The organism is Bacillus sp. AMCV2, assembly GCF_056033925.1.
The window spans coordinates 3645774-4072906 of sequence record NZ_JBVYIB010000002.1 but is presented as its reverse complement, the minus strand read 5'-3'; the positions used below and the strand labels follow the sequence as shown (position 1 = coordinate 4072906).

Annotated in this window: 415 protein-coding genes, 4 tRNA genes, 14 pseudogenes, 4 riboswitches and 4 other annotated features (1 of these 441 only partly in view); of the genes and pseudogenes, 297 read left to right on the top strand and 136 right to left on the bottom strand. The window is 44.6% G+C overall.

Annotated elements, in window-relative coordinates:
* Window positions 1-625: 625 nt before the first annotated feature.
* The 8 genes from rpmH (at window position 626) to noc (ending at window position 8118) form a co-directional block, all read left to right on the top strand.
* Entirely contained in the window at window positions 626-760 is a 135-nt protein-coding gene (rpmH, locus tag AC0OMA_RS20975) for a 50S ribosomal protein L34 (RefSeq protein ID WP_003178075.1), read from the top strand.
* A gap of 151 nt (window positions 761-911) precedes the next feature.
* Entirely contained in the window at window positions 912-1262 is a 351-nt protein-coding gene (gene rnpA / locus AC0OMA_RS20970; RefSeq protein ID WP_003242628.1) for a ribonuclease P protein component, read from the top strand.
* 144 nt (window positions 1263-1406) lie between these two features.
* On the top strand, window positions 1407-2192 hold the full coding sequence (gene spoIIIJ, locus AC0OMA_RS20965) for a YidC family membrane integrase SpoIIIJ (RefSeq protein WP_010886648.1): 786 nt from the start codon (window positions 1407-1409) through the stop codon (window positions 2190-2192).
* Window positions 2189-2815, top strand: a complete 627-nt coding sequence (gene jag / locus AC0OMA_RS20960; protein WP_015483983.1) for an RNA-binding cell elongation regulator Jag/EloR — start codon at window positions 2189-2191, stop codon at window positions 2813-2815. The genes spoIIIJ and jag overlap by 4 nt, the downstream gene beginning before the upstream one ends.
* 310 nt (window positions 2816-3125) lie before the next feature.
* Window positions 3126-4505, top strand: coding sequence for a tRNA uridine-5-carboxymethylaminomethyl(34) synthesis GTPase MnmE (mnmE, locus tag AC0OMA_RS20955; RefSeq protein WP_474222412.1), 1380 nt, complete (start codon window positions 3126-3128; stop codon window positions 4503-4505).
* A gap of 20 nt (window positions 4506-4525) precedes the next feature.
* On the top strand, window positions 4526-6412 hold the full coding sequence (gene mnmG / locus AC0OMA_RS20950) for a tRNA uridine-5-carboxymethylaminomethyl(34) synthesis enzyme MnmG (protein ID WP_003226825.1): 1887 nt from the start codon (window positions 4526-4528) through the stop codon (window positions 6410-6412).
* Window positions 6413-6425: 13 nt separating this feature from the next.
* Window positions 6426-7145 carry a 16S rRNA (guanine(527)-N(7))-methyltransferase RsmG gene (gene rsmG / locus AC0OMA_RS20945; RefSeq protein WP_015385222.1) on the top strand — a complete coding sequence of 240 codons (720 nt, stop codon included), beginning with the start codon at window positions 6426-6428 and terminating at the stop codon, window positions 7143-7145.
* Between the two features lie 121 nt (window positions 7146-7266).
* On the top strand, window positions 7267-8118 hold the full coding sequence (gene noc, locus AC0OMA_RS20940) for a nucleoid occlusion protein (RefSeq protein ID WP_003226829.1): 852 nt from the start codon (window positions 7267-7269) through the stop codon (window positions 8116-8118).
* A gap of 50 nt (window positions 8119-8168) precedes the next feature.
* On the opposite strand, the gene AC0OMA_RS20935 is transcribed toward noc, so the two are convergent.
* The gene (locus tag AC0OMA_RS20935) at window positions 8169-8609 is read right to left on the bottom strand and encodes a PH domain-containing protein (RefSeq protein WP_003244005.1); all 441 of its coding nucleotides are present in this window, start codon (window positions 8607-8609) and stop codon (window positions 8169-8171) included.
* Between the two features lie 247 nt (window positions 8610-8856).
* On the opposite strand from AC0OMA_RS20935, the gene soj reads away from it, so the two are divergent.
* Together soj and spo0J are read left to right on the top strand one after the other, a co-directional pair.
* Complete coding sequence (gene soj, locus AC0OMA_RS20930) at window positions 8857-9618, top strand: sporulation initiation inhibitor protein Soj (protein WP_003219244.1); 762 nt, start codon at window positions 8857-8859, stop codon at window positions 9616-9618.
* Window positions 9611-10459, top strand: coding sequence for a stage 0 sporulation protein Spo0J (spo0J, locus tag AC0OMA_RS20925; protein WP_015385221.1), 849 nt, complete (start codon window positions 9611-9613; stop codon window positions 10457-10459). Before soj ends, spo0J begins: the two co-directional genes overlap by 8 nt.
* A 38-nt stretch (window positions 10460-10497) precedes the next feature.
* Here spo0J and yyaC read toward each other — a convergent pair whose 3' ends face one another.
* On the bottom strand, window positions 10498-11115 hold the full coding sequence (yyaC, locus tag AC0OMA_RS20920) for a spore protease YyaC (RefSeq protein WP_003226834.1): 618 nt from the start codon (window positions 11113-11115) through the stop codon (window positions 10498-10500).
* Between the two features lie 464 nt (window positions 11116-11579).
* On the opposite strand from yyaC, the gene AC0OMA_RS20915 reads away from it, so the two are divergent.
* From AC0OMA_RS20915 to AC0OMA_RS20865, 11 genes and pseudogenes are all read left to right on the top strand, one after another.
* Window positions 11580-12596 carry a YkvI family membrane protein gene (locus AC0OMA_RS20915; protein ID WP_080109064.1) on the top strand — a complete coding sequence of 339 codons (1017 nt, stop codon included), beginning with the start codon at window positions 11580-11582 and terminating at the stop codon, window positions 12594-12596.
* Window positions 12597-12689: 93 nt separating this feature from the next.
* A complete protein-coding gene (locus AC0OMA_RS20910; protein ID WP_003226838.1) occupies window positions 12690-12896 on the top strand; it encodes a DUF951 domain-containing protein in 207 nt (68 codons plus the stop codon).
* Between the two features lie 50 nt (window positions 12897-12946).
* Window positions 12947-14950 (top strand): molybdopterin-dependent oxidoreductase, encoded by a 2004-nt coding sequence (locus tag AC0OMA_RS20905; RefSeq protein WP_181220380.1) that lies wholly within the window; start codon window positions 12947-12949, stop codon window positions 14948-14950.
* A 126-nt stretch (window positions 14951-15076) separates the two neighbouring features.
* Window positions 15077-16177 carry a redox-regulated ATPase YchF gene (gene ychF, locus AC0OMA_RS20900; protein WP_015483981.1) on the top strand — a complete coding sequence of 367 codons (1101 nt, stop codon included), beginning with the start codon at window positions 15077-15079 and terminating at the stop codon, window positions 16175-16177.
* 110 nt (window positions 16178-16287) lie between these two features.
* Window positions 16288-16575, top strand: coding sequence for a 30S ribosomal protein S6 (gene rpsF, locus AC0OMA_RS20895; protein ID WP_003236622.1), 288 nt, complete (start codon window positions 16288-16290; stop codon window positions 16573-16575).
* Window positions 16576-16615: 40 nt separating this feature from the next.
* The gene (gene ssbA / locus AC0OMA_RS20890) at window positions 16616-17134 is read left to right on the top strand and encodes a single-stranded DNA-binding protein SsbA (protein ID WP_003219228.1); all 519 of its coding nucleotides are present in this window, start codon (window positions 16616-16618) and stop codon (window positions 17132-17134) included.
* 43 nt (window positions 17135-17177) lie between these two features.
* Window positions 17178-17417 (top strand): 30S ribosomal protein S18, encoded by a 240-nt coding sequence (gene rpsR, locus AC0OMA_RS20885; protein WP_003219224.1) that lies wholly within the window; start codon window positions 17178-17180, stop codon window positions 17415-17417.
* 64 nt (window positions 17418-17481) lie between these two features.
* Window positions 17482-18239, top strand: a pseudogene (gene xth / locus AC0OMA_RS20880) (exodeoxyribonuclease III).
* A 58-nt stretch (window positions 18240-18297) separates the two neighbouring features.
* On the top strand, window positions 18298-19233 hold the full coding sequence (ccpB, locus tag AC0OMA_RS20875; RefSeq protein WP_181220379.1) for a transcriptional regulator CcpB: 936 nt from the start codon (window positions 18298-18300) through the stop codon (window positions 19231-19233).
* A gap of 55 nt (window positions 19234-19288) precedes the next feature.
* Window positions 19289-19669, top strand: coding sequence for a VOC family protein (locus AC0OMA_RS20870; protein ID WP_181220378.1), 381 nt, complete (start codon window positions 19289-19291; stop codon window positions 19667-19669).
* A gap of 15 nt (window positions 19670-19684) precedes the next feature.
* The gene (locus tag AC0OMA_RS20865) at window positions 19685-20239 is read left to right on the top strand and encodes a sugar O-acetyltransferase (protein ID WP_181220377.1); all 555 of its coding nucleotides are present in this window, start codon (window positions 19685-19687) and stop codon (window positions 20237-20239) included.
* Between the two features lie 33 nt (window positions 20240-20272).
* Here AC0OMA_RS20865 and AC0OMA_RS20860 read toward each other — a convergent pair whose 3' ends face one another.
* Window positions 20273-21628, bottom strand: a complete 1356-nt coding sequence (locus tag AC0OMA_RS20860; RefSeq protein WP_181220376.1) for an MFS transporter — start codon at window positions 21626-21628, stop codon at window positions 20273-20275.
* 226 nt (window positions 21629-21854) lie between these two features.
* Between AC0OMA_RS20860 and AC0OMA_RS20855 the strand changes: the two genes are divergently transcribed.
* Window positions 21855-22754: a lysostaphin resistance A-like protein gene (locus AC0OMA_RS20855; protein WP_474222411.1), complete on the top strand. Its 900-nt coding sequence runs from the start codon at window positions 21855-21857 to the stop codon at window positions 22752-22754.
* Here AC0OMA_RS20855 and AC0OMA_RS20850 read toward each other — a convergent pair.
* On the bottom strand, window positions 22751-24820 hold the full coding sequence (locus AC0OMA_RS20850) for a thioredoxin domain-containing protein (protein WP_474222410.1): 2070 nt from the start codon (window positions 24818-24820) through the stop codon (window positions 22751-22753). The two genes, AC0OMA_RS20855 and AC0OMA_RS20850, sit on opposite strands and share 4 nt — an antisense overlap.
* Before the next feature lie 58 nt (window positions 24821-24878).
* Complete coding sequence (locus AC0OMA_RS20845; protein WP_250541148.1) at window positions 24879-25418, bottom strand: GNAT family N-acetyltransferase; 540 nt, start codon at window positions 25416-25418, stop codon at window positions 24879-24881.
* 202 nt (window positions 25419-25620) lie between these two features.
* On the opposite strand from AC0OMA_RS20845, the pseudogene AC0OMA_RS20840 reads away from it, so the two are divergent.
* From AC0OMA_RS20840 to AC0OMA_RS20820, 5 genes and pseudogenes are all read left to right on the top strand, one after another.
* Window positions 25621-26472: pseudogene (locus AC0OMA_RS20840) on the top strand (bifunctional lytic transglycosylase/C40 family peptidase); the annotation flags it as partial.
* Between the two features lie 274 nt (window positions 26473-26746).
* Entirely contained in the window at window positions 26747-27532 is a 786-nt protein-coding gene (locus tag AC0OMA_RS20835; RefSeq protein WP_063335922.1) for a helix-turn-helix domain-containing protein, read from the top strand.
* 245 nt (window positions 27533-27777) lie between these two features.
* Window positions 27778-28311, top strand: a complete 534-nt coding sequence (locus AC0OMA_RS20830) for a TetR/AcrR family transcriptional regulator (protein ID WP_250541147.1) — start codon at window positions 27778-27780, stop codon at window positions 28309-28311.
* A 70-nt stretch (window positions 28312-28381) separates the two neighbouring features.
* Window positions 28382-29491 (top strand): NADH:flavin oxidoreductase, encoded by a 1110-nt coding sequence (locus AC0OMA_RS20825; protein ID WP_063335920.1) that lies wholly within the window; start codon window positions 28382-28384, stop codon window positions 29489-29491.
* Between the two features lie 47 nt (window positions 29492-29538).
* Window positions 29539-30330, top strand: coding sequence for an SDR family NAD(P)-dependent oxidoreductase (locus AC0OMA_RS20820; protein ID WP_063335919.1), 792 nt, complete (start codon window positions 29539-29541; stop codon window positions 30328-30330).
* A 234-nt stretch (window positions 30331-30564) separates the two neighbouring features.
* On the opposite strand, the gene fabF is transcribed toward AC0OMA_RS20820, so the two are convergent.
* The gene (fabF, locus tag AC0OMA_RS20815; protein ID WP_015483977.1) at window positions 30565-31797 is read right to left on the bottom strand and encodes a beta-ketoacyl-ACP synthase II; all 1233 of its coding nucleotides are present in this window, start codon (window positions 31795-31797) and stop codon (window positions 30565-30567) included.
* Window positions 31798-31900: 103 nt separating this feature from the next.
* Between fabF and AC0OMA_RS20810 the strand changes: the two genes are divergently transcribed.
* The 5 genes from AC0OMA_RS20810 (at window position 31901) to arsC (ending at window position 35391) form a co-directional block, all read left to right on the top strand.
* Window positions 31901-32737, top strand: a complete 837-nt coding sequence (locus AC0OMA_RS20810; protein WP_015385208.1) for a helix-turn-helix transcriptional regulator — start codon at window positions 31901-31903, stop codon at window positions 32735-32737.
* A gap of 346 nt (window positions 32738-33083) precedes the next feature.
* Window positions 33084-33401 (top strand): arsenical resistance operon transcriptional regulator ArsR, encoded by a 318-nt coding sequence (arsR, locus tag AC0OMA_RS20805; RefSeq protein ID WP_474222409.1) that lies wholly within the window; start codon window positions 33084-33086, stop codon window positions 33399-33401.
* Between the two features lie 57 nt (window positions 33402-33458).
* Window positions 33459-33899, top strand: a complete 441-nt coding sequence (locus AC0OMA_RS20800; RefSeq protein ID WP_015385206.1) for an ArsI/CadI family heavy metal resistance metalloenzyme — start codon at window positions 33459-33461, stop codon at window positions 33897-33899.
* A 20-nt stretch (window positions 33900-33919) separates the two neighbouring features.
* Window positions 33920-34960: an arsenite efflux transporter Acr3 gene (acr3, locus tag AC0OMA_RS20795; protein ID WP_327830170.1), complete on the top strand. Its 1041-nt coding sequence runs from the start codon at window positions 33920-33922 to the stop codon at window positions 34958-34960.
* 11 nt (window positions 34961-34971) lie between these two features.
* A complete protein-coding gene (arsC, locus tag AC0OMA_RS20790; protein WP_015483976.1) occupies window positions 34972-35391 on the top strand; it encodes an arsenate reductase (thioredoxin) in 420 nt (139 codons plus the stop codon).
* A 62-nt stretch (window positions 35392-35453) separates the two neighbouring features.
* Here arsC and AC0OMA_RS20785 read toward each other — a convergent pair.
* The 3 genes and pseudogenes from AC0OMA_RS20785 to AC0OMA_RS20775 all read right to left on the bottom strand — a co-directional run.
* Window positions 35454-35633 (bottom strand): annotated as a pseudogene (locus AC0OMA_RS20785) (DUF255 domain-containing protein); the annotation flags it as partial.
* A 320-nt stretch (window positions 35634-35953) separates the two neighbouring features.
* Complete coding sequence (locus AC0OMA_RS20780) at window positions 35954-36520, bottom strand: dihydrofolate reductase family protein (RefSeq protein ID WP_474222408.1); 567 nt, start codon at window positions 36518-36520, stop codon at window positions 35954-35956.
* Window positions 36521-36679: 159 nt separating this feature from the next.
* Window positions 36680-37036, bottom strand: coding sequence for an MmcQ/YjbR family DNA-binding protein (locus AC0OMA_RS20775; protein WP_474222407.1), 357 nt, complete (start codon window positions 37034-37036; stop codon window positions 36680-36682).
* A 414-nt stretch (window positions 37037-37450) separates the two neighbouring features.
* On the opposite strand from AC0OMA_RS20775, the gene satA reads away from it, so the two are divergent.
* Window positions 37451-37972, top strand: a complete 522-nt coding sequence (gene satA / locus AC0OMA_RS20770) for a streptothricin N-acetyltransferase SatA (RefSeq protein ID WP_474222406.1) — start codon at window positions 37451-37453, stop codon at window positions 37970-37972.
* A gap of 66 nt (window positions 37973-38038) precedes the next feature.
* On the opposite strand, the gene AC0OMA_RS20765 is transcribed toward satA, so the two are convergent.
* Complete coding sequence (locus tag AC0OMA_RS20765) at window positions 38039-38641, bottom strand: YczE/YyaS/YitT family protein (RefSeq protein ID WP_047183508.1); 603 nt, start codon at window positions 38639-38641, stop codon at window positions 38039-38041.
* Between the two features lies 1 nt (window position 38642).
* Window positions 38643-39083, bottom strand: a complete 441-nt coding sequence (locus AC0OMA_RS20760; protein ID WP_474222405.1) for a GNAT family N-acetyltransferase — start codon at window positions 39081-39083, stop codon at window positions 38643-38645.
* Window positions 39084-39202: 119 nt separating this feature from the next.
* Here AC0OMA_RS20760 and AC0OMA_RS20755 point away from each other — a divergent pair, with 119 nt between their 5' ends.
* Together AC0OMA_RS20755 and AC0OMA_RS20750 are read left to right on the top strand one after the other, a co-directional pair.
* A complete protein-coding gene (locus tag AC0OMA_RS20755; protein WP_003226875.1) occupies window positions 39203-39655 on the top strand; it encodes a MarR family transcriptional regulator in 453 nt (150 codons plus the stop codon).
* Between the two features lie 165 nt (window positions 39656-39820).
* On the top strand, window positions 39821-40483 hold the full coding sequence (locus AC0OMA_RS20750) for an MBL fold metallo-hydrolase (RefSeq protein ID WP_251217855.1): 663 nt from the start codon (window positions 39821-39823) through the stop codon (window positions 40481-40483).
* Window positions 40484-40532: 49 nt separating this feature from the next.
* Here AC0OMA_RS20750 and AC0OMA_RS20745 read toward each other — a convergent pair.
* Both AC0OMA_RS20745 and AC0OMA_RS20740 read right to left on the bottom strand, forming a co-directional pair.
* A pseudogene (locus tag AC0OMA_RS20745) lies at window positions 40533-40910 on the bottom strand (VOC family protein).
* 88 nt (window positions 40911-40998) lie between these two features.
* A complete protein-coding gene (locus tag AC0OMA_RS20740; RefSeq protein ID WP_015483972.1) occupies window positions 40999-41577 on the bottom strand; it encodes a LysE family translocator in 579 nt (192 codons plus the stop codon).
* 128 nt (window positions 41578-41705) lie between these two features.
* On the opposite strand from AC0OMA_RS20740, the gene AC0OMA_RS20735 reads away from it, so the two are divergent.
* Complete coding sequence (locus AC0OMA_RS20735) at window positions 41706-42593, top strand: LysR family transcriptional regulator (protein ID WP_047183504.1); 888 nt, start codon at window positions 41706-41708, stop codon at window positions 42591-42593.
* A gap of 24 nt (window positions 42594-42617) precedes the next feature.
* Here the strand turns inward: AC0OMA_RS20735 and AC0OMA_RS20730 are convergent, their stop codons facing one another.
* The 3 genes from AC0OMA_RS20730 to AC0OMA_RS20720 all read right to left on the bottom strand — a co-directional run bounded on the left by AC0OMA_RS20730 (window position 42618) and on the right by AC0OMA_RS20720 (window position 44515).
* Complete coding sequence (locus tag AC0OMA_RS20730; RefSeq protein WP_047183503.1) at window positions 42618-43097, bottom strand: DUF2798 domain-containing protein; 480 nt, start codon at window positions 43095-43097, stop codon at window positions 42618-42620.
* A gap of 82 nt (window positions 43098-43179) precedes the next feature.
* Window positions 43180-43623 carry a GNAT family N-acetyltransferase gene (locus AC0OMA_RS20725; RefSeq protein ID WP_251217852.1) on the bottom strand — a complete coding sequence of 148 codons (444 nt, stop codon included), beginning with the start codon at window positions 43621-43623 and terminating at the stop codon, window positions 43180-43182.
* Window positions 43624-43636: 13 nt separating this feature from the next.
* Window positions 43637-44515 carry a LysR family transcriptional regulator gene (locus AC0OMA_RS20720; protein ID WP_047183501.1) on the bottom strand — a complete coding sequence of 293 codons (879 nt, stop codon included), beginning with the start codon at window positions 44513-44515 and terminating at the stop codon, window positions 43637-43639.
* A 186-nt stretch (window positions 44516-44701) separates the two neighbouring features.
* Between AC0OMA_RS20720 and AC0OMA_RS20715 the strand changes: the two genes are divergently transcribed.
* Window positions 44702-45916, top strand: coding sequence for an MFS transporter (locus AC0OMA_RS20715; protein WP_251217851.1), 1215 nt, complete (start codon window positions 44702-44704; stop codon window positions 45914-45916).
* A gap of 32 nt (window positions 45917-45948) precedes the next feature.
* On the opposite strand, the gene AC0OMA_RS20710 is transcribed toward AC0OMA_RS20715, so the two are convergent.
* A complete protein-coding gene (locus AC0OMA_RS20710; RefSeq protein ID WP_047183499.1) occupies window positions 45949-46788 on the bottom strand; it encodes a pentapeptide repeat-containing protein in 840 nt (279 codons plus the stop codon).
* A 145-nt stretch (window positions 46789-46933) separates the two neighbouring features.
* Here AC0OMA_RS20710 and AC0OMA_RS20705 point away from each other — a divergent pair, with 145 nt between their 5' ends.
* A complete protein-coding gene (locus tag AC0OMA_RS20705; RefSeq protein ID WP_063335909.1) occupies window positions 46934-47323 on the top strand; it encodes a YybH family protein in 390 nt (129 codons plus the stop codon).
* A 67-nt stretch (window positions 47324-47390) separates the two neighbouring features.
* Window positions 47391-48179, top strand: a complete 789-nt coding sequence (locus AC0OMA_RS20700) for a hypothetical protein (protein ID WP_063335908.1) — start codon at window positions 47391-47393, stop codon at window positions 48177-48179.
* Between the two features lie 37 nt (window positions 48180-48216).
* Here AC0OMA_RS20700 and AC0OMA_RS20695 read toward each other — a convergent pair whose 3' ends face one another.
* Window positions 48217-48954, bottom strand: a complete 738-nt coding sequence (locus tag AC0OMA_RS20695; RefSeq protein ID WP_015483967.1) for a MerR family transcriptional regulator — start codon at window positions 48952-48954, stop codon at window positions 48217-48219.
* Window positions 48955-49113: 159 nt separating this feature from the next.
* Window positions 49114-50424: an MFS transporter gene (locus AC0OMA_RS20690; protein ID WP_014478548.1), complete on the bottom strand. Its 1311-nt coding sequence runs from the start codon at window positions 50422-50424 to the stop codon at window positions 49114-49116.
* A 100-nt stretch (window positions 50425-50524) separates the two neighbouring features.
* Between AC0OMA_RS20690 and AC0OMA_RS20685 the strand changes: the two genes are divergently transcribed.
* The gene (locus AC0OMA_RS20685; protein ID WP_003226899.1) at window positions 50525-50845 is read left to right on the top strand and encodes a hypothetical protein; all 321 of its coding nucleotides are present in this window, start codon (window positions 50525-50527) and stop codon (window positions 50843-50845) included.
* Window positions 50846-50856: 11 nt separating this feature from the next.
* The gene (locus tag AC0OMA_RS20680) at window positions 50857-51303 is read left to right on the top strand and encodes a DUF6376 family protein (protein ID WP_181220362.1); all 447 of its coding nucleotides are present in this window, start codon (window positions 50857-50859) and stop codon (window positions 51301-51303) included.
* Window positions 51304-51335: 32 nt separating this feature from the next.
* On the opposite strand, the gene AC0OMA_RS20675 is transcribed toward AC0OMA_RS20680, so the two are convergent.
* A complete protein-coding gene (locus AC0OMA_RS20675) occupies window positions 51336-52265 on the bottom strand; it encodes a manganese-dependent inorganic pyrophosphatase (RefSeq protein WP_015385181.1) in 930 nt (309 codons plus the stop codon).
* Between the two features lie 204 nt (window positions 52266-52469).
* Here AC0OMA_RS20675 and hypR point away from each other — a divergent pair, with 204 nt between their 5' ends.
* A complete protein-coding gene (hypR, locus tag AC0OMA_RS20670) occupies window positions 52470-52847 on the top strand; it encodes a transcriptional regulator HypR (protein WP_014478546.1) in 378 nt (125 codons plus the stop codon).
* A 31-nt stretch (window positions 52848-52878) separates the two neighbouring features.
* On the opposite strand, the gene cotF is transcribed toward hypR, so the two are convergent.
* The gene (gene cotF, locus AC0OMA_RS20665) at window positions 52879-53361 is read right to left on the bottom strand and encodes a spore coat protein CotF (protein WP_003243364.1); all 483 of its coding nucleotides are present in this window, start codon (window positions 53359-53361) and stop codon (window positions 52879-52881) included.
* A 145-nt stretch (window positions 53362-53506) separates the two neighbouring features.
* Here cotF and AC0OMA_RS20660 point away from each other — a divergent pair, with 145 nt between their 5' ends.
* From AC0OMA_RS20660 to rplI, 4 genes are all read left to right on the top strand, one after another.
* The gene (locus AC0OMA_RS20660; RefSeq protein ID WP_003226909.1) at window positions 53507-53656 is read left to right on the top strand and encodes a hypothetical protein; all 150 of its coding nucleotides are present in this window, start codon (window positions 53507-53509) and stop codon (window positions 53654-53656) included.
* A gap of 225 nt (window positions 53657-53881) precedes the next feature.
* Window positions 53882-54811 (top strand): YybS family protein, encoded by a 930-nt coding sequence (locus AC0OMA_RS20655; RefSeq protein ID WP_322839926.1) that lies wholly within the window; start codon window positions 53882-53884, stop codon window positions 54809-54811.
* Window positions 54812-54847: 36 nt separating this feature from the next.
* On the top strand, window positions 54848-56827 hold the full coding sequence (gdpP, locus tag AC0OMA_RS20650; protein ID WP_003242517.1) for a cyclic-di-AMP phosphodiesterase GdpP: 1980 nt from the start codon (window positions 54848-54850) through the stop codon (window positions 56825-56827).
* A complete protein-coding gene (gene rplI / locus AC0OMA_RS20645) occupies window positions 56824-57273 on the top strand; it encodes a 50S ribosomal protein L9 (protein ID WP_003226915.1) in 450 nt (149 codons plus the stop codon). The genes gdpP and rplI overlap by 4 nt, the downstream gene beginning before the upstream one ends.
* Before the next feature lie 39 nt (window positions 57274-57312).
* On the opposite strand, the gene AC0OMA_RS20640 is transcribed toward rplI, so the two are convergent.
* The 3 genes from AC0OMA_RS20640 to AC0OMA_RS20630 all read right to left on the bottom strand — a co-directional run bounded on the left by AC0OMA_RS20640 (window position 57313) and on the right by AC0OMA_RS20630 (window position 60894).
* On the bottom strand, window positions 57313-59367 hold the full coding sequence (locus tag AC0OMA_RS20640) for a glycosyltransferase family 39 protein (RefSeq protein ID WP_474222404.1): 2055 nt from the start codon (window positions 59365-59367) through the stop codon (window positions 57313-57315).
* Window positions 59368-59472: 105 nt separating this feature from the next.
* A complete protein-coding gene (locus AC0OMA_RS20635) occupies window positions 59473-60681 on the bottom strand; it encodes a CynX/NimT family MFS transporter (RefSeq protein ID WP_474222403.1) in 1209 nt (402 codons plus the stop codon).
* Between the two features lie 72 nt (window positions 60682-60753).
* On the bottom strand, window positions 60754-60894 hold the full coding sequence (locus AC0OMA_RS20630; RefSeq protein ID WP_003242786.1) for a YycC family protein: 141 nt from the start codon (window positions 60892-60894) through the stop codon (window positions 60754-60756).
* Between the two features lie 120 nt (window positions 60895-61014).
* Here AC0OMA_RS20630 and AC0OMA_RS20625 point away from each other — a divergent pair, with 120 nt between their 5' ends.
* Window positions 61015-61218, top strand: coding sequence for a hypothetical protein (locus tag AC0OMA_RS20625; protein WP_003244312.1), 204 nt, complete (start codon window positions 61015-61017; stop codon window positions 61216-61218).
* A gap of 47 nt (window positions 61219-61265) precedes the next feature.
* Here AC0OMA_RS20625 and AC0OMA_RS20620 read toward each other — a convergent pair whose 3' ends face one another.
* Window positions 61266-61466 carry a DUF2188 domain-containing protein gene (locus AC0OMA_RS20620; protein WP_003226922.1) on the bottom strand — a complete coding sequence of 67 codons (201 nt, stop codon included), beginning with the start codon at window positions 61464-61466 and terminating at the stop codon, window positions 61266-61268.
* A gap of 169 nt (window positions 61467-61635) precedes the next feature.
* Between AC0OMA_RS20620 and dnaB the strand changes: the two genes are divergently transcribed.
* From dnaB to AC0OMA_RS20545, 15 genes and pseudogenes are all read left to right on the top strand, one after another.
* The gene (dnaB, locus tag AC0OMA_RS20615) at window positions 61636-63000 is read left to right on the top strand and encodes a replicative DNA helicase (protein ID WP_003226923.1); all 1365 of its coding nucleotides are present in this window, start codon (window positions 61636-61638) and stop codon (window positions 62998-63000) included.
* A 119-nt stretch (window positions 63001-63119) separates the two neighbouring features.
* Window positions 63120-63539, top strand: coding sequence for a VOC family protein (locus tag AC0OMA_RS20610; RefSeq protein WP_327845133.1), 420 nt, complete (start codon window positions 63120-63122; stop codon window positions 63537-63539).
* A gap of 205 nt (window positions 63540-63744) precedes the next feature.
* A complete protein-coding gene (purA, locus tag AC0OMA_RS20605) occupies window positions 63745-65037 on the top strand; it encodes an adenylosuccinate synthase (RefSeq protein WP_003226929.1) in 1293 nt (430 codons plus the stop codon).
* A 224-nt stretch (window positions 65038-65261) separates the two neighbouring features.
* A tRNA-Lys gene (locus tag AC0OMA_RS20600) sits at window positions 65262-65337 on the top strand.
* A gap of 9 nt (window positions 65338-65346) precedes the next feature.
* Window positions 65347-65418 (top strand) — tRNA-Glu (locus AC0OMA_RS20595).
* Window positions 65419-65499: 81 nt separating this feature from the next.
* A tRNA-Asp gene (locus AC0OMA_RS20590) sits at window positions 65500-65576 on the top strand.
* A gap of 35 nt (window positions 65577-65611) precedes the next feature.
* A tRNA-Phe gene (locus AC0OMA_RS20585) sits at window positions 65612-65684 on the top strand.
* A gap of 384 nt (window positions 65685-66068) precedes the next feature.
* Complete coding sequence (gene walR, locus AC0OMA_RS20580) at window positions 66069-66776, top strand: cell wall metabolism DNA-binding response regulator WalR (RefSeq protein ID WP_003244363.1); 708 nt, start codon at window positions 66069-66071, stop codon at window positions 66774-66776.
* A gap of 7 nt (window positions 66777-66783) precedes the next feature.
* Complete coding sequence (gene walK / locus AC0OMA_RS20575; protein ID WP_009968432.1) at window positions 66784-68619, top strand: cell wall metabolism sensor histidine kinase WalK; 1836 nt, start codon at window positions 66784-66786, stop codon at window positions 68617-68619.
* Window positions 68609-69976, top strand: a complete 1368-nt coding sequence (gene walH, locus AC0OMA_RS20570) for a WalRK two-component regulatory system regulator WalH (protein WP_041518280.1) — start codon at window positions 68609-68611, stop codon at window positions 69974-69976. Before walK ends, walH begins: the two co-directional genes overlap by 11 nt.
* Window positions 69963-70805 (top strand): WalRK two-component regulatory system regulator WalI, encoded by an 843-nt coding sequence (walI, locus tag AC0OMA_RS20565; RefSeq protein ID WP_003244037.1) that lies wholly within the window; start codon window positions 69963-69965, stop codon window positions 70803-70805. The genes walH and walI overlap by 14 nt, the downstream gene beginning before the upstream one ends.
* A 21-nt stretch (window positions 70806-70826) precedes the next feature.
* Window positions 70827-71621 (top strand): MBL fold metallo-hydrolase, encoded by a 795-nt coding sequence (locus tag AC0OMA_RS20560; protein ID WP_003226939.1) that lies wholly within the window; start codon window positions 70827-70829, stop codon window positions 71619-71621.
* 81 nt (window positions 71622-71702) lie between these two features.
* Window positions 71703-72905 carry a serine protease HtrC gene (gene htrC / locus AC0OMA_RS20555; RefSeq protein WP_474222402.1) on the top strand — a complete coding sequence of 401 codons (1203 nt, stop codon included), beginning with the start codon at window positions 71703-71705 and terminating at the stop codon, window positions 72903-72905.
* Window positions 72906-72924: 19 nt separating this feature from the next.
* Window positions 72925-73050, top strand: a pseudogene (locus AC0OMA_RS20550) (hypothetical protein).
* Between the two features lie 119 nt (window positions 73051-73169).
* Window positions 73170-73535, top strand: a pseudogene (locus AC0OMA_RS20545) (sensor histidine kinase); the annotation flags it as partial.
* On the opposite strand, the gene rocR reads toward AC0OMA_RS20545, so the two are convergent.
* Window positions 73517-74902, bottom strand: a complete 1386-nt coding sequence (gene rocR / locus AC0OMA_RS20540; RefSeq protein ID WP_063335901.1) for an arginine utilization regulatory protein RocR — start codon at window positions 74900-74902, stop codon at window positions 73517-73519. The pseudogene AC0OMA_RS20545 and the gene rocR sit on opposite strands and share 19 nt — an antisense overlap.
* 240 nt (window positions 74903-75142) lie before the next feature.
* On the opposite strand from rocR, the gene rocD reads away from it, so the two are divergent.
* From rocD to rocF, 3 genes are all read left to right on the top strand, one after another.
* The gene (gene rocD / locus AC0OMA_RS20535) at window positions 75143-76348 is read left to right on the top strand and encodes an ornithine aminotransferase (RefSeq protein ID WP_047183487.1); all 1206 of its coding nucleotides are present in this window, start codon (window positions 75143-75145) and stop codon (window positions 76346-76348) included.
* A gap of 222 nt (window positions 76349-76570) precedes the next feature.
* Window positions 76571-77974, top strand: a complete 1404-nt coding sequence (locus tag AC0OMA_RS20530; RefSeq protein WP_077670829.1) for an amino acid permease — start codon at window positions 76571-76573, stop codon at window positions 77972-77974.
* 72 nt (window positions 77975-78046) lie between these two features.
* Complete coding sequence (gene rocF, locus AC0OMA_RS20525; protein WP_003226959.1) at window positions 78047-78937, top strand: arginase; 891 nt, start codon at window positions 78047-78049, stop codon at window positions 78935-78937.
* A 34-nt stretch (window positions 78938-78971) separates the two neighbouring features.
* On the opposite strand, the gene AC0OMA_RS20520 is transcribed toward rocF, so the two are convergent.
* Together AC0OMA_RS20520 and rapG are read right to left on the bottom strand one after the other, a co-directional pair.
* Window positions 78972-79088 carry a Phr family secreted Rap phosphatase inhibitor gene (locus AC0OMA_RS20520; protein ID WP_003226961.1) on the bottom strand — a complete coding sequence of 39 codons (117 nt, stop codon included), beginning with the start codon at window positions 79086-79088 and terminating at the stop codon, window positions 78972-78974.
* Window positions 79089-80186 carry a response regulator aspartate phosphatase RapG gene (rapG, locus tag AC0OMA_RS20515; RefSeq protein WP_063335900.1) on the bottom strand — a complete coding sequence of 366 codons (1098 nt, stop codon included), beginning with the start codon at window positions 80184-80186 and terminating at the stop codon, window positions 79089-79091.
* 110 nt (window positions 80187-80296) lie between these two features.
* Here rapG and AC0OMA_RS20510 point away from each other — a divergent pair, with 110 nt between their 5' ends.
* From AC0OMA_RS20510 to fdhA, 6 genes are all read left to right on the top strand, one after another.
* Window positions 80297-80767, top strand: coding sequence for a GNAT family N-acetyltransferase (locus AC0OMA_RS20510; protein ID WP_474222401.1), 471 nt, complete (start codon window positions 80297-80299; stop codon window positions 80765-80767).
* Between the two features lie 141 nt (window positions 80768-80908).
* On the top strand, window positions 80909-81646 hold the full coding sequence (locus AC0OMA_RS20505; RefSeq protein ID WP_474222400.1) for a YiiX/YebB-like N1pC/P60 family cysteine hydrolase: 738 nt from the start codon (window positions 80909-80911) through the stop codon (window positions 81644-81646).
* Window positions 81647-81656: 10 nt separating this feature from the next.
* On the top strand, window positions 81657-82820 hold the full coding sequence (locus AC0OMA_RS20500; RefSeq protein WP_327830185.1) for a hypothetical protein: 1164 nt from the start codon (window positions 81657-81659) through the stop codon (window positions 82818-82820).
* A 16-nt stretch (window positions 82821-82836) separates the two neighbouring features.
* Window positions 82837-83085, top strand: coding sequence for a DUF2651 family protein (locus AC0OMA_RS20495; RefSeq protein WP_181220354.1), 249 nt, complete (start codon window positions 82837-82839; stop codon window positions 83083-83085).
* Between the two features lie 103 nt (window positions 83086-83188).
* Window positions 83189-83359 carry a hypothetical protein gene (locus AC0OMA_RS20490; RefSeq protein WP_043940249.1) on the top strand — a complete coding sequence of 57 codons (171 nt, stop codon included), beginning with the start codon at window positions 83189-83191 and terminating at the stop codon, window positions 83357-83359.
* A gap of 62 nt (window positions 83360-83421) precedes the next feature.
* The gene (fdhA, locus tag AC0OMA_RS20485) at window positions 83422-84648 is read left to right on the top strand and encodes a formaldehyde dehydrogenase, glutathione-independent (RefSeq protein WP_003226972.1); all 1227 of its coding nucleotides are present in this window, start codon (window positions 83422-83424) and stop codon (window positions 84646-84648) included.
* A gap of 34 nt (window positions 84649-84682) precedes the next feature.
* Here fdhA and AC0OMA_RS20480 read toward each other — a convergent pair whose 3' ends face one another.
* Complete coding sequence (locus tag AC0OMA_RS20480) at window positions 84683-85096, bottom strand: hypothetical protein (RefSeq protein ID WP_181220352.1); 414 nt, start codon at window positions 85094-85096, stop codon at window positions 84683-84685.
* A gap of 184 nt (window positions 85097-85280) precedes the next feature.
* Between AC0OMA_RS20480 and AC0OMA_RS20475 the strand changes: the two genes are divergently transcribed.
* From AC0OMA_RS20475 to AC0OMA_RS20460, 4 genes are all read left to right on the top strand, one after another.
* On the top strand, window positions 85281-85451 hold the full coding sequence (locus AC0OMA_RS20475; protein ID WP_080344249.1) for a CxxH/CxxC protein: 171 nt from the start codon (window positions 85281-85283) through the stop codon (window positions 85449-85451).
* An 80-nt stretch (window positions 85452-85531) separates the two neighbouring features.
* On the top strand, window positions 85532-86011 hold the full coding sequence (gene rlmH / locus AC0OMA_RS20470) for a 23S rRNA (pseudouridine(1915)-N(3))-methyltransferase RlmH (protein ID WP_003243164.1): 480 nt from the start codon (window positions 85532-85534) through the stop codon (window positions 86009-86011).
* Between the two features lie 167 nt (window positions 86012-86178).
* Window positions 86179-87327 (top strand): HNH endonuclease signature motif containing protein, encoded by a 1149-nt coding sequence (locus AC0OMA_RS20465; protein WP_214289427.1) that lies wholly within the window; start codon window positions 86179-86181, stop codon window positions 87325-87327.
* A 431-nt stretch (window positions 87328-87758) separates the two neighbouring features.
* Window positions 87759-89642, top strand: coding sequence for a UvrD-helicase domain-containing protein (locus AC0OMA_RS20460; RefSeq protein WP_474222399.1), 1884 nt, complete (start codon window positions 87759-87761; stop codon window positions 89640-89642).
* A 1182-nt stretch (window positions 89643-90824) separates the two neighbouring features.
* On the opposite strand, the gene fbp is transcribed toward AC0OMA_RS20460, so the two are convergent.
* Window positions 90825-92750 carry a fructose-1,6-bisphosphatase gene (gene fbp, locus AC0OMA_RS20455; protein ID WP_474222398.1) on the bottom strand — a complete coding sequence of 642 codons (1926 nt, stop codon included), beginning with the start codon at window positions 92748-92750 and terminating at the stop codon, window positions 90825-90827.
* Between the two features lie 481 nt (window positions 92751-93231).
* Between fbp and AC0OMA_RS20450 the strand changes: the two genes are divergently transcribed.
* A complete protein-coding gene (locus AC0OMA_RS20450; RefSeq protein ID WP_069486659.1) occupies window positions 93232-93861 on the top strand; it encodes an ATP-binding cassette domain-containing protein in 630 nt (209 codons plus the stop codon).
* Window positions 93862-93881: 20 nt separating this feature from the next.
* Window positions 93882-94604, top strand: coding sequence for a peptide ABC transporter permease (locus AC0OMA_RS20445; RefSeq protein ID WP_014478516.1), 723 nt, complete (start codon window positions 93882-93884; stop codon window positions 94602-94604).
* Between the two features lie 130 nt (window positions 94605-94734).
* Here the strand turns inward: AC0OMA_RS20445 and AC0OMA_RS20440 are convergent, their stop codons facing one another.
* Entirely contained in the window at window positions 94735-94893 is a 159-nt protein-coding gene (locus AC0OMA_RS20440) for a hypothetical protein (protein WP_047183476.1), read from the bottom strand.
* Window positions 94894-94921: 28 nt separating this feature from the next.
* Window positions 94922-95632, bottom strand: coding sequence for a GntR family transcriptional regulator (locus AC0OMA_RS20435; protein WP_474222397.1), 711 nt, complete (start codon window positions 95630-95632; stop codon window positions 94922-94924).
* Between the two features lie 157 nt (window positions 95633-95789).
* On the opposite strand from AC0OMA_RS20435, the pseudogene AC0OMA_RS20430 reads away from it, so the two are divergent.
* From AC0OMA_RS20430 to AC0OMA_RS20415, 4 genes and pseudogenes are all read left to right on the top strand, one after another.
* A pseudogene (locus AC0OMA_RS20430) lies at window positions 95790-95951 on the top strand (PTS transporter subunit EIIB); the annotation flags it as partial.
* A 19-nt stretch (window positions 95952-95970) separates the two neighbouring features.
* A pseudogene (locus AC0OMA_RS20425) lies at window positions 95971-96266 on the top strand (PTS glucose transporter subunit IIA).
* Between the two features lie 13 nt (window positions 96267-96279).
* Window positions 96280-97719 (top strand): 6-phospho-beta-glucosidase BglA, encoded by a 1440-nt coding sequence (gene bglA / locus AC0OMA_RS20420; RefSeq protein ID WP_474222396.1) that lies wholly within the window; start codon window positions 96280-96282, stop codon window positions 97717-97719.
* 289 nt (window positions 97720-98008) lie between these two features.
* A complete protein-coding gene (locus AC0OMA_RS20415; RefSeq protein ID WP_251217839.1) occupies window positions 98009-99361 on the top strand; it encodes a polysaccharide pyruvyl transferase family protein in 1353 nt (450 codons plus the stop codon).
* Between the two features lie 109 nt (window positions 99362-99470).
* On the opposite strand, the gene ahpF is transcribed toward AC0OMA_RS20415, so the two are convergent.
* From ahpF to gntR, 6 genes are all read right to left on the bottom strand, one after another.
* Complete coding sequence (ahpF, locus tag AC0OMA_RS20410) at window positions 99471-101000, bottom strand: alkyl hydroperoxide reductase subunit F (RefSeq protein WP_003243077.1); 1530 nt, start codon at window positions 100998-101000, stop codon at window positions 99471-99473.
* Between the two features lie 13 nt (window positions 101001-101013).
* Entirely contained in the window at window positions 101014-101577 is a 564-nt protein-coding gene (gene ahpC, locus AC0OMA_RS20405) for an alkyl hydroperoxide reductase subunit C (protein ID WP_015483942.1), read from the bottom strand.
* Window positions 101578-102053: 476 nt separating this feature from the next.
* Complete coding sequence (gene gnd / locus AC0OMA_RS20400) at window positions 102054-103460, bottom strand: decarboxylating NADP(+)-dependent phosphogluconate dehydrogenase (RefSeq protein ID WP_014478511.1); 1407 nt, start codon at window positions 103458-103460, stop codon at window positions 102054-102056.
* A 22-nt stretch (window positions 103461-103482) separates the two neighbouring features.
* Entirely contained in the window at window positions 103483-104829 is a 1347-nt protein-coding gene (gene gntP / locus AC0OMA_RS20395; protein WP_003243139.1) for a gluconate permease GntP, read from the bottom strand.
* Window positions 104830-104857: 28 nt separating this feature from the next.
* Window positions 104858-106399 (bottom strand): gluconokinase, encoded by a 1542-nt coding sequence (gene gntK / locus AC0OMA_RS20390; protein ID WP_474222395.1) that lies wholly within the window; start codon window positions 106397-106399, stop codon window positions 104858-104860.
* Entirely contained in the window at window positions 106392-107123 is a 732-nt protein-coding gene (gene gntR / locus AC0OMA_RS20385) for a gluconate operon transcriptional repressor GntR (protein ID WP_003243132.1), read from the bottom strand. The genes gntK and gntR overlap by 8 nt, the downstream gene beginning before the upstream one ends.
* Before the next feature lie 195 nt (window positions 107124-107318).
* Here gntR and AC0OMA_RS20380 point away from each other — a divergent pair, with 195 nt between their 5' ends.
* Window positions 107319-108467: a glycerate kinase gene (locus AC0OMA_RS20380; RefSeq protein ID WP_474222394.1), complete on the top strand. Its 1149-nt coding sequence runs from the start codon at window positions 107319-107321 to the stop codon at window positions 108465-108467.
* 92 nt (window positions 108468-108559) lie between these two features.
* Window positions 108560-109591, top strand: coding sequence for a polysaccharide pyruvyl transferase family protein (locus AC0OMA_RS20375; protein WP_474222393.1), 1032 nt, complete (start codon window positions 108560-108562; stop codon window positions 109589-109591).
* 39 nt (window positions 109592-109630) lie between these two features.
* On the opposite strand, the gene AC0OMA_RS20370 is transcribed toward AC0OMA_RS20375, so the two are convergent.
* On the bottom strand, window positions 109631-110323 hold the full coding sequence (locus AC0OMA_RS20370) for an LrgB family protein (RefSeq protein WP_014478506.1): 693 nt from the start codon (window positions 110321-110323) through the stop codon (window positions 109631-109633).
* On the bottom strand, window positions 110293-110697 hold the full coding sequence (locus AC0OMA_RS20365) for a CidA/LrgA family holin-like protein (RefSeq protein WP_009968420.1): 405 nt from the start codon (window positions 110695-110697) through the stop codon (window positions 110293-110295). Before AC0OMA_RS20365 ends, AC0OMA_RS20370 begins: the two co-directional genes overlap by 31 nt.
* A 226-nt stretch (window positions 110698-110923) precedes the next feature.
* Between AC0OMA_RS20365 and AC0OMA_RS20360 the strand changes: the two genes are divergently transcribed.
* A complete protein-coding gene (locus AC0OMA_RS20360; RefSeq protein ID WP_003243994.1) occupies window positions 110924-111355 on the top strand; it encodes a MarR family winged helix-turn-helix transcriptional regulator in 432 nt (143 codons plus the stop codon).
* Window positions 111356-111411: 56 nt separating this feature from the next.
* On the opposite strand, the gene AC0OMA_RS20355 is transcribed toward AC0OMA_RS20360, so the two are convergent.
* A complete protein-coding gene (locus AC0OMA_RS20355) occupies window positions 111412-112482 on the bottom strand; it encodes an SDR family oxidoreductase (RefSeq protein ID WP_474222392.1) in 1071 nt (356 codons plus the stop codon).
* A gap of 131 nt (window positions 112483-112613) precedes the next feature.
* Between AC0OMA_RS20355 and yxaF the strand changes: the two genes are divergently transcribed.
* The 3 genes from yxaF to AC0OMA_RS20340 all read left to right on the top strand — a co-directional run bounded on the left by yxaF (window position 112614) and on the right by AC0OMA_RS20340 (window position 115612).
* Window positions 112614-113189 carry a transcriptional regulator YxaF gene (gene yxaF, locus AC0OMA_RS20350; RefSeq protein ID WP_015385135.1) on the top strand — a complete coding sequence of 192 codons (576 nt, stop codon included), beginning with the start codon at window positions 112614-112616 and terminating at the stop codon, window positions 113187-113189.
* Between the two features lie 93 nt (window positions 113190-113282).
* Window positions 113283-114296 (top strand): quercetin 2,3-dioxygenase, encoded by a 1014-nt coding sequence (qdoI, locus tag AC0OMA_RS20345; protein WP_474222391.1) that lies wholly within the window; start codon window positions 113283-113285, stop codon window positions 114294-114296.
* A 107-nt stretch (window positions 114297-114403) separates the two neighbouring features.
* Window positions 114404-115612, top strand: coding sequence for a DUF418 domain-containing protein (locus tag AC0OMA_RS20340; protein WP_474222390.1), 1209 nt, complete (start codon window positions 114404-114406; stop codon window positions 115610-115612).
* A gap of 29 nt (window positions 115613-115641) precedes the next feature.
* On the opposite strand, the gene AC0OMA_RS20335 is transcribed toward AC0OMA_RS20340, so the two are convergent.
* Window positions 115642-116097, bottom strand: coding sequence for an RDD family protein (locus tag AC0OMA_RS20335; protein WP_181220342.1), 456 nt, complete (start codon window positions 116095-116097; stop codon window positions 115642-115644).
* Window positions 116098-116335: 238 nt separating this feature from the next.
* Between AC0OMA_RS20335 and AC0OMA_RS20330 the strand changes: the two genes are divergently transcribed.
* Together AC0OMA_RS20330 and AC0OMA_RS20325 are read left to right on the top strand one after the other, a co-directional pair.
* Window positions 116336-116779, top strand: a complete 444-nt coding sequence (locus AC0OMA_RS20330) for a DUF5391 family protein (RefSeq protein ID WP_474222454.1) — start codon at window positions 116336-116338, stop codon at window positions 116777-116779.
* Between the two features lie 100 nt (window positions 116780-116879).
* Window positions 116880-118112 carry an outer membrane protein assembly factor BamB family protein gene (locus AC0OMA_RS20325; protein ID WP_144453139.1) on the top strand — a complete coding sequence of 411 codons (1233 nt, stop codon included), beginning with the start codon at window positions 116880-116882 and terminating at the stop codon, window positions 118110-118112.
* Window positions 118113-118155: 43 nt separating this feature from the next.
* Here the strand turns inward: AC0OMA_RS20325 and AC0OMA_RS20320 are convergent, their stop codons facing one another.
* Entirely contained in the window at window positions 118156-118623 is a 468-nt protein-coding gene (locus AC0OMA_RS20320; RefSeq protein WP_474222389.1) for an RDD family protein, read from the bottom strand.
* A gap of 188 nt (window positions 118624-118811) precedes the next feature.
* The gene (locus AC0OMA_RS20315) at window positions 118812-120149 is read right to left on the bottom strand and encodes an aldehyde dehydrogenase family protein (protein WP_474222388.1); all 1338 of its coding nucleotides are present in this window, start codon (window positions 120147-120149) and stop codon (window positions 118812-118814) included.
* A gap of 142 nt (window positions 120150-120291) precedes the next feature.
* Here AC0OMA_RS20315 and AC0OMA_RS20310 point away from each other — a divergent pair, with 142 nt between their 5' ends.
* On the top strand, window positions 120292-121434 hold the full coding sequence (locus AC0OMA_RS20310) for a TetR/AcrR family transcriptional regulator (protein WP_181220338.1): 1143 nt from the start codon (window positions 120292-120294) through the stop codon (window positions 121432-121434).
* A 50-nt stretch (window positions 121435-121484) separates the two neighbouring features.
* On the opposite strand, the gene AC0OMA_RS20305 is transcribed toward AC0OMA_RS20310, so the two are convergent.
* Window positions 121485-122285 (bottom strand): SDR family oxidoreductase, encoded by an 801-nt coding sequence (locus AC0OMA_RS20305; RefSeq protein ID WP_322839940.1) that lies wholly within the window; start codon window positions 122283-122285, stop codon window positions 121485-121487.
* A 116-nt stretch (window positions 122286-122401) separates the two neighbouring features.
* Between AC0OMA_RS20305 and AC0OMA_RS20300 the strand changes: the two genes are divergently transcribed.
* Complete coding sequence (locus AC0OMA_RS20300) at window positions 122402-122653, top strand: hypothetical protein (RefSeq protein ID WP_014481429.1); 252 nt, start codon at window positions 122402-122404, stop codon at window positions 122651-122653.
* A 167-nt stretch (window positions 122654-122820) separates the two neighbouring features.
* Window positions 122821-124701 carry a molecular chaperone HtpG gene (gene htpG, locus AC0OMA_RS20295; protein WP_322839941.1) on the top strand — a complete coding sequence of 627 codons (1881 nt, stop codon included), beginning with the start codon at window positions 122821-122823 and terminating at the stop codon, window positions 124699-124701.
* 42 nt (window positions 124702-124743) lie between these two features.
* Here htpG and AC0OMA_RS20290 read toward each other — a convergent pair whose 3' ends face one another.
* From AC0OMA_RS20290 to iolR, 5 genes are all read right to left on the bottom strand, one after another.
* The gene (locus AC0OMA_RS20290) at window positions 124744-126129 is read right to left on the bottom strand and encodes a sugar porter family MFS transporter (protein ID WP_015385124.1); all 1386 of its coding nucleotides are present in this window, start codon (window positions 126127-126129) and stop codon (window positions 124744-124746) included.
* 237 nt (window positions 126130-126366) lie between these two features.
* Window positions 126367-126675 carry a YxcD family protein gene (locus AC0OMA_RS20285; RefSeq protein ID WP_003227046.1) on the bottom strand — a complete coding sequence of 103 codons (309 nt, stop codon included), beginning with the start codon at window positions 126673-126675 and terminating at the stop codon, window positions 126367-126369.
* Between the two features lie 3 nt (window positions 126676-126678).
* Window positions 126679-127329, bottom strand: a complete 651-nt coding sequence (locus AC0OMA_RS20280; protein ID WP_474222387.1) for a hypothetical protein — start codon at window positions 127327-127329, stop codon at window positions 126679-126681.
* A 261-nt stretch (window positions 127330-127590) separates the two neighbouring features.
* Entirely contained in the window at window positions 127591-128523 is a 933-nt protein-coding gene (locus tag AC0OMA_RS20275) for an aldo/keto reductase (RefSeq protein ID WP_474222386.1), read from the bottom strand.
* A gap of 53 nt (window positions 128524-128576) precedes the next feature.
* Window positions 128577-129332, bottom strand: coding sequence for a myo-inositol utilization transcriptional regulator IolR (gene iolR, locus AC0OMA_RS20270; RefSeq protein ID WP_327830213.1), 756 nt, complete (start codon window positions 129330-129332; stop codon window positions 128577-128579).
* A 416-nt stretch (window positions 129333-129748) separates the two neighbouring features.
* On the opposite strand from iolR, the gene iolA reads away from it, so the two are divergent.
* The 15 genes from iolA (at window position 129749) to AC0OMA_RS20195 (ending at window position 145943) form a co-directional block, all read left to right on the top strand.
* Entirely contained in the window at window positions 129749-131212 is a 1464-nt protein-coding gene (iolA, locus tag AC0OMA_RS20265) for a methylmalonate-semialdehyde dehydrogenase (protein WP_151869948.1), read from the top strand.
* A 74-nt stretch (window positions 131213-131286) separates the two neighbouring features.
* On the top strand, window positions 131287-132102 hold the full coding sequence (iolB, locus tag AC0OMA_RS20260; RefSeq protein WP_014478486.1) for a 5-deoxy-glucuronate isomerase: 816 nt from the start codon (window positions 131287-131289) through the stop codon (window positions 132100-132102).
* Between the two features lie 23 nt (window positions 132103-132125).
* The gene (iolC, locus tag AC0OMA_RS20255) at window positions 132126-133103 is read left to right on the top strand and encodes a 5-dehydro-2-deoxygluconokinase (RefSeq protein WP_029726145.1); all 978 of its coding nucleotides are present in this window, start codon (window positions 132126-132128) and stop codon (window positions 133101-133103) included.
* A 32-nt stretch (window positions 133104-133135) separates the two neighbouring features.
* Entirely contained in the window at window positions 133136-135049 is a 1914-nt protein-coding gene (gene iolD, locus AC0OMA_RS20250) for a 3D-(3,5/4)-trihydroxycyclohexane-1,2-dione acylhydrolase (decyclizing) (RefSeq protein ID WP_474222385.1), read from the top strand.
* Between the two features lie 16 nt (window positions 135050-135065).
* A complete protein-coding gene (gene iolE / locus AC0OMA_RS20245) occupies window positions 135066-135959 on the top strand; it encodes a myo-inosose-2 dehydratase (RefSeq protein WP_041338079.1) in 894 nt (297 codons plus the stop codon).
* Between the two features lie 14 nt (window positions 135960-135973).
* Entirely contained in the window at window positions 135974-137290 is a 1317-nt protein-coding gene (iolF, locus tag AC0OMA_RS20240; protein ID WP_015385114.1) for a myo-inositol transporter IolF, read from the top strand.
* A gap of 22 nt (window positions 137291-137312) precedes the next feature.
* Complete coding sequence (gene iolG / locus AC0OMA_RS20235; RefSeq protein WP_063335869.1) at window positions 137313-138347, top strand: bifunctional inositol 2-dehydrogenase/D-chiro-inositol 1-dehydrogenase; 1035 nt, start codon at window positions 137313-137315, stop codon at window positions 138345-138347.
* Between the two features lie 19 nt (window positions 138348-138366).
* The gene (locus tag AC0OMA_RS20230) at window positions 138367-139236 is read left to right on the top strand and encodes a sugar phosphate isomerase/epimerase family protein (protein WP_474222384.1); all 870 of its coding nucleotides are present in this window, start codon (window positions 138367-138369) and stop codon (window positions 139234-139236) included.
* A gap of 85 nt (window positions 139237-139321) precedes the next feature.
* A complete protein-coding gene (gene iolI, locus AC0OMA_RS20225) occupies window positions 139322-140158 on the top strand; it encodes a 2-keto-myo-inositol isomerase (protein ID WP_322839945.1) in 837 nt (278 codons plus the stop codon).
* Between the two features lie 20 nt (window positions 140159-140178).
* Window positions 140179-141051: a 6-phospho-5-dehydro-2-deoxy-D-gluconate aldolase gene (gene iolJ, locus AC0OMA_RS20220; protein WP_015483925.1), complete on the top strand. Its 873-nt coding sequence runs from the start codon at window positions 140179-140181 to the stop codon at window positions 141049-141051.
* Between the two features lie 107 nt (window positions 141052-141158).
* Window positions 141159-141848, top strand: coding sequence for a two-component system response regulator YxdJ (yxdJ, locus tag AC0OMA_RS20215; RefSeq protein WP_015483924.1), 690 nt, complete (start codon window positions 141159-141161; stop codon window positions 141846-141848).
* On the top strand, window positions 141845-142822 hold the full coding sequence (gene yxdK / locus AC0OMA_RS20210) for a two-component system sensor histidine kinase YxdK (RefSeq protein WP_021481026.1): 978 nt from the start codon (window positions 141845-141847) through the stop codon (window positions 142820-142822). The genes yxdJ and yxdK overlap by 4 nt, the downstream gene beginning before the upstream one ends.
* Before the next feature lie 143 nt (window positions 142823-142965).
* Window positions 142966-143739, top strand: a complete 774-nt coding sequence (yxdL, locus tag AC0OMA_RS20205) for an ABC transporter ATP-binding protein YxdL (RefSeq protein ID WP_014115765.1) — start codon at window positions 142966-142968, stop codon at window positions 143737-143739.
* Window positions 143714-145582: an ABC transporter permease YxdM gene (gene yxdM, locus AC0OMA_RS20200; protein ID WP_474222383.1), complete on the top strand. Its 1869-nt coding sequence runs from the start codon at window positions 143714-143716 to the stop codon at window positions 145580-145582. Before yxdL ends, yxdM begins: the two co-directional genes overlap by 26 nt.
* 13 nt (window positions 145583-145595) lie before the next feature.
* Entirely contained in the window at window positions 145596-145943 is a 348-nt protein-coding gene (locus AC0OMA_RS20195) for a YxeA family protein (RefSeq protein ID WP_015715011.1), read from the top strand.
* A gap of 40 nt (window positions 145944-145983) precedes the next feature.
* Here AC0OMA_RS20195 and AC0OMA_RS20190 read toward each other — a convergent pair whose 3' ends face one another.
* Window positions 145984-146949 (bottom strand): iron-hydroxamate ABC transporter substrate-binding protein, encoded by a 966-nt coding sequence (locus tag AC0OMA_RS20190; protein ID WP_015385106.1) that lies wholly within the window; start codon window positions 146947-146949, stop codon window positions 145984-145986.
* A 177-nt stretch (window positions 146950-147126) separates the two neighbouring features.
* Here AC0OMA_RS20190 and AC0OMA_RS20185 point away from each other — a divergent pair, with 177 nt between their 5' ends.
* Window positions 147127-147525 (top strand): hypothetical protein, encoded by a 399-nt coding sequence (locus tag AC0OMA_RS20185; protein WP_003243293.1) that lies wholly within the window; start codon window positions 147127-147129, stop codon window positions 147523-147525.
* A gap of 44 nt (window positions 147526-147569) precedes the next feature.
* On the opposite strand, the gene AC0OMA_RS20180 is transcribed toward AC0OMA_RS20185, so the two are convergent.
* Window positions 147570-147923 carry a hypothetical protein gene (locus AC0OMA_RS20180; RefSeq protein WP_003236356.1) on the bottom strand — a complete coding sequence of 118 codons (354 nt, stop codon included), beginning with the start codon at window positions 147921-147923 and terminating at the stop codon, window positions 147570-147572.
* A 248-nt stretch (window positions 147924-148171) separates the two neighbouring features.
* Window positions 148172-148537 (bottom strand): inner spore coat protein CotNE, encoded by a 366-nt coding sequence (gene cotNE / locus AC0OMA_RS20175; RefSeq protein WP_015385105.1) that lies wholly within the window; start codon window positions 148535-148537, stop codon window positions 148172-148174.
* 146 nt (window positions 148538-148683) lie between these two features.
* On the opposite strand from cotNE, the gene AC0OMA_RS20170 reads away from it, so the two are divergent.
* From AC0OMA_RS20170 to AC0OMA_RS20090, 17 genes are all read left to right on the top strand, one after another.
* The gene (locus AC0OMA_RS20170; protein WP_474222453.1) at window positions 148684-149061 is read left to right on the top strand and encodes a DUF3255 family protein; all 378 of its coding nucleotides are present in this window, start codon (window positions 148684-148686) and stop codon (window positions 149059-149061) included.
* Window positions 149042-149599: a hypothetical protein gene (locus AC0OMA_RS20165; protein ID WP_015385103.1), complete on the top strand. Its 558-nt coding sequence runs from the start codon at window positions 149042-149044 to the stop codon at window positions 149597-149599. The genes AC0OMA_RS20170 and AC0OMA_RS20165 overlap by 20 nt, the downstream gene beginning before the upstream one ends.
* Before the next feature lie 39 nt (window positions 149600-149638).
* Complete coding sequence (gene yidA, locus AC0OMA_RS20160; protein ID WP_015385102.1) at window positions 149639-150451, top strand: sugar-phosphatase; 813 nt, start codon at window positions 149639-149641, stop codon at window positions 150449-150451.
* Window positions 150452-150604: 153 nt separating this feature from the next.
* Window positions 150605-151591: a penicillin V amidase gene (yxeI, locus tag AC0OMA_RS20155; RefSeq protein WP_474222382.1), complete on the top strand. Its 987-nt coding sequence runs from the start codon at window positions 150605-150607 to the stop codon at window positions 151589-151591.
* A 431-nt stretch (window positions 151592-152022) separates the two neighbouring features.
* Window positions 152023-153348, top strand: a complete 1326-nt coding sequence (locus AC0OMA_RS20150; RefSeq protein WP_474222381.1) for an LLM class flavin-dependent oxidoreductase — start codon at window positions 152023-152025, stop codon at window positions 153346-153348.
* A 13-nt stretch (window positions 153349-153361) separates the two neighbouring features.
* Window positions 153362-153859 carry a sulfur-containing aminoacid acetyltransferase SnaB gene (gene snaB, locus AC0OMA_RS20145; protein ID WP_014478464.1) on the top strand — a complete coding sequence of 166 codons (498 nt, stop codon included), beginning with the start codon at window positions 153362-153364 and terminating at the stop codon, window positions 153857-153859.
* A gap of 26 nt (window positions 153860-153885) precedes the next feature.
* Entirely contained in the window at window positions 153886-154680 is a 795-nt protein-coding gene (locus AC0OMA_RS20140; RefSeq protein ID WP_003227109.1) for an amino acid ABC transporter substrate-binding protein, read from the top strand.
* Window positions 154681-154702: 22 nt separating this feature from the next.
* Entirely contained in the window at window positions 154703-155377 is a 675-nt protein-coding gene (locus tag AC0OMA_RS20135; protein WP_015715006.1) for an amino acid ABC transporter permease, read from the top strand.
* A gap of 12 nt (window positions 155378-155389) precedes the next feature.
* Complete coding sequence (locus AC0OMA_RS20130) at window positions 155390-156139, top strand: amino acid ABC transporter ATP-binding protein (RefSeq protein WP_015385097.1); 750 nt, start codon at window positions 155390-155392, stop codon at window positions 156137-156139.
* A gap of 16 nt (window positions 156140-156155) precedes the next feature.
* Window positions 156156-157298 (top strand): N-acetyl-sulfur-metabolite deacetylase SndB, encoded by a 1143-nt coding sequence (gene sndB / locus AC0OMA_RS20125; protein ID WP_474222380.1) that lies wholly within the window; start codon window positions 156156-156158, stop codon window positions 157296-157298.
* Window positions 157295-158632: an MmgE/PrpD family protein gene (locus AC0OMA_RS20120; RefSeq protein WP_474222379.1), complete on the top strand. Its 1338-nt coding sequence runs from the start codon at window positions 157295-157297 to the stop codon at window positions 158630-158632. The genes sndB and AC0OMA_RS20120 overlap by 4 nt, the downstream gene beginning before the upstream one ends.
* Before the next feature lie 69 nt (window positions 158633-158701).
* Window positions 158702-159814, top strand: a complete 1113-nt coding sequence (gene eutH / locus AC0OMA_RS20115) for an ethanolamine utilization protein EutH (protein WP_063335855.1) — start codon at window positions 158702-158704, stop codon at window positions 159812-159814.
* Window positions 159815-159886: 72 nt separating this feature from the next.
* Complete coding sequence (locus AC0OMA_RS20110) at window positions 159887-160714, top strand: DUF1206 domain-containing protein (protein ID WP_015385093.1); 828 nt, start codon at window positions 159887-159889, stop codon at window positions 160712-160714.
* Window positions 160715-160847: 133 nt separating this feature from the next.
* Entirely contained in the window at window positions 160848-161789 is a 942-nt protein-coding gene (gene deoR, locus AC0OMA_RS20105; RefSeq protein ID WP_015385092.1) for a DNA-binding transcriptional repressor DeoR, read from the top strand.
* Window positions 161790-161894: 105 nt separating this feature from the next.
* Window positions 161895-162566 carry a deoxyribose-phosphate aldolase gene (gene deoC / locus AC0OMA_RS20100; RefSeq protein ID WP_015385091.1) on the top strand — a complete coding sequence of 224 codons (672 nt, stop codon included), beginning with the start codon at window positions 161895-161897 and terminating at the stop codon, window positions 162564-162566.
* Between the two features lie 80 nt (window positions 162567-162646).
* Window positions 162647-163828 (top strand): nucleoside permease NupC, encoded by a 1182-nt coding sequence (gene nupC / locus AC0OMA_RS20095; protein ID WP_003244143.1) that lies wholly within the window; start codon window positions 162647-162649, stop codon window positions 163826-163828.
* 29 nt (window positions 163829-163857) lie between these two features.
* The gene (locus AC0OMA_RS20090) at window positions 163858-165159 is read left to right on the top strand and encodes a pyrimidine-nucleoside phosphorylase (RefSeq protein ID WP_003227132.1); all 1302 of its coding nucleotides are present in this window, start codon (window positions 163858-163860) and stop codon (window positions 165157-165159) included.
* 42 nt (window positions 165160-165201) lie between these two features.
* Here AC0OMA_RS20090 and AC0OMA_RS20085 read toward each other — a convergent pair whose 3' ends face one another.
* The 6 genes from AC0OMA_RS20085 to hutP all read right to left on the bottom strand — a co-directional run bounded on the left by AC0OMA_RS20085 (window position 165202) and on the right by hutP (window position 172675).
* Window positions 165202-166629 (bottom strand): amino acid permease, encoded by a 1428-nt coding sequence (locus tag AC0OMA_RS20085; RefSeq protein ID WP_474222378.1) that lies wholly within the window; start codon window positions 166627-166629, stop codon window positions 165202-165204.
* Between the two features lie 75 nt (window positions 166630-166704).
* Window positions 166705-167664: a formimidoylglutamase gene (gene hutG / locus AC0OMA_RS20080; protein ID WP_474222377.1), complete on the bottom strand. Its 960-nt coding sequence runs from the start codon at window positions 167662-167664 to the stop codon at window positions 166705-166707.
* On the bottom strand, window positions 167657-168922 hold the full coding sequence (hutI, locus tag AC0OMA_RS20075) for an imidazolonepropionase (RefSeq protein WP_474222376.1): 1266 nt from the start codon (window positions 168920-168922) through the stop codon (window positions 167657-167659). Before hutI ends, hutG begins: the two co-directional genes overlap by 8 nt.
* A 12-nt stretch (window positions 168923-168934) precedes the next feature.
* Window positions 168935-170593, bottom strand: coding sequence for a urocanate hydratase (gene hutU / locus AC0OMA_RS20070; protein WP_327830221.1), 1659 nt, complete (start codon window positions 170591-170593; stop codon window positions 168935-168937).
* Complete coding sequence (gene hutH / locus AC0OMA_RS20065) at window positions 170590-172116, bottom strand: histidine ammonia-lyase (protein WP_015385086.1); 1527 nt, start codon at window positions 172114-172116, stop codon at window positions 170590-170592. Before hutH ends, hutU begins: the two co-directional genes overlap by 4 nt.
* 112 nt (window positions 172117-172228) lie before the next feature.
* Window positions 172229-172675, bottom strand: a complete 447-nt coding sequence (hutP, locus tag AC0OMA_RS20060) for a hut operon transcriptional regulator HutP (protein ID WP_003243875.1) — start codon at window positions 172673-172675, stop codon at window positions 172229-172231.
* Between the two features lie 315 nt (window positions 172676-172990).
* Between hutP and AC0OMA_RS20055 the strand changes: the two are divergent.
* The 15 genes and pseudogenes from AC0OMA_RS20055 to dbpA all read left to right on the top strand — a co-directional run bounded on the left by AC0OMA_RS20055 (window position 172991) and on the right by dbpA (window position 194332).
* Window positions 172991-173158 (top strand): annotated as a pseudogene (locus tag AC0OMA_RS20055) (hypothetical protein).
* Window positions 173159-173285: 127 nt separating this feature from the next.
* Complete coding sequence (abnB, locus tag AC0OMA_RS20050) at window positions 173286-174704, top strand: arabinan endo-1,5-alpha-L-arabinosidase AbnB (RefSeq protein WP_474222375.1); 1419 nt, start codon at window positions 173286-173288, stop codon at window positions 174702-174704.
* A 306-nt stretch (window positions 174705-175010) separates the two neighbouring features.
* Window positions 175011-175376, top strand: a complete 366-nt coding sequence (locus AC0OMA_RS20045; protein WP_474222374.1) for a YwqH-like family protein — start codon at window positions 175011-175013, stop codon at window positions 175374-175376.
* 11 nt (window positions 175377-175387) lie between these two features.
* Window positions 175388-175657: a YwqI/YxiC family protein gene (locus AC0OMA_RS20040; RefSeq protein WP_003218942.1), complete on the top strand. Its 270-nt coding sequence runs from the start codon at window positions 175388-175390 to the stop codon at window positions 175655-175657.
* A gap of 19 nt (window positions 175658-175676) precedes the next feature.
* Window positions 175677-177293 (top strand): T7SS effector LXG polymorphic toxin, encoded by a 1617-nt coding sequence (locus AC0OMA_RS20035; protein WP_474222373.1) that lies wholly within the window; start codon window positions 175677-175679, stop codon window positions 177291-177293.
* Between the two features lie 16 nt (window positions 177294-177309).
* Window positions 177310-177648: a hypothetical protein gene (locus AC0OMA_RS20030; RefSeq protein ID WP_015250873.1), complete on the top strand. Its 339-nt coding sequence runs from the start codon at window positions 177310-177312 to the stop codon at window positions 177646-177648.
* 424 nt (window positions 177649-178072) lie between these two features.
* Complete coding sequence (gene bglP / locus AC0OMA_RS20025; protein WP_474222372.1) at window positions 178073-179890, top strand: PTS beta-glucoside transporter subunit IIABC; 1818 nt, start codon at window positions 178073-178075, stop codon at window positions 179888-179890.
* A gap of 22 nt (window positions 179891-179912) precedes the next feature.
* Window positions 179913-181322 (top strand): aryl-phospho-beta-d-glucosidase, encoded by a 1410-nt coding sequence (gene bglH, locus AC0OMA_RS20020; RefSeq protein ID WP_327830225.1) that lies wholly within the window; start codon window positions 179913-179915, stop codon window positions 181320-181322.
* Between the two features lie 102 nt (window positions 181323-181424).
* Window positions 181425-181871, top strand: a complete 447-nt coding sequence (locus AC0OMA_RS20015) for a universal stress protein (protein ID WP_003227162.1) — start codon at window positions 181425-181427, stop codon at window positions 181869-181871.
* A gap of 152 nt (window positions 181872-182023) precedes the next feature.
* Window positions 182024-182959, top strand: a complete 936-nt coding sequence (locus tag AC0OMA_RS20010) for a DMT family transporter (protein WP_046161098.1) — start codon at window positions 182024-182026, stop codon at window positions 182957-182959.
* A 164-nt stretch (window positions 182960-183123) separates the two neighbouring features.
* A complete protein-coding gene (wapA, locus tag AC0OMA_RS20005) occupies window positions 183124-190131 on the top strand; it encodes a tRNA nuclease WapA (RefSeq protein ID WP_474222371.1) in 7008 nt (2335 codons plus the stop codon).
* A gap of 22 nt (window positions 190132-190153) precedes the next feature.
* Window positions 190154-191073, top strand: a pseudogene (wapI, locus tag AC0OMA_RS20000) (immunity protein WapI).
* 89 nt (window positions 191074-191162) lie between these two features.
* Window positions 191163-191291: pseudogene (locus tag AC0OMA_RS19995) on the top strand (hypothetical protein); the annotation flags it as partial.
* 371 nt (window positions 191292-191662) lie between these two features.
* Window positions 191663-192811 (top strand): rhamnogalacturonan acetylesterase, encoded by a 1149-nt coding sequence (locus tag AC0OMA_RS19990; protein WP_474222370.1) that lies wholly within the window; start codon window positions 191663-191665, stop codon window positions 192809-192811.
* A gap of 81 nt (window positions 192812-192892) precedes the next feature.
* Window positions 192893-194332 (top strand): ATP-dependent RNA helicase DbpA, encoded by a 1440-nt coding sequence (dbpA, locus tag AC0OMA_RS19985; protein WP_474222369.1) that lies wholly within the window; start codon window positions 192893-192895, stop codon window positions 194330-194332.
* Between the two features lie 18 nt (window positions 194333-194350).
* Here dbpA and AC0OMA_RS19980 read toward each other — a convergent pair whose 3' ends face one another.
* Window positions 194351-195637: an MFS transporter gene (locus tag AC0OMA_RS19980; protein ID WP_474222368.1), complete on the bottom strand. Its 1287-nt coding sequence runs from the start codon at window positions 195635-195637 to the stop codon at window positions 194351-194353.
* A gap of 206 nt (window positions 195638-195843) precedes the next feature.
* Here AC0OMA_RS19980 and AC0OMA_RS19975 point away from each other — a divergent pair, with 206 nt between their 5' ends.
* From AC0OMA_RS19975 to bglS, 3 genes are all read left to right on the top strand, one after another.
* The gene (locus AC0OMA_RS19975) at window positions 195844-196524 is read left to right on the top strand and encodes a hypothetical protein (protein WP_327844956.1); all 681 of its coding nucleotides are present in this window, start codon (window positions 195844-195846) and stop codon (window positions 196522-196524) included.
* Window positions 196525-196619: 95 nt separating this feature from the next.
* A complete protein-coding gene (licT, locus tag AC0OMA_RS19970) occupies window positions 196620-197453 on the top strand; it encodes a transcriptional antiterminator LicT (protein ID WP_377886084.1) in 834 nt (277 codons plus the stop codon).
* A 296-nt stretch (window positions 197454-197749) separates the two neighbouring features.
* On the top strand, window positions 197750-198478 hold the full coding sequence (bglS, locus tag AC0OMA_RS19965) for a beta-glucanase (protein ID WP_024571825.1): 729 nt from the start codon (window positions 197750-197752) through the stop codon (window positions 198476-198478).
* Between the two features lie 157 nt (window positions 198479-198635).
* Here the strand turns inward: bglS and citH are convergent, their stop codons facing one another.
* Window positions 198636-199916, bottom strand: coding sequence for a citrate transporter CitH (gene citH / locus AC0OMA_RS19960; RefSeq protein WP_003227205.1), 1281 nt, complete (start codon window positions 199914-199916; stop codon window positions 198636-198638).
* 200 nt (window positions 199917-200116) lie between these two features.
* On the opposite strand from citH, the pseudogene AC0OMA_RS19955 reads away from it, so the two are divergent.
* The 3 genes and pseudogenes from AC0OMA_RS19955 (at window position 200117) to AC0OMA_RS19945 (ending at window position 203329) form a co-directional block, all read left to right on the top strand.
* Window positions 200117-202176, top strand: a pseudogene (locus tag AC0OMA_RS19955) (catalase).
* A gap of 49 nt (window positions 202177-202225) precedes the next feature.
* The gene (locus AC0OMA_RS19950; protein WP_015385058.1) at window positions 202226-202516 is read left to right on the top strand and encodes a hypothetical protein; all 291 of its coding nucleotides are present in this window, start codon (window positions 202226-202228) and stop codon (window positions 202514-202516) included.
* Between the two features lie 144 nt (window positions 202517-202660).
* Complete coding sequence (locus AC0OMA_RS19945; protein WP_474222367.1) at window positions 202661-203329, top strand: DUF3298 and DUF4163 domain-containing protein; 669 nt, start codon at window positions 202661-202663, stop codon at window positions 203327-203329.
* 41 nt (window positions 203330-203370) lie between these two features.
* On the opposite strand, the gene AC0OMA_RS19940 is transcribed toward AC0OMA_RS19945, so the two are convergent.
* The gene (locus AC0OMA_RS19940) at window positions 203371-204564 is read right to left on the bottom strand and encodes a NupC/NupG family nucleoside CNT transporter (RefSeq protein WP_003227216.1); all 1194 of its coding nucleotides are present in this window, start codon (window positions 204562-204564) and stop codon (window positions 203371-203373) included.
* A gap of 127 nt (window positions 204565-204691) precedes the next feature.
* Window positions 204692-204793, bottom strand: a riboswitch (purine riboswitch).
* 385 nt (window positions 204794-205178) lie between these two features.
* Between AC0OMA_RS19940 and AC0OMA_RS19935 the strand changes: the two genes are divergently transcribed.
* The 5 genes from AC0OMA_RS19935 (at window position 205179) to AC0OMA_RS19915 (ending at window position 209773) form a co-directional block, all read left to right on the top strand.
* Entirely contained in the window at window positions 205179-206027 is an 849-nt protein-coding gene (locus AC0OMA_RS19935; RefSeq protein ID WP_327845005.1) for a methyltransferase domain-containing protein, read from the top strand.
* Window positions 206028-206180: 153 nt separating this feature from the next.
* A complete protein-coding gene (locus AC0OMA_RS19930) occupies window positions 206181-207596 on the top strand; it encodes a GntP family permease (RefSeq protein ID WP_015385055.1) in 1416 nt (471 codons plus the stop codon).
* Between the two features lie 23 nt (window positions 207597-207619).
* Window positions 207620-208336 carry a CoA transferase subunit A gene (locus AC0OMA_RS19925; protein ID WP_181220313.1) on the top strand — a complete coding sequence of 239 codons (717 nt, stop codon included), beginning with the start codon at window positions 207620-207622 and terminating at the stop codon, window positions 208334-208336.
* Window positions 208333-208983, top strand: a complete 651-nt coding sequence (locus AC0OMA_RS19920; RefSeq protein WP_003243049.1) for a CoA transferase subunit B — start codon at window positions 208333-208335, stop codon at window positions 208981-208983. Before AC0OMA_RS19925 ends, AC0OMA_RS19920 begins: the two co-directional genes overlap by 4 nt.
* Window positions 208984-208999: 16 nt before the next feature.
* Entirely contained in the window at window positions 209000-209773 is a 774-nt protein-coding gene (locus AC0OMA_RS19915) for a 3-hydroxybutyrate dehydrogenase (RefSeq protein WP_181220312.1), read from the top strand.
* A gap of 52 nt (window positions 209774-209825) precedes the next feature.
* Here AC0OMA_RS19915 and AC0OMA_RS19910 read toward each other — a convergent pair whose 3' ends face one another.
* The 10 genes from AC0OMA_RS19910 to AC0OMA_RS19865 all read right to left on the bottom strand — a co-directional run bounded on the left by AC0OMA_RS19910 (window position 209826) and on the right by AC0OMA_RS19865 (window position 218500).
* Complete coding sequence (locus AC0OMA_RS19910; protein WP_014478413.1) at window positions 209826-210962, bottom strand: 5-methyltetrahydropteroyltriglutamate--homocysteine S-methyltransferase; 1137 nt, start codon at window positions 210960-210962, stop codon at window positions 209826-209828.
* A 77-nt stretch (window positions 210963-211039) separates the two neighbouring features.
* A riboswitch (SAM riboswitch) is annotated at window positions 211040-211146 on the bottom strand.
* 68 nt (window positions 211147-211214) lie between these two features.
* Window positions 211215-212342 (bottom strand): 5-methyltetrahydropteroyltriglutamate--homocysteine S-methyltransferase, encoded by a 1128-nt coding sequence (locus tag AC0OMA_RS19905; protein ID WP_423778325.1) that lies wholly within the window; start codon window positions 212340-212342, stop codon window positions 211215-211217.
* A riboswitch (SAM riboswitch) is annotated at window positions 212336-212442 on the bottom strand. Its footprint overlaps the gene before it by 7 nt.
* 65 nt (window positions 212443-212507) lie before the next feature.
* Window positions 212508-212996, bottom strand: coding sequence for an LURP-one-related/scramblase family protein (locus tag AC0OMA_RS19900; protein WP_181220311.1), 489 nt, complete (start codon window positions 212994-212996; stop codon window positions 212508-212510).
* A gap of 127 nt (window positions 212997-213123) precedes the next feature.
* Window positions 213124-213378: a hypothetical protein gene (locus AC0OMA_RS19895; protein WP_080344241.1), complete on the bottom strand. Its 255-nt coding sequence runs from the start codon at window positions 213376-213378 to the stop codon at window positions 213124-213126.
* A gap of 298 nt (window positions 213379-213676) precedes the next feature.
* Window positions 213677-213805: a hypothetical protein gene (locus tag AC0OMA_RS19890; protein ID WP_003227241.1), complete on the bottom strand. Its 129-nt coding sequence runs from the start codon at window positions 213803-213805 to the stop codon at window positions 213677-213679.
* A 104-nt stretch (window positions 213806-213909) separates the two neighbouring features.
* On the bottom strand, window positions 213910-215142 hold the full coding sequence (gene pepT / locus AC0OMA_RS19885) for a peptidase T (RefSeq protein ID WP_003244314.1): 1233 nt from the start codon (window positions 215140-215142) through the stop codon (window positions 213910-213912).
* Between the two features lie 49 nt (window positions 215143-215191).
* On the bottom strand, window positions 215192-215848 hold the full coding sequence (gene yxjL, locus AC0OMA_RS19880) for a two-component system response regulator YxJL (protein WP_474222365.1): 657 nt from the start codon (window positions 215846-215848) through the stop codon (window positions 215192-215194).
* A complete protein-coding gene (locus AC0OMA_RS19875) occupies window positions 215835-217055 on the bottom strand; it encodes a sensor histidine kinase (RefSeq protein WP_474222364.1) in 1221 nt (406 codons plus the stop codon). Before AC0OMA_RS19875 ends, yxjL begins: the two co-directional genes overlap by 14 nt.
* Before the next feature lie 17 nt (window positions 217056-217072).
* Window positions 217073-217546 (bottom strand): CcdC protein domain-containing protein, encoded by a 474-nt coding sequence (locus AC0OMA_RS19870; protein ID WP_003243313.1) that lies wholly within the window; start codon window positions 217544-217546, stop codon window positions 217073-217075.
* Between the two features lie 78 nt (window positions 217547-217624).
* The gene (locus AC0OMA_RS19865) at window positions 217625-218500 is read right to left on the bottom strand and encodes a LysR family transcriptional regulator (protein WP_474222362.1); all 876 of its coding nucleotides are present in this window, start codon (window positions 218498-218500) and stop codon (window positions 217625-217627) included.
* Window positions 218501-218631: 131 nt separating this feature from the next.
* Between AC0OMA_RS19865 and AC0OMA_RS19860 the strand changes: the two genes are divergently transcribed.
* Together AC0OMA_RS19860 and galE are read left to right on the top strand one after the other, a co-directional pair.
* Window positions 218632-219138, top strand: a complete 507-nt coding sequence (locus AC0OMA_RS19860) for a YbhB/YbcL family Raf kinase inhibitor-like protein (protein ID WP_015385045.1) — start codon at window positions 218632-218634, stop codon at window positions 219136-219138.
* Window positions 219139-219252: 114 nt separating this feature from the next.
* Entirely contained in the window at window positions 219253-220272 is a 1020-nt protein-coding gene (galE, locus tag AC0OMA_RS19855; protein ID WP_064671770.1) for a UDP-glucose 4-epimerase GalE, read from the top strand.
* A gap of 74 nt (window positions 220273-220346) precedes the next feature.
* On the opposite strand, the gene AC0OMA_RS19850 is transcribed toward galE, so the two are convergent.
* Entirely contained in the window at window positions 220347-220889 is a 543-nt protein-coding gene (locus tag AC0OMA_RS19850) for a DUF4352 domain-containing protein (protein ID WP_120028571.1), read from the bottom strand.
* A gap of 389 nt (window positions 220890-221278) precedes the next feature.
* Window positions 221279-221381: riboswitch (guanidine-I (ykkC/yxkD leader) on the top strand.
* A gap of 76 nt (window positions 221382-221457) precedes the next feature.
* On the opposite strand from AC0OMA_RS19850, the gene AC0OMA_RS19845 reads away from it, so the two are divergent.
* Window positions 221458-222294 carry a YitT family protein gene (locus tag AC0OMA_RS19845; RefSeq protein WP_181220309.1) on the top strand — a complete coding sequence of 279 codons (837 nt, stop codon included), beginning with the start codon at window positions 221458-221460 and terminating at the stop codon, window positions 222292-222294.
* Window positions 222295-222335: 41 nt separating this feature from the next.
* On the opposite strand, the gene AC0OMA_RS19840 is transcribed toward AC0OMA_RS19845, so the two are convergent.
* Window positions 222336-223793: an aldehyde dehydrogenase family protein gene (locus tag AC0OMA_RS19840; protein ID WP_474222361.1), complete on the bottom strand. Its 1458-nt coding sequence runs from the start codon at window positions 223791-223793 to the stop codon at window positions 222336-222338.
* Window positions 223794-223976: 183 nt separating this feature from the next.
* Here AC0OMA_RS19840 and AC0OMA_RS19835 point away from each other — a divergent pair, with 183 nt between their 5' ends.
* The 3 genes from AC0OMA_RS19835 (at window position 223977) to AC0OMA_RS19825 (ending at window position 227032) form a co-directional block, all read left to right on the top strand.
* Window positions 223977-224870 carry a PucR family transcriptional regulator gene (locus AC0OMA_RS19835; protein ID WP_474222360.1) on the top strand — a complete coding sequence of 298 codons (894 nt, stop codon included), beginning with the start codon at window positions 223977-223979 and terminating at the stop codon, window positions 224868-224870.
* Window positions 224871-224990: 120 nt separating this feature from the next.
* Entirely contained in the window at window positions 224991-226088 is a 1098-nt protein-coding gene (gene msmX, locus AC0OMA_RS19830) for a maltodextrin ABC transporter ATP-binding protein MsmX (RefSeq protein WP_003242648.1), read from the top strand.
* Window positions 226089-226192: 104 nt separating this feature from the next.
* Window positions 226193-227032, top strand: a complete 840-nt coding sequence (locus AC0OMA_RS19825) for a polysaccharide deacetylase family protein (protein ID WP_038829093.1) — start codon at window positions 226193-226195, stop codon at window positions 227030-227032.
* 13 nt (window positions 227033-227045) lie between these two features.
* Here the strand turns inward: AC0OMA_RS19825 and AC0OMA_RS19820 are convergent, their stop codons facing one another.
* The 3 genes from AC0OMA_RS19820 to cimH form a co-directional block, all read right to left on the bottom strand.
* On the bottom strand, window positions 227046-227243 hold the full coding sequence (locus tag AC0OMA_RS19820) for a hypothetical protein (protein WP_041520077.1): 198 nt from the start codon (window positions 227241-227243) through the stop codon (window positions 227046-227048).
* Window positions 227244-227300: 57 nt separating this feature from the next.
* Window positions 227301-228989, bottom strand: a complete 1689-nt coding sequence (locus tag AC0OMA_RS19815) for a M56 family metallopeptidase (RefSeq protein ID WP_181220305.1) — start codon at window positions 228987-228989, stop codon at window positions 227301-227303.
* 121 nt (window positions 228990-229110) lie between these two features.
* Window positions 229111-230463: a citrate/malate transporter CimH gene (gene cimH / locus AC0OMA_RS19810; RefSeq protein WP_181220304.1), complete on the bottom strand. Its 1353-nt coding sequence runs from the start codon at window positions 230461-230463 to the stop codon at window positions 229111-229113.
* Between the two features lie 554 nt (window positions 230464-231017).
* Between cimH and cydA the strand changes: the two genes are divergently transcribed.
* The 5 genes from cydA to AC0OMA_RS19785 all read left to right on the top strand — a co-directional run bounded on the left by cydA (window position 231018) and on the right by AC0OMA_RS19785 (window position 238023).
* Window positions 231018-232424, top strand: coding sequence for a cytochrome ubiquinol oxidase subunit I (gene cydA, locus AC0OMA_RS19805; protein ID WP_003243795.1), 1407 nt, complete (start codon window positions 231018-231020; stop codon window positions 232422-232424).
* On the top strand, window positions 232408-233424 hold the full coding sequence (cydB, locus tag AC0OMA_RS19800) for a cytochrome d ubiquinol oxidase subunit II (protein WP_015385033.1): 1017 nt from the start codon (window positions 232408-232410) through the stop codon (window positions 233422-233424). The genes cydA and cydB overlap by 17 nt, the downstream gene beginning before the upstream one ends.
* Window positions 233424-235127 carry a thiol reductant ABC exporter subunit CydD gene (gene cydD / locus AC0OMA_RS19795; RefSeq protein ID WP_181220303.1) on the top strand — a complete coding sequence of 568 codons (1704 nt, stop codon included), beginning with the start codon at window positions 233424-233426 and terminating at the stop codon, window positions 235125-235127. Before cydB ends, cydD begins: the two co-directional genes overlap by 1 nt.
* Complete coding sequence (gene cydC / locus AC0OMA_RS19790; RefSeq protein WP_181220302.1) at window positions 235124-236851, top strand: thiol reductant ABC exporter subunit CydC; 1728 nt, start codon at window positions 235124-235126, stop codon at window positions 236849-236851. The genes cydD and cydC overlap by 4 nt, the downstream gene beginning before the upstream one ends.
* Window positions 236852-237192: 341 nt before the next feature.
* On the top strand, window positions 237193-238023 hold the full coding sequence (locus AC0OMA_RS19785; protein WP_181220301.1) for an NAD(P)H-hydrate dehydratase: 831 nt from the start codon (window positions 237193-237195) through the stop codon (window positions 238021-238023).
* Between the two features lie 14 nt (window positions 238024-238037).
* Here the strand turns inward: AC0OMA_RS19785 and AC0OMA_RS19780 are convergent, their stop codons facing one another.
* Window positions 238038-239411, bottom strand: coding sequence for a cytosine permease (locus AC0OMA_RS19780; RefSeq protein WP_003244111.1), 1374 nt, complete (start codon window positions 239409-239411; stop codon window positions 238038-238040).
* Between the two features lie 211 nt (window positions 239412-239622).
* Here AC0OMA_RS19780 and sigY point away from each other — a divergent pair, with 211 nt between their 5' ends.
* From sigY to AC0OMA_RS19750, 6 genes are read left to right on the top strand one after another with little or no spacing between them, the layout of a single operon-like run.
* On the top strand, window positions 239623-240159 hold the full coding sequence (gene sigY, locus AC0OMA_RS19775) for an RNA polymerase sigma factor SigY (RefSeq protein WP_181220300.1): 537 nt from the start codon (window positions 239623-239625) through the stop codon (window positions 240157-240159).
* Window positions 240152-240472, top strand: a complete 321-nt coding sequence (locus AC0OMA_RS19770) for a YxlC family protein (RefSeq protein ID WP_181220299.1) — start codon at window positions 240152-240154, stop codon at window positions 240470-240472. Before sigY ends, AC0OMA_RS19770 begins: the two co-directional genes overlap by 8 nt.
* Window positions 240469-240675: a sigma Y negative regulator YxlD gene (gene yxlD, locus AC0OMA_RS19765; RefSeq protein WP_015385026.1), complete on the top strand. Its 207-nt coding sequence runs from the start codon at window positions 240469-240471 to the stop codon at window positions 240673-240675. Before AC0OMA_RS19770 ends, yxlD begins: the two co-directional genes overlap by 4 nt.
* Window positions 240672-240860, top strand: coding sequence for a sigma Y negative regulator YxlE (gene yxlE / locus AC0OMA_RS19760; protein WP_003227293.1), 189 nt, complete (start codon window positions 240672-240674; stop codon window positions 240858-240860). Before yxlD ends, yxlE begins: the two co-directional genes overlap by 4 nt.
* Window positions 240861-240866: 6 nt before the next feature.
* The gene (locus tag AC0OMA_RS19755; protein WP_181220298.1) at window positions 240867-241754 is read left to right on the top strand and encodes an ABC transporter ATP-binding protein; all 888 of its coding nucleotides are present in this window, start codon (window positions 240867-240869) and stop codon (window positions 241752-241754) included.
* Window positions 241751-242527, top strand: a complete 777-nt coding sequence (locus AC0OMA_RS19750; RefSeq protein WP_181220297.1) for an ABC transporter permease — start codon at window positions 241751-241753, stop codon at window positions 242525-242527. Before AC0OMA_RS19755 ends, AC0OMA_RS19750 begins: the two co-directional genes overlap by 4 nt.
* On the opposite strand, the gene AC0OMA_RS19745 is transcribed toward AC0OMA_RS19750, so the two are convergent.
* A complete protein-coding gene (locus AC0OMA_RS19745) occupies window positions 242524-243726 on the bottom strand; it encodes an MFS transporter (RefSeq protein ID WP_181220296.1) in 1203 nt (400 codons plus the stop codon). The two genes, AC0OMA_RS19750 and AC0OMA_RS19745, sit on opposite strands and share 4 nt — an antisense overlap.
* Window positions 243727-243829: 103 nt before the next feature.
* Window positions 243830-245473: a catalase KatX gene (katX, locus tag AC0OMA_RS19740; RefSeq protein ID WP_015385023.1), complete on the bottom strand. Its 1644-nt coding sequence runs from the start codon at window positions 245471-245473 to the stop codon at window positions 243830-243832.
* A 127-nt stretch (window positions 245474-245600) separates the two neighbouring features.
* On the opposite strand from katX, the gene AC0OMA_RS19735 reads away from it, so the two are divergent.
* The 7 genes from AC0OMA_RS19735 to licH all read left to right on the top strand — a co-directional run bounded on the left by AC0OMA_RS19735 (window position 245601) and on the right by licH (window position 251948).
* Complete coding sequence (locus tag AC0OMA_RS19735) at window positions 245601-246191, top strand: DNA-3-methyladenine glycosylase (RefSeq protein WP_003227303.1); 591 nt, start codon at window positions 245601-245603, stop codon at window positions 246189-246191.
* Between the two features lie 28 nt (window positions 246192-246219).
* Window positions 246220-246378 (top strand): hypothetical protein, encoded by a 159-nt coding sequence (locus AC0OMA_RS19730; protein ID WP_009968374.1) that lies wholly within the window; start codon window positions 246220-246222, stop codon window positions 246376-246378.
* A 163-nt stretch (window positions 246379-246541) separates the two neighbouring features.
* A complete protein-coding gene (gene licR, locus AC0OMA_RS19725; RefSeq protein WP_063334872.1) occupies window positions 246542-248461 on the top strand; it encodes a transcriptional regulator LicR in 1920 nt (639 codons plus the stop codon).
* Window positions 248462-248589: 128 nt separating this feature from the next.
* Window positions 248590-248898, top strand: a complete 309-nt coding sequence (gene licB / locus AC0OMA_RS19720; protein ID WP_003218755.1) for a PTS lichenan transporter subunit IIB — start codon at window positions 248590-248592, stop codon at window positions 248896-248898.
* A gap of 15 nt (window positions 248899-248913) precedes the next feature.
* Window positions 248914-250272: a PTS lichenan transporter subunit IIC gene (licC, locus tag AC0OMA_RS19715; RefSeq protein ID WP_003227311.1), complete on the top strand. Its 1359-nt coding sequence runs from the start codon at window positions 248914-248916 to the stop codon at window positions 250270-250272.
* 18 nt (window positions 250273-250290) lie between these two features.
* The gene (gene licA, locus AC0OMA_RS19710) at window positions 250291-250623 is read left to right on the top strand and encodes a PTS lichenan transporter subunit IIA (RefSeq protein WP_014478379.1); all 333 of its coding nucleotides are present in this window, start codon (window positions 250291-250293) and stop codon (window positions 250621-250623) included.
* Entirely contained in the window at window positions 250620-251948 is a 1329-nt protein-coding gene (gene licH / locus AC0OMA_RS19705) for a 6-phospho-beta-glucosidase LicH (protein ID WP_003244285.1), read from the top strand. Before licA ends, licH begins: the two co-directional genes overlap by 4 nt.
* 32 nt (window positions 251949-251980) lie before the next feature.
* On the opposite strand, the gene AC0OMA_RS19700 is transcribed toward licH, so the two are convergent.
* The 7 genes from AC0OMA_RS19700 to AC0OMA_RS19670 form a co-directional block, all read right to left on the bottom strand.
* Window positions 251981-253072 (bottom strand): branched-chain amino acid aminotransferase, encoded by a 1092-nt coding sequence (locus AC0OMA_RS19700; protein WP_322839973.1) that lies wholly within the window; start codon window positions 253070-253072, stop codon window positions 251981-251983.
* 140 nt (window positions 253073-253212) lie between these two features.
* Window positions 253213-253971, bottom strand: a complete 759-nt coding sequence (locus AC0OMA_RS19695) for an SDR family oxidoreductase (RefSeq protein WP_474222358.1) — start codon at window positions 253969-253971, stop codon at window positions 253213-253215.
* A 90-nt stretch (window positions 253972-254061) separates the two neighbouring features.
* Window positions 254062-255240 (bottom strand): D-alanyl-lipoteichoic acid biosynthesis protein DltD, encoded by a 1179-nt coding sequence (dltD, locus tag AC0OMA_RS19690; protein ID WP_003227323.1) that lies wholly within the window; start codon window positions 255238-255240, stop codon window positions 254062-254064.
* Window positions 255240-255476 (bottom strand): D-alanine--poly(phosphoribitol) ligase subunit DltC, encoded by a 237-nt coding sequence (gene dltC, locus AC0OMA_RS19685; RefSeq protein ID WP_003227325.1) that lies wholly within the window; start codon window positions 255474-255476, stop codon window positions 255240-255242. The genes dltD and dltC overlap by 1 nt, the downstream gene beginning before the upstream one ends.
* A 16-nt stretch (window positions 255477-255492) precedes the next feature.
* Complete coding sequence (gene dltB / locus AC0OMA_RS19680) at window positions 255493-256680, bottom strand: D-alanyl-lipoteichoic acid biosynthesis protein DltB (protein WP_003227327.1); 1188 nt, start codon at window positions 256678-256680, stop codon at window positions 255493-255495.
* Window positions 256677-258188, bottom strand: coding sequence for a D-alanine--poly(phosphoribitol) ligase subunit DltA (gene dltA / locus AC0OMA_RS19675; RefSeq protein WP_100505970.1), 1512 nt, complete (start codon window positions 258186-258188; stop codon window positions 256677-256679). The genes dltB and dltA overlap by 4 nt, the downstream gene beginning before the upstream one ends.
* Window positions 258189-258205: 17 nt before the next feature.
* Complete coding sequence (locus AC0OMA_RS19670) at window positions 258206-258355, bottom strand: teichoic acid D-Ala incorporation-associated protein DltX (protein ID WP_003227330.1); 150 nt, start codon at window positions 258353-258355, stop codon at window positions 258206-258208.
* A gap of 149 nt (window positions 258356-258504) precedes the next feature.
* Between AC0OMA_RS19670 and AC0OMA_RS19665 the strand changes: the two genes are divergently transcribed.
* The 3 genes from AC0OMA_RS19665 (at window position 258505) to ywaC (ending at window position 260512) form a co-directional block, all read left to right on the top strand.
* The gene (locus AC0OMA_RS19665) at window positions 258505-258639 is read left to right on the top strand and encodes a hypothetical protein (RefSeq protein ID WP_181220293.1); all 135 of its coding nucleotides are present in this window, start codon (window positions 258505-258507) and stop codon (window positions 258637-258639) included.
* Between the two features lie 163 nt (window positions 258640-258802).
* A complete protein-coding gene (locus AC0OMA_RS19660; RefSeq protein WP_015250916.1) occupies window positions 258803-259738 on the top strand; it encodes a 1,4-dihydroxy-2-naphthoate polyprenyltransferase in 936 nt (311 codons plus the stop codon).
* 141 nt (window positions 259739-259879) lie between these two features.
* On the top strand, window positions 259880-260512 hold the full coding sequence (ywaC, locus tag AC0OMA_RS19655) for a GTP pyrophosphokinase YwaC (RefSeq protein ID WP_003244564.1): 633 nt from the start codon (window positions 259880-259882) through the stop codon (window positions 260510-260512).
* Window positions 260513-260542: 30 nt separating this feature from the next.
* On the opposite strand, the gene ywaD is transcribed toward ywaC, so the two are convergent.
* The 3 genes from ywaD to ywaE form a co-directional block, all read right to left on the bottom strand.
* Entirely contained in the window at window positions 260543-261910 is a 1368-nt protein-coding gene (gene ywaD, locus AC0OMA_RS19650; protein ID WP_474222356.1) for an aminopeptidase YwaD, read from the bottom strand.
* Window positions 261911-262065: 155 nt separating this feature from the next.
* Complete coding sequence (gene tyrS, locus AC0OMA_RS19645) at window positions 262066-263307, bottom strand: tyrosine--tRNA ligase (RefSeq protein WP_251217803.1); 1242 nt, start codon at window positions 263305-263307, stop codon at window positions 262066-262068.
* A 41-nt stretch (window positions 263308-263348) separates the two neighbouring features.
* Window positions 263349-263563, bottom strand: a binding site (T-box leader).
* Window positions 263558-264073, bottom strand: coding sequence for a tyrZ transcriptional regulator YwaE (gene ywaE / locus AC0OMA_RS19640; protein WP_019712840.1), 516 nt, complete (start codon window positions 264071-264073; stop codon window positions 263558-263560). Its footprint overlaps the feature before it by 6 nt.
* A gap of 149 nt (window positions 264074-264222) precedes the next feature.
* Between ywaE and AC0OMA_RS19635 the strand changes: the two genes are divergently transcribed.
* The gene (locus AC0OMA_RS19635) at window positions 264223-264936 is read left to right on the top strand and encodes a YwaF family protein (RefSeq protein WP_015483879.1); all 714 of its coding nucleotides are present in this window, start codon (window positions 264223-264225) and stop codon (window positions 264934-264936) included.
* Between the two features lie 109 nt (window positions 264937-265045).
* Window positions 265046-265906 carry a glycosyltransferase family 8 protein gene (locus AC0OMA_RS19630; RefSeq protein WP_015483878.1) on the top strand — a complete coding sequence of 287 codons (861 nt, stop codon included), beginning with the start codon at window positions 265046-265048 and terminating at the stop codon, window positions 265904-265906.
* A 52-nt stretch (window positions 265907-265958) separates the two neighbouring features.
* On the opposite strand, the gene sacY is transcribed toward AC0OMA_RS19630, so the two are convergent.
* From sacY to epr, 3 genes are all read right to left on the bottom strand, one after another.
* A complete protein-coding gene (gene sacY, locus AC0OMA_RS19625; protein WP_003244589.1) occupies window positions 265959-266801 on the bottom strand; it encodes a transcription antiterminator SacY in 843 nt (280 codons plus the stop codon).
* 53 nt (window positions 266802-266854) lie between these two features.
* Entirely contained in the window at window positions 266855-268234 is a 1380-nt protein-coding gene (sacX, locus tag AC0OMA_RS19620; RefSeq protein WP_003243800.1) for a SacY negative regulator SacX, read from the bottom strand.
* Window positions 268235-268660: 426 nt separating this feature from the next.
* Window positions 268661-270598, bottom strand: coding sequence for a minor protease Epr (gene epr / locus AC0OMA_RS19615; protein ID WP_327844935.1), 1938 nt, complete (start codon window positions 270596-270598; stop codon window positions 268661-268663).
* Window positions 270599-270825: 227 nt separating this feature from the next.
* Here epr and celB point away from each other — a divergent pair, with 227 nt between their 5' ends.
* Both celB and AC0OMA_RS19605 read left to right on the top strand, forming a co-directional pair.
* Complete coding sequence (gene celB / locus AC0OMA_RS19610; RefSeq protein WP_474222355.1) at window positions 270826-272160, top strand: PTS cellobiose transporter subunit IIC; 1335 nt, start codon at window positions 270826-270828, stop codon at window positions 272158-272160.
* Window positions 272161-272238: 78 nt separating this feature from the next.
* Window positions 272239-272916, top strand: a complete 678-nt coding sequence (locus AC0OMA_RS19605; RefSeq protein WP_181220287.1) for a DUF2711 domain-containing protein — start codon at window positions 272239-272241, stop codon at window positions 272914-272916.
* Between the two features lie 238 nt (window positions 272917-273154).
* Here the strand turns inward: AC0OMA_RS19605 and glxA are convergent, their stop codons facing one another.
* Complete coding sequence (gene glxA, locus AC0OMA_RS19600; protein ID WP_015385006.1) at window positions 273155-273535, bottom strand: glyoxalase GlxA; 381 nt, start codon at window positions 273533-273535, stop codon at window positions 273155-273157.
* Window positions 273536-273655: 120 nt separating this feature from the next.
* Here glxA and AC0OMA_RS19595 point away from each other — a divergent pair, with 120 nt between their 5' ends.
* On the top strand, window positions 273656-274843 hold the full coding sequence (locus tag AC0OMA_RS19595) for a class I SAM-dependent rRNA methyltransferase (RefSeq protein ID WP_015385005.1): 1188 nt from the start codon (window positions 273656-273658) through the stop codon (window positions 274841-274843).
* Between the two features lie 33 nt (window positions 274844-274876).
* Here the strand turns inward: AC0OMA_RS19595 and AC0OMA_RS19590 are convergent, their stop codons facing one another.
* The 4 genes from AC0OMA_RS19590 to AC0OMA_RS19575 form a co-directional block, all read right to left on the bottom strand.
* Window positions 274877-275074, bottom strand: a complete 198-nt coding sequence (locus AC0OMA_RS19590) for a YwbE family protein (RefSeq protein WP_015385004.1) — start codon at window positions 275072-275074, stop codon at window positions 274877-274879.
* Between the two features lie 33 nt (window positions 275075-275107).
* Complete coding sequence (locus AC0OMA_RS19585) at window positions 275108-276310, bottom strand: MFS transporter (RefSeq protein WP_063334861.1); 1203 nt, start codon at window positions 276308-276310, stop codon at window positions 275108-275110.
* 102 nt (window positions 276311-276412) lie between these two features.
* Window positions 276413-277090, bottom strand: a complete 678-nt coding sequence (locus tag AC0OMA_RS19580; protein ID WP_003227371.1) for a CidB/LrgB family autolysis modulator — start codon at window positions 277088-277090, stop codon at window positions 276413-276415.
* The gene (locus AC0OMA_RS19575) at window positions 277072-277458 is read right to left on the bottom strand and encodes a CidA/LrgA family holin-like protein (RefSeq protein ID WP_003227375.1); all 387 of its coding nucleotides are present in this window, start codon (window positions 277456-277458) and stop codon (window positions 277072-277074) included. Before AC0OMA_RS19575 ends, AC0OMA_RS19580 begins: the two co-directional genes overlap by 19 nt.
* A gap of 105 nt (window positions 277459-277563) precedes the next feature.
* Here AC0OMA_RS19575 and cidR point away from each other — a divergent pair, with 105 nt between their 5' ends.
* The 7 genes from cidR to AC0OMA_RS19540 all read left to right on the top strand — a co-directional run bounded on the left by cidR (window position 277564) and on the right by AC0OMA_RS19540 (window position 284695).
* Window positions 277564-278469 (top strand): cidABC operon transcriptional activator CidR, encoded by a 906-nt coding sequence (gene cidR / locus AC0OMA_RS19570; RefSeq protein ID WP_015483874.1) that lies wholly within the window; start codon window positions 277564-277566, stop codon window positions 278467-278469.
* A 7-nt stretch (window positions 278470-278476) separates the two neighbouring features.
* Window positions 278477-279295 (top strand): hydroxyethylthiazole kinase, encoded by an 819-nt coding sequence (thiM, locus tag AC0OMA_RS19565; RefSeq protein WP_003244274.1) that lies wholly within the window; start codon window positions 278477-278479, stop codon window positions 279293-279295.
* Entirely contained in the window at window positions 279292-279960 is a 669-nt protein-coding gene (gene thiE, locus AC0OMA_RS19560; protein WP_015483872.1) for a thiamine phosphate synthase, read from the top strand. The genes thiM and thiE overlap by 4 nt, the downstream gene beginning before the upstream one ends.
* Window positions 279961-280116: 156 nt before the next feature.
* Complete coding sequence (gene efeU, locus AC0OMA_RS19555) at window positions 280117-281562, top strand: ferrous ion permease EfeU (RefSeq protein ID WP_015483871.1); 1446 nt, start codon at window positions 280117-280119, stop codon at window positions 281560-281562.
* Window positions 281559-282716 (top strand): iron uptake system lipoprotein EfeM, encoded by a 1158-nt coding sequence (gene efeM, locus AC0OMA_RS19550; protein ID WP_015384997.1) that lies wholly within the window; start codon window positions 281559-281561, stop codon window positions 282714-282716. The genes efeU and efeM overlap by 4 nt, the downstream gene beginning before the upstream one ends.
* 18 nt (window positions 282717-282734) lie before the next feature.
* The gene (gene efeB / locus AC0OMA_RS19545; protein ID WP_015384996.1) at window positions 282735-283985 is read left to right on the top strand and encodes an iron uptake transporter deferrochelatase/peroxidase subunit; all 1251 of its coding nucleotides are present in this window, start codon (window positions 282735-282737) and stop codon (window positions 283983-283985) included.
* A gap of 89 nt (window positions 283986-284074) precedes the next feature.
* The gene (locus AC0OMA_RS19540; protein ID WP_014478353.1) at window positions 284075-284695 is read left to right on the top strand and encodes a DsbA family oxidoreductase; all 621 of its coding nucleotides are present in this window, start codon (window positions 284075-284077) and stop codon (window positions 284693-284695) included.
* Between the two features lie 12 nt (window positions 284696-284707).
* Here the strand turns inward: AC0OMA_RS19540 and AC0OMA_RS19535 are convergent, their stop codons facing one another.
* The 3 genes from AC0OMA_RS19535 to slrA all read right to left on the bottom strand — a co-directional run bounded on the left by AC0OMA_RS19535 (window position 284708) and on the right by slrA (window position 287155).
* A complete protein-coding gene (locus AC0OMA_RS19535) occupies window positions 284708-286249 on the bottom strand; it encodes a solute symporter family protein (RefSeq protein ID WP_003227390.1) in 1542 nt (513 codons plus the stop codon).
* The gene (locus tag AC0OMA_RS19530) at window positions 286246-286554 is read right to left on the bottom strand and encodes a DUF485 domain-containing protein (RefSeq protein WP_003222190.1); all 309 of its coding nucleotides are present in this window, start codon (window positions 286552-286554) and stop codon (window positions 286246-286248) included. The genes AC0OMA_RS19535 and AC0OMA_RS19530 overlap by 4 nt, the downstream gene beginning before the upstream one ends.
* 442 nt (window positions 286555-286996) lie before the next feature.
* A complete protein-coding gene (gene slrA, locus AC0OMA_RS19525; protein ID WP_003243648.1) occupies window positions 286997-287155 on the bottom strand; it encodes a transcriptional regulator SlrA in 159 nt (52 codons plus the stop codon).
* Window positions 287156-287509: 354 nt separating this feature from the next.
* Here slrA and slrC point away from each other — a divergent pair, with 354 nt between their 5' ends.
* The 4 genes from slrC (at window position 287510) to galT (ending at window position 291380) form a co-directional block, all read left to right on the top strand.
* Window positions 287510-288181, top strand: coding sequence for a transcriptional regulator SlrC (slrC, locus tag AC0OMA_RS19520; protein ID WP_003227396.1), 672 nt, complete (start codon window positions 287510-287512; stop codon window positions 288179-288181).
* 17 nt (window positions 288182-288198) lie between these two features.
* Window positions 288199-288582 (top strand): GtrA family protein, encoded by a 384-nt coding sequence (locus tag AC0OMA_RS19515; protein WP_003227398.1) that lies wholly within the window; start codon window positions 288199-288201, stop codon window positions 288580-288582.
* Window positions 288583-288662: 80 nt separating this feature from the next.
* Window positions 288663-289835, top strand: a complete 1173-nt coding sequence (locus AC0OMA_RS19510; RefSeq protein WP_015384993.1) for a galactokinase — start codon at window positions 288663-288665, stop codon at window positions 289833-289835.
* Between the two features lie 3 nt (window positions 289836-289838).
* Window positions 289839-291380: a UDP-glucose--hexose-1-phosphate uridylyltransferase gene (galT, locus tag AC0OMA_RS19505; protein WP_181220282.1), complete on the top strand. Its 1542-nt coding sequence runs from the start codon at window positions 289839-289841 to the stop codon at window positions 291378-291380.
* A gap of 67 nt (window positions 291381-291447) precedes the next feature.
* Here the strand turns inward: galT and AC0OMA_RS19500 are convergent, their stop codons facing one another.
* Entirely contained in the window at window positions 291448-291693 is a 246-nt protein-coding gene (locus AC0OMA_RS19500) for a GlsB/YeaQ/YmgE family stress response membrane protein (RefSeq protein ID WP_009968363.1), read from the bottom strand.
* Window positions 291694-292207: 514 nt separating this feature from the next.
* On the opposite strand from AC0OMA_RS19500, the gene qoxA reads away from it, so the two are divergent.
* From qoxA to qoxD, 4 genes are read left to right on the top strand one after another with little or no spacing between them, the layout of a single operon-like run.
* Complete coding sequence (gene qoxA, locus AC0OMA_RS19495; protein WP_010886637.1) at window positions 292208-293173, top strand: cytochrome aa3 quinol oxidase subunit II; 966 nt, start codon at window positions 292208-292210, stop codon at window positions 293171-293173.
* 27 nt (window positions 293174-293200) lie between these two features.
* Entirely contained in the window at window positions 293201-295150 is a 1950-nt protein-coding gene (gene qoxB, locus AC0OMA_RS19490) for a cytochrome aa3 quinol oxidase subunit I (protein WP_003227407.1), read from the top strand.
* Window positions 295151-295163: 13 nt separating this feature from the next.
* Window positions 295164-295778: a cytochrome aa3 quinol oxidase subunit III gene (qoxC, locus tag AC0OMA_RS19485; RefSeq protein WP_015384990.1), complete on the top strand. Its 615-nt coding sequence runs from the start codon at window positions 295164-295166 to the stop codon at window positions 295776-295778.
* A 1-nt stretch (window position 295779) separates the two neighbouring features.
* On the top strand, window positions 295780-296154 hold the full coding sequence (qoxD, locus tag AC0OMA_RS19480; RefSeq protein ID WP_015384989.1) for a cytochrome aa3 quinol oxidase subunit IV: 375 nt from the start codon (window positions 295780-295782) through the stop codon (window positions 296152-296154).
* Window positions 296155-296195: 41 nt separating this feature from the next.
* On the opposite strand, the gene ywcE is transcribed toward qoxD, so the two are convergent.
* On the bottom strand, window positions 296196-296459 hold the full coding sequence (gene ywcE / locus AC0OMA_RS19475) for a spore morphogenesis/germination protein YwcE (protein ID WP_003227411.1): 264 nt from the start codon (window positions 296457-296459) through the stop codon (window positions 296196-296198).
* A gap of 495 nt (window positions 296460-296954) precedes the next feature.
* Between ywcE and rodA the strand changes: the two genes are divergently transcribed.
* The 3 genes from rodA (at window position 296955) to AC0OMA_RS19460 (ending at window position 300166) form a co-directional block, all read left to right on the top strand.
* Window positions 296955-298136, top strand: coding sequence for a cell shape-determining peptidoglycan glycosyltransferase RodA (gene rodA, locus AC0OMA_RS19470; protein ID WP_015384988.1), 1182 nt, complete (start codon window positions 296955-296957; stop codon window positions 298134-298136).
* A gap of 105 nt (window positions 298137-298241) precedes the next feature.
* On the top strand, window positions 298242-298991 hold the full coding sequence (nfsA, locus tag AC0OMA_RS19465) for an oxygen-insensitive NADPH nitroreductase (protein WP_043858905.1): 750 nt from the start codon (window positions 298242-298244) through the stop codon (window positions 298989-298991).
* Window positions 298992-299164: 173 nt separating this feature from the next.
* Window positions 299165-300166, top strand: coding sequence for an LLM class flavin-dependent oxidoreductase (locus AC0OMA_RS19460; protein WP_015384986.1), 1002 nt, complete (start codon window positions 299165-299167; stop codon window positions 300164-300166).
* Window positions 300167-300203: 37 nt separating this feature from the next.
* On the opposite strand, the gene vpr is transcribed toward AC0OMA_RS19460, so the two are convergent.
* Window positions 300204-302624, bottom strand: coding sequence for a serine protease Vpr (vpr, locus tag AC0OMA_RS19455; protein WP_015384985.1), 2421 nt, complete (start codon window positions 302622-302624; stop codon window positions 300204-300206).
* A gap of 529 nt (window positions 302625-303153) precedes the next feature.
* Here vpr and AC0OMA_RS19450 point away from each other — a divergent pair.
* Complete coding sequence (locus tag AC0OMA_RS19450; protein ID WP_080030757.1) at window positions 303154-303456, top strand: hypothetical protein; 303 nt, start codon at window positions 303154-303156, stop codon at window positions 303454-303456.
* A 39-nt stretch (window positions 303457-303495) separates the two neighbouring features.
* On the top strand, window positions 303496-304326 hold the full coding sequence (gene sacT / locus AC0OMA_RS19445; RefSeq protein ID WP_003227423.1) for a sac operon transcriptional antiterminator SacT: 831 nt from the start codon (window positions 303496-303498) through the stop codon (window positions 304324-304326).
* Between the two features lie 38 nt (window positions 304327-304364).
* Here sacT and AC0OMA_RS19440 read toward each other — a convergent pair whose 3' ends face one another.
* Window positions 304365-305135, bottom strand: a complete 771-nt coding sequence (locus AC0OMA_RS19440) for a formate/nitrite transporter family protein (protein WP_063334849.1) — start codon at window positions 305133-305135, stop codon at window positions 304365-304367.
* Window positions 305136-305436: 301 nt separating this feature from the next.
* On the opposite strand from AC0OMA_RS19440, the gene scrA reads away from it, so the two are divergent.
* From scrA to AC0OMA_RS19425, 3 genes are all read left to right on the top strand, one after another.
* Window positions 305437-306822 carry a PTS system sucrose transporter subunit IIBC gene (scrA, locus tag AC0OMA_RS19435; protein WP_015384981.1) on the top strand — a complete coding sequence of 462 codons (1386 nt, stop codon included), beginning with the start codon at window positions 305437-305439 and terminating at the stop codon, window positions 306820-306822.
* Window positions 306819-308258 carry a sucrose-6-phosphate hydrolase gene (sacA, locus tag AC0OMA_RS19430; RefSeq protein ID WP_015384980.1) on the top strand — a complete coding sequence of 480 codons (1440 nt, stop codon included), beginning with the start codon at window positions 306819-306821 and terminating at the stop codon, window positions 308256-308258. The genes scrA and sacA overlap by 4 nt, the downstream gene beginning before the upstream one ends.
* 93 nt (window positions 308259-308351) lie before the next feature.
* Window positions 308352-308600, top strand: coding sequence for a hypothetical protein (locus tag AC0OMA_RS19425; RefSeq protein WP_003243437.1), 249 nt, complete (start codon window positions 308352-308354; stop codon window positions 308598-308600).
* A gap of 90 nt (window positions 308601-308690) precedes the next feature.
* On the opposite strand, the gene AC0OMA_RS19420 is transcribed toward AC0OMA_RS19425, so the two are convergent.
* Entirely contained in the window at window positions 308691-309506 is an 816-nt protein-coding gene (locus AC0OMA_RS19420) for a bifunctional hydroxymethylpyrimidine kinase/phosphomethylpyrimidine kinase (protein WP_474222354.1), read from the bottom strand.
* A 191-nt stretch (window positions 309507-309697) separates the two neighbouring features.
* Between AC0OMA_RS19420 and AC0OMA_RS19415 the strand changes: the two genes are divergently transcribed.
* Together AC0OMA_RS19415 and AC0OMA_RS19410 are read left to right on the top strand one after the other, a co-directional pair.
* Window positions 309698-310504 carry a glycosyltransferase family 2 protein gene (locus tag AC0OMA_RS19415; protein ID WP_474222353.1) on the top strand — a complete coding sequence of 269 codons (807 nt, stop codon included), beginning with the start codon at window positions 309698-309700 and terminating at the stop codon, window positions 310502-310504.
* 13 nt (window positions 310505-310517) lie between these two features.
* Window positions 310518-311195, top strand: a complete 678-nt coding sequence (locus AC0OMA_RS19410; protein WP_322839984.1) for a uracil-DNA glycosylase — start codon at window positions 310518-310520, stop codon at window positions 311193-311195.
* Between the two features lie 24 nt (window positions 311196-311219).
* On the opposite strand, the gene AC0OMA_RS19405 is transcribed toward AC0OMA_RS19410, so the two are convergent.
* Window positions 311220-312590, bottom strand: a complete 1371-nt coding sequence (locus AC0OMA_RS19405; RefSeq protein WP_015483861.1) for an aldehyde dehydrogenase — start codon at window positions 312588-312590, stop codon at window positions 311220-311222.
* A 165-nt stretch (window positions 312591-312755) separates the two neighbouring features.
* Here AC0OMA_RS19405 and AC0OMA_RS19400 point away from each other — a divergent pair, with 165 nt between their 5' ends.
* The 3 genes from AC0OMA_RS19400 to AC0OMA_RS19390 all read left to right on the top strand — a co-directional run bounded on the left by AC0OMA_RS19400 (window position 312756) and on the right by AC0OMA_RS19390 (window position 314848).
* Window positions 312756-313073, top strand: a complete 318-nt coding sequence (locus AC0OMA_RS19400) for a YwdI family protein (protein ID WP_015483860.1) — start codon at window positions 312756-312758, stop codon at window positions 313071-313073.
* Window positions 313074-313092: 19 nt separating this feature from the next.
* Window positions 313093-314415, top strand: coding sequence for a purine/pyrimidine permease (locus tag AC0OMA_RS19395; RefSeq protein ID WP_015384975.1), 1323 nt, complete (start codon window positions 313093-313095; stop codon window positions 314413-314415).
* 61 nt (window positions 314416-314476) lie between these two features.
* Window positions 314477-314848: a DUF423 domain-containing protein gene (locus AC0OMA_RS19390; protein ID WP_003227446.1), complete on the top strand. Its 372-nt coding sequence runs from the start codon at window positions 314477-314479 to the stop codon at window positions 314846-314848.
* Between the two features lie 43 nt (window positions 314849-314891).
* Here the strand turns inward: AC0OMA_RS19390 and gerQ are convergent, their stop codons facing one another.
* Complete coding sequence (gene gerQ / locus AC0OMA_RS19385; RefSeq protein WP_014481253.1) at window positions 314892-315437, bottom strand: spore coat protein GerQ; 546 nt, start codon at window positions 315435-315437, stop codon at window positions 314892-314894.
* Between the two features lie 319 nt (window positions 315438-315756).
* Between gerQ and spsA the strand changes: the two genes are divergently transcribed.
* From spsA to bacF, 23 genes are all read left to right on the top strand, one after another.
* Entirely contained in the window at window positions 315757-316527 is a 771-nt protein-coding gene (gene spsA, locus AC0OMA_RS19380; RefSeq protein ID WP_015384974.1) for a spore coat dTDP-glycosyltransferase SpsA, read from the top strand.
* A gap of 4 nt (window positions 316528-316531) precedes the next feature.
* Window positions 316532-317956 carry a CDP-glycerol glycerophosphotransferase family protein gene (locus tag AC0OMA_RS19375; RefSeq protein ID WP_046340279.1) on the top strand — a complete coding sequence of 475 codons (1425 nt, stop codon included), beginning with the start codon at window positions 316532-316534 and terminating at the stop codon, window positions 317954-317956.
* Between the two features lie 20 nt (window positions 317957-317976).
* Window positions 317977-319146: a DegT/DnrJ/EryC1/StrS family aminotransferase gene (locus tag AC0OMA_RS19370; protein ID WP_015384972.1), complete on the top strand. Its 1170-nt coding sequence runs from the start codon at window positions 317977-317979 to the stop codon at window positions 319144-319146.
* Window positions 319147-320016 (top strand): GNAT family N-acetyltransferase, encoded by an 870-nt coding sequence (locus AC0OMA_RS19365; protein WP_015384971.1) that lies wholly within the window; start codon window positions 319147-319149, stop codon window positions 320014-320016.
* Window positions 320016-321137: an N-acetylneuraminate synthase family protein gene (locus AC0OMA_RS19360; RefSeq protein ID WP_015384970.1), complete on the top strand. Its 1122-nt coding sequence runs from the start codon at window positions 320016-320018 to the stop codon at window positions 321135-321137. Before AC0OMA_RS19365 ends, AC0OMA_RS19360 begins: the two co-directional genes overlap by 1 nt.
* Window positions 321130-321852, top strand: coding sequence for a glycosyltransferase family protein (locus tag AC0OMA_RS19355; protein WP_474222351.1), 723 nt, complete (start codon window positions 321130-321132; stop codon window positions 321850-321852). The genes AC0OMA_RS19360 and AC0OMA_RS19355 overlap by 8 nt, the downstream gene beginning before the upstream one ends.
* Window positions 321853-321854: 2 nt before the next feature.
* Window positions 321855-322874, top strand: coding sequence for a PseG/SpsG family protein (locus AC0OMA_RS19350; RefSeq protein WP_474222350.1), 1020 nt, complete (start codon window positions 321855-321857; stop codon window positions 322872-322874).
* 24 nt (window positions 322875-322898) lie between these two features.
* Window positions 322899-323639, top strand: a complete 741-nt coding sequence (locus AC0OMA_RS19345; protein ID WP_014478328.1) for a sugar phosphate nucleotidyltransferase — start codon at window positions 322899-322901, stop codon at window positions 323637-323639.
* Window positions 323639-324586, top strand: coding sequence for a dTDP-glucose 4,6-dehydratase (rfbB, locus tag AC0OMA_RS19340; protein WP_029726219.1), 948 nt, complete (start codon window positions 323639-323641; stop codon window positions 324584-324586). Before AC0OMA_RS19345 ends, rfbB begins: the two co-directional genes overlap by 1 nt.
* A 13-nt stretch (window positions 324587-324599) precedes the next feature.
* Window positions 324600-325451, top strand: a complete 852-nt coding sequence (gene rfbD, locus AC0OMA_RS19335) for a dTDP-4-dehydrorhamnose reductase (protein ID WP_015250965.1) — start codon at window positions 324600-324602, stop codon at window positions 325449-325451.
* On the top strand, window positions 325444-325899 hold the full coding sequence (locus tag AC0OMA_RS19330; protein WP_003222100.1) for a dTDP-4-dehydrorhamnose 3,5-epimerase family protein: 456 nt from the start codon (window positions 325444-325446) through the stop codon (window positions 325897-325899). Before rfbD ends, AC0OMA_RS19330 begins: the two co-directional genes overlap by 8 nt.
* Window positions 325900-326222: 323 nt before the next feature.
* The gene (gene bslB / locus AC0OMA_RS19325) at window positions 326223-326687 is read left to right on the top strand and encodes a biofilm surface layer hydrophobin BslB (protein WP_003227472.1); all 465 of its coding nucleotides are present in this window, start codon (window positions 326223-326225) and stop codon (window positions 326685-326687) included.
* Between the two features lie 176 nt (window positions 326688-326863).
* Window positions 326864-328138, top strand: coding sequence for a glutamate dehydrogenase (rocG, locus tag AC0OMA_RS19320; protein ID WP_003227482.1), 1275 nt, complete (start codon window positions 326864-326866; stop codon window positions 328136-328138).
* 226 nt (window positions 328139-328364) lie between these two features.
* Window positions 328365-329912, top strand: a complete 1548-nt coding sequence (pruA, locus tag AC0OMA_RS19315; protein WP_015384963.1) for an L-glutamate gamma-semialdehyde dehydrogenase — start codon at window positions 328365-328367, stop codon at window positions 329910-329912.
* Between the two features lie 73 nt (window positions 329913-329985).
* Window positions 329986-331686, top strand: a complete 1701-nt coding sequence (locus AC0OMA_RS19310) for a M20 family metallopeptidase (protein ID WP_181220270.1) — start codon at window positions 329986-329988, stop codon at window positions 331684-331686.
* Complete coding sequence (locus AC0OMA_RS19305; RefSeq protein WP_015250969.1) at window positions 331686-333098, top strand: amino acid permease; 1413 nt, start codon at window positions 331686-331688, stop codon at window positions 333096-333098. Before AC0OMA_RS19310 ends, AC0OMA_RS19305 begins: the two co-directional genes overlap by 1 nt.
* A gap of 209 nt (window positions 333099-333307) precedes the next feature.
* The gene (locus AC0OMA_RS19300) at window positions 333308-334546 is read left to right on the top strand and encodes an MFS transporter (protein WP_322839985.1); all 1239 of its coding nucleotides are present in this window, start codon (window positions 333308-333310) and stop codon (window positions 334544-334546) included.
* A gap of 151 nt (window positions 334547-334697) precedes the next feature.
* Window positions 334698-335312: a prephenate decarboxylase gene (bacA, locus tag AC0OMA_RS19295; RefSeq protein WP_009968341.1), complete on the top strand. Its 615-nt coding sequence runs from the start codon at window positions 334698-334700 to the stop codon at window positions 335310-335312.
* Entirely contained in the window at window positions 335302-336009 is a 708-nt protein-coding gene (gene bacB, locus AC0OMA_RS19290) for a 3-((4R)-4-hydroxycyclohexa-1,5-dien-1-yl)-2-oxopropanoate isomerase (RefSeq protein WP_113712951.1), read from the top strand. The genes bacA and bacB overlap by 11 nt, the downstream gene beginning before the upstream one ends.
* A 2-nt stretch (window positions 336010-336011) precedes the next feature.
* The gene (gene bacC, locus AC0OMA_RS19285; protein ID WP_322839986.1) at window positions 336012-336773 is read left to right on the top strand and encodes a dihydroanticapsin 7-dehydrogenase; all 762 of its coding nucleotides are present in this window, start codon (window positions 336012-336014) and stop codon (window positions 336771-336773) included.
* Between the two features lie 18 nt (window positions 336774-336791).
* Window positions 336792-338210 (top strand): alanine--anticapsin ligase, encoded by a 1419-nt coding sequence (gene bacD / locus AC0OMA_RS19280; RefSeq protein ID WP_063334837.1) that lies wholly within the window; start codon window positions 336792-336794, stop codon window positions 338208-338210.
* On the top strand, window positions 338207-339391 hold the full coding sequence (bacE, locus tag AC0OMA_RS19275; RefSeq protein WP_014481236.1) for a bacilysin exporter BacE: 1185 nt from the start codon (window positions 338207-338209) through the stop codon (window positions 339389-339391). Before bacD ends, bacE begins: the two co-directional genes overlap by 4 nt.
* Entirely contained in the window at window positions 339392-340591 is a 1200-nt protein-coding gene (bacF, locus tag AC0OMA_RS19270) for a transaminase BacF (RefSeq protein WP_173614351.1), read from the top strand.
* Window positions 340592-340605: 14 nt separating this feature from the next.
* Here the strand turns inward: bacF and bacG are convergent, their stop codons facing one another.
* A complete protein-coding gene (gene bacG, locus AC0OMA_RS19265) occupies window positions 340606-341385 on the bottom strand; it encodes an NADPH-dependent reductase BacG (protein ID WP_029726228.1) in 780 nt (259 codons plus the stop codon).
* Between the two features lie 132 nt (window positions 341386-341517).
* Window positions 341518-342282, bottom strand: coding sequence for a hydrogen peroxide-dependent heme synthase (gene hemQ, locus AC0OMA_RS19260; protein WP_003227507.1), 765 nt, complete (start codon window positions 342280-342282; stop codon window positions 341518-341520).
* A gap of 269 nt (window positions 342283-342551) precedes the next feature.
* On the opposite strand from hemQ, the gene pta reads away from it, so the two are divergent.
* The 4 genes from pta to AC0OMA_RS19240 all read left to right on the top strand — a co-directional run bounded on the left by pta (window position 342552) and on the right by AC0OMA_RS19240 (window position 346519).
* Complete coding sequence (pta, locus tag AC0OMA_RS19255) at window positions 342552-343523, top strand: phosphate acetyltransferase (protein WP_003235941.1); 972 nt, start codon at window positions 342552-342554, stop codon at window positions 343521-343523.
* A 145-nt stretch (window positions 343524-343668) separates the two neighbouring features.
* Window positions 343669-344568, top strand: coding sequence for a cysJI operon transcriptional regulator CysL (gene cysL, locus AC0OMA_RS19250; RefSeq protein WP_014481233.1), 900 nt, complete (start codon window positions 343669-343671; stop codon window positions 344566-344568).
* Between the two features lie 48 nt (window positions 344569-344616).
* Entirely contained in the window at window positions 344617-345462 is an 846-nt protein-coding gene (gene ywfL, locus AC0OMA_RS19245) for an octanoyl-[GcvH]:protein N-octanoyltransferase (RefSeq protein WP_015483847.1), read from the top strand.
* Window positions 345463-345628: 166 nt separating this feature from the next.
* Complete coding sequence (locus tag AC0OMA_RS19240; RefSeq protein ID WP_015384949.1) at window positions 345629-346519, top strand: carboxylate/amino acid/amine transporter; 891 nt, start codon at window positions 345629-345631, stop codon at window positions 346517-346519.
* 143 nt (window positions 346520-346662) lie between these two features.
* Here AC0OMA_RS19240 and rsfA read toward each other — a convergent pair.
* Window positions 346663-347440, bottom strand: a pseudogene (rsfA, locus tag AC0OMA_RS19235) (prespore-specific transcription regulator RsfA).
* A 213-nt stretch (window positions 347441-347653) separates the two neighbouring features.
* On the opposite strand from rsfA, the gene AC0OMA_RS19230 reads away from it, so the two are divergent.
* The 7 genes from AC0OMA_RS19230 to AC0OMA_RS19200 all read left to right on the top strand — a co-directional run bounded on the left by AC0OMA_RS19230 (window position 347654) and on the right by AC0OMA_RS19200 (window position 355158).
* Window positions 347654-347878, top strand: a complete 225-nt coding sequence (locus AC0OMA_RS19230; RefSeq protein WP_003222050.1) for a YuzB family protein — start codon at window positions 347654-347656, stop codon at window positions 347876-347878.
* A gap of 159 nt (window positions 347879-348037) precedes the next feature.
* Window positions 348038-349339 (top strand): HD domain-containing protein, encoded by a 1302-nt coding sequence (locus tag AC0OMA_RS19225; protein WP_015483845.1) that lies wholly within the window; start codon window positions 348038-348040, stop codon window positions 349337-349339.
* 35 nt (window positions 349340-349374) lie between these two features.
* A complete protein-coding gene (locus AC0OMA_RS19220; protein ID WP_003227524.1) occupies window positions 349375-349875 on the top strand; it encodes a YwgA family protein in 501 nt (166 codons plus the stop codon).
* A 111-nt stretch (window positions 349876-349986) separates the two neighbouring features.
* Entirely contained in the window at window positions 349987-350457 is a 471-nt protein-coding gene (locus AC0OMA_RS19215; RefSeq protein WP_014478304.1) for an Rrf2 family transcriptional regulator, read from the top strand.
* A complete protein-coding gene (locus AC0OMA_RS19210) occupies window positions 350457-351866 on the top strand; it encodes an MFS transporter (RefSeq protein ID WP_015384945.1) in 1410 nt (469 codons plus the stop codon). The genes AC0OMA_RS19215 and AC0OMA_RS19210 overlap by 1 nt, the downstream gene beginning before the upstream one ends.
* 46 nt (window positions 351867-351912) lie before the next feature.
* Window positions 351913-352141 (top strand) — a binding site (T-box leader).
* 33 nt (window positions 352142-352174) lie between these two features.
* Window positions 352175-352396, top strand: a binding site (T-box leader).
* A gap of 31 nt (window positions 352397-352427) precedes the next feature.
* Window positions 352428-352649 (top strand) — a binding site (T-box leader).
* Between the two features lie 53 nt (window positions 352650-352702).
* Entirely contained in the window at window positions 352703-354619 is a 1917-nt protein-coding gene (gene thrS / locus AC0OMA_RS19205; RefSeq protein ID WP_474222348.1) for a threonine--tRNA ligase, read from the top strand.
* A gap of 119 nt (window positions 354620-354738) precedes the next feature.
* On the top strand, window positions 354739-355158 hold the full coding sequence (locus AC0OMA_RS19200; RefSeq protein WP_003227535.1) for a MarR family transcriptional regulator: 420 nt from the start codon (window positions 354739-354741) through the stop codon (window positions 355156-355158).
* 42 nt (window positions 355159-355200) lie between these two features.
* Here AC0OMA_RS19200 and AC0OMA_RS19195 read toward each other — a convergent pair whose 3' ends face one another.
* On the bottom strand, window positions 355201-355389 hold the full coding sequence (locus AC0OMA_RS19195; RefSeq protein ID WP_003222038.1) for a 2-hydroxymuconate tautomerase: 189 nt from the start codon (window positions 355387-355389) through the stop codon (window positions 355201-355203).
* Window positions 355390-355497: 108 nt separating this feature from the next.
* Here AC0OMA_RS19195 and AC0OMA_RS19190 point away from each other — a divergent pair, with 108 nt between their 5' ends.
* Together AC0OMA_RS19190 and AC0OMA_RS19185 are read left to right on the top strand one after the other, a co-directional pair.
* Entirely contained in the window at window positions 355498-356157 is a 660-nt protein-coding gene (locus AC0OMA_RS19190) for a site-2 protease family protein (RefSeq protein WP_474222347.1), read from the top strand.
* A 13-nt stretch (window positions 356158-356170) separates the two neighbouring features.
* Window positions 356171-356689: a YwhD family protein gene (locus AC0OMA_RS19185; RefSeq protein ID WP_003244446.1), complete on the top strand. Its 519-nt coding sequence runs from the start codon at window positions 356171-356173 to the stop codon at window positions 356687-356689.
* 293 nt (window positions 356690-356982) lie between these two features.
* Here the strand turns inward: AC0OMA_RS19185 and AC0OMA_RS19180 are convergent, their stop codons facing one another.
* Complete coding sequence (locus AC0OMA_RS19180) at window positions 356983-359058, bottom strand: transglycosylase domain-containing protein (RefSeq protein ID WP_015384942.1); 2076 nt, start codon at window positions 359056-359058, stop codon at window positions 356983-356985.
* Window positions 359059-359260: 202 nt separating this feature from the next.
* Here AC0OMA_RS19180 and speE point away from each other — a divergent pair, with 202 nt between their 5' ends.
* Window positions 359261-360091: a spermidine synthase gene (gene speE / locus AC0OMA_RS19175; RefSeq protein ID WP_003227543.1), complete on the top strand. Its 831-nt coding sequence runs from the start codon at window positions 359261-359263 to the stop codon at window positions 360089-360091.
* A gap of 60 nt (window positions 360092-360151) precedes the next feature.
* The gene (speB, locus tag AC0OMA_RS19170) at window positions 360152-361024 is read left to right on the top strand and encodes an agmatinase (RefSeq protein WP_003227545.1); all 873 of its coding nucleotides are present in this window, start codon (window positions 360152-360154) and stop codon (window positions 361022-361024) included.
* A 291-nt stretch (window positions 361025-361315) separates the two neighbouring features.
* Here the strand turns inward: speB and AC0OMA_RS19165 are convergent, their stop codons facing one another.
* From AC0OMA_RS19165 to rapF, 6 genes are all read right to left on the bottom strand, one after another.
* On the bottom strand, window positions 361316-361879 hold the full coding sequence (locus tag AC0OMA_RS19165) for a hypothetical protein (RefSeq protein ID WP_015483840.1): 564 nt from the start codon (window positions 361877-361879) through the stop codon (window positions 361316-361318).
* The gene (locus AC0OMA_RS19160) at window positions 361872-362519 is read right to left on the bottom strand and encodes an ABC transporter ATP-binding protein (protein ID WP_015384940.1); all 648 of its coding nucleotides are present in this window, start codon (window positions 362517-362519) and stop codon (window positions 361872-361874) included. The genes AC0OMA_RS19165 and AC0OMA_RS19160 overlap by 8 nt, the downstream gene beginning before the upstream one ends.
* Before the next feature lie 1475 nt (window positions 362520-363994).
* Window positions 363995-364681 (bottom strand): hypothetical protein, encoded by a 687-nt coding sequence (locus AC0OMA_RS19155; protein ID WP_236822444.1) that lies wholly within the window; start codon window positions 364679-364681, stop codon window positions 363995-363997.
* A gap of 259 nt (window positions 364682-364940) precedes the next feature.
* Complete coding sequence (locus AC0OMA_RS19150; RefSeq protein ID WP_015384936.1) at window positions 364941-365417, bottom strand: hypothetical protein; 477 nt, start codon at window positions 365415-365417, stop codon at window positions 364941-364943.
* Between the two features lie 227 nt (window positions 365418-365644).
* Window positions 365645-365764, bottom strand: coding sequence for a phosphatase RapF inhibitor PhrF (gene phrF, locus AC0OMA_RS19145; protein ID WP_009968329.1), 120 nt, complete (start codon window positions 365762-365764; stop codon window positions 365645-365647).
* Window positions 365748-366893: a response regulator aspartate phosphatase RapF gene (gene rapF / locus AC0OMA_RS19140; protein WP_015384935.1), complete on the bottom strand. Its 1146-nt coding sequence runs from the start codon at window positions 366891-366893 to the stop codon at window positions 365748-365750. Before rapF ends, phrF begins: the two co-directional genes overlap by 17 nt.
* A gap of 2 nt (window positions 366894-366895) precedes the next feature.
* On the opposite strand from rapF, the gene AC0OMA_RS19135 reads away from it, so the two are divergent.
* The 3 genes from AC0OMA_RS19135 to AC0OMA_RS19125 are packed head-to-tail and all read left to right on the top strand — an operon-like array spanning window position 366896 to window position 369891.
* On the top strand, window positions 366896-367126 hold the full coding sequence (locus AC0OMA_RS19135) for a hypothetical protein (protein WP_015483838.1): 231 nt from the start codon (window positions 366896-366898) through the stop codon (window positions 367124-367126).
* The gene (locus AC0OMA_RS19130) at window positions 367123-368478 is read left to right on the top strand and encodes a YncE family protein (RefSeq protein WP_015384933.1); all 1356 of its coding nucleotides are present in this window, start codon (window positions 367123-367125) and stop codon (window positions 368476-368478) included. The genes AC0OMA_RS19135 and AC0OMA_RS19130 overlap by 4 nt, the downstream gene beginning before the upstream one ends.
* Window positions 368479-368517: 39 nt before the next feature.
* Window positions 368518-369891, top strand: a complete 1374-nt coding sequence (locus tag AC0OMA_RS19125; RefSeq protein WP_015483837.1) for a YncE family protein — start codon at window positions 368518-368520, stop codon at window positions 369889-369891.
* 5 nt (window positions 369892-369896) lie between these two features.
* Here AC0OMA_RS19125 and albG read toward each other — a convergent pair whose 3' ends face one another.
* The 9 genes from albG to sboA are packed head-to-tail and all read right to left on the bottom strand — an operon-like array spanning window position 369897 to window position 376834.
* Complete coding sequence (gene albG, locus AC0OMA_RS19120; RefSeq protein ID WP_015384931.1) at window positions 369897-370598, bottom strand: antilisterial bacteriocin subtilosin biosynthesis protein AlbG; 702 nt, start codon at window positions 370596-370598, stop codon at window positions 369897-369899.
* Window positions 370595-371875: a M16 family metallopeptidase gene (locus AC0OMA_RS19115; protein WP_015483836.1), complete on the bottom strand. Its 1281-nt coding sequence runs from the start codon at window positions 371873-371875 to the stop codon at window positions 370595-370597. Before AC0OMA_RS19115 ends, albG begins: the two co-directional genes overlap by 4 nt.
* 4 nt (window positions 371876-371879) lie before the next feature.
* The gene (gene albE, locus AC0OMA_RS19110) at window positions 371880-373040 is read right to left on the bottom strand and encodes an antilisterial bacteriocin subtilosin biosynthesis protein AlbE (RefSeq protein WP_080030755.1); all 1161 of its coding nucleotides are present in this window, start codon (window positions 373038-373040) and stop codon (window positions 371880-371882) included.
* On the bottom strand, window positions 373030-374340 hold the full coding sequence (albD, locus tag AC0OMA_RS19105) for an antilisterial bacteriocin subtilosin biosynthesis protein AlbD (protein ID WP_041518103.1): 1311 nt from the start codon (window positions 374338-374340) through the stop codon (window positions 373030-373032). The genes albE and albD overlap by 11 nt, the downstream gene beginning before the upstream one ends.
* Window positions 374333-375052 (bottom strand): ABC transporter ATP-binding protein, encoded by a 720-nt coding sequence (locus AC0OMA_RS19100; protein WP_015384927.1) that lies wholly within the window; start codon window positions 375050-375052, stop codon window positions 374333-374335. Before AC0OMA_RS19100 ends, albD begins: the two co-directional genes overlap by 8 nt.
* Window positions 375049-375210, bottom strand: a complete 162-nt coding sequence (albB, locus tag AC0OMA_RS19095; protein ID WP_003222006.1) for an antilisterial bacteriocin subtilosin biosynthesis protein AlbB — start codon at window positions 375208-375210, stop codon at window positions 375049-375051. The genes AC0OMA_RS19100 and albB overlap by 4 nt, the downstream gene beginning before the upstream one ends.
* A 12-nt stretch (window positions 375211-375222) precedes the next feature.
* Complete coding sequence (gene albA / locus AC0OMA_RS19090; RefSeq protein ID WP_015483832.1) at window positions 375223-376569, bottom strand: subtilosin maturase AlbA; 1347 nt, start codon at window positions 376567-376569, stop codon at window positions 375223-375225.
* A 24-nt stretch (window positions 376570-376593) separates the two neighbouring features.
* Window positions 376594-376746: a bacteriocin-like protein SboX gene (sboX, locus tag AC0OMA_RS19085; RefSeq protein WP_010886632.1), complete on the bottom strand. Its 153-nt coding sequence runs from the start codon at window positions 376744-376746 to the stop codon at window positions 376594-376596.
* Window positions 376703-376834, bottom strand: coding sequence for a subtilosin A (sboA, locus tag AC0OMA_RS19080; protein WP_003222002.1), 132 nt, complete (start codon window positions 376832-376834; stop codon window positions 376703-376705). Before sboA ends, sboX begins: the two co-directional genes overlap by 44 nt.
* A 312-nt stretch (window positions 376835-377146) precedes the next feature.
* On the opposite strand from sboA, the gene AC0OMA_RS19075 reads away from it, so the two are divergent.
* From AC0OMA_RS19075 to fnr, 4 genes are all read left to right on the top strand, one after another.
* Complete coding sequence (locus tag AC0OMA_RS19075) at window positions 377147-377575, top strand: YwiB family protein (protein WP_003243604.1); 429 nt, start codon at window positions 377147-377149, stop codon at window positions 377573-377575.
* Entirely contained in the window at window positions 377572-379242 is a 1671-nt protein-coding gene (gene argS, locus AC0OMA_RS19070; protein WP_474222345.1) for an arginine--tRNA ligase, read from the top strand. The genes AC0OMA_RS19075 and argS overlap by 4 nt, the downstream gene beginning before the upstream one ends.
* A 134-nt stretch (window positions 379243-379376) precedes the next feature.
* Window positions 379377-380564, top strand: coding sequence for a nitrate transporter NarK (gene narK, locus AC0OMA_RS19065; RefSeq protein WP_041518101.1), 1188 nt, complete (start codon window positions 379377-379379; stop codon window positions 380562-380564).
* Between the two features lie 98 nt (window positions 380565-380662).
* Window positions 380663-381379 (top strand): fumarate/nitrate reduction transcriptional regulator Fnr, encoded by a 717-nt coding sequence (fnr, locus tag AC0OMA_RS19060; RefSeq protein WP_003227573.1) that lies wholly within the window; start codon window positions 380663-380665, stop codon window positions 381377-381379.
* 32 nt (window positions 381380-381411) lie between these two features.
* Here fnr and AC0OMA_RS19055 read toward each other — a convergent pair whose 3' ends face one another.
* Window positions 381412-382131, bottom strand: coding sequence for a YwiC-like family protein (locus tag AC0OMA_RS19055; RefSeq protein WP_015483830.1), 720 nt, complete (start codon window positions 382129-382131; stop codon window positions 381412-381414).
* 143 nt (window positions 382132-382274) lie between these two features.
* Here AC0OMA_RS19055 and arfM point away from each other — a divergent pair, with 143 nt between their 5' ends.
* The 9 genes and pseudogenes from arfM (at window position 382275) to AC0OMA_RS19010 (ending at window position 393734) form a co-directional block, all read left to right on the top strand.
* Window positions 382275-382751: a Crp/Fnr family transcriptional regulator ArfM gene (gene arfM, locus AC0OMA_RS19050; protein WP_003243032.1), complete on the top strand. Its 477-nt coding sequence runs from the start codon at window positions 382275-382277 to the stop codon at window positions 382749-382751.
* Window positions 382752-382967: 216 nt separating this feature from the next.
* Complete coding sequence (locus AC0OMA_RS19045; protein WP_015384920.1) at window positions 382968-386654, top strand: nitrate reductase subunit alpha; 3687 nt, start codon at window positions 382968-382970, stop codon at window positions 386652-386654.
* Window positions 386644-388107: a nitrate reductase subunit beta gene (narH, locus tag AC0OMA_RS19040; protein ID WP_014481212.1), complete on the top strand. Its 1464-nt coding sequence runs from the start codon at window positions 386644-386646 to the stop codon at window positions 388105-388107. The genes AC0OMA_RS19045 and narH overlap by 11 nt, the downstream gene beginning before the upstream one ends.
* A 25-nt stretch (window positions 388108-388132) precedes the next feature.
* Window positions 388133-388687: a nitrate reductase molybdenum cofactor assembly chaperone gene (gene narJ, locus AC0OMA_RS19035; protein WP_015384918.1), complete on the top strand. Its 555-nt coding sequence runs from the start codon at window positions 388133-388135 to the stop codon at window positions 388685-388687.
* Window positions 388684-389355, top strand: a complete 672-nt coding sequence (gene narI, locus AC0OMA_RS19030; RefSeq protein WP_015384917.1) for a respiratory nitrate reductase subunit gamma — start codon at window positions 388684-388686, stop codon at window positions 389353-389355. Before narJ ends, narI begins: the two co-directional genes overlap by 4 nt.
* 191 nt (window positions 389356-389546) lie before the next feature.
* A pseudogene (locus tag AC0OMA_RS19025) lies at window positions 389547-389752 on the top strand (YitT family protein); the annotation flags it as partial.
* Window positions 389753-389881: 129 nt separating this feature from the next.
* Entirely contained in the window at window positions 389882-391384 is a 1503-nt protein-coding gene (cls, locus tag AC0OMA_RS19020) for a cardiolipin synthase (RefSeq protein ID WP_015384915.1), read from the top strand.
* Window positions 391385-391472: 88 nt separating this feature from the next.
* A complete protein-coding gene (locus AC0OMA_RS19015; protein WP_015384914.1) occupies window positions 391473-393200 on the top strand; it encodes an ABC transporter ATP-binding protein in 1728 nt (575 codons plus the stop codon).
* 9 nt (window positions 393201-393209) lie between these two features.
* Window positions 393210-393734, top strand: coding sequence for a dihydrofolate reductase family protein (locus AC0OMA_RS19010; RefSeq protein WP_015384913.1), 525 nt, complete (start codon window positions 393210-393212; stop codon window positions 393732-393734).
* Between the two features lie 40 nt (window positions 393735-393774).
* Here the strand turns inward: AC0OMA_RS19010 and AC0OMA_RS19005 are convergent, their stop codons facing one another.
* The 3 genes from AC0OMA_RS19005 to cls (AC0OMA_RS18995) form a co-directional block, all read right to left on the bottom strand.
* A complete protein-coding gene (locus AC0OMA_RS19005) occupies window positions 393775-394047 on the bottom strand; it encodes a hypothetical protein (RefSeq protein ID WP_003227597.1) in 273 nt (90 codons plus the stop codon).
* Between the two features lie 80 nt (window positions 394048-394127).
* Entirely contained in the window at window positions 394128-395090 is a 963-nt protein-coding gene (uvsE, locus tag AC0OMA_RS19000) for a UV DNA damage repair endonuclease UvsE (RefSeq protein WP_015384912.1), read from the bottom strand.
* A 12-nt stretch (window positions 395091-395102) separates the two neighbouring features.
* Window positions 395103-396299 (bottom strand): cardiolipin synthase, encoded by a 1197-nt coding sequence (gene cls / locus AC0OMA_RS18995; RefSeq protein ID WP_046340277.1) that lies wholly within the window; start codon window positions 396297-396299, stop codon window positions 395103-395105.
* Between the two features lie 154 nt (window positions 396300-396453).
* On the opposite strand from cls (AC0OMA_RS18995), the gene AC0OMA_RS18990 reads away from it, so the two are divergent.
* The 4 genes from AC0OMA_RS18990 to pyrG all read left to right on the top strand — a co-directional run bounded on the left by AC0OMA_RS18990 (window position 396454) and on the right by pyrG (window position 402260).
* A complete protein-coding gene (locus AC0OMA_RS18990) occupies window positions 396454-398571 on the top strand; it encodes a heterodisulfide reductase-related iron-sulfur binding cluster (protein ID WP_015384910.1) in 2118 nt (705 codons plus the stop codon).
* A complete protein-coding gene (acdA, locus tag AC0OMA_RS18985; protein ID WP_015384909.1) occupies window positions 398568-399707 on the top strand; it encodes an acyl-CoA dehydrogenase AcdA in 1140 nt (379 codons plus the stop codon). Before AC0OMA_RS18990 ends, acdA begins: the two co-directional genes overlap by 4 nt.
* Window positions 399708-399889: 182 nt before the next feature.
* Window positions 399890-400411, top strand: a complete 522-nt coding sequence (rpoE, locus tag AC0OMA_RS18980) for a DNA-directed RNA polymerase subunit delta (RefSeq protein ID WP_003243661.1) — start codon at window positions 399890-399892, stop codon at window positions 400409-400411.
* A gap of 241 nt (window positions 400412-400652) precedes the next feature.
* Complete coding sequence (pyrG, locus tag AC0OMA_RS18975) at window positions 400653-402260, top strand: glutamine hydrolyzing CTP synthase (RefSeq protein WP_003227612.1); 1608 nt, start codon at window positions 400653-400655, stop codon at window positions 402258-402260.
* An 81-nt stretch (window positions 402261-402341) separates the two neighbouring features.
* Here the strand turns inward: pyrG and AC0OMA_RS18970 are convergent, their stop codons facing one another.
* Window positions 402342-402863, bottom strand: coding sequence for a DUF2529 domain-containing protein (locus AC0OMA_RS18970; RefSeq protein ID WP_015384907.1), 522 nt, complete (start codon window positions 402861-402863; stop codon window positions 402342-402344).
* A gap of 165 nt (window positions 402864-403028) precedes the next feature.
* On the opposite strand from AC0OMA_RS18970, the gene spo0F reads away from it, so the two are divergent.
* The 11 genes from spo0F to AC0OMA_RS18915 all read left to right on the top strand — a co-directional run bounded on the left by spo0F (window position 403029) and on the right by AC0OMA_RS18915 (window position 413573).
* A complete protein-coding gene (gene spo0F / locus AC0OMA_RS18965; protein WP_003227621.1) occupies window positions 403029-403403 on the top strand; it encodes a sporulation initiation phosphotransferase Spo0F in 375 nt (124 codons plus the stop codon).
* 180 nt (window positions 403404-403583) lie between these two features.
* A complete protein-coding gene (locus tag AC0OMA_RS18960) occupies window positions 403584-404441 on the top strand; it encodes a class II fructose-bisphosphate aldolase (RefSeq protein ID WP_003243339.1) in 858 nt (285 codons plus the stop codon).
* A 119-nt stretch (window positions 404442-404560) separates the two neighbouring features.
* On the top strand, window positions 404561-405199 hold the full coding sequence (gene fsa / locus AC0OMA_RS18955) for a fructose-6-phosphate aldolase (protein WP_003227626.1): 639 nt from the start codon (window positions 404561-404563) through the stop codon (window positions 405197-405199).
* A 377-nt stretch (window positions 405200-405576) separates the two neighbouring features.
* A complete protein-coding gene (locus AC0OMA_RS18950) occupies window positions 405577-406866 on the top strand; it encodes a UDP-N-acetylglucosamine 1-carboxyvinyltransferase (protein WP_047183336.1) in 1290 nt (429 codons plus the stop codon).
* 30 nt (window positions 406867-406896) lie between these two features.
* Window positions 406897-407862 carry a class II fructose-bisphosphatase gene (gene glpX / locus AC0OMA_RS18945; RefSeq protein ID WP_014481197.1) on the top strand — a complete coding sequence of 322 codons (966 nt, stop codon included), beginning with the start codon at window positions 406897-406899 and terminating at the stop codon, window positions 407860-407862.
* Window positions 407863-408076: 214 nt separating this feature from the next.
* A complete protein-coding gene (locus AC0OMA_RS18940) occupies window positions 408077-408238 on the top strand; it encodes a hypothetical protein (protein WP_003227632.1) in 162 nt (53 codons plus the stop codon).
* 30 nt (window positions 408239-408268) lie between these two features.
* On the top strand, window positions 408269-409552 hold the full coding sequence (gene rho, locus AC0OMA_RS18935) for a transcription termination factor Rho (RefSeq protein WP_003221939.1): 1284 nt from the start codon (window positions 408269-408271) through the stop codon (window positions 409550-409552).
* 118 nt (window positions 409553-409670) lie between these two features.
* Window positions 409671-409871, top strand: a complete 201-nt coding sequence (rpmE, locus tag AC0OMA_RS18930; RefSeq protein WP_003151132.1) for a 50S ribosomal protein L31 — start codon at window positions 409671-409673, stop codon at window positions 409869-409871.
* An 88-nt stretch (window positions 409872-409959) separates the two neighbouring features.
* Entirely contained in the window at window positions 409960-410547 is a 588-nt protein-coding gene (locus tag AC0OMA_RS18925) for a thymidine kinase (RefSeq protein WP_014478269.1), read from the top strand.
* Window positions 410548-410835: 288 nt separating this feature from the next.
* Entirely contained in the window at window positions 410836-412533 is a 1698-nt protein-coding gene (malS, locus tag AC0OMA_RS18920; protein ID WP_015384905.1) for an oxaloacetate-decarboxylating malate dehydrogenase, read from the top strand.
* Window positions 412534-412613: 80 nt separating this feature from the next.
* On the top strand, window positions 412614-413573 hold the full coding sequence (locus AC0OMA_RS18915) for an AEC family transporter (RefSeq protein ID WP_003242497.1): 960 nt from the start codon (window positions 412614-412616) through the stop codon (window positions 413571-413573).
* Window positions 413574-413606: 33 nt separating this feature from the next.
* Here AC0OMA_RS18915 and racA read toward each other — a convergent pair whose 3' ends face one another.
* Both racA and gloA2 read right to left on the bottom strand, forming a co-directional pair.
* Window positions 413607-414161 carry a chromosome-anchoring protein RacA gene (gene racA / locus AC0OMA_RS18910; protein ID WP_047183334.1) on the bottom strand — a complete coding sequence of 185 codons (555 nt, stop codon included), beginning with the start codon at window positions 414159-414161 and terminating at the stop codon, window positions 413607-413609.
* 121 nt (window positions 414162-414282) lie between these two features.
* Window positions 414283-414669 carry an SMU1112c/YaeR family gloxylase I-like metalloprotein gene (gloA2, locus tag AC0OMA_RS18905; RefSeq protein ID WP_041520071.1) on the bottom strand — a complete coding sequence of 129 codons (387 nt, stop codon included), beginning with the start codon at window positions 414667-414669 and terminating at the stop codon, window positions 414283-414285.
* Between the two features lie 125 nt (window positions 414670-414794).
* Here gloA2 and prfA point away from each other — a divergent pair, with 125 nt between their 5' ends.
* Genes prfA through AC0OMA_RS18890 form a run of 3 tightly spaced genes read left to right on the top strand, consistent with a single transcriptional unit; the run spans window position 414795 to window position 417080 of the window.
* On the top strand, window positions 414795-415865 hold the full coding sequence (gene prfA, locus AC0OMA_RS18900) for a peptide chain release factor 1 (protein ID WP_003227645.1): 1071 nt from the start codon (window positions 414795-414797) through the stop codon (window positions 415863-415865).
* 1 nt (window position 415866) lies between these two features.
* Window positions 415867-416733 carry a peptide chain release factor N(5)-glutamine methyltransferase gene (gene prmC / locus AC0OMA_RS18895; protein WP_003227647.1) on the top strand — a complete coding sequence of 289 codons (867 nt, stop codon included), beginning with the start codon at window positions 415867-415869 and terminating at the stop codon, window positions 416731-416733.
* Between the two features lie 59 nt (window positions 416734-416792).
* Window positions 416793-417080: a DUF5316 family protein gene (locus AC0OMA_RS18890; RefSeq protein WP_015483822.1), complete on the top strand. Its 288-nt coding sequence runs from the start codon at window positions 416793-416795 to the stop codon at window positions 417078-417080.
* 16 nt (window positions 417081-417096) lie between these two features.
* Here AC0OMA_RS18890 and AC0OMA_RS18885 read toward each other — a convergent pair whose 3' ends face one another.
* Window positions 417097-417459, bottom strand: coding sequence for a UPF0715 family protein (locus AC0OMA_RS18885; protein WP_014478265.1), 363 nt, complete (start codon window positions 417457-417459; stop codon window positions 417097-417099).
* A 140-nt stretch (window positions 417460-417599) separates the two neighbouring features.
* Between AC0OMA_RS18885 and spoIIR the strand changes: the two genes are divergently transcribed.
* From spoIIR to AC0OMA_RS18815, 14 genes are all read left to right on the top strand, one after another.
* Entirely contained in the window at window positions 417600-418274 is a 675-nt protein-coding gene (spoIIR, locus tag AC0OMA_RS18880) for a stage II sporulation protein R (protein WP_003227654.1), read from the top strand.
* A 66-nt stretch (window positions 418275-418340) separates the two neighbouring features.
* Window positions 418341-418784 carry a GNAT family N-acetyltransferase gene (locus AC0OMA_RS18875; RefSeq protein ID WP_003244265.1) on the top strand — a complete coding sequence of 148 codons (444 nt, stop codon included), beginning with the start codon at window positions 418341-418343 and terminating at the stop codon, window positions 418782-418784.
* Window positions 418785-418940: 156 nt separating this feature from the next.
* Window positions 418941-419981 carry an L-threonylcarbamoyladenylate synthase gene (locus AC0OMA_RS18870; RefSeq protein WP_327830283.1) on the top strand — a complete coding sequence of 347 codons (1041 nt, stop codon included), beginning with the start codon at window positions 418941-418943 and terminating at the stop codon, window positions 419979-419981.
* A gap of 77 nt (window positions 419982-420058) precedes the next feature.
* Window positions 420059-420616, top strand: coding sequence for a manganese efflux pump MntP (locus AC0OMA_RS18865; protein WP_003227661.1), 558 nt, complete (start codon window positions 420059-420061; stop codon window positions 420614-420616).
* Between the two features lie 75 nt (window positions 420617-420691).
* Complete coding sequence (gene prpB, locus AC0OMA_RS18860; protein WP_015384897.1) at window positions 420692-421144, top strand: protein arginine phosphatase PrpB; 453 nt, start codon at window positions 420692-420694, stop codon at window positions 421142-421144.
* A gap of 156 nt (window positions 421145-421300) precedes the next feature.
* Complete coding sequence (gene rpiB / locus AC0OMA_RS18855) at window positions 421301-421750, top strand: ribose 5-phosphate isomerase B (RefSeq protein ID WP_003221910.1); 450 nt, start codon at window positions 421301-421303, stop codon at window positions 421748-421750.
* Window positions 421751-421762: 12 nt separating this feature from the next.
* Window positions 421763-422305, top strand: a complete 543-nt coding sequence (locus tag AC0OMA_RS18850) for a TIGR01440 family protein (protein WP_181220256.1) — start codon at window positions 421763-421765, stop codon at window positions 422303-422305.
* A gap of 206 nt (window positions 422306-422511) precedes the next feature.
* On the top strand, window positions 422512-423759 hold the full coding sequence (gene glyA, locus AC0OMA_RS18845; RefSeq protein ID WP_003227669.1) for a serine hydroxymethyltransferase: 1248 nt from the start codon (window positions 422512-422514) through the stop codon (window positions 423757-423759).
* A gap of 134 nt (window positions 423760-423893) precedes the next feature.
* Window positions 423894-424523 (top strand): uracil phosphoribosyltransferase, encoded by a 630-nt coding sequence (upp, locus tag AC0OMA_RS18840; protein WP_003227670.1) that lies wholly within the window; start codon window positions 423894-423896, stop codon window positions 424521-424523.
* A 422-nt stretch (window positions 424524-424945) separates the two neighbouring features.
* The gene (atpI, locus tag AC0OMA_RS18835; protein WP_003243159.1) at window positions 424946-425329 is read left to right on the top strand and encodes an ATP synthase subunit I; all 384 of its coding nucleotides are present in this window, start codon (window positions 424946-424948) and stop codon (window positions 425327-425329) included.
* A 7-nt stretch (window positions 425330-425336) separates the two neighbouring features.
* Complete coding sequence (atpB, locus tag AC0OMA_RS18830; protein ID WP_003242621.1) at window positions 425337-426071, top strand: F0F1 ATP synthase subunit A; 735 nt, start codon at window positions 425337-425339, stop codon at window positions 426069-426071.
* 45 nt (window positions 426072-426116) lie between these two features.
* Window positions 426117-426329 (top strand): F0F1 ATP synthase subunit C, encoded by a 213-nt coding sequence (gene atpE, locus AC0OMA_RS18825; RefSeq protein WP_003151167.1) that lies wholly within the window; start codon window positions 426117-426119, stop codon window positions 426327-426329.
* Between the two features lie 162 nt (window positions 426330-426491).
* On the top strand, window positions 426492-427004 hold the full coding sequence (gene atpF / locus AC0OMA_RS18820; RefSeq protein WP_003244051.1) for a F0F1 ATP synthase subunit B: 513 nt from the start codon (window positions 426492-426494) through the stop codon (window positions 427002-427004).
* On the top strand, window positions 427001-427133 hold the 5' end (the start) of the coding sequence (locus AC0OMA_RS18815; protein ID WP_015384896.1) for a F0F1 ATP synthase subunit delta. 413 nt of this gene lie beyond the right edge of the window; the window shows 133 of its 546 coding nt (coding positions 1-133); the start codon lies at window positions 427001-427003; its stop codon lies beyond the right edge, outside the window. Before atpF ends, AC0OMA_RS18815 begins: the two co-directional genes overlap by 4 nt.

The window sequence follows — 427133 nt, the reverse complement described above, 5'->3', positions numbered from 1 at the left end:
CTTCCGGCACGTCCCTCCTTTTCTTAGAAAATGGCGTCTTTCTCTGTTATAGAACACAAAAAAAGAGCAAATGGCGCTTACCATTCGTACACATTAAATGTTGAAAACATATAATATAGTAGATAAATAGCTTTTCGACAAATTTCACAACTTGTGGACAACCTTCTACACAAGCTGTGCGAAATCAATCCACAACTTATCCACACTTTGTGGATAAAGAGGAAAGGTAGGATTAGTAATCAAGAGTTAAAACACAAATATAATACCAAAATAAACGAGAGCTTGCAATGGTTGTCACAATCTTATCCACAAAGCGGACAACCTGTTGAAAAAACCTTGTCCACAGGGGTTGGTAATGTGAAAATGTTGTCGATAACCTCTGTGGATACTAAAAAAGACGAAAAAGATATCCACATGCGTGATTTCAGGGGCAAATTGTTTGGATTTGTCTTTTTTCCGTAAAATTAAGGAATCTAAAAAATAAGGTTTCGAAAGTTGAAAAGGTATGGTATCCTATTATGGTTGCAAGAAATAAAAGCACTAGTGAAGTTGACAATGAATAGGTAACGCAAATATAATAAGTAAGACTGTCTTTAACAGCTATTCCTCGAGGGAGGTGTCATAAATGAAAAGAACATTCCAACCGAATAACCGTAAACGCAGCAAAGTTCATGGCTTCAGAAGCCGTATGAGTTCAAAAAACGGTCGTCTAGTTTTAGCACGCCGTCGCCGCAAAGGCAGAAAAGTATTATCAGCTTAGGCCACTGAATAATGTCAGTGGTCTTTTTTCACGTTATGGGAAAAGATAGATGTGATGTGTAATGAACCGGGGCATGCTTCCTGGTTCAGATGCATCTCATGTTCATAATAAATTTTAAAAGTTTCTGCCAGCCAGTATCGGAGTGAGTCATTTGAAGAAGCGAAATCGTTTAAAGAAAAATGAAGATTTTCAAAAAGTGTTTAAACATGGGACATCAGTTGCAAACCGCCAGTTTGTCTTATATACGCTTGATCAGCCTGAAAATGATGAACTGCGTGTCGGGCTTTCCGTCAGCAAAAAAATTGGCAATGCTGTGATGCGAAATCGGATCAAACGTTTGATTCGGCAGGCCTTTCTTGAAGAGAAAGAGAGACTGAAGGAAAAGGATTACATCATTATTGCCAGAAAACCGGCGAGCCAGCTGACATATGAGGAAACGAAAAAAAGTCTGCAGCATCTATTCAGAAAGTCTTCATTATATAAGAAATCTTCGTCAAAGTAGGCATCACCACTGCTTTCTTACAACTTTTAAAAGCGCTTCCTTTCTGGTTGATCAGAAAAAGACACCATTTAAAACTGAAAGATGCTAAAATACATACAAGTATGCTTTGCAATAAAAGAGTGTAAAGATTAATTATAGGAGGAAATGTTGTTGAAAAGGAGAATAGGGTTGCTATTAAGTATGGTTGGCGTATTCATGCTTTTGGCTGGATGCTCGAGTGTGAAAGAGCCGATCACTGCAGATAGTCCGCATTTCTGGGACAAGTACGTAGTATATCCATTGTCTGAGCTCATTACGTATGTAGCGAAATTGACGGGAGATAACTACGGGCTTTCAATTATTCTAGTTACCATTTTAATTCGTTTATTAATTTTACCGCTGATGATTAAGCAGCTGAGAAGTTCGAAAGCGATGCAGGCTTTACAGCCGGAAATGCAAAAGCTTAAAGAAAAATACAGCTCAAAGGATCAAAAAACGCAGCAAAAGCTTCAGCAGGAAACAATGGCTTTATTCCAAAAGCATGGTGTCAATCCATTGGCGGGATGTTTCCCGATTTTGATCCAGATGCCGATTTTAATTGGATTCTATCATGCGATCATGAGAACCCAGGCGATTTCAGAGCATAGCTTCTTATGGTTTGACTTAGGAGAAAAAGATCCTTACTATATTCTTCCTATCGTTGCCGGTGTCGCTACATTTGTTCAGCAAAAACTGATGATGGCGGGCAATGCGCAGCAAAATCCGCAAATGGCGATGATGCTTTGGATTATGCCAATTATGATTATCGTATTTGCGATCAACTTCCCGGCGGCTCTTTCTCTTTATTGGGTAGTCGGTAACTTATTTATGATTGCGCAAACTTTCCTCATTAAAGGACCTGATATTAAAAAAAATCCTGAGCCGCAAAAAGCCGGAGGAAAGAAAAAGTGAGGAATGTGACTGCTGCAGGGCGAAATGTCGATGAAGCAGTACAGTCCGGATTGCAAGAGCTGGGATTAACGAAGGATAAGGTAGAAATTACTGTTATTGAAGAGGGAAACAAAGGATTTCTCGGTATTTTCGGTAAAAAGCCTGCGATCGTAAAGCTGGTTGAAAAGATTGATCCGATTCAGCAAGCGAAGTTATATCTTCAAACGATCGCCGAAGCCATTGCCGGGAAGTCTGATGTGACTGTTCAAGAAAGCAAAAAGACAGTGAGATATCATATAACAGGTGAAAAGGCAGCTTTGTTAATTGGGAAAAGAGGACAAACCTTAAACGCCCTTGAAACTTTGACACAGCTTGCCCTTAACCGTTATCCAGGCCAATATAAAAATGTGACGGTGGATGCAGAAAACTATCGTTTGAAAAGAAAAGAAACCCTGAGCCAGCTGGCCATCAAGCTTGCAGACCAGGTTTTGAAAACGAAAAAAGCAGTTCAGCTCGAACCTATGCCATCCAGTGAAAGAAAAATCATTCACGATACTCTTTCTGGATATGCAAACCACCAGATCAAAACATATTCAATGGGTGAAGGCGAAAATCGTCATCTCGTTATTTCCCATAAAAGATAGCATAAAACCGAAGTCCGATAAAAATTGGATTTCGGTTTTTTTGTATCCGAAAAATCTACTTTTCCTAGTAATATCAAGGTTTTGCCGTTTAAGTTTTTTCTTTTTAGGTGTATCCTGTTGATAAAAAGGAAGTTCAGGAAATAAAATTAATTGTTATTCACATGTGGATAAGTTAAAGTAATAAGGGACGAATTTCTATTTCTGTGGATAACAAATCTTCCACTTCGAACCAAACTATGTTATCTTTTAGTTTTGGCATAATAAAAATTTTTTTATATAGATGAAGTATAAGTAAAGAGAGGTGAACAACATGGATACAATTGCGGCAATTTCCACACCGATGGGAGAAGGCGCGATTGCGATTGTACGGTTGAGCGGACCAGAAGCCATTCAAATCGCAGATAAAATTTATAAGGGACCGAAGGGGAAAACACTCAGCTCGGTCGAATCACATACGATTCATTATGGTCATATCGTAGACAGACCTTCGGATCGTGTCGTTGAGGAAGTAATGGTATCAGTGTTAAAAGCGCCGAGAACTTTTACACGAGAAGATGTCATTGAGATTAACTGTCACGGGGGAATTGTGACTGTGAACCAAGTGCTTCAGCTTGCATTGAGAGAGGGAGCGAGACTGGCAGAGCCTGGTGAATTTACGAAACGTGCGTTTTTAAACGGTCGAATCGATCTTTCACAGGCGGAAGCAGTTATGGACTTAATCAGAGCAAAAACGGACCGGGCAATGAACGTTGCTATGAATCAAATGGAAGGGCGTCTTTCTGCTTTGGTGCGCCGTTTGCGCAGTGAGATTTTAGAAACACTGGCCCATGTTGAGGTGAATATCGATTATCCGGAGTATGATGATGTAGAGGAAATGACGCATCAGATTTTAGTTGAAAAGGCAACCGCCGTGAAAAAGGAAATTGAGGCGCTGCTGAGGACTTCTGAGCAAGGAAAAATCTTACGTGAAGGTCTTTCTACCGTCATTATTGGCCGGCCAAACGTAGGAAAATCATCTCTTCTGAACAGCCTCGTTCATGAGGCAAAAGCCATTGTAACCGATATTCCCGGAACGACACGGGATGTAATTGAGGAATACGTAAATGTAAGGGGTGTCCCGCTTCGTCTGGTTGATACAGCAGGTATTCGTGAAACCGAGGATATTGTTGAGCGAATCGGTGTTGAACGTTCTCGCCAGGTTCTAAAGGAAGCGGACCTGATTTTACTTGTGCTTAATTATAGTGAAGAGCTTTCTGATGAAGACGTGAAGCTTTTTGAAGCCGTTGAGGGCATGGATGTTATCGTGATTTTGAATAAGACTGACCTTGAGGCGAAGATTGACACTGAACGTGTCCGTGAGCTTGCCAATGGACGTCCAGTTGTTACGACATCTCTTTTAAAAGAGGAAGGCATCAATGATCTGGAAGAAGCGATTCAATCGCTGTTCTACACGGGTGTCATTGAAAGTGGGGATCTGACTTATGTCAGCAACACGCGTCACATCTCTATTTTACAGCAAGCAAAACGCGCCATTGAAGATGCGCTTAGCGGCATCGAACAGGATGTCCCGATCGACATGGTGCAAATTGACCTTACAAGATGCTGGGAGCTTTTAGGGGAAATCATTGGAGATTCTGTCCACGAAAGCTTAATTGATCAGCTCTTTTCACAATTCTGTTTAGGAAAATAATAAAAGGAGGAACTAGAATCATGGGGTATGAAGCAGGCCAATACGATGTGATTGTGATTGGCGCCGGGCATGCCGGTGTTGAGGCTGCCCTCGCATCTGCACGCCAAGGCGCCAAAACGCTTGTCTTGACCATCAACCTAGATATGGTTGCATTTATGCCATGTAATCCGTCTGTCGGCGGCCCCGCAAAAGGGATTGTCGTCCGTGAAATTGACGCGCTCGGCGGAGAAATGGGAAGAAACATCGATAAAACGCATATTCAAATGAGAATGCTGAATACAGGAAAAGGTCCTGCGGTTCGTGCATTGCGTGCGCAAGCAGACAAATTCCAATATCAGCACGAAATGAAAAATACGCTTGAAAAAGAACCAAACTTAACATTGCTGCAAGGAATTGTGGAGCGGCTGATCGTTGAAGACGGCGAATGCCGAGGCGTTATTACACAAACCGGCGCACATTATCGTGCGAAAGCAGTTGTCATGACGACAGGGACATATTTAAGAGGACGTATCATTCTTGGCGATCTGTCTTACTCAAGCGGCCCGAATAACCAGCAGCCTTCTATTAAGCTTTCTGAGCATTTGGAGGAACTTGGTTTTGACCTTGTTCGTTTTAAAACAGGTACGCCGCCTCGCGTTAAAAGCGACACGATTGATTACAGCAAAACGGAAATTCAGCCTGGTGACGATGTCCCTCGCGCTTTCTCATATGAAACAGTGGAATATATCACAGATCAGCTCCCTTGCTGGCTGACATATACAAGCCCTGAGACACATGAGATTATTGACAGCAACCTGCACCGTTCACCGATGTATTCCGGTATGATCAAAGGTACGGGCCCAAGATACTGCCCATCCATTGAAGATAAAGTTGTCCGTTTTAATGATAAACCGCGTCACCAAATCTTCCTTGAGCCGGAAGGCAGAAATACACAGGAAGTCTATGTCCAAGGTTTATCTACAAGTCTTCCAGAAGACGTACAGCAAAGAATGCTTGCAACGATTCCTGGACTTGAAAACGTACAAATGATGAGAGCCGGCTATGCGATCGAGTATGATGCAATCGTACCGACACAGCTCTGGCCGACACTTGAAACAAAAAAAATCACAAACCTTTACACTGCAGGCCAAATTAACGGAACATCCGGTTATGAAGAAGCTGCGGGACAAGGCATTATGGCAGGAATCAATGCAGGACGAAAAGCGCTTGGAAAAGAAGAAGTGATTTTAAGCCGTTCTGACGCTTACATTGGTGTTCTGATTGATGACCTTGTGACAAAAGGAACCAATGAGCCATATCGTCTTTTGACATCACGTGCTGAATACAGATTGCTGCTTCGCCACGACAATGCTGATTTGCGTCTGACAGAAATCGGACACCGCATTGGATTGATTTCTGATGAGCGCTATGCGGCTTTTGAGAAGAAAAAAGCGGCGATCGAAGCGGAGAAAAAACGTCTTCATTCTGTAATTATCAAGCCGTCTCCGGAAAATCAAGAATATATCCGTTCTCTTGGCGGAAGCGAATTGAAAGACGGAGTTCGCGGCACAGACTTGATGAAGCGTCCTGAAATGAACTATGAAACAGTCACAAAACTGGCGCCGCCAGAAGTGCCGGTTCCTCAAGACGTGGCAGAACAAGTAGAAATCCAAGTGAAATATGAAGGATATATTGAAAAATCTCTTCAACAAGTGGAAAAACTGAAGAAGATGGAAAATAAAAAAATTCCAGATCGAATTGATTATGACGCAATTAAGGGGATTGCGACCGAGGCGCGTCAAAAACTGAAAAATGTACGGCCTTTGTCTGTTGCCCAAGCTTCCCGCATTTCCGGTGTAAACCCGGCGGACATTTCAATTCTATTGGTGTATTTAGAGCAGGGACGCATTGCGAAGATAGCCGAATAGAAAGGATGACGGCATGAATATTGAAGAATTCACTTCTGGTTTGGCGGAAAAAGGGATCTCCCTTTCTCCCCGTCAGCTGGAGCAATTTGAGCTGTATTACGACATGCTGGTTGAATGGAACGAAAAAATCAATCTGACTTCAATAACAGAGAAAAAAGAAGTGTATTTAAAGCATTTTTATGATTCCATTACAGCTGCTTTTTATGTCGACTTCAATCAGGTGAACACGATTTGTGATGTTGGAGCGGGAGCGGGTTTTCCAAGTCTGCCGATAAAAATATGCTTTCCGCACCTCAATGTCACAATCGTGGATTCACTGAATAAACGGATCACGTTTTTAGAAAAGTTATCTGAGGGTTTGCAATTGGAGAATACAACATTCTGCCATGACAGAGCTGAAACGTTCGGGCAACGGAAAGACGTGCGTGAAAGCTATGATATTGTGACGGCGCGAGCAGTTGCGAGATTATCTGTTTTGAGTGAGCTTTGCTTGCCTCTGGTGAAGAAAAACGGTTTATTTGTTGCTTTAAAAGCCGCATCAGCTGAAGAAGAACTGAATGCAGGCAAAAAAGCAATCACGACGCTTGGAGGAGAACTTGAGAATATCCATTCTTTTAAGCTGCCTATTGAAGAAAGCGATCGTAATATTATGGTGATACGCAAAATGAAAAATACACCTAAGAAGTATCCAAGAAAACCGGGAACTCCTAATAAATCGCCAATTGAAGGATAATTTAGACAGCCTGATATGACAATACCATCATATTTTCATCAAAATTGATGGATGTACAGCAGGAAAAACCATGAGAAAATAGAATTATAAAAATGGCAGTTTTTAAAGGTGGTGTAGGTACATGAAGCATTCATTCTCTCGTTTCTTCGGGCTTGGTGAGAAGGAACAGGAGCCGGAGATTGCTGAACATGATACAAACAAAGAAGAGATTCTGGAAATACCGGTAAATGCTATCGTTCCCAACCGTTTTCAGCCACGCACCATTTTCTCAGATGAAAAAATCAAAGAGTTAGCAATGACCATTCATACACACGGCATTATTCAGCCGATTGTTGTTAGGCATACAGAAGAAGAAGGCCAATACGAACTCATTGCAGGTGAAAGACGCTGGAGAGCGGTGCAATCGCTTGAGTGGGAAAAGATTCCGGCAATTATTAAGGATTTTTCCGACACGGAAACCGCTTCTGTGGCGTTAATCGAAAACTTGCAGCGGGAAGAACTGTCTTCTATTGAGGAAGCGCATGCTTATGCTAGGCTGCTTGAGCTGCATGATTTAACACAGGAGGCACTCGCACAGCGCTTAGGAAAAGGGCAGTCTACAATCGCGAATAAGCTTCGGTTATTAAAGCTGCCTCAGCCGGTCCAAGAGGCGATTATGGAGAAGAAAATCACCGAGCGCCATGCCAGAGCACTGATTCCGCTGAAACAGCCTGAGCTCCAAGTCACACTGCTCACAGAGATTATTGAGAAAAGTTTAAATGTAAAGCAGACGGAAGACCGCGTGGTGAAAATGCTGGAGCAAGGCCAGAGAAAGCCAAAGCCGAGACGCAAAGCATTCAGCAGAGATACAAGAATTGCGATGAACACGATTCGCCAGTCACTATCAATGGTGGAAGACAGCGGTGTAAAATTGAATACGGAAGAAGAAGAATTTGAAGAATATATTCAATTAACGATTCGCATACCAAAATAGAAGCTCTCCTGAAAAGCAGGAGAGCTTTTTATATTTTCAATAAAAGGTAATCACTTACTTTTAGTGAAAATTATTATATTAGAATTCTTTTCTTTGAGCTTGTGGATAAACTCTTCAGATTTTTGCGGTGAAATTACTGCATGTCCCCATCCCCCCTGATAATATATTGTGATGGCATGGCGAGAGCCGATCAGACGAAAACCGGACCACAGTTTCTTTTTTTGAACGACTTTATCGATGTTTTCATAAGGAATTTGATGTTTGATCAATCCGGCTTTAATGATCAGATGGTGCTCCTTCAATACATATTTTAGGTCAATAAAGCTCCAAATGATGAGTCCATTTAAAAGAGTCAGTAGAATAAAAATGATCCAGCCGGAAACTCTCATATTTCCCAGCACAAAAGGAACAATGGCATCTGCTTGTATCAGTAATATGAGAAACACAATCATCAGCGTAACGGGTACGTCTCTCTTCGTTTGATAAACCATTTTCTCACCATCCTGTTTCCACGTTCTGTACTGTGACTTCTTCTTTTTTTCTTTAAGAAATTCCTTTTTTAAGTCAAAAAAACATAGAAATTGCAGAATTTATAAGAGAAAGCATAAAGCGTGCTTGAATTTTCAATTATTTCCCTTCTGATTCGGAACAAAATGATGAAAAAAATGAAACGCTTTAATCTTTTTTTGATAGAATAGAAGCAAGATAGTACATGTTCATGTGAAAGTAGGTGACATCGTGGGAAAAATCATAGCAATTACGAACCAAAAAGGCGGGGTCGGCAAAACAACGACGTCTGTCAACCTTGGGGCATGTTTGGCTTACATAGGGAAAAGGGTTCTGCTGGTAGATATTGATCCGCAGGGAAATGCGACAAGCGGATTAGGGATTGAAAAAGCCGATGTAGAGCAGTGTGTGTACGATATTTTAGTAGATGATGCAGATGTAATAGATATTATTAAAGCAACGACAGTAGAGAACTTGGATGTGATTCCTGCGACGATTCAGCTTGCTGGGGCTGAGATCGAGCTGGTTCCTACAATATCAAGAGAAGTGAGATTGAAGAGAGCGCTTGAAGCAGTAAAGCAAAATTATGATTATATTATCATTGATTGTCCGCCGTCATTGGGCTTGCTGACGATTAATGCCCTTACTGCCTCGGATTCCGTTGTGATTCCTGTACAGTGCGAATATTATGCCTTGGAGGGTCTCAGCCAATTATTAAATACAGTACGTCTTGTGCAAAAGCATTTGAATACTGATTTAATGATTGAAGGTGTATTGCTGACAATGCTTGATGCACGGACAAACCTTGGCATTCAAGTGATTGAAGAGGTTAAAAAGTATTTTAGGGATAAAGTATATAAGACAGTTATTCCGCGTAATGTCCGTCTGAGTGAGGCACCGAGTCACGGAAAACCCATCATTTTATACGATCCGCGGTCAAGAGGTGCGGAAGTATATTTAGATTTAGCAAAGGAAGTGGCTGCGAATGGCTAAAGGCCTTGGAAAAGGGATTAATGCGTTATTTAATCAGGTGGATTTGTCTGAAGAGACAGTTGAAGAAATTAAAATTACCGATTTACGCCCTAATCCTTATCAGCCAAGAAAACACTTTGATGACGAGGCATTAGCTGAACTAAAAGAATCTGTGCTGCAGCATGGCATTCTTCAGCCGCTTATCGTCAGAAAATCTTTAAAAGGCTATGATATTGTTGCGGGTGAACGGCGTTTTCGAGCGGCAAAGCTGGCAGGTTTAGATACAGTTCCGGCCATTGTCCGTGAATTATCAGAGGCGTTAATGAGGGAAATTGCTTTATTAGAAAACCTTCAGCGTGAAGATTTATCTCCGCTTGAAGAGGCTCAGGCATATGACTCCTTGCTGAAACACTTAGATCTCACGCAAGAACAGCTTGCCAAACGTCTTGGGAAAAGCAGACCGCATATTGCGAATCATTTAAGACTGCTGACACTGCCAGAAAATATTCAGCAGCTTATTGCCGAAGGTACGCTTTCTATGGGACATGGACGCACGCTTCTTGGCTTAAAAAACAAAAATAAGCTTGAACCGCTTGTACAAAAAGTCATTGCGGAGCAGCTTAATGTTCGCCAGCTTGAGCAGCTGATTCAGCAGTTAAATCAAAATGTTCCACGTGAAACAAAGAAAAAAGAACCTGTGAAAGACGCGGTTCTAAAAGAACGGGAATCCTATCTCCAAAATTATTTTGGAACAACAGTTAATATTAAAAGACAGAAGAAAAAAGGCAAAATCGAAATTGAATTTTTCTCTAATGAAGACCTTGATCGGATTTTAGAGCTTTTGTCTGAACGAGAATCATAAATGAAAAAACCATCTTTCAAACGAAGATGGTTTTTGTTTTATATGCGCCCAGTGAGCCTTTGCAGCGGGTTAATGCGTTCTTGCCTCCACTCTGTCCGATCTGTTAAACTCAAACCTTCCGCTAGAACATTTGCCATATTCATGACCAAGTTGAGTCTAGTGTTTTGCAATACAAAATATTCCATGAAACCGCTCACATTCACGATTCCGTTAATATGAAGATCTCCCACTTCAGGAAGGTCTTTTTGTACACCGGCTCCGGGCTTTAATGGCCCGTCCCCGATTTGAAATGAACCCACACTCTTAACGCGGCCTAAGCATGCATCGACTGCTATAACAAATGGGTTTTTATGTAATTTATGAATGTCATTGATTTTATCCTTCATGTTCACAGCATGGACGGGGTCAGATAAGGTTCCGTAGACATGGAATCTGGTGAGCTGCATCTGTTTGAGTTTCATTCCTACGAGCGGGCCTAATGAGTCACCGGTTGAACGGTCTGTTCCGATACAAACCACGACAATTGGTTTGCCGGCAGCTTTACGTAAGGATGAAGAAAGGATGGTTTGGATTTGTTTTGCCGCTGCAGCATCTGTATGTGAAACATATTGCTTTACTCGTTCCTGAGAGGAAAAAAGCCCGCCTTTTCGATTCATGGGTTTCACTTCCTTGTTATAGTAGGTAACAGAATTGCTATGGTGTGTGTGTAGTTATGTAAGGTTGTTTACAGTATATCCAGCAGTATGATTTTTTATGCTTTGTGTATGGCACCGGAGATTTTAAAAAAAGTAGAGGGCATGATATGAATGGTTAGTGGGTGAATTACAAGTATTGTCCCCCATTGCCTCGATCATGATCAAGCTATGGTCTGCTTATAAAACACTTGAATAGATAGGAAGGATTAGAAAAAAGTGAAGAGTGAAGTTCACTTCTTCATTCCGCGGACAAACAAATAAATATCTCTTTTTAGACTGCCGCATTAGCAGTCTTTTTTTATGTGTATTTCGTATGATAATTTCATCTTGTGTTTAAATGTCTATGAAAATATGGCATGTTTGCTTTCTTTTATTTATATAGTAACAATAACGGGAACAAGCTGAACTTTGTCTATGAGGTGATAGTGTTGTGGAGAGCCGGAATGAAGTGGATGCTGCTCATATTAGGGAGCCTGATCGGGGCCGGATATGCGAGCGGTCAGGAGATATGGCAGTTTTTTGGGGCGGAAAGCGGACTTGCTATTGTGCTGTTTACAATTATGTTCATTTTCTCGTCTTATATTGTGATGAAAATCAGTTTTAAAGTTCAATCCACTCATTTTCTGCCGGTTCTGGAGCATTTAATGGGGCCATGGCTGGCGAAAATTTATGATGTCCTCATCATTTTTTATTTGTTTTCGACGACTATGGTGATGATTGCCGGAGGCGGTGTGACCCTGCAAATGTACAAGCTTCCTTTCTGGTGGGGAATCGCGCTGATTTGCATCGTGACAGTGTGTTTGTTTTTGTGGGATGTGAAAGGAATATTATCTATAAATAGTATTTTGATTCCTGTGTTAGTAGCGGGGCTTTTATATGCGTTGATCTCCTTTCAGAGCACACATCACCATACGTGGACGATTGATTTGTCCCAGCAGTATAACTGGCCTGCGAGCATTACGTTTACCTCTTTAAACATCCTTTCAGTTGTTGCGATTTTATCCTCTGTTGGGAAAGAAATGAAAGGGCTCGGAGAAGCAAAAATCGCAAGTGTGGCAAGCGGTCTTATTTTTGGCGTGATCTCATTTGTTTATAATGAAACGTTGGTGGAACTGGCGGGCTCCCTTTCTCAGTTTGAAATACCGCTGTTTGCCGTTCTGGAGGGTGCGCCTTATTTCCTTTTTTTATGTATGACGGCGGTGCTGTGCCTGGCGATTTACACGACGACGGTAGCTGGTTTGCTGGGGCTGTCCAGCCGGCTGATGGCGTTTATTCATATGCCTAGATGGATGATTGTGTTGATTTTGTTAGTGTTAATGGTACCTTTTACTTCTTTCGGATTTTCTGATTTGATCGCGTTCTTGTATCCGATATATGGGATGCTCAATTTGTATTTGTTAGTTTGTCTGCTCTTATATCCTATTTTGAGTAAATGGAAATAAGAGGATGGATTTCTTTTCGGGTATCTTGATTGCTCTTATGATCAGTTTTTTTGTACAATAGATACAGCAGTTTAGGAAAAGAGGTGAAGGGTCTTGGCGGATAAAGACTTTGGCCTGAATGATATCGTAGAAATGAAAAAACCGCATCCATGCGGAGCGAACAGCTGGAAAATTATACGCATGGGAATGGATATTCGAATTAAGTGTGAGGGATGCTCTCACAGTGTTATGATTCCGAGAAGAGAATTTGAAAGAAAACTAAAAAAAGTACTAGTCAAGCATGAGGAGCCTACTTCATAAATAGGCCGACACTCATGCTTTTTCATATAGAAGGTAAGGAGAAGACGGCGATGAGCAAAGTGCATCAGTCGGCATGTCCGCTGAATTGTTGGGACAGCTGCGGCTTTTTGGTGACTGTTGAAGACGGAAAGGTAACAAAAGTGGACGGAGATCCAAACCATCCGATTACGGAAGGCAAAATCTGCGGCCGCGGCAGAATGCTTGAGACAAAAACAAACTCGCCTGATCGGCTTCGCTATCCAATGAAAAAACAAAATGGCGAGTTTGTGCGGATTTCCTGGGAGCAGGCACTTGATGAAATTGCCGACAAACTTCGGGAAATCAAGGAAACGTCGGAGACGACTGCTGTTTTGCACAGCCATGATTATGCGAATAACGGTCTGTTAAAAGCGCTTGATCAGCGTTTTTTTAATGGATATGGCGGCGTGACTGAAATCGTCGGAAGCATATGCTGGGGCTCCGGAATCGAGGCGCAAAGCTGGGATTTTGGCCGTTCGTACGGGCACGGCCCGCTTGATATTTACAACAGCAAGCATGTTGTTGTGTGGGGAAGAAATGTATCAAGAACAAATATGCACTTATACCATCACTTGCAGCAGGTGAAAAAGAAGGGCGCCACGATTACGGTGATTGATCCGATATTCAATCCGACTGCCAAGCTTGCCGACCGCTATATCTCTGTAAAGCCTGGAATGGACGGCTGGCTTGCAGCAGCCGTTTTGAAGGTTCTGATTGAGACGGGAAGAACGGATGAAACGTTTATTTCTGAGCATTCTGTCGGTTTTGACGATGTGAAAGAGCTTTTGAAGACCGTTTCTCTGGAAGAGTTTATTGTGAAAACAGAAACTTCTATGGAGGAGCTGGAGTATTTGGCTGGTTTGTATGCTGATGGCCCGGTGTCTAGTTTTATGGGGCTTGGCATGCAGCGATATAAAAACGGTGGGGGAACGATTCGTTGGATTGATGCACTTGTTGCGGCAAGCGGAAATGTCGGAATTAAGGGCGGCGGCGCGAATTTCGGAAATGTCCAGATTGGTGAGAGCTTTGCAAAAACAAAGCTGACGCTGCCGGAATTAAAAACAACATCCCGTTCTTTTTCAATGATGACGCAGGCTGAAGAAGTGTTGACCGCTGCTGATCCTGCGATTGAGATGATTATTGTGACGTGCGGAAATCCGCTGACTCAGGTGCCGAATACAAATAAGGTGAGACAAGCTTTTGAAAAGGTTCCAATGACGGTCGCGATTGATTCCATTATGACGGATACCGCAAAGCTGTGTGATTATGTTTTGCCGACTGCCACTGTTTTTGAAGAAGAAGATATCTACTATTCCAGTATGTATCATCATTATGTTCAGTACGGGAAGAAGCTTGTGGAGCCACAGGGTGAAGCGAAATCGGACAGCTGGATCTGGTCAGAGCTTGCAAAACGTCTTGGGTTTGGCGAGCTGTTTGAATACAGCACTCAAGAATTTTTAGAGATGGGGCTTTCCTCATTGGAAGCAGAGGATGTGACACTTGAGCGTTTAAAAGAAAAAGGCCACCTCCCTCTTCCAGTAAAACAGGTGCCGTGGGATGATTATCAGTTTTTGACGCCGAGTGGAAAATTTGAATTTACTTCGTCGCTAGCTGAGCAAAAAGGATTTAGCGGCTCGCTTCAATTAAATGTGCCCGAAGAATCTGTTTTCCATAATGAGGAGTTAGCTGAAAAGTACCCTTATACGCTGTTATCCATTCATCCGCAGCGTTCCAACCATTCACAGCATGTGCCGTTTATTGAAAAGCTTCAGCACGTTCAGGTCGATATTTCTCCAGATATAGCGGCTGAGCAGAATCTTCAGGATGGAGACGAAGTTGTCATCTTTAATGACCGCGGACGCTTGAAGGGCAAGGTGAAAGTGATGAAGCAGGCTCATGCGAAGACGATTAATATAGATGAAGGCATGTGGGCGGCTTTTGGAGGGTCAGTCAATGCAATGACAAATGATACAAATTCTGATAATGGAATGGGAAGTACGCTTTTTGACTGTTTAGTAGGCTTGAAAAAAGCATAATCAAAGGGGTTGGCAGGCTGAAAATGCTTTTTTGTCAGCTTGTCTTTTCCAGGGAACCTCCTTATAATTGCTCTAGGTTCAAAATACGTTCATACAATGACGGTTTTATATAGAGGAGATGAAAGAATGGCTTTAACAGCTGGAATTGTTGGTTTGCCGAACGTCGGAAAATCAACACTATTTAACGCAATTACACAGGCCGGTGCCGAATCAGCCAACTACCCGTTCTGTACAATTGATCCGAACGTGGGAATTGTAGAGGTGCCGGATGATCGTCTGCAAAAGCTGACTGAGCTGGTCAACCCGAAGAAGACTGTGCCGACTGCTTTTGAATTCACTGATATTGCAGGGATTGTAAAAGGCGCATCTAAAGGAGAAGGACTCGGCAACAAGTTCCTATCTCATATTCGCCAAGTTGACGCGATTTGCCACGTTGTCCGTGCTTTTTCCGATGACAACATTACACACGTTTCCGGAAAGGTTGATCCGATTGATGACATTGAAACGATCAACCTTGAGCTGATCCTCGCTGATATGGAAACGGTTGAAAAGCGGATTACACGCGTCAGCAAGCTTGCGAAGCAAAAAGATAAAGACGCTGTATTTGAGTTTGAGATTTTATCTAAACTGAAAGAAGCGTTTGAGAGTGAAAAGCCTGCTCGATCTGTAGAATTCACTGAAGAGCAGCAAAAGCTTGTGAAGCAGCTCCATTTACTGACTTCGAAGCCTATTTTGTACGTGGCCAACGTAAGTGAAGATGAAGTTGCTGATCCATCTGGCAATGAAAATGTAGCGAAGATTCGCGAGTACGCTGCCGGCGAAAACGCAGAAGTTATCGTTGTGTGTGCAAAAATCGAATCTGAAATCGCTGAGCTTGAAGGCGAAGAAAAGCAAATGTTCTTGGAAGAGCTGGGCATTCAAGAATCAGGTCTTGATCAGCTGATCAAAGCGTCTTACTCTCTTCTCGGCCTCGCAACATATTTCACAGCCGGAGAACAGGAAGTCAGAGCTTGGACATTCAAAAAAGGCATGAAAGCCCCTGAGTGTGCAGGAATTATTCATAGTGACTTTGAGCGGGGCTTCATTCGTGCTGAGACAGTTGCTTATGAGGATCTTCTTGCGGGCGGCGGCATGGCAGGAGCTAAAGAGGCAGGAAAAGTCCGTCTTGAAGGAAAAGAGTATGTGGTTAAAGACGGAGATGTTATTCATTTCCGATTTAATGTATAGGATGCAGTTGTAAAGGGACAAGAGCTTTGGTATAATATAAAATTGTGAGTAATAGAATTATTGCTCCTTGCCCATTATGGGCCGCTTAGTCCAAAAGGAGGTGCAAACAGATGAGAAAGTACGAAGTTATGTACATTATCCGCCCAAACATTGACGATGAGTCTAAAAAAGCAGTTATCGAGCGTTTCAACAACGTTCTGACTTCTAACGGTGCGGAGATCACTGGAACAAAGGATTGGGGTAAACGTCGTCTTGCTTACGAAATCAACGATTTCCGCGACGGTTTCTACCAAATCGTAAACGTTCAATCTGACGCTGCGGCAGTTCAAGAATTTGACCGTCTAGCTAAGATCAGTGACGATATCATTCGCCACATTGTTGTTAAAGAAGAAGAATAAGCAATTTTGAAATATATAATGGTAAAAGGTGGTCTTTCTTATGCTTAACCGAGTTGTATTAGTCGGAAGACTGACAAAAGACCCAGAGCTTCGTTATACGCCAAACGGTGCGGCTGTTGCTACGTTTACTCTTGCTGTGAATCGTACATTTACGAACCAGTCCGGAGAACGTGAGGCCGATTTCATTAATTGTGTCACTTGGAGAAGACAAGCCGAAAACGTTGCAAACTTCTTGAAAAAAGGAAGCCTTGCAGGCGTAGATGGCCGTTTACAAACAAGAAACTATGAAAACCAGCAAGGACAGCGTGTCTTCGTGACAGAGGTCCAAGCTGAAAGTGTTCAATTTCTTGAGCCGAAAAACGGCGGCGGTTCTGGTTCAGGTGGATACAACGAAGGAAACAGCGGCGGAGGCCAGTACTTTGGCGGAGGCCAAAATGATAATCCATTTGGGGGAAATCAAAACAACCAGAGACGCAATCAGGGGAACAGCTTTAACGATGACCCATTTGCCAACGACGGCAAACCGATTGACATCTCGGATGATGATCTTCCATTCTAATGTGATTATCGCCTAAAATGAAAAAGAAAGGAGGGAAATGACAATGGCAGGAGGACGCAGAGGCGGTCGTGCGAAACGCCGTAAAGTGTGTTATTTCACTTCTAACGGTATCACGCACATCGACTACAAAGATGTAGATCTTCTTAAAAAGTTTGTTTCTGAGCGCGGTAAAATTTTACCACGTCGTGTAACTGGAACAAACGCTAAATACCAACGTAAATTGACTGCAGCGATCAAACGCGCACGTCAAATGGCTTTACTTCCATACGTAAGCGGTGAGTAAGCTGATGCGTAAAGAGCAAGGACCTTCGGGTTCTTGCTCTTTTTTATAGGGGGGAGGATGAAACATGAAGTTGATTTCATGGAATGTAAACGGCCTGCGGGCTGTGATGAGAAAAATGGATTTCCTCTCTTATTTGAAAGAAGAGGATGCAGATATTATATGTCTTCAGGAAACGAAGATACAGGACGGCCAGGTTGATCTCCAGCCTGAAGGCTATCATGTGTACTGGAATTATGCAGTGAAAAAAGGATATTCCGGCACAGCTGTTTTTTCTAAGCAAGAACCGCTGCAGGTCATCTACGGTATCGGAGTAGAAGAGCATGACCAAGAAGGCAGAGTGATTACGCTGGAATTTGAAAACGTGTTTGTGATGACTGTTTACACGCCCAATTCCAGAAGGGGATTAGAGCGGATTGATTACCGCATGCAATGGGAAGAGGCTTTATTGTCTTATATTCTTGAATTGGATCAGAAAAAACCAGTGATTTTATGCGGTGATTTGAATGTAGCTCATCAGGAGATTGATTTGAAAAATCCAAAGGCGAACCGGAATAACGCTGGATTTTCAGATCAAGAAAGAGGGGCATTCACTCGTTTCTTAGAAGCTGGCTTTGTTGACTCTTTCCGTCATGTTTATCCTGATCTTGAAGGCGCTTATTCCTGGTGGTCGTATCGTGCCGGCGCCGGGACAGAAATATCGGATGGCGGATTGATTATTTTGTTGTTTCTGAAAGCCTTAAGGAACAGATTGAAGATGCCAGTATATCAGCGGACGTCATGGGTTCCGACCATTGTCCTGTTGAACTTATCATCAATATATGATGAGATAGCAGTAAGGATTTTACACTTACTGCTTTTTTTATATGAAAAGGAGAAAGAGATGGCAAATATAAAAGAGATCGCAAGACTGGCAAATGTATCTGTTTCGACTGTCTCGCGTGTATTGAATCATCATCCGTATGTATCTGAAGAAAAGAGAAAGCTTGTTCATCAAGTCATGAAGGAATTGGATTATACACCAAATCGAACCGCAATCGATCTCATTCGCGGGAAAACCCATACAGTCGGTGTGATTCTGCCTTATAGCGATCATCCCTGCTTTGATAAAATCGTTAACGGAATCACCAAGGCGGCTTTTCAGCATGAGTATGCAACGACCCTTCTCCCCACCAATTATAACCCCGATATTGAAATCAAATATTTAGAGCTGTTAAGAACCAAGAAAATAGACGGTCTCATCATTACTTCCCGCGCCAATCATTGGGATAGCATTTTAGCTTATCAGGAATATGGGCCGATCATCGCTTGTGAGGATACCGGAGACATTGATGTCCCTTGTGCTTTTAATGACAGAAAAGCTGCTTATGCAGAGAGCTTTCGCTATTTAAAGAGCCGCGGGAATGAGAATATTGCTTTTACGTGTGTCAGAGAAGCTGATAGGAGCCCGAGCACGGCTGATAAAGCTGCGGCCTATAAAGCTGTCTGCGGAAGGTTGGAAGACCTCCATATGCTGTCCGGATGCAACGATATGAATGATGGTGAGCTGGCAGCTGAACATTTTTATATGAGCGGGCGGGTTCCGACTGCTATTTATGCAAATAGTGATGAAGTGGCAGCTGGAATTCATCTATTTGCCAAAAAGAATAATTGGGATGTTGAAATCATAGGCGAGGGGAATACTTCTATCAGCCGTGTTCTTGGTTTTCCGTCGCTTGATTTGAACCTTGAGCAGCTCGGCATCGCAGCATTTTCTCTATTTTTGCAGGATGAACCCGCTGATATCAAAATTCAGCATAAATTTAAGAAAAAAGCTTGAACTGAAATGCATTTCATACCTTATAACTTCATTGAAGGCGAAGGAGGAGGAAGAAATGCAGATTGAACATACAGCGGTCTGGGTCAATGATTTAGAGCGAATGAAATCTTTTTATGAAACGTATTTTAATGGCGAAGCGAATGATTTGTATCATAATGAGAAAAAAGATTTTAAGTCTTATTTTATTACGTTTGATTCCGGAGCAAGGCTGGAAATTATGAAAAAAGGGAATGTGACCGACGCGCCCTCACAAACAATGACAGGCTGGGCACATATTGCCTTTTCCGTTGGGAGCCGGGAGAAAGTTGACGAACTGACTGATCGATTGAAGGCGGATGGTTTCGCAGTAGTAAACGGCCCGAGGACAACAGGAGACGGGTACTATGAAAGTGTGATTGAAGATGATGAAGGAAATTTGATCGAGATTACAATCTGACATGGAGTGACTTAAATGCTGAGGACAGAAAAAGAAAAAATGGCAGCCGGAGAATTATACAATTCGGAAGATCAGCAACTATTACTAGAACGCAAGCAAGCGAGACAGCTGATTAGACAATATAACGAAACACCGGAAGATGATGCAGTGCGGACGGAGATTTTGAAGGAGCTGCTCGGTTCGGTTGGGGATCAAGTCACGATTTTGCCGACATTTCGCTGTGATTATGGCTATCACATTCATATCGGAGATCATACATTTGTTAATTTTGACTGTGTCATTTTAGATGTGTGTGAGGTGCGTATCGGCCGTCATTGTTTGATTGCGCCAGGTGTACATATCTACACGGCCGGTCATCCTCTTGATCCGATCGAAAGGAAATCCGGGAAGGAGTTCGGTAAGCCTGTGACAATTGGAGATCAAGTTTGGATTGGAGGCCGGGCGGTGATTAACCCGGGAGTGACAATCGGTGATAACGCAGTGATTGCGTCTGGATCTGTTGTCACTAAGGATGTACCCGCTAATAGTGTTGTAGGCGGAAACCCCGCGAGGATTTTGAAGCAATTGTAATGAGATCAGTGCGGCAGATCCGCACTGACTTTTTTAAATCTGTTTCGCATTCGTATTAGGACCGAAGAAGATTAACAGCAAGGAGCATGCGAGCCAGCAGCCCCCAATAAATAAGAAGACGCTGATATAGCCGAGCTGAACGGCAATAAATCCGACAAGCAATGAGCCAAAAATGTTTGAAAAACGGCCAAGACCATAGGCTAAACCGCTGCCAGACGAGCGGTATTCAGTCGGATAAGGTTCAGATGTATAGGCATATAAGTTCGAGGTAAAGACCCGTTCTGTGATATTCACGATAAAACCAAATACAATGATCATGATGGGAATAAAAGTCATACCATATAAGAGCCCGGCGATGGCCGTCAGAAACGCACTCGCAGCTAAAATCCATTTTCTTTGAAATCTTTCAGAAATCATGGAGCCGAGCAGTGCGCCAAGCGGAGCGCCGACGGAATGCAATACGTTATACCACAATGTATTTTCCATGGTGACGCCATTGCTTTTTAGCAGGCTTGGAACCCATGAGGCAAATCCGTAAAATCCAAACGTTTCAAAAATCCATACAGCAGATAATATGATGGTGATTTTGAGGTTTCTGCCTTTCAATAAGCCTGCGTAACCTGCATGCTGCTTAACAGTTTCACTTACTTTAGGCTGGGATGCTGCCGGAAGCGGGCCTTTGTCCTTTTCAACCTGTGCCTCAATTCGGTTGAGGATCGCATCGGCTTTCGCATATTCCCCGCGATTTTCGTGCCAGCGAGGCGACTCTTCCAGCCGTCGAATAAAGAAAAAATAAATAAGGCCGACGGCACCCCATACAAATACTAGCCTCCATCCCCATGAACCAAGAGGAATGACAAAGGCAGACACAATGTTGGTGATCGGAACCCCGATCAATCCAATCATGGCACAAAAAGAAATATATTTTCCACGAACACTTGAAGGGAAAAATTCCGCCAAATAGCTATTCGTAATGACCATGGCGGCTGCAACGCCAAATCCGGTGAGAAAACGGAATGTCATTAAAGATGGAATGTCCCATGCCGCAGCATTGCATAGCGATGCGATTGAGAAAACAAAGACAAATAGATTTAAGGCTTTTTTGCGGCCGATTCGATCGGACAGCCGTCCGCCCAGTGAAGCGCCTAAAAACATGCCTAAAAACGAAGCAGCCGTTACGTTAGCAATAGTTGAAAGCGGGATGCCCCAATGCTCGATCAGTGCCGGCGCTACATTGCTGAGGGTAAATAAATCTGCGAGATCAAAGAAATAAACAATGCCGAGAGCGGTTAACACTTGGAAATGAACGCGTGAAATCGGAAGGCGGTCTAAACGATTCGCTGCGTTTGAGAAAGGATGTGTATTCTTTTGTTTGAAGATCGTATTCATAAAAAACCCCCTTTTGAGTAGTAAGAAAAGACTGAAAATTTCCCTCTTGGGACTATTATAAGTATCTTGGTTCATTGGCAACAGAGTTCAAATCACTAGATGGAAGAACTAAATTCACACTTTATATTTTCATTTTGCTTAAAAGATTTCCAAAACAGTAGATTCATAGACCAATTTATGCAAATATATAGTAATATTCTCATTGAAAGGAAGAGACATAGAAGGAATGAATTCATTTATCCGTCCTATAGAAGGAAACAATACGTTGTGGAGATATTTTTTCGCTTTTTTGGTGATGGTAGGGTTATATGTATTCGGGAATATAGCTTACCTTTTCGCTATACTGTTCACGGTTATTGTGAATCCCAATATCACGTTTGATTTGGATGAAGCTGTGCTGAGTGATCCCCTCGTAGATCTTTATTTGTCCCATGTGATTTATTTATTCGCCATTCCGGGAGTTTGGCTGGCTGTGCGCTTTATTTTGAAGCGGCCTTTCCGAACTGTGATTACACCAAATTCAAAGATGAATTGGCGGAGAATTTCCTTTGGTTTTATTGCTTATTTCTTGCTGATGATCGCCGTACAATTGATTGATTTTGTGATTCATCCAGACAATTATTCAATGCAATCCTTTGATGCATCACGATTTATCTGGCTGCTAGCGGCTGCCCTCATTTTGGTTCCGATTCAGACATCAGCTGAGGAACTGTTTTTCAGGGGATTTTTGCTTCAAGTTTTCGGGAGATTGACGAAAAATCCTCTAATATTGACACTGATTGTCGGAGGATTGTTTGGCGTATTGCATTTTGCGAATCCAGAAATGAACAACGGTGCTGTCTGGGCAGGAATTGAGTATTTAACATTTGGTTTTGTGTGGACCTATTACACGATTAAAACAGGAAGCATCGAAATATCACTTGGCGCCCATGCCGCGAATAATATGTTTTTGTGTATGTTTATTACAGAAAAAAACAGTGTGTATGGAGGAATTCCTTCTCTCTTTACGGTTACGCGGGGGAACCCGATGTGGGAGGCTTTCTTTACGATAGCGGTCAATCTTGTGTTTGCGGGGATCGCTTTATGGGACCATAAGAAATCAAAAAGTAAGCAGCAAGGGTCTTAATCCCTGCTGCTTATTAACGTGTGGATCGCTTCTTCAATATTTGTTGTCGGCTGCTGGCAGGCAAAGTTTTCACAAATATACACGGTTGTTTTGCCATCTATGATCCGGTAGTCTGCCGCGAATGGCGCAATGTCTTTGCATTGATCAGGATGCTCTGCTACCAGAATGGAGTCGTTAGGCTTAAAGGCTTTTTGGAGCTCTGTTATGATTTGTTTTCTGGCTGGATCGTCTGCGCTGCCAAAAATAACGATTTCTTTCTTAGGCATCAGATGTCTTAACACACTTTGCATAAAGAAAGCGTGGCCGCTCGGATACGCGTCGATGTCTGGCTTGAACACGGAAAACATCGTTTCTGCTTTTTCAATTAGTGATAAGTCGCCTGTGACTTGCCCGAGACGCAGCAGCTGAACAGCTGCCACACTGTTTCCGGAAGGCACGGCGCCGTCGTACACTTCTTTTTCCCGTACGATTAAGGCTTCTGCATCGTGTCCGGTGAAGTAGAAGCCGCCATGCTCATCATCCCAAAATAAGCCGATCATATCGTCTGCCAGTTTCTTCGCTTTTTGTAAATAAGATAGATCAAACGAAGCTTCATAGAGATCCAGATAAGCCCATAGGAGAAAAGCGTAATCGTCGATAAAGCCTTTGTTTTTCACTTCGCCATCACGATATCGGACCATCACACGGCCGTCGATGATTAATTTGTTTTCAATAAATGTGATGGCGTCTTTCGCTAGGCTGAGATATTTCGGCTCCTGGTATACCTTTGCCGCTTTCGCAAGACCCGCGATCATCAGCGCGTTCCATGAGGTCAGCACTTTATCATCGATATGCGGATAGGTTCTTTCCTCGCGTATCTTCAAGAGCTGCTGTCTTGCGTCTTCGAGTTTGAGACTGAGCTCTTTTTCGGTTAACCCGGCATCCTCTTTGATTTGTTCCCACTTTGTGTGAATGAGGTTAGGAATATTTTTGCCTTCAAAGTTTCCTTCTTCAGTGATGTCATACACTTGGCAATACAGCGTTCCGAGATCGTCCCCGAGCGTTTTCAGAATCTCTTCCTTTGACCACACGTAGTACTTTCCTTCTTCTCCTTCTGTATCCGCGTCTAAAGCAGAGAAAAAGCTTCCGTCTTCAAGAGTCATTTCCCTCTGAATGAACGTAATGATCTGCTCACAAATCTCTTTATAGCGGCTGTTTTGCGTGACCTGATAGGCTTCTGTATAAGCAGTCAGCAGCAGCGCATTGTCGTACAGCATTTTTTCAAAGTGGGGAACGAGCCACTCGTCATCGGTCGAATAGCGGGCGAACCCATAGCCGATATGATCGTAAATGCCGCCATTCGCCATGCTGTCCAGCGTTTTCGTCACGTTGTATAAAGCGTTCTCCTGCCCCGTATTGTGATGATAACGAAGCAAATACATCAGCATATGGGGCATCGGAAATTTCGGTGCCTGCCCGAAACCGCCGTAGATCGTATCAAACCCGCTGGCAAGCTGCTGGAATGTCCGGTGAATCGCAGACTCGCTAAGGCCTTCGCCTGATTTTGCAGCTGTTTTGGTCTGCAAATGTTTAGCGGCGTTCTCCGCAATATCCTCGACATGCTCGCGGTCGTTCGCAAACGTCTCAGACAGATGCTCAAGCACATCAACAAAACCGGGACGATTGAATTTGCTCGTCTTTGGAAAATATGTACCCGCGTAAAACGGCTTTTGATCAGGCGTGATAAACACATTCAGCGGCCAGCCGCCCTGCCCGGTCATCAGCTGGCAGATTCTCATATAAACAGAATCCACATCAGGCCGCTCTTCCCGGTCGACTTTAATCGCTACAAACCGTTCATTGAGAAGACGCGCGATTTCTTCGTCTTCAAAGCTTTCGTGGGCCATAACATGGCACCAATGACATGTTGAATAGCCGATGCTGACGAGAACCGGCTTGTTTTCGCGTTTCGCTTTTTCGAAGGCTTCTTCTCCCCAGGGGAACCAATCTACTGGGTTGTGGGCGTGTTGAAGTAAATATGGAGACTTCTCAGCGATTAATCTATTGGGTTTACTTTTATTTGGCATGGGATCACCTTCTTTCGTTTTCTTATTTATACCATTAGTATTTTCTTTTTCTCCATTATTAAAACCTCAAATAAAAATATACTGCTTTTTCATTTGAATATCGTGGTGAATGTTTATAAATCATGTTATCCACTGCACCAATTACAAAACCATTTTTTAAATAAAATCGACAAGCGAGTAAATTAACGTCTTGAGTTTCTAACATAAATCCTTTGGTGCCTTTGTTGATTGCCCACTCTTTTGCTCTATTAAGTAAAGCAGTTCCTATACCTTCGCCTCTATGACTATTCGACACAAAAAGTTTATCAATGGAAGCGTATTTTATTTCTTCTATTGTATGTAATTTTATGTGCCCTAGGCATGTTTCACCGACATAGTATAAAAAAACGACACTATCTTCGCTATCAATATATTCGTCAAAATCTTCATTTTCCTCATACTTTGATTCATAAGGTTTTTCGTAAATCTCTTCCTGACAAGTCCAGGAGTTATTTTCATATTTCGGAATAAGTCTGCCTATAACCATAAAGGTTTGATTGAGATCATAATCTTTTTTATTTTTTAATGTCATTTCAATTATTTTGAAGTTATTCTTCAAATATTTACAATCCTTTCTTTTTCATAAAATAGTTTAGTAATTAATGGAGACTTCTTAGCGATTAATCTATTAAGTTTACCTTTATTTTTCATGTGATCATCTTCTTTCCAATTTAGTTATATCAAGGTTACCACAGTGACGATAAACAATACAAAACTGCTGTTTAGTCACAAAAAAATGCAAAAATTTTTGTTATGGATACGAATATGAAACGGTTGGCATTGCACCGGAAGTCGAACGATTTAGGGTTGTATTTGAAAAGTACGCCCGTCAGGAAGGCGTTTTTGACCAAGTGAATATTATTATGGCGCTCACCATCCAAGAAAGCGGTGGGCGTTCTTTAGATATCATGCAAAGTTCCGAAAGTAACGGCTTACCTCCTAACTCCATAACTGACCCAGAACGTTCGATTGAAGTCGGCATTAAACATTTTAAGAAGGTTTTTAAACAGGCTGGCGGTGATGTTCGTTTAACCTTACAGGCATACAACTTTGGTTCTGGGTTTATAGACTATGTCAAAAAGAATGGCGGGAAATACACAAAGAAATTGGCACTTGATTTCAGCCGATTGCAAGCTTTTAAAATGGGCTGGAAGAGCTACGGTGACCCAAGTTATGTTGACCACGTCATGAGGTATGTGAAAGGCTCTGATAAAAATGTAAAGCCTGTGAACGGTTCTATGGATTTCTATGAAACGGTCATGAAAGAAGCTTTGAAATATGAAGGGCAACCGTATGCCTGGGGCGGTTCAAACCCGAAAACTGGATTTGATTGTTCGGGCCTTGTTCAGTGGTCTATTGCGAAAGCTGGAATTACTCTTCCTAGAACAGCACAAGAACAACATGGGGCAACAAAGAAAATAAGTGAAAAAGAAGCGACTGCGGGTGACTTGGTGTTCTTTTGCGGCACATATGAAGGAAAAGCCATTACTCATGTTGGCATCTATGTAGGCAATGGCAGAATGTTTAATTCAAATGACAGTGGAATCGAATATGCTGATCTGAAATCAGGTTATTGGAGAGATCACCTTGTATCTTTTGGACGAATTAAATAACTAGGAGTTGAAATAAAAAAATGCACATCACAAGTTTTAGAGGGTGAATATAAAGTGGAAAAGAATTTATTGTTTATCTATACTTAAGAAGGAAAAGGAATTGGGTGTTTAATTTTGAAAACTTTTACTTATCAAAGACATGATCATAATAGGTATAAAACACACCGTATAACATGGTTGCAACCGTAAGTTGACAAAGTGCATTTGCTGGAAGATAGAACCGAGAGCGCTGTTTTCATACAATGTAGTCATCAAAGTAAAGGAGTTCTTAACTATGACATTTGGTGAAAAACTTTTTAAGCTGCGAAAAGAAAAAGGTCTGTCACAGGAAGCTTTAGCAGAGAAAGTAAACACGACAAGGCAGGCAATTAGTAAGTGGGAAAATGGGCAAGGGTTTCCTGAAACAGAAAAGCTTCTAATGATTGGAAACATTTTCGAAGTATCAATTGATTATTTGTTAAAAGACTCTGCTGAACCTCGTCCCGATAACAAAGAAGGATATTATGTAAGCAGAGAAATGGCAGACGGCTTTTTATTGCATCAACGCAAAGTTTTCAAGTATGTATCTTTCGGACTGAGCATGCTTATTTTTTCCACTGTCCCTTATTTGGTTTTTAAACAAGAACCAGCTATTTATACACTCCTTATCATTATTATAGCAGTACTCGGCATTGGAGCTATTGTGACAGGAATGATTACGGAAGAAGATAAATATAAGGTACTCAAGAAAGAGGCTCTGATTTTTGATCAAAATCATCATAAAGAGCTGACAGCGAGATATAAAGATATTAAAAGAAGGTATGCTGCTATCATGGTCGTTGGAGTTTGTTCTATTGTAGCAGGCGTAATTCCTTTTCTTCTTGAAAGAAAACATATAGCCTCAGGTTTAATTGCCTACTATCCAGTTTGTGTAGTTTTGATAGCTGTAGGTGTCTATATCTTGATTCGTACCTTGCCAATCATAGAGGCATATCAAATAATGGTGAAAAACGAAGAGTATATAAATAGATTCGGCTTTAAGCTTAGTAAGAGAGTGAGAAAAAGAATGGATAATATCTAATAAAAGAGCCTAAAAAGGTTCTTTTTTTCATTTAACTAACACCATCAAAAGTTTAATCAGTTGATATAAGATTTTAACCAGTAATATCCACTTTCTGACATTCTGAGATCTCACAATAATAGACCAATCACAAAGTTCTTTTTTCACTCTAGGCGACATACTTGACTAGGGGGTCAAAAACAATATATAATCCCCGTATGACAAGACCAAGAGAATTTGATGTTGATAAGGTATTATTTCAGACAATGGAAGTGTTTTGGTCCAAAGGATTTAAATCCACTTCTTTCGAAGACCTCACGAATAAGACGAAAGTTAAAAAGCAAAGTCTATATGGGGTATTCGAGAATAAACGTACTCTATTTCTAAAAGCTTTGGCTCTATATCGTGACTATAATCTTCAGAACCTTAAAGAAATTATGGCCGAGGCTGATTCGCCTGCAGGTAAGATTGACGCTATTCTGCGTGCTTCATTATGTACGAATAGCGAAGATGCCCGAAGAGGCTGTCTTATGGTGAATACTGCTTTGGAATTTGGGGTAAGCGATCTTGAAGTAACAAAACAGGTCGAAGGAATGCATAACGATGTTCAGCATGCATTGGAGGAGGTGATTGAGGAAGGACAAGCTGCTGGACAATTTACCACCAAGTTCACTTCGACGGAACTCGCTCTTCACCTGTCTAACGCTCTGCAAGGTGTTAGGGTGTTGCAAAAGTCAGGCGTTGATCATCAACAAACAGAAGCCGTCTTAAGAACGGCATTTGGATTAATTATGCATTAATTTATGCATAATTTTTTTGCTTCGTTTTTGACTCTGTAGTCAAATAAGATGAAAAAGGAGAATTTATTACATGACATCGAAAAACCAGACTTTACTATCCAGTTATCAACTTGGGCATTTGACTTTGAAAAACCGGGTCGTTCTAGCTCCGATGACGCGAGCTTCCGCCGATCCGGATGGCCGCCCTACCGATAGAATGGCACGTTATTACGCGAGCTTCGCGGCAGGAGACTTCGCTATGCTCATTACGGAATCGACCTATATGGATAACAAGTTGAGTAAAGGGTCCTTAGATATGCCCGGCATCACGAATGAATCTCACATTGAAGGCTGGAAACAGGTGATTGACGCGGTTCATGCCAATGGCGCCAAAATGATTATTCAGTTGGCACATGCGGGCGCGTTATCGCAGTGGTATAAAGATGAAGACGTAACGGTTGCTCCTTCGTCTTATAAACCGGAGGGAGAAAGGGTTCCGGCTTACGGTCCGGGAGGAGAATTTCCAGTTTCAACGGCCCTTAAGGTGGAGGAAATTAAGGAGCTTGTACAAAATTTTGCGAGAGCCGCCGCCAACGCTAAAAAGGCAGGCGCCGACGGCATTGAATTGCATGTTGGGAAGGGTTTCCTTCATGATCAGTTCTTAACGGAATATACCAATAATCGCGAAGACGAATACGGCGGGTCATTGGAGAATCGTCTGCGGTTTATCGTTGAAACGGTACAAGCCATCCGTGCGAGCACCGGTGATAACTTTATCGTTGGTGTTGAGATATCGCAATATAAAATGAACAACTTCGATTACAAATGGCCGAATGGAGAGGCCGATGCGAAGATAATCTTTGAGAGCATAGCACATGCGGGCGCCGATTATATTCATGTGACGGACTATGTGGCCAATGCGCCTGCTTTTGGTGAAAGCGGCCCAACGCTCGCCGCTTTGGCTAAAAAATACGGGAAGATTCCTGTTATCGTTAATGGAAGCATTATGGAACCGGAAGATGCAGAGCGGGTTCTCAACGAAGGCGGAGATTTGATTTCGATCGCAAGAATGGCACTGGCTAATCATGATTGGCCAATCAAAGTTCGGGAAGGTCTCCCGCTGAATCCATTTACGGGTGATGTGTTGGCAGATGGTCCAACCATTAAAGACTCCGAAATGCTAAGTGTAGATGAAATTTGACTCTGAGTAAAAAATCCGTAAATGCCATTTAATAAAGGGGGATTATCGTGAATTTAGGTTTGAAAGGAAAAAAGGCGCTGATCACAGGTTCGACGCAGGGGCTTGGTAAAGCTGTCGCACAGGTGTTGGTTCGAGAAGGTGCGACGGTGTATATTAATGGTCGAGATGAGGGAAGAGTACGTTCAGCTATTGAAGAAATTCAGCAACAGCATCCATCTGCTGCTGTCAAGTCGACCGTCGCGGATTTGGGGAATGAATCGGGATGCGAGGAGCTTCTGGCCAACCTTCCTGAAGTGGATATACTAATTAATAACATGGGGATTTTTGAAGCGAGACCCTTCCTGGATATTTCGGATGAGGAATGGTTTAGATTTATTGAAGTGAATGTCATGAGCGGGATCCGTTTATCCCGTCATTACATTCAATCAATGCTGGAACGCAATGATGGACGCATTATTTTTGTAGGCAGCGGGGCTGCGCTGCTGCCATCGCTTGAAATGCCTCAGTACAGCGTGACCAAAACGATGCAGCTGAGTGTCTCTCGAAATCTTGCCGAGTTGACACGGGGAACGAATGTAACGGTTAATACAGTGCTTCCCGGTTTAATGTTGACTGAGTTCGTTGAAAGTATGATGATTTCAGCTTATGGAAACGAGATTGGCCTAGACGAGGCGGGGACAAGGTTCATGAAAGATAATGGACATACTTCACTGCTCCAGCGTCCCATACAAACAGCAGAAATCGCTGAGTTTATTGCCTTTCTTAGCAGCAAGCTATCATCAGCTATTAATGGTTCAGCGATGCGAGTCGATGGCGGCGGTATTAAAAATATATTTTAATACTAAAAAAATATAAAAGAGAGTGGTGAGCAAATTGATTAGCCTTTCCCAAATTGCCACCACTTTTTTGTTTAGTGGCTGCGATCATTTTTTGTGTTTCCAGTGATTCTCGTAAAGCTTTTGTGAGATTAAGGCTCGTCATCATTTGTCTGTGAGGTATTCCATAATGAAAACCAAGGGCTATAAACCCTTGATAGATCCATTATTTCACCTTTGAACTATAAAGATGGGTCTTCAATCGTAATTCTTTAACAAGATTGCTGAATTATGTCCGCCGAAACCAAAAGAATTTGATAGCCCATATTTCAATGGAAGGTGTCTCGCTTCTGATACAACATCTAAGTTGCAATCTGGATCTTGCTTCTCTACATTAATAGTTGGCGGAATCATTCCTCGTCTCAAACTTTCCACTAAAGCAATTGCTTCTACTCCGCCAGCAGCACCAAGCATGTGCCCAGTCATTGACTTGTTTGCAGTTGTTGGAATTTCACGTGAATGTTCACCAAATAATTTCTTAATAGCTAGAACTTCTGAACGATCACCTACTTGTGTACTTGTTGCATGAGCACTAATAACATCAATTTCACCTGTTGATATATTTGCACTTCTCAATGCTTTTTTCATGGCTAAGTAGGCACCCTTACCTTCTGGGTGTGATGCTACCATATGATGAGCATCTGAACTAGCTCCGTACCCCACTACTTCACATAATATCGGCGCATCTCTAAGAATAGCGTTTTCTAATGATTCTAATACTAAGATACCTGCGCCTTCACTCATAACAAAGCCATCTCTATCTGTATCGAATGGTCGGCTGGCTCGACTTGGCTCTTGGTTTCTTGTAGATAATGCATGGGCGTTTCCAAAACTAGCCAAAGATAACTGTGTGATTGCAGCTTCTGCTCCACCGGCAAATATAATATCTGCTTCATCATTTCGGATAGCATTAAAAGCTTCACCAATAGAGGTGTTCCCGATTGAACAGGCTGTGACTGGTGATAATGATGGTCCTTGTGCTCCTAATTTTATGCTTATTTGAGCTGCAGCTGCATTTGAAATCATCATTGGTACAAGGCTAGGGCTTACTCTCGCGGGACCTCGTTTATTTAATACATTCACATTATCAACAAGCGATTGTATGCCTCCGATTCCTGAACCAACATATACCCCTAAACGTTCAAGATCAACATTATCTAACTGTAATTGTGAATGTTCTAATGCTTGTTCGGCTGCTGCTAAGGCAAACTGACTAAAACGATCTAATCGTTTTGCTTCTTTTCTCCCCAATATTTCATCTGCATCGAAATCACGAACGATTCCAGCTATCTTTGTTTTATAATCAGCAGTATCAAAAGAATCAATTAGAGATATTCCCGAGTGTCCTTTAACTAGTTGATTCCAAAAGCTATTCACATCATTTCCTAGAGGAGAAATAACTCCCATTCCAGTAATGACAACTCTTTTCATGATAATTCCCTCCTTGTTTTTATTAACTTTAGCTATTGTGTTATCCTATTACAAGTTGTTGTTTATCCTAGTATAATTAATACTATTTTAAAGGGAGATCTTAATGAAACCTGAAACAAGACTTCAAGCTTTATCGGAATTTTTAAAGAACCAACGTTCGAAAATTACTCCCCAAATGGTTGGTTTACCTGTAGGAACCCGCAGAAGAACACCAGGACTAAGAAGAGAAGAAGTGGCTCAACTAGCCGGTGTAAGTCTTACTTGGTATACATGGTTAGAACAAGGAAGAGATATAAAAGTATCTACTTCGGTATTAGATGCTATTTCTCGAGCATTACAATTAAATAACGATGAAAGGAGATATTTGTATGCTCTAGCGTTAGAGGAAGGAGTGAAACAACCCTTTATAAATGAGAAAGAGAAGGAAATCAGTCCGGCTTTAGTAAAAATTTTGCAGGAACTTCGTTATTGCCCAACGATTATATCAGATAGAAGAAGTCAGATTGTTGGGTGGAATCAAGCAGCAGCTAATGTATTTTTGGACTTTGAACAAATCAATCCGGCAGAAAGGAATATAATACGCTTACTATTCGCAAGAAAGGAATTTAAAAGTTTAGCAGTGAATTGGGAGCATTTTGTTAGAGGATATATCGCAATATTTAGAACGTATTATGGACAGTATGTGGCTGATGACTGGTATGAGCAATTTATACAAGAAATGGAACAGGCATATCCTGAGTTTCGTAAAATTTGGAATGAAAGTGAGATAAGCTCTGCTCCTGAAGTATTAATTGAGTTTCGTCATGCTAAGGTAGGTAAAATGTTGTTTAATCTGACTTCATTACAAGTGCATGGGGATACTGATTTAAGATGCAGCGTCTATACCCCAGTTGAGGATACTGAAACTGAGCTTAAGTTAAAACGGTTAATTGAAGGCTAGCTATCGTTTGGAGAGTAGAAGTTATTCAAGTAATACTTCCTTTACTTTGTTTAGACTGTAAATAAAAAAACAACTAGTATATAGTTCCCATTCGTTTATTGTATTTGGATGAAGTTGTTGTGTGCATCTAATATTTGAAAGATCCTATGCCACCAAAAACAAGTTATAACCCTGTTGTAGTAGTGATGGAGAAAATATTAAAAATAGAAAACCTCTATCTGGTTACACAAGCTTTTAGTGGGTTTTATAATTAATCAAAAAAAATCGATTTATTTGCTTGCATTTATTTTAAAATCATGAGTATTATAAATACATCAAAAAAAATTGATTAAAGAAGGCGATATGAATGGTTGAGACGAAATCAGAACTACTTCAGAAATATGAACAAAAATTTAAGGCTCTTGCTGATCAGAAACGATTAGAGATCATGTATGAACTTTGTCAAAGGGGAAAAACCTGTGTTTGTGATCTGACTGAGATTTTTGATGTGACACAATCTAAACTTTCTTATCATCTTAAAATTTTATTAGATGCCAACTTAATAACGAAAGAGACAAAGGGAACATGGAGCTATTATGATTTAAATGATGAGGAAGTAAATAGTTTATTATCAGAAGAGCTTTGTTGTGTATTTAGAAAAAAAGGTGAAGGAGATTGCTGCTAAAAATTTTTAGTCATTAAATCAAATTTTTTTGATTAATATATAAGAGGGGGAATTAAAATGAAATATGTTCATGTAGGGATAAATGTTGTCAGTTTGGAGAAATCGATCAATTTTTATGAAAAAGTTTTTGGAGTAAAGGCTGTAAAAGTAAAAACAGACTATGCAAAGTTTTTATTAGAGACTCCTGGACTGAACTTCACTTTAAATGTCGTAGATGAGGTGAAGGGAAATCAAGTGAATCATTTTGGATTCCAAGTAGATAGTTTGGAAGAAGTTTTGAAACACAAGGAAAGGCTTGAAAAAGAAGGTTTTTTTGCACGTGAAGAAATGGATACGACTTGTTGTTATGCAGTCCAAGATAAATTTTGGATTACTGATCCAGATGGAAACGAGTGGGAGTTTTTCTATACCAAATCGAACAGCGAGATTCAAAAACAAGATTCCTCCTCTTGTTGTGTAACACCTCCAAGCGATAGTAAAACGAACTCTTGCTGTTAATAAAAAGGTGAGGATAAGTAATGAAACGTTTATCATTTTTAGACCGTTATTTAACCATCTGGATTTTTCTTGCGATGGCATTGGGGATAGGATTAGGTTTTATATTTCCGGGCTTTGTTGACGGATTAAACAAATTACAAGTTGGAACTACATCTATCCCTTTAGCAATTGGATTAATATTAATGATGTATCCTCCACTAGCAAAGGTTCGCTATGAAGAAATCGGCCGGGTATTTAAAGATATTAAAGTATTAATTTTGTCTTTAGTGCAAAACTGGATCATTGGTCCGACTCTCATGTTTATTTTGGCTATCATCTTTTTGCCAGATAAACCGGAGTATATGATTGGACTTATTATGATTGGATTGGCTCGCTGTATTGCGATGGTTATTGTGTGGAATGACTTATCAAAAGGTGATACAGAATACGCGGCAGGATTAGTTGCTTTCAACTCAATTTTCCAAATGCTTTTTTTCTCAGTTTATGCTTACATTTTTGTAACAGTTATTCCGCAATGGTTAGGGATGGAAGGAGCAGTAGTGAATATTACGATGGCAGAAGTCGCAAAATCAGTATTCATTTACCTTGGAGTTCCTTTTATTGCAGGAATGGTGACACGTTATATTTTTGTAAAAGTGAAGGGGAAAGAATGGTATGAAAAAGTGTTCATTCCTAAAATTAGTCCAATTACGTTAATTGCTTTGCTATTTACAATTATCGTCATGTTTTCCTTAAAAGGTGATGTAATTGTTAGCTTGCCGTTAGATGTTGTTCGAGTTGCGATTCCATTATTGATTTACTTTGTTTTAATGTTCTTTGTTTCCTTCTTTTTAGGAAAGAAAATCGGGGCAAACTACGCTGTAACCACTACTTTAGCTTTTACAGCAGGAAGCAATAACTTTGAATTAGCGATTGCTGTAGCTGTTGGTGTGTTTGGAATTCATTCGGGTGCAGCATTTGCCGCCGTAATTGGTCCGCTTGTAGAAGTGCCGGTCATGATAGCACTTGTTAAGGTTGCTTTATGGTTTCAACGAAAATACTTTCGAAGTCACTCGATGTAGAGGTGGAATATATGGAGAATAAAATTATTTACTTTTTATGTACAGGGAACTCTTGCCGAAGCCAAATGGCTGAAGGATGGGCTAAACAATATTTAGGTGATGAGTGGAAAGTATATAGCGCGGGGATAGAGGCACATGGATTAAATCCGAATGCTGTTAAAGCGATGAAAGAAGTTGGTATAGATATCTCTAATCAAACGTCAGATATCATCGACTCTGATATTCTGAACAATGCTGATTTAGTTGTTACGCTTTGTGGTGATGCTGCTGATAAATGCCCGATCACGCCTCCACATGTAAAACGTGAGCATTGGGGGTTTGATGATCCAGCAAAAGCACAAGGGACAGAAGAAGAAAAATGGGCGTTTTTCCAAAGGGTTCGTGATGAAATAGGGGATAGGTTGAAGGAATTTGCAGAAACAGGGAAATAAACTCTTTTGTTAAAGGATGCATATTTATATGTGTCCTTTTTTTATTAATGTGTAGCTATACGAACTTGACACCAATGGCAAGTCGAATAACCGATGCTGACCAGAACCGGCTTGTTTTCGCGTTTTGCTTTTTCGAAGGCTTCTTCTCCCCACGGGAACCAGTCCACAGGGTTGTGAGCATGTTGAAGGAGATATGGTGACTTCTCAGCGATTAATCTATTGGGTTTACTGTTAGTGGGCATGGATCACCTTCTTTCATTTGTTTTAATTACATTTAGGTACCACAATAATTATAAATAAATACAAAGCTTAGCCGATTTACTTAAAAGAGGGAGAAGGAAAATAATATAATGTTTAATTATGTTAATGAAGGAAGGCACCGTCCTTTTCAGTTTTCTTTTATTACAGGAGAATGGATATTTTTTTTTAGCTCTGTTAAATTTGATGTTGATAATTCCATAGTATTAAGGGGAACCCATTATTTATGGACGCCCCTTTAGTTCATAAGAAAAATTACTGTCGAGTGTTACCTAACAATATATACTTTGGACTGAAAGATTTTTTAGCCATTCCAATGATAAACGATTTGCACAACGCCAGAGGAAAATGTTCTTGTATTCAGCATTTTTAAATTTAACCTCTGTTTTAAATCAATAAACAACGGTTTTCCTTCTCCCAAAACAACAGGGTGAATAGATAATCTAAATTCATCAACAAGCCCCAAATTTATAAAAGTTGTTATGAGACTCGCTCCACCATATAGCCAGATGTCTTTACCAGGCTTTTTCTTTAATTTATTTACTTCTTCAAGAATATTATCATTTATAAATATTGCTTGATTATCAATCTCATGTTGTGTTCTGGAAAAAACATATTTCTTTTTACTATGAATTAATTTCCAAATTTCCTTTTCCGTATCAGGGTCTTCTTTTATGGGGATATACTGTCCCCATAAATCGTAGCTTTTTCTACCATATAAAATAGTATCAATTTGATTTAAGAAATCAGTAAACCCCATATCAGGGTCCATAATACACCAATCAACTTCTCCATTTTTCCCTTCAATAAAACCATCTAGAGTAACTGCTAAATCTAAAATGATTCTTCTCTGTTTTAAGTTATTTGTCATAACTATTCATCCTTTTACATAAGAAGTTGGTAGAAATTCTTCTTCCACTCATACACGAGATGGATTAAGTTGCGTTTGTGGACAGAGTGAAGAACAATATCCTAAAATGAAAGTGCCCACTACTCTTTGCAGCTCGATTAGCAGGAACACTCTTTATCTTCACTTGGTTAAATGAAAGCTCTGTTCGATTAAGTTATAGATTTCGCTTTCTGGATCTGTCCGTTCTAAAACAATTGAAATCCAATGTTCCTTATCCATATGATATCCGGGTAAGATATTTTCCCCATTTCTTAAGCCATCACTTATGTCAGGGGGGCATTTTAAATTCAGAATATCTATTTCGCCATGTCCTTCCAGGCCTAATTTTTCTGGGAGAACATTCATGATAAGACCGTACCATTTTTTGTTTGATGTATGTCTCAAAGAAGCATAGTTTGGGTATTTCCCCCACGGATAATCAGGCGGTGTACCGTATTTTTTTTTGACGTGTTTAAAGATATCTTCTCTTGTCAACATACTCAACCACTCCTTTATTCACTCTAATTTCTTCTAGGAAAAACCAAAGAGCGATCCTTGGTTGTCCTTTGGATACTTCAATAGAGATGTCACCAATGGCAGAAGCTGTGTCAAAGCTCCCTCTCTCCATGGGTACTATTCAACAGGGTTGTGGGCGAGTTGAATGAAGGATGATATTTCTCATTGAGTTTACTGTTAGTGGGCATGGGATCATCTTCTTTGCTCTTGTTTCTATTCTTTTTTACTGTACCACAATCCTTTGATGAAATACTTCATTACGATAGTGAAATTTATATATAAGGTAATGGATGTCTTATCTATTGCTGTTCTCTTAAAGAGTGCACTTTTGGAAGCTGTTATTGAATAGTATCGAAACGAGTTTACTAAATATTATCTCGATTGGCGGAGATTGATTTGATCATTAAAATGACTCAATTGAATATGAAAGATTTCAATAAACCAAACGAACCTTTCGTTGTTTTAGGGAGAATGATACCTGCTTTTGAAGACGGTGTTTGGACATATACTGTGGAACGATTTTCTAAACCTTATTTTAAACAATATGAAGATGATGAAATGGATGTTAGTTATATGGAAGATGAAGGGAAAGTTGTTTTTTTATATTATGGTGAAAGCAACTGCATCGGCCGGATTAAGATTCGTTCTAACTGGAATGGGTATGCACTAATAGAGGACATTGCTGTTGCAAAAGACTATAGAAAGAAAGGTGTTGGAACAGCATTATTACATAAAGCGATTGAGTGGGCAAAGGAGAATCGCTTTTGTGGTCTTATGCTTGAAACACAAGATATTAATGTCTCAGCTTGTCGTTTTTATGCCAAACATCACTTTATAATAGGTGCGGTTGATACGATGCTTTATTCCAACCTTCCAACAGCAAATGAAATTGCGATTTTTTGGTACTATAAATTTTAATTTATCATAAAATTATCGAACGAAACGAAGCTTGTTTTGCGTTTTGTTTTTCAAAGAAGAGGTTTTTTAACCCCTTCTTTTCTTTGATAAGAAGTGTCTTTCCACAATAGGCATAAAAACGTGGAGGATCATTCCTCCCAAACAGACGGTTAATAGGGTTCCGATGCCGATAGGGCCTTTAAAGATGATGGCTAATACTAAGAAAAGAGCGTATACCAATGTTCTTGAAAACAAGATTGTTCTTTTGGAGAGATCTCGGATAATAAGTGTTAAATGATCGATGGGTGTTGATGCGAATTTCGTCTGAAGATAGATGGCTGTTCCAAGACCGATGAGCACCAAACCAATTCCGAAACAAATCAGTTTGCTTAACAACGCGTTTAGATAGATGGTGTTTTTTACAACAAACAACCATAGGTCAATGCCTATTCCAGTAATGAATGCTGTAATCAAGCCTAGCAAAAGAGGTTTTTTTCTCGTTAATATAGCGTTGCAGATTAAGAGGATCACAGAAATAAGGACCTCCCAGCTTCCTACGGTAAGTCCGACTTCTTTTGACAGACCAACCAAAAGGGCATCGAAGGGTGATGTGCCCAGTTCTGATTGTATGGTTAAGGAAATGCCCAAACTTAATATGAGTATGCCTAATCCGTAAAAAATATATTTCATGTTAAATCCGCGATATTTCTTTTGTCATCAGGACGTGAGGGATGCCGTCTTCCATAAATTCCTGTGAAGAAATCTGGTAGCCCAGTTTTTTATAAAAGCCTGTTGCTTGTGTTTGACCATGCAGCTTACATGCAGTCAGTCCTTTTTCTTTTATGATTTCTTCTAACCCGTTTACGATGACTTTCCCCAATCCGTACTTACGGTAAGGTTTTAGGATGCAGATTCTTTCCAGCTTTGCTGTACGGTCAACGATGCGCACACGGCCCGTGCCGACAGGCTGATTCTCATAATATACCAAGACATGCTGGCATTGTTCCTGGAGCGTATCAAATTCATCGAACTCTTCGGATTCAGATACATGTTGCTCCTCAATGAAAACCGTCTTTCTAATATTCAAAGCTTCATGTAAATCAGCTTCAGTTGTTATTCTTTTTATATTCATTATGAATCAATCCTTTTCTGATATTAGTCTGGACTGTACAGCATGCATGTGGTCTTATAATAGTAAGGGTAAAACATTTTTGTTGTAATTGCAACAAAAATATGCGAGGGGTTTTAGGAATGAATGATATTTTGCGTGAGATCGGCATGATAGCAAGAGCGTTGGATTCCATAAGCAACATCGAATTTAAAGATTTGGACTTAACAAGAGGGCAGTATCTCTATCTCGTACGTATATACGAAAATCCGGGAATTATTCAAGAAAAATTGGCGGAAATGATAAAAGTGGACCGGACAACGGCCGCGCGGGCCATTAAGAAGCTGGAAATGCAGGGATTTATTCAAAAACTGCCGGATGAGCAAAATAAAAAAATAAAAAAACTGTTCCCGACTGAGAAAGGAAAAAAGGTATATCCATTGTTAAGAAGAGAAGGAGAACATTCCACGGAAGTGGCCTTGTCCGGTTTTACTTCAGAGGAAAAGGAAACCATTTCTGCACTCCTTCATAGAGTGAGGAAGAATATAGAACGTGATTGGGAATATGTCAAGAAGGGGAACAAAAGGGATTATTAATGGACAATGTTAACAAGTCGAGCTGATGCTGGCGAAAATCGGCGTCTCCTCCTCAAGAATACCAGATTGCTGGAGTGTGGGGCCATTTTCAAGATAATCTGCCTGGTCCGTTCACTTCTGTTTTCTTTAAAAACTATCAAAAAATCTCCAAAGGGAGTGGTTTTGATGAACTTGAGACAGCTATCAGAACATGTCTTTCAATGTGAATTTGAGCTTGATGTGCCTCTCCGTATTCCGGTTCATACTTGGTTTATCAAAGATGGTGATGGTGTTTATATTGTTGATACGGGAATAGAACGTTTTGCTGATGCTCAAATTAGGGCAGCACTCGCGATCGGCGATCCAAAAGCCATCTTGCTTACTCATGGCCACAGTGATCATATCGGAGGTGCATCAAAATGGTTAGAGAGATTTGATATTCCGATTTTTGCGCACCAGAAAGAACTAAAGTACATCAATGGGGAAGAGCCATATCCGAACAAAAATGAAGTGGAGAACACAGGGGTAGCCCATGTTGTCCAGCCGCTGACGGAGCAAACGCTTGCTCACCTGCCTCTGAAATACTATTTAACACCTGGCCATTCTCCGGGTCATGTCGTGTATTATCATAAAATCGATCGTACTCTTTTAACGGGTGACCTTTTTATCACAAGTAAGGAGGATTTACACCCACCTATAAGAAGATTCAGTGTTGATATAAATGAGAACATTGATAGCGGCTCAATCATAGATCAAATCAAACCAACGCTCATTTGCTCTTCACATGGCGAAGAAATTCTTTATAACGAAGAATTGTATAAAAACTATGTGGTAAGGTATAGGGATTAATGGAAGTAAGAAAAAACATACCAAATGAATTGGTATGTTTAGAGGGGATTTAAATATACTCCGAAATCTCAATGAGGTTCTGATCGGGGTCTCTTATATAAACAGATAGAATCGGGCCGAGTGCACCGGTTCTTTTTATTGGGCCTTCCTCGACATTGACGTTTGTTTTCTTGAGATGCTCCATCACTTTATTGATGAGTTCATCCGTGATCATACATAAATCGACAGATCCCGGGAGCGGGTGCTTGGCTTTAGGTTAGAATGCATGACCGGCCTCATGCAAGTTGATTTTTTGATTGCCAAAATACAAGACTTTTCTGCCTGCGCCAAATGTTTCTTCTTCCATTCCCAAAACAGATGTATAAAAGTCGATCGTTTCTTGAAGGTTTTGTACAGTCAACACCAGATGATCAATTCGTTTGATCAAGATGAATTCCCTCCTTTTAGGGTAATCGAAATAACGAAAATCATCACAATCACTAGATGACCTGCTTTATAAGATAGATTTACAGGTGCTACAGATAAATACTGACGGCAGAGTAAACAAGCAGCAAACACATAATAGTGCGAAATGCTTTATCGTATTTGTCAAAGAGTTTTTTGAACACAGAGCCGAATCCTGACCATAGCAGCAGCGCCAGCCAGCCGAGAATGATGGCTAATGTGAGATAAAGAATGACCGATGTCATTGAATGCTGAAACGGAAGGATAAAAGCACTCATCAATGTTAAGAAGAACAGAATGCTTTTGACATTGATTATTTGAAAAATAAAACCTGATAGAAAAGAAGAATGCACATCTTCAGAATCCTTCTTTGCTTTTTTGGACATGCCGACCTGCCATGCCAAATAAAGCAGATAGACTGCACCTGCTATTTTGAAGTATGGTTCTGCAACCGGAATCCAATTGTATAGTCCTATCGTAAATACACCGCTGAGAATCCCAAGGACTGCAAAACCTGCCAAAATGCCGCTATTGAAACGCCATGACCCTATAAAGCCAAACTGCCGCGCTTCATTCATCATTAAGATGTTGCTCGGGCCAGGCGTAATGGATGTCAAAATCACATACGAAAGAAAAGCTATTATACTCATAAAATCACCTTCATTTACTAATGTCGTACGGGGCAGTTTTTATTGTATGATAATGATATCTATAAATAAAATTGAAATATAAAAAGTCATTATCATTTTTTTCAATAGATCATAAAAGGAGAAATCGTATGGAGATCAGACATCTTATCACGTTTCAGACCATCGTAGAAAAGGGGAGCTATACAGACGCCGCGGCGAAGCTAGGCTATACGCAATCCACGATCACCACTCACGTCCAAGCGCTGGAGCAGGAGATCGGAGGGGCATTATTCACGTACGAGAAAAGGCGTTTAAGACTGACTGTTTTAGGAAGGGAATTGATCCCTTTAGCTGAGGATTTACTATCAACCCATGAACAAATCAAGAATATGCAAAACGTTCACGAAGTTAAGGGTGTGTTGAAAGTAGCGGCACCTGAGTCGTTAACCATTTCCAGACTTGGACCGATCATAAGGGAATTTTCACTGAAATATCCTCATGTCAAAATCATCTTAAGCAACGGCACATGCGGACAAAATCAGGTGGATTTGTTAAGCGGACGGGTCGATGTCGCGTTAATGGTCTATCCGGAGATCAATATTGAAAAGTGTGTTCATTACACATTAACCGAGGAGGAGATAGTCCTTGTGGGCAGTATGGATGGACCGGATCATTTTGATGATTACAAACAGGAAAACAACAGCCATTTCTTTATCACAAATGAAGAGGGCTGCAGTTACCGGTCGATGTTTGAACGATACCTTGTGAAGCATGACATCAGCGGTTTTCAAACGATGGAGCTGTGGAGTATCGAAGCAATCAAACAAACGGTTATGAGCGGGCTTGGATTTTCCGTTTTGCCTTATATCACAGTGAAAGAAGAAGTGGAGGCGGGCAAGCTGAAAATCCTTCATCATGCTGAAACCCTTGATCCGCTTTACTCTCATATGTTACTCAAAAAGAAAAAATGGCAGCTGCCTGCCGCAGAGGCTTTTGCGGAGCTTGTTTTACATTCAATTCATGAGCAAAAGGAGTGAGTGTCAGGCTCACTCCTATTCTATTTAAATTACGGCTGTGAGCTTTGGTTTTACAAATTTCATGAAAATCCCTCTGACTAATGGGCCCATAATCAGTAATTGCAATGGATAGGCCAGGATGAAATTTTTCAACACAATCATAAGATAAGCACTGAAGAGGCTGTCCCCGTTCAGCCCATTTGCTAGAACCGCTGTCACTAAACCGAACACAGACATACAAAGTACCATGCCAATCACCATACAAGTTGACATGGCAAGGATGACATGAATTTTTTTAGTCTTGTCGAACGGCATACGGAATGCAATCTTCTTGGCGAGGGGGCCCACTAACAGTAAATCGAACAGGAGGGCGACCATAAAACCGATGACCATTTCAAAAACGGTCATCAGTGAAAAATCCTGAATGGCTCCGTTGATGATGGCATTGTAAATCGACATGACGCAGACCATTCCAAAACACATCATCACGCCAAATATAAGACTCTCTTTTTTATTTGCTGGCATACAATCATTCCTTCTCTTCATAATCGGTGATTAGTATACCAATGAACTGTTCATGCTCATAAGTGACAAATTTGTGAACAATCTATAGCGCAGAATCGTCTTGTTTTGTCATCAGCACATGCGGAATGCCATCCAACATAAATTCTTCTGATGCAGTCTGATAGCCTAGCTTTTCATAAAAGCCTGCCGCCTGTGTCTGGCCGTGCAATTTGAAGGCAGAAATGCCTTGTTCTTTCACAATACGTTCTAATGCATCGACGATTATTTTTCCCAGACCGAATTTGCGGTAAGGCTTCAGAATGCAGATTCGTTCCAGTTTCCCCGCGTGGCCAACGATACGGACACGTGCAGTGCCAACAGGTACATTCTGATGATAAGCCAGGATGTGCTGGCAATCACCGTGGAGTGTATCGAACTCATCGAATTCATCCGAAATGGGACAGCCTTGTTCCTCTACAAATACTGCCTTTCTGATTTCAAACGCTGTATGTAAATCCTGTTCTGACGTGATTTTTTTGACATTCATGTTTGAATCCTCCCTACTCAGAAAAATGGCTGATGACGTATTGTTTAAAGGTCTCAGCAACCGGTGATAAAAACCTGCCTTTTATCCAGGCAATTCCTATGACACGCTGACATTCCGGCCAGCTGACGCGGATTTTGGTGATTTTGCTTTGGTCTAAGCCTTTCAGGTCTGGGAGAATAGATATGCCCAGTCCGGCTGCCACAAAACCTGCGGCAGTAGCTGCTTCTTCTCCTTCAAACATAATGTTCGGCTGTATATTGGCCTTCTCAAACAGCTCATCGACCGTCATCCGAAGCGCGTAGCCTTTTTTCAATAAAATAAAACGCTCCCCGGCAATCTCATTCAGGGTAATGCTTTCGCGACTGGCTAATGGGTGATCATTTGGCACAAATACAAAGAGTTCTTCACTCCACAGCTTGATCCATTGGATCGGATTTTCAGGCTTAATCGAAGCGAGGAGACAGAGGTCCAGATCCCCAGATTTTAATCGTTCAAGCAGCCAATAAGAGTGGTTTTGCTTCAGCTGGAAGGCAATGTTGGGGTATTCCTGCTGAAAGGAGCCGATGAGATCGGGCACGAGCGTGGTGCCTAATGTATGCAAAAAACCGAGAGAGACTACGCCTTGGTCTGGCTTTAATAAAGCTTGGATTTCTTCTTTTCCTTCGGTGTACTCTTTCATCATCGCCTGAACCCGCCGCAAAAAAATGTGTCCGTATTGATTTAAGCTAATGGATCGTCCTTGCCTGTCAAATAGCGGGACACCCAAATGATTTTCCAGCCTGGCGATAGAGCGTGAAAGCGCAGGCTGTGTGATGGAGAGGCTTTTTGCAGCTTTCGTCACATGCTGCATCCGGGCGAGTGTTTGAAAATATTCAAGTTGTTCCCATTCCAATTATCATCCCTCCTTATTACATATAAGCATGAAAAGGATATTTTATATGCATTATACAACATATATCAACGGTGCTAAGATAATAATATAAACAGACTCGAGGATGTTTGAAATCGGAAGAAATAAAGGATGGTTGTTTATGAATTACAGTGCTCCACAACATGATGAGGGACCGATAAAGTCCCGATGACATACATTCAAAAAGGCACACCGGTTTTTCGAAAAATTACGTTTGCTTTCTTCGCTGCGGGTTTCAATACATTTGCGATTCTATATTGCGTACAGCCGCTCATGGAGGAATTCACGAGGGAATTTCATGTGACGCCTACTGCGGCGAGTCTTTCTTTATCTGTTACCACAGTGCTGTTAGCTGTGAGCATGCTTGTCTTTGGTTCATTATCCGAGGTGTGGGGGCGCAAGCCGATTATGGGTATTTCCATGCTGGCCGCATCGGTTCTCTGTCTGGCATCGGCTTTCAGTCCGAACTTTCATACACTGCTCGTATTGAGAACCGTTCAAGGCGTTGCGCTCGCAGGCCTTCCGTCGATTGCGATGGCTTATCTTGGAGAAGAAATTGAACCCGGAAGTCTTGGATCAGCGATGGGGCTGTATATCAGCGGAAACGCAATCGGCGCCGTTTTCGGAAGGATCGTTTCCGGGCTCCTGAGCGAGTACTTGAATTGGCATATGGCGATGGGGTCAATTGGTGTCATTAGTTTGATTGCTAGTATTATATTTTTTATGAATTTGCCGCCATCCAGGCATTTTACGCCAAGAAAATTGAAGCTCGGGAAATTGGGAATGTCTCTGATCGGCCACTTGAGGGACCGTAAACTATTCAGCTTGTTTCTCATTGGTTTTTTACTGCTCGGAAGCAATGTTGCATTGTTTAATTACATTGTGTACGTGCTGTTGGGCCCGCCGTATTCGCTTAATAAAGCATTTTCCAGCTGGATCTTTATTGTGATGATTGTAGGCATTTTCAGCTCGTCTTTCATTGGAAGAATGGTTGATCGGTATGGCTATCCGAAAATATTGGTGATGAATATTTTCATCGTCATTGCAGGTGCTTTATTCACGATAAACAGTATGCTGGCAGTGAAAATTCTGGGAATTGCCCTCTTTACATTCGGTTTTTTCGGAGGGCATTCAGTTGCCAGCAGCTGGGTGGGCAGGAGAGCCCTTCACAACAAAGCACAGGCTTCATCGCTGTATTTGTTCTTTTATTACGCCGGTTCAAGTGTTTTCGGAACAATCGGAGGGCTATTCTGGTCTGCTTTTCACTGGCTGGGCGTTGTCGGTATGATCACCTTCATGCTGCTGGTTGCGTTATGGCTGTCGGGATACTTGGCAAGAAGTGTGAAAATGCCGGATAAAAGGAGCGAAAAAGGATTGAATTGATCAGTAAAAAAGGACCGTTAGCGGGTCCTTTTTTATTTCCAATGGGCAGGGATTCGTAAAGACAGCGGCAGCTTTGTGTTCGAATCGCCGTTGGCGGCGTTCACCTGTGCCTGTGTCAGAAAGATGCTCCCGGTCAGGTCGGCGCCTCTGAGATCAGCGTCTCTCATATCTGCACCGATAAAGTCTGTCATTCTCAAATCGGCATTTCTCAGATCTGCGGCTATGAGCAGTGCCCCTCTTAGGTTTGCTCCTCGCAAATCAAGCCCTTTCAGTTTCGCGCCGATCAGGACACTTCCCTGGCTGACTTTTTTCGGGAGTTTTGGATGGCGGGCTTGGGCACGCACCAGTTCACTCGTTTTTAACAGCCATTCATTGACCTCAGCTCGATGCTCGTCCACCTGCAGTGTCAGCAAGCGCTCTTTGCTGAGTCTGGTGAGCCTTTCTATTTTTTCGAAACTGGTTCTCAGTTCAGAATGAATCGGCTTGGCTATATCTATAGATAGAGCTTCATGTAAATACCAGAGCATTTCGTGCAGCTGCTGCATGATAGGAAAAACGTCAAACATCTGGTTGGCCGTTTCGGGGCTGTTTCGCCAATCCTTTCCCTCATAAGTGATTTGGGATACTTTTTGGCCGGCGCCAAAGCATTCATATGCAGAGCAGCCTCGAAATCCTTTTTCTCTGAGATTTTTATGTATAGAACATTGATAGTTTGATTGTAAGTTGCGGCAAGGCGTGCCCCCGTCTTTATCAAAAGCAAAATCTGCCGACTTCGCATAAGGCAAGGCGACACAGCACAGGCCAAAACAGTGCTGGCAATCCGCACTTAAATCATGATGTATATTGTCATGTAACGTTACTTCCGCAGACAATAATGTCCACCCCTTCACTTGGGTACTTTGTTAAATATATCTATTTGATTATATAGGAAAAAAGGATACTTTTCATTTTGTTTTCACGGTTTCAGTGATCTAACGATGTATAATATATCCAATCATGATGATTGGGGGAAGTCATTTGGAACAGCAATTGAAAGACATCATCTCTGCATGTGATTTGGCAATCCAAAATGAAGATTTTGATACACTGATGAATTATTATTCGGAAGATGCCGTTTTAGTTGTGAAGCCGGGCATGATCGCGCGAGGTAAAGAAGAAATCAAAAAAGCGTTTATGGCAATCGCGGACTATTTCAATCATCATATTGTCCCGACACAAGGGGAAATGATCATTTTGGAAGCAGGAGACACTGCACTGGTCCTTTCTCAGACACTGCTTGATTCGGATAAAAAGGATTCCGAGTATGCAATGGAAAGAAGGGCGACCTATGTATTTAGGAAGAATGCGCAAGGCGAGTGGCTTTGTGCAATCGATAATTCATATGGTACGGATTTAATTGGTGTGTAAGATATGTCTTTGATGTGCCATTCCTGCATATAATGATTCATTCAGCTGATTAGGGAAGGTGACACAATTGAATTTATATGACATCAGAATGGCTCCTTATTGGTTTTATGAAGGCAGAGGACTTGTTCAACATCTATACGTATTTCGGCAGCCTGTCTCCTCACGTGCAATCATTGCATCTACCCGCGGCGATGTCACGGGAGACGGCGTTATTGACGAGGTCTTTCTAACTGGAAATCAAATGCCCGGCAGCCCGTTATGGAGAAATATCACATTGGTGATCCGTGATGGCAGAACTCATCAGGAGCAGCGGATTCAGCTTCAAAACAATATGGGATACAATCCGTCACTTTTTCTGGGGGATATGACAGGCGACAAGATTGAGGATGTGGCAGTGGTAATGGACACAGGGGGAAGCGGCGGTGCTATTTATGCATATGTGTTTGCCTATCTAAACAGGCAGTTCCGGCGAATTTTCAATTCAGATGTATTGAATGATGAATTAAAGTACAGTGTGAGGTATCAAAATCAATATAAAGCGAGCGTCATCAGTCATCAGCAAAACAAAACGTATATCCTCGACCTTACTTACAAGGGCAGGGAATATTTGAATGAGATTTATAACAGCCAAGGTGTGTTAAAAATGCCGATAGAAGGATGGGTGAATCCTTTATCGGGCTTGTATCCGGTTGATTTTGACAGAGACGGCGTATACGAATTATTGGCGTACCAGCGGATAGCGGGAAGGTATAACGCCGACTCATTGGGATATGTTCAAACCGTATTGAAATGGAACGGACGGCGTTTTGCCGTTGACCGGCAGAATGTTTCGATTGTTGGCGGTGCTGTCTCGTAATCCTGATGGCTGTCACCCTATAAAGGGTGACAAAACACTACAGGTGTTCTGCAACGACAACCAAATAATAAGATAAACCGGTTTGCTGCTCTTCTAACATTCCTCTATGGAAATCATCTTGCATAAAAAAACGTGTTTGTTTTACATAATCTTCTTTACTTGTCGGATGCCCGTTCTGATTTAGGAACTTAAGATGATTCATGACATGCTCTTGCACGGAAGGATCATGATACGTTACACCGTTTCTTAAAAAATCAGCCATCCTATCAAGAAAATGTTTAGCCTCTATTGCCATTTTGTTCATTTCATCGACATTGATTGTATGTGTATCCAATTCAAAATCGTAACGCTCTTTTAAATACCCATTTTGTTCTGCTAAAGATTGTTTCCATTCTTCAGCGCTTTCAAATCCTTTAAACATTACCTTGTGATCCATGTTTTCGCCTTTTCTCGTGTATTCTAAAGATGTGTTGACTGTTTGAATGAGACGCTGATACTTTTCAATTTTCTTTTCAAACAGCTTTTTTTGTTTTTCTAATGTACTTGTTCTTTCAGCATCCTCATTTAGTAATGTTTTGATTTCTGACAAAGGGATATCTAATTCTTTGTAAAAAAGGATTTCCTGCAGTCTTTTTAGTTCTTCAGCACCATAGTACCGATATCCGGCTTCGCTTATTTCCTTTGGGGCTAGCAAGCCGATTTTGTGGTAATGATAAAGCGTTTTAATTGTGACATTCGCAATATTGGATAGTTCTTTTACTGTTAATTTCACCATCCGACTCCTCCTTTCTTCTTTCACTATGAGGCCTTACCTTTGGTTGGAGTCAAGGATAAAATGGTGGTGTTTTCGTCCGAAGACAGCCTAGTGAATGTGGGAGAAAGAAAATAACACCTGGCGGATTCAAAGAAAAGAGTGCTTTTCAGCAAGCACTCTTCATTCCAGTTTAATTCGTTTTACATCCCCTAGTACAAACACATAAAAAACCAATCCCAGCAACAGCACAAAACCAGCTACCAGAAAGCTGAGCGTAAAGGAGCCTGTCACATCAAACAAATACCCTGTCAGTGACGCAGCAATAATGCCTCCGAACAGGTTGTTTGCGAGATTCACCATGGAGCTCAGCATGGATACGGAACCGATCGGCGCGAGTTCTGCGGAGATGGACCAGCCGACCGGAGCGGTTGCGGAAATTCCGGCGAGTCCGATGGAAATGCAAATAATGGCTACGGTAATATTGTTCGTCAGAATGGAGCCTAAAAAGAAAAAGCCAAAGCTCATTCCGACTATGATTACGGTTCGGTACACCTTGGTGTTAGGATAGCCTTTCTTAATAAAATAATCGACGAGCCAGCCGCCGACGGCAATTCCGGAAATGGTTGAGATCAGCCACGGCACTGCCGTAAATAAACCGGACGACATGAGATCCATACCGTATGTATGTTTAAAGAAAGTCGGAAGCCAGGTGAGCAGCAGGTTGAATGTATACCCGTACCCTGTAAATCCGATCATTAAGCCCCATACTTTCCGATTGGTGAAAAGCTTTTTTAAAAGCGGGCCCGTTTTGTAAGGGATTTGCTCTGTTGTAATGGCATTGTGTTTTTGAATATAGTTTAGTTCACTTTTAGAAATACGTTTGTGCCGTTCAGGCTGTTCATAATACTGCCAGAAAAAGATCGTAAACAGCACATTGATGCATCCAATCGTCAAAAAAGCGACACGCCAGTCAAATGTTGTGACAAGAAAGGCGACCAATGGCGCGCCGATTACATTTGAAAACTTGGCGGCCGAATCGAACAGTGAGTTTGCCAATCCCCGCTCACTTGGAGGAAACCAGAGAGCGGTTGCCTTAGAGGCAGCAGGGAACGCAGAGGCGCTCGTCAGCCCAATGAGAAACCGGAACAGATACAACAGCAATTTTCCTTGCAAAAAAGCAAGAAGGATCGTTAAAAAGCTCCATATTGTCATTCCAACCCTCGTGACCCATGCGACCCCAAAACGGTCCAGCAAACTTCCGACAGGCAGCTGCATCAGTGTATAGGAATAGGTGTAAATGGAAAACACGATGCCAAGTTCAGTTGCAGTAAGGTGAAACGAATCTTGTATCGCAGGGGCCGCTACCGAGATGGCCACTCGGTCAAAATAATTAAGAATAATAATGCCGCTAAGTAACGAAGATATGTACCATCTGGTATGCCCAGGCCGTTTCACGCGCTCTTGACTCATGATGAAAACCTCCTCTGTCATAGCATGATCTCCTGATGGAAAAACCATTCAAATTTTAAATACCACAGCGCGCTTTTATATAAACGGCAGGAATTTGACTGGAACAGATCGGTGCTTTAGAATGAAAGTAATAAAAATGAACACTCCAAAGGGGAGTAGCTTTCACAGTAAAGTCGTCATTACGGGACAAGGTGTCCTCGGCTTTGCTGGCAATCTCATTGTTAGCGAGACCTTTGCCAAATCTGATTTGGTGAAGGTCTTTTTGTTTCAGGAACTTCACCAAATTGGTGGAGTTTTTTCATTTTTATCAAAAAGGGAGAGGAGCATCAGAATGTCTAAGCTGAAAAAGTGGCTGAAGCGTGAATTGGTGAGGAAAGGGCTGCCGTTAGCGAAAGAGAAATTGATTCCGATCTTAAAAGAAAAAATGAAAAAGAAACGATGAGGGGGCTGAAGATGAAGATCATTTTGACAGTACTTGCCGGAGTGGGACTTTTGAGTGCAGGCGGATGCGGCATGCTTGATCAGGTGAACGACGGATTGAACTATACGAGTGAAGCAGCGGGTTATGTGGAGAAGGTGAAGACATTTGCAGAGGAAGCGCCTAAATTAGCTGAGAAAGCTGTAAATGACACCGAGGCGAAAGAAAAACTTGAAGCGCAGCTTGAGTCGATTCAGAAGGCTGCCGCTGATTTTAATGAATTAACGCCGCCTGATGCCGCAGCGGAGATTCATCAAACCATTCAGGAGCATAACGAAACCTTGCAGAAAAGCGCTGAAGATGTGTTGAAACAAGCAGAGGAAGGCAAGGTATCGCTTAAAGAATTGGAGCAGTCAGACCTGGTCCAAAACGCAAAGCAAATTACTGATGTGATGGGACAAATTGAGAAGCTGAGTGAATAAGAAAAAGCATCCCGACGCGGGATGCTTTTTGCTTATTCAGCCATTGCGTCTGTTAAGACAGGAACGACTTGTTTTTTACGGGAAACAACGCCTTTCAAGAGGGCTGTGTTGTTTTCTAATGTAACGTTGAACGCTTTTTCCACTTTCGCTGCTTCGTTACCGATTGCAAGAGCAAGTGAATCATTTTCTAAGATATCTGTGATAACGAGAAGGAACAGATCAAGATTCTTCTCAGCCACAACTTTTGAGATCACAGCTTCTAATTCAGCTTGGCGTTTTTTCACATCTTCAATGTCCACTGTGTTTACTTGTGCGATTTCGACTTTCTTGCTGCCGAGCGTAAATTCTTTCGCATCAAGAGAAATGAGCTCTTCCACTGTTTTTTTGCTTAAATCAGCGCCTGCTTTCAGCATGTTCAAGCCGTATTCTTCAGCATCTACGCCAGCGATTTCCGCAAGCTCTTTTGCTGCCGCTACGTCTTGGTCCGTGCAAGTTGGAGATTTAAATAACAGGGAATCAGAAATGATCGCAGACAGCATAAGGCCGGCAATTTCTTTCTCGATTTTCACGTTATTCTCTTTGTACATTTTGTTTAAGATGGTAGCCGTACAGCCTACAGGCTCAGCACGATAGTAAAGCGGCTCAGCTGTTTCAAAGTTAGCGATGCGGTGATGGTCGATAACCTCTAAAACCTGAACCTCTTCAATATCTTTGATGCTTTGCTGGCGTTCGTTATGGTCAACCAGGATAACGGCGTTTACTTCGTTTGCAGCTGTTTCAACAAGGCGCGGGCTTTCTTGTTTGAAATAGTCAAGCGCGTATTGTGTTTCGCCGTTGACTTGTCCGAGGCGGACAGGCTCAGCATTGAAGCCGAGTTTGTTTTTCAAATCAGCATAAGCAATCGCAGAACAAATCGTATCTGTGTCTGGGTTTTGGTGTCCGAAAATAAGTATCTTTTCCATGATAGCTCCTATCCTTTTTTAAGTAGTGTAATCTTTATATAGTTTAACACGTCTTGCTGCAGGTGTAATCATGCAAACCCTTAAAAATTGATGTGAATAAGAAGCATTTTCTTTGAGCTAAGGAGAAAAGGTGTGTAAAATACTGGGTAGCTTAGTTGCAAAATGTAATGTAGTATCAAAAAAGGTACTATTGGAGGGTCAAGAATGAGTGGAAAAAAGAATATATACCCGAACAAAGAAGGCTGTCCAGTTGAATTTACTCTAGATGTCATTGGCGGAAAGTGGAAAGGAATTCTTTTTTATCACATGATAGATGGCAAGAAACGATTTAATGAGTTTCGGCGAATCTGCCCGAGTATTACTCAAAGAATGCTTACTCTTCAGCTGAGGGAGCTGGAAGCGGACGGCATCGTGCATCGTGAGGTTTATCAACAGGTGCCGCCCAAGGTTGAGTACTCTCTGACGGAATTTGGGCGAACGCTTGAACCGATTGTTTTGCAAATGAAAGAATGGGGAGAATCCAACAGAGACGTGCTGGAATCTTATCGTTCGAACGGCTTACTGAAGGATCAGCAGAAATAGCAGCAAAGGGAAAACTCCTTTGCTGCTTGTTTTATTTCATTGAAATGGCTCTGTTGGCGTTTCTGACATCGTTTTTCAACAGTTCAGAAAGGTTGTAAGACGGATAATATCCATGCTGATACATGTATCGATAAACTTGGGCGTGCAGCTGGATGGCAGCATTCAGCTGTTTGACCAGTACGTTTCTTAATTGAGGTGTTGCTGTTTCTGTAATTGCGATGGCATAGCTGCGGACAGATGTTTTGGCAAAACCGAGCAGGTCACCGCTGTAAAATGGGTTATCTGCGCGTTCTTCTTCCTCATCCTCTCTGTGCGGAGCCTGTGGAAAGAACGGAAGAAGCTCTCTCAAATTTTGCTCAACACCCTGAATAGACACGTTATAAAGCTGTCTGAGCTGAGGGTCTTTTACTTCTCTTATCATTTTCTTCAGTTTAATGAGTCCGTTTGATTGAAAAGCAACCAGCTCGTGCATTTCTAATGTTTCATGCCAAGCCAATGTTCTGCGTTCATCCATGTGAAAATTCTCCTTTATCGATCAGATTCCATATCAGCATATGCCCAACGCTCAATGTTGTTCATGATGTTTTGAAGTTTTTAAAAAGGGAAATTCACCTTATATAGGATACGGGTTGAGAACATGCACAAAGAGGTGAAACACAATGTGGGACATGATAAAGAACTTTTTCTTGTTTAGCAGCGGCGTTCTGCAAGCAACAACCCTTTTACTGGTGATCTTAATTTTTATGTATGTCAGAAAAACGAAAAAGAAAAACAAGGAATCTTCTGGCTTTATGGATGATAAACATTAATTGTGATGGGCATTCTTTTCAAAGAATGTCTTTTCATTTTTTATGTTTCACATGAAACATTAGCGTCATTTTACTTGCGATTTGGACTTATGTTAAAATATAAAAGTAAAATTTAGAGATGATATAAAAACATTCGGTGCAAAGTATGTTGCAGCGATGAAAAAAGAGCAGTCGTTTATGCTGCTCTTTTCTATTCGTATGTTCAGGATGATACGAGGTGACTAAGTGAAACAAACGAGAGCTTTAATGGAAGGTGCTATTTTAATCAGTCTGTTTGCGATCATCACGCTTCTGGTCGTTTATGTTCCTGTGATTGGAACAATTCTGTTATTTGCACTGCCGCTGCCAATGATCTTGTATACGATCAGACATGGATTGAAGCTAGGGATATGGATGGGCGCTGTCAGTCTTCCGGTTGTTTTTATTGTCGGGTCCTTTAACGGGCTTATTGTAGCTTTTATGTCAGCTTGCGCCGGCATTGCCATGGGACATTTTTTCAAAAGGAAAGAGCCTGGGCACGCCATTATTTCGGGCGCTCTTATTTATATGCTTAGTATTGTCTTCTATTTTGTGATAAGCATTCAGTTTTTGGGTATCAATATCATTGATGAGGCGATGACACAATACCGGCAATCTCTTGATATTGTAGAAACTGTAGTGAAGCAGTCGGGCAATGCTGAACAGTTTGAAAAGCAATTAAAACTGATGGAAGAACAATTGGGTATCGTTCAATATCTTTTTCCAACAGCTATTGTGATGGTAGGAGTTATTTTTTCTTTCCTCAGTTACCTTATCGCTAAGCCGCTCTTAAGGCGATTCTCCCCCGATATTCCTAATCTAAAGCCTTTTAGAGAGTTGAAGTTTCCGCAAAGTGTTGTAGTACTGTATTTGATTATTGTCATGCTCTCATTTTTGCCTTTAGAAAAAGGCCAAATGCTGTACTCTATCGCTTTAAATGGGGAGTTTATACTCGGGTTTCTGATTTTCATCCAAGGTTTATCATTTATCTTTTTCTATTGCCATAAGAAACAATATCCAAAGGCTGTGGCTGTGATTGCTGTCATACTTGGGTTTGTGCATCCGGTCTTCATGGCAGCCATTCGCATTTTAGGCGTTTTAGATATGGGCTTTCATATAAGGAATAAGGTGAAGTGAACATGAGTTTTACTCACATGGTGGGGAGTGATAGAAATGCCAAGCTTTTATGAAAAACCGCTGTTTCGGTATCCCATCTATGCATTGATTGCTCTGTCAATTATTACAATCCTCATCAGCTTTTATTTTAACTGGATATTAGGAACCGTCGAAGTGCTGCTGCTGGCAGTTATTTTGTTTTTTATTAAGCGTGCTGATTCTCTTATTCGACAAGAGATTGATGCTTATATTTCTACGTTGTCCTACAGGTTGAAAAAAGTCGGTGAAGAGGCATTGATGGAAATGCCGATTGGAATCATGCTTTTTAATGACCAATATTATATAGAATGGGCAAATCCGTTTCTTTCCTCTTGCTTTAATGAAAGCACTTTAGTGGGGAGATCACTTTACGATACTTGTGAATCGGTAGTGCCGCTTATCAAACAAGAGGTGGAATCGGAAACGGTTACATTGAATGACCGCAAGTTTAGGGTTGTCATCAAACGGGATGAGCGTCTCTTATATTTCTTTGATGTAACAGAACAAATTCAGATTGAAAAGCTATATGAAAACGAAAGAACCGTCCTGGCATATATTTTCCTTGATAACTATGATGATGTGACACAAGGATTGGATGACCAGACGAGAAGCACGATGAACAGCCAGGTGACATCTTTGCTGAACGCTTGGGCGCAGGAGTACGGGATCTTCTTGAAAAGGACGTCTTCAGAACGCTTTATCGCTGTACTTAATGAACACATCTTAACTGAACTCGAAAATTCGAAGTTTTCGATTCTTGATGAAGTGCGGGAAAAAACCTCATTTGACGGTGTAGCGCTGACGTTAAGCGTCGGTGTCGGGGCTTCAGTCTCTTCCCTGAAAGAACTTGGCGATTTGGCGCAATCCAGCTTGGACTTAGCACTGGGACGCGGCGGAGACCAGGTAGCCATTAAGCTGCCAAACGGCAAGGTGAAGTTTTACGGCGGTAAAACAAACCCAATGGAGAAACGAACAAGGGTGCGGGCCCGCGTGATTTCTCACGCCTTAAAGGAAATCGTCACCGAAAGCAGCAATGTGATTATCATGGGGCATAAATTCCCCGACATGGATTCTATCGGCGCAGCGATCGGGATTTTAAAGGTGGCTCAGGCAAATAACAAAGATGGTTTTATCGTGATTGACCCAAATCAAATCGGATCAAGTGTGCAGCGTTTGATTGGGGAAATCAAAAAATATGAAGAACTGTGGTCAAGATTTATTACGCCTGAAGAAGCAATGGAAATTTCCAATGATGACACACTGCTTGTGATCGTTGATACACATAAGCCGTCACTCGTCATGGAGGAACGGCTGGTCAATAAAATTGAACATATCGTGGTCATCGACCATCACCGCAGAGGTGAGGAGTTTATCAGAGATCCGCTGCTCGTTTATATGGAACCATACGCTTCTTCCACAGCGGAATTGGTGACAGAGCTGCTTGAATATCAGCCGAAGCGCTTAAAAATCAATATGATTGAAGCAACAGCCCTATTAGCTGGTATAATAGTGGATACAAAGAGCTTTTCTCTCCGCACGGGCTCGCGGACTTTTGATGCGGCTTCTTATTTAAGGGCAAAAGGCGCCGACACGGTGCTGGTGCAGAAGTTCCTGAAAGAAACCGTTGATTCCTATATTAAACGGGCGAAGCTGATCCAGCATACGGTCCTCTATAAAGATAACATTGCGATTGCTTCTCTTCCTGAAAATGAAGAGGAATATTTCGATCAAGTACTGATTGCGCAGGCTGCCGATTCGCTGCTGTCGATGAGTGAGGTTGAGGCTTCCTTTGCGGTGGCGAGACGGGATGAACAAACGGTTTGTATCAGTGCGCGGTCGCTTGGCGAGGTAAATGTTCAGATCATCATGGAGGCCCTGGAAGGCGGAGGGCATTTAACAAATGCGGCGACTCAGTTGTCCGGCATTTCAGTTTCTGAAGCGCTGGAACGGCTGAAGCACGCCATAGATGAGTATTTTGAGGGAGGCGTACAGAGATGAAGGTTATTTTCTTACAAGATGTAAAAGGAAAAGGAAAAAAAGGCGAAGTCAAAAACGTAGCAGACGGTTATGCGCATAACTTTCTAATTAAAAAAGGCCTCGCGGTTGAAGCGAACGCGTCAAACATCAGCGCGCTAAACGGACAAAAGCAGAAAGAGAAAAAAGAAGCCATTGCCGAGCTTGAGCAGGCTAAGAGCTTGAAAGAGACATTAGAAAAACTGACTGTTGAGCTTAGCGCAAAATCAGGTGAGGGCGGCCGTTTATTTGGTTCAGTGACAAGCAAGCAAATCACTGAACAGCTCCAAAAAGACCATAACATTAAAGTAGATAAGCGGAAGCTTGAACTGCCGGACGGCATTCGTGCATTAGGATATACAAACGTGCCTGTGAAGCTGCATCCTGAAGTGCAGGCTGTGTTAAAGGTACATGTAAAAGAAGAAGCTTAATAGAAAAGAGGCTTGGATGAATCCAAGCCTCTTTTTTTATTACACGATATAAAGAGTTTGCTGGCTTTCTCTGCCAGGTCCTCTTCGCATTCCCTGCACGCTGTTTGTGCTGCTAGAGGAACCGCTGTACTCGTCAGATGTTATTTCTTTTCCGTTTTTCTTAATCCAGGAAACAAGTTCACTGTTGCCTGAGTTGTTTTCGGACAGAAGGAAGTATTTCACTTTGCCTTCTTTGATCAGTTTTTTCAGTTCCGACACAGTCAGAATGGGATCCGTGCCGTTAAATCCGCCCATTGCCATAACAGATTCATTTTCGTAAATGATGTATGGCGCAGCTGTTACAGTTGTCAAAGTAGCAAATAAATATTCTTCGCCGGTATTGTGTGTTCTCAGATAGGACAGGAGCCCGCTGTCGACCTCTGAAGAGAACATGTTCCCGCCGTTTGCTGAGCCTTTGAGCTGCGGGCCGGATTCAGGAAGGACGCTGTTGCCACCGTATAGAAGCGGCGTTGCTGACCAGTAAACAGGTGTGAGAAGCAGAACGCACAAGCTGATGATGGTCAGCAGCTTACTGAACGGATGGCTGCGTTTAAGCATCAGAAGTGCAAGGGAGATGCCCAGTCCTACGAGTCCTAGGACATACATCCATACACTGCCAATTTGGCTTGTATAAGCACTCAGAATATACACCTGGAACGCGGCTGTGATCAGAACGGCTGCCGGCAGAAGATAGCTGGACCAGTCTTTATTATTTTTGTATAAGCGGTGCATCGTATACCATCCGATACCAGAAAGGGCGGCAATCGGCGGTGCCAGCATAATCAAATAATACTGGTGGAAGAATCCTGCGATGCTGAAGAAGCCAGCCACGGGAACAAGCCAAGCCGCCCAGAATAGCGTTTCTTTCATTTCAGCAGCATGTCCGCGGCTATCACGGTACCAGCTGACGATTGCGCCCAGTAATCCGATCAATGAGAATGGAAGCATCCAGCTGATTTGGCCGGAGAGTGCTGATTGGAAAAGACGAAGCGGTCCAGGATCACCGATGCCGAACATATTCACGCTTTTCTCGCCTCCACCGCCAGGCCCTCCATTTCCAGGTCCGTTTCCACCTGTGGGAGGTGTGCCTCCGCCTCCATTGAGAGCGCCGGTTTGTCCGTTAGGCGGCTGAGGCGCCTGTAAATGGTTTCCGAATGAATGATTTCCGTTCTGAGAAAAAGATGAACCGTTGCCATTTGGCGCTTGCATGTTGTCTTGATTCTGCATGTTCCCTCCGCCAGCAGCATTCATATCACCCTTTGCCAATCCCGTAGTTTGCCCAAGCAGACGCTCTGTGCCGTTGTAGCCAAAGGCCAGTTCTAGCACTGAGTTGGTCTGGCTGCTTCCTACATAAGGCCGGCTTGAGGAAGAGGCTGAATCCACTGCAATCGCCCATGAGAGTGAAAGGCCTGTCAGAAGGACAAGAGACAGAAGCAGGGACCCGATTTTTTTCTTCAGAGAAACCCGGGATGCAGCCATGTAGAATAACACAAATGCAGGCAATACCATAAACGCTTGCATCATCTTCATATTAAAGGCGAGCCCAATTAGGGCAAATGCCGTCAGCAGCCAAACCAGCTTGCCTTGTTTTACTGCCCTAAGCAGACAAGTTGAACCGAGCAATAAGGTAAAAACAAGCATGCTGTCAATATTGTTTGTCCGGCTGACAGCTACTGCGATAGGGGTCAGTGCCATGACAAGTGCGGCAATGCGGGCCGCTCCAATTCCAAAAGTCGGCTTAATCATTCTGTAGACAAGGAAGACAGATCCAACTCCGGCAAGAGCCTGGGGAATGATGACACTCCACGTGTGAACACCGAAAATCAGTGCGAAAATCGTTTGAATCCATAACACGACAGGAGGCTTATCTACTGTCACAAATCCAGAAGGGTCAAATGACGCATAAAAGAAATTATGGAAGCTTTGCGTCATGCTTTTTACAGCCGCCAAATAGTACTGGTTCGCTGTATCATCCTGCCAAATGTGATACGTATTCAAAAAAGCTGCTGCCAGCAAAATAAGAATAAGGGCTGCATCGAATCGTTTGGTTTTCATCGTTTTTCACCTCTTTATGGTGTCTAATTGTAAAAAACAAATATGAAAAACTTATGAATAAACCATAAATATTCAAAGAAAAAAGCGGAGATATTTTCCCCGCTTTTATGCTGAATTTCTTTGTTTTTCTGACTGAAAAATGTATCGATCTCGTCCGGCTTCCTGTCCAGCTGCTCCCATTACGATCAGGGCAGCAATGAGAAGCACAATCGGCATCGTCCAAGAATGCGTCTGGTCAAAGAGATAGCCGACAAAGATTGGCCCGACTGCTGCCAGCAGGTAGCCGAATGACTGAGACATGCCTGACAGCGCAGCGGCCTGTTGGGCATTTTCACTGCGGAGACCAATCAAAGTAAGGGCCAGACTAATGCTGGAGCCTTGCCCGATACCGATAATGATCATCCAGATGGCAAGCAATGTATGGCTTCCGCCCGCTAATAATCCGCAGAGGCCGATCAGATAAACTGAGGCCAGCGCCGCAGCGATACCGCGCTGCTGTTTCACACGGTCAGCTAAAACTGGCGTCAGAAAAGTGGAAGGCAGACTCGCAAATTGCATGAGTGATACCATCCATCCGGCTGTTGCCGTATCAATCCCATGTGAACGGAGAATTTCAGGAAACCAAGCGATGCTGCTGTAAAATAAAAACGATTGCAGGCCCATAAAGATGGTGACATACCATGCCATTTTGGAAGCCCAAATGGAACTGGATTGCAGCTTCATTGTCTGGTTTGCCGTATCCCGGTGGCGCAGCTGAGGTATCCAGATCAGCAATGCAAGCAAAGCTAGCCCGCCCCATAAGAGAAAGGCCTGTTTCCATCCGCCATCTATCTGGGTCGCTAAAGGAACGCTGACACCCGATGCTAAAGCAGCGAATATATTCATTGATGTCGTATACAGGCTGATCATGATCCCTGGCTTGTCAGGGTATTTATGTTTGATTAAGCTTGGCAAAAGTACGTTACCAATCGCAATCCCGACGCCGATAAGTGCCGTTCCGAAAAACAAAGCGGCAGTATAGCCGGTAGAACGAGTCAGAACACCGATAAGCAGTATCACGAGACCTAGCCATAAAGTTCGCTCATTTCCGAGGCGCTGTCCAAGCTTAGGTGCAAGTGGAGAAAGAACTGCAAACGAAAGCAGCGGCAGTGCGGTCAAAAAACCGGCTGCCCCATTGGACATGTGCAGCTCTGCCCGGATAGAGCTGATGACCGGACCGACTGAAGTGATCGCAGGCCGTAAGTTAAAGGCGATAAAGATAATGCCGGTGATCAGCCAAAATGATTGGATTTTTTTATTATGTGGATGTGGCAAAGCAGTTACTCCTCTTTTCTAACATATACATGATATTATCCCGAAACAGGTAAGCAAGTATGTGAATGAAGGCTATGATTTGTCCTCTTTTTGCAGTTCAGCCATTTTGGCAAGCAGAATATGCTGAGGCATATGCATGATCTGTTCAAGCGGCAGATTCAAGGACTCTGCAAGCTTTTGTGCAGTTTCAGCAGAAATTTGCAAAGGTCTCACAAAAGATCCCTCCTCTCTTCTGTCCATTGTACAAGAATCAGATGTGAAATGTAAGAAGATGTCACAAAGGAATAGAGCAATCGGAAAATGACCGTTATAAAAGAGGTAAGGAGGGTTCTTATGCACGCACCGTTATCCTTATTAAAACAAATGCTGAAGGAACACCAAATAGACACTGAAAAAGCTGTCACTTTCGAAGAATATATAGCAATGAGGTTAAAGCTTCAGGAGCTGATGGGGAAATTTGCTTCGATCGGGGAGTGGGATCTGTATCAAAAAGCGGCAGATTTGATGATGCACATAGGCATCCAATGGATGAAATAAACCGATAACCGCTAAAAAACCCTCGCTGCAGCGAAGGCTTTCATTCATTAAAATGAGTGTTCTTCTTCCACATTTTTAAACTGGTCATAAATTACAAGCTTAGACGGACTGTTTTCCTTAGCCACCTGTTTGGCCTTTTCAATAGCGGCGTCTTTAGACGTATACAAAGCTGTCGGCGCTACATTCTCCACCTCAATAAACCAGCCGTCCGCATCAACATTAGGCGTAATCGCATATTTCTTTATCATCTTTCATTCCTCCCTCATGTTTTATTGCATTTTTCCCGCCTTGTTACTGTCCGAAACGATCCAATCTGCTAACTGAAAAAAACAGGAAACAGACAATTTTTCTATTTTTTTTCTGTAGAAATGGTAGAATGGAGGTTGGAGATTTTTTAATGAGAGGACGGTGCTTAGCATGACAGACCTTCTGAATGACCGGCTTCCTCCGCAAAATATAGAAGCCGAACAAGCCGTGTTAGGCGCTATTTTTTTACAGCCGTCTGCTTTAACACTGGCTTCAGAAGTATTGATTCCAGATGATTTCTATAGAATGTCCCACCAAAAAATCTATAATGCGATGCTGGTGCTCGGTGACCGAGGTGAACCGGTTGATCTGGTGACGGTAACATCAGAGCTTGCGAACACAGACCTGCTGGAAGAAGTAGGCGGCATTTCATATTTGACAGATATCGCAAACTCGGTGCCGACAGCGGCTAACATAGAATATTACGCGAAAATCGTTGAGGAAAAATCGATTCTTCGCCGATTAATCAGAACTGCGACAACGATTGCTCAAGACGGGTATACCCGTGAGGATGAGGTCGAGGATTTACTCAGTGAAGCGGAAAAAACGATTATGGAAGTGGCACAGCGCAAAAACACGAGTGCCTTCCAAAATATTAAGGACGTCCTTGTCCAGACCTATGATAATATCGAACAGCTTCACAATCGAAAAGGTGATATCACGGGAATTCCAACAGGGTTTACGGAGCTTGACCGGATGACTGCGGGTTTCCAGCGCAACGACTTGATCATTGTGGCTGCCCGTCCGTCAGTAGGGAAAACAGCCTTTGCCCTGAACATCGCACAAAACGTGGCGACAAAGACCGATGAGAGCGTTGCAATTTTCAGTCTAGAGATGGGTGCCGAGCAGCTCGTTATGCGTATGCTTTGTGCCGAGGGAAATATCAATGCCCAGAATCTCCGTACAGGTAACCTGACCGAAGAGGATTGGGGCAAGCTGACGATGGCAATGGGAAGCCTGTCGAACAGCGGGATTTACATCGACGATACACCGGGTATTCGAGTGAGTGAAATCCGTGCCAAGTGCCGCCGCTTGAAGCAGGAAAGCGGACTGGGCATGATTTTGATCGATTACCTGCAATTGATTCAGGGAAGCGGTCGTTCAAAGGACAACCGTCAGCAGGAAGTTTCTGAAATTTCCCGTGAACTGAAGTCGATTGCCAGGGAGCTGCAAGTCCCTGTTATCGCGCTTTCTCAGCTTTCCAGGGGTGTTGAGCAGCGTCAGGATAAACGTCCGATGATGTCTGATATCCGGGAATCAGGAAGTATCGAGCAGGACGCGGATATTGTCGCGTTCCTTTATCGTGATGACTACTATGACAAAGAAACTGAGAATAAAAATATTATCGAAATTATTATCGCCAAACAGCGTAACGGCCCGGTAGGAACCGTGTCTCTTGCGTTCGTAAAAGAATACAACAAATTCGTCAACCTGGAACGGCGTTTTGATGACGCAGGCGTTCCGCCCGGCGCATAAGCCCCAAGAGCAGCTCTTGGGGTTTTTTCATTCGAAAGATGGAAGAAATACCGTTCGCTCAGCGGATGAAAATTTGAAAGCGTTTTAATAAAATGGTGCGAAAAGGAGATGGTAACAATATGGGAGAACGTTTTTCGTCTTTTCACGCAGCACAAATCCGAATTACGCGTCCTACGGGCCAGCTTGATGAGATTATTCGTTTTTACGAAGAGGGACTGTGTTTGAAACGAATAGGAGAATTTTCACAGCACAACGGGTATGACGGTGTCATGTTCGGCCTTCCTCATGCCGATTATCATTTGGAATTCACCCAGTATGAAGGGGGAAGCACTGCCCCCGTTCCCCATCCCGACAGCCTTCTTGTTTTTTATGTGCCGAATGCAGATGAACTGGCAGCGATCACTTCAAAGCTAAAACACATGGGCTATCAAGAGGTCGATTCAGAGAACCCGTACTGGAGCAATGGGGGCGTGACGATAGAGGACCCGGACGGCTGGCGGGTCGTTTTTATGAATTCAAAAGGGATATCAGGCAAGTGATTCTTTCTTATGCTAAAGGATGAAAGTTTCACAAGCTTTTTATGACAAAACAGTGAGAAAACGCTTATAAAACGAATGGAAGCGAACGAATATAGATTTACAATAATTTAATGTTCGGATTTACAATTGACTTTCTGTTTCTTCACTGATAAACTTGATTTGTTTGAATAGAATCGTTTTGAAAGGTTAACGGAGGTGCACGGACATGTCTTCAGTAGTTGTAGTAGGTACGCAATGGGGCGATGAAGGAAAAGGTAAAATTACAGATTTCCTATCAGAAAATGCAGAAGTGATCGCCCGTTATCAAGGCGGAAATAACGCAGGGCATACAATCAAGTTTGACGGAATCACATATAAGCTTCACTTAATCCCGTCTGGAATTTTCTATAAGGATAAAACGTGTGTAATCGGAAACGGAATGGTTGTAGATCCGAAAGCATTAGTCACAGAGCTTGCGTATCTTCATGAGCGTAATGTGAGTACAGATAACCTGAGAATCAGCAACAGAGCTCACGTCATTCTGCCGTATCATTTGAAATTGGATGAAGTGGAAGAAGAGCGTAAAGGGGCTAACAAGATCGGCACAACGAAAAAAGGAATCGGCCCTGCTTACATGGATAAAGCAGCCCGCATCGGAATTCGCATCGCGGATCTGTTAGACCGTGACGCGTTTGCGGAAAAGCTTGAGCGCAATCTTGAAGAAAAAAACCGTCTTCTTGAGAAAATGTACGAGACAGAAGGGTTTAAACTTGAGGATATCTTAGACGAATATTATGAGTACGGCCAGCAGATTAAAAAATATGTTTGCGATACATCTGTTGTCTTAAACGATGCTCTTGATGAAGGGCGCCGTGTATTATTTGAAGGCGCACAAGGGGTTATGCTCGATATCGACCAAGGAACATACCCGTTTGTTACGTCATCTAACCCGGTTGCCGGCGGTGTCACGATCGGTTCTGGTGTCGGCCCGACCAAAATCAAGCACGTTGTCGGTGTATCAAAAGCATATACGACTCGTGTCGGCGACGGTCCTTTCCCGACTGAGCTGAAGGATGAAATCGGCGATCAAATCCGTGAAGTCGGACGCGAATATGGAACAACAACAGGCCGCCCGCGCCGTGTCGGCTGGTTTGACAGCGTTGTTGTCCGCCACGCCCGCCGTGTGAGCGGAATTACAGATCTTTCTCTGAACTCTATTGACGTCCTAACAGGAATTGAAACGTTGAAAATCTGTGTGGCGTACCGCTACAAAGGCGAAATTATTGAAGAATTCCCAGCAAGTCTTAAAGCACTTGCTGAATGTGAGCCGGTTTATGAAGAAATGCCAGGCTGGACTGAGGATATTACAGGTGCGAAGAGCTTGAGCGAGCTTCCGGAAAATGCGCGCCATTATCTTGAGCGTGTGTCTCAGCTGACAGGCATTCCGCTTTCTATTTTCTCTGTCGGTCCAGACCGCTCACAAACAAATGTCCTTCGCAGTGTGTACCGCGCGAACTAAATAGAATATGTCTGCAAGCCCCTATATCAGGGGCTTGTTTTTTGTTTGAAAGCCGCATATAAGTTGGTCTGAGAAAAAAATATGAAAAAAAACCAAAAAAGTTATTGCCACTTCTATTTGTTCGTGATATTATAAATCTCGTTGTTACGGAAACTGCTTCAATAGAGTACAAGATGAGAACTAGATCTAAGTCGTTTGCTCTATAGAAATTCCGACATCTTTAAGAGCCATTAGCTCAGTTGGTAGAGCATCTGACTTTTAATCAGAGGGTCGAAGGTTCGAGTCCTTCATGGCTCACCATTTCGTGAAGGCCCGTTGGTCAAGCGGTTAAGACACCGCCCTTTCACGGCGGTAACACGGGTTCGAATCCCGTACGGGTCATTGATTTACTTTAGCGTTATTGCTAAATTCCTTATTTGTCTGTGAGAGCTGACACGACAGCTCTCCGGGCAATTACTGTAAGGTCCGGTAGTTCAGTTGGTTAGAATGCCTGCCTGTCACGCAGGAGGTCGCGGGTTCGAGTCCCGTCCGGACCGCCATTTTACTTTACTTAGTAGAGAAAAATAAAACATTTGGCTCGGTAGCTCAGTTGGTAGAGCAACGGACTGAAAATCCGTGTGTCGGCGGTTCGATTCCGTCCCGAGCCACTTACCAAACGCATCTGCAATCGTAGGTGCGTTTTTTCTTTTAGGAAAAAGGCAAACATGAGGAGTGTTATAATAGAAGAAAAAGGGAGAACCGGCCCTGCGGCCGGTTCAAAGAAGAAGACGTCATTGATAAAGACGCACTCCGATGAGGGGAGGTTTCAATAAAGTTATCTTTTTTTAAAAAAAGTTGACCAGCATGACAATAGATAAACAACTGGCGATAAAGGTGAAACTTGTGTTTTTTTTCTAAACCTTTATTTTTTTTATCTTTTGACCTTAAACCGTTATAATAGACAAGGACCCATTCTTTACATGGGCCATAAGTGATGAAACGAATGTTATATAGATGAAATGAAGTCATTCGGCAGGAGGAAAATCAAAATGATGGATAAAAAGATCCTTGTAGTAGATGATGAAAAACCGATTGCAGATATATTGGAATTTAACTTAAGAAAAGAAGGCTATGAAGTGCACTGTGCCCACGACGGAAACGAAGCCGTTGAAATGGTAGAAGAGCTTCAGCCTGATTTAATTCTTTTAGATATTATGCTCCCGAATAAAGACGGCGTTGAAGTATGCCGCGAAGTCAGAAAGAAATACGATATGCCAATCATTATGCTGACGGCTAAGGATTCAGAAATTGACAAGGTTATCGGGCTTGAAATCGGTGCTGATGACTATGTCACAAAACCATTCAGCACACGCGAGCTCTTGGCGCGTGTAAAAGCGAACCTGCGCCGCCAGCTGACAACAGCGCCTGCGGAGGAAGAGCCTTCCTCTAACGAGATTCATATCGGCTCTCTCGTCATCTTCCCTGACGCGTACGTTGTATCAAAACGAGACGAAACAATCGAATTGACTCATCGTGAGTTCGAATTGCTTCATTATTTAGCAAAACATATCGGACAAGTGATGACCCGTGAACATTTGCTTCAAACCGTTTGGGGCTATGATTACTTCGGCGATGTCAGAACGGTTGACGTAACAGTCCGTCGGCTTCGTGAAAAAATCGAGGACAACCCGAGCCATCCAAATTGGATCGTCACACGCCGCGGTGTAGGTTATTACTTGAGAAACCCAGAACAGGACTAATGCCCATATGAATAAGGTTGGTTTTTTTCGGTCGATCCAATTTAAGATTACCTTGATTTATGTGCTTTTGATTATCATTGCCATGCAAATCATTGGTGTGTATTTTGTCAATCAGGTAGAGAAGTCGCTGATCAGCTCTTATGAACAATCGCTGAATCAGCGAATCGACAACCTTTCTTATTATATCGAACAAGAATATAAGAGCGATAACGACAGCACAGTTATAAAGGATGACGTCAGCCGTATTTTGAATGACTTCACGAAAAGTGATGAGGTTCGGGAAATTAGCTTTGTAGATAAAAGCTATGAAGTGGTCGGTTCTTCAAAGCCGTATGGTGAGGAAGTGGCTGGGAAACAAACGACCGATCTGATTTTCAAAAGAATTTTTTCTACCAAACAGTCGTATTTAAGAAAATATTATGACCCGAAAAGCAAAATCAGAGTTCTTATTTCCGCGAAGCCCGTTATGACTGAAAACCAAGAGGTTGTCGGCGCGATCTATGTTGTCGCGAGTATGGAAGATGTCTTTAATCAAATGAAGACGATCAACACGATACTGGCGTCCGGCACAGGTTTGGCACTTGTTTTGACGGCTCTTCTCGGTATTTTTCTGGCAAGAACCATTACCCATCCGCTTTCAGATATGCGAAAGCAGGCGATGGAGCTTGCGAAAGGGAATTTCTCGAGGAAGGTTAAAAAGTACGGGCATGATGAAATTGGGCAGCTGGCCACAACGTTTAACCACTTAACGAGAGAGCTTGAAGATGCCCAGGCGATGACTGAAGGAGAACGCAGAAAGCTAGCCTCTGTCATTGCCTATATGACAGACGGCGTAATCGCTACAAACCGAAACGGAGCGATTATTCTCTTAAACAGCCCAGCGCTGGAGCTGTTGAACGTTTCACGTGAAACAGCCTTGGAAATGCCGATTACGAGTTTGCTGGGGCTTCAAGAGAATTATACGTTTGAAGATTTAGTGGAGCAGCAGGATTCTATGCTGCTTGAAATTGAGCGCGATGATGAATTAACGGTGCTTCGCGTGAATTTCTCTGTGATTCAAAGGGAACACGGCAAAATTGATGGTTTAATCGCTGTCATTTACGATGTAACCGAACAAGAGAAAATGGATCAGGAACGCAGAGAATTCGTTGCGAATGTATCACATGAGCTGCGGACGCCGCTTACGACAATGCGCAGCTATTTAGAAGCGTTAGCTGAAGGCGCGTGGGAAAATAAAGACATTGCTCCGCGCTTCTTAATGGTGACGCAAAATGAAACAGAGCGTATGATTCGGCTTGTCAATGATCTGCTTCAGCTGTCGAAATTTGACAGTAAGGATTATCAATTTAACCGGGAATGGATTCAGATTGTCCGGTTTATGTCACTTATTATTGACCGTTTCGAAATGACAAAAGAGCAGCATGTGGAGTTTATCCGCAATCTGCCGGACAGAGATCTGTACGTCGAGATTGACCAGGATAAAATAACGCAGGTGCTCGATAATATTATTTCTAACGCTTTAAAATATTCACCGGAAGGCGGACATGTCACGTTCTCGATTGATGTCAATGAAGAGGAAGAACTTCTCTATATCAGCGTGAAGGATGAAGGGATCGGCATTCCGAAAAAAGATGTCGAAAAAGTCTTTGACCGCTTCTACAGGGTGGATAAAGCGAGAACGAGAAAACTTGGCGGCACCGGTCTGGGATTGGCGATTGCCAAGGAAATGGTACAGGCGCACGGCGGAGATATTTGGGCGGACAGCATAGAAGGAAAAGGCACGACGATTACATTTACTCTTCCATATAAAGAGGAACAAGAGGATGATTGGGATGAAGCGTGAAAATATAAAAACGATATTACTTACGGTACTCGTCGTCATCAGTCTTGTTTTTACATGGGGGATATGGACGTTCCAGCCAAACTTTTCTGAAGGCTCATCCTCAACAGAGTCTACTGTTCGTGTGAAACATAAAATCGAAAAAACCACCCAAAAGCTGTCTGAAACGGTAAGGCCGAGGGACATGTTTATCCATGATGACGGCGCTCATTACAAGGTGGATGACAATGCCCTCTATGAAGAAATTTGGTCTGACTTGCCGCATTGGGATGTGAAAGGAATTAAAGATATTTCGGATCAGTATGACAAGGCTGGATTCAAAAGCTGGTTTTATGGAATAGGCGGTTCTGAAGCCAAGCTTGACTTGCAATTCAGCGATACGATTCCGATTGATATTTTCCAAACGCTGTTTAAATGGTCTAATCAGTCGTTTGAATACAGTTCGTTTGATCATATTCTGATCCCGTTCAATGAAACAAAAGCGAACAAGAAAATCTATTTGGTGTCTTACAGCAAACAGCTCATTCTTGAAGTGACGGTTGAATCGGCAAACTACCGGAACATTATGAATGACTTGAAAAACAGGCAATCAAATATGCCGGCGTTCAGTTTGTTCTCCATTGGCTCAAAGAAAGAGTTCTTGCTGCCGAACAAACCGCTTACGATGGACAAAAAAGAATTTGTCACAGAATCGATTAAAACAAATACCTTTAAGCAGGCTTTGTTTAGTGATCCGAGCATTGTAAGAGAAGATTCGAATTACAACAACAGAAATGTGCTGACAGATGGGATCAGCCGTTTAGATGTAAATCTAAGCCAGCGACAGGTGCAATTTCAGCAGCGCAATTTGGTGCAGAGCACATCCTATCAAACAGGTGAATTAATCAAAAAGAGCCAAAAATACCTTGAGGATACCGGAAGCTGGACGGATCACTATCAATTTTTCAATATCAATGACAGCCAGCAGCTGAGCTTCTATATCTTTATGGATCAGATCCCGGTCATTAACAGCACCGCCAAACCTTTCGGAGCGACATCGGCGATTACGATGCAATGGGCGAATGATGATATTCTCAGCTATAAGCGGCCGAATTACAGTCTCGGAACGAATCCGATTAAAACAAGTGAAACAGAGCTCATGAGCGGCAGCGAAGTGAGGATGCTGCTTTCGAAACAAACCGCTTATGATACGGACAAAATTGATCAGATCTTCCTTGCTTATCAATTGGTATCAACATCAACCAACGATGATCCTCTCGTTGAACTGGAACCGGTTTGGGCGATGAAAGTAAATGGAAAAATTGTGCCGATTACAAAGGATTTATTGAGGAAGGAGGGGGCTAGCAGTGGAGTGGAATAAGACAAAATCAATCTTCATCGTTGCCTTCCTCATTTTAGATATTTTCTTAGGCTATCAGTTTTTTCAAAAATGGCAGGCTACCGGAAAAGAATATGAAGTCATTAAAAATGATGTCGAGCATGACATGAAGGCCGATCATATCACGTATGAAGGCTTGAATAAGGAAGCGACAGAAGGCTATCGGATCACGGCAAATCAAAAATCTTTCTCCAAGGAGGAAATTGAGGCGCTGAAGGATCAAAAGCCTTTGATGGACATGCCTAGTGATGATCATAAAGTAACGAGCCTGAAAATGAAGTTTGCAAATCCAATCGCCCTATCAAAGAAGGATATCGAGGACGATGCTCAGGCACTTGTTTCTTCGAAAATTCAAGATGGCGAAAAATATAAGCTTTGGAAGGTTGATAAATCGAAGAAAGAAATTATTTTCTTCCAAACGTACGAAGGTCATTATATTTACCAAAAGACCGACAATCCCTCTAATATGATCGGGCAAGTGGTGCTGCACTTAAACGGTAAAAACGAGGTTGTGTCATACGACCAGACTACGCTTGAGACCTTCAAGCAAATCCAGAAAGAAAGCTTAATTACTGAAATGGATGCGGTTGAGCTATTGTACTATCAAAATCAATTGAAAGAATACAGCACTGTGAAGAGCTGTAAATTCGGCTATGTAGCACAATATCCGCTGACAAGTACGCAGGTGCTGGCGCCGGTATGGAGAATTACGGTCGAGTACGAGAAAAAAGTGAACGGTGAGAAAAAGACAGTACAAGAGTATTTTACTGTGAATGCTTTGGAGAGTACGATTTTAGATACAGATCAATGAAAATAATGGAGTGAGACAAACATGAGCTTGCAATTTAGCGTACTTGCGAGCGGGAGTACGGGAAATGCGTTTTACCTCGAAACAGAGGATCACGCATTTTTAGTGGACGCCGGTTTGAGCGGAAAAGCCATGGATGGGCTGATGGCGCAGATCGGGCGTAAGCTGGATGATGTAGACGGCATTTTTGTGACGCATGAGCATAGTGACCATATTAAGGGCCTTGGTGTCGTCGCCAGAAAGTACAAGCTTCCGATCTATGCGAATGAGAAGACTTGGAAAGCGATGGAGAATCAAATCGGCAAAATTGACACCGATCAAAAGTTTGTATTTCCGATGGAGACGGTGAAGTCGTTCGGCGGACTTGATGTTGAATCGTTTGGCGTTTCCCACGATGCGGCGGAACCGATGTTTTATGTATTCCATTATAACGGCCGAAAGCTCGCGTTAATGACAGATACGGGATATGTCAGCGACCGGATGAAAGGCATTATCCGTTCAGCGAATGTGTTTGTGTTTGAAAGCAATCACGATGTCGGTATGCTGCAAATGGGAAGATACCCATGGAGCATTAAGCGGCGGATTTTAAGTGACGTCGGGCACGTTTCAAATGAAGATGCTGCCTTGGCGATGACGGATGTCATTGGCGATGAGACGTCTCGTATTTACCTGGCGCATTTGAGCCAGGACAATAACATGAAGGAGCTGGCAAGAATGTCCGTGCAGCAGACATTGGCTTCTAAAGGATTTGTGACGGGCGAGACATTTGACTTGTATGACACCGATCCGAAGAAGGCCACTCCGCTTTGCGCTGTATAATTTTTCTATGTAAATCATGACTATTCTAGGAGTTTCTAACCCACAATATAACCATATTAACGTTCTTGGAAAGGATGGAATATGGTGGATTACGAACGTGAGGAAGAACATACTACTCCTGAACAGCCAAAGAGAAGAAAAAAAGGATATTTTCTTTCGAGCCTGATTGGCGTGATTGTCGGTGCCGTATTAATGGCGTTTATCATGCCGTACCTTTCAAATGAAGGGCTAGATACAGGCGCCTTAGATCAGCAGCAGAACAACAACGGCCGGGAATCAATCAGGACGGTGAATGTCAGTGTCAACAATGCCGTCACCAAGATTGTCAGCAATGTGTCGCCCGCCGTTGTCGGTGTTGTGAACATCCAAAAATCAGATATTTGGGGAGAGAGCGGCGAGGCTGGGAGCGGCTCTGGCGTCATCTATAAGAAAAATGACCATTCCGCTTATGTCGTGACCAACCATCATGTCATCGAAGGCGCTTCCCAAATTGAAATCAGCTTGAAAGACGGCTCACGTGTATCAGCTGATCTTGTCGGCAGCGACCAGCTGATGGACCTTGCCGTTTTACGGGTGAAAAGCGATAAGATTAAAGCAGTCGCCGATTTCGGAAATTCAGATAAAGTGAAGTCTGGGGAGCCGGTTATTGCGATCGGGAACCCGTTAGGCCTTGAGTTTGCTGGCTCTGTCACACAAGGCGTCATCTCAGGTACGGAGAGGGCGATCCCAGTGGATTCAAACGGTGATGGACAGCCTGACTGGAACGCAGAAGTCCTGCAAACAGATGCGGCCATTAATCCTGGGAACAGCGGCGGTGCTTTGTTAAATATGGATGGGAAGGTCATTGGCATCAATTCAATGAAAATTGCCGAGTCGGCGGTTGAAGGGATTGGCCTGTCGATTCCATCTAAGCTCGTGATCCCTGTGATAGAGGATTTAGAGAGATACGGAAAGGTCAAACGCCCGTTCCTTGGGATTGAGATGAAATCGCTAAGCGACATCGCAAGCTATCATTGGGATGAAACATTAAAGCTTCCTAAGAATGTCACCAATGGAGCGGTTGTGATGGGTGTAGACGCCTTTTCACCTGCCGGAAAAGCGGGACTGAAGGAACTGGATGTCATCACGGAATTTGACGGATACAAAGTAAATGATATTGTTGACCTGCGAAAACGGCTTTATCAGAAAAAAGTCGGTGACCGGGTGAAGGTGAAGTTTTACCGCGGCGGAAAAGAAAAATCTGTAGACATCAAGCTGTCCTCCGCAGACCAATTAGGCAGTTAATAAAAGCAGTCTGGCATCGTTGCCAGGCTGTTTTGATATGCAAAAAACTGAACGAGGGTCACGCCCGTTCAGTTGAAAAGGATATATCGAATATGAAGAAAAATACAAGATGGATGTTACACGTGAAACAGCAAACAGCAGTTAGCTGCAAATACTTCCGTTCTCTGTATGGACTTTAATGGTTTGTACCGTGTGGTTGCTGGCTGTGATGGTGATGATGTACACATAGGTGCCATTTTCTTTTTTCAATGCAAAAGAAGAGATGTAGTGTTTGACCAGGATAAGATGAAACAGGTCATTCTGAATTTGGTTTATACCGCAGTGCAGTATACAAATGAGAAAACCAGTGCCATCACCATCTGTCTGCAAAGAGGCAGTGACGGCGTGATGCTGATGATAGCGGACAACGGCACAGGGATCGCACCGGAGCATTTGCCGCATTTATTTGACCGATTTTACAGGGCAGACCCATCCCGCTCCCGGAAATATGGAGGTTCGGGATTAGGCCTTGCCATAACGAAATCGATTATCGACAGCCACAATGGGACGATTGAAGTGAAAAGTGAAATCGGCAGAGATACTGTTTTCCTGATCAGGCTTCCTGCCCCGGATTATTCGTTAGACGAGTGAGAAAATTTCTTCAGCCGATATTGGAGGCTTTGTCTGCTGATGCCAAGCTCCTGAGCAGCTTTCGAGATGTTATGGCCGTGTTTTCTTAACACGTTCTCTATCACATATTTTTCGAAGCTCTCCATTTTTTCTTTTAAGTCCGCGGCCGGCTGGTGTCTTGGTGTTTCCGGCTCTGGGATGTCAGCCGGCTTGATTTTCATGCGGTATTGATAGGGCAGATGGGAGGCCGTAATCGTTTGCTCGTCCGTCATGAAATTCATTGCGCCTTCAATCATATGCTCAAGCTCGCGAATATTTCCCGGCCAGTCATAAGAAAGGAAAAATTGCTTCACGTCTTCGCTGATGTGTTCAACATTCATTTGGAACAGATGGTTGTTTTTCTGGATGAACTCCGACGCGAGAAGCAAAATGTCTTCTTTTCGTTCCCGAAGCGGCGGGATGATCAGTGTGACGACACTCAGCCTGTAATACAAGTCCTTCCGCATTCGTTCGCCGGCAATCGCGTCAATTGGGTCTTCATTCATCGTGGCAATAATACGTACGTCAATCGGTGTATCCTTTGTCGAACCAATGCGCCTGATTTTCCGTTCTTGAAGGGCGCGCAGCAGCTTCGCCTGAAGGCTGAGATTCAGCGAGTTGATTTCATCTAACAGCAGCGTCCCGCCGTGAGCTTGTTCAAACAGGCCGGGCTGGTCGACAGCGCCGGTAAACGCGCCTTTTTTCGTCCCAAACAAAATGCTTTCCACAAGGCTGTCTGGCAGTGCCGCACAGTTTTGCGAAATAAACGGGCCGCCTGAACGATCGCTGCCATTATGAATACTTTGCGCGAACAGCTCTTTTCCCGTGCCGGTTTCGCCTGCGAGAAGGACAGATGATGACGTGCGGGTTGCCCGCTTGGCGTTTTCGATGACGTCTTGAATGGCCGGGCTGGTGCCGAGGATGCTGTCAAACGTATAGGTGGTGCTGCCTTTTTTGTTCATATTTTCCCTGATCAGCCGTTCAAGCTTTGTCACATCCTTGGCAATTTCAACGGCGCCCTTGATTTTGCCGTCCTGGACGATGGGATATGTATGATTGATCGTCGTAATTTCCTGGCCTTTATTATTGAAATAGCTCTGTTTGACGTTTTTAATCGTCTTGCCTTCCTGAAGAGCCTGTACCAGTGTGCTGTCCTGCTGCTTTGAAAACATAAACACATCCATCAGGTTTTTATTCAAGACGTCATGCTTCTCCATATCTTCAATCTGCATCATTTTATTGTTATAAACGATTGTGTTTCCATGCTCGTCTACCACGTGCAGGCCAACATCGATTTCATCTAAAATACTCTGAAAAACCAATGTGAGGAATTCGCTGTCTTTGACCACTGTATGAACCTCCCTCAATTATTTTCTTAATATTGCTTCTATTTTATAAAAAAATGGAGAGGATATGCAAAAGAATTTTGCACTTGCTGGAATTTTTGCTCGAAATATCAGAATGTTTTTGCACCTTGTCCTCGAAAATTGTAGAAAACACACGAATTCTTGATTTGGCACAGAACTTGCATTTATATAAAGGGAAAGCAGGATAACATGTTGAAACAGAAAACAAGGGGGAATTCAAATATGTCAGCTTTATCTAAATCCAAAGAAATTATTGATCAGACGTCTCATTACGGAGCCAACAATTATCATCCGCTCCCGATTGTTATTTCTGAAGCGCTGGGTGCTTGGGTAAAGGACCCGGAAGGCAATGAATATATGGATATGCTGAGTGCTTACTCTGCGGTAAACCAGGGGCACAGACACCCGAAAATCATTCAGGCATTAAAGGATCAGGCTGATAAAATCACCCTCACGTCACGCGCGTTTCATAACGATCAGCTTGGGCCGTTTTACGAAAAAACAGCTAAACTGACAGGCAAAGAGATGATTCTGCCGATGAATACAGGAGCCGAAGCGGTTGAATCTGCGGTGAAAGCGGCGAGACGCTGGGCGTATGAAGTGAAGGGCGTAGCTGACAATCAAGCGGAAATTATCGCTTGTGTCGGGAACTTCCACGGCCGCACAATGCTGGCGGTATCTCTTTCTTCTGAAGAGGAATATAAACGAGGATTCGGCCCGATGCTTCCGGGAATCAAACTCATTCCTTACGGCGATGTGGAAGCGCTTCGACAGGCCATTACGCCGAATACAGCGGCATTCTTGTTTGAGCCGATTCAAGGCGAAGCGGGCATTGTGATTCCGCCGGAAGGATTTTTACAGGAAGCGGCGGCGATTTGTAAGGAAGAGAATGTCTTGTTTATTGCGGATGAAATTCAAACGGGTCTCGGACGTACAGGCAAGACATTTGCCTGTGACTGGGACGGCATTGTTCCGGATATGTATATCTTGGGCAAAGCGCTTGGCGGCGGTGTGTTCCCAATCTCATGTATTGCGGCGGACCGCGAGATCCTAGGCGTATTTAACCCTGGCTCACACGGTTCAACATTTGGCGGAAACCCGCTTGCATGTGCAGTGTCTATCGCTTCATTAGAAGTGCTGGAGGATGAAAAGCTGGCGGATCGTTCTCTTGAGCTTGGCGAATACTTTAAAAGCGAGCTTGAGAGCATTGACAACCCGGTTATTAAAGAAGTCCGCGGCAGAGGCCTGTTTATCGGTGTGGAATTGACGGAAGCGGCACGTCCGTATTGTGAGCGTTTGAAGGAAGAAGGGCTTTTATGCAAGGAAACGCATGATACAGTCATTCGTTTTGCACCGCCATTAATCATTTCCAAAGAGGATTTGGATTGGGCAATAGAGAAAATTAAGCACGTGCTGCAAAACGCATAAATCCGCACCATGGCGGGATATTCACTTCGTTTGTATAAATTTACAACAGAAAAATCAGCACTCCCTATTTGCTCAGCTACAGTATTTTAGTATAATGTATCTTTATGAGAAGAAGTGAATTTTATATTAAATAGATAGAGACTCTTTGGACAGCAAACTGGGATAGCACCATGCAGATGTTCCAGCTTAGATCCAATACAAGTTGCTGAAGGGGTGCAGAATGTGAATACAAACCAAGATAACGGAAATCAGCTCCAGCGGACAATGAAATCACGCCATTTGTTCATGATTTCATTGGGCGGAGTGATCGGAACCGGTTTCTTCCTTGGAACCGGGTTTACCATTAACCAAGCGGGACCGCTCGGCGCGGTTCTGTCCTATTTAGTGGGCGGCTTTATCATGTTTTTGACGATGCTCTGCTTAGGAGAGCTGGCAGTCGCCTTTCCTGTGTCGGGGTCCTTCCAGACCTATGCCACGAAATTTATCAGCCCGGCCTTCGGGTTTGCGTTCGGCTGGCTGTACTGGCTCGGCTGGGCGGTTACATGCGCCATTGAATTTTTATCAGCGGGGCAGCTGATGCAACGCTGGTTTCCGCATATAGACGTATGGATCTGGTGTCTGGTCTTTGCGGCACTGATGTTTATTTTAAATGCGATCACCACAAAAGCCTTTGCGGAATCTGAATTCTGGTTCTCAGGCATTAAAATTTTGATTATCCTTTTATTTATTATTCTCGGCGGAGCTGCCATGTTTGGCCTGATTGATCTGAAGGGCGGAGAGCAGGCGCCGTTTTTGACACATTTTTATGAAGACGGGTTATTTCCGAACGGCATAAAGGCCATATTGATAACGATGATTACCGTGAACTTTGCGTTCCAGGGAACTGAGCTGATCGGGGTTGCGGCCGGAGAAAGTGAAAACCCTGAAAAAACGATTCCGCGGTCGATCAAACAGACAGTATGGAGAACGCTTGTCTTCTTTGTGCTTTCAATCATTGTCATTGCCGGCATGATTCCGTGGAAACAGGCGGGTGTCGTGGAAAGTCCATTTGTTGCCGTATTTGAGCAAATCGGAATCCCATATGCAGCTGATATCATGAACTTTGTTATTTTAATCGCGCTGTTATCTGTTGCGAATTCAGGTTTATACGCATCAACGCGTATCCTGTACGCGATGGCGAATGAAGGACAGGCCTTCAAAGCGCTCGGCAAAACAAATCAGCGAGGTGTGCCGCTGAACGCGTTAATTGTAACGATGGCTGTGGCTTGCCTGTCGCTTCTGTCAAAAGTGGCGGCGGCTGAAACCGTATATATGGTGCTGTTATCATTGGCGGGCATGAGTGCGCAGGTCGGCTGGATCGCGATTTCGCTTTCCCAAATCATGTTCAGACGCAAATATATCCGTGAGGGCGGGAAGATAGAAGATTTGAAATTTAAAACACCGCTGTACCCGGTGCTTCCGCTGATCGGCCTAACATTAAATACGGTCGTGCTCATCAGCCTTGCATTTGATCCGGAGCAGCGTATCGCGCTGTATTGCGGCGTACCGTTTATGGTCATTTGCTACATCATTTATCATGTCGTCATTAAAAAACGCCAGCAGGCGAATCGTCAGCTAGAGCTTTAAAACGTTGTCCGCAAGTCATCTTTGTTATAACCCGCATAGGACATTATCTTAAATGTTGAGGTGGAATCACAGATGGATAAAACGATTTCGGTTATTGGAATGCCAATGGATTTAGGACAAGCACGACGCGGAGTAGATATGGGCCCGAGTGCCATCCGGTACGCTCATCTGATCGAGCGGCTGTCAGACATGGGGTATACGGTTGAAGATCTCGGTGACATTCCGATCAACCGTGAAAAAATCAAAAATGACGAGGAACTGAAAAACCTGAATTCTGTTTTGGCGGGAAATGAAAAACTCGCGCAAAAGGTCAACAAAGTCATTGAAGAGAAAAAATTTCCGCTTGTCCTGGGCGGTGACCACAGTATTGCGATCGGCACGCTGGCAGGCACAGCGAAGCATTACGATAATCTCGGCGTCATCTGGTATGACGCGCACGGCGATTTGAATACACTTGAAACTTCACCATCGGGCAATATTCACGGCATGCCGCTCGCGGTCAGCCTCGGCATTGGCCACGAGTCACTGGTTAACCTTGAAGGCTACGCGCCTAAAATCAAACCGGAAAACGTGGTCATCATTGGCGCCCGGTCACTTGATGAAGGGGAGCGCAAGTATATTAAGGAAAGCGGCATGAAGGTGTACACAATGCACGAAATCGACCGTCTTGGCATGACAAAGGTCATTGAAGAAACCCTTGATTATTTATCAGCATGTGATGGCGTCCATCTGAGCCTTGATCTGGACGGACTTGATCCGAACGACGCACCGGGTGTCGGAACCCCTGTCGTCGGCGGCATCAGCTACCGGGAGAGCCATTTGGCTATGGAAATGCTGTATGACGCAGGCATCATTACCTCAGCCGAATTCGTTGAGGTTAACCCGATCCTTGATCACAAAAACAAAACAGGTAAAACAGCAGTAGAGCTCGTAGAATCCCTGCTAGGGAAGAAGCTGCTGTAATAAGAAAACCCCCGCACCCGCGGGGGTTTTTCATTTATCCAATCATTTTCTCAGCGACTTTCATCTCCTGTGAATGGGTTTGATGGTCCGCAATAAACCAACCTGATAAAATCACCGCTGCGACGCCTGCGCCAATCAGAAATCTTTTCATTTATATAACCTCCGTTCGTTTAATCAGTTCTTCAATCTGTAATGCTTCATAAAAAAAGTGGGAAGCTTCTTTGTAAAGCTCAAGTTCCCTATACCGTTCGCCAGCCAAAATGGAAAGTTCTCTTACACTGTCATACTCTTTCTCGGACAACAAGTCATCCATATGTTGTTTGCATAAGTGAAACGTTTCCGCATGACCCCCTTCTGCATAAATGGCATATAAAATGTCTATTTTTGCCTCACATATTCTATTCGGCTCAGCAGTCAATTTTTCCTTCACGTCTTGGTAATAAGATAAGGCCTGTTCTTTCTTTTGGATCTTAAACAGCTCTCGTATCAGCAAGTAGGCAGAATGATAATAATAGGCGGAGCGGGCATACTCTTCGTTCTGTAAGGCTTCCTCTAATTTCGAAACCGCTTCTTCTGATTTGCCGCTTTGCGCATGAAGAAGGCCGAAGTTATGCAAAAGCTGGGCTTCAAAAAAATGATCCTCTAATTCACTCGTGATCCGAATTGCTTCGTCCAAATAAGCCTCAGCTTCTTCAAACTGGCTCATCTCTGTAAAATTGCCTGACATGGTAATCAGCGCTGAAGCCAGCTTCTTTTTATAATCAGTCTCTTCCCTGAACGTTTTGACCGCTTGCCGTGTATGATTGAGGGATACAATATTTTGTCCCAGCTTATAATAGAGCTTTCCGACCTTCAGGTGAAATTCGGCTTTCTCAATCGGATCGGGAATGTTGTCGAGATACTGCTCTGCATCTTTATACAGCCCAATGGCAATATCATAATTATTTTTATAGGCCTCATACATGCCTTCAAACAGAAAAAAGTAATATTTCAGCATGTCAGACGTAGCATTCATATGAGAAGGCTCCTCATGCTGAAAGCCCTGTCCTCTCGCCTCGTGAAGCAAAACCTTGTGGCGCAGTTCCAATAAAGAGAAGTAGGCCAGCACCTCCTGATCCTCTTCCATGTCATCCAATAAAGGCTTCACTTCTTCAAATAAACGGGAGGATTCTTCAACTTCATGTTTCTTGATAGCAAGGTACCAATCGTTGAGCATGCTAGCGATTTCTGCGGGTGCAATCTTATTCATGTGAAACTCCTTTCTCTAGTGACTTATCAATCTCAGTTGCTTATTCTGATAGTAACACCTCTTTCTATTTTATGTAAAATCCTCTAGTCAATATATGAAGGAGAGATGATATGACAATCATGCTGACCACAATGCAGACAGAAGAATTTCGGTCTTATCTCACATACACAACAAAGCATTACGCGAAAGAAAAGGTAAAAGCGGGAACATGGCTGCCTGAAGATGCACAGCTTTTGTCTAAGCAGGCGTTTACTGATCTGCTTCCGAGAGGGCTGGAAACACCCCATCACCATTTGTGGAGCCTCAAGCTGAATGAAAAGGATATCGTTGGCTGGCTCTGGATACATGCTGAACCGGAACATCCGCAGCAGGAAGCGTTTATTTATGATTTCGGGTTATATGATCCGTATCGGGGAAAGGGCTACGCAAAGCAAGCATTGGCGGAATTAGATCAAACGGCACGCAGTATGGGAATCCGCAAGCTGTCCCTTCATGTCTTTGCTCATAATCAGACGGCGCGAAAGCTATATGAGCAAACCGGATTTCAAGAAACAGACGTAGTGATGAGCAAGAAGATTTAATGAAAAGGGCCTGAAAAAGGCCTTTTTCTGTAAATGATTTCTAAAAATTCTGTAAATAACCTAGTTACTTTCCTTATTTTCCTAATATAATGTGGGTGAGGAAATTATCTTTCCTACACTCACAAGAAAAGAGGAGATGTAATGAAGTTGAAGAAACGAGTGTCGATGTTTTTGGTAGCGCTTACAATGTGCGGCAGCCTGATTGTTTCTCCCGCCAAAGCTGTAAAGACCACAAATTATGCGGAAGAAATCGCCGCACTGCAGCCAGGCACGACACCGGAAGAAATCATGAAATCTGCCAGCCAGATTGCCAAACAACAGCACGTAAAGCAGGACGTTATCCTAAAACAGTTCTATAAGGAAATCACGGCTGATAAAGCAGAGGGAGACCGGCTCGCCAAGGAAAGCGGCATGTCTATCATGGGCGGGTCGTCCGGCACGAAAAAACTCCCGACAAGCGCGAAAGGCAATATCTATTACACGAACTCCTACACAGCCTACTACAATCACGGCCACGTCGGCATGTACTCCGCCGCTGACAAAATTGTTGAATCTGTCCCGAGCGACGGCGTCAGGCAGATCGCTTATAATGCCAGAGACGTGGAAGACAACTCCATTGTGCAAACCGTCAGCGTATCCTCATCTCAAAAAACAGCTGCTGCCGACTGGGCGGTATCAAAAGTCGGCGACCCATACTCATTTAACTTCGTCAATAACAGAAATACCGGCCATGACGGCGCCAAAAACTGTTCAAAGCTCCTATGGTCTGCCTTTTTGCTGAAAGCAGGCATTGATATAGACAGCAACGGAGGCTTAGGCGTGTATCCGCGCGATATCACAAGTTCTTCGTATACGACAACCATCATGACCATTTACTAAGGAGAAGGATATGAAAAAGTGGATGATTACCATCGCCATGCTGATTCTCGCAGGAATCGCACTATTTGTCTTCATTTCTCCTCTCAAAAGCCATAAAACCGTAAGTCAGCAGGATCTCAGAAACCCCGATTTCCTGGATGACAAAGAAGTCCTGCTGTATTTCTCATCCTCTGCGGATCAAGATGCATTTGGCGGCGGGAAAAGCTACGCCCTGTTTATCAGCCAGGACGGGACGCTGTCTTCCTTTAAGATGAAGGGCCTTGAGCTGGGCTCAGCCAAGGTTCACGGCGACAGTGTGATGCTGGAGGACAAAAACAAGATTTATACGATCAAAAACGGTCTGCGCTCCCATAAAAGAACCTATCAGCACACAGGCGACAGCGCAGGCTTTCTGCAAAACACGGACGGCTTTTATACCTTATACAACTCCGGCTACGACAAAAAGGGAGACGGATACCGCTCAGAGCTGTACCGCCAGATGGACGGAGAGTGGAAAAAAGACATCATCCCCTACTACATCCGAGCCTCCGGTTTCCATGATGGCGCCATTTATGCACTCGTCCCGACAGATGATGAAAAAGGCTATCAGCTCCTTCAGATTCAAGCAGATCAGAAGAAGCTTACCTATCACACCATAACGGAATGGCAGTACCGGGAAGGAGCCTCAGTCGAATCCCAGCTTGCTGTGGACGACCAAGCTGTTTATGTTATGGTTCGCGGCCAAAAAGCCCGCAATCTCTATCAAATGGTCAAGATCAACAAAAAAAGCGGCAAAGTAGAGCTGCACGACATCGCCGAATACAAAAACGACGAACAAACGATATATAGCTCCATGCCCTTCAGCTTTAAAAACAGCTTTTTCCCTTATGACGGGAACCTGTATTTCATTGACGGCTTCGGAAAGGTACACAAAATTGATGCCAAGACAGGAAAAACAAGCATCGCCTTTACCTTTTCCCAGGACAAAATGAAAGCCGATTTCAAAGAAATCACCCAAAAAGGCAGCAGCCTCTATTTCTTCACATACACGTATAACAAGCCTGCCTACATTGAACAGTACAGTCTGAAAACCGGAAAGAAAATGAAGGAAAAAGAGATTGGGAAGGTAAAGGATGTCGTGACGCCGAAGAGTCATTTGAAGCTGTATGATGTTGAGGTGATGAAGGGGTTTTAAGGGCAAGGAGGTTTGTATGGGAGCTATCGCCGTTTTATTTATCGTTTTTGGTTTTCCGATCATCGCAGGTGTATTTGGTATAGCGGGTCATTTTTTATTTAAAAGATTTTGGGTGGCACCGCTCATCGTTCTTATCACGAGCTTGATATTGTTAGTTACGTTAGCTTCGGGCAATAGCTCATTCATATTTTGGGTTGTTATGTATACGGCAATTGCGTTAGTAACCAGTATTGTCACATTATTTCTCAGGAAATTTTTTGAGTGATCTCAAATTATGAAGAGACTGGTATGAAGTCTCTTTTTTTGTTGAACCGAAGTTTGCAGAGATTTTGGGTATGTTTTAGAAACGAATCTAAAGGAGGAATTACATGAAAACCAAACGGGTTATTCTTCTGGCAGTTATGATCTGCCTGGTTTCGGCCATTACTGTGTTCTTGTTAAATGGATGTAAAGTCGACTTCTTAGACATCGGCGGAACCATTATTGGATGCTTTCTTGGCATATTTGTTGTTGTAAGAATACAGAAAAAACAGTCGTGAAAAAGGGAAAGAGTCATGCCGAACCGAAGTCATGTTCAAGGACGCAAAGTCCAAACACATGAATGGGAGGAATGGCGTTGACAGGAAATAAAGCGGTTGTGTACAAAGGCAAAGGGACTGTAGCGGTGGAGGATATCGGTTATCCGGAGTTAATCTTAAGGGACGGGCCCGGCGTTCCGAAGGCGAATGTGAATCGAAAATGTGAGCATGGGGTTATTCTCAAAGTCATTACAACCAACATTTGCGGAAGCGACCAGCATATGGTCAGAGGCCGCACAACGGCGCCTGAAGGCTTGGTGCTCGGGCATGAAATTACCGGAGAAGTCATTGAAACGGGGCGTGATGTTGAATTTATCAAAAAAGGCGACATCGTATCCGTTCCTTTCAATATTGCCTGCGGACGCTGTGTGATGTGCAAAACGCAGAAAACGCATGTGTGTCTGAATGTCAATCCGGACCGGCCGGGATCGGCTTACGGCTACGTCGATATGGGCGGCTGGGTCGGCGGCCAGTCTGAATACGTCATGGTGCCATACGCTGATTTTCAGCTTTTGGTATTCCCTGATAAAGAACAGGCGTTAGAAAAGATTCTCGATTTGACCATGTTGTCCGACATTTTCCCGACCGGCTTCCACGGAGCTTACACAGCGGGCGTGCAAACAGGTTCAACCGTTTATATCGCGGGAGCGGGGCCTGTTGGCTTGGCAGCTGCACACTCCGCTCAGCTCCTAGGCGCCTCCACCGTGATTGTCGGCGATCTGAACGAAGACAGACTGGCACAGGCGAGAAGCTTCGGCTGTGAAACGGTCAACGTGCAAAAACACGACCGCCTCGGCGAGCAAATTGAACAAATACTAGGTGAACCAACCGTTGATGCCGCAGTGGACTGTGTCGGCTTTGAAGCATCCGGACACGGCAATCAAGGAGAAGCGCCTGCCGCCGTGCTGAACTCAATCATGGACGTCACCCAGGTCGGAGGCAGCCTTGGCATTCCAGGCTTATACGTGACCGAAGATCCCGGCGCAAAGGATGCGGACGCCAAAACAGGCTCACTAAAAATCCGCTTCGGACTCGGCTGGGCCAAAGCCCACACCTTCGTCACCGGACAAACACCCGCCATGACATACAACCGCAATTTGATGAAAGCGATCCTGAGCGGCAGAGCGCAGATCGCAAAAGCAGTCAACGCCACCGTCATTTCTCTGGACGACGCGCCAAAAGGCTACAGCGACTTCGACAAAGGCGCAGCCAAAAAATTCGTCATCGATCCGCATGGAACATTGAAGTAAAAGAAAAAGCCGGACGTTCTCAGAACGCCGGCTTTTATTGCTGGTCATCTGTTTCTTCAAAGCGATCTCCTGATTCGTCTTGTACGATTAAATCCCCTTCGATTTTGTCCAGTCCAATCAGAATATAAGGGTTTTTCTCATTTGCCTTGGGAGCGGGTTTTCGCGTCACAGTTACAACCGTTTCTTTAGATGAGAATTTGACGTCTGACATCTCAAGCTGTTTGTCGTTCTCGCTGCTTCCGAGAGACACCACGACCATTTTTTTGCCTTCTGAAATGGTGAAGACTTGATATCCTTTTACGTCATCATGCATTTGAAGATAATTAGCATATAATTCTAGCTCTGAACCGCCTTCACTGATACGATCCTTCTCTAACACCCAATAAGACGGCTGACACCCAGCAAGCAACAGCATGATCACAAAAAGCCAAACCCATTTGAAGCGCAAACGCAGACCTCCCCAAACATTGTTTACATCCAACCTAACATACGAGCGAGATAGAGTCATCAACAGCTTGTTTGTCGAATTGTGGATAAAACTCAGCCCGAAGCACTACTAACATGTGAATAAATAGGTTATATTGGGAAGAGAATATTTGCAAAAACGCAAGAAACCATCGGAGGATTTGAACATGAAACAAACGTATTATTCCTGTGAAGAACACATCGAAACCGTGCTGGATATGTACATAGACGACCACGAGCTGCCGCCCGAAATCAGAAAAATCGAACATACTAACAGTTTATCCACAGGCTGTGAATTATGTGGAGACCCCGCAGTATATATAGTGGGGAACGAATGATCTTACACAAAATACAGAAAAGATATCCACAATTGTGGACAACATATATGAATAACTTGTTTCTAAAGTGGGGATGACTTGTGAATATCAATATTGTGACAATCGGAAAACTAAAAGAAAAATACCTCAAGCAAGGTATTGAAGAATACACCAAACGACTTTCGGCCTACGCAAAAATCGACATCATCGAACTCCCGGACGAAAAAGCGCCGGAAAACCTAAGCGACCAGGACATGAAAATCATAAAAGACAAAGAAGGCGACCGCATTCTATCAAAAATCAGCCCCGACGCCCATGTCATCGCCCTCGCCATCGAAGGAAAAATGAAAACATCCGAAGAACTAGCCGATACAATAGATAAGCTGGCTACTTATGGAAAAAGCAAAGTCACCTTCGTCATCGGCGGATCACTCGGATTGAGTGACACAGTGATGAAGCGAGCGGATGAGAAGCTGTCATTCTCGAAAATGACGTTCCCTCATCAGTTGATGCGTCTTATTCTGGTGGAGCAGATTTATCGGGCTTTTCGGATTAATCGTGGGGAGCCTTATCATAAGTAAATGAGGTTTTATTGCAGGTGTTTATAATAGTAGATATGTGAATCCTAAAATATATTAGCTAATATTTTAAAGCTCAGAGATTATTAAGTATAGAACGCTTAGTTAGAGTAATGTGAATCTTGAATACAGTCAAAGTAAGAGAGACTAAAGTGATGGTTTTAAAGGAGATGAACGAGGTGAGCAGAAAGATAAGTACTCAGGTTGAAAGAAGGATATATGCTGAATCTATGGGGAGATGTATGAATCCAGACTGTAAAGTAGAATTATTTAAAGATAGTGGCGACATAATGGAAAAGGCTCATATAATTCCGTATTGTGATACTAAAGACAACTCGTATGAAAATTTAATTATTTTATGCCCAAATTGTCATACAAACTTTGATAAAAACAATGCATTCAGTGCAGATGATGTTGAAAAATGGAAAAAAATACGCAAGGCTGAGTTTGAGCGTTTTTTTAGTAAAGAGTATGATACTTTTGAGGATTTAAAAAGTGAAGTAGTTCCATTGTTACTACATAATCAAGCAATCTTTGAAAACTATTATTCAGAAGACCAAAGGGGATTGTGGGACATTTTTGAAGGTGAGATTTTATCAAATAATAGAATACTAAGAAAAATTTTAAAACACAATACTAAGTTGATTCAAAAGCATTCTCAGGAAAGCTACTCAAACTTAGCAATAGTACAAAAATTTATGCTTCATATTGATGAATTTGAAGCTACTCGAATAAGTAAAGAAAAAATAAGACATGTATTATTTCCGACTGAGATTAATTCTTTGTTTGGAATAAAACCTTTACAGAAAGACTTTATACCATCTGTAGAGTCTATTGAGAGTTTAATAGCAGTATTGCTGAATAAGGGGGAATTTGAATCTATTGTTTTAGGCATTGATAATCCATATATACAGGTTAAAAAAGACAGTAGTTCTGAAAAAATTTATCTAAATGATACTCCAAGGTTAAGGCAAATATACTATGATAGCAAATGTTTTAGGAAAGTTAATGTTCGATTTGAAAGTTTAAATTATGCTCTAAAAGTTATAAAATCAAGAGGTTTAAATTTTGATTTTTTAGAGATAGACAATCTAAAAGAAATTACAGTAAATGGTGTAAAGATAGTTTTTATTTATGAGTATTGCTTAAGTAAAGTTAAATTACAACAACTATGTCCAGAGGAAAAATGTGTGGTTTTAAACTTACATAATTGGAATGGTGAGTGTTGTATTTCAGGGGAAGCATACGAACTAGCAAAAGAAATGAAAGTAACGTTACTAACAATGGATAAATTTTATAAATACATTGATGGCATTTAACACAAAAGATTTTGTCATTCAGAAAATCCTGCATCATATAGAATTGTTTGAGTTATTTAAAAGTGTATATTTATTTGGGTCAATTCTCAATGAGAATAGATCCCCAAATGATATAGATTTATTGCTAGTTTACAAAGATTTTTCTAATCAACTTTTAATTGATTTGGATAAGATAGTCACTTTTTTTGATCAATCATATGAACTCTCCTTTGATTTAACTGTACTAAGTGAACATGAGGAAGAAGAGTCAGGTTTTATAATTAGATTAACCTCAAATTACTTAAGACTGAAATAACAAATTCCTATATTTAATATGTCCTGTACTTCGTTCAGTTATGCAAACCGATATTAACCGAGCCTCTCATTGTCCGTTCTCTAGTTTTCGCATTTATCGTGAAACGCTTTCGCGTTTTTCGTGCGCCGCTTCATCAATGATTGTAAGTCATAAGATAAAATATCCACTGGATAATATACTTTGTATTACTTATACGAAGAGAGCTGCAGAAGAGCTTAAAAAGGGATTAAATGAAGAAGGGATTCACATAAGTACAATTCATTCATTTTTACATAAATTTTTAAGGATTTATTTTTGTAAGAATGAAATAATACATCTATATATTGAGATATTTGGGGATTCAATCAGAGAGAGTATCGAGAACAAGGAAGAGAAAGAACATGTATCAGCTAGAAACAAGGAGTATATCGATAAGTATGGTTGTTTATCAATAGAAGCGATAAAAGCTAATATAAGTACTATTTATTATAATGAATCTTCAAACAATCATCTTTACAAGGGAGGTTTGTCTCACGATAGTTTGATCTTATTTGCAGAAAAGGTATTCGAAAAGTTTCCGAAGATTAAGAAGAGATTAACTCAAAAGTATCAATTGATTTTTATAGATGAGTACCAAGACTCTGCTTCCAGTGTATTAAAAATGTTTTATAAAGCAGGACTAAATACTAGCTCAAAACTCTATTTTCTTGGCGACAAGATGCAACAAATATATAAAAACTATGATGGATCGTTTGAAGAAGAATTAAAAACTCTAAATACTGATATTAAATTAGATACTAATCACCGGTCAATACCAGATATCGTTTCTATATTAAATAATATATATAATGATAAGGAATTTAAACAAATCTCATCTGACAGAAACCGTGTTAATAAACCAGACCATCCACCAAGAGTAGTAGTGTGTGATAACATACAAAAAAGGCTAAAAAGGGAACATTTAATTTATCCGAATGCTTTGTTGTTATTTTTATTAAATCAACAAAGATTCGATTCGATAGGCGCAGGAGAATTGTACAGACAATTTAATAGGTTGGATAGATATTCACAAGTAAACCAATTAAATGCTATTGACGTCTTATCTGATAATACTAATGAAAATAAAGATCCTCTTTTAAAGTTGCTTTTTATAGTAGAAAAAGTTCTAAGTTATTATAAGAATTTTAATCTTGGCAGTATAATTCAAACCTTCAAAGCAAATCAAAAGATATTTGATACTAAAATTGGTACAATTACTAGACATCAGGATAAAGTTAATTTAAACAATCTATTAAAAAAAATATATGATTTTTATCAGAAAGCAAGCTCAATAAATGAATTTTTAACTTTATTAAGAGGATCTAAAGTTATTAAAGAGAGCTATATAGATAATATAGCTGATGAATATATTGGAGTGTTAGCAGTTACATTAAACGATTTCAAAGCACTTTCAAATTATTTGAAGGATCCGAAGGTTTCAACGCAGCACGGTGTAAAAGGAGAGAGTCATAATACTGTTTTCTTCATTGCAGAGGATTCTTTTAGAACACCAGTGGTTCATATGTATAAATTCTTAAAACTGTGGTCTATTACAGAACTATCGTTAGATTCTCTAGAATCCTTTTATTATGATTATAAAAAGTGGATTGAAGATACAATCGCCCATTTAGAATGTAAAATATCAGATTTGAATAAAGAAAGGTATGACACACATGCAACTTATCTAAAAACGAGAGTGGGAAAATTATGCAAACATTTCGAGGATAATTGGATATTTAAAGATCTGTGTGAAGATCTTTATAATAAATACCTTCTAAAACCTAATGTTACAAACATTAAAAAATGTTTTAAAGAAAGTACGGTGTACGGAGTTCTGTCTGCGTATAGACTTTTTTATGTTGGTTGCTCAAGAGCAAAAAGCAATTTAACTATTTTTATTGATAAGTCTAAGGTAAAAGACTTTTCTGAGGATCTGATTTTTAAGTTGAAGAGAACGGGATTTAGTGTTGAAGTTGAAGCTAAAGAATTGCTGAAATTGTGAGTAAAAGATCAAGAAAAATTAACTAGAGTATCAAGTAATTTAATATTAAATAAGGTTTTAATCCAAAAATTCGTTAATAAGAAGAGTATTACAACTTTTTCAGGAGTTATAAATTTGAAGTTAATTCACCAAGCGGTATGCTATCAGCATTTATCTGCATGGGCAAAATGCTAGTAAAGTACAAAGGATTATAAGAAAATTTTCTAAATCTCTAAGGAAGTTATTTATCAAGAGAGATTCGCCAAAATTTATTAAATACTGGTTTTGTTACTCGCAGGTGTTTCTGACATTATCTCTAATTTTTATATTTCAACAATTTAATAAGATTTTTTAAGGATCGCTAGTATTATATCTTGAATAAGAGTGCACTAACGGAATAAATTATACTAACAAGTTTAATCTTACATGTTACCGACAATTCTACCTTCAATATCATAAAAGACCAAGAATTTATTCTTGGTCCTTTTCACCCGGAATCGCTTCTTCGATCCTCCACAACCTCATCCATAGCAAAAGTTGTATCATCTAAATAATTGATGTATTTAAAATCAATGCGTGTACAACCAAATGAGACCGCTCACAATTACATGAGATTTTCTGGAAATCAAACGACATCCTATTAGTCAGAAGAAAAATCTATATAGCTTCGCAAACCCAGCCTCCAACCCAAATATTCCGCCCCGGATGTTTTAATGAAAGAGAGAGTGGAAAACATTTTCGGTGTTTATTACGTTACCATGTGTTAGTTGTAATAGAATTTTTCAAAGCGCAGGGTTTGGCCGTGTTGTGTAGGGACCGGTTTGACAAAATAGTCGTCAGGGTTCGGTTTTCTGTTGATTATGTTGTGGTCTTTTATCAAAGGAATTATAATAGTAAATAAATGCACACATAAAACCAGGATAAAAAACTTATTTTCCCATTATTGTTCATAAAATATTATTTTTGTTTTTCTTTGACCATTTAATAAAGAGAAAGAAGATAGATGAATACGATAAAGTGATTCATTGGTTTCTTAAAGATGCTCATCTCTAGTGAATATTTGTATTGGTTTTATTTACTTACTTATGAATGAGCAGATAACCAGACTTGTTAACGATTTTAAAAAGGTGTAGGGTTAAATGATATACTGAATAACCATAAAAAAGAGCCCAGAGAAAGTCAGCTCTGAACCCCCCACATCCCTCACTTCATATACCGATACTCCCGCAAACTCTCCAAAATAGCAACTTCCTGCAACAACTCCTCACCAACATTCGTTTCCTTCACTTTCTTCCGCTCAAGTTCCTTATCCACTAATCGTTTCACCGTTAAGACGTCGGTTCCGGTGCTTAGGACTTCTGCCTTGGAGTTGAAGTGTTTATGGGCGACGAGCTGCATGCCGTAGGAGTTGTATAGCAGCGTGTAGCCGGCGATGCCTGTTGTGGATTGGTAGGCTTTGGAGAAGCCGCCGTCGATGACGATCATTTTTCCGTTTGCTTTGATTGGGTCTTCTCCTTCGATTTCTTTTACGGGTGTATGGCCGTTAATGATATGGCCATGATCTGGATTGAGGCCGAATTCTGCCAGGATGTTTCGGCAGGTTGCCTCGTCTTCGCGTAAATAGTAATACGGGTTTTTCTTTTCTTTATGTGTTTCCTTTTCTTTAATGAAATATCGCTCAAATGTCGTCATGGCGCGTTTTCCGAAGAGGGAGGAGTATTCGCCTGTCCATAAATACCAAGCCATATCTGTCGCCAGGTCATCGGTTTCTTCCGGATGGGCAAAGGCTTCTCGCAAGAACCGTTCAAATACATCGAGCAGCTCACGGCCCGCATACGGTTTATCCTCAATCATCATCGTTTCCATATTGCCGTTTTCATCAACTGGAATACAGCCATGGATTAACAGGTTGCCGTTATATTTTAAATAAAGACTGCCTTTTTTCATCATAAAATTCATATGGCGGCCCAGCTTTTCGGAATGCTGGACAGAGAATAGCAGCTTGTCTATGACTTCTGCTTCTTCTTCTAATAGCTGGTCTGGCTGTTCCGGATTAATTGTCGCAAAGCAGGTGTTTTCCAGTTGATATGTTTTTCCGTTTAGCGTGATTTCGTTTTTGTCATAATCTATTTTCTCTAATAACAGCCGTTCCTCCATATTAAAGTTCGGCCGTCTCTTGATAATCGGGCTCTCAAGCTTGAATTGGATCATGGCAATCGCTTGATGGATTTTTGTGATTTGCTTAATCTCATCCTCTGGCCTGTTGTCGTCTGCTTTTGGACGGAACGCTGGATTATCATCATAATATTTTTCGGCCAGGTTTAGCAGCGGTCTCAGGTTGATGCCGTACACGTCTTCAATAATATCCAGGTTGTCGTAGCGGGCACAGATGCGGATAATATTGGCCAGGCACACTTTGGAACCGGAATAGGCGCCGATCCAAAGGACATCGTGATTTCCCCACTGAATATCGACAGAATGATAGTTGATCAGTTCTTCCATAATTCTATCCGGCTGCGGTCCGCGGTCGTAAATATCGCCGACAACATGCAGATGGTCGACCACCAGCCGCTGAACGCTGTAAGCAAGGCCGGTGATCAGCTTATCGGCTTGGCCAAGCTCAATGATCTGATCAATGATTTCAGAGTAATATTGCTCCTTGTTGCCAGCTTGTTCTGTTTTGTATAACAGCTCCTCCGTAATATAAGCAAACTGGGCAGGCAGTGCTTTGCGCAGTTTGGAGCGGGTATACTTGGAGGAGCAATAAGAAACGAGCTTAATCATTCGATTTATCGTTTCTTTATACCACTCGTTTAATGCCGGTTTCGCATCAAAGTCATGTTTGATTAACTTCAGTTTGTCTTCCGGATAATAGACCAATGCTGCTAATTGATCGATTTCTCTATCGTAAATGACACCGCTGAAGATGTCGCGTATCTTCTCTTTGACTCGTCCTGAACCATTACGCAGCACGTGCTGGAATGCCTGATACTCTCCGTGCAGATCACTGACAAAATGCTCGGTGCCTTTTGGCAGGTTCAGTATTGCTTTTAAATTAATGATTTCCGTTACCACTTTTTCTTCACAATCGTATTTTTGTGCGAGTAGATCTAGGTACTTGCTTTCCAAAACCGTCCATCCCCTTTTTAGAATAAACCCCTATTTATGAGCATGTGCATGATAAGGTGAATTTAAAAGTATGACATTATTTTTAAACATTGGACCTTTATATGATAGTACCGCATAACTGCTTTTATAGACAATTGAAACGAGTGAAAGATTAAGGCAGCTAGAGCTGAAAAACCTTTCAGCATAATCTACGGAGGAGGTTATTTAGTCAAGGGCTTAGGCTAAAAGGTTCAGTATCCTCCTTATTGTTGTTATCAATATGCATTGATATGGTATTGACGATCCATTTATTTAGCTTGTTTGTCAGTTATCTTGTAAGGAATTGCCTTGAGGAAACTGCCGTTGTTGTACATTGAGTGTTATATATTGTAAACTAGAGTAAAAGATATCCAGATTAATCATCGAAAAACATTTCTTACAGTTCCAAACCGGAAACGAAAGAGGTGCCTCGAAAATACAAATATTTCCTAGGAGTATGTATATGAATATAGCAAATTACACTTTAAAAGTGAAAGGCAAAACGTTACTTCAGGACACCGACTTGCATTTTTCGAGCGGGAAAATTAATCACGTTGTCGGAAAAAATGGAGTCGGTAAATCACAGCTTGCTAAAGACTTTTTGTTGAATAATAGCAAAAGAATCGGCAGAGATATTCGTCAAAATGTTTCTTTAATATCCAGCTCGTCGAATATACCTAATGATGTTTCTAAGGACTTTTTATTACACTTTTTGAGTAAAAAATTTGATGCAGAAATGATAGATAAAATCGCACATTTACTTAATCTGGATAATATTGATGGAAAAGTTCTGATCAAAAATTTGAGTGATGGACAAAAGCAAAAATTAAAATTGCTCAGTTTCTTATTAGAGGATAAAAATATTATTGTTTTAGATGAAATAACGAATTCATTAGACAAAAAAACGGTTATAGAGATTCATGGCTTCTTAAACAAGTATATTCAGGAGAACCCCGAGAAGATTATCATCAACATTACACATGATTTGTCTGATTTAAAGGTGATAGAAGGGGATTATTATATATTTAATCACCAAGAAATTCAACAATATCATTCAGTGGATAAATTAATTGAAGTGTATATAAATGAGTAATAAAACAGTGGGGGCTTGAGATGAAATTAGAGTTTAAAAAGAGTATTAGCAACAAAGTTATCATTATTTTAGGAGCAATGTTTGTATTTTTATTTTTGCTGGGTTATTTTTTACTTGTTGGAATTGATAAAGTCAGCAATGTTACACCTGAAATGTTTTTCTTTAGCTCCTATACTGTTGCGACCCAGTTTGGTTTGATGTTATTTTCATTTGTTATAGCTTTCTTTATTAATAGAGAGTATTCAAACAAAAATATTCTCTTTTACAAGTTAATTGGAGAGAACATCTATACTTTCTTTTATAAAAAGATAGCTGTTTTATTTTTAGAATGTTTTGCATTTATAACGCTAGGCCTGCTAATCATATCGTTGATGTACCATGATTTTTCGCATTTTGCATTATTACTTTTTTTATTTTCTGCAGTTATACTGCAGTATATTCTAATTATCGGAACTATAAGCATGTTATGTCCTAATATATTAATTAGTATAGGTGTCAGTATCGTTTATTGGATGACTTCTGTTATCTTAGTAGCTATAAGCAATAAAACGTTTGGTTTCATTGCTCCTTTTGAGGCAGGTAACACTATGTATCCCCGAATAGAAAGAGTGCTGCAATCTGATAACATGACACTTGGGAGTAATGATGTTTTATTTATTATTTTGTATTTAGTTTCAATCATTATCATAAATGCGATTATCCTTCGCTTTTCTAAAACTAGATGGATCAAAATGGGCATTTAATAGAGGAAGCTACTTCACTGTGAAGTAGCTTTTTATGTGCACCTATATATCATTAACATCAAGATTAATGCATGTGACTGGCTGAGATTGTTAATGGAAGGATGTTTTTCTGTTTGCATCGCCCAAACTATTATTGTTTTTCGTTCACCATCTTGATAAAGAGGAAAAAGATAATGAATACGATAAAGTAGTTCATTGGATTCTTAACGATGCTCATCTCTAGTGAAATCTGTAAGAGTATCCAGAGCGCAAAGATGGCTAGAATTGCAGGGATAATGATTTTGTACATGTCGACCACCTTCCGTAGTGAAGCAGCCCTATAATAAAAAACTATTAGCCTGTACGACAAACTGCGACTGCTCATAATTATACGAAATCTTCGAGTAATCAAACGGCTGCCCATTTGTCAGGTGAAAAATACTTTCTATATACAGCTTCGGCAGTCCAGCCTCTAATCCCAAATATTCCGCTTCCTCCTCATTAAGCTGGTCCACGTGCAGAAACAAATCAGAAAAACCAATCTTCAACCCCAGTCCTTCCCGGATGTAATGGAAGATGGAGTGGGAGACGATTTCGTTGTTTAAATACGTCACGATCGATTTGTTGTAGTAAGACTCTTCGTAGCAAAGGGTCTGCCCGTTGATGTAGCGGACCCTTTTGACATAGTAGATGTCCTCGTCCATTCCAATGTTCAGGTTTTCCGCCGCTTCAGGTGTTGGCTTTCTCACGTCTAGTTCGATGACTTTTGAGGTGACGTTGAAATCCTCGAGGTCTTTTTTAAATCCCTGATTCGACAGAAGGCTGATATAGCCTTTTCGTTTATGTTTTCTGACGAAAATGCCGCTTCCTCTGACTTGAAAGATCGCGCCTTTTTGCTCTAATAGCTCGAGGGACTTTGTGATGGTGCTTTTGCTGACTTCAAAGTGGGCCATGAGGGTTTCTAGGACTGGCAGTTTGTCTCCCTGCTGAAGCTGGTGTTCTTCTATATATGTTTCAATTTCCGCTGCGATTTGCTGGTATTTTAACATACGCATTCCTCATTTATTCGTTTAGTTTCACTTGTCAAAATTATAGCATAAACTGCTTACAATGATAGTTAGTGCGTAAATATTTTGTTTCGGCATTGATAAATTATACCGGTACAATTATAATGAAAGCGCAACTAAAACAAAGGGGTGGGTGAAAATGTCGGGGAAAGTGAGAGATTATACGAGACTAGCAAAAGACATTTTAGAGGCCGTAGGCGGGGAAGAGAATGTGATTGGGGCTTCTCGCTGCGCTACCAGACTTCGATTGGTGCTGAAGCGGTCTACCCCTAAAGCGAAGGATATCGTCAAATCGATGCCACCATCCCGGCGTTATTACGATGGTCATGGTGGCGCCTACAAAGCTGCGTTCAGCGTCCGGCGTCGAATTGCTTGCGCACATCGGGCTGGATAGAGTGACATTAAACGGCACGCCTTTTTCCTTGAAGGTAAAAGAAGGCGTGCCGTCAAAAAAGGTGAAGTGCTTGTTGAGTTTGATAAAGCTTTCATTGAAGAGAAAGGGTTAACAACGATTACCCCTGTCATCATCACGAATTCACATGCGTACCAGGAAATTCTGATTGAAGAGATTGAAGAAAGTGCATTGCATCAAAAAATATTTACAGTCGTAAGCTGAGGAGGAATTAAACATGGGAAACATGCCAAAGGATTTTTTATGGGGCGGTGCTTTAGCTGCCCACCAATTTGAAGGCGGATGGAATCAAGGCGGTAAAGGGCCGAGTGTCGTCGATGTGATGACAGCGGGTGCGCACGGCGTACCGAGAAAAATCACTGACACGATTGAAGAAAACGAATTTTATCCAAACCATGAAGCCATTGATTTTTATCACAGATACAAGGAAGATATCGCTTTGTTTGCGGAAATGGGATTAAAATGTCTGCGGACGTCCATCGGCTGGAGCCGGATTTTTCCGAAAGGCGATGAGACTGAACCGAACGAAGCGGGTTTGCAGTTTTATGATGATGTGTTTGATGAATTGCTGAAGCATGGGATCGAGCCAGTCATTACGCTGTCTCACTTTGAAATGCCGCTGCACCTGGCAAGAGAATATGGCGGCTTCAGAAACCGGAAAGTCATGGACTTCTTCGTCAACTTTGCAGAGGCCTGCTTTACCCGTTACAAAGAGAAAGTGAAGTACTGGATGACATTTAACGAGATCAACAACCAAATGGATGTGAATAATCCGTTGTTCCTATGGACGAATTCAGGTGTTGTGGTCGAAGAAAATGAAAACGCCAAGGAGGTCATGTATCAAACGGCGCACCATGAATTAGTGGCGAGCGCATTAGCAGTGGCAAAAGGAAAAGACATCAATCCAGAGTTCAAAATCGGGGCTATGGTATCACACGTGCCGATTTATCCTTTCTCCTCCAATCCTGAAGATGTGATGCTGGCTGAAGAAGAAATGAGGCAGCGCTATTTCTTCCCTGATGTACAGGTTCGCGGTTATTATCCAAGCTACGCGTTGAAGGAATTTGAACGCGAAGGCTACAACATCACATTCGAAGAAGGCGATGATGAGATTTTAAGAAACGGAACCGTTGATTACTTAGGCTTCAGCTATTACATGTCAACAACTGTGAAAAGCGATGTGAAAAATGATAACACTGGCGATATTGTAAATGGCGGCTTGCCGAATGGTGTCGAAAATCCGTACATCACTTCGAGTGACTGGGGATGGGCGATTGATCCAACCGGGCTGAGATATACATTAAATCGTTTTTATGACCGATACCAAATCCCGTTATTCATCGTTGAAAATGGCTTTGGCGCAGTGGATACGCTGGAGGAGGACGGAAAGGTTCATGATCTGGAACGCATTCAATATTTAAAATCGCATATTGAAGCATTGGAAAAAGCGGTCACGTACGACGGTGTTGATTTAATTGGCTACACGCCGTGGGGCATTATTGATATTGTCTCCTTTACAACTGGCGAAATGAAAAAACGCTACGGCATGATCTATGTTGATCGTGACAATGAAGGAAACGGATCCATGAAACGATATAAGAAAGACTCCTTTGAGTGGTACAAAAATGTCATTCAAACGAATGGCGAGGAACTATAAGAAGCTGGCCCGAATCGAGCACATTTACCGTAGTGCCTGGTTCGGGTTTTTGGCATGACCAGACCCGATATCCAGTAATGGGAATAGATTACTAGCGCTGATTGTTATGTTATGATTTCACCTGTAAGATCCTTTTTTGTATAATTTAATATTAGAACGGAAGAAAGGGAGAGCGTTTGTGAGTAAAAAGGGATGAAAGCGGGTGTCCGGCTGAAGATTTTAAGATCATGATAGAGTTCCCTAAGCAAATCTCCTGACAAAAATTTGGCGAGGAAGGGGCAACATCACATTGAAAAACATTTTAATAAGAGCTGGCATATCACCATTTGATACATTTAATGCAGCTGAAATGATTGTTCGTAACTCCATTGGCGGCAATGTAGGAAACCTAGTATATGCCTACAGTGTGTTTCGCACGCTGATGACAGAAGGAACGACGATTACTCCTGATTATTATCGGATTAATCCAGCGGATGCTGAACAAATTAATAAAAATTATGATATGTATATTATTCCGCTGGCAGATGCATTCCGCGAGGATTTCGTGCCTTCTTTACGGAAATATACCCAATTAATTAAGAAACTAACCATTCCGGTTGTTGTGATTGGTGTTGGTTTGCGGGCTCCGTTTGAGCCAAAATTAAATGAAGGTTTTCCTTTTGATGAGGATGTAAAGGCGTTTGTAAGTGCTGTGCTGGAGAGATCAAATATGATCGGTGTCCGCGGTGAAATTACAGCGAAATACCTTTCCAGATTAGGCTTCCGTGAAGGCATTGACCATACGGTGATTGGGTGTCCTTCTATGTATGCGTTTGGCAGAGAACTGAAGATAAGAGAAACCAATATCACACCAGAATCAATGGTGACGGTTAACTCATCAAGGCTGTCTCCAAAGCATGTGCTGGACTTCATTACGAGAAGCATGAAAGAGTTCCCGAATCATTACTTTATCCCGCAATGGCGAAAAGAAATGATTCTGACGTATGCGGGTGCGCCTGCGCTAGCGAAGCCTGCTGATAATTATCCGGTCAGCATGGAAGACCCGGCTTATCAGAATGATAGAGTCCGATTCTTTTTAAATGTGCCGACTTGGCTGGATTTCCTGAGAAAAGCCGATTTGAGCTTTGGCGCAAGGCTGCATGGAAATATCGCAGCGACGATTGCCGGTACACCGAGCCTGTTGCTTCCGAAAGATGCCAGAATGCGTGAATTAGCTGAGTACCATCAATTAACGCATGTCATGGCAAATGAGATAACCGATCAGACAAAACTGTCAGAATTAATTGAAACACTTGATTTTCATCAGCCTGAGAAACGGCAAGCGCAAAACTTTGACCATTTCATCAGCTTCTTGAATCAAAATGAATTAGACCATATTTATAAAGAGAAAGCGATTCCTGATACCGTTCCTTTTGACGAAAAACTATCTAACACGAAGCTTCTTCCGCCTGTGACTACAGTTAGCGGCTGCAGTTCCACAGAAACAGCGAAACGCTGGGAAGCGCTGATGGCATTAGAAAATGCCAAAAAGGAAAAAACCATTAAAGATCTGAAAAAAAAGGTCAAAAAGTATCAGGGCACGTTAAATAGAAAATCAGTGCGTATCGCTTTAAAAACAGCAAATATGCTGAGTGTGAAGTGACCATTCACTAACATTACAACTATATTACAGTTGTATAAAACTTGCAATATTTTTGGAATAAAAAAGAAAGCCGCAATGCTGCCAATCTGGCAATTGCGGCTTTCTTATATTAGTTACGGATTAGGTAATCAAACGCGCCGAGGGCGGCAGTTGCACCTGATCCCATAGAAATAATAATTTGGTTGTACGCACTGTCTGTGCAGTCGCCGGCAGCAAATAAGCCTGGTACGCTTGTTGCGCCGTGTTTGTCGACAATGATTTCGCCCATGCGGTTGCGTTCAACCGTTCCTTCTAACCATTCTGTGTTTGGCACGAGACCGATTTGGACGAATACACCTTGAAGTTCAACGTGTTTTTCTTCGCCTGTTTCGCGGTCTACGTATGTGATGCCGTTAACACTCTGATCACCTGTGATTTCTTTTGTTTGTGCGTTTTTCACGACAGTAACGTTAGGCAGGCTGTAGAGACGTTTTTGCAGGACTTCGTCTGCTTTCAGTTCCGGCGCGAATTCTAGTACAGTAACGTGATTGACAATACCTGCAAGATCAATCGCTGCTTCGATACCAGAGTTTCCGCCGCCGATTACCGCAACGTCTTTGCCTTCAAACAATGGCCCATCACAGTGCGGGCAGTATGCGACACCTTTGTTTTTGAACTCTTGTTCACCAGGTACGTTGACATTGCGCCAGCGTGCACCTGTTGAAAGGATCACTGTTTTACTTTTCAGGACAGCGCCGTTTTCGAGTTCAAGTTCGAACAGATCTTTTTTCTCAAGGCGTTTCGCACGCTGAAGGTTCATGACATCAATATCATATTCCTTCACATGCTCTTCAAGACTTGCCGCTAGCTTCGGTCCTTCCGTCGCTTTGACGCTGATGAAGTTTTCGATGCTCATGGTGTCGAGCACCTGTCCGCCGAAGCGCTCAGCCACAACACCAGTGCGGATGCCTTTACGTGCAGTGTAGATCGCTGCACTTGCACCAGCAGGTCCGCCTCCGACAACAAGAACGTCAAACGGTTCTTTGTCAGCAAACTCAGATGCATCTGTGCCGCTGCCCATTTTCGCAAGAATTTCTTCAAGCGTCATACGGCCGCTTCCGAAGGATTCGCCATTCAAGTAAACGGTCGGCACTGCCATGATGTTTTTGCTTTCAACTTCTGCTTTGTATGCTGCACCGTCAATCATCGTGTGCGTAATGTTCGGGTTCAGCACGCTCATCATGTTTAAAGCCTGTACAACATCAGGACAGTTGTGGCAAGTCAGGCTGATATAAGATTCGAAGTGGTATTCACCACTGATCTTCTTCACCTGATCAATGACTTTTTGGTCTACTTTAGGCGGTCTGCCGCTCACTTGGAGCAGCGCCAACACTAATGATGTGAATTCGTGGCCCAGAGGGATACCGGCGAAAGTCACGCCAGTGTCTTCTCCGACACGATTGACACTGAAGCTTGGCGTTCTGTTTAATTCAGCTTTTTCAACTGAAATTTTCGATGACATGGAAGCCAGCTCATCAACGAGAGCCAGCATGTCCTTAGAAGTGTCATCTTCGCCTGCGCTAACTTTGAGAACAATATCATTCTCAATTAGCTGCATATATTGATTTAATTGTGCTTTGATGTTTGCATCAAGTACCAATTGAATGCACTCCTTAGATTTTACCTACTAGATCAAGGCTAGGTGTAAGAGTTTCGCCGCCTTCTTCCCATTTAGCCGGGCAAACTTCACCTGGGTTTTGACGAACGTATTGAGCTGCTTTTACTTTGTTTACAAGGTTGCTTGCGTCACGGCCGATACCGCCTGCATTGATTTCTACAGTTTGGATGACGCCGTCTGGATCGATGATGAATGTTCCGCGGTCAGCAAGACCAGTTTCTTCGTCAAGAACATCGAAGTTGCGAGAGATTGTTTGAGATGGGTCACCGATCATTGCGTAAGTGATTTTGCCGATTTTTTCAGAGCTGTCATGCCAGCCTTTGTGTACGAAGTGAGTATCTGTAGAAACAGAGTATACTTCAACACCTAATTCTTTAAGAGCAGCATATTGTTCTTGAAGATCTTCAAGCTCAGTTGGGCATACGAAAGAGAAATCTGCTGGGTAGAAGCAGAATACGCTCCATTGGCCTTTCAAATCTTCGTTTGTTACATCGATGAATTCACCGTTTTTGAATGCTTTTGCTTCGAATGGAAGTACTTCTTTACCGATTAAAGACATAATGTATATTCCTCCTAAAAATGTATTAGAAAGCATATTCGCTTTCAATAATAATTCTAATTATATATGAATTATTAATTAATATATATTTTTTGTCAAGCGATAACCTACTTTTTTTCAACTTGTTTAAGGTATGACAGGTAGGATTTAGGTATTTCTTTTATAACAGATGAGATGATTGATATGGGTTGATTCTCAATTAGACAAGGTTTTCAGGGACTTTTGTAAATCAGAATGACAGGCCGTTTTGGCATTTGAACATTTTATGACACCATGGGAAAGGGCAAAGAACAATGGCCAAAAGCAGAATAGAACGGAATAGCAGGCATGCTGTCACATGATCATCTTGGGGATTGTTTCTAGCTAATATTGTATCACTGTTTATGATATTTAAAACATAACTTATGTCTTCTGTTGTTTGGGATAGAAGAAAAAAACACGGTTCAGTTGAAACTGACCGTGTTTTTGATGATAGGTTATTCAGACCAATTCGTATGGAAAACGCCGTCCATATCAGTCCGTTCGTACGTGTGAGCGCCAAAGTAATCGCGCTGCGCCTGCAAGAGGTTCGCATTGGAACGCCCTGTGCGGTAGCCGTCGTAATAAGAGAGCGCGGTAGTTAAGCATGGGAAAGAGATTCCGGTGCTGATACCCTCGCAAACGACTTTTCGCAGGCCTGTTTGATAGGCATGGAGCTTATCTGTGAAATAAGGCGCGATCAGCAGGTTAGCCAGATTTGGCTGCTCACTGAATGCTTCGCTGATCACGTTTAGGAAATCAGCGCGGATGATGCAGCCGCCTCGGAAAATCAAGGCAATGTCTTTGAGCGGCAGATTCCAGCCGTAAAGCTCAGATGACATCTTATATTGGGCAAAGCCTTGTGCATAGGCGCATACTTTCCCCATGTAAAGAGCCTGTCTGACGTATTCAATCCAGGTGTCTTTATCCAAGTGTTTTTCTTCGGCTTCCGGGCCTGCTAATACGTCTTGAGCTGCCATCCGTTCTTCTTTTAAGGATGACAAGTAGCGGGCGAACAAGGACTCTGTGATGATCGTGGACGGGATGCCGTTATCAATCGCCTGCATGCTCGTCCATTTCCCAGTGCCTTTTTGTCCAGTTTTATCAAGGATGACATCGATCAGAGGCTGCCCTGTTTTTTCGTCTTTTTTGCGTAAAATCTCAGCTGTAATCTCTATTAAATAGCTTTTCAGCTCACCTTGATTCCATGTTTCAAAAATAGATGCAATTTCATCTAGCGGCAGACGAAGCGTTTCTCTTAGAAACGTATACGCTTCTGCAATCAGCTGCATGTCGGCATACTCAATGCCGTTGTGCACCATTTTTGTAAAGTGCCCTGCCCCTTTTGGTCCGATATAGACACAGCAAGGGTCATCTCCGACTTGGGCTGCGATTTTCGTCAGGATAGGAGCGGCTTTCTCATAGACGTCGCGATCTCCGCCCGGCATGATGGAAGGCCCTGTTAATGCGCCGACTTCACCGCCGGAAATGCCGACTCCCAGGTAGCCGATCCCTTTTTCCTTCAGCTCGTCATATCTTCTTTCTGTGTCTTCATAGTGGGAGTTTCCTCCGTCCATGATGACGTCACCTTCTTCAAGCAAAGGCTTTAATGATTGGATGACGGAATCTACGGGTTTTCCCGCTGTGACCATCAAAAAGATTTTTCTTGGTTTTTCTAACGATTGAACAAAGTCCTCAAGCTCGTAATACGGGCTGAGAGATTGTCCATCCAGCTTTTGGACAAGCTGGTCCGTTAAATCTCTGGTGTAATTATAGACAGCGACGTTTTCACCTTTATTTGCCATGTTTAAGGCGATGTTGCTTCCCATTACGCCTAAGCCTATGACACCAATCGTATTGAACATGTGTTACAGCTCCTTCTTAATTTCATACAACTAAACTTAACAATAAAATGAATCCCAGTCCAGCAACGGAAATAATGGTTTCCAGCAAAGTCCATGTGGCAAATGTTTCTTTCATGCTTAATCCGAAGTATTCCTTGAACATCCAGAAGCCGGCGTCATTGACGTGTGAAGCGATGACACTTCCGGCGCCTGTTGCGAGCACGACTAACGCCAGGTTAACATCAGAATGGCCCAATAACGGGATGACCAGACCTGTTGTGCTTAGTGCGGCAACAGTCGCTGATCCTAGAGAAATGCGCAGGATCGCCGCGATGAGCCATGCCAGAATGATTGGTGATAATGCCGTTCCTTTGAATAAGTCTGCTACGTAATCGCCGACACCGCCGTTGATCAGCACTTGTTTGAAGGCGCCGCCTCCTCCGATGATCAAAAGCATCATGCCGATTTGTGAAATGGCAGTTGAACAAGAATCCATCACGGTTTTGACTGGAATGTTGCGCTTGATGCCCATTGTATAGACTGCGACCAATAACGAAATAATCATAGCAGTCGATGCGTTTCCAATCAATCTGATAAAAGCTAAAACTCCGTTATCTGCAAACCCGATTGTTTCTTGAAGCAGGTCGATAATGGTCGCGACCGACATGATGATAATCGGGAGCATTGCGGTAAAGACACTGATTCCAAAGCCAGGTGTTTCTTCAAGGTTAAACGTTTTTTGTGTGCCGAGTGATGCAATATTGCCGTTTTTCGCAAATGATGCAGGAACGATTTTTTTCGCGAACTTTGTAAATAACGGCCCTGCGATGAGCACTGTCGGAACAGCAACGATAAAGCCGTACAGCAGCACTTCTCCAATGTTTGCGCCATACTCACCGGCGATCGCCGTAGGTCCCGGGTGCGGCGGCAGGAAACCGTGTGTGACGGATAGTGCCGCGACCATCGGGATTCCGAGAAATAAAATAGAAATCTTCAATTCTCTTGAAATCGCAAAGACAATCGGAATTAATAGAACCAGTCCTACTTCAAAAAATAACGCAATCCCAATAATGAATGAGGCAATGACAACGGCCCATTGAATATTTTTCTCACCGAATTTGTTGACGAGCGTCATCGCAATGCGCTGTGCGCCTCCTGAATCCGCGATCAGCTTGCCCAGCATCGCACCGAGTCCGAAGATGAGCGCGATGTGGCCAAGAGTCCCCCCTATTCCTGCTTCGATGGAGCTGACAACTTTATCGAACGGCATCCCGAGTGCCAGTGCCACGCCGAACGATACGACCAGCAGGGAAATAAATGTGTTTAATTTTAAGCCCATAATCAGAAATAGTAATGCTAAGATCCCAAGTGCAACGATGATTAACGGCATGGTAATGCCCTCCCCTTCATGTCATGTACTATTTGTGTGTGATTAAGCCCCTCTGATAATCTGCAATTTGTGTATATTGATTTTCTAATAATCTTGATAGATTGATGAAAATCGGCATTAATGTTCTGTATTCCTTGGCTGAGTCTTCGATCGGCGTATGTCTGTATGTGCTGCCGATCATGTCGGACACGGCGTCGAAAGAGTCAATTTTTCCTGTTGCATACAGGCCTAAAATGCAGGCGCCGAGACATGAGCTTTCGTAGCTTTCCGGAACGACAACCTCTGATTCGAAGATATCCGACATCATTTGGCGCCAAACCTCTGACCTTGCAAATCCCCCTGTCGCTTGGATGCGGGTTACCGGGCCATCCATGCATTCAGTTAACGCCAAGAACACAGTGTACAGGTTGTAAATGACGCCTTCCAATGCCGCGCGTATCATATGCTCTTTCTTATGCGACATGGTCAGACCGAAAAATGAGCCGCGTACATCCGGATTCCACAACGGAGCGCGTTCTCCGGCGAGATATGGGTGGAACAGCAGACCGTCAGAACCGGGTCTGACGCGTTGGGCAATTTTCGTCAGCACGTCATATGGATCAATGCCCAGCCGTGTCGCTGTTTCGATTTCGGAGGAGGCAAACTCGTCTCTGATCCAGCGAAGGACGATGCCCCCATTGTTCACAGGTCCCCCAATAACCCAATGCTTGTCCGTCAAGGCATAGCAAAAAATTCTCCCTTTTTCATCGGTTTGCGGCTTGTCAATAATCGTCCGGATGGCACCGCTTGTACCGATGGTGACGGCGATTTCTCCCTTTTTAATGGCGTTGACGCCGAGGTTGGACAGCACGCCGTCGCTGGCGCCGATGACAAAAGGCGTTTCCGGATCGATTCCCATCTGGATCGCAATTTCCGGGCTGCAGTGCTGAAAGATCTCGGTTGTCGGCACGAGTTTGGATAAGTGATCCGGCGTGATGCCTGCGATGCGCAGTGCCTCTTCGTCCCAATCCAAGCCCTTCAGGTTCATCATGCCTGTCGCTGATGCTAATGAGTAATCGATGACATACTCATTGAACAGCTGTTTAAAAATGTATTCTTTGATGCCGATATATTTTTTTGCCTTGGAAGCGATTTCTTTCCGTTCATTCGTGATCCAGGCAATTTTACTTAACGGTGCCATCGGATGAATTGGTGTTCCCGTCCGTTTGTACACCTCATGTCCGTTCAATTCCTCTTTGATCTTATGCGCCCAGCCTTCACTTCGGTTGTCGGCCCATGTGATGCACGGCGTCAGCGGCTTGTCATTTTTGTCGATTGCAATGACGCTGTGCATGGCGCTGCTGAACGAAATGAAAGAGATCCGTTTTTCGGGATGCTGTTTTGTAATTCTCGCTGTTGTATGGATGACTGCCTGAAAAATTTCTTCCGGATTTTGTTCAGCTGTTGAGATGTCCGGTGTATAGAGCGGGTAGCCGATGCTTTCTTTCTGTACCACATCCCCGTTTTCACTGAACAGCACAGCTTTTGTGCTTGTCGTGCCGATATCGATTCCTAACATATAACTAGTCATTGTTGTATTCAGCTCCTTTTGCCAGCATTTGTTGTGAGAGCCATAGGTCTTCTACCTTATCCTGCACATCATCAAAGTTTTGGTGAAGAGACTGAATCATCAGCGCCCTATCCTTTGTTTTGATGGCTTGAATATAAAGCTCGTGGTTATCTAAAATCCTTGTGAAGTCTTCATACTTTTCCTTTAACCGTACCCGCATGGATAAAAGAATAAAGCTTTCCATGACGGGTTTTAGATTGTTCCAGATCATCTGAATGTATGAATGATCAATCGCTCGGATAATGGTTTCATGGAACAGCACATCTTGAAATGAAAATTCGTCAGCGTCCTCATATTTGATTGAGACTTTCATCATTTCAAGAATTTTGCTGAGATCCTTAACTAAAGGCTCAATGTCTATTTTGACAAGCCGCTCAAAGACAAATGTTTCTAATAGTAAACGCACATCATAAATTTCCGCGATTTTCTTCTCAGTTAAACCAATTACGACCGCTCCCATTCGTTCTAAGCGGATGATTTTTTCGGATGCGAGTATTTTTAGCGCTTCGCGAACCGGCGAACGGCTTACTGAAAACTCGGCGGCAATTGTATTTTCTGATAAAATGGTACCGCTTTCAATCAGGCCTGAAACGATCCGCATTCTCAGCTCGTATGCGACACGAACCCCGGTTGACGCTTTTGAGAGCCATTTTGCGGGATACAACAGGTCTTTGGAGTCTAGCATACACTCACCTTCCTCACTCAAGGAGTATACTTGTATACAAGTATGATAACGTGAATATTTCTTTTATGCAAACACTTTCATTTCTAATTTTTAATTAAATTTTTACCATATTGCATGGTATGTATTTCCAGATCAAGTATGGTACATTGGAGATCAATAGGTTAAGTGAATCATGTTTTGAAAGAGGCGATTTGGATGAAAATCATCATTGCACCTGATTCTTTTAAGGAAAGCTTATCAGCTCTGGAGGCAGCCGAAGCGATAGAAAGAGGTTTCAAATCGGTCTTTCCGGGTGCTGATTACAGAAAATTGCCGGTGGCGGACGGCGGCGAGGGAACCGTTCAATCTCTGGTCGATGCGACCAACGGAAGGATCATAGAGCAAGTTGTCACAGGGCCGCTGGGGGAACCGGTGAGAGCTTTCTTTGGCATGATGGGAGATGGGAGAACAGCTGTGATTGAAATGGCTGCTGCTTCAGGGCTGCATCTGGTGCCTATTCATAAGCGAAATCCGCTCATCACTACAACAAGGGGAACGGGAGAATTAATCGGAGCGGCTCTTGATGCAGGAGCGGAGCGTTTGATTATCGGAATCGGCGGAAGCGCCACGAACGACGGGGGAGCCGGGATGATTCAGGCATTGGGCGGAAGGCTTCTTGATAACTCAGGCCGCGAGATTGGCCCAGGGGGCGGCGCGTTATCTCAGCTTGCATCAATAGATGTTAGCGGGCTTGATTCCAGATTGCGGAATGTCAAACTGGAAGTTGCCTGTGACGTGGACAATCCGTTAACAGGACCAAAGGGTGCTACGGCTGTTTTCGGGCCGCAAAAAGGCGCGACGGCCGACATGCTGGATGTACTAGACCAGAACGTAAGCCATTTCGCTGATATGGCAGAAAAAGAGCTCGGATCAACCTTCCGAGATACAGAGGGCGCCGGTGCAGCGGGCGGTCTTGGATGGAGCCTGCTGACTTATCTTCAGGCTGACCTGAAAAGAGGCATTGATATTGTCCTTAATGCGATTGATTTTGAAAGTATCGTTCAGGATGCAGATCTTGTGATTACCGGCGAGGGACGGATCGACAGCCAAACGGTTCATGGAAAAACGCCGATCGGCGTAGCCAAGGCGGCTAAATCATACGATGTGCCCGTCATCGGTATTGCGGGATCAGTATCACGAGACAGTGATGCCGTCTATCAACACGGGATCGATGCGCTTTTCAGCATCGTCCCCGGAGCCGTGCCGCTAGAAGATGCGTTTGAACATGCCGCGGAATATATGGAAAGAACGGCGCGGGACATTGCAGCGTCTATCAAATTGGCGAAAACGATGTTTCTGATATAGCCGATGCACATGCCAATGCATAGCCATCCTTCTTTTTGGGTAGAGACAGTTAACACACAATGAGGAATTCATCCCAGAAGGAGGACGCAGATATGACTGTACAAGAAATCAAAGGCAAAAAACTAGTAAAAGGCATTGCGCCAAATGTGGAGCCGGAAGCTCTGTTAAATGATAAACGAAAAGTATTTTTGTTTGGTTCCCCTAGTTACACAAACATTGGCGACCAAGCGATTGCGTATGCGGAAGAGAAATTTATCAAAAATCATTTTCCGTATTATGAATACATTGAGATTATGGATTATGCGACGGATGAGGGCATTGAACTGGTGAAGGAGATCATTCGTGAAGACGATATTGTCTGCTTTACAGGCGGAGGGAATTTAGAAAACCTTTATCTCGATATTGAGGAAGACAGAAGAAAGGTCTTTTCGGCGTTTAAAGATTACAAATCAATTTCTCTGCCACAATCCGTTTATTTTGAGGATACAGAGGAAGGACAGAAGGAAAAGAAAAAAACACAGGATGCGTACCATCAAAATACAAATTTAACGATTGCTGCGCGTGAGACGCAAACACTGGATGTTGTGAAAGAGACCTTCAACTCCAATGTGATCTTTACACCGGACATGGTGCTTTCCTTGGATATTGTGCCGCGAGAGCTCGAGCGGGACGGCGTTCTCTTTATTTTAAGAGCGGATAAGGAGAAAGTGACTGACGAAGATTTTATGTCACAGATGAAGAAATGGGCAGAAAAAACAACTTGCACAGAGCGTACCGATACGGTGCTGGATACGGTCGACACCATCGACTACGCCGACCGTGAAAAGCATTTTATGGAGATGCTGGACCGCATCGGCTCCAGTAAATTGGTGATTACCGACCGCCTTCACGCGATGATTTTCTCGATTATCACCAAAACACCTTGCCTTGTCTTTGGAAACAGCTATGGCAAAGCCAAACATTCATATCGGGATTGGCTTGAAAGCTTAAACTTCATTGAGTATACGGATAAGAATGATGTTGAGGAGCTGGAGCGTATGATTGACCGCCTGCTTCAAGCAGAACCGAATGACGTTGATTTATCTAAGGACTTTCAGCCGCTGGTTGATTTTTTTGCTTCTTAAACGAAAAAGACTGCCCTCACCCGGGGCAGTCTTTCTTTGTTAAATATGAAACAGCCAGACGACGAGCGGGCCGAAGAATGAGCCGAGCACCGCACAAAGCGTCATGGAGACGGAACTCATGGAGACGGCCAGTTCTCCATATTCCAATGCTTTGGAGGTACCCAGTGCGTGGGAGGCGCTGCCTAATGCAATGCCTTGTCCAAGGGAACTGCGTATGCGAAGCCATTTTAGGAAAAGCGGCCCGAGGATGACGCCTGAAAAGCCCGCAATCATGACAAATACGACTGTCATGGAAGGGACGCCGCCAAGACCGGCGGCGATCTGAATAGCGACAGGGGTTGTGATCGACTTTGGCAGAATGGATAATAAGAGATCATGATCAATCCCGAATGCTTCTGCGAAGATCAGCCCGCTGATCATTCCCATGCATAATCCGACCAGGACGCCGCCTAAAATAGGAACACAATGTTTGACAATGATATGCCATTGTTTATAAAGCGGATAGGCCAGTGCCACGACAGCCGGCCCAAGCAAAGAATTGATCCATTTCCCCCCGATCATATAGCCTTCATAGGAAACATGAAACATCATCAAAACCGCTACAATCAAAATGGTCGTTGTCAGAACAGGGATAAGAAATGGAAGCGGGAATCGCTTATAGAGTTTGACCATCGCTAAATAAGCGGCAACTGTTAAAAGAATTATAATGATCGCGATACATGCTTGCTGCATTTCTCTTTCTCCTCCCGTTTTTTTGCTTTTTTCTCTAATAGCTGGCTGGCGAATCCAGCCGCAATGATCGTGACGATGGTGCTGAGAACGACTGTAATCAGCAGCATCAGCCCATTGAATGAAATAAGAGACGGGTAGTTTATCACTCCTGTCATTGCCGGGATGAACAACAATGGTAGGAAGGATAATAAAAACCCTGCTCCGTCTTCAATGATGGAGACGGGAACAATACGGAGGCCCAAGCAGATCAGAAGCAATACCAATCCAACGATGCTTCCTGACACGGGTAAATGAAACAGATGCTGAATGGCTTCCCCGATCATAAAAAATACATATAATATCAACACTTGCAAGATAATTCGTATGACTTTCACATCAAGTGCTGCTCTCCGATCAGAACAGCTTCCTCCTTTCTGGTGCTTGCTTCTAGGATGGTTCTGAGGAATCGCTTTACTTTCTTTTTATATGATTGTACTATACAAGTATAATGATTGATTTAGTCATATAACGACTTGTATTTATTCAGTTAATGTACATTTGTATTATACAAGTATATATGGTGTTGTCAATGCCGGAGATTGGAATAGGGAGCGAGAGCGATTGCAAAATCAAAATCCAGTTGAATTAATTGAATATGAGCTGACGACTTTTATCAGGAGAGCTGTTTATCTGGATCAATCAGAGAAAAGAACAGGGAATTTGGAGAGATCTTCGTACTTATTACTGAGACAATTGGATGAGTTTGGGCCTGCTCGTGTTAAGGAATTGGCAGAATCGTTTAAGCTTGATATTTCTACTCTTTCAAGACAAGCAGCTGCATTAGAGGCAAAGGAGCTCATCTATCGCTTCTCAGACCCATCTGATGGGAGAGTCAGCCTGTTTACCATTACAAAACTCGGCAAACAACTATTAAAAGCCGATCAGCAAAAGCGCCTTGAACGTTATGAACAGATGCTGAAAGAATGGTCAACACAGGAAAAAGAGATGTTCGGCGAGCTGCTGCAGCGTATGAACAAGGCTTTTATCGATTAACAGCTAAAAACCCATGGTTCCGCTGGAACAGCATGGGTTTTTCTTATGGTCAGAGATTATCTGCATCGTTTGGCGGCAGCCCAAGCCACTAGTCCGGCAACAACAGCAGCCGATACAATGGGGCGCTTCGTTGCTTTATTGTAATAGCTTCTAGACCGCATCCATCCTTTATTTGTGCCTCTGTCATGCATACCGCAGCCCGCACCATAAAGAGCGCTTTCTTCTCGCGGTTTGGACGGTCTTTCGGCATGCTGGCTGTGATACATGATTTTTTCCATCAGTCTGTCGGTCAGACGAGGGAAAAGCGCACCCAGCATGGCGATGGCTTTGGCCTGTGAGCCGATGTACATGTCGCGCTTAGGGTGTTCGGCAGCAAACAGGATAGCTTCGGCGACCGCTTCCGGCGGATAGATCATGGAGCGGTAATGAGCCGGCTGTTTGTCGAGGTAGCTGTGCGCATGCTCGTTATAAGGTGTGTCAATTCTGCCGGGGTGGATGAGCGTTACCGACACGGGCGCCTGTTCCTTTTCGAGCTCCATTCGGATGCTTTCCGTCCAGCCGTGAAGCGCAAATTTGGCAGACGCATATGTGGATTGAATGACTGTTCCCCTGTCTCCGAACAGGCTTCCTACATTAATGAGTGCGCCCGGCACACCTTTGCCGGTGTAGTGTTTGACAGCCGCTCTTGTTCCGTAAACAGGTCCCCAGAAATTTGTGTCGAACATGCGCTTCATGTCTTCAACGGTGACGTCCATGGCATGTCCGAAAGTCGAGACGGCCGCATTGTTGACCCATGTGTCAAAGCGGCCGAATGTGCTGATCGCGGTTTCTGCGATGCGGTTGACGTCCTCTTCTTTTCCGACATCCGCCTTTACCCATATGGCGTCGTGCCCTTTTTCCTTAAGTTCATCAGTGAGCTCCTTCAGCGCGTCTTCATTTCGCGCTGCTGCCACGACCTTTGCGCCTTTTTCTGATGCCATACGTGCCGTGACAAGTCCGATTCCGCTTGAAGCGCCGGTAATGACGATCACCTGATCCTTAAGCTTTTTCAGTTTGAGCTTTGTTTTTATGGCGGGGTTTTGTCGTTCAAGCTGTTCTGTATTCGTGACTGAATGATCGATTGTCATTGAGAGATCCCTCCTAGACGCTGTTTTTGTACATTTACCCCATCCGGAAGGGTCTTACCCCTTTTGACAATCACAGGGTTCTTTTTTATATTATATAAGTCGCTCTACCATACCTAGGAGGGAATGTTTTAATGACTAGCAGAGGAGATTCACGTGAAAAAATCCTTCACACGGCGTCACGTCTGTTCCAGCTGCAAGGATATCACGCGACAGGTTTGAACCAGATTGTAAAAGAAAGCGGTGCTCCTAAGGGATCGCTTTATCACTTTTTTCCGAATGGCAAAGAAGAATTAGCAATTGAAGCGGTTACATATACAGGTAAGATCGTTGAACATGTGATACAGAAAAGCATGGATGAATCCTCTGATCCTGTTGAAGCAATTCAGCTTTTTATCAAAAAAACAGCCAGCCAATTTGACAACACAGAAAGCATTAAAGGTATTCCAGTCGGTTTGCTGGCGAGTGAGACAGCGTTAATCAGTGAACCGCTGCGGACGGTTTGCATGAAGGTGTTTAAAAGCTGGGAAGCGGTTTTTGCCAGAAAATTAATGGAAAACGGATTTGCAGAAGAAGAAGCAAATCAGCTTGGAACGCTGATTAATTCGATGATTGAGGGCGGCATCATGCTTTCGTTAACGAATAAAGACAAAACGCCCCTTCTTCTCATTGCCGAACAAATACCAGTGCTGGTGAGAAAAAAAGGGTAGCATTTTGTTATCCTTTCTCCTACAATTATATAGAACGGTCTAGTCAGATACAATACATTATATAGACTGGTCTAAATTGGAGGAAGCGATAATATGAAAACATTATGTACACATTCATTGCCTAAAGAAAAAATGCCTTATTTGCTCCGGAGCGGAGAAGGCGAGCGCTATCTGTTCGGCAGACAGGTTGCCACGGTGATGGCGAATGGGAGGAGCACAGGTGATTTATTTGAGATCGTGCTTCTTTCCGGGGGAAAAGGAGGTGCCTTTCCGCTTCATGTCCACAATGACACACATGAAGGGATTCTCGTTTTGGACGGGAAGCTTGAGCTGACACTTGATGGTGAACGCTATTTATTAATATCAGGTGATTATGCGAACATTCCGGCGGGAACACCGCACAGCTACCGGATGCAGAGCCACAGAACAAGACTGGTATCTTACACGATGAAAGGAAACGTAGCGCACTTGTATTCCGTTATTGGGAATCCGTATGATCACGCTGAACATCCGCCGTACGCAAGCGAAGAAGTCTCAAACGAGCGATTTGCAGAAGCAGCCGCTGTAGCGGACATTGTATTTCTAGATGAAGGAAAGCCTGCATGTTCGGCCAAATTAGCGGAACTTACAGAGCTGCCAGATGGAGCGGTTCCATACGTTCTTGAATCTGGAGAAGGAGATCGCCTGTTGACTGGAGATCAGCTTCACCGCATTGTGGCTGCACAAAAAAATACAGATGGCCAGTTTATCGTCGTATCGTCTGAAGGCCCTAAAGGTGACCGAATCGTTGATCACTACCATGAACATCATACAGAAACATTTTATTGCCTTGAAGGTCAGATGACGATGTGGGCAGATGGCCAGGAAATTCAGCTGAATCCGGGAGATTTCCTGCATGTCCCTGCAAATACCGTTCACTCCTATCGCCTTGATTCTCACTATACAAAGATGGTGGGCGTATTGGTTCCTGGTTTATTTGAACCGTTTTTCCGGACGTTAGGCGACCCGTATGAAGGCCACATCTTCCCATGTGAGCCTCAGGCTTTGCGCTTTGATCGCGTTTTGCAGAATATCGACGCATTAGATTTAAAGGTGATGAAACCATAAAGATGACAAGATTGTAAGGTTTTCATGCCGGCCTGACACCTAAATCGATGTTTCCGCGCTTCCTTTTTTCATACCCTTAAGGTACAGAAAAAAGGAGCGTGATGGCTATGTCTTCATTACAGCCGACTCTAACAAATGAGCGGATCGGTGTGCTTGATGTGCTGAGAGGAATGGCGATTTTCGGCATCTTATTTGTCAATCTGGCACATTTCAGTTATCCGGATATGTATTTGTCTATGCTTGGAAAAGAGAATTTTTTCATGGATAAGTGGTCTGAAGCTGATTTTGCCGCCGCAGACATACTGAAATTCTTCATTCAAACAAAATGTATTTTATTGTTTTCCTTTTTATTTGGATTTGGCATGGTTGTCATGATGGAGAGAGCAAAAAACAAAGGGAAACGGTTTGTTCCGTTATATGTGAGAAGGTTAATGGCGCTTCTCTTGTTTGGAACGATTCATGCCTTTTTGATATGGGACGGGGATATTTTAACAGAATATGCCCTGCTCGGTTTTGTCCTGCTCTTGTTTCGAAAAGCAAAGCCGAAAACACTGCTGATATGGGCGGTCTCTTTGTATCTTCTGTTTTCCATTCCGTTCATGTTGACAAGTTTTGATCAATCAAACGGACAGGAATGGGTACAAGCGGTAACACAGCAGGCAAAACAAGCGATTCATGTTTATGGAAGCGGCAGCCTGAAGGATATTGCAGAACAGCGGATCCACGACCGTCTTGTTTACATGTCTTCGAATGGCATGCTTACGTATAATCCGCTCAATTTCTTCTTTGCATCTATTCCATATTTCAGCATGTTTTTGCTGGGAGCTGCGGCAGCAAAATCAAGGTATTTGCATGAACCGGAAAAGCATCGCAAAGGATTAAAACGATTATGGATGGCCGGGCTTGTCATCGGCATCGGCGCCCAGGTGCTGTACGGTGTAACGGATAAAGAAATATGTTTGCTGATTGGCGCGCCTTTCCTCATGTTTTTCTATGTTACAACGGTTGTCTATCTTTATCATAAAACAAGAGTGAGAACAGTGCTGCAATCATTCTCCGCTGTTGGGAGGATGGCATTTACCAATTATCTGATGCAGTCTATTGTATGTACTTGGATTTTTTATCATTACGGCTTGGGCCTGTATGGAAAAGTGTACCCTGCTGCCGGTGTGCTCATTACACTTGCTGTTTGTGCTGTTCAAATAGTCTTCAGCCACCTTTGGCTTCGTGTCTTTCGGATGGGGCCGTTTGAGTGGCTGTGGAGAAGCGCTACGTATCTGTCGTGGCAGCCTATTGTAAAGAAAACAAAAGTCTAGATGCCTATTGGCGTCTAGACTTTTTTCTATTATTTATACACGACACGTGTTTTGCAAATGATGTCATGCAGGCCTTTTTTCTCTCCAAAGGCGATCATGATAAACCCGATATAAAAGATGATTCCTGATAAGATATAGGCAAAGTAACGGCCAATTGCCTGTCCGACAGAAACCCGTTCACCTTGTTCATTGACCACTTTCAGGCCAAGAATTTTTTTGCCAAGTGTGCCTTGCATTTTAGAAGCTGTGAGCAGCCCGTAATATAACACACTGATGACGATCATGATTAGCATTGTAGGCAAAAATGCAAGCGTCATGTATTTCACTAAATACTCTTCTTCCGTCATGTAAGGGTTTGTTGCCACAGCCCCAGCTACAAAAACAGAATTGATCATAAATAGAATAATATAACTAGGAACAGATACAATAATGCCGTCAATAAAATAAGCTAAAAAACGAATCCAAAATCCTGCTGGTTTTTCCATGTATTTTTCTCTCTCCTTTGAATGAATCTGGAATAGTATACTTTGAAAAAGAAGTACATGCAATATGGTATGGTGATAAAATCCTGATATTACAGAAAAATGAGTCTTTTATCCTCTGTTTTTTACTATATAAATATACTAGAAAGAATCACATCATTTGTGTATGTTCTGGATTTTTTAAAAAAATATAATGAATATAACATTCAACTTACTTATAATAAAAAAGGTTAATATTTCTATTAAAGGAGGAGTTAGATGTCTAAAAAAAAATAGCGTGGCGATCATGACAACCATTTCTGCGTTTCTTTTTTGCGCCGTGATTGTGGCGGCTTCACTTTCGCCGCTGGCCGGAACGGGAGCGGCGGCCAATCAGTTTAATTCAGCTGGCATGTGGTCAGCTGTCGGTATGATCCTTGTATTGTATTTCATTCCATTTCTCGTTTATATGCTCGGAGTCGATGCAATGAGGTATGTCATGGCGGTGCTTTGCGGCTTCGGGCTTTTGATTCATTTGTCTTCGGCCGGTTTTATCTTGATGTTTAGTTTCTTTAGTGACCATCTGCTTTCTGAGGTGATCTTTGTTTTCGGAATTAGTCTCGCTGCGGCTGCTGTCAATGTCATTTGGTTTGTGGCTGCATTTCGGCAGGGTGCTGAAAAAACGTCCGTGAATACTCTTACATAGTTTTCTAGTTTATGATGTTTTTGTGAAATAGATTTATAAAATGGGTGAATATGTTATGATGGTCACAAATTAGAAGTTACATATAATGGGGGTCTCAATGATGGTCAAGTCATTTCGTATGAAAGCTTTGATTGCGGGAGCTGCGGTGGCGGCGGCTGTTTCGGCCGGCGCTGTTTCTGATGTGCCCGCTGCCAAAGTGCTTCAGCCGACAGCTGCTTATGCGGCGGAAACGGTGTTTTCTCAAAATAATGGAGCATCTGGCTTTTTGACAGGAAGATATGATGTACAAGCGATGGCACCTGCCATGTTTAACTGGTCACGCGAAAGCCGGTTCGCCGGAAATACAGACGGGACGCTGAAATGGCAAAACGACATCAGGACGACTCCACAGAATGGAGCGGGGGCTGTGATTGACGGAGACGGCACAGTATATCTTCATTCCAGAGACGGGGAAATGAAAGCCTTTAATCCAGACGGCTCAGTCAAATGGGTGACCGGGAATCTTGGAAAAACATATACGCAATCTCCTGTACTTGGGACCAACGGCGTTATCTATTTGGCTTCCTATGACAAAAAGATTTATTTTATTGACAAAGAAACGGGAGAAATTTTAACAACGGTTCCGTTAAGCGGCGGGCCAAGCTCTGAAACGGTGATCGGTTCAGACGGGACGTTGTATTTCTCAACACTTGATAATTATGTTCATGCGATCAAACCGACGTCAAAATCAACCTGGACAGAGCGCTGGAAGTTGAAAACAAATGGTGTCGTCAGCTCTGTGCCGGTGCTTGCCAAAAACGGCACCGTGTATGTCGGCACATATAATTACGTGTTTTATGCGATCAACTCCGGAACCGGACAGGTCAAATGGTCCAGAACGACGTCAAATGCGTTTAAAGGATATCCGGTGATTGATAAGGACGGAAACATTTATGCCGGCAACCAAGATGGACAGCTGTATGCTTATACATCAACAGGCAGTTTGAAATGGACATTCCCGCTAAACGGGTTCTCCAGCTCATCTCCTGCGATTGATCATAATGGCAATATCTACATCGGATCAGGAAGCGGCGAGCTGTTTTCCATCAGCAAAAACGGGGATATGAACTGGTCATTCTATACAGACGGCCCTGTCAGAACGGCGCCGCTGATTGACGCGAAGGGAACGGTTTATTTCGGGTCAGATGATATGAAGGTTTATGCGGCAGACGCAAACGGCAATGAATTATGGAGCTATCAAACCGACAGCAACGTCGTGTCATCTCCGCAGCTTGCTGAGGACGGAACGCTTTATATTGGAAGTTATACGAAGCTGATGGCTTTTGGGAAATAGTAAAACAGGCTGGCGAGGTTAACTCGGCAGCCTGTTTTTTTGATCAATCAAGATATTTATTTTTATAGACAACCTTTGTCCCGCAAATATAATCATGTAATGCCAGTTTAGAGGGAAAGGCCGCCATGATAAAACCGATATATAAGATCTTAGATAATGTGTAAGCGAAGAAACGGCCGAAGCTGTGCCAAAAAGAAATACGCTCGCTAAACTGATTGACAACGATGATGCCCATGAGTTTTTTTCCAAATGTTGCCTGCATGTTTGAGGAAGTCAGCAAGCTATAGTAAAGAATAGCGAAAATAAATATGATGGCCAAAACAGGGATTGTGCCAATGATCAACATGAAAAACTCATATCGGGCTTCTGACATGTGTGTGCCTGCTGCATCAATGAGTGGCAACACAATGAAGGTGTTAATGAAAATCATAATGAAAGAGAATATAGCTATAATAAATACATCAATAATAGAGGCGGCTACCCGAATCCAAAATCCTGCTGGTTTTTCCATGTATAATATTCTCTCATTTGAATTTTTCTGGGAAATTATATGTTAGAGGCTGCAGGGTTTCAATGAGATAGACTAGAGGAATCTGGTTTCGTAGTGAAAATGGTATTTTATCACTTTTAATCTCTTTATTTAGGTGATATAAAGATAAAAAAGAACCTGCAAGATGATGCAGATTCTCTTCATTACGATTATTTAGAGGCTTGAATAAAGACACCCTTCTCATGAGAAAACTCTTTGAATCCGTATACCCCATGATAGGAGCCGATTCCGCTTGTGTTGACGCCGCCGAATGGCAGGTTGACGTCACTGAAATGGACGACGACATCATTGATGGCGGCATTTCCTGATGTCGTGTGCTGAAGGACGTTGTCAATCAGGTCTTGGTTTTGGCTGAATACATAAAGCGCAAGCGGTTTATCGTGATCATTTACGTAATCGATGACCTCGTCGATGTCTTCATAATTCATCATCGGCAGGATTGGTGCGAAGATTTCCTCCTGCATGATTTTCATATCAGGCGTGACGTTTTTCAAAACGGTTGGCGAGATCGTGCGGTCGCTGACATCAAATACGCCGCCGAACACCACTTCCGCCCCTTTTTTGATGGCATCGTCGAACAAATCTTTGACGCGGTTGAAGTTGCGGTCATTGACGATCTGCGTAAATTTGCTGCGGTCTGGGGTATGATCATCCTCCATAAATCCTGCGTTAACGATTGTTTGTAAAATCCCCGCGAACCTGTCCTGAACGTCTTTTTTAATGAACAGGTAATCAGGTGCGATGCAGGTTTGGCCGGCGTTTACGAATTTCCCGACGGCGATCTTTTTCGCTGCGTCCATCAGATCGTAATCGCTGTCGATAATCGTTGGGCTCTTGCCGCCAAGCTCAAGTGTGACAGATGCCAAGTGTTTGGCAGCCGCTGTCATGACGATTTTCCCGACATTTGTGCTTCCAGTGAAGAAAATGTGGTCGAACGGCTGATCAAGAAGCTCGGTTGCCACCTCAACCTCTCCTTCAAAAATCGCGACTTCTTTGTCATCAAAAGCGTCTCTTATCACTTTAGCGGCAATGTTGCTCGTGTTCATCGTGAAATCGGACAGCTTCACAATCGCGCTGTTTCCGGCTGCGAGAGAAGCGGCAAGCGGCGCCATCGTCAGCATAAACGGATAGTTCCACGGGCCGAGGATGAGTGTGACGCCTTTAGGCTCGTACATAAGAATTCCGTTTGCGTCAGGGCTTAACGATGAACCGACTTCTTTAGGCGCCATCCATTGTTCCAGGTTATTCATATTATCTCTGATCGCTTTTTTTGTTCCTTCGATTTCCGCTTTTTTGACCTCGTGATATGGTTTGCGGACGTCTTTGCGGATCGCTTCGATGATTTCTTCTTCATGGGCGATGACGGAATCTAAAAAGCGCTGAAGCTTCTTTCTGCGCTGTTCCGCTGTTGAAGCGCGCAAGGCTTTTTGCTGTTTTTTCTGAAGCTGAAAGACACGCTGGATGTCGTCCTTTACTTGCTGTTCCATTGTAAAATCCCCCTCATTTGCTTTCTTCTTTTCTCGGACCTATTATAAGGTGGTACCTTTTCTGTAAGAAAGACAACGGTGAACCATCTATACGTTACCGTACATATATCGAAGATCTGTCTAATGATTGGAGGTGTCTTTTGTGCCGGAATCTGCCGAAGCTCAAGTGAAAGAGGCGCTGCTGGCTTTATTGAAAGAAAGAGATATTCAACATATCACAATGAAAGAAATCGCTGAGAAGGCCAAAGTGAGCCGCGGATCGCTCTACCTTTATTATGAGGATAAGTTTTCAATCATTGAGGATGTGATCGAAGATATGAAGGAAGGACTGGGCAAAGCGCTTTTTGACGCCTTCAGTCATATGGATACCCTCCATTTGAACAAAAAACGGCAAACGGTGCATCCGACGCTGTCCTTTGTTCATGAGCATCGATCCTTTTTTTCTGTGATGATGAACAGAGGGCATTTCCATCGTTTTTTTAAGGATGTGTTTCAGCAGGATTTGCTGCTTGCTCCGATTCATGTGAATTTGACGCCGATCGAACGGGAAATTTACGGACATTACCGGGCCTTGTACACGTACGCGATTATCCTGTATTGGCTGAATGAGGATGCGGCCGCGACTCCGGAAGCTATCAGCCAAAAGGTATGGGAGCTTGTTTCTCAAAAGAGATTTTATTGGCTGTTTGGACAGGCTGTGCCAGGAGAGCGAGAGCAGGACAAGCAAATCGACAGGCGTGTGGTTCGAACGAGAGAGGCGCTCCAGAAGGCATTTCTGGACGTGCTGGCGGAGAAAAAAGACTACGCAGCCATCACGATTTCGGATATTACCCGGAAAAGCAATATCCGCCGCGCAACCTTTTATGATCACTATGCCAATAAAGAGGAATTGCTCCAAACCATGATACAGCGATCATGTGCGGAGATCATTGATCACCTGACGATTGCCTCCAGCCCGAATGAATTTTCCTTAAAGGAAGCGGAGAAAGCGCTCGCCAGTCTGCTTTCTGCTTTGTCAAAGATGCCCACTGTCCATTTTCTCAATCGGGAATGGGGTGTTCCTCATGTGATACCTGATATGTTCAAAGCGCTGGAATCGTTTTATCTGCATCAGCAAACTGGTATTCACGCAGAGAAAAAGCTTTATGCCCATTATGTATCCGCAATGATTATTGGGTTGCTTTTGTATCGGCTGGATGAAGGAAAGGCGCATCCGCCTGAAGTGCTGGCGAGGGAATTTTTGCAGTTTTTGGATGTGAAAAAGTATAAAGTTGTATTGCTTTGAAAGACAAAAAGAGAGGGACATCCCCTCTCTTATTTCGTTTCTTTCTTCCATTACTCATCAATCAGCATTTTCCCTGGCCATGTGTATGCCATGATGCCGCCGTCTGCGGTGATGTCCTCTCCTGTGACGTATGAGCTGTCGTCTGACGCGAGGAACAGGGCCACTGTCGCCATTTCCTTCGGCTGGCCGAGGCGGCCGAGCGGCGTGACCCATTTGTTGGCTTCGCGGAATTTCTCGCCCATTTCCTGTTCTTTGGTGCCTGCTAATTTGTCAATCAGCGGGGTTTCGATCGTACCCGGTGAAATGGAATTGACGCGGATGCCGTTCCGTGCGTAGTCGATCGCCATCGCTTTTGTCAGGTTGGTGATGCCGCCTTTTGCTGCGTTGTAGCCGGAGCGGTCAAGATCCGCGGCACGGCCTGACATGGAGGAGGTATTGATGATGGAGCCTCCTTTTTCGAGCATGAGCGGAATCAAATATTTGCTGCAAAGGAATGTGCCGCGCAGGTCGACAGCGATAATGCGGTCAAACAGGTCAACCGGATATTCGTGCACCTTTCCGCCTTCCTGATCAACGCCGGCATTATTAAACAGAATATCAATCGTTCCGCATGCATCCTTGATTTGATCAGCAAATGCTTTCACACTGTTTTCATCTGACACATCGAGGTGAAAGGATTCGGCCTGTCCTCCGTTTTTTCTGATTGCGTCAACTGTTTCTTCCATTTGATCTTTATTGATATCTCCGATGATCACACGCGCGCCTTCATTGGCAAAAACCTCTGCCGTCGCTTGCCCAATGCCTGTCGCGGCGCCTGTGATCACTGCTGTTTTGTTTTCAAGTCTTCCCATGATACGAGACCTCCTTTTTCTATTTGTCTTCCCGCTATGTGCAGTGATAAACATGCGAGAAAAGAAAGGCCAGCATATGTTAAGATGAATTAGAAATTGTTGGGAGGTTTGCATGTTTGAAGGTACAGCATAAGAAGGAGCTCAAGTTTTATTGCTTCATTACCATTCCATCTGCATTTGTTGTGCTGACTGTCATCTCTTTTTTATTACAAGAGATTACGTTTCCGGTGACTGCAAGCGCATTTCTGAATGCTTCATGGCATAATCTATTGTTTTTGATACCGTTCGGTTTGTTTTTCTACCCGGTGCATATATGGATGAAGCGGGAGTTTGGCCGCTGGAATGACACAGAAAAAAAGAGAGGATGATGAAGCCTCTCTTTTTTATGAGAATGCGTGAGAAAAAGAGTGAAAACAAATCCAACTAATGTTAAATTTACATATATATGCATCTATCAATCTAATTGACAATTGTCATCTTATGTGATAAATAGATGCTGAAAAGGGTTTACATAATGGTAAAGGAGCGATCAAGAGTGGCGAAAAAAGAGTTTAAAGCAGAGTCTAAACGCTTGCTGGATATGATGATTAACTCCATTTATACCCAAAAAGAAATTTTCCTGCGCGAGTTAATCTCCAATTCAAGTGATGCGATTGACAAAATCTATTACAAAGCGCTTACGGACGATGCGCTTACGTTTGATAAAGATAGTTACTACATAAAGGTCGCAGCTGACAAAGATGCGAGAACATTAACCATCTCTGATACGGGGATCGGAATGACAAAGGATGAGCTTGAACAGCACCTTGGAACAATTGCAAAAAGCGGTTCCCTCGCGTTTAAAAAGGAAAACGAGCTGAAAGACGGACATGACATTATCGGGCAGTTCGGTGTCGGTTTTTACGCGGCATTTATGGTTGCCGATGTCGTGACAGTCATCAGTAAAGCGCTTGGCAGCGAAGAGGCTTATAAATGGGAGTCTGCGGGTGCAGACGGCTATACGATTGAACCGTGTGAAAAGGATTCTGTCGGTACAGACATTATCCTGAAAATCAAAGAGAACACAGAAGATGACAGCTATGACGAGTTTTTAGAGGAATATCGTTTAAAAGCGATTATCAAGAAATACTCCGACTTCATTCGCTACCCGATCAAAATGGATACAACCATTAATAAGCCGAAGGAAGGCAGCGAAAATGAATTTGAAGAGGTGCAGGAAGAGCAGACGGTCAACAGCATGGTGCCGATCTGGAGAAAAAACAAAAGCGAGCTGACAGATGAGGATTATGAAACATTCTATGCTGAAAAGCATTACGGGTTTGATAAACCGCTCACGCACGTTCATATCAGTGTGGATGGAGCCGTTCGCTACAACGCGATTCTATTCGTCCCTGAAAACATGCCGTTTGACTACTATTCCAAGGAATATGAGAAAGGCTTGGAGCTGTATTCCAATGGTGTGCTTATCATGAATAAGTGCGCAGACCTGCTACCGGACCACTTCAGCTTTGTGAAGGGCATGGTCGATTCTGAGGATCTGTCGCTGAATATTTCCAGAGAAATGCTGCAGCATGACCGCCAGCTGAAGCTGATCGCGAAAAACATCAGCAAGAAAATCAAAAGCGAGCTGCAAAGCCTGTTGAAAAAAGACCGGGAGAAATACGAGACGTTCTACAAGTCGTTCGGCAGACAGCTGAAATTCGGCGTGTACAATGATTTTGGCGCGAATAAGGATCAATTGAAGGATCTCCTATTATTCTACTCTTCAAAAGAGAAAAAACTGGTCAGCTTAGACGAGTATGTTTCCAGAATGCCAGAGGAGCAGAAATTCATTTATTACGCGACCGGTGATTCTTACGACCGCATTGAGAAACTGCCGCAAACGGAAATGGTGGCGGACAAAGGCTATGAAATCCTCTACTTTACTGAGGACATCGATGAGTTTGCAATTAAAATGCTGGCTCCTTATCAGGAAAAAGAATTCAAGTCCGTATCAAGCGGAGACCTTGGCATAGACACGGATGAGGATCAAAAGCAGTCCGAGGAAGAGGAAAGCAAGTATAAGGATCTGTTTGAGGAAATGAAAAACATTCTGTCAGACAAAGTGAAAAACGTCAGAATCTCAAAACGGCTTAAATCACATCCAGTCTGCCTTGCTGCTGACGGCGAAGTGACAATTGAGATGGAAAAAATCTTAAACGCGATGCCTGACAGCCAAAATGTGAAGGCGGAAAAAGTGCTGGAAATCAACCCAAATCACGAGGTATTCCAAACGCTGCAGGACGCGTTTGAACAAGATAAAGAGAAGCTGAGCCTGTACACAAACCTTCTGTACAATCAGGCGCTTCTCATCGAAGGCCTGCCGATTCAGGACCCTGTGGAATTTACGAACAATATTTGCAAGGTCATGGTGTAAACAGAAAAAGGAATCGTCCCATAAGGAGACGATTCCTTTTTTTTATAAAGTACGCTCATTCAGCACTTGGTTTTGGGTGCTTTTCTTCTTTTTAAACCGTTTTTTCAGGCTTGCTTCAATTTCCTCCAAGCTTTTCCCTTTGGTTTCCGGTACCATGTAGAACGCGAAGAAAAATGAGAGAAGACAAATGACTGAGAAAACCATAAAGACCCATGCGATGCCCATCGCGCTTAGCATCAGCGGGAAGACAAGCGACACGATCAGGTTAGCCGCCGATAACACCAAAGTCGTGAACCCTGTCGCGGCTCCGCGTGCTTTGGACGGGAAGAGCTCAGGCATGAGCACCCACACTACCGGACCCCATGTCGCCTGGTAAAAGACGATATAGACACCTAGAAAGACTACTGTCATCCACGCTGTTGATGCGGAAAGTCCGAGCGTTAGGAGCACGCCTGATAAAGCAGCAAGGCTCAGTGTGATGCCGACACTTCCCCAGATCAGAAGTTTTTTGCGGCCGACACGGTCAATTAAGATCATGGCAGTGATACACATGATGACGTTGAGGATGCCGATCCCCATTGTGCCGAGCGCCGAAGCTGATGTGCCAAGACCGGCCTTCGTAAAAATGGTTGGCGCGTAGTAGATGACCGTGTTAATGCCGACCGCCTGCTGGAAAATGGCAAGGCCGACGCCAATCAGAAGCATGGGGCGAATCCATTTGGCTTTCAGCACGCTGAGTGTCGTTTCTTTTTTCTCCGCTTCCCCTTGCTTCATCTCTGCCAATTCCATTTCGATGTCTTTGGGGTCATGAGTGATGTTCATGATGCGTCTCGCTTCTTCTTCACGGCCGCGCTTCACGAGCCATCTTGGCGATTCCGGCATGAACGCAATGCCGATTAATAGAAGTACGGCAGGCACTGCGGCCAGACCGACCATCCAGCGCCACGCTTCAAACGGTGTGAACAGGTAGTTAACGATATAGGCGAGCAAAATCCCGGTGACAATCATTAAGTTGTTCATTGTGCCGAGTGTCCCGCGAATTTTCGTCGGTGCCATTTCGGAAAGATACACGGGCACAAGTGCCGTTGAACCGCCGACGGCCAACCCGAGTATCACCCTTGATGCAATCAGCATGCCGATTGTTTGCGAAAATGCGCAAGCGAGCGCACCGATAATAAAAATGATGGAAAGGACAAATACAACCTTTCTCCTGCCCCAGCGGTCTGAGCATGTGCCGCTCAAGGCAGAACCGAAAATCGCGCCAAGGAGCAGCATGCTGACAACCAATCCTTCTGTCAATGTCGTTAAAGGAATATCGTTATTGATAAACAGGAGTGCTCCGGAGATAACACCTGTATCGTAACCATATAGCAGTCCCCCTAAAGCGCCGAAAAAGTAGATCATATATTTCCTTGTGTCTTTCTTCACAAATGTCTCCTCCTCAGTTGTTGAGCCAATGAGTATCTAAAATGTATAACAAAGTTAATAGATTAGTACCCATTTCCTATCTCATTTGAAACATTTGTTTTGAACAAACGGAAACGTTAAAGCCAAAAGAGATGATCACAGATCCGCTGAGTTTAGGAAAAACGAAATAACTTTATGCTCAGAGAAACCATTATAAAAAACCTTACCCGCGTGGAGTAAGGTTTGATTAAGACATTTTTATTCTTCTGCTTCGTTGACGAAAACCAAGGCGGAGAAGCCTTTTTTCTTATCAAATTGCAATTCAACGACGGTAACGTCCGGATTGAAGTTGTGGTATTCCTCTAAGAACTGAATAATGCCTTCTGAAATGTCATCTGACATAAGCTGCTTGTGGTGCAGGCCAAATGTGGCTTCAGCGAAGAACCCTGTACGCTTGTTGTACGATAGTTCTTTTACTTCAACGTCTTCAGGGTAGATATCTTCTTCATTGGAAATATACACGCAAATTCCGTCTACAATTTCTTGCTCATTTAATATTAATCTCATTGCCTAAAATCTCCTTCTGTACGTCTTCGGTGCTTTAAATGCGCGAATCAATGCGATGACAATGATTAAAATAATGATTAAAGCGATGATATCCACGATCCAGGCAATGGGTGAAGCGCCATAAGAAACATAGCCGGGGCCTCCGACTGGATGATAGGTGTAACCCCACGGGTGCATCATGCTGATCATGAACATACCCATTGTAAATCCGCTATAATATCCAAACCATCCTGATGGCGCGAAACCTGCGTGATAGTAATGATTGACTGAAACATAACGTCCGCCAACATAAGCTTTAGACGTTTTTCCGCTGTATGTCTTTCCGGTTACTTTTGATGTAGCGCCGGAAAAGGTGCCTGACGATTTTTTAGAGCTTGATGAGCTTGCCTTTTCCGAAGGCTTCTTTTTAAGCGAAATCGATGATGATGAATCGTCAGACGTCTTGGATTTTTGGCTAGAAGAGCTTGATCCTGAGCTGTAGCTTGATTTCGGGCTTGATTTATAGCTTCCGCTGTATGACGAGCTTGAACTTCGGCTGCTGTAACTAGATGATGAGCGGCCGCTAAAGCTCTTTGCATGAGAAATCGTTGATGGCAGCAGTACACCTAAAGCAACGGTTACTGCAACTAAGGCTTTCACATATTTAAGTTTCATTCTGTTTCCTCCATAGACCATCGAAACGGTCCGCTATTCTGACCAGCAAATAAAAGAAGCTGGTTCAGCTTTATTTAATATGAGCTAGATGATATGAACGTTTCATACTTTTGCTTTCTCAATCACTTTCTTTCTGAGATAAACTACCTTTATTTTATCGGATTTATGGCTCATTTTGTAAGGTTTTGCTTCAAAATCAGTTGTTTAGGAATTTATCGCACAAAAAAACAGCCTTCTCCAATGGAGAAGGCTGTTTTCTTCTTATGCGAACAGCTTATCAATAAATGAAATATCCTCTTGAGAAAGCGTCACGTCGGCTGTTTTGATGTTATCAATCAGCTGATCGGCACGTTTTGCTCCCGGAATTAAAATATCAATTTCCGGTCTTGCTAAATACCAGGCCAATACGATGTGAGGGATATCCACGTTGTGTTTTTCGGCAATCGGAGCAAGCTTGTTGACCTTTCTGATATTTTTTTTGAAACGCTCGCCCTTGAAGTGTTCCTGTTCGTTTCGCAGGTCGCCTTCTGGGAACGTTGTATCTTCTGTATACTTTCCTGCCAATAAACCTGATACGAGCGGGAAGTAAGGGATAAATGAAATATTATGCTCCTTCGTATACGGGAAGAATGTTTTTTCTGCTTCACGGTTTAACAGGTTGTATTCGCCCTGCAATACATCTACCAAACCGTCTTTGTTTGCTTCTTTCAATTGCTCTAAAGAGAAGTTGGATACACCGATGGAGCGGATTTTTCCGGCTTTCTTCATCTCATTCAGCGCGTTAACGGCTTCATCCTTAGGCGTATGTTCGTCAGGGAAGTGAATGTAGAACAAATCGATATAATCGGTATTCAAGCGCTTCAGGCTTTCATCAACTGATTTTTTAAGAAATTCTGGTGAATTATCAAAGACAAAATCATTGCCTTGTTTTCTGTGAGCGGCTTTTGTCGCGATGACAACATCTTCACGGTTGAATTCACGCAGCACTTCACCAATTAATTCTTCGGAACGGCCGATCCCGTAAATGTAAGCGGTGTCTAACATTGTCACGCCATTACGGATCGCCTCGCGCACCAATTCTTTTCCGGTTTCTTCATTTAGGTTCGGGTAGAGGTTATGTCCTCCGACAGCATTTGTTCCTAATCCGATAGGGAATACCTGCAAGTCTGATTTTCCGAGCTTCGCTTTTTTCATGATCTGCCTCCTTGAATAAAATGGATGATAGACTCTCAACACTATTGTAAACGTTAGGCCAGATGAATGCCGATTTGATGCTCATTGCAGTACTGCGTGTACTCATCGTCTAATGACTGAGAGGTCACAATGCAATGCAGCCTGTCAAACGGCGCATACGTCAGAAGCGTTGATTTTCCGAATTTAGAATGGTCAGCCAATAGATACACTTCTTTTGCTTTTTCTGAAATCCTCTTTTTAATTTCATACTCCAGCAGATCCGAATTGGTCAATCCGTGTGTCAGCGTCGTTCCGGTAGCGGACATAAAGGCTTTGTTGATATTGTACTTATCAAGCATAGCCGGGTCGTCCATGCCGACAAAGGAGCGGGTTTTTCTCTTATAGTTGTTTCCGATAATGATTAAGTTGATATTCTTCAAAGCTGACGCCGCATTGATAATGTCTAAACTGTTGGTTAAGATGGTGACATTTTTGGCTGGATCAAGCGTATCAAGAATAGACTTTGTCGTCGTTCCTGAATCAATGAAGACCAAATCGTGATCTTCAATAAATCGGGAAGCATAATGGGCGATTTTTGTTTTTTCATCCTGGTGCTGAATGGTGCGATTTTCAAAAGGAACTAATGCGGTTTTTTCAATAGATGTTACGCCGCCGTATACTTTTTCAATCGCACCCTTTTCTGTTAGCTTGTTGATATCACGTCTGACTGTGTTTTTGGAGACATTGAACACCTGGCACAGCTCATCTAAGGAAACAGTGCCATGCGATAAAATGTACTCCTCCATTTCCTGAATCCGCATCAGTTTCATATAAAAAACTCCTTCTTGAATCTTTACGTAACATAAATATATAATAAAAACCAAAAGTTAATCAATAGTTGCTTAAAAAATGATAACATCGGTGTATATCTTTTGCAAGATTCGACGGCTTTCTCTTACCTCTCTTACTTGATTAAAAGATTAATATAATAAAAATAATGAAAAAATGTAGTGTTTATGATTGACTTATGGGTATTATGCGATTAGAATATAACCAAGAAATGACCAAAAAGTAACCTGTTGTACATGAAATGGTTGCTTGTATGTAAATATGCATCCGCCATTTATTTTTTTGGTTTTTTTGAAAGCGTTTAATTATTGGCTTGCTGAAAAGTGGATATTGATATGAATCTATCCTGAACCATCCATACAAGTGTATGTGTTTACTAATGAAGGAGGCAATAAGAATGGCAGAAATCAGAAAATTAAAAAACTACATCAACGGTGAATGGGTTGAAAGCAAAACAGATCAATATGAAGATGTCGTCAATCCGGCGACGAAAGAAGTACTATGCCAAGTGCCGATTTCTACAAAAGAGGATATTGATTACGCAGCGCAAACGGCTGCTGAAGCATTTAAAACATGGTCAAAGGTGGCGGTTCCGCGCCGTGCCAGAATTCTATTTAACTTCCAGCAGCTGCTGTCTCAGCATAAAGAAGAACTGGCTCATCTGATTACCATTGAAAACGGAAAAAACACAAAAGAAGCTTTAGGTGAAGTGGGACGCGGGATTGAAAACGTAGAGTTCGCCGCTGGAGCACCTTCCCTGATGATGGGTGACTCGCTTGCTTCCATCGCAACGGACGTTGAAGCGGCGAACTACCGTTACCCAATCGGAGTTGTCGGCGGAATCGCGCCATTCAACTTCCCGATGATGGTTCCTTGCTGGATGTTCCCGATGGCGATCGCGCTCGGCAACACATTTATTTTAAAGCCATCTGAGAGGACTCCGCTGTTAACAGAGAAATTGGTTGAGCTTTTTGAAAAAGCGGGCCTTCCGAAAGGGGTATTCAACGTCGTATACGGTGCGCATGACGTTGTAAACGGCATCCTTGAGCATCCCGAAATTAAAGCAATTTCATTTGTAGGCTCCAAGCCAGTAGGCGAATACGTCTACAAAAAAGGAAGCGAAAACTTAAAACGCGTTCAATCTCTGACTGGCGCGAAAAACCATACGATTGTCTTGAACGATGCGAATCTTGAAGACACGGTCACAAACATCGTTGGAGCTGCCTTCGGTTCTGCCGGTGAACGCTGCATGGCTTGTGCGGTTGTGACGGTTGAAGAAGGAATCGCTGATGATTTTATGGCGAAGCTGCAGGAAAAAGTGGCGGATATTAAAATCGGTAACGGCCTTGATGACGGCGTGTTCTTAGGACCGGTGATTCGCGAAGACAACAAGAAGCGCACGCTCAGCTATATCGAAAAAGGTCTTGAAGAAGGTGCCAGACTCGTATGTGACGGACGTGAAAATGTGTCTGACGACGGCTACTTTGTCGGTCCGACGATCTTTGACAATGTCACAACAGAGATGACGATCTGGAAAGATGAAATTTTCGCTCCGGTCTTATCTGTCATCCGTGTGAAAAACCTGAAAGAAGCGATTGAAATCGCCAATAAGTCTGAGTTTGCGAACGGCGCCTGCTTGTTCACATCCAACTCAAACGCAATCCGCTACTTCCGTGAAAACATTGATGCGGGAATGCTAGGCATCAACCTTGGGGTGCCGGCTCCAATGGCGTTCTTCCCATTCTCAGGCTGGAAATCTTCATTCTTTGGAACGCTGCATGCGAACGGAAAAGACAGCGTCGACTTCTATACACGTAAAAAAGTGGTAACGGCAAGATATCCGGCACCTGATTTCAACTAAACGACGAACAGCCGAACGGCGTCCATGTGCGCTGTTCGGACTCATTCTGCCAATAGAAAGAGGAGGGCTTCACTATGAGTTATTTGTTGCGTAAGCCGCAGTCGCATGAAGTATCTAATGGGGTCAAACTCGTGCACGAAGTAACGACATCCAACTCTGATCTCACTTATGTAGAGTTTAAAGTGTTAGATCTTGCATCAGGTTCAAGCTATACAGAAGAATTGAAAAAACAAGAAATCTGTATTGTGGCGGTAACGGGAAAAATTACAGTGACAGATCATGAGTCGACTTTTGAGAATATCGGCACGCGTGAAAGCGTATTTGAACGAAAACCGACAGACAGCGTCTATATGTCAAATGACCGTGCATTTGAGATCACAGCGGTCAGCGACGCAAGAGTGGCGCTTTGCTATTCTCCATCGGAAAAGCAGCTTCCGACAAAGCTGATCAAAGCGGAAGACAACGGAATTGAGCATCGCGGGCAATTTTCAAACAAACGTACTGTTCATAACATTCTTCCGGATTCAGACCCTTCAGCTAACAGTCTATTAGTAGTTGAAGTCTATACAGACAGCGGCAACTGGTCCAGCTACCCGCCTCACAAACATGATCAAGACAACTTGCCGGAAGAATCTTTCTTAGAAGAAACGTACTACCATGAGTTAGACCCGGGACAGGGTTTTGTGTTTCAGCGCGTATACACAGATGACCGTTCTATTGACGAGACAATGACTGTGGAAAATGAAAACGTTGTCATCGTTCCTGCGGGATACCACCCGGTAGGCGTTCCGGACGGATACACATCCTACTATTTAAATGTCATGGCAGGGCCGACGCGAAAATGGAAGTTTCATAACGACCCGGCGCATGAGTGGATTTTAGAACGCTAACAAGTGAGGAGTGGCTGTTTACGATGAAGTATACATTCAATGAAGAGAAGGCTTTTGATATTGTTGCCATCGGCCGGGCATGTATTGACCTGAACGCAGTCGAATACAACCGCCCAATGGAAGAGACGATGACATTTTCCAAATACGTTGGCGGTTCACCTGCGAATATCGCGATCGGCAGCGCGAAGCTTGGCTTAAAAGCGGGCTTCATCGGCAAAATTCCTGATGACCAGCATGGAAGATTCATAGAGTCCTATATGAGAAAGACCGGCGTTGATACAACACAGATGGTTGTTGATCAAGATGGACACAAAGCGGGCCTTGCATTTACAGAAATCCTCAGCCCTGAAGAATGCAGCATTTTAATGTATCGCGATGATGTGGCGGATCTTTATCTTGAGCCTTCAGAGGTAAGCGAGGACTATATCGCAAATGCGAAAATGCTGCTTGTTTCCGGGACAGCGCTCGCCAAAAGCCCGTCACGGGAAGCGGTATTAAAAGCTGTTCAATACGCGAAGAAGCATCAGGTTAAAGTGGTGTTCGAACTGGATTACCGCCCGTATACGTGGCAGTCATCAGATGAAACAGCCGTTTACTATTCTTTGGTTGCCGAGCAGTCTGATATCGTCATCGGCACACGCGATGAATTTGATGTGATGGAAAACCGCACAGGCGGAAGCAATGAAGAATCCGTCAATCATTTATTTGGTCATTCAGCCGACCTCGTTGTCATCAAACACGGCGTCGAAGGCTCTTACGCATACAGCAAATCCGGCGAGGTATTCCGCGCTCAAGCGTACAAGACAAAAGTGCTGAAAACCTTTGGAGCCGGTGACTCCTATGCGTCAGCCTTTATCTATGGCCTTGTCAGCGGAAAAGACATCGAAACGGCATTGAAATACGGCAGTGCTTCAGCTTCTATTGTGGTAAGCAAGCACAGTTCGTCAGAAGCGATGCCGACTGCAGAAGAAATCGTACAGCTTATTGAAGCACAGTCATAATTGAAAAAGATCGAGTAAAGGTGGGATCGTTTGTGGGTAAGAAAATTCGCTTAACAACAGCACAGGCGCTGATTAAATTCTTAAACCAGCAGTACATCCATGTTGATGGAAAGGAAGAGCCTTTTGTCGAAGGGATTTTCACAATTTTCGGTCATGGAAACGTATTAGGGATCGGGCAAGCGCTTGAGCAGGATGCAGGCCATTTGAAAGTCTATCAAGGGAAAAATGAACAAGGAATGGCGCATGCGGCCATGGCGTACAGCAAGCAAATGCTGAGAAGAAAAATATATGCGGTGTCTACATCGGTCGGACCGGGAGCGGCTAACTTGGTGGCGGCAGCCGGCACTGCATTGGCAAACAATATCCCAGTTCTCTTGATTCCGGCAGACACATTTGCGACAAGACAGCCAGACCCTGTACTGCAGCAAATGGAGCAAGAATACAGTGCGGCGATTACGACAAACGATGCATTGAAACCTGTATCGAGATACTGGGACCGCATTACGCGCCCTGAGCAGCTGATGAGCAGTTTGCTGCGCGCGTTTGAAGTCATGACTGATCCGGCAAAAGCAGGTCCGGCAACGATTTGTATTTCTCAGGATGTTGAAGGGGAAGCATACGATTTTGATGAAAGTTTCTTCGTCAAACGGGTTCACTATATTGATCGCATGCAGCCGAGCGAGCGCGAGCTTCAAGGTGCGGCGGAGCTGATTAAATCCAGCAAAAAACCTGTGATTCTCGTCGGCGGAGGTGCAAAATATTCCGGTGCGCGCGATGAATTGGTTACTATTTCTAAAGCCTATAACATTCCGTTAGTTGAAACGCAGGCAGGAAAGTCTACTGTTGAGGCAGATTTTGCGAACAACCTTGGCGGAATGGGCATCACAGGTACACTTGCGGCAAACAAAGCGGCCCGCCAAGCTGATTTGATTATCGGCATCGGCACAAGGTATACAGATTTTGCGACATCCTCTAAGACCGCTTTTGATTTTGATAAAGCGAAGTTTTTGAACATTAACGTCAGCCGAATGCAGGCGTATAAACTTGATGCATTCCAAGTGGTGGCGGATGCGAAAGTGACGCTTGGCAAACTGCACGGCTTGCTTGAAGGCTATGAGAGCGAGTTCGGCACAACGATCCGGGAGCTGAAGGACGAATGGCTAGCTGAACGCGAGCGTCTCAGCAAAGTGACGTTTAAGCGGGAAGCGTTTGATCCGGAAATCAAAAATCATTTTTCTCAGGAGGTCCTGAATGAATATGCTGACGCGTTGAATACGGAGCTTCCGCAAACAACGGCATTGCTGACAATCAACGAGACGATTCCTGAAGACAGCGTCATCATCTGTTCAGCTGGCTCACTCCCAGGAGATTTGCAGCGTCTGTGGCATTCTAATGTTCCGAATACGTATCACCTGGAGTATGGGTATTCTTGCATGGGCTATGAAGTGTCCGGGACACTCGGTCTTAAACTGGCCCACCCTGACAGAGAAGTGTATTCAATCGTCGGAGACGGCAGCTTCCTGATGCTTCATTCTGAATTGATCACGGCGATTCAGTACAACAAGAAAATCAATGTGCTGCTCTTTGACAACTCAGGATTCGGATGTATCAACAACCTGCAAATGGATCACGGCAGCGGCAGCTACTATTGCGAGTTCCGCACAGATGACAACCAAATCCTGAATGTCGATTACGCGAAAGTCGCTGAGGGATACGGCGCGAAAACCTATCGCGCAAACACAGTAGAAGAATTAAAAGCGGCGTTAGAGGATGCGAAGAAACAGGATGTATCAACATTAATTGAAATGAAGGTGCTGCCTAAAACAATGACGGACGGCTATGACAGCTGGTGGCATGTCGGGGTGGCAGAGGTATCTGAACAAGAAAGCGTTCAGAAGGCATACGAAGCAAAAGAGAAAAAGCTGGAATCTGCGAAGCAGTATTAGAGGGGAGGCACCATAGATGGGCAAAAATGAAATCCTGTGGGGAATCGCTCCCATTGGGTGGCGGAATGATGACATGCCTGAAATTGGAGCGGGAAATACACTTCAGCATTTGTTAAGTGATATCGTTGTCGCACGTTTTCAAGGCACGGAGGTCGGGGGCTTTTTCCCCGAACCTGCCATCCTGAACAAAGAGCTGAAGCTTCGGAACTTACGCATTGCAGGAAAATGGTTCAGCAGTTTTATTTTGCGTGACGGACTTGGTGAAGCGGCAAAGGCATTTACCCTGCATTGTGAGTATTTGCAGCAAGTAAACGCGGATGTCGCAGTTGTCTCTGAACAAACGTACAGCGTGCAAAGCTTGGAGAAAAACGTGTTCACAGAGAAGCCGCACTTTACGGATGATGAATGGGAGCGGCTTTGCGAAGGGCTGAATCACCTTGGCGAAATTGCCGCTCAGCATGGCTTGAAGCTTGTCTATCATCATCATCTCGGCACTGGTGTCCAAACAGCGGAAGAAGTGGACCGCCTGATGGCAGGAACTGACCCTGCGCATGTACACCTCCTCTATGATACAGGCCATGCGTATATTTCTGACGGCGATTACATGGGGATGCTTGAGAAGCATATCGGCCGCATTAAGCATGTGCACTTTAAGGATGCCCGCCTGAATGTCATGGAACAATGCAGACTCGAAGGACAATCGTTCCGGCAATCATTTTTAAAAGGCATGTTTACGGTTCCCGGTGACGGCTGCATTGACTTTAGAGAAGTATATCAGCTGCTGTTGAAGCACAGTTATTCCGGATGGATTGTCATTGAAGCTGAACAGGACCCCGATGTTGCAAACCCGCTGGAGTATGCATTGATTGCGAGAAACTATATTGATCAGCAGTTGTTGGATCTGGCTTAATGGGGACTGGACATATGGGCAATACCAATGGAGATTCAGCCTTCAATAAACGGACAATCGCGGCAGCATTGGCCAACTATATTGATGCCGGTTCAATTGTGGCAGGCTCCGCCGGTTTATCATTATGGGTCAGTTACCTTAAGCTATCTGATACGCAAATCGGGCTGCTCGGCGCGCTGAGCGCAAATGCGATTTCTGCCGCTGTCGGCGCGCTGCTTGGCGGGTTTCTGGCTGATAAAGTCGGACGGAAGGCTGTTTATACCAATAGTATGCTGGTTTATGCACTAGGGATTTGTTTGGTTTTGTTCGGGGTTAATTTCCCCATGTTGTTAAGCGGTTACATCATTATCGGTTTATCAGTAGGAGCTGATATAACCGCGTCATGGACCATTATTGCGGAAAATGCGCCAAAGAAGAATCGGGCCAGACATTGCGGCGTAGCACAAGTCGCTTGGGCCGCGGGCGCTGTCGTTGTACTGCTCCTCTCCGTACTGGCCGGTGACTTGGGACTCTTGGGGAATAAAATCGTATTTGCCCATCTGCTTGTGATTGCGCTGATTACGTACATCCTGAGAATCAGGCTTCCGGAATCAGACGCCTGGCAGACAAAAAATCAGCCGGAGGATGCTCAGGCAGAGAAGCCGGCTGTATGGAATAAGACATCGTATTTTGATTTGCTCAAGCCTATGTATCTAAAAAGCATATTGTTTTTGATGGGTGTGTACTTGGTTTGGAACTTAGCCGCCGGGGTCATGGGCTTCTTTATGCCATACATTTATCAGCAGGTCGGCGGTGTATCTGCCAACATGGCCAACCTTTTGCAAATGGGGCTGTTTATCTTCACAGGATTGGGGGTCGCCTTGATCTTCATGCCCTTTGCCGACAAATATAGAAAAACCGTATTTGGAATCGCCGCTTTCATGGCGGTGATTGGGTGGACACTGTTTCTGCTGCCAGTTGAAGGCCTGCCGATTCTGCTCCTGTTTATTGTCGTGATCGGCATCAATAACGGAGCAGGGCAGCAAGCGAACTATCAGTTATGGGCCAGTGAAATCTTTCCTACGCAATATCGTGCTTCCGCACAAGGACTGATGTTTTTCCTTGTCCGTATTTCAATAGGGATTTGGAGTCTGTTTGTCCCAATGATTATCACCAATTTCGGCATTGGAACAATGGCTGCAATTCTTCTCGGATGTGTGACGGCCAGTATGATCATCGGGCTGCTCTTTGCGCCGAATACGTCTGGCAAGTCGCTTGAACAAATTCAAGAGGAACTCTACGGATCTCCTCAGAGCCAAGTAAAGCAAGGAACAGAAAGCAAAATCATGTAACCAACAGAAGGAGTGGCTGTCAATGAGTTTACGTATTGGCGTAATTGGAACTGGAGCAATCGGAAAAGAACATATTAACCGCATCACGAACAAGCTGTCCGGCGCGGAAATTGTAGCTGTAACGGATGTTAATCATGAAGCTGCACAAAAGGTCGTTGAGCAATACCAATTAACCGCGACGGTTTATCCGAATGATGACAGCCTGCTTGCAGACGAAAATGTAGACGCTGTCTTAGTGACAAGCTGGGGGCCTGCGCATGAGTCAAGCGTGTTGAAAGCCATTAAAGCCCAGAAATATGTGTTCTGTGAAAAACCGCTCGCGACAACGGCTGAAGGATGCATGCGAATCGTCGAAGAAGAAATCAAAGTGGGCAAACGCCTTGTTCAAGTCGGCTTCATGCGCCGTTATGACAGCGGTTACGTACAGCTGAAGGAAGCACTCGATAACCATGTGATTGGCGAACCGCTTATGATTCACTGCGCGCACCGCAACCCGACTGTAGGAGATAACTACACAACCGATATGGCCGTAGTCGACACGCTTGTTCATGAAATTGATGTACTGCACTGGCTCGTCAACGATGACTACGAGTCCGTTCAAGTCATCTACCCGAAAAAATCGAAAAACGCGCTGCCGCATTTAAAAGATCCGCAAATCGTCGTAATTGAAACAAAAGGCGGTATCGTCATCAATGCTGAAATCTATGTGAACTGTAAATACGGCTATGACATTCAATGCGAAATCGTCGGAGAAGACGGCATCATCAAGCTTCCCGAGCCATCAAGCATCAGCTTGAGAAAAGAAGGCAGATTCAGCACTGATATTTTGATGGATTGGCAGAGACGCTTTGTCGCTGCGTATGATGTGGAAATCCAAGACTTTATTGATTCGATTCAAAAGAAAGGCGAGGTCAGCGGACCGACGGCATGGGACGGCTATATTGCTGCTGTCACGACTGACGCGTGTGTAAAAGCCCAGGAATCTGGACAAAAAGAAAAGGTTGAATTGAAGGAAAAACCGGAATTCTATCAATCTTTTACAACAGTTCAAAACTAAAAAACAGAGGAGTGAAAATATGAAATTAGCATTGGATCCATCCATGTATCGTGATGATTTAACTTTAGAGGAAATGGTCTATAAAACGGCAGAGCTCGGCTATGAATATATCGAATTATCGCCGCGCGAGGATTTTTGCCCATTTTATAAATATCCGAAAGTCGATTCAGCAAAGATCAAACAATTAAAGCGGCTGTTAAGGGATACAGGTGTTAAGCTTTCATCGCTTCTTCCTCTTTACCACTGGGCGGGTCCTGATGAAGACCGCCGCCAGGCAGCAGTGCGCAACTGGAAACGGGCAATCGAAATTGCGGTTGAACTTGAAGTGGATTTGATGAACAGCGAATTCAGCGGTTCAAAATATGATCCTTTAACAAGTGAAGAAAAATTTATCAAATCCATGGATGAGCTTCTGCCAGTCTTTGAAAAAGAAGGCATGAAACTCAATCTTCAAGCCCACCCATACGATTTTATCGAAACGCACAAAGGTGCGATGGATATGATCCGCGCGCTTGACAAGGATTGGATCAATCTTGTCTACTCGACTGCGCATACGTTCTTCTATGATGACGGCAAAGGCGACATCGTGACCATGTTTGACGAAGCCGGCGACCGCCTCACACATGTTTTATTTGCAGATACCTATAATCATAAAGCGGCTCATGGCCTTCGCTACATCGTCAATCCGCCTGACGCGAAAGTAACGGTTCACCAGCATTTGGACATTGGCCAAGGCGAGGTTGATTTTGATACGATTTTCAGAAAACTGAGAGAGATGAAGTTCGACGGAATTGCGACGAATGCCGTATTTGCTTGGGTCGATGAAAGAGCGGATGAATCAAGCCGATTTATGCTTAAGAAAATGAAAGAAGAATTAGGTCTGGCATAAGCTGAGCATGGAGTTCGGCGGGATATGGCGACAGCCTTCCTGCCGAACTCCCTTCATATCTAAAACGCAGATGGGGGAGTCTGGCATGAAACTTTGTTTTAATGAAGCGACAACATTGGAAAACTCAAACCTTAAACAGGATTTAGAACTATGCGAAAAGCACGGCTATGATTATATTGAAATCCGCACAATGGATAAGCTGCCCGAGTACTTAAAAAATCATTCATTGGCAGATCTTGCGGAATATTTTCAAACCCATCACATCAAACCGCTTGCTTTAAACGCGCTTGTTTTCTTCAACAACCGTGATGAAAAGGGCCACAACGAGATCATCACTGAATTTAAAGGCATGATGGAAACATGCAAAACCCTCGGTGTGAAATATGTGGTGGCCGTTCCGCTTGTGACAGAGCAGAAGATTGTAAAAGAAGAGATCAAAAAGAGCAGTGTAGACGTGCTGACTGAGCTGTCAGATATCGCGGAGCCGTACGGCGTAAAAATCGCGCTTGAATTTGTCGGCCATCCGCAATGTACGGTCAATACGTTTGAACAGGCGTATGAGATCGTAAACACAGTTAACCGTGACAATGTCGGGCTTGTCCTTGATAGTTTTCACTTCCATGCAATGGGTTCAAATATTGAGAGCTTAAAGCAGGCGGACGGAAAGAAAATCTTCATCTATCATATTGATGATACAGAAGATTTCCCAATCGGCTTTTTAACAGATGAGGATCGTGTATGGCCGGGACAAGGGGCAATTGACTTAGATGCCCACTTATCAGCACTGAAGGAAATCGGCTTCTCTGATGTTGTTTCGGTTGAGCTCTTCCGGCCTGAATACTATAAGCTGACTGCTGAGGAAGCCATTCAAACAGCGAAAAAAACAACGGTTGATGTTGTATCAAAATACTTCAGCATGTAATGGGTAAAGGAGGGGTGGACATGGCTTTTGTATCGATGAAAGAGCTTCTTGAAGATGCAAAGCGGGAGCAATATGCAATTGGCCAGTTTAATATCAACGGCCTGCAATGGACGAAGGCGATTTTGCAGGCGGCGCAAAAGGAGCAATCACCGGTCATCGCCGCGGCTTCCGATCGCCTAGTTGACTATTTAGGCGGATTTAAAACGATTGCCGCCATGGTAGGCGCGTTAATGGAGGACATGGCGATTACCGTTCCGGTCGTGCTTCATCTCGATCACGGCAGCAGTGCGGAACGCTGCAGACAGGCCATTGATGCCGGATTCAGCTCAGTGATGATTGACGGCTCCCATCAGCCGATTGACGAGAATATCGCGATGACAAAAGAAGTCACCGATTATGCCGCAAAACACGGCGTGTCAGTAGAAGCCGAAGTCGGCACGGTCGGCGGAATGGAAGACGGACTGGTCGGCGGGGTCCGCTATGCCGATATCACGGAATGTGAGCGGATCGTTAAAGAAACCAATATCGACGCGCTGGCCGCCGCCCTCGGCTCTGTACACGGCAAATATCAGGGTGAGCCGAATCTCGGATTTAAGGAAATGGAGACTATCTCCCGCATGACTGATATTCCCCTCGTTCTTCACGGGGCATCCGGGATTCCGCAGGATCAGATCAAAAAAGCCATCACGCTCGGCCACGCGAAGATCAATATCAATACGGAATGTATGGTAGCGTGGACAGACGAAACACGCCGCATGTTTCAAGAAAACAGCGATCTGTACGAACCGCGCGGCTATTTGACACCCGGCATTGAAGCTGTGGAAGAGACAGTGCGAAGCAAAATGAGAGAGTTCGGATCAGCCGGTAAAGCAGCTAAGCAGCAGGTCGGCTAAAGAGACCAGAAACCGCCGAGATGGCGGTTTTTTTGTGCGGTGTTGCGTCCATACGCCCAAAACGATTATGATGATGGCAGCAGTGTAAGAAACGGGAGTGGTTCAGTTTGAATAAAATCATGATTGTGGAAGACAGTGAAGACATTCGCGGACTATTGCAGAATTACCTTGAAAAATACGGATATCAAACAGTGGTCGCCGCGGATTTTACAACTGTTCTTGATGTCTTTTTGCGGGAAAAGCCCGATGTGGTGCTGCTTGATATCAATTTGCCGGCATATGACGGATATTATTGGTGCCGGCAGATCCGCCAGCACTCCACAAGCCCAATCATCTTTATTTCTGCCAGAAGCGGGGAAATGGATCAGGTAATGGCGATTGAAAATGGGGGAGACGATTATATCGAAAAACCGTTTTCTTATGATATTGTGCTGGCGAAAATCAAAAGCCAGATCCGGAGGGCGTACGGGGAGTACGCCGCAAAGCAGGGAGAGAAAGTGGTTGAATATGCCGGCGTCCAGCTCTTTGTGGAACGGTTTGAACTGCGTTTTCAGGATGAAAAAAGCGAGCTTTCTAAAAAAGAAAGCAAGCTTTTGGAAGTGCTGCTTGAGCGGGGAGAAAAGGTGACGAGTCGGGACCGTCTCATGGAAAAGACGTGGGACACCGACATATTCATCGATGATAATACACTTAACGTGTATATCACGCGGCTCAGAAAAAAACTGCGGGAGCTGAATGCGCCTGTTTCTATCGAAGCGGTGCGGGGCGAAGGCTACCAGCTGAGGGCACAGTCATGAAGCTGTTTCTCCGGTCTCATGCAGTGCTGATTCTGCTTTTTCTCCTTCAAGGGCTGTTTGTCTTCTTTTATTACTGGTTTGCGGGTCTTCATTCTTTTTCTCACTTGTTTTACATATTGGGCGTGCAGCTTCTTATTTTGGCGGGCTATCTTGCCTATCGCTGGTACAAAGATCGCGGCGTGTATCATTGGCTCAGCTCGGGGCAGGAAGGGACGGATATCCCGTATCTCGGTTCTTCAGTGTTCTGTTCAGAGCTGTATGAAAAGCAGATGGAGCTGATCCGGCTGCAGCACCAGAAGCTCCATGAGACCGAAGCCAAGCTTGACGCGCGGGTGACGTATATGAATCAATGGGTGCACCAAGTAAAGACGCCGCTGTCGGTCATTAATTTAATCATTCAAGAAGAGGATGAGCCCGTTTTTGAACAAATCAAAAAAGAAGTCCGGCAGATTGAATTCGGGCTGGAGACGCTTCTTTATTCTTCAAGGCTCGACCTGTTTGAACGGGATTTTAAAATCGAAGCGGTTTCCCTGTCCGAGCTTCTCCAATCAGTCATTCAAAGCTATAAACGATTTTTTATTCAATATCGCGTTTATCCGAAAATGAACGTTTGCGATGATCATCAGATTTACACCGATGCCAAATGGCTCAAATTTGCGATCGGCCAAGTGGTCACAAATGCGGTCAAGTATTCAGCGGGCAAGAGTGACAGACTTGAGCTGAATGTCTTCCGCGATGAAGACAGGACGGTGCTTGAAGTCAAAGATTACGGTGTCGGGATTCCCTCGCAAGACATCAAGCGGGTGTTTGACCCTTATTACACCGGTGAAAACGGGCGGCGTTTCCAAGAATCTACGGGAATCGGCCTCCATCTCGTCAAAGAAATTACAGGTAAGCTCAATCATACGGTGGACATCAGCTCGTCTCCCGGTGAAGGGACATCAGTTCGATTTTCATTTCTTACAAAAATGTAAGGCTGCGTTAAGAAAACAACATAGCCCGCTTTGTTTCCCCTTGATAACATGGATTTATGTCAAGGGGATTTTTATGTTGAACGTCCCGGCACTACATGAAAGCAGCCCAGATCAACAAGAATAAAACCATAAGGAGGATTTTCATGGCGAATATGCTTGAAGTCAAACATATAAATAAAACCTATAAAGGACAAGTGTCCTATCAAGCCTTAAAGCAAATTTCATTTTCAATAGAAGAAGGCGAGTTCACGGCAGTGATGGGGCCGTCCGGGTCCGGAAAAACAACGCTTTTGAATATCATTTCAACGATTGACCGTCCAGATTCAGGCGATATCCTGATTCACGGAGAAAACCCGCATCGCCTGAAGCGGACAAAGCTCGCTCATTTCCGCCGCAAGCAGCTCGGATTTGTGTTTCAGGATTTCAACCTTCTGGACACGCTGACAATCGGTGAAAATATCATGCTGCCGTTAACGCTTGAAAAAGAAGCACCGTCTGTAATGGAAGAAAAACTGCAAGGCATCGCGGCAAAGCTCGGAATTGAAAACCTGCTCAACAAACGGACGTTTGAAGTATCCGGAGGACAGCGCCAGCGTGCCGCCATCGCAAGAGCGGTCATTCATAAGCCGTCACTCATCCTGGCCGATGAACCGACGGGCAACCTTGATTCCAAAGCGTCAAAAGACGTCATGGAAACGATGCAGAGCCTGAATCAGGATGATCATGTCACGGCTTTGATGGTGACCCACGATCCTGTTGCGGCAAGCTACTGTCGCCGCGTCATCTTTATAAAAGACGGCGAACTGTTTAATGAGATTTACCGCGGGGAAAACCGCCAAGTATTTTATGAACAAATTCTCGATGTGCTGTCTATGCTGGGGGGAAACGCAAATGACCTTTCTTCAGTTCGCTTATAAAAACGTCACGAGAAACAAAAGGGCCTATCTTGCATTCTTTTTAAGCAGCGCCTTTTCCGTTTTGATTTTCTTTACCTTTGCGATGTTCCTGTTTCATCCGGCATTAAAGGAAGGCTACCTGAATAATATCGCCAAAAAAGGCTTAACCGCTGCGGAATGGATGATCTTTGTTTTTTCTTTCTTATTTGTTCTGTATTCGGTTAACGCATTTTTGAAATCGAGAAATAAAGAATTCGGCATCCTGCTCATGCAGGGCATCACGCCGGGGCAGCTGAGAAAGCTCATTACTGCGGAAAATATGATCATCGGCGTCATGTCAATTGCAGCCGGCATTATCGGAGGATTCATTTTTTCAAAGACGTTCTTTACGGTCGGCGCTTATATTTTAGAAATGGACGCGCTGCCTTTGTATATGCCTTGGAAAGCGCTCGGTATTACGGCCTGCGGATTTCTGCTCTTATTTTTCTTTTTATCGCAGTTTACGATCCTTTTTGTCAGATCAAATACGGTTATCAAATTAATAAAGGGCACTGACAAGGTTAAGCCGGAGCCTAAGCCGTCCGTGCTTCTGTCCTTATTCGGCATCGCCTGTCTGTGCGGCGGGTACGGCATGGTTCTTAAAGGCAATGTCCACGGGGCCGAACCGTTTATCATTTTACTGCTCACCGTCATCGGAACATATTTCTTTTTCAGCCAAAGCAGCATATGGATTCTGCGCGCGCTGAAGAAGTGGAAAACCTTTTATCTGCGCGGGAAAAACGTCATTTGGGTTTCTGACCTTGTCTATCGTTTAAAAGACAACGCCCGCCTGTTCTTTATTGTCAGCATTATTTCCGCGGTTGCGTTTACTGCGACAGGCGTGCTCGCAATGTACAAATCGACTGTCGGGGCGGAAGAGTCCGCTTATGAAATGGAGTATTTATCCTACAGCAACAATCCAAAAGAACAGACTCATTTGAAAGATATTGACCATGAACTGAAAACACACGGCTTTACGTATGAGAAAGACAAAATAGATGTTTCCTATGTTCGCTATCAGGAAGGAGAAACTGTTCCCCCTGTTTACATGATCAGCAAATCGGATGTATCAAAGTACTTCCATGTTAAGCTGAGCGGCCTGAAAAATGATGAGGCTGTCTATTTCCCGGGCACGTATGACCGCAATTTCAAAAACAAAGCGCCGGATCAGCTGAAACTGCTGAACCAAAAAGGCAAGCTGTCCGGACAAAAACTGTCGGTAAAAGAAGTCAAAAAACCGCTGATCTCATTGAATGCCATCATCGCAGTGAATGATCAAACCTTTGATCAGCTGAAATCACTCGGTGATAAAGCGTCATTATACGGCTACAGCTATGATCATTGGAAAGACAGTCTTGAGATCAGCCAATCCTTGCAAAATGAGATTTACGGCAATTATATCGACGTGCATTCTGATTTTGCTTCAAAAGCTGGGACTTACTATGATACGGTGCAGCTGCCGAGCCTGAGTTTATTTATCGGCCTGTTTATCGCAATTGTATTCTTTGTCGCGGCAGCAAGTTTCTTATATTTCAGGCTGTTCACTGATTTAGATGAAGACCGGGAGCGCTACCGTTCACTGGCCAAAATCGGCCTGAGTGAGCGTGAAATGGCACAAAGCGTGACAATACAATTGGCCATTCTTTTCTTCTTTCCATTTGTCATTGCCGTCATGCATACACTGTTTGCCTTGAGAACATTGGCTGTGGAAGGATATTCCGATGTCGCGGGGCCGCTCAGTCTTACCATCGGAGGGTTTTTCATTTTTCAGCTTCTATTCTTCCTCGCGGTGCGGTCAAGCTATTTGAAAAAAATGAACAAGTAAGGGGAGTGAAAAGATGAAAAAAGCAATGGCAATCCTGGCCGTCTTGGCGGCTGCTGCCGTAATATGCGGGCTTCTCTTTTTTCATAACGATGTTACAGACAGATTTAATCCGTTTATTCACCAGCAAGATGTCTATGTTCAGATTGATCGAGATGGCAAACATCTTAGCCCAGGCGGTACTGAATATACATTAGACGGATACAATGCATCCGGAAAAAAAGAAGAAGTGACCTTTTTCGCCGGCAAAGAGCTTCGGAAGAACGCGTATTTGAAGGTGAAGGCGAAAGGAAAGTATGTCGAGACTTGGGAAGAAGTCAAGTTTGAAGATATGCCGGACTCCGTGCAGTCAAAATTAAAGTGATTCATAAAAAACGGCACAGCGTGATGACTGTGCCGTTTTTTTATTTTTTATTTTCTTCGGCCCGTTTGATCAGCATGTCGGTGATGATATCCACCTGTTTGCTGACAGAAATCGGATCATACGGGTAGAACGTGTCAAAGTCATTGATAAACACGCGATTATGTTTAACAGCGTCAAGGTTCTTCCAAATAGAGGAATTCTCTAGCTTGTCGAGTGTTTTGCTTTCGCCTTTCGGGTTGTAATCCGTAATGAACATATAATCTGCGGCATACTCAGGAATAACCTCTTGAGAGAGCTGTTTCATCTCTCCTTTTTTGATGACATCTTGCTCAATTTTTTCAGGCGCTTTTAACCCAAGTGCATTGTATACAGCTTGGCCGCCGCGTCCGCCATTGTCATTGAACACCCAGAATTCGCCCTTGTCTGTGTTTTCATAAATGCCGAAGGTCGCATCTTTGTCGATGACGCCGGCAATTTTCTTTTTAGCTGTTTCCGCTTTTTTGTTAAAGTCAGCCATAAATGATTTTGCTTTGTCTTTCGCTCCGGCGATATCTCCGAACATGCTGACTGTGTCCTCTACGTTTTTCGCTGTGTTATAAGGTATGACAACAGTCGGAGCGATTTTCTTTAATTTATCAACATTCTCTTCATTCATGACAACAATTAAGTCAGGCTGAAGCTCCATCACTTTTTCAACGCTGATTGGATCACCGACATCCTTCACATTTTTCAGCTTTGATTTTAAAAACGGATTATCAAATGACCATGAGCCTGAGCCGACCACATTGGCCCCGACAGACAGCAATTCACCGGCATAAAAATCAGTGACGATGCGTTTCGGATGTGCAGGAATGTTGACGTTCCCTTTTGGTGATTTGTATGTTCTCATTTCTGTTTTTTCGGAAGCAGAATCGCTTGAGCTCCCTTTAGAAGCCGTGCCGCTGCAAGCGCTGACAAACATGAGAAGCAGCACAAGCATGCCCACGAGCAATATGTTCTTTTTCATCAAGAACCCTCCCACTATGTATCTCAATAGATTAGTAATGATTATCATTATCAATTAATAATATAGCAAGAAACCTGTTCTCCGTCTATCACTATTTTTAAGGGAGAAAGTTTTTCCCGTTTATGGGTGACGCGGTATGCCTAATCGATTATTATAGGTAAATAGGAGGAGAAAAATATGGGAATTACAAAAAGAGGTGCCGCTTGGGAATGGCTGCATAGCTGGTGGATGCTGTTTATTTTCATGCCTTTTGCCATTACCAGTTTTTTTGCCTTTTTATTTATTGGCATCAAGGTTAGAAATAGAAAGTGGATCATGTACGGAATTATTTATTTTTTCATTTTTGCGTTTGGTTTTGTTTTGCCCGATCTGCCTGGTGTTTTTATTGTGGTCCCGTTATGGGCGGTGACCATTATTCATGGATTTAAAGTGCGCCCGCTGTATTTGATTCAGCTGGATGTCTACAAAGATCATGTGGAGGCGCGGGCTTTTGCCGAGGCAAGAAGTGAAGCCGAGAGCAGATTTCATGCACCGAAACAGTCTATTCAGGATATACATATTCGCAAAGAACAGTAAGAAAAAAAGCTCAACACTCGCATTGTGTTGAGCTTTTTTATATGTTACTGCTGGTAGGATTGCTGCTGAAATGGCGTGTTTTGGCCGAATGGAAGTGTAGACACATTCGTATTCATGACGCTGGATTGTCCAGTAAGTTCTTGCTGCATTTGGTTGCACATGTTGACAACCTGCTGGCACTTTTGAATCGCCATGTCATGCCCGTGCAGCGCTTGCTGAATGGTATGTGCAGCTTGTTGTTCGTGGTTTAGAATCTGCTGCAGCATTTGGATGTTTTGCTGCTCTTGATGTAGCATTTGGCGATATTGCTGGCTGCTTTGCTGTGTTTGCTGAATGAGCTGCTGAGCAGTTTGGCGGCATTGGTTCAGCTGCTGCAAGCCGTGTTGTGTATTATGCATGAATGATCCCTCCATGTATCGATTGACGTGAGTCGGTATTATCATGCAACTTGAATGAAAAGAAATTCTGTCAAAGAGGAACTACAATTATTTTCCTCAGCTCCTCTGTCTTTGAATGAAAACGGTAGAGATTGTATACTGGGTACAAACCCTTTTTATGTAAATGTTCCGTTGTAAAATATAAGAATGGCGGAAAACGACACCCTGAAATGGGAGAATCGTATTCCGCTTTTTTTTTCTTTGTTTGCTCAGAAACCGCCTTCTCCTGCAGTAAATGGGATATTCAGCCTGTTTTCTACTGTGCGGAGGCGCTGATTGAGCCGATTTAGGCGGCGTGTATGGCGTTCAACAGCCTGGCTTAGCTGATTGACCTGTTCGGCCAGCCGCGCAATTTCGCGGTTTTGACGGCGGTCTTCGTTTGTTAGACGGGTTAATTCTCTCGACTGCTGTTCATTTTGCCGTTCAAGTGCTGCGATTCTTCTTTCTAATGCCGGCTGTCTGTCCATTTGGTATGGATCGTATACATCCTGCTGCGGATAAGAATTGTACTCATAGTGGCTATAGTAAGGTTCCTGCTGAGGCAGCTGAGGGCTGTAATATTGATAAGGGTTCATTATGATCAATCTCCTTGTGGGTGAATTCCTTATAACTTATGTAGTCATTGGCACAGCGGCACGGCATTCGCCCAAAAAGAGGAGGAAAGGATGTGATCCCCTTGAGAAACAAATATGGCATTTTGCTTTTAACTGCTGTATGCATCATGGTATCGGGCTGCCAGCAGCAAAAAGAAGAGACGCCGTTTTATTACGGAACGTGGGATGAGGGGCTTGCCCCCGGGTCAGCGGATGGCGTGAAATCAGCAACGGTCACATTTACCGAAGACGAGGTTGTGGAAACGGAAGTGATGGAAGGAAGAGGAGAGGTACAGCTGCCTTTTATGGCATACAAGGTGATTTCCCAAAGCATTGACGGGTCTATCGAGATTCAGTACCTTGGCCCCTATTATCCGCTCAAAAGCACGCTGAAAAGAGGAGAAAACGGGACGTTGATATGGAAGCAAAATGGCCAGACAAAAACGATGACAAGAATCGAATCAAAGACCGGCAGGGAGGAGAAAGATGAGAAATCAAAAAGCTGAAAGACTGGTGGCAGCGGGGCTTGTTTTACACATCATTCAGTGGATATTTATATTATGGGCTTTTCTCAAAGTCAAACATGTATTTAGCGACTATACGATCTATAACCCTAATGTCATCAGCGGCTCCATGCAGTCCTTATCGTTTATACAAATGATGCGCGCTATGATGTACTCAGGGGCAATCGTGAATTATGTTTTGTTTTTTGCCCTTGTATGGCTGATTTATGGCATAGTGCTTCATGCCATCCTGATTGTTCTGGAAATGGCGGCTTACGTCATGATCAGGCGGAATCCATCATCTTCATGGGGGTTCTTTTTCATCGCGGCGGGTGTGAAGCTTGCCATCTTGAATATAACCGGCATTCCTTTTTTAGTTGCCGGCTTTCTGCTCATGAAACAGAAAAAAGCAGAAAACGGCGTCAAGACAGAAAGAAAGCGGAAACCGCGCATACGTATCCGAAGACAAGGGCGGCGTCTAAACAGAATCCGGAGAAAACCATCTCTTCCGGTTGAATATCAAAAAGAAAAAACGATATGATGGGACTATAGCCTGAAAACGACATGAAGGAGATGCAGGATGTACAAACTAATTGCAATTGATATGGATGGAACACTTTTAAATGATCATCATGAAGTAACAGAGGAGGTCCGCAACGCCCTTCACGCGGCAAAAGCGGAAGGTGTCAAAATTGTGCTTTGCACCGGCCGGCCGATCGGAGGTGTGCAGAGATATTTAGATGAACTGAATTTAATTGAAGAAGGCGACTATGTTATTGCGTATAATGGAGCGCTTGTTCAAAATACGCATACAAATGAAGTGGTCTCGGAGCTGTCTCTCGGCTATGATGATTTGGCTTCATTATATGACCTGAGCTTAGAGCTGAAGACGCCGATGCATTTCTTTGACTCATCTAATTTGTATACGCCTAACCGGGATATTAGCGAATTTACTGTATACGAATCCTATGTGACACAGGTGCCGCTTCATTTCCGCAAGATTGACGAGGTGCCAAAAGATATCCTCATCCCAAAAGTGATGTTTATTGATAAACCGGAGAACTTAAGCCGCGTCATTACATCGATTCCGAAAGACGTAAGAGAAAAATATACAATGGTCAAAAGCGCGCCTTTCTTTTATGAAATTCTGCACTCGGAAGCCAGCAAAGGAAATGCTGTACGCCAGCTGGCCCAGCTGCTTGGAATTGAACAGGCGGAAGTCATGTGCATAGGCGACAACGGGAACGACCTGACAATGATTGAATGGGCGGGCTGCGGGGTTGCCATGGCAAACGCCATCCCAGAAGTATTGGAAGCCGCAAACTTTCAAACACGCTCCAATAATGAACATGGTGTTGCGCATGCGATTCACGAGCTTGTTTTGTCGAAATAATGAAATCCAGCCTCTTAGAAGGCTGGATTTTTTCGTTTTATTTGATGTAATGTCAATTCTTTGACGAACCGATTTGACTTTCGTTATGCTGATAAAACCAATTCGTTCACAATATGTATGATATTAATCTGAATTGAAAAGGGGACTGATCAGATGTGCACAAGTCTTACATTGGAAACTGCTGACCGTAAACATGTATTAGCGAGAACAATGGATTTTGCATTTCAGCTGGGGACGGAGGTCATTCTCTATCCACGGCGTTACAGCTGGAAGAGTGAAGCTGACGGAAAGGCTCATAAGACACAGTACGCATTTATCGGTATGGGAAGAAAACTTGGTAATATTCTATTTGCAGACGGCGTTAATGAAAACGGTTTATCGTGTGCTGCGCTTTATTTTCCGGGCTATGCAGAGTACGAAAAAACGATACGGGAAGATACCGTTCACATTGCCCCGCATGAGTTTGTGACATGGGTGCTGTCAGTCTGTCAGTCTTTGGAAGACGTAAAAGAAAAGATTCGATCTTTAACGATTGTAGAGAAAAAATTAGATCTATTGGATACAGTTTTACCGCTTCACTGGATATTGTCAGACCGGACGGGACGAAGCCTGACGATAGAACCGAGAGCAGACGGCCTCAAAGTCTATGACAATCAACCTGGTGTCATGACGAACAGCCCCGACTTTATATGGCATGTAACCAATCTGCAGCAATATACAGGAATCAGACCGAAGCAATTAGAGAGCAAAGAGATGGGCGGGTTAGCCCTTTCCGCTTTTGGCCAAGGCTTAGGAACTGTTGGCCTGCCGGGGGATTATACACCGCCTTCCCGGTTTGTCAGAGCTGTTTATTTGAAAGAACACCTAGAGCCGGCGGCCGATGAAACGAAAGGTGTAACAGCCGCTTTTCACATTTTGGCAAATATGACAATACCAAAGGGCGCAGTGATAACGGAAGAAGACGAAATTCATTATACGCAATATACTTCCGTGATCTGCAACGAAACTGGAAACTACTATTTCCACCACTATGACAATCGGCAAATCCAAAAAGTGAGTTTATTTCATGAAGACCTAGACCGCCTTGAGCCTAAAGTGTTTTCTGCTAAAGCAGAAGAAAGTATTCTAGAACTTAATTAAGATTCAATTAGCTGATTTCGGTATGAATCCGGGATCAGCTTATTTTTTTATGTGATGTCTCAGCTTCTGAATGAGTGGGAAAATGGACCGTTCTACGACGGCGATCTCGCGCGTTTATTAGCAAAGAGCAAAAGCGGCGGCAAAATGCGTATGGTCGTAAGTACAGATAAGGTACAAGCTACATTTATATAAACTTTGGATCAAAACGAGTCTCAGCATCAGACTGGTTTTGCCAGTATACAGGTTGCACAAATGCCGCCCCATGATTCTGCGAGATTCTTTTCAGCTTAAAAAGAAAAATTTGATCTTAACTCATTGACAAACGTCCAAGACAAAGGTACATTTTGATTTATTCATATTAAACGACTAGGAATATAGGAGTTTATTTTTCGGATTATTCAGCCTAAAAACATGATAAAAGGAGTATCGTCATGACAAGCAAAAAGAAACAAATCAAATTAGGGGTATTTTTAGCAGGTACAGGCCATCATGTTGCGTCTTGGCGGCACCCGGACGCGCCTTCAGATGCGAGCATGAATTTGGATTATTTTAAAGAGCTTGCGAAAACAGCGGAGCGAGGCAAGCTGGATATGCTGTTTTTAGCAGATAGCTTATCAATTGACAGCAAATCACATCCAAATGTATTAACAAGGTTTGAACCATTCACCCTGCTCTCTGCTTTGGCGCAGGTCACATCAAAAATTGGACTGACTGCAACAGCCTCCACTACATACAGCGAGCCATTCCATATTGCCAGACAGTTTGCGTCATTGGATCATCTGTCCAACGGCCGTGCCGGATGGAACGTCGTCACTTCATCTATTGAATCAACAGCGCTGAATTTCAGCGGTGAAAAGCACCTTGAACACCATTTGCGCTATCAGCGGGCAGAGGAATTTGTCGAAGTTGTAAAGGGGCTTTGGAATTCATGGGAAGAGGACGCCTTTATCCGTAATAAAGAAACGGGTGAATTCTTTGACAAAGAAAAAATGCATGAGCTGAACCATAAAGGAGAATATTTCTCGGTTCGCGGACCTCTGAACGTTTCAAGAACGCCGCAGGGCCAACCGGTCATTATCCAGGCAGGATCATCAGGAGACGGTAAAGCGCTGGCTGCCAGAACAGCAGAAGTGATCTTCACAGCACAAAACCACCTGGAATCAGCTCAAGAATTTTATCAATCCATTAAAGAACAGGCAGCGGAATTCGGACGTGATCCAGAAAAAATTGCAATCATGCCGGGTATTTTCCCGATCATTGCCGATACAGAAGAAGCGGCGCAAGCCAAATACAAGGAGCTTCAAGATCTGATTATCCCATCTGTCGGTCTGCAAATTCTCCAAAATTACTTAGGCGGAATTGATTTGTCGGCATATCCGCTTGATGGGCCGCTGCCGAAGCTTGACGCAGAAGCTTCAAATGCTGTGAAGAGCCGCTTCAAGCTTGTTCAGGAGATGGCTGAACGTGACAATATGACGATACGAGAGCTTTACAAATACGTTGCAGGCTCCAGAGGCCACCATATCTTCGTCGGCACGCCGGAGCAGCTCGCCGACAAGATGCAGGAATGGGTGGATAAGAAAGCGTGTGACGGGTTTAACATCATGCCTCCGCTTCTTCCAGAAGGAATTGAAGTGTTTGTTGATCAAGTGGTTCCGATTTTACAGGAGCGCGGCGTGTTCAGAAAAGAATATGAAGGCACAACATTACGAGAGCACTTCGGTTTGGAAAAGCCGATAAACCGCTATGCAAAGTAAGGAGGAACGCTAGATGAAGCCACAATATCGCCTTGCAGTTGAACGTGATGCCGAACAGCTTCTCGCGCTGACATTGCGGGCTTATGAACCCATTCGAAAGCTCGGCATTCGTTTTGCTGCCGCTCATGCGGATTTGGATTTGGTGCTGCAAAATATTCGGAAAAACGCTTGCTACGTCATGGAAGAAGACGGGCGGATCATCGCGACCATCACCTTGAGAATGCCTTGGGGAAAACAGCCGGGGCCGTATGGCGTTCCGCATATCTGGTGGTTTGCTGTGGACCCCGACACCGGTAAAAAAGGAATCGGAACAAAGCTGCTTCAATGGCTGGAGGAAACAATCCTTCGTGATACGTTAAAGGTTCCGTTTGTCTCACTCGGAACAGCGGATAAGCATCCGTGGCTGATTGAGATGTACGAACGAAAAGGGTATGTCCGCTCAGGTGAACAAGACCTTGGAAAAGGGCATATCACAGTCTATATGAAAAAACAATTGCGTCACGATCTATAAAAAAAAAGAAGAGGCGGGAAAATCAAATGAAAATGAAAAAATGGACTGTGCTGGTCGTTGCTGCATTATTAGCGGTGCTCTCAGCTTGCGGCAATGGAAACAGCAGCAGTAAAGAGGATGACAATGTGCTTCATGTCGGTGCGACAGGACAAAGTTACCCATTTGCTTATAAAGAAAACGGAAAGCTGACAGGTTTTGACGTGGAAGTGATGGAAGCGGTCGCTAAGAAAATTGACATGAAACTGGACTGGAAGCTGCTTGAATTCAGCGGGCTGATGGGAGAGCTTCAAACAGGCAAGCTTGACACCATTTCCAACCAGGTAGCTGTGACAGACGAACGTAAGGAAACGTATAACTTTACGAAACCATACGCTTATGCGGGAACACAGATTGTCGTCAAAAAAGACAATACTGACATCAAATCAGTAGACGATTTAAAAGGCAAGACAGTCGCAGCCGTTCTTGGTTCAAACCACGCGAAAAACCTTGAAAGCAAAGATCCTGATAAAAAAATCAATATCAAAACGTATGAAACACAAGAGGGTACGTTGAAGGATGTTGCGTACGGCCGTGTAGACGCTTATGTCAACAGCCGAACTGTATTGATCGCGCAAATCAAGAAGACCGGTTTGCCATTAAAGCTTGCAGGAGATCCGATTGTTTACGAACAGGTTGCATTCCCATTTGCCAAGGACGATGCGCACGACAAGCTCCGCAAAAAAGTCAATAAGGCGCTAGATGAATTGCGTAAAGACGGAACACTGAAAAAACTCTCTGAAAAATACTTTAATGAAGATATCACAGTAGAACAGAAGCATTAAGAAACGGCGGTGAATCACCAGAATGAACACGATTGATTGGGAATTCATGATATCAGCGTTCCCGACTTTAATTCAGGCCCTTCCGATCACGTTGTTTATGGCCATAGCGGCTATGATTTTTGCCATTATCGGAGGACTTATTCTCGCACTCATTACAAAGAACAAAATTCCAGTGCTTCATCAGCTGTCAAAGCTGTATATATCCTTTTTCCGAGGCGTGCCGACACTGGTGCAGCTGTTCTTAATCTATTACGGGCTGCCGCAGCTATTTCCAGAGATGAGCAAAATGACAGCTCTCACAGCCGCTATCATCGGGTTAAGCTTAAAAAATGCAGCATATTTGGCAGAAATCTTCCGGGCTGCCCTCAATTCTGTTGATGACGGGCAGCTGGAGGCGTGCCTGTCTGTCGGTATGACAAAATTTCAGGCATACAGACGGATTATTTTGCCTCAAGCGATCCGAAATGCGATTCCGGCAACGGGTAATACATTTATCGGGCTCCTGAAAGAAACGTCACTGGCCTTTACATTAGGGGTCATGGAGATGTTCGCCCAAGGGAAGATGTACGCTTCAGGAAACCTCAAATATTTTGAGACGTACTTGGCAGTTGCGATCGTCTATTGGGTTCTTACCATTATCTACAGCATGTTGCAGGACTTGTTTGAACGTGCCATGAGCAAGCCATACCGGACTTAGAGGTGAAATCAGTTGATAACAGTAAAAAATATTCGCAAAGCGTTTAAAGATCTCGTCGTGCTCGACGGAATCGATCTAGAAGTGAAACGCGGAGAAGTGGTGGCAATCATCGGTCCGTCCGGTTCCGGAAAATCAACGCTTCTCCGGTGCTTAAATCTATTAGAGCGTCCGGATCAAGGCCTTATTGAAATCGGAGAAGCCAAACTGAACGCGGAAAAGTTTACACGCAAGGAAGCACATCGGCTTCGCCAGCAAACGGCCATGGTCTTTCAAAACTACAATCTGTTTAAAAATAAAACGGCTCTGCAAAACATTACAGAAGCTTTAATCGTGGCTCAACATAAACCACGCGACGAAGCGAAACGTATTGGATTGGAGATTCTGAAACAAGTCGGTCTGGAGCATAAGGCTGACAGCTATCCGATCACAATGTCCGGCGGCCAGCAGCAGCGAATCGGCATCGCCCGGGCGCTTGCAGTCAATCCGCATGCGATTTTGCTGGATGAACCAACGTCAGCGCTTGACCCTGAGCTCGTCACAGGGGTGCTTCAGGTCATCAAGTCCATTGCGGAAAAACAAACAACGATGATCATTGTTACACACGAAATGGCGTTTGCAAAAGAGGTTGCTGATCAAGTGATTTTTATGGCAGACGGACATATTATCGAGCAGGGAACGCCAGAAGAACTGTTTGACCATCCGAAAAACGAACGGACGAAACGATTTATCAAGCAGGTGGGAGAGCCTGCAGAGCTTATATAAGAAGGGGAGAAGAACAATGGCCGACAAAGCGTTTCATACCCGTTTAATCAATATGCGGCGTGATCTTCATGAACATCCTGAACTGTCATTTCAAGAGGTTGAAACGACGAAAAAAATCCGCCGCTGGCTTGAGGAGGAGCAAATCGAAATACTTGATGTTCCTCAATTGGAGACTGGCGTGATTGCAGAAATCAAAGGACGGGAAGACGGCCCCGTGATAGCAATACGAGCGGATATTGACGCGCTCCCGATCCAAGAACAGACGAATCTCCCATTTGCATCTAAGGTTGATGGCACAATGCATGCATGTGGACACGATTTTCATACTGCTTCTATTATTGGCACAGCGATTTTGCTGAATCAAAGAAAGGCCGAGCTGAAAGGTACAGTCCGCTTTATCTTTCAGCCGGCCGAAGAAATTGCCGCAGGAGCAAGAAAGGTCATCGAAGCTGGCGTACTTGATGGCGTTTCCGCGATTTTCGGCATGCACAATAAGCCGGATCTGCCTGTCGGAACCATTGGTGTAAAGGAAGGTCCGCTTATGGCAAGTGTTGACCGGTTTGAGATCGTCATCAAAGGGAAAGGCGGACACGCCGGCATCCCGAATAACAGTATTGATCCAATCGCTGCAGCCGGACAAATCATCAGCGGGCTGCAATCTGTGGTCAGCCGCAATATCAGCTCACTGCAAAACGCAGTCGTCAGTATCACAAGAGTACAGGCGGGCACCTCGTGGAACGTGATTCCAGACCAAGCTAAAATGGAGGGGACGGTTCGAACCTTTCAAAAAGAAGCGAGGCAGGGTGTTCCGGAGCATATGAGACGAGTGGCTGAAGGAATTGCAGCGGGCTATGGGGCACAAGCAGAATTCAAGTGGTTTCCTTATTTGCCTTCCGTTCAGAATGACGGCACATTTTTGAATGCGGCATCCGAAGCTGCGGCACGGCTTGGTTATCAAACCGTTCACGCTGAGCAGTCTCCGGGCGGAGAAGACTTCGCTCTGTATCAAGAGAAGATTCCGGGATTTTTTGTCTGGATGGGAACGAACGGGACGGAGGAGTGGCATCATCCGGCCTTTACACTGGATGAAGAAGCCCTTACGGTTGCCTCTCAGTACTTTGCGGAGCTGGCGGTTATTGTATTGGAGACCATCAAATGAGCAAACAAGGGCTGACAGCAGGTCTTGCAGAGGCTGTGAGAACGTCACAACCTGAGCATTCAGTTGACGCGACTCACGAAGCAAAAAAAGGATTACTTGATTTTACTGCCGCTTCATTCGCAGGAAGAGAAGATAAAGGAATTCAAAAGCTCCTCCGTCTGATAGAGGATGAAGGAGGCCTGCCCCTTGTTCCTATTATCGGACAGGGCAAAAAGGCCGCGCCATTACAATCCGCGATGCTCAATGGATTTATCGCCCATGCATTGGATTTTGATGATGTCCACTCCGATGTAAGAGGACACCCCAGTGCAGTCATCGTGCCGGCCCTTATTGCATCTGCCGCTCGCGGACATGACGAGCGGCTTCTTGGCGCTTATATTGTTGGTGTTGAAGTGATGGCACGGCTGGGAGAATCAATTGGCAGCCGCCACTATGAAAAGGGCTGGCATAATACAGGAACGCTTGGTGCCATCGCTGCTGCCTGCGCCGTAGGTTATGCTGAGGAGCTGACTCAGGAAGAGCTGGAAAAAGCAATTGGTTTTGCGGCTACGCAATCTGCTGGGATGAGGGTGCAATTTGGAACAGAAATGAAACCGCTGCACGCCGGTCTGGCGGCTCAGGCTGGCTTGCTGGCCGTTAAGCTGGCCCAATCAGAATTTGGCGGGTCCCGCACGGCATTTGATGGAGAAACTGGTTTCTTCAGTCTGTACGGTGACGTTGAAAAAGCCCAACATACTTTGCTAAACGATTGGGGGGCACCCTGGAGAATCGTGCAGCCGGGTCTATGGTTTAAAATCTATCCATTTTGTTCCGCGGCACACCATGCTGCAGATGCGGTACGACAGCTTATCTCCGAAGAAGCCATTTCTGCTGTCAATACTGAACGTATTGAAGTGATTTTTCCGCCAGGCGGAGATGCTGCATTGACGGAAAGATCTCCAAAAACTGGAGAGGAAGGCCGTTTCAGCGTTGAATATGTGATTGCTCTTGCTTTGCACGGACACGAGCTGACCGTTGAACATTTCAACAGCCAGCCGATCCCAAACGGCATTCAAACGACAATAGGGCATATTCAGCGCGTATATGACAATGCTACTCAGCCGGCTCCCCATGCCGTTCCAAAAGGCCGTTTCACGATTGTCCGGGCCTATTTATCAGACGGCCGGATTTGCGAAGCGCGTGTGGACTGCCCAAAAGGGGCGCCAGGAAATGAGCTGTCTGAAGAAGACATAATAGAAAAATTGACATTAACGGTCTCGCAAGAAAAAGCGCGGCGCATCATAACAGCCGTTGAAAAAGCCGATATAAAAGAATTTTTAGTTCATATTGAATAAGATCAACTCTATTCGGTGATTTCAGATGATATGATAAAACCAATCATACGTTTGAAAAAGGAGAAAACCATGACGGTGAATGACGCGGTTGTATTCATTTTGGCTGCCTTTTTACTATGGGGAGCAGTGGATTATTGTTTGGGAAACAGATGGGGGCTAGGCGAGCGGTTTGCGGACGGCTTTAAAGCTATGGGGCCGCTGGCGCTGTCCATGATCGGAATTGTGTCGCTGGCGCCCGTGCTGGCAGCAATCCTGATTCCCATTGTTGCTCCGTTTTACACAGCGATTGGCGCGGACCCTTCTTCCTTTGCGAACACCATTTTGGCGATTGATATGGGAGGATATGCGCTGGCTGGAGAAATGGCGAAAGATCCGCAGGCCGGGCTGTTTTCATGGGTGTTTTTAGGAACAATGATGGGACCTGCAATCGTCTTCACGATTCCCGTCGCTCTTGGCATCATCGAAAAAGAGGATCATCCGTATTTTGCGAAAGGCATATTAATCGGGTTGTGCACAGTGCCGATCGGTTGCTTAATCGGCGGATTATGCGCAGGCTTTGACATCGGCATGATAGGTAAAAATCTTCTGATCCCGAGTCTGTTATCTGCTATGATCGCTTTTGGGTTATGGCGATACACCGACAATATGATTCAGTTGTTTCATCTCTTCGGGAAAGCGGTCAGTGTGGTTGCGATTATCGGGCTTGCGGCTGTCTCCGTTGAAACGATGACCGGCATTGTGCTGATTCCGGGAATGGAGAATGTCGAGACAGGGATACAAACGACAGGGACCATCGCCATTGCCCTGGCAGGGGCGTTCCCGATGACGGCTTTTATTACAAAAACCTTTAAAAAACCGCTTCAGGCCCTGGGGAAACACCTTCATTTAGATGAGACAGCAACAGCAGGATTAGTGACCTCTTTGGCGCATCATATTCCAATGCTGGCTTCATTAAAAGATATGACGCCGAGAGGAAAGGTCATCAATGTCGCGTTTGCGGTCAGCGGCGCCTTTGTACTCGGCAGCCATCTCGGTTTTGTGGCTGGAATGAAAAAAGAAATGGCGGCGGCCATGATCATTGGTAAATTAGCAGGCGGAGTCACAGCTGCCGCAGCGGCTGCTTGGATGACACCTGCACAATCAGTTAATCAGCAAAAACGTATCTCAGCCGGCCATAGCTGAGGCAGAAGCTGTTTCAACTTTGTCCAATCGGGAATGTTACAGTAAAGACTTCTGTGAAAGAGGGTTGGACACATGGCGGTGAAAGACCGGTACATGTCAAAAATAAAACAGGAAACCAAGCCTTGGATCAAGCGATTTGGGAGGCTTGGTTATTTTGCATTCGGCGGTGTTTTTATTCTGCTTGGGGTTTTGGCCTTTATGACGGCTGCCGGGGCAGGCCGCGCGAAAGATTCGAGCGGAGCTCTCCAAACGCTATCACGCATGCCGTATGGGTCACTATTGCTTTTTTTAATAGGCATCGGCCTTATCGGCTATGTGATCTGGATGGTGTTAAGCGCGATCAAGGACACGGAGGGGCACGGAAACAGCAGGCGAGGCCTGTCACGGAGAATAGGAAACTTTTTCAGTGCCGCCGTTTACACATCCATCGCTTGGAATGCCTTGCGATTTGTGTTTGGCCAAGGGGACGGCGGCACTTCAGAACAGACGTGGTCCGCTTATGTATTGGCGCAGCCGTTCGGCCAATGGCTCACAGGGCTTACGGGTGCGGGTTTTATCGTATTTGCGATTGTTCAATTTATGAAAGGTGTTCGGGCTGCTTTTATGAAAGAATTTGATACGTCAAAAATGAACAAACAAATGATATGCATCACAAAAAACACCGGACGCGCAGGCAATATCGCCCGGGCCATTATTTTCTCGGCTATCGGCTATTTTCTCATCAAGACAGCCATGACCGCTGATCCCGACGACACAAGAGGCTTTGACGGCGCGCTCGCCGAACTCGCGCAGCAGCCGCATGGCAAATTGATTCTGTCTATATTGGCATTAGGCCTGATCCTATATGGAATGTACGCCATTATGAAAGGCATTTATCAGCATATGACCTGGGAGAAGTAAGCTCTGGGCAGGTCCGCGCCCAGAGCGTTTTTCAGTTTCTTAGAAATCAGGTGGATGAAAGCCGGCGCCAGCCTGTATAATAAAAGCAAATCAAAAGCAGTTTTATCAGGACTGATCCACAGGGAGGTGCAGAATGGATCGGGAAAAACAACAATTAAGCATAGAAGCGGCAAGGCTTTACTATCAGTCTGACTACAGTCAGCAGCAAATTGCTGAGCAGCTCAAGATTTCAAGGCCAACCGTTTCCCGGCTGCTGCAATATGCAAAGGAAAAAGGGTATGTTCAGATTCGCGTCATGGACCCTTTTGAGGATTTGGATGCGCTCGGTTCCATACTTGAAGAGAAATACGGGCTCCTTGAGGCGCATGTTGTGTTTTCCCCGACACCCGATTATGCAGGAATTACACATGACCTAAGCCGCTATGGTGCAGAATATATGCATGAAACGGTAAAAGACGGCGACATTGTCGGCGTCAGCTGGGGAACCACCATGTATCAAATCGCGCAAAACATGCAGCCGAAGCAGGTAAAAGGCGTCGAGGTCGTCCAGCTAAAAGGCGGCATCAGCCATTCCCGGGTAAACACGTATTCGGCTGAAACGATTCAGCTGTTTGCAGAGGCTTTTCAAACGATGCCGCGCTATCTCCCGCTTCCCGTCGTGTTTGATAATGCGGATGTGAAGCGAATGGTGGAGAAAGACCGTCATATTGAGCGAATCATCGAGATGGGAAAGCAGGCGAATATCGCTCTCTTCACGGTGGGGACTGTCCGTGACGAAGCGCTGTTGTTCCGGCTCGGATATTTTAACGAAGAAGAGAAAGCCCTGCTGAAAAAACAGGCCGTAGGGGATATTTGTTCACGCTTTTTTGATGCGAAAGGGAATATTTGCAGCAGCGCCATCAATGACCGGACCATCGGTGTTGAGCTTGAAGACCTCAGACTGAAGGAACGCTCCATTTTAGTTGCCGGCGGAAGCAGAAAAGTATCTTCCATTCACGGAGCATTAACCGGAAAATATGCCAACGTTTTAATCATTGACCAGCATACCGCGAGGGCGCTTGTTAATGATTTGTGACACGTTCAAACCTTTCATTGAACAAAATTTCAATTACCAATTTACATATGTTCAAAAGTCGGTTATGCTAAAAAATATCTTAACAAAAAAGGAAGTGTGCGAAGGATGTCATTAGCCAACATAATTGATCATACAGCTTTGAAACCGCATACACAAAAAGCGGAAATTCTAAAACTAATTGAAGAAGCGAAAACATACAAATTTGCTTCAGTATGTGTCAATCCGACATGGGTGGAGCTTGCTGCAAAAGAGCTTAAGGGAACTGGAGTCGACGTTTGTACGGTCATCGGCTTCCCGCTCGGTGCCAATACAACTGAAACAAAAGCGTTCGAAACAAAAGACGCCATTTCAAAAGGCGCCACTGAAGTGGATATGGTCATTAATATTGCCGCTTTAAAAGACAAGGAAGACGATGTGGTGGAAGCTGATATCCGTGGTGTAGTAGAAGCTGCAGCCGGAAAAGCGCTTGTCAAAGTCATTATCGAAACATGCCTTCTGACTGATGAAGAAAAAGAACGTGCATGCCGTTTAGCGGTGTCTGCGGGAGCGGATTTCGTAAAAACATCAACAGGCTTTTCTACAGGCGGCGCAACGAAGGAAGATATCGCCTTAATGCGCAAAACAGTAGGGCCTGATATCGGCGTGAAAGCATCTGGCGGCGTCAGAACGAAAGAAGATGTAGACACAATGGTTGAGGCCGGAGCAAGCCGAATTGGCGCCAGCGCAGGCGTTTCCATCGTAAAAGGAGAAAATGCATCAGGCGGAGACAACTATTAAGAGCTGACGGAAGGCAGACTGCTTTCCGTTTTCTGGGGAAACAGTAGTTGTAAGCGAATACAAATAAAGGAGAAACACATATGAAGTATTTGATTGGGATTATCGGTTTAATCGTGTTTTTAGGTCTCGCGTGGATCGCGAGCAGCGGCAAAAAAAGAATTAAGATCCGCCCAATTGTTGTTATGCTCATTTTGCAATTTATTCTTGGCTACATTCTCCTCAATACCGGAATAGGGAATTTCCTCGTGGGAGGATTTGCAAAAGGATTCGGTTACCTGCTTGAATACGCGGCAGAAGGAATTAACTTTGTGTTTGGCGGCTTGGTGAATGCGGACCAAACGACATTCTTTATGAATGTTCTCTTGCCAATCGTGTTTATTTCCGCTCTGATCGGGATTCTGCAAAAGTGGAAAGTCCTCCCGTTTATTATTAGATATATCGGTCTTGCCCTCAGCAAGGTAAACGGTATGGGAAGATTGGAATCGTATAACGCAGTGGCTTCTGCGATTTTAGGGCAGTCAGAAGTATTTATCTCCTTGAAGAAAGAACTCGGTCTTTTAAATCAGCAGCGCTTGTACACGCTTTGCGCATCTGCGATGTCAACTGTATCAATGTCGATTGTCGGCGCGTATATGACAATGCTGAAACCGGAATATGTTGTAACAGCGCTGGTCTTGAACTTATTCGGCGGTTTCATTATTGCTTCTATTATTAATCCGTACGAGGTTGCAAAAGAAGAGGATATGCTTCGTGTTGAGGAAGAGGAAAAACAATCCTTCTTCGAAGTGCTCGGAGAATACATCCTTGACGGTTTCAAAGTAGCGGTTGTGGTCGCTGCGATGCTGATTGGATTTGTCGCGATTATCGCCTTGATAAATGGCATTTTTAATGCAGTATTCGGTATTTCGTTCCAAGGTATTCTTGGATATGTGTTTGCTCCATTCGCTTTTCTTGTGGGTATCCCATGGAATGAAGCTGTTAATGCGGGAAGCATTATGGCAACAAAAATGGTATCGAATGAATTTGTCGCCATGACGTCGCTTACGCAAAACGGTTTCCATTTCAGCGGCCGTACAACAGCGATCGTATCAGTATTCCTTGTGTCATTTGCGAACTTCTCCTCAATCGGAATCATTGCCGGTGCCGTAAAAGGACTGAATGAAAAGCAAGGAAATGTCGTCGCTCGTTTCGGCTTGAAATTATTATACGGTGCTACGCTTGTCAGCTTTTTATCAGCAGCAATTGTGGGCTTGATTTACTGAACTTAATCGAAAAGGATCGGTGACCAAACATGAGAATGGTAGATATCATCATCAAAAAACAAAACGGAAAAGAACTCACCACTGAAGAAATTCAATTTTTCGTGAACGGCTATACAGACGGAAGCATTCCTGATTATCAGGCAAGCGCGCTTGCTATGGCGATTTTCTTCCAGGATATGAGTGACCGTGAACGCGCGGACTTGACGATGGCTATGGTGAACTCCGGTGAAACGATTGATCTTTCTGCCATTGAAGGAATTAAAGTGGATAAACACTCCACCGGCGGCGTCGGCGACACGACAACGCTCGTTCTCGCCCCGCTAGTTGCGGCTCTTGATGTGCCGGTTGCCAAAATGTCCGGCCGCGGTCTCGGCCATACGGGCGGGACGATTGATAAATTAGAGGCAATCGACGGCTTCCACGTGGAACTGACGAAGGATGAATTTATTAAGCTTGTGAACCGCGACAAGGTTGCGGTCATCGGCCAAAGCGGCAATTTAACGCCGGCTGATAAAAAACTGTACGCGCTTCGTGATGTAACGGGAACGGTCAATTCCATTCCGCTCATTGCAAGTTCGATTATGAGTAAAAAAATCGCTGCCGGGGCGGACGCCATCGTGCTTGACGTAAAAACGGGAGCGGGCGCCTTCATGAAAACAGAAGAAGACGCAGCTGAACTTGCCAAAGCGATGGTACGCATTGGAAATAACGTCGGCCGTCAAACAATGGCTGTCATTTCAGACATGTCCCAGCCGCTCGGCTTTGCGATCGGAAATGCGCTTGAAGTCAAAGAAGCGATAGACACGCTCAAAGGCGAGGGGCCTGAGGATCTTCATGAGCTTGTCTTAACGCTCGGCAGCCAGATGGTTGTGCTTGCAAAAAAAGCCGATACATTGGACGAAGCAAGAGCGAAGCTGGAAGAAGTCATGAAAAACGGCAAAGCACTTGAGAAATTCAAGGATTTCCTGAAAAACCAAGGCGGCGACAGCTCGATTGTTGACGATCCGTCTAAGCTTCCGCAAGCGGCATATCAAATTGATGTGCCCGCCAAAGAAGCGGGTGTCGTCTCTGAAATCGTAGCGGACGAAATCGGCGTCGCAGCGATGCTGTTAGGTGCCGGCCGCGCCACAAAAGAAGATGAGATTGATTTAGCCGTCGGCATCATGCTCCGCAAAAAGGTCGGCGACAAAGTAGAAAAAGGCGAACCGCTCGTGACGCTTTACGCCAACCGCGAAAACGTTGATGAAGTCATCGCAAAAGTCTATGACAACATCCGCATCGCCGCGGAAGCGAAGGCGCCGAAGCTGATTCATACGTTGATTACTGAATAAAAATAAAGCACATCCCATCCTGAGTGGGGTGTGCTTTTTTAATTATAGGATGTGATCGGCCGGATATTCCTCTTGGCTGATTTTTTTCGCTTTTGAAACATTTCTTTTGAAATGGTAGATGAGATAGCAAAGGATGATACAAGGAACTCCGCAGAAAAGTGCGATTCTTTGATTGGGATCAAAAGCAAGACCGATACAAGAAGCAGAACATAATAAGAGAGCGGCTATAGGCATAAGAGGATAAAGCGGCGTTCGAAATGTCAGATCTTTTACGTTCCCCCCTTTTTTCAGAAATCTCTTTCGAAACAAGAGCTGGGACAAGGCAATGCTCATCCAGACCACGACTCCTGCAAATCCAGCAATTGCGACCATCACCACATAGACAGTTCCAGGGGCCACGATACTGGAAACGAGAGATAAACAAGATACAGCCATACTGATCATTAAGGCATTTAAAGGAATGCCTTTAGATGTCACTTTCTTAAAACGGGGGCTGATCATGTTTTCATTTGCTAACGACCACATCATACGGGTCGAAGCATATAAGCCTGAGTTGGCGACAGACAGCAAGGCTGTTAATATCACGAAATTCATAATATCAGCAGCGTAAGGGATTCCGATCTCCGCAAATACGGCGACAAACGGGCTTTCAATCACGCCTGCGTCCTTCCACGAAATCAACCCGGATAATATGAAGACAGCGCCAATGAAAAAAATCACGGTTCTCCAAGCGACATTACGGATGGATCGCGGAATATCCTTTTGAGGATTTGCTGATTCTCCTGCTGTAACGCCGATTAATTCTGTACCAGAAAAGGCGAAACTCACAGATATCATCGCGATAAAAACGGCGAGAAAGCCATTCGGAAACAGCCCGCCGTGGTCCGTGAAGTTTGACAGCATAGGAGCATCCGCCGTTCCATTTAAAGAGATCAGGCCAAACATGGCGGCTCCTCCTAAAATGATAAATAAAATAATGGTGACAATCTTTACGCTGGAAAACCAAAATTCAGTCTCCGCAAATAACTTAACTGAAAATGCGTTGCATATAAAAAGAAGGGCTGCAAAAATCGCACTCCACATCCATACACTGCTGTCAGGGAACCAGCGCTGCATGAGAATACCGGATGCGGTAAACTCAGAGCCTACCGTCACCACCCAATTGATCCAGTACATGATGCCGACCATAAAACCGGTAGATGGACCGATAAATGTTGTAGCATATTTTTGAAAAGAGCCGGTCACCGGCATGGCAACCGACAATTCGCCGAGACATTGCATGACGAGGTACATCATCAACCCGCCGATTACATAAGCGAGTATCGTACCGCCGGGTCCGGCTTGATGCAGCGTATAGCCTGTACTGAGGAAAAGTCCTGTGCCTATGACGCCTCCCAATGAGATCATAAATAGGTGCCTGCTTTTCATTGTGCGTTTTAGCTGTTGGCTGCTGTTCTCCTGAAGATTCACTGTCTCGCCCTCCTTTTAGCTGCCATTCCTAAGGCAGATGAGTTTCTTATACCCAAAATACAACCTGCCAGAAGATCACTTGAATGGGGAGAGTTTCATTCCTTTTAATGCGTGTAACAGAACATGAGCTGCAGCTCTGCTTGTCATATCTCGAAAATCGAGGGTAGGATCGACTTCAACAATTTCAATCCCGGCAACATTGGGCTGTTGTGCGATGTACTTGACTGCTTCAAGCAATTCGTCTGTATAGAGGCCGCCCGGGCCAATCGCTGGACAGCCGGGTGCATGGGACTGGTCTAAGACATCCATGTCAACAGATATAAAAATGAAATCTGTTCTATCTTGAACGGCAGGCAAAATCTCTTTTATCGTTGGGATCAGTCCTTTTTCCCGGATCATGTCCATCGTGTGAATGTTCACGCTATGTTTTTTTGCATATGCTTCATAGGCCTGGCTGTTGTTGAATTCTCTGATACCCAGCTGGATCAAATGTTGACCTTCAATGATCTCTTCATCCAAAAGGCGGCGGAAGGGGGTGCCGTTTGTCGGCCCCCCGTCCTCCGTATTGCGAACATCGTGATGGGCATCAAATTGAATCACTGCTGTCGTTCCTTTTGTTTGTGCTATCGCTTTTATTGTGGAGTAGCTGATCGAGTTATCTCCCCCAAGTATGAGCGGCACCCAATCCGGATGGTCCGAAAGCAGAGCGTGCATGGTTTGGAAAATGTGATGATGTGACTTTACGATATCAGTGACATGAATATCGATATCCCCCAGGTCATATAGAAGCTCTGATACGACATGCTCTCCAAGCTCAGCAGAATAGGCTGATGAATGTTTCAGAGCCTGGCGTATTGTTCCGGGTGCAAAGGAAGCGCCTGAATGACTGATGGATGATTTTGATAGGGGGACACCCATCAACGCCGGTCCCTTAATGTCTTGGCCGTCCCATGTTGCGATCAGGTCGCTCATTTTTGTGACATCCCGGTCCTTAAACGAAGACCCAGCCTCTCTGAGAAAAGGGTACTTATCCAAAAATAGCTCCCTCCCTGTTGACAACAATTGTTCCGTTTTTCATGACTTGATGTACATGATTGACCCCGTAGTGATACGGAATATACATATAGTTCGAGGCTTGCCAAATGACTAGATCAGCTGAGCGGCCGACTTTGAGCTGACCGGCTTCCTCTCCTTTCCCTATGGCGTATGCGGCATTGACTGTGACCGCATGCCATATTTCTTCTGCGGTCATTTTCAGGTGAAGCGCGGCAATCGACATGATCAGCTGAATATTTTCAGTTGGGGAGCTGCCCGGATTAAAGTCCGTTGCCAAACTGACACGTACCCCCGCATTAATCATGTCTCTTGCTCTGGCATATGTGTGTTTGCCAAGATAAAACGTCGTGCCCGGCAAGAGGACAGCAATGGTTCCTGATTCAGCCAGTTGCTGTATGCCTTCATTTGAGGCGCCCACCAAGTGATCTGCTGAGACAGCTCTTAGCTCAGCCGCTAATTCAGCTCCTCCAAGAGGATCAATTTCATCAGCGTGGATTTTTAATCCAAATCCGGCCTCAGCCGCATTTTTTAAGTAACGTCGGGATTGGCTGACTGTAAAAACGCCTGTTTCTGTAAAAATATCTGCAAAGGCTGCGAGCTCTTCCGCTTTTATTTCCGGCAAGAGATCCAGCATGCGATCTAAAAACTCATCGGGGCGGTCCTTATCTTCAGGAGGAATGGCATGAGCGCCCATGAAAGTGGAGACAAGGTCAATGGGCTGGCTCTTATGCAGTTGTTTCGCGACACGCAATTGTTTCAGCTCTGTATCTTTATCTAAGCCGTAGCCGCTCTTCACTTCAGCTGTGGTCGTGCCATATGACAGCATTCTTTTCAGATGTAAATGGCCTTTTTGCAGCAGCTCTTCCTCCGAGGCAGCCCGGGTGTCTTTGACAGTGGACAAAATCCCGCCGCCCTGCGCCAGAATTTCTAAATAGGAAATGCCCTGAAGCTTAAGGTTCATCTCCTTTTCACGAGATCCGCCAAATACAAGATGGGTGTGCGGATCAACGAGGCCAGGCGTTACAAGGCGTCCCGAACAGTCAATGATTTCGTCTGCCTCGTAACCGGCTTCAGCCCCTTTTTGTCCGGCGAACACAATTTTCTGTTCATGGATGCCGACAACAGCGTCTTCGATCATATGAAGATCCTGCATGCTTTTGCCTGCTCGCGGACCGCTGCTTTCCATCGTCAAAAGCTGACCGATGTTGATGAGAATCGTATCAATTTGCTTTGGCATGTCATCACTCCTTTATTTTTGCATCGGCACGATAATGTCCTGTTCCTTCGCTACTTCAACGGCACGTTCATAACCCGCATCCGCATGACGGATAATGCCCATTCCTGGATCGCTCGTTAAGACACGGGCGAGCCGCTCGTCAGCCAGCTCACTTCCATCGGCAACTGCAACCATACCGGCATGCAGGGAATAGCCCATTCCGACACCGCCGCCATGGTGGAAGGAAACCCAGCTTGCACCCGCCGCCGTGTTGACAAGCGCATTTAGAACAGCCCAATCACCGACAGCGTCACTTCCGTCCTTCATCGCTTCTGTCTCCCGGTTTGGAGAGGCGACAGACCCGCAGTCCAAATGATCTCTCCCAATAACGACAGGCGCTTTTAGCTCCCCGGTTCTAACCAGCTCGTTAATGGCGAGGCCCATCTTTTTTCGTTCTCCATATCCAAGCCAGCAAATACGGGACGGCAAGCCTTGGAAGGTGACTTTTTCCTGTGCCATATCAATCCAGCGGTGAAGGGCTTTATTTGTCGGGAACAGCTCTTTTAATAACGCATCCGTACGGTAAATATCTGCCGGATCTCCGGAAAGCGCCGCCCAGCGGAACGGCCCTTTTCCTTCACAGAATAAGGGGCGGATGTAGGCAGGGACAAACCCCGGAAAATCGAAGGCATTCTCCAGCCCTTCATCCTTTGCGACTTGCCGGATATTGTTGCCGTAGTCAAATACAATAGAGCCCTTTTGCTGAAAGGTCAGCATGGCTTCGACATGTTTTTTCATGCTTTGCTTCGCAAGGCGCACGTAAAGCTCTGGATTGTCTTGACGCAAACGGTCAGCTTCATCAAGTGAATAGCCCTCGGGAACATAACCGATTAAAGGGTCATGGGCAGAAGTCTGATCTGTCACAATATCAATTTTGACGCCTCGGTTCAAAAGTGTGTGATGCACCTCAGCCGCGTTTCCAAGAAGTGCAATGGACAAAGGTTTTCCTGCCAGCTTTGCCTCTTCAGCCCAAGCTAAGGCTTCCTCAATCGATGCTGTTTTTCGATCGCAGTATTTTGTTTCGATCCGCTTGTCGATGCGTTTTTCGTCAACCTCGACAGCAATGACGACGCCTTCATTCATCGTGACAGACAGCGGCTGTGCGCCTCCCATTCCGCCGAGACCCGCTGTCAACGTCAATGTTCCTTTTAAGCTGCCTCCAAAGTGCTGTCGCGCCAGCTCAGCGAAGGTTTCATAGGTTCCTTGCAATATGCCTTGTGAGCCAATGTAAATCCAGCTGCCAGCCGTCATCTGTCCGTACATCATTAACCCTTTTTTCTCAAGTTCATGGAAATGCTCCCAGTCTGCCCACTTCGGAACAAGAACAGAATTTGCTAGGAGCACGCGCGGGGCCTGCGGGTGTGTACGGAACATGCCAACGGGTTTTCCGGATTGCACGAGCAAGGTTTCATCATTTTTTAATGTTTTCAAGGAATGCTCAATGGCGTGAAATGCGTCCCAATCCCGTGCGGCTTTGCCAATCCCGCCATATACGATGAGGTCCTCCGGCTTCTCGGCGACTTCTGGATCAAGGTTGTTTCGAAGCATCCGAAGCACTGCCTCTTGCTCCCATCCTAAGCATTCAAGCTCTGTTCCTCTGTTGGCACGGATTGATTTTTTTACATCAGTCATATGTTCATCCCCCTTAGTTCTTTATTCTGATGATCAGGTATTAAAGATTCTTTCTTCAGCCAGTCAGTCAAGCGTTCAATATCATAGGAAAAAACACGGTCCTGCTGAATGGACGGCACGACTTTTCTCATTTCCTGAAAAAGCTGTTTCGTATAGGACGCTGCATGTTCTATGCCTCTGTATTCAACCGCCTGCAATGCGCAAATGGCTTCGATCGCAATGACTCTCCTTGTATTTGCGATCACCTGATAAGCATGCCGAGCGGCGATGGTTCCCATGCTGACATGGTCCTCTTGATTGGCGGATGACGGAATGGAATCTACACTTGCAGGATGGGCCAGTGTTTTATTTTCAGAAACGAGTGAGGCCGCGGCGTACTGCATGATCATCGCACCGGATTGCAGACCGGGATGAGGGCTTAGGAACGGCGGCAGGTCATTCAGCTGCGGATTCACAAGTCGTTCGATCCGGCGCTCTGCAATATTCGCAAGCTCTGATATTGCGATTTTCAGAAAATCCATGGCAAAGGCGATCGGCTGTCCGTGAAAGTTTCCGCCGGAAATCACTTTGTCACCGTCATTGAAAATAAGAGGATTGTCCGTAGCTGCGTTCATTTCAATCTCTAATTTTTCTTTGACATAGCCTAGTGTCTGCCAAGTCGCACCGTGTACTTGCGGAATACATCGCAATGAATAGGCATCCTGAACCCGCAGTTCTCCCTGGGAGGTTGTCAGGCCGCTGTCAGATAGATAAAAGCGAATTCGTTCTGCGACATCGATCTGCTCCTGATAGCCGCGGGCTGAGTGAATATCCTCGTCAAATGCATCGATAATTCCCCGCAAACCCTCAATCGTTAAGCTGGCAATGCGTTCTGTTTGATAGGCTAGTTTCTCAGCTTCGATGTAGGCGACCACCCCCATTGCAGTCATGGCCTGAGTCCCGTTAATCAAAGCAAGCCCTTCCTTGGATGTCAGCGTTACCGGCTGAATACCGGCTTTTTTCAAGCCTGTCATTGCCGGCATTCTTTCCCCCTCAAAAAAGACTTCTCCTTGTCCGATCAGCGCAAGCGCCAGGTGGGAAAGCGGCGCCAGATCTCCGCTTGCGCCAAGTGATCCCTGCTGGGGGATGACAGGATGGACGCGTTTATTTAAAAAAGCAAGCAACTGTTCGATCAGCTCAGCGCGTACACCGGAAAAGCCTTTTAACAGCGCATTGGCGCGCAAAAGCAGCATTGCCCTGGAAACACACTCAGGAAAAGGGTCGCCGACTCCGCAGGCATGAGAAAGGATTAAATTCAGCTGCAGCGCCGCCGAGTCTTCTTTCTGAATCAGGACATCGCTGAATTTGCCAAATCCGGTGTTGATGCCGTAGATTGTCTTTTCGTCGCGTACAATCCGTTCCACTGCCGCTCTGCTTTTTTTCACGCGCTCCATACTTTCCTCGGAAGCCGCTGCCTCCTCAAAATCAAACAGCACACGAGCGACGTCGGCTGTTGTCAATGAAGAACCGTCTAAAGTCACCATAAGCCCAACTCCTTTTTCTTTACTTTGGTAAAGCGCCCATACAAAAAGGAGCTATGCTGTGAACATCTGTTTTCACGCATAGCCCCCTATCGTCTAAGATCTATGGGCTGTTTCATATGTGATTAATTCCAACACCGAATGTCTCGTGCTCAAGACCTTTAATCGGCGCCCCGATTGTTCCGTAAAGCGAGACAGCAATCCAATCGCCTTCCGCTTCACTTTCATAAGGATTTCCCCTCAAAACGGCAAACCTCAAGCCCACCGTCCGAAGCAGCGATCCCAGCAGCATTTCACCTCTGGTCACGCCATGCAAAGCCTCCATCGTTGCATGATAAAGCGCATGTGACTCCCGATAACCCTCAGATTGAATGACACCGCTCTTTTTGGAAGCGGTTTCAATTGCGGCTACTACTTTATGCGCGTCCATTGATCCTACCTTGCCAAGACAGACCTTCCATCCGTCTCGCTCCAGCTCCTCAACCTGCGTACTCTCTTCCGCCTCATTCAGCAGCAGGAGAACAGACAGCCGGCCGATCCGACGCTCTTTGTGCAGTGTCATATGAATCACTCAATTCCTAAAAATTCTGATAACTATTAACTGAGTATTATATTAATTGGTTCAGCAGCAGAAGTCAAAAGGTTTTTTACAGTCTTTAACAAGTTAGATTGCTATTGTAATAGCGCGACGCAGACACGATAGCCAGACAGGAGGCAAGCGGCGGCTGTCTTACTCTCAATATGCGTTTACGAAGTCGCATTTTTCGCAAGGCATTTTCTCAAGAGCCAGCCGAATGACATCCTCAGCACCGCCAAGCCAACTGACTCCGGTGTTGACGGGCAATCAGGCATCATCTTAAAAAATGCCGACAACGAAATGGCTGTATCACAGTCGATGCAAAACCTGACAAAGCAGTTATTACATGTACGCGAATGAAAAACTGACGTGATGCAAGAAGGAGAAACAGCAAAAGAGTTGAACTATGAAGGAGAGGATATGCAAGCAGCAGTTCTGTGCCAAACAGACATCAGTCTGACAATGTAAGAGAACAGTGAGAAATCACCTATCTATATGAATATGAAAACATTCGGCTGTTTTAATAGGCCGGGGTATCTTCATAGGGAAATGTAAGCGTTTAAAATTTAATAAAAAAGAGAGGCGAATTGTTTAGATGTTCAACCGATTGTTCCGTGTATGTTTTCTTGCAGCTCTTATCATGGCCTTCACCCTCCCAAACTCCGTCTATGCGCAAAAAGCAGGAAAACCAGTATTTAAAGAAGTCAGCGTCCATGACCCTTCCATCATTGAAACAAACGGCACCTTTTATGTTTTTGGATCTCATCTCGCTTCAGCAAAAACAAATGACCTTATGCAATGGCAGCAGCTGACCAACAGCGTAAGCAATGACAACCCACTTATTCCGAATGTCTACGAAGAATTAAAAGAAACCTTCGAATGGGCGCAATCCGATACTCTTTGGGCAGCTGACGTCACGCAGCTGGCGGACGGCAAATACTACATGTACTACAACGCCTGCCGCGGCGACTCGCCTAGGTCCGCCATGGGTGTTGCCGTCGCTGACAACATCGAAGGGCCATACAAAAACAAAGGCATCTTTTTGAAATCAGGAATGGAAGGCACAAGCAGCGATGGAACACCGTATGACGCAACCAAACATCCGAATGTCGTCGACCCGCATACCTTCTTTGATAAAGACGGCAAGCTGTGGATGGTGTACGGATCATACTCAGGCGGCATTTTCATACTTGAAATGAATCCGAAAACGGGCTTCCCGCTTCCTGGACAGGGATACGGGAAAAAACTGCTCGGCGGCAATCACAGCAGAATCGAAGGCCCGTATGTTCTCTACAATCCAGACACCCAATACTACTACTTATACCTATCATATGGCGGTCTCGATGCAACAGGCGGCTACAACATCCGTGTGGCCCGCTCCAAGAAACCAGACGGCCCTTACTATGATGCAGAAGGCAATCCAATGCTCGACGTCCGCGGCAAGGAAGGCACATTCTTCGACGACCGTTCCATCGAACCATACGGCGTCAAACTCATGGGCAGCTACACTTTTGAAACAGAAAATGAAAAAGGCACCGGGTACGTTTCACCAGGCCACAACTCCGCATACTATGACCAGAAAACCGGGCGTTCCTATTTAATCTTCCACACACGCTTCCCGGGCAGGGGTGAGGAACACGAAGTCAGAGTCCACCAATTGTTCATGAACAAAGACGGCTGGCCGGTAGCAGCGCCCTATCGTTATGCGGGCGAAACATTGAAAGAAGTAAAACAAAAAGACATCACAGGAACATACAAACTTATCCAGCATGGAAAAGACATCTCAGCCGACATCAAAAAAACCATCAACATCCAGCTCAACAAAGACCACACCATTTCCGGGGAAATGACCGGAACATGGAAGAAAACCGGAAAAAATACAGCCGACATCACGTTAGCGGGCAAGAAGTATAACGGGGTATTTTTACGCCAGTGGGATTCGGTGAGAGAGAAGAACGTCATGACGTTTAGTGTGTTGAATGGCAGCGGTGAGGCTGTTTGGGGAGCTAAATAAGATGGAGAAGGCGCCTTCGTAGGAAGGCGTTTTTTTATGAGCTTTATTGACTATAAGAAACAGTTAAGTGGGAGAAAAAATGGAAATGAAAGAGAGATTAAAGACTTAAACAAAAAGTCCCGCCTATGATTGTTTTCTCCTCTTATAAGGTGATGAGATCGAATTTTTAGCAATTTAGAACCAGTGAAACACCTCTCAAGACAAACCTTTTTACCTATTTATCCAATATGACCCATCATGTAATATGAAAATAGTCTGTATTGTCAAGAATTGACACAGTTTGATAGAAACACGAGGTGTTGCGGCATGCATAGTGAAATGTTGTTACATTCGGTAAAAGCCGACTTACATGAAAAACAGGAACAAATCCATCAGTTAAAACGAGTGCTGCACGAAATCAGGCAAATCAAACACGAATTCTCCGAGGCCCAGCATCTCATTCACCGGCCTCATCTTAACCGGGAGGCATGGAGAGGAACACATGCTGAGCGGTTTGAAGATATTCGTGAAGGAATGAACAAAGCATATCAGCAAATCAAAAGCGATCAAGTCAGCGGAATCATCGAAAGCATAGAAGGGAAAATCCACTCATTAGAGGGTGATGTCTATTCCATAAGACGCCAAATTACGAAGATAGAGCATGAAATAGAGAAGGAAAAACATAAAAAGTGAGGTGAGCACAAATGGCACAGGAAATCAAAATGGTCTATGGCACAGTGAAGCAAGGGCTTTCTCAGCTCAAGAATTCAGCTGAACTCAAGTCCTCCTTGCCCGGCCATCTCTCAGGCAGAAACCATTTGAATGTTGTGAAGTCCATCGAGCAATTAAATAAGGACATCAAAGAGCTCACTGAAGCATATGCGTCTGTTCTGGCCAAGCATATCGCACAAACGGAAAGCGCGGTAAACGCCATGAAGGAAACCGACGAAAACATATCATCTTCCATGAAATAAAGCGCGGGAGGACAAGGGATTGAAAACATTAGATGTCCACGCTCTTCACGAGGGCATTCAGCATACGATTGAGAAACTGGACAAGCAAAAGCAACAGCTGGAGAAGCTGGAAAAAAGCGTTGAGCATCTGGCAGGCATGAAGGATGCGCTGAAAGGAAAAGGCGGAGATGCCATCCGGACCTTTTACGAGGAGTGCCACAAGCCTTTTCTCCTTTTCTTTGGCATGTTTATCGACGAATACAAAAAAGTGCTGAAACAAACACAGCATGCGATTTCCTCTGTAGAATCTGACTCTCACGGCATGATTGCAGAGGCTTTTCTCTCACACGATGCGAGACATGGGGTCAAGCATGCACGAGAAGTGACAGAGCAGCTCACTGATGCAGTCAATCGCCAGACATCAGCCATAGATCACATCGTCAGCCTGCCGGCAGTCAATGATACCTTTTTCCGAATGGAAACAGAACAGGCTGAGCGACTGATTTCAGACACCCTGAATAAGCTCTTTCAATTTGACGGCCAGCAAACCCAAGCACTAGAAACCGCAAAATCAGATTTTCAAACGATGAAAAAATATATAGACCAGCTCGAAACCATGTACACCGGCCCGAAAATTGAAATCACAGGCTACAAAAGCGGCTCTATCCTGAAATCACAGGAAGAAGAAAACATCAACCAAACCTTCGGCGCGATTAACCCGCAAATGAAGCAGGCGGATGATTCACCGATGGAGATGATGCTGAAGAAACTAGCCGAGAATGAAAAGTCTAAAGTGGATTCAGTTGTCAAAACGGGTCATTCTAAAAAGGTAAGTGAAAATATCATCGTTATCAATGGTAAAGTGTATAATACGAGTGAACATAGAGAACATATAAAAACTGATTTCTCAAATGCAGAGGTTAAGCAAGTCGTCTATAATGATACACTTTACAATGTATACATATCTGGTAATGAAATGAAGCTTGAACCTGTCGTCTCGCTTTCGGACATTAAAGTGGATGAGAATGGATATGTGAAAATTTTAGAGACAGCTGTAGAACTTACCGGTGTGTATGATCTATTTAAAGCAGCCACGGGCAGAGATCCGGTATCAGGCGAAAAAGTCACAGGGAAAGACCGTGTTGTTGCCTCCATAAACTCAGTACCATTTGCCAAAATAGCTAAGTTAGAAAAGTTAATAGATATTAATAAACTTATTAATGATGGGAAAAAGGCTAAGAAGGCTTCGGAAGTTAAAAACGTTGCTAAGGATACGGGTAATGGTGTACCGTCTTATGGAAAGAAGTCAGTACCTAAAGGACCTTACAGAGAAGTACATGGATTCCTAGTTAAAGTAAAGCCAGGTGCTCAAGAGAAACATATTCCTAATACGCCAAATTACAAACAAGAAATAGCAAATGGTAAAAACAAGAGTATTTTCTATGGTGATAATAAAACAGCACAGGAATTGCTTGATAAGTTTGCAGGAAAAGGTCAACTACTACCAAACGGTAAAAAAGAAAGAGTAGACTTTGGTAAACCAATTGGAAAATACTATGATCGTGATACTGGTGAATACATTGAAACTACTAGAGGAATGATTCATTACGGAAAAGACGGAGCGCATATAGTGCCTTCAGAACCATTAAAGAAGTAATAAGAGGAGGATATACATGGAATATGATCCTTTAATAAAAGCGTTAAAAGAGTATAAAGATAGTGACTTGATAATAGAGTGGGATAGTGGATTAAAGATTATTGGTGAACCAGATACACTCTTTGAAACAGACAATGGGTTGGATGACGATGATGTGAATTTTATCGAATATTATGCAGTTACATTTCAAGTAAATGATATTTTAGCTCATCCTACTAGTGAAGAAAGTAGTTTATATAATTGGTTAATACAAAAGAAAGGTTCATTAGTTGAAATTTCACTTTATGATGATCCGCCAAGTGCAGTTTTTTTAACTGACGGAGAAAGTATATGGAAAAGGGATAGTCAAAAATAAAACATATACCTTGATGGGCTAAATTGCCTTTCAAGGTTTTTTACTTTTATATTAAGTCAGCTGATATATTTGATAGTATTTTCAGAAAAATAAAACAAAATATACAAAATGGCTTCCCTCTATAACAAAGCAGTCCTCAATAAGTAATTCCCTTTAGTCAAAACCTAAAAATGAAAGCGTTGACATCCCTTAAATCTAGTGCTAAAGTATACCTACAAACAAATAAAACGACCCGTCAGGATTGTTACTGCGAAAGCAGGCAAAACCTAAATGGTGCAGGTGCAGGAGGAGACTCTCGCAATCTGTGTCATTTAGGTTTTTTTTATTCTCTTTTAGGAGGTGATGCAGCATTTGATAGAAAAAAAGCTGGTGAAAGGCGGCCACCTTTCTTCCAGCAGTCCCCCCATAAAAAGGAGGTATATACATGGATTATGATAAATTATCGAAGGACATATTACAACTCGTAGGCGGTGAAGACAACGTTCAGCGCGTGATTCACTGCATGACGAGGCTGCGTTTTAATCTTCATGACAATTCGAAGGCGGATCGCAGTCAGTTGGAGCAGCTGCCTGGAGTGATGGGCACCAATATCAGCGGCGAGCAGTTTCAAATCATTATCGGAAACGATGTGCCGAAGGTGTATCAGGCGATTGTGCGGCACAGCAATCTCAGTGATGAAAAGAGCGCTGGTTCATCCTCTCAGAAAAAGAATGTGCTGAGTGCGGTCTTTGATGTGATTTCTGGTGTGTTTACCCCGATTCTGCCTGCGATTGCGGGAGCGGGAATGATCAAAGGGCTTGTGGCGCTGGCAGTCACGTTTGGCTGGATGGCGGAGAAGAGCCAGGTTCATGTCATTTTGACGGCTGTCGGTGACGGTGCGTTCTACTTCCTGCCGCTCCTGCTAGCGATGAGTGCGGCGAGAAAATTCGGAAGCAATCCGTACGTCGCGGCAGCCATTGCGGCGGCGATCCTGCATCCGGATTTGACAGCCCTGCTCGGTGCGGGGAAACCGATTTCCTTTATCGGGCTTCCTGTAACCGCTGCCACTTATTCGTCAACGGTCATCCCGATTTTGCTGGCGATTTGGATTGCTTCGTACGTAGAAAAATGGATTGACCGTTTTACACACGCATCTCTCAAATTGATTGTGGTTCCGACATTCACGCTATTGATTGTCGTGCCGCTGACATTGATTACAGTCGGACCGCTTGGCGCTATTTTAGGAGAATACTTGTCTTCTGGGGTCAATTATTTGTTTGATCATGCAGGGCTTGTGGCGATGATTTTGCTGGCTGGTACATTCTCTTTAATCATTATGACGGGCATGCACTATGCCTTTGTGCCGATCATGATCAACAACATCGCTCAAAACGGCCACGATTATTTACTGCCGGCTATGTTTTTGGCGAATATGGGGCAGGCGGGAGCATCATTTGCCGTCTTCCTTCGCTCCAGAAACAAAAAATTTAAATCACTCGCGCTTACCACAAGCATCACGGCGCTGATGGGGATCACAGAACCTGCGATGTATGGCGTGAATATGCGATTGAAAAAGCCGTTTGCGGCCGCTTTGATTGGCGGTGCAGCCGGTGGCGCGTTTTACGGCATGACGGGTGTTGCTTCCTATATCGTCGGAGGGAATGCAGGTCTCCCGAGCATCCCTGTCTTTATCGGCCCAACGTTTATTTACGCGATGATCGGCCTTGTGATTGCGTTTGCGGCGGGAACAGCAGCTGCGTATTTGCTTGGATTCGAGGATGTGCCTTCTGACGGCAGCCAGCAGCCGGGCAGCAGAGAGATCATTCACAGCCCGATTAAGGGAGAAGTGAAAGCCTTAAGTGAAGTCAAAGATGGAGTGTTTTCTGCCGGGATCATGGGAAAAGGATTTGCCATTGAGCCTGAAGAAGGAGAAGTTGTGTCGCCTGTTCGTGGAAGCATTACCACCGTTTTTAAAACAAAACACGCAATTGGCATTACGAGTGATCAGGGAGCTGAAATACTCATACACATTGGATTGGACACGGTGAAGCTGGAGGGACAATGGTTCACGGCTCACGTTAAAGAAGGCGACAAGGTCGCACCGGGAGATCCGCTCGTGTCCTTTGACCTGGAGCAAATCAAAGCCGCGGGATATGACGTCATTACCCCGGTGATCGTGACCAACACAGACCAATATTCATTTTCGCCGGTAAAAGAGATCGGTAAAGTGCAGACAAAAGAAGCGCTGCTTGCTTTATCTTGAAAAAACTAATGGGGTGATCAATATGAGTTCAAACGCAAAACGATTTCCAGAAGGATTTTTATGGGGCGGCGCAGTTGCTGCCAACCAAGTGGAGGGTGCTTATAACGAGGGTGGTAAGGGGCTTTCGACAGCTGACGTATCGCCGAACGGGATCATGTCTCCATTTGATGAATCAATGACTTCCTTGAATCTGTATCACAACGGGATTGACTTTTATCATCGTTATAAAGAGGATATCGCCTTATTTGCAGAAATGGGATTTAAGGCGTTCCGTACATCGATTGCGTGGACGAGAATTTTTCCGAATGGCGATGAAGAGGAGCCCAATGAAGAAGGCCTCAGCTTTTATGATGATCTGTTTGATGAGCTGTTAAGGCATCATATTGAGCCTGTCGTAACCATCTCTCATTATGAAATGCCGCTCGGTTTAGTGAAAAATTACGGCGGCTGGAAGAATCGCAAAGTCATAGAGTTTTATGAACGCTATGCCAAAACGGTTTTCAAACGCTATCAACACAAAGTGAAGTATTGGATGACGTTTAATGAAATTAACGTGGTGCTCCATGCGCCATTTACCGGAGGCGGCCTTGTTTTTGAAGAAGGAGAAAACAAATTAAACGCGATGTACCAGGCGGCACACCACCAATTTGTGGGCAGTGCTCTTGCTGTCAAAGCGGGCCACGACATCATTCCTGATTCGAAAATCGGCTGTATGATAGCGGCAACGACAACCTATCCGATGACTTCTAAGCCGGAGGATGTCTTCGCGGCAATGGAGAATGAGCGCAAAACACTTTTCTTCTCAGATGTTCAGGCAAGAGGCGCATACCCGGGATATATGAAACGCTATCTGGCAGAAAACAATATTGAAATTGAAATGGCTGAAGGCGATGAAGAGCTCTTGAAAGAACATACGGTGGATTATATTGGATTCAGCTACTACATGTCGATGGCGGCGAGCACAGATCCGGAAGAGCTTGCAAAATCAGGGGGCAACCTGCTGGGCGGAGTCAAAAACCCTTACCTCAAATCATCAGAATGGGGCTGGCAAATTGATCCGAAAGGCTTGCGCATCACGCTCAACACCTTATACGACCGTTATCAGAAGCCGCTGTTCATTGTTGAAAATGGCCTTGGCGCTGTAGACAAGGTTGAAGAGGACGGCACGATTCAGGACGATTACAGAATCAACTATCTGCGTGATCATTTAATTGAAGCGCGCGAAGCCATTGCGGACGGCGTTGAATTAATCGGATACACATCATGGGGGCCAATTGACCTTGTCAGCGCATCTACCGCGGAAATGAAAAAACGCTACGGCTTCATTTATGTGGACCGGGACAATGAAGGAAATGGAACATTTAACCGCATCAAGAAAAAAAGCTTCAACTGGTATCAGCAGGTCATCGCCACAAACGGAGAGAGTCTCTGACAAATTTTTGAAAACTCATGCGCTTCAATTGACAATAACGAAATGCAGGCGGACAATAAAAGAGAAAGATGAACCACCCACAGTCCGAAAGGCGGGAAGAGCATGTTTAACAAAATGTTAGTAGCGATTGACGGATCAGACATGAGTGCAAAAGCGCTTGATGCCGCAGTGCATTTGGCAAAAGAGCAACAAGCGGAACTAAGCATTCTTCATGTGGGGAGAGAAGCCGTCGTCACGACTTCTTCTCTGACGGGAATTGTCTATGTGCCTGAACACTTTATTGATGAAATCAGGAACGAGGTTAAAAAAGAGGGCCTGAAAATCCTTGAAAATGCAAAAGAAAAAGCAGCCGAAAAAGGCGTTCAAGCTGAAACCATTTACGCGAATGGCGAGCCGGCGCATGAGATACTAAATCACGCAAAAGAGAAAGGCGTCAGCCTGATCGTAGTCGGAAGCCGGGGCATCAGCGGCTTGAAAGAAATGATGCTTGGAAGCGTCAGCCATAAAGTGTCTCAATTATCAACATGCCCGGTTTTGATTGTTCGATAGATTTGTAAAAAAAGCGCCCTTGGGCGCTTTTTTTTATTTAGATATAGAAGTGTTATAATATCTACATGTAAAAAAGAGGAATTCTATGTGTAGATTTCTGAATTCATAAAAAACAGTTTATGCTATGCAGTACTGGAGGTAGAATACGGTTGATGCAACAGGATCTTTCCATATCGTCAAAACAAAAATCAACAGCCGTAATCAAAATGGTCATCTCCATGGTGATTTTCGGTTCTATCGGCTTTTTCTCAGAGCATACCAATCTGCCGTCATTTGAATTGGTCTTTGTCCGCTGCCTTTGCGCGACGCTGTTTTTAGGCCTTTGCTGGCTGGCGTCCGGCCAGTATAAAACTGAAAAATGGAGCAAGAGAGACGTGCTGCAAACATTGGCGTGCGGTTTCTTTCTTGTATTCAACTGGGTGTTCTTATTTAAGTCTTTTGAAGAAACGTCCGTTACAATTGCCATCTCCGTTTATCACCTAGCGCCGGTGCTTGTTCTTCTTCTGGGGAGTTTCCTCTACAGAGAGAAATTAAATGTGATCTCCGTCAGCTCCATTATCATCTGCTTTCTGGGAACTGCGCTGATTTCCGGGATTAACGGCAGCACTTCATTGACACAGCTGATGGGATCAGGGATCATATGGGCAGTTCTCGCCGCACTGTTTTATGCGTTCACCACTTTATTGGGAAAAGGCATTCACAATCTCAGTCCTTACACGACCACCTTCTTGCAGACGGGTTTAGGGGTTATCATCCTGATTCCGTTTATTCACTTTGGCGCTTTTGCTGACCTATCTCAGGGAAACTGGATTATGGTGGTATCTACCGGCATCATCCATACGGGTATTGTATATTTGCTGTTTTTTGACAGTTTGCGATTTTTATCTACGAAATTTATTTCAATCATTGTATTTCTCGACCCCGCTGTCGCGATCGTGCTCGATACCGTCTTCACAGGCTTCCGCCCTGACCTCTATCAAACGCTTGGCATCGTAATGATCTTTGCGGGCATGGCCTTGACGCTTGTCAGGAGGCAGGGGAAGGCGAATGTGGCAGCTGAGGGTACGGATATTGAACAAATGCAATAATGGAAAATGTAAAAAGGCCTATGCGGCCTTTTTTTGTTTTAGGTCAATTGACTCTCGCTAATCCTTAAAATAAGATAAATTTTCTAGAAAAATATTGCAATAATATTTCAGTCTAGTTAAGGTTATTGAGTAAATATTACTTTTATTACAAAAGGAGAGAGAAAATGAAAAAAAGAAAGAGGCGAAACTTTAAAAGGTTCATAGCAGCATTTTTAGTGTTGGCTTTAATCATTTCATTAGTGCCAGCCGATGTAATAGCAAAATCCACAGAAGAAGAGAATGGAAATCGTATTGCTGCCGATGATCCAGAAGAAACTCTTCAGAAAGAACAAACTGAGGAAGCCGTACCTTTTGATCCAAAAGATATAAACAAAGAGGGAGAGATCACCTCTGAAAGAACAGAAAATACAAAACTCTATTATGAAGGTGACGGTGTCTATAAACAGGAAGTATACCTTGATCCTATTCATACAAAGGAAACACCTGATGCCGACTGGGAAGACATTTCTCCTGAGTTAAAAGAGTCGACAAGCAAACAAGTCGAGACAGAGAATGCCATTTTGAATTCAGATTTTCAAAAGCAAATGAAGAACGGGCTTTATGCGACTTTTGAGCATAATGACCATAAGGTTACATATTCACTTGTAGAAGCGAAAGGCCCGAATAAAACTTCACTTACTCCGAAAGATACCTCAGCAGATTATAAGACTGACAGTAATGAGATTGTGTATCCGGATGTTTTTCCGAATATTGATCTTCAGACTTTCACATTCAATGAAAACATAAAAGAAGATTTAGTCCTTCATCAGTATGATGGATACAACAAATTTACATTTCAGTTAAAAACCGATTTGCAGGCTAAAGAACAAGAGGATGGATCCATTGATTTTTCTGATGAAAAAGGCAAAGTTGTTTTTTCTGTGCCTAAACCTTTTATGACGGATTCAAAACTAGATGAGCTTTCCGGCGAGGTTGAACGTTCAGACAAAGTCAGCTATAAGCTGGAAAAGAATGAAGGAGGGTATTTGCTTCATCTTACGGCAGACGAGAGTTGGCTGAAAGACCCAGAACGCGTATATCCAGTATCTATCGACCCGTCAACTTCTTTATCTGTTTCATCGGACACGTTTGTCATGAGTGCCTACCCGACGACGAACTATTCGGCCTCCTCACAAAAATGGGATGCTAATTTAAAGGCCTATGTACTGAAAACGGGCTATTATGACAAAACAACAGGCACAAACTATGCGTTCATGAAATTTAACAACCTAAAGCCAATTCAAAATATGACTGTCACTAAAGCTACATTAAAAACATACGTAGCCCATTCCTATTATGGAACAAAGGCAACCGGTCTTTGGCTGGATACGGTCAACAGCAATTATGATAATGCAAAAGTGACATGGAACACCAAACCGGCATCTAAAAATATCGGAAAAGCCGACGTCCATAAAGGACAGTGGGCGAGTTATGATGTGACCGCTGCTGTAAAGTCATGGAACTCCGGCGGGGCCAACTATGGGTTTAAGCTTCATACAAACGGAAACGGTAAGGAATACTGGAAAAAACTAATTTCTTCAGCGAACTCCGCCAATAAACCGTATATTGAAGTGACGTATACCATACCAAAGGGAAACACCCCTACAATTAAAGCCTATCACAATGGTGATTCCACTGGTTATTTCGATATCAGTTGGAAAAAGGTTGAAGGTGCGAAAGGGTATAAGGTATGGATTTACAATGGTAAAGAATATCAAGCGATTTCTACAGGCAACGTCACGTCGTGGAGCACAAAAGGGAAAAAAATCTGGCCTACGAGCGCAGAAATTGCTTCCAAGAGATATAAACTGCATCTGGACGGCAAGGACGGAGCCGAATTGGCACTAGACCCATCCCCGGTCTATAAGAACTCCGGCGGAAGCTATGCCACAAGCAAAAACTATTGGATTGGCGTCAGTGCAATATTTGACCAAGGTGAAGGAGCGATGTCCGCACCGGCAAAACCCGTTATCCCTAATGTAGGAAAAGCACAAACACCATCAGCAAAAGGCTACAACAATGGGAATGCCACAGGGTATTTCGATCTTTCTTGGAAAGCTGTATCTGGTGCAACCGGCTATAAGGTTCAGGTGTTCAATGGGAAAGGCTTTGAGACATTTGATCTGGGAAATCAGACGTCTTGGACCACCAAAGGGAAAAAGATTTGGCCGACAAGTGCTGAAATTAAGGCTGGGAAATATGCTCTTCATCTGAAAGACGGCAATGGTGCAGAGCTGCCGATCAATCCCGGACCAACCTATAAAAACGCCGGGGGAGATGGAGCCAAAAAAAATTACTCGTTTAAAATTATCGCATACAACAAAGATGGCGAAGCCATTGCATCCCCGGCTGCTAACCCGGCACTTCCTGATATCGCTAGGCCAAAGAATTTAACTGGCTATTTGTATACAAATACAAAATCGAGTCAAACGGGTTATGTGAATTTGATATGGGAAAAGGTTCAAAATGCGAAGGGCTATAAAGTTAACATTTACAACGGTAAAGAATATCAGTCCTTTGATGTTGGTGATGCTGATCATTGGACAACCCAAAATAAAAACATCTGGCCGACTTCTGAGGAAATCAAAGCCGGAAGCTATAAGCTTCATACAGATGGAAAAGGCGGGGAATTAGCCCTCGATCCATCACCTGTCTATAACAATGCAAATGGGAATTACAAAGGGAAGAAGAATTATTCTTTCACGCTTGTCGCCTATGATGCGAATGGTGAAACGATTCCAACGGCGCCCTTTAACCCAACGTTCCATGAAGGCGCAGAATTCCTTGGGACAGAAGAATACTGGTCTATCATTGATATCCCAAGCGGCCAGTTAAATGGTGCGACAGGCAATGTCATTGTGAATGAAGAAGATTTGTCAATTGACGGACGCGGTCCAGGACTTGGCTTATCGAGAACCTACAACAGTCTTGACAGCTCTGATCATTTATTTGGGCAAGGCTGGTATGCTGATGCAGAAACATCTGTCATCTCAACGGATGGCGGGGCAATGTATATCGATGAAGACGCTACGACACATCGATTCACGAAAAAAGCCGATGGCACGTATCAGCCGCCGACCGGTGTATATCTTGAATTAACAGAAACAGCTGATCAGTTCATATTAAAAACAAAGGATCAAACCAACGCTTATTTTAATAAAAAAGGCGGCAAACTCCAAAAAGTAGTGGATGGCCACAACAATGCAACTGTCTATACTTACAATGACAAAAATCAACTGACCGCCATTACAGATGCATCAGGCCGCAAGCTTACATTTACCTATGATGAAAACGGCCATGTGACTTCCATCACCGGACCTAAGAATAAGAAAGTCACCTACTCATATGAGAATGATTTGCTGAAGAAGGTTACAGATACAGACGGGACTGTCACAAGCTATGACTATGATGGCGAAGGGCGCCTTGTCAAACAATATTCAGCCAACAGTACCGAAGCAAAGCCTGTCTTTACCGAATATCAGTATAACGGACACCGTCTCGATAAAGCGATCAACGCTAAAAAAGAAACATATGTCTACAGCTATGATGCTGATAAAAAGACGCTTCTCATGACACAGCCAAATGGCCGGAAGGTACAGTATGGCTATAATGAAGCGGGAAATCCGATTCAGGTTATTGATGATGCCGAAGGGCTAAAAATTACAACGAATACAAAATATGAAGGCAATAATGTTGTAGAAGATGTCGATCCAAACGACGTCGGCACCGGAAAAGCAACGGAAAGCTATCAATATGACAAAGATGGCAACGTTACGTCTGTTAAAGACGCATATGGAACTGAGACATACGAATACAACAAAAACAACGATGTCACAAAAATGAAGGATACCGAGGGCAATGTCACGGATATTGCTTATGACGGACTGGATGCTGTATCCGAAACTGATCAGAGCGGAAAATCATCGTCAGCAGCTGTTTATGATAAATACGGAAATCAGATTCAATCCAGCAAAGATTTATCAGCTTCAACTAATATTTTGAAAGATGGAAGCTTTGAAGCACAAAAATCCGGCTGGAATCTGACTGCTTCTAAAGACAGCGGCAAAATCTCAATTATCACCGATAAAAGCGGGGTTCTTTCCGGATCAAAGGCATTGGAAGTCTTGAGCCAATCAACGTCTGCCGGAACAGATCATGGGTATTCGTCAGCAACACAAACAGTTGAGCTGGAGCCGAATACAACCTATACATTAAGCGGGAAAATCAAAACAGATCTAGCGAAATCAAGAGCCTACTTTAACATTGATTTGCGAGACAAAGATCAAAAACGAATACAGTGGATTCACAATGAATACAGTGCATTAGCCGGAAAAAATGACTGGACAAAACGGCAAATCACTTTTACGACTCCAGCGAATGCAGGAAAAGCTGTTGTGTATATGGAAGTCGATCATAAAGATAAAGATGGTAAAGGAAAAGCATGGTTCGATGAAGTCCAGCTGGAAAAAGGCGAAGTATCATCGAGCTATAACCCAGTTCAAAACAGCAGCTTCACATCAGCAACGGAAAACTGGAATGTAAGCGGGGCATCCGTTGATTCTGAAGAAGGCTTTAATGATGAAGTATCATTAAAAGTTGCCCGGACCAGTGCGTCCCAAGCTGGATCAGTAACAAAACAAACCGTTGTCTTAGGGCAAAGCGCAAATGACAAACCGGTTTATCTCACACTGACAGGCATGTCGAAAGCAAGCAGTGTCAAGTTCACAGATGAAAAAGACTATTCTCTGCAGGCTAATGTCACTTACGCGGACGGCAGCACAGGCGTATACAATGCGAAATTCCCTTCTGGAACACAGGAATGGAACCGCGCAGCTGTGGTTATACCAAAAACAAAGCCGATCAATAAAGTCGATATCAGCATACTGTTCCAAAAGAGTGCAACAGGAACCGCGTGGTTTGATGATATCCGTTTGATTGAAGGAAGCCTTCTAACAAAAAGCACGTATGACAGTAATGGTAACTATGTGACTAAGGAAGAAGATGAACTAGGATACTCTACTTCAACTGATTACGATGAAACTGGTAAGAAAACGTCTGAAACGGATGCAAAAGGTGAAAAAACAACCTATACGTATGATCAGGCAGACCAACTGACAAACATGACGCTCTCCAACGGTACGTCTATCCTTCACAGCTATGATAAGGAAGGCAATGAGATAAGCAAAACCATCCGGGCGGGGGCAGATCAAACCTATAAATACGAATATGATGTGATGGGCAAGCTTGTCAAAACAACTGACCCTCTCGGCAATGTGTTAGCAAGCGAATATGATGCCAACAGCAACCTGACCAAAACCATTTCACCGAATGGCAACGAAGTATCTCTTTCTTATGATGGAACAGACCGGGTGAAATCAAAGTCGTATAACGGTACAGAAAAGTACAATTTCACGTATGACAAAAATGGAAATGAAACGTCGGTCGTTAATAAAGAGCAGAACACCACAAAGAAACGGACATTTGACAACAAAAACCGTTTAACCGAATTGACTGACCGCGGCGGCAGCCAAACTTGGACATACCCTAGTGACTCCGATAAGCTGAAAACCTTCTCGTGGACTCATGGGGACCAAAAAGGAACGAATCAATTTACGTATAACAAGCTGGACCAAATGATTGAGATGAAAGACAGTACATCTTCATATTCATTTGATTATGATGAAAATGGAAACGTCCAAACCTTTATTACGGGCAACGGCGGCGGAACAAGTTTTTCATATGACGAAAGAAACCTTGTAAGCTCGCTGCATATCGGTGACAAAAACGGCGGAAGCATTCTGACGGAAAGCTATGAATATGATGCCAACGGCAATCGCACAACGATAAACAGCTCAGCAAGCGGCAAGGTGCAATATGAGTATGGGAAGCTGAATCAGCTTGTCAAAGAAACCCATGAAGACGGTAATGTTATTGAATACACATATGATGGATTCGGAAACCGGAAAACCGTTACAACTATAAAAGACGGCTCAAGCAAAACGGTGAACGCTTCCTTCAACATCATGAACCAGCTGACAAAAGTCAATGATGAAAGCATCTCTTACGATAAAAACGGCAACCGCACATCCGACGGCAAATTCACATATACGTGGGATGCAGAAGATAACCTGACCGCCGTTACCAAAAAAGGCGAAGACAAGCCATTCGCAACATATAAGTATGACGAAAAAGGAAACAGAATCCAAAAAACCGTCAACGGAAAAGTCACGAACTACTTCTACGACGGAGACAGCTTGAACGTCTTGTATGAAACAGACGCGGACAACAACGTCACAAAATCATACACGTACGGAGACAGCGGCCAGCTGTTATCCTACACAGAAAATGGCAAGAAATATTTCTATCACTACAACGCTCACGGCGACATCATCGCGATCTCAGACAGCACTGGAAAAACCGTTGCCAAGTATCAATACGACGCATGGGGAAATCCAACAAAAACCGAAGCAAGCGACGAAGTAAAAGACAACCGCTACCGCTACGCAGGCTACCAATACGATGAAGAAACCGGCCTGTACTACCTCATGGCCCGCTACTACGAGCCAAGAAACGGCGTGTTCCTATCACTCGACCCAGACCCGGGCAGCGACGGAGATTCATTGGATCAGAATGGGTATGCTTATGGAAATAATAACCCAGTGATGAATGTTGATCCGGACGGGCATTGGGTATGGCTTGTGGTAAATGCCGGATTTGCAGCCTATGATGGATATAAGGCATATAAATCAGGTAAAGGATGGAAAGGTGCTGCTTGGGCAGCTGCTTCTAATTTTGGTCCTGGGAAGATATTTAAGGGTGCTAAAAGGGTTTATAGGTTTGCGAAATCAGGTAAAAATTTCAACTGGAAACATATCAAAAAAGATCATGGTCCTAAGTCGAAGGCACGAATGCCAAATGGGCAACCAAAAAGCAAGTTTAGAAGTGCTAAAACTTTAAGAAGAACAACTAAGGCAACAGCAAGAACTAGACCGGCATACGTCCAGAAAGATGGTAGAACAGTTCACTTTAAGAAGTTTAAAAAGCCTATTGGAAGAAAAACGAATGGTCGGCATACTTATACTGTAAAGGTTGTTAAGTCTGGAAGGTATGTTGTAACGAGTTATCCTTATTAAAAAGTGAATAAAAGGAAGAGGGATGATTCTTTCTTCCTTTTAAAAATAGAAAGGATGTCATCTATGCATGAACTAAAATTTAGAGATTTGAATGTCGAAGTAAATGAGGAAGATACAGTATTACTATCGATGACTGAATCAGAAATAATTGTATTGACTAAAAAGGAAATCGATTATGGTGCTAAATATATAAATCATATTGTTCTCTACGGTAACACTGATGGACGATTCTTAAATAGCTTTAGCATACAAACAAACGAACAAGTCATAAATGTACAAAAAGTTGATGATTCATTCTTGTTTTTGATTGATAAAGAGTACGAGGATAGTGTTAGAGACGTTGAACCCAATATATATTTGTGGAATCCGATTGAAGGATTCCATCAATCTTTTTATGCGGGGCGGTACATTAATTCAATGATGATAGATCAAAATAAGAATTTATGGGTCGGCTATGATGAAACGGGTATATTTTCATGCGTGGATCAGGAAATAAGCACGAGAGGGATTAATAAATTCGTTTTTAAAAATGGAAAATATGAATTGTATTCCCACGGTGTTAGTTCTTATGTGATTGACCAATATTATTCTACTTTTGTAAGTGAGGATGCCATCTATTTGTATTACAGATCGATGGGTGAAGATTATTTACAAAAATTGAATTTACTTGGAGAAACATTAGAAAGAGTTGAGGTTGGAATAGAGTGTAGTTCATGCATCAAAAATGGATCATCTATTTATCTTTTCAGTCGTGATGATGACTCTTATAATATTGAAAAAGCATTCAAGACAAATGACATGCAAAATTATGTAGAACAAGAAATTTCAAATGAAAACAATGGAGAAAGTCTATGTTTTACACAAGTAGCTTCCTATAAAGATAAGGTTGCAGGAATTGATCATAATAATAAGCTTTTTCTGTTAAATAATCAAAGCTTATAAAAGGGGATGCTTAACAAGTAGACTCATTATATTTGGTAAGCAGTGAAAGTGAGAAATCTAGATGAAACATAAAAATAGGGGGAATTCATTTGAATATCTCACAATACGAGAAATTGAAAAAGCATCTTTCTGATGAGGATACAGGTCCATTTACATTAAACGAGTTTTCTTTCTATATGAAAGAAGATGATCGTTATATTCAAATTCCTGTGTTTGAATTAAAACTATCAGCTCAAACCTGTGACATTCATTTGCGGTTTGAAGACATTAGTGCATCAAAGCTGGATGACCTTGAATCCATCGATGCGGTTGAGTTGGAGATTGAACCGACTGACGATCAATGGGAAAGACTCCGTTATTATGTGTATGATCAAGAAGATCAGATGAGTTTCTATTGCGGAGGTTGGGATGTGATCAAGTGTGACAAGAAGTCACACTGATTTTCCCCTTTTTTGCTTGAGACCCCCCTTTTTAAATATGGCACATCAATTTTATTTTTCAACGCCATTTTTTTCTCCCTTCAGCCATCATAAAGAAACAATCACCGAGTATGCATTAATGTATGCGTTTTCATAGAGGGGGAGTCTTGATGAAAAAATGGATGGCAGCGGTTTTTGTGATGATGTTGATGATGTGTTTTGGCGGGATTGAGGGTGTGAAGGCGGCAGAGCCGAAGGTGTATCAGTTTGATTTTGGAAGCGGTTCGGAGGAGCCTGGTTATATTGGCGTCAGGGCGTCTGATCGGTATGACCTGTCAAAGGGCTACGGTTTTCAGACACCGGAGAATATGAGGGATGTGGCGGCATCCGGTACTGGTGTGAAGAGTGATGCGGTTCGGTTTTTAGCGTATGGGGCGAAAAGCAATAACACGTTTAATGTGGATCTCCCGAATGGCCTTTATGAGGTGAAGGTGACGCTTGGCAATACGGCAAGGGCCAGTGTGGCGGCGGAGGGCGTGTTTCAGGTCATTAATATGACAGGGGATGGCGCGGAGGATACGTTCCAAATTCCTGTCACCGACGGGCAGCTGAATCTGCTGGTGACAGAGGGGAAGGCTGGCACCGCTTTTACGCTTAGCGCCTTGAAAATAAAGAAATTGTCTAATCAGCCGGTAACGAATCGAACCATTTATGTCGGCGGCGATTCGACGGTGTGCAATTATTATCCGCTCAACAGCAGCAAGCAGGCGGGCTGGGGGCAGATGCTGCCTCACTATATCGATAAACATACCTTTCAAGTGAGAAACATGGCGTCCGGCGGGCAGATCGCGAGAGGGTTTCGAAATGACGGTCAGCTCGAGGCGATCTTGAAGTACATCAAACCGGGTGATTATTTTATCTTGCAGCTTGGCATTAATGACACAAATCCAAAGCATAATGAATCTGAAGCGGAGTTTAAAGAGATGATGCGTGATATGATTCGTCAGGTGAAAGCGAAAGGAGCCGACGTCATCCTATCAACGCCTCAGGGCCGGGCGACCGATTTTACTTCTGAAGGCATCCATTCGTCTGTAAACAGATGGTACAGGGCCTCTATTTTAGCTTTGGCCGAAGAGGAAAAAACACATCTCATTGACTTAAATGTCCTCAGCTCGGCATACTTTACATCAATCGGTCCGGAAAGAACACTCGGGCTTTATATGGATGGAGACACGCTGCACCCGAACCGCGCTGGGGCCGACGCACTGGCACGATTGGCTGTTCAGGAGCTAAAACGCCAGGGAATCGATGGCTTTTAACACATCATTTTTCGACAAAACACATATGCCTTCGTCAATTAGAGTATAATGAGAACATCTGCAAGAGACAGGAGTTTATACATGAGTCATTTTAAAAACTATCAAATCAGTCATGACATTTTACGAGCATTGGAAGGACTGGGATATACAGAACCGACCAAGGTGCAGCAGAGTGTGATCCCCGCTGCCCTTGAACGAAAGGATCTTGTCGTCAAATCACAGACGGGAAGCGGGAAAACAGCTTCGTTCGGGATTCCTCTCTGTGAGCTGGCGGATTGGGATGAAAACAGGCCGCAGGCGCTTATTTTAACTCCAACCCGTGAGCTTGCGGTGCAAGTAAAGGAAGATATCACGAACATCGGACGATTTAAACGGATCAAAGCGACAGCCGTATTTGGAAAATCCTCCTTTGATAAACAAAAAGCTGAGCTTAAACAAAAAAGCCACATTGTTGTCGGCACGCCGGGACGTGTTCTGGATCATATCGAAAAAGGCACGCTTCCGTTGGATCGTCTCTCTTATTTGGTCATTGATGAAGCGGATGAGATGCTGAATATGGGCTTCATTGAGCAGGTGGAGGCGATTATCAAGCATCTGCCGACTGAGCGCACGACGATGCTGTTTTCGGCGACGCTTCCGCAGGATATCGAGAAGCTGAGCCGTCAATATATGCAAAACCCCGAGCATATCGAAGTCAAAGCGGCCGGCCTAACCACAAGAAATATTGAACATGCGGTGATTCAAGTAAGAGAAGAGAATAAGTTTTCATTGCTGAAAGATGTGCTGATGACGGAGAATCCCGACAGCTGCATCATTTTCTGCCGAACGAAGGAGCACGTCAATCAGCTGACCGATGAATTGGATGACTTAGGATATCCATGCGATAAAATTCACGGCGGAATGATTCAGGAAGACCGATTCGACGTCATGAATGAATTTAAACGTGGCGAGTACCGTTACTTAGTGGCAACGGATGTCGCCGCGCGCGGGATTGATATTGAAAATATCTCCCTTGTCATCAACTATGATCTGCCGCTTGAAAAAGAAAGTTATGTCCACCGCACGGGCCGAACGGGACGCGCAGGGAACAAAGGAAAGGCCATTTCGTTTGTCACGGCCTTCGAAAAACGGTTTTTAGCCGACATTGAAGAATATATCGGATTTGAAATCCAAAAAATAGAAGCCCCTTCTCAAGAGGAAGTGGCAAGGAAGAAACCAGAATTTCTAGCTAAACTGAATGACCGTCCGGAAAGCAAAAAGGACAAAAGCGAAGAGTTGAATAAAGACATTATGAAGCTGTATTTTAACGGCGGAAAGAAAAAGAAAATCAGAGCCGTTGATTTTGTAGGAACGATTGCCAAAATTGACGGTGTGTCAGCTGACGACATCGGCATCATCACGATCATGGATAACGCCTCATACGTTGAGATTTTAAATGGTAAAGGCCCTCATGTTCTCAAAGTGATGAAGAACACAACCGTCAAAGGGAAAAAGCTGAAGGTGAATAAAGCGAATAAATGATGAATGACCTGCTCCCAGTTAAAGGGGCAGGTCATTTTGCTGCTGGCTGACATCTGTGCTGGTTTCCTCCGGAACAAAGGCAAGAATCACAATGCCAATTACAAACAGAATGATCAGACTGAACACCGCAGTCGAGGATTTCCCGGTCAGCTGGGCGGTCACGGCAATGAGCAGCGGCCCCATAATTGAGGCGAATTTTCCGAAAATGTTGTAAAAACCGAAGAATTCATTAGCGTGGCGCTTTGGCACAAGCTTGGCGAAATAGGAACGGCTTAGGGCTTGAATACCGCCTTGCGAGGTGGCGACAAGCATAGCCAGTATCCAGAAATCAAGCGTTGTCTCCATAAAATAGGCATACACGCAGACGATCATATAAATGACGATCCCGACGTACAGCATGGTCTTCCCCGTGAAACGTTCTGCCAGTTTTCCATATACAATCGAAAACGGCGCGGCGACCACCTGAGTGACAAATAGGATGATCAGGAGGCTTGAGGAGCCGATCCCTAAATCTGATCCATAGGATGTCGACATCGTAATAATCGTGCCGACTCCGTCGATATAAAAGAAATAAGCGAGCAAGAAGAGGAAAAGTGCCCGGTATTGTCTGATCCGTTTCATCGTTTGGCCGAGCCGCTTAAAGCTGTTGATGACAATATGAGGTTCTTTTTTGATGTAATAGCGTTGATGGACATGTTTAATCATTGGGATGGTGAACAGCCCCCACCAGGCAGCCGTTATGAAAAAGGACAGCTGGCTTGCGGCCGATACAGACACTGGAATAGTCTCTGCTTGTGCGAGCAGGATGACAGCAATACTGATGATAAATGGAATCGTGCTTCCAATGTATCCTAAGCCAAAACCCCGTGCCGAGACGAGATTCATCCGCTTCTCAGACGTGACGTCAACGAGAAAGGCATCATAAAACACATTGGCGCCGGAAAAACCGATAGCCGATATCGTATAAAACAGCAACAATAGCAGCCAATGTTCACTAGGGATAAAGGCGAGCATCGCGGTGCTGGCGACACCGGCTGACACAAAGAAACCGAAGAACTTTTTCTTGCACCCTTCATAGTCGGCGATTGTGCCTAAAATAGGACCGAGCATCGCAAGAATAAACGTTGAAATCGCAATGGTATAGCCCAGATAGGCAGTCGATTGAGCGGCGCTGACACCGCTTTCCGCAGCTGCTGATTTATAAAATAACGGAAATACCGCGGTGGTCACGACAATTGAGTAAGCAGAATTTGCCCAGTCATATAATACCCAGCTGTTTTCTTGTTTCGTAAATCGTTTCATCATCAGAGCCCCTCTCCGGTAACGATACTTCTATTGTACGAGAAATGGGCCTGAAAAGAATGGAATGCACGTCAATTTTTACAAAATATTTATGTTTTTTCGCTTCAAATCATACTTTTGATTTATTGCTGGGGTTAGGTGCATCTGGTACCATTTAACTATATTTTATGGTATTTTCCAGAAGGGATTCAGCAGAGAGGAGACAGAGCATGAGGCAAATAGGCTTGTGTATAAGCCTGCTGGTCACAGTTCTTGTGCTGAGCGCATGCGAAAGTGAAGGTGAGGCTCAGATGTTCGCAGACTGTGATCAAAAGACAGTAAAACAAACCGCAGCCAAACCGATGAACAGTAAGAAAAAGCAGGATTTCCAAGCCCTCGCAAGCGACAGGCAGCTGGCCATTGTGTTCAGTTCCATGATACAAGTGAGCGAAGCATTTGATTATGGAATCGGCAATCCAGAATACTTCGTGCGAATCAGCATGACTGAAGAAGAAGCAGACATTGCGAAGGAGAATCTCGAATCGATTAAGCTTGAGAACAAATCGCTCAAAAAACAAAACAGCGAGGCGGTTGCCTTGCTTCAAAAAACGCGTAATCAAGACATGAGCCGCATCGAAGTTCAGCAGCTGACAGAAAATAGAGCCGCTTTTTTTGAGACCGCAGACAGTATGATCAAACTCATCGGCCAAGTCACACCGAAAAACGCGAAGAAGACAAGACAGCAGCTGGATCAGCTGAAAAAACAATATACACAATACAACGCTGAAAGCATTAAAATCATGAACAGCATTGTCAAAAAGCAGAAAGCTGACAAGGCATCATTTGAACGCCATCTGGAGGCGCTGCTTCAAAAACAGCCCGGGCAGCAGGTACGGAGTGAATTGTACTGACCAGCTTCCGTCTTTCCCTGATGATATTGACCTAGTACAAAAAGAATGTACAATCAAGATATAGTCTGTTCTTAGTAGATTTGGAGGGACATGCCATGAAAATTGCGAAGGTGATCAACAATAATGTGATCAGCGTGGTCAATGAACAGGGGAAAGAATTGGTCGTCATGGGCAGGGGGCTCGCGTTTCAGAAAAAGTCCGGCGATGATGTCGATGAAGCCCGCATTGAGAAAGTGTTCACGCTCGATAACAAGGATGTATCAGAAAAGTTCAAAACCCTTTTGTATGATATACCGATCGAGTGTATGGAAGTATCCGAAGAGATTATCAGCTACGCAAAATTACAGCTCGGCAAAAAGCTCAACGACAGCATCTATGTGTCGCTGACCGACCATATTAACTTTGCCATCCAGCGCAACCAGAAAGGGCTTGATATCAAAAACGCCTTGCTGTGGGAAACAAAACGGCTGTACAAAGACGAATTTGCGATCGGCAAAGAAGCGTTAATCATGGTAAAAAATAAGACTGGTGTGTCTCTGCCAGAGGATGAAGCTGGCTTTATTGCTCTGCATATTGTAAATGCCGAGCTGAATGAAGAGATGCCCAATATTATCAACATTACAAAAGTCATGCAAGAGATTTTGAGTATTGTAAAATACCATTTTAAGATTGAATTCAACGAAGAATCGCTTCACTATTATCGGTTCGTCACCCACTTAAAGTTTTTCGCGCAACGTCTTTTTAACGGCACTCACATGGAAAGCCAGGACGATTTTTTGCTGGATACAGTGAAAGAAAAGTATCATCGCGCGTATGAATGCACGAAGAAAATCCAAACCTACATTGAGCGGGAGTATGAGCACAAGCTCACAAGTGACGAGCTGCTGTATTTAACCATTCACATAGAAAGGGTAGTTAAACAAGCATAATGAGAGCGCTGACATTTTTATTTTCGTGTGTTCGTTTTTTTCTTACATTTCCATATGATGATGGTAGGATTGTTACTGATAAAGCAGGCAAAACCTAAATTACAATGAGTGCGGATCATCTCTGTCTGTGCTGATGGTAATTTAGGTTTTTATTTTTTTCAGGGGGAGGGTGATGATAGTTACAGGATTCAAGTAAGTAAGGTTCGGTATTATCATTATTTTGGCCGATGTTCCCTTTTAAAAGAATCATGTAAGATCAACATAGAAAACGCTTTCAACGAAAGGGGAATGCCAATATGCCTTATCTGAAACGAGTGTTGCTGCTTCTTGTCACTGGATTGTTTATGAGTTTGTTTGCAGTCACTTCTACTGCCTCGGCTCAAACAGGTGGATCGTTTTTTGACCCTTTTAACGGCTATAACTCCGGTTTTTGGCAAAAAGCAGATGGTTATTCGAATGGAAATATGTTCAACTGCACGTGGCGGGCTAATAACGTATCAATGACGTCATTGGGTGAAATGCGTTTAGCGCTAACAAGCCCAGCTTATAACAAGTTTGACTGCGGGGAAAACCGTTCTGTTCAAACATATGGCTATGGACTTTATGAAGTCAGAATGAAACCAGCTAAAAACACAGGGATCGTTTCATCGTTCTTCACTTACACAGGTCCAACAGATGGAACTCCTTGGGATGAGATTGATATCGAATTTTTAGGAAAAGACACAACAAAGGTTCAATTTAACTATTATACAAATGGTGCAGGAAACCATGAGAAGATTGTTGATCTCGGGTTTGATGCAGCCAATGCCTATCATACGTATGCATTCGATTGGCAGCCAAACTCTATTAAATGGTATGTCGATGGGCAATTAAAACATACTGCAACAAACCAAATTCCGACAACACCTGGAAAGATCATGATGAACTTGTGGAATGGCACGGGTGTCGATGAATGGCTTGGCTCCTACAATGGTGTAAATCCGCTATACGCTCATTATGATTGGGTGCGCTATACAAAAAAATAATGCCAAATGTGAAAGAGCCTGCTGCAATATAGCAGGCTCTTATGATTGTAATGAGGAGTTGTTGGCATGAATCTTCTATTTACTCATAATATCCTATTTGATCTTCTCCCCTCTGTAAATCACGTACTCACTCAATGCTACGATCAAGCTCATACATTTAGAAAGAAATAATCCCAATCAAAAGTGCGGCAATCGTCATCACAATCGTTGTTCCCACGGCCCATTTAATAGTGAATTTTTGATGGTCGCCAAAGCTGACGCCTGCCATTCCTACCAATAGATAGGTGGAAGGCACAAGCGGGCTGAGCAGATGAACAGGCTGCCCCAGCAAGGAGGCCCTTCCGATTTCAGCGGCGTCTATTCCGTAAGCGGAAGCGGCTTCGGCGATGATGGGAAGGACACCGAAGTAAAAGGCGTCATTCGACATGAAAAAGGTGAATGGCATGCTGACGATCGCAGTGATCAACGGCAGGTGTGGACCCATGGCGTCAGGGATAAGTGAAACGAGAGAATGCGCCATGGCATCCACCATTTTTGTGCCGGAGAGAATGCCTGTGAATATGCCCGCAGCAAACACCATTGAGACAACGTTTAACGCATTACCCGCATGCGCCGAGATTCGTTTCTGCTGCTCTTTGACATTTGGATAGTTGACCATCAAGGCGACGGCGAACGCAGTCATAAAAAGAACAGGGAGCGGCAGCAGGCTGGTGATCAGTGCGGCCATCAGAGCGACAGTCAGCAGCAGGTTAAACCATTGAAGAGCGGGGCGCTTGAGCGGTGCGGCCTCCGGATCGGAAGACGGTGCGTGATCAATCGAAATGACGCCGAGCCGCTTCCGCTCTTTCTTTCCGAGGATATAAGCAACGGCGATCACCCAGAGAATGCCGGCGATCATAGCGGGAATCAGGGGCGTGAAGACCTCTGACGTGTCCAATTTTAAGGAAGCCAAAACCCTCGCAGTCGGCCCGCCCCACGGGATAATATTCATAACCCCCGAACCGAGCATCGCTATTCCCGCTAACACCAAACGGTTCATGCCGAGCCGTTTGTAGAGAGGCAGCATCGCTGCAATGGTAATCATATAGGTTGTTGTCCCATCTCCGTCCAGCGAAATGGTCATGGTCAGAACCGCTGTGCCTACGGCGATTTTTAACGGATCTCCTTTGACAAACGATAAGATTTTGGCAATGAGAGGATCAAACAGACCTGAGTCAATCATAATGCCGAAATACAGGATGGCGAATAACAGCATGATACCGGTAGGGGCGAGGTCTGTAACGCCCTGAATCATCATCTCGCCGAGATCTTTGCCAAATCCGCTGATCAGGGCGAACACAATAGGAACGACAATCAAAGCAATAAGAGCGGAAAGCCGGTTAGACATAATAAGGTACATAAAGACAATCATCATCACAAAACCGAGTATGGCAAGCATGATATGACCTCCCCTATTCAACAGCTTTTTTGGTAAGCGCTTCCATCTCTTCTTTCTGTGAAGAAGGCTTATTTCAAATGTGTATGACCGCATATTTATATGTAGACCAAAAATCCTAATGAGCGGATTAGCAGTTTATATGAAGAACGCCACGGGTAAATGTGCTGTAGAATGTTTCGTTTTAAAAAGGGGGAAGAGACATGAGTGATGACCAAAACAAACGTGTAAATGAACACTCAAAGGACGAGCAGCTTGAGCAGTACAGGGCCGATAACAGCGGGAAGAAAATGACGACAAACCAAGGCTTGCGGGTGTCAGAGGATGAGCATTCGTTAAAAGCCGGGGTTCGCGGCCCGACGCTGATGGAGGATTTTCACTTCCGGGAGAAAATGACGCACTTTGACCATGAGAGGATTCCGGAGCGCGTTGTGCATGCGCGCGGATTTGGCGTGCATGGTTTTTTTCAGGTTTACGAGCCGATGACCGAGTACACACGGGCCAAATTTCTTCAGGACCCTTCGGTGAAGACACCGGTATTTGTCCGTTTCTCTACGGTTGCGGGTTCTAAAGGCTCCGCAGACACGGTGCGGGATGCCAGAGGCTTTGCGACTAAATTTTATACTGAAGAAGGAAACTATGACCTTGTGGGAAATAACATTCCGGTGTTTTTCATTCAGGATGCGATCAAATTCCCGGATTTGGTTCACGCGTTTAAGCCTGAGCCACACAATGAAATGCCTCAGGCCGCGACCGCTCACGATACGTTTTGGGATTTTGTCGCCAATAACCCTGAGTCGGCTCACATGGTAATGTGGACGATGTCGGACAGAGGCATCCCGCGCAGCTACAGAATGATGGAAGGCTTCGGCGTTCACACGTTCCGTTTTGTCAATGAACAAGGAAAGGCACGTTTCGTGAAATTTCACTGGAAGCCGGTGCTCGGTGTGCATTCTCTCGTATGGGATGAAGCGCAGAAAATTGCCGGGAAAGATCCGGATTTCCATCGCCGTGACCTGTGGGAAACAATTGAAAACGGCGGCAAGGTTGAATACGAGCTCGGCGTGCAGATGATTGATGAGGAAGATGAATTCAAGTTTGATTTTGATATTCTTGACCCGACTAAGCTGTGGCCGGAAGAGCTTGTGCCGGTGAAAATCATTGGGAAAATGACACTGAACCGCAACCAGGATAATGTGTTTGCGGAAACAGAACAGGTCGCATTCCACCCGGGAAATGTCGTGCCGGGAATCGATTTTACAAATGACCCGCTCCTGCAGGGACGGCTTTTCTCTTATACAGACACACAGCTCATCCGTCTTGGCGGCCCGAACTTCCATGAGATTCCGATTAACCGGCCGGTATGTCCATTCCATAACAATCAATACGACGGCTATCACCGGATGACGATCAATAAGGGACCTGTCGCTTATCATAAAAACTCACTGCAAAACAATGATCCGTCGCCTGCGACAGCTGAAGAAGGCGGCTACGTCCACTATCAGGAAAAAGTCGAGGGCAAAAAAATCCGGCAGCGAAGCGACAGCTTCAACGATTATTACTCACAGGCGAAGCTTTTCTGGAACAGCATGTCTCCTGTGGAGAAACAGCACATCATTTCTGCTTTCTGCTTCGAGGTCGGGAAGGTCAAAAGCAAGGACGTACAGCGGCAGGTCGTTGATGTCTTCAGCAATGTCGATGCAGTTTTAGCGGAAGAAATCGCCAAAGGAGTAGGCGTGGCGGCGCCGCGAAGCGTAAAGCATCTAAAGAAATCCTTACTTCGCCTGCGTTAAGCCAAGCCCGTACAGTGAAAACCGCGTCAACCAGAAAAGTCGCTGTACTCGCCGGAAACGGATTTTATGAAAAAGAACTGCAAACAGTGCTGGAAGCCTTAAAGCAAGAAGGAATCACAGTGGATATCATCAGTCAAAATCTGGGGTATATGACAAGCGGCAGCGGACAGCAGCTTGAGGCCAGCGGCACGTTCTTGACGGTTGATTCTGTTCTGTATGATGCCGTCTATGCCGCAGGAGGACTGGAGTTAAAAGACAACAAACAAGCGATGGCGTTTATCAGAGAAGCTTACAATCACTACAAGGCAATCGGTGCGGCAAATGAAGGAATTGACCTTCTTCAATCCTCTGTCGGGACAACAGAGGGACCAGGCATCGTAACGGCTGAAGAAGAACCTGACTACACCGCTTTCAGCAAGGCATTTATCGATGCGATTGCTGCTCATCGCCATTGGGATAGACGAATTTGATCGGCTCCTGTATCTTTAAGGAAGATACTTTTCATAAGGAGCATGACAAATGAACGAAAAACAGCTCGCTGAAGCTTACGAACGCGATGAAAATATGATGATTTTGGTGTTTGCCCAATGGTGTGTAAACCATGATCTTGATCCGGTGGAGATGTACGCCAAAGCGTATCCGCAGCAAAAGCTGAATGAAAGCTTGAAAAAAACCATGGACGATCTGGTCGTGCCAAAACACGAAGCAGAGCACATTCCGGACCAGACTGTCATTGCGGTATTAGAGATGTTCGGAAATACAGATTTGGCACAGGCCGTTCATGAAGCGATTTCTGGGCGCAAACAGTAAAAAAAGAGACATCCTGTGTCTCTTTTTTTATTGGGAAAATCATGCTGTTAGACCTAGAAACTTCTTTCGATTTAATCAGTCTATAAAAGTGTGTATTGCTTAAATAAGGGAATGTTAAAGAACGACATCAAAGGAGGAGATCGTATGAAATGGATTAACATGCTGAAAGCCGCGGGGATTGCAGTCTTGCTTTTTTCCGTAGTTGCATATGCGGCTCCATCTTTAAAAGCAGTCGCGAAAACACCGACTGTCAGCACCCATACGTACAAAAAGATCAAGGAGTTAAAGTATCCACAAGTGCATCACGTCGGGAATGCCGCGTTTGAAAAGAAAATCAATCAAGAGCTGAAAGCCTACATTGAACAATCGTATCAGGAATACCTGAAAAACAAAAAAGCAGGCGAACAGCAGGGCTTTAAAACGGAATATCAAACATCCTTCAGCGTCAAATACAATGCGGCAGGCAAGCTCAGCATTCAAACACTCAATTATATCTATTCAGGGGGCGCCCACGGTTTAACGTCTGTCCAGTCCTTCAACTATGACTTGAAAGCACAAAAGCGGGTGACGCTGGATCAGATTCTGAACACCAAAACAAAAGTCAGCAAAACGAGAGATTATCTATATAGCTATATCAAAAAACACGATGAACTGTTTTTCCCTGATGTTAAGAAAGAGGATATAACCCTAAACAAAGACACAATGTTTTACTTTACGGCAAACGGGATCGCCATCGTCTTTGGCCAGTATGACTTGGGGCCTTATGCAGCGGGAATCCGGGATGTGCAGGTTCCAGCCTCTATTTATCAATAATCAAAAGAGCCATATCCGAAAAGGGATATGGCTCAATGTTTCTACCACACAAACAGGCCGACAATCGCAGCACTTAATAAAGATACCGCAATTCCGCTGACGAGCAGTTTCCACACGTTTCTCCCGATGACCGTTGACTTTTCTCCGTCAAGGATCGAATTGTACGTGCCGTAAATCATGCCGACCGTACTGAAGTTTGCAAAGGACGTCAGGAATGTCGTCGCCACCGCAACGGTGTGAGGCGGAAGGGATTTGAGATTGTTTTTCAAGTCAAGCATCGCAACAAACTCGTTCGTTGCCAATTTCATGCCCATCAGCTGAGCAACATACATCGCATCGTGCACTGGCAATCCAAGCAGGAATGCGAACGGACTGAACAGATAAGCAAAAATCGTTTGAATGGTCAGGCCGTGTACGAAAACGCCAAGAATGCCATTAACTGCTGACGTTAATGCGACATATCCGATCACCATTGCCAAAATAACGATCACCATGTTCATGCCGACAAGCATACTGTTAGAAATCGTAGAGAAAAAGTCTTTCTTCTCTTCTTTAGGCGGTGTATAGATGATATCTTCATCCTCCGGCACGTGAACAGGATTCAGCAGGTTTGCGATAATCAGCGCGTTTAAGCAGTTCAAAGGAATGGCTGTAAACACGTATGTCGCGGGCACCATTGACAGATAAGATCCGATAATGGAGCCGCTGATGCTGCTCATGCTCATTAAGCCGAATGTGAGCAGGCGGTTGTTGCTTAAAACCGTTAGCTGCTGGCGGATAACCGCAAGTGCTTCGGTATTTCCCAGGAACATCATTTGGATAGAGAAAAAGCTTTCTAATTTCGGCAAGCGGGAAGCCTTTGAAATCACCCATCCGATTTTATCAATCAGCCAAGGCAAAATGCCGAAATACGTTAAAATATCAAAGAATGTGACGATAAAGATAATTGGAAGAAGCGCACTAAAGAAAAAGTCTACTGTTTCATTCGCCATCACTGACGGAAAGGCAAACGCGATACCGTCACTGGCGCAAGCAATCAGCCAAGTGAAGAAATCACCGATTTTACCGATGGCCCAGCTTCCGACTTTTGTTCCCAGCATAAACCAAGTAATCAGCAATTCCAGAACAATTAACGTAATGATCGGGCGCCACTTGATTTTCTTTTTCTGCGGAGAACATAGGAATACAACTGCCATAATCACAATGAGACCGACAAGGTTTAGTAAAAAGTACATGATAGCAACTCCTATGAGGGTTATTATGGAAACAAAAAAAGCTCTTATCCTTCACAAATTCTGGAAGTGCAGAAAGTGTGAAAAATAAGAGCAAACAGAAAAGAACTTGTCCTTTTCAACTCGTTCAAATTTATTCAAACTTTCTTGTAGTCTAGTTTTTTACGGTTACTAGGTAGAAACAATCAGACCATATTACTGATCATATACAAGAATGTCTTTTTCTAAGATGATAGCAGTATTTTATCCTTTCACTTTTTGAAAATCAACCTTTTTAACTATTTTCACAATAATAAAATTTATATTCTAAAATGAGAAAATAAAGGAAAAACATGCTGGATTGCTATGCTGATATGATGTTGGCGGGATACCAGCATGTCAGTACTGATTTTTCTTCACTATAAGGTCCCAGCTCCTGGAGATTTGTTGTATGATGGAAACGGGGAAACCCATACAGCAGAAAGGGAGTTTTTTCATGATTATCCAATTCATTCGTTATAGATAATGACAGGTGTAGACAAACTGCCAGACCTGGCCAATTTTTGAGATAGGCCTAGGTTTATTTGTCTATGCCTTTTTCATTTATCTAAAAATGAATGAATGGGGTGTTTTTTATCATTAAGCGAACAGTTGATTTCAGCATGTTTCGATGCCCGCTCTGCGATTCTTCTATGGATGCGGCATCAGGGAAAAGCTTGATTTGTACAGAACGAGGACATACATTTGATCTATCTCGGCACGGCTACGTGAACTTTCTGACGAAGCCGGTCAAAACCAGTTACAGTGCCGAGCTTTTTGAAGCGAGGAGCAGGCTGATTGGAGAATGTGGTTTTTTTGACCCGCTCCATGATGCGATTGCAGAACTCATCAGTCATCCCACATCTGGTCATGAGGCATTCACCATCCTGGACAGCGGTTGCGGTGAGGGTTCTCATTTGAATGCGCTTTGCGGGTTTGATTATGCAGGGAAAGCAGCGGTAGGAACCGGCATCGATCTTTCGAAGGATGGGATCTTAAAAGCTTCTAAGGCATTCAAAGATCAGATGTGGGCGGTTGCCGATGTGGCGCGTGCTCCTTTTCATGATCGCCAATTTGATGTTGTGCTGTCTATTTTTTCCCCGTCCAATTATGCAGAGTTTCATAGACTGCTGAAGAATGATGGCATGCTCGTAAAAGTAGTGCCGCGAAGCGACTATTTAATAGAATTAAGGCAATTTTTATATACTGATTCACCAAGGCGCACGTATTCCAATGCGGCAGCTGTTGAGCGTTTTACAGCAAATGCAGCACACAGCCGTCCTGTCAGGCTGCGCTATGTTAAAACGCTTGACCAGCAGGCGATCCACTGGCTTCTCAAGATGACGCCGCTTGCCTGGTCGGCGCTGAAAGATCGAGTCAGCCTGCTGAAAGAGATGAAATCAGCCGATATTACGGTTGATGTTGATATCCTAGTAGGAATGAAATGAATGGCAGAGGAAAGCTCCGAAAAAAGGAGCTTTCCTTTTTTAATCGGAATAGTTGGCCCACGCTTCTCGTACATATGGAAAGGGGACGGAAACAGCCGATGCGGACAGGTTTTTGTAAACGCTTTCTAGTTCGCGGAAACGGGGGATGTGTGTGTGGAACTGATCATCATTCTATTGGCGTTAGGTTTGCTGATGTTTACGGCGTATCGGGGATTTTCTGTCATATTGTTTGCGCCGATTTGCGCGTTATTCGCGGTGCTGCTGACAGATCCAAGCCATGTGCTTCCTTTTTTTTCATCAATTTTTATGGAGAAGATGGCGGGTTTTATTAAGCTGTATTTCCCAGTGTTTTTGCTCGGTGCCATTTTTGGAAAGGTCGTTGAAATGGCCGGGCTTGCGGCATCAATCGCGAAAACAATTGTCCGGCTTGTCGGGGCAAAAAGAGCGATACTTGCCATTGTGCTGATGGGTGCTGTCTTGACGTACAGCGGTGTCAGCCTGTTTGTTGTCGTATTTGCCGTATATCCTTTTGCGAAAAACATGTTCCAAGAAGCAAACATACCCAAACGCCTCATCCCGGGAACGATTGCTTTAGGGGCTTTTACGTTTACGATGGACGCGCTTCCGGGAACGCCGCAAATCCAAAATGTCATCCCGACGTCGTTTTTCAAAACAGACATTTATGCCGCCCCTTGGCTGGGCTTGATGGGCGCAGTGATTGTGCTGGCAGCTGGGATGCTCTATTTGGAATCAAGGCGGAAAAAAGCGCAGGCATCTGGCGAAGGCTATGGCGGTTTTGATACGCAGAATGCTGCTCCTGAATCGATTGAGTCCGCGGCTGAACCGGACAAAAGCCCGATTCGGCACGCGCTTGCCTTTGTCCCGCTTATTCTCGTCGGTGCAGTGAATAAATATTTCACCATTTACTTGCCAAAGTGGTATCCGAATGGATTTGATTTTTCTTCCATAGGATTAAAGGAGTTCGGCAGGCTTGATATTTCTTCAGCGGCTGCTATTTGGTCGGTGGAGATTGCTTTAGTGATTGGCATCATCACAACAATTTTATTTGATTGGAGAAGTGTGTTTGCCCAATTGAAGGAAGGGCTGAATGAAGGGATTGGCGGCGCCTTGCTGGCATCTATGAATACGGGTGCCGAGTACGGGTTCGGCGGCATTATCGCCGCGCTGCCGGGGTTTCATAAGCTGAGCAGCGGAATTTCACATACTTTTACCGATCCGCTTGTAAATGGCGCCGTTACGACAACTGCGCTGGCGGGAATCACCGGCTCGGCTTCAGGAGGAATGGGCATTGCATTAAGCGCGATGTCAGAACAATACTTACAGGCGATTCAGGCTTACAATATTCCGCCAGAGGTGATGCATCGGGTCATTTCAATGGCATCAGGCGGGATGGATACACTGCCGCATAATGGCGCCGTTATCACGCTTCTGGCCGTGACGGGTTTGACCCACCGGCAATCCTATCGCGATATTTTTGCGATCACGCTCATTAAAACGGCTGCCGTATTTGCTGTAATCGCGATTTACAGCCTGACTGGTCTAGTGTAGAAGAAAACGAAAGGAGCATCAATATGGGAAAAGTGCTGTCATCAAGCAAGGAAGCTGCGAAATTGATTCATGATGGGGATACGCTGATCGCGGGAGGGTTTGGGCTGTGCGGCATCCCTGAACAGCTCATTTTGTCTATAAGAGATCAGGGAGTAAAGGATTTAACCGTTGTCAGCAATAACTGCGGAGTCGATGACTGGGGGCTGGGTTTGCTTCTGGCTAACAAGCAAATCAAGAAAATGATCGCTTCCTATGTCGGTGAAAATAAAATTTTTGAGCGGCAGTTTTTAAGCGGAGAGCTTGAGGTCGAGCTTGTTCCCCAAGGAACGCTCGCTGAGAGAATTCGTGCAGGCGGTGCAGGCATACCGGGATTTTATACGGCGACAGGCGTCGGCACCTCCATAGCCAAGGGAAAAGAACATAAAACATTCGGCGGCCGGACTTATGTGCTGGAGCGAGGCATTACCGGCGATGTGGCGATCGTCAAAGCGTGGAAAGCGGACACCATGGGCAATTTGGTTTTTAGGAAAACGGCGAGAAATTTCAATCCCATTGCCGCCATGGCAGGCAAGATCACGATTGCCGAGGCGGAAGAAATCGTGGAAGCAGGAGAGCTCGATCCAGATCACATCCATACGCCGGGAATTTACGTACAGCATGTTGTGCTTGGCGCGAGCCAAGAAAAACGGATTGAAAAACGAACAGTTCAGCAAGCATCGGGAAAGGGTGAGGCCAAGTGAAGGAAGCGAGAAAACGAATGGTCAAACGGGCTGTACAAGAAATCAAGGACGGCATGAATGTGAATCTCGGGATTGGAATGCCGACGCTTGTCGCAAATGAGATACCCGATGGCGTTCACGTCATGCTTCAGTCGGAAAACGGCTTGCTCGGAATCGGTCCCTATCCTCTGGAAGGAACGGAAGACGCGGATTTGATCAATGCGGGAAAGGAAACGATCACTGAAGTGACGGGCGCCTCTTATTTTGACAGCGCTGAGTCATTCGCGATGATAAGAGGCGGGCATATCGATTTGGCTATTCTTGGCGGAATGGAGGTTTCGGAGCAGGGGGATTTGGCCAATTGGATGATCCCGGGCAAAATGGTAAAAGGGATGGGCGGCGCTATGGATCTCGTCAACGGGGCGAAACGAATCGTTGTCATCATGGAGCACGTCAATAAGCATGGTGAATCAAAGGTGAAAAAAACATGCTCCCTTCCGTTGACAGGCCAGAAAGTCGTGCACAGGCTGATTACGGATTTGGCTGTATTTGATTTTGTGAACGGCCGCATGACACTGACGGAGCTTCAGGATGGTGTCACAATTGAAGAGGTTTATGAAAAAACAGAAGCTGATTTCGCTGTAAGCCAGTCTGTACTCAATTCTTAATGGGAAGGTGTTTGACATGAGAAAACAAGTCGCCTTGGTGACGGGGGCTGCCGGCGGAATCGGATTCGAAATGGCAAGAGAATTCGCCCGTGAAGGCGCTAGCGTCATCGTTTCAGACCTCCGTCCGGAAGCATGTGAACAAGCAGCCTCCAAGCTTGCAGAAGAAGGCTTGGACGCGGCGGCCATTCCGTATGATGTGACAAAGGAAGCGCAAGTTGCTGATACGGTGAACGTCATCCAAAAACGATACGGCCGCTTGGATATTTTGGTGAACAATGCCGGTATTCAGCACGTCGCTCCGATTGAAGAGTTTCCGACAGACACCTTTGAACAGCTGATCAAGGTCATGCTGACGGCGCCCTTTATTGCAATGAAGCATGTTTTTCCGATCATGAAAAAACAGCAGTTTGGCAGAATCATTAATATCGCGTCTGTTAATGGATTAGTCGGCTTTGCAGGGAAATCCGCTTATAATAGCGCCAAGCACGGCGTCATTGGACTCACAAAAGTCGGGGCGCTGGAAGGCGCGCCCCACGGCATAACAGTCAATGCGCTCTGCCCGGGTTATGTCGATACCCAGCTTGTACGCAATCAGCTTAGCGATCTATCGAAAACTAGAAATGTCCCTTACGACTCTGTACTTGAACAAGTCATTTTTCCGCTTGTGCCGCAAAAGCGACTGCTTTCCGTCAAGGAAATTGCGGATTATGCCGTGTTTTTGGCAAGCGAGAAGGCGAAGGGCGTCACTGGGCAGGCTGTCGTCCTTGATGGGGGCTACACCGCACAGTGACATAAAAAAACACACTTGCTCCGCTAGGGAATCAAGTGTGTTTTTTCTTTGCTTATTTCCAAACATCATTAGCGATCTCAACCACATGGCGGAGCTTCGCCCATTGCTGTTCTTCAGTCAGCTTGTTGCCTTCCTCAGTTGAAGCAAATCCGCATTGAGGGCTGAGGCAAAGCTGGTCTAAGCTTACATAACGGGACGCTTCTTCGATTCGGCGTTTCACGTCATCCGGATTTTCAAGCTCACCGAATTTAGATGTCACTAAGCCAAGAACAAGCTGAAGATCAGACCGTTTTACGTAACGGAGAGGCTCAAATCCGCCTGAGCGTGAATCATCATACTCTAAGAAAAGTCCGTCAAGATTCAAGCCGTCAAAAATGGTTTCGGCGGCTGCGTCATAGCCGCCTTCCGCTGTCCAAGTGGACTGGAAGTTGCCGCGGCAAATATGCATGGTTACCGTCAAGTCATCCGGGCGGTCTGCAATCGCGTCGTTAATCGATTTCGCAAACAGCTGGCGAAGCTCATCAGGCGTTGTTCCGAACGCTTCGATTTGTTTTAAGCCTTTTTCTGATAAGAAAACGGCCCACGCTGTATCATCAAGCTGGAGGTAGCGGCAGCCTCTGTCATAAAATGCTTGAATCGCTTTTTTATATGCTTTGGATACATCATGCTGGAAAAGGTGATAATCTTTTTTATACGCATCCTTTTCCAGTTTTCCGCGGAAAAACAGCATATTCGGGCTTGGAATCGTCATCTTTGGCGTCGCGTCACCGGCAATGCTATGGAGAAATGAATAATCTTCAAGCATTGGGTGAGTTGAAAAGTCGATATCACCTGTGACTTTAATGCCGCGTGCTTTTGTCTGTACGTTATGGAATTGGATTCCGTGCTCAGGAGTAAACGGCTCAACGCCATCTAAGTTTTCCAGGAAATCAAAGTGCCACCATGCTCTGCGGAATTCCCCGTCTGTCACGACGTTCAGGCCGATTTCCTTCTGTTTTTCCACAATGCGGATGATTTCATCGTTTTCAATTTGGCGAAGCTGTTCAGCCGTCATTTCGCCGGCCGCTTTTTGCAGCCGCGCTTTTTTGACGGGCTCAGATCTCAACAGGCTTCCGACTTGATCCGCGCGAAACGGCGGTTTTTTTCTTTGAAGTGATTTTTGTTCTGCGGGTGTTGTTTGTTGTGACATGTTGTCCATTCCTTCTTTCCATTCAAATATAAAAAAGCTCTTCCTTTGGATAAGGAAGAGCTTGCGTGACAATCTCAACCTTATCTTCAAGAGCAATCATTGCTCTAAAGGATTTAGCACCATTCTGTTAAACAGCGGTTGCCGGGTATCGCAGGGCCAGTCCCTCCACCTCTCTTGATAAGGAAAACCTTTTTATGAAATTTTCTGATAGTATCTATTATTCACACATTTTCTATTTCTGTCAATGATAGATTATCTCCACACATCGTTGGCAATGTCGATGACATGGCGAAGCTTTGCCCATTGCTGCTCCTCTGTCAGAAGGTTGCCTTCTTCTGTAGAGGCGAAACCGCACTGCGGGCTCAGGCATAGCTGGTCCAAGCTGACAAAACGCGCGGCTTCATTGATGCGGCGTTTCACATCCTCAGGATTTTCAAGCTCGCCGTATTTCGATGTGATCAAGCCGAGCACAATTTGCAGATCCTTGCGTTTCACAAAACGGAGCGGATCAAAATTTCCTGAGCGGTCATCATCGTATTCCAAGAAAAGGCCGTCAAGGTTTAAGCCGTCCAAAATCGTTTCCGCTACAGCGTCGTACCCTCCTGATGCCGCCCAGGTTGAGCGGAAGTTGCCGCGGCAAATGTGCATTGTGATCGTTAAATCGTCAGGCCGGTCTGCGACGGCATCGTTAATTGTTTTGGCAAATATGGCTGGCAATGTTTCTGGATCACCGCCGAGCGCCCGGACAACCTCTCTGCCTTTTTCCTCAAAGAAGAGAGACCATGACGTATCATCAAGCTGGAGATAACGACAGCCAGCATCATAGAAGGCTTTGATTGCTTTTTTGTACGCTTGGGCCAGATCATGAAAGTATTCCTCTTGATCGTCATAAATCCCTTTATCCGCCTTTTCGCCAAAAAACAGCATATTTGGGCTGGGAATGGTCAATTTTGGCGTCGCGTTACCGGCAATCTCATGTAAAAATTGATAATCAGCAAGCGCTGGGTGGCTCGTAAAATCGAGTTTTCCCGTCACTTTGATGCTGCGCGCTTTCGTTTTTGTGTTATGGAACTGAATCCCCTCAGCCGGGATGAACGGTTCCACACCGTCAAGCCCTTCCAGGAAGTCATAATGCCACCAGGAACGCCGGAATTCCCCGTCTGTTACCACGTTGAGACCGATTTCTTTTTGTTTTTCCACGATGCGGGTGATCTCTTGATTTTCGATATCACGAAGCTGTTCCGCTGTCATCTCACCAGTCGCTTTTTTTTGCCGGGCTTCCTTCACCGGAACGGAACGAAGCAAACTGCCGAATATTGAGCATGTAAAAAGCTCTTCCTTTGTGAAGGAAGAGCTTGAACGATCAAATCTCCGCCTCATCTGCAAGAACGCAATGTTCTTAAGGATTTAGCACCATTCTGTTTGAAACAGCGGTTGCCGGGTATCATAGGGCCAGTCCCTCCACCTCTCTTGATAAGGTACAACTTCATATTCAGATTTCAATTATCTTAATATTATTACTTTTGGATCAATTGTCAATGCTTTTTAGAAAATACTTTCATCTTCATCGTTATATAAAACCATATCAAGCACGATAGCGATGGCAGTGCAAATCAGAACATCTTCCTCGTTTGCAATCTGCAAGTGATAGGAATCACCCCAGCTGAGCCACTTTTTGCTCACTGACATCCGGACATTTTCCCCGTCCGTCAGCTGGAATTCATCCCTCCATAAATCACCATCGATTTCCCAGTTAAGCCCGGAAATCACAAATTTCGGTTTGAAAAACGTTACTTTCTTCGTTACCTCACAAACTGTTTTCCCGCCAATTGAAATCTCATAGCGCGGCAATAAAGACATTAGTTTTTGTTCTATGGAAACGAGCGTTTTTCCGGATGTATCTGTCATTTGTAATGAGTCTCCTAACGAGAAAAAACGTCCCTCCACCTTGAATGTTTCTTGTTCATCCCGGTCATAAATGTGAAATGCATCTTTAAATGAGAACATTTTTTGTTTCATAAATAACTCGATCATTGCTGAAGTCTCCTTTGGGTTTGCCTTGTATGAAATTACGGATAGGTGGCGAAAAGGTTTCAGGCTCTAAATCAAAACAATTTTAAAAGGCTGCGTGATCAGCAGCCTTTTCGTTTGAAATATAGAATTAGGAAAGATGCATCCGGCGTTTTTGGCGGATGGCGTCAAGGTCGATTAGGTTGTTGTGATGAGGTGCAGCTGCTGGCAGAGGGCTTGTCTTTTGCGGTTTGCGGCGATTGTCCTTGCTGAAAGAAAAAAGAAGATAGCCGCATAATGCGATGATAATAAATAGGATCATATTACATACCTCCCAAAAAAAGTTTTGGTACTCTCTATTGTACGGATAAAAAGTCAAAAAGTATTCAAAAAATTCTAAATCAATAAATAACGAGAAACTGTCCCTCTAAAACAGTATAACCTGATGACCTGAAAATAGTCTTGAATTACGCTGTTTGCTCTTGTTGATGATTGGTTCTATAGTTACTATCGACGATAAAATAAATTCCTTTATATAACTTTTAACCTAAGTTTATGTAATTCTAATTACCTGTTTTTGGGTGCTGTTTTCTTGCTTGTTTGGTTTATACCCTATTTTGCGGAATTGAACACAAAAAACCCAAATTACGGAGCATTTGGGCGGTACGGGTGAATACGGATTGTATTTAGGGGATTTGAATGTTTTATTTGAAGAAGCGTTTGAACATTTTTCTGATTTTTTGAAATGGGCTGGATTTCTTTTGCATGTTAAGCGGCCTGGAAATGATCCATTTTTTCAAGAGACTCTTTGCAGCGATTGCATGTTTTGTCATTGTTTTTCCTCCTCATTTGTTGATACTTGTTTTACGGAGGACGCGTTTAAAATGTTTCACTTTCACACAAAAAAGCCAGTCCTTTTTTGGACTGGCTTTTGGCATTATGCTTGCGCTTCAAACTGCTTTGCAATCTCAACGATGACATTTACGGCTTTGACCATGTTGTCAACTGAGATGTATTCAAATTTGCCGTGGAAATTTTCCCCGCCTGTAAAGATGTTTGGCGTTGGAAGCCCCATGTAGGACAGCTGCGATCCGTCGGTGCCGCCGCGGATGGGAGAAATCTTCGGTTCGATGCCGAGGTTTTCCATCGCTTGCTTGGCGATGTTGACGATTTCGATGACAGGTTCAATTTTCTCTCTCATGTTGTAGTATTGGTCGTTCATATCCAGCAGAATCCGGTCTTGCCCGTATTCGTTTTGAAGTTCTTCAACGGCACGCTTCATTGTTTCTTTTCTGTTTTGGAAATTCTCTTTGTCAAAGTCTCTGATAATGTAGTGGAGCTTTGTTTCCTCTACGTCTCCTTGAATCGACAGCAGGTGGTAGAAGCCTTCATAGCCTTCTGTATATTCAGGCGCTTCGTCTGCCGGCAGCAGGCTGTTCAGCTTCATCGCGATTTTCGCAGAGTTGATCATTTTCCCTTTAGCTGTTCCGGGATGTACGTTGTTGCCTTTAATCGTAATTTTTGCGGCAGCGGCATTGAAGCTTTCATATTCAAGCTCGCCGAGCGGCCCGCCGTCAACCGTGTAGGCAAAGGATGCATTGAACCGTTTCACATCAAATTTGTGTGGCCCTCTTCCGATTTCTTCATCAGGCGTAAAGGCGACTCTGATTGTGCCGTGCTTGATTTCAGGGTGTTTGATGAGGTAATCCATGGCTGTCATGATTTCAGCGATACCGGCCTTATTGTCTGCGCCGAGAAGGGTGGTGCCGTCTGTGGTGATGAGTGTATGGCCCTTATAGCCAGACAGCTCAGGGAATTGATCAGGTGACAGGGTGACCTGCAGCTGTTCGTTAAGAACGATGTCTTTTCCATCATAGCTTTCGATGATTTGCGGATTCACGTTTTTGCCGGTAAAGTCTGTAGCGGTGTCGACGTGAGCGAGAAAGCCGATTGTCGGCACGTCTTTTTCAGTATTGGAGGGAAGAGTTGCCATGACATAGCCGTTTTCATCAATAGCTGCATCCTGCATGCCGATGGACTTCAATTCATCAACGAGCATGTTTCCTAATGTCAATTGGCCGGGTGTGGAAGGACAAGTGTCAACGGATTCATCGGACTGTGTGTCGACTTTTACATATGTAGTAAACCGTTCAATGATTTCTTCTTTCATTTCCAATCATCTCCTTTGTCTTATTTTAGCATGGCGGGATGAGGGATTTCTATTGCACAATACCGTTTCGAATGGCAAAAACGACTGCCTGTGTCCGGTCTTGGGCATTGCATTTTTGCAGGATGCGGTGCACGTGGGTTTTCACAGTGCTTTCACTGACGAAAAGCTTTTCAGCAATATCCTCATTTCTCAGTCCGTAGGCCATTTGCTGAAGAACCTCAAGCTCTCTTTTGGTGAACGGCTCTGCCAGTTCTTCGGCATGGGGCTGTTGCTTCGCCCGAAATGTCTCACTGATAATTTTAGCAGCTGTGACTGTACGAAAAATCGCCTCGCCTCTCGCCGCAGCGCGAATCGCATCTATCAACTCTTCAGGAAGTGTATCCTTCAGCAGATAGCCGACTGCGCCCGCACGGATGCCTTCAAATACGTATTCTTCCGTGTCAAAGGTGGTTAAAATGACTATCTTTGTATTTGGAAGTGCGGACATAATGTCTTTTGCCGCTTCGATGCCTGAGCAATGCGGCATCTGGACATCCATGAGGATGACATCGGGTTTTGTTTGTTTTGCGAGTGCTATAATATCGTGACCGTCGCCGGCCTCGCCAGAAACCGTCATATCCGTCTGTGCGTTGATGATGTAGCGGAAGCCTTCACGCACAAGCGGCTGATCATCGGCAAGCGCGACGCGTATGTTATCTTTGTTCATCTTTTTGCTCCTTATTCGTTGTCATGAGCGGCAATGACAGCTCAATTTTCAGGCCGCTCGGCTGTACGGCACTGAAAGTAAGGGAACCGCCTGCTTTTTCTGCGCGCTCTTTCATTCCTGTCAGGCCAAATCCATAAGTAAGGCTGCCGGTGAATTGTCCGTCGTCGGTGATTGTGACATAGAGATGGGACTTGTCGTTAGAAATGACGGCCGCCGCATGAGAAGCGTCAGCGTGACGAATGATATTGGTCAGCGCTTCCTGCAAGATGCGGTAGATCGTTTCGCTCACGTTTGGAGGCCAAGACTCTTCTGACAGTCCGGCAGTATCTAAAGAAACGTGCAAGCCGCTCCGTTCCTCCACTTGATGAATGAGCCCCCGCAAAGCGGTAAGCCCCACCATCGATTCACTACGGCCCATTTGGTGAACGACAGACCGTACTTCTTGAAGACATTCCCTGGCGACACTCAGTACATTTTGAATGACTTTTTCTGAATCCTCCTTGCTGCTTTTAAGGATATAGGGAAGGGATTGAAGCTGAACAATCACAGAAGTCAGCTCGTGACCGATGCTGTCATGAATGTCGCGGGCAATTCTTGTACGCTCCTCAAGGACCGCGTACCTTAATGAAAGAACAGAAGCCTCCTGCAGCTCTGCATGCGCTTTCTGGAGTTCTTTATGAGCATGCTCCAGCTGCACATGCATTTTTGCCAATTCAGCATGATTCCGTTCAGCCTCCTTTCTCGCTTCTCGTCTGAAACGCATGGAGGAGAAGAAGACGTAGAGCCCGATCATGATCGAGATGTTGCTGATGATATCGTCCCAGCTGCTGTCAAAAACAGAATACAAAAAGAAAGCATTGCCCCCAATTAGGCACACTGTAAGGATCAAAGACAGCCGTGCAGGAAGCTTTATGGCTGCATAAACCATTAAAAATACGAGTAAAAAAAAGGCGGCTTCCTGCTCTTGGCCGGAAACAGCCCAAAGAAAAACGGTCAGGATCCAAAGCCCGACGAATATGCTCAAACTAACAGCGGTGGATGCCACATAGGGAATGATCCAAATGAATGCTAAGTATACCGCAAATACAAATGCTAACAAAATGGGATCAGCCTTAGTTGGATGAGATAAAAATTGTATGCAATTCAAAATGAGAATAAGGCTCGGCACAAGCTTCTTGTAGTGCCGAGCCGGAGATTGTCCGTTCATGCTGGTCCTTCTTTCGGTTATTGAATGGATACTTTGCCGGCGGTCAGCCGTCTGTATGCTTTGTAAAGCATGATGTTGCGGGCTGTAATGGTGCCGAGGGGAACGAAGAACATAGAATGAATAATGGCAATAAACATCTCGTTGCTCTCAGGCAGCCATGTTCTCGCGGCCATGCGCAAAGAAAGTATCACTAGAATGAGGATAACACTCCCAAGTGAGCCGCGTGAAGTGACCTTTCCTGTTTCCGGGTGAATCCGCACATTTACCATCTTCCCAATGCCAAACCCGCAGGCCAGCCCGATCAGTAATAAAATGCCGCTGATCGCCACATGTAATACGGAATGAAAATACGCCGGCTGAAACGATGCTGATACGCCCCATAAGAGCAGCAGCGGAATGATCAGCAACTTCCCGGGCTTTACCGTTCTTTCTCGATACATCGATAAAATAATAAGAATCAATACAATAAAAATATAAGGGCTCATCGCCATGTCATCAAATCCTTTCTGGATTAAGCATAGCGAAAATAGGAAAGGAAATCGTCAACCGGCAGATTGATTTTTCAGCTGCTATACTTGTTCGCGCTGCATAAAGTCATGTAACATGGCGTGAAAATGCTGAATGTCTTCGTTGTTTCTTTTCCACATCATAAACGTTTGGGACGCAGGCAATTCTAGATGTGCAGGCGTGCTGACAGCCATCAGCTTTTTTTCGGCTTCTTCCTGTTTGATAATGTAGGTAGGGAGGAAAGATGCCCCCATTCCCGCTTTCATCATGTGGACAGCCGTATCCGTCTGCCCGACAGCCATCATTTGAAGAGACGGGTAATGTGATCGGATGTTATCTAAAAAGGCATCCCCATATGACGGATGATCATGCGTTAGCAGCCGATAGCGGGTTAAGACGGCTGCAGCATCCGGCCTGTTTTCTTGGAAAGGAGCCGCCAGACAAAGCGTACCTTCGCATATATGCTGATAATAAAGAGTGTTGGTGTTCGGGTCTTTCCGCGACAAACCAATATCAGCTTCATTGTGTTCCACCGCTTGTTTAATAGCGTCAGATCCAGCCACATGAGTTGAAAGCTCGACATGCGGATGTTTTTGGATATAGGCTGGCAGAAAGCGAGGCAAGATATAGGACGCAATGTAGGGGTGTACGGCCAGCGTGAGTGATCGGCTGTACCCCTGTTTCCATTGGCTGACTTTCTGCTTTCCAGCTTGGTAAACATGGATCATTTCTTTGGCATAAGGCAAAAAGAGCCTGCCTTCGTCAGTCAGTACGACTCGTCTTCCGCTATGCAAAAACAACCTCATGCCCAGTTCATCTTCCAATTTCCTCATATGCTGAGAAACGGCAGGCTGTGTGAGATACAGACGCTCAGCCGTCTTCCTGAAGCTCTCTGATTCCGCTGCGGCAATAAAGGTTTGCAGCCACTTTAAATCCATGAAATATCTCCTTCACTGCAAGTTATCCATAACAAATTGTTAAGTTTACATGCGTATTTGTTTATCACTGATTATACATCGATTCGTTTAGTATACCTATAGGACGAGAAAATAGAGAGAGAGGGATTCATATGAACATATACGTAGAAGCAAATCCATATTTACATGACAAGTATTCAAAATACGCGGATGAAAAATATAAGAGAGAAGGAAACCCATTTGTCTCCTTTCCGATTCATTTTGATGACATCCCGTCCGGAGCAAAGACCCTCGCACTTACTTTCATCGATCATGACGCCATTCCCGTATGCGGATTCAGCTGGATTCACTGGACAGCGGCTAATATTCCGGCTTACATCGGAGAGCTTCCTGAACATGCGAGTGAGGAAAGACAGGACTTGATGATACAAGGGCAAAACAGCTTTGCTTCACCGCTTGCGGGAAGCAACGATCCAAAGGTGATTCACCAGTATTGCGGGCCGACACCGCCTGACAAGGATCATGCGTATACATTGACGGTCTATGCTTTAGATGCTGAGCTGAATCTTCAGCCGGGCTTTTACTTGAACGAGCTCTACCAAGAAATGAAAGAGCACATTCTTGCTGAAGCCTCTATCGAATTGCTGGCAAGGGTTTAAGCTAAAAAATATGAAAAAACTATTAATAAACGATTAAACTTCTTAAAAATGGATGTGGACCGGTTCTAAACACTATATAATGAAAACAGGTCATTTTTTAGGAGGGTTTACATCATGGCAATACTTGTTACTGGCGGTGCCGGGTACATTGGCAGCCACACATGTGTTGAATTATTGAACAGCGGCTACGAGATTGTTGTTCTTGATAATCTGTCCAACAGTTCGGCTGAGGCGCTGAACCGTGTCAAGGAGATTACGGGAAAAGATTTAACGTTCTACGAAGCGGACTTATTGGACCGGGAAGCGGTAGATGCGGTTTTTGCTGAAAATGAAATCGAAGCTGTGATTCATTTTGCTGGGTTAAAAGCAGTCGGTGAATCTGTGGCGATTCCGCTCAAATATTATCATAACAATCTGACAGGAACGTTTATTTTATGCGAGGCCATGGAGAAATACGGCGTCAAGAAAATCGTATTCAGTTCATCTGCGACAGTATACGGCGTTCCGGAAACATCGCCGATTACGGAAGACTTTCCATTAGGCGCGACAAATCCTTATGGGCAGACGAAGCTCATGCTTGAACAAATATTGCGTGATTTGCATACAGCCGACAATGAGTGGAGCGTTGCGCTGCTTCGTTACTTTAACCCGTTCGGCGCGCATCCAAGCGGACGGATCGGTGAAGACCCGAACGGAATCCCAAATAACCTTATGCCGTATGTGGCACAGGTAGCAGTCGGGAAACTCGAGCAATTAAGCGTATTCGGAAATGACTATCCGACAAAAGACGGGACAGGCGTACGCGATTATATTCACGTCGTTGATCTCGCAGAAGGCCACGTCAAGGCGCTGGAAAAAGTATTGAACTCTACAGGAGCCGATGCATACAACCTTGGAACAGGCACAGGCTACAGCGTGCTGGAAATGGTCAAAGCCTTTGAAAAAGTGTCAGGGAAAGAGGTTCCATACCGTTTTGCGGACCGCCGTCCGGGAGACATCGCCACATGCTTTGCAGATCCTGCGAAAGCCAAGCGGGAACTAGGCTGGGAAGCGAAACGCGGCCTTGAGGAAATGTGTGCTGATTCCTGGAGATGGCAGTCTTCTAATGTGAATGGGTATAAGAGTGCGGAATAAGAATGGAGGCCTTCTCAATAGAGAAGGCCTTTTTTAAAGAACAAGGGTGCCTGAACAGGCACCCTTGTTAGCTGTTATTTGATTTTCACAATAACATCATTACTGAATTTTAGTTTCCAAGTGCCTTTTGCATAAGCTTCCTTGTCCACCTCAAATGCTTTCACATCTGTTACTTTAATATTAGGATTTAGATCACTTAATATTTTAGAGTTGTCAACTTTTGTCTCAGTTGCATAGGTTGAAGAAGCATCGATATCTGCATCATAAGAAGTGCCATCAGCATCAACTAATTTAACAGTTGGAATTGAAAAAGAGCTAATCGGCTTTTTAGATACGTTTTTAATTGTATATTGAACTGCTACAATTGTACCACCATCAGATGCTTTCTTTTCAACATATTGAGTACCGACAGTATCTCTGTCCTCTACCTTCGTAACTGTTACTTCAGTTTTTTCAGTTTTTACGGTATCACCGATATTGTATGTTTTTTCAGTTTCTGCTTTGCTGCTGCTTGATGTTTTGGAAGTGGCTTCTGAGCCGCCTCCGCCGCCAATCATATTACCGATAATAATGATGACAACAACTGCGAGAATAAACGTAATGATTTTATGTCGCATAAAAAAGTTACGTTGATCCTTACCGCAGTTAGGACATTTTTTTACACCCTTTGCAATTTCTTGACCGCAAGCTTTACAGGGTACTAGTTTTCCTGCCATTATATTTCCTCCTATGTAATAAAATGTACGAAACATATGTACTATAATGCCTATATTATTTCACTTAGTCAATATAAAATTATGAATTTCTTATAATTATTATCATTTATAGTTAAATTCACTTGTAAAATATATGCTTTTTTTCTTATCGGTTATATCTGTTCTTTTTTTAATAGATAAATCGTATTTTCTTCCAGCTTATCTGATGAAAACTCCGCAAATACCCCTTGAACCAATTCGAACCGTCCCTTATAATGCTAATATTGGAAAGTGAAAAGGATATGATAAAAACAGTGGTTTTCTAGGGTTCCGCAATGCAAATTGGACTGTGACCGAGAGAAAACACATAGCAGCTTGGCTGTTATGACACGGTGGGATAAAAGCCCAGGAGTTTCTGCTCTTTTTCGAGAGCGTTCTCCTGGGTTTTTTTATTTGCTAGAACAGAACAATGAGAAGGAGTGCTTTCGTGATGAAAAAGAGAATGCTGGATGTACTTATGCTTGTGATTGGCGCTTTTTTCTTCGCGCTTGCGGTTAATTTATTTGCGATTCCCAATGATCTTGGGGAAGGCGGAGTCACTGGGATTACGCTGATTTTGTATTATCTGTTTCAATGGTCTCCTGGTGTCACGAACTTTACCTTAAATGCGTTTTTGCTTTTAATCGGCTACAAGTTTCTGGATGGAAAAACAACGGTTTATACGATCATTGCGGTTGCGGCAAATTCGCTTTTTCTTCATCTGACACATGGGTGGAGCATTCCGTCTGATGAATTGATCATTAATACGATTTTCGCAGGTGTATTTGCCGGAGTCGGGATCGGCATGATTATCCGGGTCGGCGGGACGACGGCTGGTTCCGCGATTCTGGCCAGAATTGCTAATAAATATTTAGACTGGAATATCAGCTATGCACTCTTGTTTTTTGATTTAATCGTAGTATTTAGCTCTTATTTTATTATTGGTGCAGAAAAAATGATGTTTACGATCGTGATGCTGTATATCGGTACCAAAGTGATGGATTTCATTATTGAAGGTTTGAATACGAAAAAAGCCATTACGGTCATTTCAGAAAATAAGAGTGAGATTGCAGAGCAGGTAAATACCTTGATGGATCGGGGCGTGACGATTTTATCAGGGAAGGGAAATTATACGGGCCAATCAAAAGAGATTTTGTATATCGTCATTAACAAACAGGAGCTGTCTATGCTGAAAAAAATCATTAGAAGCTGCGACAAAAAAGCGTTTGTGATCGTTCATGACGTACGCGATGTGTTTGGCGAAGGGTTTGTGGATATATCTAAATAAAGAAAAATCCCTCTGTACTTGAAGCAGAGGGATTTTTTCATTTAGAACGGATATTTGCGGTATTGCTTCTGTATCGAAATCCATTTGGTCACGGTAAATTCCTCGACGACCCACGGATTACCGAAGCGGCCGACACCGCTTGCTTTGTTTCCGCCAAAGGCAATATTCGGCGAATCATTGACGGACTGGTCGTTGACATGGGTCATGCCGCTGTCAATTTGCAGGGCGAACTTTTCGCCTTTTTCTAAATCAGAAGTGAAAACCGCAGAGCTGAGGCCGTATTCAGTATCATTTGCCATGTCAATCGCTTCCTGATCGCTACCAGCTTTAATAATGGTCGCGATTGGCGCAAACAGCTCCGTTTGTGCAATTTTGCTGTTGTTGTGCGCACCGACAAAGACGTACGGCGTCAGCACGTTTCCGACACGTTTTCCTTCAACCGCAAGCTCAATGCCGTCTGCCTTTGCCTGCTCAATGATCTCCAGCGCTTTTTCAATTTGGCGCTCGTTGATCAGCGGGCCGACAACGGTTTTCGGATCGGTTTGATCACCGTACGGAAGCTGTTTGACACGAGCGGTGAACTTTTCTACAAACTCATCGTACACATCTTGATGAACGATGATCCTGTTGATAATCATACAGATTTGTCCCTGGTGAATAAATTTTCCGAAAATCGCGGCATCCACAGCACGATCGACATCCGCATCTGAAAGAACGGCAAATGGATTGTTGCCGCCGAGCTCAAGTGCCATTCGTTTGAAGGCGCGACCGGCGATTTCACCGATGTGGCGCCCGACTGCGGTTGATCCCGTAAAGCTGATTAATCTCGGGATTGGATTGGTCAGCATGCCGTCCCCGATTTCCTTTACATCCGTCAGCATGACGTTAAGGACACCGGCAGGAAGACCGGCGTGTTCGAACGCTTTCGCAATGATGGTTCCGCCGGAAAGAGCGGTTTGGATATCAGGCTTGTGAACAACGCTGTTTCCCAGCGCAATCGCGGGCGCAATGGATCTCATGGATAGATTCATTGGAAAATTAAATGGGGAAATCGATGAAATGACACCAAGCGGAAGGCGGTAAATCTTATTGGTTTTCCCTTCAATGTTGGATGGCACCTCTTTGACGCCGCCTAATTCGCCGGTATACGTCATGGCTTCATCTAAAATCGCAATCGTTTGTTCCAGCTCGATCGTTGATTTAATGATCGTTCCGCCAGTTTCGCGGGCGATCATCATGATGATGTCATCACGGTTTTCCTGTAAATAGCCGCGCGCTTTTTGCAGGACGGCTTTTCGATCTTCCGTTGTGCTCTTGGCCCACTCTTTTTGAGCTTTCCTTGCAATGTCAAACGCATCCTCCAGCTGTTTGCCCGTTGCCAAAGATGCTGTTGTGATCACAGACTGGTCATACGGATTCAAAATGTCCTCCGTACGTCCGCTTTCTCCCTCAGTCCATTTTCCGTTGATAAAACTTTTGTTTAACGTTTCGAAACTCATAAGATGACCCTCCTTTGGTCCTGCATATCCTCTTCTATTTCCGCTGAAGCCAATATGTAAACGAATGAGGTTTCCCTTTCAGTTTCTCGTCTATCTATACCGGATATACTCTTTTTTAGTGGAGAACATGTGTGTTTCGCCTTATACTGAATATACAGATCCTTACATAAGAGAGGAGACTCTATGAAATCGCTGCTGGCTATTTATCCCGGTTCGATTGTGTCTGAGGAGCTTTGCATAAGGGAAGGCTGTCTATGTTTTTTTGATGAGAGCAATCAGAGATATATCTCCATTCCGAAAACAGAGATCAGTGAAAAAGAAGTATTGGTGCTGCAGTCATTTTTGACGCCTGCGGATGAGGGCAATCAACTGTCTATGAAATCACCTGAGGAAAACAAGTGGTTTTCATTCCTTTTTTCCAGAGGGGAATTGCCGGCGTATATAAAGAAACGGACGAGATTTGTTCACTTTCATTTATTCGGCAAAATAGAAAGGACGTCCTTTACGGAAGCGGTTCGCCATTTTTGGCCGGTGTCTTTTGTGATTGTGTGGATCCATGAGGACAGAGGCGTGATTGTCGAGCAGGAAAGTGAAGCGACGGCGGAGAAGGACGAACTGGAATCGCTTGCGAAGGTTCTTGAAAGTGATTTCTACTTCAGTGTCCGTTTTTACGCCGGAAGATTTTACGAGCCGGATGAGTGTCTGCGAAAACATTACGCTCGTGAACAGGCGTATTTCCTGTTTGCTGAAAAACGGCTGCCTCAGGTGCAGAGTGTGACCTTTGAGATGATCTTTCCTTTTCTATTATTAGAAACAGAAAAAGAAAAACTGGAAACGCTGCTCTCTGAAGAAGCTGAGCTTTTATTTGGAAGTGAAGCTGAGCTAAGGAAGACCATTAAGCTGTTTATTGAAAACAACTCAAACGTCACATTAACAGCGAAAAAGCTTCATCTGCATCGCAACAGCCTGCAATATCGGATTGATAAATTTATTGAGCGGTCAGGGATTGATATTAAATCGTACAAAGGCGCGCTTCTTGCCTATTTTATCTGCCTGCAAAATGAAAGTTCAGAATAAATTGGAAATATGCACGAAAAATGGCTGGGTGATTTTATGAACGCTGCCCATTTTAGCGAGAGGGAATTGCTGTTACACTCAATATAAGAAAGCGTTTACAATAACAAAGGGGGATGTTAGATGGCTGAATTGCGGATGGAGCACATTTATAAATTTTATGATCAAAAGGAACCGGCGGTTGATGACTTTAACCTTCATATTGCCGATAAGGAATTTATCGTATTCGTCGGCCCGTCCGGCTGCGGGAAATCAACGACGCTGCGAATGGTCGCAGGACTTGAAGAAATTTCGAAAGGCGATTTTTATATTGAAGGAAAACGGGTCAATGATGTAGCGCCAAAGGACAGGGATATCGCGATGGTATTTCAAAACTACGCGCTCTATCCGCATATGACGGTCTATGATAATATCGCGTTCGGGCTCAAGCTTCGGAAAATGCCGAAGCCTGAAATCAAAAAAAGAGTAGAGGAAGCTGCTAAAATTCTCGGGCTGGAGGAATATTTGCACCGTAAACCGAAAGCGCTGTCAGGCGGACAGAGACAGCGGGTTGCGCTGGGCCGGGCAATCGTGCGGGATGCAAAGGTGTTCCTGATGGATGAGCCTTTGTCAAACCTGGATGCGAAGCTGAGGGTGCAAATGCGGGCGGAAATCATTAAGCTCCACCAGAGACTGCAGACTACTACGATTTATGTGACGCATGACCAGACAGAAGCGCTGACGATGGCGACACGGATCGTAGTCATGAAAGATGGGAAAATTCAGCAGATCGGGACGCCGAAGGATGTTTATGAATTCCCTGAAAACGTCTTTGTCGGCGGGTTTATCGGATCACCGGCGATGAACTTTTTCAAAGGAAAGCTCACGGATGGCTTAATCAAAATCGGTTCTGCGGCATTAACCGTCCCGGAAGGAAAAATGAAAGTGCTGCGTGAAAAAGGCTACATCGGCAAAGAGGTCATCTTCGGCATCCGTCCTGAGGATATACATGATGAATTGATTGTCGTGGAATCATATAAGAACTCTTCGATTAAGGCGAAAATCAATGTTGCAGAGCTGCTCGGTTCTGAAATCATGATTTATTCGCAGATCGACAACCAAGACTTTATTGCGCGGATCGACGCCCGCCTCGATATTCAATCGGGCGATGAGCTGACGGTCGCATTTGATATGAACAAAGGCCATTTCTTTGACAGTGAGACAGAAGTGAGAATTCGATAAGATCAAAAAAACCGGACATGGGGATGTCCGGTTTTTTGCTATTGAAAATCTCAGAATCAAACCGATGAAAAAGGAGGAAGAAATAGACAGAAAGCAGGAGAACGATGAAACGATTGTTTTTAAGCGTCTTTCTTTTGGGCAGCTGTTTGGCGCTTGCGGCTTGCGCTGATCAAGAGGCGAATGCAGAGCAGCCGATGCCAAAAGCGGAACAAAAGAAACCGGAAAAAAAGGCAGTACAAGTTCAGAAAAAAGAAGACGATACATCCGCATGGATCAAAACAGAGAAACCGGCAAAGCTGCCGATTTTGATGTACCACAGCATTTCTTCAGGAAACAGCCTCCGTGTGCCAAAAAAAGAATTCGAGGCGCATATGAAGTGGCTTCATGATAACGGCTATCAGACATTAACGCCGAAAGAGGCGTATCTCATGCTGACGCAGGATAAAAAACCGAGTGAGAAGTGCGTGCTGATCACATTTGATGACGGGTACACCGACAATTATCAAGATGCGTATCCGGTGCTGAAAAAGTACGGGATGAAGGCAACGATTTTTATGATCGGCAAATCGATCGGACATAAGCACCATCTGACAGAGGAACAAATGAAGGAAATGGCACAGCACGGCATATCGATTGAAAGCCATACGATTGACCACCTTGAACTGAACGGATTAACGCCTCAACAGCAGCAAAGTGAGATGGCTGATTCGAAAAAGCTGTTTGACAACATGTTTCATCAGCAAACCACCATCATCAGCTATCCGGTAGGGCGCTACAATGAGGAGACGCTGAAGGCCGCTGAAAAAACAGGCTATCAAATGGGCGTGACGACAGAACCGGGCGCGGCTTCGAGAGACCAGGGAATGTATGCCCTCCATCGTGTGCGCGTGTCCCCAGGCATGTCGGGCTCGGCTTTTGGTGCGTACATCGAATCAATGAAATAAAAAAAGGCGGCGTTTAATCGCCGCCCCCTCCGCCGCCACAGCCGGAATCGCTGAAACCTCCGTCACTGCCGCATCCATCATGGTGCGAGCTATGATCTGAATAACCGAAATACCCGCTGTCCGCCTGCTGGCGGCTTTTATTTTCCGATGACTGCGGCTGAATGACTGAAAGAAAAACAATAATAGCTATTATCAATAAGATCACTATCACTTCTGGTCACTCCCTTTTTTCACCATATCTGTTATACGGATGAAACGCTGACCGGTTTCATTTCAAAGTGATCGATTCTTTCAGTCGGTCTCTGAGCCAGCGCTTTAGCACCCCATGTCCTTTGTTTGACAATAAAGTGCCGACACGCCAATACATAGGGGGATGAGGAGCGAACTGAAAATCAATCAATCTGAAAAACCAGCTTTTATCACGGGTGAGAGAGTCAATTTGAAGCTCGTCTTCACCTGTTTCAGAGCTGTAGGCACTTTGTTTCTGTATGTCCTCATCCTGCCGAACCGCCAAGATTCTCAAGGCTTCAGCCATTTGTTTGTAACCGCCCTCCAGCAATGATGCGCCAAGGTTGTCAGCACGCACCTCCATCCATTGTGAACAAAAGGATTGATAGAGCTGGAACAGGATAATGATTGCCATAATGAAAGCCCAAAGCGCAATTTTGTGGGCCTCGGAATGGGTGATATGCTGCTCAAACAAGAGGAAAATCCCAACGACAGCTCCAAGAAATAGAAAACGCAAAAGCTGTGATGACAGAACGTCACGTTTTTTGATATGAATTGCCTCATGGGCCAGAATGCCTTCGATAACACGCTGTGGAAGTGTTAGTGTGGCGCTTGTCAGGATGACCATTGACCTCCCGACATTCATGCCTACTGCCATTCCGTTGTAATCATCACTCTCCGTTTCGTATATGCGGACATGGGAAATGCCGGCCGATCGGAAAATCTTATCGGCCGCTGCCTGTACATGCGGATGATGACAAGGCTTGGCGTCCATCGCCGCCCGCAACACACGGTCTGACATATACATGTTGAATACCCAATACAGGATTACGGCAACAGCCATGACCCATGGAGAGGCGTGTAATGCGTATAACGCGAGCACCAATAAGGCGTAAGCGGATACCCCTTTTACGCTGGCGGCAAAATAAAGCTTCCCGAGCAACCGCTTCACATTTTTTCTATGATAAAACGGCAAAACAGAAATCACATTGTCCACATCGTTTTCTGCATCTGTGTATTCCTGGAGAATTGTTTTCCATTTTTGCGGTTCCTTCACCGTCAAAAACAGTGTTTCGCCGGGAAGAGACAGTTTAATGACTTGCTGAAAGCTTGTTGTCAAATCTAAACGGGATGAATACATCGTCAGTAGCGGATGGAGCTTTAAGAGATCTGCCGTTGATTCAAGCTGAATGTCCTTCAAATCGGAAAGCGGGTATGTACGGGTTTCATAGTGTGAGCTGATATGCAATTTTTCTAAGGCAGCTGAATAAAAAACCTTTACGCTGAAAACATTCAGTATACGCTTCACCAGTGCCCCTCCGCCGGAGATCATGCCGAGAAGGATCACATATTTGAGAGGGCTTGTGTCAGGTCCATAGATGAAAAAAATAACACCCCCTGCAAACACAATGGCGGTCAGCGTAATGTCTGACAGGAGACGTGTTTTGTTTCTGGCCAGCTCGATTTCCTGCCAGTCTCCCGAAGGTTTTTCCACACGCTCTGAAACAATGAGATCCATTGCGGTCCAATAGCAGAAGAACATTGTCGCGATTGAGACAATGCCGTCCATGAATGAGAGATGAGAGAAGATGTAAACTGCAGCGCCGACCCAAAGAACAATATCGATCCAGAAGTCTACGGCCGGAATGAGTTTTGCTGCCAGGGCTGATATCAAATAAAATCCCAGCCCGAGAAGCATAAAGAGAAATAGATGAGTTCCCATAGGCATGCCATATTCCTTTCTATCTAGTATTTCCAACTATTACTATAGCATGAGGCGGGAACTTGCAAAAACATGGACATGCAAAAAAGCAAGCTCTTTCGTTTGACGAAGAACTTGCTTGTGGGGATTAATAAAACTGGTGAAGCAGCATAAAGGTTAAGGATACTGTAATCGCGCCCCCGATGCGGGTAGACACTTGGGCGAAAGGCATTAGCTCAAGCCTTTCAGCGGCGCTTAAAATGGCAACGTCACCCGTGCCGCCTTGCCCAGAATGGCACGCATTGATAATGGCGGTTTCAATCGGATACATGTTCAGCCATTTTCCAGTGAAGAAGCCAACGACCATCATGGTCACAACGACAGACAGAATCGTAATAATATTGCTGAGGTTAAAAGCGGCGACAAGCTTGTCCCACGGCGTCATGGATACCCCAATTGCAAAGAGAAGCGGGTAGGTCACAGCTGTTGAAAAAAAGCGGGACACTCCAAACGCGCCATTTTCAATTGAGGCAGGCACCAATCTGAACAGCTTGATTAGAACAGCCAGTAACAGCATGGCAACGGGTGCCGGAAAACCGAAAAAATCGTGAGCGAGCATGCCAACTAAGTATAAAGAAACAGCAAGGATACCGCCTGACGCAAATAAAGAAAGGTTGAACATTTGCTGTCCGCTTTGTGATTCCTCCAGCGCAGGGGACTCTTCTTCGGAGCGGTCCACTTTGCCGTTGCCTGTCCATTCCGGTTTTTTCTTTCCGATGCGGTTCAGCAATCCCGCTAGAATAATCGCGCACAGGCTGCCCAGCATAATCGATGGCAGAACAAGTGCAAACGCTTCCCCTTGAGAAATGGGCATGATGTCAGAATATCCGATGGACAGCGGGATAGCGCCTTCTCCGACTCCTCCAGCCATGATCGGAATGACAATGTACAGCAGGGTATGCTGAAATCCGAGTCCGAGCAATGTCCCGACAGCCAGTCCGACAATAGCGGCTGTGACAGAACCGACAATAAGCGGAATAAAGATTTTCATGAATGCTTTTACGAGTGTTTCTCTTTTCATGCCGAGAATGCTTCCGACGACAATACCGGCGATAAACAAATATAGAAAGTTTGAGTTTTCTGTAAATTCTGTGGTGGATTTGACGATATCATTAGGCAGCAGGTGATAGTACACGATAGCGGACGGAATAAAAGTAGCTAGGATGGCTGGGCCGCCGATAGAACGAACTATCGGTATCGATTTGCCGATTTGGGCAAAGGTAAACCCGAAAAACGCCATGACGGCGATGGATGTCAAAATGTCACTTTTTACATCGTGATGCATAACAAAAACAGTGATTAATATAAACAGCAAGGCATACACAGGAAGCGGTATGATGCCTACTTTTATATTCATGGCTTTCGCAAACCAATTCTCTTTTCGAACCCCTTCGTGAATTGTATCCGTTTGCAATTGCATGTGTGTTTGAAGCTCTCCCATTGAAAAACCTCCCCTATTCTTGATGCAGTGAAATTGTTCACTATGTTAAGTATACTAAAAAATTGAAATTATTAATATATTAAAAATTTACTATTCAACTTTTCTCCACTTGCCGTTTTAGTTGGAAAGAGGCATTCTGACTAAAATCGGTTTATGACGGAATGCTGGGAATCGAGTGCTGGTGCGGGGCAAGCATTTTGTTCGCAAGGAACGATGTGTTGATGTACGATAATAAAGGGTCATTTATCCTAGCAGCCGACATAAATAAGCAACAAAATAGACAAAAATCCGTCACATAGCGCGGGACTTTTTAGGTATTTTAGGCTTTATTTTTGAAATGAATCGTTGTAAAGTACTTAATATGAACCAGTCAGAGATTGTGTCATTTGGTCAGTCTAGCAATCTTGCATCATATTGAACGACTTTTTGACACATTTGTGAAATATTGAGCAATATTTTTTTCGTCTATTTTGTGAATTGCTGATCAAAGTTTTGGTTCTATTTGTGAAGTAGTGAGCAAATTAACAGTTTCAACCGGAAATGGAGGAGAAAGCATGAGTGAATTGGTATTAGCCCGCATACAATTTGCATCAACAACGTTGTTTCACTTCTTGTTTGTGCCGATGTCTATCGGGCTTGTGTTTATGGTTGCGTTAATGGAGACTCTTTATCTTGTAAAGAAAAATGAACTGTATCTCAAAATGGCAAAGTTTTGGGGACACTTATTCTTAATAAATTTCGCAGTCGGTGTTGTAACGGGGATTTTGCAAGAATTCCAGTTTGGACTGAACTGGTCAGATTACTCCCGTTTTGTCGGAGATGTATTTGGCGCTCCGCTTGCGATTGAGGCATTATTGGCGTTTTTCATGGAATCTATTTTTATCGGATTATGGATTTTTGGCTGGGACCGCCTGCCGAAGAAAATTCACGCTCTCTGCATATGGCTCGTATCATTCGGAACGATCATGTCATCTTTCTGGATTTTAACAGCAAACTCCTTTATGCAGGAGCCGGTCGGTTTTACGATCAAAAACGGCCGCGCGGAAATGAATGATTTTGGCGCGTTGATTACAAACCCTCAGCTTTGGGTTGAATTCCCGCACGTCATTTTCGGTGCGCTTGCCACTGGAGCTTTCTTTATTGCCGGAGTGAGTGCTTTTAAACTGCTGAAGAAAAAAGAAGTGCCGTTTTTTAAGCAATCTTTTAAACTCGCAATGATCGTCGGCCTTTGTGCCGGTCTTGGCGTCGGCCTTAGCGGACACATGCAGGCTGAGCACTTGATGGAATCACAGCCGATGAAAATGGCTGCCAGTGAAGGCCTATGGGAAGACAGCGGTGACCCTGCTGCTTGGACCGCTTTTGCGACGATCGATACAAAAAATGAAAAAAGCTCAAATGAAATCAAAGTTCCTTATGCCTTGAGCTACTTGGCTTATCAGAAATTCAGCGGAAGTGTCAAAGGGATGAAAACCCTTCAGGCTGAGTACGAAAAAATATACGGAAAAGGCGACTACATTCCGCCAGTGAAAACGACATTCTGGAGCTTCCGCATCATGGTTGGCGCAGGCGTTGTCATGATTCTTGCTGCGTTAGGCGGCCTCTGGCTGAACCGCCGCAAAAAGCTTGAAAACAGCAAATGGTATTTGCGCATCATGATCGCGTTGATTTCCTTCCCGTTTCTTGCGAACTCCGCGGGCTGGATTATGACAGAAATCGGACGTCAGCCTTGGACGGTTATGGGCTTAATGACAACGGCTCAATCTGTGTCGCCTAACGTAACTGCGGGCTCCCTGTTATTCTCAATCATCGCATTCGGTGTAATGTACATGATTCTGGGCGCGCTGCTTGTCTTCTTGTTTATCCGTGAGATTAAAAAAGGTGCGGAGCATGATAATCATCATGATGTGCCTGTATCAACAGATCCATTTAGTCAGGAGGTATACCATGGCATCTCTTCATGATCTTTGGTTTATACTCGTTGCTGTATTGTTTGTAGGATTCTTCTTTTTGGAGGGCTTTGATTTCGGGGTCGGCATGGCGACCCGTTTTCTTGGCCATAATGAATTAGAACGCAGAGTGCTGATCAACACGATCGGGCCGTTCTGGGACGCGAATGAAGTGTGGCTTTTGACTGGCGCAGGCGCCATTTTCGCGGCATTCCCAAACTGGTATGCAACGATGCTGAGCGGTTATTACATTCCGTTTGTCATAGTGCTGCTTGCGTTAATGGGCCGCGGGGTCGCGTTTGAGTTCCGCGGCAAGGTGGATCATTTAAAATGGGTAAAGGTTTGGGACTGGGTCGTTTTCTTCGGCAGTCTGATTCCTCCGTTTGTGCTTGGTGTGCTGTTCACGACATTATTCCGCGGGATGCCGATTGATGCCGACATGAACATTCACGCACATGTATCTGATTATATCAATGTATATTCTATACTTGGCGGTGTGACGGTAACACTTCTTTGCTTCCAGCATGGATTAATGTTTATCACGCTGCGTACGATTGGTGATTTGCAAAACCGCGCCCGGAAAATGGCGCAAAAGATAATGGGTGTTGTTTTTGTAGCGGTTCTTGCCTTCGCGGCCCTTTCTGCGTATCAGACAGACATGTTTACACGCCGCGGCGAGATTACCATTCCGCTCACTGTTTTGATTGTCATCTGCTTTATGTTCGCGGCTGTATTTATTCGTAAGAAAAAAGACGGCTGGACATTTGCGATGACAGGCGCTGGTCTGGCGCTGACCGTGGGAATGATCTTTATTTCCCTATTCCCTCGCGTAATGGTCAGCTCGATTCAAAGCGCGTTCGATTTAACAGTAGCTAACGCTTCTTCCGGAGATTATTCGCTTAAAGTCATGTCAATTGCAGCATTAACGCTATTGCCGTTCGTCATCGGCAGCCAGATCTGGAGCTATTATGTCTTCCGGAAGCGCGTCAGTCATAAGGAGCCTATGACTTATTAATGGGAAAAGACCTGTTTCGATATAAAGGAATGAAGCGGATTCTCACCGTGATTACTTGCTTAACGCTGATTCAGACAGCCGCTATTATCATGCAGGCAGAGTGGCTGAGTGAAGCTGTAACCGGGCTTTTCAACGGGAAGAGCATTGCCTCCCTGTTTCCGGTGATCGGCTTTTTCCTCATCGCTTTTGTCGCGCGGCACGGGGTGACAGTGGCGCGTCAGAAAATCGTCTATCATTATGCCGCCCGGACGGGAGCTGATTTGAGGAAAAGCTTTCTCGATCAGCTGTTCCGCTTAGGCCCCCGCTTTGCAAAGAAAGAGGGGACGGGGCAAATGGTGACGCTGGCGATGGAAGGCATCATCCAGTTCCGCCGTTACCTTGAACTGTTTTTGCCGAAAATGGTCAGCATGGCGATTGTGCCTGCGGCAGTTGTCATTTATGTGTTTTTTCAGGATCAGACATCAGCCATCATTTTAGTCGCTGCTATGCCGATTCTGATCATCTTTATGATTCTCCTCGGCCTTGTCGCGCAGAGAAAAGCGGATCGTCAGTGGAAATCCTATCAGAGACTTTCCAATCATTTTGTTGATTCTCTTCGCGGGCTGGAGACATTGCGTTTCCTAGGTTTGAGCAAGTCACACAGCAAAAATATTTTCTATGTGAGTGAGCGGTATCGCAAGGCAACGATGAGCACACTCCGGGTGGCGTTTTTGTCATCATTCGCCCTCGATTTTTTCACGATGCTGTCGGTGGCGACAGTCGCAGTATTTCTGGGCCTGCGCCTTATTGACGGCGATATTTTGCTTGGCCCTGCTTTAACGGCGCTTATTCTGGCACCTGAGTATTTTTTGCCGGTGCGGGAAGTGGGGAATGATTATCATGCAACGCTGAACGGCCAGGAAGCAGGAAAAACCATTCAAGAGATTTTGTCACAGCCTGGTTTTAAAGAAGAGACGCCGCTTCAGCTTGAGGCTTGGTCCGATCAGGATGAGCTGAAGCTGTCAGGCGTGTCAGTCGGCCGTTCGGTGTCTGATATTCATCTCTCATTCAAAGGCAAGAAAAAAATCGGCATTATCGGTGCAAGCGGCGCAGGAAAATCAACATTAATTGATATTCTCGGCGGATTTTTAGAGCCGGATGGCGGGATGATTGAGGTTAATGGTACAAGCCGGTCCCATTTGCAGGACGGCAGCTGGCAGAAGAACCTTCTTTACATCCCTCAGCATCCGTACATTTTTGATGAAAAGCTTGGGAACAACATTCGCTTCTACCATCCAAGCGCTTCGGCAGAGGATACAGCCCGTGCTGCTGCTGCGGCGGGACTGGCGGAGCTGGTGGATAGCCTTCCTGAAGGATTAGAGGGGCGGATCGGGGAAGGCGGCCGGGCGCTCAGCGGCGGCCAGGCACAGCGTGTCGCGCTGGCCCGCGCCTTTTTGGGAAACCGTCCGATCCTGCTGCTGGATGAGCCGACCGCCCATCTTGATATCGAAACAGAATATGAAATAAAAGAAACGATGCTGGATTTATTTGAGGATAAGCTCGTCTTTCTCGCGACTCACCGCCTTCACTGGATGCTCGATATGGACGAAATTATCGTGCTGGACGGAGGCAGGGTTGCGGAAGTCGGGACTCACGATGAATTGCTGGCGAAAAACGGTGTGTATACCAAACTCGTGAAGGCACAACTGGGGGAAAGAGCATGAAGAAAGAAGAATGGATTTTGCCGTATATCAAGCAAAATGCCCGCCTGTTTGTTCTGGTTATCTTTTTGGGCGCGGTGACGATTTTTTCTGCTGCTTTTCTCATGTTCACCTCGGGTTTTTTGATCTCTAAGGCGGCGACAAGGCCGGAAAACATCCTGCTCATTTATGTGCCGATTGTCGCTGTGCGCACCTTTGGGATTGCGCGCTCTGTATCGCGATATGTGGAACGGCTCGTCGGGCATCACATTATTTTGAAAATCGTATCCGACATGCGCGTCCGCCTTTACAATATGCTTGAGCCGGGTGCTTTGATGCTGCGTTCCCGTTTTCGCACGGGGGATATGCTCGGTATTTTGTCTGAGGATATTGAGCATTTGCAGGATGCTTTCTTAAAAACGATTTTTCCTGCGATCTCAGCCTTGCTCCTGTATGCTGTCTCAGTGATAGCGCTCGGCTTCTTCTCTTGGCCGTTTGCCATATTGCTTGCGCTTTATTTGTTTGTTCTTGTTGTATTGTTTCCGGTTGTGTCTTTGCTCGTGACGAGAGCGAAGAATGCGAAGCTGAAAAGCGGACGGAATGTGCTGTACAGCCGTCTGACAGATGCTGTGATGGGTGTCAGCGACTGGATGTTCAGCGGACGCCGGCATGCGTTTATTGATTCCTATGAAAAAGAGGAACATGATTGGTTTGAGCTTGAACGGAAAAAGCAATGCTTTACGAGATGGCGGGATTTTGCTGCGCAATGCCTTGTCGCCGGCCTTATTTTGCTGATGCTGTTTTGGACAGCGGGACAGCAAGCGGACGGCGAGCTCGCTAAAACGATGATTGCCGCTTTTGTGCTAGTGGTGTTTCCGTTGACGGAAGCCTTTTTACCGCTTTCGGATGCTTTAGGCGAAGTGCCGGGCTATCAGGATTCTATCAGACGCATGAACAAGGTGGCTCCTCAGCCGAAGGCGCCAAAAACAGAATCAGCTGCTGAACCGTTTGATCTCCAAGATGTCACACTGTCCTTTCGTGATGTGACGTTTTCTTATGACAACAGCATCAAAGTGCTTGACAACTTTTCCTTTACGCTGCGCCAAGGAGAAAAAATGGCGCTTCTCGGCCGAAGCGGCTCTGGGAAATCGACATCGCTTGCATTAATCGAAGGCGCCTTGAAACCGGACTCCGGTTCTGTGACGTTAAACGGAGTGGAGACAGCGCTGTTAAAGGATCAGATTGCGGATGCGGTGGCCGTGTTAAATCAAAAACCGCACCTGTTTGATACAAGTATTTTGAACAACATCAGGCTCGGAAACGGAGAAGCAAGCGACGAGGATGTGCGCCGCGCCGCAAAGCAGGTCAAGCTGCATGACTACATTGAGTCATTGCCTGACGGATATCATACCTCTGTACAAGAAACCGGCATCCGTTTTTCCGGTGGAGAGCGCCAGCGGATCGCACTTGCGAGGATTTTGCTGCAGGATACACCGATCATCATCCTCGATGAGCCAACAGTCGGCCTCGATCCTATTACCGAACGTGAATTGATGGAAACGGTGTTTGAGGTGCTGAAAGGAAAAACGATTCTATGGATTACGCACCATCTCGCGGGAGTGGAAGCGGCTGATAAAATCGTGTTTCTCGAAAACGGAAAAACGGAAATGGAAGGAACGCATGAGGAGCTTCTGGCGGCAAACGAACGGTACAGCCGCCTGTATCACCTTGATGTTCCTGTAAAATAGAAGACAGCCCCTGAGGCTGTCTTTCATCGTGTCGACAAACCCTCGCATTCGTTGTCAGTCCTGCGCGTTGGTGCTCACGAATGACTAAGGAACAGCGGCTAAATGCTTAGGCGTCCTGCCCAAACACCGCTGTCATCACATCCTGTGAAAGTCTGCTCCGATGCTCGCCCTTCCTAGACTTCAAGGGTTTTCAATCACGCTGAATAGATGACATAATCATAAAATGAAAACCATTTTATGATTTTATCAACAATCTAAGACAGCCCTAAAAGGCTGTCTTTTTTGTTTGAAAAAGAAAAGGGACAGGAAAAATAGGAAAAGAAAGCAGAGGAGGGATAGAGATGAATGTTCCATATTGGACGGAAGAGCATGTAAGGGCCACGCTTCCTGAAAGAGATGCGGAGAGCCATAAAGGCACGTACGGTACGGCTTTGCTGCTGGCGGGAAGTGACGACATGCCGGGCGCAGCGCTGCTTGCAGGGCTTGGGGCCATGCGGAGCGGTCTCGGCAAGCTTGTCATCGGTACATCAGAAAGCGTAATCCCGTTAATTGTTCCTGTTTTGCCCGAGGCGACCTATTGGCGTGACGGCTGGAAAAAGGCGGCGGAGGCTCAGCTTGAAGAGACGTACCGGGCCATTGCCATCGGATCGGGCCTTCCGCAAACGGAAAGCGTACAGCAGGCAGTCGATCATGTGCTTACGGCTGATTGTCCTGTTATTTTGGATGCCGGAGCGCTGGAGAAGCGCACATATCCGAAACGGGAGGCACCCGTCATCCTCACGCCGCACCCGGGCGAGTTTTCCCGAATGACAGGGATGCCCGTGAACGAATTGCAGAAAAAAAGAGCGGAATATGCAAAGGAATGGGCGGCTCAGCTGCAGACTGTCATTGTGTTAAAAGGAAACCAAACCGTCATTGCGTTTCCTGATGGAGACTGCTGGCTCAATCCAACCGGAAACGGGGCGCTCGCCAAGGGCGGAACCGGTGACACGCTGACGGGCATGATATTGGGGATGCTCTGCTGTCATGAAGATCCAAAGTACGCCATATTAAACGCGGTCTATTTGCATGGTGCGTGCGCCGAGCTCTGGACGGACGAGCACTCCGCTCATACGCTGCTCGCTCATGAGCTATCGGACATGCTGCCCCGCGTGTGGAAACGATTTGAATGATAAAAAAGCTGTCTTCAGAGAGAAGACAGCTTTTCTTGATACCCCGCCCGTTTTTTCAGACGCGGTTTCATTAATACATAGTAAAGCACAGAAGGCACGGCCAAGCCGATAATCCATGCGATGTCTCCGCCGCCAAACATTTTGGCAAGCGGTCCGATGTAAAAGCTTGTGTTGATAAACGGAATTTCCAGCAAGATAGACAGAACGAACGCAATTGTGGTGATCCAATTGACCTTTCCATAAGGCCCGTTTACGTCGAACATGGCTTTGACTTGATACTTTCCGTGGCGGACGAAGTAGTAATCGACTAAATTGATTGCCGTCCACGGAATTAAGAAATAACTGATGAAAAAGATAAAATTCAAAAACAACTCCATAAAATTGCTCTGTCCCAGTAGGCTTAAGACTGTGCCGACAAGCGTGACACCCAGGATCATGATGATTCTGACTTTGGGCGTGACTTTTAATTTCAGAAACGGCTCCAGCGTTGTTGTCGTGGACATGAATGCCCCATACAGGTTAAAAACATTGATCGCCATTTGCCCAAATAACACAATGATCAGCATAATAAACGAGAAGGGACCGAACAATTGGACAATCTGGCTGCCTGAGTTTGCCGTAAAGTCAGGAAGTGAGGTTGTCAGCAATGCGCCGAGCAGCATCATCCAGATGGAGCTGACAGATGTACCTGCATAGCTGTACCAAAATGTTTTTGAAGCCGGTGTTTTAACTGGCAGATATCTTGAATAATCGGCAACATACGGCGCGTAGGCAAGCTGCCACGTCGCAACTGCGCTGACTGCCACCAAGAAAATTGGCAGATCAATCGCTCCGGGAATCCAGCTGCCTGCCGGAATCGGCAATTGAAAAATGAGAATCGTTGCAGCAAAAAATACAGCAAAAGAGGTCCAAGAAAGGATTTTTTGCATTTTGTGAATCAAATCATGGCCGAAAATGGTGAGTAAAAAACATACGGCGCTTAAGCCTATAATGCTCCACGATCCCGGGATGGGAACAAAGCTGCTTAAGGTTCCGGCCGCCAGAATCGTGCTGCTTGCGAAGAAACCAAGGTAGATAAACATGACTAAGAAGAGGGGAAGAATCGCTCCGATTACGCCGAATTGGGCACGGCTTTGAATCATTTGCGGGATGCCAAGCTGAGGGCCTTGCGCGGAATGAGACGCCATAAATATGGCACCGATTAAGGTTCCGCAAATAATAGCGGCAACACTCCAAAACAGATTAAGTCCCATTGCAACGGGAATCGTGCCAGTCACTAACGTGGTGATATGCATATTAGCCCCGAACCATACGGGAAATAAATCTTTCGCTTTACCATGTCTTTCTTCATTCGGAATATATTCAATCGTTCGCCTTTCTACTTTCAATGCATCGTCCTCCATATTGGATGTTTTTTTGAAATCGACATAAAGTCATAGCTTAACAGACTATGAGGGGGTTTACAAATAAGGATATGCAGCCAAACGGCCGGGAAGCTTGATCTGTCAATGGCTGAAAAGAATTGTAAAAAAGATGAACGCTTTTGAATCCGGTGTCGTCTCATAAGGCAGAAAAACAAAAAAGGGGGGATCATGGTCATTGGATACACAAGAAGAACAGCGGCTGATACAGCAGGCGAAAGAGGGAAACGACGAGGCGTTTACAGCCCTTTTCCACTATCACTATTCTTTTTTATATAAATATTTGTTAAAGCTTTCCCTTCGCCCCGATCTCAGCGAGGAACTTGTTCAGGAAACCTTTCTGAAAGGGTACATCCATTTAAGAAGCTTTCAGGGCCGTTCAAAATTCTCCACATGGCTGATCTCCATTGCATCGCGGCTCTATCTCGATCACCAGAAAAAGAGAAAGAGAGAATGGAAACGGAATCAGACAGTTACGGAGGAAACAATCCGCAAGATCAAGTGGGACGTGTCAGTGAAAGGGGCAGAATGGAGCGAGACGCTTGATCTGTTTTCAAAGCTGGACCCTAAATTGCGCACGCCAGTTTTATTAAGGCATTACTACGGCTATACCTACGCCGAAATTGGGATGATGCTGCAGATCAAGGAAGGCACGGTGAAGTCTAGAGTTCATAATGGACTCCAGCAAATCAGAAAGGAGTGGGACGATGAATAAAGAAAAGCTTTCAATTCATTTCAAATCAGAATTGCAGAAAATTGATCAAACAGCCAATCCCTCTATACCGAATCAAAAAGAACTGCTTTACCAGCTGTTACAAATGAAAGCTGAACGCAGAAAAAAACTGATGAAAGAGATCATCTTATTTGTATTCTGTGCGCTGATGGTTGTGAGTGCGGCAATCCTGGCATTCACTCAAGCTCCTGCTGTGTTTATTGTGCTTCAAGTTTGTGTGCTTGCGGTGTTGCCGATTTTGATTGCGGCTGAGAAAAAAAGGCATCTCGGCGAATGTGAGGTGAAACGCAGATGACACAAACAGAAATTGTCATAACGGTTGCGGCTTGTCTCGTCGTATTGTCACAGGGAATCTTTTTATTTATTGATGCGAAAAAACGTAATCGCATGGCATGGGTTTGGGGGATTGTCGGATTGATTCAAGCACCGATGCCTCTGATTTGTTATTACTTTTTTGTCATTAGGCCGGATCGGAAGAAAAGGGGGATCAAGCAATGAATATTTCTTGGGAAATGATTTTGCCGCTGATTGTATTACAGCTGGCTTTGGCGGTGTTTGCCCTCATCAGCTGTATAAAAGAAGAGCGGACGAACGGGCCAAAGTGGATGTGGGCTGCAATCATCGTATGTATCAATATTATCGGGCCGATTTTATTTTTCACCGTCGGCAGAAAGCAAAGGTGAGCTGGCATGCTGTCTATTGAGTCATTATGCAAAACATATCGGCATCATGAAGCTGTAAAGAATGTCAGTTTTCACGTGAATGAAAACGAGTGTGTCGCACTATTAGGTCCCAATGGAGCCGGTAAAACCACAACACTGCAAATGCTTGCCGGGCTGCTTTCGCCATCCTATGGAACCATAAAGCTGTTAGGGGAGAAAAAGCCGGATCGGCGTTTGATTGGGTACCTCCCGCAGTATCCAGCTTTTTATTCGTGGATGACCGCAAATGAATTTTTAACATTTGCGGGGAGACTGTCCGGTCTTTCGAAGAGAAAATGCCAAGAGGAAATCGGCGAGATGCTGGAATTTGTCGGTTTGCACGAAGTGGCGAACAAAAGGATCGGGGGCTATTCAGGAGGCATGAAACAAAGACTCGGTCTGGCACAGGCACTGCTCCATAAACCGAAGTTTTTGATATTGGATGAACCGGTGTCTGCTCTTGATCCGACAGGGCGGTTCGAGGTGCTGGACATGATGCGGGAGCTGAAAAAGCATATGGCCGTTCTGTTTTCTACACATGTTTTGCACGATGCAGAGCAGGTGTGTGATCAAGTGGTGATTATGAAAAACGGTGAAATTTCATGGAAAGGCGAGTTACAGGAGCTGAAACAACAGCAGCAAACGAACGTTTTTACTCTTTCAGTGAAAGAGAAGCTGGAAGGTTGGCTTGAAGAGAAGCCTTACGTCTCAGCTATTGTCTATAAGAATCCGTCCCAAGCTGTTTTCGAGCTGCCTGATATACACGCTGGCCGGTCATTATTAAGTGACTGTATCCGAAAGGGATTGACCGTCACCCGATTTGAACAGAAAACGGAGTCTCTAGAAGACGTCTATCTAAAGGTGGTGCACGCATGAAGGTGATGATGGCGCTATTGCAGAAGGAGTGGCTGGAAGGATGGAAAAGCGGTAAGCTGATTTGGCTGCCGATTGCGATGATGATCGTCGGGCTGACACAGCCGCTGACCATTTATTATATGCCGGAAATCATCGCACATGGAGGGAACCTTCCTGACGGCATGAAAATCAGTTTTACGATGCCCTCCGGGTCTGAAGTGATGGTCAGCACGCTTTCTCAATTCAACACGCTTGGCATGGCTCTGGTCATCTTTAGTGTGATGGGCAGTGTAGCCAATGAAAGAAATCAAGGGGTAACAACGCTGATTATGTCGCGGCCTGTGACGGCAGCCCATTATATCGTGAGTAAATGGCTCATCCAAAGCGTGATCGGCATTATGTCGTTTGCAGCTGGATACGGGCTTGCTTATTATTACGTTCGGCTGCTGTTTGAGGACGCATCATTCAGCCGCTTTGCCGCAAGCCTTGGCCTTTACGCGCTTTGGGTGATATTTATTGTGACCGCCGGCCTTGCCGGAAGTACGATATTCCGGTCTGTCGGAGCAGCTGCCGCTTGCGGGATCGGGCTCACAGCAGCCGTTTCCTTTGCTGTTTCACTATTTCCAGATGGTGCGAAGTGGCTTCCGGCTGAGATTTGCAAGCAGGCGGAGCATATCCTTCTTCATGGAGAGCGGGCAGATTTTTTCGGATGGTCACTTACTTTCTCCATTCTGGGCATCATGCTTCTGGCCGTGTTTTCTGTGTGGCGATTCCGGCGGTATGAAAGCTATTAATTGATCATGTTACGTTTTTGCGCGAGCATCACAAAAAAGGCGGCAAATGCCAGAAACCCGGCTCCATAAAAAACTCCCGCAAGCCCGACAAGCTGTGCGATTTTTCCGGCAAGAAGGGGCCCGAGGAAGATGCCTAGCGCATAAAATGATTGATAAAACCCCATCACTGACATTTTTAAACGGGCAGAACTGATTTCGACGACATGGCTTAGCAGCAGAGGAAAAACGAAGCCGAGCGCCAGTCCGATACAGGCGTGTGTGATGCAAACCGTGAACAATGCAGCTGAATAAGGAACGTATAGCAAACAGACCCCGGTGACAGCGAAACTAATGAGCATCACGGAGTAAGCGATACGTCTTGTAAAGCGCAGAAACACAAAGCTTAATGTGGCGGCTGCGTGTGGGAGGAAAAAGGCGCTCATCACCCAAAGCAGCTCCGCGTCGCCCATTCCGAGCTGATTCATGTAAAGCGGCGTAAAACCAAACACTGTGATAAATAATACGGCATGGGCCGTCATAGACAGGATGGTGAAAAGCTTCAGCTTTGGCAGCCGTAATGTATCTTTGATGTATTGATTGACACGAATGGTGTCACGGTTTGCGGGAGGAGCAGACGGATCCTTAATAAAGCAGCAGATCACCAAACCTGCGGCAGAGGCTGCCAGCGCCATCCAAAATGGAAGCTGCCTGTCTAAATGGGCTACGGCGAGCTCGCAGAACACAATGCTGGCAAACTGAGGCATGACGGTAAAAAACTGCATGATGCCCATTGCTTTTGATGCATTGCCATTGTTGAAATAATGTGCGTATAAAATGGTCGCCATCACCCACATAGAAGCAGTGATTCCCGCGAAAAGCCGGGCGGCCAGCACGAAGAAGAAAGAATCAAACATCAGAAAAAGCAGGCTGCTGAGGACAGAAAAGCCGAACCCGGAAATTAACAATTGCTTGCGCAAGGAAAACAGGATGTCTGACAAAAGGCCGAGCGGGAATCGCAGAAGGATTTGCGTGACCCCGTAGCTGCCGAGAATGATGCCGATTGCGCCATATGAAAAGTGCAGATCCTCCAAATACAGACTGAATACAGGAACGTAAATATAGCCTGAAAACCAGAAACAAAATACCATGCATAAAAAAACGGCGTGATCTAAAGCGCCGATTGTTTTTTTCTGAGGAATCAAGTCCTGCTGTAATTCCATCGTATCTCTCCACCCCTTTCCTTCCAGTACAACACAATTGTTGAAAACGTTTCAATAGAAAAATAAAAAAACAGGGCTTCAAAAAAAGCCCTGTTCGCTGATGTTAATACGGATCAGATGGGTGGCTCTCCTGTTCAGCCTGCTTTGCAGCCTGTTCCGTTTCAGTTGTGCCAATCGGCCCGTTGCTGTTGTTTTCGGAAACCTTTTTTAGCCCTTCTGCTACGCGTTTTCCGTAGTCAGGATCAGCTTTTGTGAAATTCTCAATCATTTGATCCTGAATTTCTTTTCGGCACGTAGAAAGCGTATTCACCAAATTCGTAATCAATTCGTTCCGCTCAAATTCAGTAAATCTCCGGTACGTTTCTCCAGCCTGTCCGAAGTTGTTTGTTCTGTCAATCGCTTCACGCTTTACATCACCTTCGACATGCGGCGTATGGTCTTTTCCGTCCTGCTTCGCTTCCTTCAGCCCGCCCATAATGGATGGCTCATAGTTGACGTGCGGGTTTTGTCCTTCTGCTCTATCGACCCGATATTGCATTTGCCCGCCTTCCTGGTTGGTGGCGACATGCTTTTTCGGCGAGTTGATCGGGAGCTGCAGGTAATTTGCGCCTACACGGTAGCGCTGCGTATCAGAGTAGGCAAACGTCCGTCCCTGAAGCAGTTTGTCATCGGAAAAATCAAGCCCGTCGACAAGCACCCCCGTTCCAAATGAAGCTTGCTCCACTTCCGCATGGTAGTTTTCCGGATTTTTGTTCAGCACCAATTTGCCGATCGGTTTCCATGGGAAATCGTCTTTATACCACAGTTTTGTCGGATCAAGAGGATCAAAGTCCAGTTCAGGATGCTCATCATCGCTCATGATTTGAGCATACACTTCCCACTCTGGATAATCGCCATTTTCAATCGCGTCATATAAATCCTGTGTGGCATGGTTAAAGTTTTTCCCTTGAATCTCTTCTGCTTCCTTCTGTGTCAGGTTGCGGATGCCCTGCTTCGGTTCAAAATGGTATTTCACGAGAACGGCCTTGCCCTCCTCATTCACCCATTTATAGGCATGTACGCCTGAACCCTGCATTTGCCGGTAGTTGGCCGGAATGCCCCAAGGCGAAAACAAGAAGGTGATCATGTGTGTCGCTTCAGGAGATTGAGAAATGAAATCGAAGATACGTTCACCATCCTGGATGTTGGTCACTGGATCAGGCTGAAATGCGTGTACAAGATCCGGAAATTTCAGCGGGTCGCGGATAAAAAAGATTTTCAGGTTGTTTCCGACCAAATCCCAGTTTCCGTCTTCTGTATATAGCTTTACAGCAAAACCGCGCGGGTCTCTCAATGTTTCAGGCGAGTGTTTTCCATGATTCACAGTTGAAAAACGGACAAATGCCGGTGTTTTCTTGCCTTTTTCCTGAAAGAGTTTGGCCCGTGTGTATGTTGAAATCGGTTCGTCTCCGAAGCTTCCGTACGCTTCAAAATATCCATGTGCACCTGCTCCCCTGGCATGAACAACCCGCTCTGGGATGCGTTCTCGGTCGAAGTGGCTGATCTTTTCGAGAAAATCATAGTTCTCAAGTGTTGTAGGCCCTCTATTCCCGACGGTTCTCACATTCTGGTTGTCAGTAACAGGATGCCCCTGCCTATTCGTTAAGGTATCCTCTGACTCGTTTTTCCCGGATGTCTTATGAGAAAGCGCTTCCTCGCTCCCTTGGGCATTTGATTGGTGCTGCTTGTTTTGATGATCATCTTTCAATGGTTGGCCCTCCTTTTTTGAACGGTAACAATATTCCCTGAATGGAAAGATTTTAAAACAGCCGTTTTTTTGATCTGCTTTGGGAATGGTACAATGTACAAAAATCGGTAAAAGGAGAGGTCGATTCGTGACAAGAGAAAAAAATCCGCTGCCCATCACGTTTTATCAAAAAACCGCTCTTGAGCTTGCCCCATCGCTTCTGGGCTGCCTTCTTGTAAAAGAAACAGACGAAGGCACAGCGTCAGGCTATATTGTGGAAACAGAGGCCTATATGGGGGCTGGAGACAGAGCGGCACACAGTTTTAACAACCGCCGGACGAAGCGGACTGAGATCATGTTTGCAGAAGCTGGGCGGGTATATACATATGTGATGCACACTCATACATTGCTGAATGTCGTTGCCGCGGAAGAGGATGTCCCGCAAGCGGTATTAATCAGGGCGATTGAGCCGCATGAAGGCCAGCTGTTAATGGAGGAGAGAAGGCCGGGCAGGAGTCCGAGGGAATGGACAAACGGGCCTGGAAAGCTGACGAAAGCGCTTGGCGTCACGATGAATGACTACGGACGCTGGATCACGGAACAGCCGCTTTACATCGAAAGCGGGTACACACCGGAAGCAATTTCAACAGGCCCGCGCATCGGCATTGACAACAGCGGGGAGGCACGCGATTATCCATGGCGTTTCTGGGTGACGGGAAACAGGTACGTGTCGCGTTAGCATGTTTAAGGAAGAGGCAATCAGGGGAATGGTTGAGAAAAAAGAAGGGAGAATCGGAGCTTTGAAAAAGATGATCAAAACCGTTATCAAATGGGCGCCGGTCATTTACCCGATTGTTCGAAAAATCATGAAGGACCGAAAGGCGTCTAAACAAAAGAATATGTCCGCATCTAGAACAGCCGGCTGACCCCGGCTGTTTTTTTTATAGGTCAGTTTTCCCTCTAGTCCTCCGGATGTTCATTGACTTGCCATTCTCTCCATTATAGAATTTATATACATTTCGCATCCCTTCATCATCCTTTCTGCCTATTCACTGAATCCCTGCATCTACTAGATAGGAGGTTTTTCTCATGCTTCATGGGCGACTTCGTGATATTCTGCGCTTGCTGATGGCGGCTGAAGCCCCGGTGACAAGTTCGTTTTTTGCCGCGCAATTAAACGTAACGACGCGGACAGTCCGCAATGATATAAAGGAACTGCAAGGTGTGCTAAGCGGCCACGGTGCCTTTGTACAATCTGTAAGAGGCTCCGGCTACAAGCTCCGCATTGATGACGAGCAAGTATTCAGAACACTGCTGCAAGATGTATTTCAGCAAAAAAAGGGCCTGCCGGTATTGCCGGAGGAGAGAATGGCCTATCTTATGAAACGTCTGCTGCTGGCGGACCATTATCTCAAGCTCGATGAACTGGCTGAAGAACTATTTATCTCAAAATCTACACTCCAAACGGATTTAAAGGAAGTAAAGAAACGTCTGCTGCCTTACCGCATTGTCATGGAAACACGCCCGAATTACGGCTTCAAGCTGCGCGGGGACGAGGTACAGATGAGGTACTGTATGGCGGAGTACATTGTTGATGAAAGAGAAACGGAGATAGATGTTTTGAATGAAAAGGCTGATATTTTGCCAAAAGAAGAAATTGAGATCATCCGTTCCGCCATCTTGAAAAAAATGAAAAACGACCGCATCCCTCTGTCCAACATGGGACTGAATAACCTCATTATCCATATCGCTATCGCCTGTAAACGGATCAGAACGGAAAACTATGTATCTCTTTTCCCGAAAGATATGGATCATATCTTGCATCAAAAAGAATACCGGGCTGCAGAAGCCATCGTAAAAGAGCTGGAATCAGCGCTTGCCGTTACGTTTCCGAAAGACGAGACGGCCTACATCGCCATGCATCTCCTTGGCACAAAACGAATGACACAATGCGGAGAGGACACATTCTCAATAGAAGAAGAAACCGATCAGCTGACACTTGCCATGATCAAAGCTGTTGATCGTGAACTGAAGCTTGGCATCCTGCATGACAAAGAGCTGAAAATCGGCTTGGCCCTGCATATGAAGCCGGCGATCAGCCGCAACCGATACGGCATGAATCTTCGAAATCCGATGCTCGCAGCGATCAAGGAACATTATCCACTCGCTTTTGAAGCCGGGATCATAGCCGGAATCGTGATAAAGGAACAAACGGGTATTGAGATTCATGAAAACGAAATTGGATATTTGGCCCTCCACTTTGGCGCCGCGATTGAACGAAAAAAAACAGAAAGTCCGCCGAAACGCTGTATCATTGTATGCGCATCGGGTGCCGGAAGCGCCCAGCTTCTGCGCGAAAAACTGCGTTCCCATTTCGGCAAGCGGCTCGATATTCTTGGAACGGCTGAATATTATAGTCTTGATCAAATGTCCTACGAATCAATTGATTTTGTCATCAGCACCATTCCGATTAAAAAAGAGCTCCCTGTACCAGTACTGAAGGTTAACACCATCTTAGGCGGAACTGACTTTACAAAAATAGAATCTATTCTGAGTGATGAAAAGGAAAAAGCCAATCGCTACCTAAAAAAAGAACTCGTTTTTTTTCAGGAGGATCTGCGCTCAAAAGAAGAAGTGATTCAATTTTTAGGGCAGAAAGCGGTCGAATGCGGCTTTGCCGATGAAGAAATCATAGATTCCATTTTTGAAAGAGAAGACATGTCGCCTACGTGTTTTGGCAATCTTGTTGCCATCCCGCACCCGCTTGTTCCACAGACGAAAACAACGTTTTGGGCCGTTTGTACGCTCAAAAAACCGATCGATTGGGAGAGTCAGCGAGTTCAATTTGTCTGTCTGCTTTGTGTCGAAAAGGAGAACAAAGCGGATTTGCAAAGCATGTATAAACTGCTTGGCAGCATTTTGGATGACCCGGCGGCGGTGAACCAGCTGGTCAAATGCCGTTCATATCAAGAGCTTTCGGATGTGTTTGACCAAAAAATGCTGAGCTGACAGCCTGTATATACCTTTTTTCCGTTGCCTGCGGAAAAACCCTGAGTGTTTATGAAAGCGATTTCATAATATGATGATAGCAACAGCAGGACATTACAAAATTGATCAAACTCTAGGGGGTCTTTTACATGAATATATTACTCGTTTGTGCAGCAGGCATGTCTACTAGTTTACTGGTGAGCAAGATGGAAAAAAGTGCGCAGGAACAGGGAAAAGACTATACCATTTGGGCAGTTTCAGGCGATTCTGTACAAAATCATATCGATAAAGCGGATGTATTGCTTCTCGGTCCGCAAGTCCGTTACATGCTTCCGCAGCTCAAAAAATTAGGAGAGTCAAAGGGGGTTCCGGTAGACGTCATTAATACCGTCCATTATGGCACGTGCAACGGGGCGGAAGTGCTGAAATCAGCTGAACAGCTTGGACATGTGTCATAGAGAGGGGCGGGCTATGTGAATAAAGTCAATCAGATCTTAGAAGAAAAGGTCATGCCTATAGCGGGAAGAATTGCGGGACAGCGTCATTTGCAGGCGCTGCGTGATGGTATCATCCTCACGATGCCCCTGATTATCATCGGTTCCTTTTTCCTCATCATTGGCAACCTCCCGATCCCGGGATACGCTGAGTTTATGGCAAAAACGTTTGGCAGCTCCTGGTCTGAAAAACTGGCCTACCCAGTCGACGCGACCTTTGAAATTATGGGTCTTGTCGCCGCGTTCGGCATCGCCTACCGGCTCGCCGAGAAATACGGTGTTGATGCCTTGTCGGCCGGAGCCATTTCCCTTGCGGCATTTTTATTAGCAACACCTTATCAAGTGCCGTTTATGCCGGATGGCGCGACGAAAGAAATCATGGTTGGCGGCGGGATTCCGCTTTCGCTCATGGGAAGCAAAGGCCTGTTTGTCGCCATGATTATCGCAATGGTGTCCACAGAGATTTACCGCCTCATTATCCAGCGCAATTTAGTCTTCAAAATGCCGGACGGTGTCCCGCCGGCGGTAAGCAAGTCATTTGTCGCGTTAATCCCCGGCTTTGCCGTCATCTTCCTAATTTGGGCAGCCCGGCTGATTGTTGAAGCGACACCGTTTGAAAGCCTTCATAATATTGTAAGCGTTTTATTAGGGACTCCGCTTTCCATTCTGGGAGGAAGCCTTGGAGGAAGCCTTGTCGCCGAAGCCGTCAAAATGCTTTTATGGGCCTGCGGCCTTCACGGTGCAAACATTGTCGGAGGCGTCATGGCACCAATTTGGTACGGCGCAATGGATGCCAACCGGATCGCATTCCAAGCCGGTGAGGAGCTTCCTAAGATTTTCACCCAGCAATTTTTCGATATCTGGGTCAATATCGGCGGAAGCGGCGCCACATTGGCACTGGTTGTCACGATGTTCCTGCGCGCCCGAAGCAAACAAATGAAGCAGCTCGGGAAGCTTGCGGTCGGCCCGGCCATCTTCAATATTAACGAACCGATTATATTCGGAATGCCGATCGTCATGAACCCAATGCTCTTACTTCCGTTTATCATCACACCGCTTGTCACAGTGACACTTACGTACATCGGAATGAGCACCGGCCTTGTCGCAAAACCGGCGGGTATCGCAGTGCCGTGGACCATGCCGCCGATCTTTTCAGGCTACTTGGCGACAGGAGGAAAAGTCTCAGGCGCGGTCATGCAAGCCATTAATATCGTCGTATCCTTTGTTGTCTACTACCCGTTCTTCAGAATGTGGGATAAGCAGAAGTTGAAAGAAGAAAACGATCTGGAGCTGGTTCAAACGCCTGCAGCATCAGATGACAAAGAAGCGGCTCTGTAGAGAAAGGAAGTGAATCGCGTGAATGAGGAAATGGAACAAATTATTTTTCAAATCATCCTTCACGGAGGAAACGGTAGGAGCTCCGCAATGGAGGCCATTGCCGCTGCGAAAAGCGGCGACGCAGAAGAAGCGCGGAAAAAGCTTCAAGACGCTGCTGAAGAATTGTCAAAAGCCCATCACTATCAGACCGAGCTGATCCAAAATGAAGCGAGCGGAGAAAAGACAGAAATGACGCTTCTGATGGTTCATGCACAGGATCATTTAATGAATGCAATGACAGTGAAGGATATGGCTGCAGAGATCATTGAGTTATATGAAAAAATCACCGAGCAAAGGGGAGCAAGCATATGACAAAAGGATTGAAGATTGTAACGATTGGCGGAGGTTCAAGCTACACGCCCGAGCTAGTGGAGGGGTTCATTAAACGGTATGATGAGCTGCCTGTGCGCGAATTATGGCTCGTCGATATCCCTGAGGGCGAAGAAAAGCTGAATATTGTCGGCACACTCGCCAAACGGATGGTTGAAAAAGCTGGCGTCCCGATTGACATTCATCTTACGCTCGACCGGAGAAAAGCGCTGAAAGACGCAGACTTTGTCACGACTCAATTTCGCGTCGGACTTTTGCAGGCAAGAGCAAAGGATGAGCGCATTCCGCTAAAATATGGTGTAATTGGCCAGGAAACAAACGGCCCGGGAGGCCTGTTTAAAGGATTGCGCACGATTCCGGTCATCCTTGAGATCGCAAAGGACATAGAAGAGCTTTGCCCGAACGCTTGGCTTGTTAACTTCACAAACCCTGCCGGCATGGTAACAGAAGCCTTGCTTCGCTACTCCAACCTGAAGAAAGTCGTCGGTCTCTGTAATGTTCCAATCGGCATCAAAATGGGCGTAGCCAAAGCGCTTGATGTAGATGTGGACCGCGTAGAAGTCCAATTCGCCGGACTGAACCATATGGTATTTGGGCTGGATGTTTTCTTGGACGGCGTAAGTGTGAAGGAGCAAGTCATCGAGGCGATGGGCGACCCGAAAAACGCGATGACGATGAAAAACATCTCAGGCGCCGAATGGGAACCGGATTTCTTGAAAGCGCTTAATGTCATCCCTTGCGGCTATCACCGTTACTATTTCAAAACAAAAGAGATGCTGGAGCACGAACTGGAAGCATCACAAACGGAGGGCACCCGCGCTGAAGTCGTACAGAAGGTCGAAAAAGAGCTGTTCGAGCTTTATAAAGATCCAAACCTTGCGATTAAACCGCCGCAGCTGGAAAAACGGGGCGGAGCTTACTACAGTGATGCAGCATGTAACTTAATCAGCTCCATTTATAATGATAAACATGACATTCAGCCGGTGAACACGATCAATAATGGTGCAATAGCGAGTATTCCAGACGATTCCGCAGTTGAAGTGAACTGTGTGATGACGAAAACCGGCCCTAAGCCAATTGCTGTCGGCGACTTGCCGGTGTCTGTCCGCGGCCTTGTCCAGCAAATCAAATCCTTTGAACGTGTCGCGGCAGAAGCGGCAGTTACAGGTGACTATCAAACTGCACTCCTTGCCATGACGATTAACCCGCTTGTCCCGTCCGATACTGTGGCCAAACAGATTTTAGACGAAATGCTGGAGGCGCACAAAGCGTATCTGCCGCAGTTTTTCAACAAAATTGAAGCGTAAAAAAAGCCGGCCTGTAATGGGCCGGCTTTTTTTTACTTGCTTTCAGTCAGCGCTGCGACTTCGGTCGTCCATCCGAATTCGTCTGCGACAGCGCCTTTTTGAATGCCTGTAATCGTGTCATATAGTTTTTTTGCGATTTCCCCTGTTTCGCCATTGTTAATTGACAGTGTTTCATCCTGCCAGATCAGCTCGCCGACTGGGGAAATAACAGCTGCTGTACCAGTTCCGAAGGCTTCTTCCAGGATGCCGTCTTTATGGGCTTGGATGACCTCATCGATCGCAATTTTTCGTTCTGAAACTTGAAGGCCCCAATGCTTAAGCAAGGCGATGACTGAATTGCGCGTAATGCCTTCCAGGATGCTTCCGTTCAGCATCGGCGTTACGATTTCACCGTTGATTTTGAAGAAGATGTTCATGCTTCCGACTTCTTCGATGTATTTCTTCTCAATGCCGTCCAGCCAAAGCACTTGGGAAAATCCTTTCTCTTCGGCGACCTGCTGCGCTTTTAAGCTTGAAGCGTAGTTCCCTGCGGTTTTAGCATTTCCTGTTCCGCCTTTTACCGCACGGACAAATTCACTTTCAACAGCGATTTTGACCGGCTTAATGCCTTCTTTGTAATAAGAGCCGACCGGAGAAAGAATGATCAAGAGCTTATACGTATGAGATGCCGCAACACCAAGGAAAGGCTCGGTTGCGATGATGAACGGACGGATGTAAAGGGACGTGCCCTCCGCATTTGGAATCCAGTCTTTATCAATTGCGACAAGCTGCTTTAAGCCTTCAAGAACCTGTTCTTCATCAATTTGCGGGATGCAGAGGCGGTCGTTTGATTGATTCAGGCGTTCTATATTTTTTTCCGGTCTGAAAAGCAGGACATGGTCATCCTCTGACACGTAAGCCTTTAACCCTTCAAACACGGTTTGGCCGTAGTGATAGACCATTGCGGCCGGATCCATTGATAAGGGCTGATAAGGAATGATTCTTGGATCGTACCAACCTTTATCTGCCGCATAGTCCATTACAAACATGTGGTCTGTAAACACTCTTCCGAACGAAAGCTGATTTGGGTCTGGTTTCGGTTTTTTTGTTGATGTCAATTCAACGCGAATCGTTTGTTTAGTCATGGTCAATCTCCCTGCTGTTAAATTGTTTATATTATCAAACTTATTTGAAAATAATTATATTCTATTGTATACCTTCGACAAATAATCGCAATAGGTTTGCTCAAATTTGTAAGAAATTCATATGAAAAAAGCAGGAGAAATTAATTCTCCTGCGTGTTCATTTGCTCGAATAACCTGTCATAATCGGCGCGAGTGGCATCCCGAAGACCTTCAACACGTTCATTTGTAATCTCCTGTTTGCCTTCCTTCAAGCCGTCCAAGAAATATTGAACATATTCTTCAGATGAAATGCCCCGGTACGTCAGGCCTTGTTTATCGCGTGATTTTTGGTTTAAGCCCGTGTCCACCATAGGCGGTGCCATTTCAATCACTACCACGCTCGTGTCACGGAGCTGGTGTCTGAGCGTAAGCGAGAACGAGTGAAGTGCTGCTTTTGTTGCGCAGTACACCGGATAAACAGCTAACGGGTTAAACGCAAGCCCGGATGTGACCTGAACGATTGCCGCCTCAGGCTGCTTCATCAAATGAGGTGTGAAAAGGGCGGATAAATGGACAGGAGCTTGGAAATTAAGTTCAATTTCATCGCCGTCCACAAAAAGCTCCTCTGTCCCTTTTTTAAAGTCAATTTCCTTTTGAATGCCGGCGTTGTTGACGAGAACATTCAAGTTCGGATATTCCTTTAAAGCCCATTCATACAATGCTTCCCGCTGCGAACGGTCTGCAACATCACATTGCTTTGTATGGATGTTTGGGAGCTGCTGCTTCGCTTCTGCAAGACGTGCTTCGCTGCGTCCGCAAATGATAACTTCATTGCCGAGCTCCAGCAGGCGCTTGGCAAGTTCAAGCCCAATGCCAGCAGAACCCCCTGTGATTAAAACCGTATTGCCTGTCATCTTCATTGGATGTAACACCTCTTAATTAAGTTGGCTGTGATTCCTTTACTATTTCAAATCTTAGCAGGAAATATGCAGCCGCGTCCTATGAGATGCTCAGGATGAAGTGACTTTTCCGGTTTTATAAAATTCGTCAATTGCTTTATCGACATACACCCAGCCTTTCCAGCCGATGTGGATGGTGTCTTTCATGAAATACGGGTCATATTCATGTCCTGAGAAATCAGCAACCTGGAAGCCCTTCGCTCTGATTTGTTTATTTACCTTTTTGTAATAGTCAGTGCGTCCTTTTTTCGGGAAGCCCGTGTAATCGTACCATTTCCCGTTAACCGGAATGGTGACAAACATAGGCTCTGCGCCCGCATCCTTCAGGATATCGAGCATCATTTCAAAGTCGCCATATTCCGGTGACACCGCATACGATCTTCCTTTGTTTTTCCCTTTCAGCTTAGGCACTTTCGGCTTCAGCTTTTTATAGACAGGGTTGTCGATGTGAAAATCGTTAGAACCGGAGTGGCGTTTGCCTGATTGATCCGCCAGTTTATTCAATTCAGACCATGACTTATCCTTTACTGACTGCGAGATATAACGCTTTGGCCCGGATGATTCTGTCGTTGAATAATACAGATCTTTCTTTTCCAGCATGCTGTAATACACTTTCGCCGCCGGCTTCAGCGCGTTCACTTTCCACGTCTGGCCGTTTACCATTGCTTTGTACAGCTCAGAAAGAATGGCATCGTTTTGCACAGCCTTGAAGCGCAGCATGCGTTTCATCATTTTCTTTTTAATTTCAGGGTCGATCTGATCGTTAAATGCCAAATCAAGCCCTTGCAGCGCAGAATAGTTCGGCGCGAAATGCTGTTCATCAGACCCGCGCTTAATAAACCATTGCGGAGACACGATGAATACGATTTTTTTGCCCTTCAGCTGATCCATATGGGCAGCGAAGTTTAAAGAATGAATCAATGACTGGGATCCGCCTTTGCCGACAAGGTATGGCGTGAATCCCTCATTGTTTACCTGAAAATAATTAGATGGGTGGAACTCGTCCAGCCGAGAAAGCTCAGAAGACCCGTAAATCGGAAGATACGTCGGATCTTTGAGCATCTGATCTTGTAAATATAGCCCTTGAAACATACTCGGATTCAAGGCTGTTGCTGACTCTTTCACACGCTTATCGGTGATGAAGCCTGTCAGCCATGAAGATGGAATTGCGATGGCGCCTGCGAATAGAATAAACGCCAAAATAATTGGACCGAAAAAACGCTTTTTCATTATTTCAACTCAGACAGCTGATTTACAATGTTGTTAGGTGTATTCCAAACGTCCCGGTCAAATTCAGTGATCGGCACTAAAATATCAAAACGGTTTTCAATCGCAAGCAGCAATTCTACTGTTCCAAAAGAATCAAGCAAACCTTCTTCAAAAATTTCAATATCAGGATTTTCCTTTACGATGTCATCCTGGCAAACCTCTGCTAAAACGTCTAATACCTCTTGTTTAAAATCCATAGCTTTCTAATCTCCTTTAATGGTGGTGATGAAATGGTTTTCCTGAGAAAATATAAAACCCGAAGCAAACGAAATGGAATGTGATCACAATCGCGAGAATGGTTGTCCAGCGGTTGGACGGCAGCCATTTATATTTCTTATTCCACTTCTCGAAAAAGTTGTAACACGTCATCAGAACGGCATGATAGAGGCCGTAAATGATATATTGCGGCGCGAGCCCGTGCCAAACCCCCATCAGCATAAACAGCAGGAAATACCCGATGTTTGAGACGGCCATACGGTTTTTGATCCACTTTTTCTTAGTCATCCAAAATACGAATCTCATAAATACATAATCTCTGAACCAAAATGACAGAGACATATGCCAGCGATTCCAGAAATCTTTAATATTTTTACTGATAAATGGTTTATTAAAGTTTTCTGGTGATTTAATGCCCATAATGTAGCTGACCCCGACGGCAAACATCGTGTAGCCGGCGAAATCAAAGAATAAATACATGCTGTAGCCGTACATGTACAGCAGGTTCCCAAGAATCTTATTGTGCGTGATTGCGGGAAGATTCATGATGAAGTACGTATTGATCGCGTAGCCGATAATAAATTTATACAGGAAACCGATGAAGATTTTATGGATTCCCGTATACAGCAGGTCGGCGTATTCTTCTTTCGTCCAAGCCTTCTGTTCATCCTTGACGAACCGGCGGTATCTGTCGATCGGGCCGGAGGAAATCGTCGGGAAAAACAGGATGAAATACAGCAGGCGGTGCAATGGCAGCTGTTCTTTCAGCAGTCCGTCTCTTGCTTCCATAATCAGCTGAACGCCTTTAAAGGTTAAATATGAAATACCTAAAAAGCTGATCAGGTTATGCGGCGGATGATGCGGCTGCGGGTGTGAAAGAAACGGCCATATTTTTGACAGAAATAAAGGCAGAATAGACGCGATAACAGCTCCGCAAAAGACAAAGCCGCTGTTCGCTTTCTGCCGGTATGCCAGATAGCCGCTGATCAGGAGCACCTGCCATATTGTAAACAGGCACAGCGCGATGACCCCGTGTAAGTCGTGCGAAAAAATTAAAGCCAATATAATGATAGATATGAACATGTTGTATGCTTGAAATCTTTTTCCGTTTAAGCCGAGAATGATCGTCGGCAGAAGAAGAATGCCAAGCAGTATAAAGAATAAAAACGAGCTGTAAGGCGTCATACAAGAACCTCTTCGCCAATGCGTTTTCGGTCAATTTTGCCGTTAGCCGTCATTTGAATGTGATCCTGATAGATAAATTTTCTCGGGATCATATATGCCGGAAGAGAAGCGGCAAGCTCTTTTTTAATAGCGCTTGTCAGCTGGAATTCCTTCTCGAACTCATGCTCCTCAGGCACAATAGCAGCGATCAGGTACTCAACTGTTCCGTTTGGCTGATAAGGAATCACGACAGCAGAGCGAACGTACTGTGACTGTCTGACATGGAACTCGATTTCCTCCAGCTCCATTCGATAGCCGTGAAGTTTAATCTGAAAATCCAAACGTCCCTGGCAGAAAATCTGACCGTCTTGAATAAAGCCGGCATCGCCAGTTCGGTATGCCCACTGGCCTTCATGGGAGAAAAACGCTTTTTCCGTCAGCTCTGGCTCACCAAGGTAGCCTCGGCTTACACTCGGCCCTGCAATGACGATTTCTCCTTTTTCTCCATCAGGAAGCGGCTGTCCCTCTTCATCCATAATGAAAATATTCATATCTGGTTTGGCGAAGCCCACTGGAAGCGATTCGCTGCGGCTGATGACGTCATCCGTAATTTCAACCGATGTGACAGCCACTGTCGCTTCAGTCGGGCCGTACGTATTAAAAATCTTCGCTTTCGGAAAACGCTCAAGCAGCGCTTTTGCCACAGAAACCGGAAGAACCTCTCCGCAAAACATAAATGTGTCCGCATGAGGCAGCAGATCCTGTGAAAAACCCGGATCCATCAGGCACATTTGCACAAAGGAAGGCGTTGATGTCCACACATTCAGCCCGGACTTCTTCAGCTCTTCAAATAAGACTTTCGGCTTGTTCACAGCATCCTTTGTCACGCAATGTAAAGTCCCGCCTGATTGAAGGCACGGATATAGGTCCATGACAGACAAATCAAATGAGAACGGTGCTTGGTTTAAAAATATTTTTCCTCCGCTGACTGGAAAGTCTGCACAAATCCAGTCTGTGAAGCTTTGAAGGTTCGCAGCGGAAATCTGCACGCCTTTCGGATTTCCTGTGCTTCCGGAAGTGTAAATGATATAAAACGTTTCGTGTTCTTTGACCCATTGATCTTGGCTGACAGAGCTGCCTTCGTTTTCTAGCAGTTCTTCCGCAGAAACTGTCTGAATCTGCTGGCCGACTGCATCAATTGAGAGTCCTGCTGCATGGATCAGCAATTCTGCTCCAGAGCTTTCGATAATTTTCGCAATCCGTTCGGACGGAATGGACAGGTCAACCGGAATATAAGGATGTCCCGCTTTGACACTTCCCAAGAAGGAAACGATCATGTGCGGGTCCATGTGGCCGTACACAAGGATAGGAGATTTCTTTTCCCCAGAAATGCGTTTTTGGATCGCGGCAGCCGCGCGGTCAGACTGCTCCCATAATTCCTGATACGTGAGCGACTGGCCTTGAGAGCGGAAGGCATCGGTTTGCGGATAAGTTTCCGCATGTGTTTGAATAGCATGTAAAAGTTTCATAGTTATTCTCTCTCCAATTAGAAATCGTTATAAATATATGAACCGGTATTCGCGGTGTGAAAACCATACATAAAAAACAAAACAAGCAGTATCATCAAATAAAAGCCTGTATGACATGTCCACTTGACAGCGGGTTTTTCATACAGCTGTTTCATTAATTGCAGCATATCAAAAATTCCCTTCCCGTTTTTTCGACAATCACATGAGTATTTGACGATCAGATGCTCAAAAAGTTTCATTTTTTCCCTAATCTCCCTCAAATTAATATATCGGCGTATGTTTTTGAAAATGAATCTTTATACCTGCAAGGGCAAGAATGGAATGTCTCGAGCTGATTCATAATAAAGGAAAAGATACCTGGAGTCAAAAGATCTTTTTAACTTTTAAAAAGTGTAATGTACTTAAAAAAATTTTTCTGTACCTGTTCGATCAAGTGGAAGCAGAAACCTAATGAAATCGGGGCGGAAGCGTATAATAAGAAAGAAAACGCCTTCTTGCGGTATCTTGTGAAATAGGGGAGAAGTCATTATGATAGATAAGGAAGCAAAAAAAGGAGTTTTTAACAAGCTGCCGGCTGAAAAAAAGTAAGCCTTTTAATAGAAAGGAAGAGGAAGATGAATCAAACAAATAAGGGTGAGGGTCAGACAGCGCCGCAAAAAGAAAGCATGGGGCAGATCCTTTGGCAGTTAACCCGTCCTCATACGTTAACCGCATCGTTTGTGCCTGTGCTGCTCGGAACCGTTTTGGCGATGTTTTATGTGAAGGTTGATCTGCTGCTGTTTTTGGCTATGCTGTTTTCTTGCCTATGGATCCAGATCGCGACGAACTTATTTAATGAATATTATGATTTTAAACGCGGGTTAGATACAGCAGAATCAGTCGGAATCGGAGGGGCAATTGTACGCCACGGAATGAAGCCTAAAACGATTTTGCAATTAGCTCTTGCCTCATACGGGATTGCCATTTTGCTCGGTGTCTATATTTGTGCGAGTAGCAGCTGGTGGCTCGCTTTGATCGGCCTCGTTGGCATGGCGATCGGCTACCTGTATACAGGCGGGCCGCTGCCGATTGCGTACACGCCGTTCGGTGAATTATTCTCAGGCATTTGCATGGGTTCGGTGTTTGTGCTGATTTCATTTTTCATTCAGACAGATATGATCAACACGCAAAGCATTTTGATTTCCATCCCGATTGCGATTCTTGTCGGCGCGATTAACCTGTCGAACAACATTCGTGATATTGAAGAGGACAAAAAAGGCGGCCGCAAAACATTGGCGATTTTGATGGGGCATAAGGGAGCTGTTACTCTGTTAGCTGCGTCGTTTGCTGTCGCTTATATCTGGGTTGTCGGCTTGGTTATTACCGGTGCCGCAAGCCCATGGCTGTTTGTCGTCTTTTTGAGCGTACCTAAGCCGGTTCAGGCAGTGAAGGGCTTCGTCCAGAAAGAAATGCCGATGAATATGATTGTCGCAATGAAATCAACAGCCCAAACAAATACATTTTTCGGATTCCTGCTCTCGATCGGATTATTGATCAGCTATTTCCGATAATAAAAAAGACCGCTCGTTTCGTGCGGTCTTTTTTTGTTACAATCGACCGCATTTTGTAAAAAAATTCATAGAACCTTGCAGCAGACAGGGACGTCTAGTACATGGACAGCGGATAAAGTTCCGTTAAAGGAGATGACGAAAATGGATTTATCTGTAACACATATGGACGATTTAAAAACAGTAATGGAAGATTGGAAAAATGAATTATTAGTTTATAAATTTGCGCTAGATGCGCTCGATACAAAGTTCTCAATTATCAGCCAGGAATATAACCTCATTCACGGACACAACCCGATTGAACATACAAAATCCCGTGTCAAAAGCTTTGAAAGCATCGTGAATAAGTTAATGAGAAAGGGCTGCGAAATTACGACGAAGGAAATGAAAGAGCATATTCACGACATTGCGGGTGTGCGCATCATCTGTTCCTTTATTTCTGACATTTATAATGTCGTGAATGTGTTGAAGCAGCATGAAGATTTGAGAATCGTAAAGGTAAAGGATTATATCCAGACACCCAAACCGAATGGCTATCGAAGCCTGCATTTAATCATTGAGATGCCTGTGAATTTAACGAACCGTGTGGAATACGTCAAAGCAGAAATTCAAATCCGGACAATCGCGATGGATTTCTGGGCGAGCCTTGAACATAAAATTTACTATAAATTGAACAATGACGTTCCAAAGCAATTAACAGATGAGCTGAAGGAAGCCGCGGAGATTGCCCATTACCTAGATGAGAAAATGCTGGGGATTAAGAAAGAAGTGGATTAAAAAAAGACGGCACCCAAGTGCCGTCTTTTTTTATTTGATATCTTCAAAAATGTCAGTTGCTTTGGCCATCATTTGTTTCTTAATGGTTTTTGGTTTCTTCTCTTTATTCACAGCCTCATAGACAGCGGCTGTCACAAGATCGCCTGCTTGCTGGAGGCGTTCTTTGCTGATATGTTCGATCGAGTCTTCGGGGGTATGATACCATGGCTCAACTTCTTCTGTTTCCGGGTCTCCCCAAATAAAGTTGGCGGAATCAATGCCGGCTTCGTGGAATGGCACATGATCAGATGATCCTCCCTGTGTCAGAGACAGGCTGTCAAACCCAATTTTTTCAGCAGCCGTATGGCTGGATTCCCAAACATAGTTAGATTGGCCGTCCAATGTGTTGACATACAGCTCAGACGCTTTTTCCCAGCTTGTGCCTACCATATCTAAGTTGAAGTTCACTTCGCTTCGTTTCAGCTCTTTTTCCGATAGATGATCTACATAGTGAGAGGAACCGAGCAGGCCGAGCTCTTCGGCGCCGAAAGCGATAAAGCGGATTTCTTTATCAGATGGAACGCTTTTTAAGACACGCGCCATCTCCAGCATAACAGAGGTTCCTGAGCCGTTGTCATTTGCTCCGGGCGAAAAAGGAACACTGTCGTAATGGGCCGTCACGTACACAATGTCTGGATGTTTGATGTTCTTTGGTTTTTTGATTCCGATGATATTCTGGGAGGTTTGGTCTGTGAATGCTTTTAGTTTTAAGGTGGCTTCTTTTTGCTGGGTAAGCGCTTCGCCGTCTTCTTTCTTAATGCCGACGACCGGAATGCCGACTTTATTTCCCGACAGGTTTGGCGTCATAGGCACGAGGCTTTCTTTGTTGTTATAAATGATGACAGCTTTTGCTCCGGCGGCTTCGGCATTTTTGGCTTTCTCGTAATAAGTCAGGTCTCCTCTGGAAATTAAGGCGATTTTGCCCTTGGCGTCAGCGGTAAAGTCCTTTTGATAGCCCAATCCCGCATTGTAAAGCGGGGCCGTCAGCCCTTGTTCCTCAGTCGGAGCTGAACCGGACGCCGCTTGGAGAAGAATATCGCGTCCTGCTGAAGACAGTGTTCCCTCAAGCCGGTCAGGAATGTTGAATCGTTGAACCTTCACATCAAGCTTTAATTTTCTCATTGATGAGGCGATTAATAGGGCACTCTTTTTTTCAGCTGCAGTTCCAGCTATTCTGGGGCCGATTGCTTCACTTAGCTGAGAAATGGTAGAGTACGCATGCTTTGCTTTGAATGGAAGCTCGCGCTCGCTATTTGATATTTGTACAGCGTGCGCGGCAGGGGTGACACTCTGTGCCGGCAAGAGCAGTGTGCCGGCAGTTAAAACAGCCATCGTCATGACAGTCAAAAGCTTTTTCATCAAAAATAAACCTCCCCTAAATGTATGGTTGGGGAATATTTCGGGATGCTAAAGGAGTTTCCTGCAAGATGGAGAGCGTTTTTGAAAAGACAGTGCTTTATACCTGCAAAAAAACGCTTATGAATGAAGGGTCATAAGCGTTTCGGAATATCAAACTATTGGAGCTTTAAAAACTTGCGTTTGCCGACTTGGATGATCATATTCTCTCTTATCTCTGCTTTGGCGTGAACATCTGTTATTTTCTCTCCGTCGATGCGTACACCGCCGTTTTGAATCATGCGGCGCGCCTCGCTCTTCGAAGAGAGGAGCTCCAGCTTGACGAGCAGATCAATCATCGCTATCGTTTTCTCGCCTTTCCAGTTTACGGCCGGTATATCTTCCGGCAGGCTGTTTTCCTGAAAGACTGTTTTAAACGAGTGTTCGGCAGCTTCTGCTGCTTTCTCTCCGTGATACATTCGGACGATTGTTTTGGCTAAAAGCATTTTAGCATCACGCGGATGAACGGCGCCGGTTTCTAAGTCTTTTACGAGCTGTTTTTTCTCTTCAAGCTCTAAGTCTGTCGCCAAGTGGATGTATTTTTTCATCAGGCTGTCGGGCAGTGACATCGTTTTTCCGTACATGTCGTTTGGATGTTCGTTAATGCCAATGTAGTTGTGTTTCGACTTCGACATTTTCTCGACGCCATCCAAGCCTTCCAAGAGCGGCATAAGGATGACGACTTGTTTTTCTTTGTTGTATCGTTCTTGAAAATGCCGTCCCATGAGGACATTGAAATGCTGATCCGTTCCGCCTAATTCAATATCACTTTCGAGAACGACAGAATCATATCCCTGCATCAATGGGTAAAAGAATTCATGCAGTGAGATTGGTTTTTGCATGGCGATGCGTTCTTCAAAATCGTCGCGCTCCATCAGGCGGGCTACCGTTATTTTCCCTGCTAATTCAATGACATCTTCCAGATTCAATGTTTTCAGCCATTTCGAGTTATAGTGAAGCTCGACTTTTTCTGGATCAAGCACTTTTCCGAATTGCTCAAAGTAGGTTTTGGCATTGTGCTGAACTTCTTCATCAGTCAGTTGCTTTCTGGCTGCCGATTTTCCGGTCGGATCACCAATTTTTCCTGTGAAATCCCCAATTAACAGCTGGACAATGTGGTCGTTTTCTTGAAATTGGCGAAGCTTATTTAACACAACCGTATGGCCCAAATGTACATCCGGTGCAGACGGATCTAATCCGAGCTTAATTTTAAGCGGCGTGCCCGTGGAAATTGATTTCACGAGCTTTGCCTTTAATTCCTCCGGCGGTATGACTTCGTGGGCGCCTGTCATGTATAGCTGAAGCTGTCTTTCTACCTCTTTTTGCTGTGACGCTGTGAGCTGCTCAAATGTTTTCATCACTCTTCCTCCTTTTTTACAAACACAAAAAAGAGCCCATCCCGATAAGGGACGTGGCTCAATGCACGCGGTACCACCCTGGTTGAAGACATTGTCTTCCGCTCATTCGAATAACGGTTTCCCGTTCTTTGCTACTTTTAAGGTTCACAAAGAAAGCTCGGGGAGGTAATTCACGTTTGCTATGTGCCGGCTCGCACCTTCCGCCGGCTCTCTGAAACAGGGAGACAAACCGCTACTGGATTCCCGTCAAAGCTTATGTTGTATGAAGATTGTCAGCTACCTTTCTAAGCAGCCCTGTCAATATTTTCTGTTCGTCCTTCGTCATTCCTGCGATGAGCTCTGTTTCCCCTTTGTGAAACTCCGGGTAGAGTTCTTCGATCGCTTGTTTGCCGGAATCGGTGATAGAGACAAACACGAGTCGCCGATCTCTTGTGTCGATGCTTTTACGGCAAAAATTCTTTTTTTCGAGCGTTTTGATCACGTTGCTTGCTGTAGCTGTAGATATCCCTGACAGCTCAGCGATTTTTCTCGTTTCGAGCGCTCCCCATACCCATAGATCATAAAGAATGGAGAAAGCGGTCCAAGAAAGGTTATAGGAAGAAAGAACCTCAGTCTCCATTTTGACACGGAGCCTTTGTGCAGACCGATACAGATTCGTAGCGATCGAAATGGCTTCCAGGTTGAGTGACTCGACGGGCATTTGTTTGAGCTTAGAAAGTGTATCGTGTTCTTCCTTCCGAAGCTGCTGATGTTGATGTGAACGTTCCATTTTTTAGGCCTGCCTTAAATTATCAGAATCATTAGCTATGAAACGAATTTTAACAGAGTCTGGTGTGAACTTCAAGCCCATATATCGGTTGAATAAAAAAAGCCCAAACAACGCCAAAATAAACAAAAAACCGCAAACGGGGTGCAATCTTGCAAAAATATGTTCAATCCGTCTATAAGCATGATCCGTTTCATCTGTTTTCGACAGAGCATGTAGTGACGTTAGCGATTATCGCCCTTTTGGCCATTCTGTTGTTTTTGTTCCAAGATGGGGTCAAGCAGCCGAGGGCCAGCCGGTTTTTGCGTTCTCTGTTTGTGTTTCTTTTGCTTGGTTCGCAAATCGGCTATCAAATATGGATGGTCGCTACGGGCAGGTGGTCGGTGCGCACTTCATTGCCTCTCCAGCTTAGTGACCTGTCGGTGTATTTGTCAGCTATTATGTTAGTGACAAAAAGCAGAAAGCTGTTTGTGTTTTTGTTTTTTGTCGGCATCGGCAGTTCGATTCAGGCTCTTGCCACTCCTGACCTTGGTATGTTTTCATTTCCGCATATCCGATATATCCTCTTTTTTATTTCTCACGGGTCTGTGTTTTTATCCTGTCTGCTGATGGCTGTGATTGGCACCTACAGAATGGGCCAGCGCTCGTTATGGGTGACAGTCCTGCTTGTTAATGTGTACGGCGTCTGTATTTTCCTGATTGATCGCTGGCTTGGCGCGAATTATATGTATTTGACGAAAAAACCGGGCGGATCCTCTCTCTTAGATGTTCTCGGGCCATGGCCGTGGTATATCGTCTCGGCTGAAGCCATCACAATCGCAAGCTTTTTCATTCTTTATTGGCTTTATCGCATCTTCAAAAAATGACACCTTTTTTGTTGTATCACACATTCTGTTTAAAAAAATGTCGGAGAACGTGTTTATTTTTTTGAAAAAGGGTATGTAACTTGTACAACAAAAAGGGAGATGAATACCATTGAGGAAAGATGAAATCATGCATATCGTATCATGCGCAGATGATAATTATGCTCGTCATTTAGGTGGGATGTTCGTTTCTTTATTGACTAACATGGATCAGGAGAGAGAGGCAAAATTATACGTCATTGATGGCGGAATTAAGCCTGATAACAAAAAAAGACTGGAAGAAACCACTTTGAAATTCGGAGTGCCGATTGAGTTTTTAGAAGTGGATACCAAAATGTATGAACATGCGGTAGAGAGCAGCCATATTACAAAAGCCGCGTATTACCGCATTTCGATTCCTGACTTAATTAAGGATGAAAGCATCAAACGAATGATTTACATCGATTGTGATGCGCTTGTCCTAGAGGATATTTCTAAGCTATGGGACTTAGACATTGCGCCATACACCGTAGCCGCTGTTGAGGATGCGGGGCAGCATGAACGCCTGAAAGAAATGAACGTCACTGATACAGGGAAGTATTTTAACTCAGGTATCATGATTATTGATTTTGACTCTTGGAGAAAGCAAAACATCACAGAAAAAGTCATCAACTTTATCAATGAACACCCAGACGAAGACTTTCTTGTGCTGCATGACCAAGATGCACTGAATGCGATCTTGTATGATCAGTGGTATGAACTTCATCCGCGCTGGAACGCTCAAACCTATATCATGTTAAAGCTGAAAACCCCACCGACTCTGTTAGGGCGGAAGCTTTACAACGAAGCGAGACAAAACCCGGCAGTCGTCCACTTCTGCGGCGGTGAAAAGCCTTGGAATTCTAATACGAAACACCCATATCGCGATCAGTATTTCCATTACATGTCGTATACGAAGTGGAATACGATCAGCAACCCGGCGATCAACCAATAATACAGGTATAAAAAAACGCTTTTGAGATGATCAAAAGCGTTTTTTGTTTGCCTCAGCGTGCGACTGACCGTTGGTAGAACCGCTGAATATGCATGGCGATGTAGCACAATTCTTTTTCAGGAAACTCAAAGCCGTATTCCTTCTTCACAAAGGTGCCGATGCTTAGGGCACACAGGAAGGCATCCTTAAACTTCTCTTTAATGATGTCGATCATTTCTGCGTCCAGCTCGTAAATGGATTCGCCTGCTTTGATATGCTGAATGGCAAAGCGGAGATGGGTCACGAGCCGTTCATAAGAGATGGTATCTTCAACGATATTAATAGACAGTTGAATTTCGATAATCTCGATAATATCACGGATCATGGTTGTAATATCAAGCGTTTGTGTCATATCGCCAGCATTGTTTCTTGCTGTGTGGATATGCATGGCGATATTGCCGATTTCATCATCAGGAATGTGAATCCCCAGTTTATCTTTAATCAGGGCTCTGGCCCATAAGCCGATCTGGAACTCCTTTGGATAAAGGACTTTGATTTCATTCAGCAGCGGATTTTTGATAACCATCCCATTGCTCAGGCGTTCGATTGCAAAAGAAAGATGGTCTGAAAAAGCGACATGAATGCGCTCGTTGATTTTGATGTTCAGCTCTTTTTCGGCATGAGAGATAATTTGCTCAGAAATCTGAATGTGGTCTTCAGGCAATGTTTCTAAAATCTCTTCGAACTGCTTATAGTCAGGTGTATCTTTTCTGATAAAGGTTTTTTCTATTTTTGACGGATCGACAATGTCATTCTTCTTTTTGTTAAACGCAATTCCTGCACCCAAGAGAATCTTCTCTTCATTTTGATCCTTTACGACGATAGCATTATGATTTAAGATTCTTTTAATTTTCATAGCTTTTTTGTCCTTTCATCCCCCGTTTTATGAATGAAATCGAATAAATCCAGTTATTCTGTCTCTTCTTTAAACCCGAGAAACAATGTAGCTATAAAAGCAGAGACGGCTGCGATCAAGAAACCGATCATATAATGAACAAAATTCGCGGCGCCAAACGGCAGCACAATTGAAATCATCGGAATGCCTGTCAGCCCGTATGAATTTGCCACAACTTGTACCGCAACCACGTATGCTCCGCCAATAGCACCGCCGATGGCTGCTCCGATAAAGGGACGGATCAGTTTGAGATTTACCCCGAATACAATCGGCTCAACAATGCCTAAAAACGCGGTCAGAGAAGCGGGGAGCGCAATTTTCTTCAGGCTTGATTGTTTCGTTTTGAGGAATACCGCAAGCCCCGCTCCGCCTTGGGCCACATTCGCCATCGACCATATCGGCACTAAAAAGTTGACACCGACATGCGGATTAGCAAGCAGCGTTGCCTCAATTGCATAAAAGCTATGATGCAATCCAGATAGGACGATGGTAGAGTAGATGCCGCCGAAAAGGGCTCCGGCGGCAATGCCGGCGTGATCATAAATATAGACGATCGATTGTGTCATGATCTGGCCGATGATGGACGCGGCGGGATTCATCACAATCAGCGCGAGGCATCCTGTCACCATGACCGTAATAAAGGGAATGATCACGACATCAAGCGACTTCGGCACAATCGATTTTAATAGCTTCTCAATTTTGCTCATGACAAAAACGGAAAGAAGAATCGGTATCATGGAACCCTGATAGCCCATCATTGGGATATGAAGCCCCCATATGTCTAAAGAAGACGGGGTTTTGCTGCCGAGCATAGACGGGTCCAGCAGATCAGGATGCGTCAAAAGCCCTGCAATCACTGCCCCTAGGTATGGGTTGCTGCCAAATTGCCGTGCGGCACTGAAGCCAACTAAAATTGGCAGTAAAATAAAGGCTGTGCTGGACACGAGGTCGAGCATTTTAATCCATGGGCTGCCGGCAGCGAACCAATGAAACACCTTAATCATGCCGATCAGCCCCATAAGCAGGCCGCTTGCTGTTATTGCCGGAATAATCGGCACAAAAATATCGGACAGTGTTTTTGCAAAAGCTGCGGCAGGGTTTAGCTTCCGGCTGGCTTTTTTCTGGTGGACAGGCTCTTCTGAAGGCGCGGTCTCCCATACATGAACGACTTCTTTATATATTTTGTTGACGACGCCTGCTCCGAAGATAATCTGGAAAAGGCCATAGCGGAAAAAGGTGCCCTGCACACCTTGCAGATTCTCAATGGCATGTATATCAATTTTCGTCTCGTCCTTTACATCAAAACGAAGACGGGTCGTACAATGGCTGATGCTGATAATATTGTTTTTTCCTCCTGCGAGCAGCAGTAATTCTTTTGCAATCTCTTTATGCAAGCAATCAAAACCTCCTTTGCTGAAGAAAAGTCGGCTTGTTCATCGTATCAAATGAAAAGTTGACAATCAAAATGAAAAAAGTGAGAAATACCGGCTGAAAATGACAAAAATGCCCGCGTCGACGACGGAGCATGAGAATAGGGGTTGTCCAAGGCGCCGTTATGAGCCCAACACGAAAAGAAGAGTTAAAATGCCCTGCTTTTTAGGCACTAATACTCCCTTTGCATCATTGGGTCTTGCCTGCCTGCCCAGTCACAATCCCGCCATATGTGGTGATAACTGTAATAACGTTCATTTTATGCTGTTCATGGCTGTATAGCAATAGTATGAAAAGCCTGTACAATAGATGGGAAAAAGGTTGTGTGCGATGTTCTTAGAATGTAAAAAACCTTTAAGACCTGGAATGCAAGTCTTAAAGGTTTTTGGTTACTTTTTCGGTTTGACGGCGTTCAGCCGTTTTTGCAGCTTTGTTTTTTCATTGGATGCTTTTAATTGATTCACTGCAGACTGAGCGGATGTCTTTGATTTCTTTGTTTTGTCTTTTTCCGCTTTCTTCACTTTTGCCTTGGCAGTTTCGACTTTTTTTGCTTCAGCCGCCGCCACCTTTTTCTTCACTTTGTCTAACCGTTTTTGCAATGCCGTTTTGTCCTTGCCTGCTTGAAGCTGATTGACGGCTGATTGTGCTTTTGCCGCATTTGCATCAGTTGATTTCTTTTCAGCCGCAGATACGGATTGCTGTGCCGTCTTCAAATTGGTGCTCTTCACTTTGTTAAGACGTTTCTGCAGGGACGTTTTTTCTGAACTTGCAGGCAGCTTGCCAATTGCTGATTGTGCGTTGTCCACATCTGTTTTCTTTTTGCTTTTTTCCGCTTTCGCAACTTTGTCTTTCGCTTGCTTTGACGCGATGTAGCGTTTTACTTGGTCTAAGCGTTTTTGAAGGTTCTTTTTGTCTGTTCCGTTCGACAGCTTGTTGACGGTAGTTTGTGCTGTATCAACGGTTTGCTGTGTTTTATATTTTTCTGCCTTTGCGACTTTGTCTTTCGCATCTTTTACATTTCTGTATGACTGTACTTTATCCAGTCTTTTTTGCAGGGCAGTTTTGGCGTCGGAGCCCGGCAGCTGTCTGACGAGTTCTCGCGCTTTGTTGATATCGATTTGTGCTTTTGTTTGTTCCGCTTTTTTCACCGCTTGCTCTGCTGCCGCGTACGCTGAATCTGTTGCCTGTGCTTTATACTGGATTAAGCCGTAGCCAAATTGCTGATCGCGGCCTGCGGTACCAAGATCAACGATGTTTTCCCGCATTTCCTCGCGAAGCTGGACGTTTGTCTCGGCAGGATCACGCTGTTTTAACAAGGCAAACATGGCAGCGGCGTGCGGTGTCGCTTGGGATGTTCCGCTTCCCGTTGCATAATACTGGTTTAAGTAAGTGCTTGTGATGTTTGTCCCCGGCGCTGAAAATTCAACTTCATCTCCAGTTGTTGAGAAGGAGGCAAGCTGATTCTTTTCGTTTGTTGCTGAAACAGCAACGACACTGCTGTATGCCGCCGGATAATTCACTGGCTTGCCGTTTCCGTCGTTACCGCTGGCGGCAACAAGCAGAACGCCTTGTTCATATGCTTTGTTCACGGCGTCATGAAGGATTTTGCTGTCTGACGTCGTGCCAAGGCTCATATTGACGATGTCCATCCCGTTTGCGATCGACCAGTCAATTCCTTGGAGAAGGCTTTGAAGATCCCCCGAGCCGTTCTGATCAAGCGCTTTAACCGCGTATATTTGTGCTTCCGGTGCGATGCCGTCAATTCCGTAGCCGTTATGCTTGGCTCCGATAATCCCTGCGACATGTGTTCCGTGGCCGTTATCATCTTTGTAAGAAGAGGTATAACTGACAGCTGAATACCCGCCGGCAATCGACAGGTCATCGTGGGGGGAGATCCCGCTGTCAATGACGGCAATTTTGATATTTTTTCCTGTCAGTCCTGCCTTCCAAGCCTGTTTCACCTGAATGGGCTCAAGGTTCCATTGCTCAAAGTTGTCAGAGGTGTCAGTGCCGCCTGACAGCACTTTGAAATCCGTGCTGTCTGCTGCGGTAAATGATACGTTGTTTTCTACATACAAAATATCAGGATCCTGCTTTAATTCTTTTACTGTCTCCTGATCTGCTGTGACCGCTACCGCGGGAAGATGCTTATACTGCTGTTCAACATCAGCATCACTGTCCAGGATGGTTTCCTTTCCGGCCTTGTTTTTATAAACCACAATAACCTCTTTCTCACTGTTGTTTTGCGCATGAGCGAGAGGGCCTATGGTGAGAAAACTGAAAAACAGAGTGACTGATACAACAAGTTTGCAAGACATGTTTTTCATGATTCATCTCCTTTTTCTATGATGTTTGATATATATATCGGAGAAAAAAAGAGAGATTGATAGTAAGAAGGAAAAAATTTTTCATGGGCAGGGTTGTTTAGCAAAATGCAGATTTTTTCCGCATGAAGAGGAAATTTTCCAAATGAATTTGTAAGCGTTTTCAAAATAAGATAAAGAAAACATTGCGGAGGTTGTTCACAAAGCAATGAGAAAAGGGGGCTTTTAAGATGAGCACATTCACTCGGGTGATGGAGGAAAAAATAATGCCTGTCGCCGGGAAAATTGCCGGGCAGCGGCATCTCAGCGCTTTGCGTGACGGAATTATCCTGACCATGCCGTTGATTATTATCGGGTCTGTCTTCTTGATTTTAACGAGCCTGCCGATTCCGGGGTATGCTGATTTCATGGCGAGTGTGTTTGGGAACGAGTGGGCCGATAAGCTCGGATATCCTGTTAACGCTTCGTTTGATATTATGGCGATGATTGCCGCTTTTGGGATCGCCTATCGGCTGGCAGAAAGCTATGGTGTCGATGCCCTTTCTGCCGGAGCGATTTCAATTGCCGCATTTCTGCTGGCAACGCCGTTTGAGGTGCCGTTTACACCGGGTGGCTCAACGGAACCCATCATGGTAGAGGGCGGAATCCCGATCACGCTGCTTGGCAGCAAGGGCCTATTTGTCGCCATGCTGATCGCCTTGTTTTCAACCGAAATCTATCGGTACATTATTCAAAAAAATATCGTCTTCAAAATGCCAGACGGTGTGCCGCCTGCGGTAAGCAAATCGTTTGTCGCGCTGATTCCCGGCTTTATCATTGTGTTTCTTGTGTGGCTGGCGCGCCTTCTGATTGAAATGACACCTTTTCAGAGTCTGCACAATGTCATAGGAGACCTGCTTGGCACACCGCTTTCCATCCTTGGCGGCAGTCTCGGCGGAAGCCTGATCGCTGAATTTGTGCAGATGCTGCTTTGGTCGTGCGGGATTCACGGGGCTTCCATCATTGGCGGAATCATGGCGCCGATTTGGTATGGCGCGATGGATGCCAACCGTCTTGCCTTCCAAGCGGGCGAGGCGCTGCCGAGTATTTTTACGACTCAGTTCTTTCAAATTTGGATCAATGTCGGCGGGAGCGGGGCGACGCTGGCGCTTGTCCTGACGATGCTTGTGCGCTCCCGGAGCAAACAAATGAAGCAGCTTGGACGATTAGGAATCGGCCCTGCGCTATTTAATATCAACGAGCCGATCATTTTCGGCATGCCGATTGTCATGAATCCGCTCCTTATTGTCCCATTTATCATCGCACCGCTCCTCACGATTACCGCGACTTATATCGGCATGAGCACCGGGCTGGTGGCAAGACCGGCCGGAATCGCGGTGCCATGGACGATGCCGCCGCTCATATCAGGTTACCTGGCGACAGGCGGAAAGGTGTCGGGCGCCGTTATGCAGCTGGTGAATCTGCTGATCACCTGTGCCATCTACTATCCGTTTTTCAGAATATGGGATCATCAAAAATGGCGGGAAGAGAGTGCGGTTGAATCTGGGGATAAAAATGTGATGTGATAGATGATCAGCCTGTCATAGGCTGATCATCTTCTTTCAAATGAAAGGGAAATGTTAGAATATGTAAAGGAGGTGCGCATGCTAGATTATATATGGTTAGATGACGAATCACCGATCTTACAACAAGTACCAGTTGAATACTCATCTACCGCTATTATCTTTTCTCCTTTTATCCAAATGCCTGAAGGATGGGAGAAAGGAAAAAGAAAAAATGATTATGAGCATATTTATCCAAACGATGATGAAATAAGAGGAAAAGGCAAGGCTGTTTCCTGGAAGAAGGTTATGTCTTCTTGCGGCTTTCAAACACATGCTGAGCTGGCGCTGGCTTTAATGACGTCGATAGGCGCTGTAAGGGACGAGTGCGCAAGAGAGGATTTGGCTGAGGTGTTACATGAAAACATAAATGGAGACCTCTATTATCCCAGTGAGGATCATATTTCAAATTTTCATATTCCGAGTTTGGTAAAGGTGTTAGGTGTGAACGGATCCAATCGGTTTTATTACGCAGAACCGATTGTGGAAAACCGCGGCGTTTTGGACATAACTGAGGCCAACTTGCGGACGGTTCTTGATGAAGCCGCAGCAGAGCTCGTTTTGACTGATGAGAAAATGGACTTTGTGTTTATGAGTGTATATGACTCATTCATTAATGTCTTTTTAGCCAAAGGTGAAAACATCCATGAATTGGTTGAACGTATGGGCTGGGAAGCTATGATTTGCGATGAGTCAACGTATATCAGTTGGTATAGATAAAAAAAGAACGTACATCACAAAATGTACGTTCAGCGTGTCGACAAACCCTCGCATTCGTTGTCAGGCCTGCGCGTCGGTGCTCACGAATTAGAACATTCGCTGTGCTCCGATGCTCGTCCTTCCTAGACTTCAAGGGTTTTCAATCACGCTGAATAGATGACAAAATCATAAAATGAAAACCATTTTATGATTTTATCAACAATCTAAACGTACATCACAAAATGTACGTTCTTTATTTTTATCGCTGAAAGAACTCAATCCACTCACCGTCAGGACCTTCGATATAGAAATAACGGTATCCGTTTGGAAGTGTTGTGATCTCCTCGTCAATAAATTTCGCGTTCATTCTTTCCGCTTTTGTATATTCAGCCGCGATGTCATCCGTCAGCAGGGCAATGTGGTGCACTTTTCCTTCAGCGGGAAGCTCGCTGCTGTAGCCTTGAATCAGTTCGATTTCTGTTTCCGGGCCGTCTTCAAAGCCGAGAAAAGCAAGCTCGATTACACCGTTCGTGTGTGTGATGCGATCCTTCAATTTCATGCCGAGTACCTCTTCATAAAATGTGATGGACGCGTTAATATCTCTTACCATGATGCCTGTATGGTCAATTCGTTTTGGCATGCTGCTCCTCCTCGTAACTCTTTTTGTCTATCGTAGAAAAACCTTTCCTTTCTGTCAATGCAGACATCTTGGCGTTTTGTGGTACGATAAGAGAAAGCAAACGGAAAGAGGACGACATATATGAAGCTACTCACCCTAAAAAAAGCACACGCTGCCAAAATAAAAAAAGGCTATCCCCTTATTGAAAAAGAAGCTCTCGCAGGGAGTGCGGGGCACATGAAAGAAGGAGACCTCGTTGATATCGTGTCTGAGAGCGGCGAGTTTCTCGCGCGGGGCTATTACGGCCTGCAAAACAAAGGGGTCGGCTGGACGCTTACCCGCAATAAACATGAACAGGTTGACCAGGCATTTTTTCTCACCAAATTAACAAAAGCGGCCCAAGCGCGCGCCAAACTATTTGAGGCTCAAGATACAACAGCTTTCCGCCTGTTCAACGGTGAGGGCGACGGTGTCGGCGGCGTCACCATCGACTATTATGACGGCTACCTGCTGATTCAATGGTACAGCAAGGGAATTTACACCTTTAAAGACATGCTGATTTCCGCATTGGATGAGATGGATCTTGATTATAAAGCGATTTACGAGAAGAAACGCTTCGACACAGCTGGACAATACGTTGAAGATGATGACTTCGTGAAAGGGAGAAGGGGCGAGTTCCCGATCATCATCCAGGAGAATGGCATTCAATACGCGGTGGATCTGAATGAAGGCGCCATGACGGGCATCTTTTTGGATCAGAGACATGTGCGCAAGGCGATCAGAGACCGCTATGCAAAAGGGAAAACCGTTTTAAATACGTTTTCTTATACGGGTGCATTCTCCGTGGCGGCGGCGCTTGGCGGAGCAGAGAAAACAACAAGCGTCGACGTGGCAAACCGAAGCCTGGCCAAAACGATCGAGCAATTCAGCGTGAACAAACTGGATTACGAAGCGCACGACATTAAAGTGATGGACGTGTTTAACTATTTTTCATATGCTGCAAAAAAGGATTTGCGCTTTGATCTGATTATTCTCGATCCGCCTTCCTTTGCGCGCACAAAAAAACGCACCTTCAGCGCGGCCAAGGATTATAAAAACCTGCTGAAGGAAACGATTGCCATCACTGCTGACAAGGGTGTCATTGTTGCCTCTACAAACAGCAGCGCCTTTGGCATGAAGAAATTCAAAGGCTTTATCGATGCCGCATTTAAAGAAACAAACGAACGCTACACCATCATTGAGGAATTTACGCTGCCGGAGGATTTCAAAACGATTTCGGCATTTCCGGAAGGCAACTACCTGAAAGTGGTCCTTCTGCAGAAAAAATAATGAAAAAGCTGCCCTGTTCAGGGGCAGCTTTTTTTATGTAGAAATGATCTGCTGGACGCGGCCGATGCGGCCATCTTCAAGACGGACTTTAATGCCATGCGGATGAAAGCTTGATTTCGTCAAAATATCCTTCACTGTCCCTCTCGTCAGTTTTCCTGTTTTTTGATCTGCTTTCAATACAATATCAACCTGCAACCCTTTCGAAATGCTGTTTCGCTCTTGCCCGTTCATAACGCACATCCTTTCTTTTGTTCATTATAGTCATTATGGTTTAAAAGTAACAGCCGGCTGATGAAGTGTATTTTTGTTTTTTTCAGCCTTCACTAAATATAATGTCAGGCCAAAGCCTGCTATGCTCAGAATGCCAAAAAGCAAGTAGACCGCGAAAATCGACACGTAGTCAAAAATGTACCCGCCTGCAAATGTGCAGAACCAGTTGCCGAATCCGTTGCCGATGGCGGCGTACATGGTCAGTGCCGTCGCTTCAACGTGTCTTGGGGTAATCTTTTTCACATATTGAAGCGCCGCCGGGATAAATAAACCGATGGCCACTCCCTGAAGAAAGACTGTCGCATAAATGATCCATAATGAAGGCGCCGTGAAATAGAGTGCCCACCTGAATAATGAAACCCCGCCTGACAGCATAATGACGTTGAGCAGCCCCATTTTATCTATAAATGTTTGGGCAAATCGCATAAATGGAATTTCTGAAATGACACCGATGAAAAATAAAATGCCAATAGCGGAAAGTGACGCGCCGCTTTTGTCCAGAAAAAGACTGAAATACGTATTGTTCGCTAAGTTTGGAGCAAATGTCGTAAAGGTGATGATCATAAAGATGAGGAAAGTTTTGTTGCTGATAAGCTCCCGGAATCCTTTGCGGATATTGACCTTTGTTGTTGTTTTCTGCTGGCCGGGCATTTGTGAAGCTAATATGGCAGCAATGCACAGAAAGGCACAGCCAAAGATAAAGATCACGTGAATGGGGTACAGCTGGTTCGTCACCTGTCCCATGGCAAACACCGCGACACCGAAGCCGAGAGAACCAAACAGCCGGATTCCGCCATAGTTGCCGTTTGTTTCTTGTGTGTACCTTAGTGAAATGCTGTCCGAAAGTGGAATAATCGTGCTTTGAAAGGCTGCAAAACAGGCCGCAATCAAAATAAACAGAGGGAAACTGTCAAATGCAATATAGGCTAATCCAATGATGCCTGTGATTGATGTGCAAACCGCCAGCAGGCCTTTCGTTTTTTGCGTATAGTCGCTCAGCATGCCCCAAAACGGCTGAAAGAAAATCATCACAATCGGGCCCAGCGACATGATCAAGCCGACCTGTGATCCGCTTAAATGCTGTTCCTTCGTTAAATACATACTGAGTAAGGGAATTATGCTGCCCGTACCGAGAAAAGCAAACAAATAAAATCCTTTTAACGCGGCGTAATGCCGCCTCACCTGCAAGTTGTGCATCAGGGTGCCTCCTTTGGTATCCACAAATACATTATATTGGAATTCGCCAGCTTTTCAATAAGGGGAAGCACATAAAAAAACTGCCCTCGAGAGGACAGTTTTTTACATAAATGAAAGTAAAAACGGCGCCGCGCAAAGCGTCATAATCGCAGCTAAGATCATCGACACACTGGAAATCGTGCCGGACACAGAGCTAAGCTCAAATGCCTTTGACGTTCCCGCTCCGTGCGCGCTTGTGCCAAGCAGCACGCCCCGCGCGATTTCGTTATCAATACGGAAATAGCGGATGACCATCGGGCCGATCACTGTGCCGAGCAAAGCGGTTAAAATCACAAACACGGCTGTGACGGCAGGCATTCCGCCGATCATTTCAGATACGTTCATCGCGATCGGCGTTGTCACTGATCTCGGGACGAGGCTGTCAATTAAGCCGGTGCCGAGGTGAAGCCATTTCGCAATAAGAGCGGTAGAAATAATCGCGATGCATGAACCGACGGCCACATTCAAAATAATTTCCACTGCGTATTTCTTTAAAACAGGGAAATATTTATATAACGGGATCGCGAATGCCACGGTGGCCGGCTGTAGCATATCGGTCAGCAATCCGCCGCCGAGATTATAGGACTCGTACGGGACATTCACCAGCAGCAGCAGACCGACTAACACAGCGGGCGTCACCAATAGCGGCGACGTATAAACACGCGGAAAGCGTTGATATACCTTTTTTGCTCCTAAATACACCAAAACCGTTAAAAACAAACTTACAATTCCGATGAACACGTATGCTTTTTCTCCTTTCTCTTTGCGATGAGTTGTGTAAGCGTTCCTGTAGACACCATCACGACAAACGTGCTGATGATGACAACAAGCAGAATGCTGACACCAAATTTCGACATAATGTCTCCGTATTCAATCACTCCGACGGCAGACGGGATAAAAAATAAAAGCAGCTCCCCGAGAAGCCACGCTGCACCAAGCTCGATCCATTCAAGCTTGATAATGTTAAAGTGCAATAATGTGAAAAGAATCACAATCCCTATTATACTGCCGGGAATATTTATATGAAGAAGGGCTGTCACCCAATTAATCAGCCGAGCAAATATAAATAACAGAGCGATTTGAATAACGGTTAGCAACAGTTTTTTCATATTGATGCCTCCCTTATATACTTATTGTACATAAGGTCTCTCTATAGGTAAAATATATATTAAGAATAAGAAGTATTCCTTTTGTCTATAGAAAGGGTGAAGCACATGGATATCCGCCATTTAACATATTTCTTGGAAGTCGCCCGTTTAAAAAGTTTTACGAAGGCTTCCCAATCCCTTTATGTTTCTCAGCCGACGATATCAAAAATGATCAAAAATTTAGAAGAAGAGCTCGGAATTGAACTGTTTTACCGAAACGGCAGGCAGGTGGAACTGACTGATGCCGGTCATAGCATGTATGTGCAGGCGCAGGAAATCATTAAATCATTTCAAAACCTGACGTCAGAATTAAATGATATTATGGAAGTCAAGAAAGGGCACGTACGGATTGGACTGCCGCCGATGATCGGATCGGGGTTTTTCCCGAGAGTGCTCGGCGATTTCCGTGAAAACTATCCGAATGTCACCTTTCAGCTAGTCGAAGACGGTTCTATAAAAGTCCAAGAAGGTGTCGGGGACGGCTCTCTTGATATCGGCGTTGTGGTCCTTCCCGCAAACGAAGATACCTTTCATTCGTTTACAATCGTAAAAGAAACCTTAATGCTTGTCGTTCACCCTTCCCACCGGCTGGCTGATGAGAAAGAATGTCAGCTGCGTGAGTTGAAGGACGAGCCTTTTATTTTCTTCAGAGAGGATTTTGTCCTGCACAACCGAATTATGACGGAATGTATCAAGGCTGGGTTCCGGCCCCATATCATTTATGAAACATCACAATGGGATTTTATTAGTGAGATGGTATCAGCCAACCTTGGGATCGGGCTTCTGCCGGAACGGATCTGCCGCGGCCTTGACCCTGAAAAAGTGAAAGTCATTCCGCTTGTCGATCCGGTCATCCCTTGGCACCTCGCCATTATTTGGAGAAAGGACCGTTACTTGCCCTTTGCGGCCAGAGCTTGGCTCGAACATACGAAATCGTATTTATGGGACCCGAAAAAAGATAGTAAAGGATGATGCAAACATGGATGCACAATCAGCAGCAAAATGTCTTACTGCTGTCCGCCGGCATAGCCCACTGGTGCATAGCATAACCAACAATGTCGTAACGAATTTCACAGCAAACGGCCTGCTCGCGCTCGGCGCATCGCCCGTTATGGCGTACGCAAAAGAAGAGGTCGCCGATATGGCGAAGATTGCGGGTGCACTCGTTTTAAATATCGGAACACTGAGCAAGGAGTCAGTCGAAGCGATGATCATCGCGGGAAAATCAGCTAATGAACATGGCGTTCCCGTCATTCTTGATCCTGTCGGTGCCGGAGCAACACCGTTCCGAACTGAATCGGCACGTGACATCATTCGTGAGGTTCGCCTTGCTGCAATCAGAGGAAATGCGGCGGAAATTGCCCATACCGTCGGTGTGACGGATTGGCTGATCAAAGGTGTTGATGCGGGTGAAGGCGGAGGCGACATCATCCGGCTGGCTCAGCAAGCGGCACAAAAGCTAAACACGGTCATTGCGATTACTGGTGAAGTTGATGTCATAGCCGACACGTCACATGTATACACCCTTCATAACGGCCACAAGCTGCTGACAAAAGTGACAGGCGCCGGTTGCCTGCTGACTTCCGTCGTCGGTGCGTTTTGCGCTGTGGAAGAAAATCCATTGTTTGCTGCTATTGCGGCCATTTCTTCGTATGGGGTCGCCGCTCAGCTTGCCGCACAGCAGACGGCTGACAAAGGCCCTGGAAGCTTTCAGATTGAATTGCTGAACAAGCTTTCAACTGTTACTGAACAAGACGTCCAAGAATGGGCGACTATAGAAAGGGTGACTGTCTCATGACTCGTATTTCTCGGGAAATGATGAAAGAGTTATTATCTGTTTACTTCATTATGGGGTCAAACAATACGAAAGCCGATCCTGTTACAGTTGTACAAAAAGCGTTAAAAGGCGGTGCCACCCTGTACCAGTTCCGTGAAAAAGGCGGGGATGCGCTGACAGGAGAGGCTCGGATTAAATTTGCTGAAAAAGCGCAGGCAGCTTGCCGTGAAGCTGGTGTTCCGTTCATTGTCAATGATGATGTGGAATTGGCTCTGAAGCTGAAAGCTGACGGTATCCACATCGGCCAGGAAGACGCAAATGCGAAAGAGGTAAGAGCTGCCATAGGTGATATGATTCTCGGCGTTTCTGCCCATACGATGTCTGAGGTGAAGCAAGCCGAAGAAGACGGAGCGGATTATGTCGGGCTTGGGCCGATCTATCCGACTGAAACGAAAAAGGATACGAGAGCGGTACAGGGTGTATCTCTTATCGAAGCAGTGCGCCGCCAAGGCATCAGCATTCCAATTGTCGGCATCGGCGGAATCACAATAGATAATGCCGCACCTGTTATCCAAGCGGGGGCCGATGGTGTCAGTATGATCAGCGCCATCAGTCAGGCGGAGGATCCTGAGAGTGCTGCACGCAAGTTTCGTGAGGAAATTCAAACGTATAAAACAGGAAGATAATCGTTCATTTTCCTTCAAAGGGCTGTTCTGTAAAAGGACAGCTTTTTTGCTGTCCATCAAGGTTTTCAGACCTTCAAATTTTAATTGACAAAGGACAGGAACTGGCTATGATTATGTTATACAATGATAATCATTTTCAATTATAGGAGGAACATGATGGCTCGGGGGCTGGCACTTATTCTATTCAGCTTGTTGATGGTTTTCGGTTCTGCGGCACATGCGGAAGATGATCCGATCGCCGCATTAATTCAATTAAACAAGCAAATGATCAAATCCGTAAAAGACGGGGATATGGATTCGGCACAACAAACGTTTGACACCTTCAAAGCGAAGTGGAAAAAAGAAGAACCTTCTATTAAGAAAGAAAACCTTTCTTCTCACAGTGAAATGGACGCGAATATCGCGATGATTTCTCTTTCTTTTATCAATCAAGACGCAGGCAAGCTCAAATCACAGCTTGAAGAGCTTTCATCTCATTTAGAAACCTACCAGCAGGCTGTCGTGCTGAAAAAGACATCCTCAGGTCAATCAAGGGCGTCCTTAACAGCCTATATACACAGCTTGAAAGACACAAAACAGTTAATAGAAAAAAAACAATTGGATGAAGCGTCATCCGCAATCGACAATTTAGTTACATCCTGGCTCGCCGTTGAGGGAGACGTCGTGTCCCAATCGAAAGAAGCCTATACGACATCGGAGGAAAATCTGGCGCTGATGAAGGCGGAGATCGGCAGCCATCCCGAAAAGGTATCAAAGCAAATTGACGAAATGATTCAATTGCTCGAGCCGATCGCTTCTAGCAGCTACAGCTGGTGGGACGCGGCGCTGATCCCGATTCGTGAAGGAATGGAGGCTCTCCTTGTCATCGGAGCGCTACTAACCATGACAAAAAAAGCGCGGGTCACGCGCTCCTCGGCATGGATCTGGGGCGGGGCGTCCGCCGGCATGGCTGTTTCCTTAGCAGCCGGCATCGGTGTCACGGTTCTGTTCTCCTCCAGTGTATTCGGAGAAAACAATTTCTTGCTTGGCGGCATTACCGGCGTACTGTCTGCTGTCATGCTTTTGTATGTCGGGGTGTGGCTGCACAGAAACGCCTCAATGGATAAATGGAGAGAAAAAATCAATATCCAGAAGTCACAGGCACTAAAAAAACGAAGCCTGCTTTCCTTTGCGCTCATTGCATTTCTGGCAGTTGTAAGAGAAGGTCTCGAAACGGTCATCTTTTTCATCGGGCTTGTCGGGAAGCTCCCGCTCACTGAACTGATCGGCGGAACTGCCGCAGGGCTTATCGTTCTCGTCATCGTCGGTGTTCTGATGATCAAGCTCGGAATGCGCATTCCATTGAAGCCGTTTTTTCTTCTATCAATGGCGGTTGTCCTGTATATGTGCGTGAAATTTCTCGGAACCGGCGTTCACAGCCTTCAACTGGCGGGCATTCTTCCGTCTGATGCAGAAAGCTGGCTGCCGTCTGTATCGGTGCTAGGAATTTATCCGTCTGTGTACAGCACGATTCCGCAAATGCTGATTTTACTCTTTTTACTGATTGCGCTTGTTTCAGAAGCGGCAAAACATTTTACAAACAGAAAGGAACTGACAAAATGAATTTCACAAAAATCGCTGTATCAGCCGGATGCATCCTTGCGCTGTGCGCAGGCTGCGGAGCCAACGACACATCTTCAACCAAAGAAAAAGCTTCATCTGAAAAAAGCGGGGTCACTAAAGAAATCACCGCATCCGTAAATAAAATGGAAACCATCATTTCCAAGCTGAATGACTCAGCGGAAAAAGGAGACCAAAAAGAGATTGAAAAGAAGGGGAAAGAGTTAAACAGCTACTGGCTTTCCTTTGAAAACGACATTCGCAGCGACTATCCATTCGAATATACAGAAATCGAAAAACATCTTCAGCCAATCTACACAGAAGCGCAAAAAGACAAACCGGATACAGCAAAAATCAAGACAGAATCCGAGTCCCTGAAAGCGTCCTTAGAAGACCTGACAGAAGCGAAGAAGAGCGGCAAAAAGGCTAGCGATCAGCTGGCAAAAGCAGCGGATGAGTATAAAGGCTATGTCAAAAAGCAGAGTGGCCAGCTTGTCAAAGCGACTGAAGCATTTACAAGCGCTGTGAAATCCGGCGATATCGAAAAATCTAAAACGTTATATGCGAAAGCGCGTGTTTATTACGAGCGTATCGAACCGATCGCTGAAAGCCTTGGAGATCTTGACCCGAAAATTGATGCACGAGAAAACGATGTTGAAGAAGGAGACAAATGGACAGGCTTCCATAAGCTTGAGAAGGCCATTTGGAAGGATCAAGATATTTCCGGGGAAAAGGCAACAGCTGACCAGCTTCTCAAGGATGTAAAAGAGCTTGACGGTTCAATTCAATCACTGAAATTAACACCTGAACAAATTGTTGCAGGCGCGATGGAGCTTCTGAACGAAGCCGGAATTTCGAAAATTACGGGAGAAGAAGAGCGCTACTCACGAATTGATTTAGTTGACCTTATGGCAAATGTGGAAGGCTCCGAAGCCGTTTATCAAACAGTGAAAAGCGCGCTTGTAAAAGATCACTCCGACTTGACGGAAAAACTGGATACGGAGTTCAGCGAATTTGAAGTTTTAATGGCAAAATACAAAACAAATGATCAGTCCTATACGTCTTATGATAAATTAAGTGAAAAGCAAATCAGAGAGCTGAGCACAAAGCTGACGACTCTTTCTGAAACCATGTCGAAGATTGCGAATGTGCTATAAAAGGAGTTTTGTAACAGCATGAGCGATGAACAAAAAAAGCCAGAACAAATTCATAGACGGGACATTTTAAAATGGGGAGCGATGGCGGGGGCAGCCGTTGCGATCGGTGCCAGCGGTCTCGGCGGTCTCGCTCCGCTTGTTCAGACTGCGGCTAAGCCATCGAAAAAGGATGAAAAAGAGGAGGAACAGATTGTTCCGTTTTACGGAAAGCATCAGGCCGGAATCACAACTGCCCATCAGACGTATGTCTATTTTGCTGCACTGGATGTAACAGCAAAAGACAAAAGCGACATCATTACGTTATTTAGAAACTGGACAAGTCTCACACAGATGCTGACGTCTGGAAAGAAAATGTCAGCTGAGCAGAGAAATCAATATCTGCCGCCGCAGGATACAGGTGAGTCTGCTGATTTATCCCCTTCCAACTTAACGGTCACATTCGGATTCGGGCCTGGCTTTTTTGAAAAAGACGGGAAGGACCGCTTCGGGCTGAAAAGCAAAAAACCGAAGCACCTGGCCGCTCTTCCACCGATGCCCAATGACAACCTGGATGAAAAGCAGGGAGGCGGGGACATCTGCATTCAAGTATGTGCAGACGACGAGCAAGTGGCGTTTCACGCGCTGCGTAACCTGCTAAATCAAGCGGTCGGCACTTGTGAGGTCCGCTTTGTGAACAAAGGCTTTTTAAGCGGAGGAAAAAATGGTGAAACGCCGCGCAACCTCTTCGGGTTCAAAGATGGAACAGGCAACCAGAGCACGGAGGATGACAGCTTGATGAACTCGATCGTGTGGATTCAGTCCGGTGAGCCTGACTGGATGACGGGCGGCACCTATATGGCTTTTCGGAAAATCAAAATGTTCCTTGAGATATGGGATCGCTCTTCCCTTAAGGACCAAGAGGATACCTTCGGCCGCAGAAAAAGCTCAGGGGCGCCTTTTGGGCAGAAAAAGGAAACAGATCCCGTGAAGCTGAATCAAATTCCGTCTAATTCGCACGTCAGTCTAGCGAAATCTACGGGAAAACAAATTTTGCGAAGAGCTTTCTCTTACACAGAAGGACTTGATCCGAAAACCGGCTATATGGATGCAGGTCTTCTGTTTATCAGTTTTCAAAAAAATCCCGACAATCAGTTTATCCCGATGCTGAAGGCTCTTTCAGCAAAGGATGCGTTAAACGAATATACACAAACAATCGGTTCTGCTTTATATGCATGCCCAGGCGGCTGCAAAAAAGGAGAATATATTGCCCAGCGTTTGCTGGAATCATAAAAGAAGCCTAAATCGGCTTCTTTATTTAAAAAACAGTTGTAACTTTAATTGTTACAGTTTAAAATCAATTTATACGAAAGGAGATTATCATGACAGTACACATTAAAGTTTATTCAGATTACGTCTGCCCATTTTGTTTCGTTGGAAAAGCCGCTTTTGAAGAAGCGATAAAAGGAAAGGATGTTGAAGTCGAGTGGATGCCGTTTGAACTGCGCCCAAGCCCATCTCCTCAGCTTGATCCGGTCAATGATCCTTCCAAACAGTACATGTGGCAGACATCAATTCAGCCAATGGCGGAGAAATTAGGAGTCGAGATCAATTTTCCAAACGTCTCACCCCATCCGTATACAGACCTCGCGTTTGAAGGCTTCCATTTTGCGAAGGAATACAATAAAGGACATGAATACAACACCCGTGTCTTTCAGGCGTTTTTCCAGGAGGGCCAAAATATCGGCGACATTGACATCTTGACGAAGCTCGCCGAGGAAGTGGGATTAGACGGTGCATCATTCAAATCAGCACTGGAAACAAGAACATATCAGGACGTGCAGCGCCAAGCCTTGAAGCACGCTTATGAAGAGGCTGACATCACAGCCGTTCCAACCTTTATTATTGGCGACACTGTAATTCCGGGTGCTGCCGGCAAGGATGTATTTGAAAAAGCGATTTCTGACGAACAGAAGAAAAGACAAGGAAAAAGCTCTCTATAAAGAGAGCTTTTTTTATTCCTGTTCCATATGGACGCCAGTATGCGCCTTCACCTGTATTTCTGCAAACGTATCTTCATCAATTGTTTTATCAGACGACAGCACCGTTCCGAGCCACGCGCCGAGAAAGCCGAGCGGGATGGAAATAATCCCTGGATTAGACAGCGGAATGAGCGGATCACCGGTAAAAATAGCACCTCCGGCCGGGTCCCACACACTAGGGCTCATTGACACCAGCACAAGCGCGCTGATCAGGCCTGTCAGGCTGCCCCATAAAGCGCCTGAGGCATTGAATCGTTTCCAGAAGACAGTAAACACAATCAGCGGAAGGTTTGCGCTAGCGGCTACCGCAAACGCGAGTGCAACAAGGAACGCCACATTTAAGGATTGTGCAAAAATCGCAAGGAGAATCGAGAGTACTGACACGGCGACAGAAGCCCATCTGGCCGCTTTCATCTGTTCTTTTTCAGTTGCTTCTCCCTTTCTGATGATCTGGCTGTAAATATCATGGGCAAATGCTGAGGCGGCAGACAGCACCAACCCTGTCACAACAGCCAAAATGGTGGCAAAGGCGATGGCTGATACAAACGCGAACAGAAAGTCTCCTCCGAGTGCTTTTGCTAAAAGCGGAGCCGCCATATTTCCCGCTTGATCAGCCGCCGTAATCGCGTCAAAACCGACAAATGCCGCGGCACCAAAGCCGAGAAACACCGTCATAATATAAAACACACCGATAATCCATGTCGCTGACACAACGGATGTACGGGCCGTCTTGGCATCCTTAACGGTATAAAACCGGATCAATATATGCGGAAGCCCGGCGGTTCCCAGCACGAGCGCCAAGTTTAACGACAAGGTCTCAAGCGGCACCTTGTATTTATTTCCGGGGTTCAAAAAATCAGCGCCCAGCGGAGTAGCCGTTTTCATCTGTTCAAACATGGTATTAAGGCTAAAGCCGAATTTCGAAAACACGATAATCGAAATCACGAGTGTGCCGGCCATCAGCAAAACGGCTTTAATAATTTGAACCCAGCTTGTCGCGATCATGCCGCCAAACACGACATAAATGGTCATCAGCACTCCGACGATGAGGACAGCCGCGGTATAATCCAGCCCTAGAAGCAGTTTGATCAGCGCTCCCGCCCCCACGAGCTGGGCGATCATATAAAAAGTAGAGATGGCAATGGTATTGAGAGCCGCGACACCGCGGATTTTCTTTTCTTTAAAGCGAGCGGCAATCATGTCTGCCATCGTGTACTTTCCAAGATTCCGAAGCGGCTCCGCCACGATGTACAAGACAACAAGATAAGCCACCAGAAAACCGATGCTGTAAAAGAAGCCATCAAATCCATATAACGCAATCATTCCGGCAATCCCGAGAAACGAGGCGGCAGACATGTAGTCACCGGCAATTGCCAGTCCATTCTGAACACCGGTGAGCCCGCCGCCCGCCGTATAAAACTCACTCGTCGTTTTCGTCCGCTTCGCGGCAAAATACGTGATAATAAGCGTCAGACCAACAATCGCCAAAAATAATAAAAAAGCAGTCATATTCATGTCTGTTCACCCTTCAGATCCTCTTTTAAAGCGCTTACATACCGATCGAAATGAGCGGCTCTCCGGGAATACACAGTACTCAGTATCCAGGTCATAGCGAATTGGGCGATGGCGAACAGCCAAGCCCATGAAACAGCTCCAATGGCCGGTGCATTCAAAAAGGTGAAATAAGATGTCAAAACAGGGAGTGAAAAATAAAAGACAAAAAAGAAAATCGCAGAAGGAACAATAAAAGCGCGTTTCTGCTTTAAAAAAGCTTGAAAAGACGGCGTTGCAGCAATCTGTTTATAATCAGCTTTGTACATGGCTTTCCTCCTTTTATTCGCTAAACGTAAGCAAAAAGGTACACCAATAGGTATGTACTGAAAGTCCGATTTATGCGTTGAACAATATCTGGAGGATGAAAAAAGAAGGAAGTCGTGAAGAGGTGAACACAGTGGTCTAAAGACAGGCGAAGGTTTTCAAGCTCGGCCGTGTATAAACGAGTTTGCTTTCAAAACCTCACCGAATGCAGCTTGTTCTCAGCAAAGCTGCTGTTTACCAGAGCACGGTTATCATGTTCGCATCACCTCTTTATGACAATGCATGTGCCAAGAGGTGATCGCATCACCGGCTGTCTGTCGTAGTTAGCTGACACACCGTTTGTCCTCAAGCTCAGCGCAGCGATTTGCTTTTGAATAGAGGATATGGTGAAAACTCAGATCAGATGATAGAAAAGCCAGAGGTACATAGATCCGCCTGTTCGGACTAGTCTTGCCGGACGGTTTTTTTGTGGTTTTTCTTTCTCGATGCTGTCTCAGATTCTAAAAACTGCCTCACATCATGAATGCCTAATCCAATGGATCTAGCTTCTTGAATTAACATATGCCAACCTTTGTCCAAATCTTTTTTAACATGAGTTTTCATAGTAACCTCCAATTGTATAAAATGTTTTCCTGCAACATGCGGGCAATAAAAGACAAGCCAGCGCGATGATGAGGCGAGTACAACAAATTTCACACATAGTTGCTCGGTGTTCACAAACTGAAGGAAAAACCACCTACCTATTCCCTAAAAAAATGACTAATATAACCAATGGACCTTATTTATAATAATAAACAATTAAATACTGACTGGATAGTATGTAAATGAAAATAAATCATTTAGCCTATTAAAAATGACCCCTGGGAAACCGAATAGCATAACCGTTCAAAGAAATAAATACCGCTAAAGATTGATCCGGTGTAATATAAGGGTAATCATTACCGCCAGGAGAAAAATATGAAAAAAAACAAATTTCAAATTAAAAGAGAAGCAACATTTGAAAGTTTTATAGACGCTGGCGTGAATTTGTTGATTGACCGAGCGTATGATCCAGTTTCTGTAGAAGATATCAGCAGAGCCGCCGGATACAGCAAAGGAGCATTTTATGTTCATTTTGTCAGCAAAGACGATTTTCTGCTGTATCTTCTCGAAAAACGTCAGATGAAAAAAAAGATCATTATAGGGTATCTTGATCAAATGGAGCGGGAGTCAGTGAAATCGCTGACATTGGACGAGGCTGCAAAACACGCTGCAGAACTGCTTTATTCCTATTACATAAATAAGCCGTCGTGGGACATCACCTCGTTTGCCATGAACATGCCGACATATAAAGTCTTAAAGAAATGCAAGGCCTATGTCCGGCTGTACGAATTGTGGGTGGAAGAAAATGTGTTATATATTAAGTGGCTGAAGGAGAGAAAGCTGATTGACGCCTGTATTGATCCGGAATATACGGCTAAAATAATATGTGCAGTCCTCGACGGAATCATCAAACAATCATATGTATTGGGCCAGCCAGCCACCTTCCGCAGCTTTTTAGACGCACTCTCGGTATTTTTCACTTTAGACAGAGAGCACGAGAGGCCAAGAATTTTGAAAAGTTTTTCAGAAAGCGAGGAACATCAGTGAAGTATAGAGAAATAATTATGTATATCATTATGGGGGTTTTCACAACCATTGTGAATATCGCCAGCTTTTATATATTGGTAGAGATCATGAATGTGGATTACAAAGCCGCCACTGTCGCCGCTTGGATTTTGTCCGTGCTGTTTGCTTACATAACAAATAAATTATATGTGTTTCAGCAAAAAACACATGATCTGCAGAGCCTGCTGAAAGAGCTCACTGCTTTTTTCAGCGTTCGGGTCCTGTCTCTCGGCATAGATTTAGGCATGATGATCATTCTTGTCGGCCAGTTCAATACAAATGAAACCTTGGCCAAAATACTCGACAACGCGGTCATTGTTGTCGTCAACTATGTTGCGAGCAAATGGCTTGTCTTTAAAAAAACAAAAGAAGAAGGGGTATGAGAGGACTGCAGCATATGATCTGCCGTTTTCTATGGAGAAATAAGGGGAATAAAAAATAAAAACCAGAAAGGTGATTGCACATGCGGGAAGAGCTAAAGGGGATATTTGCAAGTGTATTCGGAGAAAAAGAGGGATTACGGTTTTTTTTCGCACCTGGAAGAGTGAATCTGATTGGAGAACATACAGACTATAACGGCGGGCATGTATTTCCGTGCGCGCTGACAATGGGTACATATGCTGCTGTTGCAGAAAGAAAAGACGGGCTTGTCCGGATGTATTCAGATAATTTTAAAAACGCAGGCATCAAGGAATGCAGCCTTGACGATATTCGCTATCAAAAAGAAGACGACTGGGCGAACTACCCAAAAGGCGTGATTTATGAATTTCAACAGAGGGGATATGCAGTTCCCCATGGCTTTGACATTGTATTTTCAGGGAATATTCCAAACGGGGCGGGGCTGTCGTCTTCCGCTTCTATTGAACTGCTGATGGGGGTCGTGCTCCAAAGCTATTTACATCCTGAAGTAGATGCGCTTGAGCTTGTGAAAATGGCGCAGCATGCGGAAAACCATTTTATCGGCGTCAATTGCGGAATTATGGACCAATTTGCAATTGGAATGGGGAAAAAACATCATGCGATGCTGCTGAACTGCGACACGCTTGACTATGAATATAGCAAACTCAATGTCTCAGGCCTCGCGCTGGTCATCGCGAACACGAACAAAAAAAGGACATTGGCTGACTCAAGCTACAATACGAGACGCCAAGAATGCAATGATGCATTGCTTGATCTGAAAAAAGGCCTCGATATTGCAGCACTGGGCGACATCAAGCCTTCTGATTTCGATGCGCATTCCAGCCTGATCCAAAATGAAACGAACAGACGCCGGGCAAAGCACGCTGTATACGAAAATCATCGTGCTATTAAGACGGCCCATATGTTCAAAGAGAACAATATAGATGAAATCGGGCAGTTAATGAAGGAATCCCACCTTTCATTGAAGGATGACTATGAAGTAACATGCCCTGAACTTGATGAGCTTGTGTTTGCGGCATGGGATCACGAAGGTGTAATTGGATCAAGAATGACGGGAGCAGGCTTTGGCGGCTGCACCATCAGCATTGTAAAAGATGAGTTCGTTGATGATTTTATTCAGAAGGTTGGAGACAGATATCAAGAAAAAACAGGGCTCCGAGCGGACTTTTATGTCGCGGATATCGGAGAGGGAGCGAGAGAACTAAAGGGGGAGTGACATATGAGTATTATTGAACATCTGGAACAGCTGCTTGAGTATGGCCTGGAACGAAAATTGATTTCGATCTGGGATCGGGAATATACGAGAAACCGTCTTTATGAAGCGCTGGGCATCACACATCCCGAGCCGAACTCCAGCACCAGCATCAAGCAGTCACAAAGCCTGCCGGACTTGCTAGCTCCCATCTATAAATGGGCTGAGGAAACCGGCCGAATGGAAGCGGATACAGATACGTACCGTGACCTGCTCAGCGCAAAGCTGATGGGCTGTTTTGTGCCTGCCCCGTCCGAGGTCATTCGCAAATTTGAAGAGACAAAAGCATTATACGGCCCAAAACAGGCGACAAAGGAATTCTATCAATATTCAGAGGATGTCTATTATATACGGACTGACAGAATCGCCAAAAATGTTCATTGGACGGTGCCGACCGAATATGGCGAGCTGGAAATGACCATTAACCTATCAAAGCCTGAAAAGGACCCGAAAGCGATTGCGGCTGCAAAAGAGCAGGAACAGACAAATTATCCGATGTGTTTGCTGTGTAAAGAAAATGTCGGCTTCGAGGGAAGCGTGAATCATCCAGCCCGGCAAAATCACAGAATCATTCCGGTCATCCTTGAGGACGAACAATGGTTCCTGCAATTCTCGCCATATGTCTATTATCCGGAGCACTGCATTGTCTTAAAAGGTGAACATGAACCGATGGAGATCAGCAAAAAAACATTTGAAAGGCTGCTGTCATTTCTTGGCCAATATCCGCATTATTTTATCGGTTCAAACGCGGATCTGCCGATTGTCGGCGGCAGCATCCTAAGCCATGATCATTTCCAAGGCGGCGCGCATGATTTTCCAATGGCACGTGCAGAAGCGGAAGACGTTTATGAATTAAATGATTATCCCGGCGTGTCGCTGGCCTTAGTGAAGTGGCCGATGTCTGTGCTCAGGCTCCAAGGAGACGAACCGGGTCATGTCGCCGAAGCTGCTGACCATATCTTCCGCACGTGGCAGACGTATTCCGATGAAAAAGCCGGCATTGCCGCCTATACAGGCGATACGCCCCATAATACGGTCACACCGATTGCGCGGCGCAGGGGAGACTTGTACGAACTCGATATCGTACTGAGGAACAACCGGACGGATGAGGAGCATCCCTTAGGGATATTTCATCCCCATAAGGAAGTTCACCATATTAAAAAAGAAAATATCGGCCTGATTGAGGTCATGGGATTGGCGATATTGCCGGGCCGCTTACAGGAGGAAATGAAAGAAACAGCAGCGGCGCTATGCTCTGCTGATCCGAAAACAGCTTTAGAACAAAATCCGCTCACGGCAAAACATAGTGAGTGGGCTATTCGGATGATGGAAAAAAGAACCATAACAAAAGAGAATGCAGATCTAGTCATAAAAGAAGAGCTGGGACATGTATTCGCTCGCATTCTTGAACACGCCGGTGTGTTTAAACAGACAACGGAAGGAAAACAGGCCTTCAGAAGGTTTATCGACCAGTTGGGCGTCAAACCAGTCAAAAGCCTCAACCGCTAGGGTTGAGGCTTTTTCGATTTTTATGGCAAAACAAACACCCAAAGCGCATACGCTTCGGGTGCTGCTTTTATCCTCTTTTTCTGGTTAACAGGCTTACTAGAAAGACAACAATGGCTGCGCCGATTACCGCTGGAATAATGGCAAATCCGGCTAGGTGCGGCCCCCATGTTCCAAGCAGCCCGTGTCCGATCCAGGCGCCAATAAGACCTGCGATCATAGACCCGATAATTCCTCCGGGCATATCTCCTTTTACAAACAGGCTTCCAAGCCATCCGATAATAATAGCGACGATAAGTGAAATAAGAAAACTCATCATGCAACACATCCTATTTTTTATTTATTTGCTTATATCATTCCTCTTTTTTGTATAAGATAAACAACTGGATGCTCTCATTAAAAAATACGGACAATTCAGAGCATATTGGCTCTTCATTGCGCCTTTTCTTTCAATATTTGATGCGTTAAAATGGTAACCGTGTGAAAAGATGCTAGACAAGGAAAAAATAATTCCTATCTAGAAAGTTTAACAAAATGAAACTTTTGATTGACCTAAGTTTTTTATTGTGGTAAACCTTTATTTGTCAGAATTAGTTCTTCATCATCTTTTCTTACTTATATGCGGAAATAACTAGAAACTTTTCATCTTAAGCGATAGATGTGAATAAAGTTGGAGCGATTTTTGTCGATTTTATGACATTTAAGCGAAAATGGGATGAAGTTTATAAAAAAATAAAGCTAATATGTGAAGTTTTTGATAGCATAACAAAGTAGAGAAAAGATTTTGAGGAAGTATGCACTTCAGATTTATTACATCAATAGGAAGGATGGTGATCTTCTTGTTCAGAGCATTAAAACCGTTGCTTGTATTAGCGCTGTTAACTGTGGTTTTCGTCCTTGGGGGATGCAGCAATGCTTCAGTACTAGATCCGAAAGGACCTGTAGCTGAACAGCAAAGTGATTTAATCCTGTTATCTATCGGATTTATGCTGTTTATCGTCGGGGTCGTCTTTGTTCTATTTACCATTATTTTAGTAAAATACCGCGACCGTAAAGGCAAAGATAATGGATCTTATAACCCAGAAATTCATGGTAACACGTTTTTAGAAGTAGTCTGGACAGTGATCCCAATTTTAATCGTCATTGCACTTTCTGTGCCAACAGTACAGACGATATATTCGTTAGAAAAAGCTCCTGAAGCAACAAAAGACAAAGAGCCTCTTGTTGTTTATGCTACTTCGGTAGACTGGAAATGGGTATTCAGCTACCCTGAACAGGATATTGAAACGGTCAACTACTTAAACATTCCTGTCGACCGCCCGATCTTGTTCAAAATCTCATCTGCAGATTCAATGGCTTCGCTATGGATTCCTCAGCTTGGAGGACAAAAATATGCGATGGCAGGAATGCTGATGGATCAATACTTACAGGCTGACAAAGTGGGTACTTACGAAGGCCGCAATGCGAACTTCACAGGTGAACATTTTGCGGACCAAGAGTTTGATGTGAATGCAGTCACAGAAAAAGACTTTAACAGCTGGGTGAAAAAGACTCAGAACGAGGCTCCTAAGCTGACAAAAGAGAAGTATGATGAATTGATGCTTCCTGAAAATGTGGACGAATTAACGTTCTCTTCTACTCACTTGAAATACGTGGATCACGGACAAGACGCTGAGTACGCGATGGAGGCGCGCAAACGCCTTGGCTATCAAGCCGTTTCACCGCACTCTAAAACAGATCCGTTTGAAAACGTAAAGAAAAACGAATTTAAGAAGTCTGATGATACAGAAGAATGATATTGATCAGGAAAGGAGGAAGCCTGCATGAAATTCAAATGGGACGAATTTTTCGTAACTGGTGACCCATTAATTCTGGGCGCACAAGTTTCCATTGCGCTTTCAACCATTGCCATTATTTTTGTTCTAACTTACTTCAAAAAGTGGAAATGGCTGTGGTCTGAATGGATAACTACTGTTGACCATAAAAAACTCGGAATCATGTACATTATATCTGCTGTAATTATGTTATTCCGCGGCGGTGTCGACGGTCTGATGATGCGTGCCCAGCTAGCGCTTCCGAATAACAGTTTTTTAGACTCAAACCACTATAATGAAATTTTTACAACTCACGGTACAATCATGATCATCTTCATGGCGATGCCGTTCTTAATCGGTCTTATCAACGTTGTTGTGCCTCTTCAAATCGGTGCCCGCGACGTTGCGTTCCCTTACTTGAACAACCTGAGCTTCTGGACGTTCTTTGTAGGGGCGATGCTTTTCAATATTTCTTTCGTTATCGGAGGTTCTCCGAACGCAGGCTGGACGAGTTATATGCCGCTTGCAAGTAACGACATGAGCCCTGGGCCGGGTGAGAACTACTACCTCCTCGGACTTCAGATTGCCGGTATCGGTACCCTGATGACAGGGATCAACTTTATGGTAACAATCTTAAAAATGAGAACAAAAGGCATGACATTAATGCGTATGCCAATGTTCACATGGACAACACTGATCACAATGGTTATTATCGTGTTTGCGTTCCCTGTACTTACAGTAGCATTAGCACTTTTATCATTTGATCGTTTGTTCGGCGCTCACTTTTTCACATTGGAAGCAGGCGGTATGCCGATGCTTTGGGCTAACTTGTTCTGGATTTGGGGACATCCTGAAGTATATATCGTTATTCTTCCGGCGTTTGGTATTTTCTCAGAAATCATCTCAAGCTTTGCAAGAAAACAATTGTTTGGTTACAAAGCGATGGTTGGTTCTATTATCGCCATCTCTGTATTGAGTTTCTTAGTTTGGACTCACCACTTCTTCACAATGGGGAACAGTGCGTCCGTTAACTCATTCTTCTCAATTACGACAATGGCAATCTCAATCCCAACCGGGGTTAAAATCTTTAACTGGCTCTTTACAATGTATAAAGGCCGAATCAGCTTTACAACACCTATGCTGTGGGCGCTTGCGTTTATTCCTAACTTCGTTATCGGCGGGGTTACAGGGGTTATGCTTGCGATGGCAGCAGCGGATTATCAATACCATAATACGTACTTCCTTGTATCTCACTTCCACTATGTGCTGATCGCGGGTACTGTATTTGCTTGTTTCGCCGGATTTATTTTCTGGTATCCAAAAATGTTCGGCCACAAGCTGAACGAAAGAATCGGAAAATGGTTCTTCTGGATCTTTATGATCGGGTTCAATATTTGTTTCTTCCCGCAATATTTCTTGGGGTTACAAGGCATGCCTCGCCGTATTTACACATACGGACCGAACGACGGCTGGACAACATTGAACTTTATCTCAACTGTCGGAGCTTTCATGATGGGTGTAGGATTCTTAATCCTTTGCTATAACATCTACTACAGCTTCCGTTACTCTACTCGTGAAATCAGCGGAGATTCATGGGGTGTGGGACGTACGCTTGATTGGGCGACTTCTTCTGCGATTCCGCCGCATTACAACTTTGCGGTGCTTCCTGAAGTCAAATCTCAAGATGCATTCCTGCATATGAAAGAAGAAAAAACTGAATTATACCCTGAAAGCAAATTCAAAAAAATCCATATGCCAAGCAACTCAGGCAGACCGTTCTTTATGTCTGTTGCCTTCGGTCTCGCTGGCTTTGGACTGGTATTTGAATGGTACTGGATGGGCGTAGTCGGATTGATCGGAGTCCTGCTCTGCATGGTTCTGCGTTCATTCGAATACGACAACGGCTACTACATTAGTGTTGATGAAATAAAAGAGACGGAAAGAAAGATTTCCGAATAAGGAGGCGTGAGTTATGGAACATGCAGAACACGGCAATTCTAACGCGCCTATGGAATATCAATCTGAAACCGGCAGACTTAATATTCTCGGGTTTTGGATCTTTTTAGGGGCAGAAATTGTGTTGTTCTCAACACTATTTGCAACCTTCTTCGTTCTTAAAAACAGAACAGCTGGAGGTGTCTTGCCAGACGAACTATTTGAAGTCAATCTGGTAATGATTATGACGTTCTTGCTGCTGATCAGCAGCTTTACCTGCGGGATCGCTGTTCATGAAATGCGCCGCGGAAGTTTAAAAGGCGTAGTCATTTGGACAATTATCACTCTTCTTCTCGGTGCCGGCTTCGTCGGGTGCGAGATCAACGAGTTTGTCCACTATGTACATGAAGGAGCATCTCTCGGTACAAGTGCGTTCTGGTCTGGATTCTTTGTTTTACTTGGAACTCACGGAACTCACGTAACAATCGGGATTTTCTGGATCACAGGAATTCTGATTCAGTTGAAGAAACGCGGCTTAACTCCGCAAACTTCATCTAAAATCTTTATCTCAAGCTTGTACTGGCACTTCTTAGATGTTGTATGGATTTTCATCTTCACAGGTGTCTATCTCATGGGATTGGGGGGTCTGTAAAATGGCAAACAAATCTGCTGAACACAGTCACTTTCCATGGAAGCACATTGTAGGTTTTGCACTGTCTATCGTTTTGACCCTGCTGGCTCTATGGGTTGCAGTGTATACTGACCTAAGCTCATCAGCAAAACTTTGGATCATTTTCGGCTTCGCCTTCATCCAGGCGGCGCTCCAGCTTCTCATGTTCATGCACATGACAGAGAGCGAAAACGGCACGATCCAAGTCGGAAACACGCTGTTCGGATTCTTTGGCGCGATCGTTATCGTACTTGGATCCATCTGGATTTTCGCGGCTCACTATCACCATGGTGACCATATGGACGGAAATCCTCCTGGAGGCGCTGAACACTCAGAGCATTCAGGCCATAACGAATAATACAAAAACCCTCTTCATTGGAAGAGGGTTTTTTGCTGTCTTCAGCTGCTTCGCTTTCTGCGAAGATACGGAAGACCGTAAATGATAAATGCAGCGATATGAGCGACAATGACGTTGACGGCAAACAAGATAATCATGAGAGTGTGTCCAAGTGGAGAAAGGCTTTCTGTTGCGTAAAAGAAGAAGAATACCCACATTAAAATGATTGGCGGAATAGCTGAGAGTGCGACTTTTTTGTTATCAAGCCAAATAAAGAGAGGCGTTGCGCTTGCAACCAGTAAGTAAGCAAAAAACATGTCCATCATACCCGTCTCCTTTCATTTTGTGATAACGTTTACAAAAATGAAATAGAGGAACTGAGTTGTGTCTGTTTTGTGATTGTTTTTTGAACATTCTGTTACAATTATTATACCATGTTTTCCAGAAATTGATACGTGTTTTTGCAGAAATGGACTGGATCTATCGTCTTATTTTTTCGTTTAATGTGCTAGGAGAATGTATGGGCATGGGGCTCTGAATTTTTAGCTATTTCTATATGAGGTATCACATTATTTGGGAACATAACACATTATCGCATTCGTTTTTTAACAAATTCTATTGGTATGGCGTTTTTTTCATTTGAAAAGTTTTGTGTCAATCGAAACATTTCGGTTTATGATACGTCATATTTCGTGTAGCTGAAAAAGCGCCGCAAATGCTGAAAAAACATAAAAGGAAGCGAGCTTCACGTGTCATCTTGAACGTGGTTCATGTATAATAAACATTAGTGATTTTCCGATGAAAATGTAAGGCGGGATAGAATGAGTCGATATAAGAAACAGCAAAGCCCCTTTTACCAGGGGGATTTGATTTTTATATTTGGTGTGTTTTTTATTATAAGCGTAGTATCAATTTATGCTGCCGGTCAGTTTGGGCAGTATGGGAACACGGATTGGATTCAGCAAATTGTGTTTTATCTTTTGGGGGCTGTTGCCATTACAGTTCTTTTATACTTTGATTTAGAACAGCTTGAAAAGTTAAGTTTATATATTTTTATTATTGGTATTTTATCTTTGATTGTTCTTAAAATCAGTCCCGAGTCTATTGCACCTGTTATTAAAGGGGCAAAAAGTTGGTTTAGGATCGGTAGAATAACAATACAGCCGTCAGAGTTTATGAAGGTTGGTTTGATTATGATGCTTGCTTCAGTTATTGGAAAAGCAAATCCTAAAGGAGTTCGGACGCTTAGGGATGATATCCACTTGTTATTAAAGATTGCGGGTGTCGCAGTTATTCCTGTAGGTCTTATCTTGATGCAGGATGCTGGGACTGCGGGAATATGTATGTTTATCGTTCTTGTAATGGTTTTTATGTCAGGGATAAATTGGAAATTGATTGCGATCATAGCTGGTTCAGGTATCTTACTCATTTCATTAATTTTATTAGTAATGATAAACTTTCCTGACGTTGCTAAATCAGTTGGAATACAGGACTATCAAATTAAGCGGGTCACTTCTTGGGTGTCTGCTTCAAATGAGACACAGGAAGATTCAAATGACAGCTGGCAAGTTGACCAGGCCATCATGGCAATAGGATCTGGTGGTATTTTAGGTAATGGTATTTCTAATTTGAAGGTTTATGTTCCAGAGAGTACGACTGACTTTATCTTTTCTATAATAGGTGAGTCATTTGGCTTTATAGGCTGTGCAATTGTTGTCATCATGTTCTTCTTTTTAATCTACAGGCTTGTCGTTCTGATAGACAAAATACATCCGTTTAACCGTTTCGCTTCTTTCTTTTGCGTTGGCTATACGGCGTTAATTGTGATTCACACATTCCAGAATATCGGAATGAACATCGGCATTATGCCTGTTACCGGGATTCCGCTGCTGTTTGTCAGCTATGGGGGAAGCTCGACACTATCCACGTTAATCGGATTTGGGATTGTATATAATGCAAGTGTGCAGCTGACGAAATACAGAAGTTATCTTTTTAATTCTTAATATGCAGACAGCCTTTACAGAGGCTGTCTTTTTTTGTGCAGAGCATTTCACTTTTGAGATCACTTTTTTTCGGATATGATAAAAAGTGATAAGGAGGTTTTTGTGATGAATAACACAATCGAAACCATTTTGAACCATCGGTCAATCCGGTCTTTTACTGATCAGCTTTTGACAGCTGAAGAAATTGATACATTAGTGAAAAGTGCGCAGGCTGCGTCTACATCCAGCTATGTGCAGGCATATTCGATTATCGGGGTTTCTGATCCTGAGAAAAAACGTGAGCTGTCCGTGCTTGCTGGGAATCAGCCTTACGTTGAGAAGAACGGACACTTTTTTGTATTTTGTGCGGATTTGTACCGCCATCAACAACTGGCTGAGGAAAAAGGTGAACATATTTCTGAGCTGCTCGAGAATACAGAAATGTTTATGGTTAGCTTGATTGATGCGGCGCTGGCAGCGCAAAATATGAGCATTGCCGCTGAATCTATGGGGCTTGGCATTTGCTATATCGGCGGCATTCGGAATGAGCTGGACAAGGTGACAGAGGTGCTGCAAACGCCTGACCATGTGCTCCCGCTTTTCGGACTGGCGGTAGGCCATCCTGCGAACCTTTCTGGCAAAAAACCGAGATTGCCAAAGCAGGCTGTTTATCATGAGAATACGTATAATGTGAACAAAGACGATTTCCGTCATACTATGAATACGTATGACAAAACCATTTCTGATTACTATAGAGAAAGAACAAACGGGCAGCGGGAAGAAACGTGGTCCGATCAAATACTGAACTTTATGAAGCAAAAGCCGCGTACGTATTTAAATGACTACGTGAAAGAAAAGGGCTTTAATAAAAACTAAAGCAAACCTCTCCGTCTGGAGGGGTTTTTATGTTTCACGTGTAACATATTCCGACAAATAGGGACAGGCTTTCACAAATAAATGGCGAATGATAGGGGACACTGATAAGCAGTGTGAGCGGCTTTGGAGAAAAAATAGAAGATCAGTGATACGATGAGGATGAGGTGGTAGGGATGGTTTCATTAAGTATATTAGATCAATCTCCAGTATCAGAGGGCAGCAATGCAGAAACGGCCTTACAGCAAACCGTTGCGCTTGCCCAAGCTGCTGAGGACCTTGGATATAAGAGATTTTGGGTTTCTGAGCATCACTTTTCAAAACGGCTGGCAGGGTCCAGTCCTGAGGTGCTGATCAGTCATATAGCGGCGAAAACAAAGCGAATTCGTGTTGGATCAGGAGGAGTCATGCTGCCGCATTACAGTGCTTATAAAGTAGCTGAAAACTTTCGTGTTCTGGAGGGGCTGACACCAGGAAGAATTGACCTAGGGCTTGGCAGAGCACCGGGGGGAATGCCGATTGCATCATGGGCGCTGAATGACGGCGGTAAGCGCAATGCTGATCAGTATCCGCAGCAAATCAAGGAGCTGACCATGTATTTGCATGATTTGGCGGATGATAAACACCGTTTTCCGAATCTGACGGCTGCGCCGCATATTTCAACGGCTCCGGATGTGTGGCTGCTCGGCTCATCTGGAGAAAGCGCGTTGCTCGCAGCTGAATCTGGCGCTGGCTATATGTTTGCCCATTTTATCAATGGAGAGGGCGGAGAGGGTACTGTCAGACAGTATAAGAGACGATTCAAACCGTCTGTGTTAGGGAATACGCCCCGAGCGGCAGTTGCTGTTTTTGTTCTTTGTGCTGACACGGAGGAGAAGGCAGAGGAGCTTGGGGCTGTGCTCGATTTTACGCTTTTGGCAGGGGAGCAGGGTATTCCTTTAGAGGGAGTTCCTTCGTATGAAGCTGTTCGGAAAAATACGTATTCCCCTTATGAACAGAGACGAATTGCTGATAATCGAAATCGAATGATTGTTGGTACGAAAGAACAGGTTAAGAAGCAGCTGCTAGCTTTGAGTAAAGCGTATGAAACAGAGGAAATCATGGTGGTGACCATTACACATCATTTTGAAGACAAGCTCCGATCGTATCGCTTATTGCAGGAGGCGTTTGCTGACTGATCTTTAAAAAGCCCTGCCGATTCGGCAGGGCTTTTTCTTATTCAACAGTGAAAGGTTCTTCGGTCAAAACCTGGCTTGACTTGCCTTTGTTCGCGGCATATGCGAGCAAGTAATACTCTCCGGCCGGAAGTTTGGTTCCGTCATTAATCGTGCCGTCCCAGTCAAAGTACTGGTAACCTTTATCTTGGTTTTTATAAATGCCGGCTTGGCCTGCGAAATCAAGGTTGCTGTCATAGACGAGAAACGCCAGCTCTTCCGCTCCCGCAGGAAGGTAGGTTTCAATTTGATAGGTACCTTGTACAGACCCTTCGCTGACAGAGACAGATGTAACTCTCGGATAATCGGGCTCTTTCACAATCAGTAATGTAGGTACCTTAGCGACCGTTTTTCCGCCTTCTCTGACGATAACCGTTCCTTCATAGGTGCCAGCTTTTGTTTTCTTCGTATTGACCTTTACTTTAGCAGTGGCTTTCCCGGTTTGATGTGCCGGAATCACAACACGGCTTGTGCCGGATGTGGAGATGCCGCTGCCATTAAATGAGTATTCCAGTGTGTATGATTTTCTAATGGAAGATTGATTTTCAATCGTAAACGTTTCTTTTTTCGTTTCGTTTCCGTTTTCTTTCAAGAACGTGCCGTATGAATAGCTTCCAGGTGAGACGAGCGAATCGGCTTTGATTGCGTTCATGATTCTTGCGCTGCCTGCGCCTTGAGCGTTATGCGGATATACTTCCCCATCGCCATCCTTTAAAGTGACAGCGGTATTCATGATGGCGGCTTTAATCTGTTCAACGCTCCATTTTGGTTTGGCTTGTTTAATAACGGCAACCGCTCCGGCAATATGAGGCGATGCCATGCTTGTTCCTTGTTTTGATCCGTAGCCGTATGGATGGCCAGGATCGTGTGTTGGGATCGTGCTCACGATATTGACCCCTGGCGCGGAAATATCAGGCTTAATCATCCACGTATCCATAACAGGGCCGCGTGATGAGAAATCAGCGACTTGTTCACCGAGCGCTTTTGAGACCGTCAACTTGAATGTTGTTTTTGTCTCACCAGCTTTCAGGGCGCTGACGAGTTTTTCGCCGTCTTCTAATGAAAGCTTAATCGTTGGGACAGACATGCCTGGCACATTGGCTTCAATTTCTCCAGAGAGGTTGTTATACACAACCATGCCGATTGCACCGGCTTTTTTAGCGTTATCCGCTTTATCCACAAATGCAATGCTGCCTCGTTTGACAACGGCGACTTTGCCTGTCAGGTCTTTCCCTTGAAAATCCTTTTCTTCGCCGATTCCCGCTTCGACAAGCTCAACTTCTTTGTTATTGAGCGCTTTGACGTCGTCCTCTTTGTTATAGCCCATCACTTTTGCTGAAGAATAGGAGCCGAAAGTGACGGCGTATTCATTGAGCGGCAGCTGAGTCGCACCGACAGAAATCGCTTCTCTTGATGTGCCCGGCGATCCGACTGTCCAGCCGTTCGGTCCGCTGTTGCCGTTTGAGGTAACAGCGACAACGCCTTCTGACATGGCCCAGTCAAGCGCTGTGCTTGTCGCCCAGTCCGGGTTGTTTAAAGAGTTTCCGAGAGACAGGTTCATCACATCTGCCCCGTCCTGCACTGCACGTTCCACGCCCGCGATGACGTTTTCCGTTGTGCCGCTTCCGCCAGGCCCTAACACACGATAAGCAAGAAGTGTGGCATCAGGCGCTACGCCTTTAATTGTTCCGTTTGCAGCCACAGTTCCGGCTACGTGTGTGCCGTGGTCAGTCGCTCCGCCCCTCGGATCGCCTGTTGGTGTTTCTTTTGGATCGTAATCATTGTCCACAAAATCGTATCCTTTATATTGTCCAAAGTTTTTCTTCAGATCTGGGTGATTGTATTCAACCCCAGTGTCAATAATCGCCACCTTGATGCCTTTTCCTGTGTAGCCTAAATCCCATGCATCGTTTGCTCCGATATAAGGCGCACTGTCATCCATTTGCGGAGATACGGCGTCTTCGGAGATTGTGACGTCTTTATCCTTCATATTGTCTGTTTTATATGTGACGTTCGGGTACACTGCCTTAACGTCTTTTACCGCGAGAAGTTTTGGAATCTCATTAGCTGGAAGCTTCATAGAGAAGCCTGAGAATACCTGCTCATATTCCCGGTTTACTTTTCCGTTTTTCACCGCTTTGATTGCTTTGTTTTTTGCTTTTGTGCGAGCGGTTTTCAGCTTGCTTTTCGATTGGCTTTCTCCCGCTTCCTTCGCTTCTGCCAAGGATTTTTCTTTTAATTCCACTATAACGGTTGTTTTTTTGCTTGTCGTCATGTCGATATCACCGAATACCTCGGCTTTTTCCAGATCAGCCGACGTTTTTGAAGAAGCCGGAGCTGCCTGGACGCCCGTAATACCTGTGGATAACGCAAAAAATAAGACAAAACTTACAAGCAGAAAGCGAATGATCCCCTTTTTCAATGTGTTTCCCCCTTTGTATTTAGAAAAAATGTGAAAGATCTAGTATATATTTCTTGAAAATTCAAAAAAATCCTTGTGTCATTTGGACCATTTATTGGATTTTGTTTGTGTATAACGAAGGAGTTATACACAGAACCCTGTGTATAAGTGAATAAACCTGTGTATATATATAGTTAGGAATATATGTTCGTATACAAAATATAGATAGAGTTTGTGGACATGTGGATATCTCTTGTGATTAAGTTGTTCTTATCTTTGGGATAACTTGTGTATAAAGTTTTCAAAGCAGTTCTCCAATTTTCATTTCAATTCTTTCAGCTTTCAACAAAACTTCTAAAAACTAGTTGGTTTTTTCACTCATATTGTGACAAAGAATTCTCTTTCCACGGTCTATCATAGAGTCATGAGTTTTGCTAGAGCCGCTAGTTTGCGAGAAAAGAAATCGGCCGTCTTTTCTTGCGGGCCGCGGCTGAGAAAACGGGCTGCTAAAAAGGCTGCCTGCCAAAAAGAAGCGGAGGGATGTTTTTCTATGAAACGTTTGCTTGTATCTTTACGGGTGTGGATGGTCTTTTTGATGAACTGGGTGACGCCGGAAAGAAAAACTGCGGCTGCCGCGGTCTATTCGGCTCAGCGTACATACCAAAGAAAGGCGGCTGTGCAGGCCGCAGGACTCGTTTCGTTTTATGAGTGGCGGATGGCTGTGAATGAGGAAGAAAAGCAGAAAGCGAAAGCCGCCGCGCTTTATAAAAGAAGATGTTTGCAAGCCTTCAAGGAATCGCCAAAGCAGGAGAGAGCGGGCCCGCATCTTTACATGGCGGTCAAAAGGAGGTAAAATCCCAGTCAAAAGCAAATTGGCGGGAGAGATAACCTCTTGAAAATCTATAAAGTATTAAACAACAATGCGGCTTTAATAAAAGAGGATGATCAGGAAAAAATCGTGATGGGGCCGGGAATCGCTTTTCAAAAAAAGAAAAATGATCTCATCCCTATGAATAAAGTGGAAAAAATCTTTGTCGTGCGCGACGAGAATGAAAAGTTCAAACAAATCCTGCAAACACTGCCGGAGGAGCATATAGAAATAGCTGAGGATATCATCAGCTATGCGGAAGGAGAGCTCGCGGCGCCGCTGAGCGATCACATTCATATCGCGCTTTCCGACCATTTGTCCTTTGCGATCGAAAGGATTCAAAATGGGCTGCTTGTGCAGAATAAATTGCTGCATGAGATAAAGGCGCTCTATAAAAAAGAATACGAGATCGGCCTGTGGGCGATCGGACATGTAAAAGAGACATTGGGCGTGTCTCTGCCTGAAGATGAAGCGGGTTATATTGCCCTTCACATCCATACGGCGAAGATGGATGCGGAGAGCATGTATTCGGCGCTGAAGCATACGACCATGATCAAAGAAATGATAGAGAAAATAGAACAATACTTTAATCGAAAGGTGGATGAAAACAGCATTTCCTATCAACGCCTTGTCACGCATTTGCGATACGCGGTCAGCCGGTTGGAATCAAATGAAGCGCTCCATCGTATGGACGAGGAGATGCTTTATTTCATCCAAAAAAAGTATTCATTCGCCTATCAATGTGCGCTGGAGCTGGCGGAGTTTTTGAAAAATGAATATCAATTACATTTGCCGGAATCCGAGGCCGGCTATATCACGCTGCATGTCCAGCGTCTTCAAGATCTCTCGGAATAACCGCCTTGACTTGCAGGGAGTGATCTCTGGAAGTTTTTTTATTGATCAGGATTCAGTGTGTAGTACATCCAGCCCATCATGACTATTCCCGCGGTCAGATTGCCGAGCGTAACGGGAATTAAGTTTCTGACTGCTCCCATCAGTGTCACTGTATCAGGGTGCTCAATCAAAAGCGAGATGGCGAATGTGCACATATTGGCAATGCTGTGTTCAAAGCCGGAAATAAAGAAGCAGAAAACGAATAGCATCATGGTAAACAGCTTTGCTCCTTCTCCTTTGAGAGACATTGGAATGAAAAAGGCGAGGCACACAAGCCAATTGCACAGCATTCCTCTGAAAAACAATTCGGAAGCCGGCGGTTCCATTTTGTGCTCTGCCAAATGAATCAAAAAGGAATGAACAGAAGGCTCCTCAAAAAGTCCCGTCGCGCTGATCAGGATGGCAAACAGAATGGCGCCGATTAAATTGCCGGCATAGCTTGACATCCACAAGTACAGGGTGCCGCGCCAGCTGAGTTTTTTCCGAAGCGCGGTATAGGTGAAATAAAAGGTGTTGCCGGTAAATAAATCTCCGCCTCCGTAAGCAATCATCAGAATAGCGGCCCCGAAAGTGACAGCAGCTGCCGGAAAGGCAAACGGAGAATCAGCCATAAAGAAATAGCTGCCTGTTTTGCTTGCGGCTGTAATGCCAAAACCAATAAACATACTGGCTAAAATGGACCGAAGCACATAACGGATTTTGCTTGAAGCGAATATGTTTTGTTTTTTCAAAGCATACTGTTCAACCTTTTGCAATGCTTGAGTTTCCATTGTCTTTTCCTGCTTTCTTTCATGATTGAGCATAGTATAGCACGATATTGTGAAGTATTTCACAATTAATTTTTACGAATTTTTGTCTACATGTTTTATCAAACTATTTAACTAAAAAAATAGTTGACGAAAACGCTGTCATGTTTTATGATGAAAGCGTATTCTTAATCTGAATAAGCGGGATTGTGACTGGTAAAGCAGGCAAGACCTAAAATTTGCGTAAATGAAAAAGGATCGCTGTGTCCTTTATTCGTTGGCGAATTTTAGGTCTTTTTTGTTTAAATAAAAGGGGGAGAAATAGATGGATTACAAAGAGACTGCAAAACGCCTCATTGAGCTTCTCGGAGGGAAAGAAAATATTATCAGCGCGGCTCATTGTGCAACAAGACTGCGTTTAGTGATGAAAGATGAATCAAAGATAGATCAAGCACAAGTAGAAGAGCTTGATGGCGTCAAAGGAGCTTTCAGCAGCTCTGGCCAGTACCAGATCATTTTTGGAACAGGCCTTGTGAATAAAGTATTCGATGCCTTTTCTAAAGAAGCTGATATCGAGCGTGAAGAACACGTAAATCATCAGAATGCGGCAAAAGAAAAGCTGAATCCCGCTGCGAGATTTGCGAAAACGCTTTCTAATATTTTTGTTCCAATCATCCCGGCTATTGTAGCCAGCGGCCTATTAATGGGATTGCTGGGTATGATCAATGCGTTTCATTGGATGAGCAAGGATTCTGCGCTTTTGCAGCTGCTTGATATGTTTTCAAGTGCAGCATTCATTTTCTTGCCGATTTTAATCGGGGTCAGCGCTTCAAAAGAGTTTGGCAGCAATCCATACTTGGGAGCGGTCATCGGGGGAATCATGATTCATCCGACTCTTTTAAATCCATGGGGATTGGCGGAAGCAACACCTGATTACATGCATCTTTTCGGATTTGATATCGCGCTTCTCGGCTACCAGGGAACTGTTATCCCTGTCCTGCTTGCGGTGTATGTGATGAGCAAGGTAGAGAAATGGACGAGAAAAGTGGTTCCACATGCGGTAGATTTGCTTGTTACACCATTTGTTACTGTAATTGTCACCGGGTTTGTTGCTTTTATCGCGATTGGCCCTCTGGGCAGAGCGCTTGGTTCCGGCATTACGGTTGCTTTAACTTATGTATATGACCATGCCGGTTTTGTTGCGGGTCTGATTTTCGGGGGCACGTATTCACTCATCGTGCTGACAGGTGTTCATCATAGCTTCCATGCGATTGAGGCGGGGCTTATTGCAGATATAGGCAAAAACTACTTGCTGCCGATCTGGTCAATGGCGAATGTCGCACAGGGCGGCGCCGGGCTTGCCGTCTTCTTTATGGCGAAAAAGGCAAAGACAAAAGAAATCGCACTTCCGGCTGCATTTTCCGCTTTTCTCGGCATTACTGAGCCCGTCATCTTCGGAGTCAATCTGCGCTACCGAAAACCGTTTATCGCCGCGATGATCGGAGGCGCATTGGGTGGGGCATATGTCGTCTTTACACATGTAGCTGCAAACGCTTACGGGTTAACGGGTATTCCGATGATCGCCATTGCGGCTCCGTTTGGCTTCAGCAACTTGATTCACTATCTGATTGGCATGGCGATTGCGGCAGTGTCAGCGTTCATTGCAGCATTTGTCATGAAGATTAATGAGGATGAGGAGAGGAAAAAATGACAGCACATGACCAGGAGTTTCGTCGCCGGGCTTATGAAGAAGTGGAGAAAAAAGAACCTATCGCTGACAGCGATCCGCACCGCCAGCATTTTCACATCATGCCGCCGGTTGGGTTGCTGAATGACCCGAATGGCGTGATTTATTGGAAGGGCAGCTATCATGCATTCTTTCAGTGGCAGCCGTTTCAGACAGGGCACGGCGCAAAATTTTGGGGGCATTATACGACACAGGATGTTGTGAATTGGAAGCGGGAAGAGATTGCGCTGGCTCCGAGTGATTGGTTTGATAAAAACGGCTGCTATTCGGGCAGCGCTGTCACGAAAGACGATCGGCTCTATCTGTTTTACACAGGAAATGTCAGGGATCAGGATGGAAATCGGGAAACGTATCAATGCCTGGCTGTTTCTGATGACGGGCTGTCCTTTGAGAAAAAGGGTGTCGTCGCCCGCCTCCCTGAAGGATATACGGCGCATTTTCGCGATCCGAAGGTATGGGAGCATGAAGGCACATGGTATATGGTGATTGGTGCGCAAACAGAGAATTTGAAAGGGCAGGCTGTATTGTTTGCTTCTGATAACCTGACAGAGTGGAGATTTCTTGGCCCGATAACCGGAGCGGGCTTCAACGGGCTGGACGATTTTGGATACATGTGGGAATGCCCTGATTTGTTTTCCCTTCAAGGATCGGACGTACTGATTGTTTCGCCTCAAGGGCTTGAGGCTGACGGTTTCCGTTATCAGAACGTATATCAATCAGGTTATTTTGTCGGCCGTCTCGATTATAACAAGCCTGAACTGAAGCATGGTGAATTTACGGAGCTTGATCAAGGTTTTGATTTTTACGCGCCGCAAACACTTGAAGACGATCAGGGAAGGCGGATTTTGTTTGCATGGATGGCGGTGCCTGACCAGGATGAAGGGTCCCATCCGACGATTGACTATCACTGGATTCACTGCATGACGCTGCCGAGACAGCTGACGCTTTCAGGCCAGAAGCTGATTCAGCAGCCGCTGCCTGAGCTAAAAGCCATGCGCAGAAATGAGAAAAAAATACACATCAACATGCATGAATCATCTGGCGCACTTCCAGTGGAAAACCCTGAAAGAGCTGAGATTCTGCTGGAAGACATTCATACGGAGTCCGGTTTTTCAATCAGTATCCGCGGAACGGCTACGTTTTCCTTCTACAAAGACGAGGGGATTGTTACGCTGGAACGGACGAGCTTTGACGGAAAAAGAACAGAAGCGAGACATTGCCGCATCAAGGATTTGCATACCGTACACATGTTTCTCGACGCGTCATCTGTGGAAATCTTTATGAATAACGGAGAAGAGGTCTTTAGTGCGAGATATTTTCCTTTCCCGGGAAATCATGAAGTAACAGCCAGTTCGACCGGGAAATCTGAAATGAATGTCGGAATTTGGACACTTATGTAGAAAATCCTTCTATTTTCTTATGTGAAATCTGAGCCATCTGTGCTATTCTTCAACGATAACCTACTATTTTTTTCTGTAAAAGGAGTTGTTTTCTTGAATATACATGAACAGAAGATAACACCGGAATGTTTGGAAAAGGCTGCTAACCAAGTTGAAGATAAGCGGGAAGAATATAAGGATGTGCTGCTTCAGCTGAAAAAAATGCTTGGCGGAACAACGCCGCACAGTGAAACGGCGGAAATTCTCACGCGGGCATATGAACAAATGAAGGAATATGCACTTTTTGTTCAGTCGATAGAAACATTTTTGAGGAAATCTGCAAACAATTTAAAAATCAAATAAACAGGCTGCCGAGGGGATCGGCAGTTTTTTCTGTGAAAAGTCTTCGGTGATTTAAAAAGGGCTGCCTCTCTGTAAGGCAGCCCCTTTTGTTTATGATTGTTGATTCAGGCGCAGTGCAGAATGCTTCGTAGGACCAACATACTGGTTTAGCGGGAAGGATTCTTTAATGGCCGCTGTGATGAATTCTTTTGCTGCGTAAATGGCTTCTTTGACTTCCGCACCTTTGGCGAGCTCCGCTGTCACGGCTGCTGAGAACGTACAGCCTGCGCCATGTGTATAAGGCGTATCGATCATTTCGCTTTCAAGGACTTCCGCTGTTTCTCCGTCATAGAGAACATCAACGGCTTTCTCATGTTTGAGTTTGCCTCCGCCTGTAATGACGACATATTGAGCGCCGAGTGCGTGAATTTTTTTCGCGGCTTCGATCATATCGTCAACTGTTTTTAGTTCATCCATGCCGCTGAGCTGGCTGGCTTCAAACAAGTTTGGCGTAATGACAGTGGCTAGCGGAGCCAATTGCTCACGCAGGGCTTGGGCGTGCTCCGGATAAAGGACTTCATTAGCACCTTTGCAAACCATAACCGGGTCAATTACCACATTTTTTAATTGTTTTTCTTTGATCGTTTTTGCCGCAAGCTCGATAATGTCAACGGTTGGCAGCATTCCTGTTTTCATGGCGTCCACACCGATGCCGTCCGTAATTGTTGAAAGCTGGGCGCGGATTGTATCAGTATCGATCGGGAATACCTGATGGTCCCAGCTGTTGTTTGGGTCCATCGCAACGATCACCGTTAAGGCGGTCATCCCGTATACGTTTTTTTCTTGAAATGTTTTTAAATCAGCTTGAATCCCAGCACCGCCGCTGGAATCTGAGCCGGCAATGGTGAGTGCTTTATGCATAGACATGTCTTGAACCTCCATCGTGTTTTGTCTTTCATTATAGTTAGATTTTCTCTGTATCACAATATAGAAGGCTTAGCAATTCATCTAGTATTTTCATTATCACCTTATCCTGTTTCAGTAGGATATTCCCACTGATCTCCCGTCCAATATATGTTTTAATAGTACATGACTATGAAAATGAGAAGGAGAGCATCATGAACATTTCTATCGTAATTGTGACCTATAATCGGATTCCGGCTTTGTGTGAGCTTTTGGAGTCGATTTCCCGCCAGACCTTGAAGCCGTATGAAATTATTATTGTGAATGATGCCGGGGAATCGGTCGTGCCGGTCAAAGCACTTTATCCGGAGCTGCCGATTGCTGTCATCAATTTAGAAAAGAACTCGGGGCATGTGGCTGCGAGAAATGCCGGTGTAAAAGAGGCGTCTGGCGATTGCATTATGCTGTGTGATGACGATGATTTCTTTACGCCAGGGCATGTGGAAAGAATGGCGAAGGAAATAGAAACGGCAGATTTCGTTCATTCTGATGCGGAAATTGTCTCGTTTGAAGAGAAAAACGGAACAAGATATCCAGTGTCACGGAAATTGTTTGCTTATACCGCTGACTATGAGGATATGAGAGTGTTTTCTACATACGTGCCGTCGGGCAGCATGTACAGACGTTTTCTGCATGATGAAATCGGGTATTTCGATGCTGATGTGCACAATTACTGGGATTGGGATTTTTATCTGCGCGCAGCCAAGGATTACCGGGTGAAGCGTGTCCCTTGCGCCAGTGTGATTTATGCCTTCAGTGACGCGGGAGACAATCAGTCTGCGGACCTTGGCGCCAAGCGGAAGCAATATTTGGATCGGTTAAGTGAAAAGCACGGACTCGGGGAGCTGCCGACGAAAAACTTTGCCGTCCTGCTTGAAGAGCCTGAGATGAAGAGGCGGGAAGCAAAAAGTGAAATGGTTTGGGATGGCGAGCCTGTATATTCCAGACTTCATCGTTCGTAAGGGGGCCTGAATCTTGAAACAGCTTTTACAAGACAGCTGGTGGAATCAGCTAAAGGAAGAGTTTGAGAAACCGTATTATCAAGAGCTCAGAGAAATGCTGAAGAGGGAATACGCGGAGCAAACGATTTATCCGGACAGCCGGGATATTTTCAATGCGCTGCATTATACATCATATGATGATGTCAAGGTCGTCATTCTGGGACAAGATCCGTATCACGGGCCGGGACAGGCTCAAGGTTTAAGCTTCTCTGTCAAGCCCGGTGTAAAGCAGCCGCCTTCGTTAAAAAATATTTTTCTTGAGCTGCAGCAGGACATCGGGTGCAGCATCCCGAATCACGGGTCGCTTGTCAGCTGGGCAAAGCAAGGCGTTCTTTTGCTGAATACTGTGCTGACAGTAAGGCGCGGACAGGCGAATTCCCATAAGGGAAAAGGCTGGGAGCGACTGACGGACCGAATTATTGACGTGCTGAATGAAAGGGAGCGGCCGGTTATCTTTATTTTGTGGGGAAGGCATGCCCAAGTGAAAAAAGAACGGATCGACACCTCCAAGCATTTTATCATTGAATCGACGCATCCCAGCCCGTTTTCGGCGAGAAACGGATTTTTCGGGAGCAGACCGTTTTCCCGGGCGAATGCCTATTTGGAGAAAATGGGAGAGGCGCCGATTGATTGGTGTATTAAGGATTTATAAAAAGCGCAGGTTATCTGCGCTTTTTTATTTGAGTATTTTTCGAATCATACGCAGCCCGTTTTTGGAGGAAGGATAACGAAATGCGAAGTCGAAGCGGTTCGTTTGTTTGACGACGCTTTTTTTGTGCGTGAATGTGTTAAAACTGTCAAACCCGTGATAGCTGCCGATGCCGCTTTCCCCGACGCCGCCGAATGGCAAATACGGCGTCGCCACATGCATTAAAGTATCATTGACACAGCCCCCGCCAAACGACAGATTTCCTAAAACAGCGCGCTCAATTTCTTTGTTTATGGTGAAGAGATACAGGGCGAGCGGCTTAGGGCGCGATTGGACTTTTTCAATGACTTCCCCGATATTGAGGTATGTAAAGAGCGGAAGAATCGGCCCGAAAATCTCCTCCTGCATCACTGGAGAGTCATCTCTCACTTGTTCGAGAATGGTCGGCGCAATTTTGTGATGATTGGGATCAGATTGTCCGCCTGTGAGTGGGATGCCGTCATTCAGAAAGCTGAGCAGCCGCTGATAGTGGCGCTCACTGACGATTTTGCCATACTGCGGATTCTGTTCCGGCTGAGGGCCGTAAAATTCTATGATCGCACGCTTCATTTCTTCTGTGAGCTTCGTTTTGATGTCCTCGTGTACAAATAAATAATCCGGTGCGATGCAGGTTTGTCCCGCATTTGTAAATTTCCCGAAGACGATGCGTTTGGCGGCAAGCTGAATGTCAGCATCTTTATGGACGATGCAGGGGCTTTTGCCGCCGAGCTCCAAGGTTACGGGAATTAATTGTTTAGCGGCGGCCTCCATGACGATTTTTCCTACAGCTACACTGCCTGTAAAAAAAATGTAGTCAAAGGGCTGCTGTAATAATGCTGTGCTGACGTCGGGCCCGCCTTCTGCCATAGCGACATAATCGGTCGGAAAAACGCTGCTGATGAGTTTGGAAAGAATAGCAGAAACAGCCGGCGTATATTCTGATGGCTTGAGAACGACCGTGTTCCCCGCCGCAATGGCTCCAATCAACGGAGAAAGCGCCAGCTGCAAGGGATAGTTCCAAGGCGCAATCACCAAAACGGTTCCATACGGCTCAGGAATGATGATGCTTTTAGAGCCTAGATGAGTCAGCGGCGTTTTGACTCGTTTCGGCATGGACCATTTTCTCAGCCGTTTCATGACAAAGCTGATTTCCTCCAAGACAATTCCGATTTCTGTTGAGTATGCTTCTTGCTCGGATTTGTGGAGATCCTGGTAGAGAGCGGCTATGAGATCGGCTTCATGAGTTCTGACGGCTTGTTTCAGCTTCCGCAAAATGTTCAGTCTCGATTCAAGCGGTCTCGTATGTCCCGCCGCAAAATAGGCTTTATGCTTGCTGATGATAGAGGGGATGCTGTTCATTCCGTCTCTCCTTTTTGTAAGGTATGGTGATTTATTATGTGAAAAATCTCTTCTGCTTGTCAATCGCAAGGTTTGTCAGAAAAAATAACAAACTCATATCTGCGTTTACAGCAGGAATTTGATAAAATGCAGGAAGACAACATTTATTTTTTTGGAGGGTGCTTCATGAACATTCATATATCTGCATTAATTCAAAAGATGGAAGAGGAGCTGAAAAAAGCAAAAACAGCTGAACGGGATGAGGAGCTGAAGCGTTATGTAGCGGTTGTCCGTTCTCTGTGTGATGTCGTGCTTGATCAGCCGGAGAACGCGAGCGGGCCCCGCATACAGCCGAGCGTTACGACAAGTCCTGCCGCGCCGCCATCGACAGACCAGCTGATGATGGAAAAAATGATGGGGAGCGCGGGATTAAACAAATATCGAAAGCAAGAAAAAGAGAAGCAGGAAGAGGATGGAAACGGAGAGTCTTTATTTGATTTTTAAAGAGAGAGGTTGAGCTTACGTGAAATTGGTTCTTGGCGCGCTGCAATGGACAGCGTTTATCATTGCTGCGGCGATAGTTGTTCCGGTGGCGGTTGCCCAGTCGTTTCATCTGGATCACTCAGATTCTGCGAGATTAATTCAAAGCACTTTTTTTGTACTGGGAATTGCCGCCGTCATTCAGTGTTTGAAAGGCCACAGACTGCCGATTAATGAAAGCCCAGCCGGCTTGTGGTGGGGAGTGTATACGATTTACGCAGGGCTGACGGGAACTGTGTTTGCGACATATGGAGACACACTGCGGGGGTTGCAGGGAGCCCTTCTTGTAAGCGCTGTATGTTTCTTTTTGTTAAGTGTTTTCAAGGTCATTGACAGACTTGCAAAATTGTTTACTCCGGTTGTAACGGGCGTCTATTTATTGCTTCTTGTCATGCAGCTGAGTCAGCCCATTATAAAAGGAATTCTCGGAATCGGTTATCGACAGGACGGGGTGGACGGTCTTGTATTTGGCCTGGCGCTTGTTGTGATCGCTGCCGCCTTTATAATGACAAATTCGAACATCATGTTTTTTAAGCAATATTCTATTTTATTAGCCTTGTTCGGCGGATGGGTGCTGTTTGCGGCTGCCGGAGCGGCAAAGCCGATTGAAATGCCGGACCGGCTGTTTCAGCTGCCTTCCCTGTTTCCTTTTGGGACACCGTTATTTAACAGTGGCCTGATCATCACTTCTATTTTTATTACCATCTTGCTGATCGTGAATATGCTGGCGAGCATGAAGGTCGTGGACATCGCCGTGAAAAAATTCAGCAAACAGCCTGATGGAAAGCATCATGAACGCCATGCCGGTTTTGCCGCTTCATTCAGCCATCTGCTTAGCGGTTTGACGGGAGCTATTGCGCCTGTTCCGATTTCGGGAGCCGCGGGTTTTATTGAAACGACCAAAATGCCTTCTAAAAAACCGTTTATGCTCGGCAGTATTCTGGTTATCGTGATCAGCGTGATCCCGTTTTTTATGAATACGTTTGCGAGCCTGCCGTCACCCGTTGGATTTGCGGTGAATTTTGTTGTGTTCTCCGCAATGGGCGGTCTGGCCTTTGCCGAATTTGATTCATATGAGAAAGAAGAATCAAAAAGGGTGAGGTCTATCATCGGCATCTCGCTGCTGACAGGGGTCGGTATCATGTTTGTTCCTGAAACTGCGTTAAAGGGATTGCATCCGGTATTTATTTCTCTATTAAGCAACGGGCTCGTATTAGGGACGCTTGCTGCAATAGCAGCTGACCAGTTCCAGCTTTGGCGCAGGAGAAAATCCGACAATCTCGTGTCAACAGAGAACAAACATTGAATTTTGGTGCAGGTGCGATAAGATAAATGATATGAGTTTAACGAAAAGGCGGGAGAGATAGATGAAAGTTTTTATCATATTAGGGGCCATTAATGCCCTGCTAGCCGTGGGACTCGGAGCATTCGGCGCTCACGGATTAGAAGGGAAAATACCTGATAAATATCTTCAGGTTTGGCACACAGGCGTGCAGTATCATATGTATCACGCCCTTGGGCTATTCGTTGTCGCGTTTCTGGCTGATAAATTATCCGGCATAGGCAGTGTCACGACAGCCGGCTGGCTGATGTTTGCGGGAATTGTGCTGTTTTCCGGAAGCTTATATATTCTAAGTGTGACGCAAATCTCCATTCTTGGAGCGATCACCCCGCTCGGCGGTGTGGCGTTTATTATTTCTTGGATTATGATCGTTGTCGCAGCCGTCAAATATCTATAAACAAAAAAGCCAATCCTCATCATATGAGTGATTGGCTTTTTTCTTATCTTGGCGAATAGGACGCCATGGAATATGGATACGTATAAGCAATTTCTTCATCAAATGTAATGTAATCGAGGTAGATTGTCAGGAGCAGGTAGCGTGTTCCTGATTTCGGGTCGCTGATAATAATGTGATCCCGGCCCGCAGCTTCGATGACGCCGCGAAAAATCTTCGAGCCCCATTCCTTGCTGTTTTCAAATGTCATATAAATGGTGGCCGTTTTTCCCCGATTCAGGCGCAAAATATTCTCGATGTAAGATTCCTCAACAGGCAGCATGCCGGGAACGCTTTGGCCCGGTCCTGACGGTGTAGGCCCCGATGGAATTTGAAAACCGCCGCCCTGCTGCTGGCCCGGGAATCCAAATCCCTGCTGTCCTTGTTGTCCTTGCTGTCCCTGCTGCATTGGCATCATTGGCTGCATCCCCATTGGCTGCATTTGTGAGCCTTGGCCTTGCTGCGGGTACGGGTTGGCACCAAACTGAGGCTGATACCCCTGCATATTATCAAATGCCTGCATTTGCTGATATTGATTTTTTTTCGGTTTCATATCGTTCCTCCTTTTTATGAAAACCATTCAAAACATGTTCTGGATGTATAGGTGAACGCTCCGCGATGACTCACCTCCGATGGAAAACGATCTTAGTCGCTGGTGCGATTTTTATCTCTTTCACCTTATGAGGCTGATGCCTGGATTATGCTGAAAAAGAACAGCGGACCGATCAGATTTCGCTCTGGGCAGCCGCTGTTTTTCAGAGACACACACAAACTTTTCGCATATTGGTTTGTATCCCTAGCGCAACTTGAGCATAAGCAACATAAGATAACGATAGTTTCAGGTGTGAAGTTCCAAGAAGGAGGTGTAGGATTTGCCGAAAGTATCAGTCATTATGACGAGCTATAACAAAAGCGATTATGTGGCAAAGTCCATTTCTAGCATACTCTCACAAACGTTTTCAGATTTTGAATTGTTTATTATGGATGACAACTCCAATGAAGAGACGCTGAATGTAATCCGTCCTTTTTTGAATGATAACCGAGTGCGTTTTTATCAAAGCGATGTATCTGGAGTGAATGAAAGAACAGAAAAAACGAGATACGCTGCACTGATCAATCAGGCGATTGAGATGGCGGAGGGTGAATATATCACCTATGCGACGGATGACAACATCTATATGCCGGACCGCCTCCTGAAAATGGTGCGGGAGCTCGATACCCATCCTGAAAAGGCTGTGATTTACTCAGCCTCCAAAACCTATCATTTAAACGAGAATCGCGACATTGTAAAAGAAACTGTCAGGCCTGCCGCTCAAGTGACATGGAACGCGCCGTGCGCAATCGATCATTGCTCGGTTATGCACAGGTATTCGGTGCTTGATAAGGTAAAGGAGAAGTTTGGCTCCTATTGGGATGAAAGCCCGGCGTTTTACCGTATAGGAGATGCCCGGTTCTTTTGGAGAGTCAATCATTTTTATCCGTTTTACCCGCTGGATGAGGAGCTGGACCTGAATTATATTACCGACCAATCGATTCACTTTCAGCTGTTTGAATCAGAAAAAAATGAATTTGTCAGGAACCTTCCTCCGCAGCGAAATTGCCGAGAACTGCGTGAATCATTAAAAAAGCTTGGAATGGGGTGAGAGCTTGTCGGCCTATTTAAGCAATTATTGGGTGCTGTACCGGAAGTACGTGGAGCTTTTTGACAAACTTCGCTACAAAGGGATTCCGCTTGGGCTTATCAGTAATTTTTATCAATACATCAGTCCTGAGCTGAGGGTGATGATGGAAGAAGAACCGGAATTATTCGGATCGGTGGATCAGCATATCGATGAGGGACAGATTCAGCCGTTTTTTGAAGAAAGAATCCAAAAAATCGTAAAAACAAATGACGAACCTGTTAAAGGGAAAGTCATTTTGCACTTTGATTACCTGCGTTTTTCAAACGAAAATTACTATCAATTTGATCCTGAAAAAACGGCTGTTTTGGCCAGATGGAGTTTGCCGGATTATTGTGATCTGCCTGTAATTAGCAAGCGGGAGATTGCGGATTCATGCCAAAAAGGCGATTCGAAGCAGTATCTCGAAACAGCCTGTTCGCTTCTTGCCCCTTATGATGATCACCCGGCATTTGGTGATCAAGCGTTTCGCGACCGGCTTTTCAAAGATATTCCTTTATTTATAGAGGCCATTGATACAGTTGATGCGCTGTTTGAACAGGAAAAGATTTCAGCTGTTATTGTCGGAACGGCAGAAGACATTTACAGCAGGGTGCTCGCTCTCATGTGTCAAAGAAAAGGGGCCGTCAGCATTTGTCTTCAGCATGGCGCATTGATGGGAGATGAAGCCTTCATTCCTGTTTTTACAACCTATCAAGCTGTATTTGGTGCGTATGAAGCAGAGTGGTTCATGCGAAAAGGCTGTAAACCCGAGCAGATTCTCGTAACGGGACATCCCCGCTTCGATCAGATTTTTAACAGAACGCCTATGGATATGTCCATATTCTATCGAAAACTTGCTTTTCAGCCGACTAAAAAAATTGTGCTCATTGCCACTCAGCCCTTTTCAGAAGATTTTTATTCCGGTGTGCTGCAGGGGCTTTCTGATCAGAAGCAGCTGCAGATTATTATCAAACCCCACCCGTGGGAAATCGGAAAAAACAAGCTTGATCTGTATCACGAGGCGGCGAAAAAACATAAAGCATGCAGAGTCATCAAAAAGGAGCTGGAGCTTTATGATTTGCTGCCGTATGCTGATGCCGCAGTGACGCAGACCTCGACAGTCGGTCTTGAAGCCATGCTGTTTCAAAAGCCTGTGCTGATCGGAAAATCGTCCGGAAATCGCTCGTATCCGTATTATGAGTCTCTTGGCGATTTTATGTTTGACCAGCCGGATGAACTTGCGCAGACCTTGGTTGAGGTTCTTCGAAGTCCCGGCGTGCATCAAAAAGCAGAAGAGGCGCGCCTGGCATTCATAGCGGCTAATTATCCGGTGGCAGAATCAACAAATGCTTTATTTGCGGAACTGAAAGCCAAAACAGGAGTTGATTACAGGCGGGAAGATACTGAATAAAATGATAGGAGCGCAAAGAAATGGTGCAAAAGAGAAATCATTTTCTCCCTTACTCATTGCCGTTAATCGGTAAGGAAGAAATTCAGGAGGTTACAGAAACGCTTGAATCGGGATGGCTCTCTAAAGGCCCGAAGGTTCAGCAGTTTGAAAAAGAGTTTGCCGCGTTTGTCGGGGCGAAGCACGCCGTGGCGGTGAATTCATGTACCGCAGCTTTATTTTTGGCTTTGAAAGCAAAAGGGATCGGGCCCGGGGACGAGGTCATTACCTCTCCGCTTACGTTCAGCTCGACTGCCAATACGATTATTCATACGGGAGCGACGCCTGTGTTTGCGGATATTGACGAAAACACGCTCAATATTGACCCGGTAAAGCTTGAGGCGGCCGTCACACCGCGAACGAAAGCAGTTGTGCCTGTCCACTTTGGCGGGCAGTCCTGCGATATGGATGCAATATTGGCTATTGCCCAGAATCATGGTTTATTCGTGCTGGAGGATGCGGCACATGCGGTATATACGACTTATAAGCAAAGAATGATCGGTTCTATCGGGGATGCAACGGCATTCAGCTTTTACGCCACCAAAAACCTCGCGACAGGGGAAGGCGGCATGCTGACGACTGATGATGAGGAGCTTGCCGATAAGATCCGGGTGCTAAGCCTTCACGGCATGAGTAAAGCCGCATGGAACCGTTATTCTTCAAATGGCAGCTGGTACTATGAAGTCGAATCGCCCGGCTATAAGATGAATATGTTTGATTTGCAGGCGGCCCTCGGACTTCATCAGCTGAAACGGCTGGATGATATGCAGAAACGGAGAGAAGAGATTGCCGGCCGCTATCAAACCGCTTTTCAGCAGCTTCCTGGGCTGATCACGCCGTTTGTCCATGATGACGGCAGGCACGCCTGGCATCTATATGTTCTGCAAGTTGATGAAAAAAAGGCCGGGGTTACGCGCAGCGAAATGATTACGGCTTTAAAGGATGAGTACAATATCGGCACTAGCGTTCATTTTATTCCAGTACACATTCATCCGTATTATCAAAAGCAATTTGGATATAAGGAAGCGGACTTTCCGAATGCCATGAATTACTATAAACGAACCCTTTCTCTCCCGCTCTATCCATCAATGTCTGACGACGATGTACATGATGTCATTGAAGCTGTGCGGGATATCGTAAAAGGGGCTGATTAAGTGTATACGGTAAAAGAAAATGTCTCCAAAGAGTTGATTGAGGAATTTCTCCAAAGCAGAAAGCTTACACTGGATGTTCCGTATCAATTTTCCCTCGGCCTTTTTGAAAACAGCAGGCTCCAAGGCGTATTGCTTTACGAAGATTCTTTGTGGGAAAGTAAGGTGCTTCAGAAGAAAGTCATGAACGTCAAACTTCTGGCGGCAAATAGTACCGGGCAGCTAAAGAGGCTGTTTGAAGCTTTTTATACTGTACGCCAAATGGATGAAACGGATTTTATCTTTGTCCGTGTTCCGGCTGAAGATATCGGAGCCGCGCATGTGATACAACAGCAGCCATCCTCTTACTTTGTCGGGAGTTTGCTGAAGCTGGCGATGCCTCCGTCTTTTTATGACAAAACACCGCCATTTTTTGAACTGGGCCCGCCTGAGCCCGGAGACACAGAAGCGATATGTGAGCTGGCCCGAGACTCGTTTACAAAAAGCAGATATTTTCAGGATCCTCATCTCAGCCGCGATGCAGCAAACAAAATATTTCAGGAGTGGACACGAAACAATCTGAATGGAAGGGCGGCGGTCAATATTGTCGCTAAACACAATGGCGAGGTCATCGGCTATCTTCAGGGCTTATCAAAAGATGATGAGTGCATTCTCGATTTGATGGCTGTAAAACCGGGATTTGAAGGAAAACGTATTGCGTTTCATTTATTGGCGAATCTCATAGAACAACCGGAGATCCAGAAGCATAGAACGGTAACAGCGGGGACGCAGCTTCACAATGTAAGGGCGATCCGCCTTTATGAACGAATGGGCTTCACCGCTGAACAATCGTATTACTATTATCATATTTGGCCGGGCAAGGAGGCGAAATAATGGCAGCGTTTCAGATCGCGAATAAAACTGTAGGCAAAGACGCTCCTGTTTTTATTATTGCTGAGGCGGGGATTAATCATGACGGGAAGCTTGATCAGGCTTTTGCGCTGATTGACGCCGCGGCGGAAGCGGGAGCGGATGCCGTGAAATTTCAAATGTTTCAGGCTGATAGAATGTACCAGAAAGATCCTGGTTTGTACAAGACGGCAGCGGGCAAGGACGTCTCTATTTTTTCTTTGGTTCAATCTATGGAAATGCCTGCTGAGTGGATTTTACCGCTATTGGATTACTGCCGTGAAAAGCAGGTGATCTTTTTAAGTACGGTATGTGACGAGGGGTCAGCTGATCTGCTTCAGTCTACCTCGCCGAGCGCTTTTAAAATCGCATCCTATGAAATTAACCATCTCCCGCTGCTCAAATATGTCGCTCGGCTGAACAGGCCGATGATTTTCTCGACAGCCGGAGCTGAAATCTCTGATGTTCACGAAGCTTGGCGCACCATCAGGGCAGAGGGAAACAATCAAATTGCCATAATGCATTGTGTGGCGAAATACCCAGCACCGCCGGAGTACAGCAACCTCAGCGTCATTCCGATGCTTGCCGCCGCTTTTCCTGAGGCGGTAATCGGCTTCTCCGATCATAGCGAGCATCCGACAGAAGCGCCGTGTGCCGCGGTTCGGCTCGGAGCAAAACTGATAGAAAAGCATTTTACGATCGATAAAAATCTGCCGGGTGCCGACCACTCGTTTGCATTAAATCCGGATGAATTGAAAGAAATGGTCGATGGCATCAGGAAAACGGAAGCTGAGCTGAAACAGGGGATCACAAAGCCGGTCTCTGAAAAACTGCTTGGCAGTTCATACAAAACAACAACCTCCATCGAAGGAGAAATCAGAAATTTTGCATACAGAGGCATTTTTACAACAGCTCCGATTCAAAAAGGTGAAGCCTTTAGTGAAGACAATATCGCAGTGCTTCGGCCCGGACAAAAGCCGCAGGGGCTGCACCCGAGATTTTTTGAACTGCTGACCAGCGGGGTTCGGGCTGTAAGAGACATTCCGGCCGACACAGGCATTGTCTGGGATGACATTTTACTGAAGGACAGCCCGTTTCATGAATGATATTCTCTTTATCATTCAAGCCAGAATGGGTTCAACAAGGCTTCCGGGAAAAGTGCTTCGGCCGCTCGGATCGAATCGTTTACTTGATATTCGCGTTCACCGTGTCCGGCAAAGCGCATTTTACCAAAAGGATCGGGATAATCTTGTCATCGCCACGTCTGACAAAGAAACTGACGACATATTAGAGGCGCACTGTATCAAACAAGGCTTTCGTGTTTTCCGCGGGAGCGAAGAACGTGTCCTCGATAGGTTTGTGAAGGTCATAGAAGCTGTTAAACCGTCAGTCCTCATCCGGTTAACGGGTGATAACCCGTTTGTCGATCCGGAGCTGCTCGATGTAATGATTAAGGCGCATTTTGATCAAGGCTCGGATTATACGTATATCCTGAATGCCCCATTAGGGATTTGCGGCGAAGTGGTCAACGCCAACCTGTTAATTGACATCAGCCGTATTCAGGCTTTGGAGGATCAATATCAGAAGCATGTCACGTTATATATAAGGAATCATCCAGCTCTTTATCGTGTTCAGTTTTTAGAGGCGCCGGAACGATTTCGCGCCCCTCGATATCGGCTGACCATTGATACAAAGGAAGACTATGAATCGATAAAGGCCCTCTATCAAAAAGCAGGCGAGCGCCCCGATGTATCCGCCTCAGAGCTTATCACCCTTCTGAACCGGAACCCCGATGCGGCAACCGAACGAGAGGCTGAATAGCCATGCATGTTGGGATCTTCGCAGACGGCGGCTATGAAAAGGGAATGGGCCATGTTGTCCGGATGAAGAGACTTGCGGAAGAACTCAAACAGAGCTGCTTGATTACGTTTTACACGAATCAGGAGTCTGAAGCGTTTCTTCATGAAGAGCATTGGCGTGTCATCTTAAAGCCGGAGCTGCAGCAGCACGAATTTATTCTCCGGGAAATAAAAAGCAAGAAGCTTGATTTGCTTTTGTTTGATATTCTAGGCGCCCCTGCAGAGCTGTTAAAGAAAATAAAGACGGAGACAGATGCGAAAATTGTTCTTTTTGAAGAGAAAAACGGTAAATCGATTCAATATAGTGACGCAGTCATTAACGGAATTTACGGTGACATCAGAAGCAGGGTGTACGTTCAGGGAAACACACGCATCTATGAAGGCCCGGACTATCTTATTCTTCACCCCGCCTTTCAGGCCGCTAGAGAGGATTACACACTTAAGAAAGACTGCCGCAATATCCTTGTTGCATTAGGAGGAAGTGATCCGAAGCAGCTTATTTTTAAAGTGCTGGCTGCCGCTGATCAAGTCCCCGACATAAAAGACAAAAACATGATGTTTGTGATGGGGAGCGCTTCACTGCATCAAGAGGCAGTCCGAAGGCGGATCGAAAAGAAGCCGCAGTACAAGATGATCGAACAGACAAATGATATGGCAGGTTTGATGAAACAAGCGGACGCAGCCATTGTCGCCGGCGGCATCTCTCTATATGAAGCCATTTGTATCGGCGTGCCGTGCCTTGTTCTTTCTCAGGTTGAGCATCAAACGGCTACAGCCAAAACATTTGCTGACCAAGGCGCCGCTCTTGATCTTGGATTGGGTGAGCTTGTACCGGATGAAACACTCATCTATCAGATGTCGCGCATTATGAGCAGCTATCCTCTTCGCCTTTCTTTGCACAAGGGAGGAAGGCCGCTCGTGGATGGCAAAGGCATCAAGCGGGTAACAGCTATTCTTCAAGATTTATATGAACAAGAGATATAAAAATGCATGTAAGGAAGTGTTAATGTGAAAGGTGTTATTTTAGCCGGAGGAAACGGCTCACGCCTTATGCCCTTAACGAAAGCCGTCAACAAGCATTTGCTTCCTGTAGGCCCGTATCCGATGATATACTGGTCGATTATGAAGCTGGAGGAAGCCGGAATAAAAGACATTTTACTCATCAGCCAAAAAGAGCATATGCCGCAATTTTATAAACTGCTTGGGAACGGAGAAGAGCTTGGCGTTACAATCACTTATCAAGTACAGCCTGCCGCCTCGGGCATTTCGGATGGGCTGTCTTATGCAAAGCGCTTTACGAAAAAAGAGTCTTTCATTTTATTATTAGGTGATAATATATTTGAAGATTCATTAAAGCCTTATACAGAACGCTTTGAACAGCAGGGGAAAGGAGCAAAAGTGCTTCTGAAAGAAGTTGATGACCCGGAACGCTTCGGGATTGCTGAGATTGATGAGAAAAACAAGCGGATTCGTTCCATCATCGAAAAGCCCGAACAGCCACCGACTAACCTTTGTGTTACCGGCATTTATATGTATGATGCAGAGGTGTTTTCGTATATTGAACAAATATCACCATCAAAGCGCGGCGAGCTGGAAATCACCGATGTGAATAATCTATACATCGAAAACAGCCAGCTTACGTATGATGTGTTATCAGGCTGGTGGGTAGATGCCGGAACTCACGAATCGCTTTATCTCGCTTCCCAGCTTGTACACCAGGCTTTACGGAAAGGACAGGACGAAAAGTGATGGCAAAATCATATTTAATTACAGGCGGGGCCGGCTTCATCGGGCTCACGTTTACAAAGCTCATGCTAAGGGAAACCGATGCGCGCATTACCGTTTTAGATAAACTGACGTACGCCAGCCACCCGGAGGAAATGGAAAAATTACAGCAAAACAGCCGATTTCGCTTTGTAAAAGGGGACATCAGCGTTCAGGAGGATATCGACCGGGCGTTTGACGAGACCTACGATGGCGTCATTCACTTCGCAGCAGAATCGCATGTGGACAGAAGCATTTCCCAAGCGGAGCCGTTTATCACCACAAATGTCATGGGGACATACCGATTGGCGGAAGCGGTCTTGAAAGGAAAAGCCAAGAAGCTGATTCATATTTCAACAGATGAGGTATACGGGGATTTAAAAGCGGATGATCCCGCGTTTACAGAAACGACGCCGCTTTCTCCTAATAACCCATACTCAGCCAGCAAAGCAAGCTCAGATTTGCTCGTGTTGTCTTATGTGAAAACCCACAAGCTTCCGGCCATCATTACACGATGCAGCAACAATTACGGACCTTATCAGCACAGCGAAAAAATGATTCCGACGATTATCCGTCATGCGAAGCAGGGCCTGCCTGTTCCGCTGTATGGCGATGGACTCCAGATCCGAGACTGGCTGTTTGCGGAGGATCATTGCCGCGCGATCAAGCTGATTTTAGAAAAAGGAACCGACGGCGAGGTGTATAACATCGGCGGCGGAAATGAACGCACGAATAAAGAGCTGGCGAGTGCCATTTTGAAGCATCTGGGCTGTGAGGAATTGTTCGCCCACGTGGAAGACCGAAAAGGGCATGACCGGCGCTATGCGATCAATGCATCAAAGCTGAAAAACGAACTGGGCTGGCGGCAGGAAGTGACGTTTGAAGAAGGCATTGCGCGTACGATTCAGTGGTATACAGACAATGACCGATGAGAAGGTGATCTGATTGACAAAGGTATTGGTGACTGGGGCGGGAGGACAGCTTGGCTTGGAACTATGCCGCCAGCTGAAGCAAGCCGGATATGAGGTCATTGCGTTAACAAAGAAGATGATGAACATTGCTGACCAGCGCTCAGTACGGCATTCGTTTGGCCATTATCAGCCGGATATCGTGGTCAATAGCGCCGCGTTTACGTCGGTTGATCAATGCGAGAAAGAGCTTGATAAAGCGTACTTGATTAACGGAATCGGCGCTTATTATACAGCGCTTGAGTCAACCCGCATCGGAGCTCAATATGTTCATATCAGCACGGACTATGTATTCAATGGGAAAGGAACCCAGCCATATAGGGAAGACGATCCCCTCGATCCGAAAACCATTTATGGCAAAAGCAAAAGGCTCGGAGAAGAACTGATACGATTAACGACAAAAGACAGCACGATCATCAGAACATCGTGGGTGTACGGACATGGCGGCAGTAATTTCGTTGAAACCATGCTGAAGCTTGCTGAAACGAAACAAGAGCTTCGGGTTGTCAGCGATCAAATTGGTTCGCCGACTTATACGAAGGATTTAGCAGAAGCGGTCATCAAGCTGTTCAGCCATCCGCCGGGCATCTATCATGTCAGCAATTCAGGCATATGCAGCTGGTATGAGTTTGCGACGGCAATTATGGAAGAAAGCGGGCTGGAAACAGCCATTTTGCCTGTAACGACAGAGGAATACGGGAACAAAACGCCCCGCCCGGCATACTCTGTGCTGAGCCATCGGGCCATTGAAGAAGCCGGCATCCGGCCCCGCCACTGGCGGGAAGCGTTACGGGAGTATTTGCAGGAAAGGAGCAGTGCATGTGATTGATGGAGTCAAGGTGAAAAAATTGACGAAGCATAGCGATGACAGAGGCTTTTTTGCTGAGCTGGTCCGGGACGATGAGAATCTCCTTGAGCATTTTGGGCAGGCTTCTTGGTCGAAAAGCTATCCGGGTGTGATTAAGGCATTTCATTATCATGAGAAGCAGGATGATCTCTGGTTCTTCCCAACCGGCCACGCTCAGGTTGTCCTATACGATCTTCGAGAGGATTCAAAGACAAAAGGAGAAACGGACGTCTATTATATGGGCGAAGACAACCCGATGCTGTTATTGATCCCAAAAGGGGTGGCTCACGGATACAGAGTGCTGGGAGAGACGCCGCTGACAATTATCTATTTTACCACCATGTCGTATAACCCGGATCAGCCTGATGAAAAAAGAATTCCGTGGAATGATGAGACGATCGGTTTTAACTGGAACACTGAATTCAGATAAAAATAGGAACGTGATCAATCGAAGAGCAGAGGCATCTTCGACTTTTTTTGCCCTTTTTTAAAATAGGATAAAAGATAGAAAATGCCAGGCGGATGTTACTAGAAAAAGAGAGAGAAATCGTCCATTTGAACCTTGTATAAACAGGAAGGAATTCTCATTGAATTCCAAGTGTTAATATTCCTTAAAAAACATTTACTTCCATGGAAAATGATGATAGATTAATTTTTAAGAAAAAGAACTGGTAATTCGCGAATTATGAAAAAGCGCTTTTTCTGCAGAGGACGCTCTGGCCAAATTTCAATAATCAATTAGGGGGAAATGTCATGCTAAAAAGAACTTCATTCGTATCTTCATTATTCATCAGTTCAGCTGTTTTACTATCAATCTTACTTCCTTCGGGCCAAGCTCATGCACAGTCTGCATCAATCGAGGCAAAAACAATTAACAGCACGAAAGAGTGGACCACTTCTGATATTGAAGTGACATATAAACCAAATGCGGTGCTTTCTCTCGGAGCGGTAGAATTTCAATTTCCTGACGGGTTTCATGCTACGACAAGAGATTCAGTGAATGGAAGAACACTGAAAGAAACACAGATTTTAAACGATGGAAAAACAGTCAGACTCCCGCTTACGCTTGATTTGTTAGGCGCATCCGAATTTGACCTCGTCATGGTGCGCAAAACGCTTCCTCGCGCAGGCACTTACACGATTAAAGGCGATGTAGTAAACGGTTTGGGAATCGGCAGTTTTTATGCTGAAACGCAGCTGGTGATTGATCCCCGTTAATCAATAGATTTGTAGTCAGAGACTGAGATGTTTTCAGTCTCTTTTTTTGTGGATTCAAAAGCTGGTACGGATCTTGCATGATGATAAGGGTGAATCCAATGCAGAAAGGAATTGGCGGGCTGATTTTTAAAAGCGCTTACATTACAGCCGGTCAAAAAAACAATGAGGTGAAAAAGATGTCAGCAAAGCAAGTCTCGAAAGATGAAGAAAAAGAAGCTCTTAACTTATTTCTGTCTACCCAAACAATCATTAAGGAAGCCCTTCGGAAACTGGGTTATCCGGGAGATATGTATGAACTCATGAAAGAGCCGCAGAGAATGCTCACTGTCCGCATTCCGGTCAAAATGGACAATGGGAGCGTCAAAGTGTTCACAGGCTACCGGTCACAGCACAATGATGCTGTCGGTCCGACAAAGGGGGGCGTTCGCTTCCATCCAGAAGTTAATGAAGAGGAAGTAAAGGCATTATCCATTTGGATGACACTCAAATGCGGGATTGCCAATCTTCCTTACGGCGGCGGGAAGGGCGGTATTATTTGTGATCCGCGGACAATGTCATTTGGAGAACTGGAAAGGCTGAGCAGGGGGTATGTCCGTGCCATCAGCCAGATCGTCGGTCCGACAAAGGATATTCCAGCTCCAGATGTATACACAAATTCGCAGATTATGGCGTGGATGATGGATGAGTACAGCCGGCTGCGGGAATTCGATTCTCCGGGCTTTATTACAGGTAAACCGCTTGTTTTGGGAGGATCGCAAGGACGGGAAACAGCGACGGCACAGGGCGTCACGATTTGTATTGAAGAGGCGGTGAAGAAAAAAGGGATCAAGCTGCAAAACGCGCGCATCATCATACAGGGCTTTGGAAACGCGGGTAGCTTCCTGGCCAAATTCATGCACGATGCGGGCGCGAAGGTGATCGGGATTTCTGATGCCAATGGCGGGCTCTACAACCCAGACGGCCTTGATATCCCTTATTTGCTCGATAAACGGGACAGCTTCGGTATGGTCACCAATTTATTTACTGACGTCATCACAAATGAGGAGCTGCTTGAAAAGGATTGCGATATTTTAGTGCCTGCCGCGATCTCCAATCAAATCACAGCCAAAAACGCACATAACATTCAGGCGTCAATTGTCGTTGAAGCGGCGAATGGACCGACAACCATTGATGCCACTAAGATCCTGAATGAAAGAGGCGTGCTGCTTGTGCCGGATATCCTGGCGAGTGCCGGCGGCGTCACGGTTTCTTATTTTGAATGGGTGCAGAATAACCAAGGATATTATTGGTCGGAAGAAGAGGTTGCAGAAAAATTGAGAAGCGTCATGGTCAGCTCGTTCGAAACAATTTATCAGACAGCGGCAACACATAAAGTGGATATGCGTTTGGCGGCTTACATGACGGGCATCAGAAAATCGGCAGAAGCATCGCGATTCCGCGGATGGGTCTAATTTGAGAAGCCTCCGCAAAATAATTTTGCGTTTGTTTTTTGCCTAAAGAGCAAAAATCGCAAAAAAAATTTGCGTTCAAGATCGGAAAAAGAGACAGGTGATCACCTGTTAGACAAATTTCTGTTCGATTTAACAAGTTTTTTCAGTAAAAGACAAGAAAATGGCATGATTCTTGCATTTTTATTCATATGCGAAGATATATTTCATAACACGAGGGGGACTACATATGACAGTCACATACGCGCACGAACCATTTACCGATTTTACGGAAGCAAAGAATAAAACTGCATTTGGGGAGTCATTGGCCTTTGTAAACACTCAGCTCGGCAAGCATTATCCGCTTGTCATAAATGGAGAAAAAATTGAAACGGACCGCAAAATCATTTCTATTAACCCGGCAAATAAAGAAGAGATCATTGGGTACGCGTCTACAGCGGATCAAGAGCTTGCTGAAAAAGCGATGCAAGCCGCATTGCAGGCATTTGATTCCTGGAAAAAACAAAGACCGGAGCACCGCGCGAATATTCTCTTTAAGGCAGCGGCTATTTTGCGCAGAAGAAAGCATGAATTTTCAAGCTATCTTGTGAAGGAAGCGGGAAAACCGTGGAAGGAAGCAGATGCGGACACGGCTGAAGCGATAGACTTTTTAGAGTTCTATGCGCGCCAAATGTTAAAGCTCAAGGAAGGGGCTCCGGTGAAGAGCCGTGCTGGCGAGTTCAATCAATATCATTACGAAGCGCTTGGCGTCGGCATCGTCATTTCTCCATTTAACTTCCCGCTCGCGATTATGGCGGGAACAGCGGCGGCAGCGATTGTGACAGGAAATACGATTCTCTTAAAACCGGCTGACGCAGCCCCGGTAGTGGCAGCAAAATTTGTCGAGGTCATGGAGGAAGCGGGTCTGCCAAACGGCGTTCTGAATTACATTCCGGGAGATGGAGCGGAGATCGGTGATTTCTTAGTTGAGCATCCGAAAACACGGTTTGTCTCATTTACAGGTTCCCGTGCAGTCGGCTGCCGGATTTATGAGCGAGCCGCCAAAGTGCAGCCGGGCCAAAAATGGCTCAAACGGGTAATTGCAGAAATGGGCGGAAAAGACACAGTGCTTGTTGACAAGGACGCTGATCTTGACCTTGCTGCATCCTCTATCGTGTACTCAGCATTTGGATATTCAGGACAGAAGTGTTCTGCGGGCTCCCGCGCGGTTATCCATCAGGATGTTTATGATGAAGTGGTGGAAAAAGCTGTGGCGCTGACCAAAACGCTGACTGTCGGCAATCCAGAAGATCCAGATACGTATATGGGTCCCGTGATTCATGAAGCATCCTATAACAAAGTGATGAAATACATTGAAATCGGCAAATCTGAAGGCAAGCTATTGGCCGGCGGAGAAGGCGATGATTCAAAAGGCTACTTTATTCAGCCGACGATCTTTGCAGATGTTGATGAAAACGCCCGCTTGATGCAGGAAGAAATTTTCGGCCCGGTTGTTGCGATTTGCAAAGGGCGTGATTTCGATCATATGCTGGAGATTGCCAATAACACGGAATACGGATTAACAGGTGCGCTTCTGACGAAAAACCGTGCGCACATTGAACGGGCGCGCGAGGATTTCCATGTCGGAAACCTATATTTTAACAGAGGATGTACCGGAGCAATTGTCGGCTATCAGCCGTTCGGCGGTTTTAATATGTCAGGAACAGACTCAAAAGCAGGCGGTCCCGATTACTTAATTCTTCATATGCAAGCCAAAACAACGTCCGAAGCTTTTTGATTTGAGAGAAATAAAATCGTGCGATTCTTTAGCAGATCGCACGATTTCAACTTTTTGATCAGGAGGACAATTTATGCAGTATACAAAAATCAGTCACATGAATCCGGCTGAAAGAGTGGAGGCGCTGACAGCATCTCTGGTCAGCCTCAGCAGCGTGAACGGTACTGTTGGAGAAGGGACAAAAGCAGATTTCATCAAAGAAGTGATCACGAGCTATCCTTATTTTCAGGAAAACCCCAGTCATGTGTGGGAACAGGCCATTCCCAATGACCCATACAATCGCAAAAATATTTTTGCGTTTATTAAAGGACATGGAGAAAGCCGTAATACAGTCATTTACCATGCCCATCTGGATACAGTTGGAATTGAAGATTTCGGCCCTTTAAAGGATATCGCTTTTGATTGTGAGAAATTGGCCGAGTATTTCAGCCGCTATGAGTTCGATCAGGATGTTCAGCGGGATGCCGAATCAGGCGATTGGATGTTCGGAAGAGGATCTGTCGATATGCAAAGCGGCATCGCCGTGCATTTAGCCAATCTCCTGCATTTTTCGGAGAACCTTGAGACGTTGCCGGGAAATGTATTGTTTATGGCCAATCCCGATGAGGAGAGTCAGCATTCGGGCATTCTCGCGAGCATTTCAGAGTTGAACCGGCTAAAAAAAGAAAAACAGCTTCACTATTTGGCTGCTATTAATACGGATTTTATTACCCCGCTTTACGATGGTGATCAGACAAGATATATCTATACCGGAGCCGCGGGAAAACTGCTGCCTTGCTTTTACATTTACGGGCGTGAAGTCCATGTTGGCGATACACTGGCAGGGATTGACCCAAATTTCATTTCATCTGAAATCACAAGCCGTCTCCACAATAACATCCATCTGGCAGAAAAGGTTGAAGGGGAGTTGGTTCTGCCACCATCCTGTTTGTATCAGCGTGATAACAAGGAATCCTATAATGTGCAAACGGCTGTCAGCACCAGCTTGTATTTCAATTGTTTTATTTATGAAAGAACAGCAAAAGAAATGATGGATTTGCTTATTGCAGTCACTGAGGAAGCGTGCCGAGAGACAGAACAAAAATTATCAGATTATTATGAAGAATATGTAAAAAGAGCCAACCTGCCAAAGAAACATTTATCATGGGGCATTCAAGTGTATAGCCTGGAACAATACTTAGAAAAGCTGAGAAACCGGGGGATAGATCCTGAGCAGTGTATCGAGCAGACATTCAAAGCCAACGAGCACCTTGAACTTCGCATGAGATGCTTTCAGGCAATCGAAGAGCTTCAAAAGCTTGACCCCGATCAAGGCGCAAAAGTCATTCTATTTTACGCACCTCCTTACCTGCCGCATAACTATTTGAAAGAAGATAGCGCAAGAGATCAGCTTTTGCAGCATGTGATTAAAGAAGCGGCTGACAAAACCGCTGAATCGACAGGCGAAACATTTGTCTTCAAAAAGTTTTTCCCCTACTTGGCAGACGGCAGTTTTTTATCACTGCACGAAACCGATGGCGAAATTGATTCTTTTATCAGGAACTTCCCTGGGTGGAATGTGATTGGGACCATTCCGTTCAAAGATATACGCAAGCTGAATATTCCATCCATTAATATGGGTGTGTACGGAAAAGACGGCCATAAATGGACAGAACGAGTCTATAAACCGTACACATTTCATGTATTGCCTCTCCTCATACAGCAAACCACCGTTCACCTTTTGCAGAGCTACCGGATGACCATCACGGCAAAAGAACCAAAGGGGGAAGGATGATGCAGAATCATAAAAATGAATTGCAGCGCAGCATGAAAAGCAGGCATTTGTTTATGATTGCTTTGGGAGGGGTGATTGGCACTGGGCTGTTTCTAGGCTCTGGCTTTACCATTAGCCAGGCGGGACCGCTCGGCGCCATTGCCGCTTATATCATCGGCGGATTTTTAATGTATCTCGTCATGCTTTGTTTAGGAGAATTGGCTGTTGCCATGCCGGTGGCCGGATCGTTTCAGGCTTACGCCACTAAATTTCTGGGACCGTCGACAGGCTTTATGATTGGCTGGCTGTATTGGTTCAGCTGGGCGAATACAGTGGGGTTAGAGCTGACGTCAGCAGGCATTTTGATGCAAAGGTGGCTGCCCTCCGTTCCGATCTGGATATGGTGCCTCGTGTTCGGCATCGTCATCTTTTTGATTAATGCGCTCTCTGTCAGAAGCTTTGCAGAAATGGAATTTTGGTTTTCAAGCATCAAAGTGGCGGCGATCATATTATTTATTGTGATTGGCGGAGCCGCTGTGTTTGGCTTGATTGACTTTAAAGGCGGACAGGAAACACCCTTTTTGTCTAACTTTATGACTGATAGAGGGCTTTTCCCTAATGGGGTGCTGGCCGTTATGTTTACGCTGGTCATGGTGAACTTCTCGTTCCAGGGAACGGAGCTTGTCGGCATTGCGGCAGGGGAAAGTGAAAGCCCGGAAAAAACACTGCCAAAGTCCATTCGAAATGTCATTTGGCGCACGCTGTTTTTCTTTGTGCTCGCTATGTTCGTCTTGGTTGCCATCCTTCCGTACAAAACGGCGGGGGTGATTGAAAGCCCGTTTGTGGCGGTACTCGATCAAATCGGCATCCCATTTTCGGCAGATATCATGAACTTTGTCATCTTAACAGCCATTTTATCTGTTGCTAATTCGGGGTTGTATGCGGCGTCGCGTATGATGTGGTCACTTTCATCAAATCAAATGGGTCCATCCTTTCTCACCAGACTGACAAAAAAAGGCGTGCCGATGAATGCCCTGCTGATTACGCTAGGCATTTCAGGCTGTTCGCTGCTGACAAGTGTCATGGCCGCAGAAACAGTGTATTTATGGTGTATCTCAATCTCGGGCATGGTGACAGTTGTCGCGTGGATGTCCATTTGTGCGTCGCAATTTTTCTTTCGCAGACGTTTCCTTGCTGAAGGCGGAAATGTGAATGATCTGGAGTTCAGAACGCCGCTTTATCCGCTAGTCCCGATTCTCGGATTTTGTTTATATGGCTGCGTGTTGATCAGCCTTATTTTCATTCCGGATCAAAGAATCGGCTTATACTGCGGTGTGCCGATCATTATTTTCTGCTATGCATACTATCATCTAAGCATCAAAAAGCGTATAAATCATGAACCGATTGAAAAAAAGCAGACAGAGGCGCAATAGAAAAAGCTCTCCGGGAGGCCGGAGAGCTTTTTTACGCGTTACATCCTCATGTATTTTTAGAATGAAATATAGAAATATATAATGGGATTTAAATGAAAATAATAAAACTTATAAATATTTCGTTCGAATTGTAAATAGTGAAAAAACAATGCTAAACTATAATACAACTTTTATGATAAGAAGATTATGGAAGAGGTGTTTGAGAAAGAATGAACAGCAATCAAAACAATGACATCAAAACAAAACATCATTTTCCGTTATTGATGGCATTGGCTTTAACGATGGGGGTATTTGCAGCCGGATCTGAAGAGCTTGTGATCTCACCGCTGCTGCCGGATTTAGCAAAAGCCTTCAGCTCAGATGTCAGTGTCCTTGCATTATCTATCAGTATTTACGGCATTATGATTTTTATCGGTGCGCCGCTTTTGGTTCCATTAGGCGATAAATACTCCAGAGAACTGAGCTTATTGGCCGGGCTTATGATCTTTATCATAGGAACGGTGATATGCGCTTTGGCTCAAAATATTTTTTTCTTCTTTTTAGGCCGGGCGCTTTCGGGATTGGCTGCGGGAGCGTTTGTTCCGACCGCTTACGCAGTTGTCGGTGATCGTGTTCCTTATACATACCGGGGCAAGGTGATGGGACTGATCGTTTCAAGCTGGTCGCTGGCGCTGATTTTCGGAGTGCCGCTCGGATCATTTATCGGTGGCGTCCTGCATTGGAGATGGACGTTTTGGATTTTCGCCTTGATGGGCGTTTTAGTTGTCCTGCTGATTCTCCTTGAAATGCGCCGCCATGCCCAACATAAAAACAGCGGCAAGGAAGAAATAGAAGGGCCGGCAGGAACATTCCGGGATGCGCTGAAAGTCCCTCGTGTACCTGTTTATATCACGATAACCTTTTGTAATATGATTGGTTTTTACGGTATGTATTCCTTTTTAGGCACCTATCTTCAGGACGTTTTTACCGGAGGAAACACGGCTGCGGGCTTATTTATCATGATTTATGGAATCGGGTTTTCCATGAGTGTGATTACAGGAAAGATAGCCGACCGCATCGGAAAAATGCGCTCCCTTTTGATTGCGCTGGGGGTCATCAGCGTTCTGCTGGCGTGTTTACCATATGCGCCGGCGTCAATGTTTCTGTTAATCGTCAGCCTATTTATTTGGGGATTAATGCAAAGTTTGACGGTGACGCTGCTCAGCACCATTTTGAGTGACTGCTCAGAGCGTCATCGCGGAAAAGTCATGGTGTTTTACAGCCTCGCCTCGAATCTGGCCGTGACATTAGGTTCTGCTTTAATGGGACCCGTCTATGTGGCATACGGCTATGCAGCTGTCGGATTGATTTGCGCAGCCATCACAGTCTTCGGATTTGTGCTCAGTATATTCGCATATAAAAAGTACGGCAAACTTGAGCAGAAGCACGATCAGTCCTTATCTCAATAAACAAAGTTTCTAAATTCCTATAATTAAAAACCCTTTATAAAGGGTTTTTTTGTTTGTATGGGAATAATTATCAATATTTTCAAAAAACATTGACAGTTCAATTTCCGCTGGATAAAATTTACTTAAAATTTTAAAAGATTGGTTGGTGCTCATGATTATATTGGATAATAGCATTCAGACAAAAAAAAGAACTGATTCACTATCCAAACTCATTACAGTCAACACGCTCGGCCCTGAGGGGACAAGCAGTGAGTACGCAGCAAAGCATTTCATTTCCAATTTTACTCTTCTACAAGGGCTGAACAGTAAATTGTCCTTGCATGATACTTTTGAATCATGCATCGAAAGGACGCTCCAAAGCCCGCTGGAATATACCATCGTCCCACATGCTTACGATGGCATTAAGCATTTCTACATGAGGCCGGATTTGCAGCTATTGCAGATCTTCAGGTGCGATACACCGATGTACGGCCTGGCTGTTCGTCCTGATTTTGAATTCAGAGACGATATGCTTGATACATCTGTTATTGTTTCACATCCTTCACCTATTAATTTAATCAAATATTTTACCCGCAAAGATGTTCGTTTCAAACTAGTCAATTCAACCAGTCAAGCCGCAAGAAAAGTAAAAGAAGGTTTGTATGACATTGCCTTAACCAATGAGCTTGCACGGCAAAAGTACGGGCTAACCTTTGTAAAAACATTCAAAAGCATTCCAATGAGCTGGTCATTATTTGGAAAAGGAGACGTTGATGATGAAAACTAAAGAAGATATGCAGGAGCTTTATTTCCCGACACCGAAATTAATTGAATGGGAAAACGGAGTGAGGCAGTATTCAACCGTACGAGGGGATACTGAAGTATTAATGTCTTACGTCCCGCCGCATACCAATGTTGAACCCCATCAGCATAAGGAGGTCCAAATCGGCATGGTCGTTTCTGGCGAGCTGATGATGACTGTCGGAGATGTGACAAGAAAAATGACAGCCTTGGAATCTGCCTATATCGCGCCGCCGCATGTGCCTCACGGGGCAAGAAACGACACAGACCAAGAAGTGATTGCTATTGATATCAAGCGGCTGAAAGCTGATGAAACATATACAAGTCCTGAGGACTACTTTTTGGATATTTTCAAAACAAGAGACCTGCTGCCGGGCATGGAAGTCACGTTCTTTGTTGAGGATTGGGTAGAAATTATGCTTGCCAAAATCCCTGGAAATGGCGGAGAAATGCCTTTCCATAAACATCGGAATGAACAAATCGGCATCTGCATCGGCGGCGGCTATGACATGACGGTCGAAGGCTGCACAGTCGAGATGAAATTCGGCACAGCCTATTTCTGTGAGCCTCGTGAAAATCACGGTGCCATCAACCGTTCGGAAAAAGAATCAAAATCGATTAATATCTTCTTCCCGCCGCGCTACAACAGAGCAAAAGCAAAAAAAATGAAGGCGGATGAATGATCATGAACCTCACCGATAAAACCGTCCTCATAACAGGAGGCGCATCAGGCATTGGTTATGCTGCGGTTCAGGCTTTTTTGGGCCAGCAGGCCAATGTGGTTGTGGCGGATATTGACGAGAAGCAGGGAGAAGCAATGGTACGAAAAGAAAATAATGACAGGCTGCACTTTGTGCAAACGGACATCACAGACGAAGCTGCCTGTCAGTATGCTGTTGAATCGGCGGTTCATACATTTGGCGGGCTGGATGTATTGATTAATAATGCAGGCATCGAAATCGTGGCACCTATTCATGAGATGGAGCTCAACGATTGGAACAAGGTGCTGCAAGTCAATTTGACCGGCATGTTTTTAATGAGCAAACATGCACTCAAGCATATGCTCGTCGCCGGCAAGGGCAACATTATTAATACGTGCTCTGTCGGCGGACTCGTGGCATGGCCTGATATTCCTGCCTATAACGCCAGCAAAGGCGGGGTTTTGCAGCTGACTAAATCAATGGCCGTTGATTATGCGAAACATCAAATTCGTGTGAACTGCGTATGCCCGGGGATCATCGACACACCGCTGAATGAAAAATCATTCCTTGAAAATAATGAAGGCACACTTGAAGAGATCAAAAAAGAAAAGGCGAAGGTAAATCCGCTGCTGAGGCTTGGGAAACCTGAAGAAATCGCAAACGTGATGCTGTTTTTAGCCTCGGATTTATCAAGCTATATGACCGGAAGCGCCATCACCGCAGACGGAGGATACACCGCACAATAGAGAAGGAGTGTTTTACATATGGAGAGAAAAACAGTATTGGTCATCGCTGATCTTGGAGGCTGCCCGCCGCACATGTTTTATAAAAGCGCTGCTGAAAAATATAACCTGGTCAGCTTTATTCCAAGACCTTTTGCAATTACAGCCTCCCATGCAGCATTGATTGAAAAATACTCGGTCGCGGTCATAAAAGATACAGACTATTTTAAGAGTTTAGCTGATTTTGAGCATCCTGACTCCATTTATTGGGCGCATGAGGATCATGACAAGCCTGAGGAAGAGGTCGTCGAGCAAATCGTCAAGGTTGCCGAAATGTTTGGGGCGGATGCCATCACAACAAACAATGAATTATTCATTGCTCCGATGGCGAAAGCCTGTGAACGTCTGGGCCTGAGAGGTGCCGGCGTGCAGGCAGCCGAAAATGCCAGAGATAAAAATAAAATGAGGGACGCTTTTAATAAGGCCGGAGTCAAATCGATCAAAAACAAACGAGTCACAACTCTTGAAGATTTCCGTGCTGCTCTTGAAGAGATCGGCACACCTCTTATCTTAAAGCCTACATACTTAGCGAGTTCAATCGGTGTAACGCTGATTACGGACACTGAGACGGCAGAAGATGAATTTAACAGAGTCAATGACTATCTGAAATCAATTAACGTGCCAAAGGCGGTTACGTATGAAGCGCCGTTTATCGCTGAAGAATTTTTACAGGGTGAGTACGGAGACTGGTATCAAACAGAAGGGTACTCCGACTATATCAGTATAGAAGGCATCATGGCTGACGGTGAGTATTTCCCGATCGCCATTCATGATAAAACGCCGCAAATCGGGTTTACAGAGACATCCCACATTACGCCGTCCATTCTGGATGAAGAGGCAAAAAAGAAAATTGTCGAAGCTGCCAAAAAGGCAAATGAAGGGCTTGGCCTGCAAAATTGCGCAACACATACAGAGATCAAGCTAATGAAAAACAGAGAACCGGGTTTAATAGAATCAGCAGCCAGATTTGCCGGCTGGAATATGATTCCTAACATTAAAAAGGTTTTCGGCCTTGATATGGCGCAATTATTATTAGATGTCCTCTGTTTCGGAAAAGACGCCGATCTGCCGGACGGATTATTGGATCAAGAGCCTTATTATGTTGCCGACTGCCATTTGTACCCGCAGCATTTCAAACAAAATGGCCAGATTCCAGAAACTGCTGAGGATTTGGTCATTGAAGCGATCGATCTGCCTGACGGGCTTTTAAAAGGGGATACTGAAATCGTTTCTTTTTCGGCCGCAGCACCAGGCACTTCAGTTGATTTGACATTGTTTGAAGCTTTCAATTCCATTGCTGCATTTGAACTGAAAGGCAGTAATTCACAGGATGTGGCTGAATCAATCAGACAAATTCAGCAGCATGCGAAGCTGACGGCAAAGTATGTGCTGCCAGTATGAAACAGCTGAAACCCAACTCTAAATACTTGCTTTACGGGCAGGCGCTATCGTTCATGGGAGACTATTGTGTTCTCCCTGCCCTGCTCATTTTATCTACATATTATCACGATTATTGGGTGACGTCCGGGGTCATCGTGGTCAGAAGCATTCCGATGGTGTTTCAGCCGTTTTTGGGGGTTCTGGTCGACCGGTTAGACAGAATTAAGATCATGCTGTGGACGGATATCATCAGAGGTATCATCTTTTTGGGGCTCACATTTCTTCCAAAAGGCGAGTATCCGCTGATTTTTCTGGCCCTGCTGTTTATTTCTTATGGAAGCGGCGTGTTTTTTAATCCCGCCCGTCTCGCTGTCATGTCGTCCTTGGAATCAGATATTAAAAGCATCAACACGTTATTTGCAAAAGCGACAACCATCTCTATTATCGTTGGGGCGGCTGCCGGAGGGCTCTTTCTGTTAGGCGGATCTGTAGAGCTGGCTGTTGCCTTTAACGGTGTGACATACCTGGTTTCGGCATTTTTTATCAGCCGTATCAAGCTGCAATTTGTGCCGATTCAATCTGAAAACATAAAAGAGGCCTTTCAGTCTTTTAAGGAAGGGCTCAAGGAAATCAAAACCAATGCATTCGTTTTAAACGCCATGTTTACGATGATTACAATGGCTTTGCTGTGGGGAGTCGTGTACAGCTATTTTCCGATTGTCAGCCGCTTTCTGGGTGACGGGGAAATCGGCAACTTTATCCTCACATTCTGCATCGGCTTCGGCGGGTTCATCGGAGCGGCGCTTGTCAGCAAATGGGGCTTTAACAACAATAGAGGCCTTACGTACTTTACCGTTTTATCCATTGTCTCACTGGCGCTGTTTTTATTCACGCCGATTTTCGCTGTTTCTGTCATCGCGGCGATCCTCTTTTTCATCGCGATGGAATACGGGGAAGTGCTTGCAAAAGTGAAGGTTCAGGAAAATGCGGCAAACCAGATTCAAGGGCGCATTTTTTCAGTGGCCGAAGCGTCTATCGGATTATGCATTTCTATTGGTTCAATGTTCATTAACATCCTAAGCGCTCCGGTCATTATGGGGCTGATTGTCGTGATCGTATGCGGTTTGTTTCTGCATACGAAGCTCGTCAACAAATCGTTTTTGGAACGGGATAACAAAACGGAGCAAAAAGGAGTCTTTTAGATGGAAATAACACCGTCCGATGTCATCAAGACACTTCCAAGGCAGGAGTTTTCTCTCGTTTTTCAAAAGGTAAAGGAATTGGAAAAAACGGGGGCCCACATCATTAATCTCGGACAGGGGAACCCTGACCTTCCCACTCCGCCGCATATTGTGGAGGCTTTGCGGGAGGCTTCTCTGAATCCTTCGTTTCATGGATACGGCCCTTTCAGGGGCTATCCTTTTTTAAAGGAAGCGATCGCTGCTTTCTATAAAAGGGAATACGGAGTGACAATCAATCCTGAAACGGAGGTCGCGCTTTTCGGAGGCGGGAAAGCAGGCTTGTATGTGCTGACACAATGCCTGCTCAATCCGGGAGACATCGCTTTAGTCCCGAATCCAGGCTACCCTGAATATTTATCAGGGATTACGATGGCGCGAGCTGAGCTTTACGAAATGCCGCTGTATGAAGAAAATGGCTATCTGCCGGATTTTGAAAAGATTGATCCTGCCGTGCTGGAAAAAGCGAAGCTTATGTTTTTAAACTATCCGAACAACCCCACTGGAGCTGTGGCTGATGCGGCTTTTTATGCAAGAGCTGCTGCTTTTGCGAAAGAGCATAACATCCATTTGATTCATGATTTTGCATACGGAGCGTTTGAATTCGATCAAAAACCGGCCAGCTTTCTTGAGGCAGAGGATGCCAAAATTGTCGGAGCAGAGCTTTATTCATTTTCAAAAACATTTAACATGGCCGGCTGGAGAATGGCGTTTGCGGTTGGGAACGAAAAGATCATTCAGGCCGTCAATGAATTTCAGGATCATGTATTTGTCGGCATGTTCGGCGGGCTGCAGCAGGCAGCGAGTGCGGCGCTTTCTGGAGATCCGGAGCATACGGAATCGTTGAAACGAATTTATAAGGAACGAATTGACTTTTTTACGGCGCTTTGCGAAAAGGAACTGGGCTGGAAGATGGAAAAGCCAAAAGGAACCTTTTACGTATGGGCTGAAATTCCAAATACGTTTGAGACATCTCACCAATTTTCCGATTACTTGCTGGAGCATGCCCATGTCGTAGTCACACCGGGCGAAATTTTTGGAAGCAACGGAAAAAGACATGTCAGAATATCAATGGTGTCGAAGCAGGAGGATCTGAGGGAATTTGTCATGCGGATTCAAAAGCTGAACCTGCCGTTCGGGTCATTACAAGAAACATCCCGCTAAAAGCGGGATGTTTTTTATATGCTTTTCATGCTGCCGCCGTCAGCGGAAATTTGCTGTCCCGTGATGTAGGAGGCTTCCTCAGAGGCAAGAAACGCAGCGAGCGCTGCGGTTTCTTCGGCTGATCCGACCCGTTTCATCGGAATCCCGGAAGCAATCTGTTCCTCTGCTTTCTGTTTGGATATGCTGTTCTTTTTCATCACATTTTCCACAAATTGATGATAACGGTCTGTAGCGATAAAACCAGGATTCAGACAGTTGACAGTAATGTTGTGAGGAGCAAGCTGGATGGAAATATTTTTACTGGCGTTAATTAAAGCGGCATTCATCATACTGTTTGTGAACATGTTGGCGCCGGGTTCCTTCCACAGATTTCCGACAATGTTGATGATTCTGCCAAACTCGTTTTGTTTCATCAGTGAGGAAGCACGCTTGATTGCGTCAATATAGGCAACGGTCTTTTGAGTGAACGTGGCCGTCATATCGTCTATATTGCAGTTATCAAATGTATCAGGCGCGCCGCCCGGGATATTATTAATCAGAACATCAAGCCGTCCGCATTGAGATTCGATTTCCTGAAAAATGCCCGCTCTCGTATGCCGGTCAGACATATCTCCCGCAAGGACAATGACGCTCGCCTCAGGATGCTTGGCCAAAATGTCTTCTTTGACAGATTCAATATTATCCAAATTTCGCGAATTAATGACGAGGGAAAAATGCTGGTCTGCTAATTTCAGAGCGATTGCTTTCCCGATCCCTTGACTGGCTCCCATAACAAATGCGGTTCGTTTTGACAAATAACTGCACCCCTTCGAAAAAATTGGATTATTATCTACATCGTAAGAAAAAACGAAGAAAATAGCAAATTTTATTTAAATTCTGATAAATGGGATTTGAAAAACTCCCGCCGGATAGGGCGGGAGGGGATATTATACATATAGGAATTGAGGAAGTGTATCAAGCGAAAGGTGATTGCCGACAAAGAATGAACCAAATTCGCCATAGCGAGCGCTGACTTCGTCAAAACGCATTTCATACACTAACTTCTTGAATTGAAGGACATCATCGCTGAATAATGTAACGCCCCACTCGTAATCGTCAAAGCCGACAGAGCCGGTGATGATCTGTTTGACTTTGCCCGCATAGCTGCGGCCGATTAAACCGTGGCTTCTCATCAAGTTTCTGCGTTCTTCCATTGAAAGCATGTACCAGTTGTCATTGCCGGATCTTCTTTTATCCATTGGATAGAAGCATACATATTTTGATTCGGGCAGTTCAGGGTAAAGGCGAGCGCGCACATGCGGATTTTCATAAGGATCGCCGTCACCGCTTGCCAAGTAGTTGCTCAGCTCTACCACTGAAACGTAGGAGTATGCCGGAATGGTGAACTCAGCAAGTCTTGATTTGTTGAATTCAAGCTCAATTTGATTTAATTCTTCCATTGTAGGACGAAGGATCATCAGCATAAAATCAGCTTTTTGGCCGACGATGCTGTAAAGAGTTTGCGATCCTTTTCCTTCTTTTTGGGCTACGCCCCATTTTTCAAGCAACCCGGTGAATTCATGTATGATAGATTGGCGCTCATCACTGGACAGCAGCTTCCAGGAAGTCCAATCCATTGTGCGGAAATCATGAAGCGCATACCAGCCGTCAAGCGTTTTTGCCGCTTCATTTGTCATTTGCTGTTCACTCATTTATCTTCACTCCCATTATCTTTTCATGATTGCCTTCACTATACCATAGTTTATCCGATTCTACTGTGGAGAAACCTTGAACATCCCTTCCGTATAACTCCATCAAAATAGAAGAACCTATAAGGGAAGATTGAGTCACTTAAATTAGTTAGAAAAATAAGATTTTTTTATGAAAGCGCTATAATGAAAGTTGGCTGTTTGAATTTGATTGGAAGAAGAGTATGCTAGTAAAAGAAAGCGTTTTTGTAACTTTTTGAGGAGGTTTTATTGTGGCAGATTTATTTTCAACAGTGCAAGAAAAAGTAGCTGGAAAAGACGTTAAAATTGTATTTCCTGAAGGCTTAGACGAGCGTATTTTAGAAGCGGTCAGCAAGCTTGCAGGAAACAAAGTGCTGAATCCGATTGTGATCGGCAATGAAAATGAGATCCAAGCAAAAGCAAAAGAATTGAACCTTACGCTGGATGGCGTTAAGATTTATGATCCTCATACATATGAAGGCATGGAAGACCTTGTACAAGCATTCGTAGAACGCCGTAAAGGCAAAGCGACAGAAGAACAGGCTCGAAAAGCGTTATTAGACGAGAACTACTTCGGTACAATGCTGGTGTATAAAGGCCTTGCAGACGGACTCGTAAGCGGAGCTGCTCACTCGACAGCTGACACTGTCCGCCCGGCTCTTCAAATCATCAAAACAAAAGAAGGCGTGAAAAAGACTTCAGGCGTGTTCATCATGGCTCGCGGAGAAGAGCAATACGTATTCGCAGATTGCGCGATCAACATTGCGCCTGACAGCCAAGACCTTGCCGAGATTGCGATCGAAAGTGCCAATACGGCAAAAATGTTCGACATTGAGCCTCGCGTGGCAATGCTCAGCTTCTCTACAAAAGGCTCAGCAAAATCTGATGAAACAGAAAAAGTAGCGGATGCAGTGAAAATCGCGAAAGAAAAAGCGCCTGAACTGACACTTGACGGCGAATTCCAATTTGATGCTGCATTTGTTCCATCTGTAGCTGAGAAAAAAGCGCCGGATTCCGAGATCAAAGGGGACGCTAACGTATTCGTATTCCCAAGCCTTGAAGCAGGAAACATCGGCTATAAAATCGCTCAGCGTTTGGGCAACTTTGAAGCGGTAGGACCAATCCTGCAAGGTTTAAATATGCCTGTAAACGACCTTTCAAGAGGATGTAACGCTGAAGATGTTTACAATCTCGCATTAATTACAGCGGCGCAAGCACTGTAATAAAAATGAAGACGATGGCAGCTCTCGACCGAGGGCTGCCTTTTTTGCGCTTCCGTATAGCCTTCTTTACCAAGACGGATGATATGAGTACAATAAAGAAAACTAATCATAACCATATATTTCATTAATGACAGGGGTGGGGTTTTTGTATTACGACGTGCTGAAAACGTTTATAGCGGTGGTAGAAGAAAAAAACTTCACAAAAGCGGCAGAAAAGCTGATGATCTCCCAGCCCAGCGTCAGTCTGCATATCAAAAATCTTGAGAAAGAATTTCAAACGGCTCTTCTGAACAGGTCGCCAAAACACTTTACGACAACGCCGACAGGAGACATTTTATATCAAAGAGCAAAGCAAATGGTGTTTCTCTACGAACAAGCCAAGGCTGAAATCTATGCGCATCATCACTATGTGAAGGGCGAATTGAAAATAGCTGCAAGCTTTACAATCGGTGAGTATATTCTTCCGCCGCTATTGGCCCAGCTGCAAAAGCTGTATCCAGAGCTGAATCTAGATGTCATGATTGGCAATACAGAGGAGGTCAGCGAGCGTGTGCGGATGCTTCAGGCTGATATCGGGCTGATTGAAGGACATACAAACGAGAATGAGCTGGAAATTGAACCGTTCATGGAGGATGAAATGTGCATTGCCGCTCCAAATCAGCATCCGCTCGCCGGGCGGAAAGAGATTTCGATCAGCGATTTGCAGAACGAAGCGTGGGTGACAAGAGAGAAAGGCTCCGGGACGAGAGAATATCTCGATCATGTACTCAGTTCAAATGGACTTCGGCCGAAATCAATGTTCACCATCAGCAGCAATCAAGGTGTAAAGGAAGCGGTGATCAACGGCATGGGACTTTCGGTTCTATCCAGAAGCGTGCTGCATAAGGATTTGATCCACCGCGAAATTTCAATTCTGCATATTAAAGATTTCTCGTTAAAGCGCAAGCTGTCTTACATTCATTCTCCTCTCATGGAGAATACAAAAAATAAAGAAATTTTTATTACGATGCTGAAAAGCAATTATCAATCACAGCTGCTGAAATGATATAATAGTTTTCGTTCAATAAGCCTAACATGAAAGGGTTTTACATAGATGGCAAACCAACCGATTGATTTACTGATGCAGCCGAAATGGAGAGTCATTGACCAATCCAGCCTCGGCCCTTTATTTGATGCGAAGCAATCCTTCGCAATGGATGATACGCTGTGCATGTCCGTCGGAAAAGGCGTGTCGCCGGCGACAGCGCGCTCATGGGTGCACCACGATACAATTGTCCTTGGAATACAGGATACACGCCTCCCGTTTTTGCAGGATGGCATCTCCTTGCTGGAGAGTGAAGGATACCGTGTGATCGTACGCAATTCCGGCGGTCTTGCCGTCGTATTGGATGACGGTGTTTTAAATATCTCTCTCATATTCGAGGACGAAAAGAAAGGCATCGATATAGACAAAGGATATGAAGCGATGGTTGAGCTGATGAGGCGAATGCTGAGACCGTACAACGCAAAGATCGAAGCCTATGAAATTGAAGGGTCTTATTGTCCCGGCAGCTATGACCTCAGTATAAATGGCAAAAAGTTCGCCGGCATCTCTCAGAGACGCGTTCGCGGCGGAGTCGCTGTTCAAATTTATCTCTGTGCGGATAAAAGCGGCAGTGAAAGGGCCGACTTGATCAGACGATTCTATCAAGCGGCGCTGAAAGACAAACAAAACGATAAAAAAGGCGTCTATCCGGAAATACGTCCGGAAACGATGGCGTCCTTAAGTGAGCTTCTGCAAAAAGACATCTCCGTACAAGACTTAATGTTCGCTTTATTGACGGAATTAAAAGTGTTAAGCACCCATCTTTATTCAGCTGGACTGTCCATTGATGAGGAAATGGAATTTGAGAAAAACCTCGTGCGGATGGCTGAGCGGAATGCAAAGGTATTTGGGTGAACGTTCTTCGCATGCCGGCTGTATATGCCGGCATGCATTTTTTATTTCAAGCGGCATTTACCCCAATAATCTTATTTTCAGATAAATCCTTCTTACATAAAGATAACCACGACAAAAAGAAAAACGATAAAATGACATCAGCATCCATATTAAAGGGGAGAGGCAGATGAAGGGGAATATTTACAGCCTTTTTGTATTGATTGCGGCTTTTTTCTGGGGGACGACGGGAACCGTTCAGGCGTTGGCTCCAGAAAGCGCCACACCGCTGGCATTTGGAGCGTTCAGGTTATTAATAGGAGGAAGCGCCATGCTGCTTGCGGTTTGGATCAGCCGGGAGCTTCACGTGAAAAATTGGTCATGGCCGCTCGTATTTTTAGCCGCTGTTTGTATGGCGTGTTACCAGCCGCTGTTTTTCACAGCTGTTAAAGAAACGGGAATTGCGGTGGGAACTGTGATTGCCATCGGCAGTGCGCCTATCATTGCCGGGACCCTCGAGTGGGCCGTATTGAAGAAACGCCCGCGAAACTCCTGGTGGATTGCGACTGTGCTGGCTTTAGCGGGTTGCTGGCTTCTGTTTTCCGACAGTTCCAATGTTCGGATTGATGTGGCTGGTGTTCTTATGGCGCTTGGAGCTGGTGCTTCTTTTGCGGGCTATACGCTCATCAGTAAAGCGATGATGATAACCCAGCCTCCGCGAGCGACCTCCGCTGTTGTCTTTATGATCAGCGCCATCTTGCTGACGCCGCTACTATGGCAGTCAGATATCTCGTGGATATTGACCCCTAGAGGACTGGGAACAAGCCTTTACATCGGGTTAATTGCAACATGCTCCGCATACTTTTTGTTTGCGAAAGGGCTTACAGGGGTTCCGGCTTCGGCGGCGGTCACGCTGTCTTTAGCTGAACCGCTGACGGCTTCATTGCTTGGCGTGTTTTTCATAGGGGAAATGCTTTCGCCTTCCTCGTGGCTGGGCATTGCGCTTATGATGCTGGGTCTTTTGGTCATTTCTGCTGCGCCTCGGAAACAAAAAACGGCCGAGGCAGCTCACATGTCTTAATAGATTCACATAAGCTTGGCCTCATTTTACAAGAATAGCTGATCCGGCTGCAAAATGAGGGAATTCTCTTTTCTCAATAGAAAAGGGAATTTTGCACATGGCGAAAATCCCAAAACAGCTGCCCGTTTTGGGATTTTTCTATGTCATTCCGCTAATTTTTCTAAATTGCCGTTCCGGTCCATTTTGAAGGACGGAGAGGCATGTTCATCTTCTTCAAATAAAACTAGCTTTCTGGCTCTGTTCATAATTTTCACCAAGGTTTCATAATCTTCTTGGATCGTTTTTTGGTCTTTTTCAAGCTTTTGAACTTCTGCCTCAAGCTGCTCTGTTTTGTTTTGCAATTCCTGATTTTCTTTCTTTAAACGCTCGTTTTCCATTTTTAATGCTGATGATTGCTCGTTATTGCCTTCGTAATTCTGAAGGAAGCGGATCACATCATTCATCGTCATCTCAGGCGCAGCTGCAGGCGTTTGAGGAGACAATAAGTGTGATAGACTAGCTAACTCTTCCTTAAAGCTCTCATCAACAAAAGGCATATGTTCGCCAGACATTAAAGGTTGCTCATTTTCGACAGATGGTGTTTCCGTTTTAACCGGCTCTTCTGCAGCGGTTTCTTGAGTGATTTCAGGATCAACGGCAGGAGGCTGATATAATAATCTTTTTTTTCGCAGGCTGCCCGTTTCCGAGCGCTCTCATCCGCTGCTTTCGTTGTTTCTTCGCAAGCTGAAGCGCTTTTTCATATTGATGGCGGACCACTGCGTTCCATCTGAATCCGCAGGCTGCGGATGTCCGGTTTAATTTATCGCCGACTTCTTCAAAGGCGTTCAGCTGAGTGCTGCCCTCCCTCACATGCCGAAGCACTGTTTCGGCTAAAAGCAGATCGTTTTCCTCTGACCAAGCGTCTTGTCGCTGTTTTGTCATTTATCTCAACTCCCATTTTTCTTTTCATGGTATTAGAATGTCCAGGTTGGAAAATATTTATACAAATTGGCTGAAAGAATAGGAGATACGAAGGATGGAGCGGCTTGCAGGAACAGTCGAATCCTTGTAAAATGAAGAGTGATGTGATTTTTTTTTAAAACGATTTTAGGTTATTCACATAGATGAACATAGAAATGAAGGGAAGCGTACGTCATGGCTAATGAATTTCGAGTGTGTGATGATTGCCAAGCCACTAATATCAAAACATTGCTGCCGCGTTTGAAAGAAGTGGACCCGGACGCAAAGGTTGAGGTAGGATGCCAATCTTATTGCGGGCCCGGACGGAAAAAATCATTTGCTTTTGTGAACAATCGCCCGCTGTCAGCTCCGACAGAGGATGAGCTGATTGACAAAGTAAAAAAGAAAATAAAAAAGTAAACATATTTTTTCTTAGCCTCGGCCCTCAGGTCAGGCTTTTTTGCTTCACAAGATGTGTTTTTCATGAAGATGGAACAAATCGCCGGGCAAATTCAAGGATGTTTTCAAAGAATAGAGTCGATATAATAGAAACACGGCTAAAAAAAAGAGGGAATGACGATGGCGTATCCAAATGGAAAATTATCAGAAGAAAAAGTGTTTAAAGATCCGGTGCACCGCTATGTTCATGTTCGGGACAAGCTGATATGGGATTTAATCGGAACCCGTGAATTTCAGCGTCTCCGCAGAATTAAGCAGCTCGGCACGACCTATTTGACGTTCCATGGGGCTGAGCACAGCCGGTTCAACCATTCTCTCGGTGTCTATGAAATTGTCAGAAGAATGGTTGATGACGTCTTTAAAGGCCGCCCTGAATGGGATGACAGTGAGCGCGAACTCTGTTTGGCCGCGGCGCTGCTTCATGACCTCGGGCACGGGCCGTTCTCGCATTCATTTGAAAAGGTCTTTCACCTTGACCACGAGGATTTTACAAGAGATATCATTTTGGGAGACACGGAGGTTAATCAGGTGCTCAGAAAGGTGAGCCCGGGTTTCCCTCAGGATGTTGCAGAAGTCATTGCCAAAACATATAAAAACAAGCAAGTGGTCAGCCTGATTTCGAGTCAGATTGACGCAGACCGCATGGATTACCTCCAGCGCGACGCATATTATACGGGCGTCAGCTACGGCCATTTTGATATGGAGCGGATTCTTCGGGTGATGCGGCCGCGCGAGGATCAGATCGTCATTAAAGAAAGCGGAATGCACGCTGTCGAAGACTATATCATGAGCCGTTACCAAATGTACTGGCAGGTCTACTTCCATCCTGTGACTAGAAGTGCAGAGGTTATTTTAACGAAGATTCTTCACAGGGCGAAGCAGCTGCACGATGAAGGCTATGTCTTCACTCACGCTCCGGTTCATTTCTATTCTATTTTTGAAGGGAAATTGACACTGGAGGATTATGTAAAGCTGGATGAATCTATTATTTTGTATTACTTCCAGGCCTGGGAGGAGGAAGAAGACGCGATTTTATCCGACTTGTGCCGCAGATTCATTAACCGCCAGCTGTTCCAATACGTTGAATTCAATCCGAATGAAGAAATGTCGGCTTATTTTGAGCTGACCTCATTGTTCAAAGAGGCGGGAATCGATCCGAGCTATTATTTGGTCGTTGATTCTTCATCAGATCTGCCATACGATTTTTACCGACCGGGAGAGGAAGAGGAGCGTCTGCCGATCCATCTCTTGACGCAAAACGGCCAAATTAAAGAGCTGTCCAGGCAGTCGGCTATTGTGGAATCCATCTCAGGTAAACGGCGGACGGACCACAAGCTTTACTATCCAAAGGACTTGATTTGTGACGGCTCTAAACATCCGGAAGCGAAAATGAAAATCCGGCAGCTGCTGGGACTGACATAGAAATTGGAAAGAAGGAAAAAGGAGATGTCGGGAATTTGTTGAAAGAACATGCAAAACTGATGAAGGTGTTCTCGGATTCTGGAGAAATCATCGGGCGAAAGAAGCTGCAGAAAATGATTTATATCGCCAAGAAAATGCAGTTTCCTTTCTATGAGAAATATGATTTTCACTTTTACGGACCATATTCAGAGGAACTGACGCTCCAGATTGAAGAGCTGTGCAACCTTGGATTTCTGCATGAGGTGAAGGAAAAAAAGGGCGGCTACTTTCAATACCGGTATTCGCTGACTGAGACAGGCTCCGCATTTTTAGACCATGCTGATCTGGACATGCCGGATATGAAAGGCTATATTGACAGTGTAAACAGCCGTTCATCACGGTTTTTAGAGCTTGTTTCCACGATCCTTTACTTTGACGGGCTTGAGGATGAGGAAAAGAAAGAAAAAGTCTTTACCATCAAAAGCAAGCAAAAATATACAAATGAAGAATATGACGAAGCGCTTCAATACATAGAGGAACTGAAGCAGATTTGTTAACCATACCAAGCAAAAGAAATGATCCGTTTCTTTTGCTTTTTTTATTGACAAAAGCTGCTAAGAGATTCATTATGGATAATAGTTATCCATAATGAATCAGGAGTGAATAGGATGAAAATGAAATCAGGAATGGAGCAGGCGGTTTCTGTGCTGCTGTTACTGTCACGGCTGCCGGTACAGGCTTCTTTGACGTCAGAGGCTATAAGCCAGCGATTGCGTGTGTCTCCGTCTTACTTGAAGAAGCTGATGAGAACATTAGTTCAAGCCGGTTTGGCAGAATCCTTACCAGGGACGAAGGGCGGTTTTACCCTGACGAAGCCTTTGGCGGACATTACGCTTTATGATGTTTATCAAGCGGTTGAAGGCAGAGGTTCGATGTATCAGGGGAAAGGCCTGCTGCAATCTGTATTTGAGGGAGAAAGTCACTGTGTGCTGGAGACAGTCATGGGGGAAATCGAGGATAAATGGGCCAATCTCATGAGAGAAGAATCCTTGCAGCATGTCATGGACAGAGTCGGGGAATTGTATGATCTTGAAAAAATAGATGATTGGGTAATCAAGCAAGTGAAAGGGCAATTGTAATGAAAAATAGCGGATCTTTACACAAAACAGATTCATCTACAGGAATATCTGTACTGATCGTGCTCGCACTTGGTTTCCTCATGGCAACTCTTGATGTGACCGTTGTGAATGTGGCGATGGCGGATATGAAAAACACTCTTTCAATGTCACTTTCAGGTGTAACATGGGTTGTGGACGGGTACATTCTTACTTTTGCGTCGCTTCTGCTGGCGGGCGGAGCCTTGGCTGACCGTTTCGGCTCGAAGACGATCTATATCTTAGGTCTAGCCGTTTTTGTTCTGGCCTCCTGTGTATGCGCTGCATCTATAAATGGGCAGATGCTGATTGCCGGACGTCTCATACAGGGAATTGGAGCAGCTTTGTTTATGCCAAGCTCACTCAGCCTTTTGGCTGCCTCTTATCCTGATGAGCGGGTGCGGGCGAGAATGTTTGGGCTGTGGGCCGCGCTTGTTTCCGCCGCTTCAGGCCTTGGGCCCTTTATCGGGGGAGTGCTGGTACAGTTGGCGGGCTGGCAGAGTATTTTTCTGATCAATGTGCCAATAGGGGCTGCTGCGCTCATTTCAGCTTACCGAATCCTCAGCCGCGTTCCGGGAAAAAGCAGCCGCGTGAACATCGTTGGGCATCTGCTTGGCATGATGGCTCTCGGGTTTCTTTCCTATGCTTTGATACAGGGGCCTTCAGTGGGCTGGCGCTCGCCAGTGATTCTTGTAGCATTTACTGCAGCGATTTTGGCATTTGTGCTGTTTTTGCTGCGGGAAATTTCTGCAAAAGCACCCATCCTGCCGGCGTCCTTATACAAAAGCGGCCGCTTCTCAGCTGCCCAATTTATCGGGTTTTTGCTGAATTTCGCCCTTTTTGGCGGCATGTTTATGCTCAGCCTTTTTTTGCAGGAAGCAGGAGGCGCAAGTTCCTTTATGGCTGGAGTGGAGCTGCTGCCGATGATGGCGGTCTTCGTGATCGGCAATCTGCTGTTTGCCCGTCTGGCGAATCGGTTTGAAGCCGGGCAGCTTATGTTTGTATCAATGGCGGTCAGCTGTATCATTGCATTGCTGTTGTTTGTGCTGATTTCTCCGGATTTTCCTTATTGGCAGCTGGCGGTATTGATGTCTGTTATGAACCTCTGTACCGGTATTACAGTTCCTGCCATGACAACTGTGATCATGCAGGCTGCCGGGCAAAGACATGCGAATATCGCCGGTGCGGCGTTAAATACAAACCGGCAAATCGGAGCCTTGGTCGGCGTAGCGATAACCGGGGTGATTATTCATCTGTCCGCCACTTGGTATGCCGGTGCCGGGTTTACGTTTTTGATGATGGGAGCGGCATACAGCCTCGCTGCATTGCTTGTATGGCTGTTTCTGGTTGCCCATAACGGAACTGTTGCGTCAGAAAAAAATGTAAATCACTGATTGCGCTTTGTGGGAATATATAGTAAGATATAAAAAATTATTGAAACAACAGGCACTGATAAGGACACGAGATGCTTTTTACGGTTTCCAGAGAGGGAAGGACAGCTGAGATCTTCCTAACGCAGGGAAAGCAGCTTACCGCCTTTGAGCCGTATCGGGGAAAACAAGTATCTGATACCGTCATGCTGCGTTACAGCATCTTCAAGCCGATCACCATGTGTAATTGATCGGGAATTTGGGTGGAACCACGGATGATCAACACATTCGTCCCTTTTAGAGGGATGGGTGTGTTTTTTTATATGAACTACATAAATGCGTTGAAAAGGACACGAATGATAGTTACGGTTTTCAGAGAGGGAAGGAAAGGTGAGAGCTTCCCAGCTTAGGAATATCATTTACCGCCTTGGAGCAGCATTGGGGAACTGAAGTATCCAATGCCGTCTATGCTGCGTTACAGCACCGAGCCGACAATATAGTATTTGTCGGGAACTTGGGTGGAACCACGGGTTAATCACACACTCGTCCCTATCTGTGGGACGGGTGTGTTTTTTTATGAATTGAATACATGCGATGAAAAGGACACGAATGATAGTTACGGTTTTCAGAGAGGGAAGGAAAGGTGAGAGCTTCCCAGCTTAGGAATATCATTTACCGCCTTGGAGCAGCATTGGGGAACTGAAGTATCCAATGCCGTCTATGCTGCGTTACAGCACCGAGCCGACAACATAGTATTTGTCGGGAACTTGGGTGGAACCACGGGTTAATCACACACTCGTCCCTATCTGCGGGACGGGTGTGTTTTTTTATATACAACAATGAATAAGGAGTGTTCTAAAATGAGTAAACATGTACACATTCAGCTTCCGGACGGACAGATCCAGGAATATCCGAAAGGCATCACAATCAAAGAAGCGGCTGGTTCTATCAGTTCCAGTCTGCAAAAGAAAGCGGCCGCAGGTCAGGTCAACGGCAAGCTTGTTGATCTCAGTTTCAAGCTGGAGGAAGATGCTGAGCTTTCGATTGTCACACTCGATTCACAAGAAGGCTTGCAGGTGCTTCGCCACACAACAGCGCACGTGCTGGCCCAAGCAGTAAAACGGCTGTACGGCGAAGTGTCATTGGGGGTAGGGCCTGTGATTTTAGACGGCTTCTACTATGACATGAAGCTGGGGAAAAGCTTGGCATCAGGAGACTTAGAGGCCATCGAAAAAGAAATGAAAAACATAATAAATGAAAACCTTGAAATCAAACGTATGGAGGTTTCTTACGAAGAGGCTGAAGAGCTGTTTGCACAAAAAGACGAGCGGCTCAAGCTTGAGATTTTAAAGGATATTCCGCGTGGGGAGGATATCACACTGTACCAGCAAGGGGAATTCGTTGACCTGTGCCGCGGGCCGCACCTCCCTTCTACAGGAATGATCAAGGCGTTCAAACTGACAAGAGTATCAGGCGCTTATTGGCGCGGAGACAGCAAAAATGAAGTCCTGCAGCGGGTGTACGGGGTTGCGTTTCAAAAGAAAAAAGATTTGGATGCGCACCTGCATATGCTGGAAGAAGCGGCAAAACGAGACCATCGCAAGCTCGGCAAACAGTTAGGGCTGTTTATGTTTTCTGAAGAAGCGCCGGGGATGCCGTTTTATTTGCCGAAAGGGCAGATTGTCCGCAATGAGCTGGAGCGCTTCTCGCGTAAGCTGCAAACAAATGCCGGCTACGATGAGGTGCGTACGCCGTTTATGATGAATCAGCGGTTATGGGAGCAGTCAGGCCATTGGGACCATTATCGCGACAATATGTACTTTTCAGAAGTGGATGATACAAGGTTCGCAATGAAGCCGATGAATTGTCCCGGCCATATGCTCATTTTTAAAAACAGCCTGTATTCTTATCGGGATCTGCCGATTCGCATGGCGGAATTCGGACAGGTGCACCGCCATGAATACAGCGGCGCTTTAAACGGAATGCTTCGCGTTCGGACGTTCTGTCAGGATGACGCCCATATTTTCGTTCGGGAGGATCAGATTGAGAGTGAGATCAAAGAAGCGATTCGGCTGATTGATGAGGTATATCGGACATTTGGTTTCGAGTATTCAGTTGAGCTTTCGACTCGCCCGGAGGATTCATTAGGCGATGACAGCCTTTGGGAAGCGTCGGAATGTGCCTTAGCACGCGTCCTTGAGGAGCTTGGCCTCTCTTATGAGATCAATGAAGGTGATGGGGCGTTTTACGGGCCGAAAATTGATTTCCACATAAAAGATGCCCTGAAACGGAGCCACCAATGCGCGACAATTCAGCTTGATTTTCAAATGCCGGAAAAATTTGATTTAACATATATCAACGAACTCAATGAGAAGGTTCGTCCCGTTGTCATCCACAGAGCGGTTTTCGGCTCAATCGACCGTTTCTTCGGCATTTTGATCGAGCATTACGGCGGGGCTTTTCCAGTCTGGCTCGCACCGCTCCAGGTTCAAATCATACCGGTTTCGCACGTTCACTTAGACTATTGCAGAAAAGTGCAGGCGGAGCTGAAGCAGGTGGGGATAAGAGCCGGCATTGATGAGCGCAATGAGAAGCTGGGCTATAAAATCAGAGAATCGCAGGTGCAGAAAATCCCGTACGTGCTGGTGCTTGGAGATCATGAGGAGCAGGAGGATGCGGTAAACGTCCGCCGATTCGGACATCAGCAGAATGAACATGTTCCTTTTCAGACATTCAAAGATAAGCTTGTGAAACAGGTGGAAAATCGAGGCATGTAGGATAAAAGCTGTGAATTCACATTTTGCTTTTTTGACTTTCCCTATTCGGAATCAGTAAAATAATAAGTAAATCATATCGTTCGTATGTTATGAATGCATCTCGAAATGGGGAAATTGACATGGACCATGACAAACTGGAAGCAAATTTGCTGGATCACGCACTTACAAAATATTTGAAAAGCACGAAGCAATTAGATGAAGCCACCGTTCCGAAACACGTGAATAATGTAAGAGGGTTTATTCTGCGGATCATATACAGACATGGGAGCTGCACCATAAAGGATATTTTGAAGGAGGTCACACTGTCTCCCTCTGCCACGACCACAGCTCTGAATCATTTAGAGCAGGAAGGGTTTATTGAGAGATCCAGAAATAACAATGACCGCCGCACTGTATGGATTACGCTTTCTGAATCGGGCCGGGGAGCGGCTGAACAAATGATCGAAAACCGCCAGCAGCTGATTGACGGCATGTTTGAACGTTTAACAGCCGAAGAGAAAGAGACGTTCTTGGCGATTATTGCGAAGCTGGCTCAATAGGGATAATAAAAGCCGGTGCGCGAAGCGCCGGCTTTATAGAGATTATTCCATATCGCTCAGGCGTTTGCCTGCGACGGCATAATGGTCTTTTCTCATTTCTTCTATAAAGACAACAATTTTTTCTTCAGAAGCACCGGTTGTTTCCTTTACGGCTTCTGTTACTTTCTCGACAAGATTGCGTTTTTGCTCGTCTGTACGGCCTTCGAGCATTTTGACAGTTACGTATGGCATGGGTGCTGAATCCTCCTTTATCTCGTTTCCTCTCTTTAGAAAAAGAGGCTTCTTATAGTATACTGAATAAAGTAAATTCTTGCATTTTGAGAAAGAGGGATATCTCACTTGGACCGTTTCTTATATTATCCGTTATCTTTAATGCCATACCTCGTCATCACGCTAATTGTGTCGTTTACGATGCACGAGCTTGCCCACGCTTATGTCGCATACAAATTCGGTGACGATACGGCGAAAAAACAAGGAAGACTGACGCTGAATCCCATTAAACACCTTGATCCGTTCGGAACCATTTTGATTTTGGTGGCCGGCTTCGGGTGGGCGCGCCCCATTCCCGTGAATCACCGCTTCTTTAAGAAACCCCGGCTTGCCGGTGTGCTCGTATCTATAGCCGGGCCCGTCAGTAACCTGATTCTTGCGTTTATTGGTTTCTTTTTGTTAGTGTTGATGCATGCGTACGGAATGGAAATGCTTGCGGCGTTCAGCACGGGGCTGGATCAGTTTTTTTCTATTTGGATACAGCTGAATCTTGTCTTGTTTTTATTTAATCTGCTGCCGCTTCCTCCGCTCGATGGCTATCGAATTATAGAAGATCTCGTTCCGCCGGGCGTGCGTGCCAAAATGACGCAGGCGGAGAGCTACGGCTTTATCGTATTTTTGGTGCTGTTTGTGACACCGCTCGGATCTTACGTGCTGTGGCCGATGCTCAATGCAGGAAGAGATTCGATTTTAAAGCTGTTTTCAGCGATATTTCAACCGCTTTTGTAGGAGGTAGAACTTCATGGAAGAAAAAAAGAAAAAATCAATCGGGTTTAATATTATCAAAAGTGATCCGACAGACGGACACGGTGGTTTTGGCGTAGGGGCACTCAGCCTTGATAACATTTCTCCCGTATTCGTTGATGTAGAGGAAAAAGAAGCGTTCGTAGACATCGGCGCCATGCATGCCCGCAGCACCGTTGAAAAAGGAATTAAATTTCTCCCGAATAAAGAAGAAGTTCCGAACGGAAAACCATACTGGCTTGTGTGGGTAACGATTGACAGAAAAGAAGAGGGGCCTTATTACGCTGGTGTGACAGCCTGTGAAATGACGGTCGACAGAAGCATCAGAAGAGGCTACAAGTCGCTGCCTGAGCATGTGAATTTGATGGATAAATCCATGAAACGGAAAATCATCGTTGATAAAATGGACGACAGCTCGAAGCGTGTACTAGGCGAATTTCTGAAAAAGCATGATCAGGGCCTATGGGACCGTTCCTCAGATGAGTTAAAAACGAGCCTGCTTCCGGAAAACAATTAATTTATGAATTTTCTGTGAACTTTTAAAGTATTTGAGATATTTTTCGTAAACATTGAGTAAACTGGTGATACAGAAATAGGACATGGAAAATCCCGAGCCGAAACAAGACTCGGGGTTTTTCATTTTTTAGGGGGATATGAGTCGGCGACTGGGAGATGAAAGCCGGCGTCGAAGAAATAAGAAATTCACCACTTTATCCCAAAACTGATTGTTCAGCTCGATTGTCTAACATTCTTCCATCGATTATGAAGGAACCATACGAATAACCCGGCCTCCGAGGAGCCGGGTTATTTTCAATGATGTCGCCCCAGCCATTTGTCCCACCACTTTTTCTCGGAAGCGGGCTTTTCTTTGGATGGAAGCCGGTCTTTTGTTTGTTTTGCGGGTTCTGCCCCGTAGCACACGTTTGCTGGTTCTGTGCCTTTCACAAAATATGTGTAATGCTTAGCGGCACAGCCGGGACCTGATGAGTAGCCTGTTTCCGGATCAATGTACACACCGGTTACGCCTTTTGGCGGCTTGAACGCGGTTTCTGGTTCGCCTTTGAGCGCGTCCTCCATGAAGTCCGCCCAAATGGTTTTAGCATAGCTTTTTTCTTCGACCGAGTCGATGGTGCTGTTTTTGTCATAGCCGGTCCAAACACCTGCGGCCAGCTTCGGATTGAAGCCGATCATCCAGCTGTCTGCGCTGGTGGTTCCTGATTTTCCGGCATACGTTCTTGTCAGGCGGTTGGCTATCGTTCGCCCCGTAACCGACGTATATCCATTTAAATCGGTATCAAACATGCCTGTCATCATACTCGCTGTGACAAAAGCGGCTTTTTCATCAAGCACCTGTTTATGCTGATTCGGGTTTTCGTACAGCACGTGGCCGGCTGCGTCCGTTACCCTTGAAATAAAAGTCGGTTCGATTTTCTTTCCGCCATTTGCGAGCATGGCATAGGCGTTGACCATCTCAATCGGGCGTACGGGTTCGGTGCCGAGTGCCAGAGACGGCAGTGCTTGAAGATGGGCGGTAATGCCAAATTCCTTTGCCGTCTTTACAAGTTTGTTCGTGCCGAGAAAAAGATGCGTTTTCACAGCGTAGATATTGTCGGAAAGCGCCAGCGCCTGCAGAAGCGTAATCGGCTTGTTGGCATAGTATCCGTTATAGTTGCTTGGAGAATAGGTTTCTCCCTTTGCGTCAATTTGAAACTCGGTTTCTTCGCTTTTCATCAAAGTGACTGGCGTAAATCCGCTCTGAATCGCTTTATAGTACAGCAGCGGCTTGATCGTCGAAGCAGGCTGGCGCTTCGCCTGTGTCGTCCGGTCAAACGGGCTTTTTTGATAATCCCTGCCGCCGACAAGAGCGAGAACGTTTCCGGTGCGGGGATCAATGGCTGAAAACCCGACTTGAATGTCAGAGCCCGCGTTAACCGTTTCGGTAATGGTCTCCTCGGCGATGCGCTGCATCCGTTTATCTACCGTTGTATAGACGTTTAACCCGCTCGTTTCAATTTGCTCCCGTGTCATGCCGAGCTTTTTCTCCAGCTCTCTCATCGCATTGTCATAGAAATAAGGAGCCTTTCTCTTGGAAACTTGTTTATTCAAAGGCTGATAGGAAAGAGGTTCCTTGATCAGTTCATCCGCTTTCTTTTGGCTGATCATCTGCTGCTTTTCCATCATCCGCACAATCGTTTTCTGGCGCTCCTTGGCCTTCGTCTCATTGACATACGGTGAATAGCCGGAAGGTCCTTTCGGGATTCCTGCCAGAAGCGCCGCCTCCGCATCCGTCAGGTTTTTGGCATGCTTGCCGAAATACAGGCGGGAAGCTGCTTCAATGCCGTAGGCGCCGTGTCCGTAGTAAATCGTATTTAAATAGCCTTCTAATATCTCGTCCTTAGAATAGTTTTGTTCCAGACGGATCGTATAGAACGCCTCATTCCATTTCCGTTTCCACGTTTTGTCGTGTTCAAGGTATAAGTTTCTCGCATATTGCTGGGTGATGGTGCTTGCACCCTGAACCTTGGCAAATGCTTTCAGGTCAGCAAGCGCCGCGCCGGCCATGCGTTTATAATCAAAGCCGTGATGATCGTAGAAATTCTGGTCCTCAATCGCCACTGTCGCTTTTACGATCGTCGGATTCATGTCCTTTAAGGGGACCCAATAGCGCTTTTCGCCGTAGTTCGTTTCCCCGAGCTTTGAGCCGTCACTCGCATACAAAATCGTGGATTGCGGCACTTGCACCGAGGGAGCGCCCTGGTATTTGGCTATCAAGATGACAGTCATAAACACGGCAGCTGCCGCCAAGGCCGCAAAAGCCCCTAAAAAGATAAAGGCGCGAACGGTTTTCAGCGTCAGTCTCAGCCGTTTATTTGTCATTGCATCCACAACGGGTTCCCCCCTTTTTTTATGTTTCTACTATTATGAGAAAAAAAGATCGTTTTTAAACATCGCAGAACAGGACGCATCTTTACTTTTTCCCCGCCATCCTCTATACTTTTTCCTTAGGTGAAAATGAGATTTCAACCGAGAATAAAAGCTGATAAGACGCTTACAATAAATGAATACAGCCTCGAAAGGGAGATGACAATTGAGCGAACTTTGGTACACAGAGAAGCAGACGAAAAACTTTGGCATTACGATGAAGGTTAACAAGACGTTACATACAGAACAAACGGAGTTTCAGCATTTAGAAATGGTGGAAACAGAAGAGTTCGGCAACATGCTGTTTTTGGACGGCATGGTGATGACATCTGAAAAAGACGAATTCGTTTATCACGAAATGGTGGCGCATGTGCCATTATTTACGCACCCAAATCCGGAGCACGTTCTTGTAGTCGGCGGCGGTGATGGCGGCGTTATCAGAGAAATCCTGAAGCATCCAAGCGTGAAAAAAGCGACACTTGTAGATATTGACGGCAAGGTGATCGAATACTCTAAAAAGTTCCTTCCTTCTATCGCAGGCAAACTGGATGATCCGCGCGTTGACGTGCAGGTAGATGACGGATTTATGCACATTGCAAAATCTGAAAATCAATACGACGTCATTATGGTAGATTCAACTGAACCAGTCGGACCGGCTGTAAACCTGTTTACAAAAGGATTCTACGCAGGAATCGCAAAAGCGCTGAAAGAAGACGGTATTTTCGTTGCGCAGACGGACAACCCATGGTTTACACCCGAATTAATCACAAATGTACAGCGCGACGTGAAGGAAATCTTCCCGATTACGAAGCTGTATACGGCGAACATTCCGACATATCCAAGCGGTTTGTGGACATTTACAATTGGCTCGAAAAAATATGATCCGCTTGCAGTGGAAGACAGCCGTTTCTTCGATATTGAGACGAAATATTACACAAAAGATATTCATAAAGCGGCATTTGTTCTGCCGAAATTTGTGAGTGACCTGATTAAATAATGAAGGTATGGCGCAGGAGCGAATCTTGCGCTTTTTTACAGGAAAGCGAGGGTATTATAGATGAGATTTGATGAAGCTTATTCAGGAAAAGTATTTATCGCGAGCCGTCCCGAGTGGGAAGAGGCGGACGCCATTCTTTACGGCATGCCGATGGACTGGACAGTCAGCTATCGCCCGGGCTCACGCTTTGGTCCAAGCAGAATCCGTGAGGTGTCAATCGGCCTTGAGGAATACAGCCCATATTTAGACCGCGATCTGGCTGACTTGAACTTCTTTGACGCCGGCGACATTCCGCTGCCGTTCGGAAATCCGCAGCGAAGCCTGGATATGATTGAAGAGTACGTGGACAGCATTTTAGAAAAAGGGAAGTTCCCAATGGGTATGGGCGGGGAGCACCTCGTGTCATGGCCTGTCATTAAAGCAATGTACAAGAAATACCCAGACCTTGCGATTATCCATTTTGACGCACATACAGATCTTCGTGTTGATTATGAGGGAGAACCGCTTTCTCACTCCACGCCGATCCGTAAGGCGGCAGAATTGATCGGACCGCACAATGTGTATTCATTTGGAATCCGTTCCGGCATGAAAGAAGAGTTTGAATGGGCGAAGGAAAACGGCATGCACATCTCAAAATTTGAAGTGCTTGAACCGCTGAAAGAGGTGCTTCCGAAGCTGGCGGGCCGTCCGGTTTATGTCACAATTGACATTGACGTATTAGACCCTGCACACGCACCGGGTACAGGAACGGTTGACGCCGGCGGCATCACGTCTAAAGAATTGCTTGCATCCGTCCATGAAATTGCGCGTTCAGAGGTAAACGTAAAGGGCGCTGATTTAGTGGAAGTAGCACCGGTGTATGACCACTCAGAGCAAACGGCAAACACAGCCAGCAAAATCATCCGTGAAATGCTGCTTGGGTTTGTGAAATAAGAAGGTAGGCCCGTGTTGACTGGTATAAGCCATTCAGTACGGGCTTGTTTTATTTTTTTCAATCTTAATAGGTGCTTAAAGTGGAATGAATTAAGGAGATAAGAGGTTTTGAATTATTATGATTTTCAATGAAAATTATTGAAGCGGTGTTGGCAATCATAATATCAATATAGATGAAAATTAAATTGAAAGATATTGAATTCTATAATTTAACTTTTCAGGAGAGAAGGAAGAGAATATAAAAATACAATTCAGGAAATATGAATTGATTTCCTGAATTGTAATACAAGATTAATTAAGTGGGAATTTATATGTTATCCTTTTATTTGATTTGTTTATCAAGGAATAATAAACAAATAATTTAGAGGTTGTGGGATCAAAATTTTTATAGTTAAAGTTTACGTCTTTGCCTTTTGTCATTTTCAAACCGACATAGCCTCGTATAGTTTTCCCAGCAGGAATTGAAGTATTGAATTGATACTTTTCTGGAAGATCTAAATTATACGCCATTAAATTGTAATAGTGATCAAAGCCACCAAAAAAAAGATATTTCATTCCATCAGGTGAGAGCTGTTCCAGCGTTATTTCGTGCTTGGATGTATTTGTTATATCCAGCGGCAAAATGTATAACAATCTTTTCATATTAAGATCCTCATCCATAAATTCAATTGGTTTTAATGGTTTGAGAACATGATAAGTAATCCCGGCACCCGTATCGATCATACGATTTTTCGGAAGGTTTGTGATATGAGGAGAGTAATTATCATTATGATTATTCAGTTTATAATAACGAAAACTACTACCAGCAACAATAATTAAAAAAATGGTTATTAACAATATTGCTCGTTTATTCATTATCCTCACCCAGTCTACCATTGCTAATATGTATAACTCTGTCTACAATATTATTTTCAGTCAGGGTTTCATCATGACTTGCAACGACTATTGTAGTTCCCTTTTCTTTTTCTTTTTTCAATAAATCAGTGATTAGCTGAATTCCTTTTTTGTCGAGTGCGTTAGTCGGTTCATCTAAAAGCAGCAGTGATGGAGACTCCATTAGTGCTTGTGCTAGGCCTAAACGTTGCTTCATTCCTAAGGAATAACGTTTTACCTTACGGTTGTCTTCAGGATCTAATCCTACTTGCTCTATCATTTTTCGGATCTCTTGGTCTGAAACTTTCTTATTAATTGAAGCTAAGAATTTCAAATTTTGATAACCGGTATAGACAGGTATAAAACTGGGATATTCAATTAATATCCCAGTATTTATAGAAAAATCTGTATCTTTTCCTATAATGAGATTATTGACAATAATTTGCCCTTTGGTTAATTTTAAAAGCCCTGCGATTGCTCTTAAAATCATTGTTTTTCCAGAGCCATTATGTCCTTTTAATACTACAAACTCATTTTTTTTGATAGTTAAATTAATATCATTAAGTACAAGATTTCCTTTTAACTTCTTATATACATTTGTACATTCTATAAATGCAGTCATAATTAATCTCCTAAAATGTCTATTTTTTTTATGCGAATCATTCCTACAAAGCAGCATGAGATGCAAAATAAAGCAATTACACCAATAAATATTGGCAAATGAATAGCAGAGCCATTAGAATAACTCATATTTATTGATGAATGATCGGCGAAATACCATCTGCCTGGTATGGCTAACGAGGTAAAAAAGAATTTTGAATGAACAAATATGGATATGATGAGATACACAATTGAAATAACTAATGAAATAATAAACGAAAAGAAATACGTTAATGTTTCAAAAACTAGAGTATAAACAGCTGTCACTGAATATTGAATTAACATTAAAGAAAGAACAGGTTTGATCTCTCCAATTGTTATTGTACCTTTGAATATTAGAAAGAAAATGAAATAGAATGAAAACCAGACAATCCAGATTATCAAGCAAAAAAACCATAAGGAAAACACTTTGCTTAACCAAAAAGCTAATTTATTGTTTAATTTAGGTATTAATAAAGTTCCTGATTTTTGAAAGTCATTATATGAAAAATGCCCAATAATAAGTAAAGGGAATAGCTGAAGGCAAATCCACGTAAAGGGGATTGAAAATTTATGTTGTGAATAAAGCTCATGTAATTCAAAAAAGTTTAGTGAATGAAAGACATTCATATAATTATTTAAAAGATTGTGCTGGTCTAGTTGGCCAGATTTATAACTATTCCAAAAAGAAACAAAATAGACTAGCAAAGCTGCTAAACTTATAAAAAGAAAAGTTGCTTTACAATCATGCAGCCTCATCATAATATCCCTTTTTAACAAATGAAAAATAGAATGCATTAGTACGTTCCTTTCTGGTCGTTAGGCCTCAAATAGTCTTGTTTTTTAACTATTTGAATACACACTCCGAACAAAATAAACATCAGCCCTACTCTGAATACCAATAGATCCTTTAAATCATCAAAATTTAATAAAAATCCGTTTAAGAAGAGAATGCCGTTACATTCTAGATAATCAAACAAAAATAAAATTATTTCTATTATTACAACTAATATTTGATTTGTTAAAAGGATTAAAAACGATGTCAAGTAAGCAATGAATATATAGGCGAATACATGAGTTGAAAAATTACTAACAGTTAACAGATTATTATCAATATTATATGTAAAGCACAATATATAGATTTCTCCCATAACAATAATGCCTAGTATAGCTGAAAAAGAAATGCTTTTAAGGAAATAGTACCCTACTATCTTAAATGAACTATTCAGCCGAATCACGGCATGATCCATGAAATAATCGGAAGACACTAATAGAGTAAATACTACAATTAATGGAGCTATCAATAATACAAGGTGCTGATATGTAAAGATTTGATCGATAATATGGTCATTTTGCGTCTGTATTGATCTCTTAAAAAATATAAATATAATTATAGCATTGATAGAAAAGAGTATAGAAAAACCAAAATATTTGCTTATGAATTTTTGTTTTAAAAGATTATAATAAAACACGGCGCTTTTTACCCCATAAAAATATTAAAAGACCTAATATAATTAATACTAAGTTTAATAAAGAAAAAATTTGTAAATTAAAAAAACCATTTTTATTAATAATATATCTTTGAGGATTATAATCTGGATTCAAGATAGTAATGCCAAGTAAATTCACAACAAACGGTATAATATATACAAAATAAGTTTTTTTAATGAAAAAAGAAAAAGATAGCCCGACTGTTGATAAGATAGCACCGTATAGTCCATTTATAAGTATTAGGATTAACGTATAGAGCAGTGGATGTTCATAATAAATGTTAGCAAGGTCACTACCATTAGAAACCACATTTTGCATGTAATTTATGATTCCATCAGGTTTAATGGATGGATAAGTCATCAAAAATAAATATAAATTAATACTTAAAGGAATTATAATAATCAAAAAAGAGCACAAGAAATTAAACACGATAAGTGTATTAAAGTATTTGCTTTTAGTTGTTTTTATTATAGTGTTCATAAAATATCCAGAATTCACATCAAATCTATATATACTTGTAATTGGCAAGGTAGCCAAAATAGGAAGTATCATCAACCATACTGTTGAAGGAATAACAGAATTACCCTGTAATATGTTCGATAAAAAAGGTGATTTGTGAACTTCGTAAGGCAGATTTGAATGATTATTAAACACTACAATATCCAAGTACTGGTATAGTACTATGAGAGTACTAAATATAAGTGAAAAATATAGTGTCTTGCTTTTTAGAAGCCTGTAAATGAAAAAATAGGTCATATTTATACCTCCTGTTATTAAAATGAATTAAGGTAATCATTTTCATATATTACCACATTTATAAATCATCATGATTAATTTAAGGGAAAAATAAACTTTAAAAAGCGGTTTTACATATCGTAAAACCGCTCAAACCCTATTTAGAAGCAAAATTCCATTAATATTCTATGTATTTGCCTTTAGGTTTAACACTGTCAGGACTCCAATTTGTTTTGTACGCATTATTTTCCCAGCTGTAACCACCAAATCGAACGGGAACATTTTTACCATAACTTTCAACTGCTGTGTTCACAAATAAATAAGTGTTTCCTGGCTTTACCTCTCCTTCATGTTTTTTTCCAGATACGTTTTTCCAGTCTCGTCCTTTAGAGTGAACGTTAGCATCTGCTTCAGTCCAAACATTAAAACTGCTGTTCTTGTCAGAGCTTATCACTTTCATATACATAGAGCTTTTGTTCTGTTTTCTGCGTGCAGTTGTATAATCATAAGGAGACCATACTCTAAAAGTAAAATGGACAGTTGAATCAGAAGTATTGGCAGCGGCATGCACAGCACTTGTGACTCCAAAAGATGAAACAGCAAGCCCAAATATTATAAACATTTTACTTATATGTTTTTTAACTGTAAATTTCATTTGTTATTATTCCTCCGAGTATTCTTCAATTGAAGATTAAAGATAACTTAAGTCCTATATATAATAATGTATAATACAGGAAAAGTAAATGAAATTTAAGGAAAAAATTCATTTGTTTATTAATATTTAATTTAAAGGAAGTGAAAAGACTGATAAATTTCTAAGTGAATAAATATAAAAAGGGAAATGTTAACGAAATAACATTTCCCTTTTTATATTTTAAGTGTTTAAATCATTCCTCGTTGTGCAACTTCAATTTGGTGTGTAGGTGCATTTGCAATAGTTGTTGCCACGAACACAGTGCTTAGAGCCAGACAAGAGAGTAATAGTTTAGACTTCAATTTCATACAAACTCACTCCTCCTTGAATAAGTTGCCTTACTTGTTCCACCTTCAAAAAATAAGCAGAAGCTTTTTGAAAATTTTTACGTTCATGATAATATTTTGCCACATCAATAGCGAAATCTTCAAGATCAGCATACAACATTTTACTTTCGAGAAAATCAAAAAATCCTTGAATTGCTTCTTCATCCGGGCCTGATAAGTATAAAGATTTCAAAAATTCAAACTCTGATAAATATATTACATCTCCGGCCTTTTGTGAATAAGCCATTCCCTTACTATGATATTCATGAGCTTTATCCATTTTTCCTAATTTATAATGGATCTGTGTAATTAAAAAATACGCTTGAGGTAAGGAAGGAAGAATATTTGATTCTTCAAAAACAGCTATTGCTCTTTTGAAATAAGTTATGGCATCCTCATATTGGCTTTGGCTGTTTTTACAAAGCCCGATATTGTACAAAGTTCTTCCCATTAATTGGGGCTGCTTTTCAGCTTCTGCCATAGAATAAGCTTTTTGAAAATGTGAGATGGCATCCTCATACTGTTTTAAATCTAAAAAATTGGTGGCAAATAAAGAATGACACTGCAGCAATCTTATATTATAAGCTTCATTTTCTTTGTATATTTCATATGCTTGCCGTGCATAGTCCATTGAAAAATACGTTTGTTTCATATAGTAATAAGATTCAGACATCTTAAAGAAAAACTCAGCTTTCTCTATCCGATCCTTAACGAATATCAGCTTGCTTTCGGCCTTCTTGAAAAATTTAATAGCCGACAGATATTCCCGCTGGTCCAGCTCATACATGCCTCTGAAGAAATTAAAATAGTACTCAAGCAGACCAGTTAAACGAGCCTGTTTTTTATCAATCTCAAGCAGCAGATCAGACAGTCTCGGCTGTTCCTCAATCCTCATTTTTTCTAACGGTTCAAGGTACTCAAGCATCAGGTTGTGCCGAAACTCCATTAGTGAATAGTACAAATGAAGGTCTTGATCTTCTTCCATGTGATCCAGCTCTTGCTTGATTTCTCGTCGCAAATATTCTGCATCGGGTATGCTAAATCGGCGTATGTACATATACCATTCGTTAATCTTTTCTCCGATGGAAGAAGAAGATATGACACCTGTCACGTTTGCAAATCCCTCCCTTCATAATTCTATATATGTCATATTTTATCATCAACATTCTTGTGAGAAGCGCAAAAAAACCGCAATTTTTTCTTTCGTTACACCGCATGTTTGGAAATATATTTTCAAAAAGAAGCGTTTACCCTCAGCAATTTGTACAAGCAAACACGTTATCCTTCCATATTCTGTTATATCTGCGTGAGCAGTGTATGTCTGAAAAGGAAGTGAAGGAATGAGAAAAAACAAGCTTTCCTTTAAAGAAAAAGCAGGAACAGAACAAGAAGAGTGCTTATGTTTTTGTGAGGGAGAAGCAAGCCGAGAAGCCATGTTTCAAGCACCGATTGAATTACCTGAAGGGTTTGTCGTTGATCCGGCTGAAGCTGTTGCAAACGTGACGTGGAATGCAGACAGCCTTTCTTGTGTCAGTGACCGTTGCTTAATTCAAACGGGGCCTGAGCCTGATGAGGTCGGTGTTCAATTTGCAGTGAGCCTGCAGGGAACCGTTACGCTACTCGTCAGTGTCTCACCTGTGCGAAATCAATATGGACAAGGGGACGGGGCTGTTTCCGTCATTCACAATGCAGAGATCGATCAAGTCGTCTATTATTCCGATGAACCGGATGATTGCCCGGATATCAGTGACATCACGATTGAGAACCTTGTTGTTGTTCCGCCGTTTTACGGCAGTCCTTTATCGGTGACGGGGACGATTGTGCTTGTGCCGGAGCCGGAACCCGTCTATGCGTTTACAGCGAATTCAAATGATCAATCAGTTTCTGTGATTGATACAAACACTCATTCTGTTGTGACAACGATTGCTCTTCCGTACAATCCGGCAGGTATTGAAATTACCCCAGATAAAAGCGCTGTGTTTGTCTTACATCCCAACAATAATGTGATTTCTGTCATCGATTATGACACATTAACAGTGACAGCATCTATATTGCTGGATCAGCCGCCTCGATTGATTAGATTTATCCCTAATCATGAGTTTGCTTATGTTTTCACCGGTACTGCGGTTTCTGTGATTGGAATTGATACGTTAACTGTGGATAGGTCGATTCCTGTGGAAGGGTATGATGTTGCAATCGATCCCAATGGGTTATTTGCCTATGTTCTAAATTTTGGCATCGTGCAAAAAGTGGACCTAACTACCGGTGAAGTCACAGGAACAATTGAACGAGAGCTTATCGTATCAACCATAGAAACAAATTGGCCGGAGCGGTATGCCTATGTATTAGAACAAGAATTCTTTTTTAATTATTTGACGGTTATTGATTTAAATACGTTTACCATCAGCAGCACCCAAGAGCTGGAGTATGAAGGGGAATATCGAATGTTTACGAGTGGAGCAGAGGTGTATTTATATGACGGCTTCACTGGCAATTTATATTCTGTCAGTCCAAATGGAGCAGGCGTTATAGGAAATGTTCCGCAGTCGGCAAGAGACTTTGCGTTTACCCCGAATGGCGAATTTCTGTATGCAACTCATGTTCTAGAACAGAGCATCACTGTTTACAACACGGAGGATTACTCCGTGGAGACTGTCATATCTCTTGGGGTTTCACCGGGAGCTATTGCGATTTAATCAACTATGTGTGGTGCATTTCTAAAAGGACGTGAAATCATGAAAAAGAATGATCTTTCTGCTTTACAGGAAAATTGTTTCTGTTTTTGTGATGAGGAAATTAGCCGGGAAGCGCCGTTTCAAGTGCCGATAGATATCCTTGAGGGCTTCAAGGTTGATTCGGCCGAAGCGTCAGCGGCTGTTACATGGAGTACAGACAATTTGTCCTGTATCAGTGAGCCTTGCTTAATCCAGACTGGGCCGGAACCAGATATCGGTGTTCGATATGCCGTGAGAGTACAAGGGACCATTACGCTTCTTGTCAGTGTGTCGCCTGTACGAAATCAATATGGACAAGGGGACGGGGCTGTTTCTGTGATTCATACTGAAGAGATTGATCAAGTTGTTTATTATGCAGCACAGTCTGACCGCTGTCCTGATTTTAATCAAATGACAGTGGAAGATCTTCTCATCGTGCCGCCTTTCTACGGCAGTCCGCTCACGGTGGCCGGGACACTTGTTTTACCGCCATCGCCAGACCCTCAATCGTATGTGTTTACTGCCAATACTGGAGACAGCATGGTTTCGGTCATTGATGCAGATTTAAACACTATTGTAAAAACAATCCCGTTTTCTGCTGTGCCAACTAATCTAGGCGTTACTTTCGATAAAGCATTCACGTATGTTCTCCATGGGAATACCAACCTTGTCTCAGTGATTGATAATAAAACATTAACCATCATAAATACTATCACTGTTGGAGGAGGGCCGAGAAAGATTGAATTTGATCCAACAGATGAGTTCGCGTACGTGATGGCAGCCGGATCTATATATATGATTAACACGGCCTCTCAATCGGTCATTGATGTCATTCCGATACCCGGCGCTTTAGACTTTGCTCTTGATCCGAATGGACAGTATGTCTATACCGCTAATGGAAGCAGTTGGTCGGTTGATAAATATGATGTAAATACTGGGCAGTTGGTAGAAAGTATCATAGATACATTTGAATTTCCCAGTTTAATTGCAACTCCTTACGCTGGAAATTTTGCGTACGTGTTGAATGGTGAGCTGTGGCCGAAAGGTGTAACGGAGATTAGTTTGTCACCATTAAGCAGGGGAGGGGACTTCAGCCGTTTATTTGAAACGCTGAGGACGATTGTATTTTCTCTCGATAGTACTAGAGCTTATTTTCTAGAGCCATATAGTGAACCGTTTCTCATTAATAACTTATACGTAGTTAATACGGCCAGACAGAGGATCATTGCAAACGTGTCTCTCCCCGGCGCTTTTGACCTCGCCGTAACGCCGGACAAACAGTATATTTATGCGGCACAGCCCAACGACAATGCTGTGACCGTGTACCGCACAAGTGATTATACAGCCGTGACGGTGATTCCGGTTGGCGCGGGTCCGTCTGCGATTGCGATGTAGCTATTTTATAGATCAAGAGAAGCGGTGCTGCGATAAGAGAATCGTTTATAAATAAATGATCCGATTTGCTGGATGGCAGCCAGGATAATCAGAAACAGCAGTTCACTTATAGAGAAACTGAGCATCCACCAAAGCCCGGCTGCTGCCAGCACTCCCGCAAACACTTTTCTGAACAGGCTGCCGTGCCGGAAAAGCTGCCGCAAATACGTTCGCATGCAAAACAATAAATACAGGATCAGTAGCATCGCAAGTCCCATTGAAAGGGCAGGGGGCGTGTGAAGGCGGAAAGGGACGGCTTTAACGATTTCGAACATGCAGCCGAATATGATGACTTGGCACAACACGGCAGCCATCACGTATGTTTGGCGGACGTTTTTATAGCTGTCACGCAGCGATTTGACGTCTTCTGCATATCGGCTGCACAAGTTGTGTTGCTGAAAGTCACAGCAGCTTTGATGAGACTGTGTGAGTTTCTGAAAAGCTGCTGTCATGTTTTTCACGGATTGGGTGACATAATGAAGATAGAGAAAAGCAGGCAGCATCAGGAGGGCAGCGGTACAAGCCAGCAGTCCGAGCCGCACAGCATCATTGTTGATCATCTGTACATATTGGGCGGCGGCTTCGGCAACGGCCTGAACCCAGCCGAAGGAATAAGCCGCCATACCTATAAGCAGCAATGAAAGGGTAAAGACAGTGTTTTTCTTCATTGTCTGATCGCCTCTTTCTGAGAAACGTGAATGATCGCTTTGTTAGAAGATGCCATTGCATCAATGAGAGACAAGAAAACCTGCGTATCCATATCTTGAATGATGTGGTACATGTCAAGAAACGAGCAATCGCACCTGTCACACTCGGCTGCCCACTCGAAGCATTTACGCACATAATCGCTGTCATAAATGATCGCGTAAGTCAAAGAGTCCTTGCCGTATTGAAGCCAGGCGGCAACCTGTTCTTTCTTCTGTGTGACATAGTATGAAGCCACATCGATATAAGCTGAAGAATGGGTCCCTTGACTGTGAAGGATCAAGAAACCGCCATCCTCATATATATAAGTCTCGGCGGACAAGCGATCGATTTCCAGACGGTACGTTTGCTGAATCTCTTGAAAAAACGGTGAATCTAATTGAAATAGAATACGAGCCGCGATATCCCAATAAAGCTTTATCGACAACAGATCGTTTTGCCCGGGAAGTGCGCCGATCTGTAATCCGGTCCATGTATCATTCATCCGCTCCTCATCACCCAGCACCATTTTTTGTGAGAGGGCTGGAGGGCATGCCGGGATGATTTTTCTTTCAGCATGATAATCCGGACGCTTTTCCAGCTGGAGGTGAGGAGGCAAAAGCGTTTCTGTATTTTCTGAGCCCCCAATCAAAAACAGCGTCATCCGATGGGCTTGGTAGGCAGCCTTATAGGCTTTTTGTAAATCACTGATGTCCAGCGCCTCAATATCTTCGATTCTGCCTGCGGGGAAAACGGCAGCTGGTGATGAGGGAGAAAGCATGCTGATCAGCTGATAATGATATGAGAGCTGATGGTTAAGGTGTGCTGTTTGAATTTCGCTTGTAATCACAGCTTTTTCCTGAGCGATAATCTTCTTGTCAAATGAGTGGTTCCATAAAGCATCAAGCAGGATGGGGATCGTTTGTCTGAGCCGATCCGGTAATGAGGTAAACATGAAATTGGTATCGGTGTAGGTAGTGAATGCGTTTAAAAGCGCGCCATGCGCAAAAAAATCACTGTACAGATTGCGGCCGTTATGCCAGAAGAGAAGATGCTCTAAAAAATGCGCTGTGCCATACGGAAGCAGTGTATCACCGGATTCTGCCCGTATACATACATCCCGGCTTCCAAAATTGATTTTTACATTGCACAGCCGCAGGTGGGCGCGGGGGAATTTCAATCTGAATATTTTTAGTCCGCTGTCTGTGTATCTGATATCGGTTCGTTCATCCAGCTGTTGAAAAAAGGCTTTCTTTTCCATCTCTTCATCCCCTTACTACATGAGCTCCGATATAATTGATGGTCGCTATGAATTGCAATACATCACGGCATGTAACCGCTGAGATGCCATCCAGCAAGGCTTCTTTCGTGCAGGAGAAGCGGCGCAGGATCCCCATATAGGCCAATAGACCTTCGGGAGAATCGAATTGCAGCAGCAATTCATTGCGTAAAAACTGCTTTGCCTGTTCTAGTTCCCTCTCATCTGTATGAAAAGCTGAAACAGCTTCCAAAACGCGCGGGGGAATGTCTTTCTCATGAAGCTGATCTGTACATATTGAAACAAGCAGCAAATTGTTCATGACATCGTAACGGGTGATAACGTGATAGACTGCCAGATCCTTCTCTCTGAAGTGCTTGAATAAAGCGGAATGGCCGTACTTTCCCAGTAATCCGTCTATTAGCTGTATTTTGATATAATCGCTGGCATCTTTCATCTCTCCGCAGTCAAATCCGAGTGTCAAGACGGAAGGACCTGCAGCGCTGCGTGTCTCTGTTTCAAAAACATGCCGGTTTACGGGTATTCTTCCGGACGTTACAGCGGACGTTTGCGGGGCATGTCCCCGAACATCACATGCTTGTGCTTGTCCCAATATGTTCAGCTGTTTTTGCTGGGACCCTAAATCAACGATAAAGTCCGTTGCGTCGAGAAACCGTTTAGGATGAATCGCCTTTATCCTGTCTCTCCGGCCAAACATGCCTGTGCCGTACATCGGGTTTCCGAAGACCTCCTCAGCCAAGCGCGCCGCCGAGTAGGAGAAGGGATCAGTGAATTTCTTTTCGATTCTCAGCAGCAGCTCATTCCTGGCCTTTTCAACTGCTTCGAATGAAAGAGAAGAAGGGAAAGACAAGTCTGCAAAAGTTTTCATCAGGGCGTCAACATGAAGATTCCCGTTATATAATGGGTGAATCAAACGGGTCCCGCAGGTTTTCAGCTGCTGATCAAAAAAGAGATTCGCTGAGTACATGAAACGGCTGCCGGCAGCATAACCAAAAGCGTCAATCATCTGCTCCTTCAGGTATGCAGCGGCGCCGTAAAAATAAATCGTTTCTTCCTCAGGTTCCGCCGCGCTTTCGATTGGTTTCAGAAAGCTCGCGGCGATTGAAATAGTTGAAAATTGATGAGTCTTCAGCAGGTTAACTTCCAAGCCGTTCTCTTTTGCTTGTATCAAAGAAACCACCATCCTGTTTTTGCAGGTAATAGACTATGACCAGACCGGCTATCGGAATGACCGCCAAGGATACAGCGGTGCCGGCTAATGTGGCTAAGAATAGGGGAAGACAAAACAGATAAGACCGATATTTTGAGAAACCGCTCCATAGCTGCTGCTCCGTCTGCCAGCTGAAGGAGGGCCTTTTTTCATCCGCAGTTAACCTGATATACGCTCCCGCCAGCAGCAACTCAATGCACTGCAAAAAAGTGAGAACTGAAATCGGACGGCCGCTGATGAAACCCACAATCATCACGACAAGGAGAAATCCGCCTGCCAATAGGCCTGAATAAAAGCGATATTTCGCCCAAAACATCGTTTTCCGCTTGATCGGAAGCGTGATGAGCAGCATCCGGTCATTTTTTTCAATCGAGTACAAAAGGGCGATCGGCGAGCAGATGAGCAAAAGCGCGGAAATCACGATATAAATCACTTGCTGATTGAAGATGCCGGTATTCATCATCTGGAACGAAAAGAAGCCGCTGAACGCCGCCATTACCGCGTAATTTAACAGCATCGCTTTAGAAGAGATAAATCGGTTCCATTCTCTTTTGTAAAACGAAAATTTAGATCGCCGCATAAATGAATGCATCTTGCTCTGCTGCGGAGGCGCCTGTAGAAAGACAGGAAAGTCAATGATCACCGCCCACAGCATATGCACCGCGCAAAGCGGAAGCGTGGCGGCCGGCATCAAAGCGGCGCTGAGACATACACAGGCGAATATCGCCGCATGCAGCAGAAACATCAAGTTTTTCTTTTTGACGAAATGGTTGCTTAGCACAACTCCGAAAATAATGGAGTAAACGGTAAAAAACGAAAACCTGCCGAGCCAAAACAATGTTTGCGCCCCTAACAGCGTTCCGTTTCCAAATAAGAACAGCGGTAAAATAAAAAAGAATAAAGTTCTTCTCAAACAGGTATCGACAAACAAAACGACACTCTGGGCGAGCCAAAAGCTCCGTGAAGAAATCGGCAGCAGGCAGCTCAGTTTCATATAAGATTCCTTCCATTGAGATGTCACAGAAAGAAACACCATATATGCGTTCATTAAGAGAAGCGCGAGTATGATATACGTTTTGCGCAACACCGATTCATCAATGCCGGCCTGGCGGATCAGCCCGATTTCAAACACGGCGAGAATGACAAGGCCTGCGGCAATGCGGATGGCGTCCTTTTTCCCTTGCCGGCTGTAAAGCTGTTTGAACAGCAAAGACATGATGGGGATTATGTTATTCATGGCCGATCACCTCGAAAAATTCCCGCCGCAGATCGGTCTCCTCTCCAATCGGAATGACCTTTTGGATCTGTTTGTTGTGAAGAATGGCCGCATAATCACAAAATCTTTGCACGACATCGAGCAGATGAGAAGAAAACAAAATGGTCCCGCCTTCTTCACAGTACTCACGCATTTTTTGATAAAAGACCTCTATCGATTCCACATCCAAACCGACGAGCGGCTCATCCAAAATAAACAGGGGAGCGCGCAGCAATAAGCCTGTCATCAATACAACCTTTTGCCTGTTCCCCAAGGACAGCTCTGAAATTCTCCTGTTGATGTATTTCGAAAAATGAAAGGCCTCGGCCAAACTGGCAAACTGCTGCTCTGAAAAATCCTTTTGATAAAGCGAATGGACGAAAGACACATAGTCCTTCGCCGTAATTTCTGTAAATAGCAGCGGGTAATCGGCGGCGAAGTAACGGTGAGTCTTCAGCTGATCTGATGTTTTCTGCGGCATGCCGGCCTCCGCTTCAATTCCGCACAGTGTAAAGCGCCCGCTGAAATTGCGGTTCACGCCTGTCAGCGTATTAATCAGTGTCGTTTTTCCGGCGCCGTTTACCCCAAGCAGCCCGTAAACGGCGCCTTTTTCTAAATGTAAATCCACTTGTTCTAAGATGACGTTGTCCCGTTCATACCAAACGGATACATCGTGTATATCCAAAATGCTCATCGCGAGTCAGCCTTCCGCGCGCGCATCCCGAACAGAATGGCAATGGCAATGAAAATCAGCGTAAACAGATAATCGCTTTTGACAAAATAGACGACTGCGCCGATGACAAAGATAAATGAAAGGATATACAGTAAAATTCTTCTTTGTGCTGGTGACAAATCGTTTCCCTCCTAAATAAGCTGGACCACGTCTTCTAATTGTTCATTTTTCGCCCAAGAGCAAATGTTTTTTCGGTGATATTTGTTAGAGTTCAGCCCTTTTAAGTAACAGCCTCCGCAATAGCCGCTGAACGGGCATTTGTCTTTCATGCAATGTTCGCTGAACCTCGGCGCTTGCGCTTGCCACAGTTTATGGACGAGAGGGGAGTTAAAGATGCTTTCATAGGAATCTTGAAAAATATTTCCCAATGAAAATTCCTTTGGAAAGAGGGCGCAAGGACGTACTTCGCCGAACGGGCTGATCACAATGGACTTCCAGCCAGCGCCGCAATTTGCCGCGCGTTTTCTCTCATAGGGAATAATCGGAATCAGGTCTTTAAACTCATCAATCACATTTTGCTCGTATTCCATAAACTTGCGGTGCTGCTCGGCGTCTTTCGTTGGATGGACAATATCCCTGCCTCTTCCGAAATCGTCAACCCAATTGTAAGAAAACGCCTTCGCCCCGAGATCCCGAACCTTTTGGGCCATATCGTGGATTTCCCACATGTTTTTTTCGAAGACAGACATGGCGACTCTGACAAATATACCGTGGTCACTCAACAATTTTATCGTTTTACAAGTTTGGGCAAAAGAGCCTTTTCTCCCTCTAAAGGAGTCATGGACCTCGGAATTGACACTATCAAGAGAAATGCCGACGATGATTTTTTGCTTGTAAGTCTTCAAAAGCTCCAGGCTCTCTTTTCGCATGAGTGTTCCGTTTGTTAAGACAGCGACTTTTTTGAACTTTTTACACACATAGTCAAGAATCTCATTGGCATTTGGATGGACAAAAATTTCCCCGCCCGTGATTTCGCATGTCAATACACCGTTATCAAACAGCATATCAGCCGTTTTTTTGAATTGCTCAATCGACACGGTGCCGAGCGCTTCAGGTGAGCTTTCCAAATAACAGTGGGCGCATTTCAAATTACAGCGGTGCGTCAGTTCAAAGGTGGCGTGCAGGGGCATCGGAAATTCATTGCTTCCGCTCGTGGTGATTGTATGGCGGCTTGCCCGGTTTCCAAGCTGAATAACCTGCTTGTTCTGGAGCATGTTGAGCATGTCGTAATACCAATCTTTATGGTCTTCCGGTGATTCATCATACACTGCACATTGCTCAGCTAAAATCTGCTCAGCTGTTTTTTGGCCATCCATGCGCATGCAGAGCTCGTAAGCCGTTTTGTTGAGATCCAAATACTCAAAGTCAGAAATGGAGACATTATCGCGCAAGTAGTCGATTTCTAACACGCCGCCCTCAGGAAGCTGGTGAACTCTTACACTTTCATTAATAAATGGAAACATCTGCTCTATAAACAAAATACCATCCCCTATACATATGATTCAAATGAAAAACGGTTGTGTATGTATATCCAAGAGGTAGATTTTAGTTAAAAATTGTAATTTACTTAAAAAGGGCATAGTAGAATGACTATGCCCTTTTGGGAGATCCTTACCCCCATAGACCGAATAGACCTGTTGCACCGGCAATTTCAAAATCAGGGATAGGACCGTCCACTAGACAAGCGGCTCCGATCGAGCATGTTGCACAACCTTTGTTTTCTACAATGACAGCTTTTTTCATAATTGAATCCTCCCTTTTTTTGTTTTTCTAGCAGATCTATGTTGTACTTTTATCTTAAAACTATCAAATTACTAATTCAATACATATAATTTGAAAAAAATGTGAAAAGGAAATGATAGATTTCGGAAAAATGTAACATTTCCTAAAGGTAATTAGTGATATGATTTTCTCTTCTATATAAGGAAATGCTTTTTATGAGGTTTATCTTCAAATCTGATGAGCAATGATGGTAAGATAGAAGCAGTTGAAGTTTACAAACCGAATGATTATACTATTCAAGTCAAAGTGGAATGATGAAAAGGACGTGTCAGAATGAAGCAAGAGACACCGATAACACTCCATGTGAAGTCTGTGATCGAGGATGACGGAAACCAAGAAGTCATCGAATTCCGCACCACCGGATTTTACTATGTAAAACAAAATAAAGTGTATCTATCTTATTATGAAGAACACGACTTAGGCAAAGTCAAAACGATTGTGAAAGTAAGCGAAGGCGAAGTCCTGGTCATGAGGTCAGGCGCTGTCAAAATGAATCAGCGTTTCGTAACGGGAGCCTCCACAATTGCTAAATATAAAATGTCATTTGGTGAGCTTGAGCTGAAAACAAGCACAAAATCGATTCAATCTGATCTCGATGAAGAAAAAGGCCGTATCAGCATCGCATATGACATGCATGTCGGAGACGAGCAGGAGCATTTACATAATATGACGATCACGTATGAGGGAGGAACTCACGCATGAACATTGCGGAACAAATGAAGGACGTGCTGAAAGAAGAAATCAAAGCGTCCGTTCTGAAAGCGGGACTGGCTGAAGAAAGCCAGATTCCTAATGTTGTTTTAGAAACACCGAAAGATAAAACACACGGCGACTACTCAACGAATATGGCGATGCAGCTGGCAAGAGTGGCAAAAAAAGCGCCGCGTCAAATCGCTGAAGAGATTGTCGCTCATTTTGATAAAGGAAAGGCTTCGATTGAAAAACTGGATATCGCCGGCCCGGGTTTTATCAATTTCTATATGAACAATCAATATTTAACAAAGCTGATTCCGTCTGTACTGGAAGCGGGGGAAGCATACGGGGAAACGAACATCGGAAACGGTGAACGAGTTCAGGTAGAATTCGTATCAGCGAATCCGACGGGAGACCTTCACCTCGGGCATGCGCGCGGGGCGGCTGTCGGCGATTCCTTGTGCAACGTGCTTTCAAAAGCGGGTTACGATGTAAGCCGCGAATACTACATTAACGATGCGGGAAACCAAATCAACAATCTGGCGCTTTCTGTTGAAGTCCGTTACTTTGAAGCACTCGGATTGGAAAAACCGATGCCGGAGGATGGCTACCGCGGCGAGGATATCATTGCGATCGGAAAGCGTCTCGCTGAGGAATACGGTGATCGTTTCGTTAACGAAGAGGAAAGTGAACGCCTCGCGTTTTTCCGTGAATACGGCCTGAAATACGAGCTGGAAAAGCTTCGCAAGGACTTGGAAAACTTCCGTGTGCCGTTTGATGTGTGGTATTCAGAAACTTCACTGTACCAAAATGGAAAAATCGACAAGGCGCTTGAAGCGCTCCGCGAAAAAGGCCATGTCTATGAAGAAGACGGCGCGACTCGTTCCCGCTCCACGACGTTCGGCGATGATAAAGACCGCGTATTGATCAAGAAGGACGGCACGTACACGTACCTGCTTCCTGATATCGCGTATCATAAGGACAAGCTTGACCGCGGCTTTGATAAGCTGATCAACGTTTGGGGCGCCGATCACCACGGCTACATCCCGCGTATGAAAGCGGCAATTGAAGCGCTGGGCTATGAAAAAGGAACGCTTGAAGTAGAAATCATTCAGCTCGTTCACCTTTACAAAAACGGCGAGAAAATGAAAATGAGCAAACGGACGGGTAAAGCGGTAACGATGCGCGACCTGATTGAAGAAGTCGGCTTGGATGCCGTGCGTTACTTCTTCGCGATGCGAAGTGCGGACACCCATATGGATTTTGACTTAGATCTTGCTGTATCAACATCTAACGAAAACCCTGTGTATTATGCACAATACGCGCATGCCCGTATTTGCAGCATGCTTCGCCAAGGGGAAGAGCAGGGACTTAAACCGGCGGCAGATCTTGATTTCAGCCATATTCAATCAGAAAAAGAATACGATCTGCTGAAAACGATCGGCGGCTTCCCAGAGGCAGTGGCGGAAGCAGCGGAAAAACGAATTCCGCACCGTGTCACAAACTATATTTATGATCTGGCTTCTGCTCTGCACAGCTTCTACAACGCAGAGAAAGTCATCGACCCTGAAAATGAAGAGAAAAGCCGCGCGCGCCTGGCTTTAATGAAGGCAACGCAAATTACGCTGAACAATGCGCTTCAGCTGATCGGCGTATCGGCTCCGGAAAAAATGTAATCACGATCAAAAGGACAAAGTCTTCGGGCTTTGTCCTTTTTTATGAGAAAAACGTGTGATGTAATTCACAATCCTGGTTGCCGGGTTTTTGTATGATAAGACTGATTATTGAATCATTGAAAGGGGCAAGCCAAATGATCAACCGTCAACACATTCAATTATCGTTACAGTCATTAAGCTTGGTGGCAGGGTTTATGGTTTGGGTGCTGATTTCATCACTCATTTCCCAAATCACATTAGATATTCATTTAAGCAAGGGTGAGATTTCTTTGGTGACGGCGATTCCTGTGATCCTCGGGTCGCTTCTCCGCATTCCTTTAGGGTATTTAACGAACAGGTTTGGCGCGCGGCTGATGTTTATGATCAGCTTCATCCTGCTTTTATTTCCTGTATTTTGGATCAGTATCGCGGATTCTCTGTTTGATTTAATCGCGGGCGGCTTTTTCTTAGGGATCGGGGGAGCGGTGTTTTCCATTGGAGTGACCTCCCTCCCGAAATATTATCCGAAAGAAAAGCACGGTGTCGTCAATGGGATTTACGGTGCAGGAAATATCGGGACAGCCGTTACGACATTTGCAGCGCCGGTTATCGCTCAAGCCGTCGGGTGGAAATCAACCGTGCAGCTGTATCTGGTTTTGCTGGCTGTCTTTGCCTTACTGCACGTTTTGTTTGGCGACAGGCATGAGAAGAAGGTCAAAGTTTCTGTTAAGACTCAAATCAAAGCCGTTTACCGAAATCATGTGCTATGGTTTCTGAGCCTGTTTTATTTTATTACGTTTGGCGCTTTTGTCGCCTTCACTATCTATCTGCCGAACTTTCTGGTGGAGCATTTTGGGCTGAATCCTGCAGATGCCGGCTTGCGGACGGCTGGCTTTATTGCGGTTTCTACGCTGCTCAGGCCTGCGGGCGGATTCCTGGCTGATAAAATGAGCCCGCTCCGCATCTTGATGTTTGTTTTTGCCGGGCTTACATTATCAGGCATTATCCTATCGTTCTCGCCGACAATTGGCCTTTATACGTTTGGATCATTAACCGTGGCTGTCTGCTCAGGCATAGGAAACGGGACTGTTTTTAAACTGGTGCCTTTCTATTTTTCGAAGCAAGCGGGGATTGCCAATGGGATTGTGTCTGCCATGGGCGGATTAGGCGGCTTTTTTCCTCCGCTCATATTGGCGAGTGTATTTCAGGCAACAGGCCAGTACGCGATCGGGTTTATGGCGCTTTCAGAGGTGGCATTAGCCAGCTTTGTCCTTGTCATATGGATGTATTGGCAGGAAAGAATGAAAACACACACGGAGAGAAACAGCCAGAGCATCAACTAACACTGGGGCATTCACAAGATTGTTAGTTTTTTCTCGATGGGTACAAATCAATTCACGTTACAATAAACACACAACGTGACTTTCTTCGAGGTGAGCTCATGAATTTTCTCTCTGTTCGACCATCTGATAGTGATCTTATATCCAGCGATCTGCATGAATTGCTGGAATCGATCAGCACGAAAAGAAAAATGGAAAAACACACGTATTTGTTTCGAGAAGGAATGGATGCAGAAGAGCTTTATCTGATTCAATCAGGACTTATTGAAATCGGCAAGCTGACATCTGACGGAAAAGACCTGACGCTTAGAATCTGCCAAAAGCATGATATCGTCGGAGAATTAACACTTTTCACTGAAGAACCGAGGTATATGCTCAGTGCAAAAGTGCTAGAGGATGGCGAGGTGCTCGTCATTAATAAAAATAAGCTGGAAAAAGAATTAATCCAAAACGGCGCTTTGACATTTGAGTTCATGAAATGGATGAGCACGCACCTCCGGAAGATTCAGTCCAAAATCAGGGATCTGCTTCTTCATGGCAAAAAGGGGGCGCTCTATTCCACCCTTATCCGTTTATCAAACAGCTACGGAGTGGAGCGAAGCGACGGCATTCTGATTAACATTGTCCTGACAAATCAGGATTTGGCAAAGTTTTGCGCGGCTGCACGGGAAAGCGTCAATCGTATGCTCGGAGATCTCCGTAAAAAAGGGGTTATTTCGATAGACGAATCCGGAAAAATTATTTTGCACAAGCGGGACTATTTACGATGTGAGATTGAGTGTGAAAATTGCCCGCTGGAGATTTGCAATATTGACTGAAAAAAACAAGGACAGCGGTGTCCTTGTTTTTTTCACCTTGTGATAAACAGGCACATGACGGCAAGAAAGAAGCAGGCATTCACGATTTCCAGAATGCCAATCGTTTTTACGGGCCAATCCCTTCCATGAAAAAACCATGCCCGCAAGCTGCTCGGGATAAAAGCGAGAAACGCCCATCCTGCTCCGAAAAGAGCGGATAAAAAGGGGAGCAGCAGGTGATATCCCCATGACCAGTATGCAAATGCCCTGTTTTTTCTTTCACGAATCACCGATTTCACATAAAAGGAACTCCCGATAAAAAATAAAGCAGACTGCAAGAAAATAAACCAAGCCCAGCCGTCGAGGGTTCCCATCCCCAGCCAGCAGCTCGCAAACCCGCCCGAACAAAAGAACAAGACACCTGCAACATCATTCAATAGGGCCCGTTCGTTTTTTCGGCGGGCAAAATACATATGTATGAAAAACAGCGGCAGTAAAGAAACGCCCACCCAGATGAGAGGCGGCTTATGAAAGACCGAGATCATCAAAAAGCAGCAGGCGGGAAAACCGTAATAACACATCCACTTTTGATATGGTTTGCTTTGTTTCTTTTTTAAGGCAAGCGTAACGGGATAAACCGCTAAGTATAGGAAAAGCCAACCAAGGAAGAGCGGAATATGCCAAATAACGGGGCCTCCCTTGACCATGCCGAGTAAAAATGGAAGCAGCAGCATCGCCCACGCGCCGTGCTGCTTCGGAATCAGCGCCTTCATCGAAATCCTCCTTTTTTCTTTCATTATAAATGCAGTCACCCTCCTGATAAGTGACATTCATCATACAGGCTGTGAAATACATCACTGCTGTACAGGCTCGATCGAGCTACACTAAAGCTATCCTTAGCACAGGAGGTTTTCCTATGAATCAGTGTGACTATTTATTATTTCTGAAACAACTTCCTATGTTTAATGAAGTGCCTCTATCCATTGTCGAAACCTTGCTGAAAAACGGCACGTTTATCCGCGGCTCATGTGATCAGTCTCCATCTTTTCTTCATTCTCAATCTGTTTATATTGTATTAAAAGGCAGTGTCCGTTTCATGGACACGAGGCTCCCTGAAGGATCGAAAACCGTTGCGCTGTGGGAAAAAGGCGATGTGTTTCCGATTGATGAAAAAGGCGGGCTTTATTTATCGCCCTTTATCTCAGTCAATGCCACTTCAGACATTCTGATTCTCAACATCCCATATTACATATTTAAGAAAATGATGTCTTATCATCCGCAGCTGCAAATGAACTTTTTGGCTATGCTTCAGCAAAATGTTTTTTGTTCCTATCAATTATTTTTGCGGTATCTGCATACATCACAGGATGAAAACGCTGAGCCCGGTTCTTAAATAGAGCCGGTTTTTTTGATCTTTGAATGAAAGGCGGCTAATGACCCAAGTGTCCTCCTGAACGCAGCCTTCCTCACATCCTGTGAAAATCCTTCCTTCTCCTTTGTGTGAACGTTTTGTGAAAAAAGCAGAGTGTGTGACATAGTTCACAAGGAAACACGCTGTCCCTGTTTATAGTGAACTTAGCATCACCTGACTCGGAAGGAGTGAACTCTCATGAAGAAAAAGAAAATGAGTCCGTTGTTTAGGAGATTGAATTATTTCTCTCCTATCGAACACCATTCAAATAAACATAGCCAAACCACCCGCGAAGATCGCGATTGGGAGAATGTATACAGAAACAGATGGCAGTACGACAAAGTCGTTCGCTCCACCCACGGCGTCAACTGCACGGGTTCCTGCAGCTGGAATATTTATGTGAAAAATGGAATTGTCACGTGGGAAGGACAAAACTTGAATTATCCTTCAACAGGCCCGGATATGCCTGATTTCGAACCGAGAGGCTGTCCGCGGGGGGCCAGTTTTTCATGGTATATCTACAGCCCGCTCCGTGTGAAATATCCATACGTGCGCGGTGTGCTGATCAATTTGTGGCGGGAAGCACTGCAAGAACATCAAAATCCATTGGAAGCCTGGAAATCGATCGTCGAAAACCCTGAAAAAGCGAAGTCCTATAAACAGGCGAGAGGGAAAGGCGGTTTTGTGCGCGCTGAATGGCCGGAGGTGCTGAAGCTGATTTCAGCCTCTCTGCTGTATACAGTGATGAAATACGGGCCTGACCGAAACGTCGGTTTTTCTCCGATTCCGGCCATGTCCATGATCAGCCATGCATCAGGCTCTCGGTTTATGTCGTTAATCGGAGGCCCTATGCTCAGTTTTTATGACTGGTATGCGGATCTTCCTCCGGCATCCCCGCAAATTTGGGGTGACCAGACGGACGTTCCGGAAAGCAGTGATTGGTACAATTCCGGCTATATCATCACATGGGGCTCCAACGTTCCGTTAACGAGAACGCCTGACGCGCATTTTTTGGCGGAGGCCCGCTATAAAGGCGCTAAGGTCATTTCGATCAGTCCGGATTTTGCGGAATCCTCAAAGTTCGCGGATGACTGGCTGAGTATTCGCCAAGGGACTGACGGGGCGCTTGCGATGGCGATGGGTCATGTCATTCTGCAGGAATTTTACGTGAACCAAGAAACTGAACGTTTTATTGAGTACGCGAAGCAATACACTGATTTTCCATTTCTCGTCACCCTGTCAAAAGAAAATGGCGTATACACAGCGGGACGGTTTCTGCATGCGAAGGACATCGGGCGGCAGACAAAGCATGATCAGTGGAAGCCTGCGGTTTGGGATGAACAAACAAGTTCATTTGCCATACCCCAAGGGACAATGGGATCGCGCTGGGACGGGCAGCAGAAATGGAACCTGCACATGATTGATGAAGAAACCGGGGAACCGATTGAACCCCGTCTCTCTGTGCTGGGAATAGAGGACGAAATCGGCACGGTGCGCATCCCGTATTTTTCAAATGACGGAAACAAAGTGCTCGAGCGGGATCTTCCTATTAAAAAAATGAACCTGAACGGCGAAGAAACGTACATCACGACCGTGTTTGACTTGATACTGGCTAACTACGGCGTGAACCGGGGCATCGGTAAACGATCGGCTGTCTCCTATGATGATCCTGAGCCGTTTACGCCTGCTTGGCAGGAACAAATGACAGGAATCAAAAAAGAAGCTGTCGTTAAGATTGCCAGAGAGTTTGCCCAAAATGCGATCGATACAGACGGCCGGTCCATGATTATCGTAGGGGCCGGCATTAACCACTGGTTCAACTCCGACACGATCTACCGAGCGGTGTTAAATCTTGTTTTACTTGTAGGCGCCCAAGGCGTAAACGGCGGAGGCTGGGCCCATTACGTGGGGCAGGAAAAGCTCCGACCTGCTGAAGGGTGGCAGACGATTGCAACTGCAAAGGACTGGGAGGGCGTGCCCAAGCTGCAAAACGGCACCTCATTTTTCTACTTTGCGACAGATCAGTGGCGTTATGAGGACCAGCCGATCAGTGATTTGGCATCACCGATTGCTGCGTCATCCCGCTACAAGCACCACGCTGATTACAATGTGCTGGCCGCGCGGCTGGGATGGCTTCCGTCTTACCCGACTTTCAATCAAAATGGCATCGATCTGTATAAAGAAGCTGAAAAAGCAGGGGCAGCAACACCCGAAGACGTAGGTGCGTACGTGGCCTCACAGCTCCAAGAGAAAAAACTGAAATTCGCGATTGAAGATCCTGATAATGAAGTGAATTTCCCAAGAAATCTCTTCGTATGGCGGGCAAATCTGATCTCAAGCTCAGGAAAAGGGCATGAATATTTTCTCAAGCATTTGCTGGGGACGACGAACGGTTTAATGAATGACGATAGCGACAGCATCCGCCCTGAAGAAATCAAATGGCGGGAGCAGGCGCCGGAAGGAAAGCTCGACTTGTTAATCAATCTTGACTTCCGAATGGCCGGTACGGCGCTGTATTCCGATATCGTGCTGCCGGCGGCGACATGGTATGAAAAACACGATCTCAGCAGCACAGATATGCATCCGTTCATTCATCCATTTGCTCCTGCGATCTCGGCTCCGTGGGAATCGAAGTCAGACTGGGATATTTTCAAGGCGCTGTCAAAAGCCGTTTCCGATCTGGCAGAAGAAGTCGATATGGAGCCGGTGAAAGAAGTGGTTGCGACGCCGCTCCTCCATGACACCATGCAGGAATTGGCCCAGCCATTCGGCAAAATCAATGACTGGAGCAAAGGCGAATGTGAAGCCATTCCGGGAAAAACGATGCCGAACATCCAAGTCGTTGAACGGGATTACAAACACATTTTTCATAAAATGACTGCACTTGGTCCGAACGTTGCTTTAAAGCCGAGCGGAACAAAAGGGATGAGCTGGTCAATAGCCGATGAATATGAATCACTCAAACAGAGATTGGGAGAAATCACCTCGGACAGTGTCGCAAAGGGTTGTCCAAATATAAGTGAAGCAAAGCAGGCAGCAGAAGCGATTTTAACCCTATCATCCACTTCGAATGGAAAGGTCGCAGTAAAAGCATGGGAATCACTTGAAAACATCACGAACCTGAAGCTGAAAGACCTGGCGGAAGAACGCGAGGAAGAATGCTTTACGTTCGAACAAATTACAGCCCAGCCGAAAACGGTGATCACGTCTCCAGCGTTTTCCGGATCTGAAAAAGGAGGGCGCAGGTATTCGCCGTTTACAACGAATGTTGAAAAATTAATTCCGTGGCGGACGCTGACAGGCAGACAATCCTATTATGTCGATCATGAACTGATGATGGAATTCGGTGAAACGATGGCGACATTCAAACCGATCCTCCAGCATCGCCCGTTTCTGAGCAAGCGGCCTGATCAAGAGGGAAAAGAAATCGTCCTCAATTATTTGACGCCGCATAATAAATGGTCTGTCCACAGCATGTATTTTGATTCTCTGCCGATGCTGACGCTGTTCCGCGGCGGGCCGACCGTGTGGATGAATAAAGATGATGCAGAGGACACGGATATCAAAGACAACGATTGGATTGAATGCTTTAACCGAAACGGTGTTGTCGTCGCGAGAGCCGTTTTGTCTCATCGGATTCCTAAAGGAATGGCGTTTATGCACCATGCCCAAGACCGCCACATCAACGTGCCCGGCACAAAGCTGACGAATAACCGCGGAGGCACCCATAACAGCCCGACAAGGATACACGTCAAGCCGACACAGATGATCGGGGGCTACGCCCAGCTCAGCTACGGCTTTAATTATTACGGTCCAACGGGGAATCAGCGCGACCTGAACGTCGTCATCCGCAAGCTGAAGGAGGTCGATTGGCTTGAAGATTAAAGCGCAAATCGGTATGGTCATGAACTTGGATAAATGCATCGGCTGCCACACGTGCAGCGTCACCTGCAAAAACACGTGGACAAACCGTTCCGGTGCGGAATATATGTACTTCAATAATGTAGAAACAAAGCCGGGCATCGGCTACCCGAAGCAATGGGAGGACCAGGACAAATATAAAGGCGGCTGGACATTGAAAAAAGGAAAGCTCGAGCTGAAATCGGGCTCGAAAACCAACCGGCTTGCAGGCCTTTTCTATAATCCGAATCAGCCGTCGATTGATGATTACTATGAGCCCTGGAACTATGATTATGAAACATTAACGAACAGCCCGCAGAAAAAACACCAGCCAGTAGCACGCCCGAAATCGTCCTTGACGGGGGATTTCATGAATATCGAATGGGGACCGAACTGGGAGGATGATCTCGCGGGCGGCCACATAACGGGACTTGAAGATCCCAACGTACAAAAGATGGAGGAATCGATCAAAACAGAATTCGATGAGGTCTTTATGATGTATTTGCCCCGTATTTGCGAGCACTGCATCAACCCGGCGTGCGTCTCATCCTGTCCATCCGGCGCCATGTACAAACGCGAGGAGGACGGCATTGTGCTTGTGGATCAGAACGCATGCCGTTCATGGAGATATTGCGTCTCATCCTGTCCTTATAAAAAAGTCTATTTTAACTGGCAAACAAACAAAGCGGAAAAATGCACACTCTGCTTTCCGCGTTTGGAGGCGGGACTGCCGACCATCTGCTCTGAGACGTGTGTTGGCAGAATCCGCTACCTCGGCGTCATGCTGTATGACGCGGACAAAGTGGAGGAAGCGGCATCTGTTGAAAATGAAAAGGATCTTTACCATTCCCAATTGGACGTTTTTCTTGATCCAAATGATCCTGAGGTTGCCAAACTGGCAAAAGAACAAGGCATTCCGGCTGAATGGATAGAGGCTGCGCAGCAATCGCCGATCTATAAAATGATCATTGACTGGAAGATTGCGCTGCCGCTTCATCCTGAGTACCGCACGCTGCCAATGGTGTGGTACATTCCGCCGCTCAGTCCGATTATGAATCTCTTTGAAGGAAAAGGCAGCCGGCAATCCGCAGAAGATATTTTTCCGGCTATCGACCAAATGAGAATCCCGATAGATTATTTGGCGCAGCTGTTAACAGCCGGTGATACGGATCATATTCGGTCAACGTTAAAGAAAATGTCTGTCATGCGCCAGTATATGAGAGCGATCCAGACGAATAAATCAATCGACCCGGAACTGATCTCCAGTGTCGGCTTAACAGAACAGCAAATTGAAGATATGTATCGGCTGCTTGCGATTGCCAAATATGATGACCGCTTTGTGATACCGAGCAGTCATCGAGAAGAAGTTTCAGATTTATATGCTGAACAAGGGAGCTGCGGCTTATCATTTTCAGGCGGCCCCGGCTCCTGTTTCTAACTTTTGATAAATGAGGTGTAACAAGATGAACACCACAGACCGGCAAATGACGTTCTCCGCTCTTTCCTCTCTTCTCTCTTATCCGGATGAAGAGTGGAGAGCTGAGATTCCCGATTGGAAGGCTCTTATCCATGAAATCAGCAACCGGCAAATCCGGGAGAAGCTGCTGCACTTTTTCGAGGCGTCAGCTAGCTTTTCACCGGAAGCGCTGATTGAACACTATGTCTATACATTCGACTTTGGGAAAAAAACAAATATGTATGTCACCTACTTTAACTCGGGCGAGCAAAGGGAACGCGGCGTTGAATTGCTGCATTTAAAAAACACATACGAGCAATCCGGTTTCCTGCCGACAGAGAAAGAGCTGCCTGATTATCTGCCGCTGATGCTAGAATTTGCTGCGGCTGCAGAAATTGAAGCAGCGAGAAGCGTGTTTGAGAAATATCTGTCCAATGTGAGGGAGCTGGCATCCCGTCTCGAAAAAAATGACAGTATATACGCTGAACTGCTGCACGTGCTGCTGGCCGCGCTTGAAAACATCGGCGTACGTGAAAGCGTTGAAGGGGCTGTTCAGGCATGAGCGGGCAGATCCTCTGGGGCGTGATGCCATACATTGTATTGACAATCTTTATCGGCGGCCATATTTACCGCTACCAGCATGACCAATTTGGCTGGACGGCGAAATCAAGCGAGATGTTAGAAAAGAAAAAACTTGCGGCGGGCAGCACACTTTTTCACTGGGGACTGCTGTGCGTTGTCGGCGGGCATGTCATGGGGATTCTGATCCCGGAAGGCGTGTATGCTTCCCTTGGCATTTCAGAGCATATGTATCACAAAATGGCGATTGGCGCTGGCTTGCCGGCGGGCATTGCGGCATGTACCGGACTTGTCATCCTGACGTACAGAAGGCTGTTTGACAAAAGGATCCGCAAAACGAGCTCGCCATCCGATATCCTTACGCTCCTCCTGCTGCTGTTCATGATGCTGTCAGGCGTTGCGGCCACGTTTCTCAACATTGATTCGAAAGGATTTGATTACCGGACCACAGTCGGGCCCTGGTTCAGGGAAATCGCTTTGTTCCGGCCTGACCCCTCGTTGATGGAGAGTGTCCCGCTATGGTTTAAGTTTCATATTGTGATAGGATACGTCGTTTTTATCCTGTGGCCGTTTACGAGATTGGTTCATGTGTTCAGTCTGCCGCTCAAGTATCTGACCCGCAGCTACGTTGTATATCGAAAACGCTCGTGAAAATCCCCCTTGCAAGAGGGGGATTTTTTTATCTTGATGAAAACATAAGATATCTTCTGCCAAGGTAATGGCTGGGCGGCCGGGAATCCTGTTGTGTTTGTATTTGGAAATAACATCAAGAATGAAACGGATTTTACTCATTTTAAACCGGGGAACAGCCAGATTATGACTCAGCCTGACTAACTTGTTTCATTCCTTTCTTTCTGATCAATATCCCGTTTTATATATTTTCTCTCATCAGAATGGGTATCAAATTCACTCTATCCACCGTATTTGCAGTCACAGCGCCGCCTCTTTTTCGGCGCTTGCCGGAGTGCTGAGCGGGTTCGGCCTGCCGCTCATGTTGTCACTCGGCGTTGCCAATAGTCTTGCTTTATTTCTGCAGAAACGATGCGGATGAATTCCGTGACAGTTAGTTTTCTCTAAACTTCTCCTCCTTGGCGGAGAGGTTTTTTACTTACAAGGTTTATCGATTAGAAAAAAGAGGTAATACAGAGGTAATTGAATCAGATTGGAGAGAATCAGGATGCTGAAAAGGAGACTGGAATTTTTCTTTTTATATATGATGCTCATCGGGGCATATGTCATTTGGTTTTTTCCGGTTTCCAGGCTTGAGTTTTACGGAGGATTGCTTTGCTATATAAGCATTATTTTGTTCAGCATCTATTCATTAATTCTTGAAAACCGCACCTCGCAGCACACGCTGCTATGGATCCATATTCTTGTCTTTTTTCCAATCGTCGGCTACGTGTTTTATCTGTTTTCGGGACAGCTTTATGTAAAGGGAAAGCTATTTAAGACAAAACGAATGTACAACAGGGAAAAGCTCAGGAAGCTGTTTGACAAGGAGGAAACGCCCGAAGTGACAGGGCTTAAGGACAACCAAGAGAGGTTCTTTACATATTCCATCAGGGCTGCCCATATGAATATCAATACGAAAAGCAACATCAAAGTGCTGAAAAACGGCGAAGAAACCTTCCCGGACATTTTCAAAGCAATGAGAAAAGCGGAATCTTACATACATATTGAATACTACATGTTTAAATCAGACATGCTCGGACGCGGCATGATGGACATTATGATGGAGAAAGCGCGCCAGGGTGTCGAGGTGAGGTTTTTATACGATGCGGCAGGAAGCATTAAGCTGGCAAGAAGAGATATTATGAGAATGAAACAAGCGGGGGTGGACATCGTACCGTTTTCTCCGCTGAAATACGGGTTTTTCAACCAGAAGCTGAATTTCAGAAATCACCGGAAAATCGTGATCATCGATGGGAAAACCGGTTTTGTGGGCGGATTAAATGTTGGGAAGGAATATATCAGCAGAGATCCGTACATCGGATTTTGGAGAGATACACACCTGCGGCTTGAGGGGGAAATTGTGCAAACGCTCCACGCTATCTTTATGCTGGATTGGGAATACGTCTCCAATGAAGTGCTAATTGATCAAGAGGAGTACAATACCCCGGTTCCCGTGGAAGGAGGAGGCATTTATCAAATTGTCGCGACAGGCCCTGACATGAAGGAAAGCATGAGCGACCTTTATTATGAAATGATTTCTTCAGCGCAGAAATCAATATGGATCGCCACGCCCTATTTTGTCCCCAATGAATCCATTCGCACGGCGCTAAAAGCAGCGGCGACAAAGGGGGTAGAGGTAAGGGTTATGGTGCCGGAGAAGAACGACAGCTTTTTGACCCAATACGCTTCGAGATCCTATTTCCCGGAGCTGCTCCTTGAGGGCATTGAAGTGTACTCCTACCAAAAAGGCTTCATGCATCAAAAAGTCATGATCATTGATGGCGATCTCGCCTCCGTCGGTACCGCGAATATGGACATGCGCAGCTTTCAGCTCAACTTTGAAGTGAATGTGTTCTTCACGGATGCCGAAGCGATCCGAACCCTTGAGACCCATTTTGAAGAGGATATGCAGGAAAGTGAAAAGCTCAGCCCTGTCGGCTTTTATAAAAGAGGCGTGGCTGACCGGACAAAAGAGTCATTTGCCCGCCTGTTTTCAGGTGTTCTGTAAGAAAAAAGAAATCTGATCTTTCAAAACAGCCCGTGTATAGTATAATTGAGAAATATTATCAGTTATTTATACATTGGGGGAAGATAGGGTGCTGCGGCAATTTTTTTCATATTATAAACCATATAAAACGTTGTTCTTTCTCGACTTTTTCTCAGCGATCGCGGGAGGTTTAATGGAGCTGAGTTTTCCTTTGATCGTCAATTATTTTATTGATACCTTGCTGCCGGGCAGGGACTGGGGGCTGATCATCGCGACCTCAATCGGCTTATTTGCGGTGTATGCGCTTAGCTCGGCTCTTCAGTATATCGTGACCTACTGGGGACACATGCTTGGTATCAATATTGAGACTGATATGAGAAAGTCGCTTTTTGACCATTTGCAAAAGCTCTCGTTCAAATTTTACGACAACAACAAGACGGGAACGCTGATGTCGAAGCTCACGAACGATTTAATGTATATCGGTGAAGTCGCCCATCATGGTCCGGAAGACTTATTTATTGCAGTCATGACCATTCTCGGGGCGTTCGGAGTGATGCTGTTTATTAACTGGCAGCTTGCTTTATTAACGTTTATCATTATGCCGATCGTCATTTGGCTAGCGCTTTATTTCAACAAAAAAATGACCAAAGCGTTTACCACGCTGAACAAGGATATCGGAGACTTCAGCGCGCGTGTAGAAAATAACATCGGCGGTATCCGGCTTGTGCAGGCGTTCGGAAATGAAGCGTTTGAAAAAGAACGCTTCGCCGTCAACAACCAGCGTTTTCGTGTCACAAAGCTTTCTTCCTACAAAATCATGGCGAAAAACGGGTCAATCAGCTATATGCTGACCCGGTTTGTCACGCTGTTTGTCCTTTTGTGCGGGACGTGGTTTGTCATTCGCGGCTCCTTATCGTACGGGGAATTTGTGGCGTTTGTGCTCCTGACGAATGTGCTGTTCAGGCCTATTGACAAAATTAATGCCATTATCGAAATGTATCCGAGGGGGATCGCGGGTTTCAAAAGCTATATGGAGCTCATGGAGACAGAGCCGGACATTCAGGATTCACCTGATGCGAGAGATGTTTCCGGCCTGAAGGGCAATATCCGCTATGAACATGTTTCGTTTGGCTATGATGGACATCACAATGTCCTCAATGACATCAACCTATCCATTCAAGCGGGGGAAACGGTGGCGTTCGTTGGTCCGTCAGGTGCGGGGAAATCAACGCTTTGCAGTCTGCTGCCGCGTTTTTATGAAGCATCGGAGGGCGACATTACGATTGACGGCACCAGTATAAAAGACATGACGCTTTCTTCGTTGCGCGGGCAGATTGGCGTCGTGCAGCAGGACGTTTTCTTATTCTCGGGCACGCTTAGAGAAAATATCGCCTACGGCCGATTAGGCGCATCAGAAGAAGACATTTGGCAAGCTGTGAAGCAGGCGCATCTGGAAGAGCTCGTCCATAACATGCCCGATGGGTTGGATACTATGATTGGCGAACGCGGCGTGAAGCTTTCCGGCGGGCAAAAACAGCGTCTGTCAATTGCAAGGATGTTCTTGAAAAATCCGTCGATCTTGATTCTCGACGAAGCCACCTCAGCCCTTGATACAGAAACGGAAGCGGCGATCCAAAAGGCGCTTCAAGAGTTGTCTGAGGGGCGCACGACGCTTGTCATCGCCCACAGGCTGGCGACGATCAAAGACGCGGACAGAATTGTAGTCGTCACAAACAACGGTATTGAAGAACAAGGCCGTCATCAAGACCTGATCGAAGCCGGAGGCCTATACAGCAGGCTGCATCAAGCGCAATTCGGGCAAATGGTGCATCGATAGGAGGAGAACATGGAAAGAAAAACTGTGCTGTACATTGCTGTTTCATTGGACGGGATGATCGCAAAAGAAGATGGAAGCATCGATTGGCTGGATGAATTTGAAGGTGAAGGTGACAACGGCTACAGTGATTTTTATCAGACTGTTGATACAGTCATTTTAGGGCGGAGCACATATGAGCACGTTAAAGTGCTAACACCGGTTTTCCCGTATCAGGATAAAACCTGCTATGTTTTTACAGGATCGCCCGACAGTTATCAAGATGAACATGTGACGTTTATCAATGAGGGAGCCAGAGCCTTCACTGCCCGTTTGAAACAGGAAAAAGGCTCAAACATCTGGATAGCTGGCGGGGCAGAGCTGATGAATGCCTTTATGAAAGAAGATGCCATTGATGAATTCATCATCACTGTTATTCCCGTCGTTTTAGGAAGCGGCATCCCGCTGTTTCACGAACTAACAAATGAAACAAAACTGCGGTTAAAAGGGACAAAACAATTTGGACAAGCGGTTCAGCTCCATTATGTAAGAGCATAAGAAAAAGGATAGACAGATGTCTATCCTTTTTGTATGTAAGTTAGAGCGCTTCTCTCTCAGCAGGCTCGATGAGATTTTGGAATTTTTCAATGAGCTGTGATGCTTTTGTTCCTTCAACTACGATCAGATATTCCTTTTCATTATGAGCCATGCGGAATGTTTCAAGCTCAATTAAGCTTTTGATTTTGCACATCGTTTTCTTTGAATAAATATAAACCTCGTGGCTTCCGGAATGGCACATTTTATAAAGATGAATCAAATTTCTTAAAGTAAAGGCCTGTGCGGCTACTTTCAGAGACTTGATATTTTTCATGATCTTTCTCCTCCATCGATTGTTGTCTTATATAGCCTAAGTTCCCAAAGCGGACAAGTAGTAAACCTATTTTTGCACATTTATGATTTCCATTGCAGCGCACCGCCCCCGAGGCGTTTGACACCGCGGATGGAGCTTAATTCATCCATCAAGCGGAGAAGCGCCTTGTCTTTCTGCTTTGCTTCAATCATGAAATCAATATTAGTTCCCCATTGCCTAAAGCGTTCCAACAGCGGCAGCAAAAAGTTAGCATCAACATAATCGGCATGGCTGCGTATCGCTTGCTCCGATTTTGGGGAAGACAAGTGAACCTTTGGCTGAAGGCCGATCCGCTCCCACGTTTTGATCATGCGGGGCAGTGCTTCATTCAGGTCGGCGTGATCGTCTGGATTGGCATAAAAATGATGAAAGTCAAAGACAAACGGAACATCCTCCTGCTCACAGACCTGAAGCGTTTCTTCCGTTGTATATGTTTTATCATCATTTTCAAGTGTCATCCGCTCTTTGATCTCCTGCGGCAGCTGTTTTATATTTTGATGAAATTGTGCAGTGGCGGTGTCTTTATTTCCGTAAGCGCCGCCAATATGAATGTTGATAACGGAGCGATCAGCAATGCCCATGGCCTCAAGCATGCGGTAGTGATACGCCATATCGGTTACCGCATTTTTTGTGACGGATTCCTTCGGGCTCGTAAACAGAGTGAATTGATTTGGATGAAAGCTTGTTCGCAGTTGATGTGTTTTAACAAGCTCTCCAATCTCCCGAAACTCTTTTTGAAACGGTGTTACAAAATCCCACATCACGTCGGGATGCGTAGCCAGCGGCACAATCGAACTGGAAAAACGGTACAAAGGAATGCCGTGGCCGATGATATAGTGAAGGGTTCTCATCGTATTGCGCAAATTGGCTTTTGTCACAGTCAGAAGCGCTTCTTTTCTTTCAGTCTTTGAAAGCTTTGAATAACGCGCGAATGTCAATGTTTTAGCGGGAGACGCATCCCAAAGGCTCATCGCATTTGAAACGAACCCGAATCTGAAAATCATAGGAACTCTCCTTTATAAGAAATAAGATAATGCCCTGCCGAGCCATTCCGCCGGGCGCTGCCTGAATGTGCGCTTGCTGAAATCCTCCATGGTCAGCCGCTCCGACTTTTTCATATCCTCCTCAATCGTGGCATAGACTTCACTTGTAAACGCTTCGTCATCAATTTCGACATTCACCTCTTCATTTAAAAACAGGCTTCGTTTATCGAAGTTGGCTGTTCCGATAATGCTAAGATGGTCGTCTATGATGAGGGCTTTTACATGATAAAACCCTTGATAATAACGATAAATAAGACAGCCGGCATCCAAGAGCTCCGAATAATACGTAAAAGCTGCTTCTCGTACCAGCGGATGGTCTGATTTCATCGGTACAATGATTCTCACGGATACGCCGTTTTTTCTTGCGTTAATGAGGGCCTCTTGAAGCGGCTTTGATGGAATGTAATAAGGCGTGCAAACCGTAAGGCGATTCTTCGCTTGGGCAATATTGACCAAGTATTTGTTTTCAAGGGAATAACCGTCGGTCGCATATATCTTGTGAGAAATAGTCCCTTGCTGAAGCTTTGGCCAAACATCCGAACCCAGTTCGATTCCGGTATTTCGTTTTAGATCAGAAGCAAAAAGCGTTTGAAGATCATGTACGCCTTCTCCCATCATGCGCAGATGATAATCCTCCCAATTGCCGAACTTCGCCTTCTTTCCAAGATATTCTTCGGCGATGTTAAACCCGCCGATATAACCGATTTTTCCGTCTATCACAGTAATCTTCCGGTGATTCCGTTTTTGCATGTGAAAAAAGAAAAAAGGAAAACGGGGACGATTCATCACATGGACATGGACGCCGGCATTTTTCATCGTCTGCAGCGCCGTTTTTTTAATTGCCCGGCAGCCCGCCCAATCCAGAAGCAAATAAACGGAGACGCCAGCTTGGGCTTTTGTTTTCAGCAAGGTATACATATTGTGGCTGACCTCATCATTTTTCATAATAAAAAACATCATGTGAACAGAAGAGGCGGCCTGACGAATATCATTCATCATCCGCTCAACGAGATCAGCGCCGCAGTGGATCAATTCGATGTCACTCTTCTTTTTTGAAAAAACAGGCTCGTACGCCTTTTTTCTGTATCCGGCACGGCCCATGAAGATATCAAGCAGAATCAAGGCAAAGAAAATAACGACAATGATCATAATCACGATAAATACCTTCATACCGGCACTCCTTTCCGTAGTAAAGGTAGTGTGCCCGAACAGCAGGAATTTAATTATTGACTGAACACTCATTCATTATTTATCATAAAGATAATCTTATACAGATTCGGGGGTAGGGGATCGCGGTCTTTATCAGTAAAAAGGGGGAATTGGAATGAGCGGCTTTCTCATCGCAAATGCATTATTATTTCTGATTGTAACCGCTTACGCTGTCTATTTGTTTGTATACTTGGTCAAAACGAGACTGGCCTACATCAAGCTCGGCCAGAAAGAACAATTTGATCAACGGTTCAAGGAACGGCTTCACGCCATATGGGTGAATGTATTCGGACAGAAAAAACTGCTCAAGGACAAGAAAAGCGGAATCATTCACGTCATGTTTTTCTACGGATTTATATTGGTTCAGTTCGGAGCAATTGACTTTATCATCAAAGGACTGGCTCCCGGCCGGAATCTGCCGCTTGGCCCGGTCTATCCCGCCTTCACCTTTTTTCAGGAAATTGTTACGTTTCTCATTTTAATTGCTGTTGGGTGGGCATTCTACAGACGTTATATCGAAAAGCTCGTGAGGCTGAAACGCGGTTTCAAAGCCGGACTCGTTCTCATTTTTATCGGAGGATTAATGCTGACCGTTCTGCTTGGGAACGGGATGAATCTGATTTGGCATGAGCATGGGCTTTCTTGGAGCGAGCCAATCGCCTCAGGTATTGCGTTTATGCTTAGCGGTGTCGGGAAAACAGGCGCGGCGGTGATTTTCTATATCGCTTGGTGGATCCATCTTCTGTTCTTGCTTAGCTTTTTAGTGTACGTGCCTCAGTCGAAGCATGCCCATTTAATCGCCGGCCCGGCAAACGTCTTTTTCAATCGAATGGAATCTGCCGGAAAACTTGAAAAAATTGATTTTACCGACGAAACGAAAGAAAGCTACGGAGCGGGAAAAATTGAGGATTTCAGGCAGTCTCAGCTGCTTGATCTGTACGCGTGTGTCGAGTGCGGCCGCTGTACAAATATGTGTCCTGCAACAGGCACCGGAAAAATGCTTTCTCCGATGGATTTGATTTTGCGTCTCAGAGACCATCTCACGGAAAAAGGCGCTGCCGTCACCTCGCGCTCCCCATGGGTGCCCGCAGCAGCATTTCGGCATACGAGAGGCAATCAGCTGGCTGCGGCGTCAGCGGGCAGCGGATCGCAGGAAGCCGCAGCGGCGCTTGATTACAATCCAAGCTTGATCGGCGACGTCATCACAGAGGAAGAAATTTGGGCATGCACCACTTGCCGGAACTGTGAGGATCAATGCCCGGTCATGAATGAGCACGTGGATAAAATCATCGATCTCCGCCGCTACCTCGTACTGACAGAAGGAAAAATGGACAGTGACGCCCAGCGCGCAATGACAAGTATTGAGCGGCAGGGGAATCCGTGGGGACTCAACCGCAAGGAACGTGAAAATTGGCGTGACGAGGCGCCGGATGCTGAGATTCCGACTGTAAAAGAAATGAAAAAAGAAGGAAAAGAATTTGAGTACCTTTTCTGGGTAGGCTCCATGGGGTCTTACGACAACAGAAGCCAGAAAATCGCAATTTCCTTTGCCAAGCTGCTCAATCACGCGGGCGTGTCCTTCGCGATCCTAGGCAATAAAGAAAAAAATTCAGGAGACACGCCGCGCCGCCTCGGAAATGAATTTTTGTTCCAAGAGCTGGCTGAGAAGAATATTTCTGAATTTGAAAAAAATGATGTCAAAAAAATCGTTACGATCGATCCCCATGCATACAATTTATTTAAAAACGAATATCCGGATTTCGGATTTGAAGGCGAGGTTTATCATCATACAGAAGTGCTGGCCGAGCTTGTGAAAAACGGAAAATTAAATCCGCAGCACCCGCTTCATGAGACGATTACCTTTCATGATTCGTGCTATTTGGGCCGGTACAATGAAGTCTATGATCCGCCGAGAGAGATTTTGAAAGCCATTCCGGGCGTGCAGCTTGTTGAAATGGAGAGAAACCGGGAAACCGGCATGTGCTGCGGAGCTGGCGGGGGATTAATGTGGATGGAGGAAGAAACAGGCAACAGGATTAACGTCGCCAGGACAGAGCAAGCGCTCGCAGTCAACCCATCGGTGATCAGTTCCGGCTGTCCGTACTGTCTCACAATGCTTGGGGACGGCACAAAGGCGAAGGAAGCCGAAGACCAAGTCAAAACGTACGACGTCGTCGAGCTTCTGGCTCAATCCGTTTTAGGCGCTGATCTGAAAATGGGGGAGAAGCAATGAATTTTTCATTATCAGAAGAACATGAGATGATACGAAAATTGGTGCGCGATTTTTCGAAGCATGAGGTGGCCCCGACAGCGGCAGAACGAGACGAACAAGAACGCTTCGATCGCGAGCTGTTTCGGGAAATGGCAAATCTGGGGCTGACGGGAATTCCGTGGCCTGAAGATTACGGCGGAATTGGAAGTGACTATTTAGCCTACGTCATCGCGGTGGAGGAGCTGTCAAAAGTGTGCGCCTCCACCGGTGTGACGCTTTCCGCCCATATCTCTCTTTGCAGCTGGCCGCTGTTTGCCTTTGGGACGGAGGAGCAGAAGACAGAGTACTTAACACAGCTGGCCCTCGGAGAGAAAATCGGCGCATTCGCTTTGACTGAAGCAGGGTCTGGCTCTGACGCCGGCAGCATGAAAACAACTGCTGAACGAATCGGCGATGACTATGTGTTAAATGGTTCCAAAGTGTTTATCACAAACGGCGGCGTTGCTGATATTTACATTGTTTTTGCCGTCACCGATCCCGAGAAAAAGAAAAAAGGCATTACCGCTTTTATAGTAGAAAAGGATTTTGAAGGATTTTTTACAGGCAAGAAAGAAAAGAAGCTGGGCATCCGTTCTTCACCGACAACGGAAATCATGTTCGAAGATTGTGTAGTGCCCGCATCAAAGCGTCTCGGAGAAGAAGGAGAAGGCTTCAAAATCGCGATGAAGACGCTTGACGGAGGAAGAAACGGCATAGCCGCACAAGCCGTGGGCATCGCCCAAGGAGCGCTTGATGCGGCGCTTCAATATGCAAAAGAGCGAAAGCAATTCGGAAAATCGATCGGCGAGCAGCAGGGCATCGCTTTTAAACTCGCGGATATGGCGACAATGATAGAAGCTTCAAGGCTATTGACCTATCAGGCTGCGTGGTTAGAATCATCGGGCCTTCCATATGGAAAAGCTTCCGCCATGTCCAAACTGATGGCTGGGGATACGGCGATGAAGGTGACGACCGAAGCCGTGCAGATTTTCGGCGGCTACGGCTATACAAAAGATTATCCGGTAGAACGCTATATGCGTGATGCAAAAATCACGCAAATCTATGAAGGCACTCAAGAAATTCAAAGACTGGTCATCTCCAGAATGCTCGCGGATTAACGGAAAACATCTCTCAGTCGGATCACTCTTGTAAAATTATTTAAATTAACGCTGTTAAGGGTAGCATATTCTGTTTTATTTTGTTTATAATGAGAGGTATGGTTTGTATAAGAACGATACAAAATCGCTTACATTATTGATAAAACAGATACATATAAGTAATAGAAAGGGAGTGTCCGACCTTGGGTATCAAACAATATTCACAGGAAGAGCTAAAGGAAATGGCTTTAGTTGAAATCGCTCACGAATTATTTGAAGAACATAAAAAACCAGTTCCTTTTCAGGAGCTTTTAAATGAAATCGCATCTTTGCTCGGCGTGAAAAAAGAAGAGCTTGGAGACCGCATCGCTCAATTTTATACAGATTTAAACATTGACGGCCGCTTCCTGGCGCTTTCTGACCAGACGTGGGGGCTTCGCAGCTGGTATCCGTATGATCAGCTTGATGAAGAAACTCAGCCGACAGTCAAGGCGAAAAAGAAAAAAGCGAAGAAAGCAGTCGAAGAAGATCTTGATCTTGACGAGTTTGAAGAGATCGACGAAGACGACCTTGATTTGGATGAAGTTGAGGAAGAACTCGATCTTGAAGCCGACGATTTTGACGAAGAAGATCTTGATGAAGACGACGATGATCTTGAGATCGAAGAAGATATTATTGATGAAGATGATGAAGACTATGATGATGAAGAAGAGGAAATTAAATAGTATCAGATTTCATCTTCAAAACGATCTTGACTTTCATAGTCGAACTATGTAGTATGTATTTTGGGCTCTTCAAAAACGAAGAGAGAACATAGTACGTTATGCTCCCTTTCAAGAAATTGAAAGGGAGCTTTCTTATTTTCACCCCTCATTTTTCTTATAAATCATTTAAAAGGCTAAATGATTTTTTATAAAATAGTACATTTTAAAAATGTAGCTAAGAGCGAAGAGAGGAGCAAACGAAATGACGAAATATATTTTTGTAACCGGGGGAGTTGTATCCTCACTTGGAAAGGGTATTGTAGCAGCTTCATTAGGGCGTTTGCTGAAAAACCGCGGACTGAACGTGACGATTCAGAAATTCGATCCATACATCAACGTTGACCCGGGAACAATGAGCCCGTACCAGCACGGTGAAGTATTCGTAACGGATGACGGCGCTGAAACAGACTTGGACCTTGGTCACTATGAGCGTTTTATCGACATTAACCTGAATAAATTCAGCAACGTGACAACAGGTAAAATCTATTCAACAGTTCTTAAAAAAGAACGCCGCGGAGATTACCTTGGCGGAACCGTACAGGTCATCCCGCACATCACAAACGAATTGAAAGACCGTGTTTACCGCGCAGGGAAAGAGACAAACGCAGATGTTGTTATTACAGAAATCGGCGGTACTGTCGGAGACATCGAATCACTGCCATTCCTTGAAGCAATCCGCCAAATGAAGAGCGACATCGGCCGTGAAAACGTAATGTACATCCACTGTACGCTTGTACCTTACATTAAAGCTGCTGGCGAATTAAAAACAAAACCGACACAGCACAGCGTAAAAGAATTGCGCAGCTTGGGCATTCAGCCAAACATCATCGTCGTTCGTACAGAAATGCCGATTTCTCAAGATATGAAAGATAAAATCGCGCTTTTCTGCGACATCGATACAAAAGCGGTTATTGAATGTGAAGATGCGGACAACCTTTACTCCATTCCGCTGGAGCTTCAAAAACAAGGGCTTGATAAGCTTGTTTGCGAGCACATGAAATTGGCTTGCAAAGAAGCGGAAATGTCCGAGTGGAAAGAGCTTGTTAACAAAGTCAGCAATCTGTCTCAAACGATTACAATCGGCCTTGTCGGCAAATACGTTGAGCTTCCTGACGCATACATTTCTGTTGTCGAGTCTCTCCGCCATGCGGGCTATGCGTTTGATACAGATGTAAAAGTGAAGTGGATCAACGCAGAAGAAGTGACAGAAAACAATATCGCAGAACTCACAAGCGGAACAGACGGCATCATTGTGCCGGGCGGATTCGGAGACCGCGGTGTTGAAGGCAAAATCGTCGCGACAAAATACGCGCGCGAAAACAACATTCCGTTCTTGGGCATTTGCTTGGGCATGCAGGTGGCGTCTATTGAATACGCACGAAACGTATTGGGCTTAAAAGGCGCTCACTCAGCGGAAATTGATCCGTCAACTCAATACCCGATCATTGATCTTCTTCCTGAACAAAAGGATGTTGAGGATCTCGGAGGAACGCTTCGTCTCGGCCTTTACCCTTGTAAGCTAGAAGAAGGTACGAAAGCCTTTGAAGTGTATCAGGATGAAGTGGTGTACGAGCGCCACCGCCACCGCTATGAGTTTAACAATGAATTCAGACAGCAAATGGAAGAGCAAGGCTTCGTATTCTCAGGCACAAGCCCTGATGGACGCCTTGTTGAAATCATCGAGCTGAAAGACCACCCTTGGTTCGTGGCTTCTCAGTTCCACCCAGAGTTCAAGTCAAGACCGACAAGACCTCAGCCTCTATTCAAAGGCTTTATCGGAGCGTCTGTCGAAGCTGCAAATCAGAAGTAATAAAAAAGACTTGCCGTTTGTCAAAAGCGGGCAAGTCTTTTTTATTTGTTTCCGGTAAGTTCCAGCATGTACAATAAGATATTATGCATACTCTTGCAGAATTTCTTTTAGTGTAAACGATAAAGCGTGATAGACATACAGTGCTGTCATTAAAGAGGGAAACCCGTAACGGGTGCCGTCTTCATCGGGAACAAGCGGCATTTTTAATTTAGAATCAATATGCACATCACAATACTGTTCTAATCCCGTACTGTCTTTGGCTGCGGGCGATACGCATACGACTCCCGCACCTTTTTCATAAAGCTCTTTTGCGAGCGCCTGTTCTTCGGCTGTGCCCGTCCCTGAGCAAAACATCAGCACCCTGTCGCTTTCTGTCACTTCCTCAGCGCTTTCTGGAAAGGCTTTGACAGATGGGAAGGGTTCTTTGCTTTCGGTGGCCTCATAAAAGACGCCCTGAAGCTCATTCGCTCCGTATAAATAAATGGAATGCCCGCTGATCACCGCTTGAGCAAGCAGCCGCGCCCCATCTTCAATCGCGTCAGATTCCTTATCCTGAATGCGGGAAAAAATACCTGTTAACTGCGTCGTGAATATTTTCAACATAAGTGAATCCTCCTTTATAACGTACAATATCAGTATACAACAAAAGAGAAAATGCTCAGAAAATGTCGTAAAGTAGACTATTATAATTAAAGGAAATAGGAAAATCAAACAGAATACATACAATACTGCTTACTTTTGACGAAAATCATAATATTGGGGTGTAAAATGATGAATGAAAAAATTTTAATCGTTGATGATCAATACGGCATTCGTATTTTGCTAAATGAAGTGTTCAATAAAGAAGGCTACCAGACGTTTCAGGCTGCGAACGGCCTGCAGGCGCTTGACATTGTGACAAAAGAACGGCCCGACCTTGTGCTTTTGGACATGAAAATTCCCGGCATGGACGGAATCGAAATCTTAAAACGGATGAAGGTCATTGACGAAAACATCCGGGTCATTATCATGACGGCATACGGAGAGCTCGACATGATCCAAGAATCGAAGGAATTGGGCGCTCTGACGCACTTTGCCAAGCCGTTTGACATCGACGAAATCAGAGACGCCGTCAAAAAATATCTGCCCCTGAAGTCTAACTGACAAAAAGAAGAAACAAATGAATCATGTCATTATGTTGCCGATTTGTCGAAAAGTTGGTATCCTAGTTATGGAGAAAAAGCGATCTGAGTATTTACATATGACAGCAATATATGGGTCATGCTAGGGTGGAAAGCTTTTTTCGCTAGAAGACAATCAGGCTACATAAGGAGGACATTCGACATGCCTTTAGTTTCTATGACGGAAATGTTGAATACAGCTAAAGAAAAAGGGTATGCTGTAGGACAATTTAACTTAAACAACCTTGAGTTTACTCAAGCGATTTTACAAGCAGCTGAAGAAGAAAAATCTCCAGTGATCCTTGGTGTTTCCGAAGGTGCGGGACGCTACATGGGCGGCTTCAAAACAGTCGTTGCTATGGTAAAAGCACTTATGGAAGAGTACAAAGTGACAGTTCCTGTTGCGATTCACTTAGACCACGGTTCAAGCTTTGAATCTTGTGCGAAAGCGATTCATGCAGGTTTCACATCTGTAATGATCGACGCTTCTCACCATCCATTTGAAGAAAACGTAGCAACAACTGCTAAAGTTGTTGAGCTTGCTCATTTCCACGGAGTATCTGTAGAAGCTGAGCTTGGAACAGTAGGCGGACAAGAAGATGACGTTATCGCTGAAGGCGTAATCTACGCTGACCCTAAAGAGTGCCAAGAGCTTGTTGAGCGCACTGGCATCGACTGCCTTGCACCTGCATTAGGTTCTGTTCACGGCCCTTACAAAGGTGAGCCAAACCTTGGCTTCAAAGAAATGGAAGAGATTGGAAAATCAACTGGTCTTCCGCTAGTTCTTCACGGCGGTACTGGAATTCCGACTGCTGACATCAAAAAATCAATTTCACTTGGTACAGCTAAAATCAACGTGAATACTGAAAACCAAATTTCTTCTGCAAAAGCTGTTCGCGAAACATTGGCAGCTAAGCCTGACGAGTACGATCCACGTAAATACCTTGGACCAGCTCGTGAAGCGATCAAAGAAACAGTTATCGGTAAAATGCGTGAATTTGGTTCTTCAAACCAAGCTTAATTCAATTGGAACTTTTTATAGCCGCCTGACAGCTTGACAGGCGGTTTTCCGTCTATCTTTAGAAAGCGCAATCATATTCGCAGTTCAGAAAATTTCTTAATCAGGGAGGCTTTTTGAAAATGTTATTCTTTGTTGATACAGCCAATATCGATGAAATTAGAGAAGCGAATGAATTAGGAATTCTCGCCGGTGTAACGACGAATCCTAGTTTAGTAGCAAAGGAAGCTAACGTATCATTCCACGACCGTCTTCGCGAGATCACAGACGTCGTGAAAGGGTCTGTAAGCGCAGAGGTTATTTCTTTGAAAGCTGAGGAAATGATCGAGGAAGGAAAAGAACTGGCGAAGATCGCTCCGAACATTACGGTGAAAATCCCAATGACGTCTGACGGTTTAAAAGCGGTAAGAGCACTTACTGACTTAGGCATCAAAACAAACGTTACATTGATCTTCAATGCCAACCAGGCGCTTCTTGCTGCCAGAGCGGGGGCAACATATGTATCTCCATTCCTGGGACGTTTAGATGACATCGGCCACAACGGGCTTGACCTGATTTCAGAAGTTAAACAGATTTTTGACATTCACGGGCTTGACACGCAAATCATTGCAGCGTCAATCCGCCATCCGCAGCACGTGACAGAAGCTGCTCTTAGAGGGGCTCATATCGGCACAATGCCGCTGAAAGTCATTCATGCGCTCACTAAACACCCGTTAACAGACAAAGGAATCGAACAATTCCTGGCAGACTGGAACAAATAATGAAAGGGGCGGCAAACAGCTTTATGCCTGTTTGCCGCGGCCTTTGTATTTCACCGACCTGATACAGCGGATCTTCAGATGCTGACGCCGCTTTACAGAGAAGGAATCATTGGGCTGCAGAAGCTGATATCGGAATGAAGGGTATGCGTACTGCTTTTGCCGGATGACGACGATGTCTCTCGAGCCGGCGGGTCTCTGTGCATCTTTTGAAACCTGTACCCCCAAAGCTTCGCTATTTTCTTCCTGATATTTTACAATGTGTTGTATTCTTTCTCTTCGAATTGGCTAGATTTTGGACATGAGCTTTATTTGCAGAGACAGAATAAAATGACATTTTATTTAGCTCCGCAGCTATCTTCTTATGGAAGGAGACTATCATGGAAAAGTTGAATATTGCCGGCGGTGACTCGTTAAACGGTACAGTACATATCAGCGGCGCTAAAAACAGCGCTGTTGCGTTAATACCTGCAACCATTTTGGCAAATTCCGAGGTGACAATTGAAGGGCTTCCAGAGATTTCAGATATTGAAACGCTGCGTGACCTGTTAAAGGAAATCGGCGGAAACGTGCATTTTGAGAATGGGGAAATGGTTGTTGATCCTACGTCGATGATCAGCATGCCGCTTCCTAACGGGAAAGTAAAAAAGCTTCGCGCGTCATATTATTTAATGGGGGCGATGCTCGGCCGCTTCAAGCAGGCGGTCATTGGATTGCCTGGCGGCTGTCACTTAGGGCCCCGTCCGATTGATCAGCATATCAAAGGCTTTGAAGCACTCGGAGCTGAAGTAACCAATGAACAAGGCGCCATTTATTTGCGAGCTGAAAGGCTCAGAGGCGCACGGATTTATTTAGATGTCGTAAGCGTTGGGGCAACGATTAACATTATGCTCGCCGCTGTTTTGGCAGAAGGGAAAACGATCATCGAAAACGCTGCCAAGGAGCCTGAGATCATTGACGTCGCGACATTGCTTACCAGCATGGGCGCCAAAATCAAAGGTGCGGGCACCAATGTGATTCGAATCGACGGCGTGAAGGAACTGCACGGCTGCAAGCATACGATCATTCCGGACAGAATTGAGGCCGGGACATTTATGATTGCAGGGGCTGCAATGGGCAAGGAAGTCATTATCGATAACGTCATTCCCACTCATCTAGAGTCGTTAACGGCAAAGCTGAGAGAAATGGGCTATCATATCGAAACAAGCGACGACCAGCTTCTCATTGTCGGCGGGCAGAAGAAATTAAAGCCGGTTGACGTCAAAACCCTCGTATACCCGGGGTTTCCGACTGATTTACAGCAGCCGATGACGGCGCTCCTGACAAGGGCGAAAGGGACGAGTGTCGTCACAGACACCATCTACTCGGCAAGATTCAAGCACATTGATGAGCTGAGACGAATGGGTGCCAATATGAAAGTAGAAGGCAGATCTGCCATCATCACAGGTCCTGTCGAGCTTCAAGGCGCAAAAGTGAAGGCGAGTGATCTGCGTGCCGGAGCCTGCTTGGTGGTAGCCGGACTGATGGCTGATGGCGTCACGGAAATTACGGGACTGGAGCATATTGACCGCGGATACAGCAGCCTTGAGAAGAAGCTTGAGGGGCTTGGAGCGACAATTTGGCGTGAAAGAATGACTGACGAAGAAATAGAACAGCTTCAAAATTCATAATGGTTTCTTGTGAGAGGAGATCGTGTTGAAATGGAAAGAAGTTTATCAATGGAATTGGTACGTGTGACCGAAGCTGCGGCATTGGCATCAGCAAGATGGATGGGCCGGGGAAAAAAAGATGAGGCTGATGAAGCGGCAACAAGTGCAATGAGAGACGTTTTTGATACAGTGCCGATGAAAGGGACCGTTGTAATCGGTGAAGGGGAAATGGACGAAGCGCCGATGCTGTATATCGGGGAAAAACTCGGAAACGGGTACGGCCCTCGCGTTGATGTCGCAGTTGACCCTCTTGAAGGCACAAACATCTTAGCAAGCGGCGGCTGGAACGCGCTGACGGTTATCGCAGTCGCAGACCATGGCACGCTTCTGAATGCTCCTGACATGTATATGCAAAAAATCGCAGTCGGTCCGGAAGCGGTGGGCTGCATTGACATCGAAGCACCTGTCATTGACAACCTTAAAGCGGTGGCAAAAGCGAAAAATAAGGACGTTGAGGACGTCGTTGCCACAATTTTAAACCGTGAAAGACACGAAAAAATCATTTCCGAGCTTCGTGAGGCCGGCGCCAGAATCAAATTGATCAATGACGGCGATGTCGCAGGCGCCATCAACACGGCTTTCGACCACACGGGCGTTGATATTCTGTTCGGATCAGGCGGCGCTCCTGAGGGTGTGCTTTCCGCTGTTGCGCTAAAAGCACTCGGCGGAGAAATCATTGGTAAACTTCTTCCGCAAAGCGAAGAAGAAATCACACGCTGTCACAAAATGGGCCTTGATTTAAGCAAAGTCCTTCGCATGGAAGACCTTGTGAAGGGTGATGACGCGATTTTTGCAGCTACAGGGGTTACTGACGGCGAGCTGTTAAAAGGAGTTCAATTCAAAGGCTCTGTCGGTACAACTGAAAGCTTAGTTATCCGTGCAAAATCAGGTACTGTCCGTTTCGTTGACGGCAGACACAGCTTGAAAAAGAAACCAAATCTTGTAATCCGTCCATAACAAACAGAAAAAGCGGGTGTGAGCCCGCTTTAACTTTTGCAGAAAAGCGTCAACTCTATCAATTCCGTGTCAAAACCTTATTTCAGTTGAATAATTTTTTGAAATAAGGTAAAAATAAAGAGTGCTGCGAATTTTACTGCGTAATACCTTCTTTTAAGCACTAGGAAAGTTTCAATTTCTACCGCATACAGACGATATAAGTATTGATCTTCTCATGTTTTTGTCCTCGCTTCCTTCAAAACTCATTAAGACAATCCTTTTAACAAAAGCGCCGATCATGGGTGGAAGTGTTACCGATAGAAGTTCCTTTATGTTAAAAAAAGAATGTGCTTTGGCGGATGTTGTGCAAAAGCAGCAGATGACATGTTCAGAGTAAGATATTGACTATGAAAAGCGTGGTGTTTTTATGAAAGACGTATCTATTTCCTCTTTGGAAAATATGAAATTGAAAGAGCTTTATGAACTTGCAAGACATTATAAAATCTCCTATTACAGCAAACTGACAAAAAAAGAACTCATTTTCGCCATTCTGAAAGCGAATGCAGAACAGGAAGATCTGCTGTTTATGGAAGGCGTTCTTGAGATCATCCAGTCTGAAGGTTTCGGCTTCCTGAGACCGATCAACTACTCTCCAAGCTCAGAAGACATTTACATCTCAGCTTCACAAATCCGCCGTTTCGATTTGCGGAACGGAGACAAGGTATCAGGCAAGGTTCGCCCGCCAAAAGAAAATGAGCGTTACTATGGACTTTTGCACGTTGAAGCAGTAAATGGGGATGATCCCGAATCTGCAAAAGAGCGTGTGCATTTCCCGGCTCTTACGCCACTTTATCCAGATCGCCAAATGGTGCTTGAAACAAAGCCGAACTTCTTGTCTACAAGAATTATGGACATGATGGCGCCGGTCGGATTTGGACAGCGCGGATTGATTGTTGCGCCGCCGAAAGCCGGAAAAACGATGCTGCTGAAGGAAATTGCCAACAGCATTACAGCGAACCAGCCTGAAGCAGAGCTGATCGTGCTTTTAATTGACGAAAGACCTGAGGAAGTAACCGATATCGAGCGTTCTGTAGCTGGGGATGTCGTCAGCTCAACGTTTGATGAAGTGCCGGAAAACCATATCAAAGTGGCCGAGCTTGTGCTTGAACGTGCAATGCGTCTCGTGGAACACAAAAAAGACGTCATTATCCTGATGGACAGCATCACACGGCTTGCCCGCGCCTACAACTTAGTGATTCCGCCGAGCGGAAGAACGCTTTCCGGGGGGATTGACCCAGCGGCGTTCCACCGTCCGAAACGTTTCTTCGGCGCTGCGAGAAATATCGAAGAGGGCGGCAGCTTAACCATCCTTGCTACGGCTCTGGTTGATACTGGTTCACGTATGGATGATGTCATTTATGAAGAATTCAAGGGAACAGGCAACATGGAGCTTCACCTTGACCGCTCTCTTGCCGAGCGCCGCATCTTCCCTGCTATCGATATCCGCCGTTCAGGAACGCGCAAAGAAGAGCTGCTTGTGCCTAAAGAGCATCTAGATCGTTTATGGTCTATCCGCAAAACGATGTCTGATTCACCTGATTTCGCAGAAAAGTTCATGAGAAAAATGAAAAAAACCAAAACAAACCAGGAATTTTTCGATATTCTCAATCAAGAATGGAAACAGGCAAATCTATCATCTGCAAGAAGGTAAATTGTATTTGCAAAAGAAGTAAATCACTGATATAATTTTCTCATATGCGTTTCGGACAATGCTCCGAAATAATAACTCTGTTTCCACACGGGATTCAGGGCGGAAGGAGATGGATACAATGAAAGCAGGAATTCATCCTAATTTCAAAAAAGCAACAGTTAAATGCGCTTGCGGAAATGAATTTGAAACAGGCTCAGTAAAAGAAGAGGTACGCGTTGAGATTTGCTCTGAATGCCACCCATTCTACACTGGCCGTCAAAAATTCGCTTCTGCTGATGGTCGTGTTGATCGCTTTAACAAAAAATACGGTCTTAAGTAATAATAGATTTCTCAACAGGCAAGCAGCAGTCTTGCCTGTTTTTTATATTGTCTAAAATACAGCTGGCAGAGAGAGGGGAGCGAAGCCTATGTACATAATGAAACAAAGCGGGTGGCTTGAGCTGATTTGCGGCAGCATGTTCTCGGGGAAATCTGAAGAGCTGATCAGAAGAGTGAAGAGAGCAACTTATGCCAAGCAGGAAGTCAGGGTATTTAAGCCTGTAATTGATAACCGATACAGCGAAGCTGCTGTTGTCTCCCATAATGGAACATCGATGACGAGCTATGCCATTTCGTCTGCTGCGGACATTTGGGATCACATCAGTGAAAGTACAGATGTGATTGCGGTTGATGAAGTGCAGTTTTTTGATCAGGAAATTGTTGAGGTTTTATCATCTCTTGCCGATAAAGGCTACCGTGTGATAGCAGCAGGCCTTGATATGGATTTTAGGGGAGAGCCGTTCGGTGTCGTCCCGAATATCATGGCGATTGCGGAAAGTGTGACAAAGCTGCAAGCCGTCTGTTCTGTTTGCGGATCACCGGCGAGCAGAACACAGCGCCTCATTGACGGCAAACCTGCTTCTTACGATGATCCGGTCATTTTGGTTGGTGCATCTGAATCATATGAAGCAAGATGCAGACATCATCACGAAGTCCCAGGTAAATCTAAAAAATAGTCCAAAACATGGGTATAAAGATAGAATGCACCGGCTAAAACACCGGTGTTTTTTTTATATTCTGATAATATCCAATTAAAAAATTTAATTAAGTATATTAAAAAATTAAGTAATTTTCTTCCCTTGAATTTTGATTTTGACAGGCATACAATAGCTTACGTAATGTAAATAGTTTTGAGACATTGTTCGAATAATTGTCACAAAGTCGCATAAAGATCATGATCGGTCATATTTTAGATGGGTTATTACTTAACTTGGTTAACTATTTCAAGAAAGAAGGAGATTTGCTTGAATAACATAAAAAAAACGAAAGAAGGCCACTTAGAAACAACTCTTAGAGGAAAAGAAGTTTTATCTATTCCTACTTTAAATAAAGGCGTTGCTTTTTCACTAGAAGAAAGACAAGAACTCGGCTTAGAAGGGCTTCTGCCGCCAACTGTACTTTCTCTTGATCAACAAGCACAACGCGCGTACGAGCAATTCCAAGCGCAGCCTGACCGCCTTCGTCAAAATGTTTACTTAAGTGATCTTGCAAACCGTAACGAAGTTCTTTTCTATAAATTGCTGAAAAACCATCTTCGCGAAATGCTTCCTGTTGTGTACACGCCAACAGTTGGTGAAGCGATTCAGGAATACAGCCATGAATATAGAAGACCTCAAGGAATCTACTTGTCAATCGATAATATTGACGGTATTGAAAAAGCGTTTGAAAACCTTCATGCGACAGCAGGCGATATTGATCTTATCGTTGCTACTGACTCCGAAAGCATTCTCGGTATCGGTGACTGGGGTGTAGGCGGTATTAATATCGCAATCGGTAAATTGGCTGTTTACACTGCTGCAGCCGGTATTGACCCTAGCCGTGTTATCCCGGTTGTGCTTGATGTCGGTACGAACAACGAAAAACTTCTAAACGATCCTTTATATATTGGTAACAAGCATGAACGTGTTCAAGGTGAACGCTACGAAGCTTTCATTGACGCTTATGTAAAAGCTGCATTGAAATTCTTCCCTAAAGCGCTTCTTCACTGGGAAGACCTTGGCAACAAAAATGCACGCAACATCATGAAAAAATACAATCATGAAATCCTGACATTTAATGATGATATTCAAGGTACTGGCGCGATTACACTTGCAGGTGTGCTTGCCGCTATGAAGAAAACCGGCGCTTCTATTAAAGATCAGCGTGTTGTTATCTTCGGTGCTGGTTCTGCTGGTATCGGTATTGCTGACCAAATCCGTGACACAATGGTGCTAGCCGGATTATCTGAAGAAGAAGCTAACAAACGTTTCTACACACTTGATTACAGAGGCTTGCTGACTGAAGACATCGAAGGCATCCTTGATTTCCAAAAACCTTACCTTCGCAATGCGGATGAAGTGAAAGACTGGAAGCGCGACGAAAAAGGTCAAATTCCATTCGATGAAGTGGTTCGTCAAGCGAAACCAACGATCTTAATTGGTACTTCAGGGGTTTCAGGTGCATTCACAGAGGAAATTGTAAAAGAAATGGCATCTCACGTTGACCGTCCGGTTATCATGCCGATGTCTAACCCGACTCACCTTGCTGAAGCTGTTCCTGAAGATCTGTTCAAATGGACTGACGGAAAAGTGCTTATTGCAACAGGAAGCCCATTTGACAATGTAGAATACAACGGTGTTTCTTATGAAATCGGACAATCTAACAACGCATTCGCATTCCCTGGTCTTGGACTTGGTTCAATTGTAGCTGAAGCGCGAATCATTACACCTGCTATGTTTGCTGCAACTGCTGATGCGATTGCTGAAATGGTTGATCTTGAAACACCTGGAGCAGGATTGCTTCCAAGCATTGATAAGCTTCAAGAGGTTTCTATCCAAGTTGCGATTGCCGTTGCTGAAGCAGCAATTAAAGACGGCGTGGCAAATCGTCAGCCTGAAGATGTGAAACAAGCGGTACTTGAAGCAATGTGGACACCTGAATACAAAAAAGTCATCGCGAAATAATTAGCGAGTAAATTTTTCGTCCGAGGGAAAGCTTTTTGTAAAGCTAAAGTATACGGACATAGGATTTGGAGGAGAATATTTTGAGCATCTTAGATATCTTAATCCTCCTGGCGCCGATCTTCTTTGTTATCGTGCTGGGTTGGTTTGCAGGACATTTTGGAAGTTATGATGCCAAGTCGGCAAAAGGGGTAAGTACGTTAGTAACGAAATACGCACTTCCAGCTCACTTTATCGCTGGTATTTTGACAACTTCCAGAAGTGAATTTTTATCACAAGTACCTTTAATGATTTCTTTAATTATTGGGATTGTTGGTTTCTATATCATCATTCTTTTGGTTTGCAGATTTATATTCAAGTATGATTTAACGAACTCATCTGTATTTTCTTTGAACTCTGCACAGCCGACATTCGCATTTATGGGTATCCCGGTATTGGGAAGCTTATTCGGAGCGAATGAAGTTGCGATTCCGATCGCGGTCACAGGTATCGTGGTTAACGCGATTCTTGATCCGCTCGCGATCATTATCGCTACTGTTGGTGAGTCTTCTAAGAAAAACGAAGAGAGTGGCGACAGCTTCTGGAAGATGACAGGAAAATCAATCCTGCATGGTCTTTGTGAGCCGCTTGCAGCTGCTCCGTTAATCAGTATGATCTTGGTGCTGGTTTTCAATTTCACTCTTCCTGAGCTGGGTGTTAAAATGCTTGATCAGCTTGGAAGCACAACATCTGGTGTTGCTCTCTTTGCTGTCGGTGTTACCGTTGGTATTCGTAAAATTAAACTCAGTATGCCGGCTATCGGTATTGCGTTACTAAAAGTTGCGGTTCAGCCTGCATTAATGTTCTTGATTGCTCTTGCTATCGGACTTCCGGCTGACCAAACAACAAAAGCAATCCTTCTTGTTGCATTCCCTGGTTCTGCCGTTGCAGCCATGATTGCGACTCGTTTCGAGAAACAAGAAGAAGAAACTGCAACTGCGTTTGTGGTCAGTGCGATTCTGTCATTGATTTCACTTCCAATCATTATCGCGCTTACTGCGTAACAAAAAAAGCTCCCTTTACGGGAGCTTTTTGCTTTAGGTTTGAAATTTGAACAGTGACAGCAGCGGTTTTTTTCTTGTTTTGGTTGTTTCAGAAGCAGCAGCGGTCTCGGGGGTCGGCTGAGCGGTGAATTCTTTCATTTGTGAGGTCAGTGATTGCAAATCTGCAAGAATATCATCGATTTCTCTGCGGTGCTGAAGCAGCTGGTAAGATACACCTTCATCGGCTTTTTGTTTCAGCTGGCGTTCCAGTTCCGACAACCTTGCCATCAATTCGCTTTCGTCCTGCCTTTGCTGTAAAAGGCTGTCCAGCTTTTGTTCAAGCTGCTCGATTCTTCGTTCTGTGTCGCTATTTGTTTTTTGGACAAGGAAGCCTGTGCGCTTTTTAGCGCTTTTCGGCAGATGAATATCCTGAATCGCCGTGCCTTCAGAGATTTGTTTTTGAACGGATTTTAGAACCTTCACGTCTTCTGCCGTGAACGAATAGTGTCCGAGCTCATTGCGTTCGGCCGGAAGATTCAGCTGCTTCACCCACCGCTGCACCGTTTTTGCGGAGACGCCGAGTTCACTTGCTACCATATTTGTATTCATGATCCCATACCTCCTTTTAAGCTAGGTATTCGACCATAGAATGAGGTTCCCTTCCCGTTAGACAAAACAAGAAAAGATTCGGCAAAGAAAGTGGGTATCTCCTTTTTTTCTTCAAAAACTGTTATTGTTCATACAGTTCTAATGGAAGTCGGTCAGGATCAAAAAAGAAGGTGAAACGCTTGCCGGTCAGCGGGTCTGTTCTGATTGGCTCTGTTTCGATTCCTTTTTCATGAAGCTCCTGAACCGCTTTATCCAAGCTGCCGACTGTAAAGGCGAGGTGGCGCAGGCCTGCGGCTTCAGGCCGGGTTTGTCGTTCGGGTGGATCGGGAAACGAGAACAGCTCAATGACATACGAGCCGTTAAGCGACAAATCAAGCTTATAGGAGCCGCGCTCTTCGCGGTACGTTTCTTGAATCACCTGAAAACCAAGCTTATGTACGTAGAAAGCTTTCGACTTTTCGTAATCTGAACATATGATTGCAATATGATGTATGGATTTCAGCAACATCATCCCTCCTCGAATTCCAGTATAGCAGAGGGGGCTTTTCCAGCTGGGATTGAAATGCTTTTGACTGGGGTTAATCACTATACTATAATGAGAATGTTACGCACAGGAAAACAGAGGTGAAGACCGTGTTAGACCGTTTAAAATCAATTGAAGAACGATACGAGAAATTAAATGAGCTTTTAAGCGATCCAGAAGTAGTCAACGATCCGAAAAAGCTAAGAGAATATTCAAAAGAGCAATCTGATATACAAGAAACAGTTGACGTATATAGACAATACAGAGATGCGTCAGAACAGCTGGCTGATGCAAAAGCGATGCTTGAAGAGAAGCTGGATGCTGAGATGCGCGACATGGTGAAGGAAGAGATTTCTGAACTTCAGAAGGAAACGGAAACACTGTCCGAACGCCTGAAAGTGCTCTTGATCCCGAAAGATCCTAATGATGATAAAAACGTTATTATGGAGATCCGCGGAGCCGCGGGGGGCGAGGAAGCCGCTTTATTCGCGGGCAACCTGTACAGAATGTATTCCCGTTATGCCGAGCTTCAGGGCTGGAAGACAGAGGTCATGGAAGCGAATGTAACCGGAACAGGCGGCTATAAAGAGATCATCTTTATGATTACGGGAAGCGGCGCGTATTCTAAACTCAAATATGAAAACGGCGCCCACCGCGTACAGCGTGTTCCGGAAACAGAATCAGGCGGACGCATCCATACATCCACTGCAACAGTAGCATGTCTTCCTGAGGCAGAAGAGGTAGAGGTTGACATCCATGAGAAGGATATCCGTGTCGATACGTTTGCTTCAAGCGGACCGGGCGGACAAAGCGTTAACACAACAATGTCTGCGGTTCGTCTGACTCACTTGCCGACAGGTGTTGTTGTATCATGCCAGGATGAAAAATCTCAAATTAAGAACAAAGAAAAAGCAATGAAGGTTCTCCGTGCCAGAATCTATGATAAATTTCAGCAGGAAGCCCAGGCTGAATATGATCAAACACGGAAATCAGCAGTCGGATCCGGTGACCGCTCTGAACGTATCCGCACATACAACTTCCCGCAAAACCGTGTGACGGATCACAGAATCGGTTTGACGATTCAAAAGCTTGATCAGATTCTTGAAGGAAAACTTGACGAAGTGGTTGAAGCGCTGATTGTTGAAGATCAGGCAAGCAAGCTTCAGCAGTCGGAAGGTTAAGATGAAGACGATATTCGAAGCCCTGAAATGGGCTTCTTCTTATTTAACCGAAGCGGGAAGAGAAGAAAATGCTGCCGAGCTCCTATTGCTTTATGATACCGGAATGGAGAGAAGCAAACTGCTCGCAAGCTTACAGGAACCGATTGGTGAAGACGAACTGTATCGCTTTAAGCGTCACGTTGAGATGCATAAAGAGGGCGTGCCGGTTCAATACATTATAGGAAAAGAGTTTTTTTATGGACGGGAATTTATGGTGAATGATGATGTGCTGATCCCGCGGCCGGAAACTGAAGAAGTTGTCTTTCATTTGCTTGAAAAATATCGGAGTGTCTTTTCTGAAGACGGCAAGCTCGAAGTTGTTGACGTTGGTACAGGGAGCGGCGCAATAGCCGTCACGCTTGCGCTTGAAAACCAAAGCTTTTCTGTGTCGGCGGTCGATATTTCAAAAGAGGCGCTGCAAGTCGCCTCTGCCAATGCAGAAAAACTCGGAGCGAATGTGCGCTTTTATCAGGGCGATCTGCTTGAGCCTTTTATTAAGGCGGGAAAAAAAGCGGATATCATTGTCTCAAACCCGCCATATATTTCAGAGGAAGAAATGGCTGATCTATCGGAAATTGTCCGTTTTCATGAGCCGCTGCACGCTCTCACCGATGGCGGAGACGGGCTGAAATTTTATAAGCGGTTTATGGAAGACATTCCGCTTGTCATGAAGGATAAAGTATTTGTCGTTTTTGAAATCGGATGGAAACAGGGAGCGGCGGTCAAAGACCTGATCCTCAAGGCGTTTAAGGGAGCGGAAGTGGAAGTGCTGAAAGATATTAATGGAAAAGACAGAACCATATGCGCTCTGATTCATAAAAATAAATAAGCAGCTTGCTGGCGAGTGGATGGATCAAGCTGTTTAACACCAGCAAAGGGGATGTAAACATGAAAAAGGCCCTGACAGCAGGAATCCTGCTCATTGCGATTGAGAGTATGATTGGCACCATTTTTCCGCAGTCTCTTTCATATGAAGCGATTTTTGGCGTTGCGTCTCTCGTTTTAGTGGGGCTCGCGATCATTACATCGGGTTTGGCTGTAAGCGGAAGCGATCAGCGGGCAAACTACCATTCAGAAACCAAAGAAGGCCGTACATCTCGCATGAAAATGGCGGCCGCTTTCTTTGTTGCGGCGATACCTTCCATTCTATGTTATTTGCTGACGATTTTGTTTTAATAAAAAAGGAAGCCTCTTAGGCTTCCTTTTTTTGCAGTAAAACAGAGTCCCATATCCAATAGATAAGAGCTGTTAATACAGCGAAAAGATAGAAGGCTGTATTTTGAAACAAAGATTGTCCCGAAGGCTGAAGCACGCCGAAAATGATCGCGTTGGCAATAAAAGCAGCGGCAAGGTAATACAGCAGATACAAAGGGCTGAACCGTTTCGGCTTTTTATTCATCATGATTTGAAGCGGCAGTGCGAAGATCAAATAAGGAAACAGAAAATAAAATGCCATTGTGATGAGAGCGGCAATGATAAATGAATGAATATAAATTACTGAATAAAGAACGGACATCGTGAATGCTGATAAAAGCACTGTATAATTGTATTTCATCTTAAACCTCCTAAAACACTATCGTACCATAAATAAGATTAACAGCTTGCTAGATTTTTTTCACCCTGCACGTTTACCCCCGGCTCTCCTTGTCCATAATAGGTCTAGAAACAAAGCACGGAGAGGAACGGTGGGGACCGATGAAAAAAACAGTAATCATTTGTATATATATCTTTCTTTTACTATCTGGAGCGCTCGTAGGGCTGGCAAAAGAAGAGACGGCACAGAAATCGGAAAATCAGCCGGTGGTCATACCGGATCAGGCGATTCGTTTGAGAATATTGGCAAATAGCGATAGTGACCAAGATCAGCAATTAAAACGTCATATAAGAGACGCGGTGAATAAAGAAATCACAACTTGGGTAAAGGATATTACTTCTATTGAAGAAGCGCGTCGCGTGATTCGTTCAAAGCTGCCTGAAATCAAAGCAATTGCAAAGGAAACAATGGAGAAAGAAGGAGCGAATCAGTCGATATCCGTTGATTTTGACAAAATTTCATTTCCGACAAAGCTTTACGGCAACATGGTATATCCCGCTGGTGAGTATGAAGCGATTTTGATTACGCTTGGAAACGGAGACGGCGCCAACTGGTGGTGTGTGCTGTTCCCGCCTCTCTGCTTTCTTGATTTTTCTAACGGGGAAGCCGTCAAAGAACAAGAAGATAAAGAAGCCTCAAAAAAGCAGACTGAAAAAGTGCTTGAGGACGTAACCGCTAAAGCGGAAAAAGCCAAAAAAGAAGAGAACGAAGAGAAAGAAGACGGCACAGAAGTGAAATTCTTTTTAGTCGAATGGATTTCCGACCTTTTTTCCTAATCATCTGGTCTAAAAATAGATTTGCCTCATAGATTGGAAGAAAGAACGCAAAAACGGGGTGAACGGATGTTTTATCAACTGCGGGTGGCAAGGGAAAAAGACGGAGATGTGCTCGAGGCATTTTTAAAACAGGCGAAAACCAGCTATGAAGGTGTGAAAGAAGGCTTCACTCAATTTCTTATGCTGGAGGACAGTGAGAAAAACATTGCCGGATGCCTCGGTATTGAAAAAATAAGCTGTGACCAGGGGCTGCTGCGATCACTTGTCATATCGGACAAGCTTCACCAAGGCCATATCGTCACGCTTTTTCAAAGCATGGAGGTGCTGTGCGAAAAGCATCAGATCAAAACCGTGTACCTAGTAGCAAATCAGCATTCCTCTGCGGACTTTCTGACGGCCATGGGTTTTGAAAGAGCTGAGAGTGTACCGGAGGAGCTGTTTTCTTCTGATCACTTCTGTGAATCGCGGCAAACAGAAGGAGCCGTTTTGATGAAAAAAGCGTCTGGATAAGTGCAGTTTATACACATACTTATCCACTTCTTTATTAGCGTTGTCCACAATTTGTGGATAACGCTTGTTTTATTACAGGACATCTTTTATACTTTCAAAAGGATTACACGCGTAAAACAATCGTTTTATTGTTGTGAATAAGGAGTTTGGTCAGAAATGAAAACGAAAAGATGGTTTGTGGATGTAACTGACGAGTTATCCACAAATGATCCACAAATTGCACAAGCAGCCGCTTTGCTCCGAGAAAATGAGGTCGTTGCCTTTCCGACAGAAACAGTATATGGCCTAGGCGCAAACGCAAAAAATACGGATGCCGTCAAAAAAATATATGAGGCGAAAGGGCGGCCGAGCGATAATCCCCTGATTGTCCACATTGCGGATATCAGCCAGCTTGAGGATTTAACGGGCCCGGCGCCGGAAAAGGCGAAAACATTGATGAAACGGTTTTGGCCGGGAGCACTTACGCTCATTCTGCCTTGCAAACCTGGTGCGCTTTCACCTCGTGTAACGGCAGGTCTTGAAACGGTTGCCATTAGAATGCCGGATCATCCGCTTGCCCTTGCATTGATTCGCGAATCGGGACTGCCGATTGCAGCACCGAGCGCCAATCTTTCAGGCAAGCCAAGTCCCACAAAAGCGGAGCATGTGGCTCACGACTTGGATGGCCGCATAGCCGGCATTATGGATGGAGGCCCTACCGGAATCGGGGTCGAATCAACTGTGCTTTCATGTGCGGACGACATCCCTGTTCTTCTGCGTCCGGGCGGCATTACGAAGGAACAAATTGAAGCGGTGATCGGGCCGATCCATGTGGATAAAGGGCTCAGCGACCAAAACGAGAAGCCGATTTCTCCAGGGATGAAATATACACATTATGCGCCGACAGCCCCGCTTGCCATTTGCGAAGGCAGCCCAGAGCGCATTCAGCACCTCATTCAAGAATATCAACAGGGCGGAAGACGGGTCGGCGTCCTGACGACAGAAGAAAACGCGGGCGTTTATTCCGCTGATTATGTGAAGAGCTGCGGAAGACGTGCTCAGCTTGAGACTGTTGCGGCAGGGCTGTATGATGCTTTGCGCAGTTTTGATGAGAATCAGGTGGATTTCATTATCTCGGAATCCTTTCCGGACACAGGTGTCGGCCTCGCCATTATGAACAGGCTGATGAAAGCCGCCGGAGGAAGAGTGATTCGCTGAAAGCAGTCAGATGTTCTAACCCTTTTTGGACACGCATAGGCTAAAAAAGCGGGCGTGTCCAAGGGGGTTATTTATGTATGTCGGATTTGTTTATAGGCGAACTGATTACATTAAGCATCATGGCGTTTGCTTTAGGGATGGATGCTTTTTCTGTCGGCCTTGGAATGGGCATGGTCAAACTTAGAAAGAAGCAGATATTCTATATTGGTTTCATCATCGGCCTCTTTCACGTCATCATGCCTCTCGCAGGGATGGCGGCCGGTAACATGCTGTCAGGGCTCCTCGGCGTGTTAGCGGTTTATATCGGTGGGGCGCTGCTTTTTGTTCTTGGGGTTCAAATGCTTATGGCCTCTTTTAAACAGTCAGAAGAACGATTTATGTCACCGGCAGGGCCGGGCTTATTGCTGTTTGCCATCGGCGTCAGCCTTGACAGCTTTTCCGTCGGCTTGAGCTTGGGGATATACGGCTCGCATCCGCTCCTCACAATTACCCTGTTCGGGCTGTTCAGCATGATGTTGACATGGCTGGGCCTGCTGGTCGGAAAACAAGTGCAGTCATGGCTTGGCACATACAGCGAAGCGCTCGGGGGCATCATATTAATCGTGTTTGGACTAAAGTTGCTTTTGCCAATTTAATATACCAATAAAAGAAACGAAGTCGCCGTTTCTTTTTTCTTCATATATAATAGAGAAAAATAAGGGGTGACTGACATGGATATTATTTTTGTCTGTACTGGAAATACGTGCCGCAGCCCAATGGCTGAGGCGCTTTTTAAATCAATTGCAGAAATGGAAGGGCTGAATGTCAATGTCCGCTCGGCAGGCGTGTTTGCTTCGCCAAATGGGAAAGCGACGCCTCATGCAGTCGAAGCGCTGTTTGAAAAACACATTGCCCTTAATCATGTGTCTTCTCCATTAACTGAAGAACATATGGAATCCGCTGATTTGGTTCTGGCTATGACCCATCAGCACAAACAGATCATTGCCAGTCAATTTGGACGTTATCGTGATAAAGTGTTTACGTTAAAAGAATATGTCACAGGCAGCCATGGTGATGTCATCGATCCGTTCGGCGGCTCAATTGACATCTATAAACAAACGCGAGATGAGCTTGAAGAGCTTCTTCGGCAGCTGGCAAAACAGCTGAAAAAAGACCGCAGATAAGTTGTCAGAAAATCTGCAAACAGGTCATTTGCAAATCCTGCGTGAAGGAGTAGAATATAGTGAAAAGCACATCATATGGTGTGAATCAAAGAGCGGACAGGCTGCGCGGTCAATAAAGCGGGCGGGCCGCATCACACACGCTGGGAGGAAAAGCAGATGAAAGTAGCCATTGCATCGGATCATGGCGGCGTTCACATTCGAAATGAAATCAAAGAGTTAATGGACGAATTGCAAATTGAATATATTGATATGGGCTGTGACTGCGGCAGCGGCTCTGTCGATTATCCGGATTATGCTTTTCCGGTGGCCGAAAAAGTGGTTAGCGGCGAAGTTGACAGAGGCATTTTAATTTGCGGGACAGGCATCGGCATGAGCATTTCCGCTAATAAAGTAAAAGGGATTCGCTGCGCGCTGGCGCACGATACCTTCAGCGCGAAGGCGACGAGGGAGCATAATGACACAAACATCCTTGCGATGGGTGAACGGGTGATCGGACCTGGTTTGGCTCGGGAAATCGCAAAAATCTGGCTGACCACTGAGTTTACCGGGGGAAGACACCAAACGCGTATTGGAAAAATCTCAGATTATGAAGAGAAAAACCTGTAGGGGTGCTGTTTAATGAATGAGTTGAAACAAACGTGGAAGACGATGCTGTCTGAGTTTCAGGACCAAGCGGAATTGAAACAAGATCATCTCTTCGTCCTTGGATGCAGCACGAGCGAAGTGGCCGGCAGCCGGATCGGAACATCGGGCAGTGTAGATATCGCTGAAAGCATCTACAGCGGACTTGCTGAGCTTCGGGAAAAAACGGGAATCCATCTGGCGTTTCAATGCTGCGAGCATTTGAACAGAGCGCTTGTCGTCGAAGCAGAAACAGCCAAGCTGTTCAGGCTTCCAACCGTTTCTGCCGTGCCCGTTCCAAAAGCGGGCGGCGCGATGTCGTCTTATGCGTTTAAGCAGATGAAGTCTCCTGTTCTTGTTGAAACCATTCAGGCTGACGCCGGAATTGATATAGGCGATACGTTTATCGGCATGCATCTGAAGCCGGTGGCTGTCCCTGTGCGTGTCTCTCAAAACAGCCTCGGTTCAGCTCATGTGACATTGGCGCGTACACGTCCGAAACTAATCGGCGGAGTGCGGGCGGTTTATGAGTGCGAATGAAAGGACTGCATAGCCAGTCTTTTCTTTTATTTTAAGACAGTGGAATAAATTCCGAACTTTAAATTAAATTTAAGTTATTAATATTCGTTTTTACCAATAAAAATTTAGATTTTTTAAAAATAATCTTTTACATCGAGCTTAAAAACCATGTACAATAGTGATGGTAAAAACAAAGAACAGGATACGGATAGGAGAGGATCTCGCTGATGAAACATTTACCTGCGCAAGACGAACAAGTGTTTAACGCCATTAAAAATGAGCGTGAACGCCAACAGACTAAGATCGAATTGATTGCTTCTGAGAACTTTGTAAGTGAAGCGGTTATGGAAGCACAAGGATCTGTTTTGACAAATAAATACGCAGAAGGATATCCGGGCAAACGCTACTACGGCGGATGCGAGCACGTCGATGTCGTTGAAGATATCGCTCGTGACCGCGCGAAGGAAATCTTTGGAGCGGAGCATGTAAACGTTCAGCCTCATTCAGGCGCACAAGCAAACATGGCAGTGTACTTCACGATTTTGGAGCAAGGCGATACTGTACTTGGGATGAACCTCTCCCACGGCGGCCATTTAACACACGGAAGCCCAGTCAACTTCAGCGGTGTTCAATATAACTTTGTTGAGTACGGCGTAGATAAAGAAACTCAATATATTGATTACGATGACGTGCGTGAAAAAGCCCTCGCTCATAAACCGAAGCTTATCGTAGCAGGAGCAAGTGCGTATCCTCGTACAATCGACTTTAAGAAATTCCGTGAAATTGCTGATGAAGTCGGCGCTTACTTCATGGTGGATATGGCACATATCGCAGGACTTGTTGCGGCAGGCCTTCATCCAAACCCGGTTCCTTATGCTGATTTCGTTACAACAACAACACATAAAACACTTCGCGGTCCTCGCGGCGGTATGATCCTTTGCCGTGAAGAGTTTGGCAAGAAAATTGATAAATCGATCTTCCCTGGAATTCAAGGCGGCCCGCTAATGCACGTTATTGCCGCAAAAGCTGTTTCATTCGGTGAAGTATTGCAGGACGATTTCAAAACATATGCACAAAACGTCATTTCAAATGCGAAGCGTCTGGCTGAAGCCTTAACGAAAGAGGGTATCCAGCTCGTTTCAGGCGGAACAGACAACCACCTTATCCTTGTTGACCTTCGTTCGCTCGGACTGACTGGTAAGGTTGCGGAGCATGTACTTGATGAAATCGGTATTACGTCTAACAAAAACGCGATTCCATATGATCCTGAAAAACCTTTCGTAACAAGCGGCATCCGTCTTGGTACAGCTGCTGTAACTAGCCGCGGTTTTGACGGAGACGCATTAGAAGAAGTCGGTGCTATCATTGCGCTTGCATTGAAAAACCACGAAGATGAAGGAAAACTTGAAGAAGCAAGACAGCGTGTAGCTGCTCTGACTGATAAGTTTCCTTTATATAAAGAATTAGATTATTAAGATCCTAAAACCCGCTTGGGCTTATGCCCGGCGGGTTTTTTGACGATGTTCTTGAAACTCAATGTCTTTTTTTGTAGAATCAATAGAAGTGTGTAATTGTTGATGGGACAATAAAAAAGGAGCTGAAACACAGTATGGGAAAGGTTTATGTATTTGATCATCCTTTAATTCAGCACAAGCTGACATATATACGGAATGAAAATACAGGTACGAAGGATTTTAGAGAGTTAGTAGATGAAGTGGCTACACTCATGGCATTTGAAATTACCCGCGATCTTCCTCTGGAAGAAGTGGATATCAATACACCGGTTCAGGCTGCGAAATCGAAAGTCATCTCGGGGAAAAAACTCGGAGTGGTTCCTATCCTCAGAGCAGGACTGGGAATGGTTGACGGCATTTTAAAGCTGATTCCTGCGGCAAAAGTGGGACATGTCGGCCTTTACCGTGATCCAGAAACCTTAAAACCCGTGGAATACTATGTCAAGCTTCCTTCTGATGTGGAAGAGCGTGAATTCATCGTGGTTGACCCGATGCTCGCTACAGGCGGTTCCGCAGTTGAAGCCATTCACAGCCTTAAAAAACGCGGTGCGAAAAATATCCGTTTCATGTGTCTTGTAGCAGCGCCGGAGGGTGTGGAAGAATTGCAGAAGCATCATTCGGACGTTGATATTTACATTGCGGCGCTAGATGAAAAATTAAACGAAAAAGGTTATATTGTTCCAGGTCTCGGAGATGCGGGTGACCGCATGTTTGGAACAAAATAAAAAATGAAATCCCCAAAAGGGGGTTTCATTTTTTTATCCAGTTTTTTGCTATTCGGTGAATCTGTATACAATTATAGGTGAAAATGTGAACATTCTGTGGAGACGTAAAGTATAAAAAGTTTTTTAACTTTAAACAGATTGACACATGTTAGGGGCTATTGTATGCTAAACGAGGGTATTATGAGAAGGTTTTCATAGCTTTCATTATAGTCCTCATCCTCAATGTAAATCCTCTCAGCAAACCCGTATTATGAGGATTTATTTAAGCGAATGAAACAGCATCCCTGCAAGGCTTGCGGATGAATGATTTTTTCGAACAGGCCCGTTTTGCCGGTCAAAAAAGGTCTTCTACTAAGGGTTAACCGCTGATTTTTGCCGTATCCAAGCTATACATTATTTTTTCATCAGGAGACAGATAATTGATGGACGATCCCAAGCTTACATTTAGCAGACAACGCAAATATTTATTGTTCATTTTGGCAGTGTATGTACTGGGTTATGGTTTAACAGCGTATAAAACCGTTTTTTTAGGCCTTATTCTGGGAACTGTTTTCAGTTTGTTTAATTTTTTACTGCTCGTCAGGAGAATGAATGCTTTTGACAGAGCTGTTGAGAAAGGAAAGTCCATACGATCTCTCGGGAGCGCAGCGCGGTGGTGCAATGCGATTCTTGCTGTGGCTGTTGCCTATAAAAATCCCGAATATTTTCATATGGCAAGTACAGTTATTGGATTAATGACAATATACCCTGTCATTATGATAGATTCCTTTATCCAGCTTAAACGTTCATCAATGGAAGAGAGGTGAAAACCCTTTGAATCATGGTTACAGAACTATAGAATTTCTAGGTCTTACTTTTAATCTGACAAACATTCTGATGATTACTGTGGCGAGTGTGATTGTTTTATTGATTGCTATATTGACGACAAGAACGCTTTCGATCCGTCCCGGAAAAGCCCAGAACTTTATGGAATGGATTGTTGATTTCGTCCGCAATATTATTGGCAGTACAATGGATTTAAAAACAGGGGCTAACTTCTTGGCACTTGGTGTCACATTGCTGATGTACATATTTGTGTCGAATATGCTGGGGCTGCCGTTCTCTATTACAATCGGACATGAGCTCTGGTGGAAGTCTCCGACAGCCGATCCTGCCATTACATTAACGCTAGCCGTGATGGTTGTTGCTTTAACCCACTACTATGGTGTGAAGATGAAAGGGCTCAAGGAATATTCCAAAGACTATTTAAGACCTGTTCCATTCATGCTCCCGATGAAAATCATCGAAGAGTTTGCGAATACGCTGACTCTAGGTTTGCGGCTGTATGGTAACATCTTCGCCGGTGAGATTCTTCTCGGCCTGCTTGCGGGATTAGCAACAAGCCATTATTCGCAAAGCGTGGCTCTCGGTCTTGTCGGTACAATCGGTGCCATTCTGCCGATGCTGGCATGGCAAGCATTCAGTTTATTTATTGGTGCTATCCAGGCATTTATCTTTACAATGCTGACGATGGTGTACATGTCTCATAAAATCAGTCATGATCATTAAAACATTATATCCAAACGGATAACATTTTAAAGGAGGAACTTTTTCATGAATTTAATAGCAGCTGCGATTGCAATTGGTTTAGGCGCACTTGGTGCAGGTATTGGTAACGGTTTGATTGTTTCACGTACGGTAGAGGGGATTGCCCGTCAGCCGGAAGCAGGTAAAGAACTGAGAACTCTTATGTTCATGGGTATCGCATTAGTTGAAGCCCTTCCTATTATCGCTGTCGTTATCGCATTCTTAGCGTTCTTTGGCTAAGCATAAAAGCCTTATATGAACTAAAAATGGCGAAGATCATTCCAAGAGAACCTTCGCCATTGCTTTATGTCTGATAAGCACCCCGCCTTGCCGGCTGAAAAGAGACAAGTGCGGCTGCTGGATCAGCAAAGAAAAACCTGCAGAAGGGAGTTGCCGTAGTAGATGTCTCAATTACCACTTGAACTAGGATTGTCGTTTAACGGCGGAGATATCCTGTTCCAACTGTTAGCTATGTTAATCTTATTAGCGCTTCTGAAGAAATACGCTTTAGGGCCGCTATTAAACATAATGAAACAGCGTGAAGACCACATCGCTGGAGAAATTACGTCTGCTGAAGAAAAAAATAAAGAAGCGCAGCAGCTGATTGAAGAGCAGCGCGTTCTTTTAAAAGAAGCAAGACAGGAATCCCAAACTCTTATCGAAAACGCAAAGAAACTGGGAGAGAAGCAAAAAGAAGAGATTATTCAGGCTGCACGTGCAGAATCTGAACGTCTGAAAGAAGCAGCAAGAACTGAAATCGTGAAGGAAAAAGAACAGGCGGTTTCTGCTCTCCGTGAGCAAGTAGCGTCTCTTTCTGTCATGATTGCGTCGAAAGTGATCGAAAAAGAACTGGATGAACAAGCTCAAGAGAAATTGATCCAGGACTATCTTAAAGAGGTAGGAGAAAGCCGATGAGTGGATCAGCTGTCTCTAAACGATATGCATCAGCTCTTTTTGATATAGCCAATGAGTCCGCTCAGCTGAATCAAGTAGAAGAAGAGCTAACTGTTGTAAAACAAGTATTTCAAAATGAAAAAGCGCTTA

Bases quoted from the DNA above. Each gene is read 5' to 3' on its own strand.
- AC0OMA_RS19745 (WP_181220296.1), bottom strand. From the start codon at position 243,726: ATGGAATTACAGCAGGACTTGATTCCTCAGAAAAAAACAATCGGCGCT.
- AC0OMA_RS19875 (WP_474222364.1), bottom strand. From the start codon at position 217,055: ATGAACGGACAATCTCCGGCTCGGCACTACAAGAAGCTTGTGCCGAGC.
- qoxD (WP_015384989.1), top strand. From the start codon at position 295,780: ATGGCAAACAAATCTGCTGAACACAGTCACTTTCCATGGAAGCACATT.
- AC0OMA_RS19865 (WP_474222362.1), bottom strand. From the start codon at position 218,500: ATGGATTTAAAGTGGCTGCAAACCTTTATTGCCGCAGCGGAATCAGAG.
- AC0OMA_RS20690 (WP_014478548.1), bottom strand. From the start codon at position 50,424: ATGACAGAGGAGGTTTTCATCATGAGTCAAGAGCGCGTGAAACGGCCT.
- iolJ (WP_015483925.1), top strand. From the start codon at position 140,179: ATGGCTTTTGTATCGATGAAAGAGCTTCTTGAAGATGCAAAGCGGGAG.
- yxlD (WP_015385026.1), top strand. From the start codon at position 240,469: ATGACACAAACAGAAATTGTCATAACGGTTGCGGCTTGTCTCGTCGTA.
- licH (WP_003244285.1), top strand. From the start codon at position 250,620: ATGACAAAAGGATTGAAGATTGTAACGATTGGCGGAGGTTCAAGCTAC.
- narI (WP_015384917.1), top strand. From the start codon at position 388,684: ATGAGCGGGCAGATCCTCTGGGGCGTGATGCCATACATTGTATTGACA.
- AC0OMA_RS19700 (WP_322839973.1), bottom strand. From the start codon at position 253,072: ATGACTAAACAAACGATTCGCGTTGAATTGACATCAACAAAAAAACCG.
- bglS (WP_024571825.1), top strand. From the start codon at position 197,750: ATGCCTTATCTGAAACGAGTGTTGCTGCTTCTTGTCACTGGATTGTTT.
- AC0OMA_RS18950 (WP_047183336.1), top strand. From the start codon at position 405,577: ATGGAAAAGTTGAATATTGCCGGCGGTGACTCGTTAAACGGTACAGTA.
- AC0OMA_RS20760 (WP_474222405.1), bottom strand. From the start codon at position 39,083: ATGAATATAAAAAGAATAACAACTGAAGCTGATTTACATGAAGCTTTG.
- AC0OMA_RS20505 (WP_474222400.1), top strand. From the start codon at position 80,909: ATGAAGTTGAAGAAACGAGTGTCGATGTTTTTGGTAGCGCTTACAATG.
- AC0OMA_RS18925 (WP_014478269.1), top strand. From the start codon at position 409,960: ATGTACATAATGAAACAAAGCGGGTGGCTTGAGCTGATTTGCGGCAGC.
- AC0OMA_RS20280 (WP_474222387.1), bottom strand. From the start codon at position 127,329: ATGAAACTTAAATATGTGAAAGCCTTAGTTGCAGTAACCGTTGCTTTA.
- iolI (WP_322839945.1), top strand. From the start codon at position 139,322: ATGAAACTTTGTTTTAATGAAGCGACAACATTGGAAAACTCAAACCTT.
- AC0OMA_RS18870 (WP_327830283.1), top strand. From the start codon at position 418,941: ATGAAAACGAAAAGATGGTTTGTGGATGTAACTGACGAGTTATCCACA.
- AC0OMA_RS20800 (WP_015385206.1), top strand. From the start codon at position 33,459: ATGAAATATGTTCATGTAGGGATAAATGTTGTCAGTTTGGAGAAATCG.
- atpE (WP_003151167.1), top strand. From the start codon at position 426,117: ATGAATTTAATAGCAGCTGCGATTGCAATTGGTTTAGGCGCACTTGGT.
- spoIIIJ (WP_010886648.1), top strand. From the start codon at position 1,407: ATGTTGTTGAAAAGGAGAATAGGGTTGCTATTAAGTATGGTTGGCGTA.
- AC0OMA_RS19860 (WP_015385045.1), top strand. From the start codon at position 218,632: ATGAACATATACGTAGAAGCAAATCCATATTTACATGACAAGTATTCA.
- AC0OMA_RS19400 (WP_015483860.1), top strand. From the start codon at position 312,756: ATGAACATTCATATATCTGCATTAATTCAAAAGATGGAAGAGGAGCTG.
- walK (WP_009968432.1), top strand. From the start codon at position 66,784: ATGAATAAGGTTGGTTTTTTTCGGTCGATCCAATTTAAGATTACCTTG.
- albD (WP_041518103.1), bottom strand. From the start codon at position 374,340: ATGAATAACATAATCCCCATCATGTCTTTGCTGTTCAAACAGCTTTAC.
- AC0OMA_RS19540 (WP_014478353.1), top strand. From the start codon at position 284,075: ATGACAGTACACATTAAAGTTTATTCAGATTACGTCTGCCCATTTTGT.
- ywfL (WP_015483847.1), top strand. From the start codon at position 344,617: ATGGCAAACCAACCGATTGATTTACTGATGCAGCCGAAATGGAGAGTC.
- yyaC (WP_003226834.1), bottom strand. From the start codon at position 11,115: ATGAATCGAAAAGGCGGGCTTTTTTCCTCTCAGGAACGAGTAAAGCAA.
- rocD (WP_047183487.1), top strand. From the start codon at position 75,143: ATGTCAGCTTTATCTAAATCCAAAGAAATTATTGATCAGACGTCTCAT.
- galT (WP_181220282.1), top strand. From the start codon at position 289,839: ATGAGTATTATTGAACATCTGGAACAGCTGCTTGAGTATGGCCTGGAA.
- racA (WP_047183334.1), bottom strand. From the start codon at position 414,161: ATGAATACAAATATGGTAGCAAGTGAACTCGGCGTCTCCGCAAAAACG.
- eutH (WP_063335855.1), top strand. From the start codon at position 158,702: ATGACGGTGAATGACGCGGTTGTATTCATTTTGGCTGCCTTTTTACTA.
- atpI (WP_003243159.1), top strand. From the start codon at position 424,946: ATGGACGATCCCAAGCTTACATTTAGCAGACAACGCAAATATTTATTG.
- AC0OMA_RS19980 (WP_474222368.1), bottom strand. From the start codon at position 195,637: ATGATGAAACGATTTACGAAACAAGAAAACAGCTGGGTATTATATGAC.
- hutU (WP_327830221.1), bottom strand. From the start codon at position 170,593: ATGACTGATGTAAAAAAATCAATCCGTGCCAACAGAGGAACAGAGCTT.
- upp (WP_003227670.1), top strand. From the start codon at position 423,894: ATGGGAAAGGTTTATGTATTTGATCATCCTTTAATTCAGCACAAGCTG.
- abnB (WP_474222375.1), top strand. From the start codon at position 173,286: ATGTTCAACCGATTGTTCCGTGTATGTTTTCTTGCAGCTCTTATCATG.
- AC0OMA_RS19585 (WP_063334861.1), bottom strand. From the start codon at position 276,310: ATGCACAACTTGCAGGTGAGGCGGCATTACGCCGCGTTAAAAGGATTT.
- cidR (WP_015483874.1), top strand. From the start codon at position 277,564: ATGGATATCCGCCATTTAACATATTTCTTGGAAGTCGCCCGTTTAAAA.
- iolG (WP_063335869.1), top strand. From the start codon at position 137,313: ATGAGTTTACGTATTGGCGTAATTGGAACTGGAGCAATCGGAAAAGAA.
- htrC (WP_474222402.1), top strand. From the start codon at position 71,703: ATGGTGGATTACGAACGTGAGGAAGAACATACTACTCCTGAACAGCCA.
- AC0OMA_RS19230 (WP_003222050.1), top strand. From the start codon at position 347,654: ATGGCTAATGAATTTCGAGTGTGTGATGATTGCCAAGCCACTAATATC.
- glyA (WP_003227669.1), top strand. From the start codon at position 422,512: ATGAAACATTTACCTGCGCAAGACGAACAAGTGTTTAACGCCATTAAA.
- AC0OMA_RS18940 (WP_003227632.1), top strand. From the start codon at position 408,077: ATGTTTTTGTCCTCGCTTCCTTCAAAACTCATTAAGACAATCCTTTTA.
- iolE (WP_041338079.1), top strand. From the start codon at position 135,066: ATGGGCAAAAATGAAATCCTGTGGGGAATCGCTCCCATTGGGTGGCGG.
- rodA (WP_015384988.1), top strand. From the start codon at position 296,955: ATGAGTCGATATAAGAAACAGCAAAGCCCCTTTTACCAGGGGGATTTG.
- AC0OMA_RS20135 (WP_015715006.1), top strand. From the start codon at position 154,703: ATGAACACGATTGATTGGGAATTCATGATATCAGCGTTCCCGACTTTA.
- AC0OMA_RS20185 (WP_003243293.1), top strand. From the start codon at position 147,127: ATGGGAATTACAAAAAGAGGTGCCGCTTGGGAATGGCTGCATAGCTGG.
- qoxC (WP_015384990.1), top strand. From the start codon at position 295,164: ATGGAACATGCAGAACACGGCAATTCTAACGCGCCTATGGAATATCAA.
- AC0OMA_RS20045 (WP_474222374.1), top strand. From the start codon at position 175,011: ATGCATAGTGAAATGTTGTTACATTCGGTAAAAGCCGACTTACATGAA.
- AC0OMA_RS20490 (WP_043940249.1), top strand. From the start codon at position 83,189: ATGAAAACCAAACGGGTTATTCTTCTGGCAGTTATGATCTGCCTGGTT.
- iolA (WP_151869948.1), top strand. From the start codon at position 129,749: ATGGCAGAAATCAGAAAATTAAAAAACTACATCAACGGTGAATGGGTT.
- AC0OMA_RS19905 (WP_423778325.1), bottom strand. From the start codon at position 212,342: ATGAGGCGGAGATTTGATCGTTCAAGCTCTTCCTTCACAAAGGAAGAG.
- AC0OMA_RS18890 (WP_015483822.1), top strand. From the start codon at position 416,793: ATGAAAAAGGCCCTGACAGCAGGAATCCTGCTCATTGCGATTGAGAGT.
- bglA (WP_474222396.1), top strand. From the start codon at position 96,280: ATGGGAAACATGCCAAAGGATTTTTTATGGGGCGGTGCTTTAGCTGCC.
- AC0OMA_RS20475 (WP_080344249.1), top strand. From the start codon at position 85,281: ATGAAACAAACGTATTATTCCTGTGAAGAACACATCGAAACCGTGCTG.
- AC0OMA_RS19575 (WP_003227375.1), bottom strand. From the start codon at position 277,458: ATGAAAAAACTGTTGCTAACCGTTATTCAAATCGCTCTGTTATTTATA.
- AC0OMA_RS18850 (WP_181220256.1), top strand. From the start codon at position 421,763: ATGAATGAGTTGAAACAAACGTGGAAGACGATGCTGTCTGAGTTTCAG.
- AC0OMA_RS20090 (WP_003227132.1), top strand. From the start codon at position 163,858: ATGAGAATGGTAGATATCATCATCAAAAAACAAAACGGAAAAGAACTC.
- AC0OMA_RS18875 (WP_003244265.1), top strand. From the start codon at position 418,341: ATGTTTTATCAACTGCGGGTGGCAAGGGAAAAAGACGGAGATGTGCTC.
- AC0OMA_RS20660 (WP_003226909.1), top strand. From the start codon at position 53,507: ATGTGGGACATGATAAAGAACTTTTTCTTGTTTAGCAGCGGCGTTCTG.
- yxdM (WP_474222383.1), top strand. From the start codon at position 143,714: ATGACCTTTCTTCAGTTCGCTTATAAAAACGTCACGAGAAACAAAAGG.
- atpF (WP_003244051.1), top strand. From the start codon at position 426,492: ATGTCTCAATTACCACTTGAACTAGGATTGTCGTTTAACGGCGGAGAT.
- cotNE (WP_015385105.1), bottom strand. From the start codon at position 148,537: ATGAACCCTTATCAATATTACAGCCCTCAGCTGCCTCAGCAGGAACCT.
- phrF (WP_009968329.1), bottom strand. From the start codon at position 365,764: ATGAAATTGAAGTCTAAACTATTACTCTCTTGTCTGGCTCTAAGCACT.
- AC0OMA_RS20165 (WP_015385103.1), top strand. From the start codon at position 149,042: ATGAGAAATCAAAAAGCTGAAAGACTGGTGGCAGCGGGGCTTGTTTTA.
- AC0OMA_RS19665 (WP_181220293.1), top strand. From the start codon at position 258,505: ATGGAATGTCTCGAGCTGATTCATAATAAAGGAAAAGATACCTGGAGT.
- AC0OMA_RS20860 (WP_181220376.1), bottom strand. From the start codon at position 21,628: ATGAATACGATCTTCAAACAAAAGAATACACATCCTTTCTCAAACGCA.
- cydB (WP_015385033.1), top strand. From the start codon at position 232,408: ATGGCATCTCTTCATGATCTTTGGTTTATACTCGTTGCTGTATTGTTT.
- pyrG (WP_003227612.1), top strand. From the start codon at position 400,653: ATGACGAAATATATTTTTGTAACCGGGGGAGTTGTATCCTCACTTGGA.
- yxdL (WP_014115765.1), top strand. From the start codon at position 142,966: ATGGCGAATATGCTTGAAGTCAAACATATAAATAAAACCTATAAAGGA.
- citH (WP_003227205.1), bottom strand. From the start codon at position 199,916: ATGCTTGCCATACTCGGTTTTGTGATGATGATTGTCTTTATGTACCTT.
- AC0OMA_RS19225 (WP_015483845.1), top strand. From the start codon at position 348,038: ATGGCGTATCCAAATGGAAAATTATCAGAAGAAAAAGTGTTTAAAGAT.
- slrC (WP_003227396.1), top strand. From the start codon at position 287,510: ATGAAAAAAAACAAATTTCAAATTAAAAGAGAAGCAACATTTGAAAGT.
- AC0OMA_RS19915 (WP_181220312.1), top strand. From the start codon at position 209,000: ATGAGAAAACAAGTCGCCTTGGTGACGGGGGCTGCCGGCGGAATCGGA.
- yxjL (WP_474222365.1), bottom strand. From the start codon at position 215,848: ATGAACAAAGATAACATACGCGTCGCGCTTGCCGATGATCAGCCGCTT.
- dnaB (WP_003226923.1), top strand. From the start codon at position 61,636: ATGACAGACCTTCTGAATGACCGGCTTCCTCCGCAAAATATAGAAGCC.
- cls (WP_046340277.1), bottom strand. From the start codon at position 396,299: ATGAAGGTATTTATCGTGATTATGATCATTGTCGTTATTTTCTTTGCC.
- narK (WP_041518101.1), top strand. From the start codon at position 379,377: ATGATCAACCGTCAACACATTCAATTATCGTTACAGTCATTAAGCTTG.
- spo0J (WP_015385221.1), top strand. From the start codon at position 9,611: ATGGCTAAAGGCCTTGGAAAAGGGATTAATGCGTTATTTAATCAGGTG.
- AC0OMA_RS20725 (WP_251217852.1), bottom strand. From the start codon at position 43,623: ATGAATGTCAAAAAAATCACGTCAGAACAGGATTTACATACAGCGTTT.
- arsR (WP_474222409.1), top strand. From the start codon at position 33,084: ATGGTTGAGACGAAATCAGAACTACTTCAGAAATATGAACAAAAATTT.
- AC0OMA_RS19900 (WP_181220311.1), bottom strand. From the start codon at position 212,996: ATGATCGAGTTATTTATGAAACAAAAAATGTTCTCATTTAAAGATGCA.
- ywcE (WP_003227411.1), bottom strand. From the start codon at position 296,459: ATGATGGACATGTTTTTTGCTTACTTACTGGTTGCAAGCGCAACGCCT.
- rho (WP_003221939.1), top strand. From the start codon at position 408,269: ATGAAAGACGTATCTATTTCCTCTTTGGAAAATATGAAATTGAAAGAG.
- AC0OMA_RS20765 (WP_047183508.1), bottom strand. From the start codon at position 38,641: ATGAAATATATTTTTTACGGATTAGGCATACTCATATTAAGTTTGGGC.
- rpmE (WP_003151132.1), top strand. From the start codon at position 409,671: ATGAAAGCAGGAATTCATCCTAATTTCAAAAAAGCAACAGTTAAATGC.
- AC0OMA_RS19510 (WP_015384993.1), top strand. From the start codon at position 288,663: ATGCGGGAAGAGCTAAAGGGGATATTTGCAAGTGTATTCGGAGAAAAA.
- snaB (WP_014478464.1), top strand. From the start codon at position 153,362: ATGAAGCCACAATATCGCCTTGCAGTTGAACGTGATGCCGAACAGCTT.
- AC0OMA_RS20230 (WP_474222384.1), top strand. From the start codon at position 138,367: ATGAAATTAGCATTGGATCCATCCATGTATCGTGATGATTTAACTTTA.
- wapA (WP_474222371.1), top strand. From the start codon at position 183,124: ATGAAAAAAAGAAAGAGGCGAAACTTTAAAAGGTTCATAGCAGCATTT.
- cimH (WP_181220304.1), bottom strand. From the start codon at position 230,463: ATGGGAGAGCTTCAAACACACATGCAATTGCAAACGGATACAATTCAC.
- rpsR (WP_003219224.1), top strand. From the start codon at position 17,178: ATGGCAGGAGGACGCAGAGGCGGTCGTGCGAAACGCCGTAAAGTGTGT.
- dbpA (WP_474222369.1), top strand. From the start codon at position 192,893: ATGAGTCATTTTAAAAACTATCAAATCAGTCATGACATTTTACGAGCA.
- sboA (WP_003222002.1), bottom strand. From the start codon at position 376,834: ATGAAAAAAGCTGTCATTGTAGAAAACAAAGGTTGTGCAACATGCTCG.
- dltA (WP_100505970.1), bottom strand. From the start codon at position 258,188: ATGAAACTTTTACATGCTATTCAAACACATGCGGAAACTTATCCGCAA.
- AC0OMA_RS20775 (WP_474222407.1), bottom strand. From the start codon at position 37,036: ATGTTGACAAGAGAAGATATCTTTAAACACGTCAAAAAAAAATACGGT.
- ssbA (WP_003219228.1), top strand. From the start codon at position 16,616: ATGCTTAACCGAGTTGTATTAGTCGGAAGACTGACAAAAGACCCAGAG.
- nupC (WP_003244143.1), top strand. From the start codon at position 162,647: ATGAAGTATTTGATTGGGATTATCGGTTTAATCGTGTTTTTAGGTCTC.
- AC0OMA_RS20780 (WP_474222408.1), bottom strand. From the start codon at position 36,520: ATGACAAATAACTTAAAACAGAGAAGAATCATTTTAGATTTAGCAGTT.
- AC0OMA_RS19835 (WP_474222360.1), top strand. From the start codon at position 223,977: ATGAAATCGCTGCTGGCTATTTATCCCGGTTCGATTGTGTCTGAGGAG.
- epr (WP_327844935.1), bottom strand. From the start codon at position 270,598: ATGAAAAACATGTCTTGCAAACTTGTTGTATCAGTCACTCTGTTTTTC.
- prpB (WP_015384897.1), top strand. From the start codon at position 420,692: ATGGATATTATTTTTGTCTGTACTGGAAATACGTGCCGCAGCCCAATG.
- iolF (WP_015385114.1), top strand. From the start codon at position 135,974: ATGGGCAATACCAATGGAGATTCAGCCTTCAATAAACGGACAATCGCG.
- AC0OMA_RS19530 (WP_003222190.1), bottom strand. From the start codon at position 286,554: ATGTACAAAGCTGATTATAAACAGATTGCTGCAACGCCGTCTTTTCAA.
- fdhA (WP_003226972.1), top strand. From the start codon at position 83,422: ATGGGAGGAATGGCGTTGACAGGAAATAAAGCGGTTGTGTACAAAGGC.
- rsmG (WP_015385222.1), top strand. From the start codon at position 6,426: ATGAATATTGAAGAATTCACTTCTGGTTTGGCGGAAAAAGGGATCTCC.
- uvsE (WP_015384912.1), bottom strand. From the start codon at position 395,090: ATGATTTTCAGATTCGGGTTCGTTTCAAATGCGATGAGCCTTTGGGAT.
- AC0OMA_RS20275 (WP_474222386.1), bottom strand. From the start codon at position 128,523: ATGAAAAAAGCGAAGCTCGGAAAATCAGACTTGCAGGTATTCCCTATC.
- AC0OMA_RS20355 (WP_474222392.1), bottom strand. From the start codon at position 112,482: ATGACAATCGATCATTCAGTCACGAATACAGAACAGCTTGAACGACAA.
- AC0OMA_RS19115 (WP_015483836.1), bottom strand. From the start codon at position 371,875: ATGGAAAAGAAAGCCTTTTTTCAACAGCTGGATGAACGAACCGATATC.
- rocG (WP_003227482.1), top strand. From the start codon at position 326,864: ATGTCAGCAAAGCAAGTCTCGAAAGATGAAGAAAAAGAAGCTCTTAAC.
- AC0OMA_RS19390 (WP_003227446.1), top strand. From the start codon at position 314,477: ATGAAAGTTTTTATCATATTAGGGGCCATTAATGCCCTGCTAGCCGTG.
- AC0OMA_RS20190 (WP_015385106.1), bottom strand. From the start codon at position 146,949: ATGAAAAAGAACATATTGCTCGTGGGCATGCTTGTGCTGCTTCTCATG.
- thrS (WP_474222348.1), top strand. From the start codon at position 352,703: ATGAGTAAACATGTACACATTCAGCTTCCGGACGGACAGATCCAGGAA.
- AC0OMA_RS20625 (WP_003244312.1), top strand. From the start codon at position 61,015: ATGCACGCACCGTTATCCTTATTAAAACAAATGCTGAAGGAACACCAA.
- yxdK (WP_021481026.1), top strand. From the start codon at position 141,845: ATGAAGCTGTTTCTCCGGTCTCATGCAGTGCTGATTCTGCTTTTTCTC.
- scrA (WP_015384981.1), top strand. From the start codon at position 305,437: ATGGATTACAAAGAGACTGCAAAACGCCTCATTGAGCTTCTCGGAGGG.
- dltC (WP_003227325.1), bottom strand. From the start codon at position 255,476: ATGGATTTTAAACAAGAGGTATTAGACGTTTTAGCAGAGGTTTGCCAG.
- AC0OMA_RS19200 (WP_003227535.1), top strand. From the start codon at position 354,739: ATGGACCATGACAAACTGGAAGCAAATTTGCTGGATCACGCACTTACA.
- fabF (WP_015483977.1), bottom strand. From the start codon at position 31,797: ATGAAAAGAGTTGTCATTACTGGAATGGGAGTTATTTCTCCTCTAGGA.
- AC0OMA_RS20935 (WP_003244005.1), bottom strand. From the start codon at position 8,609: ATGGTTTATCAAACGAAGAGAGACGTACCCGTTACGCTGATGATTGTG.
- AC0OMA_RS19005 (WP_003227597.1), bottom strand. From the start codon at position 394,047: ATGAAAAATATCAAGTCTCTGAAAGTAGCCGCACAGGCCTTTACTTTA.
- AC0OMA_RS20715 (WP_251217851.1), top strand. From the start codon at position 44,702: ATGACATACATTCAAAAAGGCACACCGGTTTTTCGAAAAATTACGTTT.
- purA (WP_003226929.1), top strand. From the start codon at position 63,745: ATGTCTTCAGTAGTTGTAGTAGGTACGCAATGGGGCGATGAAGGAAAA.
- AC0OMA_RS19100 (WP_015384927.1), bottom strand. From the start codon at position 375,052: ATGAGCATTTTGGATATACACGATGTATCCGTTTGGTATGAACGGGAC.
- AC0OMA_RS19500 (WP_009968363.1), bottom strand. From the start codon at position 291,693: ATGAGTTTTCTTATTTCACTTATCGTCGCTATTATTATCGGATGGCTT.
- fsa (WP_003227626.1), top strand. From the start codon at position 404,561: ATGTTATTCTTTGTTGATACAGCCAATATCGATGAAATTAGAGAAGCG.
- thiE (WP_015483872.1), top strand. From the start codon at position 279,292: ATGACTCGTATTTCTCGGGAAATGATGAAAGAGTTATTATCTGTTTAC.
- AC0OMA_RS19660 (WP_015250916.1), top strand. From the start codon at position 258,803: ATGAATCAAACAAATAAGGGTGAGGGTCAGACAGCGCCGCAAAAAGAA.
- AC0OMA_RS20440 (WP_047183476.1), bottom strand. From the start codon at position 94,893: ATGTACAAAATCATTATCCCTGCAATTCTAGCCATCTTTGCGCTCTGG.
- gntR (WP_003243132.1), bottom strand. From the start codon at position 107,123: ATGCTAGACTCCAAAGACCTGTTGTATCCCGCAAAATGGCTCTCAAAA.
- AC0OMA_RS19950 (WP_015385058.1), top strand. From the start codon at position 202,226: ATGAACGAAAAACAGCTCGCTGAAGCTTACGAACGCGATGAAAATATG.
- AC0OMA_RS20375 (WP_474222393.1), top strand. From the start codon at position 108,560: ATGACTGTACAAGAAATCAAAGGCAAAAAACTAGTAAAAGGCATTGCG.
- hutP (WP_003243875.1), bottom strand. From the start codon at position 172,675: ATGACACTGCACAAAGAGCGTCGGATCGGCCGGCTGTCTGTTCTCCTG.
- AC0OMA_RS20030 (WP_015250873.1), top strand. From the start codon at position 177,310: ATGGAATATGATCCTTTAATAAAAGCGTTAAAAGAGTATAAAGATAGT.
- pruA (WP_015384963.1), top strand. From the start codon at position 328,365: ATGACAGTCACATACGCGCACGAACCATTTACCGATTTTACGGAAGCA.
- AC0OMA_RS20040 (WP_003218942.1), top strand. From the start codon at position 175,388: ATGGCACAGGAAATCAAAATGGTCTATGGCACAGTGAAGCAAGGGCTT.
- celB (WP_474222355.1), top strand. From the start codon at position 270,826: ATGAGCACATTCACTCGGGTGATGGAGGAAAAAATAATGCCTGTCGCC.
- AC0OMA_RS20905 (WP_181220380.1), top strand. From the start codon at position 12,947: ATGAGCAAAGTGCATCAGTCGGCATGTCCGCTGAATTGTTGGGACAGC.
- bacD (WP_063334837.1), top strand. From the start codon at position 336,792: ATGGAGAGAAAAACAGTATTGGTCATCGCTGATCTTGGAGGCTGCCCG.
- rapG (WP_063335900.1), bottom strand. From the start codon at position 80,186: ATGAATAAGATTGCACCCGCAGAAATCGCTAGCATGCTCAACGATTGG.
- iolC (WP_029726145.1), top strand. From the start codon at position 132,126: ATGAAGTATACATTCAATGAAGAGAAGGCTTTTGATATTGTTGCCATC.
- walH (WP_041518280.1), top strand. From the start codon at position 68,609: ATGAAGCGTGAAAATATAAAAACGATATTACTTACGGTACTCGTCGTC.
- rpsF (WP_003236622.1), top strand. From the start codon at position 16,288: ATGAGAAAGTACGAAGTTATGTACATTATCCGCCCAAACATTGACGAT.
- AC0OMA_RS20380 (WP_474222394.1), top strand. From the start codon at position 107,319: ATGAAAATCATCATTGCACCTGATTCTTTTAAGGAAAGCTTATCAGCT.
- AC0OMA_RS20465 (WP_214289427.1), top strand. From the start codon at position 86,179: ATGAACGAGGTGAGCAGAAAGATAAGTACTCAGGTTGAAAGAAGGATA.
- AC0OMA_RS20140 (WP_003227109.1), top strand. From the start codon at position 153,886: ATGAAAATGAAAAAATGGACTGTGCTGGTCGTTGCTGCATTATTAGCG.
- AC0OMA_RS19125 (WP_015483837.1), top strand. From the start codon at position 368,518: ATGAAAAAGAATGATCTTTCTGCTTTACAGGAAAATTGTTTCTGTTTT.
- AC0OMA_RS19670 (WP_003227330.1), bottom strand. From the start codon at position 258,355: ATGCTGCAATTAATGAAACAGCTGTATGAAAAACCCGCTGTCAAGTGG.
- AC0OMA_RS19890 (WP_003227241.1), bottom strand. From the start codon at position 213,805: ATGACAAAACATGCAATCGCTGCAAAGAGTCTCTTGAAAAAATGGATC.
- AC0OMA_RS19355 (WP_474222351.1), top strand. From the start codon at position 321,130: ATGAATGATATTCTCTTTATCATTCAAGCCAGAATGGGTTCAACAAGG.
- AC0OMA_RS20870 (WP_181220378.1), top strand. From the start codon at position 19,289: ATGCAGATTGAACATACAGCGGTCTGGGTCAATGATTTAGAGCGAATG.
- fnr (WP_003227573.1), top strand. From the start codon at position 380,663: ATGAATTTTCTCTCTGTTCGACCATCTGATAGTGATCTTATATCCAGC.
- AC0OMA_RS20445 (WP_014478516.1), top strand. From the start codon at position 93,882: ATGAAATTAGAGTTTAAAAAGAGTATTAGCAACAAAGTTATCATTATT.
- AC0OMA_RS19730 (WP_009968374.1), top strand. From the start codon at position 246,220: ATGGTTGAGAAAAAAGAAGGGAGAATCGGAGCTTTGAAAAAGATGATC.
- AC0OMA_RS20110 (WP_015385093.1), top strand. From the start codon at position 159,887: ATGGCGGTGAAAGACCGGTACATGTCAAAAATAAAACAGGAAACCAAG.
- cls (WP_015384915.1), top strand. From the start codon at position 389,882: ATGCTGAAAAGGAGACTGGAATTTTTCTTTTTATATATGATGCTCATC.
- AC0OMA_RS19850 (WP_120028571.1), bottom strand. From the start codon at position 220,889: ATGCGACATAAAATCATTACGTTTATTCTCGCAGTTGTTGTCATCATT.
- bacC (WP_322839986.1), top strand. From the start codon at position 336,012: ATGAACCTCACCGATAAAACCGTCCTCATAACAGGAGGCGCATCAGGC.
- AC0OMA_RS19945 (WP_474222367.1), top strand. From the start codon at position 202,661: ATGAAATGGATTAACATGCTGAAAGCCGCGGGGATTGCAGTCTTGCTT.
- bglP (WP_474222372.1), top strand. From the start codon at position 178,073: ATGGATTATGATAAATTATCGAAGGACATATTACAACTCGTAGGCGGT.
- ccpB (WP_181220379.1), top strand. From the start codon at position 18,298: ATGGCAAATATAAAAGAGATCGCAAGACTGGCAAATGTATCTGTTTCG.
- AC0OMA_RS20335 (WP_181220342.1), bottom strand. From the start codon at position 116,097: ATGGAAAAACCAGCAGGATTTTGGATTCGTTTTTTAGCTTATTTTATT.
- AC0OMA_RS20640 (WP_474222404.1), bottom strand. From the start codon at position 59,367: ATGAAAACCAAACGATTCGATGCAGCCCTTATTCTTATTTTGCTGGCA.
- AC0OMA_RS20755 (WP_003226875.1), top strand. From the start codon at position 39,203: ATGAATGATATTTTGCGTGAGATCGGCATGATAGCAAGAGCGTTGGAT.
- mnmG (WP_003226825.1), top strand. From the start codon at position 4,526: ATGGGGTATGAAGCAGGCCAATACGATGTGATTGTGATTGGCGCCGGG.
- ahpC (WP_015483942.1), bottom strand. From the start codon at position 101,577: ATGTCTTTAATCGGTAAAGAAGTACTTCCATTCGAAGCAAAAGCATTC.
- AC0OMA_RS19055 (WP_015483830.1), bottom strand. From the start codon at position 382,131: ATGAAGGCGCTGATTCCGAAGCAGCACGGCGCGTGGGCGATGCTGCTG.
- msmX (WP_003242648.1), top strand. From the start codon at position 224,991: ATGGCTGAATTGCGGATGGAGCACATTTATAAATTTTATGATCAAAAG.
- gnd (WP_014478511.1), bottom strand. From the start codon at position 103,460: ATGTTCAATACGATTGGTGTCATAGGCTTAGGCGTAATGGGAAGCAAC.
- AC0OMA_RS20825 (WP_063335920.1), top strand. From the start codon at position 28,382: ATGACATCGAAAAACCAGACTTTACTATCCAGTTATCAACTTGGGCAT.
- AC0OMA_RS20340 (WP_474222390.1), top strand. From the start codon at position 114,404: ATGTCTTCATTACAGCCGACTCTAACAAATGAGCGGATCGGTGTGCTT.
- argS (WP_474222345.1), top strand. From the start codon at position 377,572: ATGAACATTGCGGAACAAATGAAGGACGTGCTGAAAGAAGAAATCAAA.
- AC0OMA_RS20170 (WP_474222453.1), top strand. From the start codon at position 148,684: ATGGTATCGGGCTGCCAGCAGCAAAAAGAAGAGACGCCGTTTTATTAC.
- rplI (WP_003226915.1), top strand. From the start codon at position 56,824: ATGAAGGTTATTTTCTTACAAGATGTAAAAGGAAAAGGAAAAAAAGGC.
- AC0OMA_RS19910 (WP_014478413.1), bottom strand. From the start codon at position 210,962: ATGTCACAACAAACAACACCCGCAGAACAAAAATCACTTCAAAGAAAA.
- AC0OMA_RS19305 (WP_015250969.1), top strand. From the start codon at position 331,686: ATGCAGAATCATAAAAATGAATTGCAGCGCAGCATGAAAAGCAGGCAT.
- spo0F (WP_003227621.1), top strand. From the start codon at position 403,029: ATGATGAATGAAAAAATTTTAATCGTTGATGATCAATACGGCATTCGT.
- AC0OMA_RS19845 (WP_181220309.1), top strand. From the start codon at position 221,458: ATGAAAAAGAGAATGCTGGATGTACTTATGCTTGTGATTGGCGCTTTT.
- AC0OMA_RS20305 (WP_322839940.1), bottom strand. From the start codon at position 122,285: ATGGGAAGACTTGAAAACAAAACAGCAGTGATCACAGGCGCCGCGACA.
- AC0OMA_RS18970 (WP_015384907.1), bottom strand. From the start codon at position 402,863: ATGTTGAAAATATTCACGACGCAGTTAACAGGTATTTTTTCCCGCATT.
- AC0OMA_RS20120 (WP_474222379.1), top strand. From the start codon at position 157,295: ATGAGCAAACAAGGGCTGACAGCAGGTCTTGCAGAGGCTGTGAGAACG.
- thiM (WP_003244274.1), top strand. From the start codon at position 278,477: ATGGATGCACAATCAGCAGCAAAATGTCTTACTGCTGTCCGCCGGCAT.
- AC0OMA_RS19350 (WP_474222350.1), top strand. From the start codon at position 321,855: ATGCATGTTGGGATCTTCGCAGACGGCGGCTATGAAAAGGGAATGGGC.
- AC0OMA_RS19940 (WP_003227216.1), bottom strand. From the start codon at position 204,564: ATGTACTTTTTACTAAACCTTGTCGGTCTCATTGTGATTATGGCAGTT.
- AC0OMA_RS19440 (WP_063334849.1), bottom strand. From the start codon at position 305,135: ATGGAAACTCAAGCATTGCAAAAGGTTGAACAGTATGCTTTGAAAAAA.
- ywaC (WP_003244564.1), top strand. From the start codon at position 259,880: ATGGATTTATCTGTAACACATATGGACGATTTAAAAACAGTAATGGAA.
- bslB (WP_003227472.1), top strand. From the start codon at position 326,223: ATGCTAAAAAGAACTTCATTCGTATCTTCATTATTCATCAGTTCAGCT.
- AC0OMA_RS20685 (WP_003226899.1), top strand. From the start codon at position 50,525: ATGAAAGTAATAAAAATGAACACTCCAAAGGGGAGTAGCTTTCACAGT.
- AC0OMA_RS20015 (WP_003227162.1), top strand. From the start codon at position 181,425: ATGTTTAACAAAATGTTAGTAGCGATTGACGGATCAGACATGAGTGCA.
- bacB (WP_113712951.1), top strand. From the start codon at position 335,302: ATGAAAACTAAAGAAGATATGCAGGAGCTTTATTTCCCGACACCGAAA.
- ywaD (WP_474222356.1), bottom strand. From the start codon at position 261,910: ATGAAAAAGCTTTTGACTGTCATGACGATGGCTGTTTTAACTGCCGGC.
- cydD (WP_181220303.1), top strand. From the start codon at position 233,424: ATGGGAAAAGACCTGTTTCGATATAAAGGAATGAAGCGGATTCTCACC.
- bacE (WP_014481236.1), top strand. From the start codon at position 338,207: ATGAAACAGCTGAAACCCAACTCTAAATACTTGCTTTACGGGCAGGCG.
- AC0OMA_RS19310 (WP_181220270.1), top strand. From the start codon at position 329,986: ATGCAGTATACAAAAATCAGTCACATGAATCCGGCTGAAAGAGTGGAG.
- noc (WP_003226829.1), top strand. From the start codon at position 7,267: ATGAAGCATTCATTCTCTCGTTTCTTCGGGCTTGGTGAGAAGGAACAG.
- AC0OMA_RS19770 (WP_181220299.1), top strand. From the start codon at position 240,152: ATGAATAAAGAAAAGCTTTCAATTCATTTCAAATCAGAATTGCAGAAA.
- AC0OMA_RS20450 (WP_069486659.1), top strand. From the start codon at position 93,232: ATGAATATAGCAAATTACACTTTAAAAGTGAAAGGCAAAACGTTACTT.
- hemQ (WP_003227507.1), bottom strand. From the start codon at position 342,282: ATGAGTGAACAGCAAATGACAAATGAAGCGGCAAAAACGCTTGACGGC.
- dltB (WP_003227327.1), bottom strand. From the start codon at position 256,680: ATGACGCCTTACAGCTCGTTTTTATTCTTTATACTGCTTGGCATTCTT.
- slrA (WP_003243648.1), bottom strand. From the start codon at position 287,155: ATGAAAACTCATGTTAAAAAAGATTTGGACAAAGGTTGGCATATGTTA.
- AC0OMA_RS20620 (WP_003226922.1), bottom strand. From the start codon at position 61,466: ATGATAAAGAAATATGCGATTACGCCTAATGTTGATGCGGACGGCTGG.
- AC0OMA_RS20730 (WP_047183503.1), bottom strand. From the start codon at position 43,097: ATGCCAGCAAATAAAAAAGAGAGTCTTATATTTGGCGTGATGATGTGT.
- AC0OMA_RS19075 (WP_003243604.1), top strand. From the start codon at position 377,147: ATGAAGCAAGAGACACCGATAACACTCCATGTGAAGTCTGTGATCGAG.
- AC0OMA_RS19215 (WP_014478304.1), top strand. From the start codon at position 349,987: ATGAAAATGAAATCAGGAATGGAGCAGGCGGTTTCTGTGCTGCTGTTA.
- bacF (WP_173614351.1), top strand. From the start codon at position 339,392: ATGGAAATAACACCGTCCGATGTCATCAAGACACTTCCAAGGCAGGAG.
- AC0OMA_RS20610 (WP_327845133.1), top strand. From the start codon at position 63,120: ATGGGAGAACGTTTTTCGTCTTTTCACGCAGCACAAATCCGAATTACG.
- iolB (WP_014478486.1), top strand. From the start codon at position 131,287: ATGAGTTATTTGTTGCGTAAGCCGCAGTCGCATGAAGTATCTAATGGG.
- gdpP (WP_003242517.1), top strand. From the start codon at position 54,848: ATGCCAAGCTTTTATGAAAAACCGCTGTTTCGGTATCCCATCTATGCA.
- cydA (WP_003243795.1), top strand. From the start codon at position 231,018: ATGAGTGAATTGGTATTAGCCCGCATACAATTTGCATCAACAACGTTG.
- rfbB (WP_029726219.1), top strand. From the start codon at position 323,639: ATGGCAAAATCATATTTAATTACAGGCGGGGCCGGCTTCATCGGGCTC.
- acr3 (WP_327830170.1), top strand. From the start codon at position 33,920: ATGAAACGTTTATCATTTTTAGACCGTTATTTAACCATCTGGATTTTT.
- AC0OMA_RS19240 (WP_015384949.1), top strand. From the start codon at position 345,629: ATGAAGGGGAATATTTACAGCCTTTTTGTATTGATTGCGGCTTTTTTC.
- AC0OMA_RS19605 (WP_181220287.1), top strand. From the start codon at position 272,239: ATGCTAGATTATATATGGTTAGATGACGAATCACCGATCTTACAACAA.
- deoR (WP_015385092.1), top strand. From the start codon at position 160,848: ATGGATCGGGAAAAACAACAATTAAGCATAGAAGCGGCAAGGCTTTAC.
- arsC (WP_015483976.1), top strand. From the start codon at position 34,972: ATGGAGAATAAAATTATTTACTTTTTATGTACAGGGAACTCTTGCCGA.
- sacY (WP_003244589.1), bottom strand. From the start codon at position 266,801: ATGAAAATTAAAAGAATCTTAAATCATAATGCTATCGTCGTAAAGGAT.
- narJ (WP_015384918.1), top strand. From the start codon at position 388,133: ATGAACACCACAGACCGGCAAATGACGTTCTCCGCTCTTTCCTCTCTT.
- AC0OMA_RS20500 (WP_327830185.1), top strand. From the start codon at position 81,657: ATGAAAAAGTGGATGATTACCATCGCCATGCTGATTCTCGCAGGAATC.
- prmC (WP_003227647.1), top strand. From the start codon at position 415,867: ATGAAGACGATATTCGAAGCCCTGAAATGGGCTTCTTCTTATTTAACC.
- AC0OMA_RS19045 (WP_015384920.1), top strand. From the start codon at position 382,968: ATGAAGAAAAAGAAAATGAGTCCGTTGTTTAGGAGATTGAATTATTTC.
- AC0OMA_RS19360 (WP_015384970.1), top strand. From the start codon at position 320,016: ATGGCAGCGTTTCAGATCGCGAATAAAACTGTAGGCAAAGACGCTCCT.
- albG (WP_015384931.1), bottom strand. From the start codon at position 370,598: ATGAAGAAAAACACTGTCTTTACCCTTTCATTGCTGCTTATAGGTATG.
- AC0OMA_RS19450 (WP_080030757.1), top strand. From the start codon at position 303,154: ATGAAACGTTTGCTTGTATCTTTACGGGTGTGGATGGTCTTTTTGATG.
- gntP (WP_003243139.1), bottom strand. From the start codon at position 104,829: ATGCCGTTAATCATCGTTGCACTTGGGATCTTAGCATTACTATTTCTG.
- cotF (WP_003243364.1), bottom strand. From the start codon at position 53,361: ATGGATGAACGCAGAACATTGGCTTGGCATGAAACATTAGAAATGCAC.
- AC0OMA_RS19515 (WP_003227398.1), top strand. From the start codon at position 288,199: ATGTATATCATTATGGGGGTTTTCACAACCATTGTGAATATCGCCAGC.
- AC0OMA_RS19870 (WP_003243313.1), bottom strand. From the start codon at position 217,546: ATGGCGATGAGCCCTTATATTTTTATTGTATTGATTCTTATTATTTTA.
- AC0OMA_RS19695 (WP_474222358.1), bottom strand. From the start codon at position 253,971: ATGAAGATGACAGGCAATACGGTTTTAATCACAGGGGGTTCTGCTGGC.
- AC0OMA_RS19415 (WP_474222353.1), top strand. From the start codon at position 309,698: ATGAACATTTCTATCGTAATTGTGACCTATAATCGGATTCCGGCTTTG.
- AC0OMA_RS18885 (WP_014478265.1), bottom strand. From the start codon at position 417,459: ATGAAATACAATTATACAGTGCTTTTATCAGCATTCACGATGTCCGTT.
- AC0OMA_RS20740 (WP_015483972.1), bottom strand. From the start codon at position 41,577: ATGAGTATAATAGCTTTTCTTTCGTATGTGATTTTGACATCCATTACG.
- AC0OMA_RS19535 (WP_003227390.1), bottom strand. From the start codon at position 286,249: ATGAATATGACTGCTTTTTTATTATTTTTGGCGATTGTTGGTCTGACG.
- AC0OMA_RS19785 (WP_181220301.1), top strand. From the start codon at position 237,193: ATGAATGTTCCATATTGGACGGAAGAGCATGTAAGGGCCACGCTTCCT.
- sacA (WP_015384980.1), top strand. From the start codon at position 306,819: ATGACAGCACATGACCAGGAGTTTCGTCGCCGGGCTTATGAAGAAGTG.
- AC0OMA_RS20735 (WP_047183504.1), top strand. From the start codon at position 41,706: ATGGAGATCAGACATCTTATCACGTTTCAGACCATCGTAGAAAAGGGG.
- pepT (WP_003244314.1), bottom strand. From the start codon at position 215,142: ATGAAAGAAGAAATCATTGAACGGTTTACTACATATGTAAAAGTCGAC.
- rocF (WP_003226959.1), top strand. From the start codon at position 78,047: ATGGATAAAACGATTTCGGTTATTGGAATGCCAATGGATTTAGGACAA.
- AC0OMA_RS20675 (WP_015385181.1), bottom strand. From the start codon at position 52,265: ATGGAAAAGATACTTATTTTCGGACACCAAAACCCAGACACAGATACG.
- AC0OMA_RS20835 (WP_063335922.1), top strand. From the start codon at position 26,747: ATGACATTTGGTGAAAAACTTTTTAAGCTGCGAAAAGAAAAAGGTCTG.
- AC0OMA_RS19420 (WP_474222354.1), bottom strand. From the start codon at position 309,506: ATGTCTATGCATAAAGCACTCACCATTGCCGGCTCAGATTCCAGCGGC.
- AC0OMA_RS20695 (WP_015483967.1), bottom strand. From the start codon at position 48,954: ATGGTGAAATTAACAGTAAAAGAACTATCCAATATTGCGAATGTCACA.
- AC0OMA_RS19210 (WP_015384945.1), top strand. From the start codon at position 350,457: ATGAAAAATAGCGGATCTTTACACAAAACAGATTCATCTACAGGAATA.
- yxlE (WP_003227293.1), top strand. From the start codon at position 240,672: ATGAATATTTCTTGGGAAATGATTTTGCCGCTGATTGTATTACAGCTG.
- deoC (WP_015385091.1), top strand. From the start codon at position 161,895: ATGTCATTAGCCAACATAATTGATCATACAGCTTTGAAACCGCATACA.
- arfM (WP_003243032.1), top strand. From the start codon at position 382,275: ATGAATCAGTGTGACTATTTATTATTTCTGAAACAACTTCCTATGTTT.
- galE (WP_064671770.1), top strand. From the start codon at position 219,253: ATGGCAATACTTGTTACTGGCGGTGCCGGGTACATTGGCAGCCACACA.
- glpX (WP_014481197.1), top strand. From the start codon at position 406,897: ATGGAAAGAAGTTTATCAATGGAATTGGTACGTGTGACCGAAGCTGCG.
- AC0OMA_RS20855 (WP_474222411.1), top strand. From the start codon at position 21,855: ATGAATTCATTTATCCGTCCTATAGAAGGAAACAATACGTTGTGGAGA.
- AC0OMA_RS20865 (WP_181220377.1), top strand. From the start codon at position 19,685: ATGCTGAGGACAGAAAAAGAAAAAATGGCAGCCGGAGAATTATACAAT.
- AC0OMA_RS19195 (WP_003222038.1), bottom strand. From the start codon at position 355,389: ATGCCATACGTAACTGTCAAAATGCTCGAAGGCCGTACAGACGAGCAA.
- AC0OMA_RS19405 (WP_015483861.1), bottom strand. From the start codon at position 312,590: ATGAACAGCATCCCCTCTATCATCAGCAAGCATAAAGCCTATTTTGCG.
- AC0OMA_RS20320 (WP_474222389.1), bottom strand. From the start codon at position 118,623: ATGGAAAAACCAGCAGGATTTTGGATTCGGGTAGCCGCCTCTATTATT.
- cydC (WP_181220302.1), top strand. From the start codon at position 235,124: ATGAAGAAAGAAGAATGGATTTTGCCGTATATCAAGCAAAATGCCCGC.
- AC0OMA_RS20830 (WP_250541147.1), top strand. From the start codon at position 27,778: ATGGAAGTGTTTTGGTCCAAAGGATTTAAATCCACTTCTTTCGAAGAC.
- gloA2 (WP_041520071.1), bottom strand. From the start codon at position 414,669: ATGTTGCTGAAATCCATACATCATATTGCAATCATATGTTCAGATTAC.
- AC0OMA_RS20180 (WP_003236356.1), bottom strand. From the start codon at position 147,923: ATGCATAATACACAACACGGCTTGCAGCAGCTGAACCAATGCCGCCAA.
- efeU (WP_015483871.1), top strand. From the start codon at position 280,117: ATGGCTCGGGGGCTGGCACTTATTCTATTCAGCTTGTTGATGGTTTTC.
- efeM (WP_015384997.1), top strand. From the start codon at position 281,559: ATGAATTTCACAAAAATCGCTGTATCAGCCGGATGCATCCTTGCGCTG.
- AC0OMA_RS19755 (WP_181220298.1), top strand. From the start codon at position 240,867: ATGCTGTCTATTGAGTCATTATGCAAAACATATCGGCATCATGAAGCT.
- AC0OMA_RS19925 (WP_181220313.1), top strand. From the start codon at position 207,620: ATGGGAAAAGTGCTGTCATCAAGCAAGGAAGCTGCGAAATTGATTCAT.
- AC0OMA_RS19460 (WP_015384986.1), top strand. From the start codon at position 299,165: ATGGTTTCATTAAGTATATTAGATCAATCTCCAGTATCAGAGGGCAGC.
- AC0OMA_RS20460 (WP_474222399.1), top strand. From the start codon at position 87,759: ATGATTGTAAGTCATAAGATAAAATATCCACTGGATAATATACTTTGT.
- AC0OMA_RS20010 (WP_046161098.1), top strand. From the start codon at position 182,024: ATGCAACAGGATCTTTCCATATCGTCAAAACAAAAATCAACAGCCGTA.
- AC0OMA_RS19185 (WP_003244446.1), top strand. From the start codon at position 356,171: ATGGAAGAAAAAAAGAAAAAATCAATCGGGTTTAATATTATCAAAAGT.
- gerQ (WP_014481253.1), bottom strand. From the start codon at position 315,437: ATGAAACCGAAAAAAAATCAATATCAGCAAATGCAGGCATTTGATAAT.
- AC0OMA_RS20680 (WP_181220362.1), top strand. From the start codon at position 50,857: ATGAAGATCATTTTGACAGTACTTGCCGGAGTGGGACTTTTGAGTGCA.
- hypR (WP_014478546.1), top strand. From the start codon at position 52,470: ATGAGTGGAAAAAAGAATATATACCCGAACAAAGAAGGCTGTCCAGTT.
- AC0OMA_RS20850 (WP_474222410.1), bottom strand. From the start codon at position 24,820: ATGCCAAATAAAAGTAAACCCAATAGATTAATCGCTGAGAAGTCTCCA.
- spoIIR (WP_003227654.1), top strand. From the start codon at position 417,600: ATGAAAAAAACAGTAATCATTTGTATATATATCTTTCTTTTACTATCT.
- walR (WP_003244363.1), top strand. From the start codon at position 66,069: ATGGATAAAAAGATCCTTGTAGTAGATGATGAAAAACCGATTGCAGAT.
- AC0OMA_RS19370 (WP_015384972.1), top strand. From the start codon at position 317,977: ATGGTGCAAAAGAGAAATCATTTTCTCCCTTACTCATTGCCGTTAATC.
- AC0OMA_RS20150 (WP_474222381.1), top strand. From the start codon at position 152,023: ATGACAAGCAAAAAGAAACAAATCAAATTAGGGGTATTTTTAGCAGGT.
- AC0OMA_RS20370 (WP_014478506.1), bottom strand. From the start codon at position 110,323: ATGCAGCAAGCATGTATCGCGATCATTATAATTCTTTTAACAGTTGCC.
- AC0OMA_RS19825 (WP_038829093.1), top strand. From the start codon at position 226,193: ATGAAACGATTGTTTTTAAGCGTCTTTCTTTTGGGCAGCTGTTTGGCG.
- AC0OMA_RS19150 (WP_015384936.1), bottom strand. From the start codon at position 365,417: ATGAAATTTACAGTTAAAAAACATATAAGTAAAATGTTTATAATATTT.
- licR (WP_063334872.1), top strand. From the start codon at position 246,542: ATGCTTCATGGGCGACTTCGTGATATTCTGCGCTTGCTGATGGCGGCT.
- licT (WP_377886084.1), top strand. From the start codon at position 196,620: ATGAAAATTGCGAAGGTGATCAACAATAATGTGATCAGCGTGGTCAAT.
- yxeI (WP_474222382.1), top strand. From the start codon at position 150,605: ATGTGCACAAGTCTTACATTGGAAACTGCTGACCGTAAACATGTATTA.
- qoxB (WP_003227407.1), top strand. From the start codon at position 293,201: ATGAAATTCAAATGGGACGAATTTTTCGTAACTGGTGACCCATTAATT.
- rpiB (WP_003221910.1), top strand. From the start codon at position 421,301: ATGAAAGTAGCCATTGCATCGGATCATGGCGGCGTTCACATTCGAAAT.
- bacA (WP_009968341.1), top strand. From the start codon at position 334,698: ATGATTATATTGGATAATAGCATTCAGACAAAAAAAAGAACTGATTCA.
- AC0OMA_RS20560 (WP_003226939.1), top strand. From the start codon at position 70,827: ATGAGCTTGCAATTTAGCGTACTTGCGAGCGGGAGTACGGGAAATGCG.
- speB (WP_003227545.1), top strand. From the start codon at position 360,152: ATGAGATTTGATGAAGCTTATTCAGGAAAAGTATTTATCGCGAGCCGT.
- glxA (WP_015385006.1), bottom strand. From the start codon at position 273,535: ATGCCAAAACGAATTGACCATACAGGCATCATGGTAAGAGATATTAAC.
- AC0OMA_RS19300 (WP_322839985.1), top strand. From the start codon at position 333,308: ATGAACAGCAATCAAAACAATGACATCAAAACAAAACATCATTTTCCG.
- dltD (WP_003227323.1), bottom strand. From the start codon at position 255,240: ATGAAAAAGCGTTTTTTCGGTCCAATTATTTTGGCGTTTATTCTATTC.
- AC0OMA_RS18865 (WP_003227661.1), top strand. From the start codon at position 420,059: ATGTCGGATTTGTTTATAGGCGAACTGATTACATTAAGCATCATGGCG.
- bglH (WP_327830225.1), top strand. From the start codon at position 179,913: ATGAGTTCAAACGCAAAACGATTTCCAGAAGGATTTTTATGGGGCGGC.
- AC0OMA_RS19595 (WP_015385005.1), top strand. From the start codon at position 273,656: ATGAAGCTACTCACCCTAAAAAAAGCACACGCTGCCAAAATAAAAAAA.
- yidA (WP_015385102.1), top strand. From the start codon at position 149,639: ATGTACAAACTAATTGCAATTGATATGGATGGAACACTTTTAAATGAT.
- hutH (WP_015385086.1), bottom strand. From the start codon at position 172,116: ATGGTGACTTTAGACGGTTCTTCATTGACAACAGCCGACGTCGCTCGT.
- acdA (WP_015384909.1), top strand. From the start codon at position 398,568: ATGAATTTTTCATTATCAGAAGAACATGAGATGATACGAAAATTGGTG.
- AC0OMA_RS20520 (WP_003226961.1), bottom strand. From the start codon at position 79,088: ATGAAAAGATTTCTGATTGGCGCAGGCGTCGCAGCGGTGATTTTATCA.
- efeB (WP_015384996.1), top strand. From the start codon at position 282,735: ATGAGCGATGAACAAAAAAAGCCAGAACAAATTCATAGACGGGACATT.
- ywaE (WP_019712840.1), bottom strand. From the start codon at position 264,073: ATGGAACGTTCACATCAACATCAGCAGCTTCGGAAGGAAGAACACGAT.
- AC0OMA_RS18960 (WP_003243339.1), top strand. From the start codon at position 403,584: ATGCCTTTAGTTTCTATGACGGAAATGTTGAATACAGCTAAAGAAAAA.
- AC0OMA_RS20325 (WP_144453139.1), top strand. From the start codon at position 116,880: ATGGTCAAGTCATTTCGTATGAAAGCTTTGATTGCGGGAGCTGCGGTG.
- AC0OMA_RS20315 (WP_474222388.1), bottom strand. From the start codon at position 120,149: ATGGAACAGCAAGTAAAGGACGACATCCAGCGTGTCTTTCAGCTTCAG.
- licB (WP_003218755.1), top strand. From the start codon at position 248,590: ATGAATATATTACTCGTTTGTGCAGCAGGCATGTCTACTAGTTTACTG.
- AC0OMA_RS20750 (WP_251217855.1), top strand. From the start codon at position 39,821: ATGAACTTGAGACAGCTATCAGAACATGTCTTTCAATGTGAATTTGAG.
- hutI (WP_474222376.1), bottom strand. From the start codon at position 168,922: ATGCCAAAGCAAATTGATACGATTCTCATCAACATCGGTCAGCTTTTG.
- rpmH (WP_003178075.1), top strand. From the start codon at position 626: ATGAAAAGAACATTCCAACCGAATAACCGTAAACGCAGCAAAGTTCAT.
- AC0OMA_RS19815 (WP_181220305.1), bottom strand. From the start codon at position 228,989: ATGCCTATGGGAACTCATCTATTTCTCTTTATGCTTCTCGGGCTGGGA.
- AC0OMA_RS19840 (WP_474222361.1), bottom strand. From the start codon at position 223,793: ATGAGTTTCGAAACGTTAAACAAAAGTTTTATCAACGGAAAATGGACT.
- AC0OMA_RS18990 (WP_015384910.1), top strand. From the start codon at position 396,454: ATGAGCGGCTTTCTCATCGCAAATGCATTATTATTTCTGATTGTAACC.
- AC0OMA_RS19975 (WP_327844956.1), top strand. From the start codon at position 195,844: ATGAGGCAAATAGGCTTGTGTATAAGCCTGCTGGTCACAGTTCTTGTG.
- AC0OMA_RS19590 (WP_015385004.1), bottom strand. From the start codon at position 275,074: ATGAACGGGCAAGAGCGAAACAGCATTTCGAAAGGGTTGCAGGTTGAT.
- yxaF (WP_015385135.1), top strand. From the start codon at position 112,614: ATGACTAGCAGAGGAGATTCACGTGAAAAAATCCTTCACACGGCGTCA.
- AC0OMA_RS20285 (WP_003227046.1), bottom strand. From the start codon at position 126,675: ATGAGATTAATATTAAATGAGCAAGAAATTGTAGACGGAATTTGCGTG.
- AC0OMA_RS20810 (WP_015385208.1), top strand. From the start codon at position 31,901: ATGAAACCTGAAACAAGACTTCAAGCTTTATCGGAATTTTTAAAGAAC.
- AC0OMA_RS20495 (WP_181220354.1), top strand. From the start codon at position 82,837: ATGGGAGCTATCGCCGTTTTATTTATCGTTTTTGGTTTTCCGATCATC.
- AC0OMA_RS19130 (WP_015384933.1), top strand. From the start codon at position 367,123: ATGAGAAAAAACAAGCTTTCCTTTAAAGAAAAAGCAGGAACAGAACAA.
- mnmE (WP_474222412.1), top strand. From the start codon at position 3,126: ATGGATACAATTGCGGCAATTTCCACACCGATGGGAGAAGGCGCGATT.
- ychF (WP_015483981.1), top strand. From the start codon at position 15,077: ATGGCTTTAACAGCTGGAATTGTTGGTTTGCCGAACGTCGGAAAATCA.
- iolR (WP_327830213.1), bottom strand. From the start codon at position 129,332: ATGAAACTGATGCGGATTCAGGAAATGGAGGAGTACATTTTATCGCAT.
- AC0OMA_RS19160 (WP_015384940.1), bottom strand. From the start codon at position 362,519: ATGACTGCATTTATAGAATGTACAAATGTATATAAGAAGTTAAAAGGA.
- AC0OMA_RS19750 (WP_181220297.1), top strand. From the start codon at position 241,751: ATGAAGGTGATGATGGCGCTATTGCAGAAGGAGTGGCTGGAAGGATGG.
- AC0OMA_RS19165 (WP_015483840.1), bottom strand. From the start codon at position 361,879: ATGAATAAACGAGCAATATTGTTAATAACCATTTTTTTAATTATTGTT.
- qdoI (WP_474222391.1), top strand. From the start codon at position 113,283: ATGAAAACATTATGTACACATTCATTGCCTAAAGAAAAAATGCCTTAT.
- AC0OMA_RS20510 (WP_474222401.1), top strand. From the start codon at position 80,297: ATGACAATCATGCTGACCACAATGCAGACAGAAGAATTTCGGTCTTAT.
- AC0OMA_RS19990 (WP_474222370.1), top strand. From the start codon at position 191,663: ATGAAAAAATGGATGGCAGCGGTTTTTGTGATGATGTTGATGATGTGT.
- sndB (WP_474222380.1), top strand. From the start codon at position 156,156: ATGGCCGACAAAGCGTTTCATACCCGTTTAATCAATATGCGGCGTGAT.
- gntK (WP_474222395.1), bottom strand. From the start codon at position 106,399: ATGACTAGTTATATGTTAGGAATCGATATCGGCACGACAAGCACAAAA.
- AC0OMA_RS20195 (WP_015715011.1), top strand. From the start codon at position 145,596: ATGAAAAAAGCAATGGCAATCCTGGCCGTCTTGGCGGCTGCTGCCGTA.
- AC0OMA_RS20435 (WP_474222397.1), bottom strand. From the start codon at position 95,632: ATGTTAAAATACCAGCAAATCGCAGCGGAAATTGAAACATATATAGAA.
- nfsA (WP_043858905.1), top strand. From the start codon at position 298,242: ATGAATAACACAATCGAAACCATTTTGAACCATCGGTCAATCCGGTCT.
- AC0OMA_RS19010 (WP_015384913.1), top strand. From the start codon at position 393,210: ATGGAAAGAAAAACTGTGCTGTACATTGCTGTTTCATTGGACGGGATG.